We start from the raw sequence: 375000 nt of genomic DNA on the forward strand, positions 1-375000 counted from the left end.
TTATGCTTCTTAACAGTAGCATGTTCACTTGAAACCTTGGCTTTAGATGTTTCTTCCTTGGATGTACTGCTAGAGTTGTCTTTTGATTTGCCTTTAGACGCGCTATCGTCTTTTTTTGAAGAAGCACCTTCATTTTGCGATGGAATAGTCAGATTGTTACCTACCTCTTGCGTTCCCGGAGAGGCTGGCGCCGACTCGATGTTTCCTTCCCGGCATCCACAGTCTGGCATAAACATATAGGGCGTTGTATATCCCTCTAATGGATACATAGGTGCATTTCCATGTGCGAACGGATGATATGGATGATTCGCGGCGTGTTGAGCCATTGGTTGGCTAAAGTCGGACACGTATCCACTTGCAGGCATACTATATTGTGGTCCTCCCCATGCGTTGCCCCACTGGCTACCCTGGACTGCACTCTCTGGTTGCTGCTGCGGACCCCCTTGGTGGATAAATGGAGGATAGACAGGATAGGATGTATTTTCAGACGCTTCATGACTCGGATAATATCCAGGGGTGCAGCAGCAATCTGAATAGGCAGGATAAGGTGTGGGATGAGCATGTATGGGTGCTGCTGTCTGCACAGGTCCCCAGCACCATGGATGCTCACAGTCATGATGATAGCCCTGATCTGCAACTACAGTAGGAGAGGCATGTTCTGCAAAGGAAGTATTTACAGGAGCATTCCCCCAATTCTGAGGAGACCCAATCCCCGGATACAACGAGTTCGGCATTGCATTTATTGGCGGGCTGTAATCAAATGTCGGTTGCTGTAATGGCCATGAGGAATTTTCCATCGGCTTCGAGCTTGTGCAGCCACAAAACTTTTCAGTTACAGGTTGCTTTTCGATATTAATTGGAAGCTGCGGTTTAGGTGCAATCGGTTGAGTGACTATAGGTTGGGTGACTATAGGTTGCATTTGTTGAGGTGGGGCAGGTTGAGTAATTATGGGCTGCAATTGAGGTGGAGCAGGATTTACAGGCGCCATATTGACAGGTGCCATGTTCACGGGTGCCATATTGACGGGCGCCATAGGAGCTTCAGGCAGTTTTAATTCAGGAAGCTTAGGAGGATTCACTGTTTCTTTCGGCTGTGTCATTTCTTCTTTAGGGCTAGGCATATTCTCCGGTTTAGGCTGTGTTAATTCCGCCTTGGGCTGGGTAAGTTCTTCCTTGGTCGGGGATTCGGTTTTAGGCTGTGTCATCTCTTCTTTCACTGCGGTATTTTTTTTATTCATAGAAAGATCAGATGCGTTTTCTTTGTAGTGTGGAATATTAACTGTTTCTCCAACCAGAAGTGCGTTCGGGTTTTTAAGTTGGGAATTGGCATCAATAATTATCTTAAGCGGTACATTCCACGCCTTGGACAACTTCCATAACGTATCACCTTGCTTAACCTTGTGTTGATAGACCGTTGACGGCTGTGTTTCCATCGTAACAGGATCTGTCGGAATTTTGATTTTCTCACCGATGCTCAACTGATTAGGGTCTGCCAATTGGGGATTGGCGGCAATAACTTTCTCTAGTGTCACATTATACTTCTGTGCCAGTAAGTATAGAGTGTCACCTTTTTTGACGATGTGTATTTTCACAGGTCACAAACCTCCTAGACTTTCGTTCGGGCGGGATAAACGCCCGGCTTCTGTTATTACATCCTATGCACCTCCCGGGCGAATGACCCCCTACAAACAAAAAAATCCTCTCAACCGAATACTCTTACAAGCATTCAGTCAAAAGGATCTCGATTATTTTAGTCCTGCCACACTTTATAGCCATCCTGATCCACAATCTTCCGGAACTCAGCCAGAAGCTCCAAAGTCACTGGACCAGCAACACCGGAGCCAATCGTACGACCATCTACTTCATAAGCTGCAATCACTTCTGCCGCAGTTCCCGTAAAAAACACCTCGTCCGCGACATATACATCATGCAATGTAAAAGGTTGCTCCTTAAGCGAATATCCAAGCTTAGCACACAAATCGATGATAGCATTACGAGTAATCCCCTCAAGCGCTCCCAAATAACAAGGCGGTGTGTACAACACTCCATTTTTGACAATGAAAATGTTGTCAGCAGAACCTTCCGTCACATATCCTTGGGAATTGAGCATAATAGCCTCACCTACACCAGCATAGTTAGACTGGATCTTCACCAGGATATTGTTGAGGTAGTTCAATGATTTAATCTTTGGATTCAAAGCATCCGGGATGTTGCGACGCTGAGAGACAGAGATTGTCTTCAGGCCTGTCAAATAAGCTTCTTCCGGGTAAATGGCGAGCTGCTCGACGATAATGATGACACTCGCTTTTGCACAACGAAGGGGATCCAAACCTAGATTTCCAGCACCACGGGATACAACCAATCGAATATATCCATTACGCATTTCGTTAAGGCGAATCGTTTCAGCCATGGCTTCCAACATTTCATCAGGAGACAACGGAATGTTCAACTGAATAGATTTCGCAGAATCATACAGACGCTCTAAATGCTCCTTACATTTAAAAATATTTCCGTTATAAATACGAATACCCTCAAATATACCGTCTCCGTACAAGAAACCATGGTCATATACGGAAACCTTTGCGTTCTCCTTAGTTACATGCTGCCCATCCAGATAGATCCATTGTTCTGCCATTACAACCACACCTCCGATTAATGTTCCTTCAAAATAGGTTCGATCGCTGCTTCAACATACTTGTAGCTTGGATAAGAGCCAAGAATGCGTACATGGCACCCCAAAGCCTCGATCTCTGCAAAGGCTGCCGGAAGCAAAACGGAATGCAGAGATTCCAGAACTTCAATGTAAAAATAATAATTCCCCAATTGCTTTTTGGTCGGACGCGATTCAATACGAGACAGGTTTAACCTGCGCCATGCAAATGCAGATAAAACCTGATGCAGCGCTCCCGGGAAATCCTGTGGCGGCGTGACCAAAATACTGGTTCGCTGGCCTTCTGGCGTACGCGGGAACCTTACAGGTTCATGTCCAATCAAGACAAAGCGGGTAAAATTGTTATCGTGATCCGTCACCTTGCTGGCCAAAATGTCCAATCCGTGTTTGGCAGCCGCAAGCTTGGTTCCGAGAGCGGTCCAACCTTTACCTGGGTTATGTTTAACAATTTCGACGGCTTCGGCCGTACTTCCTGCACTCTCCAGCTCAGCTTGAGGAGCGAAAGCTTGTATGAATTCTTTACATTGGGGAAGCGCTACAGGATGGGACATAATTTTGACCACTTTGCTCAAATCCAGCTCGTCCTGATCCCCAAGAAATTCACTACGATGTCCAATAAGATTTTGAATCGAAGGATATACCCATTCCGCCTGCATTGGAATGTCTACCTCATGTACAAGCCAGTCCATATGCAAACTCACAGAGCCGTCAATCGTATTTTCAATAGGAATTACACTATAGTCTGCCTGTCCCTTGTCTATTGCCTGAAATACGTCTGCTATATGTTTGTAAAATAGAAGTTCACAGGGTGTATCTCCTAACAAATATTTAATCGCTTCATGAGAAACAGTCCCCTCAGGAAGAAGTGCAATTCGTTTCATATCGTAAGTTCCCCTTTAATCATATCCATAAAAGGGTGTGTATTCCCTTCTGTATATACTTTAACCCCTTCAACCTCTGGGCGCAATTTCAAAACAGACGCAGTGATCCCTTCTTTGTTCATTGTCTCCGTTAAATACAGTTCAAGCTCCGCTTTGCGATTTTCCCGTTGATCCATCAATGCCAGCAACGTCGGTCCAGCACCACTAAGGGCCACACCCAATGCACCATAATGGTGCGCATCCTGTAGGATCTCTGTCATACCCGGCACTAGTGCCGCGCGGTAAGGCTGATGAAGCTGATCCCGCATCGCTTCGGCGATTAGATCTGTTCGGCCCGATGCCAATGCCGCTACCAGCATTGAAGCATGACTTATATTATATACAGCATCCTTCAAGGATACGTGGGTAGGCAGGACCTCTCTGGCCTTCGACGTAGACAGTTGAAAATCTGGAATAACTACCATTACCTCTAGATTAGCATCCGGTTCAATCCGTAAGTGCTTGGCATGCTCGCCATCCCACATAGCAGTAATAATACCACCAAACAGAGAGGCTCCGACATTGTCCGGATGCTTTTCGATAGCGCTTGCCATGTCAAATAGCTTGGAATCCGACAGAGGCGAGCCAATCAGCGTATTAGCAGCCACCAGGGCACCTACAATGGCGGAAGCACTGCTGCCCAAACCACGGGTAAGCGGAATATCCGAGTACATCGAAATTTCCAGCTCAGGAACAGATACACCTGCTTCACGAAAAACCATTTGTGCTACCTTGTAAATCAAATTGGTTTTATCTTGGGGAACGCCATTCATTTGATCTCCGTACAGATGGAAAGCTGTCTGCTCGGCCTCTTTTAATTCAATCCATGCGTATAGAGACAACGCCATGCCCAATGTATCAAAGCCAGGTCCTAGGTTAGCCGTACTCGCAGGCACGCGCACTCTTGCTGTTTTCAAAACGGTCATACAAATGATTCCTCCTGCTTTTATTGACTATCCCTCTACCCGATATACACTCTTGATGCGGCGAATCACGTCCAAAGTTTCAAAATGCTCTAAAACCTTTTTCATACTTGCTTTGCTAGCTAAATGAGTCACGATAATAATTTCAGCATCGGGATTAGTCTCATTCGGTTGCTGCACGACAGATGCCAAACTGACATTGAATTCAGCAAATACCTGCGTAATCTGTGCCAATACCCCCGCTTTATCATCCACGTGCAAAAGCACGAAATTTTTGAAATACACGTCTTCGTCATTGCTAATTTTTTTAGGATTGTAGGGTACGATTGCTTTAAGCCCATTTACGCCGAGTTTGAGGTTTTTCACTACAGCTACCAGGTCAGCCACAACTGATGTAGCTGTTGGCATTTCACCTGCACCTGCACCATAAAACATGGTTTCACCCACCGCTTCACCATGTACATAAACTGCGTTGAACACCCCGTTCACCGAAGCTAATGGATGCTGCTTGCGCACCATAGTTGGCTGAACATTAATCGTAAATTCATCACCTTGACGCTCTGCAATGCCAAGTAATTTCATTTCATATCCTAATCTTTTAGCAAAAGCAATATCTTCACTGGTTACCTTGGAAATGCCGCTCACGCTTACATCCTTGAGCTCTACATTGGAACGGAAACCAAGGGTCCCAAGTATCGCCATCTTTCGGGCCGCATCCAATCCTTCGACATCTGAGGTCGGATCAGATTCTGCGTATCCAAGCTCTTGGGCTTCCTTAAGAACCTCCTCATACGAGGCTCCTTCCTGGCTCATTTTAGTTAAAATATAGTTTGTTGTCCCGTTCACAATCCCCATAATGCGGGTAATACGGTCAGAGGAGAAACCTTCGATGAGCGTACGAATGATCGGTATACCGCCCGCTACGCTAGCCTCATAAAAAATATCACATTGTTTTTCCTGTGCCTTTGCCAATACTTCAGAACCGTGCAATGCCATTAAGTCCTTGTTGGCCGTTACAATGTGCTTGCCCCTCTCTAGCGCTTCGAGAATGTACTCCTTCGTCTGATCAATCCCACCCATGACTTCGATAATCACATCAATTTCAGGATCTCGAATGACTTCCCACGGGTCCTCCGTAAGCTTGGCGGTGTCCACTTCAATGGCACGATACTTTTCTATGTTTTTTACAGCTATTTTTTCAATGACGATCGGTGAACCGACTTGTCTGCTCAAGTCTTCCTGATTACCCTCAACGATTCGAACGACTCCCGTACCTACAGTCCCCAAGCCTAACAATCCTACTTTGACCGGTTTCATCCATTCCCCTCCTGCAACTTTTATCTAACGAACTGTATCGCTCAGCCTTGCCCAATCAGGCGGACCCGCTTGACTCCAGAAATGCTCTCCAAGCCCTCCAGCAGAACACCCAATTCATCACTAAGCCTGGACATTTCTACTGAGATGACTACGTTGGCTCTGCCTTGCAGTGGAATACTTTGCTGGATCGTCAGCACATTACCTCCGTAATCTGCCACTCTGCCGAGCACCCTGGACAGCATGCCGGATTGATGTTCTAGATCAATAGAGATATTGACAATTCGCTCGCGCTCCAACTGGTTAACCAAATGTATGCCATCTTTATATTTATAAAAGGCGCTTCGGCTTAGCCCAACTTGCTCCACGGCATCATGCACGGTTTTAACATCTCCCGAAGCCAGCAGCAGTTTTACCTGTATGGTCTTAACAATAGCTTCAGGCAAAATATCTTCCCGTACCAAGTAATAGCGCTCTTTCAAGAACGTCCTCTCCTCAAAGACTTATGTTTTTGTATAGAGGACATTATATCGAAACTCTTGAAAATCGGCAAGCTAACAATACAAAAAAACGGCTACTGCCTTCTATAGAATTCCCTATAGTGCAGTAACCGTTCAGGTTTTAAAGCCTTATTTCATTTTTAGTAGTAGCTGCTACCTTCTACAAATTCGAACTCGAAATCAGCAATGCGTACAGATGTACCATCTGTGGCACCACGCTTACGTAGCTCAGCATCCACACCCATATGACGCAACGTTCTTGCTAATTTTAAGATGGCATCATGAGAATTCATCTGCATGCGCTTCATCATGCGCTCAATTTTGGGGCTGTGCACTACGAATGTGTCGTTTTCACGTACAATCGTAAAGCCCTCGTCTTCGGCCGTATCCAACTTAAATACCTTACGTTCATTGACTTCTGCTACTTCCTCAACAACCGGCTCGTCCGGTATTTGATCCAACAGATCAGCAGCCCGATAGAGCAGTTCTTTTACCCCCTGACGTGTCAAAGAGGAAATAGGCATGATTTCAAGGTCAGGACGTATCGCAGCAATCTGCTCTTTGAAGTGAGCAAGATTTTCTTCAGCTTCCGGCATATCCATTTTATTGGCCGCCACAATTTGTGGACGCTCAGCCAGAGCTGCATTATATTGCTTTAATTCGTCGTTTATTTTGGTCCAGTCTTCAAACGGGTCACGTCCTTCAGAGCCCGCCATATCCACAACATGGATAATGATTCGCGTCCGCTCAATATGCCGCAGGAATTCATGACCCAGTCCAGTGCCTTCATGAGCTCCTTCGATCAAACCAGGCAAATCGGCCATCACAAAGTTCCGCTGATCCCCCACATCTACGACGCCCAGATTTGGGGTAATCGTTGTGAAGTGGTATGCGCCAATTTTAGGTTTTGCGGAAGATACAACTGACAACAAGGTAGACTTTCCTACACTAGGAAATCCGACCAAGCCTACGTCAGCCATCACTTTTAACTCAAGTGTAATATAACGTTCTTGCCCCTCCGCACCGTTTTCAGCCAATTCAGGCGCTGGATTGCTCGGTGTAGCAAAACGAATATTACCGCGTCCTCCGCGTCCTCCTTTAGCTACAACGACCTGTTGGCCATGACGTGTCATATCTGCCAATACTTCACCAGTGTCATCATCCATGATAACTGTTCCCGGTGGTATACGGACGATCATGTGCTCTGCGTTGGCTCCGTGTTGGCTTTTGTTGCGACCTTTTACTCCACGCTGGGCTTTAAAATGCCGTTGGTATCGAAAATCCATCAAGGTGCGCAAACCCTCATCTACACGGAAAATCACATCTCCACCGTTCCCTCCGTCACCACCAGCTGGGCCACCATTAGGAACATATTTCTCACGGCGAAACGCAATTAATCCGTCTCCACCGTCACCGCCTTTAACAAAAATCTTCGCTTTATCTACAAACATGGTTACACCTTCCTTATGTCTGGCACTGCATTCGAATTTGAAGCATATCTCCTGTAGGGAGCTTCTCTGTTCGAAGGCGTTCACTTCCGAGTACGGATCTGACCTGCTTTAGTATATTTAAATCGGCAGGTATGTCACTTCCTTCAAAGCGGACGATAACATCATTCTGATCCATACCGAAATAAAGTGTCAATCTGCGCACTTCTCCCCAGGACGACCGGCCCCCGCCATATTGATACGCACGCACCGTTTGTATGACGGCCGAGGCAAGCGACTCGCCGTCTTCGGGAGACATGACAGCGTCTAACTTTAACTCTTCCTCAACCTTTACCGACAATTGTAAATTTCCGGCGTTCACGCGAAAAGACTGCAAATAAAACACCAGCGAGGGAATACCCAGCTTAGATATTTTACTGTCTTCCGACACCCGCCCTTTTATTGTTTCCACATAAGCAGCTGATTTATCATGCTTATTCATACGAATATAGCCATAAAGCACCTGTAAATCATTCATCCAGTCATGCCGATGATGGTTAAGCGTCGCTATCGCTGTACGCTCAAAAGAACGCAAAGCAGCTTTCCGCTCAAGTTCAACCTGTCTATGGGTATACCACATACCAAAACAAGCAGCAGCTACAGCCCACACAGCTAGTATGATAATCGTTAATGCTTTGGGATAGAGCAGTGAAAAAACCAAAGGAATCAGAATGGAACCCAACGCCAGATAAGGCGCTCTTATCCGCTGGAACATGGCTTCTCTCCGTTCTGCGATAATTAAATGGACTAGTCAACAACCTTAATCCAGTATAGCACAGACTAACTTTCCAGTTCATTACCATCATGCAAAAAAGCCTCCGACAAAAGTGCCGGAGGCTTTTCAGCGTGTCTAAGCCGCTATTAAGCTTCTACAGTAGCTGCTACTGGAGCAACGTCGATCGGGTAGATGCTCACCTTTTTGCGATCACGGCCCCAACGTTCGAACTTCACAACGCCGTCCACTTTCGCGAACAGAGTGTCGTCCTTACCGATGCCCACGTTCGTGCCCGGGTGAATTTTCGTTCCGCGTTGACGAACCAAGATGCTACCGCCGGTAACTGCTTGACCGTCAGCACGTTTCACTCCAAGACGTTTCGATCTGCTGTCACGTCCGTTTTTTGTGGAACCTACACCTTTTTTCGATGCGAATAACTGAAGATCCAATGTCAATTTCAACATGATGTCTACCTCCTTCTTTGTTTATTTTCTATTTGAATATACTTACCGTATGATTCAGCAATGCTTGTCAGCATAATCACCATGGATTCCAACAACAGTTGAACCTGTGCGTTCGCATCATGATAACTTTCAGGAGATAGATACGCGCTTAAAAAGCCGTTTTCCATTTCCGTTTCCATTTCAACGTCCGTAAGAGCTACAATCGAATTGACAGTTCCTACGGTTACCGCCGAAACACCAGCACATACGATATCTTCGCCAGATTTAGCAAAATTCGCATGGCCTTTAACAGAAAACCCCTGTATGCTTCCATCCTCCAGTCGTATAATACGCACGATAATCAATTATCGCACCCTCTTACGCTTGGATTTTTTCAATCGTCACTTTCGTGTACGGTTGACGATGACCTTGCTTCACATGGTAGTTCTTTTTAGGTTTGTATTTGTATACGATGACCTTTTGACCTTGACCATGCTTCTCAACTTTAGCCGTTACAGAAGCTCCAGAAAGAAGCGGTGTACCTGCTGTCAAGCCATTGTCGCCGGACACTGCCAGAACACGATCGAACGTTACAGTTTCACCATCATTAGCTTCCAACTTCTCGATGAACAATACGTCGCCCTCTTGAACTTTGTATTGCTTACCACCTGTTTCGATAATTGCGTACATTTGCTTGCACCTCCTTATGTCTCAGACTCGCCTAATAGCAGGTGGCAGTTTCTTTAAGATACTGCACTTCAGTACCTGATTGGAGCGGTTACAGCATGTGCAGCCAATCTTACGCATCACACATACTAAATGATTGTAGCACAAGCTTCGTACACATTCAACCTTTAGTTTTGAAAAAAATTTGATTACGCACGTTCTATACGAGAGTCTTTTCTTCACGCACTTTTTTGCGGGTCATTTCCAGTAAACCTAACCGCGTCCAACCGACAACATAGGATTTAGTCCGGTCCTTTTTTAATCTTGCCTCCAGCACAGAGGATACTTCCCTACGATTCTCCTCTTGTTCCATATCAATAAAATCAATGATGATAATACCACCAATATCACGGACACGTACCAGGCGGGCAATTTCTTCTGCTGCTTCAATGTTAGTCTGGGTCACCGTCTCTTCCAGATTACTGCCGCCCGTAAACTTCCCAGTATTCACATCAACGACGGTCAATGCCTCCGTATGATCAATGACAATGTATCCGCCACCCTGAAGCCATACCTTTCGCGCAAAATCGCGTTCCAGCTGCTCATGAATGCCATAAGCTTTGAAAATAGTTTCTTCTGCACTGCGAAATATACTTACATGAGCTTTCGCAGAACCGATCTGTTGCAGCATTATTTCTGCATCCTTTGCTTGCTCCTCACTGTCAATGACCAGTTCATCCTGCTCAGGTGTAAACACATCGCGAATTAAACGCTGAACGATACTCAGATCCCGGTGCAATTCACACGGTGCAGAGTGTTCGCCCGCTTTACGCTGAATAGCCTCCCATTGCTTACGTAGTTGATTCAGATCATTTTCAATCGCCTCTATACTCATTTCCTCTGAAACAGTACGAATGATGACCCCTTCCTCACCCGTGCGCAGTTGCTCTCCCATTGCTTTCAAACGGGCACGTTCTCCCTCACGCTCAATCTTCTTGGATACGGCCACATAATCAGCACGGGGCATGTAAACAATCCAGCGGCCGGGAAGTGAAAAATGAGTGGTCACCCTGGCTCCTTTGCTACCAACTGCCTCTTTTAATACCTGTACTACGATTTCCTGCCCCACCTTTAACAGTTCAGAAATGGACGGCTTTACCTCTGGCTGCTTGTCCAAATGGGCATGAAGTACGTCATCCACATACAAAAAGGCATTCTTGCGCTGTCCAATGTCAACAAAGGCGGCTTGCATTCCCGGTAGCACATTGACCACCCTAGCTTTGAAAAAAGAACCGAGAATTCCCCGTTTTCGCGGTAGTTCAGCCGCATATTCAACCAACCGTCCCTCTTCCAACAGTGCCATTTGGGTCATCTGCTGTTGGCATTGTACAATCATTTGCTTCATGGTTTTTCAACCTCTCTGAATACAGCCTCTTCCTCAATTCATAAAACATTATTTGGGCTTGGATTCTCCACCATTTGGCGGGCGTGCCGCAAAATAAGAGCGTATAAGTCGTTGCTCCGGCAATACAGCTACAATCCGTCCTTGTTCATTCATAACGTAAACCATATGATATCGATCTCTTCTGAAAAGACGCAAAACAGGCTCCAAATGTTTCACTGGCAGGGATACAATAGGTAAAGCAATGCTTCCTTTAGCCGCTTCGCGGTAAAAAAGCTCGTCCCTCCCCAGCAAAAAACGTATAAAACGGTAAGGGATATTCCGATAATCCACAATATTAGAATAAAGCAAAAAAATCCCTACCGCCAGCAGATTTAAATGTAAAGGCTCATCTTGCCTTAATAACGGCGAAATACCATACAGGCAAAACAGCAGACTGGTTACGATACTGGCTCTAAAAGTCCATACTAATGTGCGATGATAAGAAAAGAATAAGCTAATCAGTGACTGTAATATTTTCCCACCATCGAGCGGTAAAATGGGCAACAAATTAAACAATGCAATAACAGCATTTCCCTGAATTATATAATTTACATAATCATGCTCCAACCCACTCACATGCCTAAGCCACAAAAGAATGATGATCATGATTCCGTTTTGCAGGGGGCCCGCTAGAGCAATGACAATTTCCTTCCACGCATTGAGCTTCCCTTGATCCTCAATGACAGCTACTCCTCCAAAGGGTAACATCTGTATGGAAAGCAACCGCGCCCCCAACAACGAAGCAGCTGTCGCATGACCTAGTTCATGTATAAACACCAGTGTAAACAAGGTCATGATCTCGATAAAATGTCCAGTTAATACAGAGGTCAGCATAACTAGTACAAACAGTGGATGCAGTGATAGGGTCACCCCTCGGACATTAATCAAGGGCTACCACTTCCGACGGGTCAATGTATTGATCCCCTCTTTGAATTGCCAAAAATAAAGTTGCCACCTCACTACCGCCGTGATTTGCTGGCAATACACCGATCTCTTCACCCTCCTGAACCCAATCGTTCACTTTTAAGGTAGAGCGTGAAAGCCTTCCGTAAGTTGCTGTGATGCCCCCAGTGTGACGAACTGTAACCGAAATCCCACTTTTGGGATGGTTTAATACGTCTAATACACGTCCTGCATCTATACTTTTAACAGCGATTGCCCCGTTATCGGTAACATTCGGCGTAATTTCTACTCCTTTAAGGCTCAGTACAAACGGCTGTGTTATATTGCCTTCAATCGGTGGAGAGCCCTTTCGACTAGCGTCTACCTGGTTCGTTTCATGCTCCTCGCCAAAAATCGGTAAAAAGGAAGGAGCTCCGTCAAAATAAGTTTTATACCATTGTCCGGCGGCTACAAAATCCATGTCCTTATTCAAGGCATCCGCGACAAACATTCTCAAATTTACTGCATAGGGAATATCCCAGCGAAATAAGCCCCATACCACTCCAAATAACACTGTTGCTATGACAGTTCTGCGCCAAAAGGAACTCCAAAAAGACGGACCACGATTTGCCCCAAAAGATTGCTGCCAACGTTGTCGATCATTTTTCCACTCGGTTTCTGGGTCTCTGGGCGAGTTGGCACTGACTACAGGCATCGATTTCATTTCTCTGTACCCGTACCTGTTCTGATCTATGCCTGAGGAATACGCCTCCGCTTTGTTTCCCTCGATTAGCTGCTGTATACGTTCTTTTCTGCGCTGCTTGATTCCGGAATTTTTGTCCATCTTATTCAGCCCCCTCAGCGAGGTAAGTTTATTACATCTTATGAGGACGGGCTTCAACTTATGTTGTCCGGGTGGGAATTACATACCCTAAAAAATCAAAAAAACCGGCGCTAGCGCACCGGATATGTTTTGTATTTATAACATTTATGTAATGACCTAAATTTACGAACCATTATCATAGAAATTAAAAAAGCAAACCAAAAACACTTAAATAAGTTGCCACTTATTTAAGTGTCGAGTATTACAATGAACGCTACTGTAACACTTACCTTAGAAATCTTCCTGATTTCCTTATCCACCCATACCAAAAAATTTCTTAAAGCGTGTCATCACGCTCTTCTTCTGGTCCAGCTGCATAAGAGGCACAGTATCGCCCAAGATTCGTCTCGCAATGTTCCGATAGGCAATCGCTGCCTGTGCATCCGGATTCATAACAGTAGGCTCTCCTGTATTAGCTGCTTTAATTACCATTTCATCATCCGGTACAATCCCAATAAGGTCTATGCTAAGCACTTGTAGAATCCCATCAATATCTAACATATCTCCGGATTTAACCATACTATTGCGAATGCGGTTAACCACTAATTTAGGTGATATCACATGTGAACTTTCCAGTAAACCAATGACCCGATCTGCATCGCGTACAGCAGCATTTTCTGGAGTAGTTACAACAATGGCCTGATCCGCACCAGCAATGGCATTTTTAAAGCCTTGCTCAATACCCGCAGGGCAGTCGATCAATATATATTCAAAATCCTTCTTAAGCTCTAAAATAATATCCTTGACCTGCTCCGGCGTAACAGCACTCTTGTCCTTGGTTTGAGCAGCTGGCAGCATATACAACTCCTCAAAACGCTTGTCCTTAACCAGTGCCTGATTCAGACGGCAACGACCTTCCGCTACATCAACAAGGTCATAAATAATCCGGTTTTCCAGACCCATCACAACGTCTAGATTACGCAAACCGATATCCGTATCCACCAAACACACCTTTTTGCCGAGCAGTGCAAGCGCTGTTCCTATATTGGCTGACGTCGTCGTTTTGCCGACGCCGCCTTTTCCTGAAGTGACGACGATAGCCTCTCCCATGTGCTACACCCCTTTGAACACGTTAAAATCGCGGCCCAGACGCACAATATTGCTCATTTTATCTATTTGCATAGCGCCATCCTTGAGATACGCAAATTCCATGCCGGATTCACGCGTCTCCCATTCATCTGGTGGACGGCTGATCATTTCGGAAATTCGCAGCTGTGTTGGTGCAAAATAGGAGGCCGCGATAATCGCTTCACTATTTCCCTCCATCCCTGCATGCGCCATGCCCCGCAGAGCGCCAAGGACATAAATATCACCAGTACAAGTTATAATTCCACCCGGGTTAACATCTCCCAAAAAGAGTAAGTTTCCATCGTGATGAAGCACTTGTCCTGAGCGGATAATCCCTGTCACCGTGTGAATGGGGGGCTTGCCCTGCACTACCGCAGGCAATCCGGGTGATTCTACAGACCTGATGAGCAGATTACCCTTCCGCTTTAAAATCTCCAGAATACTTTCCTTCTGCTCCTCCGTTACTTCCCGACTTCCCAGCTTAATATCCACATGAATGATCGGGCCTGTTAAAATATTTTGATGACTGTGCTCCAGCTTAAAACGCAGCTCACCCAGCAAATCCTCAAATTCGCATTGATCGTCCAGCAGGAATACCAGGCCATCTTTGATGCCTTTAATCGTGACATGATTCGATTTCACCGCCATTAGCCTGTCCCTCCTATCTCAATCATTTCGTCCCCGGGACGTCAAATCCCTGCTAACCCGGACAAAATGTGTGTAAAAAGACCTAGACAGTCTCTTCCTTTTTCACACGGGTACCCAAACGCTGTAATTGCTTGCGAACAGGGACATAAATGATGAGGGCGAACAGAAAATGGATAAATAAATCAGGAATCATATACTGAGCAAGTGCCCAATTGAAAGTCTGATGATTCAGCTGGAACAGCTGATCAATGGCAAAGAGCATAGAATCCAGCAAGAAACTACCAATTAACACGGCCGCCATCATAATGGGCATTGGTGCACGTCTAGCTGTAAACACAAGCCCTAATAAGTATGCAGACAACCCCATTGCAAAAGAATAAGGGCCAATGATAAACCCGTAGTACACTACGTCATGAATAAGTCCAAAAACAATACCTAGCACCAACGCTGTATGACGGCTGTAATACACAGATACAAACAAAATTACGACATACACAAAATTTGGGACCATTCTTGAATGCCAACTATCCGGGAGAAGCCACGGAAGAATCGTTCCTTCAGCTATAAACAAGACAAACAGCAGCAGTATCAAAACCTGACCGCGCATCTTCATTATTCCGGTACCTCAGGAGTGTAGAGGACGAGCAGTTCTTTCCAATCCACAAAGCTGGCTGCCGGTTTAATAATCGCTGTCCGTGTTTTGCCGAACTCTCCAACCTGAATTTTCTCCACCGTTCCAATCATTAGGTTTTTGCGGAACTTCCCGCCTGCACCAGACGTAATAATCTGATCACCCTTTGCGATTGGATCTTTTTCTTCAATGCGAGTCATTTGAAATCTGTTCGTACCCGGATCATAGCTTTCAATCATACCAAACGATTGATTTTCCTTACCCAAGACTGTCGCTGCAATAGCATAAGAATTCGGATTTTTAGGGTCCAATGTAGTCAACAGCGTAACGGTAGACGTAAAATTCCCCGTGCGGCTAATGACTCCAACAAATCCTGCAAGTGAACTGACTTCCTGACCAACCTTGGCTCCATCCTTCTCACCAATATCAATCACGAGCGTTTTGGAATCATTGCTAACACTGTTCACTTGAGCAACACGATAATCATAATTATTTTTCGCCTTTTGCGTTTGGGTGAACTTCAGTTCATTCTGCAATCTGGCATTTGTCTCAACATAATTATGAGTCTGAATCTGGTCACGAGTCAGCTTAGCCACGGCTATTTTTAACCGCTCATTTTCTTCGTAAATACTACGCATATTGCCAATATCTTCAAAGAAGCCCGCTATTGCTGAAGCGGGCCTGTAAAAGATACCTTGCACAAAGCCAATTGAATCTCTGGCGAACTTCTCGGGCCAGGTTAAGGAACTTCTCTGTCCAAGTGTAATCCCCATAAGGGCAATAAACAGAACGATTCCGATCAATAGAACAAATAGTCTTTTATTGCCAAACAGCTTAAACAGTTCCTACACCCCCGATTCAACGTTTGGAACGGACGGCAGAACTGCTGCGCGATTTGAACAAATGGATATTTTCCAGTGCTCTACCCGTACCGATTGCCACACAATCCAGAGGATTTTCCGCTACGATCACCGGCATTCCGGTCTCACCTGCCAACAGCTTATCCAGGTTGCGCAGTAGTGCTCCACCACCAGTCAGTACAATTCCTCTATCCATGATGTCCGCCGCCAGCTCGGGAGGGCATTTTTCCAATGTTACTTTGACTGCGTCCACGATCGCATTCACGGTGTCTGACAATGCTTCGCTAATTTCATCGGAGGTAATCGTAATTGTCTTCGGCAAGCCTGTAACCAGATCGCGTCCGCGGATTTCCGATGTTTCCACTTGCTCTAATGGCATTGCTGAACCAACTTCCATTTTCAACTGCTCAGAAGTCCGTTCACCAATCATCAGATTGTATTGACGTTTCACGTATTGAATAATAGACTCGTCCATTTCATCGCCAGCCACTCGTACAGAACGACTTGTTACGATCCCTCCCAAGGAAATGACCGCAACTTCGGTTGTACCTCCACCGATATCGACAACCATACTGCCCGTAGGCTCCCATACCGGCAGATCAGCGCCAATTGCCGCTGCAAACGGCTCTTCAATCGTGTACGCCTCTCTTGCGCCTGCTTGCTTGGTCGCATCTTCAACAGCACGCTGTTCCACTGCAGTAATACCCGAAGGCACGCAAACCATCACGTTCGGATGGCGCGGAAACAATGAACGTTGTGCTTGCGCCTGACGGATGAAATATTTAATCATCGTTGCAGTCGTATCAAAATCGGCAATGACTCCATCCTTCATTGGACGAATTGCACGGATATTTCCCGGTGTGCGACCGATCATTTTTTTCGCAGATTCCCCAACAGCCTCAATGGTTTTTGTATCTGTACGCAATGCGACTACAGATGGTTCACGAACCACGATTCCCTTACCTCTTACGTATACAAGCGTGTTTGCCGTCCCCAAGTCAATTCCCAAATCTTTTGTAAAGCCACCCAGCATGATGTTAATCTCCTTTTCTCTTCCCTGAAATCTGTTATCCCTGTATAAACGGTTTATTCAGGCCGGTTTATCCGGTCGTGTTTAAATGTTTGATTTAAATATTATATTATATCAGACCTTGTTCCTTCAAACTTACAAAGGTCCCGTCCCCGATCACAATATGATCAAGCACGTCGATACCCACGATGTTGCCCGCTTCCATCAAGCGGCGGGTCAACTGGATATCTTCCGGGCTTGGCTTCGGATCACCGCTCGGATGGTTATGAGCGCAAATAATCGAAGCACTGCTGCACTTGATTGCAGCCCGGAATACTTCACGAGGATGCACGATGGCGGAATTCAGGCTGCCCATAGATAGCGTTTCCTGAGCAATGACATGGTTTTTGGTATTTAGAAACAGGCAAACAAAATGCTCTTTCTGCAAATAACGAAGCTGCTCGAACAGCAGATCTGCCACATCCCGCGGGCAACTAATCACCGGGGTCTCCAAGTGGCGTGACAATGCCAATCGACGCCCGAGTTCGATACCCGCTTTTAGCTGTATCGCTTTAGCATTTCCAATACCCTTAATCTGGGTCAACTCGCTCAGACTCATATCCACCAGTTGACGCAGATTCCCTGCCTGCTGCAAAATACGCTGCGCTAAATGCACAGATGATTCTCTTTGTGTTCCTGTACGCAGTAGTATTGCTAGCAACTCCGCGTTGCTCAAGGCATCCGCCCCATATGTCATCATGCGCTCTCTTGGTCGTTCTTCATGGGGGAGGTCGCGAAGCATCAGTATTGGCGACTCCAGCATATGTTTATCCCCTTTTATGGACGCAGCACATTTACTCCAAAATCGGACAGCATGTCCGACAGCAAAGAAAGCGGCAATCCTACGACGTTAAAATAACAACCCTGAATAGATTCCACCAACGTAGCACCCATGCCTTGAATGCCATACGATCCTGCTTTGTCAGACGGTTCACCAGTATTTACGTATGCCACAATTTGTTCTTGGCTCAAAGGCTTCATTGTGACATCCGTTTGGCGATGTCTAACAAGCATCTTGCCGGTTCCGGTATGTATGCAGGCTACCCCAGTGTACACACGGTGTGTTCTTCCCTGCAATGCAGTCAACATGCGAACTGCGTCCGCATGGTCGGCAGGCTTGCCCAATACCGAATCCTCCAGCACGACAATCGTATCACTGCCAATCACCAATCCAGCTTCCTGGGACTGCGCGGCAGTGCGCACGACCGCTTCGGCTTTGCGGGCCGCAAGGGTCTCCACGATTTGCTGAGGCGTCCAGCTCTCAGGCGTGCTTTCATCCGCATGACTCGGCACCACCTCAAAGGGGAGTCTCAAATATGCGAGTAATTCCTTCCTTCTTGGTGAAGTCGATGCCAGAATAATGCGGGGCGTAATTTTCCCGTCCATAAGGGAAGCTCCTTTTCATCAGTTAGAGCCTGCGGTACAGCCAGAATGCGGCGATGATGCCGATCAGACTAAGCAGGCTCAATTCAAAATTTATCGTTATGTTGTAGCTGATAATATCCAGATCCGCTCTCGGCGACCAGGATATCGTGGTGGGGTGGGTCAGAAAGGAAAGGACTTTGACCGATTGAAGGGCCTTAGCAATCCAGGCACCCAAAAGCCAACCGAGCAACAAAAACAGTATAAGCATTCCTACATTTTTTTTCATCCTGATCTTCCCTCGCCATTTTTTGACACCTTCATTATTATACGGTGATTTGTACTGCAATACAAACAGAAATCCGGCATGGGGAACTATTTCCAGTTCCTTGCCGGAAAGTATGGTTAGTCTACTGTTTTATGAATTGAATAAATTCCTTCTCACGCAAAACATATTCCATCATGGAGGACTGAATCTCCCAAATGTGTTCCTTGGCTGTATTCTTGTTATATTCTCCAAGTGCAGAGACTGCGCTGTTCATCGCCTTTTCAAGCGAGGTTGCAGTGGCAGCCGCTTCCTTCGGAAGACCAGTGGGAAGTGCAGCGATATTTTGTGTCCACTGCTGATGCAGGTCGTTCAGCTCGCTCATGTCGGAGGCTGGCACCGTATTTGAGCCTTCTTCTCTGAGCAAAGTTGAGGAAAGTCCGCTCAGCTTCCCCACTAATGAGTTGCTTAACTGAAAAAAGGTAGTCAGTTTATCACCATTACCTCCGTAAGCCGCTTTTTCGAATCCGGGTAATTCGAGCTCGCGGACATACAATTCCACTCCTTGTGTCTTCAATTGATTACTGAGCAACTTGGCTTGCTCCCTATCCGACGATATTCCTGCATATACCCGGTTTTGATCCTCGCTATCCCCTCCTGCTGCAATGCCTGCCTTCAACAGTTCTTCCTTTGCCTGTAAAGCCCGCTCTGGAGTGCTGAAAACCCCATATTGCAGCAAATAATAGGTTTGTGGAGGCACTTGAGTCGCTACGACGGCGACAGGAGCAGCATTCTCTTTTGCATACGTGTTATCGACATCAACGGATTCTTTAAAAACAGGTACAGCTTCATCAGCAGAAGGATCAGATCCCGGGATCATACCGCCTCCGTTAAACAGTAATAACAAAATATATCCGAACATGCCTCCAGTCACCAACGCGCTAGCTACAGAACCGATTAATCTCCATCTGGAAGGGTGAGGTGGACGCTTTCTATACTCTTGACCGGAATAATAGGTTTCCCCAACCTCAACATCGTCCTCTTCCGGACTTTCCGGTAGAATGTCCGCATCTGACCAGGAAGCTGCCGAACGACCAAAAGGGTCGTCCCATCCCTCTTGTACCCTCAATGTTGGAGTAAAGCGCCGAGTTGCAGTGCGTTTGTTCGTCTCCACAGGCTTACCAAGCTCTGAATGTTGTGTAGTTCGAGTATGTTTCTCCATACTGCTAGTCCGTTCCATCCCTTTATGCTGGTTATCCGTTTGATAAAGCTCATCATCGTGATATAACTCCGTATCTCTGATCGGGTCACGCTGTCCGTTCGTAAATGACTCATTTTGGTTCGGAAGCACCTGTAGCTTATCCTCCCGGCTTGTTTCCGGCAACTGTTGATCGAACCGGAATGTCATCTTGGCCTTGTTCATGGATGCACTCCCTCCTTGTCCCATACTTCCTCATAGTCTGTTGTATGAGTCAAGCTGAGATAATATGCCTCAGCTTTACAAAAAAAGGGTATCCCGAAACACCTTCGTGTTCGGAATACCCTTCAAAGCTATAATACATTGGCGTAACAGCCCATGTTCATACGTATTACACTTGTTGCCCGCGAAGATGGCGTGCTAACGCGTCGCCAGCTTTCCAGATATCTCCTGCTCCCATTGTCAGCACAAGATCGCCTGGTTGTAACCGATCTTTCAGCTCTTCGATCACAGCTTCTTTGGTTGGTAAATAGATTGCATTCGCATTGCTGTTTTGGACGATTAAATCCACCAGTTTGGAAGAATGCACACCTTCAATCTGTTTTTCTCCCGCTGGTGAATAAATATCGGTAATGATCACTTCACCAGCCTCGCTAAACGCACGGCTGAACGCATCCAGCAGGAAAAAGGTACGACTGTAGCGTTGTGGCTGGAACACGGCAATAATACGCTTGCCAGTTGCTCTCGCTGCACTGATCGTAGCCTCAATCTCTGTTGGGTGATGCGCATAATCATCAATAATCAAAATGTCATTGCCTTCACCTAGCACTTGAAAACGACGTTTCGCTCCATGAAATTCCACAATAGTTGCAGCAATTTGATCAAATGGAATCCCTGCTTCCAGACATGAAATCACGGTAGCCATCGCATTATACATGTTATGTTTACCAGGTACAGACAATTCAATCGTTCCGAGTGCTGTTCCCTTACGGCTCATCGTAAAGCTTAATCGGCGGTCACCCAGTTGGATATCTGTCGCCATGTAATCCGCTTCATGCTCTACCCCATAAGTAATGACCCGAGTTTGGAGCTGAGGCAGCATCTCTCGGATGTTCTGATCATCTGCGCATACAATAGCTGCTCCATCCGGCCGAATTTGGCTCAAGAATTGCACGTAAGCACTTTTTAGGCGATTGAAGTCCCCATCGTAATTTTCCAAATGATCTGCTTCAATATTGGTTACGATCCCCTGCCAAGGATGATATTGTAGGAAAGAACCATCGCTTTCATCCGCCTCGGCAACGACAAACTCGCTTTTCCCCGCTTTGGCGTTCGTCCCCAAATTCGTGATTTCGCCGCCGATAATATACGTTGGGTCAACGTTACATCTCTCCATAACCAGAGCGATCATAGAAGAGGTTGTCGTTTTCCCGTGCGCACCCGCAACCGCTATACCCTTACGTTCGTTAAGCAAGCGAGCCAGCATCTGCGAACGGTGCAGTGTTGGAATATTCAATTCTTCTGCTGCCACCCGCTCTACATTGTCACGTGACAATGCTGTTGAATAGACGACGATATCTGCGCCCGCAATATGTTCAGGCGTGTGTCCAATATATATTTTTGCGCCTTTTGCCGCCAGTTTTTCTGTCAGCTCCTGTGATGCCACATCTGAGCCAGTCACGGTATATCCCATCTCCAGCATGACCCGAGCAATCGCGCTCATCCCGTAGCCGCCGATACCGATAAAATGAACATGTTCCGAAGTAATCAACAAATTTCACCAACCTTTTTCCGAATCGGTTTGATACATAAGGGTAGCCCGTACATCCGCAATAAGATACAGCGTGCCGGAAACCACCCCCAGATCTTCCGCTTCCGTATGTGACTGAAGCAGGTTTAAAGCCTTTTTCCAGTCACCTTCTACAATAATTTTTAAATCCGTTTTGGCATAAGACGGCCGCAGCTTCTCCACGAGATGAGCCAAATCAGCGGCATTCATTTTGCGGCGAAAATCGGGCTCGGTCAGGATAAGCGTATCCACTAGTGGCAGTATATGCTGCAAGTATGCCTCATGATGCTTGTTTGATAGCATCCCCATCATTAAAACCAATTTTTTGTACGAATACACTTGTGGGAGACTCTTGGCCAGCGTTTGCGCCCCTTCTGGATTATGAGCCCCATCAAGGACAATTCTCGGCGAGGTACTGACTTGTTCGAGGCGCCCTGCCCAGGCAGCTTGCCTAAATCCCTCCAGCAGATCCTCATCATCCAACACAAAAGCCATATACTGACGTAGGACTTCAAGTGCCATCAGAGCTCCTGCCGCATTAGAACATTGATGCTCACCTAACAACGTGATGTCGATTTCCATATGTCGGAAGGGTCCGGCGAATGAAAAGGTCTGACCTGTTTCATTCCCGTTTAACCGTTCATACGTAAATTGTTCTCCTGCCAGGTACAAGGTAGCTCCTTGCTTGGCCGCCGTTTCACGTATGACCTGAATAGCCTCGGGCTGGGAAACACAACTGACGACAGGTACACCCGGCTTGATGATCCCAGCCTTTTCTCTTGCAATCTGTTCCAGTGTATCTCCCAAAATGTCCGTATGGTCATAGCCGACATTCGTAATGACCGAAACGATAGGACTCACGATATTAGTTACATCCATCCTTCCCCCGAGGCCTGTCTCCCATACCACAACATCTGGAAAAGCTACCGTAGCATAGTACAAAATAGCCAACGCTGTGGACACCTCAAACATCGTAGGTGATCCCAACTCACTATCTGCGATTTCTTTCACCAACGGATACAAACGATTGGCCAGTGAAACCAGCGTTTCATCTGGAATATCGGTCCCGTTGAATTGAAAACGGTTCGTAAATCGGGTGATGTACGGAGAAGTAAAGGTCCCAACATCGTATCCACATTTCAGAAGCACAGAGGTTAGAAAGGCACAAGTCGAGCCCTTACCGTTGGTTCCTGCAATATGAATAAATTTCAGATGTCGTTGCGGATCACCCAGCCTACTCATCAGCTGTTCGATTCGTTCCAATCCGGGTCTAATGCCAAACGGAATCAACCCATTAATCCATTCCACTGCTTCATCATAACTTTGTAAAGGGGCTATGTCGCCGCCCCTGATCGTATCTGACATCCTCTTCACCTTCAGGTCATTTTATTGTGAGTGAAATTATCCCTTGAGTTCTTCAATACGTGCGATAACTTTAGCGCGCTTATCTGAGTAATCGGCTTGCTTGGCCTTCTCTTCCTCGATGACTTTGGCTGGTGCCTTCGCCACAAAGCCTTGGTTGGAGAGTTTTTTCTCCACGCGCTCCACTTCACTGTTCAAATGCTGAAGTTCTTTTTCAAGTCTGCTAATTTCCTGGGTAATATCTAGCAGTCCGGCTAACGGCAGGTATAGCTCTGCGCCGCTAACAATAGATGTCATGGCTTTATCTGGAGCGGTGAACTCTAAGCCTGCGTCGAATTCAGACGTGTTACAGAATCGACGTACATACTCCCCATTGCGGTTAATGATATCAAGAACGGCTTGATCGCCGGGTTTTATGAGCAATTCAATTTTTTTACTCATCGGCACGTTGACTTCAGCGCGGATATTGCGCACAGCGCGAATCACGTCGATCAGCAAATTCATTTCAGCGACCGCGTCCTTATCCTCGAAAGCAGGATCGTAAGCAGGCCAAGCGGCCAGTGTGATCGTTTCTCCCTCATGCGGAAGGTGCTGCCATATTTCCTCGGAGATAAACGGCATGAACGGATGAATCATGCGCAGTGTCCGATCCAAAACGTATGCAAGTACCGATTGTGTTTTCTTTTTCGCCTCTGCATTATCGCCATATAGGGAAAGCTTCGCAAACTCAATGTACCAGTCGCACAAATCATCCCAAATAAAGTTATACAGAAGGCGGCCTGTCTCGCCAAATTCATAAGCATCTATTAGACGCGTGATGTCGCGTGAAGTTTCGTTTAGACGGTGCAGAATCCAACGGTCAACGGTGCTCAAGTCACCAGCAATGTCTATATCTGCCGCAGTGACGCCTTCCAGATTCATCAGCGCAAAGCGTGATGCATTCCAGATTTTATTGGCAAAGTTACGCGCCTGCTCCACACGTTCCCAGCGGAAACGAAGATCTTGTCCAGGTGTGCTGCTGGTGGAGATCATATAACGCATTGCATCGGTACCATATTGGTCGATCACGTCGAGCGGATCAACACCATTGCCCAGGGATTTGGACATTTTTCTTCCGTCCGCGTCACGAACCAAACCGTGCATAAGTACATCCTTGAACGGAATCTCTTCCGTGAACTCCAGCGCGGTAAAGATCATACGCGATACCCAGAAATAAATAATGTCATAGCCTGTCACCAGAACATTCGTCGGATAATAGCGTTTGAGATCCTCTGTCTGCTCAGGCCAACCTAGGGTCGAAAACGGCCACAAAGCAGAGCTGAACCAAGTATCGAGTACATCCTCATCCTGTTTGAGCTTTCTACCGGCATATTCAGGCAAAGTGGTAGGGTCCTCCGCCGATACAATAACTTCTCCGGTCTCCTCATCATACCAAGCCGGAATACGGTGTCCCCACCATAATTGACGGGAAATACACCAATCTCGCACATTTTCAATCCAATGCAGATAAGTACGCTCAAAGCGATCCGGTACAAAGTTTACACCGTTGCCAGCCTTCTGTGCTTCAATCGCCTTAGCTGCCAGAGGCTTCATTTCCACGAACCATTGCGTCGACAGATAAGGTTCTACAACTACGCCAGAACGCTCACTATGACCTACTTGGTGTACATGCTCTTCAATACGAATCAGTACACCCTGCTCTTTCAAATCAGCGACGATTTGCTTACGGCAATCGCTGCGATCCAGTCCCTGATATTTGCCTGCTTCAGCATTCATCGTTCCCGTCTCGTCCATCACCGTAATTTGAGGCAACTGGTGACGTTGACCCATTTCAAAGTCATTCGGATCGTGAGCCGGTGTGATTTTAACCGCGCCGCTACCGAAATCTTTATCTACATAGTCATCCGCAATGACCGGAATTTCACGCCCGATGATTGGAAGCACAAGCGTTTTGCCGATCATTTGCTTATAGCGTTCATCTTCTGGATGTACAGCTACAGCCGTATCGCCCAGCATCGTTTCAGGGCGTGTAGTGGCTACAGTAATAAATCCGCTACCGTCTTTCAGAGGGTATTGCAGGTGATACAGATTTCCGTTCACCTCTTTGTATTCCACCTCAATATCCGACAATGCGGTACGTGCAGCGGGGTCCCAGTTAATGATGCGTTTACCGCGATAAATCAGACCCTTTTTGTACAGTTTAACGAATACTTCGCGTACCGCTTTGGACAGTCCCTCATCCAATGTAAAACGTTCACGAGAATAATCGAGAGAAAAACCCATTTTCTCCCATTGATTGTGGATGTTGTCCAAATAAAGATCTTTCCACTCCCACACTTTCTCCAAAAACTTCTCACGGCCCAAATCATAGCGAGTCAAACCTTCTTCACGTAGCTTCTGCTCTACTTTTGTTTGAGTAGCAATACCTGCATGGTCTGCCCCTGGCAGCCACAAGGCATCATAACCCTGCATCCGCTTGGCGCGGATAATAATATCCTGCAAAGTAAAGTCAAGAGCATGTCCAATATGCAACATACCCGTAACATTCGGTGGTGGAATAACGATAGTAAAAGGCTCTGCCTCTGGATGTTGCCCGGCGCGGAAATAGCCCTTCTCCATCCACGTTTTGTACCATTTTTGTTCTGCTGATTTGGGATCGTACGTTGTTGGCATTTCCAAGGTTGTCTTGTTGTCTTGTTCTGACATATCAGGATACCTCCATGATTTTCAATTGGCAAATAAAAAAAGCCCTTCATCCTCAAAGGACGAAAGGCTGTTCTCTCGCGGTACCACCTTTGTTTCACCCCTAGTGTATGTATCCACTGATCCATTACACATGGTGTGACACTTTATGCAGATAACGGTTGCGGACCGGCCTTATTCTACCGTGAACCTCTTACCTTCCGAAGGAATGAAATGAGGAACCGTTCAAACAGGCGACTCCCGGGTGACTTCGGCCAGTAGCTTCCTGCGGAACCTCACAGCGCTGCAATTCCACTCTCTGAAGGGCTTGCTGCCTACTCTTCCCGATCTCAGTCTTTCAATAACTATACCACATCATACATTTCCCATTGACTATAGTCAACACCCATTTCTCATTGACGATAGTCAGCACTTCGTCGCATGTTTCAGCAACCGAATCAAGGGATGTACAATACCTGCCCTTCTTCTACATGATGCTCTGCCAATCTATTATACAATTGAAGCTCCCGTGTGCTGAGCTGATAACGGTCTGCTATCGTTTCCAGTGTATCCTCGCGCTGTACAATGCATAACCGCACCTTGCGGAAAGGCGTTTCATCCTGTGTATGGAAAAAAAGATTTTTCCACTTGGCATCCTCACGCTCTTCCTCGGCTTTCTGATCCTGACCTTGCGGTTCATGTTCCAGCTGCTGCTGGTGTTCGGCTTCCTTCACCGAACGGCTGGATTGAAGCAATGATGAGTAGACAACCTGGTCCGGCTCGTCTGCTCCTTCATTCTTTTTACTGTTAAGCGCCACGCGCATCTCTGGCTTTTCCTCAGTAAAGGTATCCTGAACTTCATGGTTTACCTGTTCCGACGCTTCAGGCCTGAAGTCAAAGTCATTCCCCTGACTTGCTTCCAACTGCGGCTCCAAATAAATCTCTGACTCTGTGGCAGAATGGGGCTCCGACAGCAAAGGGTCGTATGCTACATTAGGAGATGCAGAGGATACTTTGGGCTCGTTCCCTTCCGTCCCTGCTTCCTCTTGCTGAAATGCCCACACTTCCGACGCCTCCTGCTCATGCTTAACTTCAGAAGAGCTGTCTTCAACTACTTTTCCCGTCCACGGCTCATAATATCGGTTCGGATCTACTATCGGATCATAAGCTTGATGCTCCAATGATGGCTTCTGTTCCCCTTGATCCTCTGACGACTGTTCCCAGTAAGCTGACTCTTGTTGTGCTGGTACTTTGTATGAAGTTTCCGGGTCTGAAATGTTGTTGTATACCGAGTCTTGGGTAGAATAAGCCTCTTCGTGACGATGCTCTCCAGCGCCGTAAAGAGATGGAGCCGGATGTTCAGGTGCATGCACCACAGTAAATTCCTCATCCAGCCAAACCGCCGTCTCCTCTGCATGCGAGCTTTCCACCCCATGCAAAGAAAGCACCCCTGTAATGTTTAGACTACGTAAAGAGAGCAGGTCCACATCAAAATTTTCAATCTCCACGGAGATATCTTCCAATCTTCCTACCCGGTTAAGCGGAATGGTAATTTCCACAGGGATCAAATGATGAAGCTCGCTCGTGATCTGTTCAGGTGTGCGGTACACGCCCTCCAGCAGCAAATGCCCTCGCAAAGCGGCATGGTCGCCGTGGGTTACAACCTGAATGCGTGGCAGAAGCTCAATTTCCTCCAACTCGGCAATCCCGGCAGCTTCCTCCGTCAAATGAATGCGTTCATAGATATCAAAACGCAAGCCTTGCGGCTGATCATTCTGTTGTTTATTCAAGGATGGCATCCTCCTTTGGGCAGCCTCCGCACATCCTCTGACTCGTGTCAGGCGCACGGAAACTCCATATTGCAAACCGTTTCTAGGTTCAAGTATATGCGCCAAAATAGAAGGCATGCCATCTTTTATAGTTGTTTGTGCAGCTTTTGAAAATCATCCGGCCAAGCATCCTCGACGATAATCGTTTCGCCGCTCAGCGGATGACAGAAGGTGAGCCGCTCTCCGTGAAGGGCCTGTCTGCCAAAATCAGCAGCACGACCGCCGTATAATACGTCCCCAAGTAAAGGATAGCCAGCATGACTAAGATGTACGCGTATCTGGTGCGTCCGACCTGTCTCCAGCGTCAGATACACGAGACTGACCGCAGCCGAACCACTCCCCCATACTTCGCCAACTTCCACATGGGTAACCGCCTTCTGTCCAGTTGGGGATACACGGCGGCGCTGTTTATGATGCCTATCCTTGCCAATCGGCCAATCCAACGTCCGCAGCGATGGAGGTACTTTCCCTCGTACCAAAGCTACATAACGACGACCGATGTCCTTAGCTCGCATTTGTTCGTCCAGCTTGAGCAACGCAAATTCATTTTTGGCATATAGCACCGGGCCTGTCGTGTCCACATCCAGACGATGTACATGCCGTACTGCTGTATGAATGTCGTTGATTTCATAATAGGATGCGACAGCATGATCCAATGTTAGCGGACCATCCTTTACACCACCGTCTGGATGGACCGCCATCCCCGCTGGTTTGTGTACAACCAAGCAAAAATCATCCTCGTATAGTATCTTCAAATCATACCAACGTGGGATGACGTCGAGGTCCACTACAGGAAAAAGGGCCAGCCGCAGCCGGTCCCCTGTAAGTTCAATCCCTTTTTCATGCCGTAGCCTGCGCCACAGCTTGTCCGGTAATCCCAGACGATTCAACAACCAGCGATCCACAGCTTCAGCGCGATTTTCATCAGTTGCAATTTCTGGCCCTGGTGTGACTTCCAGCCACGGTCCTCTTCTTTTCCAGCTGCCTTTCCAACTCATAGACGTTTGAGCGCGCGATAGTTCGCTTCAATGGTCGCATCAATATCCTCAACTGTATGCACACCTGATACGAACATGCCCTCAAATTGAGATGGAGCTACACTAACGCCCTCATTGACCATTTCAGTAAAGTAACGACGGAAGTGGTCCTGATTACTCGTTTTAGCAGTGTCAAAATTGACAACCTTCTCGTCTGTGAAGAACGGACACACCATAGAACCGACACGGTTAATCGTGACAGGAATCCCCAGCTCTCGCGCGTTACGTTCGAATCCGGCTTGAAGCCGTGCTGCCCGCTCTTCCAGACGATCATATACTTCCGGTGTCAGCAATTTTAGCGTCGAATAACCTGCTGCCATAGCCAGCGGATTTCCGCTCAGCGTACCCGCTTGATAGATCGGGCCAGATGGTGCAATTTGCTCTAGAATGTCGCGACGGCCGCCATATGCACCTACAGGTAGGCCACCACCAATCACTTTGCCCAGACACGTAAGATCCGGCGTCACACCAAAGCGCCCTTGAGCAGAATGAAGTCCTACCCGGAATCCAGTCATCACTTCATCAAAAATCAGCAGACTTCCGTACTGTCGGGTTACCTCACGCAAACCTTCCAAAAATCCAGGCTGTGGCGGTACAACACCCATATTGCCGGCTACTGGCTCGACAATAATCGCAGCAATCTCTTCGCCAAATTTCTCAAAAGCCAGCTTCACCGACGCCAAATCATTATAAGGGACAGTGATTGTATGTGTGGCCACGACTTCAGGTACACCCGGACTATCAGGTAGACCTAGGGTCGCAACACCAGAGCCCGCTTTAATCAGCAAGCTGTCTGCATGACCGTGATAAGAACCTTCAAATTTAAGGATTTTACTGCGTTTCGTAAATCCACGCGCGAGTCGGATCGCACTCATTGTTGCCTCGGTTCCCGAGTTGACCATTCGAACAATGTCCATAGAAGGAACACGCTCACATACGAGCTTGGCCATTTCCGTTTCCGCAAGCGTTGGGGCTCCGAAGCTGGTTCCTTTTACAACAGCAGCCTGTAAGGCTTTAACCACTTCAGGGTGCGCATGACCCATAATAAGCGGTCCCCACGAACATACATAGTCTATATAGGATTGACCGTCGATATCATATACACGTGATCCTTCCCCACGATCAATATATACCGGTGTTATACCCACGGATTTAAAAGCTCGAACCGGACTGTTTACGCCACCCGGAATATATTGTTTTGCCTCATCAAAGGCTGCTTTGGAACGCGTATCCTTGCGTACCGTTCGTTGTTCGTCGATCATTCTAATCACTCCTGTCTTCTGAAAAATACACTTATTGCTTCAACCATCTTGCCGCATCCTTGGCAGAATAGGTAATAATCATATCTGCACCGGCACGCTTCATGCTTGTCAGAATCTCCAGCACCATCGCTTTTTCATCAATCCAGCCTTGGAGGGCTGCCGCTTTGACCATTGCATATTCACCACTGACATTGTAAGCCACCATAGGCAAATCAAATTGGTCCTTAATGGTGCGCATTACATCCAGATAAGAAAGAGAAGGCTTCACCATCAGCATGTCTGCACCCTCCATCACGTCAGACTCCGCTTCCCGCAACGCCTCACGTGCATTGGCAGGGTCCATCTGATAGGATTTGCGGTCACCAAACTGCGGCGCAGAATCAGCAGCTTCACGGAAAGGACCATAAAAAGCAGACGCATATTTGACGGAATACGACATAATCGGAATATGTGAAAAACCTTCCAGATCGAGTCCCTGCCGAATCGCCTGTACAAAACCGTCCATCATATTAGAAGGAGCGATAATATCTGCACCGGCTCTGGCCTGAGAAACGGCTGTGCGTACCAGCACCTCCAGAGATTCATCATTCAATACTTCACCGCACACTTCACCATCATGCTCATGCATGTGTACCATACCGCAGTGTCCATGGTCCGTAAACTCACACAAACAAGTGTCTGCCACGACCAGCAGTTCGGGATAACGCGATTTGATCAAACGAGTAGCTTCCTGAACAATACCGTTGTCCACAAAAGCTGAAGTCCCTACACTGTCTTTGGTTTCTGGTATGCCAAACAGGAGCACAGCAGGAATGCCAAGCTCACTAATTTCTTTCAGTTCTTCCTCCAGCCGATCCAGAGAAAAACGGTATACACCTGGCATGGAGCTAATCTCCTGTTTCACTCCAGTACCAAATGTTACGTAGATCGGTTGGATGAAATCAGACGGATTCAAAACCGTTTCACGCACCATGCTGCGGATGGCAGCTGACTGACGCAAACGACGATGTCTGGTAAAAGGGACACTCATAATTACAAACCTCCATTTTTTTATACATTCATTTGTAAAAATTAAAATTTATAATGTCATAACCGTACTTGATTGTTTCCAGTCACATAGCGATTGAATTAGACTTTCAATGGTCGCCTTCTCTGACATCAAACTGACAGTCAATCCGGCTTGGGTTGCTGTCTCACCAGTCAAGGGGCCGATCACAGCGATCGTAACTCCCTCCAGCAGCGATACTGGATCACTGATCCCCATTTGTCTGAGGGCTTCCAAGAAAAAGGTTACGGTTGAGGAACTGGTAAACGTAATCGCGTGAATGGCACGCTCCTCCAGCAGCTTGAGAAGTTCATCATCCTGTGTGTTGGCAGCCAATACCGTTTGATACAAATCAGCCTCGGTCACATGAAGTCCCATCTCCCTCAGCTGATCCGGCAACCAGGAGCGAGCGAGATCACCTCTTGGCAGAAATACGCTTTGTCCTGCCTGCAAATCCTGTTCAAACGCCTCAAGCAATCCCTCTGCCTGAAAAGGTCCTTCGATCTGTTCTGCTACAATTCCGTGTTTTCGAAGTGCGACTGCTGTAGCTGGTCCGACTGCGGCAATACGAGCTTTGTATAGCGCACGTACATCCTTGCCCTGTTCCTTTAAATGAGTGAAAAAGTATTCCACTCCGTTAACGCTGGTAAAAAACACCCAGTCATATTCAGGAAGTCGCGCAAACGCCTCTTTGATTTTCTGTTTTGCCTGCTCGTCCGAAGGGACGACGGTCTGGATAACTGGGAACTCATAAGGTTCGCCGCCAAGCTCCTCAATCCGGTGAACCAGACTGCTGGCCTGCGCGCGTGCGCGAGTAACCAAAATTCGCTTCCCAAACAAAGGCATATCCTCTGCCCATTTTAACTGTTCACGCTGATTGACCACTTCTCCGACAACGATGACGGCGGGCGGTTGAAAATTCGCTGCCTTCACCTTGGCTTCAATATCCGCCAGCGTACCCACTAGCGTATCTTGCTCGGCGCGGGTCCCCCAACGGATCAAAGCAACTGGAGTATCGGACGGCTTACCATGCTTTATCAGCTGATCACTGATATAGCCGATCTTCGCTACACCCATCATAAAGATCAGTGTACCCGTTGCGTTCGTTACTTTATCCCAATGAATACTTTTATCTAGTTTATCAGGACTTTCATGACCTGTAATGATAGACAGCGACGAGGCCATCTCCCGATGCGTAACAGGAATGCCTGCATAGGCAGGCACGCTGATGGCTGATGTGATGCCAGGTATGATTTCATAGGAAATACCGTGTTTACGTAGTAGCCCGGCTTCCTCGCCGACTCGCCCAAAAATAGTGGGGTCTCCCCCTTTGAGCCGGACGACTGTCTTTCCTTCCAAGGCTAAATCCACCAGCAGCTGATTAATTTCCTCTTGCTTCATGGTGTGACGATCTGGCAGTTTGCCGACATATATTTTTTGGGCCCCTGGCTTCATCAGCCCCAAGAGGCGAGGGCTTGCCAGTCTGTCATACACAATGACATCGCCCAGTTGAATGCACTCCCAACCCTTGACCGTAATTAATCTTGCATCTCCGGGTCCTGCACCTACTAAATATACCTTTCCCACCATTCCATTATCCCCTCACCTGCGCCAGAATCTGTTCCGCTCCTTTGGCTATCAAACTGGCCGCCACCGCTTCTCCCAGCTTCTGCGGATCATTTCCCTGGAGCGTTTCCTTCAAAATAACCTCGCCATCTGGCGAACCTACCATCCCTGTGAGGCTGATTTCTTGACCAGCCCAAACCGCATGAGCTCCGATTGGCACTTGGCATCCCCCATTTAACACACCCAGAAAGGTTCGCTCAGCCGCAACCGTAGCCGAGGTATCCTGGTGGTTGTAGAGTTTCAACAACGCCAATAGCTCTTCATCGCTCGCACGGCATTCAATACCGAGCGCTCCCTGTCCTACTGCCGGTAAGCATGCCTCCTCTGGTATATAGGACGTAATGCGGTCTTTCCAGCCCATCCGGTGCAAACCAGCTGCTGCCAAAATGATGGCGTCAAAACCTTCCGTCTCCAGCTTTTTCAGACGGGAATCAATATTGCCACGTACTGGCTCTAATTGTAGATCAGGTCGCATGAACTTGATTTGACTGGCTCTGCGCAAGCTGCTTGTGCCTACCTTCGCTCCTGGAGGCAAATCCTCCAGACTCTTGGCGCCCAATGTGATCAGGCAATCGCGTGGGTCCTCACGGCGCGGCACAGCGCCATTGACAAGACCTTCTGGCAATTCGGACGGCATATCCTTCATACTATGTACTGCCATATCAATCTCACCAGCCAGCATGGCCTGTTCAATCTCTTTGACAAAAAGTCCTTTGCCACCCACTTTGGACAAGGTTACATCTAATATTCGATCACCCTTGGTCAGGATTTTCTTCACGACAAATTGTAAATCCAATCCATGCTCCGCGCACAGTGCATTCAAATCCTCAATGACATGCCCGGTCTGAGTTAACGCCAGAGCGCTCTGTCTGCTGCCTACCACAATTGTTCGCATGTTATTCCTCCTGATTTTGCGCAATCCATAGATCTATTTCTTTTTCGGTCCAAGCCATAAATTCATGACGTCGTATCTGTTCCAAAATTCCGCTACTCGCCAAGCGTCTTAATAGTTTGGTCCTTTGTTGTGGGGAACTTATCTTGCGTTTGATGACCTGTCGCATATCGTGCATGAAATCCAGATAAGGCTCGTATTCGCTACCGAACAACGTATCCAGGGCTGATGTAATATCAGCGGTCACAGCGGGGCCTGCCCCTTCGGTGGAAATACTAATCGTCAGTCTCCCTCGTCGGATGATGCCCGGCGTTATAAAATCTCCCTCTTCCGAGCGATCCGCCACATTTACCAGTATACCCCTTTGTCTGGCCTCATGCGCAACCTTATTATTCACTTCTCTCTGGTTCGTAGCGGCATATACAAGAAAGGCTCCCTGGAGGTCACCCTCGCGATATACGCGATTTACCCAGTGGAGCTGCTTGTGATCGGCCAGGATCTGCAAATCCGGCGTTATATTCGGGCTAATGACGGTAATGGATGCCCCACTTTCCATCAACCCCTTAACCTTTCGTTCCGCAATCCTGCCGCCGCCTACAACACAACAGAGCTTATTGTTACAATCCAACGAAATCGGGACAAAATGCTGCAAATGGCTTTTCACTCCCCCGTCCACTGATGAAATACAGACCAGGAATTCAGCAAGAAATTAAGAATGAGTAGCGTGTAGCCAACCAAAGACCACTTTGCCATGACCAGGCCAGAACGCTGGTTCAATCTTTTGCTCACTAAAAATACAACATACACGCATAAGGCAATCGCTGTCATCAGCACTTTGGTATCTAGCAAAAGACGCCAGCGTTCCTCGGCAATAATAGAAATAACAGCAACAACAATAGAAACTCCCAGCAAAGGAGTACCAATTAAAAGCGCCATATGTGTATACCGATCCATCATTTCCAGACTCGGCAGGCGCTTGATCGTGTCATTCCATTTCTTGACTTTCAATTTACGATGCAAAAACAGATACAACCCCGAAAATACAGCCGCTACCGTCATCGCGACAAAGCCAAGATTAGCCAGCGCAATATGAATCAGAAGCAGCCCATGTACGGTATGCCAATTTCCAAGCGGGTTGTCGATCGGCTCCATCCAAATATTGTTGAGCACAAGAACAGCAAAACTAATGATATTAAGCAGCAACACCGCAAATTCCGATCGCTGATAACGTGACAGAATCAAAGAAATCAGTACCAGGATAAATGAGAACAGAAACAGAAAGTCGTAGGTCACAAAAATAGGAAGATGCCCTTCATTCCAGGTTCGCATTCCCATAAAAACAAGCTGGAGCATTACAACGACAATAAGAAGCCCTGTACCTGTCCGTTTAGCATTCGCATTGCGACGAATTCCATCCGAAAATACAAACAGAAGGCTCAGGGCAAAAACATAAATCATTGAATCATATATAAGCATGCCTGAGGCCACGTCTGTTCACCCACCTTTACAGGCTGGCCGGCGCAAACGACGCTGGCAAAGCCTGAGCCTGACCGGTTTTTCCATGAACACCAGCCTCCGGTTTTATTAACGCAGATGCATCGCTTTTATCTACTTTCTGAGCGGCGTCCTCCAAACGATCCTCCAGAGCAAAAATGTGGCTAAACATGTCTAGCGCCTCATTTCCCTGCTTTTGGACAGCCAGTTCCTTAACCCGATTGATCGGATCATGCATCATCTGATTCAGCATACTCTTCGTCAAACGGCTTATCACTTTACGCTGCCGTTCATCCAGCTCGGGAAGCTTGTTATACAAGCTTTCCAGCGTATCCTGATGTATAGACTCCGATTTTTCCTGTAATGCACGAATCACCGGACGCACTCCCATCGTTTTCAACCATTGATAAAACTCGCTAAGCTCATCTTCAATCATATGCTCGATTTTTGCAGCTTCAGTACGACGCATTTCCAGATTGCTCTCCACGATCCCTTCCAGATCATCAATGTCATATAGGAAAACATTCTGCAATTCGCCAATAGCTGGGTCCAAATCGCGTGGAACCGCGATATCAATCATAAACAAAGGACGAGACTGACGACGTTTCATACTGGCTTCGACACGATTGCGATCTAGAATATATCCCTGAGCACCAGTCGAGCTAATCACAATATCCACATCCGCCAACCGTTTCATACCTTCCTCCATCGTAACTGGCGTTCCGTTAAACTTGGAGGCCAGATCCTCGGCGCGGGACAAAGTTCGATTTGCTACAATAACCTCGGCAGCTCCGCCGCTGTACAAATGCTTAACGGTAAGCTCGCTCATTTTACCGGCACCGAGAATCAGTACCTTTTTATCCGTAAACATCCCGAAAATCCGTTTGCCCAGCTCAACGGCTGCATAGCTAACAGATACGGCGCTTTCTCCAATAGACGTCTCCGAATGGGCACGCTTGCCCAATGTGACGGCCTGCTTAAACAACATATTAAACCACGTTGCTGTAATTTTTTGAGATTGAGCCTGAAGAAAAGCATTCTTTACCTGTCCCAAAATTTGTGTTTCTCCGATGACCATAGAATCCAGACCACAAGTCACACGGAACAAATGCCGAATTGCCTGCTCGTCCTCATATATATATAAATGTTGTGTAAACTGATCACGAGGAATACCAAACCATTGTTCCATAAAACTGCGTATAAAATAACCGCACATGTGAAGGCGGTCAACCACAACATATATTTCAGTCCGATTGCAGGTTGCGACAACTACGCCCTCCAACACACTTTTGGTAAGTTTGAGTTGTTCCAGCGCTTTTGGCAAATCCTGTTCTGCAAATGTAAACCGCTCTCTGACTTCCACAGGCGCCGTACGATAATTCAACCCAACAACGACGATGTGCATTGTAAAATTCACCTGCCTAAACTGTAATAAGAATACTCACTGTTATCATAAACTATGTTAATTATATCACAGAAGTCCGAATCTCCTTCGGCTGTTTTATGAATTGTTTATGAAAATTGGATGGCTTTCATAAACATCCAGCACGTTCTGTATATTTAGTTTAGTGTAAACCACTTTTAAAACAAATAACCATGGAAATGTTCCATGGTTATGATATAGGACGCACACGGCTCCATAAAGGAGATTTACACCAACTCAGCCAGCTTGCACTCCGGGGATTCCACCTGAAGTTCTCCCAAGCCGCGAATCAGCTTCTTCGCATATGTTTTTTTCGGTTTTAGAACGGATACCAGGTAATCAATAGCTAACTGCGGATCAACAGTCTCACCGCAAGTATAACAATCAATAGCGGCAAACCCTCTCTCAGGATACGTATGAATAGAGAGATGACTTTCCGACAACAGTACAAGCACGGTAGCTCCCTGTGGTTCGAATTGCTTGGATTGAACGGACATCACCGTTGCTCCGCAAGCTTCAGCAGCTTCAACTAATTGAGCCTCCAGAAACTGCGCATCATTCAGTAATTCAAACTCAACACCCCAAGTATCTACGGCAACGTGTCTTCCGAAAGTTGAGTATTCCAATTCCATCTTTCGGTTCCCCCTTCCTAGGAATAAAATGTTCGAAAAAAAAATTTCATCCGCTAGGACCTACGTCATTCACTTCCCGAGGGATAACCTCTCGCAACATTCAATGTCCTGAGTGAATCCTGGTTCCTATATTCATTTTCAACGAGATTAAAAATAACATCTATGTGCAGCAAATGCAATCATTTTTTTGGAATAAAAAAGCCCCTTTCGGTAAAGAAAGGGACTACACTGTATAACAATTCATTCCATATATTCAGCCTCTTAAGCTTCCAGGGCAAATAATTTGGAGCAACTCATCCGAAGCTTGTGGTCAATCTGTTCCAGCTCAGAGAAAGTACGCGCCAGATTCCGCTCATCAAGTAACGAATTAATGAGATTGTATGCATCTGCTATTTCCTTTTCGACGTTCTGATGTTGAAAAAGCTGTTGCAGCTCTTGCACTGTATTTCTATATTCAAACACCAGCCTGGAGCCTTCTGCATTCTTTTCCATAATTCTGCGAACCGCACCTTCATTATAAAAATACACCATAGTGAATCCTTGATACATGCGGTAAACAATACCTTCACCCTTAAAACGAACAAATAGTTGGCGTATAAACAGGGTTAGCTGTGGATGAACTAAGCGGCAAGTTAATTCACAGACAAACGCTCCCTCTTTGGCTTCAAAAAATAAATGAACTTCCTCACCTGCAATATGCTCCAGAACGATTTCCTGTCTTCCGTTATCCAGAACTTTAATGCGGTAATGCACCTGAGGATCATTCACTGCCTGTAAAAATTCGTCCATTTGGGTTTCTGACAAGGTCAAAGTGGTTTTTACATACTCTGTGGCTAACCGCTGTGCCATACCAATCTCCTCAATTCTTTCCTCAAACCTGTAGTGTAAGCTTTATGCTTTATTATACATCAGACCCGCAGCGCTTTCTTGCGCATCAAATCATAAATATCCGGCATTCATCGGAAATAAACGGAAAATAACGGAGTCGCAGCTGCATTATCCACCATATGCTCACTTTTATGCTTAAATCCCACGATTTCCTTTGTTTATTATATATTATTCCTACCCATTTAATAAGTTTAATGTTTTTAATCCAACATCACGAAAAAAAGGCGTCCTTCAGGACGCCCCTAACCTTACAATTCCGTCTGCTCTTCGTCGTCATTCTCGATATAGCTGGAGATGACCGACCACAGCTCTTCCTTGCCCATGCCTTCTTCGGATGAAAAGGGGATAAACAAACCCCCGGGAAGTATTCCGAGTTCCTGCTTGATTACCTTATAGTGCTTTTCTCGCCGTGTTTTAGGGATTTTATCTGCTTTTGTGCCTACAACACAGACCGGAAGCCCATTATGACGCAACCAGTCGTACATCATGATATCATCCTTGGACGGTGGGTGGCGCAAATCTACCATTTGAAGCACCAGTTTAAGCGGCTCACGTTCCAGCAAATAAGACTCAATCATCTGCCCCCAAGCCTTGCGAGACGTTTTGGATACCTTAGCATAACCGTAACCGGGAAAATCCACAAAATAGAGCTCATCATTGATCCGGTAATAATTGAGTTGCTGGGTTTTACCTGGCGTAGAACTGGTACGCGCCAAATTTTTACGGTTAATCATCCGATTAATCAGTGATGATTTTCCAACATTGGAGCGCCCCGCCAGAGCAATCTCTGGCAAAGCGTCCACAGGAAACTGATCCGGGCCAACCGCACTGATTATAAATTCTGCTTTTGTTACTTTCATTGTGTCTTTAATTCCTCTCTAATGTACCCTTGCCTGCTCAACCAAAGCATGCTTTAACACCTGATCCATATGGGCAACGGGGACAAATTCAACATCCTGCCGGATACTGTCGGGAATATCCTTCAAATCCCGTTCATTATCTTTGGGAAGCAGAATTTTTTTGTAGCCTGCCCGATGGGCAGCCAGCGACTTTTCTTTCAAACCGCCAATCGGCAATACGCGACCGCGCAAGGTAATTTCGCCCGTCATCGCTACATCCTTGGATACATGACGGTTGGTTAAAGCGGAAATTAATGCGGTAGCAATCGTAATTCCGGCAGATGGGCCATCCTTTGGTATCGCTCCCTCAGGAATATGAATGTGGATATCATTTTTCTCATAGAAGTCCAGTTCAATGCCCAGATCGACTGCCTTGGAACGAGTGTAGCTGAATGCCGCCTGCGCGGATTCTTTCATAACGTCTCCCAGTTTACCCGTAAGAATCAGTTTCCCGCTACCAGGCACGACCGTCACTTCAATCATCAGTGTTTCACCACCGACCTCGGTCCATGCCAAGCCTGTAACCGTACCGATCTGATCCTCCAGTTCTGCTACACCGTAACGGAATTTGGCGATACCCAAATAATCTTTCAAATTATCCGGTGTGATTTGAATCGGTCCTTCACCACCGGAAACAACTGACTTCGCTGCCTTGCGACACAGAGAAGCCATTTGCTGTTCAAGATTCCGCACACCGGATTCACGGGTATATTCGCGAATGACACGCAGCAGCGTATCCTCCCCAATAACCAATTGTTCCTCTCCCAAGCCATGCTCTCTCTTCTGCTTAGGCAATAGATATCGATTGGCGATTTCCAGCTTCTCCAGTTCGGTGTAGCCGGGAATATAGAGCGTCTCCATACGATCCATCAGCGGACGTGGGATATTATGTGCAGCATTGGCTGTCGTAACAAACATCACGTTGGACAGATCAAACGGCAACTCAACAAAATGGTCACTGAACGTGTTGTTTTGCTCAGGATCAAGCACTTCGAGCAACGCCGCCGATGGATCGCCTCGGAAATCGGAGGCCATTTTATCAATCTCATCCAGCAAAAAGACTGGATTAGATGTTCCTGCGGTCTTCATTCCCTGAATAATCCGCCCCGGCATCGCGCCAACATAGGTCCGGCGGTGACCACGGATTTCTGCTTCATCGCGCACACCACCGAGAGAGATGCGGACAAATTCCCGGCCCATGGATTTGGCAATCGAGCGAGCCAGTGAGGTCTTGCCGACCCCTGGCGGACCTACGAGACACAGAATGGGTCCCTTAATGGTCTTCACCAGTTTGCGCACGGCCAAATACTCCAACACCCGCTCCTTGGGCTTATCCAGCCCATAGTGGTCGTTATCGAGTATTTCTTCTGCTTTGACGATATCAAGATCATCATCGGTGAACTTGTTCCACGGCAAGCTTAACAGCCAATCGACGTAATTGCGGATGACACCACCCTCGGCAGAGCTTGCTGGCATTTTTTCCAGACGGTCAATTTCCTTTTCGACCTTCTCTTTCACCGGAACAGGCAACTCTCGTTCACTTAGCTGGTTGCGTAGTTCTTCAACTTCTCCTGCGCGACCTTCCTTCTCACCAAGTTCCTTCTGAATCGCCTTCATTTGTTCACGCAGATAATACTCCTTCTGCGTCTTTTCCATCTGCTTTTTCACACGCTGGTTGATTTTACGTTCCAGTTCCAGCACTTCACGTTCATTGTTCAAAATATCTAGGAGCTTCTCCAGACGCTGAGTTACGTCGATCGTCTCCAATATATCCTGCTTTTCCTTAATTTTGAGCGTCAAATGGCTTGTGATTACATCAGCCAGTCGCCCTGGCTCCTCAATATCAGATACCGCAGCGAGAGTCTCCGGTGTTACCTTTTTGGACAAATTGATATAATGCTCGAACTGAGTTAATACAGTGCGCATAAGCGCATCCGTTTCAGGCTGTACGTTTTCTGCCTCGTGCAGTTCCTTCGCCATTACCTCATAATATTCTTCATTGTCCGTATATTGAATAATCTCAGCGCGTTCCAGCCCTTCCACCAATACTCGAATGGTTCCGTTGGGAAGCTTGAGCATTTGGCGTACTTTGGCTACCGTGCCGACTCGAAAAATATCCTCTTGTGTGGGTTCTTCAATATTAACTTCTGATTGAGAACACAGGAGAATCAAATTGTCTTCAACCATCGCTTTTTCCAAAGCCTTGACCGATTTTTCCCGGCCCACATCGAGATGCAGAACCATGCTCGGGTAAACCAGAAGTCCTCTTAAAGGCAGCAAAGGAAAACGACGACCTTTTGTCTTGGTGGGTCCCATCGCTTTCGCACCTCCAGTGATTCTCAGGTTCCGGATTTTACAATCCTCACGTTGCTATCTTTCATATTTTATCAAATGTTTTATAAAAAAACCAATGAAAGACTAGTTCATTAGCAAGATCCCGTATCTGAAATCGTCCCATTATGTGTTCCATCTGCCTGTAACAAGGAAGATTGAGATGGGCGAAAAGTCTCAATTGGCGCATGTACAGGCGCATCCGTGGTCATCTCTTCTCCAAACACATGACGGAACACTTCGGTAACCGACTGTACAGGGATGACTTTTAGTCCCTCAATGCTGTCAAATAGAGCTTGCCAGTTATCCTGCGGAATGATCACTTTTTTGGCACCAGCCTGAAAAGCAGCTTCGACCTTGGCTAATACGCCGCCAATCGGCTTGACTCGACCATGGATGCTAATCTCGCCAGTCATGGCAATTTCATGATCCACCGGAATTCCCCGCATCGCGGAGGCAATAGCTGTTGCCATCGCAATCCCTGCCGACGGACCATCTACTGGCGTCCCCCCGGGAAAATTGATATGCAGATCGTAATTGGACGGAGACAAACCGAGCGTACGCAAAACAGTCAGAACATTTTCCACAGAGCCTTTAGCCATGCTCTTACGACGCAGTGTACGAGAGTTACCTCCGATCTCTTCTTCATCCACAACACCCGTAATATTATAACTTCCCTTTCCTTCAGGAACCGGAACCGCAGTAACCTCAATTTCCAGCAGCATGCCCATGTTCGGACCGTATACAGCTAATCCGTTAACGAATCCGATTTGCGGCAAGCCCGGTATTTTTCGATCAGGACGAGGTTGAATTTGGCTGCTACCCGCTACCCATTCTACATCCGAAGCATCGAGTCGTTCCCTTTTCTCGGTAAGCGCCAAACCAGCAGCAAGCTGGATCATATTGACTGCCTCCCGGCCGTTGGTCGCATAACGCTGTACAACCTCAACTGCCTCTGGACAAGGACCAAAGCCCAACTTGTGTACAGCATCTTCAGCAATACGAGCAATCTCCTGAGGTTGCAGGGCACGGAAATAAATTTCCATACACCGGGATCGAATAGCAGGTGGCAGCTCATGCGGCGAACGTGTCGTCGCACCTACCAAACGGAAATCCGCAGGCAAACCATTTTGGAAAATATCGTGAATGTAAGCAGGCGTATGCGAGTCTTCTGAATTGTAATATGCACTTTCCAAAAATACCTTCCGATCCTCCAGCACTTTCAACAGCTTATTCATCTGCGTTGGATGCAGCTCGCCAATCTCATCAATGAACAGCATCCCTCCATGAGCCTTCGTTACAGCTCCGGGTTTAGGTTGAGGGATACCCGCTACACCCATCGCTCCTGCCCCTTGATAGATTGGATCATGTACTGAACCAATTAACGGGTCCGCAATACCACGTTCGTCAAAACGGGCCGTTGTGGCATCAATCTCCGTGAATTTAGCATCCCCCTTGAACGGGGAGGACTGATTCTTCTTAGCCTCTTCCAGTACCACACGTGCTGCAGCCGTTTTCCCTACACCAGGAGGGCCATAAATAATGACATGCTGCGGATTTGCACTGCATAACGCCGCTTTGAGCGCTCGCAGACCGTCCTTCTGACCGACGATATCCTGTAACGTGGCAGGTCGCGTGCGTTCAGCCAGCGGCTTAGTAAGTGAAATAGAGCGCAATTTGCGCAACTTATCCAATTCCTTCCTAGATTCCCGATCCACCGCACTACGGTTCGTTTTCTGGCTCCGCAGAAGATTCCAGAAATACAGACCAATGACAATCCCGAAAAACATTTGCACCAATAACAATATCATAGTCAAGTCCATCGTATTTCCTCCGTTTCTCATCTCAGCAATTTGAAAATGCTGTTCTATGAAAGACAGTATTTCCTTTTCCACGAGAGCTAAACGGCTGTCTTTCAAAAGATCAGAGAGAAATACAAAAACGCCGCGAAAAACAGTTCTGTAGCAGAGCTGCTCTCCACGGCGCTTATACAATGACCATAGTTTATGATTATACCTGTTTTAAAATAACCGCTTTTGCCTACACCTTCTCGGCAGTGTGACGCTCTTCACGTCCCGGTATTTTACCTGTTTCCTCATAAGCCTTGACGATGATATCAATTTCTTTTTTCAATTCGTCAACCATTTCAGCCTCAGGGACTTTGCGAATCATCTTTCCATAACGGAACAATAGACCTTCTCCACGTGCTCCGGCAATTCCGATATCAGCTTCCTTCGCTTCACCCGGACCGTTAACTGCACACCCCAGTACGGATACTTTAATCGGCACCTTGAGTTTTGCAATGTAATCCTCTACTTCGTTCGCAATAGAGAACAGATCAATATCCAGACGCCCGCAAGTCGGACAAGAAATCAATGTAGCTGCATTCGTGATCAACCCAAACGTTTTGAGCAACTCCCGTGCTACCTTCACTTCTTCGACTGGATCGGCACTTAGCGAGATACGCATGGTGGATCCGATACCAGCTGCCAACAGTGCTCCCATACCCGCTGCGCTTTTAACCGTTCCAGTAAAGAGTGTACCGGCTTCGGTGATGCCCAAATGGAGGGGATACTTAATAATTTCAGCTGCCTTCGTGTAAGCCGCAATCGCCATTGGAACGTCAGAAGCCTTCAGTGATACGATAATATCATGGAAATCAAGCTCTTCGAGTATCCCGATATGGTACAGTGCACTTTCTACCATCGCTTCTGGCGTCGGGTAGCCATACTTATCCAGTAAATGCTGTTCCAATGATCCGGCGTTCACACCAATCCGAATCGGAATCCCTTTTTCTTTACACGCCTTAACGACTGCTTCCACTTTTTCACGTCGTCCAATGTTCCCTGGGTTAATACGAACCTTGTCAATCCCATTTTCAATCGCCAGTAGAGCCAGCTTGTGATTAAAGTGAATATCTGCAACCAGCGGAATATGAATCCGCTTCTTAATTTCCTTAATAGCTGCGGCAGCTTCCTCATTGTTGACGGTAACCCGCACTATCTGACATCCGGCTTCTTCCAAGCGTAGAATCTCAGCTACTGTAGCTTCCACATCTGCCGTTTTGGTTGTACACATGCTTTGGATGATGACTTCATTGCTGCCGCCAATCGTCAGATTCCCGACTTTAACGGGACGTGTGTCTTGTCTTAAGAACATGTACTTTTCTCTCCCATTAACGCCAAACCTCCACCCCATAAAACCTCATACGGGTTTAGTGAAGTGGAGATCGGGCTTCTCATATTGTAGAGATCGCGAAGTATCAATCCTTAGGCGCTCTCTTCTTGTTTTTTATCCTTATCTGTACCACCGAGTTCCGGTGCGATTTTGTCTTTTACTACCTGCTCGTTGATGACGCAAGTCGTCACATCATCACGGGAAGGAACTTCGTACATAACGTCGAGCATAATACCTTCGATGATTGCACGAAGGCCACGGGCACCCGTGTTACGCTTGATCGCCTCACGAGCAATGGCTTCCAGAGCATCTTGCTTAAACTCCAGCTGCACATTGTCCAGTTCCAGCATCTTCTGATATTGCTTGGTCAAGGCATTTTTTGGTTCAGACAAAATACGAACCAATGTCTTCTCATCAAGCGGCTCCAGCGTAGAAATAACTGGCAAACGTCCTACGAATTCCGGAATCAGACCGAATTTCAGCAGATCCTCTGGCAATACCATGGAGGTATATTCGCCTGGTTTTAGATCTTTTTGTTCACTAGTCGCGTTAAAGCCGATGACCTTCTTACCGATACGACGTTTGATCATTTGCTCCAGACCATCAAAGGCACCACCGCAAATGAACAGGATATTCGTGGTATCAATTTGAATGAATTCTTGATGTGGATGCTTGCGACCACCTTGCGGAGGTACAGAAGCAACTGTGCCTTCCAAAATTTTAAGCAACGCTTGCTGTACACCTTCACCCGATACGTCACGCGTAATGGACGGGTTTTCGGATTTGCGGGCTACTTTATCAATTTCGTCAATGTAGATAATGCCGCGCTCGGCTTTTTCTACATCATAATCGGCAGCTTGAATCAGTTTCAGCAAAATGTTTTCAACGTCTTCACCCACATAACCCGCTTCCGTAAGGGAAGTGGCATCTGCGATAGCAAATGGGACGTTCAAAATTTTAGCCATGGTTTGCGCAAGTAACGTTTTACCCGAACCTGTAGGTCCAAGCATCAGAATGTTACTTTTTTGCAATTCCACATCATCAATTTTGTTTTGTGTATTAATACGTTTGTAGTGATTATATACCGCAACAGACAAAGATTTTTTCGCTTGATCCTGACCAATAACATATTGGTCCAGAATTTCACGGATTTGCATTGGTTTTGGAATGTCTTTCAGATCTACTTCTTCTTCATGACCCAATTCTTCCTCCACAATTTCCGTGCACAACTCGATGCATTCGTCACATATATATACGCCCGGTCCGGCAACAAGCTTGCGAACCTGATCCTGAGATTTACCGCAGAAAGAACATTTTAATTGTCCTTTTTCATCATTAAATTTAAACATAGAGCCACCCCTTTACAGATTAATCGGTTTAGACAGCACCTGGTCAATGATACCGTATGCTTTCGCCTCTTCCGCTTCCATGAAGAAATCCCGGTCAGTATCACGTTCGATTTTTTCGAGGGGCTGACCTGTACGCTCCACATAGATTTGATTCAGCTTGGCACGTGTTTTGATAATCCAGTCCGCATGAATCAGCATGTCGGAGGCTTGCCCCTGAATGCCGCCGAGCGGCTGGTGAATCATAACTTCACTATTGGTAAGTGCATATCTCTTGCCTGGTGCACCGGCTGTGAGCAATAAAGAGCCCATACTAGCAGCCATACCTACACAAATCGTCGATACATCCGGCTTAATGAATTGCATTGTATCATATATACCCATGCCTGCAGTAACAGAACCGCCTGGCGAGTTAATGTACAAATTAATGTCCTTCTCCGGGTCTTCCGCAGAAAGGAACAATAGCTGTGCAATGACGAGATTGGCGACATCGTCATCAATCGGGCCACTTAGGAAAATGATGCGATCCTTAAGCAACCGCGAGTAAATATCGTAAGATCGTTCTCCTCGATTCGTTTGTTCCACAACCATAGGGACGAGACTCATCACGACCAACCTCTTTTCTTTATTAAAATGAACACCTGTATTCATCCGCTTCCTTAAGTCCCATTAAAACGGAAGCGGCAATCATGAAACGTGAACACCTTACAAAATATTTTAACATGTTCAGAGTCTCGTGTCATATTTGCCTGTGCTCATATATAAAATGCAGGCTATTTACAGACGTCCTGCCGAGACCTTCTCATATTTAACCATGTTTCGTATGTATGTGCAAATGTACGGTAGTGACTTATGTAAAACAGAAAACACCATTCACAGCGCTTTCCATAAACGACTAAAATTTGGATTATCTAAGGTAAAAATAAGGCACGTAACTTTCACTACGTGCCTTATCCTTATCTAATTACTACGTTGCAGCCTGTTACAGCATACACCGTATATTTTATCGTTTAAATTACTCAGCAGCTGCAGCTGGCGCTTCAACTTCTTTGCTGTTTTCAACCAGCAAAGCGATTGTTTTGCGCAGTGAGATCTCTTCTTTCAAGTTAGCGAACGAGCCGTTACTTTCCAGAATGCTGCGGATCTCTTCTACAGAACGTTTGTAAGCATCCGCCATGTTTTGCAGCTCTTCATTAATTTCCGCTTCGGAAACTTCGATGTTTTCTGCTTTAGCCACTTGCTCCAGCACGAGGTTGTTGCGTACGCGCTTCTCAGCATCAGCTTTCATTTGCTCTTCCAGGTCTTCTTTGCTTTGACCGGAGAAGCCGAGGAACATTTCAAGATTCATGCCTTGGCTGCGCAGACGGTTGTCGAAATCGCGAACCATGTTTTGCACTTCACTCTTAACCATTGCCTCAGGAATGTCGATTGTTGCATTTTCAGCAACTTTCTCCACTACAGCGCCCTCACGAGCTGCTTTAGCTTCGTTTTCTTTGCGTTCCAGCAATTGCTTTTTCAAGTCTTCCTTGAATTCAGCAAGTGTGTCAAATTCACTTACATCTTTAGCAAATTCATCGTCCAATTCAGGAAGAACTTTGCGTTTCAGTTCATGAACTTTCACTTTAAATACAGCTTGTTTACCAGCGAGGTCAGCAGAATGGTAGTTCTCAGGGAACGTTACTTCAACGTCCTTGGAATCACCAGTGTGCAAACCAATCACTTGATCTTCAAAGCCAGGGATGAAGGTATTGGAACCCAGTTCCAGAGAATACTTCTCAGCTTGTCCACCTTCGAACTGTACACCGTCTACGGAACCGTCGAAGTCAATGATAGCTGTATCGCCGGATTGAGCAGCATCTTCATCAACGACAACCAATTCAGCATGACGTTGTTGCAGGCGCTCCAGCTCTTGAGCCAGTTCTTCGTCGCTTACTTCGATTTTGCTTACAGGCACTTCTACGCCTTTGTAATCGCCCAAAGTTACTTCAGGTTTAACAGTAACTTTTGCTTTGAATTTGAAAGTTTCGCCTTTAGCAAATTGATCAATTTCAACATCTGGGCTATCTACTGGGAAGATGTCTGTTTGCTCTACAGCTTGGCTGTATGCTTCTGGCAACAGGAAGTCAATTGCATCCTGGTACAGACTTTCAATGCCATAACGTTTTTCAAAGATAGGACGTGGCACTTTACCTTTACGGAATCCTGGTACGCTTACTTGTTTAACCACTTTATTAAAAGCTTTGTCGAGTGCAGCGGCTACACGATCCGCGTCTACCTCAACTTCAAGAACCCCAAGGTTCTTCTCTATTTTCTCCCAAGTTGCTTTCATTTTATGCTTTCCCCTCCAACAAAATCTTCACTTAGTTTTCATTACAATCAACGCACACAAAATAACCACTATAGTATATCTAACATTACTGTCTTTTTCAAGAGCAGCCCTTGAATGCTTTAACAGGTAAACGTTTCCGGTCATTAAGGAGTGTTCATTCCCGCCGCTACGAATAATCGCATCGACCGATATGCTTGCTCAAAACGGAAGCGCAGTGCATCTGTAATGCCATATATAGCGCGGGTTTCTTCTTCATTATTGTTCCCGTTCAAACTTTCCGAAACGGTCTGATGGAGTGCTGCTGCCCAAATATCCGGCATTCCGTCCTCTTCTACCAACATTGATCTATAATCTTTCGTACCGTACACGGCCATCACAAACTGTGACCACAGCTCCTGTGCAAAATAGAATAGTGTGGGCTCATGCACTTCAGTCTGGTCAGCTACCCGTTCCAAAATACGCATAATCGCCTCTGGAAACTCATCAGGCTGTAACGGAACCGTTTCAATATCGATTTCTGTCTTTTCATCCCCTCGTCTGATTTCTATCGTCCCTTCCATTCCGCGGCGTCTCAATGTCTGTAGAACACGGAATTGGAGAAGAGGATGGATTTCCCGTTCAGTAATCCAGCGAAGCAAAGCATCGTCGATCTCCGGCAGTTCCAAGTAGGATAACTGTTCCAAAGCTAGAATCGTCTGTTCGGATAACGGTTGATCCATAGCCATCTGCAAAAGCTTGTTACCGTAGCCTGCATCCTGTTCCTGCTTAAAACGTGCATGACGGCGAGCCAACTCAACTTCACTGACTTCGTCTTCTTCCACATTGTCCGTTACCGCTCCGCTGTCAGCATACTGTGGAAATGCAGCTTCCAACCATTGTGATAGAGCGTTCCATTCATCGTATTGTTTCTGCTCCTGTCCCTGACACTGCATCAAAAAGCGCAGCATCGCCATCGCCTCTCCGTAACGTTCGTTTTCAAGCATCACCGTAAGTTGAATTTGATAGTAGTCCAGTGTCTTCGGAAACAATACGATATTATTTTCTTTTGTCGTCACCTTGGAGTCCTTTATTTTCAAGGCACCCCCTCTCCTCCGCAAGCTAAAGTATTTGTAGATTATATGAGAAACAGCAGCCGAAGTTCAACCACTCGTCTTCAACATATTCACCTGTATTCTAACATACCCTTTTATAAGGCAAAAAAAACGATGTGTAGTCTGAATTTATGTGGTGTAGAGCCCAAATAAACGATAAACGCAAAATAAGACTTGAATCTTTTTCATCCATATGATATATTAATATTCGCTTGAATTTTATGTCCCAGTAGCTCAGCTGGATAGAGCAACGGCCTTCTAAGCCGTCGGTCGGGGGTTCGAATCCCTCCTGGGACGTATAGCCGAAGCTTCCTATTTAGGAAGCTTTTTTTATTTTCCAGCGAATTAGGACCCACCGTGAACGTTGGAGCCAGCATCGTATTACAACCTATTTTAATGTAGAAAAGGCTGTTTCCGTAGCGCTGTTCGAGCGCTTGTCTGGGACAGCCTTTTAATCGAGGATATACCCATTACACCGCATGACTGCGTGGAGTAGTAAGGAGTTTAATCAAATGAAATTAATATCTTGGAATGTAAATGGCTTAAGAGCCTGTGTAACCAAAGGTTTCTATACTTATCTAAAAGAAACGAATGCCGATATTTTTTGCGTACAGGAAACGAAGCTTCAAGAAGGACAAATCCTCATGGAGAACATGGAGGAATACATGCAATACTGGAATTATGCTGAGAAAAAAGGGTATTCTGGCACAGCTATTTTCACCAAAATCAAGCCGCTCTCTGTGCATTATGGACTCGAAGAAAATGAAGAACCGGAGGGTCGAACCCTTACGCTGGAATTTGAAAAATTTTATCTTGTCAATGTGTACACACCGAATACCAAACGGGATTTATCCCGATTGCCATACAGGCTCGAATGGGAAGACCGTTTTCGCAACTATCTGCAACAACTAGACACTCTGAAGCCTGTCATCATTTGCGGAGACTTGAACGTGGCTCATCAGGAGATCGATCTCAAAAATGCCAAAGCCAACTACGGAAATGCTGGCTTCACGCCCGAGGAACGAGACCGCATGTCACAGCTGCTCAACGCTGGATTTATAGACACCTTCAGATATTTTTATCCTGATCGAACGGATGTTTATTCCTGGTGGTCCTATATGCCAAAGGTGAGAGAACGGAATATCGGCTGGCGGATTGATTACTTCCTCGTCTCGGAGCGGCTTCGTCCACTATTAATAGATGCGAGTATTGATTGCCATATTACAGGCAGTGACCACTGTCCTGTTATATTAGATTTGCAAGATATTTCCGCGTAATTCCGCACTAATACAAGAAATTAGGGTCTTAAAAAGCCGTCATGCTCTATTTTGCAGCATGACGGCTTAAATGAATTAAAGCGATCTCTCCAGATGCACCTCGATACGAGAAACCAGCCGGTCTCTCACATCCTGAGCCTCTTTTGGGTCTAAAACAGCCTGGTTTATTGTCTTCTGTTCATCATTGCTGTAATGCAGTATATACTGTTTCACTATGCAGTCCGGCGCATAAGTATCCATACGACTTGTATTATAATACGTCACTTGGCAGCTTCCGAGAAAGCAGAAGGATAACTCACCTGTAGCTGTGAACAGCCAGCCTGGCAACTTGGGCTCCAGCTTCAGGGTAAGCCCCCTAGAATCACAGCCAAATGGCTGCCCGCCTGTCATCATCCATAGCCACATATGAATAAATTCTGCTGTAGATCCACTCAGCCTCGCAATATATCCCGTTCCATGCAAACTTGCATCAGGATTAGCACTGCTAGCAATAAAGGAACTGTTTTCCAGCGTACTTCTTCCATAGATCGTAGCATCCATAAAAGGGGGTAGCGCTTTTTGGATGTCGGCAAAAAATTCAGTGTATAGACCCACCTTTAAACACTCAAGTAAATATTTATATTCCATATGCATAAATATCGATTCATTTTCCAGCCACCCTGGCGTGAAAGCTCTGGAACGGCCCAGTTCAAACGGCTGCCCCGCCAGACTCTCATTCACCTTATACATACCCAGCTTTTTGTCGTAAAGCTCGCTCTGTCTGATAAGTCGATACAGCTTCCTCCCATTTACAATGTCGCCAGTTACTTTCATAGCCCGGGTTGGTCCTTCCAGGAAGAACGGTATATCCTTGCGTTTAAAGGAATGTATATTTACAAACACCCCCCCGTTCTCATCCTGCTGTACCTCGAATTCTTTGGCTTCATAATAAAAGAAGGTTGGGTATATCCCCTTTCCTATACGCAGAGCCTTATCCATCCCCTCTTGAATCTTACGTTCAGCCCGCTGCAAAAACTCCAGTACATCAGCAAACGACAATGCTGCTTCGGTCCCTTCAAATCCAAAACGAACCGTTTCGCGATATGCTTCTCTAGCATCCGAAATCCGTGACCAGAAGCCATGATCGGCACTACCATTCCCAGGCTCCGCATCATTAAAATCGTGGTAGTACTCTTCAACTGCGAGCCCTAATTCTTGGATCAACCTGGCTACCTCTAGCGGTAGCCTCAGCACAAAGTCTGCCGAAAGCTTCATCTGTGCATGTATTAAAAATCTTACGAGTCGCTGTAACTCGCATAGCTCACTAAAGCCCGAAGCAAACAGCCCCGGAAGTCCGTTCATGGAATCATTCCATCCTGGTTTCCCCGCCTCCATCTCAATTCCCAAGCCTTCTGGGTCTAATGTAGACAGCTTGATGGCAGCCAAGGATAGCAGCTTCTCGTATAAATTGGACTTGTAAATCTCTCCGTTGCCTCGTCCGGTTCGAACCCAGTGAACATCCCGAGTCCGCATGTGAAGTTGAGCTTTCTTCTCCTTGCTTTCTACAACCGCTCCGTACTGACGAATACGTCCGTCCTTCATCTGCACGTATTTGTTTCGGCGCGGCTGTACCCATGCGGGACTGTCGTAATACATGTACTCCCTGGTCGAGAGCAGGAGTTCTTCTTGTTTGTCTGGAAAGATACTTAAATAGCTTTCGATTAGATCCATATTATAAGTCCAATGGTCGATCCAGAAGCCTTCACCAAAATCAGCCTCATAGCATTGTTCGGAATGCTTGAGGGCTTCGGTCACAAATGTCTCTACCGTTTGCTTTAGTCCAATATTGTCATGAATGATGTGCTGAATCAGCTCGCCCGGGGTAAATGATGATTGAAAAAAAGTACACAAAGACGAATGGGCCGCCACTTCCACCTGTTCCAGCAACGGTTCGAGCTCTCGTATTTGAAAGCTACACCCTTTTACAACAAGCGGATTATAGCCATCCGGCTGAATCAGGCTCATAAACAAACGAATATTAAAATCTCCGACGTCCGGGTTAAACCACACATCATTTCTCCGATTCTGGTTCGCATCGCGGAAATTACCATTTCCTTGAGAATAATACCCCGCCTGAAGCTTGAAAAAATTATAGTCTCGTTCCAGATCCCCATGCTTGCGCGAAAATACATGATACACAAAGGGTTGCTCCGTGCCGTTGTCCAGCAATAATGGATAACCACCACGTAACAGATTATCCAGATAGCTCTGACGACAGTATTCGTCAAACAACGGAATGGATGTCTGCGTGGCCATTCCATCTGTCAACTCTTCAACTAACGTTCTAGCTTCCTTCGCCTTTTGATCGATATAAGACATCGTTGCAATTTCTGTAATCCGTTTATTGATCAATTGAATATCATTCACATGCCCGATGACCGAACAGTGATTTACAGCTGCACCTGCCGCCAATCGTGCCGCATAACCGCTAAACCCACAAGGCACTTTATTCGTCGTCACTGGCTGCTGTGATATCAGGTCTTCGACACGTGTATGGATAAAGCAGTCAGGGAAGGTCAGGGAAGTATTTTCACCAAATATAATGGACGGATCGACAATGGGACGTACTAGTCTGGCCTTGCCATCCTGCTCCACAAAGCTATACATAAAATGTCCCGCCTCAATCTGATGGACCTCACTTGTATCCGCTGTACTTCCACGTACCTTATAGTAAGGTATGCTGTTATTGAGGTTATACACATCCATCCAGCTTTGCAGTGTATATCCAAGCTCCTTGTAAGCCGTATTGTCAATACCGAAGGGCAGCACAGCCGGCATGCCGTCCAGCACCTCCAGCTCAAGTTCTTGATCGGAATGATTGACAATCTCAACCTTGCGCACCAAAGCAGCGTAGCTTTCATGAGGAAGCGTAAAATATTGCACACGCACCTCCAGCCCTATATCTGGATGAGAGCTATTAATTTCCAGCATATGGCGGGATATTAACATTTTTTGTTGCTCATGCTCTAAAGGACGCACAGCCGAAAACGGCTCCATATAGCTCCACTCATCCTGCCTTTTTACCTTTAAAAAGGTACGGAAGCCATGGATCGGTACGAGGCTATAGCTGCGGTTAGCCGGAAAAAATTCCATAATCGCTCCATTTTTATCCTCCACACCAAAGCTCGCAATTCCTTGTCCACGATTAACATAATACGCCCACAGGGGAATCCCCTGAACACCAGCAATGCCGGGCAAGAAACTGGAAAAGGGCTTGGCATGCGCAAAATTTTCAATCACAAAACGTCCTTGATTGTCAAAATAATACGGCTGCATCGTATCCCCCTTTTCTATTTAAAACCCGTTCTTTGCCATCATTTGCTTGAACCATAGCGCACTTTGTTTGGGAGTCCGTTCCTGCGTCTCGTAATTGATATGCACAATACCAAAACGCTTGCTGTAGCCCCAGGCCCATTCAAAGTTATCAAGGAAAGACCAGACAAAATACCCCTTGAGCTGGCCTCCCTCTCTAATGAAGCGATGACAGGCCTTTAAATGTTCTTCAATATAGCGCTGACGCCCGGTATCCTCAATCTGTCCATTTACCAGTTCATCCCTCATCGCTGCTCCATTTTCCGTAATCAGAATGGGCAAGCCCTTGCTAAAATCCTTCTCAATCCGCGTCAGCAGCTTATAAAAGGATTCAGGATGAATCTCCCATCCCATGTCCGTTACTGGCTCCTCCATGTGAACCTGCTCTACTTGCAGCAACGAAGCGTCGTTCGTTGATCGAATGATGCTGCGGGAATAATAGTTAATGCCCAAAAAATCCCCTGGTTGCTGAATCAGCTCCATATCACCAGGCTGTACAAAATCCAATCCATTCAGATACGTTCCGTACCATTCCACCATATCTTCAGGATACTTTCCGTTAAACAATGGCTCCGCAAACCAACGATTAATAAAGCCATCTCTTCTGATGGCAGCAGCCACGTCCTCGGGTCGCTCGGAAGCCGCATCCACATGTTCCATGTTCAACGTAATGCCAATCTTACCCGTTAACCCTTTCTCCTTGTGCAAATTGCTGGCAATCCCATGACACATCAGAATATGATGGGCGGCAGTAAAGGCTTCCCTCCAGTTCTCATGGCCAGGGGCATGCTCTCCTGTACCATAGCCCAAAATAGAGGCGCAATAAGGCTCATTGATCGTATTCCACCAGTTTATCCGCTCGCCGAATCGATCCATGATTACAGAGGCATACGTTTTAAAATGTTGGATAGTCTCTCGCTGTGTCCATCCACCCTCGTCCTCAATCCACTGCGGTAGATCCCAATGATACAGCGTCAGCATCGGGATCAGTCCAGCCAACTCAATCTCATCCAGCAGATGCTCGTAGAAGAGCAACCCCTCTTCGTTAATAATGCCAGGCGCGGGCATAATACGTGGCCAAGCTACAGAAAAACGATAATGTAAAAAACCAAGCTGTTTCATTAATTGCACGTCTTCTTTAAAGTGGTGAAAATGATCACATGCTACATCTCCACAGTCCCCTCCGATTACCTTCCCGGGGATTTGACAAAAAGTATCCCAAATGGAGGGCGTTCTGCCGCCCTCATCTGTACCCCCTTCAATTTGATAAGAAGAGGTTGAAGTTCCCCACATAAACGTGGCAGGAAATATAAAGGTATTCTCGCTCATACTCGGTACCGTCCTTTCAGGAATCAAGACTTCACAGCTCCAGCCATTGCACCGCCGACAATAAAGCGCTGGAGGAAAATATACAAAATAACCAGCGGTAGTGTAACAATCAAGATACCGCAAGCAAGCAGCGGCCAGTTGTTCATGTATTGTCCATAGAAAGAGAACAGTCCCTTGGTCACTGGCTGATAGGCGGGATCAGACAAATAAATGGTAGGACCTATAATGTCGTTCCATGCACCAATGGCTGTCAAAATGATGCCTGTCGCCAACACGGGCTTCATCAGTGGTACAAGAATCGTGAACAAATAACGTGAATAACCGCATCCGTCCATTGCAGCCGCTTCATCCAGCTCTCGGGAGACAGACTTGATATACCCCACAAACATCAGGAAAGCGATGCCGGTACCTGTCGTTTTCAGCAAAATAAAACCAAGCTGTGTATTGTACAGTCCCAGACTATTAATAAGGGCAAATTGCGGAATTAGCGGATTGGGGAGATACATGGAAATCAGGAAAAACACATAAAAGAAGGTACTGAACTTAACATATCCCCGTGCTAGCGGAAAGGCGGCAAACACGGATATAATCAGGGTTAATAACGTAGAAACTCCTGTATACAAAATACTGTTCCACATATATTGAGAGAAATTCCCTTTATCCCAAGCATCCATGAAATTCTCCAAACGCAAACCCTTGGCTAACGCTACAGGATCCATCAAATACTCGCTTTGCGTCTTCATCGATACATTAAAAAGGTAGAAAAGCGGGAGTACATATAACGAAAGCATGAGCAGTACGATGGTGTAGCTCACTATTTTGGTTCCTTTGCTACTGCTCATTACATTTCCACCTCTCTTCTGCGCAAGTAATAAAGTGCAATCATCGATACCGTAAACACGAATACAAACTGGATCATCGCAACTGCGGAAGCAAGACCATAATCTGATGTCCCGGAGCCAAAGGCTGTGGCATATACATCAAATGCAAGTGTCGTCGTGTTGAATTTACCCCCTGTCAGCACATAAATAATGTCAAAGGTTTGCAAGGCGCCGATAATGGACAGCAGCATATTGACGGTAAAGGACGGTGCAATCATTGGAAAGGTAATATTTTTGAACGCTTTCCATCCAGAAGCGCCGTCCATATATCCCGCTTCATATAAGTCACTAGGAATGGATTGGAGTCCAGCTAAGAAAATAGTCATCGAGTAACCCATGTACATCCAAATTTGCACAAAAATGACCAATTCAAATGCAATATCATAATCCCCAAAGAAGTTGGAGCTGGTTCCAAAAAAGTTCAGCAATGCTTGCGCAGGACCGCCAAGCGGATTGGCAAGCAGCTGCCAGATCAGACCGGATACCGTTACCCCGAGCACAACGGGCAGAAAAAATACAGAGCGATATAACACATCACCTTTGAGCTTTTTATTAATAAGGATAGCCATGAATAGCCCAACTGCGTTTTGGATCACAACCACCGCTACGGCAAAATATAAGGAACGGCCAATGGAAGCAATACGATCTCCAGAATCGGAGGAGGTAAAAAAGGTCGTGTAATTCTCAAATCCGATAAAATTCCACGTCTGTCCCGGAACCCCGGTAGCATCTGTAAAGGAAAAAAGCACGGTTACCATAGAGGGTCCAAAACCAAGAAGCAAATAGAGCAGCACCGGAATACTCAGCAGAAGATAGGGCATTATCCGGGCTGCACCCTTTCCAAAGGGATACATGGGTCTCACACCTTTTCACATTATTATGGGAGCTTTGCAGTTACCATTGTGTTCATGTAAAATCTATGGATTATTTAGGAGCTGCCGCATCCCAGTCTGCTTGAGATTTCTGCGCAAGCTCCAAAGGCGTTTTTAACGGACCGGCAGGCGCCAAAAATTCCGCATGTACACTGGCTTCCTTAATGTACTGTCCAACATTCTTACGATTGATAAACAGCTGATCCCAAGAGAGCTTGAAGTTTTCCAGTGAAGGCTGGATTTCATTAACGAAATCGCTGCTTATCTTCACATCAGACTGTGTTGGCAAAAATCCAGCAGCATTCACAAAATCCGTGTAGTTCTGTTTCTCAGAGAGCATTTCAAGCCATTTGATCGCATACTCCTTGTTTGGTGACTTTTCTAGTACCATCCAGGTCATATCATACTTGCCTGCCAGGTTTTTATTTTTGGCGGGGTCGTTACTGCCCGGAATCGGGAAATAACCAAATTTCAGCTCTGGATTGGCTGTCTGAATCGTAGTTGCATCCCACGTACCATCCGCAATCATCGCTACACGCCCTGAAGCAAATAAGCTTGGCAAGGTGCCATAGTCAATTCCCATAAATCCACCAATGGCATTGTTCATCAAAATTTGTGATTTTTCCAGCACCTCAAGCTGGACAGGGTCAGTCAGTTTTGTTTTACCTGTCCACAACCCTTTGATGTATTCCAACTGATCATCATGGATAGAGGCCTGAAGCCCTTGGACAGCAAGGTTGATAGGCCATACATCTTTACCGCCGAAACCAATCGGTTCTACACCGTTATCCTTGAGCACCTTCATAACATTCACCAGTTCGTCCCATGTCGTGGGCACAGCAAGATTATATTTTTCAAAAATCTCTTTGTTGTAAAACAGACCTGTCAGTGCTACCTTCCCCATGTTTACACCGTATACCTTGTCGTTATAGGTCATGGCATTTTTGACATCTGTAGGATTATAGTTTTTGATAAAAGCTTGATCTGACAGATCTGCAATGAGTCCTCCCTCGATCCACTGCTTCCACATCGGATCAGCAGCTCCCTTAGACCATTCCTGCGGTGCGCCTACGAAGCTGAATTTCAGAGGAATAATATCTGCATCACCGGTTGAACCCGCATTCATACGCGTTTGCATCAGTTGATCATAAGTGGAATCAGCAGGAACCGTCGTATACTCCACCTGAACATCAGGATACTTCTCTTCAAACTTTTTATTAAATTCCTTAATATAGTTATTAATATTCTCCTGCTGCCAATGAATAATTTTTAACGTGACCTTTTTATTCCCGTTCTGCCCAGCTTCGTTACCTTTACCGCAAGCGGCTAATACCACGATTAAAGCGGTTACAACAAGTAAAGAAAAACACTTTTTCAGCATTACAAAATTCCCCCTGTAATCTTAGAATAAATGCACTCACTCTTACGAAAGCGGTTTAGTTAATTACAGCTACTATTATGTATCGAATAGCCTGTATTTGTAAATAGCAATTTGTAAATTATCAAAAAATCATTAACTATCGTTAAATCGAACTTCATTATCCATAATATATTAGGATTTATCCTATAATAGCACGGTTGACTCTCTTCTATGAGGTAGCATAGAATACGAGTAATCATTAATTTTAGAATGCAAGGTCAAATGAACTAAATCAGTTTAGTTGCGGAGGATTCCATGAATATAAAAACAATAGCTAGCATGGCAGGCGTTTCAGTAGCAACGGTTTCGAAGATCATAAACAATTACACAGATATCAGTGAGGAAACCCGGCAGCGAGTACTCAAAATTATGGAGGAAACAGGCTATAGACCTTCCTCCTCGGCTAAAACGCTTGCTACCAAAAAATCTAATCTGGTAGGCGTTATATTCGCTGGCAAGCTGAATGTCGATTTTAGTCATCCTTTTTTTGTAGACATCATTAATGTTTTCAAAAAGCAGATTGGCTTGCTCGGTTACGACCTGCTGTTTTTTTCAAATGAGAAATTTCTGGATAATGGAGAGGACTATTTGGCTCGCTCAAAATATTTCTCAGTGGACGGGTGCATTATTATTGCCGGAGACGAAGTGGAGAAGAGTGTTTTTGATCTCGATGCCAGCCCTATCCCCTGCATCGGTGTTGATATCGAATTAACCGGAGCCAGTTCCTGCTACATCATGTCCGACAATCAGAAGATTTCAATGAAAGTTGTTGAGCACTTTTACATGAATGGATACCGCGAAATGGGTTTTATAGGCATAGAACGCCCCTCCTTGGTTATTAAAGAGAGAGAAGAAGCTTTTATCTCATCACTAAAGCGGTTTAGCCTTGATGTCAGACCGGAATGGATCGTGTATGGCAAGGACTATGCAGCAGAGGATGGATACCAGATCGCAAAGGCGTGGATAGAGCAAGAAAATTTACCAAGAGCTATTTTTGCGGCTACCGACCTGCTTGCCTTTGGTGCCATTCGTGCTTTCAAGGAGAGCGGCTTGAGGGTACCCGAGGATATTGCCGTAGTAGGATGTGATGATATTGAAGCCTGTCGTTATACCGATCCTCCACTGACGACTGTAAAACAAGACAAGCAAAAAATAGGTCGTCTGGCCGCTATGGTGCTGTTTGACCTGATGAATAAACAAATGGATACGAAATGTATTAAAGTGGAGCCCGAACTCGTCATTCGCACCTCCTGCGGAGCCCGGCAACATTGGAACCCTACAAGGGTTGAGGGATAGCACATACCTAAAAAAGGTGACTCCTGTCGAATACAGAAGTCACCTTTTTGCAGTTATATAACAAGAGCCCTTTCGTTTAAGCCATTATTTGTAGGCCATCGTCGCATTCACGGCCTTTTTCCAGCCTTCATACAGGCTGTCACGTGTTGCTTCATCCATCGTAGGGGTAAAAGAAGTTTCCACTCTCACTCGCTTACGAAGTTCATCTGTACTCTTCCAGTATCCTATCGCCAACCCTGCCAGACACGCGGCACCCAGCGCCGTTGTCTCATGGATAACTGGCCGTTCCACCGTCGCATCCAGAATATCGCTCTGGAATTGCATCAGGAAATTGTTCAACACGGCTCCTCCATCCACTCGCAACATCTTCACCGTAATTCCTGAATCAATCTCCATGGCTGTAAGCACATCCTTGGTCTGATAAGCGAGGGACTCCAAGGTGGCACGGATAAAATGCTCCTTCGTGGTCCCACGTGTCAGACCAAACATCGCTCCACGCACCTCGCTATCCCAGTAGGGGCTGCCCAGCCCGACAAAAGCGGGTACAAGATATACTCCTTCTGTGGAGGAAACACGGGCCGCATAAGGCTCACTGTCCTTTGCTTCACGGAACATGCGCAGCCCATCTCGCAGCCACTGGATCGCAGAGCCCGCAACAAACACACTCCCTTCAAGTGCGTATTGCACTTCGCCTTCCTCCAGCCCCCAAGCGATGGTCGTGATCAGACCGTGCTTGGATTCAACCGGCTGATCTCCCGTATTCATCAACATGAAGCAACCTGTACCGTAAGTGTTTTTGATCATTCCTTTTTCGTAACAAGCCTGACCGAACAAGGCTGCCTGCTGGTCACCCGCTGCACCGGCGATCGGTACATTCTGACCAAAAAAATGATAATCCACGGTGTGCGCATATACCTCGGAAGAAGGCCTTACCTCAGGCAACATGATTTTCGGAACTCCCAGAATATCCAGTAGCTCTTCATCCCACTTTAGCTCATAAATATTGTACATCAGCGTTCTGGCCGCATTGGAGTAGTCTGTTACATGGGCCTTTCCGCCGGATAGTTTCCAGATTAGCCACGAGTCAATCGTACCAAATAATAAGTCACCTCGTTCCGCTCTTTCCCGCGCTCCTTCTACATGGTCCAGTATCCACTTTACTTTAGTGCCTGAAAAATACGGATCGATTAATAGCCCTGTTTTGCTGTGAAACAACTCCTCATGCCCTTGCCGCTTCAGTTCTTCGCAAATATCCGAGGTTTGGCGTGATTGCCATACGAGTACGTTATACACGGGTAATCCGGTATTTTTGTCCCACACGGCCACCGATTCTCGCTGATTGGTAATGCCGATGGCAGCAATTTGTTTTGCTTTTACACCGGATTCGGAAAGACAGGAGGCAATAACGCCCAGAATAGAACTCCAGATTTCATTCGCATTCTGCTCTACCCAGCCGGGGTGAGGAAAATATTGCGGAAATTCCCGCTGGGCCGAGTACACCACATCTCCTTCGCTATTGAACAAAATCGCTCTTGAACTTGTCGTTCCCTGGTCTAGTGACAAAATATATTTTCCCATGTTCATCTCTCCCTGTGTAAATCCATCGTTTTTACGCTGTAAGCTTGTGATCCATTTTATGATTTTTATAAATACGACTAATACGGAAGGTAATCAAGAGTACAACCACGATAACCCCTAATAAAATCCAGAACGCCGGAGTCATACTCCCCTTAAAAACGGCCTGATAAAACGGCCCTGCGAAAGATCCCCCCAATAGCGGTCCTACAATGGGCACCCATGCATATTTCCAGTTGGATGCTCCCTTACCGGGTATCGGTAGTAAATAATGCATCAGACGCGGCCCAAAATCCCTCGCTGGATTGATGGCATAGCCCGTTGTGCCTCCAAGGGATAAACCGATACTGACAACCAAAAAACCAACAATTAGCGGTTTAAGGCCGTCTGTAAACGAATTGGCACCAAACGACAGTAAAGCAAGAACAAAGATAAAAGTACCTATCATTTCACTAAGCACGTTACCAAACGGATGATCAATAGCTGGTCCTGTCGCAAATACACTGAGTTTGGCTGCTGTGTCCTCCGTCTCTTTCCAGTGGGGCCAATAATGCAAAATGACGATCACTGCACCCGCCATGGCTCCAAGAACCTGAGCCACAATATAACCGGGAACATCCTGCCATGGAAAACTACCCTGAAATGCCAACGCGAGTGTAACTGCGGGATTCAAATGCGCTCCGCTGATTTGGCCCACCGCATACACCCCAATAGCTACCGCGAGCCCCCACCCCAATCCGACCACAATCCAGCCGGAAGCGTGGGCAAAAGACTTTTTCAGGGACACCCCTGCGCACACTCCGCCACCTAGGGCAATAAGAATCATTGTCCCTATGAATTCGGCTGCGTATGGCGACATACAACCAACCTCCTCAATAGATCATCCGATTTTGATCGTTTTCATCGCGCAAAAAAAAGAAAAGCCATCACAAACCAACCCTGTGCTGTAACATGGGATGTCTGCGTGGCTCTCTTGTCTCCGTCACGATTATTAACTTAAATTTGATATTATATAAGCATGTAAGCGATGTCAACTGCGGATTTACGTCTTCTGATATCCTAAAATAATCGTTGACCATGTTAGATTGCCCGATTTATGATGTAAAAAAATGGCTGAATGTAAGGATTTCAGGATGAATACGACACTCCCAAACTTGATGATGAAGGGAAGAATGTTATGCTGAAATTTCTGCAAAAAATCGGCAAGTCATTAATGCTTCCAGTAGCTACATTACCCGCCGCAGGGATTTTGCAAGGGCTGGCTCTCATTAATTATGAAACGGATATTCCGCTTGGCCCTGGAGTTGGTGGATTTCTGAATCATTATGTCACTCCTTTTCTGAATGAAGGGGCGAGTGCTATCTTTGGCAATCTGGCGCTCATTTTCTCCATCGGTGTTGCTATTGGTCTGGCAGGCGACGCGGTAGCCGCACTTTCGGCAGTCATTGCCTATTTGGTGCTGACCCGTATTTTGGCGGCCGTACCGGGTATATTTGCGTATATTCCAGACGACGTCAAGCTGGACATGGGCGTATTGGGCGGTATTTTTATCGGCGGATGGTCTGCTTATCTGTTCAAAAAATATCATAATATTCAACTTCCAGATTGGCTCGGCTTTTTTTCGGGCAAACGTTTTGTCCCCATGATTACAGCCTTCACGACCATGATTTTAGCCATTCTGCTCGGCATGATCTGGAGTCCGATACAAGATGGCATTGCAGCCTTCGGCAACTGGATTGTTGGCTTTGGTGGAATCGGGTCAATGGTGTTCATGATTGCCAATCGACTGCTGATCCCGCTCGGTCTGCATCATGTGCTGAACTCGATCGCATGGTTTCAAATTGGGGACTATACCAACGCTGCAGGTGAAGTTGTTCATGGTGACCTGACACGTTTTTTCGCAGGCGATACATCGGCGGGTATGTTCATGTCCGGCTTCTTCCCCATTATGATGTTCGCTCTGCCAGCGGCGGCTCTCGCATTCATCCATACGGCCAAGTCGGAAAAACGTAAAGCTGTCGCTTCCATCTTTATCGGCTCTGCACTAGCGTCGTTCCTCACCGGAATTACTGAGCCCCTCGAATTTTCTTTTATGTTCATTGCACCTCTGCTTTACGGCATTCATGCTCTGCTAACAGGTCTGAGTGGCCTAGTCGTATACCTACTGGATGTCAAACTCGGCTTTTCCTTTTCGGCAGGACTCATTGACTATCTGGTCAATATGAAGCTCTCCACTCATCCATTGCGAATGATCCCGATCGGGTTTGTCTTCGCCTTCATTTATTATTTTCTGTTCCGCTTCATCATCCTCAAATTCAACCTAAAGACTCCCGGGCGCGAAGACGATGTAGATGACACCCTTCTATTTGAGGCTAACAAATCCATACCCGTTGGAAAAACAAGCGCCTCATCCGGCACCCAGTCCAGTCAGGCAGGCCAGGTCCTAACCTATCTCGGCGGTTCAGACAATATCCAAAGCATTGATGCCTGCATCACGCGGTTGCGTCTTGTCGTCAAGGACGACAAAGCGGTTAACGATCAAGCTCTTAAGCAGCTCGGAGCGTCAGGAATTATCAGGCTTGGGAACGGTACCCTACAGGTTATTTTCGGTACTCGATCTGAAGCTCTGAAAGATGAGATACAACGATTGATGTCATGAAGCTAATCCCCTGCCTTAAGCACGTGCGATCTTCCTATAACAGACGCACGTGCTTTTTTTATGGATAAACGTTTCAAATTTTTTGTTTTTGGTTAAGGCAATGCACATAAATGGGTAACAGCTTCATATGATGGAGCTAAACCATTTACAACTTGTTCAGCAGGCAGATTATTCAGACAGCAAGGAGGGAAATGATGTGAAGACAGTACAATGGCAATGGCTGGTATTATGTCTTGCTTTTCTCACTATGATTAGTGGTTGTAGTGGGTCCCTATCCTCTAAAGGTCAATCATCTGAAGCTAATTTGTCAAACAGCAAAAAGATAACGCTTACATTGTGGTACTGGAACCGTTCTATTGACGATGAATTGCTCGTCCAAGCCGAAAAACAGTTTCCCAACATTGAATTAAAAACTCAAAAAATAGGCGGTGACTTTAAAGCCAAGCTGAAGACAACGCTCGCAGCTCGTTCCGGTGAACCGGACATCGTAGCTCTGAACGACTGGATGGTGGAGCTATTCCCGAGTGCGGATCGTTTTTATGATCTAAAGGAACTCGGAGCAGACCGACTGAAGGATCAATATTTGGAATGGAAATGGAATCAGGGCATCACTCCTGATGGTAAAATGATTGCATTTCCCATGGATACTGGGCCTACCGCCCTCTTCTATCGAAGCGACCTGTTTGAACAGGCAGGCTTGCCTAGTGATCCTGAGCAGGTCAGTGCCTCGATCCGCACATGGGATGATTATATGGCAGCCGGAGAACAACTTCGGCAGAAATTCGGAAGCCATTCATTTTTGGCCGATAATATTGTAAACGTTTACAATCAGGTGCTCGCTCAACATACGAACCTGTACTTCAAGCCGGACGGAAGTTATATCGGCAATCAATCTCCTGACATCCGCCTGGGCTGGAAAACCGCTGTGGATTTCCACAGGAAGCATCTACTCGCCAATGCAGATGGCTGGACTCCTGAATGGAATGCTTCGGTCAATAACGGCAAAATCGCCTCGTTCGTAGGGGCAATCTGGATGAAGCAAGTTCTCACAGAAGCCGCACCGGATACAGCGGGCAAATGGAGAGTCGCCCGGGCTCCTGGAGGAGACGGCAATCTGGGAGGGTCTTTCATCTCTATCCTCAAATCCAGCCAACACCCCAAAGAAGCCTTTGAAGTTCTGACCTGGCTGCAAAACCCGGAACACCAACTGGAAGCCTACCATAAAATCGGCCTGTTCCCATCCACTCCCGGCGTCTATGACGATCCAGTCATGGAGACACCCGAGCCTTTCTTTGGTGGTCAGGCCACTGGCCTCATTTTTGCTGCCTCCGCACGTCATGTGAAAAATAGCTATTTCGGCGAGCGCTATCCTGTCATCCACGGCATTGTGACCCGTCGTCTTGCCAATGTGGCCAAACAAAATGCCGATCCCGACTCATTATGGACGGAAACAATGCAACGAATTGAACGGGAATTACAGCGGTAAAAATACAATTCAAAAAAGGCGTGTGGACAATATGCTGAGAGAAATCTGGAAGCACCGGGCCGTTTATGCTGCGATCTCGCCATTTTATTTGCTGTTTGGCATCTTTGGCTTGTTTCCGATTGGCTTTTCATTGTACCTGGCGTTTCACAAATGGGACGGGATCGGAGACATGAACTACAACGGCTGGGGCAACTTTCGTTACCTTGTGACAGACAACGAATTTTGGCAGGCTGTAGGTAATACGTTTGTGATCTGGGTGTACGCCACGATTCCAATGCTATTTCTAGCACTCATTGTTGCCTTTCTGCTTTATGCCCCTTTCGTGAAAATGCGCACCTTATGGCGAGTTGGATTCTTCCTGCCCAATGTGACATCTATTGTTGCTGTTGCCATCATCTTTGGCGCCTTATTTGCCAACAATTTTGGATTTCTCAACTACCTTTTGCAGCTCTTGGGGCTACCTATGATCCAATGGCTGAATGTGCCATGGGGTATCCAAATCGCCATTTCTTCCATGGTCGTCTGGAGATGGATGGGTTACAACGCCATTATCTATCTGGCTGGGCTCCAGAGTATCCCACATGTGCTGTATGAGGCCGCCAAAATAGACGGGGCAACCGGAGCGCAAGCTTTTTTCCGCATCACCATTCCGATGCTGCGCCCAGTCATTCTGTTTACAGTCATTACGTCCACCATCGGTGGCATGCAGCTGTTCACCGAGCCACAGGTCCTGGTCGGTAATGACGGCGGTGCCGGGGCAAGTGGCATGACCATCGTTTTATACCTGTACCGCGAGTCGTTCATTAACAACTATTTTGGATATGGCGCTGCTGTCGGATGGGGCATGTTTCTCATCATTGCTCTATTCTCCATCATCAATTGGAAACTCGTTCAAGGTAAAAAATAACGATGGAAGGAGCTTTACCACATGATACAGACACGTGCAAAATCCATTGTTTTATATGCCGGGCTGTTGGTAGGTATCATCCTGTCGATGTTTCCATTTTACTGGCTAATCGTCATGGCAACCCGTACAACCTCAGACATCTATCGTTTTCCGCCACAATTGTGGTTCGGCAGCCACTTCCTGGATAACATCATGAGAGTATTGCAGCAGATTGATTTTGCCGGCGCCTTTTTGAATACCCTTTTTGTAGCCAGTTCTGTTACCCTATTGGTGCTGTTTTTTGATTCACTGGCCGGTTTTGCATTCGCAAAGTTTGATTTTCCGGGCAAAAAGGTGCTATTCGTCATTCTGCTAGCTACAATGATGGTCCCTTCACAACTTTCGCTCGTCCCCTCCTTTGTCATGATGGCTTCCTTTGGATGGGTAGGTACGTTCAAAGCGCTCATCATCCCGGGCATGGTAAATGCCTTCGGGATTTTCTGGATTCGTCAGTATGCAGAAGAGTCTATTCCCAAGGAGCTCCTGGATGCGGGGCGTATGGACGGGTGCAGCTTTTTTCGACTGTACTGGAATGTAGCACTGCCGATTTTACGCCCTGCGTTCGCTTTTCTCGGCGCATTTACCTTTATAGGAGCTTGGAATGATTACTTATGGCCATTAATCGTTTTAACGGATGAGCGCAAATTCACCCTCCAGATTGCATTGTCGCAGTTGAACGGGATTTACAATACGGATTATGCGATGGTCATTGCTGGCACCCTGCTGGCTGTACTTCCTCTTATTATTTTGTTTCTTTTCATCAGCCGCCAATTTATTTCCGATCTTGCCGCTGGAGCGATCAAAGATTAGCCTTCACTTGATTCCCCTTTTACTTGCTCTAAAGCGTCATCGAAACTGGACTTAAGCTCTGGAGAGGAATTGCACAACTATGAGCTCCGTGCGATTTTATTAATTGGAACGATTGCTCTAAACGGAACACAAAATAGGCTACTTCCGAGGCTGAGTTTACACACGATTGAACATGTACTGTCTACCTGTTATCCATATTTCCTTGTAAATTAGCCTCCATAGTTATCTAACGATTAATAAAAATCGCTTTCACTCATTTAACAGAGTAGAAGCGATTTTTCAAAAATTATATAAGCGTTTCTCTAATAGGTCAACTTAAAGCCATATCATAGTTTGCACTACTATTCATTTGCCTATCAGAGCGACATTTACATGCGCAATTCGAGCCATGTCCGAAGTCATGAAGTATATTATTAGCACCGGAAGAACAAATACAAGATAAAGGAACAATTCCAAGGGTATTTGCCATTAAAGGCTTCCTTCCAAATGGATTTACAATTCTCAATTTATAATCCTCCTTCGACTCGTTTTGATTATAGATTGGAATTACACCAATGTAATATGGTTTAATTCCTCTAATAAATGTGGTTTGTGTTCCAAGATAGTATGATAGCTTATCAATGCATGTTCCAGCATATCTAAAGAACGCCTACAAGCTATTCTCTTTTTTTCGATATTAAACTTATCACTATCGTAACATTCGACGTAACAAACCGAACAAAGGCGTATAGCCCAACATTTGGAACACTGGGACAAACTCTCCTTACCATAGTCGTCTATATAACGATCGATTAATACAGATTCGTCTATACCACTATAAACGTTTCCAACTGAAGGGGATTTTCCAATGCGCTCGCATAAATGAAAGTCTCCATTTACCGTTACATAAATTCTTCTTGAGGCAGGTGAACAGCAGCCGTTTAAGCAATAGTCCGGGTAAGGAGTTTCAGTTAAAATCCTATCATGTATTATTGAGAATTGTTTGTGTAAAAAATCGATTGTAAAGGGAGTATTTTTTGATATAGAAGTATTATTTAACATTAGATCAATTGTCCAGTTCCCTACAGGGTTATCATAACAATGCATAGAGCTTTTTTCAGTAATCGTTTTTTCTATGTCAGACGAGTGTCTCACATAAGAAATATTTTTAGTAATATCCTTAGGTACCCACGAAAGAGAATTGAAGAAATTTTGAATTTTTTTCATAACTACATCATTAGCTGGTCTAGGTGTTACCATGCTTAGCGATATAAGAGAATTACTCTTTTCTCCATAAGCATTAATTAGATGTTTAAGACCATTAATTGCCTTGTCATACGTGCCCCCACCATTTTTAAATACCCTCCTACAATCATGTATTTCCTTTGGACCGTCAATACTACAAACTACTCCAAAGTTAGGAACTGTAGATAGATATTCTGCGATTTCAGCAGTCATTAAGGTTAAGTTTGTTGTCATTGAAAATGTTAAATCTTTATCAGCACCATTTTTTAAAGTATAGTCTACACAATGCTTTAATAATTTAAATTCTATTAATGGCTCCCCGCCATAAAAAGTTACCGCCACTTTTTTACCTGAGTTTTTCAGAGTATAATCGATTGCTAACTCTGCTACTTGCCAGGACATGTGCCTGCGTCCAAATTCCCTGAAGTCTATGTTCCCTGAATGATATATACAATAGTGGCATGCCATATTACATTGTTCGGTCAACTCCAGAGTAACCTGTTCTAGATGACTTCTTGCATTTTCTAAAACCTCATCTTTTGATAGTGCAAAGGATAAAAGAGGAGGTGCTTGGAATAAATGCTGTTCCTGCGCAACATGTATTAAGTCAATTAGAATAGTCAATGTATCATCATTAACTTTGGTAGGTTTTATTACCTCTTCGATATCTCCGTACACTTGTAAGTTATTTAGAAATACATACTCTATTTCAGTGCATTCCATAACTTTGCCTGTGCCCACATCATACAAATAGGATTTATTCTTTGTCTGAAACAACTTAAACAATCGTGAGTAATTCCCATACTGTTTTTTGATGTTTCTAAAGAACTCCATAACTGTGGAATCCAATATCATCACGTTCCTCTTGGGTTTCAATATTCAAAATATGGTCACATGCTGCTAATAGTCTCTGGTCATGTGATACTACAATTGTTATCCTTCTTGACTTTTGCTTGGTCAATATTTCTATAAGTCCACTTACACTCTTTGAATCTAAGGCTGATGTGGGCTCATCAAGAATCGTTAAGAAAGAATCTTTACTTAATGCACGAATCAAAGCTAATTTTTGCTTTTCACCACCAGAAAAGTTGCTTCCATTTTCGTTTATTAGTATATTTTCAAGGTTAGCTTTTGTTATTATCTCTTCAAGCCCAAAAGCTGTTATAAGCTCATCTTGATTACTGGCAATCTCTTTTGAAAAAGTAATTCCAAATTTCAAATATTCCTTTATTGGTAGATTTAAAAACTCCGGATTCTGTTCTACATAAGAAATTCTATAACGTCTCATATCAAGCATATCTATATCTTTGATGGAGCAATTATTAAAAGCTATTTCTCCTGTGTAAAGATCACTATAAAGACCTATCAGAGTATTAAGTAATGTTGTTTTGCCTGAACCATTGTGACCACAAATCCCGTAAATTCCCCCCTTAAAAAAATCATAAGAAAAGTCTCTAAATACGCTTTCCTCGGAATATTTAACACCTAATTGTTTAATACTTATTTTCTCTAAATCTTCAAGTGTTGTACTACCATAAATATCATTTTCAGAGTTCATAACGTCATTTAACCGTTCTATCGATACTTTCGTCTCTTGGTATGAACTTGCTAAGCTTAATAAATATGAAGTTGACGAGATGATCATTGAAAGGTACGTGTTAATTATGGTGAACTGCCCTATACTCATTTGGCCAATTACAACTTTATGACCTCCAATTCCGATTACAAATATATAGCAGATGATCAATATAAATTGATTTAGATTGGAGAAAATATAATTAGTTTTTACTTGTGAAGTCGCAACTCTAAATAATGAATTAAATGCTTTATTTAGCCGCTCATTCATTTCATTAAAGAGTACATTCTTCTTTATAAAAACCAATTTGTTAATTTGTTCGACTTTTTTAGAGTAGTATTCATTTGCTTCTTTTTTGTATTTCAGATTTGCTTTATACAATTTTTTTCTAAAAACCACATATGTAAATATATAAAAAGGAATAAGCGAGAAAATTATAACGCATAGTAGTACATCAGCTTTTAAAACAATAATACCACTGATAATTATTGTGATTACTTGCAATACTAAGTTGGAAATATTATTTGAAAAAAAGTCAACTACTGTGGATGAATCATTATTAATTTGGTCAACTAAGTATGCATTATCCTTATCTTTGAAGACCGACAGTTTAGTTTTGAATATCTTTTGATAGATATCATTGCAGATTTCGTATAATAATAAATTATTCAATTTCGTAGAGAAAAGGGCAGTTAAATATTGTATGAGAATGTTTACTATATTTATAATCCCCAGTAACAGTACAAAATATAAAATGATACTTATATTACTTTTTGATACTAAATAATCAATATATATGCCTGTGATGTAAGGAACAATAATTCCTATAATCCACAATACTGAAGTAACAACAATGTAAAAAAATACATACTTGCGCGTTTTTGAAAGGTATTTTTTCAAGTATTCTAGGACTATCATATTCATCACCTATGTTTCATATTAGGTAAATCTTAGCGAGATGCTAAAAACAGCATCTCGCTAAGTAATGTTACTTCTCTTAAGCTACATCTTGTAGGAACAAGAAAGAGTGCAGCCACTTGAACCGTGGAAAGGACAATGTGCACTTACTTGTACAGCACTTTTTACCAATACGTCCATAGTTTTTCCCTCCTTAAAATTTAATTTATATAAATAACATACAGTTTAAAAACTATATGCTACTTATCACTTTTGAGCTGCAATAGAAAATGCACTGTTTTCAAGCGTGATATTTATCTTTGCTTTACCTGCACCATTTATATAGTTATATGTTAAGTTTGGTCTAAACAATGGCCATCCCGCAGGAACACTTAATGCACTTGCAGTCGTCTTAACTGTAACTGTGTAATCCGAAGCTCCTTTACTAAAAGTTAAGGAACCTGAACCTTTTGTATTGTCATAACTAATGGCTTTTGAGTATCCTACAGGCACCCGAACTGACATTGAGGAACCATCTACACCTGTGATATCAAGATTAGTATTTAGCTCTGGAAGTGAAACTCCAGACTTTGTACTTTCTACCGTTATTTTTTCATAACTTTTATCAGGAATTAAAATATTAACTCTGTCGGAAATGCCGTTAGCTGAGCCTTTCCCCTTTACTGTGATGTAAATTGTAGATCCACTTAATGTAGAAGTGACAGTATACAAGGATTTGTTATACTCATAACTAAAATCACTTGCTGAAGTTTTTGTAACGGTGACATTACAATTTATAGCCGTTAGATTGATATTCTTAACATCATTTGAAGCTGCATTACTTGAAGCACCTAATGGCATCCCCATAAGTAAGAAACCACATAAAACAATACACATTTTTTTTAGCATTAACATGATTCAGAAACCTCCTTCTTATTTCCCGTTAATTGTCCAGCCAGTAATACTTTCGTGCACTCGGTAATATACTCCTGCAAATTATAACGATATTGCTCACATATGTTAAAGTCTGCCATTCTATTATGAGGACATCCTCCTAAACACACAGGTAAGTACTTACAGTCTGAACATTTTTCATCTTCAGTAGGATCATATAATAAATAACAACCAAGAAGCTCAGTATTCCATTTCACTGATGTATCTTCATTTATATTTCCAACACACTGCTCAATAATTCCAATATCGCTCCAACATTTATATAAATGACCAAGAGGATCAATAACGAAACTATTATATTTGTCCGCAGAACAATAATTACCTTTAGGTGCAGGATAAATATAACTAATTGGGATATCATTTTCCGACATAAATTTTAAATTAAATTTTGAATACATCTCGTCTGTCAAGCACTTAGTTCCCTCATACTTTCCATTCGTCGGCGTAACTAATCCTAGATAAGGTATTACATTTTCCAATAAAGAATTTTCCTTTAAGAATCCTACGATTTCATGTAAATTCAACCAGTTGTCTTGGTCAGTATTTATTCTCATAAATATCTTAATCATCCCTTTAATTTGCTTGAGGTTATTCATTATGACATCAAATGTCCCTCTTCCACTTACTAAAGGGCGTCTAAGATCATGTACTTCTTTAGGACCGTCAACAGTGACTTGAATATCATTTACTCCACATGATATTAACGTTTGAACTTTTTCTTTATTTAAAAGATAGCCGTTTGTAATGACACTGGCCGTATATTGTATATTGTTTTCTTTACATATTTCCAAAAAATCTTCCGATATCCTAACTATCTGCTTCATTGCAATCAAGGGTTCACCGCCATACCATGTAACATTAAGAGTGTCAAGTTTACTAGCATTTGTTTTAACAAAATTGACTATACTTTGAGCTGTTTCTTGACTCATAGTTTTGTTATGATATTGGTCTTTCTCAAAACAGTATACACATCTAAAATTGCAGGCCATTGTAGGGGCAATTGTTAGCATTAAATTAGAAGATTCAAACCGATTTTTTAAGAGGTTTACCTTTACATATGCTTTTTCATTCATATTATCTTCTACGATATAGCCACATTCGATAAGATTTTTAAGATAAGTATCATTATTTATTGCCAATCCATTGTTTGTAAGTTCACAAAACTGTTTATAGTACTCCGGTTCAAGAACTGCCAATGCACCTGTTCGAGAATTATAAAGTACCGTTTTATCGGTATTTTCAATAATGTCATTAAAAATAAAGTTATATTGCGAAGCTTTCATTTTAGCCCTCCTTAGAATGGATGCGGTCCCTATGTAATTATGAATCGATTAACTAGTGACAAAATTCACATAAGTTTTAAAAATAAAATGTACGCTCATTCTGAGTTGTAATTGCATTCTCGCAGTGCACACTAGCCACCAAGAATAGATGTCCATCATCCGAAACCGGACTGAATTTAAAAGCCATCCTACACCTTCATAGTTTATTCATATACTTTATTCTCTCTGGACAATATCTATACTAGATAGCTTTTTCTTCTCGGCTTTTAATGTAGCATAAGGCAAAAAGAAAAAATAAGCTTGTATCCTGAAATGCAAAAAAGTCCATCTCAACAACCAAATATGTCAGCTTCATGTGAGATTAATATTTTTGTTACCTATATTTCTTTAATGGCAAAGTACGTTACTTGTTAATTCTTTGTTTATATGTCCAAAGAAAGTAAAGGATTAGACTGCTTGAGACAGCAACAAAGATTAAAAGTACTAGGAGCGTGCAACTGCTTGTTCCTGCCGTTATCGTGACGCGAACTGAACCAGTAGAGCCTTAACTGAATACTTTTATAAAGGCTGAAAATAAGGTTTCTAAGCAATAAAGAAGAACGTATCCATTCCCTCGCCTGGGCTACGTCCTCTCCACAGTATAAGTATGCATTTGAACTTTTACTAACAAAAATTCCATAACCTGATGGTAATTTTTTTCATATGTAAAACATCACTTCGAATAGACTTTTTTTACAATATACTGGATTTATATAACATATTTGAGGTGGTCTATTTGTTTCAAGTTGCTGTTTGTGACGATGATCCCGCAATGCATAAAATTTTACAACACTTTTTCATGTGTATGTCAGTAAGTGAATCCTTAGATTTTAATCTACAATTCTTTTTATCTGGGGAAGATCTAATCAAATCTTACAGTTCACAAGAGCGATACCCCTTTCATATTATCTTGTTAGATATTGAAATGAGGGAATTATCGGGAATTGAAACTGCAAAACTTATTCGCCTTTTTCCTGACCGAGAAGTTCAAATCATATTTCTAACTAACTATCCAGAATACATGCTAGAAAGTTTTGAAGTACAAGCATTTCAATATTTACTTAAACCCCTTACTTATAAACTCTTTGTAGAAAAAATAAATAAACTATGTCATTATATGCGTTCTTCAGTATCCCACTTTCTGTCTGTGAAAAATAAAACTGAGCATCTTGTATTGAGACACTCTGAGATCATAGTCATCTCAAAAGGTGAAAACAATTACATCCATAATGAACTTTGTATTGCAACGGATTCACACAACTATTTTATTTCCGGAACGTTGAAAGCGGTTTATGAACAATTAAAATATCCGTTTGTGTTTATACATAGGTCAATAATTGTGAATTTAGTTCATATACGTAAGTTTTCAGCTACTTCTGTTATTATGTCAAACGAACAAGAATTCCCTGTAGGTCGTTCTCACGCTAAATCACTTCGTGAGGCGTATGCTCGTTTTATAATTTCTCGTTTTCAGGAAGGGTGAGTTTTTTGAATCATTGCGTTTACATTAATGTCACCTCGTTTTCTAATTACTCTTTATTTTTATTTAGCACAACAAAGCAAAGTCATTTTTCCAATCCAATAGTTAACCTTTTTTTACTTTTCGCCTCTTTACACTTCATACTTATTACAGTACTAGTAGTTCATTATTTTAAAAAAGGAAGGAAATACAAGATAGGGATTGTGTATTATTTTGTAATATTAATAGGAACATCGTTTAACTTGCTCATACATTACGGTTTATTTTCTTTTATGAAACATAATTTATTCTTTATAATGTCAATCATCAGTATTCTTGGAATGAACGTGATTATTGTCTTTCTAACGGACAAGTTGATAGAAAAGTCAAACCTCTCATGCTTTTTTCAAAAGCAAATGCTGATGCAAGAAAAACGTTATAAAGAAACAACTCGATCTCTTAGTGATATCAAACGAAGTATTCATGATTTCAAAAAACAGTTAATTTTTGTCCGTGCTTGTTTACAAGAACAGAGGACGGAAGAGGGTGTTAATCACATCAACCAAACTCTAAAAAATATAGACTCACCAAAACTTCATATAACAACAGGACATCTCGTTATTGATGCTTTAGTAAATCATACTTTCAGCATCGCTAATAAAAGTGGGATAGCTTTCTTCCATCAAATCCATATTAACCCGGCAAATATTAGTATTGGAAGTCATGATCTATGTATTGTCTTAGGTAATGTTTTCGATAATGCTATTGAAGCTGTAATGCAGCTTCCTAGAAAGAAAGAGCATTCAATTCATTTGGAAATTTTCACCGATAATATTGCCCTATGGATTTATGTTCGCAATTCAAAAAGTAATTATCTCAATACAGCATTCTCAACCAAAACATACAATCCCCCTTTAAAAAAACATGGGTATGGATTACTTAACATCCAGCAAGTGATAAAGAAATATGGTGGTTATTTAAATACAACTATTACGGATTCGCATTTTCAAATTACGATTATGCTCCCATGTAATAACTCTTAGGTTTGTAAACGTTATGGATTAAGAGATATTCAGAATAAATAAAATGTCGGTAATCACCAGTCTTATAACCTAAAAAAAGGAGTACCCTCAAGCCTGTGATGGCTGAGGATACTCCCTTTTAGTATTTATGAATTTACCGTTTGTCCCTTTTCTTCTACTTGGATAGCCGCCCCTACATTGGCACCAGCAAGAATACCCTTGTTCTTATTAGGATACAAAGAATTCATATAAGTCCGGGTTTCTGCAACAACAATTCCCGACAAGCCGAGCAGTGCAATCAGGTTCGGAAAAGCCATCATGGCGTTAAAAATATCTGCCAGCAGCCAAATCGCATCCAGTTTAATGAACGCGCCCCCGCCAACCAGTACAATGAACAAATAACGATAAGGCTTGATCCACTTAACCCCAAGCAAGTATTCAACACAGCGTTCCCCGTAATAGTTCCAGCCGAGCATGGTGGTGAATGCGAACATAATCAGAATGATGGTGAGCAGCTCTGCTCCCAGCGGAAATGCACTGGAAAATGCTTGCTGAGTCATCAAGCCTGCATCGGTAGGCCCGCTCCACACCCCGCTAACCAGTAACGTCAACCCGGTCATCACACAAATAACCATCGTATCAATAAACACACCCGTCATGGAAATCAGCCCTTGTTCCGCAGGCCATTTGGTTTTGGCAGCTGCGGCTGCAATCGGTGCGCTCCCCAATCCAGCTTCGTTGGCAAAAATACCTCTGGCTACCCCACTGCGCATGGCCAGCATAATCGTAGCTCCTGCAAATCCGCCGGTTGCCGATGTAGTTGAAAATGCCGAATGAAGCACAAGCGCAATTGCGGCAGGAAGTTGGTCAGCAAATCGAATCAGTACAATGATACAAATTAATACATACAGGCCTGTTTTAAAAGGAACGACCTTCGTCGATACCTTGGCAATGCTTTTGAGTCCACCAATGGTCACAAGACCTGTAAGGACAGCAATTGTCAGCGCCGTTACAATCTGCGGAACGCCAAAGCTGTTTTCAGTCGAAGATACAATCGCCTTGACCTGAGGGAATGTTCCAATTCCGAACAACGCTACCAGCATCCCTGAAAAAGCAAACAGCATCGCCAACGGTTTAAAACGGCGTCCCAGGCCTTTTTCAATATAATACATCGGGCCGCCGGAAAATTGTCCATTCCGATCCTTCACCCGGTATTTTACCGCAAGTACACCTTCCGCATATTTCGTCGCCATCCCAAAGAAGGCTGCAACGACCATCCAGAACAAGGCACCCGGCCCGCCCAGCTTAATGGCTGTCGCTACACCGACAATACTTCCTGTACCGACGGTAGCCGCCAATGCCGTACTCAAAGCCGCAAAACTACTTACATCCCCGCTACCTTCATTCGGGGCCTTACCGATGAGCTTGATCGCCAGGGGCAGGCGGAATACCTGCAACATTTTTAGACGTATGGTCAGCCATAACCCCGTTCCCATAACAAGGATGATGAGAGGCGCCCCCCATATCCAACTGCTAATCGTTTCTAACACATGTACCAAATTCATTTCAACCCGCTCCTCCAGCATAGTAGAAAACAAAAAAGAGTCAAATCTGTTGATTCGACTCCTGGAGAGGTTAAAGGCACGAAAAAATACAACCATCTTGTGCAGGATTTCATCTCTAAAAGCTTATAAAAAGCCTAGGGCTATCCCTGTCACAGGTTATTCGCGTCTCTGTCCTTTTGCCTGAGAGTTTAAGCAGATGTGATCTGCGGTGCACCTTCGGCGCCCAATTAAGGGTCTCTCCAGAGTTCTGTCCGTTTACGGTCCCTGCTCGTTGCTGTAAATCAGCCTAAGCACCTGAGAGTTTTGCCCCTTCGGTTGGAACTTTCATTCCATCTCCCGCAAACATCAACCAGACATATGAAATTTTTATTCATTATACAGAAAAATTTCAGCTTATTACAAGTGAAAAATTTGTGAAGCCCTCTGAAAGAATCAATAGAGTGTCTATACAAAAAGCGGGTACAGCAGATTGCATCCTGAGGATTTTCTCTGCTGTACCCGCCAAAACGATATGGAATTATAATTCTTCACCGTTGGTTGCTATCACATTTTTATACCAGTTAAATGAGTCCTTTTTGGAGCGTTGAAGCGTTCCGTTACCGTCATCATCCAGATCAACGTAAATAAATCCGTAGCGCTTGGACATTTCGGACGTAGACATGCTCACAAGGTCGATAGGTCCCCAGCTGGTGTAACCAATCAGATCAACACCGTCAGCAATCGCTTCCTTCATTTGGGCAATATGCTGACGCAAGTAATCAATGCGATACGTGTCATGCACAGAGCCGTCTTCTTCTACCTTATCATACGCACCCAGGCCATTTTCCACGATGAACAGTGGCTTTTGATAGCGATCATAAAACGTATTCAGTGTAACACGCAGGCCGATCGGATCGATCTGCCATCCCCAGTCGGAAGACTGCAGATACGGATTTTTCACACCGCCTATCAGGTTCCCTGCTGCCTTTTCGCCTTCTGGCCCTACCGATACGGTCAAGGTCATATAGTAACTAAATGAGATAAAATCGACCGTGTTATTTTTCAAAATTTCGGCATCGCCGGATTCTGTCTGGATCACAATATTATTTTCTTCAAAATAGCGGTTCATATAGTTGGGATATTCCCCACGAGCATGCACATCCGTAAAGAACAGGTTCATTTGATTTTCATGCTGTGCTTTCAGAATATCTTCTGGGTTACACGTATGTGGGTAGCTTTCAATGCGGGCCAGCATACAGCCGATCTGAGCGCCCGGAATGATCTCATGTCCCCGTTTGGTCGCCAATGCACTTGCTACAAATTGATGGTGCAATGCTTGATATATCGCTTGTTGCTTGTTTTCTACACGGTCAATAACCACACCGCCGCCTGTAAACGGGCTCATAGTCATGACATTAATTTCGTTAAAGGTCAGCCAGTATTTTACTTTATCCTTATAGCGTGTAAATACCGTTTCGGCATATTTTACGTAATGATCCACGACTTCGCGTCCCAACCAGCCATTATATTTCTGTGTCAAACCTAGCGGTGTTTCATAATGCGACAATGTTACCAAAGGCTCAATACCATACTTGCGCAGCTCATCGAATACATTGTCGTAGAATTGCAATCCTGCTTCATTCGGCTCGGCATCATATCCATTCGGGAAAATCCGCGACCAGTGGATGGACATCCGGAATACTTTAAAGCCCATTTCTGCAAACAAGGCAATATCTTCTTTGTAGTGGTGGTAAAAGTCCACACCTTCACGCTTTGGAAAACGGGCGTTTACCTTCCCTGCCAAGATGTCCTCCAGTCGTTCGGACGAAATTTCTATAGCATGATCGTTCTTACGTTCTGATTTAGGTACATAGGCTATCATGTCTGCGCTGGATAGACCTTTTCCATCTACGTCAAAAGCACCTTCCAATTGGTTGGCTGCAGTTGCCCCGCCCCAGAGGAAGTTTTTCGGGAATCCTTTTAGCGTCTTCGTCATGGTATGAAAACCTCTTTCCTTAATTTAATGTTTTCACTTTAGTCAGTAACCCGTCAGGTGCTGCAATGCGAATCCATAACTAACGGTAACCGTTCTCCTTTGAAATGCATCGACAGATGCTTTAAAATAGACGTAATGCCCTCATAAAGCATCCTAATTGTTGTAACGCGTTTCATGTCAAGTATTTTTTTCTCAGGTGAGGAGAAGCATCATGTCGAATCTTGATCAAATTGCAAAACTGGCGGGCTTTTCCAAAGCTACGGTATCCAGAGTGTTAAATCAGTCCCCCCATGTAAGTCACGAAACCAGAGCTAAAATTTTAAAAATCATGCAGGAATTAGATTATGTTCCTAATCGGAATGCGATCTCTCTATCCAAGGGTCAGACGCTTCAGATTGGTATCATCACTTCAACTATCAATGAAATTGTGCTGGCATTTCTGGACAGCTTTGTGGAAATCGCAGGCCAATATGAATTCCAAACCATTATTTATACTTCGGGAGAAGACAAAAAGAAAGAGCTTCAAGCTTTCGAGGATTTAAAAAGAAAAAGAGTCGATGCGCTGGTCATCATTTCCTGCGTGAATGACACTGATTTTTTGAGTACCTATTGCAAATATGGACCGATCGTGGCATGGCAACGAATGGAGCATACCGATATTCGCTCCGTCGCTATGGATCAATATGAAGGATACATGTTAGCATTAAAACATTTGATACAAAAAGGCTATACACGTATAGCCAATGCTTTTGGTCGTCCAAGCAGCATCAATACTCACAGCAGACAACGAGCCTATGAGCAGATCATGAGTGAACACAATCTGCCGGTGCTGCCACACTGGAACTATTCTTCTATTTATAACATTCGTGATGGCGAACAGGTCGTGCGCAATTTGTTACAGCATCGGGAGGGATTTCCAGAGGCTATCTTGTGTGCTAACGATTATGTAGCAGTGGGCATTCTCTGCGAAGCGCGCAGACAATTGCTGAGGGTACCGGAAGATCTGGCGATTGTTGGGTTTGATAACACGGAGCTGGCGCACACCATGGGGATTACAACGGTTCAAAATCCCATTATGGCTCAGGCACAAAATGCTTTTTTCATGCTTTCCCCTCAGCTGATTGGACGCCAAATGGAGCTTCATTCGCTAGAATACAGTCTCATTGAGCGTACGACTACTTAAGGGCACAATTGACTTGCAAATTAGGCAAATGGGCCTTGATATGAAATATTTTTTGTCGAAAGAGAATAAAATATGTTGAAATCGCTTTTTTTTGTGCTACAATAGCACTATATCGAAGGATTGTGACCGGTGATGCGGGCAATGCCTGAGTTCAATTGAGTGCTATTGCTAACAATAGTGTTGAATTGTGCTTGGGCATTTTTTATTGGTAAAGGATGGGAGGGGGAACTTCAATGATTATTGAGAAGGTGCTCAATAACAACGTCCTGTTGACTAAAAACGATAAAGGCAAAGAGGTCATCGTCATGGGAAGAGGTATTTCCTTCAAAAAGGTGGCTGGCGACCAAGTCGATGATCATAAAATAGATAAGATTTTCATGTTAAATGAAAACGAGTTCACGGCCAGACTAACTGAGCTGCTAAACGATATTCCTGTGTCTCATCTGGAGGTCGTGAATGAAATCGTGACCCATGCAGCCGAAGTGCTGGATACGGAGTTAAGTGATAACATTTATTTAACATTGACCGACCATATTCATTTTGCCATACAGCGGGAAGAAAAAGGATTGGCACTCAAAAACGCGATGCTGTATGAAATTAAACGCTTTTACAAAAAAGAATTTGCAGTTGGGCTGGATGCTCTACAAAAAATTGAAGATACGCTCGGTGTAAAATTGGGCGAAGACGAAGCGGGATTTATTGCACTGCATATGGTGAATGCACGGATTGATGGTAACGAGATGAAGGCTACACTGAAAATGACCGAGATTGTCCAACACATATTGAATATTATTACGTATCATTACGGGATTGTGCTGGATGAGTCTTCTTTTAGCTATTCGAGATTTTTGACCCATTTGCAATATTTTGCAATGCGAGTGATTCGCAAAGAGGTTATTCACAGTGGTGAAGAATTTTTGTACAACCAGGTAAAGCAAACATATACCGAGGCTTTTGCTTGTGCCCAAAAAATTAATGAGTATCTGGAAAAAACATATGATCAATATTTAAGCAAAGATGAGTATGTATATCTAACGATTCACATTCATCGGGTAACTGAGCGTAATAACATATCAGGCTAAAAACTTTATATCCTCATCGTTCATGGATTGTGACTGGTAAGGCAGGCAAAACCTAAACTGATGGTGAAATCGACGTTCCTTATAGGAGGAGTGCGCAGTTTTCACCACGAGTTTAGGTTTTTCTTGTTTACAAGTTTAAAAAGATGCACGCCGGCGCATCTCAGCAACAAATGTAAACGGTAAATCCTATCAGTAGCAAGAATAACACTTAAGGAGTTCTGAACATGAGTGATAAAGAGCTATCCAAAAAAATAGTGACTCTCGTTGGCGGCGAAGAGAATGTCAATTCGGTATTCCATTGCGCTACACGCTTGAGATTTAAATTAAATGATCGCACAAAAGCAGACAAAGCTGCACTGGAAGCAACACCTGGTGTCATTACAGTGGTGGAAAGCAGTGGCCAGTTCCAAGTGGTCATTGGTAACAATGTAGGTCAGGTCTTTGAGCATATGATGGCAGAAACAAATCTGCAGGATGCAGATAATCCAAATGCGAAAAAAGAAGAATCTTCCGAAAAAACGAATTTTCTTGGCAAAGCGGTCGATATCATTTCCAGCATTTTCTCACCTCTCTTGGGTGCTCTTGCCGGAGCTGGTTTGCTCAAAGGGATTATGGCCTTAATTGCGTCGCTCCATTGGATTGATACTGCAAGCGGTACGTATCTCATTCTGAACGCCGCTTCGGACAGCGTGTTTTATTTCTTGCCTATATTCCTAGCTATTACATCGTCCCGTAAATTTAAGACGAATGCTTTTGTATCGGTCGCAGTTGCTGGAGCCCTCGTCTACCCGGATGTTATTGCAGCGGTGGACCATCCGGCAAAACTGGCTTTTCTCGGGATTCCAATCATTCTGATTAAATATAGTTCTAGCGTAATCCCAATTATTCTCGCGGTATGGGTACAGTCCTATGTGGAACGTTGGTTTAATTCCTTTGTTCATCAATCGGTTAAAAACATTATCGTCCCTATGCTATCACTGCTAGTTGTTGTTCCGTTGACGTTTTTGGCCTTTGGTCCAGTCGGTAACCTGATCAGCCAAGGCTTGGCGAACGGTTTTACATGGGTGTACAATTTAAGCCCATTGATTGCCGGAGCTGTTGCTGGGGCATTCTGGCAAGTATTTGTTATTTTCGGCGTACACTGGGGCTTCGTTCCTATTATGCTGTCCAATATTCAAACATTGGGTTATGACACGATGCTTCCAATGCTTACAGCAGCCGTACTTTCTCAAGCGGGTGCAACACTGGGGGTATTCCTGAAATCACGAAATACTCAAATGAAAGCTTTGGCTGGTTCTTCTACACTGGCAGCTGTATTCGGGATTACTGAACCTACAATTTATGGTGTAACTTTGAAATTGAAAAAGCCTTTCATCTATGCTTGTATTTCTGGTGGTATTGGGGGCGCGATTATCGCTTCCGGCGGAGCAACTGCAAAATCCTTCTCCCTGCCTAGTTTACTGGCGTTGCCAACTTATTTTGGAGCTGGGTTCTTGTGGGTTGTTATCGGCTTACTCGTTGCCTTTGTACTTGCAGTTGTATTGGTTATGATTTTGGGCTTTGATGATCCAAAAGAAGAAGCTGCAAAAACAGAAACAGCATCCGTAAAAAAAGAAGTAGCGATCGAAAAGGAAATCCTCGTAAGTCCGCTGCAAGGTAAAGTGCTGCCATTGGAACAATCTTCTGATGTTGCTTTTGCTTCAGGCGCTATGGGGAAAGGAATCTTGATCGATCCTACAGAGGGTGTGCTGACTTCTCCGGTTAACGGAACGATTACGACAGTATTCCCGACCGGACATGCCATCGGTATTACTTCCAATGACGGAGCAGAAATTTTGATTCACGTTGGTGTTAATACAGTGAAGCTGAAAGGACAATTCTTTGACAAACGCGTCAAAGAGGGTGATGTGGTGAAGCAAGGACAGTTGTTGCTTGAATTTGATATCGAACAAATTAAAGCGGCAGGCTATACAACGACTACGCCGATCATCGTAACCAATTCCGCTCAATATCTGGATGTACTGAACACCATGGAAACGGAAGTGAAGCGTGAGGATTACTTGTTGACCGTTGTAGTCTAACGTTTAACTTTCAGACTAAAAGAAGCTTTCCTAATGGAAAGCTTCTTTTTTATACATCATGAGACAAGTGTTACAGCGAAAAATGGAAATATCATATATTGTAAGTTTGAGATTGTAAAAAAAGGAGGATTTCTGTGAAAAAAGGATATATCGCCGGGTTAAGTGTCATTGTGTTGCTTATCATTGGTATCGCTATTTCAGCTGTAGTTAAATTTCAAGACCTGGAGCAGGTAGTTCAGCAGAAAGATAAAGAGATCCAAGCGAGCAAAAGCAATTACCCCGAAATATATGACCACTTGAATGCGGTTACAATGGATGGTTTTAAACAATTGATTCAGCAGGATCAAAGTGTATTTGTCTATGTTGGCAGACCCAGTTGTGGCGACTGCAATCGGTTTGAGCCTAACTTTAACAAGATGATTGAACAGTATAATCTGGGCTCCAAAATTACTTTTTTAAACGTTCACAAAATTCATAAGGACAAATCCCAATGGAATAAGTTCAAAGCAGATTACAACGTAAAATACACCCCCACGATTGCAGAATTCAGGAACGGCAAGCTGGTGGATAAAATAGAATGGACGCCAAAAAGAGATCTCAGTACAGATGCCGTAAAAGAATGGCTAACCTCCAAAAAACTCATTTTATAAGCCTCTTTTTTATCCATTTCATTGAGAATAATAGAGTTGTTCATGCAAAAAAGGTATTCAAGCGAACAACGCATGAATACCTTTTATTAAGAATGTCCAAATCATCAAGCTGATTAAAAATAGTTCCTAGCGCACTTCACTCGCTTCGGAAAGCCTTGTTTACACCCATCCGTTCCTATATTGCAGGCGATTATACAGTACGAGCATCAATCGAATCGGGAAATTCATATCGAATAATATCCGTTTCGGATACGATATGTCCGATTTGTGACTCAATGAATTCCAAATCTCCCTCTACTGCACCTATAAAATGCTTGGTACCAGGTTCTACAACGATGACCATACCAGGGCTGACTGTCTGTGTCATCCCATTGATACAGACACTTCCGGTTCCTGAAACAATGGTCCAAACCTCTTTTCGGAACTGATGCTCATGATAGCTGATAAATCTCCCGTTCGAAATGACAACACGTTTGGTGACCGTTTGTAACCCGCTTGCCGCTTGTTGATGGGACAAGACCGTTTGCTTTCCCCAGAATCGCTCCTCAAAACGCGGTCCAATTTCAATTTCTGCCACCATATCCTTAATTCCTGTTGATGATTGTCGATCCGTAACCAGCACACCATCCGGCCCAGCAACAACAATAATGTTTGGGACATTCCAGATGCTAACCGGAATTTCCAGTTCATTGATGATATGCGAGTCATGTGATGCTTCCGAAATATATCCGGGACCGCTTAGCTTTGAACTTACTTCCCGCACCAACGAATCCCACGTTCCCAAGTCCCTCCACTCTCCATGATATGGGAGCACGGAGAGCTTACGAGTGTGCTCCACTACCGCAATATCAAAGCTGGTTTTAGGCAAGTCTGCGTAATTTGTCGAAAGTGTTTTATAATCGGCTGGTAAACTCATTTGCGCCAGCACATCCAATAAAAAGCCGAGTCTAAAAGCAAACACTCCGCAGTTCCATAAGGCTCCTTCACGGATCAAGGCTTCAGATCGAATCAGATCGGGCTTTTCTACAAATGAACTCACCCTATAATATTCCTGGTCAAGTAAAGGAGCTGAAGGCACAATATATCCATATTTATCTGAGGGCTCCGTTGGGACAGCCCCCATCAATGCGATATGGCTTCCTGATTGCTCTAATATGGAAGGAAGCCTGCGCAGATGCTCGAAAAATTCATCCCCCGCATAGCCATCCACCGGCATGACCCCCACGATCTCGTCACGTGATGCACCTGCAATGTCATGCAAGTAAGCGGTAGCCAAGGAAATGGCCGGGAAGGTATCCCGCTGAGTCGGCTCCTCAATCACTACAGCGTCTCCACCAATTTGTCCCTGAATCAGTTCGACCTGAGTTCCACTCGTAGAAAAATAGGCTTGATCTGCCAAATTCGCCTCATCCAACTGCCTCCATATCCGTTGCAGCATGCTTTCCGGCCGCTCGTCATGACGTAGGATGGAAAGAAACTGCTTCGGACGGTTCACATTGGATAAGGGCCATAGACGTTTACCCGAGCCTCCGGATAATAAAATCATTCGCAAAGATGCAACCTTCTTCCTCTAAATTCATATTTTCTTACATTATTGGACTGTTTGCTTTTCGTGCTTTTGCCGAATACATAAGTATGTATCATCGTAGAACATACATAGTTATGCCATGTTAATGGTATCTTTGTCCGTACAGGAGATGTCAGTCATGCCTATAAAAATACTCATCCTTGAAGATCAAAAAAGTTTGGCTGATATGATTGCTCTTCATCTTCAGGAGGAAGGCTATCATACCGAACTAATCTATGATTGTAAACTCGCAATTCCTACATTAATGCACTTTAAGCCGGACATTATTGTGACCGCTCTAATGTTTTCCGGTAAAGTCGAATCTGAGCTAATCAGTCACATCCGTCAATTTACCACGGTTCCTATGCTCGTCATCTCTAATAACACCCTGCTGAATATAAGAATAAAGGCTCTGGATGACGGAGCAGATGACTTTTTATGCAAACCTTTCAGTCTGAGGGAGCTAAATGCCCGCATCAAAGCCTTGCTGCGCCGCAGTGGTAGCAACATGCTCACTGAATCACGAACGATAACCCAAAAGCTTAAAAAGGTAAGAGTTTGGGTGAATGATTACCGTCATAGCCTGTTGGTCGATGACCAGGAAATCGAAGTTACTCACATCGAATTTTCTATTATAAAAGAGATGTCCAGCAATCCAGGGAAAGTCTTTACCCGTAGCGAGCTGATGGATCGGGTCAAAGGCGGAGATGGTGCTTATCTGGACCGTACCATCGACGTACATATCTCCAGCCTCCGCAAAAAAATTGAGCGTGATCCTAAAAACCCTCAGCATATCCGTACCGTTTGGGGCAGAGGCTATAAATACGAGATGTAGTCGTAATAGCGGCTGCCTGTTTCCCTCTGGGCAGCTTTCTTTTTATGGAAGCTGCCGTTTTGTCCATCGCCGATATGGAAGAAAACAAGCTGCTCCGCCCAGGATACCTATGACAAACAATACCCAGCCAAAACGGTAGGCTGAAGCCAGAATAACGACAACCTTACCGTTTCCGCTGCCATTCGTTATGAATCCGGTAGTTACTCCATTCACAGATAGACGCGCTCGCTGATTTTCGTTACCCAGCCTGAACTCCCATAGTGGATTGGGTGATTCCGTCTCCCGGATCAGCACCTGCTGATGCATTGGATTATATAGCGTAAAACTACGTTCCATGGAATTTTCACGAGTAGCCTGAATGCTTTCCGCAGCGTGTGGTGCTATAAAAAAGGTATCCATATCCGTTCCCTCAAACAGCGTAAATTGATCCACTGTAATCATCGCTTGATAAGGGATGATGGAATATTGCTTCATTTGAAATAAGCCCGTCTGCTTCTTGTGCGCATGCGCTAAAATCTGAAACTGCATCATGGTGGTTCCTGCCGGAGCCTTTACAATCTGGTCATAATGATTCCATTGCTCCTTATCTCTCTCCTCCACCTCATCAATATAGGAGGTTTGAAGAACCTGGGACGCTTTATTTAAGAAAATGACCTTCATGTGCCGACTTCCAATTTGTTCTGACCGTGCATCCAACTGCACGGCATACTCTTGCAGCGGTTCCGCCTTCATTTTTTTGGACGCATAAATATTCCAATCACAGGAATAGCTAGGTGCGTAACGGATGGACAGTTCTGTGTCCTTGATGGATAGATCCGTCTGGCCAGGTCGAATATCTGCTACACAACCAACATCCGTGCTCAATGATTCCTTCGTGTCCTGCCCAGGCATCACGATCACTTCCTGCCCGCCCATTCGATGAATATCTGCAAAATGGCTCAATGACGGCACCTGACTGTCCAGTACAAGGGTTAAGCGATATTTTCCCTTGGTTAAGAACAGATTTTTAAATTCGACTCGGCCATAGTCGTTCAGCAGACCGGGAATTTGTATGCTTTTCTTGGCAAAGCTATCTTGGTTGGGCACCGTTTCAATAACCTGCTTTTCGGATAAAGAGGTAGCGGGTAATCGCTTATAAGAGTCCTCCGTACGAAGCGTTCTGGTCAGCACCTCTCCAGTCTCTTCATTCTTCCATTTCATGGTTAACGATCCTTCATATCCGGCAGGTAAATTAGCCAAAATAGCTGTGGCATAGGTTCCCGTTTTGGCGACTTCCACTTCTCTGCTTAACGTCCCTTTTTGGTAACTGATTCCCCGACCCATACTAAGTCTAGGTAAAGCACGTTCCGTCTGCACATTCCCTTGAGCATTAAAATCGTTCTCTGCCTCCAAGGTGAAAAAGAGCTTGCCCCGCTTCAATGCCTGCTCCACCGGAAAAGATAATCGATCCAGTTGATCCACAGGAACAATCGCAAATTGATTGACCGCATTAAAGCCTTGCAGGTTATTAACCGTGATTGGGTTATCTCCCTTTGGAAAAACATGTTCTCCCAAATCAACCCATTGAAATTGGTTTAATCCCTCATCACGGGTCTTGATGTTAGCCACTCCATCGGGCAGTGTGACTTGTATTTTCCCGCCTGCCTTATTCATGAACACTCTTGCATATACATGCGAGGTTTGAGGCTGGTCCATCTTTTTATGCATCGTAAACGTGTTGGGCTTGCTGTATTTCCCCAAATCACGCAGCTGAATATCGTGAATCCACCAGTAATTTTTTTGCTGCGGACGCTGGAGGGTTAACAAATCCATTCGCATCCAATAGCTGCCAGGCGGCGAGACGTATTCCCCGTAAAATTTTACACTGTCAAAATTATATCCCTCTGAAGGCGCCACAACATAGCTAACCCCCAGCTCACGCATTTGCTTATCATAAAACCTCATTTTTACATGCATTTTGTTCGTCCCACGACCAGAAACGGTGATGTGGAACTGATATGGGTTATTTTCCTTGGCCTCTAGCAATCCCGATCTAGCAACCTGCCATATATTACTCGGATCTCCCTTCATAATCTCACCATGCAGAGTCGGCACGTCGTTCGATTCCTCTCGGGGGTTAGCCTGCACACTGAACAACTGTGGATTATCAGGCTTGAAAAAGGTTTCCGTTCTCAGCATAGAGTCAAAATCAAGCACCGTTTTGCCTTCAATACTGCTCATCTGATAGGGTGCCACATCCAGCTTCTTACTGGCGAAGGTGACCGCAATCCCTGCATCCATCTCCATATCAAACGGGAAGTTCCGTATATTTTGGGAGGATAAATACCACAACCAATCGTTGGTTGATGCAAAAGTTTTGGACCATTTTAAAAATGCATTACCATCCTCAATGGCATCAAAAGGCCGCAAGTAATCCTCTGCCGGGAGCTGGGACAACAGCAAGTCATCAAAGGAGGCTGCCTCCACATAATCCCTCTTGTTGACCGTCTGAATGGTGTTTAACTCAGGCTTCAACGCGCTGAACAGCACGCCAAAACGGCTGAAATCAAAACCAGGCAGATGACTGTAACTCTCCAGTCGGCTAAATCCGTAAGGTGTCACAATTTTACTTGCAAGAATATTCATATAGGGCGGTGTCTGATCAAGATTGAATATGGAAAATAAATCGTTCTTATACGTACGTTTCAACCCGATCTGACCTTCCAGCTGAGACAGGTGGAAATCCTGCCGTTTCTCCTGTCCCTCATATTCGTCATGGTAAACCAACTGGTTGACCCCAAAAGTAGAGAACAACCAGCCTAATCGCGAGCTTAATCCGTTGTCCATAACATACTGCAGAAAATTCATATAGTATGTGATACCGGGATCATTGCCTTCATGATGAAAGATCGTATTTTTAGGAGAAGAGTATACTTGAAAATCCCCGGTTGCCTTCTCGGTGGCCGTCTTGCCTTTATTCCATTTGGGCGTCGCTACTCCGTTATAGCTTTGAATCATATTATCAGCAATCGGAAAATACAGTGCCTTGCTGTCAAAACGATCTGGGTCAGTCAGCTTTTCAGCCATTTGACTATAAGCCTTCGGCACTTGTACCGGCTTGTAGTACCCCTCAATGAACTGGGTACGCAAGGGAGCAAAATATACGCCCAGACACAAAACGACGATAACAACCGCCAGCTTTTTATACACACGCTGTAGCGGCGATGATCCAAACCATTCCATACATTGAATTATGCCAAAGGTCAGTAACACTCCGAAATTAAGGGAAAGCAGTCCAATAAATTTGTTAGGATCACGGAAAACCGAACCAATCACAGGGGTTTTCGTAACCAAAATAACAAACCACTTGGCAATGGACGGAAATGTCGTTCCAGTCGCTGCAACCATAAATAACAGCGTAAGGAGCGAGAAGATCAGAATGATCGGATTTTTATGTGAACGTGTCACCATCGCGTATCCGATCAATAGCAATAAGAATCCCCCACCTACATAAAACATGGCAGGCAGTGAGGAAAAGGAAAACATTGGCCACCAATAGCTCAGTAAATAACCCACATTATATAAACTGCTATTACGGCTGAACAGAGACAACGTATCCACGACGTTGATATTATGCTGAGACGCTTGAGCGTCCATCAACATGCTACCTACATACAGGGACAACCAGTAAAAACTAAGCAGTCCGAAAAACACACCAAAAATCATGCCTTTACGCAAAAAATTACTGTATAAGGGCTGTAAATAGGCGCGCCCGGCTTTACGATGAGTCCAGGTCAGTTTGAGCAGGAGCAACATGGTGAACAATCCCAAATAAATCATCCCGAAGAAAAAATAATGAATGGCCGCAGCACTAACAGTGAATACTGCAGCCAGCAGGAACAGGTCAATCCAGTTCCGCTGATACAACTTATGGGGATGATAGTTTTTAATTTGTTGAATTTGAAACTTGGGGTCCACCGCACTGAAAAAGAATCGCAGCATTAACGGAAACAAACTATACCCACAGAGCAAATAAATATGCTGGATGCGAAAAATAACCCACGGATTCAGTGCGTAAAACAACGAACCAACCATGATGGCAAAAATACGGGTTTTCGTAAAACTTGGTGAATAATACACGCTGACCAGTCGCTTGGCAAAGGCATACATCGAAAATGCCGAGACAAATAACAAACCTGTGATAAACGACTTGAGCAAGACCGGGCCGCTTTCGTCAAATAATAGTGAAAGTCCATAGAAGGGCAAGATGTACAGGATACGTGGAGCATTGAACAAGGTCGAGGTAGACCATCGTTCGTTCCATACCCCGGTTATTTCCTCCAGATACCGATGAGAGGTGGCTCCAAAGGCAATGTCACTGAATACGATTTGTCCTAATCCATAGATGGGGGCAAGATATGCGACAATCGCAGCCAGCATCAATAGGATTGCCGCCATATCGTAGCGGTAGCGAAATATCCACTTTTTCATACTTGTCCCCCTCTCTTGAACCTCTTGTATCTGTTGGTTATCTTGGGCCTATCTATCTTCTCAAATGAACGATGGCCTGCAATCCCTGATCGGTGTTACGCAGCTTTAAGCGACCACCTATAGTCTTCAGATATGCATCCATGTGATACAGGCTGAACGTATGCTCCTGTGCGTTTTGGGAATAGTCCGGCTGGAAATAGCTCCAACGCATCTTGTCATCAATCCCGCCGCCTGTGTCTTCAATGATAATCATAATTTCAGCTTCTTCCAGCCGTGAGCTAACCTTAAGCATATGAGATTGCCGCTTGGACCGCAGACCCGTTCGGCTCCGTTCCTGATCCTCCAGCTGCTCTCCATCTTGGTTCATGGCCTGCACTGCATTTTCCAGCAGCCCCTGTATCGTTTTGTACAGCATGGGTGCTTGTGCTGCAATGGATGGAACTGGCTCTTGCCGCAAGATCACTTGAATGTGCTTCATATTCAGCGAACGGTTCGCCCATTTCAGCGATTCGGACAATACCTCATTCATATCGGTGAAGCTAATTCCGCTATTATCATGCATTTTCTCTTCCAGCTCATCACGCAAACTACGGACGCCTGTCAGTAATTCTCCTAGTGAGGATTCCTGTCTGAGACGACCCTGAATGAAATTTTCATTCAGCTCGCGGAAATACTCCAGTTCCTCATGAGATGCTCCTTTTCCCTGACTGGAAGACACTTCAAAGCGGTTGGCTAGATCTTGATAAAATCCCAACAGCTTTAAATCATCGCCGCCTGTGAGACGGCTAGTCTGTTCTTGTAGCTCTTGCAGCTGTTGCTCAATCGTCTGCATTAACGGCAAATAATACGTGTCCTGCTGCTGTCGCATATCTTCATCCCGCCGCTGGTCACGCACTTGATTGTTCACGATGGCATCTTTCACAATCCGTTTGCGGAACTGGATGAGCATGGCCCACAAAATAATGAGTATTAGAGCCATCCCCATCCACAACTGTTTGCGAAAGGAGCTAATTCGCTGGGGGGTGTCCTGACTGATATCCTTAACCGATATGTAAAGGGCCTCTTCCCCAATGCGGCTGAATCCTATTCCGTATTTCTCTCCACGATCTTCAACGATACCCGTATTGCCCTCCAGCAGCCTACGGGTTACACTCGTGATGTCCGTCCGGTTGATATCCGAAGTACTTCGGGAAGCTACGATCTTGAATTGACCGTTATAAAATAAAGTCTCATGCTGATTCACCGGCTTACTTTTAACAATTCCACTAAGCATTTCAGCGTCAACTGTACGCACCATAAAACCGCCCGTCTGTACCCCTTGAATCCTGCACGCTATGTACTGGGCAGGCTGATGATCCTCAGTCACAAAAGAGCTGACCGCACAACCATTTTGCAGCCATTTAATCTGCTGGACCGCATTCCTCATCTCACGATTGTCACGTCCGACCATCACATGATACTGTTCATCCAGCACATAAAAAGACCCGCTCTCACGCTTAAACCCCTCAGCATATTGACGTGTTCCCTGATTCAGCATCTCTCTGCCCAGACTGGACGACAGCTCTTTTAGCTCATCTTGCCATGCGGCATAATGCTCCGTTATGCTGCCAGACAGTTCCTGTACCTCATTCTGGAGCTGCTCGTTCTGAATTTCCGCCAAGTGACCGCTGAATTGCCGCATGACGAACCATTGTAGCACAGCGGCCAAGAACAGTGTCACACACAAAACCATCAGGTACAGGATCAGCTTTTGCCAACTTGGTTTCAACAAAGCCCATTGCTTCATGACCTGGCCCCTCCATTTTGTTCAAGACGGCTCAAAATCGCTTGCATCAGGCATTCCAGCTCGTAGCTGACCAGCGGTAGCCGTGCGCACAGCAACCGGGGAGTGCGGCGCTGGAGTGCGGCAAACCTCGCAGCGGTTTCCGTTGCCCCGTCTGTCAGCAGGATCAACTCGCATGTTTTGGCTATATATAGACGATCCAAATCTTCCTCGCTGTATGCTCGCAGATCAACAACGTAAATATCATGACGATCGTCCATATGCTGAAGTGCACTGGAGACGGCCAGAGTCACCCCTGTATGTCGCGCAGCATGATACTGGTGAAGAAGACGCATTCCTTTTTCCCAGAGCGCGTGTTCAACCGAATCAAATCGTTCACAAAAAAGACGCAACGCCCGTTCTGTACTGACATCTTTTAAAAATGCCAAAACGCTGATATTATACATGTAGTTCCTCATTTCTTACTTCCTGATTGGAGTTGCGCAGTTCTTATGACACCCCAAAACATTCTATTTGTTGACGACAGTCCTATGGTGCTGTCCCTGCTTGAACGGACATTGATGCAAGAAACATTCACCTTACATACCGCTCACACGCCTAAAGAAGCTCTGCAAGTGCTGGAAAAGTACCCGATTGATGTTGTCGTCTCCGATCTGCTTATGCCTGGTTTGGACGGAATTACGTTCCTTCGTATGATTAAGAAAGATTATCCACATATCGTACGCATCATTTTGTCTGGTCACCTGCATACGCAGTCCATTTTATCGGCCATTAATCAAGTCGGCGTGTTCCGTTTTTTGACGAAACCGCTGGAGCTGGATGATGATACGCTTAAAAAGATACTGTATGAGGCGCTTGATCAGGCTAGGCTCAATCGAAACAGCCTGTATGCAGACCAGAACGTCGCATCTGACCTATCGGAATTTATAAACAGCATTTTGAATGCTCCGTACCGACCGTATGTACTGCTGAATGATCAAGATATCGTAACCGCCGTACACATTGCACTTGCTGAGCTGTATCCTGTCGGCTGCTCACTGCGTCATCCTGCTGGCGAAGGTATTCAGTTAACTCCGCATTCATTATATATACCGTATGAGGAGCCAGAATCTTCCGATCCCGACCTGTACTCGCTGGATACGCTGACCCTCGGTCATTCATCGTTACGCCTTATCCGCCTTAGCGAGATCGCCTGAGTGACGGGTGCCGCCCTTTAACACGGCGGCTACCCCAATCACAGTCAGGCAGGTGTACATCCACAACATCCCCCCCGTTAGCAGCGGATGGCGGATGTAGTTTTTCACATTCCCCCATGTATACAACACCGGACGGAAGAAGTACCAACGTTCCAGTGCCTTTCGCAATCCGCCCTCCTCAGATGACATCGTACGATCCATCACCGAGAAGTAGTAGGCTTTTTTACGTAATACATCCTGCAAATATACCTGTTTTTCATCATGATATACCCGTGTAAAAACCGCCCGGCGAATGACTCCGCCAGACTCTATATAGCGTAAGGTTGGCTGTATTTCTTCAAAAGCAATTTGCTCCGCATTAAATCCGCCTGTCGATTCGTAAGCGCTCATTCGCCAGAAGCGTGCAGCTTCAATGGAGCGTTTTCCCAAGGTCTCTCCTGCGTTGTTAATTACATTCCGCTCGAAAACCTTTACTTTGGAGAAAAAATTATTTGCTTCCGAATATGCCTCCTCTGGAATAACCAAGGCGCCAATATCTTGATGATCGTCAAAAAAGTCGATGCTTTGCTGAATTAGATGTTCGGCTAAAATCATATCGGAATCCAATACAAATATGTATTCGGCACCCAAGCGCTTCGCTTCCTCAACCGCTTTGACTCTAGCAACTCCCCGCTCTCCATGAGGAAGCTCCAATACGGTAACGGGTACTGAGCTCCCTGCGGACAGCATACGAATCGTCTCAACCGTCCGATCACTGGAGCCATCATCGGCAATTACAATATGCAGATCCCTGTAATTTTGCCCCATACAGCTTCGCAAACAAGGCTCTATTGTACGTTCATTGTTGTACGTGGAGAAGAGAATGACCACTTTGTCCACTCTGTTCCGCCTCCTCTGTCCAATTCTCCATCAACTGCTCAAATGCGGCAGCTGTATGATCAAAATGAAATCTTAGCGCATATTGGTACGCTCGCTCACGGATGGCCATGTAATCTTCGCCACCCTCTGCCGCTCTTTCCATTTGTTCAGACAATCCTCGAATATCGCCGTGAAAGCATAAATATCCGCTTTTTCCGAAATCCGTCGCATCCACCAGACCGGGAGAATTGCTCACAATGCTGGGAGTTCCAACCGCAGCCGCTTCGGTAATCGTCAATCCCCAGCCTTCACGCAGGGAAGGGAATACGAGCGCATGGGCACGGCTCATCAGCTCCAGCTTATACTCTGCTGAAACAAATCCATAAAAGGTAATATCGGCTTGTGATTGTCCCTGTTCATCCGGTTCTCCGTATGTCAATCCATACCGTTCTATAATCGGCAATAATTGTTCTGTCACATAGGTTTTATCGGTTTTTCCGGCAATCCATAACATAGCCTGGGGGAACTTTTCCTTGAGCCGCCCAAAGGCTTCAACGACCAGATCAATGCCCTTATATTTAACAAAGCGTCCGGCATACATGAAGGTTGGGTTAGACTCCTTTGTCAAAAATTGTTCACGCGGCCAATGATCAAACTCAATTCCTTCCGGTAAAAGATGAACGCGATCTGGATGAAAGCCCAGCTTAAGCAGATCATACCGGGTAGACGGGGATACGGTGAGCGTCCGATCCTTCCGTGCCAGCTTAAGCATGAGGGGCTCCATATGAAATCCAATCATATTTAGCGGGAACCTGGCATTTTCATACCATATTTCCCTTGTTAGCTGATGTATGAAAAAAATTCGCTTGGATGCCTCCACCCAAAATCGGGTAAAGAACTGATGCGTATTCGCTTGATTAATTACATAGTCAATCTGCTGCCGATGACGACGGTAATAGCGCATCGCATAATAAATAACACTGTATATGTTTCCTTTTCGAATATACGTAACACCGTCAATGACTTCATGCTCAGGCATCCCCTCAAATTGAGGTGAGAAATGAATGAACTGAAACCGACCTTGCTGTGAGCGTTTCAGCATTTCATGGGTGAAAATTTCTGCTCCCCCGCTTTTCGGAGAACGAATGTCACGCCAGGAAAGCAATAGAACTACGGTTTTATCGTCCTGCTCTAGTATGGTATTCATGGGGTGATTCCTCCCCTTATCTTTATTTTGAACAAATACATATAGGCATCTATCACAAAGTAGAGAGACATAGCTCCGTACACAATGAACTCTGACAACAAAAAATCGATCGGGTCTGTGTGAGCCATATGAAAGGCTACTAATAAAGCTGCGGCTCCCGCCATCAGACTGAACATAAAGGTGCGTCTGCCCACTAATACGTGCACATGCACAAAAAATAGCACGATGGAAAAAAGCCAATACACCCAGCCTCCCCATGGAATATAGGCCTCAGCCGCCTGGTAAGAGGCTCCAAATAATATGGGAATAGAGGGTGGGAATATATAAGTTGTGCCCACATATACACACAGCGCGGCTACAGCCATTAATCCAGCATAGATTACAATTAACTTGCCCAAAGCCTGGCGGTCATGCCCCTGCGCACCGATCTTTGGAATAAAGGCAGCAATCAAGCTGTACGAAACGTAATAGACCAACTGGCTGTACTTCAGCGCAATGGCATAGCTGCTGGCCTGCTCAGGAAAGTAATGCTGTACATACAACATGTCGATGGATATACAAAACAGAATGAATAAATTCGTCATAAGGCTATCGGTGAAATCCTGACCTAGTGACTTCCATAACCCAGCAGGGATATGTTCTCCTCTATATGTCAATAGGGACAAGCCTCGGGCCGAAACGATCCAGCCGTGAAGCAACGACAGCAGCATTCCCCCACAGCTCGCTAATAGTAAGGCTTCCAACCTTAACCCCAGGGCAGCCAGGACAAAAAACAGGCATAGCTTCCCTAATACCTCAATGTAATAGTTCACATTGAGCGCCAGCATGCGTTCCCTCCCCTGTAAATCTCCACGGCACGAACTTACCAGAATATGCAATCCGATCAAGGCATACAGCATGAACAGCGGGCCGGACTCAACGCCCAATAGCGAACCCAGCAACGGATGAAAGGAAAGTAAAATGATCATGGCAAGCAAAGTTAGCACTAGAGGTGCTTTTAGTAATAGAGAACCGAGCGGTAAGCTGCGTAGCGCAAGCTTCTGGTCAGCCTTGGATACCAGCTTGGCGGTTAACAGCTGGATGGATAAGCCCAATACGGACAACAGTGCAAAGAGGGCCAACAGCGCGTTCGCCTGACCATAGGCTTGTCCGGTAAGATACCAGCTCGCTGCAATGTGGAAGAAAAAATTGAATCCGTTAAGCAGCACATTAAAGAGGGGGAACATCAACGAACGCAATCGGTTGTTCACGTGGTTATCTCACCCGCCGATCCAGTCGCCAAATCTCAATGATAGAGCGCAAAAAGCGAATGGAATCCTTCCAGACATGAATGTGCGAGCCATCTCGGTCAATACATTTGACGGGTAGTTGCAGCACACGGAGCTGAAGTCGCTTGGCAATGAACATCATCTCCAGATCCAGCGCTAGTCCGAGTTGTTCCTTCAAATGTGGAAACATCCGCTTCACGGCAACCGAGCTCATCACTTTAAGACCCGTCTGGGAATCTACTACACCGGTTGGTAAAAAGGGGCGAGAGACGACCCGTTTGCCAAAGCTGACGATAGATCGCAATAAAGAACGATTCTCGGCGGTCATATCTTTGGTTCCAATCACAACATCATAGTAGCCCTGTTGAACAACATTGATCATTCTGGCAATATCCTCAATAAAAAAGGAATCGTCCGCGTCCACAAATACGTAGTAATCCGCACCGATGGTCCGCATTCCTTCCAGATACGTCCCTGCCTTGCGCGTATTGCGTCCCAATTCCCTTGTTTGAAGCAGTGGACTCAAGTTCTGGTTAATCCGGTTTACGGACAAGTCCGTTGCTGCCTCCAGCGCTTTAATCAAGGCATTCGTGCCATCGTGGCTACCATCATCAATGAGATAAATCGAACCCTCTATAATATGGCTGCGGATAAAGGCTTGCAGTCGCTCAGCAAAGGTTTTGACATGAACAAAACGTTTCTCTTCGTTATACACAGACAAGATGAATGCAACATGTTGGCTTTTAGTCGAATACTCGGGATAGAGCAAGCTTTGTATTTCAGAAAGTATTTCTTCGGTATCATTGGCTTGCCAAAATAGCAGACGCAATCGGCCTACTCCGATAATTTGCACCATATGCTGATCACTGAACGGAAAGGTTACATCCGTCACCAATAGCAATGGCATTTGTGGAAACTGGCTACGGATCTGATTAGCTTTCCGCACGGCTTGCCCCGGCTCCCTATAATCTATCAGGCAGCAACTTGCACCCTCGTAGACTGAAGCTTCCTCCGTGTCCTCGCACTGTATATATTGGTAAAAACAAATCACATTGGGATAATCAATAGCCCTGTTGTTATCGCTAAAAATGGCTATAGGTCCCTGCACACAAACCTCTCCTTTTCCTCCGAATAGTTCTATTTTGTTGAAAAAGAATTAAAAATGTTTGCTTAGTAAGATTAAATTAATGTCCAAATACTTCATATTTTCTTAACAAAACAGCTCACATCCCTTGATATATAAGCATTCAAGAGAAGAAAAACTATTTTTCATATTTGATAAAAACAGAGCATTTAGACCTGATTCATCAGGACTACTACTATACGAATTACAAGGTGAATCCGAAAACAAAATTGGTTCTATGGGATTAATAAAAAGATACACATATGGTCATTTTGTCATAGATTGATAGACGAATAAAACCAATTCGTACGTCCATACTATGGACAACATGTCATTTTTCATCATGAATAATTATTAAAATATAGGGAAAGAAGGTATTTTTATGGAAGCATTTCATGTCAATCGTGATGGGTCATTATCTACTCCCTTACGAGGAAAGGACGTGCTAGCAAACCCTCTTTTGAACAAAGGGGTGGCATTTACAGAAGAAGAACGCAAAGAACTGGGCTTGGAAGGAATTCTTCCTCCCACTGTCCTTTCATTGGAAAAACAGAGCGTTCGGGCATATCAGCAATTCCTGGCACAACCCACCATGCTGCGTAAAAATGCTTCACTTAACGACCTTCATAACCGGAATGTCGTGCTTTACTATCGGCTGCTAACCGACCATTTGAGTGAAATGCTGCCCGTAGTCTACACACCGACTGTAGGAACCGCCATTCAAGAATACAGCCATGAGTACAACCGTCCCGGGGGCGTATATTTATCGATAGATCATCCGAACGGTATCGGACAGGCGTTCTATAATTCCGGCTTGCGTAGTGAGGATGTTGACCTGATCGTGGTCACGGATTCAGAAAGTATTTTGGGAATTGGTGACTGGGGGGTCGGGGGAATTAACATTGCTATTGGCAAACTTGCTGTATATACAGCTGCGGCAGGTATTCATCCCGGGCGGGTGCTGCCCATTGTACTGGATGTGGGCACGAATAATGAAAAGCTGCTGAATGATCCGCTATACATCGGAAACCGTCATAAACGAGTTCGCGGAGAAGCCTATCATCAATTTATTGATACCTTTATCAGCAAAACGTTAACACAATTCCCGAAAGCGCTTTTGCATTGGGAGGATGTGGGCAGCGTGAACGCACGCCACATTATAGGGAAATACGGTCAAAACATTCTCACCTTCAATGATGACATCCAGGGCACAGGAGCAGTCACATTAGCTGCGATTGTTTCGGCGGTAGGTGTCACCAAAATTCCGCTACGTGAACAAAAAATACTTGTCTTTGGTCCAGGGGCAGCAGGAATCGGTAACGCCGACCAAATACGGAGCGCTATGATCGAGGACGGGCTTCCTGCAGAAGATTCTTTCAGGTCGTTTTGGGCCTTTGATTATCGCGGGCTATTAACGGACGATATGGAAGATGTACTCGATTATCAGAAACCATATGTGCGTAAAAAGGAAGAAATCAGCTCATGGGCCCGATCGGAAGACGGCAAAATACCGTTGCTGGAGGTCATCCGTCAGGTAAAACCTACAATCTTAATTGGGACTTCCGGTGTAGCGGGTGCCTTTTCTGAAGAGATTATCAAGGAAATGGCAAAGCATGTGGAACGCCCGATCATTATGCCCATGTCCAATCCTACCAATCTGGCTGAAGCGGTACCCGAGGATTTGATACGATGGACTGATGGCAAAGCATTGATTGCTACGGGAAGTCCCTTTGAGCCCGTCACCTATAACGGTACGAAATTTGAAATTGGTCAGGCGAACAATGCCTTTGTTTTCCCGGGACTGGGTCTAGGCGCAATTGTGGTCAAGGCCAAACGAATCACTCCTTCCATGTTTACCGCAGCAGCTGATGCCGTTGCCAACGCCGTAGATTCGAATGAACTTGGCGGCGCACTGCTGCCCCATATTCGAAAATTACGTGATGTTTCGTTTGCGGTTGCGGTTGCGGTAGCAAAGGCCGCAATTCAGGATCAGGTAGCTCAGGCACACCTTCCAAATATTGAGCAAGCCATTCGGGATGCAATGTGGAAACCGGAATATGTGAGGGTCAAAGCCGTGGAAAGTGTAATCCAACACCCTCACTAATCCTTCACTAGGCATAAGCAGTTTGACATAACATAGGAACGAATGTACAGTATTAGTCAAAAGAATAGGAAAGTCCACTAGGGGAGCCATTATGGCTGAGACAAGAATGAATCTTGGACCCTTTGAACCTGATCTAGTTCGTACTAGCGTAGGAAAGTGGAGCCTTCTATATAGGGTTTCAGGCGTTTTTGCGCATTGAACCTATGTTGAAGCCGCTCCAGTTTTCGGGGCGGCTTTTTGGCATTGTTCCGAGAATTGTATCTTACGGGACTTCTTATTCTCCATTTTTGTTGGAGGTGGGGAAATGAGTTTTTCGCAAGAGCTCCGTCAGCAGGCGGATGGCATTTTTCAAGCCATTTATGAGCATCCCTTTGTGAGAGGTATTGCTGAAGGAAATTTAACAAGGGAACAGCTGATTCACTATGTAAAACAAGACTTTGAATATTTGAACGCCTACATGCGGATTTACGGCATCGCAATCTCCAAAAGCACGAGCCGGGAGGATATGGCTGTATTTAACGAACAGATCTCTTTTATTCTCAACAGCGAGGTTCATCCGCATCAAAATTTTTGTGCTATCGCAGGTGTCACCTATGAAGAGATGCAGGGATATCCACTCGCTCCGTCCGCTCATCATTATATCCGCCATATGCTGACCGTCGCACATGAGGGTAGTCTTGGGGAAATCATGGCCGTGCTGCTACCATGTCCATGGACATATCTTGAAATTGGACGCAGGCTAATGGATGAGGTAAGACCAGACGAGTCTCATCCGTTCTATGAGTGGATTTGCTTCTATGGCAACCAAATTGAAGATGTAACCTTCAAATATCGAGAGCGTGTGGATGCTTGGGCGAAAGTCGCCACGGCTGCCGAGCGAGAGCGGATGATTGAGCATTTTATGCTAAGCTGCCAGCTGGAATATATGTTCTGGGATATGGCTTATAAGCAGGAACAATGGCCCGTCCAGATGCGCGCTACGGTCTAGGAATAATCAGTATAGATGAGAGAGGATAAACATGATGAATATATGGGAACAAAGTTATTCGACGCTCCTGACAAAGGTACAAAACAGCAACCCCCTCGTTCATAATATAACCAATGTGGTGGTCACCAACTTTACAGCCAACGGCCTATATGCACTAGGGGCTTCCCCGGTGATGGCTTATGCACCCGAGGAAGTAGCAGATATGGCCAAAATAGCGGGCGCCGTCGTGTTAAATATCGGTACGCTAAACCGTGAGCTGGTGGATGCCATGATCCTTGCTGGACAATCGGCGAATGCTCACGGTGTTCCAGTTCTGTTAGATCCGGTCGGTGCAGGAGCGACTAGCTTTAGAACCGAGTCAGCACTACGAATTCTAAACGAGGTTAACATCTCACTAGTACGAGGCAATGCAGCCGAAGTCGCTCATCTGATCGGAGAAGCCCGAGAAATTAAAGGGGTAGATGCAGGCGACAGTGCTGACAGCAGTAATGTCGATCTGGCAGTTCGGGCTGCGCAAACGCTCCATACCATGGTTGTCATCACTGGAAAAGAGGACGTCATCACCGATGGGGTTGAAGTACGATTGATTAGTGGCGGAGACGCGCTGCTTACGAAGGTAACCGGAACAGGCTGCCTGCTGACCTCTGTGTTGGGTGCGTTTGCAGCAGTTGAACCCAACCTGCTGCTCGCAGGCACAGCAGGTTTGGCATTTTACGGTGCAGCAGCTTCTCGAGCCGCAGCGCATACCGCAAAGCTGGGGCCGGGCAGCTTCCAGATTGCCTTTCTCGACGAGCTTGCCAAACTACATACTGGTTCGCTAGAGGGGCATGTCACGATCCGTGAAGCTGGAACAACTACAACAGGTGGTGCGCGATGAGAGACGTGCATGTACCGAGAGCGCTGACGATTGCCGGTTCAGACAGTGGCGGCGGGGCTGGAATTCAAGCCGATCTCAAAACCTTTCAGGAGCTTGGCGTATACGGTATGTCAGCTATTACGGCCATAACGGTACAAAATACTTTGGGAGTTCACGGTGTATATCCGCTGCCACAGGAAGCAACAGCGCAACAGATCGAAGCTGTAGGATCAGATCTTGGAGTCGACGCCCTAAAGACTGGCATGCTATTTGATGCAGGCATCATCCGCCTGGTAGCCGAGCAGATCCGAAAGTTCGGCTGGGAAAAGGTTGTCGTCGATCCTGTAATGATTGCCAAAGGGGGCGCAAAGCTGCTGCAACCAGAAGCGGTGCAGGCATTGAACGACGACCTGCTCCCCTTGGCCCTGGTCGTCACACCAAATATCCCGGAAGCGGAGGCCTTAACCGGGATAAGCATTCGTACGATGGAAGGGCGCCGTGAAGCTGCGAGACATATTAGCAGCCGGGGTCCCAAATTCGTTGTGATCAAGGGCGGCCACGATGAGGAGAGCGAAAACAGCGGTCAGGTCATTGACCTGCTCTTTGACGGAACAGCCTTCACAGAGCTGGGCGGCAAGCGGGTGCGAACTGTCCACACACACGGAACAGGATGTACGTTCTCAGCAGCGATTACCGCTGAATTAGGGAAAGGCGTGTCTGTACCGGAAGCTATTTTGAATGGAAGAGCCTTCATTCAGGCGGCGATTGAAGATACGTTGTATCTGGGCCAGGGACACGGTCCAACCAATCATTGGGCCTACCGCCGTCGTCAGGAGATACTCCAATGAGCGGTCGAATATTACCTGAGATCATGCGCCGGCATTTACAGATGTATCTGGTTGTTGGAAGCGTGAACTGCCTTGCGGAACCAAGTCGGGTCGTGCAGGAGGCTCTTGCTGGCGGCACAACCATGATCCAGTTCCGGGAAAAGGGCCGTAGCGCGTTAACAGGGGTTCCTATGTTTGAACTTGCGCGTCAGCTACAAGATCTGTGCCACCACGCTGGTATCCCCTTTATCGTCAATGACGATGTGGAGCTGGCCCTTGAGCTCAACGCCGACGGTGTTCACATCGGTCAGGACGATGAATCGGCTGATTCTGTGCGTACGCGGATCGGAAACCGAATCCTTGGCGTCTCCGCCCATACGATTGAGGAAGCTCGTCGAGCCATTCTGCAAGGTGCGGACTACCTCGGCGTCGGCCCCATCTATCCCACCATCTCAAAGGATGATGCTCATGCGGTGCAGGGTCCAGCCATTTTGCATGAGATGCGCAAAGCGGGAATTGATCTGCCCATCGTCGGGATCGGTGGCATTACGATAGACCGTGTGGAGGAAGTGGTAGGTGCGGGTGCCGATGGTGTAGCGGTGATTTCGGCTGTGACGCAGGCAAAACAGATTCGAGCTGCTGCAGAGGAACTAAAGAAAAAGGTAGTGCTAAGCATCAAACATCCGGGGATGTCCCAAAAGCTATAAAATGCTATGTCCCTTCCTTCACCCCATTATGTCACTTTTATTGTTTACGCAAGAGCCTCATTTCCACTAATAAAGTAGAAATGAGGCTCTGTGTTGTCATAAAATTAATCTTTTACAGCTTGAATTCTTGTGTTCTTTTTCTCAGCAATAAGTAATCCTAGCAAAATGTACCCCCTGTACAATATCCCCATGAACAGAACAATACCAACGATTGAAACAAGAATAAGTAGAATATTCGCTACAAATAAAATAATCGCCATAGTCAAAAATATCCCCCCCAAAAGATACTGATTTTTAAGCTTCCTATCCCCAGTACACTTGAGCTTGTAGAATACCTGATTAACTATAAATATATGTCAATCGTCTTTTCTAATATTCGTATAGCATTCGAAAGCAATTAAAAAACGAAACTTAATTATATTGATTTTTGGTTCCCCATTCACATAACCCTTCCAAAACAGGCAATAGTGTTTCCGCTTTTTCTGTAAGACTGTACTCAACTTTAGGTGGAACTTGGGGGTACTCTTTCCGATTCACCAGACCATCCGCTTCCAATTCTTTTAGCTGTGAACTCAATGTTTTATAAGTAATAGCTCCGATTTGTCTTTTCAGATCATTAAAGCGAACCACTTGGTTTTCGGCCAGAAGGTAAATAATAACCATTTTCCATTTACCACCAATAACTGACACTGTATAACCAAAAGGTGTATCTTGAATGTTTTTAACTTTACCTTTAAATTCAGCCATACTCATATTCACACTATCCTTTCGGGTAGTACCTATCAAATTAGTGCGTACTACGTTTTTATTTGCGTTCAGTTTATACTAACCGTAATTTGAAGTAAAGGAGAGAAAATATGACTAAAACAATACGCCTGTTAATGCCGCAGTGGCAAGGAGGAAACAATCCTAACTACTCTTTTGGCGCCGAACTGCTGGCCTGGCTAGCCCCAGACAATGCTCAACCCCTTATTCAAGTTCCAGTTCAAGCTTATGATGGAACTCCACTTGTCAACGAGAACGGTATGTATGGGAGAAAACAGCTACTTGAACAATTAGAGGCTGCTCAACATATCATTGATGCTCATAAGCCAGATCGCATAGTAATGTTTGGTGGTGACTGCTTAGTCGAGCAAGCCCCATTTGCCTATTTAAACGAACGATACGGCGGAGAATTAGGATTAATTTGGATTGATGCTCACAGTGATTTAGTTAGATATGTAGGCTATGATAACGGACATACATTACCGCTTGGGAACCTTTTGGGAGAAGGAGATGAGGAGTTCGCAAAACATGTGAAAATTCCTCTTAAACCTGAAAATGTCTTTATCGCTGGATTAGCAGCTCCTACAGAAGAAGAAACAAAAGCATTTTCAGAGACATTTCAAAGGTTAGGTGTTACCACTACAGAAACAGATACTGAAGTAATTCAAAGATTAGGGATTCGAACTGCTGGGACCCAAGAGTTAACGAGCAGTACCGCATCTATAAAAGAATGGATTAAAGAAAGCGGCATCAAGCACCTGGCGATTCACCTTGATTTAGATGTACTTGATCCAAAAGCATTTCGTTCTTTATTATTCGCCAACCCTGAAGCTCCCTATAATCTTTCTCCTGCGGGAACAATGCAAATACCTCAACTACTTCATCTGATTAAAGAACTATCTGAAGAAACTGATGTAGTTGGGTTAGGTATAACCGAGCATATGCCGTGGGATTCCATTAACTTAAAGAATCTGCTGGGAGAAATACCTATTTTGAATCGTTAATTCTACTTACAACTGTGCATGTATCTTGACGTTAATTTTCGTAATGGAATTATGATGGCCGTTTGAATTAAAGTATTGTGCAAAAAAGGACTCCTCGGGAATTTATACTGTTATGGAGTCCTTTTTTATTTTTTACTTTTTATTTTCATTTATTAATTTTAGTACTGGATTAAGGAACTCTTCAAAAAAGAAGTCGCCTCCCTCACCCGGAGTTAGTGCTTTATTATGATCAAAAGATTCGAAATCTTCTGGTACCGAAATATGATAGAGCGTGCCATTTTCCATTAATTCTCCTAAATCCTTATAAGCATTTGTTGGACGTGCAAAGCAGAGAACCCTAGAATTCTCAAGTATATATAAGTGAGTATCAGTTAACCTATATGCATAAAATATCACCTCAATTATGTGACTTGAATAGCTCAGCACCGGATAAAAGGGAATACTCAGGAGATCAAGTGGTCGCTCGCTCTACTAACTTGAATTCCAAGGGATGTAATTCTTCATGAAGCCCCTCTAGGGCATTTCGAATCATAATGAATGCATTTTCCGCTTGCTTGTCAATCGGGTAATGAATGGTGGTTAAATCAAGCAAATGCGAAATTTCGGTGTTATCAAAGCCCACCACTGCAACATTACTCGGGACCGAAACACCGAGCCTACGTGCTTCGGTCAACAGCCCTGCAGCCAAATAATCGGTAGAACAAGCGAAGGCATCCGGCTTGTTGGATTGTTCGCCCCACCAGTGAGCAATTTGTTCACCCGCTTCTACTGAATTTAAGCCATAAAAATGCGAGAAAGCATCAGCGTTCAAATCATGTTTTTTGCAAAAATCATGATAAGCCCGTATGCGCTCCTTCGTATTCAATCCCCTCATATTTCCATATACATTCACAATGCTGCGATAGCCTCTGGCATACAGATGCTCCAGCGCAAGCATGTACCCCTGATACTGGTCCATAAATACAGACGGGATTGCCTCAATGTTTACACGCTGCCATGTCACAATTGGACCATATTTGGTGTAGTGCTCAATCACACTCCACTCATTGACGCGAATCATACAGACCAAGGCGTCCAGTTGCTTTCTCCGCAACATTTCCAGTGCTTCAAGCTCCCGCTCCTTCTCTCCATTCGTAATAAATAGTGCCATATTAAAACCATGCTCCTGGGCATAGGTTGTAAATCCACGCACAAATGAACCCAATGAATCATTAAAAGAAATTGAAATAATTCCTATGAGCTTGGTCATGCCCTTTTTTAATGAAACCGCATTCAAATTAGGTACATAATCCAGTCGGTCTATGACCTCCTGTACACGCTGCCTTGTCGGTTCACTTACGTACGGATGGTTATTAATGACACGAGACACCGTTGCCGAGGATACACCCGCCAGCTTTGCAATTTCATGAATATTTGCCACATTTCTCACCTCGTTCTTTCTATTTTAGCATGTTCGTGTTTAGCATGTTTCGTGGCCCCGCCCTATAATTGTCACCTTCCCCAAATAAGTTTTCTAAAAGCGCTTGACCTGTAATGCATTACAGGGATTACAGTGAATTTGAGCTTAAGAAAGCGGTTTTAAAAAACATACTCAGGAGGCACTAACCATGAAAAAAGGCATAAAGATCGCAACTATTGGCGGAGGCTCCAGCTATACACCAGAATTAGTAGAAGGTTTTATCAAACGTTATGCAGAGCTTCCCATCCGGGAATTATGGCTGGTAGATATTGAAGCAGGACGCGAGAAACTGGAGATCGTAGGGGCCATGGCCCAACGGATGGTAAAAGCCGCCGGCATTGATTGTGAAGTACATTTGACACTGGATCGTCGGGAAGCCTTGAAGGATGCCGATTTTGTAACGACCCAGTTTCGGGTAGGCTTATTGGAAGCTCGGATTAAAGATGAAAGTATTCCGTTAAAACACGGTATGATCGGTCAGGAAACCAATGGGGCTGGTGGGATGTTCAAAGCTTTTCGTACCATACCCGTTATCCTCAGTATCGTAGAAGATATGAAAGAACTGTGTCCGAATGCATGGTTGATTAACTTCACCAACCCTGCGGGCATGGTCACCGAAGCAGTGCTTCGTTATGGTCAGTGGGATAAAGTCATCGGATTATGTAATGTTCCAATCGGCGCGATCAAGAGTGCATCGGCTGTGCTGGACAAACCGGAAGAAGAGCTGTTCTTTAAATTTGCAGGAATTAACCACCTTCATTGGCACAAAGTTTATGATAAAACTGGAGAAGAATTAACAGAACAAGTTATCGAAGGACTGTATGCTCCTGGCGCAAAACCGGAGAAGGTCGTTGAAAATATTAAGAACATGCGCTTCCTGTATGATCAGGTTCGTCAATTGAAAATGCTACCTTGTCCTTACCATCGGTATTACTATATGACCGATAACATGCTCAAGGAAGAATTAGAGGAGGCCAAAAACGAAGGAACTCGGGGCCAAGTCGTCAAACGTCTGGAAGAAAGTCTGTTTGAATTGTACAAAGATCCGAATCTGGATTACAAACCAGAGGAATTATCCAAACGCGGCGGTGCGCATTACAGCGATGCTGCCTGTGAAATCATCAACTCTATTTATAACAACAAAGGCACATTGATGGTAGTTAGTACGCGTAACAACGGTGCGATTGATGATGTCCCTTATGATAGCGCCATCGAAGTAACTAGTGTCATTCGTGCGCATGGTGCGGAGCCTGTCAACTTTGGCAAATTCCCTCCAGCACAACGGGGACTGCTGCAAGTCATGAAGGCGATGGAAGAGCTGACCATTGAAGCGGCGGTCACTGGTGACTATGCGACAGCACTGCAAGCCTTCACCTTGAATCCGCTCGTTCCAAGCGGCGATATCGCCCAAACTGTGCTGGATGAATTGCTGGAAGCACACAAAGAGCATCTGCCGCAATTTTTTGCTCATAAAGAGAAGGCGACAGTATAAAGCCAGAATCAATGATACTGCCGGAACACAAAAAAACTTCCTAATATTGAATTAGGAAGTTTTTGCTATACGTCCCAGGAGGGATTCGAACCCCCGACCGACGGCTTAGAAGGCCGTTGCTCTATCCAGCTGAGCTACTGGGACAAAATGATAATCCATAAAACCTTATGTATTCAGTGCATTAATGATTATATCACATTTTGGGCAACTGTCAAAAGCATTTTTTCATTATACAGGAAAGCAGGCTGCAAAAGGAATCATTTGGACGCTAACGGGGTATTATGTACAAAGAACGATGCCAAAAAGGAGGGGTTAATCCGTGAGAGGCCTTTTGTCTTCACTTTGTTATTTTAGCATTTTTTTCGCACCTTTTCTGGTGCCGGTCATTGTGTGGATTGCAGTCCGGGACGAATATGTTCAGGGACACGCGAAAAAAGCCATTTTATCGCACATTTTCCCCATTATTGCGGCGATTCCGCTAGTTTATTTTATTATCACTGCCAATCATGCAGGCTCGGTTATCGGGTTTGTAATGCTATTCGTAGTGGTCTATCTCGGCGTTTTTGTCTATAACATCTACAAAGGGATCATGACGCTGCGTGAAGCGGCCTAATTCAAAAGAAGCCTCTCGCATTCGCAATTTTGACGAATACAGAGGCTTCTTCAGGGTCATTTATAAATGAGCGTTTCTCAGTTTATGACTGTTTATTTATTACCGAAGCGTCTAGGACTTCTTCGCACCTCATGTCTTACATTTTTCTCCATCACTTCTTCCGCGAACTCATTGTTATGAATATAACTGCTGCCTTTGTTTTTCTTATACTTCGCTTTGCCGTCTATGATTTCCCCCTCCTTTCACGCTGATCTGGCGATGGCGCCGGTGTCCAAATTAACAAAAGCCGAGGTAGTGCACACCATATCCTCATGCCCCGAACTCCTTGGCAAACTCTGTACTAAGCTGCCCATAGGAGAGCAACTCCCTTTTGAACTTTTCCCGTTCCTCACCAGCGGTAATGTGCGTAGAGTCCGTAAAAGCCTTGTCGGTCACTTCTTCAAATGCCGAATGCAGATTATTGTCATACCAATCCAGCTCCAGATCGGCATCATTGCGGATGATCCGTACCATGTCATAATCAGGCTGACCATCCTTCTGATTCGTAGCTGTGATATAAACCAGCAGCTCCGGGTCATCTGCGGCACCGGGACGCACTTCTACCTCAGCACAGCGCACTCCGTCAAGTTCAGTGAAGCGGCGTATTTTGGCATCCTTGATGTAGTACATTGTCTCCCTCCTTCCTCACGTGTAGGCGGGTTGCCCCATCTGTAGTTTTCGGAACGGACAGACATTTTATGCTTCATTTCGGCATATATACTGATGAACTGGGGATTTAGTTTTTGATTCATTCCAACACTGGATGAACACGACAAAGAGAGGATGAATAGACATGTGCGGAATTACAGGTTTCATACAGTGGAACGGAGATTTAATGCATCAATCTGAGCTGCTGCTGAATATGACGCAAACGCTCTCCGATCGCGGACCGGATGCTGCGGGTACCTGGATATCCAATCCGTGTGCCTTCGGACACCGAAGACTAAGCGTAATGGACCCGGAAAACGGCGCTCAGCCCATGATCCGGCAGCTTGAGGATATCACTTATACGATTGTATATAACGGGGAAATATATAACGCGCCTGAGCTGAAAAAAGAGTTGCAACAACGTGGGCATTTTTTCCGTACACAATGCGACACAGAGGTACTGCTCGAATCCTATATCGAATGGGGCCCGGATTGTGTAGATCGGTTGAACGGCATTTTTGCGTTTGCGGTCTGGGATAGTGAGCGGGAGCAGGTATTTCTGGCACGAGATCGACTGGGAGTGAAGCCGCTATTTTATAGCCAAACTGGAGATGTATTTGTATTTGGCTCCGAACCCAAAGCCCTACTCCAGCATCCAGCGGTAGAGGCAGCAGTAGACGCCGAGGGATTGGCAGAAATTTTTATCATTGGGCCTGCACGCACCCCCGGACACGGCGTCTATTCGTCGATGAAGGAGCTCCGTCCCGGGCATACCCTCACCTACAGCCGCGACGGCGTACGCATTCAAGCCTATTGGAAACTGGAAAGCATTGCGCATGAGGATAACACCGAAGAAACGGCACTCAAGGTACGAGAACTGTTGATGGATACCGTTGAACGGCAGCTTATCTCGGATGTACCGGTATGTACCTTATTGTCTGGCGGGCTGGATTCAAGTGCTCTGTCCGCATTAGCAGTTGATTATTACAAACGTACCGGGCAGGGACAAGTTCATACGTATTCGGTCGATTATGTGGACAACGACAAGCATTTTAAAGCCCATGCGTTCCAGCCCGGAGCCGATGCTCCCTGGATACAGCGGATGGTCGATGAATTAGGGACAAATCATCACTGGATTGAATTCGATACACCAGAAGTTGTAGCCGCTCTGAACAACTCCACGCTAACGCGGGATTTACCCGGCATGGCGGACGTGGACTCGTCACTGTATCTCTTTTGCCGGGAGATTAAAAAGGGCGCTACTGTTGCCATTTCTGGTGAAGCAGCGGATGAAGTGTTTGGCGGATATCCGTGGTTCCATCGGGAGGATATGCTGAACTCAGGCACATTCCCGTGGGCGGTTGCTCCCGATATGAGAGCGAGTCTGCTATCCCCCGAAGTGCGGGACTGGATCAAGCCGCTGGAGTATTTGAACGACCGTTACTCAGAAGCAGTCGGAGAAGTACCAAAGCTACCGGGGGAAACAGGAAAAGCTGCGCAAATGCGCGTCATGTCCTATTTGAACATCACCCGCTTTATGCCTACCCTGCTGGATCGCAAAGATCGAATGAGTATGGGGGTCGGACTCGAAGTACGGGTGCCGTATTGCGATCACCGGTTGGTGCAATATGTATGGAACATTCCGTGGAGCATTAAGATGACAGGCGGACGTGAAAAAGGTATTTTGCGCAAGGCGCTGGAGGGCGTATTGCCGGATGATGTGCTATATCGCAAAAAAAGCCCGTATCCCAAAACGCATAATCCCTCCTATCTTGCCGCTGTGAAAAAGCAGGCGCTGCAACTGCTGGATGATTCCTCTTCCCCACTGCTCAAGCTGATCGATACGAAAAAGATACGGGATATTGCCAGCTCACCGGAGGCATCCTCCAATCTGCCTTGGTTTGGCCAGCTAATGTCGGGTCCTCAGTTGTTTGCTTACTTGACGCAAGTGGATAACTGGCTGCGCACTTACAAGGTGGCTATTCGATAAAATGTGCTAACTGCTTAAGCCGTAAATTACGAGGTGGTAACCGCCTGTTTTTCTCGATGCATGCTATACGTGGAACAGAAAGTACCAAAAAGGCTATCCGCGCCTATGACTGACGGATAGCCTTTTTTTCGTATATGACAGGTATATATTCAACCTGCTGCCAAACTATGCCTGTGGATTTCCCAGCTTTGTTGCCAAATTACGCAGGGCTATGCCTCGGTGACTGATAGCCTGCTTTTGTTCCAACGTCAGCTCCGCCATTGTCTTTTCAAACTCTGGCAAATAGAACAGCGGATCATACCCAAACCCACCGCTGCCCGCGGTTTCAGTCGTAATCCAGCCTTCCACGGAGCCCGTCGATTCCAACGTCTCCCCAGTCTGTGGATTATACAGAATCAAGGTACAGACGAATTGAGCCGGGCTTAGCAAAGGCTGTCCGGTATCATCACCAAGCTGCTTTGATTCCAGAACATCAAGCAGCTTGATATTGTTTTCGTGATCGCTGGCGCCTTCTCCCGCATAACGGGCCGAATATACGCCTGGCGCACCGTCCAGCAAATCCACGCACAGGCCGGAATCATCGGCCAGCACAGGCAATCCGAGCACATCTCCCACCGCTTTGGCTTTTTTTAGCGCATTTTCGGCAAAAGTTGTGCCATCCTCAACGACATCAGGAATGTCTGGATAATCGTACATACTTCTGACTTCCTTGCCAAACGGCGCAAAAGCATGTGCAAATTCCCGCACTTTCCCTTTATTCTTCGTAGCGACAATGACAACCGGACCATCCAGTCGCATTAGGCCCCAGCTCCTGTACGTCCAGCACCGATCTTATCGGCAATCGGTCCGAGTACTTCTTTTTGGCGCTCGATCATTTGCAAAATCCCTTGTTCACCCAAGCTAAGCAGCTGATCCAATTCATGACGGTCAAATGGGCTTTCTTCCCCCGTACCTTGCAGCTCGACGTATTTTCCACTGCCAGTCATGACGAGATTCATGTCCACCTTGGCCTTGGAATCCTCTTCATAATTCAGATCCAGCAGCGCCTTGTCACCAACAACCCCTACGCTGACGGAAGCCAGAAAATCCGTAATAGGGAAAACAGGCAACTTGTGCTGGATGGCAATTTTATTTACTGCAATCGCCAACGCTACGAAAGAACCGGTAATGGAGGTTGTACGCGTCCCGCCATCCGCCTGAATGACGTCACAGTCCAACGTAATCGTCCGTTCACCAAGCGCCTGCAAATTGACAACCGAACGCAACGCTCTTCCGATCAGACGCTGAATTTCCATAGTACGGCCTGTCAGCTTGCCGCGCGCCGCTTCACGCTGATTGCGGCTATGTGTCGCCCGCGGAAGCATAGAATATTCGGCGGTCACCCAGCCTTTTCCTTGGCCCTTCATAAAGGGAGGAACGCGCTCTTCCACTGTAGCCGTACAGATGACTTTCGTCTCGCCAACCTCTATAAAAACAGAGCCCTCCGCGTATTTATTTACTCCTGCTGTCAATTTCATCGGGCGCAGCTCATCACCGTTTCGTCCGTTAGATCTACTCATGCTTTTTCCTCCTACGTCGTATGCAACCTGTTCTTATATGTTTATTTTACCAAAGTGTGCAGGCAAAAGCACCCCAATGACGATTCCCTGTCCTTAAAGAGGAATTTCGTTAATGTGCTGCGGCTTGGCTACAGGCTCTCCATAATTTTGATTATTTTGTCCAATCACGCTTTTCTCACCATTCAGTTCAATGCGAATCTTCGTTTTGACCGCATCATCCGAATTGTCCGCTGCTGTCAGTACGACCGATTCCAAAAATTCAGCAGGTACGGCCTCCCCTTTGGCAAACATATCATCCGAGAGTGATACCGTAATGACGTTATCTTTGGAGCGTTCTACCGATTTCAGCGCCGTCTCCCCTGTCATCACTTCCTGCAATCCATCCTTGGTCTGTGGACCTTGAATTAATTGATGTAGAGCGGACTGGACACGATCTTTTTCCGGACTGACCAGTCGTGTTACAGGTACATAATATTGTACTCCAGCAGGCGAAGATGAAGAGAAATATACGGTGACTGGACTGGAATCCAGAGGGGTCACACCATGACCGACCTCCAAATTAATCCCTACTGCGCGCGTGAGCGGATGGTCCAGTGGTGTGCCGCCAACAGGCATTTCGTTCAGCTTTTTACCATCCACCCAAATCTGCACGCTTTTAATATCGGGACGGTCGGTCAAGGTCCAAGTCAAGCTTTCCATTAATTTGCGTTCTTCCTGTGGCTTATAGTTGGCGAAAGATTTGTTAAATTCGACAACAGCCAGCTTGTTATCCTTGTCCACTGTCACACTTTTCACTTCTGTACCCTGAGGCAGTACACCTTTAAATCCTTCTGGTAATAAGCCGGCATAAGGCCCGCCCTCAACCAGTGTTTCCAGCGCCGACTTGGCATCTGCCTGTACATCGCCTGAAGCAATCGGTAAAGATACAGGGGCCAGCAAGCCGTTATGATCTTGCAAAAAAACAGCCCTCAACTGCCCGGTAGTGGCAGGTGCTTTTCCGGTTACAGCCTTAATCATGGACTGCTCTGTCGTGGACGGCGGAGGGTCAATGGACGCGGCTTCGTTGCCGAAAAGGCTGCATCCGGACAACAACAGGGGCAGGGATAGCAGCCCGGCTACAGAGGTCATACGCCATGGGTGTTTTATGTTCATAAATGAAGTTCCTCCCTAACAATTTTGTACAGATTGTACTAATATGTATACGAGCCCCGCGTAAAAAATAACTACTTTTTTAGCAGACTGGACACACTGGTCATAATTGCAGTAGAAAATTAGGATCTACACGAGGAGGGTAACTTCAACTTTATGGACAAGAAAAAAGTACCTTACAGCCTGAATAGTAAAAAGGTAGCCGATGCCACCCGTGAGTGGCTGCACAAGCGTGGTGTAAGTATGACTGAAATCGCAGAACTGGTTATGCTTCTACAGAAAAAATATTACCCGAACCTAACGATGGAAGAATGTATGGACAATGTGGACAAGGTGTTAATGAAGCGCGAGGTTCAAAATGCCGTGCTTACGGGCATCCAGCTAGATATTCTCGCGGAACAGGGGGCTCTTCTTCCCCCATTGCAGGATATGATTGAGAATGATGAGGGATTATACGGAGTGGATGAAATTCTAGCCTTTTCCATCGTCAATGTGTACGGCAGTATTGGATTTACCAATTACGGTTATGTCGATAAGCTCAAACCGGGTGTGCTGGAACGCCTGAACGATAAAAGCCTTGGGCCGATTCATACGTTTCTGGACGACATTGTGGGTGCGATTGCAGCCTCGGCCAGCAGTCGTATCGCCCATCGCAAGCAGGCAGAGCGCGAGCAGGAGCTTGGAGAAGAAAGCGCACCGAATACAACACGGTAACAATGACATGCCAGTTGCAAACAATGCGTTGGATTACAATAGATATATACAGGGTAAGAGGAGAACTAGACATGGCAGACGTAATTGCAGGATATACATTCCGTACGATGCAGGCTGATGATTACGATCAGGCCATTGAGCTGTGGAATGGCTTAGACGGATTGGGATTAAGTGAGGCCGATTCACCGGAGCGGATTGCACGATTTTTGCAGCAGAATGAAGGACTTAGCTTTGTCTGTGAGTACGCTGGAAACATCATAGGCACGATTTTAGCAGGCCATGATAGTCGCAGAGGGTTTCTGTATCATCTGGGTGTAGCCACAGAACATCGTGGTCATGGGATTGCGCCCAGACTGGTGGATAAAGCGTTATCTGCTTTGCTTAAAGAAGGTATTGATAAATGCCATCTGTTTGTGATGGAGCATAACATAGGAGGTCAACGCTTCTGGTCAGCTAACGGCTGGGAGAAGCGAGATGGGATTTTATTATATTCGCGAGATCTGGGATAGCATCTGAACGCTTGATCTATGTAAATTAGGAACGCCGGGGCTGCTGATTCTATTGAATTAGAAGCAATCAGACCCGGCATATAAGAAATCTCAGCTTATTGAGCGGTAATCCTGATTAAAGTATAGGCTATCTTGATTCTTAAATTGCAATCAATTTTGAGGTCGTAGTGTACGTTCCACAATGTTAAGTGTGGATTGACGAGAGAAAAATCGGGATACTTGGGCTACCCAATAGTTTTGTCGACCCGATATCATATGACTGCGCCCTTTTTCAAATGCTCTCAAGGCATTATTGACGACAGTCTGGGGTGTTTCTCTGGAACCTACAGAGGCTTCACTGGAGCCTACCACATCAAAAAATGAGGTTTCGGTTGCACCTGGACAGAGGGCGAGCACTTTGAGTCCCCGTTTTCGATTTTCGGCCCACAGCGCCTCGCTAAACGAAAGTACGAATGCTTTGGTTGCTCCATATACGGCCATATAGGGATCAGGCTGAAATGCAGCGGTGGATGAAACATTGATGAGTCCCCCATCCCGGTTACGCAACAAATCAGGCATAAATGCATGTGTGATATCGACTAAAGCAGCCACATTGAGCATCACTTCCTCATGCTGTCTTTCTCCTGAAACCTGCTCAAAGTACCCGTAGGTGGCAAAACCGGCGTTGTTAATCAGAAGATCTACCTTGAGTTGTTGATTTTGAACCTTCTGATGCAATGTTTGGGGAGCTCCCGATGAGGATAGATCGAGCGCAATCACCGTAGCTTTTACGTTATATTTAGCGGAGAGTTCTTTCGCCAGTGCTTTTAGCTTTTTTTCATTGCGCGCTACCAAAATGAGATTACATTGCTTAGCCGCGAGCGAATAGGCAAATGCCTCACCAATCCCGGATGAAGCCCCTGTGATGAGTGCTGTTTTGTTTGCATACCTAAACATGATGATGACCTCCATAGTATCGTCGTTTTATTTAAGAAACACTGTTACCACTACTCTATAATGAACTGAAGCCATCACGATGACGACCTCAGTACACTTCATATTTACGCTGGAGATGAAGAGGGTTTACATACATCGAGCGTATTCTTCAGTGTAAATGCATACACCTCTTGGGCCATGTCCACAGTCAAAAAATGACCTGCAAATTGTAGATGTATCACCCCGTGTAAAGCTGACCACAGCATTCGGACAACCAGCAGTGGGTCCTGTTCTTTCAGTGCTCCCTGCTCCATAGCATGTATGACGGTTTGTAAGATTCGCGATAATGCCGTTGTGGTACCCTCCAAGCTCTGTTCATCCGGCTTAAAATCAGATAATGCCCCGCCAAACATCATTTTGTAATAGGCTGAATGAAGCCGCGCAAATTTCCAATATGCCCAGCATAAAGCTTCCAGATCAGCGAGTACGTTTTTCGTAACAGGTACTTGTTCAAAGGTTTCAGCCAATAGCAGGCATCCATCCAGATACATTTCATTGGCAAGACCGTCCTTACTGCCAAAAATACTGTAAATGATCTTGGTGGAACAGCTTAATTTCTGTGCAACTCGCCGTACAGTCACTGCCTCAGGCCCTTCTTCTGCAAGAAGGATGCATGCCGCATCAATCACATTTTTACGGAGCAATTGTTGTTGCTGTAGCTTCACCTCAGAATAGGTTTTATAAGGTTGCGATGACTCAGACATCGTTCAATGCACTTCCTTTGCTCATCTCGGAAACACTGTTTCCTTCGTGAACCATAGTATTCCATTCCTAAATGTTTGTCAAATAAAAAAGAGCACAACATAAGTAGATACACTTACTGCGCTCAGGTTTGGATGTTAAAAATGAAGCTATGTTTTGCGTTCCACGATCAATAGGCAATGCCCACCCTTGTGCGGATAAAATCGCAATTTGTCCATTGACGATAGGTAAAATCAGCTGTATCCGCAGTGGAAATTTGTGAGCCGTCTTCGGGCAGAAAATCTTTTTCCACGCGATATACACCTGTACGTCCGCCATCTGGCAAATAGGTTGGACATACGACTGTCCAATCTAGTGCCGATTCACGCAGCAATTCGTACACTCGCCGATGCTCCTCGGCCGCGCGGGTGCTGCGTCGCCGGGTATCGGAGGACTCGTACCGATACAGGCTCGGTTCGGTCCGGCTTTGCAAAATCCCTGCCGTTCCTACTGTTATGAGCCGGTGAATGGACTGCTCCTGCATCAGCCGGATCAGCAGACCTGCACTAACGGATAAGGTGGTGGTTCCATCTGTATTCAGCGCACTGATCACAACTGTTGGCCCGCCTTTCAGCGCTTGTGCTACGTCCTCCGCGTTGGTGGCATTACCTTGTACAATTTGCAGCTGTGTCCCGTATTGGGATGCGAAATTCTCCAACTTGTCCGGTGAACGAACTAGGACGGTTACGGTATGACCATCCGCTAACGCATATTCTAATATAAAACGGCCCACACGTCCGGTAGCTCCCAGCAGCACCAAATTCATAAAACCCTCTTCCCCGGCATGCATGCCGTTCATGTTGTTCTGTCATGTTGCATTGTCATATCACTGTACTCGCTCGTTAACTCCACGCCATTATTGATAGCAAAGAGGATAAAAGCGAGTGATAGGACTCTCCTCACTCATAGAGGCTCGTTCACGGCGCACCAGCTCCACCAGGTGGGCCAGCGTCTCAGACATGGCAAACCTTAGCTGGTGAATCCCCAGCTTGTCGCCAAACACGGCAATGCACAGCTCATAAGCTGTGCTGCCTTCCGGTTGGACGAGCTGCAAGAATTTGTCCAGCCGTTCTTCATGATGCGCCAGCAATGCTTGCGTCCGTTCGCGAAAATATCCAAACGGATTGCGATGCCCAGGATATGCCCATGCCACCTCTAGCTCACCTAGGCACTGCAAGCCATCTATATAAGACTTCAGCGGCTGGGCGTCACTGCCCGGCAGCAGGCTGATATTAGGGGAAATCTGCGGCAACACTGCGTCACCGCACAGAATAACTTCGCTATTCGGCTCATATAAGGACACATGTCCAGGCGCATGCCCTCCAGTCTCTACGGGCATCCAGCTGCGTCCGTCTAATTCCAGACGAGCGTCTATTCCGGTAGGAATGAAGGTAATCTCAGGCTGCGGATTCACTTGCAAATAAGCCTGCCGCATATGTAATTCCAAGGCTGATACCTGTTCCAAAGGAAAGCCATGCTGGACAAAAAAGCTGGGCAGCCTTTTCTCCATAGCGGTCGTCGATTCTGGAGCGTCCCACATCATCCTCGCTTCCTGATGGCTGCGAGCTGACATATGTACGCGAGCCTGACCTTGCTGCTGCATCCACCCCGCCAGTCCATAATGATCGGGGTGATGATGAGTCACCACAATGTCTGAAATATCCTCAAAGGACATTCCCAGCTGTTGGAACACATATTCCCATTCCGCCTCTGTATCCAGATTGCGCGGACCTGGGTCTACAATTGTAAAACCGTGCTGTCCCTTGAGCACATAGCTATTCACCCAGCGCAGCGGAAAGGACATGGATATTTTGACCTGAAAGCCTCCATCTATTCGCTCACACGGCGTAAGCTCTGGCAATTTCATGGCTTCCCCTCCGGCCTTCTGTTTCAAGCCCGCACACCGACAAAAATCATTCGGGGCGAAGCATCTTCTATATATTGATCTTCATCATAACTTCCGTGCACCTGCTCTACGGATAGCCCGGCTTGTTCTAGCAATCCACGGAACTTTTCATACGGATATAGCTTTACTCGCTCATAGTACACACGCGCAGGTTGTGCGTCAGCACGAGTGGCATCCAGTTCAGAGGCTGCTTCTGTGGTCGTCACAGATGCGGCTGACCGGATGGCAATTTGCTTTTTCACAAATCCATCTTCAATGACCCGATGCTCCTCAATCCAATTTCCCTCATCCTCCCGGGACGAATGCGGTACCAAATGTGCAGCTACGTAGGAAGGGTTCAAATAATCTATAATAAAACGACCTCCCGGTTTCAACAGCCGATAAATTTCCTTTAATACCTTAAGCTGCTCCTCATCCTTCTCAAAATAACCAAAGGAGGTAAACAAATTGACCACCGCATCAAAGCTTTCATCCAGCGGCACCGCTCTCATATCCCCTTGATGCCAGCTTACCCGCCCTTCGGAATCCGCCGCATGCGCCTCTCTCAGCAATACATTGGACAGGTCCACACCCGTCACCTTATACCCTGCATCGGCGAGCGCAAGCGAATGACGTCCCATCCCGCAGCATAAATCCAATACGCTGGAACCTTGCGGTAATTTGAGCCAGGAGATCATTTTTTGCACTTCCTGATAGGCTCCCTGAAAGTCGCGATGCTTGTATACCAATAAATAATCTTCCCCAAAGCTTTGCTCGTACCATTCTGCCATATCGTTTCTCCTCCATGAACTCATTTCGCTCTATTACATACTATATTAGCTTTTTCAAACTGGAAACTCAAAAACATTACGAATAAGCATTTTGCAAAAGCACCAAGCTTCCTGACATGAGAGCATGTTACAATAACCGTATTTGAGCTTAAATAATCATAGGAACTTCATACCCACTTCATGTGATTTATCCCATTTTATCATTAAAATGAATCATGGGAATGCCTTTACAGAGGTTTCATGCAGGAAAGGAGCGGCAAAGTATGATTCAAATTGGACTGACGGGTTGGGGCGATCACGATGACTTGTACCCAACGGGCACTAAAGCTAACCAAAAACTAAGTGTCTATGGAAGCCATTTTCCCGTAGTAGAGATGGATAGTTCTTTTTATGCGGTACAGCCTACGGATCGTATGGCACGCTGGGCGACGGAAACTCCAGACTCCTTTTCATTTCTCGTCAAGGCCTATCAAGGCATGACTGGACATACTCGCGGCAAACAGCCTTACTTCAAAACCATTGATGCGATGTATGAAGCGTTGCATGCATCCATACTGCCTCTTCGCGAAGCGGGCAAGCTCAAAGCTGTGCTGTTTCAGTACCCACCCTGGTTCGACTGTACACGTGAGAATGTCGCCATATTGCGAGACACGAAAAATAGGATGGGAGAGGTCCCATCCGTACTTGAATTCAGACATCAAAGCTGGTTCACACCAGAATTTCGGAAGCAAACGCTGGCATTTATGCGTGAAGAAGGCTGGATACATAGCGTATGCGACGAGCCGCAGGCAGGCCCCGGGTCAGTTCCCATTGTACCGCTGGCTACAGACAGCAACCTGACCATCGTACGTCTCCACGGACGGAACATATCAGGCTGGAATCAAAGCTCGGCACCTAATTGGCGGGAGGTTCGTTATCTGTATCGGTACAATGAACAAGAATTGACCGAATGGAAAGACAGATTGCTGGAACTGGAGCAGCAAAGCCGTGAGGTATGCGTTATATTCAACAACAACTCAGGTGGAGACGCCGCTGCCAATGCCAAGCAACTCATGACCATGCTGGGCATGGAGCCTAGACCTTTTCCACCTCGCAAGCCACCTGAAGCGGATCAAGGACCGGAACAGCTTGAGCTATTTTGACGGCCGGGCTGTGGGTGAAAGTTTGGGCATAGCCTCTCTGAGCTTGCGTTCGTTATCCAGCAAATGCGGGTCATCTGGCAAATAACGTAAAGCGACTTGGTTGTGCTCATATGAAGCTTCCAGCTTACCTACATGGGCGTAGCAATGACTGAGTCGTACATGAGGTAACCAAGAGTAGCATGGCAGTGGGACAGGTCTCATACCAGGAAGGTGATGCTGTTGCTCCAATGCTCTTTCATACCAGTATGCGGCAGTACTCCATTCATTTCTTGTGAAAAACCAGTCCCCGATCATGCAGCACAGGTCTGCTTGCGGTACCCCGTATCGAAAAGAGCGTAACAGACGATCCAGCTGTTGCTGTGGCTTCCCGAGATGGAGATAGCATTCAGCCGCTCGCGCACAAGCAGTAATGCGATCCTCCTGGTAGCCGCTCGGCTCCTCCAGCAGATGGTCGAAGCCCTCTGCGGCCTCGGCATATTCCTTACGGTCAAAGCATTCATTGGCGTGAAAATACAGCAGACGCCCTTCCAGCTTGCCGCTTTCGCTGATCCACCGGGCGAGAATACGCTGGTTACGGAGCGTATGGTCTTGCATTCGGCGATGTGTCACTGCCACATCCGCATGCACGATTTGCCCCTGAGGTATCACCAGATCCTCATGCAGACGCCCTTCCCAGCGGTATTGTCGCTCCCGCTTCACAAGGCGAATACGGCGTGAGCTGAACAACGGTTCACCCCGCTCACCCTCTGCCAAGTGAAGTGGCATCACCACCGCGTCGATATTTTCGGACAAACGCTGTTTTAAGGAACGAAGACGTTCACGATCGGGTTCCAGCAGCACATCATCCGCATCCAGCCACATGATATAGGAACACGTAGCCTTGTCAAACGATTCATTACGAGCGGCGGCAAAATCGTCCTTCCATTCAAACGTATATATCCGATCCGTATAGCGGGCTGCTATCGTCTTCGTCTCATCCGTTGATCCTGTGTCCACAATGATGATTTCATTCATCAGGTCTGCGACCGAATCCAGACACCGGGACAGTGTTAACGCCTCATTTTTTACGATCATGCACAAGCTGAGGGTCATTGGATGCTCAGTCATCACTTCACGTCATCCCCTTTACCGTTGGCTGACTCTTCCGTTGTTTTTCCGGTAGACTTGCCATCAGTATATGCACCTCTCCTCTCAGCCTGCGTCTTGTCTATCTGTTCGACATGCGTAACCCTTTCCAACGGCAAAAGTTGTTCCTCCATATGCCGGATTCGCTGTACCGCCTTGTCGAGTGCAGCCTTTCGCTGATTCATTTTGCGAACATGCTGCTGCTCTACCCGTTGAAACTGCTCCTCATCCATTTTCACCCACTCATTCAGTTGCTCTGCCCCTGGCTTGGCCTCACGCAGCTCTTTCGGCTTCTTGCGACCTGCAAAGCACAAATATTTATGATGCACCTCCAGCGTTTGTTCTATAAAGTAAGGGTACAGCACACGGGAGAGACTTCCGGCATAGTAAGTCCGTTTGTGATCGTGAAACGGATGATATCCATAAGGTACAGACAGGACGAGCATCCCCTTTTTATTCAACAAGCGGTAAGCATGGGACAGCAGAGTGTCGGGATGCGCAAAATGTTCCAGAATCTCTCCTAAAATAATAGTGTCAAATCCGCCGGGAGGACGTTCAAATTGTGAAATGTCCTTTAACTGAAAGTGGACTCGTCCCCTGACGGGTGCAGATTCCTGTCGAAGCTCTTTTTTTGCATACGAAATGCTGCCCTCTTCCAAATCAATGGCCGTTACCTCAAAGCCTTCCCGCGCGAGCAAAATGGACGTGATGCCCTGACTGCACCCGACATCCAGCACGGTACGACCCTGTACATGGCGGCAAATCCAGTGAATTCGATTGCGAGTGGCTTCATGAGATTCCTCCGAATTGATCTGCCCGTAATAACGTTCGTTTACCTGATCACGGTTAGCCAACAGCGGCGCCCCCTCCGTCACCAGGTTGCCCCAAGATCACGACATGTCCACCTGTGCAGTGTGCAGTCGCATTACGTGTGTCGAAGACCAGCGGAGCATGGTCAACCAACTGTTGATAGTTCACCACAGAATGGTCTGTCGTGATGACTACGATATCTGCACTTTCCCACAGCTGGGCATTTGCCGTCCGCGATGGGATTTCTTCACCGTTCAGCTTAAAACTCGATACATACGGGTCGGTGAAGCTAACCGAAGCGCCCATTTTAGTTAGATGCTCGAACAAGACAAGCGCCGGGGATTCGCGAACATCATCAATGTCCTTTTTGTAGGCCACACCTGCCAGAATAATATTGGCCTTGTTTATGGCTTTCCCTTCCTGAGCGAGCATGGATTCGATTCGCTCCGCGATATACAGCGGCATACGCCGATTCATGCGGTCTGCCAGATCTACGAATTCCAGCGGAAAACCATGCTGTTCCGATTTCCACGACAAATATAGCGGATCAACCGGGATACAGTGTCCCCCAATGCCTGGTCCTGGATAGAAAGGCATGTAGCCGAATGGCTTGGTTGCCGCTGCATCCAATACCTCCCATATATTGATGCCAATTTTCTCACACGCCGCTGTCAGCTCATTGACCATTCCAATGTTGACACTGCGGAACGTATTCTCAAACAGCTTGGCGGCTTCAGCTACGGTTGTCGAGCTAACCGGAACAATCTGATCCAAAAAAGACCCGTAAAAACCTGCTCCTGCTGCCAGACAATCCGGTGTGCAACCGCCGATCACCTTAGGAGTGTTGCGAATGTTAAAATGGACGCTGCCCGGATCGACACGTTCCGGTGAAAAGCACACATAAAAATCCTGACCCACTGTCCATCCCCTGCGCTGCTCTATCACTGGCCGAATCAGTTCTTCGGTCGTTCCCGGATAGGTGGTACTTTCCAGAATCAACAGCGTTTGTCTACGCAAATGAGGTATGGCCTGATCAATGGCTGTCTCAATATAGGACGTATCTGGTTGATGTCCGTCCGTTAGCGGCGTAGGCACACAAATCACGACGATATCCGCATGCTCCAGCACCTTGATATCCGTAACTGGATGCAATTGCTGCCCGATCAGACCTTTCAATGCATCATCGCCAATGTCTATGATGTACGACTTTCCTTGAAGTAGCTTGGCTACTTTGACGGGATCGGAATCCACGCCATATACATCATAACCGGCCTTTGCCATTTCCACTGCCATGGGCAGCCCTACATAACCGAGGCCGATCACTGCCACCTTTACAGTTCCTTTTGTGATTCTTTCCATAAGCTGCAAAATACCCACCTCTTTCATCGTTACTCCATACCTTGCAGTAACTCAGCAATTCCAGCGCGATCCATTAACTCATCGTCCGAGCGATATTGTTCGAAGTTCACCCGCTCCAATCCACCATATTGACTCAACAAACGCTTGTCTGCTTGCTGGGGAAGAATAACAAAATAACGATCATCATAGCGATACGTGTGCGGCACCTCATAGGGCGAAATCAGCACCTCATGTAGCTTTTCCCCACCACGTATACCAATTTCCTTCACTTTTAACTTAGGCTGTCCCGCCTGTTCCTTCATCACTTCTGCCAAATCCGCAATATTGCAACCCTTCATTTTCATGACTAGCGTCTCTCCACCAATCGCCGTTACAGAAGCCTTTAGCAGCAAGCCAATCGCCTCTCCGAGCGTGAGGAAGAAACGTGTCATATCTGGGCTCGTCAGCGTTAAATTCTGTCCTTCCGCGATCTGGCGTTTGAACAGAGGCACGACACTTCCACTCGTTCCGAGCACGTTGCCGCCGCGAATACACACAAAGCGAGTACGCTCACTTAAGGCGTTGGCGCGGATCATCAATCTTTCGCCAATCGCCTTCGTCATGCCATATACATTCACCGGGTCTACCGCCTTGTCTGTTGAGACATCAATGACCTTGGCGACTCCCTGCTCTATGCTGGCCCGAATCACATTTTCCGTACCATGTACGTTCGTCTTGAAAGCCTCTTCCGGCTGTTTCTCACACACAGGGACATGTTTTAGTGCTGCCAAATGGAACACATAATCTACCCCGCGACAAGCCTCCCGTAATGCCTGAAGGTCCCGAATATCTCCAATCATGAAATTTAGCCGGGGATCAGACTGAAATTGCCGCTGCATGGCAATCTGTGCAAATTCACCGCGTGAGAAAATACGAATTTCTGTCGGCTCCTCCTTCAGCAATTCAGCCGTCAGGCGTTGCCCCCAAGATCCCGTTCCTCCGGTCACCAGCAGTTTTTTTCCTTTGAACAATATAATCTCCTCCTGACCGTTACGAATTGGCAATGTCTGTGCCCAAAAATTCAGCCAGCACCGCGTTCATTTCATTTTCTGAAAGTCGATCCTTCGCCGGTACCTTTTTCACCGAAGTATTGGCGGCATGAATGACATTCACATAGTTGCGAAGCGGGATCACCTCATGCGGCAGCTCCGTTACATATCCGTGCGTACCCTTCCCAGGAATAATGACACGGTAACCATTCAGAAATTCCTCTACTTGATAGCGGAACACATAAAAGGAAGGCGAGTGGTGAAACACAGGTGCCATCTGCCCCTCAACCGCATCCCACAAGTAACCCATTTGATTTACCAGCGCAACCGTATCCGGTTGAAACTTGTAATCATGTAATTGCTGTACAAAGGATTGGTGGTACAAATCATCGGAATCAATTCTAGCAATGAGCAGTTCGTCCGCGCCTTCGATATATGCATGGATACGACGCTTACTTTCAATGCTCGTACCAAAACGAATGTGCTCAGGAATGGGCTCACGTTGGGCCAGTTCCTCTTCCACAATGTCGCTGCATCCACCCGCCAGCTTGACGACAGATAAAAAATCGGCATTCGTCTGATTGAGCAGACTACGCAGCGTAAAGGTTCTGAATATATCCAATCGCTCGCTGATCCACTCACGTGTCAGGCGGTTGGGATTCATCCCATAGTTATTAAAATTAATTTCAATCACAATCTTGCGCTTCATTGATCTTCCTCCCTTTCATCCGTCTTCTCTCAAGTTATGAAGACGCTCCTGAAACGGCACGTACAGATGCAACAACTCTCGCAAAAATAGGTAGAATCGAAAAAGAATAGCCGTTCATACAAAAACCTTTTAACTTTCGACATATGATAGAATACGAAGTTTTTTGCTCTATTTGAAAAGTTGAACAAGCAGGACTGACAGGGAGGAAACAGGATATGACGGATCCAAAGTATCTGGAGATTGACGAGGTATTGAAACGTTTGAAGCTGGCACTCGATCAGCACCATCCCTTCTCACTCATACGTATTGGAGATGGCGAAAATTTGGTATTAGCTCAAGACACCGTCTGGCCGATGGAAAAGGTGTTACAGGAACGCTGGGCGGTCAAAGCCAATCTCGGCCAAAAGGGACTATTTCTGCCCAATACGGAACTACGAGACGCAGTGGCAGAGGCAGTGAACAAAGCCAGCGTCGCAGGCATTTTGCCATATGATGACGAGTCTATTAAGGCACCATCCTATATGAAGCGGGAGCTGACCGATCAGGTCTTTGCTCACTATGCTCTTTCCCCTGCGCTGACTTGCCATGCCTGCCTGAATCGATATTTGGCAGAGACACCCGCATTCTGGAACTTGCTGAAAAATCGACGCATTCTGCTGGTCACCCGGACAGCTGCTGAAGTAAAGCCTGTTCTTGAAGCCGAGCCATATGGGCTGCATATCGCGCACACGCTCGCATTCCATCAATATGAACAGATGCCAGAAACACTCGAATGGATCGCAACCCACAAAGATGACTTTGATATTGCGCTATTCTCTTGTGGTGTCAATGCAGTGGTGTTGGCGCAAAAAACAGCAGAATTAACTGGCAAAGTAGGTATAGACTTCGGCAAAGCGGTTAACATTGTCATGTTCGGCAAAGCGAATTAAAGAATAAAGGTAATAGTCTGAAAAGAATCAACTTCGTTATTGGGGCTCCGTATATCAAAAAAAGCATCAGCAAAATGAAACCTGCTGGTGCTTTTTGCTATCCATTGCTGTTCTAAACTTACTTAAAAATAGATTTGAGATTACCTGTCACTTCTTTTACAATATTACAGAAACTAGCATTCATTCGAGATTATGAGGAGGATGTTGAATATGTCGCATAACAAGAGATTGAAGACATTTCCACTTGCAAAAGCAAAGCATGTAAAGGTTCATGGCCGAACTACGCCAACACTTACACCTCTTACTCTATTTTGGACAGGCAGCGGCATTGAATTAAATATGAAAGGCTCAGAGCTATGGATTGAAATAGAAGCCGATTATCAGGTGTATGAGCCCTGGATCAGTATTGTCATCAATGGTGTCCCGATGAGTCGTCTGATGGTGACCGCTGGTCGGCATTGGATCTGTCTTTTGAGAGGATTGAACTCTGACACGGTCAAAAATGTCCGTCTCGTCAAGGATGCCCAGCCTATGAGCTCGGACCCGCGCTGCTTGTTGCAAATTCATGCCCTAAAGGTTGACGGAGAATTGCTGCCGGTCCCTGATAAGCCCCTCAAAGTAGAGTTTGTCGGGGACAGCATTACTTCGGGAGAAGGAACGATTGGAGCGAAGGAGGAGACCGACTGGGTTCCTATGCTGTTCACGGCCCTACGCAATTATACAGCCATAACAGCCGAGGCACTGAATGCGGATTACCGAGTATTCTCACAAAGCGGATGGGGTGTGCTAACAAGCTGGGATAACAATCCACATGGGAACATACCGGCATATTATGAGCAAATATGCGGTGTGCTCATCGGAGAGAGAAATGAAGCATTAGGAGCATTTGCCGATCATGATTTTACCTCTTGGCAACCGGACGTGGTCGTAGTGAACTTAGGGACTAATGACGGTGGAGCCTTTTATTCTCCAGCATGGACAGACCCAATAAGTGGGAAAGTGTATAAGCAACGTTTGAATGAGGATGGCACATTTAATGAAGAAGACGTACAAGCTTTTGAAAACGCTACCGAACGCTTTCTTGTCAAGCTTCGGAATTGCAATCCTACTGCCCATATTGTATGGGCCTATGGGATGCTTGGTACTCCGATGATGTCAGCGATCTATCGGGCGGTCGATGCGTACAAGAAAAAAACGAGGGATCGCAGTGTGTCCGTATTCCAACTGCCCAACACGACAGAAGAAACGATAGGATCTCGCAGCCATCCCGGACTCCTCGCCCATACCAAAGCGGCAGACGAGTTGACTCAGTATTTGCAAGAAATTTTAAAGAATTAGCAGCCCGTAAAAGCAAATCAACTCTGTTGTACACACCATGAAGTAATCACAACAACCATATCATTTATGTTCTCGGTGTTGTAAGGAGTACAGACAGCCACAAGCCTGCGGCAAATGTCTACCCCAGGCTGTGGCTGCTAGGCTTAAAGCGCAGCTGCCTAATCATAGGAAAACCATGAACAGGCAGCGAGCTCTGAACCGGAGAATACTTGTCTGATATATTTTACAAAAACGGAGTTGAAGCGATACCCGTGAATACTTCCGGACCATTGCGGACAGTAGTCGAAACACCGGAAATATAAGAAGAATATACCGTTTGTATGGCCCAGGGAGCGGACAAATCCTGTGCATTAAAAGCTTGCGTTTCATTAGCTCCATTCACGCCCAATACCCCCTCAGCGCGGTAGACTACCTCGTTCGGATCATAGTTAGCTCCACGTACAATCTCAACCGCATACGTATCACCAAACTCACCGATCAGACCAATCGAACCACTAAAAGTCACAATCGGACTCGGCACAAGATAAGTTCGCAGCGTAATCATACCGAATCGCTCTGGTACAGGCCCCAATTGAATATCGGGGCCCTCACCTGTTTTTGATGAATTGGTGGAGCTTCTCATATCCAGAAAAAAACCCATACCTTATCCCTCCAAATTGCAAGATACTCCATGCTATGCAAGCAATTCTTTGACGTATTGGACAAATTAGCAATAAATCTATCAATTCAGCTCCAAAAAACCGATAGTAAATACATATGGTATAAGCTTTTGAAATGAATATATAGTTAGAAAGCAGGGGTTAGATGAAACAACTGAAACGACTGAAAACATTAACACTACGCAAGAAATTGACAGCAGCTTTCCTGCTGGTCATGCTTGTTCCTAGTATTATTGTGGGCTCTTTCTCATATCAGGCAGCGTATAACCAGACAGATCGCCAATTACTGGACAGTGCAACATCTAGCGTGACTGCAGCTGATCGCGCAGTTACTCAAACGATTCAAGCCAAACTAGCTGATCTTGAATATTACTCCACAACGTTGACGGCTAGTGATAACAGCGCTGAAGCAGATGATGCCATTCTAAAAAGATTACAAGTGTATTTGAAAATGCATGCGGAAGTTGTTGATATGTTTGTAGGAACTCCCGAAGGTAAACTTATTATTGGCAAAGCCGTAGGCTCCACAAACGATCCTCGGGAACGTCCGTGGTATAAGCAGGCCATGGAGAAACCCGGTCAAACCGTAATCAGCCCTGTCGGGCTCAATACGGCCAAGGTCCCCGTTGTGTATATTTCACGTACACTTCCCGACAACAGCGGTGTTCTCGGTCTTTCTCTGAATTTGAATAATTTAAAAGAAATCACAAAGCTAAGAATCGGACAAAATGGCTATATTGTGATATTTGATAGTACCAAACGCATCGTTACCCACCCGACAGCAGTCAGCGGGAGTACCGAAATGGGAGAAAAAACGCCTGAATTGTTTACCTCCAAGGTGGGTAGCTTCGATTTCAATGCCGCTGGTGTAGCTAAACATCTGATTTTCAAAACCAATGAGCTGACAGGCTGGAAAATTGCCGGAACGATGGACAAATCAGAAACCCGTGCCTCCGCCCAACCTATTCTTCTCACGACAATCGTAGTGTTGGTCATTGCAGCCATCATCATTGGTGTGCTCGCAATGTGGCTGATCAACAGTATCCTTAAACCCATCCATAGATTGCGTAATTCTATGGATGCTATCAGCCAAGGTAATCTATCGATTAATGTGGCTACGAACAGCACAGATGAAATTGGCGAGTTATCAAGATATTTCCAACAAATGGTGGATAACCTGCGTAACATGATTAGAGAAATTCAAGCAATGACAGGTAATTTGTCAGCATCCTCGCAAGAACTTGCCGCAGGTGCAGAACAAACGACCCGTGCCATCGAGCATGTGACCATAGCCATTCAAGATGTCGCTGCCGGCAGCGAACGTCAGGTGGACAGTGCTAAAGATAATCAGAAACGAGTTAGCGGCATGTCTGCTGACATTACAGCTATGACCGACACCATGGCAGAAATGACCACTTATTCCGCACAAGCTATTCAGGCGTCGGATGCAGGCAGTGAGCATATCGGCAATAGTGTCATCTCCATCGATGGAATTCGCACTACCGTGGAAGAGCTCGATACGATTGTCAGCGCTTTGAGTGACCGTTCCGGACGAATCGGGACGATTGTCACCGTCATTACGGAAATTGCTAGCCAGACGAATCTGCTTGCACTGAACGCTTCTATTGAAGCAGCACGAGCTGGGGAGCATGGCAAAGGTTTTGCTGTCGTAGCAACAGAGGTCCGCAAGCTGGCTGAAAACTCAGCTTATTCCGCACAGCAAATTCGTGAACAGATTCAAGGGATACAGAGCGGTGTATCTGAAGCCCTGGTCGCTATGGAATCTGCCAAGGAACGCGTAACGGAAGGCATCAATTCCATTGATCTATCCGGTCGCTCCTTCTCACGCATCCGTAGAGCAGTAGCCAAATCAGCGAAGCAACTCGATAACGTAGCCGCTTCTACCGCGGGAGTAGCCAATGGAACGAATGAAGTCGTTAGCAGCATGGAGGAAATTACACGTATTGCTGAAGAAGCAGCATCTCATACAGAGACCGTGTCCGCAGCCGCAGAGGAACAGCTCGCCTCCATGGAAGAGATCGGTTCGTCTGCCGCAGATTTGACCCGTCTGGCAGAGCAGCTTCAAGATTTACTGACACAATTCCAATTGGATGAAACAAAATAACCATTCCTACCGATAAATACAGAGAAAGCGAATTATCAAAATGAAGGAGGATGGAACATGGATATCGCAGCATTATCCACAGGTATGAGTCAGGCCAGCTTGGCTCAAGCCGTAAGTGTGAAGGTATTGGGTATGGCTAAGGATCAGGCCAGTGAACAAGGACAGGCTTTGGTACAGATGATGGAAAAAAGCGTACAACCGCATCTTGGGGGTCATCTGGACATCCGAGCATAAGTACATCCTATTCATGATGAAAGGCGATTCTACTCAGGTCTGTACAGACCCGGGCAGAATCGTTTTTTTTTCTCCCTATTTTTCGTTCAGCATAAAACGTAGTAAACTAGACATATCGTCCACAACCTCGGTTCGGAGGATAGCGCAATATAAACACGATTTACATTTAAAAGGAGGATACATAGTTTATGAGTTATACTGAATATTTTGAAAAAGCCAGAGAACAACAACTGGGCGAACTACAGGAATGGCTGTCCATTCCGAGTATCTCCGCATTATCGGAGCACAAAAAAGACATTAATCAAGCAGCCGAATGGCTGGCGGCCAAACTGACTGCTGCAGGCTTGGAAAACGTTGAAATTATTCCAACCAAAGGCCATCCGTTAGTGTACGCAGACCATTTGCATGCACCTGGCAAACCAACCATCCTTGTGTATGGACACTATGATGTGCAACCTGTGGACCCGCTTCACCTGTGGGAAACGCCACCGTTTGAGCCATCCATTCGCGATGGAAAATTGTATGCGCGCGGAGCGACAGACGATAAGGGGCAAGTTTTCTTGCACATTAAGGCGGTTGAGGCCATTTTGAAGCAGGAAGGCAAATTGCCGCTGAACATCAAGTTTTGCATTGAAGGCGAGGAAGAAGTGTCCAGTCCGAACCTGCTTGAGTTTTTGCACACTGGCGCTGAACGCCTAGCAGCTGATGCTGTACTGGTGTCTGACACCTCTCTGATCGAAAAAGGGAAGCCTGCGATTTGCACAGGTTTGCGCGGACTGTGCTCACTGGAAGTCGCCATTCACACGGCGAACACGGATCTTCATTCCGGCTCCTTCGGTGGCGGCGTGCCGAATGCCCTGCATGCTCTGGTGTCCCTGTTGGCAACCCTGCATGATGACAAAGGCCGCGTTAGCGTCGAAGGATTTTACAACGATGTTGCTCCATTATCGGCAGAGATGAGAGAAGAATTTGCGAAGCAAGGCTTCAATGAGAGCAAGCTGCAAGAAGATCTTGCACTTGATTCGCTCTATGGCGAAGAAGGGTTTAGCTTCGTCGAACGTGTTGGGGCTCGTCCTACACTGGAACTGAATGGCGTATATGGCGGCTTCCAGGGTGAAGGTACGAAAACGGTCATTCCGAAGGAAGCTCACGCTAAAATCACATGCCGCTTGGTAGCTAATCAGAATCCGCAAGATATTCTGGACAAAATCGAGCGCCATTTACGCGCACACGTTCAAGCAGGAGCTACCCTGGATATTCAACAAGGTGAAAAAGCAAACGCCTTTAACATCGACCCGTCACATGCGTTTTTACAAGCAGCAGCGGATGCCTTTGAGAAAGTATACGGTGTACGTGCCCTATTTACCAAGGATGGAGGCTCCATTCCGATCGTGGAAACCTTCTCCCGTGTGCTGAGTGCTCCAGTTGTATTGATGGGCTTCGGCTTGCCAGATGAAAACCTGCATGCACCAAACGAGCATTTTAATTTGGAGAATTTCGACAAGGGTCTGCTGACGATTGTGGAGTTTTTGAAATCTGTGTAAGCATATGACAACTTCTAATGGCTAAGTTACAATAGAGAGGGCGAGAGCCCTTTCTATTTTTTTAGAGGAGCGCTGCACAATATGATTATTCAGTTCATTCGTTTACGGTAATGTGAGGTACAGTTCATGAAAACTCAATCATTTTTTCGAAAAATGGGTTGGGTTTATTTGGCTGTGCCTTTTTTCATTCACCCAATACGAATGAACGAGGTGCTTTTCTATGTCCAAATGGAATAAACACGAGATGAAGGCTAGCCTGATCAGGAAGCATCAACATCTTTTTAGTTGTCCTGTATGTTCTCAACCCATGCGTATGGTGGAAGGTAAAAGCCTCCTATGTATGAATCAGCATTGCTATGATCTTTCAAAACACGGGTATTTACATTTATCCGCCCGATCCCATAAAACCAAATATGATAAACAGCTATTTAACTCCAGAAGAATGATGTGCAATAGCGGATTTTTTGATCCTTTAAATGAAGCCATAAGCTGCACGATGATGAAGTTTATGAAACCCCTGTACGATCAAAAATCACATCTGTACTTGCTGGATGCAGGTTGCGGGGAAGGTTCCCCTTCGAGCCACATTCAGGATAAGCTTACCTGGAAGGGAATCACCGAGCTTACAAGCGTAGGTATGGACCTGTCTAAAGAAGGTATTGTGGCCGCAGCCAAAGCATATCCTCATGCCCTCTGGTGTGTTGCCGATTTGGCTCATTGCCCATTTGCAAATCAACAATTTGACGGTATACTCAATATTTTATCCCCTTCCAATTATGCTGAATTTAAAAGGATTCTTTCGGAGGATGGCTGCATTCTAAAGGTCATTCCCGAACCATATTATCTTCAGGAATTGAGATGCTTGTATGAACAGAAAAAGCCAACTTATTCAAATGACAATATATTAAGCCGGTTTAAAGATAGCTTTAATCTTCTATCCGCCGAACGAGTAACCTATCGCTTTATGCTAAATGCCGACCTTGTGGAGCCTTTGCTCCATATGACTCCCTTATCGTGGGGAGCTACGGAAGCAGACTGGCAGCGAATGCAGGAAATAGATTTACCGTATGTCACCGTAGATTTACTCATCTTATGCGGTAAAAAATAACATACCAAAAAGCATTCACAGCATGTGATTACGCATGCTTCGTGAATGCTTTTTTTTCGTTAATGCCGTCGCTTAAGGAAAACGAGTGTAGCGCAACAGGTGAACCAGCCGATTTAGTCGTTCTATCTCCCGATCCAGCTCATGCAGTGGCTGCCCCGCCAAAGCAGCGTTCGCTCTCCGATCACGTAGCGGATTTATTTTCCGGCCAATGAGTTTCAGCACGGTGGCCTTCCCCATGTTATTCACCACCACATATTGCGTTAGCGGATCAAGCTCAATCCACAATACATGGTGCTGTTGAAAAAACAACAGTAATTGCTTTTTTAACTCATCCAGCTCATAAGGCTCACCTGCAATTTGCGGCTGATGATGAAAGGCAACATAGCCCATCACACGCAGGTCACTTATGATTTGTTCCAAATGAAGCGTTTCGTTTATGTACACATTGTTCGTGCTGATGCGGTTTCTTGCACCATTCGTACGATTTTCCCGGATGACGTTCACCACCTGACTATCGTTTATTTTAAGGTTTATCTTTCCCCTTTTTCACTGTAGCGCAATCGGTTTTAAAAAATCAGAACGTATACAAACCTTATGAACAAAAAAACAACCGGCTTATACGCCAGTTGTTTCCCGTTCCACAAAATACTTATTGGTCATATAATGAGCCTTGCCTCTAGAAGTATCAACCATTCCCTTTTTGTTGTCGAGAAAAACAATCTCCCGGCATTTGGTGCAGTACCACTTGGTCCGCTTGAAGGGGGATTCTGTTACATACGATGTACCACATTTGCAATCTACTTTAATTAAGGTTTCTGTTGATTTGTAAGCTTGAGACAGCTCTCTTAAGCCAGTATCCGGCTGTTGAATCGGGATAATGACCTCCTGATAGCTTGAATACTGATTGTGCACTTTAAAGTCAGCCACCAGTTCCGCATGCAGTCCAAAGTACTCTTTGCCAATCTCGGTTACAAATTTCTTGCCGATTCTGTAACACTCAAGCCATTCCTGTATCTGTTGATTAGACAAAGGCACCGTGCCCTTGATACCACTATTTAATGTGTAAGTCATGATGTATAAAGTATCATCTTGTCTATGTCCGTACATGAGAAGCCTCCTTATAATACACTTGATAATGTACTACAAAGCGTACAAAACATCAATTTTATTATTTGGCAAAAGATATAGTAGCATTTCCAAGTATGGATTTAATATATGGTGAAAAGCATATAAAGACGCGTGCGAGTCTGTTAGAAAAGCAACTGACAATCTGTCAGTTGCTTTGTCTTTCTACATAGTATTTGTTGGTCATGTACCAGGCCTTGCCTGTATTCGTATCCACCATGCCCTTTTTACGATCCAGGAACACAATATTGTTGCATTCCTTGCATGACCACTTGGTTCTCTTATGAGGTGATTCTTCTATGTAGGAAGCACCACATTTACATTCTACCTGAATTAATGTTTTATACTGACTATACGCTTCTACCAGTGGGTCCAGATCTACAGCTTTACGTTCCATTACAGGCTGTATCATGGATATGTGTTCTCTCTGCTCCGAGTATTCATTATGTACCTTGAAATCTGCTACCAACTCAGGGTTTAAACCAAAATATTGTTTGCCCACAACTGTTACAAATTTGCTGCCGATTCGATATGCTTTAATCCATTCCTGCACCTGTTTACTGGATAGGTCGACTGTTCCCTTTATACCGCTGTTCAGCGTGTAAGTCATTGAGTGTTGGTTGGGTGTCATATGTCTTATCGTTCACCTCCGATCAAGAATATACCACAGGTAGTCCTAAGCAAAAACCCGATTCAACTTCCATCCTGTCGTCATGCTAATTTGTATTTCATTCTTAGACTATCACCAGATGCATTTCTATCTAAATACAACTTTGTGGTACAGCTTCCACCTCAATTATTCATATAACTTATTGGAAAACGCATGGTATTTTCTTCCTTATCTATATAGTACACCACTTATACACAAATTCCCACATATTTCAGCGGTTTAATCGTTTTTTTCGTCATATCCTCAGCATGATCAAAACAAAAGCCTTCCCGACCACCCTTCATTGTTGAAGGATCATCGAGAAGACTTTGTACCCCGCAAGGAACGAGAGGTCAGATTTTTAATTCGCCAAGCCTGATTAATTCTACGACCGCCTGTGAACGACCTTTTACGTTCAGTTTCTGCATTACGTTGGAAATATGGTTACGCACCGTCTTCTCACTAATAAATAGTTGTCCGGCGATGTCACGCGTTGTTTTGTCCTGCACGAGCAGTTCAAATACTTCACGTTCACGGTGAGTTAACAAAAACTTGTTTTTCTGGTCGTTACCCTTCGTCAATTTCACCCCTCCTTGCTCGGGTTTTGTGTGGTGTAACAAGGTTAAGGGATACAGTCAACACATTTTATGTCATGTGCTCAGGTATGGTTCAATGTGCGGATAAAAATGGGCATAGGCACCTTACTTGTAGCTTTAATGACGAGTTGAACTTTGTGTCTAAAATATGTATTGACAGGCATATAGGCCAGCCTTATGATAAGAAAAAATGCGACTGATAATCATTATCAAAAATGATAATTCGTTATAGAGATCGCGCTACAGACTATGGTTCAGGGCCAGTTTGGCCAGAAAGGGTGTTCATTGATTATGAAACTACGTTATGCCGTACCGGCCGGAGTGCTGGTCTCTTCTATTCTGTTTGCAGGTTGCGGACAAGCCGGAACTGCGGATCAGCAGCCTGCTGCAACATCCAAAGATACAGGAGCAACAACACAGACCACGACTCCTGCGGCGACTGCTCCCAATTTTGATCAAGCGGTTGCGGCTTACCGTACCTATGCAACCGAGCAATGTGATACGTTTGTGAAAAAGACAGAAGAATTCACGAACGCAGTCAAAGCTGGCGAGCTGGATAAAGCCAAGGCTTTGTATGCTCCAGCACGTATGTACTATGAACGGATTGAACCGATTGCGGAAGCACTAGGCGATCTGGACCCGAATATTGACGCTCGTGACGGTGACGTGGATGCAGCAGATTGGCGCGGATTTCACCGTATTGAGAAAACATTATGGGAAGAAAACACCACCAAAGGACTGGACGAGTTTTCCGACCGCCTGCTGAGTGATGCCAAGCTGCTGCGTGCCAAAGTAGAAACAGTTAACATTGATGCCAGCTTGATGGTAACAGGTGCAGTCGAGTTGCTGAATGAAGTATCTACCTCGAAGGTAACAGGTGAAGAAGAGCGTTATTCTCACACAGACTTGTACGACTTTGCGGCCAATGTAGAAGGTGCTCAAAAGATTTATGACATTTTGAAAACAGATCTGAACCAAAAAGACGCGGCGTTGGAAAAACAAATTGGTGAGCGCTTTACAGCCTTACAGCAGGAGCTGGCTCCTTTCAAAGACGGCGAAGGCTATGTATCGTATACCAAACTGAAACCGGAAGAAATTAAAAAGCTAAGCCAGAACCTTGATGCTTTGGCAGAACCGTTGTCCCAAATGGGGAAATTGTTAGGAGTGTAATGATATGAAAGGCTTTAAGCGGCAAAAAGGACAAGAAAAGTCGCAGTATGCGGAATCCCGTAATGAACAGTCTGATCTGACAGAAAAGGATGCTCAGCCTGCGGATGATGAGCGATCAGGAAAAGGTAAATCCGTATCACGCCGTGATCTATTGAAGCTGGCCGGGGTAGGTGGATTAGGTCTGCTGCTTGGCGGCGGTGGCGTGGGCGCTGTGCTGTCAGCCAGTCAACGCCTCGAAAGCATGATGACGGAGGCAGATACCAAAGATGTAGTTCCTTTTTACGGCAAACATCAGGCGGGGATTGTAACTCCGGCACAAGATTTTATCTGTTTCGCCGCTTTCGATCTAACAACCCCCGACAAGGAACAGGTGCGGAATCTCTTCAAGGCCTGGACGGAAGCAAGTGCTACAATGACTTCTGGTGTGCTGCTTGGCACCGATAATGAAAATATCAACCTCCCTCCTTCCGATACGGGCGAGGCAGCGGGATTATCTCCGTCCCGGACGACGATCACTTTTGGGGTGGGCCCCTCCTTTTTTGATGGACGGTATGGCCTGGCAGGGCTCAAGCCTGCCGGGTTCCGTGAGTTGCCTCGTTTTCAGGGAGACGCCCTGGATGAGCAATGGTGCGGCGGTGATATCGGAGTGCAGGTATGTGCCAATGACTTGCAGGTAGCTTTCCATGCCCTGCGTAATTTGGCGCGTATCGCCAGAGGAACGGCGGTACTCCGTTGGACGCAGGAAGGTTTCCAGCGGACGGCACAAGCTGATCCTGCGGGCAGCACACCGCGCAATTTGCTCGGCTTCAAAGATGGCACGGGAAACCCGGACACGTCCAAGGCAGACGAGATGAATCGGCTGGTGTGGACACAGACCAATGACGGACCAGCATGGATGGGCGACGGCAGCTATATGGCTGTACGCCGTATTCGTATGCGAGTAGAGGTGTGGGATCGTTCAACATTAGGTGACCAGGAGGATACCTTTGGACGCCATCGCAGCAGCGGTGCCCCACTGGGCAAAAGCAAAGAGTTTGACAAGCTGGATCTGGCGGCTACAAGCCCTGAAGGCAAGCCGCTTACGCCCCCTACCTCTCATGTGGCATTGGCTCATGGGAACGGGAGCATTAATATTTTGCGGAGATCTTATTCCTATTCAAGCGGATTAGACAAACAAACAGGACAGCTCGATGCCGGACTGCTGTTCATCAGCTACCAGCGTGATCTGTTCAAGCAGTTCGTTCACATTCAGGAGAAGCTTGCACGCAATGACAAGCTGAACGAATACATTGTACACAAAGGCAGCGCGGTGTTCGCCTGCTTCCCAGGTGTGTCGCAAGGCGGCTACATCGGGGATACGTTATTTTAGCAGCAGGCAAGGAAGGGGATTTATATGAATCGGCGCAATAAAAGCTTGGGGTGGGTGTTTGTGCTGGTGGCGGCTCTGCTGCTGACAGTAACTCCCTTCATATCCGGCTATGGGTCGGCCGTTTTCGCACAATCAAATGCTAAAGCTGTCTCTAATGATCAGCTGATGCCTGTGGTCGGCGGAGCACTGGTGGAGGCGGGACAAGACCAATGGACAGAAGCGTCCAAGGACCTAAAGGAATTCCGTGGTTTATGGGAAGCTGTCAAAGCAAATGACGGGGATTCAGCCCATATCGCGGCCGTAGATCAAGCTCTGACCGATGCAGAAGAGGCGCTTGCCCATGGCGGCGGGGATTCAGCGAAAGCTGCGTTATCCGTGCTGGCACGCTCGGTCAATGAGTTTGTGACTGCTGCCGAAGGAGATCAACCGGCCCCCGCCGGAGCTAAAGCAGCGGAAAAACTGCTTCCTATGGCGAAGGGCAGTCTGGCTGCCATGCAAAAAGGCGATTGGGCTGCTGCGCGGGTGGATTACGACCGAATCGTTAAAGCCTGGTATCAGGTGGAGACCCCGATTCGTCTGGACCATTTTTCGGTATACAGTTCGCTTGAAACAAAAATCAGCCTCATTCGCATCTCTATGCAAGCAGAGCCCATACGTCAAGCACAGGCTCTCAAGGAAATGCAGGAGTTAACGACGCTGCTGTCTGATTATAGTCAGGGCAAACTTGTGAACACAGATCAAGGGGCAGATGCAGGCAATGCCGCTGCCGGAGCAGCGAATGGTTCAACAGCTTCCCTCGGCGATGCAGTCACCCTGCTCGAATCCGCACGCCAAGATGTTGTAGCTAATCAGCCAGAGCAGGCCGCAGACAAGGTAGGTCAGTTTATCGCTATATGGCCTTCTGTCGAAGGACATGTACAAATTTCCGATCCGACGTCTTACACTGCGATTGAAAATCAAATGACCGAGACTTCTGGATATCTTCTGTCTTCCCCACCGAATACGGATAAAGCCTTGCAGACTCTTGATCAGATGCTGGACAGGCTCCGTCCGTTGACCGAGGAACGTTCTTATACTGCATGGGACGCCGCACTGATTTTGCTGCGCGAGGGTCTGGAGGCCATTCTCGTGCTCGCAGCTCTGCTCGCGTATGTCAAGAAAAGCGGCGAAGCCGTGGCTGGACGATGGATATGGGCAGGAGCTGGTACAGGACTGGTGCTAAGCGGAATACTGGCGGTGCTGTTCACCTCGCTGGTGGCAGCTGCTGCATCGGGCAGCATGCGTGAGCTGTTGGAAGGTGTCACCGGGCTGGTGGCGGTTGTGCTGATGCTAACTGTCGGTAACTGGCTGCATAGCAAATCCAATGCTGCTGCGTGGAACCGATTTGTGGAAAACAGCGTGGGCAATGCGCTGGCACGGGGCAGCCTATGGTCGCTCTTTGCGGTTTCTGCGCTCGCGATTCTACGTGAAGGGGCCGAGACAGCTATTTTTTATATCGGTATGGCTCCGGCCATTGAAACCTCGCAATTGCTGATCGGTATTGGCTCGGCAACGGTTATACTGGTCATCCTTGCTTTTGCGATCATCAAGTTCAGTGTAAGGTTGCCAATTCGCGCCTTTTTCCTGACTGCCACTATACTGATCTACTATCTCGTATTCCGATTTCTGGGCGAAAGTATTCATTCCCTTCAGGTGGCAGGCAAGCTGCCGGGACACACTGCGTCCTCGCTTCCTTCTATTAGCTGGTTGGGAATGTATCCAACTTGGGAAACATTTGTCCCACAAGCCCTTGTGCTGATCTTTATGGTATGGCAGCTTGTCCGTCAGGAAATACGCAGCTCCCAATCACGTTAAGTCAATACTACAATGCTGAAAATGTAAAAAACGCCAAATCACAGGTCCGATGGATATCGGCTCCTATGACTTTGGCGTTTTTACATACTTACATCACATCCTCAGGCAACGCAATCATACGCTGATGGTGCAGCAGGTCCGTGCGATCACCGTGTTCACGAATGACATGCACTTCCCCGCGATAATCGAGCAGTTCCGCTGGAGTAGCATGTCCCAAAAAATATAATGGGCTGTAGCTTAATCCATAGGCTCCTGCGTTCGGAAAAGCAATATAATCGCCTTCGCGAATCGGGGGCAGCTCCGCTTTTTTCACAATACAATCCTCGGGTGTACAAAGCGGACCGACAATGCTTACCGTCTCCAGCGCCGTGGAAACCTCTTCTCCCACTTGTCTGCGCATAATTCGCACCGGGTAATTGTCCCTTAAGCGGCGTCCCCGAAAGGTAGCTGAGACGTAGTGATTCATGCCGCCATCAGCCACGACAAACTTCTCTCCCTTGGATTCCTTGGTATACAACGCCCGGCAGACATACATGCCTGATTGAGCGACCAAATACCTGCCGCTTTCAATGATCAGCCTAACCCCGGGCATACTGGATCGAGTCTGTTCCGCGAGTGCATTGAGTCCGTCAATGACGTGATCCATATCGAGCGGCTGTTCATGAGCAAAATAAGGTACACCAAACCCACCACCCAAATTGACCGTATGCATCGCCACACCATACTGAGCCTGCACCCGTTCTGCCAACTGCAAGGTATTCGCAAATGAAGCTAAAATCTGATCCGCTTTCAGCATTTGCGTACCTGTATACACTTGAATGCCTTGAAAATATACGTGCGGGCAATCTTCCAGCACCTTAAAAAAGTGATCCAGCTGCCCTTCATCGACTCCAAAAGGGCGCGGAACACCGCCCATTTTAATCGTTGCTCCCGACAGGTCATTATCGGGATTGATTCGAACCGCAGCTCTGACAAACACGCCTGTTTGGGCAGCAATGTCCTCCAGTAGACGTAGCTCTCTCACCGATTCAACATGGATGCAGCCGATCCCACAGGCTATCGCCTCGCGCAGCTCGGCTACCGTTTTCCCCGGCCCAGCGTACAGCACATCCTCCGCAGCATACCCGGCCTCCATGGCGACGAACATTTCTCCAGCCGAGGCAATCTCCACACCGCAACCTAACGAGCGCAGCAACCCAGCCAAGGCTACGTTACCATTAGCCTTGAGCGCGTAATGTACACGCACGGCCGGATGTAACCGAGCCAGCAACGAGCTGACGTGAGCATGCAGCGCGTCCCCATCATAATAATAAAAGGGTGTCGGATGCTCGCCGAATCGCTCCAGTAAGACTTGATCCTTTTGATCCATCTGCCGAATCCCTCCTTTCTTTGCTTGGATACTCTGTATTTGGTATTACTCGAATTTCACCGATTGAAAACCACAATCATACTCATATGGCATAGATCGTCTCGCCTGAGCGTGCTGCTTGATGAATAGCTGCCAGCAGTCTGACGCGTTCAGCAGCCTCATGAAATGGAATGGGCTCCGTTTCACCCCGGATGATGCTGCAGAAGGCATCCAACTGATTGACATAATAGTTCATGGGCTCAAAAACCGTTTTGCTATGCGAGGATGTCTGTGATAACAAGGACTGTGCTGCCGTATCTGTTATATTCACCGCGATAACCTTCTTTATTTCCGTCATGAGTGTCATTTTATAAAAGCCTAAATTCGCCCGAAAGCAATCCTTTAAGGTGACTACTGCCGAATCAAAGGTCAGTACATGAGCACAGCGATAAGGTCGCTCAAATGAGAAGAGGGCAGATGCCTCTAGTCCGCTTGGGTAACGGGCTTGTGCACGAAATGTCCAGTCACAGCCATGAGGGCCATCGAAATCCGATTGACTGTGGAATTCCGCCTGCTCCAATCCAACGGTGGCCTGAAGCAATTGGAGCCAGTACACACCCAGATCCCAAAAGCAGCCCCCGCCTTGCTCCGGTCGGGATCGGTAATTGTCCGCATGACCTTCTTTTGCCGGAATACACAGACTCGTCTCTATGGAGCATAAGCGACCATAACGACCCGATTCTACAATTCTGCGCAGCTCACGCTGCCAGGGATGATGCTGCACCATGACTCCCTCCAGCAGATAAGCGTTGCTCTGGTCGACGATAGCTGCCAAGGGAGCCAGATCAGCCGTCTGCAGGCATAACGGTTTTTCCACCAGCACGTGCTTATGAGCTTGTAAGGCTCTGCCAATCCACTCAGCATGTAAATCGTTGCTGAGCGCAATATATACAGCGTCGATGTCCGGGTCTTTTAACATATCCTCAGCATGACCATAAACGACATTGACTCCATAACGCTCTGCCATTTCTTCCGCCTTGGCAACCGTACGGTTCGCAAGCGCGGTCACGCGTGCTCCTGCAACATGTCGGATCGGTTCCAGCAACGCACGAGGGGCAATGGCAGAACAGCCAATGATCCCAAAGCGAATATCTGGCATCGCAGGTTCTTGCGCAGCCGCGGCCGCGTTCATGATCCCTGCTCCATTCCTGATGGCACTTGAATGCTCTTCACATAGGACTCTATATAACGCGGCGTCCGACTGCGCAGCTCTACGATCCTCCGATGCATTTCCTCCAGAATCTGAGCACTAGCGCCATAGGTTCCAATCCACGTCTCGTAGCGCATGCCTAACCCCAGACGTTCCCATAGATCCGCATTATGCTTCTCATGCACACCAAACGGCTCCAGCATAATCAACGGAGTAGCTGTAGCGAACGAATCGGTCAGGCTGCCGCCACCGGGCTTGCTGACAATGGCCTGGGCATGACATGCTCGGTCCAGCATGCAATGGTAATCCGGTCCAACCTGATACACCGTTTCCTCACCCATTTTCACCTCTCCGAAAGGTGGAAATGTATGCTCCCCGGCTTCATTTCGTTGCCATGTTCTCCATTGCGGGTCCATCCGAAAATAGCGTATACTGTCCCGCTGTTCATCTGGCTGATCCTGATCATACAGCAGCAGATCCAGTTCCCAGCCCGCTTCTTCCAACCGTCCAACCTTCTCACGGTAGGTGCCCATCCCCCAACCGCCGCCATGTACGAATAAGCGGGATTGCCGTGCTTCAAAAGGGATATGCTCCACTGCCGGGATGTCAATATAGTGGCTGACTCTATTTTTATCGTTTTCAAACAGGGTCGTTTCTCCACAGCCATCAGCAAAATGCGGATGATGCTTGGCTAGATTTTTCCAAGAAGGAGAAGGTGTCGAATCCATATACACGATGTCCACATACACCGACTCCGGCTCTCTGCGCTTGCGATATTCCTCCAGTACATACATCCAATGACCGGATAAGCATATAAAATACCGCCGATCCTCTTCTATCCATTGGTTCAGCAGTACTTCCATCGCTGCGGGGTCCAGTGAATGACGCATATCCTGCGGAACCTTTTGCGACATTAAGGCCACTGCAAAATTGTCATGGTAAGCTTTCCGACTTTTGTCGACCTTGAGACGGGCCAATTCTGGCAGTACATTTTCAAATACATGGATCGCCGTATCCATGCCCAGCCTGCGAAGACCTGCTTGCAGCAGCAAGCCAGGGGTATAAAAGCCCAATCCGAAACCGGAACACAAAATCGTTACCTTCATAAGCTTCTCCGTACTCTTACGCATGCTTATACGCCTCCCGTTTAATTCAGCACTGTAAAATGTCGCTCTGCCAAAAAACGCTCCAGCTTGGTAGTCAATCGCATTTTTTCCTCATCGCTCGCAGCAACCAGTTCCAAATAAAGCCGGCCTTTGCCTCGTGCCCGTTCATTTCCGTCAGCTTCTTGTTTACCATTCAAATCAGGCTGACTCATGCCGTTCCCTTCTGGTCCGCCATCGCTGGCTCCAATCCCACTTACGCGAACCTGCTTGGCAGATGATCTGCCTCCGCGCCCGGTTGTGTTTCTGCTTGGCGTGGTTGTATGACCCGCAGTCTTGTTCTTACCGTCTCGTCCACCTGTGTTTACATATAACGTATTGGCTCCCAGAGGCATGACACCTTCCTCACGCTCACCTGTGAATAGCAATCCCTCGCCTTTCAGCCCTTCCAGCAGTTCTTCATAGGATAGACTCCCATCATGGGACAGCGAATAATTCGTCAACGTGCCATGCATATTTTTCCCGGCCAGATAGGTATCGAGCTGATGCTTGATCAAACTCATCGACTTTCTGGCATTAATTTCGATAATGGGCTCCAGCTTCCCGCCGCGAAGTGTCATGGAGTCAATACAAACATCGCCATAATATCCATCCCGATACAATTGCTGCCCCACGTCCTGCATCAAGCTAAAATAGCCGTCGCGCTCCAGGCGCTCCATAAAAGCCCTGTCCGGCGATAGGGATTCTCGATAGGCGAATTGAGTATTAGCCAGCCATTGCACAGATATAATGTCTACACGTCCATCATCGCTAATCGTGAATTGGCATGAAAAATCCTGCTCTTTCTCCAGGAAAGGCTCCAGCAGGAACAGCACCCGTTTGCCTTTGCGCTCCTGTCCACGTAAATATGCTACGACCCGGTCCAGCATTTGTGTCGAGGTAATGTGTAGATTGCCTTTGCCCGATACGCCAAAATCATCCTTGATTAAAAAGCTTCCATCCCGCAGCAGTTTACGTCCTGCTTCAGCGACATCCGCAAACGAAGTCACAATATGGCCTGGATTGCGCAGACCTAGATTGCGTTTTAGCTCAGAGGAATAGGTTTTGGCATTTACCTTGCGAATCGTTTCCAGCGGTGGCTGATGCAATGTAATTCCCCAAGCACGGGCGGCTTCCTCCACATGTGGCAACCCCGCAAACGGGCTAAGCACACAGCCTTCCAGTTGAGGAAAACCTTCATCGGCATCCGTCTTGCGACTGCTCAGCAGCTCAAAAACGGATGCGGCCGACACATTGCCCGCCTGTTCCATTCCGTCAGTCAAATCCCGTTCATTTACAGCCGGATGAAAGCCTAGCTGCGCGATATACTGACGATGCACAGGCGAAATGGCATAACGTGTCAACAAGGCGTCTCCCGGCTGGCAAAAGCTAAATAGCAATTCATCCATAGCCGCTACAATGGCCGAAGAAGACCGGTCAGGCAGGGCGGGCAGGGAAGCTAGCTCGGTATCTCGCCAGTAAGCCTCCGCTTCGAACGTGCCCATATATAAATGACGCTGGTTCGGTATCGCATTCATATGATTCGCTTCCTTTCCTGCTTCATTATGAACCTACTACACGGTAGCCCTACTGGCTCGCGCTCGTATAATCACGTAGAGCAAACTGCCATATCAAGCGGATAATCGCCAGCAGCCAGAGAGGTGCGAGAAATGCCCATAGCATCAAACCGGGTTCCATTTTGCCGAGAATGAACATGGGCGGAAAATTACAGATGACAAACACCGGAAGCACAAACAAGCCAATACGCTGAATCAGGTTACTGTATACGGCCATCGGCACGTAGTTTGTCTCGAAAATGCTGTTGGACAGCTCTGTAACCCCATTCGTGCGGATAATCCAGAAGGCCAGCAATTGGGGCAGCAAAAACACGGAGTATGCCGTAAGCACTCCGCATCCGAGCAGCACAGCGAATCCTCCCACGGTTTCCACATCAAATGGCAACCCCAGATGATACCAGCCAATGCCTGTCATGATTCCACCGCCCACGACATTCGGCACAGTATAGCCCAGTTCAAATTGACGCAGTGTCACCATAAATTGCAGCGATACTGGTTTGGTCATGAGCACGTCCAGTGAGCCAGTCCGAATTTTGTCAGGCAGGCTTGTAAAATTACTGTAAAATAATCCACTATAAAATCCGCTCATCATCGTAAACACGCCGATATATAAGAGCATGGCATCGGGAGACCAGCCGTTAATGTCCGTCCCAGCGCGATATGGAAGCGATGCGTATAGCAGCTTGATAAATAAATAAGCGGTTTCAACCAGGCATGCACTTATAAAATTAGTGCGGTATTCCATTTGCGACATGACAGAAAACTGGACAAATTTCCAGTACAGTCTGAGGTAACGTCCAACGTTTCGAAAAACATTTTTCATGTTAACCTCCCACCGAGACAAAGCGTTTGACTCCGGCTTGCCACACCCAGCGCGATACGGCCGCCAGCACTGCAATCCAGATCCATTGCACGCCAATGCCTTCAGCGGCTTCCAGCACAGTCAGCTTGCCCGTCAACGCATTCACCGGAAAAAATACGGTATAGCTGAACGGCAGCAGACTGAACAAGCGGGCCAACGCATCTCCAAAAATCGTCAGCGGAAACACAGTACCGCTAGCTACATAAATGACAAGCGACACCGTATAAAAAAGTCCCGCCGATTCTGTCATCCAAAAAGCTATGCCACTCAGCGCATAATAGACCACAAAATTAAGCACAAGTGCTCCCGGCAACGCCAATATGTAAAGCAGGATGTACGATAGCTCGAAGCTAATTTGTCCTTCCAGGCTAAGGCATAACAGCAAAATAGCAGCCGCCAGCAGCACAACTGCGGACTGAATGACTTTACCTCCAATAAACCGGCAAAAACGGTAGGCAAAATAATGTACAGGCTGTACCATGAATTTTGCCAGTCCACCTTCCTTGATATCTGTAGCAATTTCGTATTCAAAGCCTGTAGCAATCAGTTTTCCAGTTACTCCCGCCATAACCACATACACCAGCATTTCCGGCAGAGAATAGTCCACCACTCTTGCTTGTCCCGATGAACCGAATACCGCAAGCCAGAGAAAAATTTGTGTCATGATCGGTAGCATAAATCCCGCCATTTGTAGCCAATAATTGGCTCGATACTCCATTTCGTTTTGCATACCAAGCTGGAGCACCTTCACATATTTGTTATTTCGCATCGGCCAGCCTGCCCCCATCATACAAATTGGCTATCCCCTCTTCCAGCGGGACGTCCTCAATCGTAAAATCAACGACAGGCAGTGCATCCAAAATCTTTTTGGACCAAGTCAACGTATCTTCTGCGTCCAGCTCAAATACCGCCTCCAGCTCCGAGTTGGAGCGAAGCTTGCCGAGCCCCGCCAACGTCAGGTTGGATACAGGAGTCTCCAGTCGAACCTTGAGCAGTTTACGAGCACCCATGACCTCATTCACCTTGTGCAAGTCTCCGTCATACACCAATCTGCCCCCACTGATAATGATGGACCTAGTGCATAAATCCTCAATGTCCTTCATGTAGTGGCTTGTCAGCAAAATGGTCGTCCGGTGTGTACGATTATAAGCTTTGAAAAACTCCCGAATCCGCCGCTGAGAAACAAGGTCCAATCCGATGGTCGGCTCATCCAGTAAAATGACTCGTGGGCGATGCAGCAGCGCGGCGATTAGTTCCATTTTCATACGCTCGCCGAGCGATAGTCGCCGAACCTGCACATGAAGCTGCTCCTCCACCCCAAGCAGAGTGACCAACTCATCCAGCGCTTCTTTATAACGGTTATCATCGATTTCGTAGATAAGCTTGTTCAGCTCGAACGACTCGCTCGCAGGCAAATCCCACCAGAGCTGGTTTTTCTGTCCCATTACGATGGAAAACTGACGTTTAAACTCCTTTTGGCGCTTCCACGGGGTAAAGCCGAGTACCGATGCCTCCCCGTCCGTGGGATGGAGAATGCCAGACAGCATTTTGAGCGTCGTTGTTTTGCCCGCCCCGTTTGGGCCAAGAAAACCGACAATCTCACCTTCCTCAATGCTAAAGCTAACATCCTGTACAGCCTTCTTCGTCAGTTGTTCACGCTTAAACAAATTTTGTAGCGATTTGCGCACGCCCGGCTCCTTTTTATAGTACGTAAACGTTTTCGACAATTGGTTTAATGTAATGGACGGCAATGAATTCCCCTCCTCTTTCCTCTGTGCGTGATACCTGGATGAACATGCCTGATATAGCCGATATTTTGACTACTCGGCTGCTTGCTCTGCTAACATCATCAGTTCCTCCAGCATATGACGCTGTCTTTCAATTAAATGCAGAGCCCGCTCTATAATCTCAGGCATCCGATGCTTGCGCAATTGAAGTCCTGTTTTGTAAATATGCAGATTAAGCTTGTGCCAATCCGCGTACAACGCCTGTGCCAATTCAATGACATGCTGGGTTTGCGGCCCAAGCGTATCTTGATGCAGCCGGCAATAATCAGCTGTATAATCTGTCAAATGAAGAGCGCTGCCCAATCGCAGATTGTAATAGATTTCATGACAGTACGTCCGAAACTCCTGATCCTCCATGTCTTCTAACAGATGGAAGTCATCGACAAATGCCCGGTAACCTGCATCTCCCCGCTTGACCAGTTGGTCTGTTGCAACTTTCTCACCCGTCACATACTGACGAATATGGTAAGCACACGCAGCATGCAGCTCCCTTGGCGAAAGCGGGACAGGCTGCTCCACTAGCCATGCATACTCAATAATGCCCTGCATGAGGTCGTCGAGCCGGGCTGAGCCCACATAAGTCATCGCATGTCCCGAGGAATCGAGCAGGAAGCTATCATTCACATGTGCCGTCCGTTCTTGCAAGTCCAATCCGCACAACTCAATCACATGGCCCCTTGGGTAATTTTTCACATATACGTCGTGATAGGTTAAAGCGGTGCTGGACGTATGCAGCATCGTACCATAGCCGGATGTGAGCACCTGCAACAGGTCGGTTTCATTGCTGACTCCTTCGATCCACGGTTCTACCCGAATAACCGGTCCGCCACTGGCGGCCATTTCTTGAAGCTGCTCCGGATATTTCTCCGGTCCGAAGCGCTTCAAATCTCCACCATACTCTGCGCACATACTCCCACACAGCATGAACAGCTCAGCTTCCGCCATGTTCACCCCATACCTTCGCAATGAAGTACGCAGGGAAGAATATACACAATGTTTCCCTGGGAGAGCGTTTGCGATTTCTTCTGCACTATGGTCAACTATGGAATCATGATGAGTCCCCATATCGGATTGCGGCCTAGGTCTTGTCTGTTCAGCGCCCTTATGCATATTTGCCCAGCAGACGCTCAATGCCTTGCAATGTAGACAGATGCTCCAGCACCAAATCGTCGTCCTCCATCGTAATATCAAGCTCATTTTCTAATTCAACAATTAATTCAACAGCAGATAAGGAATTCAGCCCCAAGGTTCGCAGGTCCTGATCCGGAGTCAACTGTTCCAGCTCGCCGGGAGCCAGCTTCAAAACCTTTTCCAGTAAAGGTACTACATGGTATACGTCTGTTTTCATTCTCGATTCCCTCCTAATTTATGAGCATCCTAATCCAGCAATGATACCTTCCAATTTGTGCGCATAAGCATCAGCTTCCTGCCAACTGTCTGCCAAAATAAGTGTGAAAATCCGGTTCACATAGCCCCGCTTCACAGGAATACCAGACAAAGTGCCCGCCGTATAAACAAACACCCCTTCAGGTCGCTCGGGTGTATATAGCAGGCCTTCCTCCGCCAGCAACCCGCACAAACGGCTGTAGGTGAGAGGTGTAGTGGTCACGTTGCGATAATAACGGGACAAGGTCTTATGCTGTTCTCCCAAGACAGAGGACAGGAACGAGATGTAAGTAGACAGGGTAAATCTGCCGTTAATCTCGATCACTGGAACCAGCAAACCATCTTCGTCAACAAAACCGTCAATGGAGGCCATTCCCGTATACCCGATGGAATAGAGATACGTTCCCAACTGATAGGCGCATCGTCTCACTTCTTCCTCCAGCGTTTCGCCAATATCAGCGGGAACCTGGGACCCGATATAGACTGTGCCGTCTACATTTTGCCTTTTTAGTGAAAACATCGTCACCCCACCGCCCTCGTCAATGCAGAGCTGGTAGTTCAGATCCATTTGCTTATTGTGCCAGCGCTCCACCAGCCAGCCGCCAGAAGACGATGACGAGCCGCCGAAGCGTCTCATCACACTCAGCAGTGTATCCAGCTTGGACAGCTCGTCCAGCATATACATGCCTTGTCCCGAGGCACCGTGCGGCTGCTTAATAATCAGCTTCACGGGCTCGTCCGATAAGCCAGCCAATCTCTCACATTCTCTGCGAATTGCCGCTTCATCTGCACACACAGCGCCTTCACTGACAGCAAAACCAAGCTTTTGTGCGGTCAGACGGCTAAATATTTTATCATTCACCTGGGCGCACACCGCAGATGGAGCGCCAATCAGCTCCAGCCCGCAACGCTCCGCAATCGCTTCCTCCTGCGGTGTGACCGCATAGGGTACGAGCCATGCTTTGGTACCACCGCTGCTATGGCCTGCATCCGCAACCGCGCGTAATCGTGCCAAAAGCGCGTCATCCGCCAGTACCAGCTCTGAAATCGGCGTTAGCGGATCAGAGGGCTCTGGTACCTCAATACGCGGCAGGCTGAAGCCTAACCGCTGAAGCATGTCCAGAAATGCCTCATCCGGCTGTTCACGGAGTACAATGACATCCTGACTTCGGCATAGCAGGAGATTCATTTCCTCCATCCGGTTTACAACCTGCTGTTCATCCCGGTCTACCATGCCCCCCTTCCGGGGGGATGGATGCCACACTTGCTCTGCGCCGATATTAAACAGCCAAATCAGGACCCCATGATCCCGTTCATGAGCAAGTGCTTCCACAAGGTTAATCGTTTTAGTCGTCACGTCTTGTCATCATCCCTCTCTCTTCCATCTAGTAGCAAATAATATCCATAGGAGATCCATAGGAAACTAAATGTATTTCAGAGAGCCTGCCCCGTGCAGATACAGTACACTGCATTTGGAGCACACCGGCGTCAATCCTTCATGGTTAATCTTTTGACGGGTTTTTTCATACGCATCCGAATTCCATATTTCCTTCAGACTGTGCTCACGCAAACTTCCAATTGTGAACTCACTGAAAAATTTGCAAGGCATAACCTTTCCGTCTGGTAAAATATCTGTTCTGGAGGTGAGCGCCAAGCAATGATTGGAACAACGGCTGACCATTTCCTCGCCATGTATAAATTTATCAATTTCCTCATAATCCAAGCCGGGCTGATAGCGCACGCGAATGTTCCATACCCGCTCATTGATCCGCTGTAATTCCTGCATCAGAGGGTCAATGTTAGCCGGGTTGATTTTATATTTGAAAGCATGCCAGCTACTAATATTTTTTTCTTCAAGTTGTCGGAGCCAGGAGAAATTACGTGTAAAATATTCATCCATTTTAAAGGAGGTTTCTTTGGAAATGTACCAGGGGAACGTCAGCAGCACCAGATCCAGCCTCTTGTCCTCCAACATTTGCAGAAATTCGTACATCCGTCCGATCATGTTATCGTTAATGACCGCATGGACAGTTACCCGTCCCTTGTACAATCCCTGATCGCGAAGTTCAATCAGCTTATCCATCTGCCGCATTGTTTTTTGAAAGGTGCCTTTACCGCGTATTAAATCGTGTTCTCTTTCAAAACCTTCAATCGCTATTAACAATTCCAGATTTTCAGACAAGTCCAAAATCCGGTCCAAATATTTATCAATGAGTAGTCCATTTGTACAAAAGGTCATTTCACGCCGATCTTCCGCCAGCACGTCCAAAATTTCATCAAAGCGCCGGTGAAACATCGGTTCACCACCCCACATGTACAGTCGGGACTTAACCTCCTTCGTTTCGCTCAAAATCTGCCGGAGCATGTCCGGGGCAAGATCCATATTCTGTTCTTCTTTATCCATTTGGTGATGATAGCCTTCCTCGTTCCATTCAAAGCAGTGCGTGCATCTTAAGTTGCAACGGTTGGTCAGCTTAATACCGATCGTCTGGGGCATGTCCGTTTTGAAAGCAGGGTCCTGTGTTGCGTTACGATAAGACACGGAAGCGTTTTTCAGGTTACGCTTGATGAGCTTGAAAGCCTTCTCATCAATCAGCACATTGCTTTTGGGCTGCATGCTAACACCTCGTTTAATGGATTTTCAGGCAAAGTCTACCCTACGTTCAGACTGTCTCCATACCTTCCGGGTGCGGCACTTGCTCCGCATCGCTCATTTCTTGAATGTAACTGCAAAACGCATCTACTGAACGGAGATGTTCCAACTCAAAGGAATCAAAATCAATCTCCACATCAAATGCATCCTCCACTTGCAGCATGAAATGAACCAATTGCAACGAATCTAGTCCTGCATCATGAATAATGTCCGAATGTCCATCCAGCTTAGCGACCAATTCAGGATCTTCCTTGACCGCGCTGATCATTTCAATCACTTGGCTTTGCATAGCAAACTCCTCCTTGTGAATGAGATACTACTCTTCCGTCCAACGATGCCGTCTAAAAAGCTCCTAGAAAATTTCCTTGCTTGGAACTATATTCAATTATACTCCTCCATTGAAGAGACAAGTCAATAGGTTGTTTTGTAAGTAAAAGTCGCAAGATGTAAATTAATGTATGATTACTTCTACAAATTTTTCTGCATTCATTATTCATTTTATAGAAGCTACACTTGAAAGCGATCAGCCTCTCTCCTCTTGTATGAAGAGCGTAATTATTTTACAATATACACGAAAATATTTTTCTTTATTTCATAAAATTAAACGATACTTTTTTTCATAAAAGCATTATATAGCTAAAGGAGCACAGCCCATGTCCCCCATTCTTCATACATTATCCCATCGACTGGATCAGTTGCCCCTACAAGAGCGTAAGCTGGCGGAATCTATCCTGCAAGCCCCGGAGAATGTGCTGCACCTGGGTATTCGGGAACTGTCAGAGCGTTGTGGTGTGAGTGCCGCAACCGTTACACGGTTTTGTAAATCACTCCATTTTAAAGGGTATCCCGATTTCAAAATGAAGCTGGCCGCTGAGTTGTCCCATTCGAACCTTACAGGTGAAGAATCCTATCAGGACATTGTGGCTGGAAATTCACTTTCCCGCATCGTGCAAGCTATTCAGGCAAACCATACGGCCTCCATCGCGGACACGACCCGGCTGCTGGATTTCGACAAGCTGGAGCAGGCCATTGCATGGCTGTCAGCCACAAGCCGTATTGATCTCTATGGGATGGCGACATCCTCGATTGTGGCTCAGGATTTTTACCAGAAGCTGATCCGTATTGGCAAGAATAGCACTGCCTTCGCGGATTTTCACATGCAGATCACCTCTGCCTCCTCGCTCGGAGCGGAGGATGTGGCCTTTGCCGTCTCTTATTCAGGAGAAACCCAGGAGACGATTGCGGCTCTCCGCTGTGCAAAGGAACAAGGTGCCAAAACATTATCCCTGACCTCCTTCGGAAACAATACGCTGGCAAGCCTTGCGGATATTGCGCTATTTTCCTCTTCGTTGGAGGAAGGAATGCGACGTGGAGACATGGCCTCCCGCATCGCCCAGCTTCATATTATAGATATCCTGTTTACAGGTATGGTGAGCGCTAATTTTGACAAATATATTCCGAGATTGGAAGGTTCATATCAACAAGTGAGTAAGCTCAAAAAACAACCAGGGGGTCACTAAAGATGAACATTCGCATTTTGAACAGCCGTGAAGACCTGAACGCTACTGCTGCCACTGTGATCGCCAGCTTGCTGCTGTCCAAACCACAAGCTATGCTGGGCTTGGCCACCGGTAGTACGCCGATAGGCATTTACCGACATCTTGCAGATATGTACCGCAAGGGACAGGTGAGCTTTGCACACGCCTATTCCGTCAATCTTGATGAATACGTTGGCCTTGCCCCAGAACATCCGCAGAGCTATCGCAGCTTTATGAATGAGCACTTGTTTCAGCATATCGACATTCCCATATCTCATACACGCGTCCCTAACGGGGATGCACTAGATCTCACAGCAGAATGTGCAGCACACGAGCAGGCCATTTTGGATCATGGACCTGTGGATCTCCAATTGCTTGGCATTGGTCATAACGGTCATATCGGCTTTAACGAACCCGGTCACAGCTTGACCGGAGCCACACATGTTGTAGATTTGAAAGAAAGAACGCGCTCAGCGAACGCCCGATTTTTTGGTGATATAGATGCAGTCCCCAGACAAGCAGTGACGATGGGAGTTGGCACCATTCTGAAGGCGAAGCAAATTATGCTGGTGGCCTTTGGTGCAGAGAAGGCCGACATTATAAGGCAGGCTTTAACTGGCCCCGTCACAACGGAGTGTCCGGCTTCCCTGCTGCAATGTCACCCCGATGTCCTTATTTTATTGGATCAGGAAGCAGGAGGATGGTTCAAATGAAGTCAGATGAAATAAACGGTAACATACCGCAGCTATTGTATGGTCAAGTCGTCGTTGGGAATGACATCATCGACAACGGAGTTGTCATCATTGAGGGGCAATCCATTGTATACGTTGGATCAGAGGAGGATTTACCCGTGGATTGGACCTCAGTGGTCTTGGGCAATTCAGAAGAAGGTGCCACACAAGCGGCGAATATTGTTCGTCTGGAAGGGGGTTACCTGCTACCAGGCTTTATCGATATTCATGTTCACGGCGGCAACGGTGAGGACTTTATGGACTCAGATTCGAGGGTGCTGGATGTCATCACCTCCTTTCACAGTTCACAAGGAACGACGGCTATGCTGGCTACCACGATGACCGCGCCCAAGGAACGAATTGATCAGGTATTAAGAGAAGTTCACACATACATGGCACTTCCCATGCCCCATGCTCAGTTGGAGGGGGTGCATCTGGAAGGACCGTTCATTAGTCCGAACTGGGCTGGAGCACAAAACCCGGAACATATCGTGCCTCCGAACCTGGCTTGGGTGGCAGAATGGGAGCAGTGCTATCCGGGCCTTGTTCGCCAGGTCACACTTGCGCCTGAACGAAAAGGCGCCCTTGAGCTCATCACATGGCTGCGTAGCCACGGCATCACCGCGGCGCTCGGTCATACGAATGCTACGTATGAGGAGATTGAACAGGCAGCATCGGCGGGCCTGAACCATGCAGTCCACACCTTTAATGCCATGACTCCGCTGCATCACCGCAAGCCGGGAGCTGCGGGAGCTGTACTCGCTGATCCGCACGTTGAAGCAGAGATCATCGCAGATGGCATTCATGTGCATCCTGCCGCCATTTCCCTGCTTGCCAAATTAAAGCAGGACCATAATCTCATCCTCATCACCGATGCCATGTCTGCTACTGGACTGGAAGACGGTCATTATACACTCGGCGATTTGCCAGTGATTGTACAGGACGGTGTCGCACGATTGGAGGATGGCGTCACTTTGGCAGGAAGCACCCTAACGATGATTGAGGGCTTCCGCTATCTCGTTCAACATGTAGGCTTGAGTATTCCCGAGGCATCACAAATGGCCAGCCTGAATCCAGCTCGATCCCTGAACATAGCTGATCGGACAGGTTCACTTGAAGCAGGTAAACAAGCAGACGTCTTGTTGCTGGATGCTGACTTAAATCTGCAAGGGATATGGATTAAAGGAGTCCGCAAATCGTTATAGTTATATAATCCCCGCAAAAGAAAGAGCTATTCCATCAGCATAATTGCCGAGATGGGATAGCTCTTCTTTGGATATTCATAATTAAGGGTTTGAATTAGCGATGATTCATTGGTGCGGGCGTATTATTTTGTGGACGTGTTGGTGTATTTTGCATTGGACGGTTTGTATCTGCCGCCGAAGTCGGGAATACACGTTCAATCACATCCACCATTTCATTGCTCAAGCCTCTGATCGGATGACCATTTTGTACACTGCGTGTAAAGTCAGAGGTTTGTTTAACAAAGTCCGGGTTAGCCGATACATGCACCTGTTCAATGGAAGGAGCAAATTGCTTAATCTTGTTAGCAATACGACTCTTGACTGCATCACTTGGTTCATATGCAGTTCTTGCTCCCTCGATGGTGTTGTTGCCGTTATCTGTGCGATTGTTGTTGTTCGTCAAGCCACGCAACATACCATACGAGCCTGTACCCATTGTTCCGTACAAACCGTCGTCACGACGTGCAGGTGTTCCAATCCCGGTAACTCCATTATCTGTCATTCCAGGCGTTGTAGTACCTGTAGTACGGTTCCCTCTAGTGCCATTCACGCCATTCACACTCGGTACATTTCCGTTACCCCCAATACTATTAGCACTTGGAGTACCGTCAATGCTTGGAGCATTGACACCCGTTCCGTTGGCTTGGTCTTTCAAGGAAACGGCTACATAGGCATGTCGTTCACCGACCAGCACTGTCGCAGACTTTACATCCGGCATCTCGGATATACGTTTGGACAAATTGCGATCGACTTGCAGATTACGGATTGGGTGTCCGGTTCTGTTGCCATTTTCATTCAGTGACATTCCGTCCATACCATTGGATTTTACCCCATAACGATTTACACCGTCCATACGGTTTACACCGTCTAAACCATAACGATTCACACCATCCATATTAGGCGTGCTTTGCGCATTATAGCGGGTAGCGTTCGTACGGACGTTATGATTTGCAGTCCCACATCCTGTCAAAGTAGCCATGCTGGCAAGTAAAGCAGCAGAAATCGTCAAACTGATGACCTTCTTAGTTCCTGGCATGAACTCATCCTCCATACATATAAAATGTGTGACGAGATTAGCATGCGCCATCAATCTTAGGGATATCCTGACTAAAAAATGACTAAAAAAATAAAATTTTAATGTAAATATGAAATACAATTGATGATTTACCACAAGATGGCATGTATAATAAGTTTGAAATACTTAATTTTACAAAAAGGAGGATTTACAGTTTGAAGAAGCTCACCGTTTTGATGCTCATTTTTTTGTTATCCGTCACTCTTATCCCCGCCGGTGCTTTTGCAGGCTCCACCACACCTGAAGCACCGAAAGCTCCCGCCGGAAGCTGGACAGAAGGCTCAGCACCTAATCGCGTTGATCCTGCCAAGCCTGCATTATTGTTTGTACATGGTTTGAACAGTAGCGCCGAAGTGTGGACCAAGAATAATAACGATATGCTTCAGAAAGCCCGTGACGCTGGATACCAGACGGCCAGCATTAATCTGTACGATGCGAATGGCACATCCCAGGATATGTGGGACAATGGCAAGCTTCTAGCCGACAAAATCAAAGTCATTAGTAATCATTTTGGAAAAAAACTCATCATCATCGCCCACAGCAAAGGTGGAGTGGATACTCAAACCGCTCTCGTGTATAACGGAGCAGCTCCTTATGTACAACGTGTCATCACCCTCAGCAGTCCCCATCATGGCTCACAACTTGCAGATCTCGCCTACAGCAGCTGGGCCGGATGGCTGGCAGATATCGTCGGCTCACAAAATCCCGGCACCTCTACTTTACAAACATCTTATATGAAGTATTTCCGAACTAAAACCGATGCACTCAGCAACGCGACGACAATTCCGTTCTTCACGTTTGCTGGTGATAACTGGTCTGGTGGCACTGCTTCCTACATACTGGGTGGACTTTATCTCTCATCCTTCGGCAAAAATGATGGAGTGGTCACAGTCGACAATGCTAAACTTCCCGGCGGACGTGTAGTTAAAGTCGGTTCCTGGGATCATGCCAAGGTTCGTACCGGTTCTTACGTCTTCTCCCTGATCCTACCTTACCTCCAAGCGAACACTCCAGCATTGAATCAGGAAACTGAGGCATTTTCAGCAGCATCTTCCCTGACCGCTTCTGCTGTACAATCCACCTATAACGAGATCGATAATTCATATTTTATTCGAGGCGGCGATTATAATGGAAAAGCCTCCGAAACCCTTACGGTTGAAAATGGTGTCCAATCCATTGATCTGGACTGGATCAGTGATAAACGTGTAAGTCAGCTTGAGCTGACCAAACCTGACGGTACTAGCGAATTGCTTCATGTGAAAGCAGGTCGTGATGAAGAAATCTTTGCTGGTGCCTGGCATCATAGTGCAGTAGTTACCAATCCCCAACCAGGCATCTATAAGTTGAACGCCGTTATTCCTGATCATGGTGCGTATCTTCTGATTGCACGTTATCATGCCGCTCAGATACCTGAGCTCAAATACAATCTAAATGCAGTGGGTCCAAGGCTAAACCTGAAATCCCAGGATTCTCCGGCCAGCGTTACACAAGTCACTTACCAAGTTCAATACTATGGTGATCCGCAACAAGGAATCACTACAGCGTCCAAAGGCCTGACGTTGCAGCAAAAAACTGTTAACCCTACTGGGCAAATTGAGCTTTCTAAAGCGGACAAGCCGGGCATCTATTCCGTAACGTATGAAATTAACGGTACCACAGCAGCAGGATATCCTTACCGCCGCACAGCAGTTCAATCCATCTATATTGATGCTGACGGTAACAAGTATGTTGACTAAATAAAACTACAATTTAATAAGCCTGCAAACACCTATTATAGTATGGGCGTTCGCAGGCTTATTTATCATTCCAAACATCTTTAATAGAGATAATACGATGTAATCTATGCATTGTGTTCTGTTCAATCCGTTGTCTGATTCTTCAGTTTATTCAGCCAATAGTAGCGATGTAGCTCCATAATAAAATGAAAAAGAACAAATGCAAGCATGGAATAAACACACATCAATACTGTAGCAACGAATTGTTGTGTAGCAAAACCAAGGGAAAGATTGGCTATCAAATAACCAGCCCCGGTAAATGTGGTCATTGTTACTACAGCTTCTCGCTTGTGTTTTTTCTTCACTTTTGGTTCTTTCTTATAAGTTGAAGGATCTTTGAATTTCGTCAGATGATATTTTATATAGCAGTATAAAGCGATTCCATAAGCGGCAAAAGAACTTATAAAATACCATGGGGTATCCAGACCCAACATACCATAAGCAAACTTTTGTGTCATGATCATGAAGCCAATAGAGCATACCAAACCAAATACACCACGGAATAAAACATAATTTAATTGCAATTTGCTTGGCATGATGACCAGTACAAGAGCCCAAATATTAATCACAACAATCGGTGGCATCAGCACATAAACATAGACTGCAATGTAGGGGTTTCCCATTAAGGGAATAGTTAAAAACAGATCTAACAGCAATAAAACAAGAATGATAACATTGGAACGAATACGGTTAACTGGATACAACTTCATATTTTTTTCAAATAAAGCCCTGCTATCACTCATAAACATATAAGCCCTCCGTCACATAAGTTAAACCTACCGATAAGGATAGACAAGACTATATCCAATGTCCACTTTTCTAGATCTCTGTCTTCAGCTCTTGCCGCAATTCTTCAATAAAATCAACCATGATACTTTGAACAGCATCTTCACGGGACATACGTATATACCGACTCGTCCTCTGAATGTCTTCCTCGAACAAATAAAGTATCCTGCTCATGGCCTCCTGATCCCCACGTTGTGCTAATTTGAGCCATTGGACGAACTCAGCATCCGAAATAACTCTTTGAGCATTTTCTTTTTCCATTTATTCACCGCCTGTTGGGATAGCTTTAACTCTTTTGCAATCTGTGCTTCGGTTTTATCTAGTATGTAAAGGTCAAAGATGATCATTTTTCCGATCTCAGAAGATAGAGAGTTGATAAGCTGTAGTGTGTACATATTAGAGTTTACAGATTCTGCAAAAGATGGGGCGCTGACAGTTTCGTTCTTTTCCATTACAAATTCATGATTGGTTTGTACCCGAGCACGATACTGGATTCTCCAAGCAATGCGGTACAACTTCTTACGGTATTGTTCGACCAATGTTAGCTGAGATTTCTCCAATATAAATCACCCTTTCTCTTTGGATTTGACTTTTTCTAAATCCTCATATTATAGGGTAATTTGCAATCCTGTTTTACAACCAAAACAGAACATTTGTTCTTATTTATTATACTATTTTTACAATCAGTTGTATATGGTTCTTTTAATTTACCTTCCTTTATATATGGCTAAAAAGGAGGGAAATACATTGCAGATGGATGATGCTCTTTCTCTGGTTACCAACGTAGGCTTTCCGGCTGGGCTTTGTTTTATTTTATTGCGGCACATCCTGCACACGATGGAAGAAAAGTTGGATAAGCTGGATCTCTCACTTCATGAGCTGATTCAGGTCATCCAAGATTTAAATGTCAATAACAGCCCTTCTTCCAAAAGCAGCAAGCCTGATGAATAACGCACACAAAAAAGCTCCACGCGGCGATTATTCGCCGTTGGAGCCTCTTTGTTCAGCTATTATAAATGTAATGATTATTGGCTAGCCTTAGCCTGGTCATGACCATTCTGTTCAGCATGGTTCACGTCAGATGCTGACAGGCCATAAGCCCAGTTGCTTTGTGGCGGTACAACCCACACGGTATCCGGATCATCGTTAAGTGTCCAGCCCTGATAAACCAGCTGGGAATCCTCCTTTCCCAACGATATGCTCAGCGTAAAGCGGTGAACAGGCTTGTTCAGCTCGGAGGCTTTGCGCAAAGCCTGATTGCTGGCCAGGTTTTTGATTTGCTGTGAGAGGGAAGTCGCCGTGTCACCCGCTACCGACTTTCCGTTTAGCGTCCAAGATGCGGAAGCACTATCTCCAGTTCCACTGTTACCGGAGGATCGGAGCATCCATGAGGCATTCTGGCCTTCCCACTCTATCCCGCTCAGCTTGGTATCATCCCAATCAAACGGCGTTGTGTCTGTAAAATCATCAACATCCAGCAGCAAACCCGAAAGTGTATCTATAGGTACGGAAGCTATCTCTTTTTGGTCTGATAGTACATAAACAGCGTCTCCGGAAGGCAGCGTATCACCGAAGGCAAAGGTGCGAACGTCACCATTCTTGGTCTTAATCTCAACCTGGTCATGGGTAGCGCTGATTCCATATTTGGCTACGTCTTTGGGAGATGATTCCACGACATCACCCAACTTTACATTTTGAATCGCGGCTAGCCAATTGTCTAATGTATATTGATTTAACGGGTAAGATCGCGGCTTACTCATGCTCCATTTGCCATCATGTTGATCAAGTTCCACCGACTTGCCGTCCTTTCCAGTGATCGCAAAAGACGTAATATCTCCTTGCGTAAGCTGAACGAGCTGGCGAGCGGCCGGAGCTTGTTCACGAAAGAAGTTTTGGCTCTTGGCATAGATTATACCCGCTCCCAATACGACTAACAGCAGCACTGTGGGTATCCATTTTCTCATGCACTTCTTCGCCTCCACCATAATAAGATTCCGACAACCGCAAACAGCAGCGGCAATCCGACGACAGATATGGCTAATACCGTTTTCGCTTGTGCAGCAGTCAAATAAGCTACCTTAAAATCCTGCTCCTGACGAGGACGAATAGTGAGCCCATCAGAGTGCTCCTGCACATAATTAAGACTATTCAGCACAAAGTCTCGATTCCCTCCTGTGCTAATCTCCGTGTCGCTTAGGAGGGCTGACGTTCCGAGAATAACCGCTTTGGGCTTGCCGTCTTTTCCTTCTACCGCGTAACCGAGATCAAGCGGCCCCTGTGGGTCCTTGTTATCCTTCTGCGTTTCGTTGTTCAGCAGTCCCTGAATATTCGTTTCACCATAGCTAGCTGCAGAAGATTTTAGCAATAGCGTCGTCTTCCAATCCTTCTGTTCTCCTGCCTGCAAAGCAATAGATAGTGAAAGAACAGGATACAGATTAGAGGCCGCCAATTTATCGGTGATCGCATGACTGCCAAAGGTGGGAACCGTCCACAGAGGACCAAGCGTATTCGTCTGTTCCTGATCCACCACGATAGCATGAGTATCTTTCACACCATAATCAGCCGCTAATGCGTCAAGGTTTTTCCAGCTAGACCCCATGTTCGGGTGAAATCCTAACGCCATAAAAAGCTTTCCACCGTCATTCAGATACGTACGAATACTCTTCAGTTCCGTCACGCTAATATCCCGTTCGGGTCCGACAATAGCCAATACAGACGCATCTTTGGGCACACTACCCGCTTGATTGAGCTGAACTTCCTCTGCTTTCACATTATCTTGCGCCAGCGAGCTGCTTAATTCGGTCATTTGGGACAAAGGAATTTCCTCATGCCCTGTCAGAAAAACCACTTTCCCTTGGCGGGTAGACGATAATGCCAGCAGTCCACTAGTCAGCTTTTCTTCCCCGGTAAATTGGTATGCTCCTTCACTACTCCCCTGAGCCTGTGTAAATAGGCTTCCAATATCTATAACCCGCTTCTTCTCTCCCTGCACCAACACGATGGATGCTGCAGTAATCCCATATTGCTTGGCCAGTATCGGTTCCTGATTCAAATCATATTGCTCGACCTTAAGCTTGTTGTTACGCTTGGCATACTCATTCAGCATATCCGTAACATCCCGGTTCAGCTTCTGATTCTGCGAAGTGGAGACAGTAAAGGCAATCAATCGTACGTTTTCCTTCACACCCTGAATGGTCGTTAACGTCTGATCAGACAGCGTATACTGCTTGCCTGCCGTCAGATCCAGTTGAAAGCCTCCCAGCGAACGTAGAAATAACGTCAATAAAATAAAAATACCTACAGCAGCAATCGATAGTACCATACTATTGGTATGACCCAGCCATTTTTTCATATTCATTACCTCCACCGTTTCCGTTCAACCACTTGGATACTAAATAGCAAAAAGAGCGCCGCCACCGTCACGTAGTACATCACATCGGCTCCATTCAGCAATCCTTTGGTGAAACTGTCAAACCGTGCGGTTAGTGAAAAAGGTTCCAGCCACTGCTGCAGCGCCGCAGATGCGCCCGTTTGTCCACCAAACGAATCCAGCATCCAGAACACGAGCAAGAGAATAAAACTGACGACCGCGGACATCATCTGATGCTGTGAAAGCGTCGATGCGAATAAGCCGATCGCCATCATGGCTGCGCCAAGCATAAACAGGCCGATCACGGATGTAAATACGAGTGTCCAATCCAGCGACCCATAAAAGGACATCACGACCGGATACGCCAGACTGCACAGCACCAGTATGAGCAACATGCCTAGTGATGCCAAAAATTTACCTATCATGATTTCCGTTACACTCACAGGTGAGGTAAGCAGGAGCTCATCTGTACCTTGCCTGAATTCCTCTGCAACCAGCCGCATCGTGAGTAGGGGGACAACAAACACCAGCATGGACAATGTGTCACCGAGTACCAGCCGATAGTCCAAAATACTAGGCTGATACATCACAAAGTTCGTGTAAAATAGTAACCCCGTCAGCAACATGTACACCGCAAGCGCAAAATACGTCGTTGGAGTCCATAGATAGGCTTGCAGCTCCTTTTGACAGACTGCGAACAAACGCCTCATGACTGTTTACCTCCTGTATCCTTGTCTTCATCGACCTTGTTATCGCTGGCCAAGGCTTCTCCATAATCCACCGTGTTGACCGTTGCTTCATTCTTAGAGGTATGTAGAACATGAACCGCTGGATCGTCGCCTCCACCTTCTTCCGTCTCGCGGGTCGTTAATTGCTGGAAGATGTTTTCCAAGCTTAGGTTTTCTTTTTTCATTTCCAAAATCGGAAGCTTCGCATCCGACAGCACAAAAAACAGTTCTTCGCGAAAATCCTCATCAGAAGCTCCTGTAAGCAACAAACCAGTCAAATCCTGCTCTGTGACAGCCAGCTTCGTATTCGCTGAAGGCAGAGTAGGCGCCAAAGATTCAACTTGTACTTTTCCCCAAGCTCGTAGGACATCCATTACCTGCTCACGCTTGCCTTTGACCTCCACCTTCACCTTGAATCCGTCTTCCATCGAACCGCCGAGCGCGTCAGGACGCCCGTCCATGACCAGTTTGCCTTCGTGGATGATCAGAACCCGATTGCACAAAGCATCCACCTCAGGCAAAATATGCGTGCTGAGCAATACCGTATGATTTTCACCAATCTCCTGAATGAGCTGACGAATCTCCAAAATCTGATTGGGGTCCAAACCCGAGGTCGGTTCATCCAGCACCAGTAAATCCGGGTTATGAATAATCGCACCTGCCAGTCCCAAGCGCTGTTTATACCCTTTGGACAAGCTGCGGACCAATTGTTTTTCACGTCCATTCAGTCCCAGTCGGGAAATCATCTCCGAAATACGCAGCTTCTGCTCTCGCGCAGGCACGTCCCGAATACTAGCTACAAACTTTAGGTAGGATCTTACAGACATATCCCCATACAAAGGAGGCGTTTCCGGCAGATAACCGATTTTCGAACGAGCCTGTCTGCCTTTATCCTGAATCGGGATACCGTCGATCGTAATTACTCCCTCGTTTGGCTGAAGATACCCTGTAATCATACGCATTGTCGTCGTTTTACCCGCACCATTTGGCCCCAGGAAACCAACAATTTCACCGCGCTGCATTTCAAAATCCAATTTATGTACGCCCCGGTTGCCCTCATACCACTTGCTCACCTGTTGTACTTTGAGCACATGTTTCACCCTTTCATTGTTCGTGATCTTCCCTATGCTGCTCTCCCACCTAAAATGTTGCATGAGTAGCGGAGCGGTCTCCTCGAACTTCATGCTACACTTTTAAATTCTAATGATAATCCCCCACATATAGCTTCAGCTTAACGTCACTTAAATAGAAGCTTAAAATAATGTGTCTAAAATGTGAACATGGAAATACACACCTGCCCTCGTCAACTTGTACGGTTCGCCACGGCGTGGATTCGCATCTACTATCATTACAACGTGTGAAGGGAGTGTATAAAAAGCGATGACCGTATTATTTACCAATCTTGTTAATAACGGCGACTTCGAGACCGGATCTACCCTTTTTTGGAACGCCGCAAATGTAACCGTCACTAACTTATCCGTAAAAAAGACAAACTTTTATAGTGCGATCCTAGCAGGAGGCGCGGTAGATGCATCTCTTTCCCAGGTCGTTTTTGCCACACCAGGCGAAAGTTATACGTTGAGCCTGTCAGCTGCAAAAATAGGAAACTTGATTAATCCTCAAATCAACATTTTTCTGTACTACTATGACGCAACCTTTAGTTTCCTCGGTACTGGGCTAACTACCTATCTGAGCGCAGGCACATTACCTGATGCTGTTAATGGGACATGGCAAACCCTGTATGAAGTAACAGCTCCTGTTCCAGCTAACGCAGCCTTTGCCTTTTTGGTTATTAGCAAAAATGCCTTAGCTAACACCGCTAATGTAGCCATTGATTCCGTTGCCCTTGTTAAAGCAAGTGCAACTGGAGCTGTGGGACCAACCGGACCTGCGGGGCCAACTGGTGCTACAGGCGCTAGCGGCGATGCAGGTGCTACGGGGCCTGCGGGCGCTACCGGACCTACAGGTGCCACAGGCGACGTTGGCGCTACGGGGCCTGCCGGACCTACGGGTGCCACGGGCGACATTGGCGCTACGGGGCCTGCCGGACCTACGGGTGCCACAGGCGACACAGGCGCTACGGGACCTACTGGACCTACGGGTGCCACAGGCGACGTTGGCGCTACCGGACCTGCCGGACCTACGGGTGCCACGGGCGACATTGGCGCTACGGGGCCTGCCGGACCTACGGGTGCCACGGGCGACATTGGCGCTACCGGACCTGCTGGACCTACGGGTGCCACAGGCGACGTTGGCGCTACGGGGCCTGCTGGACCTACAGGTGCTACGGGCGACGTTGGCGCTACCGGACCTGCCGGACCTATCGGACCTATCGGGCCTATTGGCGACACGGGACCGATTGGACCAACTGGACCGACCGGGCCATTTGGTCTTGGCTTTACCGGTCCAATTGGACCGACTGGACCTACAGGACCTATCGGGCCTACGGGGCCAACTGGTCCTACTGGACCCACTGGGCCGACCGGACTCTAATCTTCTATTATTACCACATCATGGACTTAAACGACGTATCATATCCTACCGCCAAAGCCTCTTAGCAAGTTATGGCTTTGCCATCCTTGCCCTGCCGCAATTGCGGCAGGGCTTCTATAATCAGGTCTCTTTTAATTCCAATTTTAGGTTTGACCTGAATCCTTAAATGGTTCCCAAAGGAGTGATACTCAATTGATCAGTATCAGCCTGTGCATGATCGTCAAAAATGACCAACATACCATCGGCCCTTGCCTTGAATCGGTCCATCATATTGTAGATGAAATCAACATCGTGGACACAGGTTCACAGGATCGGACCATTGACATATGTCGCAGCTTTACAGATCGGATTTTTCCGTTTGAATGGGTAGATCATTTTGCCCTTGCACGTAACTATTCATTTGAGCAAGCTACGCAGGAGTACATTCTCTGGCTGGATGCCGATGACATTTTGAAGGAGCAGGATGCTATCAAGCTGCTTGAGCTAAAGCATACTCTTGATTCCTCAGCTATATCAACCGTGGATGCAGTGTCCATGAAGTATCATTATGCCTTCGATGATCATGGCAATGTCACCCTGCATTTTCGTCGGAATCGCTTGGTCAGACGGTCGGCCGGGTTCCGTTGGCATGGAGCCGTGCATGAGTATCTCGCCGTAGACGGAAATATTCTACATGCGGATATTGCCATAACTCACACCAGAACACATACCCATACCCCGGGCCGAAATCTGCGAATTTATGAGAAGCAGCTCGCCCAAGGCCATGACTTCTCTCCCCGCGACCGCTACTATTACGCTAACGAGCTTAGAGACAATGGAAAATATGAGCAGGCCGTGCAGGCTTACCGAGACTTTCTAAACACCGAACAAGGCTGGGTAGAGGACGCAATTAGTGCATGTGGCAAAATGGCTGACTGTCTGCAACAACTCGGCAAGCTGGAGGAAAGTATTACCGCGGCTCTCCGTAGCCTGACCTTCGATACGCCTAGAGCGGAGCTTTGTTGTCGGATGGGTCATTATTTTTTGCATAAAAATGAGATTCCCAAAGCCGTTTACTGGTACGACATGGCTACCACTCTGAATCCTCCTAACACGCTGGGCCCGGTACAAGACGCATACCAAACATGGTTTCCTCATATCCAGCTGTGCATTTGCCATTTTCGGCTAAAAGACTATACACGTGCGAACTGGCACAATGAGCAAGCAGCCACGTACGTTCCCAATGACCCGCATGTCCAGCATAATCGACAATATTTCAGCTCAATCCTGAACCCTTCCCAATAGAGATGCCTCCCATAGCCAGCCATCATTCTTTAAGTCAATCAAAGGAGGAGCAAACCAATGCAACCACAGAAACGGTACAAGATAGCGGTCTATGCCATCAGCAAAAATGAAGCCCGATTCGCCAAGCGCTGGATGAACTCCATGCGGGAAGCTGATGTTGTCATTGTAGCCGACACCGGTTCTACAGACGACACCGTTGCTCTACTGCGCGAGGCGGGTGCAGAGGTACATCCTATTCAGGTAGTCCCTTGGCGTTTTGACAAGGCTCGCAATGAGTCCCTGCGGCTGGTCCCTGATGATGTAGATATTTGTGTCTGTACAGATCTGGATGAAGTCTGGGAGGAGGGATGGCGGTCGCGCCTGGAAAGCAACTGGAAGGATGGAACGACTCGAATGCTGTATGCCTTTACACATGGACAGCCTGGAAGGGATACCGCTCATACATGGTTCTGGAAAGAAAAAATACACACTCGTCATGGCTACCACTGGGTACGCCCGGTTCATGAAGTGCTTGAATATATCGGGGAAGGCGAAGAACACAGCATCCGATCGGGCCAGCTCCGCTTGTATCATGATCCCGATCCGCACAAGTCACGCAGTCAATACCTTCCACTGCTAGAGCAGTCTGTACGTGAATTTCCCGAGGATGATCGCAATATGCATTACTTGGGGCGAGAATATATGTATCATGCCCGTTGGGACGAATGCATCACTACGCTGCAACAACATCTTGCCATGCCACAGGCGCGCTGGACCGATGAACGCAGCGCTTCGATGCGTTTTATCGCTAGAGCGTATAAGGCAACTGAACAATGGCATGAGGCTGCACGTTGGTTATACCGTGCTATTGCGGAAGCGCCCTATTTACGTGAACCTTACACGGAAATGGCTCAGCTTGCCTATCATACACGGAACTGGCCCGCCGTCTATCATATGGTCGAAGAAGCGCTGCGCATTTCGACACGACCAGATACGTATATGCAAGAGGATTTTTGCTGGGATGCTACTTTGTATGATCTTGGAGCCCTCGCTTGCTATGAGTTGGGCCTAATACACAAAGCCTGTGAATTTGCGAAAGAAGCAACAGAACGCTCTCCGGAAGATTCTCGCCTTCGCCATAATTATGCGCTAATTCAATCCAGGCTTCCATAGAAACCCACACCCCGTCCTGTAGGTTGAATAACTTGGTATAAGAACTTGTGGTTGGCAAAGGAGGTTATTGAGATCAAAGTTCTATTTACTTTTTATATACCCAGCGGTGGCGTGGAAACCTTGAACCGCCAACGCTGTAAAGCGCTCATTCAGGACGGGATTGAATGTCATCTTCTCTATTATCAGCAGGGTACAGGGATGCAAAACCTGCAAGGCGATATTCCGGTGTTCATGACTTCCTCTGAAGAAGAAATTCGAAAACTGGTGGAGACTCATCGCTACGATGCAATTATCGTCTCTTCGGACTATCCTATGCTCCCTAGACTGCGAATGTTGGGCTATCAAGGGATATTAATCTATGAATCACAAGGCTTTGGCACTCACGAAGAAGCTGCTTGGGTTGTTGCAGATGCATCTCCGTATCTTCAAAATTATGCTGACGCGGTGCTCCTCCCCGATACAACTCACCTCGTGCAGCTATTTTCCAGCATGTGTCCATGGCTTGATCGTTATGTATTCCCAAACGTATTGGATACTAGCGTATTTAATTATGTACCTAACACTCCCCCGGTTAATCCGGTCATTGCATGGGTTGGGCGGCTTGAGCCCAATAAGAATTGGCGGCATTTTATAGACATATCTTACTGGATGCTACAAAATCGTGCCGATCTTCGGATTTGGATGTTCTATGATGACACCTTGTCGCAGACGGAGGATAAAATACAATTCGAGAACATGCTTGCTCAGCTTGGCATGTCCACGATCATTGAGCGTTTTAAAAGCGTGCCTCATGCGAAAATGCCTTTGTATTATTCCATGATTGGCGACTCGGGTGGGTATCTGCTCTCGACTTCACTGGTGGAGGGATTCGGTTACGCGGTAGCTGAGGCCATGGCCTGTCGTTGCCCGGTCTTAAGCTCTGATTCAGACGGAGTACGAGCATTCATTGACCATAACGAAACCGGCAAGTTTTATCAGCAGGGAGACATTTTACAGGCGGTACTGCAAGGACTAGACCTTATGAACAACGTCCCTCATCGCGAATCTATCCGCCAGAAGGGGCGTACACGGATCGTTAACCTGTTGGCGCCAGATAAATATGTGCGCTCCTTCCGGCAGATGATGAGCTCGTTGGGTGTACGGTAACCTGCTATTGTAGTACATGCCGCAAAAGTCTGTTTCATGATCCAAAAAAGCTGACGACAACCCTATTTTTACACACGGGCCATCGTCAGCTTGATGCGTTTGCTGTGCATTACTGAATATTAGGGAACTATCTGATCTTCAATAAGCGTTCTCCTGTATGAATATCCTTCGAGTTTTCAGCTAAGATATCTGTGTACACCGCAGTATTGGTTACTATAACAGAGGTGGTGAGATCATATCCTTCATCCACTATAGCTTTTGGATCAAATTCAACCAGCTTGTCCCCTTTTTGAATCGTATCTCCTTCAGACACAAAAGAAGTGAAATGTTTTCCTTTCAAGCTGACCGTATTAATTCCAATGTGAATGAGCAGTTCAACTCCATCCTCAGAGATCAGTCCAATCGCATGTTTTGTTTTGAAAACGGTAACAACAGTTCCGTTAAACGGTGCGTAAGCTACCCCTTCTTGGGGGATAATGGCGGCTCCCTGACCCATCGCACCACTGGAGAAAGCCTCATCTTTCACTGCGGTCAAACGAATCAATTCACCGTTTAAAGGACTAAATACCGTTTTTTCTTCCGCTTTGTTTTCAACTACAACCTTAATTTCAGGCGCGGGTTTCGCATTCTTATAGCCGAAAAGATAGGTCAGAATAAATCCGACTACAAAAGAGACAACCAAAGATATAATAAAGCCAATGAAGCCTGCATCTATCCCCTTTGGATTAATGAATAAAGGGATACCAAAAATCCCGCCTGAGGCAAATCCATATGCTGTTGAGCCGAGTAAGCCCGCTGCAGCTCCTCCTACACCCCCAGCGATCGAGGCTAAAATAAACGGTTTTTTGGTGGGTAGCGTAACCCCGTAAATAGCTGGTTCAGTAACCCCCATCAAGCCCGCGATGGTAGCAGAAGTGGCAATGGGTTTTAATTTAGGATCGCGTGATTTCAAAGCAATGGCAAAAGCCGCACCTGTTTGCGCAAACGTAGTACAGAACAGCATACCATTAATCGGATCAAACCCGTTCGTAACTACATTATTCAAGAGAATTGGAATGAATGCCCAATGCAAGCCGAAGATAATAATGCCCTGCCAGAATCCTGCCAGAACGAGACCAGCTATAGCCGGACTTAACTGGTAAATCCACATGGAGCCTTTGGCTAATCCATCGCTGATTATAGTTGCTATCGGCCCGACAACCAGAAAAACAATCGGTGATATAATGACCAAGGTCAGAAAAGGCACAATGAACATTTTAATGGAAGCAGGTGCATACTTACTAATAAATTTTTCAACCTTAGCTGCCAAGAACGCCCCAATAATGATAGGTATAACAGAAGAAGTATAATTAATCAGAACGACAGGTATGGTCAAAAAGGACAGCGCCGTTTTATCCGTAAAAGCCGAAGTAATGGTCGGATACACCAAGGCGGCCCCCAAAACAGCAGACAGATACGGGTTTCCTCCGAATTTTTTACCTGCCGAAAACCCTAGAATAACTGGAAAGAAATAAAACATAGCGTCTGCTGTTGCATATAAAATTTTGTATGTGCCCATCTGATCAGTCATCCAGCCCAGAGATGTGCATAAGGCCAGCAGTCCTTTTAGAATCCCCACAGCAGCGAGCACACCCACAACGGGCATGAACACGCCTGAGATCACATCGACAAATCGGCTGAACAGGCTCGCTTTTTCATTCTTTTGATCGTCTTCAACTGTCTGGTCTCCGTGCTTTACTCCCATCGTATCCAAAAGAGCCTCGTATACTTTGGGAACCTCATTCCCGATGACCACCTGGAATTGGCCGCCACTTTCCACGACGGTAATGACACCGTCAATCTGTTTAATTTTTTCTTTATCTGGCAATTGGTTATCCTTCAATTTGAATCTCAAACGAGTAACACAGTGAATGACACTGTTCACATTTTCGTTTCCCCCCACCGATCTAAGCACTTCTCTAGCTGTCTTTTGGTAATCCATCATGATCACTCCTGGATGCGTTTTCTATTTCTCCACTCCACCTGTTAGCTTACTCCTGTTCTTCTCTGGTTTTATTTCGTTCCGATGATCACAACATCGCTTTCAAAACCATGCATATCAATGACGGATTGATCAGCCTGGACATCCACCTCCGTTTGGGCAAATCGTCTCTCCGCTAAATCAATGGTTGTAAACTTGTAGTCCTGCACGTTGATATTTAGCCGCACCTTCGTGTTAACCGGGATATACAAGACGAGGGTATTCTCGTTCCCCGCAGCTCTGATCTCCTCTGTCTTGTTTAAAACAATATCCAACGGCTTTATGCCAATCAGGTTGTACATTTCAAACAAATATTTAATAAAGGAATAATCCCATGCGCCCTCAAAACGCAGTGCCGTTCTCCAATCATAGGGACTATCAAAGCCCTCTCCTTCGACAATACCGAACTTCTTGCCTTTTCTATGCCAACTCCAAATGCCATGCGCTCCATAGGTAATCCCCGCTCCCCCGCCTGCCAGAAGACTGTGCCATGCTGCTTTTCTGGCATCTAGTGCAGTGTATCTTCCATACACATTGCGGCTGTAACTGATCTGTTCATAGCAAGGTTCTCCATTGATGACGGGACGTATCTCCGGCTTGTGATAAAAATGCTGGGCAATCTCATGGGCGACATGCTGAAACTCCGAATTATGTCCTGATTGATACATATAAAATCCAAGACCCTTGTGTTGCTCAAAAGCTTCAGGAATTTCCCTCAATCTCCCTTGGATATGCAGCGTAGTCAAGCTTGCCGGGCTTAATTGTTGTACCGTTTCCAGCGCCTTCAAATAGTACGCATTAGCACGTTCTGTAGGAAAATCAGTGTCCCCGCTGATCAAATAAACAGGCTCAAATCGGGAATAGCGGTTTACAACATAAGTTACATAGCTTTCAACGCAATCCAGCGGCATTTTATTGCCCTTCTGGAACATTTCAGCCCATGTATCCGGTACATAGTTACACCACAACAGAACCAGTGCTGGAATAAAGCCGCGCTCGACAGCCATCTGGATCATGACTTCCGCCCGCTCAAAATAAGCTTCGTTTAAGGTATGGTAGTCAAAATCTCCATTTTCCAGTAATGCAAACGGCTGTAGATTCAGGTCTGATTCGCTGGCATCCCATTGTCGGAGCATATTGATCTGTAAAACGTTGAAACCCTGCATTTTTCGATAGTCCAGGTAATCGCTCCACTCTTCAATAGTGGCGTTGGTAAATACGCTCCAGACGGTATCTGCCAAGTAAAAGAAAGGCTTGCCCTTTTTCACAAAACTTCTTTGATTTTCAGCCATGCTTAAGCTCAAACAAATCACCCTTTCACTCATAAACAAAACTAAACTAATGTATAATTTTATACGATATTGAATAAAATAAACTAAATAAAGCGTTCACAATTGAATGTTAACACTATGTATCCAAAAAGGTCAACTCATTTTATCTGTTGTTTGTTTAGTTTAATTTATAAACTAAACTTTATTATATAATCATGATATAATTTATATAGTTTAGTCCAATGGGAGGTTCCACGTTGAAAATAGATGATATTGCGAAGCTTGCCGGTGTTTCAAAATCAGCCGTCTCTTTAGCATTTAATAACAAACCCGGTGTTAGCGAAGAAACCAAAGAACATATATTAAGAATTGCCCACGAGCATGGATATAGACCACGTACCATGAAGTCAAATAAGGAATTTACGAAGAATCACCATGTCATTCGTTTTGTTGCATGCAAAAATACAGGCATCGTGACCGAGCAATATGAATCACTTCCATTTTTCAATGAATTGATCCATCATATTACCCATCAGGTGAGAGAACATGGTAATACTTTGATTTTCTCGTCATTTGATAGCCATAGCCTTGAAGAAGAATTGTCTGCTCTGGAGAAGGACCAGCCTTCTTCAGGTATACTTCTGCTGGGCACCAATTTAACATCCGAGACTATTCACTCCTTACAATCCATTCATTCCAATATCGTTATTTTGGATACCTGCTTTGAACACGTTGATGCCAGTTTTGTATCGATTAATAACTATCTTGGGGGGTACCAGGCAGGCCAATATTTAATCCAGTCCGGACACAGAAATATAGGATACGTACAATCCAGTACCAGAATTCTTAACTTTACAAAACGAAAAGAGGGGTTCATGGCTGCTTTAGAGGAGCACAATCTTGCCATAGGTCATGGGCTTACATTTGATATGCACCCGATGCTTGTCATGTCACAGGACGCATTTAAAACAGCTATTCATAAACTGAATGAGCTGCCTTCGGCCCTATTTTGTGAGAATGATTATATGGCGATCAGTGCTATTAAAACGTTTCAGGAAATGAACATTCGAGTGCCTGAACAAATTTCCGTCATGGGGTTTGATAATATTCATGAAGCTAAGGTCATTAGCCCGGAACTCACAACCATTCATGTGAAAAAGGATATTTTGGCCCGAACGGCTGTAAACTTGCTGATGGAAAGGCTTAATCACAATCAGGAGCACCATACTCAGGTTCTTGTGAATACAGAGGTTATTGAAAGAAGGTCTTGTATAGACGCAGAATTATAATCAAGTGAATAGAAAAAGGCCGCCATATAGGCGGCCTTTCAGCTTTTATACTTCTGAATTGTGATTTTATAGTGAATGAATCTAAGCGTCTTGTTTTTTGCTCAATATAAACGAAAAAGATGCAACAACAAGTGCTATGAATACGACTAACCCACTAATCCAGCCCAAATTCTGTATGGATGTATACTCAATTATGACTCCCCCTAATCCTGCACCTAAGGTCATACCGATATTCATTAGCGCAGTATTGAAGCTTAGAACCATTTCTGAAGATTGTGGCTTTAAAGAAATTAAGTAATATTGATTTGCAGGAGTTGTTGTCCAAGCAGCCATCCCCCACAACATAATCGTCAGAAGAACACCGATCGTAGAAGTTGCTGTTACTGTTAATACGAATAAAGCCGCTGCGTGAACTATTAAACTAATGGAAATCGTCCGGACAGGTCCCCACTTATCCACTGCATATCCGCCTATACGTGACCCTATGAAAGCAAACACTCCTAGTACTAAAAGAGCTGTACTAATCTCATTTATAGAAAAGTCTGCTATGGTGCTTAAAAGCGGAGCAATATAGGCAAAGACCATGGTGTATCCAAGATACCGGTTCATTCCCCTGTAATTTTGGAATAAACCGATTGAGTAGTGCCAGAATGATCAGAGCAATGACAGCAATAATAATATAGATATAACGCCAATCTATATGTGCAGCAATTAAAGTTCCAAGGGGAACTCCCAGCACTAAAGATATTGTAAATCCTGTAATGACTGTTGCGATGGCGCTACCACGTTTTTCAGGTTCAGCCAGTTGAGCAGCGTAATGGGTTGCAACCACAAAATACAGTCCACCACTCATAGCCTGTACAATACGGGAAAGCATGAGCAGCGTAAAATTAATGCTAAAGAAAGCAATGACCGTCCCTAAAATAAAGAAAAGCATGGAATACAATAACACTCTTTTCCTTTCAAGCTTTGCAGTTAGCATGACCAGCACAAGTGCACCAAAAGCATACGATAAGGCATATATGGTAACTAATTGTCCAGCCAATGAAATAGATACATCCAAATCATGAGAGCTTCAATTTCCCGTCATTCGTTAAAGTCTTCCTCTGTCAAATCCAGGTTTACACTCGCAGCGGTTCGGCTACCGTCGGCCGCAGCAAAAATCAACTGAGAAGGCATGAAGTATGAAGAATCCCCCGCAGCATATACACCAGGAATGGAGGTTCTCCCCGCTCCATCCGTTTGGATCCCGCCCGACTCTGTCCTTTCACAGCCCAAACGTTCTCCAAACGGTGCACTTTGCACAAATTGGGGGGTCACAAAGCCGCCGGCCCTTGGGACTTGAGTACCGTCCGTAAAGGACACATACTCCAGCTGTCCATGGTGACCGATGAACGCTGCAACAGGCTGCTCCATTACCGCGACTCCTTTAGATTGAAGTCGTTCTTTTTGCTCGTCCGACAAGAATGCCTGACCGTTCGTGCAGACAAGCAAATCCTTACTCCAGTTCAGGAGCAGTTTGGCTGTGTGATATATAGCTGGCGACTCAGAGACGAGGACAAGCGGTTGATCCCGTAGCTCCCAGCCATCGCAATAAGGGCAATTAAACAAACTTCTTCCGTAGAACGTGTAAAAACCTTCGATCTCAGGGAATATCTCCTTTACACCCATCGCCAGTATCAATTTTCGCGCTTGAACACGAAGGCCTGAAGAATCAAATACCTCGAATCCGGATTCATTTTTCGTAACTGAAATAACCTCGGTTTGCAGATGATGCACAGATGGATACCGCAGTACTTCCTCATAAGCTACGCGGCGGAACTCGGCCGGCGTTACGCCATCTCTCGTAATGAAACCGTGCGACGCATGCGTAACCGCATTTCTGGGCCGGTTATTATCGATCAAAGCCACACTTCTTCTTGCCCTGCCCAGTACAAGGGCTGCATTCAATCCAGCAGGTCCTCCCCCAATAATAGCGCAATCGTACAGCATAACATCCAGCTCCTTTTACAAAGATATTAAAGACTCTTTATATCTATAATTAAAACAAAAAAAAACACTTCACATAACTGGCGATCACCTTCTCTCTATTTATAGCCGCTCCCCTTTATACTTGCGCTTGCTTTTGGGCTAAATCGACCAATTTCGTATTTTTAAGATGGCCCTCCATTTTTTCCTCCGCTTCCCTCATTACAGCTTGAATCAGACATTCTGATCCATGGACAAAATCACATTCAAACAAAGAATTCGTCCCTTCAATCGCATGGATAATATCCAAAAAGGTAATATCGTCTTTATTGCGGGATAAGCGATAGCCCCCATTGGCTCCAGAGACCGATTCGATCATCCCCGCCTTCACAAGCCTCGTCAAAATTTTTGAAAGATACGTGGGTGAGACATTTTGGGATTCGGCCAATTGCTGGACACCTACGGGCTTCACCGACGAATCCTCAACGAGCATGAGCATGGTGTGCAGTGCATAATTGGTTGCTTTGGTAAATTTCATAACTACACCTCATTCACAGACTTATTGTATCTATAATATCTCTGAATCTGCAGGAATGTCAAGATTATAGGTTAAGTACAGAAAATCGAAGGGAAAAATTGCATTTTGCCTTCACCTCAATAACATCCAACCTTATAACAGAATGTTTGACTTGGGCTGGCCTACTAGAGCGGGCGAAAGTATCACTCGCTCCTTCATGTTTTCCAATTGTTATGTAATTTTTTTCAATAAACAAGAAACAAATTCACGATTTCCACGTCTATGTATATAGATTTAATTTTAGGAAAACCTTGGATCAAGTCCTGAAGCCCAATATTTTTTTTACAAAGGAGCAATTAAAATGAAAAATCCAAGACTAAAATACGCTACTGCTTTCCTGTCTAGTATAGTGCTTGTGGGAAGTGTAAGTGGCTTTTCTATTGCCAATGCTAATAGCACTTTACGCCCTAATACGCATGTTCAAAGTTCAGTTAATACTATAAATCCATCTGTTTACCAGTCTGTAACCAAATTTAAAAAGAGCGAGACCCCAAATCAGGTGATTTGGAAGGAGAAAAACGTTTCGTTAGTGGCCAAAAAAATGGAGCTAGAAAATGCACCAAGCTCTGAGAAGAGTGTTATTACATCTATAACGATCAAAACAGGAGAACAGAATTACACCATTAAAACAGATGGATATAATGATAAACTGCGTAATATATCGAGCGCAGTATTATCTCCTTCTAATACATGGTTGGCTATCCAGGCACGGCGCAGTGCAGGAGATACGTTATTACTGATCAATCTTAAAACCGGAAAATCTACCATTGTAAATGATCTTTTAAAAGCTAAAGGCAAAAAAAATGTAGAATCCATTGCTGCTTATAACTGGTCACCTAAAGAAGATCAAATTGCCTTTTCGTACGGTGATACATCAAGGAGCTCCATAGCCATTTATAACACCAAGAAGGATGCCTTTATATATCTTCCTAGGGAAACGGATTACATTAGCACAAGTCTGATTTTATGGCATAAAAATGGAAAAAGTTTAGACTATATAAGTGAGTATCCATCTGACCAAAAGAAGTTGTACAGATACTCAATGGACAGCAAAAAGGTGAAACCTGTTAAAAAAATTAGCCAGAACGAATTTCAAAAATGGTTCAAACTTGATAAATACAGTACAAATTAATACCAAATAGGGCGGAGTAAATCCCGCCCTTTGAATTTTTTGTTCTAGTTTATTGTGATTTTGCCGGAACTTCCGTTTTGCTCAAGCACTTGAATTAGTGCTCTTTGGTCACTGTTAGAAAGTCGGATGCAACCGTATGTTGGACGCAGAGGATACCAAGTCAGAGATGTGCTTGTAGCAGGGTCTCCGCCATGAATCATAATTTCGTCGCGGCCATTATTTGTAGCAGTCAGGAAGTTCCCACTTACTGCTTGATTCAGCCACACACGCTTATAAGGACCATAAGAATAGTCAGAGTCACCTTTCGCATAAACAATTGTTTTCGCAACCCCCGTAGGAATGTCTGCATATTTAAGTCTCCAGTTCGTATGGTCGTTACCATTCTTCGGATCATTTGATCCACGGCCTAAAGCTTCTACAGGTCCAAACACCAAACTACCACTATCGTTATAAACTTTCAGTGTTCCTTTGTAATCTCGATTAGATGGAAAATTAGCAATAATGTGATAACCCATTGTTAAACGCCTCCATTTAGTTTAGTTGAGAGTAGATTTGATAGAGTCGCTAACATCTAAATGGCTCCACATTCTTTAATGTTAGTCTTCAATTCCCTCTCACTTATGTAGGTGATTTAAGGCTGCGAATTACAACCAAATCGTGGCGTCACCAGAAGCAGCTTATCGTCAAGGGCTCTTTATTTTTTGTATGATGAGCTCTGGATCGAAATATTGAAAAATTGCGTTCATAGCCTCTACGTTGGATTTGTTTGAGCAAGCTCTACTAATTTCATAAACTCATCATCTCATCTATTTTTCGTTCCTCGAAATTGCCAACAAGCGAACGACTGAATAATGCGCTAATGTAGAGATACCCCCGCAGAGGATCGCTATGGGAAATCTATAGAATGAAAAGGAGAAACATATCATGGCTAAACACACAATACAAATTCCACCGAATTTCATGATGGGGGCAGCGGCTTCCGCCTGGCAGACAGAGGGCTGGAGCGGTAAACAGGAAGGTCAGGACTCGTATCTGGACGTATGGTACAAAAATGACCGCTATGTCTGGCACAATGGATATGGACCCGCGGGTGCAACCGATTTTTATAATCGTTATACCGAGGATATTGCGCTGATGAAGCAGATTGGACTGACTCATTATCGCACCTCTATTAATTGGGCCCGCTTCTTAACGGATTATGAGCATGTGGTGGTGGATGAAACCTATGCGGATTATATGGGCAAAGTCATTGACGAATTAATTGCAAGCGGAGTCGAGCCGATGATTTGTCTGGAACACTATGAATTACCTGCTTATTTGCTCGACAAATATGAGGGCTGGTCTTCCAAGCATGTGGTAGAGTTGTTTGTGAAATATGCAGAAAAGGTGTTCGAACGGTACGGGGATCGGGTCAAGCACTGGTTTACGTTTAATGAGCCCATTGTTGTACAGACTCGCGTCTATCTGGATGCCCTTCGCTATCCCTATGAACAAAACACACGGAAGTGGATGCAATGGAACTACAACAAAACGCTGGCTACCGCAAAGTGCGTACAGCTTTTCAAAGCCAAAAATTATAGTCAGAACGGGGCTAAAATAGGTGCTATTTTGAATCCCGAAGTGACTTATGCCCGATCCAGCGCCCCTCATGACCAGTACGCAGCACATGTGTATGATTTATTTTACAATCGGATATTTCTGGACCCGCTTATAAAAGGCGAATACCCGCAAGAATTGTTCGAGCTCATGAGCAAGCATGATATTGCATTTGAGGCTACAACGGAAGAGCTGGCCTTGATTAAAGAAAATACCGTGGACTACGTTGGGATCAATCTCTATTATCCCCACCGGGTCAAAGCGCAGAGTAAAGCGTGGAACGAAAACAATCCTTTTCACCCCTCTTACTACTATGAGCATTTCGATCTTCCGGGTAAAAGAATGAACAAGTCACGGGGCTGGGAAATTTATCCGAAGATCATTTACGATATGGGCATACGTATCAAGAACGAATATAACAATATCGAGTGGTTTGTCGCGGAAAATGGCATGGGCATTGAGAATGAAGCTGCTTTCAAAAATGAGGAACACATCATTCAGGACGACTATCGGATTGACTTTATAACTGAGCATTTATACTACACGTTACAAGCTGTAGACGCAGGCTCCAACTGTACAGGTTATATGCTGTGGGCCTTCACAGACAACGTTTCTCCTATGAATGCTTTTAAAAATCGTTATGGACTGGTGGAAATTAATCTGGAAAATGATCGAAGTCGGCATTTGAAGAAATCTGGCTACTGGTATCAATCTATTATCAAGGAGCGCTCATTTGTTGCTGATCTGGATGAAGAGTATAAGTAGTTAAATGGACAAGCTGGCTGGCGAAAACATATAAATTCGTCCAAACCAAAAAGAGGCTGAGAGGTTTTCTCAGTCTCTTGGTTGATTCGCGCGCTCGTTAGCCCTATACGCCTTCTTTGCCTGTGCCCATACTGCTCACGTACGTTTCCTTTAGACCGGCAGAGATACCGTATAGCGGTTCCCAACGAAGCCAATGTCTGGCGACTGCGTTACTCAGACAGCTGTGGTGAATATCTCCCGCCCGCGCCGGTGAATACACAGGGCGCACAGACGAACCGTGCAGCTTTAGTAAATCATAGGCCAGCCGATTGATGGACGTCGTTCGCCCCGTGCTTACATGCACCGTGCGTTGGTCCGCTGCATGCATAGCCGCCATATTGGCTCGAACTATATCCTTGACGTACACAAAGTCACGGGTTTGCGTTCCGTCGCCGTGAATGAGCAAGGGGCTTCCTTTTTTCAGCCGCTCTATAAAAATAGCGACGACACCGCCCTCTCCCTTCGCTGCCTGACCGGGACCATACACATTTCCGTAACGCAAAATCGTGTAGTTCAAACCGTACAACCGATAAAAAAGCCGAATATACGATTCTGCGGTCAGCTTGGACAGTCCGTAGCCTGAAATAGGCTCCACGGGATCGTCTTCCTGAATACATTGCTTTTGCAGCTCTCCATATACGCCGGATGTGGAGGCAAATATGATTTTCGACACACCCGCATCACGACAGGCCTGCAACAAATGAATCGTCCCCAGCACATTCACATCCGCATCCTCATCGGGGTGATGGATGGATTGCTGCACATCAGCCTGTGCAGCCAAGTGAAACACAATATCCGGGCTTTCCCGAATCAGCAGCGTCCTGGCTTCAGGGCTGCGAATATCTGCAATATGCATGACCGCGCGCGGGTCTACATTTGCAGCATTCCCGGTCGTCAGATTATCCAGCACAAGCACTCTGACGCCCGAGTCAGCAAGCGCACGTACCAGCTGGGAACCAATAAATCCGGCTCCTCCGGTGACCAAAGCCTTCACTAGCGCACCCTCCTTTTAAACCGAAGCATCTATCTTCCCTTCGCATCATGTTATGCGATGCTCTACAGCTTGGCGCAGGCGCAAGCACAGGTGGAAGACAATCTATACGTGTTCCTATAGTCTCCGCACCTCAGACATGAAGTCTGACGTTGTCCAGCATATAACGCCACATTTCATCCTGACCGTTCCATATATCCTCTGGTGGCAGCGCTACTGAAACCAATCGTTCCAGTCCCCAATTCAGCTCCGTCACACCTTCAGTCCCTGTATAATCCACGTATAACAAGCGAAAATCATGGGTAATTCTCTGTGACAACACATCATGCAGTTCTACCGCCTGCTCCCGGCTGCCACCGACACGAACCAGCAGCAGACGGGAAGCCAATGCGAATTTCTCCAGTAAACGTGCGATGCGGCGATCAAGTGTCGTTTTGAATGTAGGATAAGACGCCAGCTGCTCTGATGTATTCTGGCTAACCGGAAAATGGTGTGCTGCTGTAACCTCATAGGACGCATCCTCAACCAGGAAGTTATGACCTCCGTAATCATGCCCTGTGACACGCAGGCTTTCAACATCCATAAAACGGGCAAATCGCTCATTCAGTAAACGACTGATCTGTGACAAATTGCCAGAAATCATCCAATCCAGCGGACCTGCATACGGACGCAGTCCGTTTTTATCCAGCTGAATCGAAGGTAAGCAATGCCCTCCCAGGCTAAACACTGCGTCATATTCCCCTTGCAACCGTTCAAGCACGACGACCTCCCCTTTTCGACAAGGACATTCCCTCAAAAAGGGTGCGCCAGTGTGGATCACTCTTGTAATTCCATACATCGGCAAAAGGCATTTCCACTGCGCATACATGAGGAAGTTGCCAATCCACCTCCGTCAACTCCGTTACACCGGAACAATTCACCACTAACAACCGAAATTCATTCGCTACGATCCCCGACAAGATCCGCTCCAGTTCCTCTACTTCTTCATAGGTGCCCAGCATACGGACGAACAAGTTGCGCTTGGCCATCTGTGTTTTTGCAAAAAAACGTTCGATACGACGGTCTATCTTTTCCCTGAACTCGGGATAGGTCACCAGATCTGCGGACGTGTTGCGTTCCTGCGGAAAATCGTGTACCGAGATCACATTATAAGCAATATCTCTGACCATATAATTCAGTTGGCTCGTACCAACGACACTTAAATTAGGCAAATCCATAAAACCTGCAAACCGATTCTCAAGCAAGCGGTTCACATCAGAGAGCGTGTCAGACATCATCCAGTCCAGCACCCCGGCAAACGGCCGCAAACGGTTCTTTTCCAATTGAATGGCAGGTGTACAGTTTTGCCCTAGACTGAAGACCGCGTCATATTCCCCTGCCAGCTGTGCGAGTCTCATAGCCGTGCCTCCTTTGTTAAAGCGACCCTTCCCCCCGATCTACTCTTTGCTTTTTCTGTAGTCGAAAAGGGGCTTCAGGCCGCAGATTGTTCCACTCTACATTACATGCACAGCATGGCAAAAAGGGTTGGACACTGGCGCGCTTTTTGTCAAAGAGGCGTACAACTATCCAGTCCACTCGCGGTTATTTTTCATATCATATAAGGCTGGTAACCTAACGGAATTCAAGGAGGCATCATGATATGTCTGTGTTTCTTTTAACTGTCGATCATCATCTCGCTCACCACAGCGCCCATATACAAAGCTGCCATGTAACCTTTTTCAATCGTGAAAAGAGATCCGTTGATGTGCTGTTGGAAATGGGGAATGACAGTGGTGTTTTTAGGCGGCAACTTCTTCGACTGGGCCCTTCTCCCGAAGCTGGCTCTGTACTGGAAATCAAAGATATGGAGGCAGCCCAAAATCCATTTTATCTGCGGGTGGTCACGAATATTTACAATCCCGAAACGCTGTTTATCCTGGCGGAATTTGTGGAGAACGGGAACGTAGTCGCTAAGCGGACAGCCAGTCATTTTACCGTGACACCTTAATGAACAGGCAGAGGAGGAAAATTGTATGTTGTTGAAATATACAGTTCAAAACAAAGCTGAAGCAGGCACATATGCACTGCCTTTTCAGGTTACCGAACAGGAGATCGTGCTCTCTACATTGATCATTCCTGCAGGTGAAGCTGAGGGCCACATTCTCATCGAAGTCTCTTTGGCATGGGAGAATCCGCTGCTCAACTGGGATATTGGGGAGCTGGATATTCGATTGCGCCGCAACGATGAGCAGGGACCCGTGCTGGATTGGCTGCAGGACTCCTGTTATCAGGAGGGATTTGCCGAGTTAAGCTATGAGGAAACAGCACAACAGGCAGAGACTCATGTATACTGCTTGACTGTACAATCAGCTGACCACCGTGCTGTTGTTACGGGACCACTTATGATGCGAGGCTCGGTTTATGTAGACCAAATGGATGACAACCCGGATGAACAATGAGCTGAAATAAACTAAAGGCAGGTGGGAATGTAAGCCCGACCTGCCTTTTTATATGGTCTGTATGCTCATGGCGCAGATTGTTTCAGCCGTTCCAAAATGTCAGCATCCGGCAGCTTATAATCCTCTGGCAGCGAGGTGTTAATTCGGTTCCAGATTGCATAATCGACCATCTGATCTGGATGTGACTGCTGGATTTCAAAAATACGGTTGTACAAGTCTCCAACGATAGGAAAAGTCATGCTCTCCCTCCTAACTATCGAATCAACGCACTTGATTAAGCGCTTGCCCATAAATATTGACGAGCCGTTCAATCATAACATCCAGCGACCAGTGCGCGGTTCCCCATGCCTTGGCACGATTCCCCATAGCTATCCGTACTTCATCCTGAGCGAGTAAATGCTGCAAATGAGCTGCAAGTGCCTCCACATCGCCAACCGGGGAAACCAGTCCAGTGTGTTCATGCTTCACCATTTCCGGCAGTCCACCCGCATCCGATACCACTGCCGGAAGCCCCATAATCTGTGCCTCCATGACCGAAAACGGCTGATTATCCTGTATGCTCGGATGTACAAAAAGGTCCGCCAGTTGTAAAAGGGCAGGTACATCTTCACGATGTCCGAGAAATACCACGTCTTCTTCCAGCCCCAGCTCCTTCGCCTGTGCCTGAAGCTCTTCCCTCTTATCTCCCTCCCCAACAATCCAGCAAACCCAATCCGTACGGCTTGCTTTCAATAGGCCAAGAGCGCTCATTAAATAATGTAGCCCTTTGATATAGACCAGCCGAGAAGGACAAATGATAACTTTTTTCCCCTCAGGTCGTGTCATGTCTGTTCCCCTGGCATGGACTTCCCAGAAGTGTTCGGTGTCTAAGCCATATTGGAAAGTGGCAATCTGCTGCTCAGGCACTTCGAACTCACGCACAAGCGTCTGCTTCATCCATTCTGTAGACGTAATCGTAATATCAGCGGAAATAGCGCCATAATGCTCCAGCGCCCAATAATATTTCCACATCAGCGTCTCGCGGTAACCCTCTTCATGATCCCGCTCCAAAGCCATCATGACTTCACGAGCCAGCGAGCCATGAATATTTGCTACCAACGCACTGTCTTTGCGTTTGACCCGACTTAGAGCACGAGTGGCTATGACATCTTGCGTATGAATCACATCATACTGCTCAACCCCGAAATAGGCTGCCGCCAGTTCCATACAGTATCGATCCTTTTCCACCGTCTGCACCCATGAATCCAAATGTAATACAGGGGCAGCCGATTCATTCAGCTTCGTATGCAGCAAGGGCAGCAATTGATCCTTCAGCAACTCCTTATCTTCATAGACAATATGGTATTTAGGGGTATCCGGTCCGTTCCCCATCAAGTCTACCGTGTGACCCAGTAGCTCAAGTCTTCGTTTAATTTGCAGCATAAAGGGCCACACACCACCCAAATGAGGAATCGGCCAGTACGTAGCCAACAAAATTTTCAAAACAGCCCCACCTCCTCTGTCTCGTACGTTAAGCTACATTCCGTTGCTTCCGTAAATTTGCTGGAAACCCGATAATGCGTCTGTCCAGACCGCAAAAAAACCGTTATTCGGCACGATCGTTACATCAATAAAATTGCCGATCGTGACCACTGGAACAGGACTAATCCCGTTAGGATTAAAGGAACTGTCTGTTATTCTGAGGTTCGTAAATGTATTCCCTCCGTCCGATGATTCTGCAACAAATACATCTAATAAAGAGGCTGTGATTTGATTGGTGTAGTACACAATCTTAATCACACCGGTCACGGGCGAAACATCAATGGCCGGGAAAAAATGCTGTGCTCCTGCACTGGCTCCTGTCACCGATTGCGGCGCAGTCCAGCTTAATCCACCATCCACGGACCGGGCAAGCAGCACATCCGCATACCCTGCCCGATTATCCTGCCAAACCGCATAAAGCGTCCCCTGATTCGGGCTGGTGGAACGATCTATGGCAATGTTGGCCGTCGGCAATACATTAAAGCCAAAACCGACCACAGGCAGCGGACTTGGAACTGGGACGACAGAGGACACTGGCAGCGAGGAACTGAACGAAGTCCCCCCATTGAAGGACACAATGACCTGATATTGGTTAACCGGATTCGTCACAATGTACCCGACATAAATCACCCCTGTAATGCTCACGGTGATTTCTCCGCGCGTGATCTGATTGGAACCAGGAGTGAGCACCACAGGTGTATTCCATGTGATTCCACCATCCTGCGAGCGTTGAAAAAACATGACTGAGTCGCCGAAAAAGTCGGGGTTATACTGATGCGTACAACATAAATAGATGTTACCGGTATAGGAGCTGACCTGTGAAGTATCGAATTTCACGCTGACTTCCACATTATTGACAAACGTCCCATACCCTCGTTGGGCAATCACGGGTGGATCAAATGTATTGCCATTGTCTCTGGACACATAGGTAGCGATGGTACCGCTCAAGCCGTCTGCGGTAAATACGTGACAAGCTATGACGAACAAATTGGGAAAACCGTAGCTGACGCTATGGGATTCCGCCCCTACATAGCCGGCTGGCAGCGGTAGAATTTGCTGTGTGAAGGAGGCACCACCGTTATCTGAACGGTATACTGCTGTCAACGGCGGTCCGGTCGTAAAATCAATGGCAGCAGCCACTATGGTACCGTCGAGCAGATTGAAAGCCACACTCGGCTCCTGTGCCAGCCTTCCGTTAGGTGTAAGCTGTACGTTCGGCATCAGGCTTCACCTCCCGGTACGCCCGCAAAAATCGTTAAACTGCCTGTGCGCGTATCCGTCCAGACGGATATATAGCTGTTCGGTGGTACAATGGCGATATCAATGTAGTCGCCGATCAGTTCTGATTCGCCCCCACCTACATTCGGGTTAAAGGAAGTCGTTGTGAGACGACTGTTCGTAAAGGTATTGCCCCCATCCGATGATTGAGCGGCGAACACATCCAGATTAAAGCCGTCCAGGCGATTCGTATAGTAGACAACAACGACCAGCCCCGTCTTGGGCGACACTGCAATCGCAGGGAAGAAATTTTGAGAACCCGGCGGGCTGTCCGTCACAATGACCGGAGCGCTCCAGGTACCGCCAAAATCGCTGGATTTGGACAACAAAACATTACTGTAGCCCTGACCAAAATCTTGCCACACGGCATATAGCGTATTTGTTGTAGAAGGTACCCCCGAGCAGTCTGCTGCCAAGCAGGGAGAATTCAATACACGAAAATCATATCCAGGAACGGGCAACGGACTAGGTACCAGCGTTATGTTGGACACAAGAATATCCCCGCTAAAAGTGGCCCCTCCATCAAAAGACCGCCGGATAAAGAAAGCCGGGGTTTGCGGCCCCGTACGAATCCAGCTGACATATACACTGCCATATTTGTCGACCGCGGGCTCGGGTCGCTCCGTGGAGGACTGGATATTGGAAAGCAACAACGGTCGATCCCAGGTCAATCCTCCATCCGTAGAACGCTGGTAGAAGGCCGCAGACCGAGCATTAAACTCTACGTTGTATTGGCGGTTATACGTAACGTAGACATGCCCTAGATACGGACTTGCCCCTGCGTTATCTGTCGTAATATTGGTCCAGTCATTATTAATGTAATCTCCATAGCCTGGGTTAATGACCACGGGAGAGCCAAAAGTGGCTCCATCATCCGTAGAACGATAGATCACGACAGCCCCGTTCTCATTTCCCGGAAACACGTGTGCGGATACGATAAAAATATTGGGGAACAGATAGGCCACCATTCCTGCCTCTGCTCCTGTATATCCTGGTGGAAGTGGCAGTAAAGTATCGGTCCAGTTCGCCCCGGCATCCAGTGAGCGATACAGCCCAATTAAAGGGGGCCCGCTGCTAAAGTCAACAGCTACAGCCACAACAATATTCGGATTCAGTAAATTAACAGCAACACTAGGTTCAAATTTGGGCAGGCCGCTGGGTGTCACTTGAAAATTCAAAGGCATCGCGAGCATTCCCTTCATTATATATAGATATGCCTGAAGTGTTTCTATCAAAATGTACTTTTTTCGGTGTAGCCTACAGACAACCATACAAGCTTTCCTCTCCATAGATTCATAGTATAGAAGCATCCCTATTGAGGGATTCCATCATACTGTTTTGAGAGGATGATTCTATTGGCTTTTACAACTGGATATATGACCAACACAAGGGATTTCGGTACTGCCTGCTCCAATGTTGTTGTAAATTTGGTCAATGAGGACACAGTGAACGCGGCAACCGTGACCATCCAAATTTTTTTCTCACTCGTACCGGATACCAAGACACCACTGTACGTGACATCGGTTAATTTGCCTGCAAACTCGATTGCGCGTCGTACTTTCTTTATACAAGGGGTTCTTGCCTATGAGGTACAATACAACGTAGTCTCCGTCGCACCAGCCAATGTTGTGCTTTCCAACTTTGGATTGGATCAGTTTGGTAATGTTGTACAGGAGCATCGTGTCCTTCAATCTGAGTTGACCACGATCCCAGCTTTGTCTCCTGTTAGCTAAAAGCACCACCCTGCTCCAGTGTCTGATGCAATCTGTGGGTATAATACACGTAATTCCATTCCGGCGGTACGGACTGAACCCCTCGGCCGCTGCCAATGGTCGAATGGTCATCTGTATAGTAGGAAAAGGCATGTGTATCCTGCAAAGGTCGCAGCAAATCCGTAAGATACAACAAATCCGTCACAGCAATATAAGGTTTGATACCGAAGCATACAACAAAGCGAGTTGTCGTTTCACCAATCGCCTGAACCAATGCTTCCTTGACGGAATAATGCGGTCTCGGCGTTACGATTAGCCGAGGGTCAAGCATCATCGTCAGAAAGGAAGCAGCGCTCTGTTCCGGCGTAAGATCAAGCAACCGCACCACGCAATTACTGTAATGCTGCTCCAGCAGATTATCGAGCAACGGCTCAGCTTGAGCCATATCCGTAATAGGCATTAAAATGGTCATTTCAAGTGGGACTCCCCGGCGGGCCCGAGCCTCATACTTGGCAATTTGAAATGCGTGCCGCCAGCGTCGATGTTCTTTTTGGCTGCGCAAGCTGGCCGATACACTAAAAGCAGAATCCACCCGATAATCCATCAGGATCTCCGGAATGAATTTCATGCTGCATGTCTCGGTCAGCCGCAGCCAGTAATCATAATCCTCTACAGGTTGCAGCCGATAGCCGTCGATCAGACGAGCATATTGGCTTTTGTACATAAATGACACCCCGACAATGCTGGCGTTCAACAATTCATGATGTGGCTGACTTTGGTAGCGAATTAATGCTTGTTGATGCTGCTCGTCATACAACGAATTACCCGCAGCGTCAATCTGACGGAAGGTGGAGAACACAAGTCCGAGCGAATCGGGTCCCTGCTCTAGCTCGCACCGCAATCGTTCGATAAAGGATGAATGATACACATTGTCACTGGATACCCAGGTCACATACTTGATCGCTGGATCTTTAAACAACTCATCGAATCCCCGGTTAAGGGCATGGGATACTCCTTGGTTCTGAGGGAGTGTAACCAACTGAACACGCGGGTCTCCCATTGCTGCGTGAAGCGCCGGCTCTATCATTTCCGGCGCCCCGTCAATCACAATGATGAAGCGAAATGCCCTGTAACTCTGGGCTAGTACGGATGAGATCGCAGCTTGCAGATAACCAATATCCTGTTTGTACAGCGGCATAACAATCCCCGTATCTACCATATCAATCCCCCCTGACAAACTTTCGCTTCATGAGGATAAACCGCCCAACATCTGACTGAAGCGATCTCGATAACGTGCTTGGGTGATGTTGTACTCCTGTTCCACAGCAGGCCAATATTTTTTGGTTCCCATTTCATCATGCCAGCGGTAGTTAACCAAGGACTCGTTCAGAAAAGGAAATGGATATCCTGCCAGCATTACTCGGTACCACATATCCAGATCATGGGTGTACGGCAGCAGTTCATCGAACAAACCGATATGTGCAAACAGCTCCTTTTTGAACATCACCGTACATCCATTGACCGGATTCCCCTGCTGGAAAAAACGGTAAAACTCCGTCAGGGACGGAAATACAGCAGCTGCTTGATAGGCTGTGACTTGGCTGTGTTGATTGATGAAATTGAAATTAGTATGAGAGATGTATGCACTCTGTTCGATCATAAAAGAAACCTGGTTATTAATTTTGTCCCTATGGTAGGTATCGTCGGAGCTGAGCCACGCAATATATTCACCGCTGGCATGCCGGATACCATGATTCAAAGCGCTGGCTGTTCCACCGTTAGACTTGCCCAAATAATGTATATAGGGAAGATAGGGCTGAAGCATATTAACATGTGTGGTGGACCCGTCATCGACGACAATAATCTCAAGCGGCCCATAGGTTTGCTCCAAAGCGCTTTGTAAAGCCTGATCCACATATGCACAGTTATAAAAGGGAATGACGATCGTTACTTTTGGTCTCATATCGTTCCTTCCTTTCCAGCTCGGCGGTATTGAATCATATCCTCCAGCGATTGCCCCAGCTGTATGGTCGGCTTCCAGCCCATCTCCTCCAGCTCCTGCGCCCGATATGCCTCCGTTGCCGCTGGCTCGGCTATATCTCCCCATTGTATGGGAATAGATATTTTCGCCAGCGCAACCATACGTTCCACGATATCTCCCAGTTCCACAATGCGGCCTGTGCAGACCGAGTAAATTCGGCCTGGCACTCCCTTTTCCAATAGCACGCCATAGGCGCGAACTGCATCACGAACGTCGAGAAAATCACGCTGCGCATGTCGGGAAGACACGCGAAACGGAGCTGCCTCCGTTACGAATTGCTCTTTCATGCGTTCTGTCCGAACGATATACCCCGCGAGTAATGCACAAAAGCCGGTGGATGGACCCGGGCCAATCAGGTTGCAAGGCTCTGCCAACATGACAGATTGCTCGAACAGCGCGCCCCACGAGAGCGCGACTGCCTCTTGAATGCTTTTGCTAAGGCTGTATGGATGCGTTGGATGGTATGGTGCCTGTAAAGCCGTCTTTAGCCGAGAACCCGCAACAACAATTCTGGCTTGGGGGAAAGGTCGCAGTACATCGAGCAGATACAGGGTGGACAGTACATTGGATTCCATATATAGCAATGGACTCTGCCAAGATTCAGGTACGGAATTTTTGCCACCCAGGTGAAGCACATAATCCGGAGCAATGTGTCGAATCACTTCGCCCAGACGTTTCTTGTCGAGCAAGTCGCACACATAAGGTGTAATACAGCCACGTGTGCCCGCTTCCAGGCTGAAATCCCCATCATTTTCAGTCTGTGAGGTCAATTTTGTAGCAGAAGCGGCAGTGCGAGTCAGCGCTGCCACCTCCCAGCCAAGTTTTGCAAAATAGCGGCAGGCATGCATCCCGGTATAGCCCGCCGCTCCGGTAATGGCTATGACTGGCCGACGTTGTTCCGCTGTGCTTCTGTCCATTCCAGCAGCTCCTTCAGCATGATGCTGTAGTGAGGAACATCGTAGAGCAGATCGGCCCGGGTAGAACGAAGCGTCCGGTCCTGCACCGGCTCATCCTTCGGCACGATCCGAATATCCTCTCTCTTCCAGATATCTTTGAACAGAAGCAGCAAATCATGCTTGCTGATCGGTTCAGGGTGAACCAGATGAATGAGTCCGTCCAACGGCTCATTCATCAACACTTGTATCGCTTTTGCTAATTCCAGCGTTGTGACTCCGTTCCAAAAGACCCGGCGGTATCCGTCAACGTCTCCGCTCTGTTGCAAGAACCAGTGCAGCAAGCCAATCCCGCCTGACCGAATCTCCGGTCCGATAATAGAGGTACGGATGGTCAGATGCCGTGGTGCCTTTACTTCTCCGAGTATTTTCGTCAAAGCATAGGCACTTGTCCCATCAGGTTGATCTGTCTCCTCATATAGGCCAGGAACCCGCTTTCCTTCGAATACGCAATCCGTGCTGATATGAATCAATCGGGCACCGATACTGTCCGCCGTCTGCCGGAGAAGATGCGGCAGCAATCCATTGATTTGGTATGCCGCAATCTGATCTTTCCCGGCATACTGATTGAGTACGCCAACCGCGTTAATAATTACGTCTGGCTGTACACTCCGTACCAGCTGCTCCACCATAAAGCTGTCCTTTACATCCAGCAGGAGACCGCCCTTATTTGCGGAATCACGGGTGGTATAGAACACGTTATACCCGCTCTGGTTTTGAAAATACTTAACCAGAACATGGCCTGCCATGCCGTTCCCGCCCAAAATAAGCAGCTTCATTTGATGAACCCCCCGCTTTGGAGAATGCTTCGAATCTCCTCTTTTGACATCAAATTGAATTCCGAACTAAAGCTGCTGAACGATACCGGAGGGCACTGATTATAACGGTCCTTTAATTGAGGAATATTCAGTGTCGGGAGAATGACCAAATATTGCTCGTCATATACTACCGTTGTCAGGCTTTCAAAGTCGCTCATCAAAATCTCGTGTATTTTCTCACCGGGACGGACGCCCTTTTCTATGATTTCTACATTTTCCACGCCTGAATCCTCAATGAGCACCTCAGCCAAATCCACAATACGGCAGGTTGGCATGGTCATGATAAAAATTTCGCCGCCCACGCTTTCTACGGAAGCTTTGAACAGTAGACTGATGGCATCACGCAAGGTCAGGAAGAAGCGGGTCATGTTCATATCTGTGATGAAAACCTTGCCCTTTTGGCGAATCTGGCTTTGGAACAAATGCACCACGCTTCCGTTTGTACCCAAAACATTACCGCCGCGTACCGTCACAAAACGTGTATCACTATTCAGCAAATTGGCGTAAACAATCAGTTTTTCTCCAATCGCCTTCGTCATACCATAAAAATTGGAAGGGTTGGCCGCCTTGTCAGTCGATATATATATGACCTTCTTTACCTGATTGGCGACAGCGGCCTCGATTACATTTTGGGTGCCTACGACATTCGTTTTGAGCGCCTCATAGGGCTGATCCTCACAGACAGGTACGTGCTTGAGAGCCGCCAAGTGGAATACATAGTCTACTCCTTGGCAAGCGGTAGTCAGCGCATCCTTATCCCGAATATCCCCAATACAGAAGCTGAGTCGTTCATCCTCAAACTGCCTGTTCATTGCAACCTGACTCGATTCTCCGCGTGAAAAGATAATGACTTCTTTGGGGTTACGCGGCAATAACTGGGCAACCAGCTCATGCCCCCAGGAGCCGGTACCGCCGGTAACCAAGATACGTTTGTTTTCAAACATGCCGTTTCCCTCCAAGCAGAAATTTTACTACCTTATCCGACACATCTTCCGCCAGATAGCCTGCGGGACATTGCCACTTATGAGCTATCCCGGTCATTAAGGCTACCGCATTTGCTATAACCTCGCCATCAAGACCGGACACGATATTGCTGCCGCAATCTACCGTTTCCGGCCTTTCGGTCGTGCGACGCATCGTGACCGTCGGCACCCCCATGACACAGCATTCTTCCTGTACGGTACCGCTGTCCGTCAAAGCGCAGCGGGCATGTCGCTCCAGCAGAACGAAGTCAAAAAAACCGAACGGCTCGTGGAATTCTACCAGCGGATCAAGCTGGATCGGCGGGTGGCTTGCGATCCGGGCGGCCGTGCGGGGATGAATACTGCAAATGACACGCTGCCCGAACTGCCGGGCTACTCGGTTAAGACCATCCAAAATAGCCAGCAAATGCGGCGGATGGTCGACATTTTCAGCTCTGTGGGCAGTGACCAGGAAATATTCTCCGGGCGACAGTCCTAACTTTTTCAGAATTTCGCTGCCGGATACCTCTTTCTCATAGTGTTGCATTACTTCATAGATCGGATTTCCAGTCAGTATAATTCGTTGGCTTGGAAAGCCTTCGCGTAGTAGATGCTGCTTGCTTTGCTCTGTATAAGGCATATTAATGGTAGAAATCGCATCAATGACGCGCCGATTCTTCTCCTCTGGCACATCCAGATCATAGCAGCGGTTCCCTGCCTCCATATGCACAACGGGGTAACCCATACGTTCCGCAAGCAGGGCACATAAGGCGCTGTTCGTATCACCTAGCAAAAGTACATGATCCGGGCGTTCCTTGTTTAAAATGTCCTCCATCTGCGAGTACATGGCAGACAGTTGTTTGCCCAGCGTTCCCGCTTTCTCCTGAAGCACATAATCCGGGGCGCGCAAACCCAGCTCGCGGAAGAATTGTCCGCTCAGGCTTTCCGTATAATTTTGGCCCGTATGCACAAGCACATGTTCATCTGCATAATGGTCCAGCTTCGGAATAATCAGGCTGAGCCGTATAATCTCCGGTCTTGTGCCGAGCACGGTCAATATTTTCATGGTTTTGGAACCCACCTTTGCTGTCGTTGTTTCATAGAACTGTGGAGTTCAATGAATAATAGCCATCCAGCAGACTGGCTGTGCTCCGGCTTAACGTTCATCTCAACGGTCCGGTGTATATTCACCCGGACCGTTGTTTGGAATGCTGTCTGGCCTTGAGTATGACTCGCTTCTGCTTGTGCGCTTTGGATCGCCGTGACAGAAGTTTGAGTTTCCGCTTGAGCTTCTGTTTGGACTTGGATCTTCGATATAACGGGGACCCGTGAATTTTCTTGAGACGGCTTCTGCCAGCGCTTCTCTTGTACCTTCGATTCCGCAGTCTGGTATGCTTGCGTCCCTTTGGCCATCTTGCCCGAATACTACGCTTGCGGCGAGGCAACTCAGATGGTGCCTCAGGCAAAGGGGGAGCTGGTTGTGGCAAGCCCTGAATAGCTGCATATTCAATTGGCGGCAGGCCCAGCACCGGCAGTTGATTAACCACCGATTCGGGAAATTCTCGAACAGTGTGGGCATAAGCCTCAGGTATAGCAGTGACCTGACGCAGTCCTTCGCTTTCCCTCGTCCATACCGGTCCACCCGGCTGCTGAATCAATGGGAACCAATGCGGATGATGACATACCCATTGACTGACCATGACGTGCAGACTGCTTCGGTAGGAATCGGGTCCGTACACACGCGTAGCCGCACTGTTGTTACGCACACCAATTCGTTCCATTTCCTCGGGATGATCGAGCAGGTAGCCTACTTTTTGCGCCAGGATGTCGCTGTTTCCCGGCTCTACCAAAAAATCTGTATTTCCAGTCGCCTCCATCAATTCCACAAGCCCGCCCTGAGCAAAGGCTACTACAGGCTTGCCGTAAACCAGACCCTCCAGGGCCGTCATACCAAAGCCTTCCTCCACCATGCTAGGGATCACAACAATATCCATTGCGCTATAGGCTGTGGAGACGGACTCCTCAAATGAACTGAACTGGAAGCGGCGGCTATAACGGGACTGGCGAATCAAAGAGACACATTTTACGTAATACTCGGAGTCCACTGAGCTGCCGATGATCCAGAAACGACACTGCGAATTGGTTTCACACAGCTTTAGAGCCATTTGGACAAAAGGCAACAGCCCTTTGGCTTCGTAGATAAAAGATGAAATATAACCAATGCAGATATGAAAATCCCGCAGTCCCAGTTTTTCACGTTTCCTCTTCCGTTCCAGCACATGCTCTTTGGGAGACGGCATTTCCATATCCCGACATGGAGACAACACCGTATGCTGACGTGTCAATCCCCCGCCATACAAAGGACGCATAACCGCTTGCGAAATGCCGATGACCCATTGGCTATAGCGCTCAATAATGGAGACAGAAACTGGCGTATGCGCATTTTGATTAATGACCTCTGTTATTTTCCAGATCACCGGAATATTAAGCTCTTGGGCAGCCATAGCTGGCATGACGTTCACACAGGTATTGACCAGCACCACATCAGGCCGAGCTTGCCCAAGCATCTGGAGCAACGGCGCGTACGCCACATGATTTCGCAAATTCTCCGCATCCTGCGCCAATCCCTCGTACGGGGTATACATGCCATGCAGCATGAATAGATTCTGAATCTGGACAGTGATCCCACGCTTGCGGGCCATTGAGGTTAGCCGCCCTTCACCAGGCGTTACCAGAATGCAATCGAAATACGTACGAACGTCTAGGCAAAATTGCAGCAGCAGCTTTTCCGCCCCTGTAATACTGCGAACGTTGCTGACATGGCTGAATAGCATCATTTTCGGCTTGATCGGAGTTCACCTCCTTTAAAAATAACAACCATCGGACGTGTGTGAATGGCCTTATGGGAATATGACCGATAGCAGTTGGTCAATCCGGTGACCATACGTGTGCTCCCGCAGGGTTCGTTCCAGCGCACGCAGAGCAATCTCACGGCGCTCCTTTTCATGCGTTAAATAAAACTCAACCTTCTCCAGCAGTTCCTGCTGAGAACTGTAAGTTTCAATCTCTTCGCCTGGCTTGTAAAAACGAGCCAGATCGTCTCTTGTATCCGTCAGTTGCAACGTGCCACTGGCGGAAATTTCAAACGTGCGAGGATTTGGCGAAACCCCCGGAATTTTCAGTGAGTTGTTGTTCACTGAATCATCCTGGTGGGAACGATGAAGATTAATTACGATTTTGCTGCCGTTATACGTATCATTTGTCTCAGCCGGAGACATCCAGCGTCCCAGCTCAATTTTGTCACCATACGACTGATAATCCGGGAGACGATCCCACCAGATTCCGTTGATTTTAATGTTACGAGCCATGAGCTGCGGCATAATCGGATTGAAAAAATAGATGCGATTCCAGTAGGCTGAACCTGTAAATCCAATCTCACGCCGGACTGAAGCAGGCGAGCTGAGTGGGAAATAGTGAGTCAAAAATGCTCCAAAGGGCAAATAGTGCACAGACGTGCAACCCAACTGACGATACAGTTCTATACAGTTCATTTCTAAGGTGAACACATAATCATAATTCGTCACAATTTTGGTCGTCGTATCGGTGTAATAGGGATCGTCCGTCAGCCAGATGGCAGTGGGAATGCCCAACTGGCGTACTGCAGCCACCTGTTCTAACGGTAGATCCATCCCATCCAGTGCCAGCATCAGATTCGGACGAAGCTGAGCGGCAATATCTCCTACCGGCTGGCGCGGGTCTGTTACGGTAACCTGAGCCGTCATGCTCTGCAACGTGGTAATGACCGCCTCATCCAGCGGAGAATACGGAAGGCCTTTGCCCGAGACGACATACAGTACATGGATCTGTCGAGAAGGGAACGTTGCTTTGGTTCGCGACACAATCGCGTTAGCACGTCCGCGCAGGTATCCCTCGTCGTATCCGTCATGGATTCCCGCAGCTCTCCCCTTCTCCCAGGAGGCCGCCGCCGTCTGGTGAACAGCTGGGTCATACGGTCCTGTCGTAGATATCGTCATCACTTTCACTCCTCACTGTTTATGGTGTTTACTTTAGGCCATCGCCTTGTCCAGCAATTCTTCCATACGATTCGAGTACCTATGCTTTTGCATGGTTGTGTGCAGTGCGCGCCAGGCTATGCGTTCGCGTTCCCAGTCATGCTTGAGATAGTAGTCCAGCTTCACTTTCAATTCCTCTGCTCCCGAGAAGGTCTCAATGTCATAGCCTGGTTGGTAATAACGGCTCAGATCCTTCCGCACATCCGTCATTTGAAGCGTTCCGCAAGCAGAAATTTCGTATGTCCGAGGATTGATGGACTCCGCTGACAACTGGTGTGTATTCCGATTATCCAGTCCGGGGTCTGTCGGGCGGTGCATATTGATAACAATTTTGGAGCCGTTATAGTATTGAGCGGTCTCTTCCGGTTCCATAAAACCCGGACGGATAAAGCGTTCCAGCACATCCCGCCGGGTTAGCCGATCCCAGTGCCCACCTACGATCAGCACTCTTTTATCCGCCAAGAAGGGAGCAAGGTAGTCAAACAGCTTCACACGGTTCCAGAAGGCATTCCCAATGAAGCAAATATCATGCTGATGCTCACGCTCTACCCGACGTGGATAAAAGATACGGGCTGACACAGCAAGCGGCATATAGTGAACCCTCGTTACTCCTTGATCCCGATAAAACGGCAGACAAGAAATTTCATGCGTAAAAACGACATCGTAGGATTGGCAGATCAACGCCGTATCCTCCGTAAAGTAGGGATCATCTACAAACCATATGGCCGTCCGAATGCCCATGGCTCGTATTTGTTGTACCTGTTCCAGATGATCCGCTGGAAAAACATGCAGCCCGTTCATGACCAATAAGAGGTCTGGACGGTGAGCCTCAGCGTCAGCCAGCATCGTGGCAGGAGTACCGATGGCGCACGAGCTGCATATTTGGCTCAATGCTTCTTGCACACCTGTGTCTATAGCTGCGAAACCTTGCGGAATATACAACACTTTCAACTGGCGAACAGCAGGTTGTATTGCCACGACCTGTGACAGAGCAGCCGTGCAACCGCCCATTCTGCGCCCTTCCCGATAGCCGCATCGGTGTGCTTCGCGTTCATTTCCGCTTCGTTGATCATTCACATCCTTCACCCTGTCCTGTTGTAGGATAAACTTCTGTCACTCCTAAACTATATGCACAGGGGTCAAACGCATCATGGACGACTGCCACTGCCCGGACAAAATTGGCGTTTGCCCGTCCAACTACCGAAACGCAAATAACCCCGAAGCTGCTAGGCTTCGGGGGGTTAACCGTAATAGATGATTTTCATAGTTTACTGTGCCTTGTAAGCGACCTGGTGGCCATCTTCATAACCTTTGGCAAAGCCTGAATTGAAACCCTCATTGTAAGCAGCATCATATCCCTGCTGGAATGCCTGCGGGTCATGCTCCAATACAACAGGAACGGGCTGTGGGTTCTCCGCAGAAGGAGCTGCGGCTGGATTAGCTTGAGGTTTTTTCCGCCGCCGCAGAAGAGAACGTCTTCTACGTACTGAATGAAGCCCCCTTTTACGGCGTCTAAGAGCAAGCAGACGTCTTCTTCTCCGTTTTAACCTGCGAATGCTAGAACGCCGGGCATCTTTACGTCTTTTGCGCGCTTTGTCTCGAGTAGTGCGTTCCCACCTTGTACTCATTTTCATTCCTCCTTTGCTTTCTCGTCTGGGTTTCATTTTTTTGAACAGGCACATGGAGCCACGGCTTCGTCGGTTTCCCATATACCTGTCTTCTTAAAGGAATACCTGCCAACATTTTCGTGATTTCTCCCTGATAGTTGCTGAGTATACGAATGGTCTCTTCCAGACGGGGAGCCGACATATCCGCATGGGGCGTCAAGTCCGCAAGACTGGTCAGCATCCGGGCAACGGCGTGCTGGCTGGCAGCAATAGACTCCATCATATCCAGCTTAATCTCACGTTCACGCCTCATGCTCATTAGTTCATATCCCCCGAGCCCATGCCTCCCATCATCCCTTCCATTCCGCCACCCTGCTGCTCATCCTGGTCCAGCAATGCTTTGAGATTGCTACATAGTCCAGTCTGAAGCCGGGTTAATCCCTCCAGCATTTCCACCATCTGCTCGTGAATTTCCAAAGGCCGCCCCAGCTGCTCTTCATCGGTGTCAAATGCGTGAGGCGCCAGATGGTTCAGCGTCCAATTACGCATTTTTTCTGCTTCGACCGCCTTGGCCTCCAGGATCATAGACACATTCCGCTGCATCTTGGAGGCTGCGTCCAACATGTGAATCATTGCTTTTTCCCTACTCATGTGTTCACTCCCTACCCTCGATTGTTACACTACTCCTCTTCCGAGTATGCCGTCTCCTTCACGACACGAACGAGCATTTCAGCCATTGCTTCCTGAAGGTCGGCAATACCGTTCAAATAGGCAACAATGCTTTTGTTTACTTGTCCCGAGCTATCAATAATGCCCGGAATTCCATCAAAACGCGGCTCCTCATCCGGCAGTTCATGTATGATCTGTGCCATGCGCACGACCACCTGCCGTTCCGCATCCAACAGCCTAGACATCTGCTGCTGCGAGTGCGAAATATGGATCAGCAAATCATCTAACTCGTTATGCATAAGCCCCTCCTTTATGTGTTCCGCCGTGCGGAACGCACGAAATACCTACGGGCTTTCCGCTACTACAGCGTATGCCGCAGCGAGTAGTCGGTTCCGCCTAAAAAAGCCTATTCGATCATCATAAATGCCCTTGCAACACTGGTGGAGCAATAATAGGCTGCTTCTCCGGCAATGCCGACAATTCTTCGGAGGACAAAAACTGAATTGGATAGTCCTCAGCCCGCCAGCTCATAACAGCGTAGAGGGTAAGGAACGGTCTTTTCCAGCCGTTGCCGATTTGGTACAGTTGCCCACCTTCAGCATACAGTAACTCAATCCACCGTTTGCGTTGAGCCGGGATATGAAGTGTGGGCAACATGGACATGTTCCCCAGCTCAGGAGCCGCCAGCACGGGCAAGGGTTCCTCAGGCGCCACAGCTACAGGGGGGGCGTCAGCGCTGCCGGAGACTGTCGCCTCCGGCTCACCTACCAAGGGAAGCGCCAACAAATCAAGCTGAGACACTCTAACTAGACGCACATGTTTATCTCCCGCATCACTGGCTCCATGCAGCCGCCGTCTACTTCCCGGCTCTATCCGAAATACTGCACCGGACGGTCCCTGAACAAGCGCTCCGACGGGATAAAAACTTGCTGCTGATAAGTGGGCTTCCTTACTTGATAATCCTTGGCCGTGCGGCTCTGCTGTTCCAAATTCCGGGTCGTGGAACAGCTTATCCGCGTCCCCCCACTTTTGGACAAAAAAGGATCGGTTCCGGCTCCTTTCCTCCGTTGAACCGATGCTTTCGGCCGTTTGAGGAAAACCATAAACCGTATCCCGATCACTTTCTGCAAAATGGATAAACGCATCTCCGGCAATTGCCATACGTATCCCCAACAAGCGTACACGCAGCAGCCAATCTGCATGGGCTTCCTCAATACTGTGGCATCCTTCGTCCCAATATCCCGTCTTTACCAAAGTGTCTCTGCGCAGTAGTAGACAAAATGCGGCCAGGCTTTCAGTCTCACGCCATGCATCCGGGTTGGGAATATTATGGGCCGTGGCAAATGGACGTACTTCATTTTCATTCATATCAGGAACCTCAATCTGCTGTTCTCCGAATGGACCATTCGTTACAGGGCCGACAACTCCCATACGCGAATCGCTGTATAAACAGCCCATCAACCGGTCCAGCCAGCCAGGAGTCACCATCGAGTTTGGGTCCAGTACAACAATAGTTGTACCTTTGGCCATCATCAGTCCCTGATTCAGACTGCCGATCATCTGAACATCCTTTGTTAGCAGCGCATAGCGTACAGCGATGCTTTTACGGAGCAAATAGGTAGGTGTCCCGTCCGTCGAGCCGCAGTCCACTACAATAATTTCGTGAGGATGGCTCGTATTCTCCTCAATATGATGAATGCAAGCACGGAGCTGTTGAAGCTGATTGCAGGACACAATGATAATACTTACGCCTTCAAAAATCTTGCCGAACGAAGCCTGCCCCAACTTCCTGCCTTGCTCCTGGCCCCTGTTATATCCTGACCAATAGCCCTTCTTTCCGAGCCGTTTGCTATGTTTCCTTTGCGTACTCAGGCGTTTCATGCCGTTCACTCCTCCGGGTGGCATTATGCCTATACTATATGCCTGGCCCGGCTGGATGGTGTTTCATTGAAATCAAGGTAGAAGTCCCTTCATTTTCACTCCAGCTTCCTGAAGGGAATCGAAGGTTCCTGCGTCGCTCCAGTAGCGCCGTAAAATATCATATTCCAGCTTGCCTTCAGCAGCATAACAGTTATTAACATCGGTGATCTCAAGCTCACCACGTGCTGAAGGCGTTATTTCCCGGATCTTATCGAATACGGCAGTATCGTACATATAGATACCCGTAACGCAATATTTGGACTGGGGATGCTGCGGCTTCTCTTCAATCCGCGTAATGCTCTCCGGGCGCTCGGGATCAAACACGGGTACCCCGTAACGACGGGCATCTGCCACCTTTTTCAGCAAGACTCTGGCACTCCCCGGTGGCTGTTGTTTGAAGCGTTCGATGACAGGTCCCAAGTCTTCCTTGAACAAATTATCACCTAATAAAACAGTGAACTTCTCCTCTGACTGCATGTAGCTTCTTGCCAAATCGAGTGCTTCCGCAATGCCGCCCGCTTTTTCTTGAATCCGGTATGTCAATTGGACACCATAATTACTGCCGCTGCCTAAAAAATCAGTGTACAGTCCGGCCGATTGTTTACCAATAATAATGAGCATATCGGTAATCCCCGCTTGTCGCAGCCTTTCAATACCATATACGATCATCGGATACTTGCCGACCGGAAGCAGATGCTTGTTGAGTAATGTAGTCAACGGATGAAGGCGCGACCCGGTTCCTCCTGCGAGAATAACCCCTTTCATATCTTCCTTCCTCCTTCGACAGCATGTTCAGTGCATGGGATTCCCGTTTCGATAAACACTCTGGGATCTACGCTCCATTTTTCTATAAATAATCGATAATTCCGCTCGATCAGCTCTTTGAGCCAGGAAGATTCCGAGCGCGAAAAGCTCGCATTTCCCTGGTGATAGACAAAACAGTCATTGCACATTAGCAGCTTGTAGCCATGCACGCGTGCACGCAGACAATAGTCGTCATCCTCATAATGTCCGGGGCTGAACCGTTCATCCAGCAATCCGATCCGTTCCATCAGCTCACGCCGGAATAACAGGCAAAACCCGACCAACCGCTTGACCTCTTGCCATCTGGAGGGATTACTTGCATTATTCTGCTCCGCATACCTCAGACAGCTGGCCATATCTCCTTCTATTCCGTGAATCTGCTGAATACCGCTGACGTAATTCGTCACCGGTCCCACCAATCCCACTGTGCTTTCACTATGCAAAGCAGCCAACATATTCGATAGCCATCCCCGTGTAACCGTCACATCATTGTTTAAAATGACGAATTGGTCACCCGAAGCCAGACGAATTCCTCTGTTACAAGCTGCCGGAAAGCCCCTGTTTTCAGGAAGACGTATGCTAATTAGCCGCTCAGATGCGCAAAAATCATCCGTCCCGTCATTCGAAGCGTTGTCCACAACAATAATTTCATACGGTGCATCTATGGTATGTGTTCGAATCGCCTCGATACACGGCTTTAATAAATGCAGGCCATTATAAGTCGGAATAATGATGCTCGTCAGACTCATCGTGCATTCCTCCCTTTGGCAACGTCTACCCGTGTTGGAACAGGCCCTAACGGAGAATACCCGGCTACCTGAAACACGGCCGTCAGCGCCTCTGCATGATCGCCGATGATTAATTGCTCCATAGCGTTCCCTTTCCCGACATTGAAGGTCCGCTTGCGGTTTGTTTTAATCACATCGACAGCATGTACGGCTGCCACGATCATGCCATGCAGAATCGCCATCGCATGGGCCTTCGGCGGTACCGCAAGCACGGCTGGCCCAAGTTGATCCAGCACACGCCGAGATAATGCATGCGGTACAGCGGTCAATGAGCTTGCTCCAAGATCCGACCTGCGCAGTACGCGGTTCAGAAACCCTTTGCACCGTGTTACGCTGTCCTGCTGGGTATAAGGCGGCAAATGTCTGCCCAGATCATTAAGCGCCACATCCGTTCCCTGATCCACCGCTTGAAGAAAAGGCAGCAAATCAGACGCTGGGATCGGCAAATCTCCGTCCACGAACAGCACAATATCAGCCTGCGTCAGACGTGCGCCTACCGCACGGCCAACATCATGCCCCAGACGACCCGGTACGTCGACGAGAGTCGCGCCAGGATGACGTTTGGCTACGGCGGAGCGCGTACCATCCGTACAGCCGTTTAATACGACCACGATATCCGCAAGCGGAAGTTTTTCCAGCTCACCCAGTACCCGGTCAATCGTAGTCTCCTCATTACAGACGCTGACCACGGCTGCTGCGGTCCCCTGCAATACAATATCACTGGAGGCTTCACGTTCCTCAGTCAGATGGACTTCGGGCATTTCTTTTGCCCGAGGTGAGAGTTTTCTCACCCTGCGGCTATGCATCGAAGCCGTCGTTTCTCGTTTTCGCTGTATACGTCTTAGCCCCCAGCCCGGGTCTTCACGCTTTCTTCTGCGATATACTCTAGTCACGTTTTCACCTCGTCTCTGATCCGTTTGCGCTCCAAATCTGTATATCCCGCACGTGCTCCCAGACGTGATGTAAGCCAGGCAATAGCATCCAGGTGATCCTGGACAATTACATCTGCCAGCGGGTCCTTGCCGTTCTGTTTTTTACGTGTTGCGTTCATTTTACCGACAGCTATTCCATGTACAGTCACCACTCGCAACCCGGAGACGATGGACATCACTTGAAATAGCGGAGGTTTCTCCAAGGACTTTAGACCTATTTCCTTTAAAGCCTTTTGACTTATGGCGTGTGGAATACCAGTCATAGAGGCTCCCCCTAAATCAGCACGATTCGACAAGATATTCAATACATGCTTTGCCTCAACTACAGGATGTATGGGCGTGCGATTCACAGGTCCATGGTAATCATTCAGCACCACATCCGCTCCTGCACTTACGGCCTGTATAAATGGCCGAAGTCTGACGCAGGGAATGACGATATCACCATCCAGAAAAAGCAGGATCTGTCCGGATGCCGCTTCCGCTCCAATACGACGCCCAACATCATGTCCGAGCGGTTCCGGGAAGGAAAGTACACGAGCCCCCGCCGCCGCAGCCACCTTCGCCGTTCTATCGTGTGATCCGTTCTCAACGACGATAACCTCTGTATGTGGATGGACATGGCGCGCTTCGCGAATCACAGCTCCGATTGTTCTTTGCTCATTCATGGCCGGAATAATGACAGATACGATAATCTTTCCCGCTGATGATGGTTCAGATGGCCGCGCTTCGCCGATTTGTGCCCCTCTCTCCGTTTCGAGTACATCGCTCTTGTCAGAGACTATCGGCTTCTTATCCATGTTCGGCATTCGGTACGGCAGCCACATCTTAGAATGATAATAAGCCCTAGAATGCCGCCTCCGATTAATCTTGAATCCAGCTCTTCCACGCTTTTTCATGCTCCCGTCTCACCTCCCTTGCTGCTGTATAGATGAACAGCATGATTAGGACAGTTCAACATAACCTATGCGGTCCAAAAGCCGTGTGTAACGGCAAGCGTGGAGTCTTTTCGACACAGCAATTTTCGACTTTATTTTACAAAACTTATTATTCCTATTAAATAAATGAGTTTTTAGGGTCTAAAGAATCATTTTGGATAAATTTGTTACATAGATCTTCTCGTCCGTCATTCTCTGTGCTAATATCAGAGCCAGATGATGGGAGTTCGAAAAATCAACTTTTGTTTTTTTTGCATAAGGCAACTTTTTTCCATTATCCGCTTTTATTCCACTATCTTTTTATACGACAGGAAGGGAGGAGTTTGTTACCTTTTTAGGCTACTTGCTTCAAATGCAGTACCCTCTTTTCACGCACGCTTCATGAAAAACACTTCGGTATTTCTCTTCATGTTCCATTCTTCTATTCCAGACGACAACACGACCTACATAAATGGCGTAATGCCTTATTCAAAGCAGGATAATTCGTCCTGACATTAATCGAGGAGAGTGAATTTTTATGAAAAAAGTATGGTTTTCGCTTCTTGGAGGAGCTATGTTATTAGGGTCTGTGGCGTCTGGTGCATCTGCGGAGAGTTCCGTTTCGGGACCAGCACAGCTTACACCGACCTTCCACGCCGAGCAATGGAAAGCTCCTTCCTCGGTATCAGGGGACGACATTGTATGGAGCTATTTGAATCGACAAAAGAAATCGTTACTGGGTGTGGATAGCTCCAGTGTACGTGAACAATTCCGAATCGTTGATCGCACAAGCGACAAGTCCGGTGTGAGCCATTATCGACTGAAGCAGTATGTAAACGGGATTCCCGTATATGGAGCTGAGCAAACTATTCATGTGGGCAAATCTGGTGAAGTCACCTCTTACTTAGGAGCGGTGATTAATGAGGATCAGCAGGAAGAAGCTACGCAAGGTACAACTCCAAAAATCAGCGCTTCTGAAGCGGTTTACACCGCATATAAAGAAGCAGCTGCACGGATTGAAGCCCTCCCTACCTCCGACGATACTATTTCTAAAGACGCTGAGGAGCCAAGCAGTGTAAGTAAAGATACTTACGCCGAAGCAGCTAACAACGACAAAACGCTTTCTGTTGATAAGGACGAGCTGAGTCTTGATAAGGCATCTGTCCTGAAAGATAGCAAAATTGAAGCAGTGGAGGCCGAAAAAAGTTCCATTGCCAAAATCGCTAATCTACAGCCTGAAGTAGATCCTAAAGCAGAACTCTACTACTACCCTAAAGGGGATGACCTGCTGCTAGTTTATGTGACAGAAGTTAATGTTTTAGAACCTGCCCCACTGCGTACCCGCTACATTATTGATGCCAATGACGGCAGCATCGTATTCCAGTATGACATCATTAATGAAGCGACAGGCACAGGTAAAGGTGTGCTTGGTGATTCCAAATCGTTCACTACTACCGCTTCCGGCAGTAGCTACCAGTTAAAAGATACCACACGCGGTAACGGTATCGTGACTTACACGGCCTCCAACCGCCAAAGCATCCCAGGCACCCTTTTGACAGATGCTGATAATGTATGGAATGATCCAGCCGGTGTGGATGCCCATGCGTATGCTGCCAAAACCTATGATTACTATAAATCCAAATTTGGACGCAACAGCATTGACGGACGTGGTCTGCAACTCCGTTCGACAGTCCATTACGGCAGCCGTTACAACAACGCTTTCTGGAACGGCTCCCAAATGACTTATGGAGATGGAGACGGTAGCACATTTATCGCCTTCAGCGGGGACCCCGATGTAGTAGGGCATGAACTTACACATGGTGTCACAGAGTATACTTCGAATTTGGAATATTACGGAGAGTCCGGCGCATTGAATGAGGCTTTCTCGGACGTTATCGGTAATGACATTCAACGCAAAAACTGGCTTGTAGGCGATGATATTTATACGCCAAACATTGCGGGCGATGCCCTTCGCTCAATGTCCAATCCTACTCTGTACGATCAACCAGATCACTATTCTAACCTGTATAAAGGCAGCTCCGATAACGGCGGCGTTCATACAAACAGCGGTATTATCAATAAAGCCTACTACTTGTTGGCACAAGGCGGTACTTTCCATGGCGTTACTGTAAATGGAATTGGCCGCGATGCTGCGGTGCAAATTTATTATAGTGCCTTTACGAACTACCTGACTTCTTCTTCCGACTTCTCCAACGCACGTGCTGCTGTGATCCAAGCCGCAAAAGATCTGTACGGGGCGAACTCAGCAGAAGCAACTGCAGCTGCTAAGTCTTTTGACGCTGTAGGCGTAAACTAAATCATATACACGATCCTCCTCATTTTCTCGTCCATAGACCTTTGCCATTGTGCAACTGTCACTTGGCTCTGCCCATACCATGGACGAAAAATAGGGGTGCAGTGTACAAGTCTGCACCCCTTCCCCCCTTATTTATGGCGCCCCCTCAAAGGGGCGTCCTTTTCTCTTATAAAAGTAATCCTGTATCTCTTGCTTTTTGCACAGCTTCTTCTCGATTGTTGACTCCCAGCTTGTCATAGAGAGTGGAGGCGTAATTTCTTACTGTCCCGTTGGATAGGTAAAGTTTCTCAGAAATTGTTTTATAACGGTTTCCTTGAGATAAAAGATTCAAAACCTCTAGTTCACGTTTCGTTAAGCCATACTCTTCTCCATCTGACCTCGGTCCGACTGACTCTTCTTCATCATTTCCGTCCCACATTCTATGGAACAAATCTTGGTTAATTACCGTGCCTCCCCGATAGACGAGGCGAATCGTTTCAGCCAGTTCACGCGATTCTATGGATTTCAGCAAATAGCCGTCAGCGCCGCTTCGCATGATTTCCTTCGCCCTCTCTGTATCCTGAAACGTTGACAGGATGAGGACGCGAATGTCAGGCCATGTCTCCTTGATTATTTGGGTTGCACGAATCCCATCCTGATTGGGCATCTCCAAATCCATTAATATTAAATCCGGATTCAGGCTTCTGCACAATTCCACAGCCTGTTCCCCATCTTCGGCCACCCCCACCACCTCTAGGTCCTCCTGTCCGTCCAAGATGGTATGGAGACTGTCTCGGATAAACGAATGATCATCGACGATACACAAGCGGATTCGTTCATCGGACAATTGTACCAGTCTGGGTAACACGCATGAAATGAACGTCCCTTCGCCTTTTTCGGAGTATACAGTGACTCTTCCTTGTAACTGTGTCGCACGTTCTTTCATTGCAGTTAATCCGAAGCCATCCTTCCACTCCTCCACTCCGCCGCCATTATCCTGCACATCCAATCTCGTCTGTTGCGGTTCAAAATGCAGTGACACAATGATTTCAGTGGATTGTCCATGGCGCACGGCATTAGTCAGCGATTCCTGCAAGCTCCGATAGAACGTCATTTTCGCTTGTTTGGAGACTATGTACTCTTCCCCTATTATTCGAGTGCGTACATTTACTTGTGCATGTTTCTGGAACTCCTCTGCTAATTGTTGCAAAGTAACAGTCAAGGGAAGTGATTCTTGTGGTGAATCTATTTGATGCAAATAGGCTCTCACTTCCTCCATACTGTTACGGGCCAATTGCAATAATGAGTCGATTTTTTGCTCTCCATCTTTTGTCGCTAATTCCGTACGCAATATTTCTAACCCCATAATGATCGAGGTATAGGAATGCCCCATCGTATCATGCAAATCTTTGGAAAGTCTATCGCGCTCCTCCAACAAAGTAATCTGCTCAATCTGAGATAGGTACTGTTCCAGCACAAGCTTCTGATTGCGAATAACTTCATTTTGGCGGTAATTAGAAACTAGTAAGTGAAAGGAAAATCCCATCGCAAAAGCCAGACCGATTTGTGGGATAATCGCCCATAGATCTGTTCCTGGGGAAAACATTGCAATGAGCAACGGAAACAAAACAACTGTGATAGAACCCGACCAACGGAATGATTTATGAGCACTATTTGCCGCGATCATGAAAGTTGGCATTAAAAATGCAAGATACGCCCCCGGAAATAATAAGGTTAAGTAGAAGCACACTCCGCCAAACAAAACCATCTCAGTAAGCAGATAGTAGCGATAACTGAACATTAAACAAATCCAAGGTACTGAAAATGAGACAACTTCCCAAAGAATGATGATCCAAAGGGGCACAGTTAAATGGTCTTGGTGTTGGATCGTAGTTATCATCAATGAGAACCAGATGACAAAACGTATACAAAGCAATAACCAGTCATACCAGAGCCATTGTTTCCAAGCTGTAAACAAATTATCACTCCTTAATAGCTTTGAACATAGAGCGCGTGTACATTCCAACGATTTGAACTAGGCTCTTTCCAATGCGGGTATTGATCCAGACGAGAATACACCCAGCGATCATGACACTTATAGCCTTTTCCCATGAATCTACAGCGAATCCCAATAAGTATAGCTCAAGATGTTGAAAAAGTATCGGTGTAACGATAAATACGAGTGGAGCTATGTACAATATAACGGCACATATGAGGCTAATCACCCCAATAAAAAATTTCTGCATAAGCCAAAAAACGGCCCTCCAATTGCTACTACTAAGAATTGCTTCTCTCGCTTTCATCCATTTATCCCTTCCACTGTTTGTCCTTGTCAGGATTGGCTCTATTGATATGTCCGTATAAACCTTCGTCTGAATGCGTTCATATTGGACAAACGTGTGAGTTGTTCGCAACACACGCGCCAACAAGGGAATACCCACGAAGATAACCGTCATCGCTAACGCAAATGTAATGCTGACCAAATAGAAGCAAAAATAAAACAGTCCAGATCCGAAGGTAAACAACAAAAAGTAGAAATCTTGCAACCTTTTTCGAGCTGATTCTTTCGTCATTTGATTCTCTCCTACTCTTTCTTTTCTTTGCTAGTACGTTATGAATCGCCCTTCGAATCTAACTTATTATCTGTCACATACAGTAGTGTCAAAGTGTCATGATTTGTAGGTCATGACTATAAAACAAGCCGTACTACGCTCTATTTTTGATGTCATGCATTAGAAGACGAAAGATCACTAGCTACTATGACTTGCCGCTTGCTACACTCGGTTCATACACGGGTGAGTCGACAACTCGGTGTGCTGACAAGAACATTGCAATAAAAAAGGAGAGTTCGAAAATGAAAAAAGCAATAAATAAAGCAAGCCTTGCACTGCTACTCATTTCTACCAGCATGATCTCTGCTTGTTCCCAACAATCATTAGAAGTTGGAGAATTAAAACCATCGACATCTACGGCCAATATTCAAATGACGAAAGCTCCCAATAATGCAAAAGAAGTAGAATCTTTTGCTGATCCGTTATTCGCGAAAAAAATGAAGAAGTACAATGTGAACGGTTCAAGTTTTGTCGTCGTCCATGATGGAAAAGTCGTCGTCAATAAAGGGTACGGTTATGCAGATAAAGAGAAGAAGATTCCAGTCAATAAGGACACGGTCTTCCAAATCGCTTCAGTCTCGAAAACTTTTACCGCCTTGGCCGTGATGCAACAAGTCGATAAAGGAAAGCTTAAACTAGATCAAGATGTACAACGGTATCTCGGTGGATTGAAAATACCCAATAAAACAGGAAAAGCCCTCAACTTGTTTGATATGTTGACCTATACCAGCGGCGTAGATTATCCCGATATCACCACGATAACCGGACCCGAATACGTTAATCGAAATATATCTATGAAGGCGTTTATTCCTAAACATATGCCGACAGTGGTACGATCGCCCGGTGAAGCTTATACGTATGACAACTTCTCATTTTTACTCGCAGGATATGCAGTAGAGAATGTTACGGGCATACCTTTCTCACGATATATGGAAAAGAATATTTTTAAACCCTTAGGCATGAAGTCTACCAGTGTGCGCTTTACGCCTGACCTTCTCAAGAGAATGGCTACACATTACAGTCCCACTGGTGATCCTCATCCAACATATGGGCACGCTCCAACTGATGGACCACAAGGAAGCATTTTGTCTACTGGAGAAGACATGTCAAAGTACATGATTATGCAGCTACAGAATGGAAAGTTTGGAGGTAAACAAATCGTAAGTAAAAAAAGCATAGATATGATGCATGCCTACCAAGTTTTCGCAGATAAGACGATTCCTATTGCGACAGTTGGATTTGAGACATATTTCAACGACTTTGCCAACGGTCAACATGTAGTTTTAAAAGGCGGAAACATGCCGGGACATTCTTCATTGATGGTTTTGGTGCCTGAACAAAAAACCGCATTTTTCATGTCCTACAATAATGATTCCATGATGAGTCTAGATGTGTACGATGCGTTCATGGATCATTACTTCCCTCGAACTATCACTGTGAAGAAACCAACGTACCACCAGTTAGAGGAAAAAGAAGCGCAAAAATACGTCGGTATGTATCAAAATACACGTGTATTCGCGATTCGTACTCACTTTTCCTATGAGAATGGGGCGTTGGTCATGGAAGATGAAACTGCGGGAAAGCAAGTACTCAAAATGATTCACCCATTGTTGTTTGAAGATGCAGAAGGAAACAAGCTCGCTTTCCAGAAAAACAAAGCTGGAGAAATCGCGTATTTTTATTACACCAGTCCTAAAGGTCTAGGCGTTGTAGCTCAATCTCAGAAAATCAATCTCAAACCGCCTTTTGCAGATGTCCCGCAAAAGAGTAACTATAGAAGCCATATAGACAATCTTCATGCTTTAAACATCATGAATGCTAAAACATGTAATCTATTTAACCCGAAGGGCACGATGACACAAGGGGAATTTGCTGACGCCTTGTTGCTCGCACATGGAGGTTATATTTTCCCAGACGAAATCGAAAAAATCAAGAAGCAACTCAAAGTAGGCATACCAAAATATGATCGCGCAACTCCGATTACCAGACAAGTCGCAGCAACCATGATTCAAAACTTGAAGCAGATTCAACCTGACCAAGCCACTCAGGTGAAATTGCTCGACGCTGCAGATGCCTGGGCGGTCCAGTCCATTCAAGCCCTTGCCTCACAGGGAATCGTAGATCCGGATACCATCATCAATACTGATGGCTCCTTTACCTTCCGTCCAAAGAATTTATTGCTGCGTCAAGAAGCGAGCGCCTTGCTTGATTTGGCTTTTGGCTATCATGCTCTGCCTATTAAACAGAAGTAAAAAATGCCTTCACCAATTATCTGACGTCCCTTCTAACTTCTCCACGCGTTGCCGCCTCCACCCTTATGTATAAGGCGTCCCATTATGGGACGCCTTTTTTCATTATGAAGTTGATTTGCAACTTACATTCTGGCCTTTTACTAGTGTCCCATTGCAATCCAATGAACCCATCCCTCACATGTCGAACCCGATTGTCTGCGTTCCACTGTAAGCACTGCCGAATACCTCTGTCGCTGGATAACAGATACGGTTATTCCTGGTAAGCTCGCATTGGCGGTGATTGCATATTGCGTATCTATAAAAGGCTTCTCAAACACAACGTTCACTTTGCTTGTAACTTCTTGTGCAGGAAGATAAAAAGAAGTGCTACCAAATTGAGGTGAAGTCACTTCACTGTCAGTAGTCCCGTCATCGGTCACTGAGCCATCATGAATGGCATTCCGACCTAATTCTTTTTCAGTCTGAGAAGCTAGATGGTTTTCTTGCTCTAGCAAGCGCATTCGCTGCTTTGGACGCTGTCTCCCTTCCGCAATGTGAATACTGGTTATGGAACAATCCAATAACGAATCTTGCTCGGTCTGACCTTCCGTCTTCATAGATGCCATGTCGTGTTCCGTTCCGCATTCGGTATCTGAGTCAGGCACAGACAACAGCAGCACAGATGCTCGATTCATCTGCATCGCTTCCTCTAGCGTTTTGGGAAGCTTATGCTTTTTCCATGCCGCTTCCTCTACAGCTTGAAGCGAGGTATTCTTCTCTACGGGGACAGGTATACTTGCCGTTCCACGCTGAGTGGGTCTGTGACTGCCAGCGCCAGCAGGCGAAACCGTTTTCTCCTTGTTTACACGGGGAGAGGGGACAGTATTGGAATGGTTACGCCGTGCTATTTTTTTATCCTTAGGGCTATGGTTCGTGCGATGGTTCATGATGACCGCTCCTTTGACACAGGAGTGAAACAGCGGTCGCTCCGCTGCATTCACCCAGGTGGGAATCATGGCCTAATGCCTATGCGATAGCCTATGCACGTAACCACGACCACGTCACTCAATTGCACAGTCTGTTACAATTTGAGCCCAGCGTTCTGCAGAGTGCTGCCATAAAAATTGGCTCCGCACCTCACCCAGCCCGGCTTCTCCCATCCGTTGCCGTAAGTCAGGCTGCTGGAGCAACCTGATGATGGCGTCGGCCATTTCCTGCTCGCCGTGTGACGGATAAACCAACCAGCCTGTCTTGCCGTGTTGTATAACCTCCGGAATACCACCGATTCGTGAGGCTACCACAGGCACGCCTGCCGCCATGGCTTCCAGATTGACCAGCCCGAAGGCTTCAGCTTCTACTGAAGGAACAACCGCCACATCGGCTAACTGATATAACGAGGCCAATGCCGGATGCGGCACATAACCCAGGAAGTGCACATGCCTCGCCAACCTTAGTTTACGTATCTGCCGATGCAATGCTGCGGTGTATGGCGTGAGGCGGTCGTGACCGTAATAGGCACTCCCTGCTATAAGCAGCAGCACGTCCGGACAGGTATGGACGATACGCCGCAAGGCCTTTAGCAACCGATGAACTCCCTTCCCCGGCACCAGTCTGCCTGCATATAACACGATTCGGCGGCCTGACCAGCCGAAGTCTTCCAATCGAGCCGACCTGATCGCTTCTGCTGCAGGAGTCCACCGTGGCAGGAAATCGCCAGGATGAATACCCAGCTTGTTGATGACGATGCGCTCTCTGACCGCATCGGGACTGTCAGAAGCCACAACAGCCCCTAAATACGCACTGTTCACAATAATACGATCCAGCGGCAACAGCAGCCTACCCATGTCCTTCCGTTTGAGGTGAGGCTCCCGGATGAACGTGGTGGAATGCAAAGTCAGCACAATTTTGCTATCGGGCAAAGCCTCGCGAATAGCATAAGCAACTGCGGGGCGGTTGTGTACATCTATAACCGCAGGTAACCATCTTTTCAAATCAGCGATTACCTCGGGTATATAACCCGCTCCCCGCGTATAGCGCATACAAGGAATTCCGTCAACATCGCCGTGATCCGGTGTTTCTGCCCCTCTTATGCCATAGATCTGTGCCTGAAGCTTATGGCTAGCCAGTGGTACCATACGAGCAATTACCCTCTCCACTGAACTGCTGCGGGACGAAGGTATAACAAAAGAGCCCGGTGTAATGACTGCTACCTTCAGCCTCTGCATCACCTCACCTACTTTCCTTACCTTATTCCTTCACCCTTCAACACTCATCTTGTATCATATCGTCTCTTGCTCTGAAAGGTGCTTGGCTTATGACTTTGGGCATATCGCAAGGCTAGCGTCCATGCCTGGCCGATCTTTAATTCATATGATGGACTAGAATCACAATATGGTCAGTTGGATTGACGATAAGGAGGGCGGACATACTCATGTTGCATGTCGGAGTCATGCTCAACCCGGCAACTTACCGGGGCATTCCCGTCATGAGGACGCGATATGAATCTATCGCCAATTACGAGGAGGCCGGGTTAAGCTACGAGCTAATCCCCTGCTTTCTTCGTCTGGAAGATATTCATATATCGACCGGAACATGCCGGGCTTTTGTTAAAAACGGCAACGAGTATCGGCAGATGACTCTTCCGTTGCCGCCAGTCATCCACAATCGCACTCTCTATCGGCAAAATGAAAATGCCCGCGATATCAACAGGCTGGTACACAAGGGATTCTATATTTTTAATGAACAAAACCGTTTCGGCAAAGACCATATACATGCAATTCTACAGGAAGACCCTCTGCTACATTCCCACCTGCCCAAAACATTGCAAGGCGATCCTTCTTCCATCCGCACCTTGATGGAGCAAACCGGGGATGTTGTAATTAAACCCAGTAGCGGCAGCGTGGGTAGAGGAATTATGCGGCTGAGGCATTCCAGCGGAAGCTGGACATTGCAATGTGCTCATCCAACGATATCTGGGCGTTGGTCCACACTACGGTTGAATGTCGGAGAACTCCCTTTATTTCTGCATAAGCGACTGATGCGTGTGCCTCACATCATTCAGGAAACCATTCCGCTTGCTTTATGCGACAATCGTCCATTTGATATCCGTGTGACGGTTCAGCGCGGATATGGCGGAATATGGGGCGTGACAGGCATGTTTGCCAAAATTGCTCCATCCCACACTTTCGTCTCGAATGTAGCCCAGGGCGGCACGGCCCGTTCCCTACCAGAGGTGTTATCACGAACAGAGACGGTGCAGACCTCAAACATAGCCCGGCTGATGAATGAGCTAGAGAGACTCTCATTGCAAATCGTCCACCGATTGGCACAACACCTACCCCGTCTCGCTGATGTCGGACTGGATCTGGGAATTACCCATGAAGGCAAGATTATTTTTATCGAATGCAACGGTCGTGATCAGCGCTATGGCTTTAGCCAGGCAGGCATGAGTAATGTCTGGAAAGAAACATACGCTCAGCCGATGGCTTACGCTCGTTGGCTTCTCGAACGAATGTCTTCGTCAGGCACCGAACGTTCACCAGGCCGTCCCCTGTATTGATTTACGTCACATTCTGTGTCAATATAGTTCAGAGCGGCCGGACAGGTTCCGGCCAAGACGGCTCGGAAATGAACAAGGGGGATCTGTAATGGCAAAACAGTGGCTGCGGCTTATGACGGAGCTATCATCGCGCAAGTGGGTGTGCCGGATTGTGGGCTCCTTCGCGCAAAGCGGTGCAAGCCGACTTTTTATCCCCACCTTTATACGTACGTACCAGATCCAGACGCATGAGGCGGAACAGGATTGGAAAGAATACCGCTCCCTGAACGCCTATTTTACACGCAAATTAAAAGCGGGCATGCGCCCGATTGATACGAACGCCGAGGTGATGACCAGTCCGGTGGATGCACGGATTACTTTTACCGGCCCAATTACGTCTGGCACTCTTTTGAATGTCAAGGGGCAAGACTATACGCTGGAAGAGCTTCTTAACCGCTCTCCACGTCTTGAGAAGTACACACACGGCTATGCTTTTGTGCTCTATCTCAGCCCGACGGATTATCATCGTATTCATGCACCGGTATCCGGTACACTGGTAGAAAAGGAGCATCTGCGCGGCAAAGTATACCCAGTGAATGACTTCGGCTTGCAGCATATGAGAGGAGTTCTTAGCCGCAATGAGCGACAGATTACGTACATGGCCCACGAATATGGTGAGGTGGCGGTCGTCAAGGTTGGCGCAATGAATGTGAGCAGCATCAAATATACCGATGAACAAGCGACTTCCTGGACAAAAGGTGACGATCTCGCCTATTTCGAATTTGGCTCAACCGTCGTTTTGCTGACTGAAAACGGCACATTTGAGCCAGACCCCGCATTGAAGCTGGGGGACGTGGTGAAAATGGGACAACGTCTTGGTAGCTTTCGACACGATCCTAAAGCATAAATAAAGGATTGTAACAAAAAAATAGCTGCACATTTGAGCATGGGGATCGAATGATTCAAATGGCTCATACGAAAAAGGACCCAGCGTAACTGCTTCGGTCCTTTTTGATTTATCCTTTATATTCGTCATGCGTTAATAGCCTATCGAATCTCAGACGGACTTTTTCCTGTATACTGCTTGAATTGGCGGCTAAAGAAAAAGATGTCGCGGTACCCCAAAGCCTCCGCCACCTCAGTTACATTCATTCCGGCATGTAGCAACAGATGCTGCGCGCGCTCAATCCGCATGCTGATTATATGGGATTGCACGGAAACACCTAGCAGCTCCTTGAATTTTATCGAAAAATAACGCGGTGACAGCCCTGCACGTGCTGCCAAATCCTCGACTCGATGAGGAAGTCCCGGATGCTGGCGCACGTAGTTGGCCGTTTCTCGAATGACCTCGGTGAGCTGGTTACTGGCCTGTTGCTCCTGCGGTTCCTTCCGATCTGCACGCAGCAGATGAATCATCAGTTGCTTCAGGATCAGCCGGCCCTCCTCATCAGCCCCATAGGCACGCTCCAGACGCAGACGGACATATCTGGCAAGCATATGCTCCACCTCGAACGTTTCTTCCAGCATGCGGTAGCTGGCTGGAATTTGCTTGGGTTGTTCGGTGAGATCAAAATGAATATAAGTAAGTATGAGCGGCTTTTGCGGATTATGTGTGGCACGGGTATCGTCTCCCGGCTTGAACAAAAAACAACTGCCCTTGCTCACCGGATAGGCTTCCCCATTTAATACAACCGTTCCTTCTCCACTCCATACATAAAATAAATCATAGTTTGGCATCGGCTTCTCGCGTACCTGCCATTTCCAGCCCGGCTCGCACACAATTTTGGCAAAGGCCGGCAGCAGGATAAACGATGACGCAGATGTATCCAGCAAAATCTGTACCTCCTTTGGTTCATCTCTGGTTGTCCTGTTATCCCGTTATTTTATAATATAAGCGCAGCGCCACGATTAAGCAAAAAATACGCTCTTATGGCCCCTAATGCTTGTGCGTGACGCTTACCGTGTGTAATGCTATAATATGTAATCAAAATGACTTGGAAGGATGAAACGGGAATGAATCCACTGGCAGCGCAGTTAAATCAAAACATTCAGACAGGCAACGAGCATGTATATCAAATGCTTTCTCTTTTAGGTAAAGAGATTTATTTTCCAAAAGAAGGGATTTTGAGTCAATCCGCCGAGGCAGGGAAACTTGCCAAAAAGTATAATGCTACGATCGGGATTGCTACTGAAGGCAATGGTCCTATGCATTTGGAGGTTATTCAGGAGAAGCTGTCCGCTTACAGTCCCAAGGATTTGTATCCTTACGCTCCCCCTGCGGGCAAGCCTGAACTTCGTAGCGTATGGCGTGACAAAATGCTGAAAGAAAATCCTTCGCTGGCTGGAAAAGGCTACGGCCTTCCTGTAGTTACCAACGCGCTGACCCACGGTTTGAGCATCGTTGCCGACCTGTTTACGGATGAAGGAGATGCTGTCATTTATCCAGATAAAAACTGGGAGAACTATGAACTGACTTTCGGTATTCGCCGTCATGGACGTTTGGTGAATTTCCCGTTGTTCACAGAGGATCACCGTTTTAATAGTGAGGGACTACGCGAGGCGCTACTGGCGCAGAAAGAATACGGCAAAGCGATCGTTGTACTGAACTTCCCGAACAACCCGACAGGCTATACACCGGGCCTTGAAGAAGGTAAAGCAATTGTCGCTGCCATTCAGGAAGCGGCGGAAGCAGGCATCAATGTCGTAGTTGTGACAGATGACGCTTATTTTGGCCTGTTCTTCGAGGACTCTCTGCATGAATCACTATTCGGTCAGCTAGCCGGGCTTCATCCGAGAATTTTACCAGTCAAAATTGACGGAGCTACCAAAGAAGAATTCGTTTGGGGCTTCCGTGTCGGATTTATTACCTTTGCTTCGGAGCATCAGGATGTACTGAGCGCACTGGAACAAAAAACACTAGGGATTATCCGGGCAACGATTTCGAGCGGTCCTCACCCATCTCAAACCTTCGTACTGGATGCTCTCAAATCACCAGAATTTGAACAACAGAAGAATGAAAAGTTCCAAATTATGAAGGGGCGGGCTAATAAAGTCAAAGCGTTGCTCGATAGCGGAAAATACGGGGATGTATGGAGCTACTATCCTTTCAATTCAGGCTATTTTATGTGTCTCAAGCTGAACGGCTTGTCTGCTGAACGACTGCGCACACATTTGCTGGAACAATATGGGGTAGGCACGATTGCACTGGGTGAATACGATCTTCGTATCGCATTCTCATGTATCGAAGAGGAGTATCTGGAAGACCTATATGACATTGTGTATCGTGGTGCACAAGATTTGTTGAACGCCTAATCTGTCTGTATCAGGTTAGAATATATAGTATAACTAGCGGTATGCCAGATATTAGGGCATACCGCTTTTTGGGTCGGCTGACTATTGTCCATCATACGTCCGCACAATTATCCTTCCGCAGCGAGCAGAGGTTCCTGTGCCAGTGGCAGCAGGATGACGACCTCCGTTCCCACTCCGGGCTCACTTTCATAGCGTATACTCCCGTTCATGGCTTCAATAATTCGAAAGGAAACGACCGTTCCCAGTCCTGTTCCTACCTCTTTGGTTGAAAAAAACAAAGTACCCACTCGTTCGAGATGCTCCTGGCTCATGCCTTTTCCAGTATCCCTGATACTCAGACATGCCTGCTCTTCCTGTATCGCCAGCTTTATGTATACCCTGCCTCCATCTTCCGCAGCTTCAATCGCATTTTTCGTCACATGTATTAACGCCTGTAGCAGCTGGTTACGATCTGTATGTACATAAATTTCATTCCTTAGCTCTGTATACAGCCTTACGCCTTGCTTGGTCGCCATTGGTTTCAGAAGCAAAACGATCTGTTGAACCATGCCAGACAGATCCATCCGTTCTGTGTTCCCAATCTGCGGTCTGGATAAATTCAGATAATCGCTAATAATTCTTTCAGCCCGATCCACCTCTGCCAGTGCCAAAGCAACATATCTGCGATTTTTCCCTTCTAATCCTGACTGAACCATTTGCAGGAACCCTTTTACGACGGTTAAAGGATTCCGTACTTCATGAGCCATCGAGGCTGCCAGTTCACCCAACGTATTCAGACGCTCGGCATATTTAATTTTTCTTCTCATTTCTTCCCGCTCCAAACTAAATTCCATCCAGAAAGAAGAGGCTCCAATACTTAGGAATTGAATCACACCGAACCAGAGTATTGAGCGAATCAGCTCAATCTCATCCTCATCCAGTCTGCCATTGATCCAAGAATGTATTAAAAGAAAAATCAGCATAACTCCAGTGATCCATATACTCATTACCATATTCATGCCCACTCGAAGCAACATGCTTTTGAGCTGCATAAATTTTTTTCTTACCAAGAGAGGTCCCAAATAACACAACATCATGCTCGGAAGCCCCACCACCATAGACTCGGGGCCTACATACATACGAGCCATTACCATTAGCGTCACATTCATTAGACCTGCCTTGGGACCAAAATATAAAACAGAGAGAATCAAAGGAACATACCGAAGATCCCAATATAATCCGTACCAAATGTACGAAAACATAAGGCAAAGCACCGAAGAAACACCCAGCACCCCTCCCATAAGCAGCGGGGTATGCTTCCTATGCCGATGATCCAACAAAGCGCTATATACGAGTAACGGTACAAACACAAGAAATATGTTCACGAGCAGCTTATCTACCAGCATCTCGTCTTTCCCACTTTCCAAGTGATAATGATTACATACTTCTTCTATTCTCGATAATACGTACCTTTTCCTCTCTCATCTCCTGCATCTGATGAAAAATATAGGGCGATTCGGCAACACACCAGAACATTGGCCCACGCAATCCGGAAACCCACTTCATAAGATACGATGTATCCTTTATCACAATGACCGAGAGGAGAATGAGCATGGGAGCAGAAGAAACAAGAGGCGGTTACGGTGGTTACGGCGCATTCACAAGCACAGGAACAATTTTGGTACTGTTCATTTTGTTAGTTATCATCAGCAAAACGATCTTCGTTTAAGCAGACCGATATCTGCACCCACGACTACCATAAGCAGTCAATGTACAAAAAAGGCTAATTCGCAGGCAGCTCAGCTTTTGCTGCTTGCGAATTAGCCTTTACTTTATTGACACAGATATGGATTACACTTCTTCCTCATCCTGTCCGTCCAAACGCCATTTTTTGGCTTGAGTACCACGGAGCAGGAACACAACAAGGACTCCCCCAACCAACGTGAGCAATGTAGACAGTAAGTCCTGCGTTCCTTTTGCCAGAAAAGGAAGCCACAGCACCACCGCAGCCGGCAACGTCAACCGAACAACAAAGTCAAGAAAAGACGCACGGCGACTATGCGCAGGAATCGGATATAACTGAAGCCACAACGAATCCCTGTGATACTGTCTCAAAGAAGTAATCTGAACACCTATGAGGAATATAAAAAATAAATATACGGCAATACCAATCCAGCTAGCATGGGTGATATATATAATTAACAGACCCAGAATACCTAACCGAATGACAATGCCTGCTGGTTCTGTACGCAAGAACGTCTTAAACAGCAGGTAACGATACGCTCCCTTTCTGTTCCAAGGTATGTTGCCACCCAGCCAGGACAGCCAGCGGCGCGGCGTCACTCTCTGTGTAAGGGCAGGCACATCGACAAACCAGCCCAACGTACGCATCACGCGGGCAGCCTGCATAGCCTCTGTGCGGATCAGTTTTTCCCAAGCCACTAGCAGTTTGACCGGCAAACGCAGAACAAGCACGTACACCACGCCAACCAATACGATAAACGGCAAGCTGTGTAGCGGGGGCTGCCATAGCCATGCGGCTACCATCAGCACAGCCAGCACCCACCGCAGTAGACGATAGCCTATGCTCCCGCCAACCGATACCATGCGAAGCTCCTGCCAGCCGCCGTAGCTAAATAGCACCTTCAGTAGCACGAACAGCAGCAGAGTCAGTAGCAGCGGCTTAGGTGCAGCATCACTGCGGATATACAACGGCCACAAAATCATGGACAGCAGCAGCAGACCGAATATTTTGTACACCACACCTCGAATCCGGCTGGCCTTAAAATATTGTGGCATCGCGTACTCCTGGGGACGAAGGAAGACTATATCTGCCGCATTCAAATACGTTCGAAAGCTCGCATGCGCAATTGGAATAGCTACAATAAGCATGATCCAGCGGATGGGCAAATCCGGCGGAATATGCATGAGTAGCGACGTGTACCATGCGGCAAAGGCAATCAGCGCAAAGCCGAAGACCACTGCAAGGCCGCTCTGAATGACATAGCCCAGATAAGGCAGCACCTGTCCCCAGAACGCTAGACGTCTTTCTTTATGCAAACGTTGCAAATCCATGCTCATTCCCTGCCCTGTACCAGCTCATAAAATGCATCTTCCAGCGGCATGCCCGGCTTACCCGCCTGTGCTGTCACTTCATCCAGCGTACCCTGAGCAATGATGGCACCCTGATGAAGCACAATGAAACGATCGCAATAATTTTCAATCGTGGACAAAATATGAGAACTGAGCAAAATAGACGAGCCCGAACGTTTCATCTCCAACATAAAGTCAAGCAGAGAACGAATGCCGAGCGGGTCCAAACCCAAAAAAGGCTCATCTATGACATACAACGGCGGCCCCGCTAAAAATGCGCACATAATCATCACTTTTTGGCGCATCCCTTTGGAGAGATGCATCGACATACTTCCGCTTTTATCCCGCATACGGAACAAATCCAGCATTTGATCACTGCGCGTGCGGAAATCTGCTTCGCTGACTCCGTACGCTCTAGCCGTGAACTCCATATGCTCCATCACTGTCATTTCAGGATACAGCTCTGGAGCTTCAGGTACAAAAGCAATAGCTCCCTGATATACCTCGGGATTCTCATCCTGCTTATGCCCCTGTACGCGAATCTCTCCGGCCTGCGGTGTCATCAGACCCAAAATATGCTTCATGGTCGTACTTTTCCCGGCCCCGTTCAAACCGATCAGTCCCACCATTTCACCCGGCTTCACATCGAGCGAAATCTGATGCAGCACCGGGCGTTTGGCGCTGTATCCACCAGTCAGTCCGTTAATTTGCAACACAGGCTGTTGTTCCATGGCTCCCCCTCTTCTCCCTTACTCGTTCGGTTTTGATCCTTTTTCCTTCAGCCATCTTGGCGCACCCTTGTTTTTACGATCACGCTCGCGCTGTGCCTTTCCTGCTTTGGATAAGGCTGCTCCTTTGCTCTTGCCTGGAGCTGAACCGTTCACGGAATTCCTGCCTGGACGTCCTGCTTCAGTCCGAACAGGTGTCTTGCGGTTTTCCGTCACTGTTCCATTGGAAATAGATCTAGTTTCAGATGGCCTTACAGGGGCACGCTTGGCATCCGCCGGGCGCGGCACCACAACTCGACCTCCGTACAACGCACGCTCTGCAATATCGATTCCTAGTTCACGAGAAAACTTACGCATGATGAACGTTTCGCGGTCGGTCACAACCGACACTACTAATCCTTTGCGTCCCATACGTCCTGTCCGCCCTGCGCGGTGAACATAAGCTTGACTATCCGTAGCCGGGTCAAAATGAATGACCATTTCAAGACCCTCAATATCCAGACCACGGGCCGCTACATCGGAAGCGACCAGCACTTTGAGCTTGTCCTCGCGGAATCGAGCCAACACATTGCTGCGCGTGACTTTATCTGCATCTCCATACAAGGATGCCGTAGTTAGACCCATATGCTTGAGCTTGGCTTCAATTTCCCCAATAGCATTGGTTGTATTCACGAACACCAGCGCTTTTCTCGGATTAAAATGCCGTACCAGACGGCGCAGCATATCCACCTTATCCCGTTCTTCGGATACAAAGTAGTAATGTTCCAGTCCACTGGCCGTCTTCTGGTCAGGATCAATCCCGATTTCTACGTAATCAGGCATCTCCCGTTGTGCCAGCGACTGAATTTCATTATTCAGCGTTGCGGACAGGAATACCAATTGACGGTCACGTTGGGCAGAGCCCAGTATATTGGTCACATCGCCTGCTCCGCCGAGCTGGAACATCTGATCCACCTCATCGATGACAATAGTTGTAATATTGTGCATCTTCAGCTTTTTCGAAGCGATGAGTTCCCGTACACGGCCTGGTGTGCCTACCACAAGCTGTGGGTGATCCTTTAGCTTTTCGATTTGGCGCTTGATGGCTGCCCCACCAATCAGACCCAGTACACGGATTCCACGATGCTCTCCGTAGCGCTGACCCTCACGTACAATTTGCATGGCCAATTCCTGGCTTGGAGCCAGTATCAGCTTTTGCGTAGCCTTTTTCTGTGGGTCAATCGCTTGTAGCAGCGGTAGCAAATAAGCCAGTGTTTTGCCTGTGCCGGTTTGCGAGCGTGCTAATACATGCTGTCCCTTCATTATTTCCGGTATAGCCTCTGCCTGAACTGGCGAAGGCTGTGTAATTTCATGCTCGGTCAGTTTGTCCAGCAGATCTTGTTCAACGCCGAGCGCTTCAAAATTCAATGTCATGAAAAGGTCCAACCCCTATACGTAAATTCGTTACTCTCCATTATATGCGAAAATAGCCTTGTTACCAAATCACAAAAATAAAAGATGTCCCTCACCACACCTAATGGCTACGGGACATCTATTATTTCTTATTGATCACACCATGCCCCAGCCTGTCGATCAGTCTGGGAGCTAGTTGATACAGCTTGAGAAAAGGAGATACCCACTGTGGCAGATTAACCTCCTCCTTACCAAGCTCCATCGCCCTTACGATATGCTGTGCCACCTTATCAGGTTTTAGCATAAACCAGCCAACATTCCGCACATAACCCCCGGAGGGATCTGCCAGCTCAAAAAACGGTGTATCAATCGGCCCGGGGTTAATCGTCGTTACGGTCACTCCACTTCCGCGCAGTTCTTGCCGGAGCGCATTACTGAAACCGAGCAACGCATGCTTCGTGGCCGTATAAGAAGCCGATTTGGCTGTCCCGATTTTCCCGGCCATCGATGCTACATTAACAATCTGCCCACAGTTCCGCTCTGTCATTTGTGGCAGAAATGCCTTGATGCAGCGAACAACCCCCATATAGTTCACGTCCATCATTTGTTCGAACTCTGTCAGGTCGGTCTCATTAAAATACTCAAACTTACCGTACCCCGCATTGTTGAGCAATATATCAACCCGTCCGTATTCTTCCAATACTCGTGCAGCCACAGCCTCTACCTGCTCCTGGCAAGTTACGTCCAGTGGGATCAGCTCGTGCCTGCCGCTGATTCCCGCAGATACTTGCTTCAGTCGTTCCTGCGAGCGCGCTGTTAAAATAGGAATCGCGCCCTTTGCGCTCAACAACTGAGCGCAAAGGGCGCCAATCCCACTGGATGCACCTGTAATCACAATTACCTTATCCTGCAATGTACTCATGGACATCCCTCCACATTAAAGAAACTTACTCCTTTAATATTAAGAGATCATCACCTGAATATCCAGCTCACCGATTCCTTCTACCGAAAGCGGAATACAAAGGGCACGCTGAGGCACAAAAGTGGTCAAGTTTTCTGATTTCATGACCTGCGGAGGGGTGATATCCACGACAATTCCTTGACTGGACAAAATTGTACTGGCATTGCCACTAATCATATTGCCCAATTCCGAAATTGCGCTTTTTCCCATCTCATCAATTTCAGTCAACACAAATCCGCCCATCATCGCCGATACCATACGTAGCGCCACCTCTTCATTCAGGCCGAACACAATATTTCCGCTAAGCTGTCCAGTCATCCCGATCATAATCCAGATATGGTCGTCCACCAGCTCGACATTTTTCACACCGAGATTTCCGGGTAAAGGAGATACTTGGATCAATTGTTCAATGACCCGTCTCGCCGACTCCAAAAAAGGATTTATCACTTCTGCCTTCACGATCATTGCGCCCCTTTACGATGGGCTTTTAGACACACAACAAAAGTCCCATTTTAATTTGAGTTTTTTATTCAAATAATGCTGTATAACGACTCAACCTGCAATAAAATGCTCTCTCTATCACTTATCGACAGCAGTCCGGCAATTTTTTATAGCTAAAGCACAAAAAATGTGAATAATGTCCTATATCTTAACTCCATGCCGAATTTAGACAGGTTAATTTTAAAGTATATCAGGACTTTAGTCTTTATTTCCCAATATACCACACTTTACGGTGTACTGCTTCGATTCATTGCCCTTCCTGCTCGAATAACCTATAATCTAATGAAATAAAGCATAACGATGGTTTTACATATAAACAAGTAGATTGGCTAAACTCAGTCTATACAGCTGCGACAAGCTAAAGAAAAGAGAGGAGGAACTTCATGAACATCAGTCAACTTGAAACGCTTATCATGATTTCCAAAACGATGAGCTTCCGTAAAGCCGGAGAACTTCTCAATTTGACGCAGCCGGCAGTGTCCGCCCAAATCAAAAGTCTGGAGGATGAGTTCAAAACCATTCTGATTGACCGCAACCAGCCCGTCACCCTGACCGACCGGGGAGTTGTTTTTTTGGAACACGCCGAGCGCATATTAGAGGTAGTTGAGGAATTAAGACAGAGATTGTACGACTTAAACGAAACACCGCAGGGTCACATTGCACTGGGTACCACAACATCCATCGCCATTCAAATTTTACCGCGTGTGCTCTCCTACTTTCAGGATCAGTTCCCTCTCATCAAAACCTCCATTCAATCGATGGCTTCCTCGATGATCTATCAGCAGGTGGAGAACGGACTTATTGATGTTGGTATCGGTTATCTGATCGAACGTAATCCCAATTTAAGCACTTCAGTTCTGTACTATGATTCCTTTGAACTTGTCGTGTCTCCTACTCATCCGCTGGCCTCGCAACCACATGCTACCATTGAAGCCCTTCGGGAAATTCCGCTCATTCTGCTCTCTCCCGATACGGTAGGACGGAAATTCGTGGACGATGTTTTTAAAAAGCACCAAATCGTTCCCCATGTTGTGATCGAGTTGTCCAGCAGTGAGGAAGTCAAACGGATGGTTGAAATCAATCTCGGGGCTGCCATCATTTCCAGATTGTCAGTCACTTCTGAACTGCGTACAGGCACATTAAAAATGATCCATATTCCCGAGCTGGAAGTTAGTCATCCGGTAGGGGTGATTTATAAATCTGGCCGCTATCTAAACTCAGCAATGCAGCAATTTTTAAGCGATCTGAAGGGGATGCCGGAGACGAATTTCACCAGTTCTGAATAACGTAATTCGCTATGAACAACATACACAATATAAACCTTGGTTACGAAAGGAAGACAGTCCATGAAATTTGATCTGCACACCCATCATTTCCGCTGCGGTCATGCAGACGGCAACATCCGGGATTACATCGAAGCAGGTATTCAATCAGGCTTACAAGCTATTGGTATTTCCGACCATTCCCCCTTCCTATGTAGCGAAAAGGATCAGGCTTTTCCTAAAATTTATATGGCCAAGTCAGAGCTTGCTGAATATGTAAAAGAGGTGCAGGAGCTTAAGAAGGAATATGAGGGCCGTATTGACGTGCTTCTTGGATTGGAAACGGATTATTTCCCTGATTTTGCTGAATTGTATCGTTCTACTTTGGCTCCTTATCCGTTTGATTACCTTATCGGGTCGATTCACAATGTTGAAGGGGACAGCATTTTTAACCGCAACCGTTGGAAAAAACTAAGTGACGCTCGTAAAGTCGAGGTCAAACAAGCCTACTATGCGCTCATTCAGCAATCTGCGCGAAGCGGCATGTTTCAGATTTTAGGTCATATTGACGCCATGAAGGGGAATTTCCCTGCCTTTTCAGACATTCCTGCCGATGAAGCCATTGACGAAACCTTGCAAGTGATTGCAGCATCCAATGTGGCGATTGAAATTAACACTTCAGGTAAAACCAAGCTGAGTGGCGGATGGTACCCGTCTGCTTCTATTTTAGAAAGAGCGCACCATTTTGGTGTGGAGGTTACTTTTGGTTCGGATGCCCATAAGCCTTCGCGGGTAGGCGACGATTGGGAAGACGTAAAAGCGATGCTGAAGGATATCGGCTTCCGGGAATGGGTTTATTTTAAAGAAAAACGTAAAATCCCTGTGGCGCTTTAAAAGGCATGAAAGGTGGGATCGCTGATGCAATGGGATGCTTAGGTATTTCTTTATAGAGTAATAATCCCATTGCAAAGGCGAACACTACGCTTCTCCAGATTCAAATCCTCGCTCTGCTACCAATCGCCTTAAAGCGTACAGCTCCATTATTTTCAATAAACAACATCTTGTGTGAGGAGAATTACATATGCAATTGGAAGATCCTATGGACAAGCTCAAAAAGCTAAAGCATGACATCACGCGCTTTATGCTCATCTATAAGTTTGCGCTCGACGAAATGGAAACCAAGATTGAAATATTAAAACAGGAATTTCAAGCGTTGCACGATTACAGCCCTATTGAGCATACCAAATCACGCCTTAAATCTCCTGAGAGCATCATGAACAAAATGCTTCGTAAAAATAGCGAGTTATCGCTGGATGCTATCAAAGATTCTATCAAGGATATCGCGGGCTTGCGTATTACTTGCTCTTTTATTACTGACATTTATGATGTCAGTAACATGCTTCAGAGACAGAGTGACCTCAAGGTGCTGGAAATCAAGGATTACATCAAGAATCCCAAGCCGAACGGTTATCAAAGCCTGCATTTGCTGATTCAAGTTCCTGTATTCATGTCGGACTGTGAGGAACTAGTCTGCGTAGAGGTGCAGATTCGAACCATTGCGATGGATTTTTGGGCAAGCCTGGAGCATAAAATATTTTATAAATACAACCAGTCTGTTCCCGAGAGTCTGACACGTGAATTAAAGAACGCAGCGGATTCCGCTAATGCGCTGGATCTGCAAATGGAACGTCTGCATCGTGAAATCAAGGAGATTAAAGATGCCAGAGGTGAAGAAGACTCTATGGAAGAGCTTCGAAAGATTATGATTAATAATCAGCAGATTACGGTGCCAGCCAATTTTTTGAAGCTTCTAGGGGAATAATCTGAATCAACTAATAGCGTGATTATTCAAAAATTGAAGAATAGAATCATTGATTAAGATAGGCTGCTCTCTAAGCATATGCGGTCGATGACTACAACCCAGAGCAACTTGATAACGTGAATCTTGGACGCATGAGCATAATTCCTGAAGCTGCTCTTCTGTGGCAAAGCCGTCATGTTCACCGGCGATAAATAATGCAGGGCACGTAATGCGGCTTAACTCATTACGTGTCAATTGCGGATATTGGCGCCAATCCTGAGCGCTCTGACGCATAAATTCCTGCCAATTACCTTGATGTGCTTCCTCATGGCGTTCCATCATTTGATGGATCATTTCATAGCGTTCGTTCTTAATGAGCCACTCCGGCTCAAACTCATCTGCCCCCTCAGGACATGCGACTCCACTACACCCAATGGTGGTAACGGTTGCGAACATTTGAGGGTGCTTCACCGCACAGTATAAAGCCACATTGCCTCCGCAGCTGTACCCAATAAGATGAGCTTTAGAAATATGTAACGCCTGCATAAAATCAAGCACATCTTCTGCGAGTTGAGGGGTACTCCATTCCAGGCTATCACATTTCGTTCTGCCATGTCCCCTATGGTCTGGAAAATAACATGTATACTTTTGCTGAAAATCAAGTAATTGAGATGAAAAAGCCAGGATTCCCCTTGAATAATGACTGTGCAAAAATATGACGGGGTCTCCTACACCCATTTTTTCGTAATACATTTCTAAATCCCGAGTTTTTACGTATGGCATGTGATCCTCCCTTTTTTATTGCGTCCTGTATCTTTTACATTCCTTAGTCCGTCTATCTTAATATAAATGAAAACCATTCCATGAGGAGTGATGTAAGTATGAAAAAGGTACTTGTTTTGGGAGGAACGCGCTTTTTCGGCAAGAGACTGGTGGAACGTCTGCTGGACAGTTCCGAGAACTCCATTACTATTCTCACGCGGGGCCACACAAACGATTCGTTTGGTGACCGCGTTCAACGGATCTGTGCAGACCGTACGGACCCGCAAGCGCTCGCAGAGGCGGTAGGTGAGCAAGTGTGGGACGTTGTTTATGATAATATTTGCTATTCCCCAGATGAAGCCAGCGAAGCCTGTCGTATTTTTGATGCTAAAGCCAAAAGGTATATTATGACCTCAAGCCTATCTGTCTATGATCCAAGCCCGGAAGCGGTGACAGAGAATATCTTCGATCCTCAGGCTTATCCAGTTCGCCAGGGCGGAAAGGACGATTTTACATATCAAGAGGCTAAACGGCAGGCTGAAGCAGTTTTTACGCAGCAAGCTACGTTCCCTGTAGTGGCTGTTCGTTTTCCGATTGTATTGGGAACAGATGATTATACGAAAAGACTTCATTTTCATATTGAACATGTTCGTGCAGGCCAAGAAATTGGAGTACCTAATCCCGCAGCCCATATCTCATTTATTCGTTCCGATGAAGCTGCAGATTTTCTGCTTTGGCTTGGGTCTGCTCATTTAACAGGCCCTGTAAATGCTTGTTCCGACGGTACAGTAAGGATTGGAGATATCATTTCCATTATCGAGCAGGTCACGGGAAAACAGGCTGTGATCCAAGAAAAAACAGCAGACGAGCATATGTCTCCATTCGGTATTACACAGTCGTGGTACATGGATACATCCAATGCCCAGTCAGAGGGATACTCATTCCTCTCCCTAAAAGAATGGTTACCAGAGCTGGTAATCAGCCTGAACCGTACCTATGAATCATAAAAAAAGAGGACCCGAAGCTTCGGGTCCCAGCAATATATATGATTCAAAGGGGGTCATGTCTATGTTATACCCAGTCTATATTAAAGTAGTTTTGCAGTTATATTTCATTTTTGTAACAAAATGAAATATAGACAGGATCTGCCCAATCCATATTATCCCGAGTTAAAGAACCAAAAAAAGAGGACCCGAATGATCGGGTCCCAGCAACATATATTATTCAAAAGGGGGTCATGTCTGTATTGTACCCGTCCTGTGTTAGAGTTGCTTTGCAGTTATATTTCATCTTTGTAACAAAATATTCCAATGTCATTTCTAGGCATAATCCCCTTGGGTCATTGAAAATACCAATACACTCGGCACCTCTCCTGAGGGATCATAGGCACCAATGGTGCGCAGCAGACGCATCTTATTTTTCATAAGCACACGCATAGAAGCCTGGTTATTCTCTTGGCAACGGCTTTCGATCCGCTGGAGCTTCAAAGATTCGAAACCAAATTTCAGCATTTCTCCCACAACTTCTGTAGCCAGTCCCTGTCCCCAAAAAGGCCGATCCAGAATATAGCCCAGTTGTGCCTCGCCCCTTCTTTCATTCCATTGCTGAAAAGAAACGATACCGAGCAACGGTGAGGAGGATCGTTCGTTGAATTCATCATGCAGATTGCTTTCTCCTGTATTTTTCCGATGCCATTCCACTGCGAAATGCAGGGAATCCAGGGAGTCAGCAGATATTTTAATTTGCGCAACCAGACGCCTCATTCTTGCATAGACTGGCTTGCGAATTCGATTCACATATTGGATTACCAATGGATCGGATAAGATCCGCTCCAGCGCAGGATAATCCTCCGCTCTGAGCTGGCGCAATCGGACTCGGCGAGTGTAAAGCTCCGGCAATCCGAGACGAAGCATTTCTCTGGTCAGCACAATGTTCCCTCCTGCGGATGGATTCTGCTTTTAGCCATGCATATTTCTATACTTAATCCAGGTCCTGAATTCCCCGGTAAATTCCGGTACGCAGCTCTCGAATATAATATGCCAAAGAAGGCACATCTGCCTCCTCTGCTTGTTTTACTGCCAATTCTATATCATAGGGTACACGTACAAACTGAATGGAAAAAGGCGTGCACTGCTCCTCTCCCCATTGCCCCTCTAAAATGCAGTAGGAAGCCTGGGTGATATCCAACGGATTCCCGACACTCCCAACGTTAAAAAGTGTTTTTCCCTGAAAATGCTGGATAAAAGCATTATGCACATCACCATATCCCACGACCTCTGGAGCAAAAGGTACTTTTCCACTTTCCTCTGCTAGTGGATCAAACATGGCAAGCCTTTTGGCCGGCTCATCCCATGGCTGCACACGGTGATACACGCTTTGCGGCGAGGCATGCACCAAGCGGATACGGCGTCCGCTCATTCTGAAATCATAATGAAACGGTAACTGTGCCAAATACTGTACTCGCTCTGCACCCAAACGTTCGGCTTGCCAGCTAAAATTGAGATCATCCGTTATGCTAACCAACTCATCCCAATTGCCTCGAACGACGACTTCACAATGTTGGCGGATAGCATCCAGCACCTCGCACGGGCTAGGCCCTTTGCCGATCAGATCCCCCAAACAAAACACACGGCTAATGCCTCGGGAAGCAATATCCTCCAGCACCGCCTCACAAGCAGGCCAATTGCCATGAATATCTGAAATGACAGCAACACGATCCATCTGAATCTCACTCCTTTGTCCCGAAACGACTACATCTCTACACTACATTCAAGCCAACATTATGTAGTTCCAACATATATGATGAAGATGAAAAAAAGATCATGGCCTATTGGCCAGATTTTAACGTAATGACACTAAGCTCCGGTCTGCACAGCACCCGTATCGGCAAATGTGTCATACCAATGCCGCGGCTGACATACAGTGGCATTCTATCCGTTCCCACATGAAACAATCCCTGAATGTACTTGCGTCCACCTGGGGGCGGCATCGGTGCTCCAATGACCGGCAAACGTACCTGTCCCCCATGTGTATGTCCTGACAATTGAAGATCAAAGGACATTTGTGCCGCCACATCTGCATAGTCCGGCTCATGCATCAGCAGCAGCTTGCACATCTCATCAGGCAGTCCGTGGATAGCACGCTGCGGATTGGGCTTGCCCATGATGTTATCCTCTAAACCGACAATGGCCACACGTTGTCCCGCGCGCTCTATAACCGCATGCTCGTTTCTCAGCAGCGTAAACCCGGTTTTGGGATATAGCTCCTGAACGCCGGCTGGCAAGCCTCTATAATCATGATTGCCCAGAATAGCAAACTTACCAAGGGTAGCGTGCATGGAATCCATAACTGGAACAGCAGCCTTCATAGATACGGAATAATCATCTACAATATCTCCTGTAAAACAGAGCAAATCCGGCTCCAGACCTGCTATTCGGTCCGCAAGCTCGCTCAGATCCTGCTCATCCATGTGAAACCCCAAGTGCACATCGCTGAAATGCACCACCTTAATTCCGTCAAATGCAGACGGAAGACGAGGGAGAGACAAGTTGAAGCGTGTAATCTCCAAATGATTAGGCTCCCATAAGGAGGCATATCCTCCAGCCAATAGTGCAGTTCCTGCTGTGGCTAAAGCCGCCTTTTTCAAAAAACGGCGGCGGGAAGGATTGGCAGGCTCATTTGATAAGGAACGCCGCGAAGAACCGGGAGGGATAGCGGCCTCCTGATGTGGGCCATCCTGACTCTCGCGGCGGATTTGCGGCGTCTTTTCCATATGCGTTCCCCCTTGTGATCTATTCCTCTATCTCATTTTCTCAGAATCCCCTACTGTCCAGAAGCTTTAGCGATGAGTGGACAACCACTGCTCTGCATAGTTAACCAAATCCCGTTGCCTTGCGAAAAAACATGAAGCCTCTCCAATGTTCACCCGCGTAAAGGATGTGGGACATTCCCGCTCAAAATCAAGTCCCAGCTGCTCAAAATCATCCGAGGTAATATTATAATCCTGAAAAGACACCCACGCTTTGGTCCCATCCACCATCATAGGGGCTTGATGCGTGACAACTTCACGTCCATTATAGGCTGTTCGATATTCTGCCAAATGTAAGGAGGTGTTGCTGTCATGTCCGCAGCCCAGCAACAGTACATAGGCATCTGCCTCATACAGCTTTGCCAAGGGCGAATGCTCACCCAGCCCAAAATCAAGCTCATGCGCTTCCAGCAAGCCTAAAGCAGCAGGTCCACGCCCCGCCAGAGAAACGTGCGGATGCCCGCTGCGCACTGTTCCCGGCAGGCCACGGAACGTTTCTACGATGACGCCCATCCCTCCAGTCAGCGTCCAGGCCGGATCATAAGCGGGCATTTCCTCGCGGACCAGTTCCCACCACGACTCATCCAAAGGCGGGTTCATCCAGGTGGACGGATCTGTCAAGTCATGTGACTGTGTTGGCATCACCAGCGTTCCTTCCCGGCCAATCGCTTTGGTTAATGCGGCAAGAATGGTGGAGGCCCCGCCTGGAACAAAGCGTCCAAAGCTGCGCATCGACGAGTGAACAAGCAGTGTCATGCCGCTCCGAACTCCCAGCTCCCTTAATCCTTTCATTACATCCGACCGCGTGACAGGTCGATTCGTTATCGGTTGCACAGTCACCTGTCCAGCCTCCTTTTCTTCAAAACGATACACAATACTCTAATTATACCATAAGTGCTGTCCCTCGCTCCTTCCTCCATGTTACCCTCCATCATTCCTGAGCGCAAAAAAACAGGCTTTCTCCGGTTTGGGAAGAAGCCTGTTTGAGTACAACCTATGGGCTGGCTCTGCTACACAGTCAGCCAGCGCTTGAACATATGCTTGGTCGTTTGCTTGTTCATTTCGGCAATGGAAGTTGTCAATGGAATGCCTTTCGGGCAAGAGCGTACGCAGTTTTGCGAATTACCACAGCCCTCCAGCCCGTCGTCCGTCATCAATGCATCCAGGCGCTCCTCCTGATTCATTTCCCCTGTCGGATGGCTATTAAACAGGCGAACCTGAGATATCGCCGCAGGTCCGATGAACGTCGTCTTCTCATTGACGTTCGGGCATGCTTCCAGACAGACACCACAGGTCATGCACTTGGACAGCTCATACGCCCACTGACGCTTTTTCTCTGCCATTCTAGGACCCGGCCCCAGATCGTAGGTACCGTCAATCGGAATCCACGCTTTGACCTTCTTGAGCGCGTTAAACATCCGGCTGCGGTCAATGACCAAATCCCGTACTACCGGGAATGTGCTCATCGGCGCAATCGTAATCGGCTGCTCCAGCTTATCGACAAGCGCCGCACACGCCTGACGCGGTTTGCCGTTAATCACCATGGAGCAAGCTCCACATACTTCCTCCAGGCAGTTCGACTCCCAGCACACCGGAGCCGTCTCTTTACCTTGGCTGTCTACCGGGTTACGCTGAATTTCCATCAGCGCGCTGATCACGTTCATTCCCGGTCTGTAGGCCAGTTCGAATTCTTCCGTATAAGAACTAGCGTTAGGCTCATCCTGACGAGTAACCACAAACTTCACTGTTTTATTCGACTTCACTGCTTGCTCCGACATCTAAATACACTCCCTTCTGTTATTTGCTCTTGGAATAATCTCGAACACGCGGCTTGATCAGTGAAACGTCGACCTCTTCATACGAAATTTGTGGTCCTTCCGGTGTCCAATCTGCAATCGTTGTTTTCAGATAATCTTCATCATTGCGGTCCGGGAAGTCCGGCTTGTAATGGGCCCCGCGACTTTCGTTGCGCAGCAGCGCCCCTTTGGTCATCGCTTCGGCCAGCTCCATCATGTTCCACAACTGCCGTGTAAACGCAGCACCCGCATTATTCCAGCGCGAAGCGTCATTAATGTTAATGTTCGAGTAACGCTCCTTCAGCTCCTTGATCTTGTCAATCGTAGCTTCCAGCTTGTCATTATAACGAACCACGGTCATATTGTTCGTCATCCACTCACCCAGCTCTTTATGAAGAACATAGGCATTTTCTTTTCCGTCCATATGCAGAATACGCTCGTACTTCTCAGTCTGCTGATGGACTGCCGCATCAAATATCGAAGAAGCTACATCCTGGGCAGACTTTTTCAAGCCCTTGATATATTCCACAGCCTTTGGTCCAGCCACCATTCCACCATAAATGGCCGACAGCAACGAGTTTGCACCCAAGCGGTTCGCTCCGTGATACTGGAATTCACATTCACCAGCTGCGAACAGACCCGGTATATTTGTCATCTGATTATAATCGACCCACATGCCGCCCATTGAATAATGAACAGCCGGGAATATTTTCATTGGGATTTTACGCGGATCGTCGCCGACGAATTTTTCATAAATTTCAATAATGCCGCCCAGCTTTACATCCAGCTCTTTTGGGTCCTTGTGGGACAAATCCAGATAGACCATGTTCTCGCCATTAATACCCAGTCCATCATCAACACATACGCTGAATATTTCACGTGTCGCAATGTCGCGAGGGACCAGATTTCCATAAGCCGGATACTTTTCTTCAAGGAAATACCATGGCTTCCCGTCTTTATACGTCCAAATGCGACCGCCTTCCCCCCGTGCCGACTCGGACATGAGACGCAGCTTGTCGTCACCGGGTATAGCCGTTGGATGAATCTGTATAAACTCACCGTTCGCATAGCGAACGCCTTGCTGATACACTGCACCGGCAGCTGTACCAGTATTAATAACGGAATTTGTGGTTTTGCCGAAAATAATTCCGGGACCACCGGATGCCAAAATAACGGCGTCCGCTGCAAAAGTCTTCACTTCCATCGTACGCAAATCTTGCCCGCAAATCCCTCGGCAGATGCCTTCATCATCCAGTACAGCCTGTAAAAACTCCCAGTTCTCGTACTTGGTCACCAAACCAGCAGATTCCCAGCGCCGTACCTGCTCATCGAGAGCATACAGGAGCTGCTGTCCTGTCGTCGCGCCAGCGAAGGCTGTCCGATGATGCTGGGTACCGCCAAAGCGGCGGAAATCTAGCAGTCCTTCTGGTGTCCGATTGAACATAACACCCATGCGGTCCATGAGATGGATAATTCCCGGAGCCGCTTCGCACATCGCTTTTACCGGCGGCTGGTTTGCCAGAAAGTCACCGCCATAGACTGAATCATCAAAGTGAATCCAGGGTGAGTCTCCCTCACCTTTGGTATTTACCGCACCGTTAATGCCGCCCTGCGCACAAACGGAGTGGGATCTTTTGACCGGAACCAAAGAAAATAGATGAACGTGGACTCCCGCTTCTGCCGCCTTGATCGTAGCCATTAGACCTGCCAGACCGCCGCCCACGACAATAATGTTGGATGCTGCCATTTCTGCTCACTCCTTCTTTTCAGGATTTGTACTAAATCCCCTTTTACAAATCAGAATAGAATCTCAACACGATGTATAATTAAAATAACTCGTTTACAGTAGCTGTTTAAAAGCGCTGCATTGCACCAAGGCTGTTGCCGTTTCCTGGAATTCCGCGCTGCGAAATGCAAGCAGGGAAGCAACGAAGCCGATAGACACCACCACGAACAGGGTCATACAGATATAGGAAGATACTTTTTGGGCACGTGGTCCCACGGTAATCCCCCAACTGACCATAAATGCCCACAGTCCATTAGCAAAGTGAAATGATGCCGAAACGACACTGATTAAATACAAAATAAAATAGACCGGGTTCGTCACTATACCATGCATTACGCCGCCTAGCTCCTCATGAGTTACATTACCCAGGGCCACCTGAAAGCGTGTGTCGTATACGTGCCAGATAATAAATACAAACGTAATGACGCCGGAAATACGCTGGAACAAAAAGCGCCAGTTACGCGAATAGCCAAACCTTTTGACATTCGGGTCAGCCTGATAAGCGATATACAAGCCATAGATTCCGTGGAACAGTAATGGCAAGTAGATGAATAACGTTTCTAACACAATAACCAGCGGCAAACCATTCAGGAAGGCCACGCTGCGATTAAAACCTTCCTTGCCGCCCTCCACCGCTGTGAAGTTCGTCACCAAATGCTCAACAAAAAATAGAGCCAATGGAATGACGCCAAGAAGCGAATGCAGCTTTCTGGAATAAAATCCTCTCATCTAGGTCATGCTCCCTTCTCCCAATAATAGCGTTTTCAATAGTAATATAACATATAAAATGACAGTTCCCGACAGGGAATGTTCAACAAGGTGTCCCTTATAAGGAAAAACAAAAGTGTGAACATCTTGTGTCGCTTTCATGTTACTCCTTTTCGGCTTATAATGGAATTGCAATATACGTATTAATTATTATGTCTTTTTTGCATATAGAGAGGAAGTGGAAGATTTGTTTGAGGATTTGAACGCTTTTGCCGTCATTGTCGAGCAGTCCAGCCTGAATAAAGCCTCCAAACTGCTGAATTTGTCCCAACCCGCCCTGTCTCGCAAAATTGCCAAGCTGGAGGAAGAGCTGGGTGTCCATCTCTTTGATCGTCGGGGCAAACGGCTCGAAATTACATCGACTGGCCGATTTGTATATACTTTCGCGCTGGAGCAACGGCAACGACAGCTTCGCTTCTTACAAAAGCTGTCCCAGCACAAAAATGAAGCCCAGAGCATGCTTACTCTGGGCGCCAGTCTCACGACACTCCAAACGACGCTGCCTACCCTCGTCGAAGCTTTCATGAGCAAGCATCCTCAGACTGAGCTAAAGCTGCTCACCGGCAAGACGCATGAAATCGTTGCCTTTGTACGCGACAAAAAAGCAGACGCCGGCGTTGTCGGGTCTGCCATTCATGAAGCTGGACTGCGTTGCATTCCGTTATTTGACGATCATTTGGAGCTAGTCGTCCCCATCGGACATGAATTAACTGTCAAGACAGGAACGGCTTCAATGAAGGACTTGCAAGGATTGCCGATGATTATTTTCTCCAAAGGAACCTGGTACCGCAGTCTGACGGATGACTTGTTCCAGCGTAGTGGCATTATGCCGGATATCCGCATGGAAATCGACTCCTTCGAGGCGATTGTACGCCTGCTTCCCACCTGCAAGGCATCCGCTTTGCTGCCCAAATCCTATTTGCGCAGCGAACTGCTGCGAGATAATGGACTTACTGCATTGTACTTGCCTGATTTGAAGGAGACACGCCGAACGACCTCCCTCATCTACTCAGAAACGGCCGATCTCGGCCCAACAGCACGACGCTGGATTAGCGAGACACGCGCATCGTTTGCAGGCTACCGTATGGTATAGAGGATTTAACCCTCTTCATTGACATTAACGACTTCATCCTCAAAGCGGCCGATATTGTCATTGGAGCCGATAATGACCATAATATCGTCTGCTTTCAGCCGATCCATAGCTGTCGGTGCGATCAAGATACCATTCGCCGTATGAAGCGCCACGATGCTGCAACCAAAGCGGGTGCGCGCATTTAATTCTGCCAACGTTTTGCCATTCAGACATGCAGGCACATTAAGTTCTACAATGCTGTATTCCTTGGACAGCTCCAAATAATCGAGCAGATTAGGCGTGACCAGCTGATGCGCTACTCGAATACCCATATCCCGTTCCGGATAAATGACTCGGTCCACCCCAAGCTTCTCTAACGCACGCCCATGCAGCACAGATATGGCTTTGGCTACGACTTTTCTCACACCCAGCTCCTTCAGCAAAATGGCGGTCAGGATGCTTACCTGAATATCATCACCAATCGCAACAATGCCGCAATCGAAATTACGTATGCCGAGTGACCGCAACGCATCCTCATCTGTAGCGTCCGCCACGACAGTATGTGTCAGAATCTCACTCATACTGTCCACAACATCCTCATTCCGATCAATGCCCAGCACCTCGCACCCCATATCCACCAATTGCAAAGCCAGGCTTGAGCCAAACCGTCCCAAGCCAATGACTACAAACTGCTGCGTTTTCATATCTACTCGAAAACTCCCTTACCCTATAATTATTTTACCTTCTGGATGACGATACAATTCCTTACCCTTTTTCGGTCCCAGTGCATAAGCTAGCGTGAGTGGACCCAGCCTGCCTGCAAACATCGTCAGAGTAATCACCAGCTTGCCTACAACTGTCAAATCAGGTGTAAGCCCCATGGACAGTCCTACCGTACCAAAGGCAGACACCGTCTCGAACAAGATCATCAGGAAATGATGATCTTCGGTTGCGGACAGAATCATCGTTACCCCAATCACGAACAGCAACCCCAGCAAGGTAATAGTCAAAGCCTTATAAATGCGTGCCTGCGCAAGTCGGTACCGGAACAGCACAATGTCTTCCCGTCCCCGCAGCATCGAAAACACCGCTCCAATGAGCAGAGCAAATGTAGTGGTCTTAATCCCGCCTCCAGTGGAGCCAGGCGAAGCCCCAATAAACATGAGTATGATGATAAAAAACTGCGTAGCCTGCCGCAAGCCTGCAATGTCCAGCGTGTTGGCACCTGCGGTGCGAGGGGTAACGGACTGGAATAAAGAACCCAGCAGTTTACCACCCCAATCAAGCGAGCCAAGCGTCTTCGGATTCGTAAACTCAAATACAAAAATGACAAGCGTCCCGACGACAATCAGAGCAGCTGTCATGCTGAGTACCACCTTGGTATGCAAGGACAGTCTCTTACGCTTGCGATAATCTGCCAGGTCAGACATCACTACAAAACCAATACCACCCGAAATAATGAGAAACATGGCTGTAAAATTAACAATCGGATCATATACATAACCTGTCAGGCTGCGAAATTCACCGAACAAATCAAAACCAGCGTTATTAAACATGGAAATGGCATGCCAGATTCCAAAATAAATCGCCCTGCCTACAGGCATATCAAATGACCAGCGAATCGAAAAAATAGCTGCACATACGCCCTCAATCATCAGCGAGTACCATAGCACCTTGCGGATCAATCCGACAATTCCTTCGACAGAGGTCTGATTCATCGCTTCTTGCAAAATAAGGCGCTCCCGCAAGGAAATCCGACGCTTGAACACCAGCGCGATCAAGGTAGCCATAGTCATAAAGCCAAGTCCGCCAATCTGAATCAGCGCAACGATGACAATTTGACCAAAGGTTGTAAAAAAGAGCCCTGTATCCTTAACGACAAGCCCAGTTACACAGGTCGCGGAAGCGGCAGTAAACAAAGCGTCTATAAACGCAAGTGGTTTTCCTGTTGTATTAGAAATGGGCAGCATTAACAATAAACTACCTATTAGAATGATAATGGCAAAGCCTGCAACGAATATTTGCGGTGGAGAAAGCCGAAGCCAGCTTGCATTGGGATTCATTTATTCATCACTTCTCCTCCTTGGTGAACTATGAGCATGGAGATCGCTCAGCTCATAAAATCACCAATTCTTTTCAGTTTCTTTTATAAATCAGAAAAGTATCCGCAAAGCGGGATACTTTTGCCTTTCAATACTCACTACACTTTATACGTAACTACCTCATGGAACGTTTGATGACTTTAAGGCGGGCAGCAGCGAAGCGGTCCATTTGAATCTGGAGAAGCGATAGCGCTCGCCTTTGACTCTGAATTTTACCCTTATCAAGGTCTAGAAAATCAAAAAAAATTCAGTGGCAACAGCGATTGGAAGATCAAATGGAACGCGCAGCGTCCTTAACTCAGCAAACTTTTATTCACACTTATACACACAAAAAAAGACACCGGAAAACCGAGTGCCTGACTTGGTTCCTGCCCACAGCCTACGAGGTTAGCTGACGGATTCGGGCAGCACAGTATGCCCTATTTACACTTCCGATCCATCAGGATCGGCTGTAAAATTCACCCCAGTAACATGGTTCCCCCGTTTTCTCACAGAAATTCGGCTTAAATGTATGTCATTACCCATATATTTCATAGGCATTGCCTCAAGATTATAATCCTTCTCTATCCAGATCACAAAACCGATTTCGCCGAAAAAACGTGAAATTGGCTTTAATTTGCGATTGGACATCGCTTAATCACAGCTTATCTAATTTTATTAAAACTTTAAAGTGCTTTCACTCTGTTTTCATGAATATCGCTGGTCTGTTGGCGGGAACCTGTGCAGTATGATATCTTTAATGGATGTTCTTATTTACAGATTAAGGAGGAAACTCATGAATCCTATCGGGAAACCGGTCGTGCTCACGGCCAACTTCAAAAAATTAGGCTTGCTGGGCGGGGTTGGCCTGATTTGCTTTTTTATCTTTCAATTGCTTATTCCCTCGCTTAGCAATCCAAGTCCGGAATCATTGATGAATGCAAAGGTCATCAGCAAACAAGAAGCGATCGTACACGCCTTGGACTTTGCCCGTTCCGAGCTGGGCTATACGGAATCACAGCCAGAGAAGCCTGTCGTGACCTATCAGGCTGAAACAGATTTGTACGGTTATTTATCCAGAGAAAAACTGCTTCAAGCGTACGATCGTACATGGAAAAAAAATTATCCTTATGAAACCTTTCGGGTTGATTTGCCTGATTCCTCAGCGAAGGGCAAGCTGCAAATTCATGTGGATTTATCCACTGGGAAGGTCGTTAGCTTTAAACGGATCACCTCCAGCACCAATTACACACAGGCTGATGTTTCTACAGATGAACAAGCACGAAGCAAGCTTGTACGTATAGCTGAGGGCGACATGACGCTTGAAGCCAAGGAACAGGCTGCAGCAAAATGGATCAAACGCTTTGGCTTTAAGCCATCGGAATTGAAGCTTGCGACCACTGAGGGGGAAGGTGGATTAAAATATACCGTGGACGAAAAGAAAATCGGCGCCTCGGTACTTACGCTGGCTTTTACCTTTGAAGATGGGGATGTTCGCTCGTTTACCCAAAGCTTTGCTGCCCCTTCATCCTATACCGACTATGTTAAAAATCAAACATACTGGGCGAATTGGATGACTTATGCGGGTTATGCCCTATTTAGCTTTGTCCTGGGCGTACTTGCCATTGTGTATGCGTCACTCACCCGACGACATACTTCATTTGTACGCGGTATTGTTCTGTCCATTGTTTATTTTATTGCTAGTATAGCTGGGACCATGAACATGCTGCCTTTATTACAAGCTGAAGCAGGCAGTAAGGGCATGCTTATATTTCTTATGGTATTCCAGGTCGGTGTTACCTTCTTCATGGCTGTAGCCCTCTACTTCTCCTTGGTTGGTGGTGACGGGCTTATGCGTCAGGTTGGACTAAATGCATGGCCACGGGCCAAAGAGCCGGGCTACGGGCTGTATGTGCTTCGCAGTATGTATGTCGGTTACTTGTGGGCCTTCATTTTACTCGGCGTACAATCCATTTTGTTCTTTGTATTGGAGCGTACATTTAATACATTCTCCACTACAGACGCCACGCAATCCCCTTACAATATGGCTTATCCATGGCTACTACCGATTATGGCCTGGATGGCAGGTATTGGAGAAGAGACTGTTTACCGTCTATTTGGTATTCCGATGGTAAAAAAAATAGTCAAAAATACGTTTGTTGCTTGTCTGATTACTACGCTTATTTGGGCACTGGGACATACGCTTTATCCAATCTATCCAGTGATTTCAAGACCTATTGAGCTGACTTTTCTTGGTTTGCTGTTTAGCTTCGTGTTCCTGCGTTACGGCTTTATCGCTGCCATGTTCAGCCACGTTATTTTTGACAGCATATTAATGGGGCTTAGTGTGATCAGTTTGGGAGACACCGTGAATGTGAGCGCAGGTCTATTCTGGATCTTACTTCCGGCTATTGTAGGCTACATCATTTACTGGTTTAGTCCTAAAAAACCTAATCGAATCATGTTTGAACCCGTGAAAAAAGAGGAGCCGTATTCTACGACTCCTCCTCCCGAAGGGCAGCTATAATCTGACGAGCAAGTTTATCCCCAATAGAGAGAGGCCGGAAGTCTTCGACGCTGGCCTCTCTTATTTTTTTGAGCGATCCAAAATGCTTAAGCAGCAACTTACGCCGTTTCTCGCCGATGCCTGGAATGGAGTCCAACTGGGAAGTTACCATAGATTTGCCGCGCTGCTCGCGGTGGAACGTAATGGCAAAACGGTGAACCTCATCCTGAATCCGTTGCAGCAGATAAAATTCCTCGCTATTGCGCGCAAGCATCACGGCCTCAAATGTTTCTCCCATCAGTAATTGGGAAGTTCTGTGTTTGGCATCTTTCACCAAACCACACACAGGAATAAACAAGCCCAACTCATTTTCCAATACATCGGTTGCCGCTTTAATTTGTCCACGCCCGCCATCGACAATGATCAAATCGGGACGCTCTAGATTTTCCTTCAGTACACGTTCATATCGGCGCCGAATAACCTCACGCATCGTTTCATAATCATCTGGTCCCTGCACAGAACGGATCTTGTATTTTCGATACTCTTTCTTGGCAGGCTTACCGTCAATAAAGACGATCATGGCCGACACTGGATCGGAACCCTGAATGTTGGAATTATCGAACGCCTCTACCCGATGCAGACTATCCAGCCCAATGGCACGTCCCAGATTGCTTGCAGCTTTGGAGGTCCGTTCCTCATCCCGCTCGATCAGTTTAAACTTCTCATCCAAAGCAACACGTGCATTTTCCGTCGCCATCCCCGTCATTTGCTTTTTCAGCCCACGCTGCGGCACAAGTACCTTTACATCCAGCCATTCAGCCAGAGCGAGAGCTGCCGCCGTTGGGTCCTCTAATCCACCGGATAGTTGAGTTTCTGTTTCTGTTTCTGTTTCGGGTTCTTTTTCCCCGGCTGCTTGGTCACCAACTGGGTCTTGAATCGTTCCTTCTGCATATAACGCTCGTGCTTCGGCTACCCGCAGTGAGTCAACAGAACGGTCCAACTCCGTTTGTGCTGCTCCCTCATCTGTAATGCTGGCAGTCTCAGCTGTGATCGCACTGTAAAGTTCAGTTTCTGCTGCAATCGGTTGATCGACATCAGCCGATTTTGCCTTTATCAGCTTAGGAGAATCCGGTAATAATATTTCCTGCGGTACTGCCGGGTTGTCACTGTAATATTGCGTCACATAGGACATAAAATCACTGTAAGCTTCACCGTAGAAAGGAAAAGTCGACATATGGCGCTCGATCATTTTACCCTTGCGGACATATAAAATCTGTACACACATCCAGCCCTTATCTACCGAAAAGCCGAATACATCTCGGTCCTTCGCATCAGATGTGGTGATTTTCTGCTTTTCCATCATCGCGTCGATGCTTATAATCTGATCGCGCAGCTCCTTGGCACGCTCAAAGTACAATTCCTCTGCGGCCTCCTGCATTTTACGCTGGAGATCCTTTTTAATTTCCTCATGTCCCCCGCTCAAAAAGGAACCGATCTCCTGACTGATCTGATCATATGTTTCCTTCTCGACCTCTTTTACACAAGGTCCCAAGCATTGATGCATGTGATAATACAGACACACTTCTTTTGGCATCACACCGCACTTGCGTAACGGATACATACGATCCAGCAGCTTTTTCGTCTGATGTGCCGCGTAGGAATTGGGGTACGGTCCAAAATATTTCGCTTTATCTTTCAGAACGCGACGGGTTACCTCCAGCTTGGGGTGTGCCTCGTTCGTAATTTTCAAGTACGGAAAGGTTTTATCATCCTTCAACAGCACGTTATAACGTGGTTGGTGCTTTTTAATAAGGTTGCACTCCAGAATGAGCGCCTCCATATTGCTGCCTGTAACGATATATTCAAAATCACGAATATCAGCAACCAGTCGCTGCGTCTTGCCGTTATGGCTACCTGTAAAATAGGAACGGACCCGGTTTTTCAACACTTTGGCCTTGCCGACATAAATGATGGTGCCTTCGCTGTTCTTCATCAGGTAACAGCCTGATGCATCCGGCAGCAATGCTAATTTGTGCCGTATGTTCTCCAGCGCCTTCTCCTGGTTCTGCAAGTCCTCCGCATAGGATTTCATTCGCCCGGTTCCTCCTTCCATTCTTAATGACTGCTCAACTTATACTTATATTATATAGGAATAATGCACAAAAACGCCCCCGGTATATATAACCGGAGGCATTGAGTGTTCATGGCGCTCCACCAAGCCCCCGCAGGAGCATGGGTCACATTCCATGATTATTGGTGTTTAGTAAGCATGCTTTTCAATGCTTCTTTGGAGTTCAAACCTACCACTTTATCAACAGGCTGTCCGTCTTTGAAGACGATTAGGGTAGGAATACTCATCACGCCGAAACGAGAAGCAGACTCTGGATTTTCATCCACGTTCACCTTCGCGATTTTGACACTATCGCCAACTTCTGTAGACAGATCCTCCAGAATTGGAGCGATCATTTTGCAAGGACCGCACCATGGCGCCCAAAAATCAACCAAAACGGTTCCTGTGCCTTCGACTTCTGCGTTGAAGGATTGATCGGACACGTTAACAATTGCCATTGTATGTTCCTCCTTTATAGAAAAGTCAAGATTATTATAACCTGTAATGTCTGTTTCGACACCTTTTAATTATATCACAATAGTCTTTTAATTGTAAGATATCAAAAGAGCAGACGAATGAACGCTTACCCTCGCTGATTTTTCCCCTTGACGGTAATGACATCCACAAAAGGACGAATCCGGTCCATCAAGCGTTGTCCCTTGTACATTTCCTCTCCGTCTTTGCTTGTAAAGCTAAGATGCTTCTCTAGCCCTTGCAGTGAGTAATTAGAAGTATAAAAGGTCGGTTTACGGTTCATTCGGTAATTCAAAATGGAGCCCATTACATGATCCCGTACCCATGGACTCAAATTTTCAGCACCAATATCGTCAAATACGAGCAGATCACAATTTTTAAGCATTTCGGTCGTTTCCTTAAGCTTCTGTCCATCCTGAATCATGGACTTTAAGTCCTCCACAAAATCAGGCATGTACACAATCACACCGTTGAAACCCGACAGAGCCAACTCGTGCAACAGATAGCCCATCAAAAAGGTTTTCCCCGTACCAAACGTACCTTCCAGATAGAGCCCTTTTTTTAATAAACCCTGACTTTTGGTTTCTTCAATATAGCGGAATACCTGATTGACTGCGGGCACGCGTTGCAAATCCTTACGTGCAATCTCAACAGCATTATATCCTTCCAACAACGCGCGCTCATCCACATAAAAGCTTTTAATTCGCTGACGCACTCGTTGTTCATGCTGGGAGGCAACTAGCTTGGCGCACGGGGTCCGAATGTCCACCATTTCCGCTGTTCCATTGGGATACTCCACGCCCAGCTTGCAAAAGTGACCCTGGAAATCGTTAGGACACTGTTCCAGTCCCGGACAGTTGTCGCAATTTCGGCGATCCCGGGTATACTGAAAGAGCATACTCATATTAAGTCGCAATTGCGTTTCGTCTACATCAGGATGTGCAGCACAAAATTCCTTCACCAGCGGATCATTTAGAACCTGATCGGCTACGCTGCGAGTACGTTGGCGAAACGAAGGGTTCTGCATCTGCTGAAGCAAATCACCGAGTGATTCCAAGAATGCTCCTCCTTTCTAAAATGTGCAGAGTTATGGAGGGCGATTGACGCTTCGCTGCCGACCGCCATAAAGTCGACACATTATTGAATTGGCTTCCATTACACCTTTTTCTGTTTACCGGATTGCAGTCGTTCGGCCAGGCGAAGCAGTTCATCCAATTCCTCCTCGGATACGGATTCCTCGGAAGGCTGATCTTGTACGATCGGAATAGACGGCTTGGCAGGCCCATTGTTTTTGGCATACGTGCGGGATCTGCCCCCGGAGGAAGAAGCAGTAGACTGTTTTCCTTTTACCTTGGCTTGATCCCTTATATATTGAACGGCTTTTTCGTAAGTGTTTACCTGCTTTAGCAGCATGTTGGAGGCAACGGCCTCGACAAAGTTGCGGTTAATCCGCTGATCGCTCCCCGATACGAGCAGTGACATTAAATAATGGATCAGCACATTGATGACTTCACCAGGCAACTTATAGCTGATATCAATCTTCTCGAATATATCCAGCAGGTTACCAGGAACCGTGCCGGGGAAAAAGGTTTGCAGCAAACGACGATAAGGCTCGTTGCGCAGCATCATATTATATTGGTGAATGTCACACTTGGCTGTGAATTGTGGGGGAACCTCTACATAAAATTCCATTTCCACAGCCTGCTCTGCAGGCGGCTCTTCAGGTGTGGAAGTTTCCCTCTGGCGCAAGGCAACCACCTTGGCAGCCTGCACCTGCTGTTCCTCCTGACGCTTCCGTTCCTGCCTGGAGTGTTGGCTAGCCCGAAGCTGAAGCTCGTCGAGCAATAAATCGCCTGCTTCGGTAAAAATGCCGTCCTCATCCAGCAAGCGACTGATATCCTGTACAGAGAGATCAAATTTACGGACCACGTAATTGACCATACCCAGTTGCTCGTGTTCAAATCGAAGACGCTCCACGTGCTTGCGATTGGCGGATTCACGCGGAAAACGAAGAATAATATCTGCATAGTTCAATGCTTCCTCCGATTCGGACGCTAATGCTCCAGTCTGGCGGCTCGTGGATACTTCGGACAGCGCTTGTTCCAACTCATAATCTATAACATGGGTGTTCAGCTCAAACAGCTCATAAAACGGAACCGATATATTCTCTTTATTATGGGAAGATTGCGACCATTCGCTAGATTCCCTGCTCCACAACGATTCTCTCAGAGAAAGCACTGCAAACTTACCGATTTTGTCTCTCAACAAAAGGGTAAGGTGCTGCGTTCTGAAAAATTCAGCAGGTGCGAGCGGTGGTTGCATCTCATATTCATACATATAATCGTCCGTTTCGGGCGCATACAACCTGGACGTCTGCAACAGACCGACAGCCTCCAGCTTGGAGGTCTGTTCAATCAAATACTTGCGTCCCTTCTCACTTGGCTCCAGTCCCAGTGTCAGAAAAAGTCGACGTTGCTGTTCCAACGGCGAATAACCAATCTGTCCGACTGGCACATGCTGGAACAACAGTCGATATAGACTGACCGCAAATGCGCCTACCATCGGCTGATAGACACTTCCCAGCATCAATTCATCCAGTGCGCTCAAGCCAAATTCCCGATAAACGCAGTAGCGGTGGTTCTCAGTATAGTGCAGCAGGTTTTTCATCCGCATTCCGACATTCTTCCTTTCCTGACATAACGTTCTCCAAGATGTTTTTCTATTCTATCATACTTGCCCTCGGGTGGGACCAACAAAATAAGGGCAATTGTCCTCCTTTTTGGCAGCCGTATTCGTCCGAGTTCTTCTTTTTTCGAGAATACTAACTATTTTATGACTTTTGTGACCTGCATCATGGAAAAATAATATTCTTCACACTTCTTTCATTGGTGAAAAGCTCCAAATTGAGCTACAATATAATGGTTAAACATCACGTATTGGATACAGGAACGATATACGGAAGTACACATATTTCGGCTAAGCCGATTACATTTACAGATCGTAAAGGAGTGTAGATCGTGAATCAACATCAACCTCAACAAACCCCAGCAACACCCAACGAAGTAACCTCCACACTGGAAGGCTGGTACGCGCTTCACGATTTCCGGTCCATCAACTGGACGGCATGGAAAACTGCAGACGATGAAGAGCGCGCGGGAGCACTGGACGAGCTTCAAGAGTTTATGAAGGAATGGAGCGTTACCGAGGAAGCAGGTCTGGGCAGCTCAGCTGTCTATACTGTAGTCGGACAAAAGGCTGATTTTGTTATGCTGCACCTGCGTGAAACGCTGGAAGACCTCAATAAATTGGAAAATGAATTTAACAAAACAACCTTCGCCAAATATACGACCAAAACGTATTCTTATGTAAGTGTGGTGGAACTGAGTAATTATTTGAGCAAGGAAGAAGATCCAATGCAAAATCCACAAATTGTCGCGCGCCTGAAGCCTGTATTAAACAAGGCACGTTATATTTGTTTCTATCCAATGAACAAGAAACGTGATCTGGATGACAACTGGTACATGCTTTCGATGGACGAGCGTCGCACCTTGATGCGCAGCCACGGTTTAATTGGACGCAGCTATGCTGGCAAAGTAAAGCAAATCATTTCAGGCTCCATCGGCTTCGACGATTGGGAGTGGGGCGTGACCCTGTTCTCCGACGACGCACTTCAATTCAAGAAGCTAATTTACGAAATGCGTTTTGATGAAGTGAGTGCCCGATACGGTGAATTCGGTTCCTTCTATGTCGGCAGCGTTTTGAATGAAGAAACATTTGAAGACATGCTCAAGCTGTAAGACGCAGACATCAACTCTTTACTGAAAAAAACCGAGGATTTCGTGAACTCCCACTTTCGGGACGACGGAATCCTTTTTTTATAAGATCTAAAACTATAATAGAAGAGAAAAGGCCCCCGCACGGGCGCCTGATACAATGTATTTTTTTTATGATTGCCCAGGTAATAAACCAAGGAATAATAGCTCAGATTATTGCATCACCGGCTCCACCACTACGGATGTATTCTCACTTTTCGCCAGCTTTCTTTTCTCCAGAGCAATCAAAATAAAGATAATAAGCAGCAAACCACTTAGTAAGACCAAAAAGCCTCCCAACTCGGGAATAAAATATTTTAAGCTCCCACCTTTGAAGCCCATACCTCTCAAAAACTTGAAATGCCAGGTCAATGGGAGAATGTTACTTACATATTGCAGCGATGGAGGCAGCATAGCCACGGGCAATTGAGCACCGCTCAGTAAAAACGAAGGCAGTATAATTAGCATGAGGCGTGAGGAAGCTTTTCCAGGATTCGCGGCATTCCACCCTAAAACCATCGCAAACAAACTCAACGTAATCGTGTATAGGAAAAATGGAATACTGAGCTGCCATACATTCGCTTCAAAGCGTAATCCCCCAATTTGCTTAAGTAAACCAATGGACAGGTAAAAGGACACACATCCTACTAACGCATACGGTAACACCCTAAGAATCAAGCTATACGAATGCTGAAGCTCCTCTTTTAATCTTCCTTGCTCCCGCAATCGCGGGACGATTGTCAGTACAGTAGCACCGATCAATGAAATCATGACCGTATTAATGAATCCCATAACCGAGGTCATCAAAGTAGCATTGGTAGGATTATATAACAGGCGCTGCTGAAGCAGCATATTAGAAGTAAGCCCTGTAACCTGGCTGTCACTCATTCCCATGCCCTTTAATCCACCACCAGCCAGCATCGCATTTTCCGTCGCCATAATCTCTGTGACTGCCGAGCGTAGATTTCCAGTAGCCTGACCTACCGTATTATCCACATAAAAACCGATGTTGCTCTGAACTCCTTTGATCCTATTTTCCTCCAACCCAGCTGGGAGGTAAATCACAGCAAAAAACTTTTCATTATATAAGAGTAAATTCGGATCGGCTTCATTCTCTTGCACATGGCGTACATCAATATACTGCGATGCATCTAATTTATTAATAAGCTGTCGGCTATAACTGCTATGATCTAAATCGACTACAGCTATAGAGGCATCGTTAAGCTGATTATTTTTAAAAACAAATCCAAAGGCTAGAGCTACTACGATAGGAACGAGCAGCATAACAAAAACCATCTTACCGCTGATCAACAGCTTCCATTCTTCTATAAACGCCTTCATTTCGTCACAACCTCTACCGTCATTCCAGGTAATAATTCAGATGTGCGCTGAACATCCACCCGTACTTGGAAGGAGCTTATATCCGACAGACCTTTGTCCCGACTCATTCTCATGTTGGTATACTGAGGAGCAGAAGTGATGTACCTCACCTTGCCTTGGACATCTTTATTTAAAGCTACAACGTGCGAAGTCACATTTCCCCCAGCTTTAAACTGTGACATGGAATCCTCACCCACATAAATATCGTAGTATAGCTGACTGGTTTCGATAACGGCGCCCGTTGCCCCCGTAGAAACGATCTCTCCCATTTTAGGTACAATACGCGACACCTTACCATCTGTGGATGCCTTCAGCACCATACGTCCCCGCTGTAATTCCAAAGTTTTGAGTTGAACACTTAATGCCTGCTTTTGTTGAGCCAGAAGATCCACATTGTATTCGCTATTCTTAACATCTTTTCGTGTTTGCGAGGTTTGAGTCAAGGCTTCCTTGGCTTTTTCTGTTTTGATACGAGCCTGCTGGCGTTCCTCAGCCGTTGCGCCAGCCTCCATTTTATCCAAAGCGGTTTGCTGCTGAGCGATCCCATTTCTAGCAATGTCCGATTGTTTGCTAGCCGCTGTAATCTGGTTATTAGAAATTTCAACCTGATCCTTAGCTGTATCCAACAAGATTTGGGCATTATCCAGTTGGTTTTTGGCGTTATCCAGTTCTGCTTTGGTTCCAGCTCCGGCATCATATAACGCTTTGATACGCTTGTAATTCACATTAGCCAAGTCCAGAGCCTGTTGTCTGGATGATACTGTTTTTTGCGCGATTTCTGCATTCCTTTTGGCTGTCTCTACTCCTGTCAGAGCTGCGTCCAACGATTGCTGTGCTGCTTCAATAGCCAGCTTTTGTCTTAGAATATCCTCCGCACGTGTTCCTTGATTTAATAAGGACTCTCCTGCTTGCGCGGCTTGAATGTCCAATTGTCCCTGTTTTTCTGAAGTTGAAATTTTCTCCGACTGATTTTGCAGCCCGTCTTTAGCCTGTTTTATTTTCACATCAACCTGTGCGATATCCGTTTTTAATTTCTCGATTTGCAAATCAAGGTCTACAGGATCAAGAGTCATGATTACATCCCCTTTTTTCACCTGTTGTTCTTCCTTCACCTCAATCGTGTTTACTCTTCCCCCTACACCCTGAAAAGCAACATTCACGGTATCTGCCGTAAGCAGTGTGTTTTTTTGTTGGGCTGCCATACTCACAGCATCCTTGCCGCTCATTGCCATCAGCGTACCTCCAGTACCTAATGCGACAACAAGTAGCACGTACACAATGATCTTTTTATTCATTGCAACAAACTCTCCTTCATGATGATTTAACCAATGGTAGTTAAAAAATAATAGACAAAAAACAAATAAGGAACCTGATAATACGACGTCTAACTATTTAAGCCGGGAAATTTGATCATTCCCGTTTTATCCGTTCAAGTCCTGAGGAAAGCTTATTTAATAACGTAGCAAATAGAACATGATCTTCCTTTGTAAATTCATTCATTAAATCCGAAAAAAGCTGGATGAACATCGGAATTTTTTCCGTCATTAACTGTTTTCCTTCGTCAGTCAAGGAGATCGCGGTCATACGTCGATCCGTCAGCGTACTTCTGCGGATGATGCCGTCCCGTTCCAGCTTATCAATTACGCTGGTTACTGTTGAACGAGTAACCCCTGAATATTCAGCCAGCTCTGATGGAGTCAATGCACGTTCATGTAAAAACAATGGCACTAAAATTTTCAGGTTGCCTACAGATAACCCATATTCCGAGAGTCTGGAAGACACTCCATTGTACACTTCATGTGCTGCCTGCACGAAAAGTACGAACGTATTCAACGATTGGGAGTCCACATTTGGAAACTTTTCAGTCAATAAATTTATTCTCTTGGGATCGGCATTGATTTTAAAATCAGAATTCAACGTGAAGCTCCCCCTCTATAATTAGTAACCATACTATACGTCGTCGAATAGTTATGAGTCAATACCTTTTTTTCGTTCACCTAAATAAAAAAGGTCTCCAAGCTCCATTCAAGGAGTCATGGAAACCTTCTGACGTTAGAAAAACCGCCCTTTTTTCAGTACTAGTGGAATGCCGCCAATGATGAACAGATAGCGTAGATCCACAATTTTTTTCAACTGTGCAGCCACCCAGCCTTTGATTTTTCGTTTACCTACTACGGCGACAGCTTCGCCTTTTCCAAGGGATGCAACCGTACCCTTGTTGGAGAATACGAACTTGTGAAGCTCCTTTTTGCGGAGCGTAGCGGCCAGATTCTTGGCACAAAGTACTCCTTGCTGCATTGCAATTTGGGCAGTCGGTGGATAAGGGCGGCCTTCCGGATTAAACATCAGGGAACTGTCCCCGATAATGAAAATATCATCATGACCCGGTGCACGCAGAAAATCGTCGATTTTCACCCTTCCGCGCATCACTTCGAATCCGGCTTTCTCGATCAATCCGTTTCCACGGATTCCACCTGTCCAGACGACCGTGCAGGCTTCAATTTTCTCACCCTCACCGACAATTACACCATCCTGCTGGCATTCCTTAATCGGGACTCCAATACGGAAGTTAACCCCTTTACGCTTGAGGACATCCATCGCGTACTCCACCAGCTCAGGATCAAACCCTGGTAATGCTGTAGGAGCTGCCTCGACGTTAATGATTTGAATTCGGTTAAAATCGATGTCGTAAGCTTTAGCCAGCTGTGGCAGACGATCTGCCAACTCCGCTACAAACTCAATGCCACTAAAACCAGCGCCCCCTACGACGAAATTTAGGCGACCTGGCTTACCGTCATTTTTATACAGGGCCAGCTGGTATTCAATATGCTCTCGAATCAGGCGCACAGAGTTAATACTGCGAATCGTCAGTGCGAATTGATCCATCCCTGGAATTCCGAATGTTTCCGGCTCGCCACCTAATCCGATGACCAAATAATCGTAGGATAGCGAGCCATCCTCCAGCACGACTTTTTTCTCATTTGGTATGATTTCCTTCACTGTTCCTTTGACTAAATCCACCTTGAACTCATCGATTAGCTGCGCAATCGGAATCCTCGAATGCTCAATCGTATCCGTGCCTGCCGCAGGCATGTGAAGATGTGTCGTAATATAGTGGTAATCATGACGGTTGATTAGCGTGACAGTTGCCTCATTGTGCTTGAGCTCCTTTTGCAATTGCTGAGCCGTCAATATACCGCCATATCCGGCGCCCACAATGACAATTTTGGGAATACTGCTCATGCTTCTACCCCTTCCGATATACATAATCATTCAATATTCACAGCTTTTCTCTTAACACGGTTAACTTATACTCACCGGAAAGTCTTCATCAAATATTAATCGCTTTAACTTTGCAAGAAGAACCCAGCAGTTTATAATGATAAGCAGTGAATCATACGTTCGGCGGCTATCTGAACCTCTATGCGGCTGATTCAATATCTACAATTCATACTATCCCTTTCGGAGGTGTTTTTAGAGTGACAGCTCAATCCACAGGTGCGGAGATCCGCGATCTGATCATAATTGGAGGCGGTCCAGCCGGTATTTTCGCCGCTTTTTACGGAGGAATGCGTCAGGCATCCGTCACCTTAATTGAAAGTATGCCCCAACTGGGCGGCCAGCTTGCAGCCCTTTATCCTGAAAAATATATTTATGACGTTGCTGGCTTTCCTAAAGTGACTGCACAGGAACTGGTCAACAATTTGGTTCAACAAATGAACCATTTTAATCCAGAGGTGCAGCTAGAAGAGAAAGTCGTATCGTTAGAGAAGAAAGAAGAACGCCACTTCATCGTCAAAACAGACAAAGGTGGCGAGTATCATGGTAAAGCGGTTATTATTACCGCTGGCGTGGGTGCTTTCGAGCCGCGCAGACTGGAGCTTCCAGGTGCCGATCGTTTTGAAAAAACGAACCTGCATTACTTTGTCAGCGACCTGAGCAAATTTGCAGGTCGTAAGGTGCTAATCAGTGGCGGCGGTGACTCTGCTGTAGACTGGGCCCTTATGCTGGAACCGATTGCAGAACAGGTTACATTGATTCACCGCCGTGACAAATTCCGCGCGCATGAACACAGTGTCGAGAACCTCCTCGCTTCCAAAGTAAACGTGATTACACCAACGGAAATTGCAGAATTGCATGGGGAAGATACGATTACAAAGGTCACTCTTGCTCATGTAAAAACCAAAGAAACTCAGGAAATCGAAGTGGACGATGTCATCGTTAACTTTGGATTTGTATCCACACTTGGTCCAATTGCTGAATGGGGAATTGAAATCGAAAGTAACTCCATCGTGGTCGATTCTCGTCAGGAGACGAATATTCCTGGCATTTTCGCTGCAGGAGACATCACTACCTATCCAGGCAAGCTCAAGCTGATCGCGGTTGGTTTTGGTGAAGCTCCTACAGCAGTCAACAACGCCAAGGTCTATGTAGATCCAGACGCCAAGTTATCTCCCGGACACAGCAGTAACATGAAATTGTAGTTAATTTAGACTATGACAAAAAAGGGTATTTTACTCCAGATTTGAACCTTTGGAGTGAAATACCCTTTTTCACGGTGTGCCTATTCGTTGCAGTGATTGTCCGTAAAGTCATCCGAACCCTGAATGACTTTACAGTCGCAGTACGAGAGCTTGTCCGGTCTAATGAAGGACTACGGCTGTATTCATCTCTAGATTTCTTTTGTGAATTTCAGCCAGCAACAGTGCAATGAAGTCACATTCAAGTTTAAGCTCGATTGCCATCTGATAGGAATCCAAAAGCATTTCATCCGTCAGCATAGCCATCCTCGACACAACCTTTCCTTTTATTTCAAAATCTATTCTATCAAAATACCAAAAACGGAACAAGCGTTCTATTATCCACAGTCAATTGTGGAAATCCTGTGTATAAATTGTTGGTAAGTGTCGTTAACCCTTATATGTGACAGGGGATAATGTGGACAATATTTATACACAGAATTTTGGCGATTAAACGCAAAAAATTTTTTTTTTATGTTTATACAAATATATTATATTTAGCATCTTGTTAATAGATTATAATGGAAACTTTTTGAAGAAAACCTGAAGTTATTGAGGTCTTGTGTTTACCTCTAAAATCCATACCCGTCCATTCCAATCAAGCCCGTAATCAAATCCCAGTTGTCCGATCCCGGGAAATCTTCTTTCAAGTATAGGAATACAGTGCTGTGTAAGTTCAACGATCTCCCGCCGCTTTCGTCTAGCTAGCCGTCGCGGATATATCATTCGAAGTGCCTCTGTTCCCTTCAGCAAAGTTCCTCCTTTGCACAGATTCGTTATGACCAGTCCGGGACGAGCATGACGCGCCACCACTGCACGAAACTCCCATTTTTCCCCTTCCTTTACGACTTTGACTCGATAGTCAACAGGTCTACCTTGGATACTTGCTAGTTGAATACCTTGCTGAATGAGATACGGACGTTGGATTCGGAGCTTACTGATTCCGGCCACAAGCGCTCTAAAATGGCTGAACCGATATGTTTGTTCCATACGCGTACAGGTGTAGCCGTTCCCCTCCTTTGCCACGCGCATGACTCCGACACCTCCGCCTCCTCTTACGGGTTTTATAAATACAAAAGCATGCCGCCGTAGCATTATGCGCAATTGTTCTTCACTATATAGACAGGTTTCCGGTATATAAACGGCGGTATGTGGATGATGGAGGAGCGCCTTCGTCTTTAGCCATTTGCTTGCAAGTTGTCTCATCTAATTCTCTCCTTTCGCCGTCAGCTATACTTATACATACTCAATAGAGGTGTGCTATTCTTGGGTGATTGTCAGGATCATGTGTCTATTTCGACAAGATCATGACGAACGGTAGCATGCACCGGACAACACTGGTACAATGACAATAATCTGAATACCATTTAGAACGGAGCAGTTGAATTTGCTGCAAATTGTTTCTTTCAACAAGGAGGTCAACTCATGAATAGCAAAATTGGCATCATGGACATTGGCTCAAACTCCATACGTCTCGTGATCTATGAAATGACAGAGACAGGTGCTTATCGAATTGTGCAGGAATGCAAAGAAGCTGCCCGACTGAGCGAAAAGGTTGGGGCCAACGGCCGTATGGAACGAGAAGCAATCCGCAGCATCGCTCCATTGCTACGCCAATTTATGGAAGTTTGCCGTATGCACGGGGTTGTTCGTATGCGTGCAGCAGCAACAGCGGCCATCCGCAATGCGGCCAATTCGGACGAAATTGTTCAATGGATTGCGGAAGAGACAAATTTAACATTGGAAATCCTGAGCGGGGAGCAAGAGGGCTATGCCGGTTTTCTAGGCGTAGTGAATACAATGCATGTGAGTGACGGCATTATTATTGACATCGGGGGCGGCAGTACCGAAATTACGCTGTTCCGGGATCGAACACGGCTGCATACAGTTTCATTTCCCTTTGGCGCAGTCAATATGAATTGGCGCTTTGGACGTGAGGTCAAGAATGGCGAATGGTCTCCTGGACAGATTGAAGAAATGGAGAGCTTTGTCCGTTCTTCACTGCAAAACCATGATTGGATCTTCTCCAATCCGGGTCTGCCGTTTATCGGGCTGGGTGGAACCCTCCGTACTTTGGCTAAAATCAATCAGAAACGGCAGGATTACTCGCTTCCTGTGACACACCATTACGAAATGACAATAGAAGATGTCGATTATTTTTATAGCAGTCTGCCTCATCTCCCCTATGAAAAACGCAAAAAAACAGCCGGCCTGTCCAAAGACAGAGCCGACATTATCGTACCGGGTCTCATTATATTGAAAACGATCTTTGAAGCTGCTCAAGGCTCCGCGTATTTGGTCAGTGGAGCGGGTCTGCGAGACGGCCTGTTTCATGAGCTAGTCAACGCTGAACAGCCTGTGGTGGCTAATCCGCTCATCGCGTCCATTCGCAATATCTTGTCGTTTGCTGTCCCGGTTAGCGAAGCGCATGTCAAGCGGGTTAACGAGTACGCCGTCCGGCTCTATGACACTTTAGCTGAAGGACCCTCAATCGCTATGGACAAACGCTTGTTACTGACCGCAGCAACTCTTTACAAAACAGGCGCAGCCTTGAATTACTATCACTTCCGCCAGCATTCCGTGTTCTGGATCTTGCACGCAGGCATTGGCGGCTTATCTCACCGGGAAACAGTGCTAGCCGCGCTGATCGCTGATTACCACCCCAAAAACCGGACCCCCCGCTTGCTGCGCACACATGCAGATATTTTGGAGCCTTCCGACGAAGAACGTGTACACCGGCTCGGCTCGCTGCTCCAGCTAGCAATCGGTATGGATCGTAGCGAATCCGGCATCATCTCCGGCATCCATCCCACGACAGGAGACGATGCGCTGCATATTCGCCTGGAAAGCAAGAGTGAACCGATTCTGGAGCAACGGGAGCTGGTGGCTGTCGCAAAAGATTTTCAAAAGGCCTGGAATCTTACGTTGTCGTGGTCCATTCTTCCTTCTTCCAGTTTTTAACCTTCATTGCTTCGAATTGGCTCCTGATGGGAGCCTCTTCGTTGTTTCTGGCTACAAATTGATAGCTGCCATTCGGCAGAAGCTGGCGTGCCTTTACATTATCCTTCAAGGATAAACGTAAAATATCCACTAGCATTTCTTTGATTCGGTCGTCATAAATTGGGCACATCAACTCAATCCGGCGAGTCAGATTGCGAGTCATCCAATCCGCGCTGGACAAGAATAGCTCCGAATGACCTGCATTTTCAAAGTAAAACAGTCTGGAATGCTCTAGGAAACGGTCGACAATACTGATAACCCGAATGTTCTCGCTAAAGCCCTCCACTCCAGGGCGTAAACAGCAGACCCCTCGAATGATTAAATCAATCTTCACACCTGCTTGAGAAGCCGCATATAGTTCATCAATCATTTCCTGATTGGATAAAGAATTAATTTTAGCAATAATACGGGCTGGCTTGCCTGCAAGTGCTTGCTCCGCTTCCCTGCGGATCAGGTCGAACAGCTTATTTTTCATTCCCGTCGGAGCTACGGTGAAAGCTTGCGGGGTCTTGAGCGCCGAGAAGCCCGTGATTTCATTAAACAGCTCAGAGGCATCCTCACCCAGCACCGGATCCGCTGTGAATAACCCGATATCCGTATATACACGTGCCGTGCTTTCATTATAGTTGCCAGTTCCTACATGCACGTATCGTTTGAGCACATTACGTTCATGACGTACTATTAGAATAATTTTGGCGTGTGTTTTCAAGCCGACCAACCCGTATACTACATGACAGCCAGCTTTTTCAAGCGTACGCGCCCAAGCAATATTACGTTCTTCGTCAAAACGCGCCTTCAGTTCGACCACTACGGTCACCTGCTTGCCCGATTCGGCTGCACGTGCCAGAGCCGGAATGAGCTTCGATTCTCCATTGACACGGTACAGGGTCATCTTAATGGCCATTACATCCGGGTCCTCTGATGCCTCAATGATAAAATCAGTTACCGCATCGAACGATTCATACGGATGGTACACGAGCACGTCCCGTTTGCGAAGTACGTTAAAGATATCCTCTTGCGGAGGCAGTTCTTCCGGATACAATGGTTTGATTGCCGGAAATTTCAGATGCGAATACCCCTCCAAATGATCGGCAAAAGACGACAAAAACGTCAGATCTAACGGCCCGTCGATCTCAAATACATGATCGAACAGCTTGAATTCGCGTTGAAGTTCCATCAGGGCAAAGGGATTAATCCCTTTTTCCACTTCCAGTCTGACCGGTGCTCCCCGCCGTCTTCGACGCAGTTCTTTTTCAATCTCTTCGAGCAAATCTTCGATCTCTTCTTCATTAATGGACAAATCAGAGTTACGCGTAACCCGAAAGGCATGAACCGCCTCGGGGATATATCCAGAAAACAACGTTTGTATATGATGCTTAATCAGTTCCTCAATTAAAATAAATGATTTCTTCTTGCTATTGGAACGTAACGGCACCGAAACGACACGCGGAATATTGGAAGGCACCTGCACAATGGCAAAAAGCGGCTTATCCTCCTCCGTATCTCCTGGACGTTTCAAGACAACTGCCAAATATACGTATTTATTATGAACCAGTGGAAAAGGACGGCTTTGATCGACCGCCATCGGTGTAAGCACCGGAAATATAATTTCATGAAAATATGCATCCAGCGACTTGCGCTGTGTCGTATTTAAGTCATTATATTCAAGCAGCAAAAGACCTTTTTTCGTCAATAGGCGAGAAATATCACGATAGGTCCGGTATTGCTCGGATACCATCGAGACGGTACGCTTGATCAGGCGCTTGTACAAACCGGAGGGGGTATATCCCGTAAAATCCTTTTGCATAAAACCAGCCTTGATCTTCTCGCGTGTCTCTGCAACACGAACAGCCATAAACTCATCCAAATTGCTGGACACAATTGCTAAGAATTTGGCTCTTTCCAGCAGCGGTGTATCTGCATCCTGAGCCTCCTGAAGCACACGACGATTAAATTCAATCCAGCTTAAATCTCGGTTAAAGTAACGTTCTGACCCGGCTTTATCCTTCTTCTGACTCTCTATCAACATATGGCCTCCATCAATTTCATGCAGTATAGTTACCCTTTATTGTACTATTAGATGAAACGCACTAGCATCACAGAAGTGTAAACGCAATGTAAAATGTGTGTAAACACACAATGGATGTTGAAAAGGTCAAACGGATGCTTTACAAAAATAGCATTAAGCGGTACAGTGTTTACGTCTGTTTCATAGAGTAGAATGACGAACCGTACCTTTTTCAGTTGATTAAGTTCATTATGATGTGTAATAACCACTTAGTAGCCACGTTCAATTGCTGATTTTCAAATGGCATGATATAGGGAGGATTTACATTATGGAACCCAAGAAAACGCCACGCGTACTGCAAAAAAACATCGAATTTTTTACCGCGGCGCTGTCTCAACACCTCGTTTCGGTCTGGCAAGAAGACCCTGCGGGCGTATACTGTGAGATAGGCTGTGGTTATATCGAATTGTTCAGTAGCGAGATGATTCGGGTGCGCAATCAGGATGGGACCCCAAGCCATTATGACCGCAATATCACCATGTTTCAGCTAATCACGAAGGATCAGCCGATATAATTATTATATGCTATGTCTGCGCTGTTCTTCCAGATTAGAATGGTTATATGTTTAATCTACCAATTTTCATATCTGTTGAATCTTGCAGTTTTCTCCGAAAAAGCGCCATAGAGCGCTTTTTTTGTCGACTTTTTTTGAACATCGTTTGGAAAAGCAGTATGATAAGAAAGCATATTACCTAAATTTAAAGGGGAATCAACCGATGGAGCATACAACATCAGATGGGCGCATCCTGGTCATGACCGCGGTTGAAGGCGAACGGGAGGCTGTGCTGCGCGGCCTGAAAGGCGACACTCGCTTTGTGGTCGAGCTGGCTGGTGTAGGCGCTCCGTCCGCAGCGGCTTCAACCGCGCTGGCACTGGCCACTGGCGGCTACCGTCTGGTCATTAGCGCTGGAATTGGAGGCGGCTTCGTGGAGGTCGCTGCACTGGAGAGCGTCGTCGTTGCTGACGCGATTATTGCCGCCGACTTAGGGGCAGAGACGGTAGAGGGCTTCAGCAGCGTGGACGAGCTGGGTTTTGGCTCCAGCCGCATTGCCGTGAACGCTGCCACCGCGCAGCGATTCGTTCAGGCGTTGCGTGACGCTGGCCAGACGGCCGTCGCCGGACCGATCCTGACCGTCTCGACGGCCACCGGCACAGCGGCTACAGCGGAACGCCTAGCCAAACGCGTTCCCGGCGCTGCTGCCGAAGCGATGGAGGGTTACGGAGTAGCCGTGGCGGCCAACAGGTTCGAGCTGCCGATGATGGAGATTCGCACGATTTCCAATGCTGTTGGTCCACGTGACCGTGCATCCTGGCGAATCAAAGAGGCTTTGCAAGCGCTGGAAGCCGCATTTTCTACATTAACGGAGGTTATATAGATGCAAATTGCTTTTTCACCTTGTCCTAACGACACTTTTGTCTTCCATGCCTTGGCGCATGGATTGATTCCGGGCGCACCCGCGCTGGACATTACATTCGCCGATATCGACATCACCAACAATCTGGCGATCACACCAGACGGACTTGATATCATGAAAATTTCGTACGCTGCACTTCCTTGGGTGCTGGATGAATACGCCCTGCTGCCTTGTGGTGGTGCACTGGGCCGGGGCTGTGGACCGCTCGTGCTGACTAAGGAAGGTTCCACCGTCGAAGGTCCGGAAGCCCTATCCGGCAAGCGTGTAGCTGTTCCAAGTGAACGTTCCACCGCTTATCTGCTGTTCCGTCTATGGGCGGCCAAGCATGTGCCTGGAGGTGTCGGCGAGATCGTCGTGATGCCGTTCGACCAAATTATGCCTGCTGTCCGTGACGGAGAGATAGATGCAGGATTGGTGATTCATGAAGCACGCTTCACATATCCGTCCTATGGACTTAGCAAGCAAGTTGACTTAGGGAACTGGTGGGAAGAAGATACAGGGCTGCCGATCCCGCTCGGAGCTATTATTGCCCGTCGTACGCTGGATCTGGATGCGATCACCAACTGGATACGTGCCTCTGTCGAATATGCCTGGAAACATCCCGAAGCTTCGCGTGAATATGTATTGTCTCATGCGCAAGAGCTATCACCCGATGTCGCCCAATCGCATATCGACCTGTACGTGAACGATTTTACCGCCAATTTGGGCGACAGCGGTTATGCCGCCATTGAAGCCTTACTCGGTCGCGCTGCGCAGGAAGGGCTGGTGCCTCCGTTTGATTTAGCCAAACTGCGCCTTACGTCCACAACAACACGTTAAAAGGTGCAGACATGCCATGCATGTTATCTCCTAAATAGAGCAGCTTAAGCATATAAAACCTCCCGAACGAGCACATTGCCTAGCCATGCGCCCCATTCGGGAGGTTTTATGATTTCATATTGCAAATTCTCATTGGGTCTCGCTTATTCTAGCTCTGTTCTTGCTCCACGACCTCGGTCTTAAACACGTTATCCAGTTTGGTACCCAATCGTTTGACCAGCGGCACCTTGATATCCCGACTCAGCTCTTTGAAAAAAGCGTCCATGTCACAATTAATCTTATCCAGCACGACCTTCACGGTGCCCTCTTCCAAAATCTGCTCATTCAGATCCTCAGGTACCGTAACCGAGATATCATACTTCTTGCATAACGTTTTAATGTAGCGGCTAAAGATTTCGATAAGCTCCTCATTGTTGAACTTCTCAACTGCAACTTGCCCTTTGTTCGTAAATTTCAAATTCACTCTCACGTTAGCATTTCCCCTTTTCCTTTTGACCATTTATTTTGGATAAACGTTGAACCATTCAGAGGCTCTTCAAAGAAAGGGCCTTACCGGTCGTTTTAGACTCTTGTCCTTTGATATACTAAGTATAACACATTAAGTCCGTTTTCATTTCCCAACTTGTCGTTTTATGATAAAAAATGATACATTTTGCGCATTTTCAGCATAATTTCTTTCTTTTCATGCCAATCATTAGGAATAGTTTATACACAAATACACAAGAAAACGCCTATCTCGCAAAAGAAAGACGTCTCCGTGTAGATGCTTAAGCAGTATGCATTTATAAAGGCTTCGTACATTCCCAACCGTGTGAACGATACTCACGCACAGCATCTCGTATATCCTCAATATCATCTGTATGCAGCAAAATCGCAGGTAGAATTACCCAGTACTCATTCTCCGCTAGATCAATAAATACGTCCTCGACATCATAATATTGCATATCGCCAAATGCCGTATCCCTGATTTTCTGTCCAACCAAAGGTGTAAAAGGGGAATCAAATGTTTTCATCACCTTCGTATATTCCTTCACACCCGTTGCCGAGATTTGCTGTGAAATAATGACACTCAATGGTGTTACCTCCCTGACCTAATAATGCTCATTATAACCTTCTCTCAGACCTTCTACAAAACCATGCGCGAAAAAAATCATAAAAATCAATAGGCCAATGCCAATGGCAACGGAGCTGATGACGATAATCAGGATGCCTTGCGTGTTTCTTTGTTCCATCTTTCTAGTCAAAATTCCGAAAACAAGACCTATAAGCCCAAACAAGCCTCCAATGACAAAAAAACTAAATACGAACCCCAAACCTGAAAAAATCCAACCAAATAGAGCGAGCACCCAGCCCTGCGGCTGCGGCTCACTCTGTTTCATCTGCCAGCGTTCCCTCGCTGTAGGTGTGTACCTGTCCATATCCTAGCTCCCCCACTCAATTTGTATACTTAAGACAAAAATCTGTAAAGTCCAGCATCGGATTAACGTTAGGTTCCTCCTATTGCTGACCAGTGAGCTTAAAAGTGCCGCCTTCCCGCTTACCAAGCGGATAATTTTGAACCGTCATTTCCACCTTCGTATTCTTATCCCATACCGGAAGCTTGTCAGATGTACTGTACTCCTTCATAGCTATGTCGATGACTTCCTCTGCCTTCTTCGTCAATGCAGCAGAAGACATATTATATTTGCCATAACCTTGATAAGCACCGCCAAAACCGAGATTAGGTTGGTTGTTCACATTCAGTAGCACACCCTTCAACTTGCCATCCTCTGCCACATCAAAAGTCACTTTTTCCAATACAAAATCATCTGTAACGACAGATGTCTGCTCTAACAGATGCGTTATGGATGACAGGTTGGCTGCTAATTTAACTTTTCCAAGTAGGGCCTCTGTATCATTTTGTTGCTTGGTTAAGGCTTGTGTTGTCTGTTTTAGCGATGCATTCGCTATAGTTAAAGAATTGACCTTCGTATTCAGATTATAATTCCATACCGCCAAGGCTATACAGCCTAGTACAGCTACTCCAGAAATGACCGTTGCTATAACTGCCAGCTTACGAATAGGCTGTGGTTGTGGCTCCACAGACTGAGTATGACCGCTTAACTCTCCCATACCAAACTTCCTCTCTATTTATATAGTCATATTTTACTATTCCCCTCTCTGATATTCTAGTATATTTTTCCTAATTCTATATTTTCTAAGCATTTGTACAGGAATTCGTTTCATTAGGCTTCGAGCTTTGGTTCGCTCGCTTTCCGGGAGAAGCTGTATTTACCAAATACACACTACCTGCAATCAGCACCAACCCCACTACAAATGTCAAAGTGAGGGACTCTCTGAGCATGACCATACTAAAGAGTGTGGATAGCACCGGAATCATAAACGTATATGAGCCGACGGTTCCTGCATCCCCATTGTCGATTAGCTTAAAATAAATCATCCAGCCCATCGCAATCACGAATACTGAAATAAACAATAGAATCGCGATAAAGGAGGCTGTCCAGTGGATATCGCTCCATTTCTCGGTCGTAAACCCAATCCCGTTGAGTATGATCCCTCCCAAAATGAGTTGCATCGTCACCGCCCAAATGGAGTCCAGTTGTTTACTTTTTTTCTTCATATAAATCGTTCCGAGCGCCCAGCACAGTCCCGAGGCTAGCCCCAACACAATGCCCAGCACAGACAAATGACCTGCCATTCCGCCTGAGCTAATCACGATCACTCCGCCAAAACCGAGTACCAGTCCAATGACCTTCAGAGGAAACATACGCTCTCCCAACCACAGCCAGGAGAATAATCCCAACAAGATCGGTTGAAGGAATACCAAAGTGGAAAATAACCCAGCAGGCAAATAACGCAGTCCTACCGTCTGCAAGCCATAGTAGCCTGCAATATTAAATATAGCCAGCACAAGATATGTCCACGCATTTTGTCTAAGGCGTAAGGTTTTCCGATTACGCATAGCGAACAACAGCAGAATCACACCACCCAGCAGCGTGCGGATTCCTGAAAAAAATATCGGCGGCGTATCTGGCAAGGCCAGCTTGGTCAACGGCCAGTTGATCCCCCATACCATCACTAATATCAAGACAAGCCACAACGTAGCTTTAGGCGTTAATTTTTTCATAGATGTCTCTCTCCTTAGAATTTCATTGCGCATTGCTTACGACTAAAATCTGAACAGCCGTTTGCAAAGTTTTGCTTTACTAGCTTATACTGTGGTCACTAATAAATAAAATGAATGTTTTCAATAAGGGAGATAACTTTTCACTTATGACTATTACTCAGATTATGATCTTTGTTCGCGTAGCTGAAACACTAAACTTTACCCAAACTGCCCATGAGCTGCATATGACGCAACCTGCGGTCAGCCATGCCATCGCCAGTATCGAGAACGAGCTCGATGTCCAGCTATTGCTGCGCGATCGAAAAAAAGGCGTGCTCCTGACAGATATTGGACACAAAGTACTACTGCAATTTCGCATGATGCTGCAAAGCATGGAAAAAGTGCAGCAGCAGGTGGCCGCTGAAAAAGGCTTGGATGTGGGTACGATCACGATTGGTGCCTTTCCTTCTGCCTCGGCCTATTTTCTGCCCCCGATTATTGATCATATTCGTCAGCACTATCCGAACCTTGTTTTCGATTTACACGAAGGTTCCACGAATGAAGTCAAGGAGTGGGTACATACCAGAGAAATTGAAGCGGGAATCATTCTATTGCCAGACCCTGAGGTAGATGTAATTCCTTTATGTCAGGATGACATGGTTATTCTCCTGCCTGACGGTCACCCTTTTCAATCGCGCGACAAAATCGCCATCCGAGACTTGAATCAACAGGAGATGATCTTTTGTAAAGGTGGACACGAGGTCGCCATTATGGAAGGTTTTGAACGTGAGCAGAGTCAGTTGCAGGCACAATTCATTACTCACAATATCAGCACCCTCGTCAGCATGGTCCGACAAGGACTAGGTATGGGCATTGTCTCTTCACTCGCCTTATCCACGTTCCCCCATGATCTGACCGTCAAGGAAACCACGCCTCTGATCACGCGTCAAATCGGTATCGCTATCCCCTCTCTACACAATGCTTCACTTGCTGTACAGTTATTTGTGCGTACTGCGCAGGAGCTGTTTACTGATTTGAAGCAATAGGGCATATGTGCAGAATTATCGAATCATCGAACAAGAGGAAAAGTTGCGTAAAGCAATGTAGCTAGTGATGTGAAGATCTTGGATGAGCTTATTCATAATAAGCTTATATTCGTGAATCACTTTGGACAGGTGTTGAACAATATAGATGGGGCATTGAAGATCATTTCAGGGCATTGTAGCACGGTAAAATTAGATTAATCGCGAATCCGCCTTGGATACCAAATCTGACTAAGGCAGGTAGACAGCCTCGGCAAGAATCTTCGTGATTAAATCAAGTGACACGGCGTAAGTGAAAGAGCGCTAGCCTTTTTAGGGATAGCGCTCTTCCTTTTTACAATCTTGTTAAATCACTTCTTGGTTGTGGCATCGTACAAACGCTGTAAAACAGTAACAGCTTCGGCCCGTGTGACCTGCGTTCTTGGGTGAAGGTATCCATTGTCAGCGGTAAAGACGCCCATCTTGGTAAGGGTGTAGAATGCTTCTGCCTTTTGATCCTGGAAATCTCCATCATAGGAGTACTCTTCTCCCGTTTGGTCGATGTACAGTACCGGATAGTAGGCAGAGAAATTGTCTTTATAATTTGCCTTACGAACTTTGATATCGTTGTACTGCGCAGCTGAGGAAATGACTTCGGCAATCTCAGGATGAAGAGTCTGATTAGTATAGTCTGTTCGAACAGAAGCAATCATCATCATATCCCATCGGGTCAGCGGTTTGTCGGGCTTGACATAGAATTGATAGTTTGGATATTTGGCCCCTATACTTTCAGCAAACAGCCACACATAATCCCCGTTGAATATGGCTGCAAAATCTTTATTCGCCCAGTGCTTGCGCGCATCCACAAACTCTGAAGATTTACCAGCTGAATAATTGATTTCTGGAAAAAGTTTATGAAACATATGGACAAATTCCGCTTTTGTTATGGTTTTGTCTGGCTTGAATGTCCCATCCTTATAGCCGCTGACAACACCTTTGTCGACCATCGAACGAATGGATTCGGCAGCCCATTCATATTTTGTACCGTCCACATCAGGAAACGTATTTGCCGCCAGTACGGATTGACTAAAAAACAGAACCATCGCAACCATAGGGGTAATGAGCCATTTCTTTTTCAACATCTTTTTTCCACTTCCTTTAGGTAAATTTACGTAGAAAATAGTTCTCTAGACTCAAAGTTATATCGGTACAAAAGAGCATCGCTTAACAGGTTGTAACGGGCTTAACTATCCTCTTTAAACAACACAAAAACGACCTTCGCAACGAGTAAAATTCGTCACAAAGGCCGTAATCCGTAATCTAAACGTGTATCTTTAGGAATATTTCAGTCCACCACTCGAAAAATTAACAAGGCTCTTCGCTTGGTTTCCCTGCATCTGTAGCTGTACGGAAGCTTGAACCGCAGCCGCATGTAGCTACAGCATTCGGATTATGAATCGTGAAACCGCCGGACATACCAGACTCTTCAAAGTCGATTTCCAGACCGTCCAGATAGCGGATACTATCCTTTTCCACGACTACTTTCATATCCTGTACATTCATATATATATCCTGATCCGTTTCGTTGTCGTCAAAGCCCATGGCGTACGAAAATCCGGTACATCCACCTGGCGTAACACCCAGACGTAAAAACATATTCGGCGTTTCCTGCTGCTCCAGCATTTCTTTCAGGCGTTCAGCAGCGGAATCGGTGATGTTAATCATAGCTCCATCCTCCTCTTTTACTTCATGCTCCCTTTCAGTATACTCTCTTATTTGCAGGTGCTCAAGTCATGGAATGTCCTTCCGTTACAGGCTTAAACACCTCTTTTTCTACTCGTTTGTATTGAACACCAGTGGTGTGAGGTTTATAATAGGTGAAGAGTGTGTTAAAGAAACTGTCGGAAATTTGTCATTTCAAAGGCGAAATTATGAGACATCCATCATTGTAGCCTGGCATTGTAACATTTTTCACATATCGTATATCCGCGCTGCCGGATTTTACCGACGGAACGGGACATCCTGTGCGCATCAAGCGCTTGTGCCGCTAATTCGGCGGACAGCCTCGCACAGAGCAACTTGAAGGAGGAATAGGCATGTCCACATTAGTTACACCTTTTACAGACCGCAGAATGGCGGAAATTGTAGAAAAGGTACAAAACGGGATTCGTTTGAACCTCGAAGATGGTATATATTTGTATGAAACTGACGATATTCTCACACTGGGCCAGTTGGCTAACGAAGCTAATTTACGCAAGAATGGTAAAAAGGTTTATTTTATCGAAAACATGAGCCTGTACTTCACCAATGTATGCGAAGCGCGCTGCGCGTTCTGCAATTTCCGCAAGGATCAGGGGGAGGAAGGCTCTTATACGTTGTCTGGGCAGGAAATGATTGATTATGTAGAGCAACATATCCATCCAGGCGTAAGAGAATTCCATATCGTCGGCGGTCATAATAATCATGTGCCTTTCCAGTACTATGTAGATTCATTGAAGGCACTGAATGAAAAGTATCCCAACGTTACACTGAAAGCATACACTGCAGCGGAAATTGACTTTTTTACACGCATAAGCGGTTTGAGTGTTAAAGAAGTTCTTCAAGAGCTGCAAAAGGCAGGACTTCAATCTCTGACTGGTGGTGGCGCGGAAATCTTATCTGATGAATATCGGAAGAAGATGCGTGTTACCAAAGCCAATGTGGACCGCTATCTTGAAGTACATCGTACGGCCCACAATCTCGGTATGAAAACTCATACGACGATGCTGTACGGTTCAGTCGAAACTTATCAGGATCGTATTGAGCACATGCTGCAAATTCGTGAATTGCAGGATGAAACAAATGGATTTATGGTATTTATCCCACTGTCCATGCAGCCGAAAAGCAAAAACGCCAACATCATGCGCCGCAACTCTGCTTACGAGGATCTCAAAACCATTGCGATCAGCCGTTTGATGCTGGACAATATCGACCATGTTAAAGCTTACTTCATTAATATTGGTCCGCAATTGACGCAGGTCGCTCTTACCTTTGGCGCATCTGATGTCCATGGCACGATTGTGCGCGAGCAGATCAGCCATGCCGCAGGTGCGTTGACTCCTGCCGGATTGACCCGCAAAGAGCTAATCTGGCTGGTCAAAGGTGCTGGACGCATACCTGTAGAACGTGACACCTTCTATAACGAAATCGAAGTTTTCGAATAAGTGTAACATCGGATTCAGATTTCCCGCGTGCATTTTATCCCCATTACTCACACCAAGCAGCCTCAAGCTGCCCCGGAACACGTCGGTCTGTCTGCTAAAGGCAGGCCCCTTTCCGGGCTTTACAACAACAAAACTTGTGCTAGATCGACAAGACACCAGACCATTTGCCGGGGACACGGTAACGAAAGGACGGCGGATTTTGATGAAAAATTTCGTTATTCTAGGGGGCGGCTATGGCGGCCTTACCATTGCCAAAGAATTGCTGGATAAACACATTCCCGACGATATTCAAGTTATTTTAGTGGATCGGATGCCCTTTCAGGGGCTGAAAACAGAATACTATGCCCTTGCGGCAGGTACCGTATCTGATTTTGATTTGCGGGTACACTTTCCGGATGAACAACGTCTTATTCGCAAATACGGAGAGGTCACTTCGATGGATCTTGAGAATAAAATGGTCCATTTTCAAGACGGTGAGCCTTTGCCCTATGACCAGCTTGTCATCGCGCTAGGTTGTACTGACCGCTTTCATAATACACCGGGAGCTGAAGAATACAGCTGTACGATCCAATCCTTTAATCATACCCGCCAAACGTATCTGCGCTTGAATGAAATCAAGCCTTATGGACATGTCCATATTGTAGGTGGCGGTCTAAGTGGGGTCGAGATTGCTGCGGAGTTACGTGAAAGCCGCGCGGATTTGAATATTACGATTATGGATCGGGGCGAGCGGGTGCTATCAGCATTTCCGCAGCGTTTGTCTGCGTATGTACATGCCTGGTTCAAGGAGCATCATGTGAACGCACTAAATCATGTTGCGGTTTCCCGCATTGAGCCAGGGGCTATTTACAACCGTGACGAGCAAATTATGACCGATGCGGTTGTATGGACAGCCGGGATTCAGCCCGTTAAAATTGTGCAGGATTTAGCAGTTCCTAAAGACCCTCAGGGTCGCATCGTGCTAAATGAATATTATCAAATACCGGATCATCCTGAAGTGTACGTTGTCGGAGACTGTGCGAGCCTTCCTTACTCTCCAAGCGCTCAGGCGGCAGAGGTGCAAGGTGAGCAGATTGCCCACATTGTACGCGACCTGTGGAAAGGACAAACGCCTCACCCGCATCCTTTAAAGCTACGTGGTACATTAGGTGCACTTGGCAAGAAGGCCGGGTTTGGTTATGGCTTTATGGGCAGTACCTCTTTGCGTGGACGAGTGCCGCGTCTGCTGAAGAGCGGTGTGCTCTGGAAGTCCAAACGCCATTTTGGCTAATTGGATATGCAACAACAAAGAAGACCTGCTTTCAGAGCAGGTCTTCTTTGTTGTTGCATCTATGAATAATACATATTTCCTACAAGAGGAAGCTGGCTTGCCGATGACTTCTATTTTTAATCCAAATCCAGGTTGTCCCATGCTTCGGCTTCTTTAATTTTGTTTAGAATCACTTCGTACAGAAGCTCTGCTGAATCTGCGGATACAATTTCACCATTAACCATCGCATAAGGCTCAGCGTTACACTGACCGCAATTGCTTAGGCAGCCGTATTCAATCACATCATAATCCGGGTTCTGTTCTAGTTTGGACATAATCTCATCGGTACCAAAATGCATATTACTGGTGCAAAATTCAATAATAGGTCTTAACATTTTTTTCACCTGCTTTGGATGACGGGCATTTTAATTTGGCCCGCTTTGTAATATAATAAATAAGGTATAGGAAAGGAGTTGAATTCTAATGAGCGAAGCACAAAGCGTTCAAATGTATGATGAAGTAGCAGACGTACTGGATAAGCTCCGTCCGTTCCTGCAACGCGATGGCGGTGACGTTGAGCTGGTTGACGTTGAAGATGGTATCGTTAAGCTGAAGCTGGTAGGCGCTTGCGGCAGTTGCCCAAGTTCTACAATTACGCTGAAGGCAGGGATTGAACGCGCTCTTCTCGAAGAAGTCGAAGGCGTCCAAGAAGTGGTACAAGTATTCTAATGCTTGATGCATAATGATCAGAGAGTCTTGACTTCGGTAACGAAGCTCAAGACTCTTTTTTGTGTTACAACGTCTAAAGGATCTCTCGATCTTATATGGTTGGCCGAATGGGGTCCAACCCTCCGGACACATCCATAATATTACCCGTTATAAAATCCGAATGCTCCTCACACAAATAGGCGATCACTCGCGCAATGTCCTCTCCGCTTCCTGGACGCCCACGCGGTGTCTCTGTATCCTGCATGCCGATGACATCGGCAATCGACTTTTCCTTGTTCGCTCCTCGGATATCCCCGGGACAGATCATATTGACCGTGATGCCATGGGGAGCTTCCTCTACAGCCAGTGACTTCGTAAAAGACACCAGCCCCACCTTAGCAGCTGCGTAGACGGCGCGATGCGGCCAAGCCCTTGCTTCTCCAGCATGACCAAAGCCAAAATGAATAATACGTCCCCATTGCTGGCTACGCATGTGCGGCAATACCAAATGATCCAGCAACATGGTACCGACCAGATTCCCCTGTATCATGGCATGAATCTCAGCCACACTGTAATCCGCAAACAGACGGCGTTCCCGGATGAACGGTCCAGCATTATTCACCATAATATCGACTCCGCCCAGCCGATCCTGCACTTCACCGATCAGCCTGGTGATATCTTCCTGAACCGAGATATCTGCTTGTAAAGACAGGCAGCGTACTCCCTTAGACTCAATTACCCGCTTAAGTGCTTCGGCTTCAGCCTGGCTATGGACATAATTCAGGGCAATGTCACAACCTTCATCAGCCAGACGCAGAGCGGTCATTTTACCTAAACCTTTGGCACTACCCGTTATGAGTGCGACTTTGTCTCTCAACAGTTTTCCTCCTCTTCACAGAGAACGGTCACCCCCAAGTATAAAATATTTAAGCAATCCCTACAACTCCAACCAAAAAGAAACCCCAGTCCTCTTGTTCAAGAGAAGCTGGGGTTTACGTTCAGCGCATTCTTAGTTTCTGCTTAAAATGCAGGGATAATTGCGCCTTGATATTTGTCTTCAATGAATTTTTTAGTTTCTGGAGATTGCAAAGCTTTAAGCAGTTTTTGGATCGCTTCGGAATCTTTATTATCAGGACGTGCTACCAGCACGTTAGCATATGGTGAATCTTTGTCTTCCAGTGCCAATGCATCCTTGGTCGGATTCAGCTTGGCTTCCAAAGCGTAGTTCGTGTTGATCAACGCAATATCCACTTCAGGCAACTGACGTGGCAGCATAGCTGCTTCCAGCTCCTTGAACTTCAGGTTTTTCTTATTTTCAGTAATATCTTTTACAGTAGCTTCAATGTTGCTAGCATCTTTCAGCTTGATCAGACCTTGTTTCTCCAACAGCAGCAATGCACGACCTCCATTGGTTGCATCGTTCGGAATGGCTACTGTTGCACCATCTGGAAGTTCATCAAGCTTTTTATATTTTTGGGAGTAGATACCGAATGGCTCCAGATGAACCGCGCCAACAGAAACCAGATCCATTTTACGCTCTTTGTTCATCACATTCAGGTAAGGTACATGTTGATAAAAGTTAGCATCCAGTTGCTTGTCAAACAATTGCACGTTCGGCTGTACATAGTCGTTAAACTGAACGACTTGAAGACGAACCCCTTCTTTTTCCAACTGAGGCTTGATTGCTTCCAAAATTTCCGCATGAGGCACAGGAGAAGCTCCAACTTTCAGTTCGACTTCACGGGGTGACCCGCCTGTATTTTCGGCCGCATTGTTTGTATCCGATGTTGTGCTCTTTGTACCGCAAGCAGCCAGTACCGCAATTAATGTCAAGCTCAATACAGCCAATACCCATTTCTTCATGTTGTTACCCCTCCAATAATTTGTAATATTCAGGATCAGACGTCCTGATCAATAAGGATATCTATATGTTTTCCCTATTTTCGAGTATAATGCCGCACGAGACGGTCTCCCGCCATTTGCAGCAATTGAACCAATACGACCATCAGCACGACCGCAACGATCATTACAGCCGTTTCGTAACGATAATAGCCGTAGTTGATAGCCAGTGTACCCAGTCCACCGCCCCCGATCATCCCGGACATTGCCGTGTAGGATACGAGTGTAACGACGGTAATGGTTAATGCGGCGAGCAGGCCCGGCAGTGCCTCACGTAACAGCACACGCCGGATAATTTGTCCTGTCGAAGCCCCCATCGCTTGTGCAGCTTCAATGACACCCTTGTCCACTTCACGCAGTGACGTTTCGACAAGACGTGCGAAGAAAGGAGCAGCCCCGATAACCAATGGCGGAATGGTTCCCAGCACCCCGGTCGAGGTACCTACCAACGATCGTGTAAAAGGAATAAGTGCGACGATCAAGATGATAAATGGTACGGAACGCAAAATGTTAACGACGAAAGATAATACAACGTATATCACCTTCATCAGAGTCAACGAGGAACGGCTTGCCAGAAACAACAATATACCGAGCGGCAAACCAATAACGAGGGTGAACAATGCAGATGCCCCGAGCATCTGAAGGGTTTCCAGAGTAGAATTCCCTAGCTCTTCCCAACTCACTTGCGAAAAATCAAGTTCGCTCATTGTCCGATCACCTCCACATCGAGTCCTTGCCCTGACACTTCGCGCAGCGTATGTTCTATATCTGAATGGTTTCCTTCAAAACGAACGATCAGCTGTCCATACGGTACGTTTTTAATCGTAGAGATGGTGCCCTGTAAGATTGCAAAATCAACACCTGTACTTCGAGTCGTACGCGATAGAATTGCATCATAAGTTTTACTGCCCAAGAAGGAGATACGTACCACCTGTGCCGATTCGCCGCTACCTGCTGCTGCAATCGCTGCTTGTAATTCCTCAGGATGTTCTGCCTCCCGCTGGATAAAATCCTTAGTCACCTGATGCTGTGGCTTCAAAAACGCTTCCGCCACCGGACCTTGCTCCACGATATCGCCCTCATGAATGACGCCAACTCGATCACATATACTTTGAATGACATGCATCTCATGAGTAATCAATACGATAGTCAAATTAAAGCGCTGGTTAATATCCAACAGCAATTTCAGGATAGACCCTGTCGTCTGCGGATCAAGCGCAGACGTCGCTTCGTCACACAGCAGCACATGCGGATCACTAGCCAGTGCCCGTGCAATCCCTACCCGCTGCTTCTGTCCACCTGAGAGCTGTGACGGATATTTTCCACTGTGTTCTTTCAGACCCACCAATTCCAGCAGCTCGCGAACTTTCTTGTCTAGCTCCTGCTTTGGGGTATTTACCAGCCGCAATGGAAATGCAATGTTGTCATACACTGTCGCCGAAGACAACAAATTAAAATGTTGAAAAATCATTCCGATTTTGCGACGTTGCTTCTGTAACTGGGCTTGACTCACAGTCACAAGGTTAACCCCATCTACCCATACTTCGCCTGAAGTAGGGCGTTCCAATAAATTAATACAGCGGATCAACGTACTTTTGCCCGCCCCGGAATGACCAATCACCCCGAATATTTCTCCACGCTTTATAGAAAGGTTCAACCCGGACAACGCATTAACGCGTCGGTTACCTTTACCATAATGCTTGGTTAATTGCTTAAGCTCTATCAACGTGCTGCGACCTCCTTCACTTCTTTCTTACCCTGTTAACCAGTTGTCATCTCTCGGGATTGTATAAAATCACTATTTATTTATACAAAAAAGAGCCCCTTTCACAGAATGAAAAGGGCCCCACCTTGCGAACCTTTTCTCATCTGCCAAAATCGCTATAACTCTAGCGGTTTTGTAGGAATTAGCACCATATGTTCCCTCCCGGTGCATTACACCGGGAAAGAACGGGTTGCCGGGCTTCATCGGGCCAGTCCCTCCACCTCTCTGGATAAGAAAAATATGTTAAACTCCAGCTTTAGCTGTCCGTTAAGTTTATATAAAAAAAATAATTCAAGCATTTTTCTGAAACTAGGTTTCAGTATAGATAGTTTACATTGCTTTGTCAAAGGATATTTTCTGTCATAATTATGGGCGCACTGCCCGGTTCTCCCATTGTTTCGCAGTATAAGAAAATGCGTTTGATAGCGACTGGCATACCATTTCCAAGCCCTGCTGCAAATCTTCCAGATGGTGATCAAGGTCCTCCAGTTGGATTTTGCCATATAAAGCACGGTGACGTTGCCAGAGATCATCCTGCATTTCCGTGTTCATATAGTGTATTTCCGTATTTCGACGCTTACGCAGGCGATTGATGGCATCGTTGTATGTGTCCTTGATATCATTTAAATTATCAGTCAATACAGAATGCATTTTGAGATACTTGAGCTGTCTCAACACGGTAAAATACGAATAATGCGCCTTATACTGCCCTGTTTTTAAATCATACAAATCATTCATCCAATTACCAAGCTTATCCAAAATAGAGAATACCCGCACAAACCCATCCTTATAAAAGAAAACATACAAAGCATAATCGGATTTTTCCTCCTTGCTCATATCTTCAGCGTATCCGGCTTTCACTTTCATACGGAAAAAGGCGGCAGCATGATGGCTCTGCTCCAGTTCATCCAAAGACGACATCAGACCACGTGTTAAAATATCCGCCTTCCGAAAGTCATGGGTAGGATCACCACTGGCCTGGATTTGCCGTTCCAGCAAATGTAACATGTCTGACATGCTATTCATGGCATCCAGCAGGACGCCATGATTTTCACGTGGGGGCTCGCCCAACAGCTTGCGTATCATGCTTCACGCCTCCTTCATATCTGTAAAATCCGGCTGTTAGATGCTTGAATTGGCGTCAAGCGAAATAACTCGTCCACCGTTGATCTACAAGCTTAACTATATCCTCACGCGGTAGCACCTCATCAGGGTAGCCTGGCTTCATACGTGCATCCACTACAATCGGCAGCTTATAGTTCAGGTGATGCAAACGTACTTCGCTGTCGGCGTACATATCTGTAGCGGGGTTAAAGCGTGTGAATACCGTCCACAGGAACGAGGCTTGGGAGCGAACAACTTCTTTGGCATCGTCCACGATAAAGACAAGCGGCCACTCTTGCTCACCCGCAGCTAATCGCTCCAATACACGCGCAGCGAGTTCAGGCTCCTGCTCAAAGGACGAGCCGGATATAACGAGGCAACCTCCGCAATAGGGTTCGATTTCACGAATTCCCGGCAGATCGCCGCCTTCATAAACGCGAGGCAATTCACGCACAGGTTCGCCTACCCCCATCAGAATCGCCTTGCTGCCGTGATTCAGCTTGCGGCCCGTGTAATCGAGTGTATCGTGAGACGTATGGTTAAAAATAAACAAATCTCTGGCTGGATTAAATCGCTCCAAAATGGTTTCTAGCAACAGGTTAAAGTCGGATAAATCGATCACCCGATCCGTCAGCATCAGGAATTTGGTCAACGACAATTGACCTTGACCCAGAATGGTAAAGCCGGATACCAGCGCTTCACGGGAGTAGCTTTCACGTACGACTGCCGCTGCCAGCGCGTGTACACCTGTTTCTGCATATGCCCATAACGACTTGACGGAAGGCATCACAAGCGGATAGGCGGGCGACAACAGACGTTGCAAAAATTCGCCGAGATAGTAGTCTTCCTGCCGTGGCTTACCTACAATGGTTGCCGGATAAATGGCATCTTTGCGGTGATGCATATGTTTGACATGAAACACAGGGAAATCATGTTGTAATGAGTAATAGCCAAAATGATCGCCAAACGGCCCTTCCGGGCGACGTTCATGAGGCGGCACATAGCCGCTGATCGCAAACTCGGCTTCTGCCGGAATGCGATGGCCTCCAAGCGGGTCTTCTGTCATGGGCAGCTTGCCCCCCATAATCAGAGAAGCCAGCAACAGCTCTGGCAAGTTTTCCGGGGCAGGAGCAATGGCAGACGCAATCAGAGCAGGCGGGCCACCGATGATGATCGTCGTAGGCAACGGCTCATTACGCAGCTCTGCCTCATGATAATGGAAGCCGCCGCCTTTATGGATTTGCCAATGAATCCCTGTCGTCTGATCATCATAAATCTGGATGCGATACATCCCCAAATTATGGTCCTTGGACTGGCCTGGCTTTTCGGTATACACGAGCGGAAGCGTAATGAACGGTCCTCCATCCTCGTGCCAACTGGTTACTCTAGGCAGCGGAGCCAGCGGAGCATCCGTACGGCGAACGCCCAATACAGGAGCTTCGTTATGAGATACTGTTTTTAGTCCTACTTTTAGCATGTCCTTAATCAGGCCACGTTCATTCCACAACGCTTTGGGTGTAGGTGGAAGCAGCGTCTTGGTCGCACCTACAATTGCATCCATCAGTTGCTCTGGACGAGGGCCAAAAGCCATGTCCACACGGCGATTCGTGCCAAACAAATTACTGGCGACAGGAAACGGGGTTCCTTTGACATTGGTAAACAGCAGTGCCGGACCTTCTTCCTCAATGACTCTCCGGTGGATTTCAGCCAGCTCCAAATAAGGATCGACAGGTGCTTCTATAATTTTAAGATCATTTTCTTTTCGCAGCGCTTCAATAAATTGGCGCAAATTCTGGTAGATCAACTGGATGATTCCTCCTAAGCAAATCAAGCCCTCGAGAAACTCGTGGGCCTGGTTTGTTTCTTATGATGTTATTATACGTGTTTCAACGCCTCTTGGGCAAAATACGTTTTATAATGATCTACGAAATGCTTAGGTACGCTGTGCTTGGGTCGGAACAAGCTTGCGGTCCGGTGACAATTGCCATACACGATAGCTCAGATAAGCCAAAATGGAGAACAACGATGCAATCACCAGCATATGTCCCAGCACGATAAACATATAAATTTCAGGTCTGTTGACGTACAGCAGGATAATGCCAATCACCACTTGAAGTATGATCAATACGACCGATACGACACCTAGGGTACGAATATCCCGGTGATTCGGGTGATAACGGTACGAGTAGTGACCCACAGCCAAAATAATGACGAACAGCAGTCCGGCTGAAATCTGATGAAGCAGCAGTGGAGATATGAAGCCCCCAATATTTACAACCTTCTGGATGACCGAATGACTAAGCAACGCTCCTGAATAAACAGCAATATAGGTATAGATCGTTGATAGCCATATAAAGTTACGATAGCCCCGACTGACACGCCCAGGAATCAGACGTGGAGTGTAGCGTGAATCCGCATGCTCCTGCCAGGCTCCCAGCGTCATCATAGTCGCACTGGCAAAAGCGATAAGCGCAAAGCCAAAATGCAGTCCCATGACTGCAGCCGATTGGGAGAAGATGACAGCCAACGCCCCCATCGCACCTTGTATGATAACAAACAATAGCGTAAGCAACGAGAATAGCTGTAAATCCTTCCGATGCTTCATAAACAGCAAAAAGCCGACAAACGAGGCGATAGAAAGAATTCCGGCCATGGCACTGACGGAGCGATGAGAGAACTCAATAAGGGACGCGATGGTATGTGCCGGAACCAGCTTACCATTACAAAGCGGGAATTCTCGTCCACAGCCGAGACCCGAATCCGTTCGCGTCACGACACCTCCACCGAAGGTAGCCAAAAACATGACAATACATGTTACGAGTGCCAGCCATTTTAATATTCTGATTTTGTTATTCAATGAATTCACCCGTATCCTTCCAAATATAATATTTATTCACTTTAGATGTTGTGAAATGATCACTTATAGTAATTATAACTGATATATCGTTCCTTGACATACGAGCTTTGTTGACAAAATGTGAACGTGTCCGTAAGAAAGCCGCCTCCTTCGGAAGGAAGCGGCTTTCTGTATATCGTGATGATTAGGTTTCCCTTCGGAGCCCTCATACATACCGTTATCATTTATTTTGCCAAGTTAGCATGGACTTCTACAGCCCGGTCCAAAAACTGCTCGATTTCCTCGCGGGATTTACGCAGCCTGTTCACCAGACGTACCAGTTCTCGCCCTTCACTGTAAGCGATAAAGCTGGGAATCCCTAGAACATTTTGCTCTTGACTGACACTTTCGGCCTGCTCTACATCAATTTCAATTAATGTAAGCTTGTCTGCATATTGTTGTTCCACATCAGGCATGAACGGATCAATAAAATGACAATCTCCGCACCAGTCCGCCTTAAACACAGCTACCGTTACACCTGAAGTGGATATTGCCTTATTAAAGTCTTCATGAGAGACGATTTTTTGCATACATAATTCCTCCTTGAACTTCTTTTATGCAGGAAATCCTGTAGTTTCTATTGTAACGCCAAGTGAAGCTTTTGCACACTCCCCTATTATGCTCACATGCCGATTGGAAGCCCTCTCATTGAGGCATACTAAAGATATACTTAAGAATCCACATAAGCGACGACATTCTAACAGCATACCCAACATACTTAGTGGAATACGGGGATGCCTGCACTTGAAAGGAGGTTATTTAAACATGTCTCTCACCGAATGGCTCCATGTCGCATCTCGACAGCTTCAGGGAGGGCTCAAGCTACTCGGCTCCGTTCCGCGTTTTGCGGAGGAGGCATGGGAGGGCAAACGTGCGGCCTGGACCGAATCCCGTAAATTACGCTATCCCTTACGTGAACTGCCGTGGGATTATCATTCGGCACAAGCCGCCATGAATGAAGCTGAAGCATTAATGCTGGTGAACGGACCCGCTACGCGTCCCTCTTCTCTTAATATGCCCTTATGCGAAACAGACTGTGAGCTGCTGGAGCGGATCAAGAACGATACAGCACAGGAGAATCGCAGCAACATCACGCGCACTGCCGCTTACCTTGAATGCTATCGTGGCTACCCGGAATTACACTGGGCATTACTGGCCCATCTGGTTTCTCGTAATGGCGGCTATAATATGACTGATCTGAAAGGAGAGCTCATTGGCGACCTGTTTGGCGAACAGGAAAAGGAGTGGCTGTATCGACTACTTGAGCGCTGTAACGCCCTTATTTTTCAGGACGCTTATCCACAGTTGCAGCTTTACATGCACAGCCGTCATTTGGGACGAAGTTGCTTCCATTTGTTGCCCTATTTTCACGTTTCGCCATTCATGAAGCCCTTTTGGGAACGTTTCTGGGCTTGGCGGGATAGTTCTCTTTTGACGGTGGCGCTCATTATTAATGAACAAAACTATATTGAAGGACGTGTCGTGAAAGATCCGTATTTTCAAAAATTTGTGACACACAAGCCGGGCTTTTATTTGCATGACTGGCTTCAGCTCAATCAAGTTATATTTCCGCTTGGGCTAAACGGTGGCCTTGCCGGACTTGTCATGGAGCGTTTCGGCCATCTGGACGAGCGGATCGGCTTTGGCAAAAGTCTCTACGCTATGTTATTTGGCCATCAGCAGGTACTGGATCAGGCATCCGCATTTGCTGCCAGCGTGCCGCATACCGGTTCTCGCAGCGACTATTGGCCGGGACTGTTCACTCCGAATGAACAAAAAGCGCTGCGCTCTCCAGAAGAGAGTGCAACGCTTTTAGCACATGAATGGCTCCCGCCAAGTCAACGTCTGTACAGCCCAGAACTGAACGCCGTCTGGTCAGATACAGCCTATGATCCGATTCCCCGTTATGACTGGTTTCAGGACGGTTCTACACTTGGGCATATTAGTGAACCAAGACGGCCTCTGTTATTTGCTATGCGCCATGAGCATCGCCACGGCATACAAAAAACAGCAATGGCCCATGATGCTCATAACAGCTTTAGGTCCTTTCATTGAACAGAGGAAGGATTCTTTTAGCTTCGTTGTCCAGTGGACTCACGCTGTAGGCGCATTAACGGACGCAATACCTTCTGCAACATACGCGGATAGTTGCCCAGCTCGTCCCTGCGCAATACGCGCAATACAACCAGCAATACCAAGTAGCATACCAGTACAACTGCTCCGGCAATACAGCACGCGATCAAGAAGGCTACACGCGCAGGCATCAGGTGTACCAGCAAAATGCAGGCTTCATTTACTCCGTACCCGATAGCTCCCGAGACTACGACAGCGGTTAGGAAGCCTGCCCAGCGACGGCCCATGATTGAGAAAGTAACAATACCTTTCAGCACACGCAAATTCAGCAACGTAATGACGAGAAAACATAATCCGGTTGCGGCAATAATTCCGTAAATTCCAAGCCAACCAGCCAGCAGCCAGCTCGCTGCCAACTTCACGACGATACCAACCATCACATTGACCATTGAAATACGCGGCTTGCCCATACCGATCAATATCGAATTAGAAGTCATCATCGTAATCTGGAAGATCGTTCCGAGTGTCAAAACAGCGATAATTCCGCTGCCTCCAAGCGAGCTGAACAACAGACCATTAATAGAATATGCAGTTACACATAAAGCCAACACAATCGGCATTCCGGTCAAAATAGAGATACGCAAGGCAAGCGTCATCTGATTTTGTAAATGCTGTTCATCCTTACGGGCAAAAGCCGCCGAAATGATCGGAATGAGCGATTGACTGAGTGCAATGGCCAAAATTGGAGGAATACCTGCCACACTCTGTGCCCTAGAGCCTAGATAACCCAACTGAGTAGTCGCCTGATCCAATCCCACTTGTCCAGACAGCAGTCTAACTACAATCGACGTATCAATAAAATTAACCGCCGGAACCGTCAGAGACGACAATACGATGGGAATAGAGAGCTTAAAAATATCTTTGTAAATCCGCATCATCGGTAACGCGGAGCTTTCCTCTTGGAATTGCTCTTGACGATCTTGGCGATCCTGACGACGCAGTTTCACCGTGTAATACAACATGACCGCCAGAGCGCCGAGGCTTCCCATGACACCCCCAAAGGAGGCACCCGCCGCAACCTCACGATCTCCATAGCCAAGCTTCAAAATAATAAAGGCAAGCAGAATTGCGGTTGCTACCCGTGCGACCTGCTCCACAATTTGTGAAATACCGCCTGCGGTCATATTACCACGTCCTTGGAAGTATCCACGCATCATGGCAATAGCAGGAAACAACAACAAAGCGGGTGCCAAAGCCTGAATAGCCAAAGCAGACTGCGGAACCCCTGCTACATGCTCGGCAAAATAAGGCGCTCCAAAATACAGCAGCGCCGTAATGATAATACCCGCCACGGCCGCGAATATCAAAGCCGCACGATACACACGTCGCGCTTCCGCAGGCCGATCCAGTGCGTAGCGTTCCGAAACCATTTTACTCAGTGTGCTAGGAATACCGGCCGTAGCAACCGTGAGCAGCATCAAATAAGCGTTGTTCGCAATGGTAAACGAGGCGTTCCCCACGGAGCCGAGCAAATGCTCCAATGGAACGCGCTGTACCAGACCAAGCACTCTGGCCACCAAAGCGGCAGCGGCTAAAATAAGCGTACCTTTAAGGAATGTTTCTTTATTGGACAAAATGCGTTCCCTTCTTTCTTGCTGTTCACATGCATGCAAAAGCTCCGCGAAAAACAGTCATGGCCTGAGCCATCACCGGTGCGGAGCCGCATGTCGATTCTGTCTCTGTAAATCATAATAAACGAATCTCAGGTTAAAACACCCAAATTAAGAATACAATAATCATGGCAAGCTGCAAAATTACTTTCATCACGGTGCTAGTAAATAGGCCCAAGACGGAGCCAAAGCCCACTTTTATAGCTCGATCCAGCGGGGCTTTACCAATCAGCTCACCCAGCACAGCACCGATAAATGGTCCCAAAATCAAACCGAATGCTGGAATAACAAAGGGGCCAATAATGATTCCCACAGTACTAAGGATCGCTGACAGACGCGAGCCGCCAAATCGCTTCACTCCCCACGCATTCACAGCATAATCCGCAATAAAAAGGGCAACGACGATTAGTGTTTGTATAATCCAAAACAATGCATTGTATGGAGCAAACGAGAAAAACCAGCCGTATACAAAAAATGCAAAATAAATGGCGAGCGCCCCCGGCAATACGGGATACACCGCTCCCGCCATGCCTACAATGAACAGTACAATGACAACAATCCAACCTAAAACGTCCATGGGCCTCCTCCTTCTCGTCTATTCATCTTGCTTGTGCACCATCATTTTATTACACAAGCACATAATCTCGAATCACTTCTACAATGCCGTCCTCATTATTCGAAGCCACAACCACATTAGCGGCTTCTTTTACCGTATCCTGAGCATTCCCCATCGCTACACCCAGTCCAGCCGCTTGAATCACAGCCAGGTCATTCAAACTATCACCTACGGCAACCACCTGCTCCATGGTAATGTAGAGCAGGTCGCACACTTCAGCGATGCCACTGGCTTTGGATATACCAGCTGGATTAATTTCCAGATTCGTCATCGAAGAATTGGAAATTTCAAGTCCCCCCATATCCTGAAGCTTGAGCAAAATTTGATGGCGAATTTCGTCATTTTCCGTATTATAACCGAATTTGAGCCATTCCTGTGTGTCCAATGTGTCCGGCCAACGATCTCTGTTGTATAACTCCTCGGTTGAGTAAGCCCAGAACCAGGAGCCTGTTTCTACGGCAATCTGGTGCATCTTGCGAATAAGCTCCTTATCAAGTAAATAGCGGCGCCACAATTCGTGAGGTGATTTCCATACTTCACTGCCGTTTACAGTTACCATTGGCGTCTCTAGGCCGAGTTGCTGACCGTAAGGTAAAGCATGCATCGCTGCACGTCCAGTAGACAAGCATACATGAATCCCTTCCTGAATCGCCTTATTAATCCAATTAATCGTTTCCAAGCTTATTTCATGATTATCGTTCAGTAAAGTTCCATCCATGTCGAGCGCAAGCAGTTTGTATTTATATTGGTTTTCTCCCATGGTCTCTCTTCCTCCTGTTGTCCCTTATGTCCAACGACATTTTACCATGAAAAAGAGAAGCCCACAAAAGTATTCAAGTCCTTAATTCGCTGCCAGAGGCTTTTTGGGAATACCATCAAGCCCGTATACTTCGTCATATGCATCAAATATTTTACGCGCAACGGGTCCCGCGCTCGTCGCACCAAAGCCCCCCTCCGGGATGATCACGGCTACAGCCAGCTTCGGATTTTGACGCGGAGCAAAAGCGATAAATACCCCATTATCTTTAACCGTACGTCCCACCACCTGCTGAGAAGTCCCCGTTTTGCGGGCATAGTCATAGGGAAATCCGTTAAAGGCTTTAACATCGGTAGCCATGCCGCGAATCACAGTATTCCAGTACGTATCTGAAAAAGCGACCTCATTCAGCACCTTCGGCTTAAACTCACGTACGAGATTCCCCTGGTCATCCACAATTTTACTGACTAGATGAGGCTGCATTCGCTTGCCCTTGGTTGCCAGTACAGTCGTATACTGGGCCAGCTGCATCGCTGTATATTTCCCCTGCTGACCAAAGGATGCCTGTACCAAACGTGTCAGTGCACTTTCATGCTTACTGGTGTACTCCAGTCTGCCTGCCCACTCACCGGGCAGATCGACTTCCGTCGGTACACCCAGTCCAAATTGCTTCATATACTTGTCCCATACATCAATTCCCTGATGCATTCCTGCATTACTTCCGTATTTGGCATACAGCGGCTTGCCGATCATATCGACCATGAACGTATTTGACGAGACCTCAATCGCCCTACTAGGTGTTAGTGAACCATACACATGTCCGCCTGAATTACCGACTCGGCTGGAGCGATTTTTTCCATAGTACGCACTTCCTGTATCCTGATATGTTTGTCCAGGCGAAAACAGATTTTCCTTCAACCCGATCAGCACAGTCAGCGGCTTAATGGTTGAACCCAGCAGAACCGAGGATTCCGGGTGCGGACCCACTTTTCCACTAGGTACAGATTTAATCGTTCCGTTCCCCATTTTATGCTGAATATCGTCATACACTGAAGGCGACGCACTTCCCGTTTTCCATACATTCGAGTCATAGTCCGGCATGCTGGCCATTGCTACGATATGTCCGGTCTCTACCTCCATCGCTACAGCGAAGCCAGTAGTTGCATCCTGATGAAGTTTACCCGATACGGCATGGGTACGAAGCCAGCGGAGTTGATCCATAATCGCCTGTTCGGTTTTTTGTTGAATTTCCTTGTTGATGGTAGAGTACAGATGATGACCTTTCGCTGGAGGTGTAATGGATCTAATGCCCTCCGGCATGCTTCGAGGGTTAACCTCTACTGTTTTATAGCCATTTTTCCCTCTTAACTCGTCTTGATACTGAAGCTCCAAGCCATCATATCCGACAATTTCGCTTTCCGAATACACTTGTTCCGGTCTTAGAACCTCCGAATTGGCTTCATACAACTCTTTATATTTGGGTCGGTTCGCCCGAGCTCCTTTGAATTTGTACATATATCCAATCGTTTGCACTGCCACTCGATCCGAGTCATAATGGCGTACACTTTCTTCTATAACCTCTACACCTGGAAACTCTGTTCGATGCTCCAGAAAATAAGCGATTTCCTTCTGACTCAGGTTGGATTTGACCAAACGTGGGGTGAATCCCCTATATTGAATATAATCCGGGTCGAGTCGTTGTATAATTTCCTTTGCATCAAGTCGCTCTCCTTCGCTATGCCCCAACTCGTTTAATTTGCTAGCAAGTTTGCCAGCAAAAGCATTAAGCTCAGGGAGCAGCTTATCCGCCGGCTTGCGGTCTTTCTCCGTACGTTTGCTGTAATCCTTAGGCAAAGTCACATACAGGGATTGCATTGGAGTCGAATATGCCAGTCTAACCTTACCCGTGGAGTCATAAATCGTACCGCGACTCGGGGTTAGCGGAACATTTTTTGTATTTATGGATTGCTGCTGGCCCTTCAGCTCCTCTGATTGTATAAACTGCAATACAGCTAGTCTGGTAATGATCAGGGCAAACAGCACAAAAACACTAAAAAACAGTAGGTTGGTTCGTAAAACCGTCCGCTGTTTTCGCGTTTCTTCGTCCTCTTCACCAATTTTCTTTTTGAATGAAAATTTTTTATCCAAACTTCCTCTGTCCATATTAGCTGATCATTACTCCTTCCAACAGGTCTCATATTCCTGATCCTACCATATTTGAAACAAGAAACAAGGAAATCCAAGATGACAATTTTGTAAGAAAACGTATAAAAAAACACAAAAAAGCTTTCCTCAGCTCAATGGCTAAGGAAAGCTTACCTGAAATAATATCTGTATAAAAATGATTATGGCTGTTTGGCTGTATTAGGATCGGCTGTCGCTGCATCCTTTTTCTTTGGAACACCGTCCAAACCGTACACTTCGTCGTAAGCATCAAAGATTTTACGTGCCACAGGTCCGGCGCTCCAAGCTCCGAAGCCTCCTTCAGGAATGACAACTGCTACTGCAAGTTTAGGATTCTGACGTGGTGCAAAGGCGATAAATACCCCGTTATCTTTCAGTTCCCTGCCTACACTCTGCTGAGATGTCCCCGTTTTGCGAGCAAAGTCATACGGAAAACCTTTAAATGCGCTGACATCTGTTGCCATACCGCGTATGACTTCATTCCAGTAGGCATCCGGGAATTTCACTTCATTTAGCACCTTCGGTTTAATTGTTTGAACTACATTACCGTTGGTATCTTTAATTTGGCTGACCAAATGGGGCTCCATCCGTTTGCCCTTGGTAGCCAATACTGCTGTATATTGTGCAAGCTGAAGCGTTGTATATTTACCCTGCTGACCAAAAGAAGCATATGCCAGTTTAGATAATGAGGACTCTTTCGAATTATGAGCATACTCTCTGCGACCAGACCATTCACTTGGTAAATCCACACCTGTAGACACACCTAGCCCAAACTCCTTCATATAGCGGTCCCATACATTCACACCCTGATCTTCCTTGGCATTATTAATGTATTTGTTATACAATCTCTTACCTACCATATCGACCATAAATGCATTCGAGGAATGCCGTATGGCAGAAGCCGGGTCCAACCCGCCATACACGTGGCCAGAAGAGTTCCGTACTCGTGAAGAATTGTTACGCCCAAAATAGGCTGCTCCTGTATCCTGGTAGTAAGATGAAGTACTGAATAAACCTTCCTCCAGACCTATTAACACTGAAAGTGGTTTAATGGTGGAACCGAGCAGGACAACTGACTCTGGATGCTGGCCCGGTTGACCTGATCCAAAGGAGCGGATAGTACCATTTAAATATACATTTTGAATTTTTTTATAGTTATCATTGGATATATTTCCAGTTTGCCAATAATTTGCATCGTAATCCGGCATACTAGCCATAGCTACCACATTTCCTGTATCTACTTCCATCGCTACAGCGAAGCCTGTTTTGGCATAAGGATGAGTCTTGCCAGACACAGCGTGTGAATGGAGCCATCTCAATTGATCCGTAATGGCTTCTTCTGTTTTAACCTGAATCTCTTTATTAATCGTGGAATAAATGTTGTTCCCTTTTTGCGGAGGAGTAACAGAATCTACACCCTCCGGCATGTTTCGAGGATCAATCGGAACCGTTTTATAGCCATTTTTCCCTCGTAATTGTTCCTGATATTGATATTCCAGTCCATCAAAGCCAACAGATTCATTATCCATATAAATGAGGCCCGGATCATTTTCAGCTGACATGGATTTTTGAATATTCTTATATTTATCCAACGTTTCACGCGCACTTTTGTAGCTTTTAATATAACCGACCGCTTGAACAGCTACCGTATCAGGATCGTAATGACGTACCGTCTCTTCAACGACATCTACGCCTGGAAACTCACTCTTATGCTGCATAAAATAGGCAACTTCATCTTTATTAAGATTCGTTTTAATCAGACGCGGCGTAAAACCGCTAAATCGTTGATAGTTCCGATCCATAGCGTCCATAATTTGTTCTGCCGTCATTTGCGGCTCATCTTTATCGCCGTATTGAGCAAATCGATTCGCCAGCTTTTGTGTCATATTCTCCAGCTCAGGCAACAGCTTTTTATCAGGATTACGCTTTTCTTCCAAGCTGTCACTATAGTTTTTGGAGAGTGTGATATACAGCGATTGTACAGGTGTCGAATACGCCAGTCTGTTCTGGCCGGTTGAATCATAAATCGTTCCGCGAATCGGCGTAAGTGGTACATTTTTAGTAACATTACTGGCCTCCTGCTGCTTGAGCTGAGGTCCATCTACAAATTGAAGTATCGCCAGTCTTACAATTATGACTGTAAATATAATGAACGAGCTGAAAAAGAACAGATTAATCCGGAAGCTAAATCTTTTTCGGTCGGATGTCTCATTGTCTTTTCCTTGCTCGTTGTCCATCTTTCTCATGTGCCCTTTTCCACTCCTTCTTAAATCACTTTATCCTTGATATGTGTTTGGGCAAAACCGGGCGGGTTAAACCAGTCTCCACTTTGTGCCCAGGTCGGGTCTAGCGGTACCCACTGATGCTGTCCGCTCAAATATACCTCATTCCAGGCATGAGACCCGTATCCTCCCTGTCCGTTGTATCCAAGACCTGTTACGACCTTGACCTGTAGTCCCTGCGAACGAGCCATCATTGAGTACAGGCGGGCATAATCAATGCACACTCCTTTACGTGTATCAAACGTATCTCGGGGAGTCTGTTCATGCCAGTCACCACGTTGCTCATAGGCTTCCACCTTACTGTAATCATAGCTAATGCGGGTGCCTACCCATTCATACAACGCTCTGGCTTTTTGCTCGTCACCGCTAGCCCCTTCTGTAATCTTGGCCGCTGCCTGAACGATATCGCTTGGAATGTCTCGGTCAATTATTTCGTATTTGCGCTGCATGATACCATTCAATTCCTTGGTAACAGCTTGCGTAAATACAGGGAGCTTATCCTTAATCAGAGTCCCGGACAACGGCTCAATGACCGATTGCGCACCTTGCTTATAAATCGGCGAAGCTTGTACGTAGCTGCTAAACCCGCTGTCTGGGTACAGACTTACGCCTATGAACAGCAGGGCTATGATCATCATGGCGCGAGCTCCACCAATAAGAGTACCTATGCCGGCCCCTGCCACCCTGCTGAAAAAGCCCGATTTTTGGGGATGCTCATGGAGAGAGGAATCTGATTTGCCACCTACCATCAGCACATAAATGGCACGCAGTATAAACTGGGCGATAGCATAACTGAGCATGAACAATACGGCAAACCGCAGCAGTGGAAAACCCTCTATCCCCGCCACAAGCGTATAATAAAATTGCTCAATCCCACTTAGTTTTCGCTGTGGCAAATGCTCCATGTAAGCTGCCAGCCATTGCTGCACCTTTGGTGAAAGCCACATGGCTAACCCGAGCGAGCACAAAATACCCGCCACAGTGAGTATGCCATCCACAATGAGACTAAACAGCGCACCTACAGATCTGGAGGCTCCTCGCCTCCACCCCTGTATCAACGACAATACTACGATGGCGATCAGAAACACCGTCACGCCATTCCAATGAAGAATAGACTCCAGCCAGGATGGATTCATTGTGTTCCTCCTGTCTTTACGGCGACTGTGGCGGCTGTGCAGCAGCCAAGTCTTTCGCGCTTTCGATATATTTCTTGACTGTGTCACTCATACTCCATTCGCCCAGCGACATTCCCTGAAACCATACCTTGACCTTGTTCCCCTCAAACGGACCTTTTACTTTCAGGTTGGAACTGGTCACTGTAAATGTACCATCTCCGTTGGAGGTGTATTTGGCATTTTGCCCCTCTTTTATCATCATGTTCAAAGCCTCGCTCTGAACCTTGTTAATTGCGTCATCCTTTGCCTGAGTCACGACCTTGCCGACCTGTTCAAAGGAAATGCCACTGTAGATAAGTAAGCCTGCAATTACGACGATGACAATCAGCCATTTTATGAGAGTTCTTACAACCTTCAATATGACTAACAATAGGACAAGCCCAATTAATATATACAGCCAGTTATCCTGAACGATCTGCCAATTATGTTCCAAAAACTCTGACCAGACGTTCTTATCCATTCGCTACACTCCCGTTTCCAACTACATGATTCAAATTGCAAAATTGTCTCTGTAATTATACATGATTACGCAATGTCCTGTCAGCTTAGGTCTTATACATACCTTGTCATTCAATTCTTGTCCATACAAAGTGGTCTATGTTCGTCCATTCTGGCGTACAACTTAGGAAGGGCCATTACGAAGTAAGATGGAAGTTTACATTAAGGAAAGGGGGTCATTCACATGAAAACAGCCCTCTGGCTGTATCTCTTCTTGTTCATTGCCTTTTTTGATCTGCATGCACAATATCCTATTTTGACACCATTCGCAATCTCTCTGGGGGCAGCCCCTACCTTTATCGGTTGGATGATGGGGATTTACTCTCTAACTCACCTGCCTGGTAACTTGATGGCAGGTCCCAAAGTCGACAAACACGGCAGTCGCCGATATATTATGTTCAGCCTGACAGCTGCAGGCCTGATCCTGATCATTCAATCGTACATCCATACACCGTGGGAATTGCTTTTTCTGCGTGCGATTAGTGGTTATGTGTTGGCCTTTTTATCTCCAGCCTGTCTGGCCATGCTGGCGCAACTGTCCGATCATCCGGTTACGCAGGGCAAATATATGTCGGGACATGGTGTTGTCCATACGTTGGCCTCAGTTCTATCTCCAGCTGCAGGCGCATTTATCGTAGCCAGCTTTGGCTTTAGCGAGACATTTAGCTCCCTTGGTATCATTCTCGTAATCACGGGGCTTATGGCTTATTTCACCTTACCCAAAAAAGCACCCGCTCCACAGGCCCAATTATCTGATGGTCATACGACACCTGCTCCACAGTCAGCAGCACAGACGCGGTTACCCTTCAATTGGCGTTATCTGCTTCTACCTTTTGTTTTGGCGTGCGCACAAGGCATTTTATTTTACGAGATCCCATTACGAAATAACGGTTCTGCGTCCATGATGTCCACCGGATTGCTCTTTTCCATCATCAGTTTGGGAGCACTCTGTACGCTCAGTTTGCTTTTTCTGAACAAATATTCACCGATGGTAAGGTTAATTTGCGGCATTATTCTGATGTCTTTAAGCTTCTACGCACTCGCCACCACGCCTGAAGCGACCATAGGTATCATCCTGTTTATTTTGGGAACAGCCAAAGGCATCATTTTTCCAGCGCTGGCCTCTCTTTTCATACGAATCGGAGGGGCTCGATTGGGCAAAACCTTTGCCCTACAATCCATTGCAACGTCTATCGGCTCCTTTGCCGGGCCTGTACTGGCGGGTCAGCTTCCGGATCACATATCTCCTTTTTTTATCGCATTTCTAATTTTGATGACTGGTCTACTATTCGTTCCTGTTCAGCGATTATCTCCTACACCACCACTATCTGCCTCGGGTCCTTACCATTCCTAATTATAACTAAGGGGCCATGCTGAGATGCTACCTTTAAAGCCCAAAATACGTTCTAGAGGGCTTACGCACAGTACCTAATACCCTGCTCCTCATAGACTAATTTGACTGAACAATTCAATACAAAGGGAGGTGCAGCCCATGAGCCACTGTCATCCTGTAAGCCCTTGCCCTGTTTTTGGAACTTCAACTGGTACCATTCTTGTTCTTTATATTCTGCTCGTCATCATTCTTCGTACTTGCTGGTTCTAATGTTCTAATTAGCCCTAACATCCGGCTTTGTAACCCATGCCTGCCACTTACGGCAGGCTGTTTTGTTGTTTTTTGCATGAGAACCCCTTTTAGAGCTAAACTATACACATATTCTTTCATTTCCCGGGGAATTTCGAGCACAGGCATCAAGCAAGGGGTGAGCAAAATGGCGATAACCGTGATTGTCGAAGGAAAAAATGACCGCAGTAAACTCCGCCGATTACTCGATCCGGAGGTCAACATTTTATGCACCTTCGGCACACTAAACTCAATAAAATTAGAATCCCTCCGCCAGCGGACCAAGCATGACGAAATATTTTTATTTATGGACAACGACAGCTCAGGGAAAAAAATAAGAGGTGTGCTTGCAGACGCTTTTCCGGATGCCCTTCATATGTATACACGCAAAGGCTATGCAGGCGTAGAAGGTACTCCAGATGAATATGTAATTGCCCAGCTGGAAAAAGCAGGGCTTGAGGAATACATTGTATACCCTCCTGTTCTTTAGTCCTGCAAATAACAAAAAAGCTGTCCTCAGGTCAATTTCATGCCTGTTGGACAGCTCTATATAGTACAGCTTCTAAGATTGGTATTAGAACTTATGAACCGTATCAACGATCATCAGCAAGAAGCTGAGTGTCAAATGGTTAATGGAAAAGAAAAATACTTTTTTTGCCCACGAATCCGTTTCTTCTTCCTTAATCGTAAAGCCTTTAAAGGCATAAAACGCCCAAAGCACGGACAGTAACACGGACACGATCATAAAAATCATACCGGCATATCCATAAGCATACATAAGGATGGGTACCGGGATCAGCAGCACAATATAAGGAATCATCTGAATCTTAGTCCGATGGATGCCTTTCACGACTGGCAGCAATGGAAATCCTGCTTCGCGATATTCCTCAACTCTGCGAATGGCAAGTGCCCAGAAGTGAGGCGGTTGCCATAAGAACAGTAGTGCGAATAAGAGCCAAGCACCCATGTCAATACGGCCCGATGCGGCCACATAACCAATTACCGGAGGCATAGCTCCAGAAATACCGCCAATGGATGTACTCCATGTAGATGAACGTTTCAACCAGAGTGTGTAGATGCCAACGTAGACAAACATACCCAATATGCCCAGTAGTCCTGCCTTCACACCAGAGAAGAAGAATAAAACAGCCAATCCGACAATACCCAAAATAATAGCGTATGACAACACCGTTGTAGGGGTCAGACGTCCTGTTGGCAGTGAGCGATTACGTGTGCGCTCCATCTTCAAATCCAACTCACGGTCAAAGTAGTTGTTAAAGACACAAGAAGACGCCATAACCAGCATTGTACCTAAGAGTGTAAGAATTAACTTTATATAGTCAACGTCCCATTGCGATGCCAACCAAAAACCACCGAAGGCTGCAACCAGATTAGTACGAAGGATGCCTGGCTTGGTAACTGTAATAAAATCTTTCCAAGTGCCCGCCTTGCCGGGTGGTTTAGATTTTACAGAATAGGTAGCCGCATCCGAAGAAGTCTTATAACTAATATTATCCATTGTGAGTAACTCCCCCTTAGAGATGTATGAATTCGGGAGTAAGTTGAACTCCGATATAAATTTTATCATATACCTACCCCAAAAAGTTTGACAGAAAACGCACAAAACGTTCACAATTCAGATGGCAAATCACCCCTGCTGATCGTTTACAGTAAATTTGGGTAGTAATAAGTACAGGAAACAATACAAAAGGAGCGACAGATATGGATACAGCCACACACTTTGTCATGGGAGTCGGGTTGGCCGGGCTGGCCTATACTGATCCTGTCGTCGCCGGAGATCCCAAACTAGCAGCGGTCATACTGCTCGCTACAGTCGTAGGGTCACAAGCTCCGGACTTTGACACCTTGCTTCGGTTGAAAAATAATGCAGCGTATATTCGCAATCACCGTGGACTGTCGCATTCTATCCCCTTCTGGTTGATATGGATCTTGTCCATAACGGGACTGATTTGCCTGATCTTCAGGGAGGTGCCCCCAGGTCACGTAGCATTATGGGTAACGATTGCCGTCTGCCTGCATGTATTCACAGATTTATTCAATACGTACGGAACCCAGGCATTTCGGCCGTTTACGAATAAGTGGATATCTTGGAATATCATCCATATTTTTGATCCCTTTATTTTCGGCACCCATGTTGCTGCGATCATGCTGTGGATCACCGGATTGGTTCCGCCCGCCCCCTTATTTATTACGCTGTACGTCATTATTGGCCTGTATTACATTTGGCGAACCTGGAGTCATTTTATTACCAGAAAAGCGGTACGTGATATGGACAACAAACGTCAGGAAGGCGACACCTATTATATCATTCCCACGGTATCATGGAACCGGTGGCATGTGGTAAAAGCTCATCAGAATGGAAGCTATGACATTGGCGGATTAAATGGCAAGCATTTATTTTGGACGAAACACGCAACTCCATCCACACATCCAGCCGTAGAGGCCTCCAAATCCTATCGCGATGTGCAAGCATTTCGCTATTTTTCCTCCTTTGCCGTTGCCGAGGTGGAAGAACTGGAGTGGGGCTATATTGTGCGATGGGGAGACGTCAGGTATCGACACCGGAGGCAATATCCATTTGTGGCGGTGGTCGCGATGGATAAGCAATTCGGACTGATCAACAGTTATATTGGATGGCTCAGTGACGAAAAGATGCAAAAACGTCTTTCCTTGCATACGAATTAAAATATTTCCAAGCTAACAATAGGCCGAGTGTATTACAGACAGCAAGTCTCCCTTAAACGGGGGCTTGCTGTTTTTTTGACTATTCCCGTAAAAAAAGCATTTCATGAAAGCGCCCTCTTGACGAAGCAGACTAACGTGATTCACAATGGTCATAAACATGCGCAAAAAAATCCGGAGCATGTTTGCTCCGGATTTTCTTCATCACAGCTGCTCATAATACAGCTTCCAAGATGGGAGTGTTTATGTGTATTACTGCAAGCGGCTGCTGCCCGACAAGGATTGTTCTGCTTGTTGGACCAGCTTTTTCGTGATGTATCCCCCAAGAGAACCTGTTTCGCGGGAAACGACATTACCGAAGTAACCGTCCTGAGGGATGGTGATGCCAAGTTCTTGAGCTGCCTCATATTTTAATTGTTGTAAAGCGGCGTTGGCCTGCGGTACTTGCAGGTTGTTTGAACGACGTCTGCTCATATTTGAATCTCCTTTCAGTTCTTTGTGAGTGAGGTTCATTGCAAGCTTGCAAGATTATTATGGCTCACTTACATCTACTTATTCCTGAAATTCAACATTCGAAGGCTGGAGGTTTTTACCATGAGCAAAGGTCTATCCCTATGGTTCGCCGTTTCATCCATTGTTCTGCTGACAGCAGCCGCTATATCCATCAGCTATTCTGCATGGCTTGCTATATTACTGGGACTTTTATCTGTCGGTAATATCGGCTGGGGCTTCGTAATCAAGGCCCGACAACGCCGTTCTTAAGTTAATTTGTAGAAGACCCCATCTGTCTGTCTTCAATTGACTCTAGCGTAGACGTGGCAAAAAGCCCATGCGCTCTTTGACCGCAGACAGCGTGACTTCAGCAGCTTCTTGAGCACGCTCTGCGGATTGGGCCAAAATATGCCCAATTTCACCGGATTCCCGGATATCGCGATAGCGCTGCTGAATCGGTTCAAGCATAGCTACAACCGTCTCTGCCAGTTCTTTTTTAAATGTCCCATACATTTGGCCTTCATAGCGATCCTGCACTTCTTGGAGCGACAAACCGGAACATTGGCTGTAAATGCCCATCAGATTACTAATTTCCGGTTTATTGGCTGGATCATATCTAACCTCACTGCCCGAATCGGTAGTAGCGCGGCTGATTTTTTTGCGTATGACTTTTGGATCGTCCAGCAGTGCAATAAAACTACCTGCATTCGGATTACTCTTACTCATTTTCTTGGATGCATCATCCAGGGACATAATTCTCGCCCCTACTTCAGGGATATACGGCTCCGGAACAGTAAAATAATCTCCATAACGGTGATTAAAGCGGCCCGCTAAATCACGTGTCAGCTCCAGATGCTGTTTTTGGTCGTCGCCTACTGGGACAAGGTCCGCATTGTAGAGCAAAATGTCAGCTGCCATCAATGACGGATATACGAACAGCCCTGCTCCTACGGAATCCTTGCCGGCGGCTTTGTCCTTAAACTGAGTCATACGCTCCAGCTCGCCCATATTCGTCAGTGTTGTCATCAACCATCCCAGCTCAGCGTGCTGAGGAACATGGGATTGCAAAAAGACATTGGATTTCTCTGGGTTAATACCCGCTGCGATAAATAATGCCGCTACCGCCTCCGACTGCTCACGTAATTGAGCTGGTTCCTGCGGTACAGTAATCGCATGAAGGTCTACGACCATAAAGTAACATTGATGATCCTCTTGCAATTTGACAAAGTTTTTCATTGCGCCGATGTAATTACCCAAAGTAAGTTGTCCACTAGGCTGAATACCTGAAAGTACGGTTTTCATATTCTTCCTCCTCCGATTATTTCAATATTTTAGAACGCAAAAAGGCCCCGCATCCTCAAGGGACGCGAGACCGTGGTACCACCCTTATTCATTGCTGTCAGCCTATGAGTTGTCGGAGCTATCCTCCGTGGCCGCTGCAATCTTGAAGCTCCGTTAACGAGGAGCAATCGGCCGTCATACTGAGGAAAGTAAAATCCTGTTCTGTGCGGCACTCCAAGGTCCATTCAGCAGTGCAGGCTCGCCGATTCTCATCCACCACCGGCTTTCTGAAGAGCTTATGCAAAAGCTTACTTGTCCTCATCATCGTGTTATCCATGTCATTTCTTTCTAAGCTACATTAATGATAATTCCGCTTACTGTTATTGTCAAATGACGATTGTGCCATATGACCAAAAATCTGTTATCATAATGACACGAAGCTTCAACCGATTATAGTGGACAAAGGAGCATGAATATGAAACAAGTGACCAAAGAACACTGGAACGGTTACGACACGTATGTTTTACATAGTGGTGAATTGGAAGTTACAATGATCCCTCGTCTGGGGAATAATATTATCTCCGTGCGTGATCTGAAGCTGAACCGGGATATCGTACGTCGACCTGGCGAGGAAGAATTGGCATTTTATTTACAAAAGCCATATCATTTTGGCTTACCTATTTTGATTCCTCCTGGCCGAATTCGCAAAGGACAATTTGAGTTTGACGGCGTCCCATATGAGTTTGACCGTAATACAGCCAACGACAATCATATACACGGTCTGCACCGTAATCAATCCTGGCGTTGCAGCGATATTGAAGAGGATGAAGAAGGTTGCAGCGTAACAACCGAGTTTCTGACAGAAAGTGATCCGCACTGGATGGAACAATACCCCATTCCTTTGCGGCTGGAAATGACATATCGTTTGCAGGGAACTGTATTAAGCCAAACGCTGCGCGTCACTAATCTAGGTGAAAAAACAGCCCCATTCGGCTTGGGATACCACACTTGGTTTATGGTGGATGGAGAACCTCAGCGCTGGCGCCTGAAGCTGCCGGTGAATGGAGTATATGAACAGGATGCTGAGCAGCTGCCTACAGGTGTCATTACTTCTTTAGATCATTTGGAACAGCTCTCCTCAGGTTTATCTTTGAAAGGAACAAATTTGGATACTGTGCTGCGAGCAGCGGAAGGCCCTGCTGAAGCTGTTTTGACTCGTGATGATGGCTATCAAATCCGCTACACCGCAGATGAGCAATACTTTAAGTATTGGGTACTATATACCAAAGGGGAATGCGATCAGTATCTTTGCATTGAGCCTTATACCTGGCTATCTGATGCTCCCAATTTTCCTGACCCAGTCGGAGATGGTGGGCTGATTCGTCTGGAGCCTCAACAATCCATCGACCTCAAAACTCAGATTCATATCATATATCCTTAATTTCCCTATAGTCGCTTTTCTTCCTTCGGCGCATATTTTCATAACTCTGTCGCATACTAACCTCATCACAGCCGAAGGAGGTGACTACACATGTATGAAGCCAATCAAGGCAGAGGACGTCGTAGCAATACTCTGGTCGTTCCTCAAGCCAACAACGCATTGCAACAATTGAAATATGAAGCTGCGCAAGAACTGGGCATCACCATTCCGGCAGACGGTTACTATGGTGATATGCCGTCCCGTGAAGCTGGGTCTCTGGGAGGCTATATCACTAAACGCTTAGTACAGCTGGCCGAACAGCAATTATCAGGTCGTTCAGGTCAATAAGCGTCATTATTCCACATGAGCATTCCGTTATCGTAATTTACCAAAATGCGTTATAACGGGTATATAACAAAGGCGGTCTTCCTTCGGAAGGCCGCTTTTCTTTGCTCTTTTTAATGTCGATAGTTATTCAGATTTAGCCACGCGATATGTAGGCTTGTTATAGCGGATCATGAGATTCGCCATGTTGTAGTTAGACTCTAATGTTGCATCTACCAAGATTGTTCCTTGTCTGATGGCAAAATCGAAAGCAATCTCACCATGAGTCCAGCTACGCTTGTGATTTAGCGTTTCCAGGGCCATACGCCGAAAATGGTCCCGATGCTCTACAGATAAGCCTGGTTCTACTGCTGCAAATGTGCCACCTTTGCCTGCAATTGGATTATGCCGAATCCCAAATTTACCAACCACATTGTTCCGTATTTGTACAAATACGATACCTGACGATAAACCCGCCAATTCATTATCCAATTCTTTAAAAACAATATCCATCTGCCTCGCCAACGACAATTGACCTACTTCATCCATCAAAAACCCTCCTATATACCTTATATGAAAATATTTAATAGGTCTTACGGCTCAATTATATGCGAAGGTTTTTAAGCTTACAATCAAATTCAACATAATTGGGTATTTATAACTATTTTCTAAGTATATCCATCATTTTAAATTTCGCTAACAGGTAGCATCAATTGCACTTCGACATTTTGCGACTTTATTCATCATCCTCTGCAAAAATTACAAAAAAGGCCCCCCTTACGGGAGACCTTCTAAAATGTAACTCGGTTATTTTGTCATTTGCAAAAATTGCTCAATATCCTGAACAGTAACTTGTGCCGCGTTACGCCAGAAGTCAGCCTGTGTTAAATCGGTCCCCAAGTGCTTGGAGGCCAGTTCTTCTACTGTCATGCGACCTGTATCACGCAGCAAAGCATCATATTGGTCGGCAAAGCCATCCGGATTTTCCTTCGCAAAAGCGTAAATCCCTGCACTGAACATATACCCGAAAGTGTATGGGAAGTTGTAGAAAGGAGTTTCCGTAATATAGAAGTGCAGCTTGGAAGCCCAAAAATGAGGATGAGCCTCATCCAGAACCCCACAAAACGCTTCACGCTGCGCTTCTTCCATCAACTCGCTTAATTGCTGTGCTCCTAGAACACCTTTTTTCCGTAGCTCGTAAAAACGGGTTTCAAACAGGAAACGGGCATGAATGTTCATAAAGAAGGCTACACCACGCTGAATTTTATCCTCCAGCAAAGCTACCTTCTCCTGACCCTCAGCAGCTTCCAGCAGAGCATCTGATACAATCAGTTCTGCCAGCGTCGATGCTGTCTCAGCCACGTTCATAGCATAATTTTGATTCAATGGATGCAATTCATTCATCACATGTTGATGATAACCGTGTCCTAGCTCATGGGCCAGTGTCGAAACGTTGGATGGTGATCCGGCATAGGTCATAAAAATACGGGTTTCTTTGCTTAGACGCAGAGATGTACAAAACCCGCCCGGACGCTTGCCTGGACGATCCTCTGCTTCGATCCAGCTTTTCTCAAAAGCCATCTGGGCAAAGTCAGCCATTCTCGAACTAAATTTACCAAATTGCTCAACAATCGTTGCGGCTGCATCGTCGTAAGGGATTTTAGTGGTCGATGTTCCCAGCGGAGCTTCAATGTCATGCCAGGACAGTTTTTCTAAGCCTAGCAGCTTGGCTTTCCGCTCCAGGTACTTGACTACAATAGGCTTTGTTTCATTAATCACCTGCCACATCGTATCCAACGTTTGGGCTGACATACGACTGATTTCCAGCGGTTCCTTGAGCACGTCTGTCCAGCCCCGGTTTTCATATAGCTTGAGGCGGAAGCCTGCCAGATGATTCAGCGTATCGGCACAATAGTCCTCTACCTGAGTCCATGCCTCTTCCCAACGTGCAAATACGTCTTTACGTACGCCGCGATCTGCTTCATCCAACTTATTCGCTGCCTGACCTACAGACAGGTGTACAATTTCACCATTTTCAGGCACCGGGATCGTCATATTTTTGACAATGGTATCATAAAAGTCACCCCAGCCATGGTAACCATCCACTGCCAAATCCAATGCAAGACTCTCCAGCTCAGGAGCCATTTTTTCGCGCGCTTCGTTCCGGTATTCAGTTAGGACAAAGGAAATCGGCTTGATCGCTTCGCGCTCCATCCACTTCTGCCAAATGTCTTCACTGGTTTGTGCCAGCAAGTTCTGGAAAGCGACTAAGGCACTTTTTCCTTGGGCATACAACGAATTGACACGCGCCCCCAGTTGAACAGCCAGCTTGTCATGCTGATTTTGAGCAGTTAAACAAGATACAAAAGAACCTGCCTGCGATGCTCCATTAAACAGCTCCTGTATGCTATTCAGAACACTATCCAGACGCTCGGTATCCAACACCGTTTGTGGCACTTTGGCTACTTTAAGCTGGGATTGCAGCTGTTGGACCTTGCTCTCCAGTTCTTCCAAAAATGCATGAAATGAGGCAGAGGAAGAGCCTCCGCTAAAAATAGATTCCAGATCCCATGTTTGCTTTAACGGTGTTTTCATAATAGTTCCACCTTTCTTTTTTGGCGAATTCATGTGGTTTCATATACAATAAAGCTACATCGTGATGGTACAATCACTACAATTAGGAGGAAAACAGGATGAGACCCTTACAAATTTCGCCGGAAACGGCTGTGAAATTATCCGAAAAACTCGGCATTCCGCTGGAACACCTTATGCATACACCCCAGCACATTTTGATGCAAAAGCTGGCCGAACTAGCTAAAGAAGAAGCCGCTGGCTCGAACGGCGGAGAATCGGACAAATCATGATTCCTTTTGATAAAACCTGGCCTTATGACATTGTCATGGGAGATGTTTATGTACAGTCTTGTCCGTTTTGCAACCATGATAACGTCTTGCTGCCCCTGAAGCCCAAAGAGCTTAAGCTCATTCATGAAGGCATGAAAAAGCTGCTTGTGTTTCCATGCTGCCATAACAAGGTTACTTTGGTGGATTGTGACGACGATTATTTGCTGTCAGATACCACGTTGCGCCATCATTAATTCATGAGGCAGTTGCAAGATAACTCGTTTTACAAACAAGGTGTGAACCATGAGCCTAAATTGGTCATAGTGCACACCTTTATTTCTTCAAGAGGAGCTTGCGTTCTGCATTTCCTCAGGTAGCTGGAAGTTTTTTGCCAGCATTTGTTCACGCAGGACAGACCACTGTTCACGAGAAGCTCTAATCATCGCTGCATCCATAATTTTCTTATCATTAATGACACGCGAAAACCAGCGCACTGCTTCGTTAAAGTTCCCCGTACGTCGATGCAGTTCACCAATCAGATAAAGCAGTTTGGCATTATTCGCACCAACGCCCTCCAGCTCATAGACTCGAACATAGGAATCCAAACTAAATTTGAGAAAGCGAAGCTCCTGCTCCTCATTCCCCTGGTATCTGTACATCCATGCAATATGCTGCAATAGACTGGCTACTACGCGTTCCTTTTCTCCGATGACCTGTGCACAGAGTAAACCCAACTTGTACGTTTCTAACGCCTCTTCCCAGCTACGATGCCCGCCATATTCGCGAGGCTGCCAGCGATTACCGATTTTATCCTTAAATAGCTTGGTTTGCTGATCGCTTAACTGAACGGTAGAGTGCTCTGTCGAAGTAAATCCACAATGAGGACAGACCCGTACGACATAAAAATCGGGATTTTCGTTCTTATAATAAGCGCAAAAATCTGAATCGGTACGAATAGCCTTCTTTAGGCTTGGTCTGACACGGGATGTCTGAAATTCTTGTTCGCATTGCGGACAGACGATTTTGATCTGATATAACGGTTCAAGTTCCAATGTTTTTACAACCCTCTCCAAAATTCGGCAATCCCCGAAAGCTTACGGGGTATTTACAAAATGATGCGCAGGACCGGACAAACGACTAAGTATGATGGAACGAAGCGGCTCCTCAATTCCCGTATCCGTTAACGCATCTGCCATACAAGACAACCATGCCTCTGCTCGCTCCTCCGTCACGGGGAACTTCATATGTCTGGCACGTAACATCGGATGACCATATGCATCAGAAAAGAGGGACGGCCCTCCAAAAAACTGGCTCAGGAACATAAACTGCTTTTCCTTTACCGGCTCCATGTCTTTAGGAAACAGGGGACTTAACAACGGATCTTTATAAACTCTCGGGTAGAAGGCCTCAATAATAGCACGAATACCTTCCGCACCCCCAAGGTTGTCATAAATGCTCAGGCTAGGATTCACTTTTCCTCCAACTTTCTGTGCTATGGTAATAAATATACACTCGTATTATAACAAAAAACAAAAAATGACGCTAAAAATAAGCGTCATTTTATCAATTTAACATATGAAGAGGTTTGCTTCACTGCACATCGCTTCGTCATTCCATGAATACCACTAATAACTCCGCCAATCCTCTTCACCGGGATGGACGAGAGAGGCACGAATGACATACACAAAAGCACATACAAACAGACCGGCAACGATACTCATCCTGATCACTCCATCCTTAAGGTTATGGAATCGTTGTTTTCTTATTTTAACATACTCTTTACAAAAAAACAGCATTCCATGTAATCGTTTTCTTTACTTTTTTGTACTCTTTGTCCATCCTCGACATAGGTATAATAGTACAACTCCAAAGGAGGGGCCTCTATGTCGCTGTACCGCCGTTTCTCGCTTCCTTTGCTCATCCTTATGCTGTTATTCCTATTCATACTGATGGCCGCGTATCCGCAATCTTCTTTGAATGCCGGGCTTCGCGGTCTTGCCATCTGGTGGGATGTGCTGTTCCCGTCCCTATTCCCATTTTTCGTTATTTCCGAGCTTCTTCTCGGCTTTGGAATTGTCCATTTCATAGGTGCGCTACTGGACCCACTGATGCAGCCTCTATTCCGTGTACCTGGGTGCGGGGGGTTTGTCGCGGCGGTCAGTTGTGCATCCGGCTACCCTATAGGGGCCAAATTAACCGCTAAGTTGTGGGAACAAAAATGGATCACTCGCATTGAAGGTGAACGTTTGGTCGCGTTTACGACTTCCTCTGATCCGATATTTCTGATTGGTGCAGTTTCTGTTGGCTTCTTCCATCAACCCGAAATTGCACTCGTCCTGGGAGCGGCTCATTACGGTGGCGTTCTCATCATCGGACTACTCATGCGCTTCCATGGTTCCCGTTCAGAAAAAAACGATATTCGCAGCGAACGCTCTCAACCTCCTCAAAAAGCCTGGTCGAAGTCTGCTAACACATTAACAACAGGTCGCAATAAACAGCCTGGACCACTGCGCCAAGCATTATATGCCATGCATACAGCACGTTTGGAAGATGGCCGTCCATTGGGTGAGTTGCTTCGTCAGGCGATTGCTTCCTCCCTACGCCTTATTATTGTCGTAGGAGGGCTGGTTGTATTCTTCTGCGTCATTTTAGAAGCTTTGACGAACTCCGGCTTAATGAGCGGGCTTCATCTGCTTACGGCTAGCCTATTGTCTGCCTGTGGTCTTCCTCCTACATTAACAGAGTCCATCGTAGGTGGTATTTTTGAAGTCACTTTAGGTGCGCAAGCTGCAGGTGAAGCTGCAACAGCGGCATTACCGTTCAAGGTAGCCGCAGCAGCTTTTGTTCTCTCCTGGGGCGGGCTATCCGTCCATGCACAGGTTGCAAGTATTTTAAATATGACGAATCTCCGCTATATGCCATTTTTGCTGGCCCGGGCTGCGCACGGGATCATCTCTGCATTGCTAGCTCTCGTATTATGGCGCCCGTTAATGGGGCAGGGAAGCTCTCCAGTCTTTTCTCCGGTACACGATATCGCATGGTCCCCTGGCTTCTCGTCCGCTATGCTGCTGCAAAGTCTGCTGCTGCTTGCCTGCATACTGGCCGGAATGCTTGCTCTCTCCTGGTTAAGCGTGGGTACAAGTCGCTTATTCATACGATTGAAAGGAACACACCGGCAATGAACGATTGTGTTCTTGCTCATAATTGATTATGATCGATATATACCCATGACAAAGGAGCTTTTCATCTTGAGATATTATGTTCTGGATCGCGGGGATCAGCACTCCATGGACTTGAGTCAGCAATTTCACCGTCTTGCCCAAGAAAAGAATTTCAAGCTGGATGCCGAATCGCCGGAAATCGTCGTGTCTATTGGAGGCGATGGTACGATGCTTCATGCGTTTCATACCTTCATTGACCGCATTCCGGATATTGCCTTTGTTGGTGTACATACCGGTCATCTGGGCTTTTACGCGGATTGGCGTGCGGACGAGCTGGAGGAGCTAATCCACCTGATGAGCCAAAGCGGATCTAAGGGACCGCTTAACCCGAGAATCGTTAAGTATCCACTGATTGAGTTGGAAATTCACAAGAAGTCAGGCAATGCTTCTTTTATTGCCTTAAATGAGTTTACATTAAAAGGGGTAGATGGCACGGTCGTTGCCCAAGTAGATATTAACGATATCACCTTTGAGATGTTCCGTGGTGATGGTATATGTGTTTCTACACCTTCAGGAACAACCGCCTATAATAAAGCACTTGGCGGAGCTATGGTTCACCCTACCATTGAAGCATTACAGTTGACTGAGATCGCTTCCATTAATAACCGTGTGTACCGGACATTGGGATCCCCCCTGCTACTGCCAAAACATCATCATTGTGATATTTTTTCACGGAAAGATCAGCGTCTTTTACTGACTGTAGATCACCTGAACTTTCCTGTGGATGACTTGATCTCTGTTCGATGTCAGGTTGCAAGTCAGAAGATCAGCTTCGCTCGTTACCGTCCTTTCCCATTTTGGGATCGGGTACGCAACGCTTTCCTCAATTAGAATCTGTAAAAGAGCCAAATCATGGCTCTTTTTTTAATTGATCAGGAGGAAGCATTAGCCCCATTTTAAAATTTGCAAAAAGTTGGTCATAACATTGGCAGTTGTGGAGGACTTACAAACAAAACGGCTCCTGAAAATTCAGGAACCGTTTTGTTGTGAAGATGTGAATGTTTTATTTTTTTGACGCTGGCCCTCGGGTTCACGCGAAACACGAACTTGCCGTCCCTCCCGATTTTCCTTTGGCTGGCGATCATAGCGTGGCCCACGCGATTCCTTTTTATCGAAGTTTCCTTGTGGATTGCGCTGCCTACGTGGTTCCCGGGCTTGCGGCCCTTCCCCCGAACTTCGCCCATCCTTTGCTTCACGCGGTTCCCTTGACTGGCGCGAATCACGTGCTTCACGCTGCCGATTTCCTTCACGTCCTTCTCTGGATGGGCGACTTTCGCGAGCTTCACGCGGCTGTCGTTCACGTGCTTCCTGCGCATCCTTCGGTTCCCTACGTTGCAACTCTCGTGGTTGGCGGGCTTCTGAAGGCTGTTCCACTCTCGACTCCTCTGTAGCTGCGGAATCCTGCTGTGGTTGCGGCCATTCCGTTTGTCCAGCTGAAGGTTGCGAACCTTCTTGGCGCTCTTCAGTTTCTGACATTTCCGCTTGTTCCCTTTGAGCATCTACCAACTGCTGGATGTCGGGAGGAACGAAGTCATCACTGGTACCGTTCTTATTTTCAACTTCACGGCTTTTTTGCAGCACAAAATAGGCACAGCCAAAATTGCAGTATTCATTAATATAATCGTCCAATACCACAATGGATGTATCTTTATTGGCTTTGGGGTGCCCTTCTCGATAAAACCCCTTCAGACGAAGCTGATTGTAACCCCAATCGCCAATAATATAATCATAGCGATCCAACACTTCACTATATCGATCACGAAAGGCTTCGGGATTCCACCCGTTCTTGTGATCCTGCAACACTTCATAGTTTTTACCACCGATTTGAAACAAGCTATTCTGACCGCCTTTCCCGGATCAAACCTGCGAAAGGGCGCTTTCTTCCTTATGCTGAGCGGCCGACTTCACCTGCTCATGCGCTTGGTAGGAGCTGCGGACCATCGGACCGGATTCGACGTGGCTGAATCCTCGCTGTAATCCCTCTTCCTTTAACTTCGCAAAATCTTCCGGTGGATAATATTTTTGCACATATAAATGTTTCTCGGATGGCTGCAAGTATTGACCAATTGTCATAATGTCACAATCGACTTTGCGCAGATCATCCATGGTTTGTAAGATCTCGTCCCACTCTTCTCCGACACCTAACATGATGCTTGATTTCGTTGGGATATCCGGGTTTAATTGCTTTGCACGTTGAAGCAGCTCCAGAGAGCGGTGATATTTCGCTTTAGCCCGAACCTTGTCGGACATGCGTTCCACCGTTTCAATATTATGATTCAAAATATCTGGCTTGGCATCCATGACGATTCGCAGCGACTCAATGTCGCCCATAAAGTCGGGAATCAATACTTCTACACTGCAAAAAGGTAATCGGCGGCGAATCGCACGAACCGTTTCTGCAAATATTGTAGCGCCCCCGTCTTTCAAATCATCGCGGGCCACACTGGTTACGACACAGTGTTTTAAATTCATGTTCTCAGCCGCTTCTGCGACGCGTTCAGGCTCCTGCAAGTCCAGTTCCGTAGGCATTCCCGTATTTACTGCGCAAAAACGACACGCACGCGTACAAATATCACCCAAAATCATAAATGTAGCTGTCCTGTTAGCCCAGCATTCATATATATTAGGGCATCGTGCCTCCTCACATACGGTATGTAATGTCTTGGAACGCATCATGCTCTTGATTTCCTGATAGTTATCGCCTGTCGTAAGTTTAATACGAATCCAATCGGGTTTAGCTTCCTTCACTTTTTTAGACAATGGCATAGACCTTCTTTCTGATAAGCTTAAGCTGTCATTGCCATACATTATAGCATGAAAGCCATGGAAAAACCTCCATTCATTGTTCCCTTTTTGATATGACATTGATGCCGGAAAAAGTAAACTCTTGAGATGGATAAAAGCGGCGGATATGGCTCAATCTAATCAAAAGCGCCCTATTTACGCGAATACGGGCCAGAATTTACCGGGCGGTTAAGCCCTTTTATAGGAGGTCGGTTCACGTGTCTTACCCTACGCGGGCAGTCCGCGCTGTTCGTCTGTTATCGCTGCTGTTGTGCGCTACTACACTGACAACGGCTTGTCCGCTTCCTGCTCATGCCCTTGCCGAGCACACAAAGTCCTCGTCAGCCGGAAATAACCTGACAGCAAATATGGATGCTTCACATGCTTCGTCTTCATCGTATACGTCCAGACTTGCCTTATATCACTCCATCGAAGCCCTGACAGGAGTCCCTTGGTACAGACTGGCTGCCATCGACCAGTACGAACGCACACTCACGGTGGCCCATCCCAAGGATCGCAAGCATGCGGAACGGATCATAGGTATTTTTGTGACAGGACCGGTATGGTCCGGTCTGTTGAACCCTGATGCCGAGGATCAAAATCCACGTTCCATTGAACTATTTTCCGGGCTGGGACAAGACGGCTCAGGCGATGGAATCGCTGACCGCAATAATGACAAAGATTTGCTGTTCAGCATCGCTTCTTATCTCGGAAAGTATGGAAATAACGAGGATGAATTTGGTATTGCCGTGTGGGAATATTACCATAACAGCCGCTCGGTTCAAAGAGTTCAGCAGTTTGCCAAGCTGTATCAGAGGTATGGCAAACTTGATCTGGTCAGTCAAGCTTTTCCGCTGCCTCTAGGCAGCATTTATAGCTACCGCAGCACTTGGGGAAGCCGACGCAGCTGGGGGGGCTACCGTATACACGAGGGGACTGACCTGTTTGCTGGCTACGGAGTTCCGGTTCGCAGCACCTGCTACGGTGTAGTTGAAATGAAGGGCTGGAACCCCTTCGGAGGCTGGCGAATCGGTATTCGTGATCTCAACAACCGCTATCACTACTATGCACACCTTTCCGGCTTTGATAAAACCGTTCATAACGGAGACATCGTCACGCCTGGTCAGACAGTTGGCTGGGTGGGAAGCTCGGGCTATGGAAAACCGGGTACCCAAGGCAAGTTCCCACCACATCTACACTATGGTATATACCGGGACAATGGCTGGACAGACTGGTCCTTTGACCCCTATCCGCTATTAAGACAGTGGGAGCAGAGTGAACGTAAAGCGCTCAAATCAGGAAAAACCAAAGGGACCTCCTCATAGGTCCCTTTGGTTTTTTTGAGTAACTCACACTCACCCCCTCTTGTTTATGGCGTTGGGGACTGATTGAGGGAATTGGGGTCTTCCTGTATCTCTGGAACACTTTCTATGCTGGAACTTACAGCGCCGCCACTCTCTATGGAATGGGAAGGCAGTGCCAACTGCGGAGCGGTTGCACCATTTTTACCGACTGGTTTCCCCTGATTGTCATAGTAGTACATCGGGACGTTGCCCACCACCAGCAAATAAGAAACCGGGATTTCCGTCTCCACAATCTGAGGTTGCATTTCAAACGGTATAACCACAGACACTTCCGTCGTAATTCGAATGTATACTTCCACCAAGATCATGTTTATGCCCGCATCCTGCTGACGTGTATTTAAATCCACCTTGATTGCTCCATGCGGCTCCACTTTTAGGGGAACCTTGGGTCCATAAGCTGCCAGCAGCGGACTCCCCAATGCCTGACCAATCGGAACACTTTCATCAAAATGACTCATACTGTCCATCGTTGCCTTGACTGCTTTGAGCGTGTCTGACGTAATTCTCATATGCTCCGCATAATTTAGAACAAATCCAGAGGTTCTCCCTTGCGTATCCGTTCTCCATTCGATCAAATTATCAGCAGTCTTCCCCTGCTCTACCTGCGCAGTAATTGCTGAATTAATAGCCTCTGTCGCCATTTGTTTGACCCGCACTTTAGCCAGATGCATCATGGGTGGCTTCAAATGCTGTTCCACATAGGCGGCCACCTGTACGATTCCTACCAGCAGCGCCAATGCCACAATGAGCCACATCCTGCGTCTGCCACGTCGCCTTCTGTTCGGTCTGCTGTGCCATTGCGGTTTTCTATTCATTCTGATCCCCCCGCAGCGATGAGCTTACTTTAGAAGGATATGCCGCAAATAAACGAAAAAGAAGCCGCCCGTCCGGCAGCTCCTCCTGGTGGTAAACATATATGATTTCAAATACGAATCAGTCCAACTCAACTCATTATTTGAAAATGTGGTCAATCTTCTCGATATCCGCTTGACTCAATTGGACATTCAGCGTTTTCAGATTCGCCAGAACCTGCTCCGGTCCCTTCGCGCCTGGAATGAGGGCATCAATCGAATCACGGGTCAAATACCATGCAAGCACCACATGAGCAACCTCTGCATTCAACGCATTAGCGATCTCGCGTACCTGCTCCACTTTGTCCAAATTACGAGCAAATGCCTCTCCCTGAAACAATGGATCTTTCGCTCTGATGTCCGTAAAAGTCATGTCTTTCGTATACTTACCACCTAGTAGTCCAGAAGCTAGCGGGAAATACGGCACAAACGAAATGCCATTTTCCTTAGTATAAGGCAGTAGATCCTTCTCAGCTTCCCGTTGCAACAAATTATAATGGGATTGAAGCACATCTACATAGCCGTCACTATTCGCATCCTTAAGTTGTTCAATGGTAAAGTTAGATACACCAATAGCTTTAATTTTGCCTTCGTCCTTAAGCTTCTTCAGTTCTCCGACTGCTTCTGCCTTTGGCGTAGCTTCATCTGGGAAATGGATATAGAACAGATCAATATAATCTGTTTGTAATCTTTTCAGACTGGATTCGACGGATTCACGTAAAAAAGCAGGCGAGTTGTCAAAAACAACCTCTCCGTTCACAAATTTATGCGCTCCCTTGGTCGCTATGACAGCTTCCTCACGTTTGCCGCGCTCTTTAAGTACCTCACCGATCAACCGCTCTGAGTGCTCAGGCCCATAAATAAAAGCTGTATCCAGAAAATTGATGCCGTTATCCAAAGCTGTGCGAACGACTTCTTTGCCCGTTTCATTGTTCAAACCGGAAAAAAGATTATGTCCTCCTACCTTATTCGCACCCAAACCGATTGGTTTTACATATAAATCTGTTTTGCCAATACGCACTTGCTCTGCCAATTCACGTCATCTCCTTTTCGAAAGTTACTTCCATTTTATTATTAGATTCCAAAAAAAGCAAAGTGCGTACCTGGCAGTTGTCCTCATCCCTTGATCCCCGTTAAGGCAATACCTTCCATAAAATACTTCTGCCCTATGGCGAAAAGAATGATAGCTGGCAACACGACAATTAAAGAAGCGGCCATCAGAACACCCCATTGCGCTGAATATATTCCCTGAAACTGTTGTAGCCCAATCGCCAACGTAAATTTGCTTTCATCATTAAGATAAACGAGCGGTCCCATAAAATCATTCCATGTGTTCAAAAATGTAAACAATCCGATGACCAAAATCGCTGACCGGGATAAAGGTAAAATAATACGGGTGAAAATCGTAAAATGATTGCCCCCATCCACAAATACAGCTTCATCCAGTTCTCGCGGAAGAGTCATATAAAATTGTCTGAGCAAAAAGATATTAAAAACGCCTCCACCAAAAAACGAAGGTAATACCAATGGAACATAGGAATTAACCATACCTAATGCCTGCCAACCAATAAAAGACGGAATCAGCGTGACCGCAAACGGCAGCATCATGCTGCTTAATAACACAGCAAATACCTTATCTCTTCCTTTCCATCTCATTCGCGCAAAGCTATAGGCAGAAATGGTACTCGACAGGAGTACACCCGCTAAAGTACCTGCAACGACAATAAATGTGTTCACAAAATAGCGCCCAAACGATAACTCTTCAAACGGCTGAAAAAAATTCTCAAGTACAAATGGCTCCGGAATCCATTTCGGCGGGATCAGAAAAATTTGACTTAAATCCATCATGGAGCTTCTCACCAGCCAGTAAAAAGGAAACATGCAAAAAAGTGACCCCACAATAAGCACTGTGTAGAGAAAAACTCTACTCCAACGCAAACCACGTTTTTTCATCGTCATGCCCCCCCGCCTTCGTAGTACACCCATTTGCGGGCTGTCTTAAACAGAAAGGCAGTGAATGTTAAAACTACAATAAAGAGCACCCAAGCAATCGCACAGGCATAACCCATATTCGAAAAAGTAAATGCCTCGCGGAATAAATAAAATGTATAGAACAAACTGGAGTTGTTGGGTCCACCCTGAGTCATGACGTAAGGCTGGACAAACACCTGAAATCCACCGATGAAGCCCATAATCGTATTAAAAAAAATCGTAGGCGATGTCAATGGAATTGTAATATAAACAAGCTTATGAAGAGCACTCCCGCCATCAATTTCAATGGCTTCATAATAATGCCTAGGTATATCTTGCAAGCCAGCCAGAAAAATAATCATGGTTCCCCCAACGGTCCATAAACTCATTAAAACCAGTGTAGGAACTACCGACCCTTCACTATAAATCCATTGACTTTCCGGCAAATGCAGCGCACGCAGCACCACATTCAGTAAACCAAGATCGGGATCAAACAGCCACATCCAGATCATAGACGATGCTATGAGTGGCACAATCGTAGGCAGATAAAAAACGGTTCTGAAAAAAGCTAAACCCTTTACCTTTTGATTGAGCAATATGGCCAAAAAGAAAGCCACTATAATTTGCAGGGGCACACTCAGAAACACATAATAAAACGTAACCCCAAGGGATTTATAAAAAAATTGGTCCGTACCGTCAAATAAGTGGACGTAATTATCCAGACCGATAAAATGGGCCTGTGAAGCAACCTTATAATCGGTAAGACTGAACCAGAGACTAGCGATCATCGGTCCCAGAACAAAAATGACGAAGCCGAGAATAGCAGGGGCGGCAAAAAGCCACCCCAACCCATTTTCCTTCTTACGAATAGAAGATAATGATTGCATTCTATCCCTCTCTTTCTGTCAAAACCCTCACCTTATTCTTTCGGATATGTCCCCTTAAATTCAGCGTTGGCCTTGGCGGAAACCTCCTTAAATGCTTGCTCCACCGTTTTCTTGCCCAGCCATACCTGATCCAGCGCCGGGTTAATAATCGCATTGATTTTTTCCGAATTCTTCAAATAATAGTCGTAAGAATTGACACCGTTATGCAGCGTTTGGTTCATGACTGCATCACGATATCCATCCGCATGGCCTGGCTTGACATCTGCCCATTTGCTAATCAAGTCTGGTTCGGTGTACCACTTTTTCATGACAGGCATCCACAATCCGCTGGAATGCATGTCAAGCCCGCTTTCAGCATCCAGCAAGAATTTATAAAACATCCATGCTTCTTTCGGATGTTTGGTTTTGGCAGAAATCACTTCCGGTTCGCCAAACAGGATCGTTTTGCTGCTTTTCAGTTTGGGTAACACGCCTACACCAAAATTCACCTTCGATTCTCCGAGATCCAATTGGACCCACTGCCCATCCAGATCCATCGCTACACGTTTGCTTTGCAATGCTACGGCCGGGGAAGGGATATTTTTGGACTGCGTGGGCGACGGTGCCACATGATACACGTTGATCAGATCCGCCATCTTTTGCACGGCTTCAATCACATCAGGGTTTTCAAGATTAAGCGAGTCCCCTTTGTCTGAAATGACACTTGCGTTGTTGGAAGGTACTAGCAGATGCCACATCCATGTGTCAAACCGAACTCCATACTGTTTGATGTTACTTGCATCGAAATTGGGGCTAAGCGCATTATTTCCCGCTTTATCAATGGTGAGCTTTTGCGCTGTCTCTAAGAACTGTTCCCATGTCCAAGCCTCTTCAGCTTTGATTGGCGGCAAGGCAACACCAGCCTCATCAAACAAATCCTTGTTGTAATAGAGCGCAAAGGCTTCCTCCGTCACCTTGACCCCTGCCACCTTATCCTTATCCCAATAGATGACTGAATTAGGAATGAGACTCTCCTTCGTTAGCTCCTTATCCTCCTTCAAAAATTCATTTAAATTATATAGTTTGCCTTGTTCAGCCCATTGCAGAGCCTGTGCTTTATAAATAGGAAATACATCTGGTGCCTGATTGGCGGCAAACATCGTCGTTAATTTGGTGACGTAATCCCCGGGGATGTGCATATAGTTGATTTTGATCCACGGATATTTGTCTGTGAATTTTTGGGCGATCTCCTGTTGAACCTTCTTTTCATTGGTGCTCCCCCAACTGGCATAGGTCAGTGTTACTTGCTCGTGCCCTTGTAAATCTACTGGCTTACTGCTGCTCTCATTTGAACTACAGGCTGACATCAGCCCAACGATCAAGCACATGCAGACGATCCATAACTTTCGTTTTAACATGAGTAACGCCCCCAAACCGTTTATTTTTTTATCTTTTCGTTTGTTGCTTCGTCACTAAATTTATTCTAGCAAACGCTTACATTTTTGAAAGTCGTACTCTCATTGGATTGGTGTCATTTGATTAGATATATGCGTTTCTCCGATTCGGATCAGGACAAATGCCCCTTTACCTTCTGGTGAATGGAGCGCAACCCCATATTCCATCCCATATAACAGCCGTACTCTTCTGTCTACATTTTTAATGCCCGTTGACCGGACTTCACCAGTTTGAATTCGACGTATATGATCTTCTTGAATTCCTAATCCATTATCCTCGACTTTAAAGCACACCAATTGCTTTTCGACCCAGGCTGTGATCTTAATCCGACCACCTGATTCCATTTCGGCGAAGCCGTGAATAATTGAATTCTCCACAAAAGGCTGCAAGAAGAGTTTGGGAACCTCCATCTGAAGTAAAATGGGATCAATATCATACTCCACTGTGAACTTGTTCTCAAAGCGATTTTGCATAATATAAATGTATTTTTCCAGCCAATTCAGATCGGTTTCCAGGCTCCAGGTCTCGTTTTTGTTTCGAGTCGTAATTTGCAGCATTTCCGCCAGACTAATGATCAATCGGCCCAGTTCCTGTTGTTTATGTTCTAATGCGATCCAATACATTGTCGTTAAGGTGTTATACAAAAAATGGGGATTAAGCTGTAAATTAAGTGCCATTAACTCCGATTCTTTGGCTCGCAGACGTGATTTGTAATTTTCTTCGATCAAATCTTTAATTTTCTCATTCATTTGATTAAATCGGATCACCAGATCCCCCAATTCATCATAGCCGCGTTCAGGAATTCGAATATCAAAATGTCCCTTCTCCATTACCTTCATCGCCTGTTTCATATCCGTGATGGGCTTACTGATGTATACCGACAGCAAATAAGCAAGGATGACAGCAATGAGCATCATAAAGCCTAAAAAGAACAAGGTGTAGGTACGAATCGTTGACAAATGCCCCAGTACATCTTCCATGGGAATGGCTATATATGATACCCAGCCCGTCGTCTTCATCGCTTCGTAAACCAGTAGTATACTTTGACCCTTCACGTTTACCATTTTTGTCCCTTGTTCTGAAGTAATGGCATTCTTCAGCCAATCCGCCACGGGCTCCCCCGTTTGTTGCTGTCGATCTGAGCTCATGACTATCCCGTTGTTATCGTGAATCATACCGTAGGATAGATGTGCAAATCCGCTGCGGGCTGCATAATCTTCAAAACCATCCTTTAACAAATCAGGCCGGAAATTCAATATAAGTATAGGCTTTTCCTTTCCTTCAGGAAGCGTATGGAAGGTTCCAGCATCATCTAATGCAGTCAAATGAAGCTGCTTAACCACAGCAAATAAAGAGCTAAAATCATAGGAACCTTGTTTTAAATCCTGCTGATGAAAGGTGTCGGCATACGAATAGGCAGGAATCCACCTGGTAGCCCCCTCTGCTTGTACCGCCGTTGTCGCCAAGGGAGAAGAATAGAACGGCAGAACGGGAATATACATCCGCTCTGTACTTCCGTATGCATACTTTTGCGTCATAATCTGAGAAGCGTATACTTCCTCTATATTGCCAAAGTATCTGTACAAAATTTTCGTAATGCTGCGATCAGCTCGTAAAAGCGATGAAGAATCCGTAGTATCCACGTCTGTGATAGTCTGTAAAAGATCATGATCAATTGGAATCATATCCACAGTTTTTTGAATAGCTGTCAGCTTGTTATCCAGCAGCTGGTTATTGCTACGCAATACACTTGTAACGCTATCTGTTACGTTTGCAGTAATATTCCGCGCACTGGTTTCGAAGTAGACAAAGCCCAGGATCAAAACGATGAAACCAGACAACAAAAAATAGGACAGCATCAACTTCGTACGAAAGCTACTGTCCAAAAATTTTTGATATATATATTTGACTTGGCGCATTGTATCTTCCTTTCACCTAACGATTAAATGAATTTCCTACGAAACTCCTCGGGTGTGTGCTTAACGTTTTTTTTGAACACTTTAAAGAAGTACTTGGTATCTTTATAACCAACCTGTCTACTAATTTCTGCGACCTTGGCGTCTGTATGCAGCAGTAAGTGCTGAGCCTTTTGCATTCTGAGCTTCACCATATATTCCGTGAACGAGAGCCCAAAATAGTTTTTGAACAGAATGCTAAAATAGGACGCATTATAGTGAAAGCGCCGGGCCACAATCTCCAGACTTAGGTCTTCATGTAGATGTGTATCCAGAAATTCCTTGCATTTTTTCATGATGGGTTCACCTTTGGAGCTGCCATCAAGCTCAAGAATCAGCTCTTTTAACCATCCTGCAATACGATCCTCAAGATTTTGGAGAGATGTGGCCTCTTCGACAGCTCGGTTCAACTGTTCCGAGTAACGTGAGTAGACTTCCTCACTCCACCCTATATTTAACCGTGGTAAACTAACTAGCAGAAGGTGTATTAATTTAGCTTTAAGCGCATCAGGTGGAGGATACCCTTGCGTCATTCGTCCAATGAAATGTTGCACCCGTTCCAATAGCTGATCGGGCTTCCGATTAGAGATAGCGCTTTCAATGGATTTCAGAAAGGCTATCTGTTCATGAGCGCTCATTTCCTGTATCGACTGTTCATCATCTAAAACGACAAGGTTCAAACATCTGGTGTGAGGTGTATAAAATCGCATGGAGATAAGGCGAACAGCCTTTTCGTGAGATTGGCTTATTTGCATTTCATCGAAATCAAAAGGCTGACCCCAAGCAAACCAAATGGAGATAGCTTGCTGCTGCTCCATCTTTTTCAGTCCAGCTTGAAGTGCGCTTTTGGCCTCCTTGCCTTCATCCCTTTCCCTCCAATTCACTACAACGACCATATGCTCTTTAGGGGTTTCAAGTGGGAACACGACAGCAGATGCCCACGGTCGCAATATTTCAACAACCGCGTTTCGTAGCTTAGAATCCCACGCATATATATCCTCCGGGCGGGATGCAGATGTCCCCAACGCAAGAACTTCTCCTATCCCCTGCCATCCAAAGTAACTCTTTAATAAGCTTTTCTCGTTAGGCTGTAACTTGTCTGTCACGCATCTGCTAAACAAATGCTCCACAAATGCAGGCATGCTTTGCTCGATCTGATTCAACGCTGTTCGATTTTCACCGAGTGCTCCCTGCTCCTCTACAATGATCTTCTCCATTTGTTGAATCACTTCAATAAGCTGCTGTGATTGCACCGGTTTCACCAAATAATCATTCGCTCCGTACCGTACCGCCTGCTGTGCATAGCTAAATTCCTGGTAGACTGTCACTAAAATAACTTTGGTCTCATGCTGACCCGATGTTCTCAATTGTTGTAGATATTCAATCCCATTCATAATCGGCATTTGAATATCTGTAAAAACGATCTGGATCGGCTGGGATAATGAAATGGTCAAAGCATCTTTCCCATTCTTGGCTTCCCATACCTCGTATTCTGGACGTAAATCCCGGATCATGGCAGCCAACCCACGACGCTGCCTAGTTTCATCATCTACAACAAGCACTCCCAGCGGGATCGAATTCACAGACTCCCCTCCTGTCGGTCTTATACACGTATGTTTTTTCAGTATAACACTTACAGGCGGGGACCCATCCTAATTTCTTTTTCGCTTCATACTACGAATGGTCGTTTTTGTGGCCTGATCCACCCGGTATGATTCTGTGATTTTTTGCAAAGCTTTATTGAAAGTAAAATCATCTAATGTATTATGACTTAAATACGCCGTCGTTACCTCTGGCAGCTTGATATAACAGATAGATATCGCCCATGCTACCGCCATTTGTACATAATAATCTTCCCGATGGGTCTGATCTAGCAAAGTAAGCACCCGGTTAATATACTGTTCCTCAATAAAAAAATTCAGAAGCATAACCACCCCAAACCGAATCTCATATTCTTTCTTAGAAAACAGATAGGGCTGAATAAAATCCCATACTCTTTCTTTATGTTGCTTCGTAATTTTCAATCCGGCACAGAAACTGTCACATACGGACCAATTATCAATTTTAGGAACAAACTTGGCGGTATAACTCAAGACTTCCTCAATATCTGTTTTAACAGAACCAATCACCATACCTTGCAGCATCACTTCTTCAAAGTGTTCACTTTCAGCGGTCTCCAGATAGAGACGCCAATCTCCCTTGGCAATATCTTGAGCCAGCTTACGCAGCACTGGCAGACGCACACCCAGCACATTATTAATCGTCGGAAGCAATGCAGCCGTAAATTTCTGAAAATCTGTATCCACATGTGACAATATCTGTTCTCTGATGGTCTTCTCCATATTTTCCACTCCCTGTTTGTTAACGAAATGAAATGCTCCACAAATAAATGGAGGCCACTGAACCATAAGGCGAATACACTCGGCGATACTCCTCAAATTGCTGCTTGGTCAGTGTATCTAAATGGTACAACTTCATCATTCCCCGCCGAATAGCCATATCGCCCCAACTGACGACGTCTGGACGTTCCATGCAATTAATCAGCATCATTTCAGCCGTCCAAGGGCCTATCCCTTGCAGCGAGGATAATTTCTGGATCACCTGTGTATCGGAAAACTCATACAACTCCTGTAAATCCAACAATCCCTGCTCGATCGTTTGGGCTATATTCAGAATACATGCTGCCTTTTTCATGGTGATGCCACAGTTTTGAATATCCTGAGCTGTCTGAACGGCTATATTTTGTGGAGTGATCGCTCCTAATTTTTCCTGCATCCTTGTCCATATGGTCTGAACCGCCTTGGCGGAAATAAGCTGCCCCACAATCGCATGAACAAGCGCTGCAAACAGGTCGGGAATGATTACCCGTTCTACCTTGCCCATTTGCGTTATAGCTGTACCAAGTACGGTATCTACCGTCTTCAGGTAGTTGATTTCCTTTTCACCATAGTCAAAGTTTTTGGTCATTACCGTTTCCATTGGTTCTCACGCTCCCCCTGTAAGGTGAACTCTTCATTTAATGGCATAGTTGCTTACATATCAGGGTTCGAATCCTTCTTTGCTCACATAGAGCTGTTCTTTCGGAAAAACCTGAAGAAAACGCTCATAAACCGCCTTATACGCAGCAGGGTGATACCATTCCTCCAGCCCCAATGACTCATACAGCACACCAATGTTCAAGCTACGCGTCCGCCTTCCCCCGCTGCCGTCTCCCATAAAATAATCATCTATACAGACACGGTTGACCAGAGACACGAGCTTGTTTGCAAAATGCTCACTGCTTGGCAGCATCGGAGCAATGGTAGCTTGCGTCGGTACACCTGCCTCTTTTAAAAGTTGCAGTGTTTGGAGACGAGCCTGGATGGGAGGAGCCTCCGGGGTGAAATGTTTGCGTATATCCTCGTGGTCTGTTTCTACCGTGATACTCACACGTACACGTTCCTTCAATTGGAGCAATAAATCAATATCCCGTCGTACAAGCGGACTACGCGTCTGTACAAAGAGAAAATCCGGTGGATCTTCCACCATCACTTCCAGCAGAGATCGGGTCACCTCTTGTTTGTACTCGGCCGGCTGATAAGGATCTGTGCTTGACGACATAAAAATCGTAACTTTACCTTTGGATTTGGCCCTACGAAGCTCCTTACGAAGAATATCAGCCGCCTCTTTTTTAATATCAACCCATGTTCCCCAAGCTTCCTTCCGAAACGTAGAGACTGGCAATTGGCGTACATAACAATACGAGCAACCAAAGGTACAGCCGGTATACGGGTTCAACGAGTGTGTATACCCTGACAAGAAGCCAGTCCCTTTATTCAAAAGAGTCTTGGGGGATTTGTAATACTCATTTTTCATACCTGACCTCACTACTGTATTGGTTTGTGTGTGTGATTCTTTTCAAGCTGCAAAAGCTTCACCTTCATGTCCAGCCCCCCACGATATCCGGTCAAAGCTCCATTCTTACCAATGACCCGATGACAAGGGATGGTGACCAAAATCGGATTAGCACCGATAGCGGTACCAACCGCACGAACAGAGTTCGGCTTTTGAATCGCGTTGGCAATGTCTGAATAGGATTGTGTCTCCCCATACGGAATATTACACAGCGCGTTCCACACAGCTATTTGAAATGCAGTTCCATGAAAGTCAAAAGGGAATGTAAAATGTGTACGCTCCCCTTGGAAATATTCAATCAACTCCTTGGCATAGAGCTGTAAAATGGTATCCTCTTCAACTAAAGGACTGCCGGGAAATCGACTTCCTGCCCATACAATCAATTCCTCAACAGTTTGATTAAGCGAACCAACATAACATAATCCTTCCGATGTAGCTGCAATGTATAAATTCCAATCCTCATGTGCCAATAATGACCAATAGATCGTTTTATTCATTTGATATACCATGCTGTGTATCTCCTTTTTGAGTTGCTATGGATTCGAGTTGGCGATATTGCAATGGAGTGTAGCCTATATTCTTTTTAAACAACGTAATAAAGTAAGGGGTATTGGACAGACCTACGTTCTCCCCCACTTCCGCAACAGATTGTTGTGAGCAAATAAGCAGCTTCTTCGCTTGTTCCAACCTCGTACGCTGTATATATTCCATCGGAGTTACATGCATGATTCGCTTGAAGGTACGATGTAAATGGTACGGACTTCCATGACTGATCTCTGCCAGGACGTGCAATGTTAAGTCCTTCATATAATTCGAATCTACGTATTCTGTAACTCCTGCGATCCAGTCGTGATCAGGCAATCGTTGTCCTGTTGGTTTACATCTTTTGCATGGACGAAAATGCTCAGCCAAAGCCTGCTCTGCTGATATAAATAAACGGATGTTCTCTCTTTTAGGAGGTCGGGATTTGCAGGAGGGGCGACAAAATATTTTCGTTGTCTTCACAGCATACAAAAATACCCCGTCATACGACTTGTCATTTTCTATAATAGCTCTCCACTTCTCGTCTGTTATGGATAAATCGGATGTTCTCATTTCAATCCCCCCTCTTGTGCAATGTACCCTGTCTCATATCTAAATTATAAACTAAACAGTGAACATATGTACCCCTTTTGGAATGTAAAGGCAAGATAATGAAAAAAGATGACCCACAAGGAGCCATCTTTAAATGTAGTAATCTATCTTATTTAGGCTTGAATCTTACCCGGTTCAACTGTGATCGTCAACTCATCTGAAGGAAGCTGATATTCCCGTGACCAATAATCTGCATTTGAAATTCCCGCCTGCTTCGGATCAAATACCGGGTCTAGCCCCTGCCTCCGCTGCTGCTCGTAATCCTTGAGCACGAGAAGCGCAGGCTTGGCCAGGAGAATCATAGCAATCAGATTGACCCAAAGCATAATACCGACGCCCATATCCCCTAGTGTCCATGCCAAGGCCGATTCTTTGACGACCGTTCCATAAAACGTCGAACCCAGAATTACCAACTTTAACAGGAACATAGGCCATTTGGCTTTACGGTCGGCAACCAGGTAGGCCATATTCGTTTCAGCGATGTAATAATACGCAATAATGGTGGTAAATGCGAAAAAGAACAAGGTTATGGACAAGAGACTTGAGCCAAAACCCGGGAATACCGATTCAATAGCAGCCTGTGTATATTGGGTTCCTTCTTCAACACCCGGGAGATGCTGCACAATATAACCCCCACCTGGTCCCTTCACGTTGTACATATTTGTAAACAATACCATGAAAGCCGTAGACGTACAGACTAAAAAAGTATCTACATATACGGAAAAGGCCTGAACCAGCCCCTGTTTTGCCGGATGGGACACTTCTGCTGCGGCTGCCGGATGCGCACCAGAGCCTTGTCCCGCTTCATTAGAATAAATGCCTCGTTTTACACCCCAAGCAATGGCTGTCCCTGCTATACCTCCGAACACTGAATCTACACCAAAAGCACTGCGAAAGATCAGGGCAAATACCTCGGGAAGTGCAGTAATGTTCGTCATCATAATGTAGAAAGAGACAAGGATGTAGCCCAGTGCCATAAACGGTATGACAACCTGAGCCACATTGGCAATTCTTTTGACACCACCAAAAATGATAAGCGCCAGCAACACGACCACTAATATCCCAGAAACCTTCATATCCATACCAAACGAACTATGAAAAGCTACGGCGATGGAGTTCGATTGAGTTCCTGGCATCAACAAACACATAGCGACCAACGCTACTACCGCAAAAATAACGGCAAACCATTTTAAGCCTGTTCCTTTTTCAATATAAAAAGCCGGGCCGCCTCGGTACTGACCATCACGCTTTACCTTATATACCTGAGCCAGTGTAGATTCAACAAACGCAGTAGCCGACCCGATAAAGGCCATGACCCACATCCAAAATATCGCTCCAGGCCCCCCCATACCGACTGCCAATGCAATCCCAGCAATGTTCCCCGTCCCTACACGTCCCGATAGCGCCATCGTAAAGGCTTGAAAAGAAGAAACGCCTGCCTCTGAGCTTTTTCCTTTAAAGACAAGGCGAATCATCTCTTTGAAATGCCTAATTTGTAAAAATCGAGTCATGATTGAAAATAATAGCCCCACGCCCAAACAGACATATACCACAGGATTGCTCCAAATGACACCATTTACTGCCTCTGCCCACTTCTCTAACATTCCTTGCATTTCCCCCTGATCCATCAATTCATCTAGTCTATGTTTTCAGAAAATTTGCATAATTACAAAAAATTATAGATTAGTTTTTACAACCGTACAAGCTAATTTAATTGACATATTGTCAATTACAAATAGCCTTATTCGGCATAATAGGACGACAAAAAAGCTCTGATGATCCGAGAATATGGATCATCAGAGCTTGGTCCTTATTTAAGATTTCAGGCGTTGCCTGCTTGCTCATTTGGAGCGCTAGACAGTTTCAACAACGGTGCCTGCTCCGTTACCTGCCCTTGAGGGATGGGGAGGATTTCCGTATATTCAGAAGAATTTGTGATGATAACTGGCGTAATCGTAGGATAACCCTCTGCCTTGATTTGCTCAACATCAAATTCGAGTAGCAAATCTCCTGCTTTTACTTGATCGCCTTCTTTGATATAGGAAGTAAAATGTTTACCGTCCAGCTTGACCGTATCTACCCCAACGTGGATTAGAACTTCTGCGCCATGATGTGAAACCACTGCCAGCGCATGCTTTTTCTTGAACGCTACAGTAATAGTTCCGTCGAACGGAGCTACGACTCTGCCTGTTGTCGGCTGGATGGCGATACCTTTACCCATAGCTTCCGCAGCAAATGCAGGATCGGGAACCTCCGACAGAGCGACCACCGTTCCTTCAATCGGGCTTAGCACCTCTTCGTTAGAAACGGTAACTGTAGAAGTCGATTCTTTAGCCGAGTTGTCAGTGGTTTCTTCCTCTTCAACTGGATCTTCGAAGCCTAAAATATAAGTCAAGATAGCCGAAACCAAGAATGAAACAGTAATCCCTAGAATCAATCCCGGGAAGCCTTGTCCGCCAGGACCGTAAAAGATCGGCAAGGTCAGCAATCCAGGTGCGCCGGAAGCGAATGCTTGCGTCCCTGCTTGACCGATAATGGCACCACCGACAGCACCGCCGATAACACCGGCAATAAACGGGCGCTTCAGTGGCAGCGTAACCCCATAGACCGCTGGCTCTGTGATACCGAACAACGCAGTAAGTGTAGCAGAACCTGCCAGCGTTTTCAGCTTTTTATTTTTCGTTTTCAGCATGACACCAAACGCTGCACCGGTTTGAGCAAAGATGGAAGCCGAAGCAGCAGGCTTAATACCGTCTCTGCCGTTAACAGCAATGTTATTAATAAATACAGGTACAAGACCCCAGTGAACACCGAAAATAACGAGCAACTGCCAGCAAGCACCGAGAATTGCTCCAGCCAGCAGCGGACTAAAGCTGAACGCAGCAACGAGTGCGGTGGCGATTGCATTGCCCACATACACTCCGACTGGACCAAAGACCATCAGGGTCAGAGGAAGCATAATTACAAGTAGAATCAAAGGTGTAATAAAGTTTTTGACGCTCTCATGGATCAGTCGATTGCACCATTTTTCCAGCTTACTCATGACGATAACGGCTAAAATAATCGGGATAACGGTTGATGAATAACTCATCATCACAATAGGAATACCGAAAAAGTCTGTTGCTGTACCTTCTGTTTTCAGCGTGACAATCGTCGGGTAAAGCAGCCCTCCGGCAATGGTCAAAGCAACGAAGATATTACCTCCGAATTTCCGTGCCGTTGTAACCGCTAACAAGAGCGGCAGGAAATAAAACAAGCTGTCGGCCGCAGCATACAAAATCATATAAGTAGTGTCTTTCGGAACCAACCAGCCGAGGTTGCTCGCAATCAGCAGCAGACCTTTCAAAATACCGGACCCCGCCATAACTCCAAGCAATGGTGCAAAAATGCTGGAAATTACGTCAATTACAGCGCCAAATCCTTTTTTGCCTTTAGTTGAGTTCTCTTCTTTTCCAGTTTCATTCAAAATGTTGGATACTTGGCCGATGGCATTGTATACTTCTGGTACTTTGTTGCCGACCACAACCTGGAACTGGCCACCGCTCTGCTTGACCGTAATAATTCCATCGGTTTTCTCCAGCTTTGCCTTATCTGCTTTCGCCTCATCTTTTAGCACAAAACGCAGGCGCGTGGCGCAGTGTACGAGCGATACTACATTTTTTTCCCCGCCTACCAGGTGCACAATTTCTTTAGCCAGTTTTTCATAACTCATGATGGACACCTCCATGTTCTAAGGGGCTTTTTACATATTTAGGCACACAAAAAACCTAAGCCTTGAAAAATGGTGGGCACTTGAGTCCCGCGATTTTTCATGACTTAGGTTTTGCCTGCATAACCAGTAACAATCCCAGTTAAAACTTATTAAATTCCTGTTACTCACATAATACATTTAATATACCATATTTGTCAACAAAAACATTTAAACATTTGTTTTGATTCTTTTCGAATAAAAAGTTTAGCTTATCTGTTCACTACTCGTTCAATATGCACAGTCAAATACAGCTTTTCTTCGTTCGTTAATTCATGATTGTATTCTTTTTTAACGAAAGTTCCGATTTTCTCCGTACAAGCGGCTGCATCCTTGTGCTTTTCCTTAATCAAGTCATATAAATGATCATAGTTATTTTCATAGTGATTTCCCTTAAATACGCGCTGAGCGAAAAATTTCAGATGCGTAATAAAGCGGAAATAACTTAGAGAATCCTCGTCAAAATCAACCTTAAAGTGGTATTTTGCGATATTGATAATTTGCTGGATAAACTTCGTAATGCTCATGGTCGTAATGACTTCCTCATTCATTTCAGCATTCACAATGTGAAGGGCAATATAAGCCGCTTCATCCACAGGCAGTTCAATAGCGAGCTTTTGTTTGATTTGTTCCAGCGTTCTTAGACCAATCGCGAATTCTTCCTTGTACAGCTGCTTGATTTCCCACAATAACGCGTTTTTGATTTCTAGTCCTTCCCGGTACCTTTCAATAGCGAAATTGATATGGTCGGTCAGAGAAACATAAATATTTTCGTTCAGCTTTCTGTTCAGATTATGCTTGGCGTCATTAATGACTTCCTCCACAATCACAATCAAATCCAGCGGTACCTCGCGCAGCAGCATTTTGAAGTTATCGGATGTCTGCTTGTTTTTCAGCGCAAATACCTTCTGAATTCTGGTTTCATCTACTGTGTCTCCAGGCTTTTTCTTAAAAGCAATCCCCCGACCCATGACTACGAGTTCAGTACCGTCTGTCTGGTAAACACTAATTACATTGTTGTTGATGACCTTTGCTATATTCATCTCGATCCCCCGTTCCATATGCCAGCAAGAGCCACTCATGCTCCATCCACTTTATTGCAAACAAAAAAAACCGAAGCACGCCAAATAAACAAGACTGTAAAATCCGCTTATTCGTGGCTTAGGTTTTGCCTGCTCTGCAGTAACAATCCTAAAAATGATGGAATTGCGTCAAGTATAGCCCGAAAAGGAACGATTGTCAACGCTTTCAATTGAGAAACGAGGATCGGAAATTCCCGTTGATTCAGGACGTCCGATCCTATTTTCTTGTCGTACGACTATTCGCCGAGATTTTCACCATCGGAATGAATTACGTTTTTATACCAGTCAAAGCTTTTCTTTTTAATACGTTTCAACGTACCGTTGCCTTCATTGTCACGGTCTACATAAATGTAACCATAGCGTTTTTTCATTTCTCCAGAGGATGCGCTGACAATATCAATAGGTCCCCAGCTGGTGTAACCGATAATTTCGACGCCGTCTTGAAGAGCCTCGCCCATTTCAGCAATATGTCGCTTGAGATAGTCGATTCGGTAATCGTCATTCACTTCTCCTTCAGGTGAAACCACGTCATTGGCACCAAAGCCATTTTCCACTACGAAAAGAGGCTTTTGGTAGCGGTCATGCAATTGGTTGGCTGTAATGCGGAATCCTTTTGGATCGATCGTCCAGCCCCATTCGGATTTGTCCAAATATGGATTAGCCACGGAACCGAATACATTACCACTGGTCATATTTTTGACAACTTCCGGGTCTGTGCTGGTTGTCCGGCTCGAATAATAGCTAAATCCGATGTAGTCGACGGTATGGTCTTTCAAAATGGCTGCGTCGCCGGATTCCATCTCGATGTTTAGTCCATGATCCTTGAAGAAGCGTTTGGCATAACCAGGATATTCGCCGCGTGACTGTACATCAATGAAGAAGTAGGACTCGCGGTCTTTTTCCATCCCCTGATACACATCTTCGGGATTACATGTATACGGATAGAAGCTTCCAGCAGCAAGCATACAGCCAATTTTCGCATCTGGAATGATCTCGTGACATGCTTTTACAGCCAGCGCGCTTGCAACAAGCTGATGATGCGCAGCCTGGTACTGAATTTGTTTAACGTTTTCGCCTTCTTGGAATACAAGCCCGGCACCGAGAAACGGCAAGTGGAGCAGCATGTTGATTTCATTAAACGTCATCCAGTATTTCACTTTATCCTTGTAACGAGTGAATACGGTTTTGGCATAGGTTTCGAACAAACCTACCAATTTACGGCTGCGCCAGCTTCCGTATTTCTCGATCAGAGCTACTGGCACGTCAAAATGAGCGAGGGTTACAACCGGCTGAATGCCGTGTTTATGCAACTCGTCGAACAAATCATCGTAAAATTGCAGCCCCGCTTCATTGGGAGTAGCGTCTTCTCCAGTTGGAAAAATACGAGCCCAGGCAATGGAAACACGCAGTGCTTTGAAACCCATTTCCGCAAATAGTGCAATATCCTCGCGATATTGGTGATAGAAGTCAATGGCTTCATGGGAAGGATAGAATTCGCTTTCAAGTGGGGTTAGCGAAGGAACATTCCCTTTCATTATGCTTCTTCTCTTCTCTCCGGTAGGCAGCAGATCCACCAGGCTCAATCCTTTACCGTCTTCCAAATAAGCCCCCTCGGCCTGGTTGGCTGCAAGAGCACCGCCCCATAAAAAGTCTTTAGGAAAAATATAACTGGACATAAACGTTCTCCTTCCAAATGTGTGATAAAAGGGTGTACAGAAAGGGAGATGAATAATAAAAAAACCCAAACCAGCCTGGTTACACTTGCGGTGTAAACAAGCCGATTCAGGTTATGCCCTAACGGTAACATCCCATGAAAAGGTTATTCATATTTGATTGAAACTCTAACAAAGATTTAGGAGCCTGTCAAATTTAATAGATATGATACATACGTTATTCACTCTAAACAAAATACGAATTTTTAGTTTATTTTCGCAAAATAACTAAACTAAACAACTAATTTTTTATAAACAAGCTAATTGACAGCGGTTTACAGAGGTGATACGATGACTTTGAAAATAAAAATTTATATAATTTATCCACTACAATTTAGTTTTGTTTAGTGAAATTTTAATTTGTTTACTTCTAGTACAAGGAGAGTTATTCATGAAAAAGCTGAAACTGGGTTATGCGCCTACTCGACGATTCACCTTCAGTGCTGAAGATGCATTCCGCTACAAAGTTGCCATTCGCCAACAAATCGAGAGCTTCGGAATGAACATTGATATCGTGGATTTGGAAGGGCTTAATGAGGAAGGTTTGCTGTATGACGACCATATTAATGCGGACTTGATTATCAAACGTTTCAAGGAAGAGGAAGTGGACGCCGTTTTCTTCCCCCACTGTAATTTTGGTACCGAGGATACGGTTGCCCGTGTGGGCAAGGCACTTGGCAAGCCGGTTCTATTGTGGGGTCCACGTGATGAGGCTCCGTTGGCCGACGGCATGAGATTACGGGACACCCAGTGTGGATTGTTCGCTAGCGGAAAGGTGCTTCGCCGCTTTAATGTCCCTTTTACCTATATCACAAACAGTCGTGTAGCCGATCCGGTATTTGAACGAGGCTTTAACAATTTTATCTCGGCTGCCAATGTAGTACGACAGTTCAAAAGTTTACGAATTCTCCAGATAGGTCCTCGTCCTGCTTCCTTTTGGACTATGATCTGCAATGAAGGGGAGCTGTTGGAGCGATTCGGTATTGAGATTCATCCAATTACGCTAGTAGATATTCAGCTCCGTTCAAAGAAAATTGCAGCCGGGAGCAGTGCTGAACTTTCAGAAGCGATTGATTATATCAAAGAGAAGCTGGACTACAGTGAAGTCACCGAAGAAGATATCAGACGCATCGCTGCACTTAAAGTAGCCATGAAATCCTATGCTATCGAAACCGGAAGTACAGCCATCGCCATCCAATGCTGGTCCTCCCTCCAGGAAGCCATGGGGATTATGCCTTGTTTGGCCAATGCCATTTTGACAGATGAACAAATTCCGGTCACCTGCGAAACCGATATTCACGGAGCAATTACATCAGTTATGGTGCAAGCGGCTGCGATGAACGAACTTCCTACTTTTTTTGCTGATATTACGGTACGTCACCCCGAGAACGAAAATGGAGAGCTTCTTTTCCACTGCGGGAACTTTCCAGTATCCATGTCTATTGAGAACAAGCCCAAACTACGCAAGCACTTCCTATTCGATGATCACGCACCAGGCACACATGAAGGACAAATCAAAGGCGGCGGCATGACCATCGCCCGTTTTGATGGTGATCATGGAGATTATTCCATTTTCCTCGGCAAAGCTAAAGGAATTGAGGGACCTTATACCCGCGGCTCGTATGTCTGGGTAGAGGTCAACGACTGGCCGTTATGGGAAGAAAAGCTCGTCAAAGGTCCTTACGTCCATCACTCTGTTGGCATTCATGCTAATGTCATCCCGGCTCTGTACGAGGCCTGCAATTACCTTCCAGGTGTCACGACAGATCCGGTAGATCCTACCGAACAGGAAATTCAACGCTGGTTGCGTGGTTCCGATCTCGCTGTCACCAAGTCGGGTATTCTGGTTTAACTATATTATTTCAGGAGGGCACTATGGAAATCCTAGACTTGAAAATCAAAGCCGCACAAATCCGTAAGGACCTGCTCACCATTATTCATCGTGCCAAAACAGGGCATACAGGAGGCTCGCTGAGCAATACGGATATACTCACCGCCCTATACTACGAAATCATGAATATTGATATCACTAATCCTAAATGGGAGGAACGTGACCGCTTTATTGCCAGCAAGGGACATTCCGTCGAGTCTTTATGGTGTATTCTGGCAGACCTTGGTTTCTTCCCTAAAGAAGAACTGGAAACCTATAGCCAGTTCGGAACCCGTCTGATTGGGCATCCGAACAATAAAGTTCCCGGTATTGAAATGAATACAGGCGCATTGGGCCATGGCCTCCCCATCTCAGTCGGTATAGCACTGGCTGCCAAGCGTGACGGGCGATCCTACCGTGTATTCTGTCTCATGGGTGACGGGGAGCAAGCGGAAGGCTCCAATTGGGAAGCTGCTATGGCAGGTGCCCATTACAAACTGGATAATCTTGTCGGTATCATTGACCGCAACGGCCTGCAAATTAGCGGTACAACCGAGGAGGTTATGGGACTTGAACCGCTGGAGGAAAAGTGGGCCGCTTTCGGCTGGAACGTGATCTCCATTGACGGCAACAGCATGGAGGAACTGATCCATACATTCCGCAATGTCCCTGAAATTGAAGGCAAACCAACGTTGGTGCTGGCAAACACGATCAAGGGAAAAGGTGTATCCTTTACCGAGGGTGTTCCAGGCTGGCATCACCGTATTCCAAGTGATGATGAACTTGAACGCGCACTGGCGGAACTGACACAAGAAATAGACGAATTATCCGGGGAAGGACAGGTGAGATAAACAATGAACAAAATCCCAAATCGTCAGGTCATCTGTGAAACGCTGCTTAGCCTTGCCAAAGAGGATCGGGATATTATGGTGTTGGCTAGTGATTCTCGCGGCTCTGCTGCTATGGCTCCCTTTGCCGATGCCTATCCGGAACAATTTGTGGAGGTAGGCATCGCCGAGCAAAATATCGTCGGTATGTCTGCTGGACTCGCACACAGCGGTAAAAAGCCGTTCGTCACCTCTCCTGCCTGCTTCCTGAGCATGCGTAGTATTGAGCAGATCAAGGTAGATGTAGCCTATTCCGGAACCAATGTAAAGCTGATTGGGATAAGCGGTGGTGTTAGCTACGGTGCACTAGGAATGTCCCACCACTCTGTCCAAGATATTGCTGTCGCCAGAGCGATTCCTGGTTTGATGGTTTTACTCCCCGCCGATCGTCATGAAACCAAGAAAATGACCGAAGCGCTGGTTCAGCATGAAGGAGGCGCATATGTAAGGATCGGACGTAATGCTGTTGAGGATGTCTATCCGTCCGATGATTATCCGTTTGAGATTGGGAAAGCTGTTACCCTACAAGAAGGATCAGACATTACCCTAATTGGCGCTGGTGAGACCGTCCGTATCATTCTGGATGCGGCTGAGTTGCTAGGGCAGATGGGTATTAAAGCTCGTGTTCTCAATATGCACACCATCAAGCCACTTGATGAGGAAGCGATCATCGCCGCAGCCCGGGAAACGGGAGGTATTGTCACCGTAGAGGAGCATAGTGTATTCGGAGGCTTGGGTGCCGCTGTAGCAGAAGTGGTTGTTCAACATCAACCGCTTCCTATGAAAATGCTGGGCATACCGGATGAGCCGGCGATTGCTGGCAAAACAGCTGAAGTCTTTGAACATTATGGACTTACCTCTGAGAATATCAGCAAGATTGTGCTCGAATTGATGAACAAGTAAGGAGCTGTAGCTGTAATGAATATCGAGACCTATATTCTGGCGATCGATCAAAGCACTTCCGGAACCAAAACACTGCTGGTTAATCAGCAAGGCGAAGTGATTACCCGTTATTCTTTGGAGCACAAACAATATTACCCACAGCCGGGCTGGGTTGAACACGACCCGCTTGAGATATATCATAATGTACTTATTGCTGCGAAAGGCGTACTGGAGAAAGCAGGGCTTTCTCCTTCCTCGCTGGCCGCAGTAACCATTACGAATCAGCGAGAAACGGCTCTGATCTGGGACCGTTCTACTGGCTTGCCTATCTATAATGCCATTGTATGGCAATGCCAGCGAACGGCAGAGGTCTGCACACGGTTGAAGAATACTGGCTATGAAGATATTATACGCTCCAAGACAGGTCTAATGCTCGATCCTTATTTCTCTGCCGTCAAGTTCAATTGGATTTTGGAACATGTACCTCATGCCCCCCAATTGCTTGCTGAAGGTAAACTACTTGCAGGGACTATTGACAGCTGGCTGCTATGGAAGCTTACGGGCGGTCAAATACATGCAACCGATTACAGTAACGCCAGCCGGACTTCCCTTTTTAACATTCATACTCTGGCTTGGGATATGGAGTTGTGCAGTATATTCGGTGTTCCTTCCTCCCTGCTCCCTGAGGTAAAAGCATCCGATGCCTTGTATGGCTATACACAGGAAGTGGAATTATGGGACGAACAAGTAGCGATATCAGGGATAATCGGAGATTCACAGGGTGCACTGTACGGGCATCGTTGCTTCGATACTGGCGATGCCAAAGCGACATATGGGACTGGAACATCTGTACTTATGAATATTGGTTCGCAACCCGTACAGGGCGGTGAAGGCTTGGTTACAACGATTGCCTGGGGGGCTTCAGGAAAGGTATCTTATGCATTGGAAGCTGTTATACGTACGACCGGAGACAGTATAAAATGGACACGGGATAATTTAGGATTATTCTCTTCATTTGAGGAAATGCAATCCATGATCACCGAATTGCAGGACAATGAGGGCGTATATCTGGTCCCTGCTTTTGTCGGTTTAGGTGCTCCCTACTGGAATCCCTCTGCACGTGCTGCAATTGTAGGTATGACCCGTGGAAACGGCAAAGCACATATTGTACGCGCAGCGCTAGAGAGTATCGGGTATCAAGTGAGAGATGCGGTTCAATTTATACGTGAACAATCCGGTGTCCCCCTTACTAGTTTACGTACGGATGGCGGGGGCTCATCTAACAGCTGGCTCATGCAGTTTCAGGCAGATATTCTGGGTACCCATGTTACCCGCTCTACCTGTGCTGAGCTGTCTGCAATGGGTTCTGTGTATCTGGGCGGTCTCGGTGTCGGATACTGGTCAGATCCTAAAGGCATCATCACGGGAAATACCTCTGATCAGAATCTGTATGAGCACTACACCCCTAGTATGGATGAAGTCAGCCGCCAGCGGCTTTATGCAGGTTGGCAGAATGCAGTGCAAATGGTAATACGTTCAGAACAACCGCTTACACCATCTTCTTCCGCTAATTGTTGATGAATCTTCCTCATTTACTTTTGAGCTTACTACAAGCTTCCGATTATTTTACAGGTGTTACACTTGGATAATCGGAGGTTTTTTATGTACACTGCATGTATTCCGCTTTACAGAAAGGGGGAAACCTTGAATGAATGCACGCATGGTTTCAATTCTTCAGTACTTGCTGGCTGCCGATGCTCCCGTCAAAAGTGATTATCTCGCCAAATTGATTCAAGTTACTTCACGTACCATTCGCAGCGATATCCGGGAACTAGATGAATTTCTATCCAAGCACGGGGCAGCAATTGAACCTGTTCGTTCAAGGGGATATGAAATAAAAATTACGGATCATCGTAGCTTTCGTGCGCTGCTGCAGCAGCTGTTCCTGTCCGGCGAGCCCGATGATCCAGGTTCTCCCGGCTATCGGCAATTGTATTTAATCAAGCGTCTCCTGCTCGCTGATCATTATGTGAAGCTGGAAGACCTCGCAGATGAGCTATATATAAGCAAGTCTACGGTGCAGAATGATTTCAAAGAGGTTAAACAAACCCTACAAAGCTACGGAATCACCATTGATAAACGGCCAAATTACGGAATCAAACTGAAAGGTGATGAAGTCCAGCTTCGGTTTTGCTTGTCCGAGTTTATTGTGAGCCGTTCCGAAGAACAAGGCGGAACACTTCATGCAGCGCTACGCATCGTCACCCCGCGCGAAATGACGCTGATTTGTGGAATCGTTCTGGAACAGACTCAGAAATATGAAGTAACACTCTCCGATATCGCCTTCAGCAATTTGTCCATTCACATTGCGATCGCCTGCAAGCGCATCCGTGACGGAAACCAGGTAGCTATGCTCTCGGCGGAAATAGGAGATCTACGGGGCACCGATGAATTTCGGGCTGCCGAGCATATTGTCGAGCTGATCGAAAAGGAATTGCAGTTGTCTTTTCCCGAAGATGAAATCGCCTACATTGCCATGCATCTTGCCGGAAACAAGTGGTTTGTCGGAATTGAAGGACACCAAATAGAGGACATGGGACCCGAGAAGCTGCTGGACTGGAACCTCTTTGAACTGGGCAAGGAAATGCTCGCCGAGATCGACAGGGATTTGAATCTGAACATCAGCTGTGATACAGAACTGCTCATAGGCATCTACCTTCATCTGAAGCCAGCGCTGAACCGGGTAAAGTATGGAATGAACATCCGAAACCCCATGCTGGATCATGTCAAGAGCAACTACCCTCTGGCTTTTCAAGCGGGAGTTATTGGTGCCAAGCTGATCGAGAGCAAGCTGAATATTGCCATCCCGGAAGCAGAGATGGGCTATCTCGCCATTCATATCGGGGCAGCCATCGAACGACAGCGTATGAACACCCGGCCAAAACGCTGTCTGGTCGTCTGCACTTCAGGAGCCGGAAGCGCCCGGCTGCTCAAGTACAAACTGCAAAGCACTTTTGGTAGCTCGCTTGAAGTGGCGGGTACAACGGAATATTACAAGCTTCAGCAGTTTCCCCTCCATGACATTGATTTCGTGGTGAGCACCATTCCCATTCAGCTGCCATTATCGGTTCCAGTCGTGGTCGTGCATACTCTTCTTGGCGGCAGCGATATGGATAAAATTGAAAGTTTGCTGGCTGGTGAAGCCGAGTTTGATTTTCACTACATCCGGAAGGAACTCGTATTTCTGAGACAAAATTTTACCACCAAGGAAGAGGTCATCTCATTTCTGGGCCAAAAAATATATGCTGAAGGGCTGATCCGCTCTGCCGAAGGTTTTATTGGACTCGTTCTGGAACGAGAACAGGCCGCACCCACGGCTTACGGAAATTTGGTAGCCATTCCTCACCCTATCATTCCGCAAAGCAATCAAACCGTATGGGCGGTCTGCACCCTTCAACAACCTATCGAGTGGGGCGACAAACCGGTGCAGTTCATCTGTCTTCTCAGCATTGAAAGAAACGGTAAAGAGCCACCCGCTAAAATGTATAACCATCTCATGGAACTGGTCGACAATTCGGATATCGTCCAGCAGATGTTAAATTGCGAAACGTACGAGGAATTCTCCAGGATTATCGTTAAGTATAAGCTGTATTGAATCAAGCTCCGCAGTGCATCCGGCTGATATCACAGAACAGGTGCTGCTTCGGAGCTTTTTAAATTGGAAGAGTAGCAGCAATGAATGAATTTCCGCTACTGGCGGAAAAGACTTGGGTTTAGATCTTGGCAGTAAACCTATACACTGAAACTGTAAGTTAAAGAGAAAAAAGCATGAGGTGAACGAGATGGAGGAGTATCAAGAAATCATTATGGGAATTATCACCAACTCAGGTGTTGCCAAGAGTAAAGCGATGGAAGCAATCGCTCTTGCTCAAAAGGGTAACAGCCAGTTGGCGGCAGAGCGGCTTGAAGAAAGCAAAGCCGAATTGGTTAAAGCTCATAAATCACAAACGAGACTGATTCAACAAGAAGCTGGCGGAACCGCCCACGAAGTCACACTGCTTATGGTACATGCTCAAGATCACCTTATGTCAGCCATCACAACTAAAGATCTGGCGGGACATATGATTGAGCTTTACAACAGATTGAATCGTTATGAAGAAATCACAAACCACACTTCTATTGGAGGGAACAACGGATGAAACAAATTACACTCGTATGTGCTGCAGGAATGTCTACAAGTATGTTGGTACAGAAAATGCAAAAGGCCGCACAAGCGCAAAATCTTGAGGTTGAAATTAGGGCGACTTCCGAAAGTTCGTTTAAAGAATATGCTGACAAGACAGATGTACTGCTAATTGGACCACAGGTCGGCTACCTGCAGGATGATTTCAAGGCAAAATATGAACCTAAAGGCATTAAGGTAAGTGTTATCAATATAGTAGACTATGGAATGATGAACGGCGAAAAAGTGCTAGGAGACGCGCTTAAGCTGTAAAGCTCAGAGTCAGATGCTCATCACCAGACCGAACAAGAAGGTTGGTCAAATCGGGCAACGATATATGATATTCTGCATGGTGTTTCGCCAAATGAAAGCGTTCTCTAAGTTATTATGTAGGCGGATGAAAGCCTATCGTAGGAGTTGAATAAATATGGCTAGCCAACAAAAATTCTCTTATAAGCTTCAAAAAGTGGCGGGTACAATTCAGCAAAACCGTTACATGAGCGCAATTTCCAACGGGCTGATGTCCACCCTTCCTTTTCTGATTATCGGAGCATTTGCAACCCTCTTCTCTGCACTTGCTTGGGAGCCTTACCAGAATCTTATTGCACCCGTAAAGGCTATAATCGGGTTGGCATCGACAATGACCACTGGCATCATTGCACTGTATGCGGTATTTTTTATCGCCTACAGACTGGCGCAAGCTTTTGACAAGGACCCCCTTGTGCCAGCGGCAACCGCTCTTCTCTCTTTTCTTATCGTTACACCGATCCAAACCTTTGATAAAGTTCGTGCCTTGCCACTTCAATGGCTCGGCGCGCAGGGATTGTTCGTTGCCATGCTCGTCGGTTTGATTGCTGCAAGGTTGTATATTTGGATTGTTGACCGCAATTGGACGATTAAAATGCCTGACGGGGTCCCGCCTACCGTTGTCAAAACCTTCTCAGGCTTGATCCCAGCTGTCTTAGTAGCCCTTGTGTTTGTTATCGTTGCTGGTTTGTTCATGCAGACCCCATTTGGTACAGTTCACGATTTTATCTACACTTATCTCCAAATACCACTGGAAGGGTTGGGCGGATCACTCGGCGCTTTAATTATCGCGCTAATCATTATGCAGGCTTTGTGGATGTTCGGAATTCACGGTGCAATTGTTATACTCGCTATCGTTAAGCCCATCTGGATGAGTCTGGATCTAGCCAACCTTGACGCTTTCCAGGCAGGCGCTCCACTTCCGAACACTATCGGTCTGGCCTTCTGGTCCATCTACTGCAACTATGCACCGATGCTTGGATTTGCTCTGCTACTGGTCTTCCTGGCCAAGAGCAAACAGCTTCGCACGATCGGCAAGCTCGGTCTTCCGGGTACCTTTTTCTCCATTCACGAGCCGCTGATCTTCGGAATTCCAATGGTATTGAACCCGTTGCTAGCCATTCCGTTTATCGTTGCTCCCATCATTTGTGCGGTACTCGGCTATATTGCCACCAACATCGGCTTGTTGCCTGCACCCATCGGAATTTACCCGCCTTTCGGCACCCCTATCTTTGCTCTGGGCTTCATTGAGGGCAGTTGGAAACTAGCCGCCGCACAATTGGTACTCATTCCGATCAGTATGCTGATCTACTACCCGTTCTTTAGAGCGCTGGACAAGCAGGCTCTGAAAAAGGAACTCGAAGCGCAAGAGCAATTGGACAAGCAAGCAAGTGAAGCTACAGCAAGTCCTGTTATTCTATAATAGAAAAAAAGCAGAAGCGGCGGACGGATACATGGTCGCTGTTTCTGCCATTACAATCGTTAGGAGAGGAAGCTTTTGATTCAACTGAGTATCGCTGAGAACAAACGATATTTCATGAATGAGGGGAACCCCTTTTTTTATTTGGCGGATACGGTTTGGAGCGCATTTACCAACATTACGCTGGAGGAATGGGCCTATTATCTGGATTACCGGAAAAGTCAGGGCTTTAATGTCCTGCAAATCAATTTGCTGCGCCAATGGGATGCAAGTGACAGCGATTTGAAATATGAGCCTTTCGCATATGCCGAGGATGGCAGCTACAATTTCTATATGCCGAACGAAGAATACTTTACCAGAGCCGAGACGATGATCGAAATGGCTGTGAACAGAGGCTTTGTTCCTGCACTGGTTCTACTATGGTGTAATTATATCCCGGATACCTGGGCTGCCAAGCTTCGTGAGGAGAAAAAAATGCCACTTGAGGCAGTGGAACCTTATGTACGTTACATTGCCGATCGGTTCTCCAAATTCTACCCTATTTATATTATAAGTGGTGACACTGATTTCCCTTCCGAGCGTGCCAACCAATATTACCGACTTGCTCTCCATACCATAAAACAGCACAGCCCGCAGTGTCTGACTACCCTGCATATTCAAGGAAGATTAGCGGCACTGCCAGAGGAATTTATTGATGATCCCCATTTAGATTTTTACATGTACCAGTCAGGACATAATTCACAATTTCAACCAACGGCGTATACACTCGCACTGGATTTCTGCAATAAGCCTGTCACCCGACCAGTGCTCAACTCGGAGCCCTGTTATGAACAAATGGGCTACAGTCGAAAAGTCTATGGCCGCTTCAGCCGCGCCGATGTTCGTAAGGCAGCCTGGCAAAGTCTTCTATCCGGGGCGTCTGCGGGCATAACCTATGGAGCCCACGGTATTTGGAGCTGGCATCGAAAAGGCAAAAGCTTTGGTGTAACTGGGGAGGGATTCGACAGTCCATATGATTGGCAGTCTGCACTTAAGTTTGAAGGGGCATGGGATTACGGATTGGCCAAATGGCTCTTCGGGATATATGAAATTACAGATATGCAGCCTTGGAACATAGTGCTTAAAAATACGGAAGAAATTCGTGCGGCTGTAAGCGCCGATTACATCAAGGTCGCCATCTACGTTCCAATCAACACGGTGCTGAAGCTAAACGTGGATTTGAGTGAATACGACTTCACGGTCATTGACCTGGAGAATCGTCGTTTTGGCACAGCTTCAATCTCTGTGCAAGAGCAAATCACGATCATTGGGATGCATGATTTTGAAACTGATGTCTTGCTGATTGGCATAAGAAAATAACCGTGATTACTTATCGCCTTTTTCATCATTTCAACTACTATGTACAACGTACAAACAGCCCCGCAATCGAGATTTCTCATCGGGACTGTTTGTCTTACTTCTTGTTATAAAAAGCAAGCACTCCATTGTGGTCAGGAAATATATCTCAATTTAATACGTTTGGAAGCTCTGTGAAGCGAAGATTTCACTGAATTTTCACTCTTATTTAAAATTCTAGCCGTTTCTTTTATGGAGTATCCTTGGACTACACGCAATTTAAGTACCGTCCTTTGCTCGGTATTACTTGCCATCAAAAGAATTCGATCGACCTCATCCTGAATTTCAAAATCGAGGGTATCCCAGTGATAGTAGACGTGCTCCTTACGCAAGAAATATTCCTCCATCTTTTTTCGCTTTCTTATTATATCTATGGCTAAATTTTTAGCAATTCTCAAAAGATAAAATCGAATACGATCTTCGGGCAAATCAGGGGAAGCTCTTATAAACCGAATAAAGCATTCATGCAACAAATCTTCGGCATCCTGTTTGTTATGCACTATTCTCAAAAGATAGCCAAGGAGTTCTGATTTATGAGATAAATATAGATCTTCTAGATCTTTAATGTCCATATTATTGCTTATCCTTTCTGTTTCGATGGGTTACGGTGTTCCCCTTGACTTAAAATACACTGGCTACTTTATAGTCTTAAATTCATATCCCTGCTTTTTTAAATATGTTATGATTTCAGGCAAGGCTTTAGCTGTTTCTTCCTTCCCGTAAGTGTCATGCATGAGTACCACTGCTTTTTCTCTAGTCCCAATGCTCTTCATAAATTCGTGTATTAATTCCTCGGCATTCTTAGATGTACCTTCCGCATCTTTAGGCAACACATTCCAGTCAATCTGATGATAATCCTTATCATGTAAAAATTTATCTAACGCTTCCATGCCTTTGGGATCCTTTCTCTGCCACGTCACATGGCCACCTGGAAATCGAATCACTCTTGTGGAAAAATCCTGTCCCAAAATTCGCTTTAAAATTTGATTTGTTTTTTCAATATCGCTCATAAAAATGCTCGAATTCACAGTCTGATTAGGATATAAATAACCATAATCATGTGAGTAGGTATGATTTCCGATAGCATGCCCTTCTTTAACTATTCTTTTGGTTAAATGTTTAGTACCTTCATTTTCTTCGACTGCTTTTCCGACCACAAAAAACGTCGCTTTTACATTTTGTTCTTTAAGAACATCTAAAATCTTAGGCGTCACGGTTACTGATGGCCCATCATCAAAAGATAAATAGACAACCTTTTTACCGTCTATCCCATCGGGCTTTTGACCTTGGATTTGCTGATTTAAGTACTTTTCAACAAATGCAGCATCCTCAACACCCGAAACATTTTTTACAGGGAATTCGCTCCCTTTGGATTCGTTATTTAATTTGTCGGTTGATACGGATTCTATTTTTTCTGCAAATTCAATCGTTTTGACTGGTTGTGGTTTACTACTGAAAATGTCAAAGAGTTTTAAAATAATTAGAACAATACAAATGATAATAATAAACAGTAGTCTTCTTCTCTTCCTCTTCATCCGATGAGCTCTGGTTCTATTTTGCACATAGCTTTTTTCCATAGTATATGTTCCTCCAAAATCTAGAAGCAGTTCACGTTTTATGTTGCGACCATGTGCCAATTCAATTATTCGTATCTCAATGCATCTATTGGCCTCAAACTTGCTGCTTTATAAGCCGGATATACTCCGAATAGGATGCCTGTGCCCGCAGAGCTAAGAAACGAATATATGATAGGCGAGATTGTAAATTCAATGGTCATATGCGCAGCCGCCTCAAGTATTTTGGAAGCTCCTATACCTGTAACAACTCCGATTGTGCCTCCTAACAGACCAAAAATGATCGCTTCAGACAGGAATTGAATCATAATATCTCTCGGCTTGGCACCAATGGCTTTCCGAATGCCGATTTCTTTTGTACGCTCTATAACTGAGACCATCATAATATTCATAATTCCGATTCCCCCTACCACGAGGGATATCGCGGCTACCCCACCCAATAGGCTGGTCATAATACTATCTACACCAGAAGCTGCACCTGCTGCCTCTGACAGACTCATAATTTGAAATTGATCTGGTTCCGAAGGTTTTAGCTGGTGTGTCACACGCAAGCTTTCCAAGATGTCTAAGCGAGCCTGATCCATCAAGGCTGGTGACTTGGCAGACACGTCCAATCCGGTAATATTCTTCTCACCCAGACGGTTCATCATGGTTGTAGCAGGGATGTAAATTTGTTCATTACTACTGTAGCTTAAGTTCGTAACTGGCTGAGTATCCAATACTCCGACTACCTTGAAAGGGATCTGCTTAATTTGAAACGTCCGTCCCAATACATTTTGGCTATCTCCACCAAAAAGACGTTGAACCGCTTGGCTTTCAAGTATGGCGACATTCATGCGTTTGTCCATCTCATCGTTGGTAAATGTTCTACCCTCGGCAAAGGAAAACTTTTTGACCTTATAGAATGAAGCGGAAGTTCCTACAATAGTGGCGTTATAGTTATATCGCCCCCACGTAGCTTTTGAATTGCTCGTTATATTCGGCATTAATGCATCTATAGACTTCTTTTGTTCCAACGCCTCGACATCAGCCCAAGTAAATGATGGTGTGTGGTCATAATCTATTTCACCATCGACCATTGTCATAGCCGGCGCAACCATCAATACGTTATTTCCTAATTTATTAATTTCCGCCTTTATGCGGGCTGTAGATCCGTTTCCGATCGCCATAATGGCAATAACTGCTGCCACCCCGATAATAATACCGAGTATCGTTAAAATTGAGCGTAGCTTGTTAGTGATTAAGCTATTCATGGATACACGGATGGTTTCCATTACATTCATAGGCTTACCTTCCTTGATGAAATTCGTCTATTTGCAATAGGCTCATCTCGTTCAATATTACCATCCCGAAAGCTGATCAACCGTTTGGCATATTCAGCAATCTCCAACTCATGCGTGACCAAGACGATGGTTTTTCCCAGCTCATTCAAGCCTTGAAATAATTCCATAATTTCGATACTCGTCTTCGTATCCAGTGCTCCCGTAGGCTCATCCGCCAGCAGAATAACCGGATTATTCACCAATGCCCGGGCAATGGAGACACGTTGCTGCTGACCACCAGAAAGCTCGTTAGGCTTGTTGTACATCCGTTCTGCAAGGCCAACGCTGCGTAGTGCCTCTACGGCTCTTTCCCGACGCTCCTTGGCAGGTACACCTGCATACATCATAGGCAGCTCTACATTGGCTAATGCTGTAGTTCGGGGAAGTAGATAGAATTTCTGAAATACAAAACCCAGCTTCTGGTTTCTAATCTCCGAAAGCTCGTTCTCTCTAGCATCCAATATGGAGTACTCATCCAGGTAGTACTCTCCGGTATCGGGATGATCCAGGCAGCCAATGACATTCATCATGGTAGACTTGCCCGAACCAGAGGGCCCCATGATAGCAACAAACTCCCCTTCGCTAATAGATAAATTAACACTGCGCAGAGCCTGAATCTTCTGACCGCCTACCTCATACATTTTTTTCAGTTCTTTAATTTCGATTACAGCTTTATGGGATTGAGTTTCACTCATTGTACCTGCCCCCCATCAGGGTCTTGACCCTCTGGACTGCCATTCGAACCAGCACTACCACCCTGAGGTGGGATCACAATGGTCTCACCGTCCTTGACTCCAGACTTGATTTCCGCCTGATCTGCTGTATAGACACCCAGCTTCACTGGTCTAAACTCATAATCCGCCGGATTCGCCGCGTTCTTCGCCACATATACTCCATCCACACCGCCTTCAGATCTCAGTGCAAACAGCGGCACAGATAACGCATTTTTGTGTTCGGCTAACTGAAGGGATACATCCATATTCATCCCAGGTTGCAGCCTTATCTTCTGGCTATCCAAAGACAATTCGATTTTGTATGTAGTCACATTGGATTCGGTAACCGGCTCTGGAGAAACAAAGAGGACTTCGCCTTTAAATTGTTTGTCCGGAAATGAATTCGAGTGCATTGTCGCCTGAAGTCCAGTCTTCAATTTAGCAATATCACTTTCGTTAACCTTGGCAAGAACCTTCATAGCCCCTGTGTTTGAATTATTCATGACAATAAAAGGTGCAGTAGGACTGGTACCCACATCACCGTTGACCTTCAAAATGATCCCGTCCCATGGCGCCGTAACCTGTAATTTACTCAGGACACTTTTCTTCTGCTCTAATGCTGTTTCAGCCTGCAATAAAGAAGCCTGTGCGGATTGGATGTTGGAAGCTTCGGGCGGGGACTGTGCAGACTTTAATTGTATTAAAGCTGTTTTATAGCCCATTTCCGCCTCTTCGATCGCCTCAGTTTGCTTGGTCTGTGCCTTCTTGTACTGCAGCTCCACATTGCTCATATCCAATTTTGCCTTATCCAGATTTTGCTTGGCTGTTGCCAGGTCACTTTCTGCTGCCGCATCATTCTGAACCAGATAAGCCTGGTCATCATAATCCTTCTGAGCCTTATCCAAAGTCACCTTGGCCGACTCCTTTTGAGCAGCGGCTTCCTCTAATTCCATCGTGTTCTTGGCTGTTTTAATCGCCATCTGTGCCTTTAAGACATTAGCTTTCTGCAACTCTATATCATTCGTTTTGGGTCCGCGCTTGGCTTCCTCCAGTTTGGCTCTTGCAATCGCCACATTCGATTCGGCATCCTTAATTTGCAGCCTGGCATCCGAATCATCTAATCGTGCTAGAATCTGACCTGCTTTGACGCTATCTCCTGCTTTGACATTGACAGCGACGAGCTTGGCACCCTCGACATTTGTAAAATTAATGTTTACTTCCTTGGAAGCCTGAACGGTTCCAGTGACTTTAAGCGACTCGGTCATGTTTGTTTTCTGTACCTGTACGATCTGGTTTGCAGGACCCTCCACAGGCTTTTCCTTACTCCTGTTCATATAAACAGTACCGCCAATCCCCGCTATAATGATCAGGACAAAAATGCCTATAATTCTTTTCAGCCTTCTTTTCTTTCTTACTACCTGCAATGCATCTTTCTTTTCTATTTCTGACAATGTTATATCCCCTTCAAAAGTATTTTTTCTAAATCCTATACGCTCCACGGCTTGTTCAAAGCATGTTGCAGCAACGTCATTTGAACAATCAGTTCATCCATATTCCGTTCGATTTGCTTCACTTTTAATTGATTCGTGGCGACTTCCGTACCTGTAGCAAAACCACGTTCCTTTTTTTTACGAGAAATGTCCAACACTTTATTGACGTTCTGTAGATTACTTTGCATTTGCTCGTATTGTTCAACATTTTGCTGTAAGTTAAAGTACATGCTCTTCAAGGTTTCTGCCAGTTGATCCTTGGTATTTTCCAGTCCGCCTTCTGCTGAATCTACATCAATCTGCTTAATTTCATAATCATCAGTTCCTGAGTTCCATGTGTAATATTTAACTTCCATCTTGGCCAGCTTGACAGCTTCCTCCTGTCTCCACACCGAAGGACTCGCCGAGATTGCACGCGTCACCAACGTATCCAAATTCGTGTTGTCTATTTTGGGGTAAACAGGGCGATCAACCAGTTCATATACCGTACCTTGAGGTTGACCCATTTGCGTATTTAATGAATCCATCGCTTTTCGCAATGCAGTCTTTGCAATGTCTACATTCTTTTGAGCCTCTATACGAGTCTGAATAATCGTGCTCTGGTCACCTGGTGAAATTTTTCCACGGTTGGCCTTCGCTTCAGCAGCCTTTTCCTCTAATAACGCGAGCGAAAGTGCATCCTCACTACTCTTCACTTTGTTATCAGCCAAAAGTACATCGTAATAGTTTTTCATTGCAGCGTAGTCTGTCTGATCTTGGGCAAGTTCAATTTGCTTCTTGGATTCCAGATAAGAAACCGTCGATGAAGCATATCCCTTCCAGGCTGAACTACTAGCCGCATCCTCTTCACCGTTGCCTGTACCTGCCGGAATAAAATCCAGATTCTTACCAGCATTTTTTAGGTTAATCCGGTTACGATCTATCGCTTGCTGGGCCTCCTTCAAGCTAAAGCTATTAGACCGCGCCCATTGCTGGGCTTGGTTCAGTGTTAGTTTCACGCTCGATTTGGTAACCTGCTGCTGCGCCTCCTCTGCTTGAACAAAGGACTCTGATAAAGAACTGGCCGACAAGGCGAGCAGCAATAAAATGAACAAACTTTTTTTCATGATATCCCCACTTTTAAAATATGGTATCGACTTGAATAGAATTCACTAATGTGTTGTTATATGAATTAATTATCTTCTGATGAACAAATTTGCCCTGCTCCTACTCGTCAAGGCTCTCGGCCCATTGAGACCTTATTTTGTATTCGATGAAAAATTCCAGAAAGGAGGAGTCCAATCCTACCCTTCTGCAACTTTTTCTACACGACCTACCGTTTCTTACAGTATCTTTAGATCCAATTGACGAAGATACAGGAAACGTACAATAAGAAAGGAAAAGAATTGAATTACCCAAAAGCAAATCATAATTTGAATAAGCGTAAGATGAAAGGGTACTACAGATGGTTCTGACATAACTAAACAAAGCACTATTCCTATGGATGAAACAACTAATGGCAGAAGAAATAGGAATGCAATTTGTCTGGATGCAGCTCGTCTCATTTCCCTTGAGCTTAGTCCAATTTTGGATAAAGCCCGGTATATTTCCTCATCCCGTTTAAGATCTACATACAATCTGAAATAAAGCAGGCTTACTGTGCTTGCCAACATAATGATGGCGATAAATCCGCCAATAAATTTACTAATATTCAGATCCATCTCCGATGTCAAATAATCCACTGCTCTAGAGTTAAGCGATCCTTTATTCACCTTGTTGGCCAGCAGGGAATACAACCACACCTCTTCTTGGGTCTCAGAAGTTTCCAATGATACTTGACCACTCTTCCATTTAGGCACAAAATAATAAACAGATTTGTATGCCAATGGAACATTGAAATACTGTTGTTTAATTAAATGTTCGTAAGTTTGATCTGAGACAACAAGCAACCTTCCTAGTTCAGAAATGATGTTTCCATCAAACTTTATGCTATGGTCTATCTTCTGAGTATCCACAATCTGGATACCCGTAATTCGGGATTTCCCTTGATTGTAAGTTAGCCTTTTTTCAAAAAAGGTTTTCTGTTCTTCTAAAGACATCCCGTTTGAATCAAAAATGAAAAAGCTTTGATCATCTCGAAGCGTAGGTACCTGTATTTGTTTCTTTAATTTAGAAGCAAGAGGCTCATAGTTGGATTGTTTCATCACAGGTGCCAACTGTTCACGAAAGGGAAAGATCAGTACTTCACTTTTCGAATAATCCACCCCGGCCTTATAAAGATTTTGATCAATCTCATCTTCAAGATCTATGGAACTTACAACATCAGAAAAAAATGCAAATGAATAAGACTGCTCCCTAAGAAATCTATTTTGCTGCTGCATGGAGTCAAAAGTTGAAGCTGCTCCTAGAAAGGAAACGATAGAAATTAGGGTAACCAATGTAAACAGCCCGGCATTATTCCTCATTTTGTATGTGATTTCAGAAAGCCATAACAAACGAGTTCCACTCCAACACCATTTCCTGTTGGCTCTAAACAATTGAACGAATAATACACATGATTGGGCATATAGTAAGTAAATTCCAATAAACCCCATTACAATCGTATATTTAAATGTGTCTCCAACTGAATAGTGCAACATATAAAAGGATAGAGTCCCCAAACGATACGGTGCCAGATAAATATATGGTGGAAAATCCAGCTTCATTAAATATACAGCCGCTCCTATTAGCGCTATTGCAAGAAAGGACAGGCTCCATGAAGCTTTAGGCTCTTTTTTGAGCTGAGGAACCTTGCTAAAAAGCTGCTGTAATTTAGATTGGCGTATGAAGAAAACAGATACAAGTGAGATCAAGGTAAACAAAAACATAAAGCCAACTACAGTGAAAGCCAGTGCTTTCCAAGGAAAATAAAATGTTAAATACAGCCCTGTGGCACTGGAGCCCAAAAGTAGAAAGAACTTTGCGGAAACAAATCCTCCCGTAATCCCGGTAATCAAGGATAAAAAGCCTATAATCAGATTCTCATAAGCAACCAAAAAATAAATTTGTCTGCGATGTGTCCCCAAAATGGTCAGTATACCGAATTCTTTTTTACGTGCAGCAATAAAAATATTGTTTGTGTATAATACGAAGAAAAAGGAAAATACAAAAATCAATAGATCAGCAACTTGTAATCCCTTTTTTACATTAAAGGCCATGATTGCATTGGAGACATCCGGGTGAAAAATAAACATCGCATATACGAAAAAAATTGTAATCATCAAGGAGCTACTTAAATAATAAGGTACATAAGCACGCGCATTATGCTTGAGATTATTCCATGCTAACAGACGAAAGCTCATGTGCATGTCTACTTCCCCCCAGAAAGGAGAGCATATCTATGATTTCCTGAAAAAATAATTGCTGACTGTGACTACGGTGGATTTCATTAAATAACTCGCCATCTTTAATAAAAATTACCCGATCACAATAGCTGGCTTCCAAGGCACCGTGTGTTACCAGCACGATTGTGGAATTGTCTACGCGATGGATGAGTTCTAACATTTCCATCACAACTCGTGAAGATTTGGAATCGAGATTTCCAGTTGGTTCATCTGCCAACAGGAGTGAAGGAGAATGAATAATAGCTCTGGCTATAGCTGCTCTTTGCTTTTGCCCCCCTGACACCTCAAGAGGCCGTTTGTCTAAAATATCTGCAATATCCAGTTTCTTCGCTACCTCTTCCAGTTTGTGTCCCATTTCCTTTAATCCTTTTTTATTCAGCATCAGAGGAAATAGTATGTTCTCTCCCAGACTTAGAGTTTCCAGCAAATTATAGTCTTGAAATACAAGCCCCAATTCTTTGCGACGAAATAAAGCGAGCTTATCCTTCTTGAGCAGATGTGGATTTTCCCCATTAATGCTAACCTCGCCAGAAGTCGGCATATCAATGGAGGAAATCATATTTAGTAATGTTGTCTTCCCACTACCAGACGGACCCATAATGCCTACAAACTCACCTTGTTGAATCGTTAAATGGATATTGTTGAGAGCTCGGTAGGGAACCTTACCATAGTATATTTTGGTGACTTGATCCATTCGTACAATCTCCATCGTTCATTCCTTTCTTTTTCCTATGTCATGATCATAATTCATCCAGAGGGATGAAGCGATCGATTAACATTACAGAAACCTTAAATGTGTTGTAAGGTTCTTATTTGTGAATTGAAAACAAGATCTCAACCGTCGTTCCTTCACCAACCGTCGATTTCAGTTGAATGTCATGACTCAGCCTTTTGCAGATTTCTGACACCATGTACAGGCCCATTCCGGTAGATTCACTATACTTCCGTCCGTTTTCACCTGTGTAATAAGCCTCAAATACCCGTTCAATATCTTTTTTAGGGATACCGATTCCTTCATCCTGTACTTTCAGCACAAACACTTTATCTCTTATCTCAGATATCAACTTCAGACTGTGGGCATGACCTGAAGAGTATTTCACCGCATTGGTCACCAATTGATTAATTATAAATCTTAGCCATTTGGCATCGGTAATCACACTCAACTGCTCGTCCACTTCATTGGAAGGATAAATTTCGTTACGAATCAATAATCTTTTGTTATCATAAATCACTTCACTAACCAGCTTTCGTAATACAACAGGCTCCACATGAAAGTCAGGTTCAAAGGCCTCCAATCGTGACATATATAAGATCATTTCCAGTCCTTTTCCCATTCGATCAATCTCATCATGAATCTGATCCGACTCGGGATCTATTTTTCCTTTGAGAATTAAATGAATAACAGAGAGGGGAGTTTTCATCTGGTGAACCCACTGGTTAATAAAAGTAATGTGATCACGCTGTTGATGCTCTAACTGATGAATTCGAGACTGATACAATCGGTAAAATTGTAAAAGCAAATTCTGTAAAGAAGAGGCAAGAGGATTAAGTACCTTCATCTGAATGAGTTCATCTAGATCTCTAATATTTGCAGTGGAAAGTAATCGATATAAACTAGAATACATGACGTACCGGAACAGTAAATAGATCAGCAATATGGAGGTCCCAAAAAAGACGGAATAAAGAGCAGTAGACAAGTTATGATAACCATCCATCCAATAAATGCTTAACACAAGAAAAAGTTGGACGATATTGAATATGATCATTGAGAAATGATCACGCCAAAAAAGCTTCACTGTTCTTCCTCCTCAGTCAAGTGCAGCCGATATCCAGCTCCTCTAACCGTCTCTATGATATCCTCCAACCCCAACTCAGCCAGCTTTTTACGGACACGAGTAACATAAACATTCAGTGTATTTTCCCCGACATATTGGTAATCATCCCATAAAGCTTCTAAGAGATGAACTCTCCCTACAACCTGCTTAGGATATGTCATCAGTAGCTCCAGTAGCGCAGCTTCTTTATGGCTCATTTCTACCTGCTTGTCATGAAACACAAGCTCCATAATGTCAGGATATAGAGTCAAGCCTGACACTGCTATGGAGCGTGATTTTTGGGCAACTGCATATAAACCATAGGCACGTCGCAGATTACTTTCTATTTTGGCTAACAGTACTTCGGGATGAAACGGTTTAGTAATGTAATCATCCGCCCCGTTCTGCAAAGCAATGACCTGATCCATCTTATCATCCCGCGCGGACACAAAAAGGATAGGACAAGTAGATTGGGTGCGAATTTGTCTACACCAATAAAATCCATCAAAACGAGGTAAATTCACATCAAGTATGACCAAATCAGGCTTTACTTCCTGAAAAGTACTCATTACCTGATCAAAATTTGAAACGACAACTCCTTGATAACCATACTTTTTAAGATAGGACTGGAGTAAAGAGCTAATTTGAGGGTCATCCTCTACGATTAATATTTTATGCATTGTGTTTTCTACCTTCTTAGTGCTTGAATTTTTAATAACATGATTTTCTCTATATAATGCCTTGATTTAATCGTCCAAGCAATAACAACAATCCATTTTCTTTAATTGTAATTAGGAAGATTCAATTGTGATATAGATTGAGTCTCGAATAATATGCATTGTGCCAAGCACCAGAGCAGTTAACGTTATAATCATCATAACGATAACCGTTACTGTAATAATGATCCCTTTATATTTTTTTATCGTCTCATCGAAGTCTTTTTTTGATTTGATTACCTTTTTTATTTTGTTCTTTGAATACTTCATATGCTCACATCTTTCCTTGCCTAGCTATTAAACATACTAACTAGCCTATACATCACAAACAACAGTCAAAGCTTACAAAAACCTTACTTTGTTGTAAGGTATATAGAAAACAGCTCAACAGTAATATATGTATTATGTCCAAATGAAGACCTACCCTTAAAAGGGATCAAGATCATGACAGATATAACATTCTCTAAAAAAATGAGTCGGGCTCTATGACCCGACTCATTTTAGTAATCATTGATGCTATAGCCCACAAAATCCGTGTTCATTCTCTTAGCTTCGCTGTCTCATCGCCTCGAATAATAACACCGTAGAGGCCATGGCTGCATTCAGTGACTCTGCTTGTCCCTGCATTGGAATGAATACTGATTCATCCACCATACTAGCGGTAGCAGCAGAAATACCTTGGCCCTCGTTGCCAATCACGAGCCAGGTGGATACACGCAAATCCACGGCATAGCATGACAAGCTTGCATCCAGCGAGGTGCTGAGCAAGCGGGCCCCTTTGCTTTTGGCCTGCGGCAAAAGCTCCTCCAGACTGCCTTCGATGACCGGCAGATGAAATAACGACCCCATCGTGGAACGGATCGTTTTGGGGTTGTACAGGTCGGCGCAGCCATGACCCAATATAACGCCTGCGGCTCCAGCAGCGTCCGCGCTGCGGATAATGGTGCCTACATTGCCGGGGTCCTGTACCCCGTCCAGCACCATCACCAGCGCATCTGGCTGCTCCAGTAATACTGCGAATACGCTCTGCTCCTGCTTACGCACGATAGCAAAGACAGACTGCGGCGTCTTGGTATCGGTGCATTTGGCAATGACCGCCGCCGACACGGGAATCCATTCCACCGGCTGGTCGGCTGAATCCAGACCATTCAGCTCGGCAGGAATCCCCTTGTCCAAATCATAGGCGACGCTTTCTACTGCCGCGTTCGAACGCAACGCTTCCTGCACTAGATGAATACCCTCAACAATATATTTATGCTGCCGTGTACGATGCTTTTTCTCCAGCAATTGCGACCATTCTTTTACACGCGCATTATTCGGTGAAATGATTTCCATTCGTTTAACCTTCCGTTCTATGGTCCGTTTCTTTAAAAATAAATGATGCATCACTTGTACTTGAACATCAAACCTCTCTAAGCTGCAAAAGCCAGCTCCAGCTTGGTTAGATCGTCCTTGTGACCCACAATGACCAGCACATCACCCGCTTCAAGACGATCCTCAGCATAAGGTGAAATGTTCATCTCCTGGTTTCTGCGAATCGCCATTACATTGCAGCCGAAGCGTGCACGTATGTCTAGCTCCTTCAGATTTTTGCCAATCATGGAATCAGCGGCTCGCATCTCCAAAATACTGTAGTCCTTGGACAGCTCGATATAATCCAGAATATTGGGGGATGTTAGATGATGGGCTACCCGCAGTCCCATATCCCGTTCAGGATAAACCACTTTATCCGCACCTATTTTTTGCAGCACTTTCCCGTGTAGTTCATTTTGTGCTTTGACCACAAGAGCGGGCACACCCATGTCCTTGAGAATCAATGTTGTTAGAATGCTGGCTTGTATATCTTCACCAATTGCGACTACAATTACGTCAAAATTGCGGATACCCAGTGCTCGCAGTGCTTCCTCATCCGTCGAATCGGCAGACACCGCATGCGTCACAATATTCGACATTTCCTGTGTACGCTGCTCGTCCGAGTCGATAGCCAACACATCAAAACCCATCTCACTCAGCGCGCTGGCAACACTGGACCCAAAGCGCCCCATGCCAATGACCGCATACTGTTTTTTCGCCATTCCTTCTTTACCTCCCGCTCACCATACTGTCCGTCATAGTATAGCATATCATGCTACAAACATAAATTTTGGCATCCTTATTCCAAATGCTTCTCCATGTATACTGGACCACAGCCCAAGCCATAATACATTCGATCACTATTACAACATACGGGAGGTACACATGCCCATTACAATGGATTTACGACAAGCGATTGTTCACAAAGTTCACGGCAAATCAGAGGCTGATCTTACGGATATGATTATTGGGTCAGTGGATGGACCGGAAGCCGCTTTGCCTGGATTGGGTGTCATTCTTGAAATCGCATGGAAGCATATGAGTCCAAACCAGCAACATGACTTCGTCCATTTGGCACATGAACAAATCGATAAAATCAAACCCGTGCCCTTAACCTAGCTCTAGCTATTCAACTTCTTGTTATGCTTTAATTGTGCTCATTATTTTTACCCGTATTCGAAAATGAGAATAGTCCACTCGCATTCATGTCGAGTGGACTATTCGTGGTATATATCAAATGACTGAGATCAGACTGCTCTGCATATAAAATTTTATGGAGCCATTTCCAAAAACTTAGCAGTCGGATTTTTTTCTATAGCCGTACGCATGGCATACTCATTTTCGAACAAGGCGACATAATTGCCTTTCTTATCTTTCACCAGCGTAGAGTTGATACGGAACTTGCTCGGATCAATCTGCTCATCCACAATCCAGCGAGCAAATTGGAACGGCATACGCTGAAGCTGTACATCTACCCCATATTCACCCTTCATGCGGTATTCAAATACTTCAAATTGCAGTTGGCCGACTACGCCTAGAAGCGTATCATCGAAGCTTACCGTACGGAACACCTGAATCATACCTTCTTCAGTCAACTGGTCGATACCTTTCAGATACTGCTTGTGCTTTAAAGCATTCTTTACAGTAACCTTGGCAAAAATCTCAGGTGAAAAGGTTGGCAGTTCATCAAATACAACCTCGCCACCTTGACTCAGTGAATCGCCAATGCGGAAAATACCTGGGTCAAACAAGCCTATAATATCCCCAGGGAATGCTTCTTCGACAATATCACGGTCCTGTGCCAAGAACTGCTGTGGTTGGGACAGCTTAATCTCCTTACCCATTCGAACATGTTTAACACTCATCCCGCGTTGGAACTTACCAGACACAATACGCAAAAATGCAATACGGTCACGGTGAGCCGGGTTCATATTGGCCTGAATTTTAAATACATAGCCAGTAAACTTCTCGTTCGTTGGCTGAATTTCCCCAACTGTACTGCGGCGCGGTTCTGGCTTAGGCGCAAGCTGGAGGAAGTTTTCCAAAAATGTTTGCACGCCAAAATTGTTAATCGCACTGCCAAAGAATATAGGCGTCAATTCTCCACGCTGTACTTTTTCCATATCAAAAGGGTCACCTGCGACATCAAGCAACTCTAAATCCTGGCATAATTGGTCGTGCAAATATTCGCCCGCCATCTCGCGAATAATCGGATCATTGTAACCTTCCACTTTTTGTACTTTGATCGTGGAATGGTCATCTCCCTGAAACAACTCAACCTGATTTTTGACACGATCATAAACACCGCACAGATCACGCCCAGTACCAATCGGCCAGTTCATCGGCACCGAACGGATACCAAGAACCTGTTCCAGTTCCTCCATCAGATCAAAGGGACTGCGTCCCTCACGGTCCAGCTTATTAATGAAGGTGAATATCGGTATTCCGCGCTTCGCACAAACCTGGAACAGCTTGATCGTTTGCGCTTCCACACCTTTTGCTACGTCAATCAGCATGACCGCACTATCTGCAGCTGTCAGTGTGCGGTACGTATCTTCACTGAAATCCTGGTGACCCGGGGTATCCAGAATATTAACGCGATGCCCATTATAATCAAATTGCATTACTGAGGATGTTACCGAAATCCCCCGCTGTTTTTCAATCTCCATCCAGTCACTCGTCGCATGCTTGCTAGCTTTACGAGCTTTGACTGTACCTGCAAGACGAATAGCGCCCCCGAACAGCAGCAACTTTTCCGTCAGTGTCGTTTTACCCGCATCCGGGTGAGAAATAATCGCAAACGTACGCCGTTTGTCGACTTCCTGTTGAAGTATATCTGTTGTTTTACTCATTTCACATATCCCTTCATGATCAAATCCATTGCATTTCTGCTCAAGCTATTATAAAAAGGCCATGTTGCACGCCTATTTTCATAAGTTCATCGGCTCATTGCCGTTAGCTCCAGTATTCGGCATACTCCGTCACCATATTCATGATAAATACGATCTATTTACATGTTTTAGCCTGCCTTTAACGTATAATCAGTTGCAAACTGAAAACCTGAGACTAAGCTATTATAGCATACTCCGAACGCAAAGCATCCCCTTACATCCTGAACAGGACATAGGGGGATGCTGGACAAATCGGGATTACTGAGTGCCGCCTACTCGCCAGATGACATTATCTTCATCCTGACCGCTAACCGGCCACCACTTGTAGCCATCCTGCTCCAACAGCTTGTGAGCACCATCAGGTCCCCATGAGCCTGCAGCATAGGTTTCCAGTGTATCCGGGGTTTGCTGCCATGCTTTGGCGATTCGATCAACGAATCCCCACGCTGTAGCCACCTCATCCCAGCGCGTGAAGTACGTCGAATCACCCTCGATCGCATCCATCAGCAACCGTTCATAAGCTTCCGGTGAGTTGATCCCCACCATACAGCTTTGGCAAAAATCCATCGCCAGCGGCTCAATATCTGACTCCGAACCAGGCTTCTTGGCATTGATTTTAATGTAAATGCCCTCCATTGGATTAACCCGAATGACGAGCAAGTTGGGTTCGAGCTTATGCTTTTGACCGAGATATACATTGGTCGGCATACTCTTAAATTCCACAACGATCTCCGTAGTTTTTACAGGGAGGCGTTTGCCCGTACGAATGTAGAACGGTACGCCAGCCCAACGGAAGTTATCAACAAACACGCGTGAAGCAAAATAAGTCTCTGTATTCGATTGTGGATCAACCTTGTCTTCTTGACGATACCCTGGCAACTGCTGACCGCGATAACTGCCCTCAGTATATTGACCACGTACCACGTTGGTCTTCACATCCTCAGATGATCCAAAAGGTCGTAGTGAACGCAGCACTTTTACCTTTTCATCGCGGATATCCTCTGGCAACAAACGACTAGGTGGCTCCATCGCGATCATCGTAAGCATTTGCAGCATATGGTTCTGTCCCATATCACGCAAGGCACCGGAATGATCATAATAACCTCCGCGTTCCTCTACCCCTACCGTTTCACTCAGCGTAATTTGCACATTGGCAATATGCTTGTTATTCCATAGTGGTTCAAAAAAGGCGTTAGCGAAGCGGATCACCTCGATATTTTGTACCATTTCCTTACCAAGATAGTGATCAATCCGATAAATTTCTTCTTCGGCAAATACTTCACGAATTTCAATGTTCAGTTCTTGTGCAGATTCGAGGTTGTAGCCGAAAGGCTTCTCTATAACCAGACGATTCCAGCCCTTGCCTTCCAACATGCCGCCCTCTTTCAAGCTCTTCGACACACTTCCGAATAATTCAGGAGCCAAGGCCAAATAAAACAACCGATTTCCCGGTATGTTAAACTTACCTTCTATAGCCTCCGTCTGCTGTCTCAGCTCATGAAACCCATCGACATTGTTGATATCCAGCGATTTATATTCAAAATGCTCGGCAAATGCCTGCCATTCTTGATCATTTTCTGCTTTATAGCGACTAAACTCCTGTATGGAAGCGTACAGGTCATTACGGAATTCTGCTTCTGTGCGAGGACGTCTTGCTACACCAATAACAGCAAAATCTTCAGCAAGCTTGCCTTCGCGGTACAAGCTGTAGATAGCAGGAAATAACTTGCGGCGAGCCAAATCGCCCGTAGCACCAAAAATAAACAGAACTGCACCTTGTGTCACAAGAGATTCTTTAACAGGTATGTCAGCCATGAAGTACCTCATTCTTCCCATGTCAAGATTCCGCAATCCACAATCCTCGAAATCCGCATGTAGTATTGTGTATATTTATACAAGATCATACTTGATTTTCGAAAAACATGGAACTAAAGATTTGATGACATTTTAACATATTCTACATGGATAAGCTATCCGATGAATCATAAATTTACCTTATAAGTCAGTATTCAATCGTGATAAGCGGAAAACCGAGTGTTATACGTTTATCCTGCTGCTCCTTATTTTCATGTACAGCCATCTGCATCTGGACTTGATGCTCACCGCTTTGAACCATTAATGGCAGGTCTGGAGCTTCATAAGATACGGCTACTGTGTTTACATCTGTGTATCTTTCTTTAGCCTGCATAGAGATGGTCCCTGCTAAGCTCGCTTCTGTCCGTTTCATCAGTTGATCCACGCTTTCCTTTGCTTGCAGCGAACGCTGAACGGAGGTGTTCCACTGCGCTTGCACCCCTATAGAATTTAATTGCTCAGCACAAAGCTTATGAAGCTGAATCAATTGCTCACGTCCTGTATCACTGCTTTCCAGCTGAACGACTACATACCATTGTCCAGTTTGACGTTCCATCACATTTAAACGAATTTTCAAATCCTCACGATCACGAACAGAACGATAAAGTGTATGTCCATTTTCCACGAGTTTACTTGCTGTGGGTATATTCAGTTGATCAGCTATCTGTGCCGCTATATCTGCCGGATCTTCATGATTAGGAATCCAATCGCCTTGCCATTTTACAACTAGCTTATCCAGTGTACCCGGGGTTTGATCCGATAGGAATAACAACGAGCGTAAAGCCGTTTCTGCCTCGCGGGAATCAGTTCCGTTGGTCTGAAGAGTTCCGTAACGCCAGCCAGCCAGTACCAACACCGTTCCTAATACCAAAATCGCAATAACTCCCTTTTTAATCATCTCTACTTTTAACATGGACGTTCCTTCCCCTCCATAACCATACGTTCTCCGCATATCCACGATAGAATGCTTCTTTTTTCGGCTCGATTGAAATCTACGAATCTATCAATAGCATGCCCGTTGCCAGAGGTTTTATACGCAGAGGAAGTCAGCACAACCCTTCAGAAATATTCATTCGCCTACTGGGTGTTCGACCATACACCGTAGGCACTATAGGAATAGACTATAATCACAACGCATCTTACACCAAAAGAGGTGAAATCATGTTTCCCATTTATCCAGTAAATGAAGCCAGTGTGGCACCTCATGGCGGACGGATGGTCTGTGCCGTCATGCGTGATGGTACACGACACATCGGCATCTTAAGCGGGTGTAGCAAAGGCAAGCTGATGTTGAACGGATATCCATCCTCCTTTCCTGGTAGTCTCTATGCCGGAAGCTACAGTAACAAAGGAAAACAAAAAGCTAAAAAAATCTCCTCTAAAAAGAAAAAAAGGAATTCCAAAAACAAAGCTCGCCCTTCTGCCAAGCTAAATGCCTTTAATAGACCGCCCGACGAACTTCTAAATCCATACTTTCCTTATAACGTAGGCGAATTTGGCTCAAACGGAAATGGAAATTATGCAAATGGCAGAGCAGGCTATCGCGGCAGATATGGATACGGGGGAGGGCTTGCACTAGATCTGGCCTTAATCGCCTTTCTATTCCTCCTTATCTAAACGCCGTATTTCAGAACACAAAAAAACCGGAGGACCATTCATCGCCTCCGGTTCTTTGTATTTGTCGTTTTATAATCTACTCTGCTAAGCCGTTCTTATAGGCATAGATTGCCGCCTGTGTGCGGTCCTCTACTCCTAATTTGGCGAGAAGGTTCGTGACATGGAATTTTACCGTCTTAATCCCGATAATCAGTTCATCTGCGATATCCTGGTTAGACTTCCCTTGTGCCAACAAGCGAAGAACCTCCATCTCACGATCTGTTAGCTCTGTATGTGCGGGCGCTTCAGCCTGTGGCTGGCGGAATCGATTCATCATCTTAGAGGCCACCTGTGACTCGAGTACGGACTGTCCGCGTGCAGCTGCACGGATCGCATCCGCAATCTCGGAAGCACGAGACGTTTTGAGCAAATAACTGAATGCACCTGCCTCAATGACCGGGTACATTTTCTCATCATCCAAATAACTCGTCAGTACAATCACCTTTGTCTCTGGAAGCAGGCGTGTCACTTGGCGTGTCGTTTCAATACCATCCATGCCATCCATGACCAAATCCATTAAAATCACATTTGGCTTGTATTCTGATGCTAACCGTATGCCTTCTTCTCCGCTTCCAGCCTCGCCGACCACTTCAATCCCTTCTTCTGTCCCCAGCACTGCCGCAAGCCCGATCCGCACCATTTCATGGTCGTCTACCAGCAGTACGCTAATCGGTAATTCCGTTTCCATGATCATCGTTCCTTCCGCTTTCATCATAAATAACTGGCACAGACACCTCGATCCGTGTCCCTTTTCCCGGAGCCGTTATATACTGAATAGCTCCCCCAATTTCACTGACCCGCTCCTGCATGGTGGATAATCCATATGATGTCTGCTTTTTCTCATCCATTTCAAAACCAATACCATTATCCCGAATCGTCAGCCTAATGGAATCCGGGCGCTGCACGATACGAATTTCCATACGAGTTGCTTTGGCATGGCGCAATGTATTAGACATCGCTTCCTGAACAATGCGAAATAAGTGATTCTCAATGCCTTTAACCAACTGTACTCCGCTTTCCATCTCAAAATCAATCTCCATTGGTACTTTTGCCTGTAATTCCTGTACCAAATCACGCAAACCCTGCTCAAGCCGTTTTCCTTCCAGATAGACAGGCCGTAAATGAAGGAGTAACGCCCGCATTTCGGATTGTGCCACGGAAGACATTTCTTCAATTAATGCAACCTGACGCTGCGCTTTATCAAAATCCTTGTCCAGTGTCCTGCCCACAGCCGTCGCTGTCATTGAAATAGCAAATAATTGCTGCGATACTGCGTCATGCAACTCTCTGGCCAGTCGCTGCCGTTCCTCCACGATCGCAGTCATCCGTGCCTGTTCTGCCAGCTGAGCATTATCTGTAGATAAGCGTTGTAAAGACGTAACTTGTTCCTGCCATTTACGTCCGATTCGTTCCAACTGCTCTCCCAGCCTGCCAAGCTCATCATGCCCTAGGGGTGGCAACTCACGTGCAGGGGTGCCCTTTTCCCACATTAGCAATGTCTCTCTTAACATTTCCAGTCTGCTTTTAAAGCGATAACTTTCATAAAATCCGTACATTGCGCCTGTACCAATCAACACCAGTATAACGGCTCCTGCTACTTTCAGTATCATTCCCCAGGTTGGGAACGACTTCACATATCCATATGTATACAGCATATAAAAGACAACTACGCCCACAACAACACACAGGAGGATACCTTCACCCATACTGCGGGTTACCATGTTGGACGTTTTTTTATGATTCATCCCGGTTCCTCCTGATTCAATAAAATCGAATGCGGACATCGCCCGCCAGGTACGAAACGACAAACTTCACTTTATATTCACTCTGCTCAAAATGAGGAGACTTCCACACCAGTCGGTTGAGCATCCCCGCCTCATGGTCCCGGTCGAACTGAATCTGCCCGAACAATACGAACATCTCCACCTCTACACCGTAATTATCCGGCAGCGTGATGTCAATGTCACCGAAGATCCCCTGTAAAAATATGACGGGCTCACGTTCCTCTGGAAGAGCCAGCGTCAGGTCAGCATCCACATCCCCAACCACATGCCATATACTTGTGCTACGCAAGCTCCACGGCACTTCATCCCATTTGTGATTGGATATGAAATTGTGTTTGAATATGGAGCTTTGACCTTTATGCAGCTTCCTGGAACGTGAATAGAACACAGCCAGCGAAGCCAATGTGATCACCACAAACAAGAACAAATGATCCAGCACCAGCAGACCAGCACCGATGGCAAGCATCGTATAGCCCTTTTTGATTTTAGAATTGCGAATCTTATATATTCCCGCCAACATTAGGATCAGTGCAAACACGGAGAGGAACCCAATCCACTGACCGAATAAAATAATAATCCCGATGCCAATCCCTGCCAGTGCCAAGGCTGATTTTCTTCTCTCCATGCTGCACCCCCTTTTTTGCTTATACAGGAAGGAAAAGCCATAGTGGCGCAATTTATGGCCATATGGCTTCCCGAACCATACAGATTGAGCACTGTTATTGGTCAGTGTCCATCTATACAGCATATCATAATGTTTGGGTTCCGAGTAGTTAGTCCTTCTTCATATCTACAGGTTTAGCACCTGTCTGAATTTTGGACTTCAATTGTTGAAGCTGCTCATCCACTTTAAATTGTTTTTCAGCTTCTGCGGGATTAACATATGCCTCTCCCGGTGCTTGACGATAAGGGGCACGCAGTACGTCAGCTTCCGCCTCCATTTGCATGATTTTTTCCTCCATGCGGTGGAAGCCCAGCGAAGCAGACCCGCTTTCAATCGTGTGCAAGCTATTGATTTGCGACATTTGCTTTTTGGCTTTTGCCATTTGAGCACGGGATACCAGTTCATTACGCTTATTGCGCATTTTGTAGAATTCATCCTTCATTCCATGAAGCTGCTGTACCAGTTCTTTCGCTTGAAGCTCGGCTTGAGTGTGCAAGTCACGGTATTCATCCTGCTTTTGCACAAAATAAATCTTCTCGCCCAGCAGCTTGCGGGCTACTTCTTCCTGACCATTTCGCAATGCAGATTCGGCCTGCTTTTCGCGCTCATTGGATACACGTACAGCCTCCTCCAAGCGCTGTTTCATACGACGCTCATTTGCCATTTGCTTGGCGACTGTTACCTCAGCCTCGTGAATTTCTGCCTCCATATCACGCAAGTACTGATTTAACATGATAATCGGATCTTCAACTTTATCCAACATTTCATTCACCGATGCTCTTGTCATATCCTTCATTCTTTTAAAGATTCCCATTATTTACGTTCTCCCTTCTCGAATTGCTCCACTTTTTTACGTAACTCTTCCAGTTCCTTTTTCATTGCTTTTTTCTCGATATCTTCCATCATGGAATCCAGATCACTGTTGTGTCCTGCATTAAATTTGGATGAATAGCGGGCATCCTGACCAAACGGGTTCGAGTTGCCGTATGCTCCACCTTGATTGTAACCAGTTCCTTGTCCGTACTGTGTTCTAGTATTACTACCGCCATAATAGCGCGGATCTTGCTGGGTATAGGGACCGCTATCTGGACCGAATCCTCCATCGTAAGGAGATCTTGGTTCCTTGGAAATAACCAACGCTGCAATCACATAAATCATAAATGTGGTGCCTGCTGTAATAAAGAAACTGATCACAACCAGAATACGTATCCAAGTTGAGTCCATTCCTGTTGCGTCAGAAAGACCGCCACATACTCCAGTTAATACTCTATCCCGGCTTGATCGGTAAATTCGGGTCATAATTTACTTACTCCTTCCCGCTGTTGTTCAGCTTGCTTTTCAATCTCGCCCACTCTTGTTCGAGCAGCGATCCACCGCTGTGAGCATCCCTTGTATACTCCTCACCCCGACGCAATTCACGCAGACTCATCGTTTCTGCTTCCATATCGGCTACCCGGTCTTCCAAGCGGTTGAACATTCGGGGAACATTTCGTCCACCGTATGTACCTGCCCGTTCGTTCATTTGCTGCTGGAGTCTCAACGTTTGTACACGTGCAGCGTAATACTGACGCTTACTGTGTACCGTTTGGTATTCTGTCTTTAATGTATCCAGCTGTTGCTCCAATTCACGTAATGATTCACGGCTCTGCTCCCACAGTTCTCTATACTGCTCTTCTTTTTCTGCATACAGCATTTTTTCCTGAAGGGCTAGCTTTGCGACGTGTTCCTCATCTGCTTTCAAAGCCAGAAGCGCTTGTTCCTCCCGTTTGGCCTGCATGGACAATGCATGATCCAACTGCTGCTTCATTTGTCTTGTATGCACTGCATACTGCTGATGAAGCTTTTCCGCTTCGGCGATTTCCTGACGGGTATTATATAGAAACTGGTCAATGAGTTGTACCGGATCTTGACTTTGTTCCAAATGCTCATTGAAGGTTGCTACCGTAATATCACGCATTCTTCGAAAAACACTCATTGGCGTCTACTCCTTTCACAAGTTCGTATTTTCATCATTTCTTGCTCTTTGCTTTCGTACATTTTTCTTCATCCTCAAACTGTCACATTCAGTAGCGTCTTCTACGGTCACTCAGCATGGATACACCAAATATGATTAATCCGATTGCTAACAGTGGTCCAATAAGCCAGGACAGCTTGCCCAGTAAAATCAGTACCCCGAGCACAAGCACGATCCAACCGAAGAGCGCATTTCCTCTTTTCACACCGTAGTACCCCAGCATAATCATCGCTATCGGAATTAAGTAACCAATCAGATGTCCTACAAAGTGACCGAAAAACGGAGTAAACTTACCGAGCAGCATAATCGAACCCAACACGATCAGTACAATGGCTAACCCATTCCCTTTGTTAACTCTCATCATCTCTCACCGCCTTTCACTGTTTCTTGCTTATGTCCTTATTGTACGCTGACCTAACGTTTGACAAAACGGACCCCAGACGGTTTTTGAACCTAGACCTAAGTCGGGGGTGAATATAGACCTGCGGCTAACCACTTCTACGCTGCTCTGCTGCAAGGGTTGTTGAGTGTCGCTTTCCTGCATGCTTAGAGCGTAGTGAAAGAACGAGGCAAGCAAATAAGGCTACCGCTGCCACCATATAAGGCAAATTAATATGAACATCAAACAGCAGTCCTGCAACTAACGGTCCAATTACATTCCCCAAGCTGGTATAGGATGAGTTCATACCCGCTACAAACCCTTGCTCATCCCCAGCCTGCCGCGATAGAGAAGTGCTTACTGCTGGGCGAAGGATATCCATAGCCAGAAAAATGATAAAAGTCGTCAGCATAATCATCACGTACTGCTCGGCAAATAAAGTTAGGAAAATAAACAGTCCTCCAATAGCCAAGCAAAGGTGAATTACTTTTTTCTCACCAAAACGGTTAATGATCCAACCAAATATAGTTGCTTGAACAACTGCCCCCAAAATAGACCCTGTCGTTATAATGATGGCAATATCCATCGGTGTAAAACCATATTTATGGTCAACAAACAGTCCAAATACCGTTTCAAAATTCGCCAATCCAAAAGCAACGACAAATACAATGAGCAAGCCCATGAAATACGGAGATTGATAGGACTTGGCAAATTGCTGTAAAAGGTTTTCTTTTTCACGCGGAAGCTCTCTATTGTACTGTTGTTTTTCCTTGCTCAAAGACTCAGGCAGCACGAACAGAGACAAAATAGCCGCTATTGCTGCTGCTCCTGCCGCTGCAAAGAAAGGAATACGTATTCCATAGGCGGCTAGCAAACCACCAATTCCTGGCCCGATGATGAAGCCCGTGTTAATTGCTGCATTGATCATCCCCATCCCCTTGCCTCTTTCCTCAAATGAGGTCACATCAGCGACGTAGGCCATTATAGAAGGAGTGAGCAACGCTGCACCTACCCCGCCCAGGATTCTCGCAACAAATAACGTAGGAACAGAACTCGCTAGTCCAAAAACAAGCTCTGATAGCATGAAAATGATCATTCCAGAAACAATCAACTTTTTACGTCCATAACGGTCAGACAATTTTCCAGATAAGGGTGATAATAAAAGCTGCGTCAGCGCAAAAGCTGCAACCATCAGTCCCATGGAAGAACCGTTCATCCCTAGCTCGCTTATAAATTTCGGTAACACGGGAACAACTAATCCAATCCCCATAAATGCTAAAAAAATGTTAAGCATCAATAACAGCATTGCTCCCCGATTTCTTGTCAGAATAGACATATTTCCACCCTTCCTTTTCAAGAACATTTTATTTATCCTTAGTAAATTTTCAGTATTTCAACTTCAAAAACAAAAAAACTTTAATTGTTTTTTTAGTTTTCTTATAAAAAAAGCCCTCCTTTTATAGGCATATATTATTAGACTATTTTTGCTTCTCGACTAACCCAAATAACAATATATCTACAATGGAATAAGTAGCTTCCTCTACCGTCACACTGTTATCCAGAAAGAAACGCTGATCAAGCGTCAGGTTCACTGAATCAATAATAAGCTTCATGATCAAAGCTTCATTTTTGTTCACAATAATTCCTTCTCGGATACCCTCCTGAATTAATGTTCTAATTGGAGACCAATCGTTTAAATCTGCATGTACCTTTTTCCATTGCTCAGGATAATACTTTTTCATCTGATCCAATATTCTCAAATCATAAAATTTATAGTACAACGGCATCACTCTAATCGATTGTTTTATCTTTTCTAACAAAGATAATTCACTGTTTTGGATAATTTGCTCCGTTTTTCGAATCATATCATCATTGGTACGCTCAATAAGCGTCTCTAAAATAAGCGTCTTAGACGAAAAATTTTCATACAACGTACGCTTACTGATAGCAAGTCTTTTCGCAAGATCATCCATCGTGAATTTCAAGCCATTTTCATGAACTTCCTCTACAAAAGCTTCCAAAATTCTTTCTTGCATATGCGTTCCTCATTTCTTTTACACTTAATAAACTATAAATGTTTTTTCAGTACCACTATCCTACTACAACCTCAAAGTCCCAGTCAAATATACTATTTAGAAAAGAAACTATGTGAAGTTCTTATCTTCATTCATCTGACACCCGATTAATTATGTAGCCGAAATTGAGAATGCAATTAATAAAAAGGGTGATAAAATGCCTTTAAGCATTTTATCACCCTTTTGTGTATACCGGCGAGAGGACTGAACCTCCACGGTTTCCCACTCGATACCGAATTAAATCTTGATAATACCTTGTTTGACGAAGGTAAAAAAGCGCTGTTCGTCGATTTCTACCCGCAAGGTAATCTGTCGATGTACTTTGGTATTGAGCAGCGGGATCAACTTCCGTAGCTATGGTCTGCGACAGGACTAACTCAGTTGCTCAGTATCGAGGAATTTTAGAATACTTGTACAACTTCTTTAATATCATCAATTTCCTCAAGAATTGCGCGCTCAATAGCAACCTTTAACGTAATCGTAGCACTTGGGCAACCATTGCATGCTCCCAAAAATCTTAATTTTGCTATACCGTTCTCAACTTCGACCAGTTCAGCATCTCCACCGTCACGCAGTAAGAAAGGACGTAGTTTGAGAAGAACTTCCGATACTTCATCGAATAAAACTCCATTTTCATCCATTATGTCAACTCCTCCCATTGTTTTACCAACCGTCATTCAGACCTTTTTTCATCCTAGATCGTCTGAGTGATCCTTTGCTTTTTGCCTAAGAGTAACCTCTTGATCCGAAAGTTCCCTTATAAGCGTATGAATAGAGTCTAAAGGTATCATCACACCACAACTTGCGCTCAATCCTGACAGCATATGGAGGCAGAATTGAAGTTTTCGTATCTCTCGGGTAATTTGAGCTAGTTCTGAATCGTCCGATTTATTTTTCTTCATTACTAGCACCTCTTTAAAGAATGATAAAGGTTTGATCTATTAAATTAATGAATCAACCGATGCTACCTTCCATCTCAAATTGAATCAACCGATTCATTTCAACGGCATATTCCATTGGCAATTCTTTGGTAAACGGTTCAATAAAGCCCATTACAATCATTTGTGTAGCATCTTGTTCTGTAAGCCCGCGGCTCATTAAGTAAAACAATTGTTCCTCAGACACTTTGGATACTGTTGCCTCGTGCTCCAAAGTAATCTGATCGTTTTTAATTTCATTGTATGGAATCGTATCTGATGTTGACATGTTATCCAATATCAACGTATCGCACTTAATATTGGACTTAGACCCTGCGGAATCGCGGCTGAAGCTGGACAACCCTCGGTAGTTTACTTTTCCGCCCTGCTTGCTGATGGATTTGGATATAATCGTAGATGTTGTCTCGGGAGCAAGGTGTATTACCTTCGCGCCAGCATCTTGATGCTGATCTTTACCGGCTACGGCAATAGACAGGATGGACCCCTTGGCTCCCCGTCCTTTCAATAATACTGCCGGATACTTCATTGTTACCTTGGAGCCGATGTTGCCGTCCACCCATTCCATTGTGGCATTTTCTTCTACCACAGCCCTTTGGGTTACCAAGTTGTAGATATTAGGAGCCCAATTCTGAATGGTCGTGTAACGGACACGGGAATCTTTCCGGCAAATAATTTCAATAACTCCACTATGCAAAGAACTGGTACTATAAATAGGTGCTGTACATCCTTCAACATAATGGACAAAGCTGCCCTCTTCGGCAATAATTAATGTCCGCTCGAATTGACCCATATTTTCAGAATTAATACGGAAATAACCTTGTATAGGAACCTCGCAATGAACACCCTTCGGAATGTATACAAAGCTACCGCCTGACCAAACCGCACTATTAAGCGCCGCAAATTTATTGTCTGCGGGAGGGATGATCGTCCCAAAATATTGCTTAAACACTTCGGGGTATTGCTTTAATGCAGTATCCGTATCAAGGAAAATAACGCCCTGATCCTCCAGTTCTTTCCGCATGCTGTGATAAACTACTTCCGACTCATATTGAGCGGATACGCCCGCCAGGAACTTTTGCTCCGCTTCAGGGATTCCCAGCTTGTCAAAGGTTGCTTTGATCTCGGAAGGAACCTCCTCCCAGGTCTTTCCCTGTTTTTCAGAAGGGCGAACGTAATACTGGATGTCATCAAGATTTAGCCCGGTCAAATCCGCTCCCCATTCAGGCATCGGCATTTTGTAGAATTGATTCAAAGCTTTCAACCGAAAATTGAGCATCCACTCCGGCTCTTCCTTGATCCGGGAAATTTCCCGGACAATCTCTTCCGTCAGACCTTTTCCAGATTGAAAAATAGACTGGTGCTTGTCGCGAAACCCATATTTATATTCGCCCATATCTGGTGCTTTTTTAGCCATTAGTATCACTCCTTTTTAACCTTTCAAGAATCATTTTGATTTGCTATGATCTGCCGAGCTTGCTTTCCACTAAATCTTTTAGGCGACTACGAACACCTTCCAGCGGGATCTCCGAAATGACAGGAGCGAGAAATCCGAAAATAACAAGATGTTCGGCTTCACTCCTTGATATCCCGCGCGACATCAGATAATAGATTTGCTCTGCATTTACTTGCCCCACGGATGCAGCATGACCCGCGGTTACATCATCCTCATCTATCAGCAGGATCGGATTGGCATCGCCGCGAGCTTTAGGACTTAGCATAAGCACGCGTTCTGTTTGCTGACCATCACAATGGGTTGCACCTTTTTCAATCTTTGTAATGCCGTTGATAATGGCCGTAGCTTCTTCAAGCATGACTGCACGCGTAATCATCTGGCTTACCGAGCTTCTGCCAAAATGCTGAGCTTGAGTTGTATAGCTCGATTTTTGATTACCCGTGCCAATAGCAATTACCTTATTGTCGGAGACCACCCCGTTGCCTTGTAGCAAAGTCTTGGTATCGCTGGCGGTATAACCATTGTTCATCTCACCGATAATCCATTCCACACCCCCATCAGCAAGAACGACCGCCCGTCGCTGGGTGAAATCTGTTGTAGTTGCAGCAAGCTGATGAACCGAAGCTACTTGCACCTTTGAGCCCGCCCCCGCGAAGACCTCCGTCACACCGTTATGCAATACCTTGACATCATCACCACTCGATACACAATTATCCACATAAGTGATCTTGCTGTTGCTCCCTGCCACAATTAAGACGTGAGGAGCAAAACACACACCGCTTGTATCGTTAAGAAAGATCGCTTGAATAGGTGCTTCAACCTCTACACCGTCTGGGACATATAGAAAAACGCCACCACTCCATAAGGCACTGTGTGCAGCAGATAAACGATGTTCTTCTGGCTTTACTGCCTGAAAGAGATAACGTTGAACCAGCTCCTCATGCTCTTTTGCCGCAGTATGCAGATCCGTTAAAATGACTCCCTGGGCGGCTAAGCTCTCGGACAATTTCGTATACACTACATCCGAGTTGAACTGAACGATTAGTCCGCCTTTCACCGGAGAAGTAACCAAACCTCGAACAACCTCCGGCGCTTCCTCCAAACTAGACCACGCATTCTCAGCTTTGTAATCTCCACTTTCGTAGATATCCCATTTTTCAAGATTGATTTTCTCCACTTTAGGCAACTCCAGCGTCCCTGCCAGTTCGAGTGCATGAACGCGGCGTTCAATCAGCCAACGAGGTTCATCCTTAGCACTTGACCATGCGCGTAAATCGTCCACATTCATTGAAACTCTAGCTTGTATATCCACGTGCTGTTCCTCCTCTCCGGCTTTTAAGCTTCCCTTACCGTCTCATCCGTAATCCCAAGTTCCTCCTTCACCCAATCGTACCCTTCAGCCTCCAAACGGTGGGCAAGCTCCGGACCGCCAGATTTAACTATCTGGCCTTGCATCATGACATGCACAAAATCCGGGGTAATATAATTCAACAGTCGTTGATAATGGGTGATGATTAAAAAGCCTCTATCCGGGCTGCGCATCTCATTTACGCCATTGGCCACAATACGCAGTGCATCAATATCAAGCCCTGAGTCCACTTCATCCAGGATCACAAACTTGGGTTCAAGTAGCATCATTTGCAAAATCTCATTCCGCTTTTTTTCACCGCCAGAGAATCCCTCATTCAAATAACGATGCACAAATTCCGGGTTCATCTCCAGCCCCTTCATTTTGCTCTCCATTTCACGGATAAAACGGATTAAGGATATCTCATCGCCTTCTTCACGCCGTGCATTGATGGCACTTCTGAGAAAATCCGAGTTGGTCACGCCAGCAATTTCACTTGGGTATTGCATAGCGAGGAACAAGCCTGCCTGGGCACGCTCATCCACCTCCATCTCCAGAAGGTCTTCATTGTCCAATGTCACCTTACCGCCAGTAACCTCATATTTGGGATGGCCCATTAAAGCTGAAGCCAATGTACTTTTCCCCGTCCCATTAGGCCCCATAATCGCATGTATCTCTCCGCCATGAATCTCCAGTGTGAGCCCTTTTAAAATTTCTTTCCCTTCAATCTTGGATCTTAATTCCTCAATCTTTAATGTCGTCATTTATCATAAACTTCCCCTCGGAGTATTCTTCGGCACGCGCCACCAAATCACTCATAAATTTCCCAATAGTCTGCAGCTCAACCTCTGAATAGGATTCAATGAATTGGTAAAACCTTTCTTCTTTTTCTTTGTGCAGTTCTTTATGCAAATGATAAACGTGTCTTCCCTTATCCGTTAAACTAAAGTAAATCTCCTTACGATTGCTGTTCAGTTGACTTTTCATAATGAAGCCCATTTCCAGCAGCTTTGCACTAATTTTAGTAATACTAGCTTTGGACAACCCCATCTTCTCCACAATCCCGGTATGATTTATCGGTTCATAATCACCAATGCAATCAATAACGTGTACACTAGTAATATTGTTGGAGAGCATGTCAATCTGGTACTTTCTGGCCTGTTGCCGAAACGAGTTAATTTCTTGTTCAGTATACAGCTCATTCAGATGTAGCATTTTAATATATTGCTCGTAAAGATGACCTTTAAAATGATTTTGAAACTCCAATTTCCCAATCTCCCCTCTTTTGTAGTAGTTGCAGACCAAGTTTAGTGTCACCATTAGATTATTTTTGTTCACTAGTAAACAAAGTTATATTAACACAATTGATATTGATTATCAATATCAATTGTGTTAAATGTGATACAATTTTGGAGGCACTTTTCATCATGGGTTTGTTGTCATTGTCATCGGCCTCAGGCTGTGTTTTGACTAGAGCACGTTCTGGAAATGGTTTTGAATACCTCTGATCAATCCTGCTTTGCGGGGGTTGAACAATGGAACCAATTCGGCAGCACCCGGATGGATCTGGTAACCGAAGCCAAGTCCAATACCGTTGCCTATGAACGTCATGGTACACCTGCCAAAGACCGGGGTCGCTATCGTAAAAAGGACAAAGGTGGTGCTTGGCCGAGCTGTTTTAAAGCCGTATCGCCGCGTTTGAGTACGCTATCGTGAGCATGTATAGCAATGAATAATCAGTCAGTTACCTGTGTCTGGATATGTTATGAGGCCAAAGAGTATACCAAAAACTGTGGTTTTTGCTGGTGAATCCGAACAGGCGATGCTCCATTCTAGCCAGCACCGATCTGACACTGGAGATGACCTAGATCATCGAACTTTATCCGCCCAGTTCAAAATCAAATGCACCTTCTGGGCGCTAAAGCAATCCATCGGCGGATTAGCTACCACTTTTGTAGCAAATCCATTCCGAAGCTCAACTGGTATTTGAAAAAGGATCGGGTTCACCCTCTGGAGTTGTTGGAAGAGGAGAAAGCGCAACGGGACATCCGCCTAACTGTAAAGATGAGAATGGTAAACGATAACCAAAATGGATCCCTACGGGGCTTAAGATAAAAGGAACCAAGAAAAGAGCCGAAATCTTGCTTCAGGAAGCCAGGAAGAATTATCATATGGAAGGACAAGCACTCGCGGTTGAAAACGAAGATATGCTGCAAGAGTAAAAGCGACTACTCCATCCGGTAATAGCTAAAGGCTGTTAGCGGACTTTTTGCTTCAATGGCAAGAGATGATGAAAAGGACCCAACAAGAATAAAGTCAGTCGCCATATACTGCCATTGGTGAGACACGTTCTATGAGCTTCTGATTCGTATGAAGGAATAACAGGAATCCTATCGCTTATCTTCTGACAATTCTTATTGTCTTGAATACCTGGAGTATATTTATGTAGATGTATTAGGAGTAAGCATGAAAGAAGTTCAGGAATGGTTCCGCAGCGATTATGCAACAACGGCAAATATTTATTCGCATTTGGAATACAACTCAAAGGTGTCTTCAGCTCAAGCAATGAGTGGGGTACTAAAGCTCAAATAAAAAAAGTTCATTAGAGAATGTCTCTAATGAACTTTTTTAGTTAATACCGGCGAGAGGACTCGAACCTCCACGGTTTCCCACTCGATTTTGAGTCGAGCGCGTCTGCCATTCCGCCACGCCGGCATATTTAATTATGGAGGCGCCACCCAGATTTGAACTGGGGAATAAAGCTTTTGCAGAGCTTTGCCTTACCACTTGGCTATGGCGCCAGAATATAACTAAGCGGACGACGGGAATCGAACCCGCGACCCTCGCCTTGGCAAGGCGATGCTCTACCGCTGAGCCACGTCCGCATAAGATGGCTGGGGATATAGGATTTGAACCTATGCATGACGGAGTCAAAGTCCGTTGCCTTACCGCTTGGCTAATCCCCAATAAGAAAGGGCGGCCGATGGGGCTTGAACCCACGAATGCCGGAGTCACAGTCCGGTGCGTTAACCACTTCGCCACGACCGCCACAGGAAAAGAAGTAATTGGCAGGGGCAGCAGGAATTGAACCCACACCAACGGTTTTGGAGACCGTTGTTCTACCTTTAAACTATGCCCCTATAAAACTGGTGGAGGATGATGGATTCGAACCACCGAACCCGTAAGGGAGCAGATTTACAGTCTGATGCGTTTGGCCACTTCGCTAATCCTCCAAAATGGTGCCGGCGAGAGGACTTGAACCCCCAACCTACTGATTACAAGTCAGTTGCTCTACCAATTGAGCTACACCGGCACAAAAACTATTCAATTAAAAGTGGCTCGGGACGGAATCGAACCGCCGACACGAGGATTTTCAGTCCTCTGCTCTACCGACTGAGCTACCGAGCCTCACAATAAGACTCTTTACCAAGCAATGTATTACTAATGGCGGAACTGACGGGATTCGAACCCGCGATCTCCTGCGTGACAGGCAGGCATGTTAGGCCTCTACACCACAGTTCCATAATAGATTTAAATTGGTTGCGGGGGCAGGATTTGAACCTGCGACCTTCGGGTTATGAGCCCGACGAGCTACCGAACTGCTCCACCCCGCGACAGTAATAAGTATTTACTTTTTAAATGGTGGAGGCTGAGGGGATCGAACCCCCGACCCTCTGCTTGTAAGGCAGATGCTCTCCCAGCTGAGCTAAGCCTCCTCAACGGAACACTTCTCATATTATACCACAACAAACTTTTTATTGCAACTTTTTGTGATTATTTTTTTTATGACCCGTAGGGGATTCGAACCCCTGTTACCTCCGTGAAAGGGAGGTGTCTTAACCCCTTGACCAACGGGCCATACTATAAAATAATTCTGGCGGAGAGAGAGGGATTCGAACCCTCGAGACGCTTTTGGCGCCTACACGATTTCCAATCGTGCTCCTTCGGCCAACTCGGACACCTCTCCATATGGCTCCCCGAACAGGACTCGAACCTGTGACAACTCGATTAACAGTCGAGTGCTCTACCAACTGAGCTATCAGGGAATATTAATATTTGTTTCAAGGTTACACCCTGAAAACTGGATCCGAAACTTCATTGCGTCTTATCTTAGGATAAGCCCTCGACCGATTAGTATTGGTCAGCTCCATGCATTACTGCACTTCCACCCCCAACCTATCTACCTCGTCGTCTTCAAGGGGTCTTACTAATTGGGAAATCTCATCTTGAGGGGGGCTTCACGCTTAGATGCTTTCAGCGCTTATCCCTTCCGTACATAGCTACCCAGCGGTGCTCCTGGCGGAACAACTGGTACACCAGCGGTACGTCCATCCCGGTCCTCTCGTACTAAGGACAGCTCCTCTCAAATTTCCTACGCCCACGACAGATAGGGACCGAACTGTCTCACGACGTTCTGAACCCAGCTCGCGTACCGCTTTAATGGGCGAACAGCCCAACCCTTGGGACCTACTTCAGCCCCAGGATGCGATGAGCCGACATCGAGGTGCCAAACCTCCCCGTCGATGTGGACTCTTGGGGGAGATAAGCCTGTTATCCCCAGGGTAGCTTTTATCCGTTGAGCGATGGCCCTTCCATGCGGTACCACCGGATCACTAAGCCCGACTTTCGTCCCTGCTCGACTTGTAGGTCTCGCAGTCAAGCTCCCTTCTGCCTTTGCACTCTTCGAATGATTTCCAACCATTCTGAGGGAACCTTGGGGCGCCTCCGTTACTCTTTAGGAGGCGACCGCCCCAGTCAAACTGCCCACCTGACACTGTCCTCGCACCGGATCACGGTACCAAGTTAGAACCTAGATACGATCAGGGTGGTATCCCAAGGATGCCTCCCCTCAAGCTGGCGCTCAAGGTTCAACGGCTCCCACCTATCCTGTACAGATCGTACCCAAATTCAATATCAAGCTGCAGTAAAGCTCCATGGGGTCTTTCCGTCTTGTCGCGGGTAACCTGCATCTTCACAGGTATTAAAATTTCACCGGATCTCTCGTTGAGACAGCGCCCAAGTCGTTACGCCATTCGTGCGGGTCAGAATTTACCTGACAAGGAATTTCGCTACCTTAGGACCGTTATAGTTACGGCCGCCGTTTACTGGGGCTTCGGTTCATAGCTTCGCCCGAAGGCTTACCACTCCCCTTAACCTTCCAGCACCGGGCAGGCGTCAGCCCGTATACTTCGCCTTGCGGCTTCGCACAGACCTGTGTTTTTGCTAAACAGTCGCTTGGGCCTTTTCACTGCGGCCCCCTCGGGCTATTCACCCTACCGAGGCACCCCTTCTCCCGAAGTTACGGGGTCATTTTGCCGAGTTCCTTAACGAGAGTTCTTCCGCGCGCCTTAGAATTCTCTTCTCGCCTACCTGTGTCGGTTTGCGGTACGGGCACCTTCTCCTGGCTAGAGGCTTTTCTTGGCAGTCTGAGATCATGACCTTCGCTACTATAATTTTCGCTCCCCATCACAGCCCAGCCTTACGATGTGCGGATTTGCCTACACATCAGCCTCACTGCTTAGACGGACATCCATCAGTCCGCGTCACTACCCTACTGCGTCACCCCATCGCTCATAGCGGATTACGGTGGTACAGGAATTTCGACCTGTTGTCCTTCGACTACGCCTATCGGCCTCGCCTTAGGTCCCGACTTACCCTGAGCGGACGAACCTTCCTCAGGAACCCTTAGGCTTTCGGCGGATCTGATTCTCACAGATCTTTTCGTTACTCATACCGGCATTCTCACTTGAATGCAGTCCAGCGCTCCTTCCGGTACACCTTCAACCCGCATTCAACGCTCCCCTACCCCTGATGCAAGCATCAAGCCATAGCTTCGGTGGTGTGTTTAGCCCCGTTACATTTTCGGCGCAGAGTCACTCGACCAGTGAGCTATTACGCACTCTTTCAATGGTGGCTGCTTCTAAGCCAACATCCTGGTTGTCTGTGCAACTCCACATCCTTTCCCACTTAACACACACTTGGGGACCTTAGCTGATGGTCTGGGCTGTTTCCCTTTCGACAATGGATCTTAGCACTCACTGTCTGACTCCCGGAACTAAATCTATGGCATTCGGAGTTTGACTGAGCTTGGTAACCCTTGCGGGCCCCGCACCCAATCAGTGCTCTACCTCCACGATTCTTCTTTCCGAGGCTAGCCCTAAAGCTATTTCGGGGAGAACCAGCTATCTCCGGGTTCGATTGGAATTTCTCCGCTACCCCCACCTCATCCCCGCATTTTTCAACATGCGTGGGTTCGGGCCTCCAGTGCGTGTTACCGCACCTTCACCCTGGACAGGGGTAGATCACCCGGTTTCGGGTCTACGTCCACGTACTCATTCGCCCTATTCAGACTCGCTTTCGCTGCGGCTTCAGCTCTTCACCTTAACCTTGCACGGGAACGTAACTCGCCGGTTCATTCTACAAAAGGCACGCCATCACCCATAGATCGGGCTCTGACTTCTTGTAAGCACAC

The 375000-nt window shown here is 46.1% G+C and carries 343 protein-coding genes, 17 tRNA genes, 1 rRNA gene, 4 pseudogenes, 5 riboswitches and 2 other annotated features (2 of these 372 running past the window's edge); of the genes and pseudogenes, 100 read left to right on the forward strand and 265 right to left on the reverse strand.

Going from position 1 to position 375000, the window contains the following annotated elements:
• From MKX36_RS18795 to MKX36_RS19015, 45 genes are all read right to left on the reverse strand, one after another.
• On the reverse strand, nucleotides 1-1592 hold the 5' portion of the coding sequence (locus MKX36_RS18795) for a LysM peptidoglycan-binding domain-containing protein (RefSeq protein ID WP_340865304.1). 82 nt of this gene lie to the left of the window's left edge; 1592 of the gene's 1674 nt are visible here — the first part of the coding sequence; the start codon lies at nucleotides 1590-1592; its stop codon lies beyond the left edge, outside the window.
• Nucleotides 1593-1750: 158 nt separating this feature from the next.
• The gene (gene ilvE / locus MKX36_RS18800; protein WP_013372655.1) at nucleotides 1751-2635 is read right to left on the reverse strand and encodes a branched-chain-amino-acid transaminase; all 885 of its coding nucleotides are present in this window, start codon (nucleotides 2633-2635) and stop codon (nucleotides 1751-1753) included.
• Nucleotides 2636-2652: 17 nt separating this feature from the next.
• Entirely contained in the window at nucleotides 2653-3552 is a 900-nt protein-coding gene (gene pheA / locus MKX36_RS18805) for a prephenate dehydratase (RefSeq protein WP_016818437.1), read from the reverse strand.
• Nucleotides 3549-4517, reverse strand: a complete 969-nt coding sequence (gene thrB / locus MKX36_RS18810; RefSeq protein WP_031462082.1) for a homoserine kinase — start codon at nucleotides 4515-4517, stop codon at nucleotides 3549-3551. The genes pheA and thrB overlap by 4 nt, the downstream gene beginning before the upstream one ends.
• Nucleotides 4518-4544: 27 nt before the next feature.
• Nucleotides 4545-5831 carry a homoserine dehydrogenase gene (locus MKX36_RS18815; RefSeq protein ID WP_031462083.1) on the reverse strand — a complete coding sequence of 429 codons (1287 nt, stop codon included), beginning with the start codon at nucleotides 5829-5831 and terminating at the stop codon, nucleotides 4545-4547.
• A 41-nt stretch (nucleotides 5832-5872) separates the two neighbouring features.
• Nucleotides 5873-6310, reverse strand: coding sequence for an ACT domain-containing protein (locus MKX36_RS18820; RefSeq protein ID WP_013372659.1), 438 nt, complete (start codon nucleotides 6308-6310; stop codon nucleotides 5873-5875).
• A 158-nt stretch (nucleotides 6311-6468) separates the two neighbouring features.
• Nucleotides 6469-7779 carry a GTPase ObgE gene (gene obgE, locus MKX36_RS18825; protein ID WP_019688406.1) on the reverse strand — a complete coding sequence of 437 codons (1311 nt, stop codon included), beginning with the start codon at nucleotides 7777-7779 and terminating at the stop codon, nucleotides 6469-6471.
• Nucleotides 7780-7792: 13 nt separating this feature from the next.
• Entirely contained in the window at nucleotides 7793-8530 is a 738-nt protein-coding gene (locus MKX36_RS18830) for a Spo0B domain-containing protein (RefSeq protein ID WP_025365643.1), read from the reverse strand.
• Between the two features lie 146 nt (nucleotides 8531-8676).
• Entirely contained in the window at nucleotides 8677-8994 is a 318-nt protein-coding gene (rpmA, locus tag MKX36_RS18835) for a 50S ribosomal protein L27 (RefSeq protein ID WP_013311590.1), read from the reverse strand.
• 5 nt (nucleotides 8995-8999) lie between these two features.
• Nucleotides 9000-9338, reverse strand: a complete 339-nt coding sequence (locus tag MKX36_RS18840) for a ribosomal-processing cysteine protease Prp (protein ID WP_016818432.1) — start codon at nucleotides 9336-9338, stop codon at nucleotides 9000-9002.
• A gap of 13 nt (nucleotides 9339-9351) precedes the next feature.
• Nucleotides 9352-9663, reverse strand: coding sequence for a 50S ribosomal protein L21 (gene rplU / locus MKX36_RS18845; protein ID WP_013311592.1), 312 nt, complete (start codon nucleotides 9661-9663; stop codon nucleotides 9352-9354).
• 13 nt (nucleotides 9664-9676) lie between these two features.
• Nucleotides 9677-9763 (reverse strand) — a sequence feature (ribosomal protein L21 leader region).
• A 96-nt stretch (nucleotides 9764-9859) separates the two neighbouring features.
• On the reverse strand, nucleotides 9860-11044 hold the full coding sequence (locus tag MKX36_RS18850) for an Rne/Rng family ribonuclease (RefSeq protein WP_016818431.1): 1185 nt from the start codon (nucleotides 11042-11044) through the stop codon (nucleotides 9860-9862).
• A 48-nt stretch (nucleotides 11045-11092) separates the two neighbouring features.
• The gene (locus tag MKX36_RS18855) at nucleotides 11093-11971 is read right to left on the reverse strand and encodes a M50 family metallopeptidase (RefSeq protein ID WP_016818430.1); all 879 of its coding nucleotides are present in this window, start codon (nucleotides 11969-11971) and stop codon (nucleotides 11093-11095) included.
• Complete coding sequence (locus tag MKX36_RS18860) at nucleotides 11964-12809, reverse strand: peptidoglycan DD-metalloendopeptidase family protein (protein WP_044788182.1); 846 nt, start codon at nucleotides 12807-12809, stop codon at nucleotides 11964-11966. The genes MKX36_RS18855 and MKX36_RS18860 overlap by 8 nt, the downstream gene beginning before the upstream one ends.
• Nucleotides 12810-13100: 291 nt before the next feature.
• Nucleotides 13101-13898 carry a septum site-determining protein MinD gene (minD, locus tag MKX36_RS18865; protein ID WP_013372668.1) on the reverse strand — a complete coding sequence of 266 codons (798 nt, stop codon included), beginning with the start codon at nucleotides 13896-13898 and terminating at the stop codon, nucleotides 13101-13103.
• Between the two features lie 3 nt (nucleotides 13899-13901).
• Nucleotides 13902-14564, reverse strand: coding sequence for a septum site-determining protein MinC (gene minC / locus MKX36_RS18870; RefSeq protein WP_019688409.1), 663 nt, complete (start codon nucleotides 14562-14564; stop codon nucleotides 13902-13904).
• An 82-nt stretch (nucleotides 14565-14646) separates the two neighbouring features.
• Nucleotides 14647-15177: a rod shape-determining protein MreD gene (gene mreD / locus MKX36_RS18875; protein ID WP_013372670.1), complete on the reverse strand. Its 531-nt coding sequence runs from the start codon at nucleotides 15175-15177 to the stop codon at nucleotides 14647-14649.
• Nucleotides 15177-15998: a rod shape-determining protein MreC gene (gene mreC / locus MKX36_RS18880; RefSeq protein ID WP_340865306.1), complete on the reverse strand. Its 822-nt coding sequence runs from the start codon at nucleotides 15996-15998 to the stop codon at nucleotides 15177-15179. The genes mreD and mreC overlap by 1 nt, the downstream gene beginning before the upstream one ends.
• Nucleotides 15999-16053: 55 nt before the next feature.
• Entirely contained in the window at nucleotides 16054-17088 is a 1035-nt protein-coding gene (locus MKX36_RS18885; protein WP_013311600.1) for a rod shape-determining protein, read from the reverse strand.
• A gap of 106 nt (nucleotides 17089-17194) precedes the next feature.
• Nucleotides 17195-17887, reverse strand: a complete 693-nt coding sequence (radC, locus tag MKX36_RS18890) for a RadC family protein (RefSeq protein ID WP_017427420.1) — start codon at nucleotides 17885-17887, stop codon at nucleotides 17195-17197.
• A 14-nt stretch (nucleotides 17888-17901) separates the two neighbouring features.
• Nucleotides 17902-18510 carry a Maf family protein gene (locus MKX36_RS18895; protein ID WP_102998278.1) on the reverse strand — a complete coding sequence of 203 codons (609 nt, stop codon included), beginning with the start codon at nucleotides 18508-18510 and terminating at the stop codon, nucleotides 17902-17904.
• 22 nt (nucleotides 18511-18532) lie between these two features.
• Nucleotides 18533-18775 carry a DUF4321 domain-containing protein gene (locus MKX36_RS18900; RefSeq protein ID WP_013372674.1) on the reverse strand — a complete coding sequence of 81 codons (243 nt, stop codon included), beginning with the start codon at nucleotides 18773-18775 and terminating at the stop codon, nucleotides 18533-18535.
• Nucleotides 18776-18896: 121 nt separating this feature from the next.
• Nucleotides 18897-20174 (reverse strand): SPOR domain-containing protein, encoded by a 1278-nt coding sequence (locus tag MKX36_RS18905; RefSeq protein ID WP_340865307.1) that lies wholly within the window; start codon nucleotides 20172-20174, stop codon nucleotides 18897-18899.
• Between the two features lie 166 nt (nucleotides 20175-20340).
• A complete protein-coding gene (gene murC / locus MKX36_RS18910; protein WP_038978209.1) occupies nucleotides 20341-21720 on the reverse strand; it encodes a UDP-N-acetylmuramate--L-alanine ligase in 1380 nt (459 codons plus the stop codon).
• A 6-nt stretch (nucleotides 21721-21726) separates the two neighbouring features.
• On the reverse strand, nucleotides 21727-23103 hold the full coding sequence (locus tag MKX36_RS18915; protein ID WP_016818421.1) for a bifunctional folylpolyglutamate synthase/dihydrofolate synthase: 1377 nt from the start codon (nucleotides 23101-23103) through the stop codon (nucleotides 21727-21729).
• 36 nt (nucleotides 23104-23139) lie between these two features.
• Nucleotides 23140-25806 (reverse strand): valine--tRNA ligase, encoded by a 2667-nt coding sequence (locus tag MKX36_RS18920; protein ID WP_330720858.1) that lies wholly within the window; start codon nucleotides 25804-25806, stop codon nucleotides 23140-23142.
• A gap of 434 nt (nucleotides 25807-26240) precedes the next feature.
• Nucleotides 26241-27572, reverse strand: a complete 1332-nt coding sequence (locus MKX36_RS18925) for a LysM peptidoglycan-binding domain-containing protein (RefSeq protein ID WP_340865308.1) — start codon at nucleotides 27570-27572, stop codon at nucleotides 26241-26243.
• 125 nt (nucleotides 27573-27697) lie between these two features.
• Complete coding sequence (locus tag MKX36_RS18930) at nucleotides 27698-28609, reverse strand: RluA family pseudouridine synthase (RefSeq protein WP_340865309.1); 912 nt, start codon at nucleotides 28607-28609, stop codon at nucleotides 27698-27700.
• Nucleotides 28606-29910 carry a glutamate-1-semialdehyde 2,1-aminomutase gene (hemL, locus tag MKX36_RS18935; RefSeq protein WP_025365649.1) on the reverse strand — a complete coding sequence of 435 codons (1305 nt, stop codon included), beginning with the start codon at nucleotides 29908-29910 and terminating at the stop codon, nucleotides 28606-28608. The genes MKX36_RS18930 and hemL overlap by 4 nt, the downstream gene beginning before the upstream one ends.
• 31 nt (nucleotides 29911-29941) lie before the next feature.
• On the reverse strand, nucleotides 29942-30940 hold the full coding sequence (gene hemB, locus MKX36_RS18940) for a porphobilinogen synthase (protein ID WP_017427414.1): 999 nt from the start codon (nucleotides 30938-30940) through the stop codon (nucleotides 29942-29944).
• A gap of 48 nt (nucleotides 30941-30988) precedes the next feature.
• A complete protein-coding gene (gene cobA, locus MKX36_RS18945; protein WP_290410040.1) occupies nucleotides 30989-32545 on the reverse strand; it encodes a uroporphyrinogen-III C-methyltransferase in 1557 nt (518 codons plus the stop codon).
• Nucleotides 32546-32549: 4 nt separating this feature from the next.
• Nucleotides 32550-33476 (reverse strand): hydroxymethylbilane synthase, encoded by a 927-nt coding sequence (hemC, locus tag MKX36_RS18950; protein WP_340865310.1) that lies wholly within the window; start codon nucleotides 33474-33476, stop codon nucleotides 32550-32552.
• Nucleotide 33477: 1 nt separating this feature from the next.
• Nucleotides 33478-34125, reverse strand: coding sequence for a precorrin-2 dehydrogenase/sirohydrochlorin ferrochelatase family protein (locus MKX36_RS18955; RefSeq protein ID WP_290410042.1), 648 nt, complete (start codon nucleotides 34123-34125; stop codon nucleotides 33478-33480).
• An 8-nt stretch (nucleotides 34126-34133) separates the two neighbouring features.
• The gene (gene ccsA, locus MKX36_RS18960) at nucleotides 34134-34961 is read right to left on the reverse strand and encodes a cytochrome c biogenesis protein CcsA (protein ID WP_340865311.1); all 828 of its coding nucleotides are present in this window, start codon (nucleotides 34959-34961) and stop codon (nucleotides 34134-34136) included.
• Between the two features lie 16 nt (nucleotides 34962-34977).
• Nucleotides 34978-36372, reverse strand: a complete 1395-nt coding sequence (gene hemA / locus MKX36_RS18965) for a glutamyl-tRNA reductase (protein WP_025365653.1) — start codon at nucleotides 36370-36372, stop codon at nucleotides 34978-34980.
• A 245-nt stretch (nucleotides 36373-36617) separates the two neighbouring features.
• Nucleotides 36618-37016, reverse strand: a complete 399-nt coding sequence (gene speD / locus MKX36_RS18970; RefSeq protein ID WP_025365654.1) for an adenosylmethionine decarboxylase — start codon at nucleotides 37014-37016, stop codon at nucleotides 36618-36620.
• A 267-nt stretch (nucleotides 37017-37283) separates the two neighbouring features.
• A complete protein-coding gene (locus MKX36_RS18975) occupies nucleotides 37284-37871 on the reverse strand; it encodes a non-ribosomal peptide synthetase module (RefSeq protein ID WP_340865312.1) in 588 nt (195 codons plus the stop codon).
• 287 nt (nucleotides 37872-38158) lie between these two features.
• The gene (yihA, locus tag MKX36_RS18980) at nucleotides 38159-38770 is read right to left on the reverse strand and encodes a ribosome biogenesis GTP-binding protein YihA/YsxC (RefSeq protein ID WP_013372691.1); all 612 of its coding nucleotides are present in this window, start codon (nucleotides 38768-38770) and stop codon (nucleotides 38159-38161) included.
• Between the two features lie 18 nt (nucleotides 38771-38788).
• Entirely contained in the window at nucleotides 38789-41125 is a 2337-nt protein-coding gene (gene lon / locus MKX36_RS18985) for an endopeptidase La (RefSeq protein WP_016818409.1), read from the reverse strand.
• A 110-nt stretch (nucleotides 41126-41235) separates the two neighbouring features.
• A complete protein-coding gene (lonB, locus tag MKX36_RS18990; RefSeq protein WP_016324658.1) occupies nucleotides 41236-42963 on the reverse strand; it encodes an ATP-dependent protease LonB in 1728 nt (575 codons plus the stop codon).
• A gap of 217 nt (nucleotides 42964-43180) precedes the next feature.
• Nucleotides 43181-44299 carry a flavodoxin-dependent (E)-4-hydroxy-3-methylbut-2-enyl-diphosphate synthase gene (gene ispG, locus MKX36_RS18995; RefSeq protein WP_017427410.1) on the reverse strand — a complete coding sequence of 373 codons (1119 nt, stop codon included), beginning with the start codon at nucleotides 44297-44299 and terminating at the stop codon, nucleotides 43181-43183.
• A gap of 110 nt (nucleotides 44300-44409) precedes the next feature.
• Nucleotides 44410-45666, reverse strand: coding sequence for an ATP-dependent protease ATP-binding subunit ClpX (gene clpX / locus MKX36_RS19000; RefSeq protein ID WP_013372695.1), 1257 nt, complete (start codon nucleotides 45664-45666; stop codon nucleotides 44410-44412).
• Between the two features lie 12 nt (nucleotides 45667-45678).
• On the reverse strand, nucleotides 45679-46269 hold the full coding sequence (gene clpP / locus MKX36_RS19005) for an ATP-dependent Clp endopeptidase proteolytic subunit ClpP (protein ID WP_016324659.1): 591 nt from the start codon (nucleotides 46267-46269) through the stop codon (nucleotides 45679-45681).
• Between the two features lie 409 nt (nucleotides 46270-46678).
• Nucleotides 46679-47992 (reverse strand): trigger factor, encoded by a 1314-nt coding sequence (tig, locus tag MKX36_RS19010; RefSeq protein WP_017427409.1) that lies wholly within the window; start codon nucleotides 47990-47992, stop codon nucleotides 46679-46681.
• Nucleotides 47993-48135: 143 nt separating this feature from the next.
• Nucleotides 48136-49068: a hypothetical protein gene (locus MKX36_RS19015; RefSeq protein WP_016818406.1), complete on the reverse strand. Its 933-nt coding sequence runs from the start codon at nucleotides 49066-49068 to the stop codon at nucleotides 48136-48138.
• A gap of 238 nt (nucleotides 49069-49306) precedes the next feature.
• On the opposite strand from MKX36_RS19015, the gene MKX36_RS19020 reads away from it, so the two are divergent.
• Together MKX36_RS19020 and MKX36_RS19025 are read left to right on the forward strand one after the other, a co-directional pair.
• Nucleotides 49307-49380, forward strand: a tRNA-Arg gene (locus tag MKX36_RS19020).
• Between the two features lie 215 nt (nucleotides 49381-49595).
• Entirely contained in the window at nucleotides 49596-50360 is a 765-nt protein-coding gene (locus tag MKX36_RS19025; protein WP_016818629.1) for an exodeoxyribonuclease III, read from the forward strand.
• A gap of 75 nt (nucleotides 50361-50435) precedes the next feature.
• Here the strand turns inward: MKX36_RS19025 and MKX36_RS19030 are convergent, their stop codons facing one another.
• The 5 genes from MKX36_RS19030 to MKX36_RS19050 all read right to left on the reverse strand — a co-directional run bounded on the left by MKX36_RS19030 (nucleotide 50436) and on the right by MKX36_RS19050 (nucleotide 58174).
• Entirely contained in the window at nucleotides 50436-53675 is a 3240-nt protein-coding gene (locus tag MKX36_RS19030) for a cellobiose phosphorylase (RefSeq protein WP_340865314.1), read from the reverse strand.
• Nucleotides 53676-53693: 18 nt separating this feature from the next.
• Complete coding sequence (locus tag MKX36_RS19035) at nucleotides 53694-55040, reverse strand: GH1 family beta-glucosidase (RefSeq protein WP_340865315.1); 1347 nt, start codon at nucleotides 55038-55040, stop codon at nucleotides 53694-53696.
• Nucleotides 55041-55063: 23 nt separating this feature from the next.
• Nucleotides 55064-55882 (reverse strand): carbohydrate ABC transporter permease, encoded by an 819-nt coding sequence (locus MKX36_RS19040; RefSeq protein WP_017427404.1) that lies wholly within the window; start codon nucleotides 55880-55882, stop codon nucleotides 55064-55066.
• Nucleotides 55882-56775, reverse strand: a complete 894-nt coding sequence (locus MKX36_RS19045; protein ID WP_016818625.1) for a carbohydrate ABC transporter permease — start codon at nucleotides 56773-56775, stop codon at nucleotides 55882-55884. The genes MKX36_RS19040 and MKX36_RS19045 overlap by 1 nt, the downstream gene beginning before the upstream one ends.
• A gap of 70 nt (nucleotides 56776-56845) precedes the next feature.
• Entirely contained in the window at nucleotides 56846-58174 is a 1329-nt protein-coding gene (locus tag MKX36_RS19050) for an ABC transporter substrate-binding protein (protein WP_107734854.1), read from the reverse strand.
• Nucleotides 58175-58468: 294 nt separating this feature from the next.
• Between MKX36_RS19050 and MKX36_RS19055 the strand changes: the two genes are divergently transcribed.
• Nucleotides 58469-59509 (forward strand): LacI family DNA-binding transcriptional regulator, encoded by a 1041-nt coding sequence (locus MKX36_RS19055; RefSeq protein WP_025365660.1) that lies wholly within the window; start codon nucleotides 58469-58471, stop codon nucleotides 59507-59509.
• An 84-nt stretch (nucleotides 59510-59593) separates the two neighbouring features.
• On the opposite strand, the gene glpK (MKX36_RS19060) is transcribed toward MKX36_RS19055, so the two are convergent.
• Nucleotides 59594-61087 carry a glycerol kinase GlpK gene (gene glpK, locus MKX36_RS19060; protein ID WP_340865317.1) on the reverse strand — a complete coding sequence of 498 codons (1494 nt, stop codon included), beginning with the start codon at nucleotides 61085-61087 and terminating at the stop codon, nucleotides 59594-59596.
• A 31-nt stretch (nucleotides 61088-61118) separates the two neighbouring features.
• Nucleotides 61119-61943: an MIP/aquaporin family protein gene (locus MKX36_RS19065; protein WP_019688424.1), complete on the reverse strand. Its 825-nt coding sequence runs from the start codon at nucleotides 61941-61943 to the stop codon at nucleotides 61119-61121.
• Between the two features lie 318 nt (nucleotides 61944-62261).
• Between MKX36_RS19065 and MKX36_RS19070 the strand changes: the two genes are divergently transcribed.
• The 4 genes from MKX36_RS19070 (at nucleotide 62262) to MKX36_RS19085 (ending at nucleotide 66985) form a co-directional block, all read left to right on the forward strand.
• On the forward strand, nucleotides 62262-63743 hold the full coding sequence (locus MKX36_RS19070) for a PTS transporter subunit EIIC (protein WP_340865318.1): 1482 nt from the start codon (nucleotides 62262-62264) through the stop codon (nucleotides 63741-63743).
• 196 nt (nucleotides 63744-63939) lie between these two features.
• On the forward strand, nucleotides 63940-65229 hold the full coding sequence (locus MKX36_RS19075) for an ABC transporter substrate-binding protein (RefSeq protein WP_340865319.1): 1290 nt from the start codon (nucleotides 63940-63942) through the stop codon (nucleotides 65227-65229).
• A 31-nt stretch (nucleotides 65230-65260) separates the two neighbouring features.
• Entirely contained in the window at nucleotides 65261-66136 is an 876-nt protein-coding gene (locus tag MKX36_RS19080) for a carbohydrate ABC transporter permease (protein ID WP_340865320.1), read from the forward strand.
• A 21-nt stretch (nucleotides 66137-66157) separates the two neighbouring features.
• Nucleotides 66158-66985, forward strand: a complete 828-nt coding sequence (locus MKX36_RS19085; protein ID WP_340865322.1) for a carbohydrate ABC transporter permease — start codon at nucleotides 66158-66160, stop codon at nucleotides 66983-66985.
• Between the two features lie 546 nt (nucleotides 66986-67531).
• Here MKX36_RS19085 and MKX36_RS19090 read toward each other — a convergent pair.
• The 4 genes from MKX36_RS19090 to MKX36_RS19105 form a co-directional block, all read right to left on the reverse strand.
• A complete protein-coding gene (locus MKX36_RS19090; RefSeq protein WP_340865323.1) occupies nucleotides 67532-69064 on the reverse strand; it encodes a radical SAM protein in 1533 nt (510 codons plus the stop codon).
• Nucleotides 69030-70703, reverse strand: coding sequence for an ATP-binding cassette domain-containing protein (locus MKX36_RS19095; RefSeq protein WP_016818615.1), 1674 nt, complete (start codon nucleotides 70701-70703; stop codon nucleotides 69030-69032). The genes MKX36_RS19090 and MKX36_RS19095 overlap by 35 nt, the downstream gene beginning before the upstream one ends.
• 246 nt (nucleotides 70704-70949) lie before the next feature.
• The gene (locus MKX36_RS19100) at nucleotides 70950-71597 is read right to left on the reverse strand and encodes a hypothetical protein (RefSeq protein WP_017427401.1); all 648 of its coding nucleotides are present in this window, start codon (nucleotides 71595-71597) and stop codon (nucleotides 70950-70952) included.
• Complete coding sequence (locus MKX36_RS19105; RefSeq protein ID WP_340865324.1) at nucleotides 71591-72919, reverse strand: radical SAM/SPASM domain-containing protein; 1329 nt, start codon at nucleotides 72917-72919, stop codon at nucleotides 71591-71593. Before MKX36_RS19105 ends, MKX36_RS19100 begins: the two co-directional genes overlap by 7 nt.
• 775 nt (nucleotides 72920-73694) lie before the next feature.
• Between MKX36_RS19105 and MKX36_RS19110 the strand changes: the two genes are divergently transcribed.
• Both MKX36_RS19110 and MKX36_RS19115 read left to right on the forward strand, forming a co-directional pair.
• Nucleotides 73695-74441 carry a LytR/AlgR family response regulator transcription factor gene (locus MKX36_RS19110; RefSeq protein WP_430695095.1) on the forward strand — a complete coding sequence of 249 codons (747 nt, stop codon included), beginning with the start codon at nucleotides 73695-73697 and terminating at the stop codon, nucleotides 74439-74441.
• Nucleotides 74442-74839: 398 nt separating this feature from the next.
• Nucleotides 74840-75460, forward strand: a complete 621-nt coding sequence (locus MKX36_RS19115) for a sensor histidine kinase (RefSeq protein ID WP_225164800.1) — start codon at nucleotides 74840-74842, stop codon at nucleotides 75458-75460.
• A gap of 125 nt (nucleotides 75461-75585) precedes the next feature.
• Here MKX36_RS19115 and MKX36_RS19120 read toward each other — a convergent pair whose 3' ends face one another.
• Together MKX36_RS19120 and MKX36_RS19125 are read right to left on the reverse strand one after the other, a co-directional pair.
• Complete coding sequence (locus MKX36_RS19120; RefSeq protein WP_340865326.1) at nucleotides 75586-77004, reverse strand: alanine/glycine:cation symporter family protein; 1419 nt, start codon at nucleotides 77002-77004, stop codon at nucleotides 75586-75588.
• Nucleotides 77005-77162: 158 nt separating this feature from the next.
• A riboswitch (glycine riboswitch) is annotated at nucleotides 77163-77257 on the reverse strand.
• An 11-nt stretch (nucleotides 77258-77268) separates the two neighbouring features.
• Nucleotides 77269-77353, reverse strand: a riboswitch (glycine riboswitch).
• Between the two features lie 168 nt (nucleotides 77354-77521).
• Complete coding sequence (locus MKX36_RS19125) at nucleotides 77522-78979, reverse strand: glycoside hydrolase family 1 protein (RefSeq protein ID WP_340865327.1); 1458 nt, start codon at nucleotides 78977-78979, stop codon at nucleotides 77522-77524.
• A gap of 211 nt (nucleotides 78980-79190) precedes the next feature.
• On the opposite strand from MKX36_RS19125, the gene MKX36_RS19130 reads away from it, so the two are divergent.
• From MKX36_RS19130 to MKX36_RS19145, 4 genes are all read left to right on the forward strand, one after another.
• Entirely contained in the window at nucleotides 79191-80162 is a 972-nt protein-coding gene (locus tag MKX36_RS19130) for a LacI family DNA-binding transcriptional regulator (protein WP_330720872.1), read from the forward strand.
• A gap of 233 nt (nucleotides 80163-80395) precedes the next feature.
• Nucleotides 80396-81244, forward strand: a complete 849-nt coding sequence (gene licT, locus MKX36_RS19135) for a BglG family transcription antiterminator LicT (RefSeq protein ID WP_340865329.1) — start codon at nucleotides 80396-80398, stop codon at nucleotides 81242-81244.
• Nucleotides 81245-81468: 224 nt separating this feature from the next.
• Entirely contained in the window at nucleotides 81469-83325 is a 1857-nt protein-coding gene (locus MKX36_RS19140) for a beta-glucoside-specific PTS transporter subunit IIABC (RefSeq protein WP_340865330.1), read from the forward strand.
• Nucleotides 83326-83459: 134 nt separating this feature from the next.
• Entirely contained in the window at nucleotides 83460-83975 is a 516-nt protein-coding gene (locus tag MKX36_RS19145) for a thioredoxin family protein (RefSeq protein ID WP_016818604.1), read from the forward strand.
• Nucleotides 83976-84165: 190 nt separating this feature from the next.
• Here MKX36_RS19145 and MKX36_RS19150 read toward each other — a convergent pair whose 3' ends face one another.
• Entirely contained in the window at nucleotides 84166-85521 is a 1356-nt protein-coding gene (locus tag MKX36_RS19150) for a sugar phosphate nucleotidyltransferase (RefSeq protein WP_090890481.1), read from the reverse strand.
• Between the two features lie 160 nt (nucleotides 85522-85681).
• On the opposite strand from MKX36_RS19150, the gene MKX36_RS19155 reads away from it, so the two are divergent.
• Nucleotides 85682-86377, forward strand: a complete 696-nt coding sequence (locus tag MKX36_RS19155; RefSeq protein WP_016818602.1) for a response regulator transcription factor — start codon at nucleotides 85682-85684, stop codon at nucleotides 86375-86377.
• Between the two features lie 42 nt (nucleotides 86378-86419).
• On the opposite strand, the gene MKX36_RS19160 is transcribed toward MKX36_RS19155, so the two are convergent.
• From MKX36_RS19160 to MKX36_RS19170, 3 genes are read right to left on the reverse strand one after another with little or no spacing between them, the layout of a single operon-like run.
• On the reverse strand, nucleotides 86420-90847 hold the full coding sequence (locus MKX36_RS19160) for a hypothetical protein (RefSeq protein WP_340865331.1): 4428 nt from the start codon (nucleotides 90845-90847) through the stop codon (nucleotides 86420-86422).
• 52 nt (nucleotides 90848-90899) lie between these two features.
• The gene (locus MKX36_RS19165; RefSeq protein WP_340865332.1) at nucleotides 90900-92633 is read right to left on the reverse strand and encodes a sensor histidine kinase; all 1734 of its coding nucleotides are present in this window, start codon (nucleotides 92631-92633) and stop codon (nucleotides 90900-90902) included.
• Complete coding sequence (locus MKX36_RS19170) at nucleotides 92630-93076, reverse strand: hypothetical protein (protein WP_016818599.1); 447 nt, start codon at nucleotides 93074-93076, stop codon at nucleotides 92630-92632. Before MKX36_RS19170 ends, MKX36_RS19165 begins: the two co-directional genes overlap by 4 nt.
• Nucleotides 93077-93121: 45 nt before the next feature.
• Between MKX36_RS19170 and MKX36_RS19175 the strand changes: the two genes are divergently transcribed.
• Entirely contained in the window at nucleotides 93122-93826 is a 705-nt protein-coding gene (locus MKX36_RS19175; protein ID WP_340865333.1) for a response regulator, read from the forward strand.
• Here the strand turns inward: MKX36_RS19175 and MKX36_RS19180 are convergent.
• The 4 genes from MKX36_RS19180 to MKX36_RS19195 are packed head-to-tail and all read right to left on the reverse strand — an operon-like array spanning nucleotide 93794 to nucleotide 98267.
• Nucleotides 93794-94705 (reverse strand): glycosyltransferase family 2 protein, encoded by a 912-nt coding sequence (locus MKX36_RS19180; RefSeq protein ID WP_044787385.1) that lies wholly within the window; start codon nucleotides 94703-94705, stop codon nucleotides 93794-93796. The genes MKX36_RS19175 and MKX36_RS19180 overlap by 33 nt on opposite strands.
• Complete coding sequence (locus MKX36_RS19185) at nucleotides 94665-95891, reverse strand: glycosyltransferase family 4 protein (RefSeq protein WP_017427387.1); 1227 nt, start codon at nucleotides 95889-95891, stop codon at nucleotides 94665-94667. The genes MKX36_RS19180 and MKX36_RS19185 overlap by 41 nt, the downstream gene beginning before the upstream one ends.
• Nucleotides 95888-97141, reverse strand: coding sequence for a transporter (locus tag MKX36_RS19190; protein ID WP_340865334.1), 1254 nt, complete (start codon nucleotides 97139-97141; stop codon nucleotides 95888-95890). The genes MKX36_RS19185 and MKX36_RS19190 overlap by 4 nt, the downstream gene beginning before the upstream one ends.
• Before the next feature lie 4 nt (nucleotides 97142-97145).
• Nucleotides 97146-98267, reverse strand: a complete 1122-nt coding sequence (locus tag MKX36_RS19195) for a glycosyltransferase (RefSeq protein ID WP_016818594.1) — start codon at nucleotides 98265-98267, stop codon at nucleotides 97146-97148.
• A gap of 397 nt (nucleotides 98268-98664) precedes the next feature.
• On the opposite strand from MKX36_RS19195, the gene MKX36_RS19200 reads away from it, so the two are divergent.
• The 5 genes from MKX36_RS19200 to thiE all read left to right on the forward strand — a co-directional run bounded on the left by MKX36_RS19200 (nucleotide 98665) and on the right by thiE (nucleotide 103764).
• Nucleotides 98665-100386, forward strand: a complete 1722-nt coding sequence (locus MKX36_RS19200) for an NAD-dependent malic enzyme (protein WP_025365673.1) — start codon at nucleotides 98665-98667, stop codon at nucleotides 100384-100386.
• 69 nt (nucleotides 100387-100455) lie between these two features.
• Nucleotides 100456-100558: riboswitch (TPP riboswitch) on the forward strand.
• Between the two features lie 132 nt (nucleotides 100559-100690).
• Complete coding sequence (tenA, locus tag MKX36_RS19205) at nucleotides 100691-101374, forward strand: thiaminase II (RefSeq protein ID WP_340865335.1); 684 nt, start codon at nucleotides 100691-100693, stop codon at nucleotides 101372-101374.
• 31 nt (nucleotides 101375-101405) lie between these two features.
• Entirely contained in the window at nucleotides 101406-102251 is an 846-nt protein-coding gene (gene thiM / locus MKX36_RS19210) for a hydroxyethylthiazole kinase (protein WP_340865336.1), read from the forward strand.
• Nucleotides 102248-103078 (forward strand): bifunctional hydroxymethylpyrimidine kinase/phosphomethylpyrimidine kinase, encoded by an 831-nt coding sequence (gene thiD, locus MKX36_RS19215; RefSeq protein ID WP_031462102.1) that lies wholly within the window; start codon nucleotides 102248-102250, stop codon nucleotides 103076-103078. Before thiM ends, thiD begins: the two co-directional genes overlap by 4 nt.
• Entirely contained in the window at nucleotides 103075-103764 is a 690-nt protein-coding gene (thiE, locus tag MKX36_RS19220; protein WP_019688442.1) for a thiamine phosphate synthase, read from the forward strand. Before thiD ends, thiE begins: the two co-directional genes overlap by 4 nt.
• A 411-nt stretch (nucleotides 103765-104175) precedes the next feature.
• On the opposite strand, the gene MKX36_RS19225 is transcribed toward thiE, so the two are convergent.
• Nucleotides 104176-104517, reverse strand: coding sequence for a winged helix-turn-helix transcriptional regulator (locus tag MKX36_RS19225; RefSeq protein WP_019688443.1), 342 nt, complete (start codon nucleotides 104515-104517; stop codon nucleotides 104176-104178).
• A 104-nt stretch (nucleotides 104518-104621) separates the two neighbouring features.
• Between MKX36_RS19225 and MKX36_RS19230 the strand changes: the two genes are divergently transcribed.
• The gene (locus MKX36_RS19230) at nucleotides 104622-105533 is read left to right on the forward strand and encodes an arginase family protein (protein ID WP_123797575.1); all 912 of its coding nucleotides are present in this window, start codon (nucleotides 104622-104624) and stop codon (nucleotides 105531-105533) included.
• A gap of 132 nt (nucleotides 105534-105665) precedes the next feature.
• On the opposite strand, the gene MKX36_RS19235 is transcribed toward MKX36_RS19230, so the two are convergent.
• Together MKX36_RS19235 and MKX36_RS19240 are read right to left on the reverse strand one after the other, a co-directional pair.
• Nucleotides 105666-105818 carry a hypothetical protein gene (locus MKX36_RS19235; RefSeq protein WP_340865338.1) on the reverse strand — a complete coding sequence of 51 codons (153 nt, stop codon included), beginning with the start codon at nucleotides 105816-105818 and terminating at the stop codon, nucleotides 105666-105668.
• A gap of 166 nt (nucleotides 105819-105984) precedes the next feature.
• Nucleotides 105985-106953, reverse strand: coding sequence for a LacI family DNA-binding transcriptional regulator (locus MKX36_RS19240; protein ID WP_044787372.1), 969 nt, complete (start codon nucleotides 106951-106953; stop codon nucleotides 105985-105987).
• A 187-nt stretch (nucleotides 106954-107140) separates the two neighbouring features.
• On the opposite strand from MKX36_RS19240, the gene MKX36_RS19245 reads away from it, so the two are divergent.
• Nucleotides 107141-108484: a 6-phospho-beta-glucosidase gene (locus MKX36_RS19245; protein WP_025365679.1), complete on the forward strand. Its 1344-nt coding sequence runs from the start codon at nucleotides 107141-107143 to the stop codon at nucleotides 108482-108484.
• Between the two features lie 70 nt (nucleotides 108485-108554).
• Here the strand turns inward: MKX36_RS19245 and MKX36_RS19250 are convergent.
• Nucleotides 108555-108628 (reverse strand) — tRNA-Arg (locus tag MKX36_RS19250).
• Nucleotides 108629-108803: 175 nt separating this feature from the next.
• Here MKX36_RS19250 and MKX36_RS19255 point away from each other — a divergent pair.
• Nucleotides 108804-109097, forward strand: a complete 294-nt coding sequence (locus MKX36_RS19255) for a DUF4870 domain-containing protein (protein WP_031462107.1) — start codon at nucleotides 108804-108806, stop codon at nucleotides 109095-109097.
• Between the two features lie 309 nt (nucleotides 109098-109406).
• On the opposite strand, the gene MKX36_RS19260 is transcribed toward MKX36_RS19255, so the two are convergent.
• Nucleotides 109407-109766: a hypothetical protein gene (locus MKX36_RS19260; protein ID WP_031462108.1), complete on the reverse strand. Its 360-nt coding sequence runs from the start codon at nucleotides 109764-109766 to the stop codon at nucleotides 109407-109409.
• Between the two features lie 163 nt (nucleotides 109767-109929).
• Between MKX36_RS19260 and asnB the strand changes: the two genes are divergently transcribed.
• Entirely contained in the window at nucleotides 109930-111774 is a 1845-nt protein-coding gene (gene asnB / locus MKX36_RS19265) for an asparagine synthase (glutamine-hydrolyzing) (RefSeq protein WP_340865340.1), read from the forward strand.
• Between the two features lie 165 nt (nucleotides 111775-111939).
• On the opposite strand, the gene MKX36_RS19270 is transcribed toward asnB, so the two are convergent.
• The 3 genes from MKX36_RS19270 to MKX36_RS19280 form a co-directional block, all read right to left on the reverse strand.
• Nucleotides 111940-112572: an XTP/dITP diphosphatase gene (locus MKX36_RS19270; protein WP_013372746.1), complete on the reverse strand. Its 633-nt coding sequence runs from the start codon at nucleotides 112570-112572 to the stop codon at nucleotides 111940-111942.
• Nucleotides 112572-113333: a ribonuclease PH gene (gene rph, locus MKX36_RS19275; protein WP_016818533.1), complete on the reverse strand. Its 762-nt coding sequence runs from the start codon at nucleotides 113331-113333 to the stop codon at nucleotides 112572-112574. The genes MKX36_RS19270 and rph overlap by 1 nt, the downstream gene beginning before the upstream one ends.
• A gap of 93 nt (nucleotides 113334-113426) precedes the next feature.
• Nucleotides 113427-114485 carry a GerMN domain-containing protein gene (locus MKX36_RS19280; protein WP_016818532.1) on the reverse strand — a complete coding sequence of 353 codons (1059 nt, stop codon included), beginning with the start codon at nucleotides 114483-114485 and terminating at the stop codon, nucleotides 113427-113429.
• A gap of 153 nt (nucleotides 114486-114638) precedes the next feature.
• On the opposite strand from MKX36_RS19280, the gene MKX36_RS19285 reads away from it, so the two are divergent.
• Both MKX36_RS19285 and MKX36_RS19290 read left to right on the forward strand, forming a co-directional pair.
• Nucleotides 114639-115196: a phosphatidylglycerophosphatase A family protein gene (locus tag MKX36_RS19285; protein ID WP_016818531.1), complete on the forward strand. Its 558-nt coding sequence runs from the start codon at nucleotides 114639-114641 to the stop codon at nucleotides 115194-115196.
• Between the two features lie 71 nt (nucleotides 115197-115267).
• The gene (locus tag MKX36_RS19290) at nucleotides 115268-115705 is read left to right on the forward strand and encodes a GNAT family N-acetyltransferase (protein WP_045244856.1); all 438 of its coding nucleotides are present in this window, start codon (nucleotides 115268-115270) and stop codon (nucleotides 115703-115705) included.
• Nucleotides 115706-115855: 150 nt separating this feature from the next.
• Here MKX36_RS19290 and MKX36_RS19295 read toward each other — a convergent pair whose 3' ends face one another.
• From MKX36_RS19295 to MKX36_RS19315, 5 genes are all read right to left on the reverse strand, one after another.
• Nucleotides 115856-116641: an SDR family NAD(P)-dependent oxidoreductase gene (locus MKX36_RS19295; protein WP_340865346.1), complete on the reverse strand. Its 786-nt coding sequence runs from the start codon at nucleotides 116639-116641 to the stop codon at nucleotides 115856-115858.
• A gap of 104 nt (nucleotides 116642-116745) precedes the next feature.
• Nucleotides 116746-117384 carry a TetR/AcrR family transcriptional regulator gene (locus MKX36_RS19300; protein ID WP_340865347.1) on the reverse strand — a complete coding sequence of 213 codons (639 nt, stop codon included), beginning with the start codon at nucleotides 117382-117384 and terminating at the stop codon, nucleotides 116746-116748.
• 167 nt (nucleotides 117385-117551) lie between these two features.
• On the reverse strand, nucleotides 117552-118187 hold the full coding sequence (locus MKX36_RS19305; RefSeq protein ID WP_340865348.1) for an NAD(P)-dependent oxidoreductase: 636 nt from the start codon (nucleotides 118185-118187) through the stop codon (nucleotides 117552-117554).
• 90 nt (nucleotides 118188-118277) lie between these two features.
• Nucleotides 118278-119288, reverse strand: coding sequence for an MBL fold metallo-hydrolase (locus tag MKX36_RS19310; RefSeq protein WP_340865349.1), 1011 nt, complete (start codon nucleotides 119286-119288; stop codon nucleotides 118278-118280).
• A gap of 23 nt (nucleotides 119289-119311) precedes the next feature.
• Nucleotides 119312-120097 (reverse strand): class I SAM-dependent methyltransferase, encoded by a 786-nt coding sequence (locus MKX36_RS19315; protein WP_019688453.1) that lies wholly within the window; start codon nucleotides 120095-120097, stop codon nucleotides 119312-119314.
• 263 nt (nucleotides 120098-120360) lie between these two features.
• Here MKX36_RS19315 and MKX36_RS19320 point away from each other — a divergent pair, with 263 nt between their 5' ends.
• Entirely contained in the window at nucleotides 120361-121239 is an 879-nt protein-coding gene (locus MKX36_RS19320; RefSeq protein ID WP_016818524.1) for a DUF72 domain-containing protein, read from the forward strand.
• Here the strand turns inward: MKX36_RS19320 and MKX36_RS19325 are convergent.
• From MKX36_RS19325 to MKX36_RS19345, 5 genes are read right to left on the reverse strand one after another with little or no spacing between them, the layout of a single operon-like run.
• Nucleotides 121231-122346, reverse strand: a complete 1116-nt coding sequence (locus MKX36_RS19325) for a tetratricopeptide repeat-containing glycosyltransferase family 2 protein (RefSeq protein ID WP_290405162.1) — start codon at nucleotides 122344-122346, stop codon at nucleotides 121231-121233. The genes MKX36_RS19320 and MKX36_RS19325 overlap by 9 nt on opposite strands.
• Complete coding sequence (locus MKX36_RS19330) at nucleotides 122346-123218, reverse strand: class I SAM-dependent methyltransferase (RefSeq protein ID WP_290405161.1); 873 nt, start codon at nucleotides 123216-123218, stop codon at nucleotides 122346-122348. The genes MKX36_RS19325 and MKX36_RS19330 overlap by 1 nt, the downstream gene beginning before the upstream one ends.
• Nucleotides 123211-124560 (reverse strand): nucleotide sugar dehydrogenase, encoded by a 1350-nt coding sequence (locus MKX36_RS19335; protein WP_016818521.1) that lies wholly within the window; start codon nucleotides 124558-124560, stop codon nucleotides 123211-123213. Before MKX36_RS19335 ends, MKX36_RS19330 begins: the two co-directional genes overlap by 8 nt.
• A gap of 2 nt (nucleotides 124561-124562) precedes the next feature.
• The gene (locus MKX36_RS19340) at nucleotides 124563-125543 is read right to left on the reverse strand and encodes a polysaccharide biosynthesis protein (protein WP_340865353.1); all 981 of its coding nucleotides are present in this window, start codon (nucleotides 125541-125543) and stop codon (nucleotides 124563-124565) included.
• A 19-nt stretch (nucleotides 125544-125562) separates the two neighbouring features.
• A complete protein-coding gene (locus tag MKX36_RS19345) occupies nucleotides 125563-126270 on the reverse strand; it encodes a glycosyltransferase (protein ID WP_340865355.1) in 708 nt (235 codons plus the stop codon).
• A gap of 215 nt (nucleotides 126271-126485) precedes the next feature.
• Here MKX36_RS19345 and MKX36_RS19350 point away from each other — a divergent pair, with 215 nt between their 5' ends.
• Both MKX36_RS19350 and MKX36_RS19355 read left to right on the forward strand, forming a co-directional pair.
• Nucleotides 126486-127199: a GT-D fold domain-containing glycosyltransferase gene (locus MKX36_RS19350; RefSeq protein ID WP_016818518.1), complete on the forward strand. Its 714-nt coding sequence runs from the start codon at nucleotides 126486-126488 to the stop codon at nucleotides 127197-127199.
• 210 nt (nucleotides 127200-127409) lie between these two features.
• Nucleotides 127410-128537 carry an SGNH/GDSL hydrolase family protein gene (locus MKX36_RS19355; protein ID WP_123797586.1) on the forward strand — a complete coding sequence of 376 codons (1128 nt, stop codon included), beginning with the start codon at nucleotides 127410-127412 and terminating at the stop codon, nucleotides 128535-128537.
• 223 nt (nucleotides 128538-128760) lie between these two features.
• Here MKX36_RS19355 and MKX36_RS19360 read toward each other — a convergent pair whose 3' ends face one another.
• Nucleotides 128761-129177: a hypothetical protein gene (locus MKX36_RS19360; RefSeq protein WP_016818516.1), complete on the reverse strand. Its 417-nt coding sequence runs from the start codon at nucleotides 129175-129177 to the stop codon at nucleotides 128761-128763.
• 164 nt (nucleotides 129178-129341) lie between these two features.
• On the opposite strand from MKX36_RS19360, the gene MKX36_RS19365 reads away from it, so the two are divergent.
• The 5 genes and pseudogenes from MKX36_RS19365 (at nucleotide 129342) to MKX36_RS19385 (ending at nucleotide 134207) form a co-directional block, all read left to right on the forward strand.
• Complete coding sequence (locus MKX36_RS19365) at nucleotides 129342-131321, forward strand: methyl-accepting chemotaxis protein (RefSeq protein WP_340865360.1); 1980 nt, start codon at nucleotides 129342-129344, stop codon at nucleotides 131319-131321.
• Between the two features lie 57 nt (nucleotides 131322-131378).
• The gene (locus MKX36_RS19370; protein ID WP_016818514.1) at nucleotides 131379-131555 is read left to right on the forward strand and encodes a YjfB family protein; all 177 of its coding nucleotides are present in this window, start codon (nucleotides 131379-131381) and stop codon (nucleotides 131553-131555) included.
• Nucleotides 131556-131743: 188 nt separating this feature from the next.
• Nucleotides 131744-133099, forward strand: a complete 1356-nt coding sequence (locus MKX36_RS19375; RefSeq protein WP_340865363.1) for a dipeptidase — start codon at nucleotides 131744-131746, stop codon at nucleotides 133097-133099.
• Nucleotides 133100-133343: 244 nt separating this feature from the next.
• Nucleotides 133344-133475, forward strand: a pseudogene (locus tag MKX36_RS19380) (putative RNA methyltransferase); the annotation flags it as partial.
• Between the two features lie 132 nt (nucleotides 133476-133607).
• Entirely contained in the window at nucleotides 133608-134207 is a 600-nt protein-coding gene (locus MKX36_RS19385) for a methyltransferase domain-containing protein (protein ID WP_225164801.1), read from the forward strand.
• 72 nt (nucleotides 134208-134279) lie between these two features.
• Here MKX36_RS19385 and MKX36_RS19390 read toward each other — a convergent pair whose 3' ends face one another.
• The 4 genes from MKX36_RS19390 to MKX36_RS19405 form a co-directional block, all read right to left on the reverse strand.
• Nucleotides 134280-134714 (reverse strand): hypothetical protein, encoded by a 435-nt coding sequence (locus MKX36_RS19390; protein ID WP_016818511.1) that lies wholly within the window; start codon nucleotides 134712-134714, stop codon nucleotides 134280-134282.
• Nucleotides 134715-134822: 108 nt separating this feature from the next.
• Entirely contained in the window at nucleotides 134823-135314 is a 492-nt protein-coding gene (locus MKX36_RS19395; protein ID WP_013372771.1) for a hypothetical protein, read from the reverse strand.
• Nucleotides 135315-135480: 166 nt separating this feature from the next.
• Nucleotides 135481-135963: a hypothetical protein gene (locus tag MKX36_RS19400; protein ID WP_016818510.1), complete on the reverse strand. Its 483-nt coding sequence runs from the start codon at nucleotides 135961-135963 to the stop codon at nucleotides 135481-135483.
• 371 nt (nucleotides 135964-136334) lie between these two features.
• The gene (locus MKX36_RS19405) at nucleotides 136335-136562 is read right to left on the reverse strand and encodes a helix-turn-helix domain-containing protein (protein ID WP_013372773.1); all 228 of its coding nucleotides are present in this window, start codon (nucleotides 136560-136562) and stop codon (nucleotides 136335-136337) included.
• 306 nt (nucleotides 136563-136868) lie between these two features.
• Between MKX36_RS19405 and efeO the strand changes: the two genes are divergently transcribed.
• The 3 genes from efeO to MKX36_RS19420 are packed head-to-tail and all read left to right on the forward strand — an operon-like array spanning nucleotide 136869 to nucleotide 140970.
• Entirely contained in the window at nucleotides 136869-137747 is an 879-nt protein-coding gene (gene efeO, locus MKX36_RS19410; RefSeq protein ID WP_016818509.1) for an iron uptake system protein EfeO, read from the forward strand.
• Nucleotides 137748-137751: 4 nt separating this feature from the next.
• Nucleotides 137752-139116, forward strand: a complete 1365-nt coding sequence (gene efeB, locus MKX36_RS19415; RefSeq protein WP_016818508.1) for an iron uptake transporter deferrochelatase/peroxidase subunit — start codon at nucleotides 137752-137754, stop codon at nucleotides 139114-139116.
• A gap of 24 nt (nucleotides 139117-139140) precedes the next feature.
• Nucleotides 139141-140970 carry an FTR1 family iron permease gene (locus MKX36_RS19420; protein ID WP_340865365.1) on the forward strand — a complete coding sequence of 610 codons (1830 nt, stop codon included), beginning with the start codon at nucleotides 139141-139143 and terminating at the stop codon, nucleotides 140968-140970.
• An 88-nt stretch (nucleotides 140971-141058) separates the two neighbouring features.
• Here the strand turns inward: MKX36_RS19420 and MKX36_RS19425 are convergent, their stop codons facing one another.
• The 12 genes from MKX36_RS19425 to MKX36_RS19480 form a co-directional block, all read right to left on the reverse strand.
• Entirely contained in the window at nucleotides 141059-142339 is a 1281-nt protein-coding gene (locus MKX36_RS19425; RefSeq protein WP_016818506.1) for a type III PLP-dependent enzyme, read from the reverse strand.
• Nucleotides 142340-142421: 82 nt separating this feature from the next.
• Nucleotides 142422-143510, reverse strand: a complete 1089-nt coding sequence (locus tag MKX36_RS19430) for a Gfo/Idh/MocA family protein (protein ID WP_340865368.1) — start codon at nucleotides 143508-143510, stop codon at nucleotides 142422-142424.
• Nucleotides 143507-144658 carry a UDP-glucuronosyltransferase gene (locus MKX36_RS19435; RefSeq protein ID WP_340865370.1) on the reverse strand — a complete coding sequence of 384 codons (1152 nt, stop codon included), beginning with the start codon at nucleotides 144656-144658 and terminating at the stop codon, nucleotides 143507-143509. Before MKX36_RS19435 ends, MKX36_RS19430 begins: the two co-directional genes overlap by 4 nt.
• A 17-nt stretch (nucleotides 144659-144675) precedes the next feature.
• Nucleotides 144676-146208, reverse strand: coding sequence for a hypothetical protein (locus MKX36_RS19440; protein ID WP_340865372.1), 1533 nt, complete (start codon nucleotides 146206-146208; stop codon nucleotides 144676-144678).
• 49 nt (nucleotides 146209-146257) lie between these two features.
• The gene (locus tag MKX36_RS19445; RefSeq protein ID WP_017427353.1) at nucleotides 146258-147070 is read right to left on the reverse strand and encodes an ABC transporter permease; all 813 of its coding nucleotides are present in this window, start codon (nucleotides 147068-147070) and stop codon (nucleotides 146258-146260) included.
• 1 nt (nucleotide 147071) lies between these two features.
• A complete protein-coding gene (locus MKX36_RS19450; RefSeq protein WP_016818501.1) occupies nucleotides 147072-147878 on the reverse strand; it encodes an ABC transporter permease in 807 nt (268 codons plus the stop codon).
• Nucleotides 147868-148860 (reverse strand): ABC transporter ATP-binding protein, encoded by a 993-nt coding sequence (locus tag MKX36_RS19455; RefSeq protein WP_016818500.1) that lies wholly within the window; start codon nucleotides 148858-148860, stop codon nucleotides 147868-147870. The genes MKX36_RS19450 and MKX36_RS19455 overlap by 11 nt, the downstream gene beginning before the upstream one ends.
• A gap of 69 nt (nucleotides 148861-148929) precedes the next feature.
• A complete protein-coding gene (locus MKX36_RS19460; RefSeq protein WP_340865373.1) occupies nucleotides 148930-150006 on the reverse strand; it encodes a hypothetical protein in 1077 nt (358 codons plus the stop codon).
• The gene (locus MKX36_RS19465; RefSeq protein ID WP_016818498.1) at nucleotides 149999-150244 is read right to left on the reverse strand and encodes an acyl carrier protein; all 246 of its coding nucleotides are present in this window, start codon (nucleotides 150242-150244) and stop codon (nucleotides 149999-150001) included. Before MKX36_RS19465 ends, MKX36_RS19460 begins: the two co-directional genes overlap by 8 nt.
• An 18-nt stretch (nucleotides 150245-150262) precedes the next feature.
• A complete protein-coding gene (locus MKX36_RS19470; RefSeq protein ID WP_016818497.1) occupies nucleotides 150263-151639 on the reverse strand; it encodes a preATP grasp domain-containing protein in 1377 nt (458 codons plus the stop codon).
• A 66-nt stretch (nucleotides 151640-151705) separates the two neighbouring features.
• Nucleotides 151706-152899 carry a radical SAM/SPASM domain-containing protein gene (locus tag MKX36_RS19475; protein ID WP_016818496.1) on the reverse strand — a complete coding sequence of 398 codons (1194 nt, stop codon included), beginning with the start codon at nucleotides 152897-152899 and terminating at the stop codon, nucleotides 151706-151708.
• A gap of 46 nt (nucleotides 152900-152945) precedes the next feature.
• Complete coding sequence (locus MKX36_RS19480) at nucleotides 152946-153224, reverse strand: acyl carrier protein (RefSeq protein ID WP_016818495.1); 279 nt, start codon at nucleotides 153222-153224, stop codon at nucleotides 152946-152948.
• Between the two features lie 364 nt (nucleotides 153225-153588).
• Between MKX36_RS19480 and MKX36_RS19485 the strand changes: the two genes are divergently transcribed.
• The 3 genes from MKX36_RS19485 to nagA are packed head-to-tail and all read left to right on the forward strand — an operon-like array spanning nucleotide 153589 to nucleotide 156409.
• On the forward strand, nucleotides 153589-154455 hold the full coding sequence (locus tag MKX36_RS19485) for a MurR/RpiR family transcriptional regulator (protein ID WP_340865376.1): 867 nt from the start codon (nucleotides 153589-153591) through the stop codon (nucleotides 154453-154455).
• Nucleotides 154456-154457: 2 nt separating this feature from the next.
• Complete coding sequence (gene nagB, locus MKX36_RS19490; RefSeq protein ID WP_016818493.1) at nucleotides 154458-155186, forward strand: glucosamine-6-phosphate deaminase; 729 nt, start codon at nucleotides 154458-154460, stop codon at nucleotides 155184-155186.
• Nucleotides 155183-156409 (forward strand): N-acetylglucosamine-6-phosphate deacetylase, encoded by a 1227-nt coding sequence (gene nagA / locus MKX36_RS19495; RefSeq protein ID WP_340865377.1) that lies wholly within the window; start codon nucleotides 155183-155185, stop codon nucleotides 156407-156409. Before nagB ends, nagA begins: the two co-directional genes overlap by 4 nt.
• Nucleotides 156410-156503: 94 nt before the next feature.
• Here the strand turns inward: nagA and MKX36_RS19500 are convergent, their stop codons facing one another.
• Entirely contained in the window at nucleotides 156504-157484 is a 981-nt protein-coding gene (locus MKX36_RS19500; protein ID WP_340865378.1) for a YhcN/YlaJ family sporulation lipoprotein, read from the reverse strand.
• Nucleotides 157485-157678: 194 nt separating this feature from the next.
• Here MKX36_RS19500 and MKX36_RS19505 point away from each other — a divergent pair, with 194 nt between their 5' ends.
• Nucleotides 157679-159259, forward strand: a complete 1581-nt coding sequence (locus MKX36_RS19505) for an esterase/lipase family protein (RefSeq protein WP_340865379.1) — start codon at nucleotides 157679-157681, stop codon at nucleotides 159257-159259.
• 122 nt (nucleotides 159260-159381) lie between these two features.
• Here the strand turns inward: MKX36_RS19505 and MKX36_RS19510 are convergent, their stop codons facing one another.
• The 3 genes from MKX36_RS19510 to MKX36_RS19520 all read right to left on the reverse strand — a co-directional run bounded on the left by MKX36_RS19510 (nucleotide 159382) and on the right by MKX36_RS19520 (nucleotide 160644).
• Nucleotides 159382-160047, reverse strand: coding sequence for a hypothetical protein (locus MKX36_RS19510; RefSeq protein ID WP_019688474.1), 666 nt, complete (start codon nucleotides 160045-160047; stop codon nucleotides 159382-159384).
• A gap of 70 nt (nucleotides 160048-160117) precedes the next feature.
• Nucleotides 160118-160258, reverse strand: coding sequence for a hypothetical protein (locus MKX36_RS19515; protein WP_016818488.1), 141 nt, complete (start codon nucleotides 160256-160258; stop codon nucleotides 160118-160120).
• A gap of 23 nt (nucleotides 160259-160281) precedes the next feature.
• The gene (locus MKX36_RS19520; RefSeq protein WP_016818487.1) at nucleotides 160282-160644 is read right to left on the reverse strand and encodes a hypothetical protein; all 363 of its coding nucleotides are present in this window, start codon (nucleotides 160642-160644) and stop codon (nucleotides 160282-160284) included.
• A gap of 187 nt (nucleotides 160645-160831) precedes the next feature.
• On the opposite strand from MKX36_RS19520, the gene MKX36_RS19525 reads away from it, so the two are divergent.
• The gene (locus tag MKX36_RS19525; protein ID WP_016818486.1) at nucleotides 160832-161035 is read left to right on the forward strand and encodes a hypothetical protein; all 204 of its coding nucleotides are present in this window, start codon (nucleotides 160832-160834) and stop codon (nucleotides 161033-161035) included.
• Nucleotides 161036-161109: 74 nt separating this feature from the next.
• Here the strand turns inward: MKX36_RS19525 and MKX36_RS19530 are convergent, their stop codons facing one another.
• The 4 genes from MKX36_RS19530 to MKX36_RS19545 are packed head-to-tail and all read right to left on the reverse strand — an operon-like array spanning nucleotide 161110 to nucleotide 165336.
• A complete protein-coding gene (locus MKX36_RS19530) occupies nucleotides 161110-162048 on the reverse strand; it encodes a DUF4340 domain-containing protein (protein ID WP_340865383.1) in 939 nt (312 codons plus the stop codon).
• The gene (locus tag MKX36_RS19535; RefSeq protein WP_340865384.1) at nucleotides 162045-163436 is read right to left on the reverse strand and encodes a GldG family protein; all 1392 of its coding nucleotides are present in this window, start codon (nucleotides 163434-163436) and stop codon (nucleotides 162045-162047) included. The genes MKX36_RS19530 and MKX36_RS19535 overlap by 4 nt, the downstream gene beginning before the upstream one ends.
• A 5-nt stretch (nucleotides 163437-163441) precedes the next feature.
• Nucleotides 163442-164164: an ABC transporter permease gene (locus tag MKX36_RS19540; protein WP_016818483.1), complete on the reverse strand. Its 723-nt coding sequence runs from the start codon at nucleotides 164162-164164 to the stop codon at nucleotides 163442-163444.
• Nucleotides 164161-165336: an ABC transporter ATP-binding protein gene (locus MKX36_RS19545; RefSeq protein ID WP_340865386.1), complete on the reverse strand. Its 1176-nt coding sequence runs from the start codon at nucleotides 165334-165336 to the stop codon at nucleotides 164161-164163. Before MKX36_RS19545 ends, MKX36_RS19540 begins: the two co-directional genes overlap by 4 nt.
• A 226-nt stretch (nucleotides 165337-165562) precedes the next feature.
• On the opposite strand from MKX36_RS19545, the gene MKX36_RS19550 reads away from it, so the two are divergent.
• From MKX36_RS19550 to MKX36_RS19565, 4 genes are all read left to right on the forward strand, one after another.
• Nucleotides 165563-166675, forward strand: coding sequence for an NTTRR-F1 domain (locus tag MKX36_RS19550; RefSeq protein WP_340865388.1), 1113 nt, complete (start codon nucleotides 165563-165565; stop codon nucleotides 166673-166675).
• A 192-nt stretch (nucleotides 166676-166867) separates the two neighbouring features.
• The gene (locus tag MKX36_RS19555; RefSeq protein WP_090890358.1) at nucleotides 166868-167959 is read left to right on the forward strand and encodes a glycosyltransferase family 2 protein; all 1092 of its coding nucleotides are present in this window, start codon (nucleotides 166868-166870) and stop codon (nucleotides 167957-167959) included.
• Between the two features lie 57 nt (nucleotides 167960-168016).
• On the forward strand, nucleotides 168017-169111 hold the full coding sequence (locus MKX36_RS19560; RefSeq protein ID WP_193190303.1) for a tetratricopeptide repeat-containing glycosyltransferase: 1095 nt from the start codon (nucleotides 168017-168019) through the stop codon (nucleotides 169109-169111).
• A gap of 51 nt (nucleotides 169112-169162) precedes the next feature.
• The gene (locus MKX36_RS19565; RefSeq protein ID WP_016820099.1) at nucleotides 169163-170257 is read left to right on the forward strand and encodes a glycosyltransferase family 4 protein; all 1095 of its coding nucleotides are present in this window, start codon (nucleotides 169163-169165) and stop codon (nucleotides 170255-170257) included.
• A gap of 127 nt (nucleotides 170258-170384) precedes the next feature.
• On the opposite strand, the gene MKX36_RS19570 is transcribed toward MKX36_RS19565, so the two are convergent.
• The gene (locus MKX36_RS19570) at nucleotides 170385-172238 is read right to left on the reverse strand and encodes a beta-glucoside-specific PTS transporter subunit IIABC (RefSeq protein ID WP_340865392.1); all 1854 of its coding nucleotides are present in this window, start codon (nucleotides 172236-172238) and stop codon (nucleotides 170385-170387) included.
• Between the two features lie 71 nt (nucleotides 172239-172309).
• Nucleotides 172310-173590, reverse strand: coding sequence for an apiosidase-like domain-containing protein (locus MKX36_RS19575; protein WP_045244869.1), 1281 nt, complete (start codon nucleotides 173588-173590; stop codon nucleotides 172310-172312).
• Nucleotides 173591-173805: 215 nt separating this feature from the next.
• Between MKX36_RS19575 and MKX36_RS19580 the strand changes: the two genes are divergently transcribed.
• The gene (locus MKX36_RS19580) at nucleotides 173806-174837 is read left to right on the forward strand and encodes a LacI family DNA-binding transcriptional regulator (protein WP_017427337.1); all 1032 of its coding nucleotides are present in this window, start codon (nucleotides 173806-173808) and stop codon (nucleotides 174835-174837) included.
• A gap of 81 nt (nucleotides 174838-174918) precedes the next feature.
• Here MKX36_RS19580 and MKX36_RS19585 read toward each other — a convergent pair.
• The 3 genes and pseudogenes from MKX36_RS19585 to MKX36_RS19595 all read right to left on the reverse strand — a co-directional run.
• Nucleotides 174919-175909, reverse strand: a pseudogene (locus MKX36_RS19585) (MFS transporter); the annotation flags it as partial.
• Between the two features lie 14 nt (nucleotides 175910-175923).
• Nucleotides 175924-176829, reverse strand: coding sequence for an NAD(P)/FAD-dependent oxidoreductase (locus MKX36_RS19590; RefSeq protein WP_019688484.1), 906 nt, complete (start codon nucleotides 176827-176829; stop codon nucleotides 175924-175926).
• 115 nt (nucleotides 176830-176944) lie between these two features.
• Nucleotides 176945-177343: an Rrf2 family transcriptional regulator gene (locus MKX36_RS19595; protein WP_016820094.1), complete on the reverse strand. Its 399-nt coding sequence runs from the start codon at nucleotides 177341-177343 to the stop codon at nucleotides 176945-176947.
• Between the two features lie 340 nt (nucleotides 177344-177683).
• Between MKX36_RS19595 and MKX36_RS19600 the strand changes: the two genes are divergently transcribed.
• Nucleotides 177684-178514, forward strand: a complete 831-nt coding sequence (locus MKX36_RS19600; RefSeq protein ID WP_090890368.1) for a hypothetical protein — start codon at nucleotides 177684-177686, stop codon at nucleotides 178512-178514.
• Between the two features lie 44 nt (nucleotides 178515-178558).
• Here MKX36_RS19600 and MKX36_RS19605 read toward each other — a convergent pair whose 3' ends face one another.
• Nucleotides 178559-179029 (reverse strand): L,D-transpeptidase, encoded by a 471-nt coding sequence (locus tag MKX36_RS19605; protein ID WP_016820092.1) that lies wholly within the window; start codon nucleotides 179027-179029, stop codon nucleotides 178559-178561.
• Between the two features lie 409 nt (nucleotides 179030-179438).
• Between MKX36_RS19605 and MKX36_RS19610 the strand changes: the two genes are divergently transcribed.
• Nucleotides 179439-180875: a glycoside hydrolase family 1 protein gene (locus MKX36_RS19610; protein ID WP_340865393.1), complete on the forward strand. Its 1437-nt coding sequence runs from the start codon at nucleotides 179439-179441 to the stop codon at nucleotides 180873-180875.
• Nucleotides 180876-180978: 103 nt separating this feature from the next.
• Here the strand turns inward: MKX36_RS19610 and MKX36_RS19615 are convergent, their stop codons facing one another.
• From MKX36_RS19615 to MKX36_RS19625, 3 genes are all read right to left on the reverse strand, one after another.
• On the reverse strand, nucleotides 180979-181908 hold the full coding sequence (locus MKX36_RS19615) for an NAD-dependent epimerase/dehydratase family protein (RefSeq protein WP_017427333.1): 930 nt from the start codon (nucleotides 181906-181908) through the stop codon (nucleotides 180979-180981).
• 130 nt (nucleotides 181909-182038) lie between these two features.
• Nucleotides 182039-182665 carry a DUF1796 family putative cysteine peptidase gene (locus tag MKX36_RS19620; RefSeq protein WP_045244873.1) on the reverse strand — a complete coding sequence of 209 codons (627 nt, stop codon included), beginning with the start codon at nucleotides 182663-182665 and terminating at the stop codon, nucleotides 182039-182041.
• Nucleotides 182658-183302, reverse strand: a complete 645-nt coding sequence (locus tag MKX36_RS19625) for a DUF1796 family putative cysteine peptidase (RefSeq protein ID WP_016820088.1) — start codon at nucleotides 183300-183302, stop codon at nucleotides 182658-182660. Before MKX36_RS19625 ends, MKX36_RS19620 begins: the two co-directional genes overlap by 8 nt.
• A gap of 242 nt (nucleotides 183303-183544) precedes the next feature.
• Here MKX36_RS19625 and MKX36_RS19630 point away from each other — a divergent pair, with 242 nt between their 5' ends.
• A complete protein-coding gene (locus MKX36_RS19630; protein WP_025365721.1) occupies nucleotides 183545-183892 on the forward strand; it encodes a hypothetical protein in 348 nt (115 codons plus the stop codon).
• 25 nt (nucleotides 183893-183917) lie between these two features.
• Nucleotides 183918-184343, forward strand: a complete 426-nt coding sequence (locus tag MKX36_RS19635) for a hypothetical protein (RefSeq protein WP_017427329.1) — start codon at nucleotides 183918-183920, stop codon at nucleotides 184341-184343.
• Nucleotides 184344-184408: 65 nt separating this feature from the next.
• Here MKX36_RS19635 and MKX36_RS19640 read toward each other — a convergent pair whose 3' ends face one another.
• From MKX36_RS19640 to MKX36_RS19655, 4 genes are read right to left on the reverse strand one after another with little or no spacing between them, the layout of a single operon-like run.
• Nucleotides 184409-184582, reverse strand: a complete 174-nt coding sequence (locus MKX36_RS19640; RefSeq protein ID WP_016820085.1) for a hypothetical protein — start codon at nucleotides 184580-184582, stop codon at nucleotides 184409-184411.
• A gap of 22 nt (nucleotides 184583-184604) precedes the next feature.
• A complete protein-coding gene (locus tag MKX36_RS19645) occupies nucleotides 184605-185825 on the reverse strand; it encodes a glycosyltransferase family 4 protein (RefSeq protein ID WP_017427328.1) in 1221 nt (406 codons plus the stop codon).
• Between the two features lie 33 nt (nucleotides 185826-185858).
• The gene (locus tag MKX36_RS19650; protein ID WP_340865399.1) at nucleotides 185859-187085 is read right to left on the reverse strand and encodes a sialidase family protein; all 1227 of its coding nucleotides are present in this window, start codon (nucleotides 187083-187085) and stop codon (nucleotides 185859-185861) included.
• Entirely contained in the window at nucleotides 187085-188413 is a 1329-nt protein-coding gene (locus MKX36_RS19655; RefSeq protein ID WP_080690749.1) for a sialidase family protein, read from the reverse strand. The genes MKX36_RS19650 and MKX36_RS19655 overlap by 1 nt, the downstream gene beginning before the upstream one ends.
• A gap of 75 nt (nucleotides 188414-188488) precedes the next feature.
• On the opposite strand from MKX36_RS19655, the gene MKX36_RS19660 reads away from it, so the two are divergent.
• Complete coding sequence (locus tag MKX36_RS19660; protein ID WP_225164804.1) at nucleotides 188489-188875, forward strand: hypothetical protein; 387 nt, start codon at nucleotides 188489-188491, stop codon at nucleotides 188873-188875.
• Here the strand turns inward: MKX36_RS19660 and MKX36_RS19665 are convergent.
• The 18 genes from MKX36_RS19665 to MKX36_RS19750 form a co-directional block, all read right to left on the reverse strand.
• Nucleotides 188868-190073, reverse strand: coding sequence for a glycosyltransferase family 2 protein (locus MKX36_RS19665; RefSeq protein WP_102998211.1), 1206 nt, complete (start codon nucleotides 190071-190073; stop codon nucleotides 188868-188870). The genes MKX36_RS19660 and MKX36_RS19665 overlap by 8 nt on opposite strands.
• Nucleotides 190074-190100: 27 nt before the next feature.
• The gene (locus MKX36_RS19670) at nucleotides 190101-190817 is read right to left on the reverse strand and encodes a glycosyltransferase (RefSeq protein WP_019688492.1); all 717 of its coding nucleotides are present in this window, start codon (nucleotides 190815-190817) and stop codon (nucleotides 190101-190103) included.
• Nucleotides 190814-191812 (reverse strand): NAD-dependent epimerase/dehydratase family protein, encoded by a 999-nt coding sequence (locus MKX36_RS19675; RefSeq protein ID WP_019688493.1) that lies wholly within the window; start codon nucleotides 191810-191812, stop codon nucleotides 190814-190816. The genes MKX36_RS19670 and MKX36_RS19675 overlap by 4 nt, the downstream gene beginning before the upstream one ends.
• Nucleotides 191773-192627, reverse strand: coding sequence for a dTDP-4-dehydrorhamnose reductase family protein (locus MKX36_RS19680; protein ID WP_016820077.1), 855 nt, complete (start codon nucleotides 192625-192627; stop codon nucleotides 191773-191775). The genes MKX36_RS19675 and MKX36_RS19680 overlap by 40 nt, the downstream gene beginning before the upstream one ends.
• Nucleotides 192624-193610: a polysaccharide biosynthesis protein gene (locus tag MKX36_RS19685; protein WP_016820076.1), complete on the reverse strand. Its 987-nt coding sequence runs from the start codon at nucleotides 193608-193610 to the stop codon at nucleotides 192624-192626. Before MKX36_RS19685 ends, MKX36_RS19680 begins: the two co-directional genes overlap by 4 nt.
• Complete coding sequence (gene wecB / locus MKX36_RS19690; RefSeq protein ID WP_016820075.1) at nucleotides 193603-194694, reverse strand: non-hydrolyzing UDP-N-acetylglucosamine 2-epimerase; 1092 nt, start codon at nucleotides 194692-194694, stop codon at nucleotides 193603-193605. Before wecB ends, MKX36_RS19685 begins: the two co-directional genes overlap by 8 nt.
• Before the next feature lie 121 nt (nucleotides 194695-194815).
• Nucleotides 194816-196465 carry a glycosyltransferase gene (locus tag MKX36_RS19695; RefSeq protein ID WP_019688494.1) on the reverse strand — a complete coding sequence of 550 codons (1650 nt, stop codon included), beginning with the start codon at nucleotides 196463-196465 and terminating at the stop codon, nucleotides 194816-194818.
• 63 nt (nucleotides 196466-196528) lie between these two features.
• Nucleotides 196529-197662, reverse strand: a complete 1134-nt coding sequence (locus MKX36_RS19700; protein WP_044787315.1) for a CgeB family protein — start codon at nucleotides 197660-197662, stop codon at nucleotides 196529-196531.
• 33 nt (nucleotides 197663-197695) lie between these two features.
• Nucleotides 197696-198787, reverse strand: a complete 1092-nt coding sequence (locus MKX36_RS19705) for a CgeB family protein (RefSeq protein WP_019688496.1) — start codon at nucleotides 198785-198787, stop codon at nucleotides 197696-197698.
• Between the two features lie 182 nt (nucleotides 198788-198969).
• Nucleotides 198970-199329, reverse strand: coding sequence for a hypothetical protein (locus MKX36_RS19710; RefSeq protein WP_031462145.1), 360 nt, complete (start codon nucleotides 199327-199329; stop codon nucleotides 198970-198972).
• On the reverse strand, nucleotides 199277-199627 hold the full coding sequence (locus MKX36_RS19715) for a hypothetical protein (RefSeq protein WP_016820070.1): 351 nt from the start codon (nucleotides 199625-199627) through the stop codon (nucleotides 199277-199279). The genes MKX36_RS19710 and MKX36_RS19715 overlap by 53 nt, the downstream gene beginning before the upstream one ends.
• Nucleotides 199627-199959 (reverse strand): hypothetical protein, encoded by a 333-nt coding sequence (locus tag MKX36_RS19720; protein WP_013372833.1) that lies wholly within the window; start codon nucleotides 199957-199959, stop codon nucleotides 199627-199629. Before MKX36_RS19720 ends, MKX36_RS19715 begins: the two co-directional genes overlap by 1 nt.
• Nucleotides 199960-199988: 29 nt before the next feature.
• Nucleotides 199989-200276, reverse strand: a complete 288-nt coding sequence (locus tag MKX36_RS19725; RefSeq protein ID WP_016820069.1) for a hypothetical protein — start codon at nucleotides 200274-200276, stop codon at nucleotides 199989-199991.
• Nucleotides 200277-200394: 118 nt separating this feature from the next.
• A complete protein-coding gene (locus MKX36_RS19730) occupies nucleotides 200395-201858 on the reverse strand; it encodes a glycosyltransferase family 2 protein (protein WP_330708063.1) in 1464 nt (487 codons plus the stop codon).
• A gap of 72 nt (nucleotides 201859-201930) precedes the next feature.
• On the reverse strand, nucleotides 201931-202662 hold the full coding sequence (locus MKX36_RS19735; RefSeq protein ID WP_016820067.1) for a sugar phosphate nucleotidyltransferase: 732 nt from the start codon (nucleotides 202660-202662) through the stop codon (nucleotides 201931-201933).
• Entirely contained in the window at nucleotides 202659-203450 is a 792-nt protein-coding gene (locus MKX36_RS19740) for a glycosyltransferase family 2 protein (RefSeq protein WP_016820066.1), read from the reverse strand. Before MKX36_RS19740 ends, MKX36_RS19735 begins: the two co-directional genes overlap by 4 nt.
• Entirely contained in the window at nucleotides 203447-204382 is a 936-nt protein-coding gene (locus MKX36_RS19745) for a glycosyltransferase family 2 protein (protein WP_016820065.1), read from the reverse strand. Before MKX36_RS19745 ends, MKX36_RS19740 begins: the two co-directional genes overlap by 4 nt.
• Nucleotides 204379-205317: a glycosyltransferase family 2 protein gene (locus MKX36_RS19750; RefSeq protein ID WP_016820064.1), complete on the reverse strand. Its 939-nt coding sequence runs from the start codon at nucleotides 205315-205317 to the stop codon at nucleotides 204379-204381. The genes MKX36_RS19745 and MKX36_RS19750 overlap by 4 nt, the downstream gene beginning before the upstream one ends.
• 556 nt (nucleotides 205318-205873) lie before the next feature.
• Here MKX36_RS19750 and MKX36_RS19755 point away from each other — a divergent pair.
• The gene (locus tag MKX36_RS19755) at nucleotides 205874-207652 is read left to right on the forward strand and encodes a M4 family metallopeptidase (protein WP_016820063.1); all 1779 of its coding nucleotides are present in this window, start codon (nucleotides 205874-205876) and stop codon (nucleotides 207650-207652) included.
• Between the two features lie 166 nt (nucleotides 207653-207818).
• On the opposite strand, the gene MKX36_RS19760 is transcribed toward MKX36_RS19755, so the two are convergent.
• Both MKX36_RS19760 and MKX36_RS19765 read right to left on the reverse strand, forming a co-directional pair.
• A complete protein-coding gene (locus MKX36_RS19760) occupies nucleotides 207819-209432 on the reverse strand; it encodes a helix-turn-helix transcriptional regulator (RefSeq protein WP_235193590.1) in 1614 nt (537 codons plus the stop codon).
• 181 nt (nucleotides 209433-209613) lie between these two features.
• Nucleotides 209614-210204: a sensor domain-containing protein gene (locus MKX36_RS19765; protein ID WP_330720913.1), complete on the reverse strand. Its 591-nt coding sequence runs from the start codon at nucleotides 210202-210204 to the stop codon at nucleotides 209614-209616.
• Between the two features lie 281 nt (nucleotides 210205-210485).
• Between MKX36_RS19765 and MKX36_RS19770 the strand changes: the two genes are divergently transcribed.
• On the forward strand, nucleotides 210486-212495 hold the full coding sequence (locus MKX36_RS19770) for a serine hydrolase (protein WP_340865414.1): 2010 nt from the start codon (nucleotides 210486-210488) through the stop codon (nucleotides 212493-212495).
• Between the two features lie 140 nt (nucleotides 212496-212635).
• On the opposite strand, the gene MKX36_RS19775 is transcribed toward MKX36_RS19770, so the two are convergent.
• Both MKX36_RS19775 and MKX36_RS19780 read right to left on the reverse strand, forming a co-directional pair.
• On the reverse strand, nucleotides 212636-213421 hold the full coding sequence (locus MKX36_RS19775) for a WIAG-tail domain (RefSeq protein ID WP_340865416.1): 786 nt from the start codon (nucleotides 213419-213421) through the stop codon (nucleotides 212636-212638).
• Between the two features lie 114 nt (nucleotides 213422-213535).
• Entirely contained in the window at nucleotides 213536-214699 is a 1164-nt protein-coding gene (locus MKX36_RS19780; RefSeq protein ID WP_340865417.1) for a glycosyltransferase family 4 protein, read from the reverse strand.
• Between the two features lie 206 nt (nucleotides 214700-214905).
• Between MKX36_RS19780 and MKX36_RS19785 the strand changes: the two genes are divergently transcribed.
• On the forward strand, nucleotides 214906-216033 hold the full coding sequence (locus MKX36_RS19785) for a YheC/YheD family endospore coat-associated protein (protein ID WP_113050781.1): 1128 nt from the start codon (nucleotides 214906-214908) through the stop codon (nucleotides 216031-216033).
• 88 nt (nucleotides 216034-216121) lie between these two features.
• Nucleotides 216122-216919 (forward strand): archaetidylserine decarboxylase, encoded by a 798-nt coding sequence (gene asd, locus MKX36_RS19790; protein WP_016820056.1) that lies wholly within the window; start codon nucleotides 216122-216124, stop codon nucleotides 216917-216919.
• Between the two features lie 140 nt (nucleotides 216920-217059).
• Here the strand turns inward: asd and MKX36_RS19795 are convergent, their stop codons facing one another.
• Complete coding sequence (locus tag MKX36_RS19795) at nucleotides 217060-217845, reverse strand: helix-turn-helix domain-containing protein (protein WP_016820055.1); 786 nt, start codon at nucleotides 217843-217845, stop codon at nucleotides 217060-217062.
• 180 nt (nucleotides 217846-218025) lie between these two features.
• On the opposite strand from MKX36_RS19795, the gene MKX36_RS19800 reads away from it, so the two are divergent.
• Nucleotides 218026-219324: an aminotransferase class I/II-fold pyridoxal phosphate-dependent enzyme gene (locus tag MKX36_RS19800; RefSeq protein WP_016820054.1), complete on the forward strand. Its 1299-nt coding sequence runs from the start codon at nucleotides 218026-218028 to the stop codon at nucleotides 219322-219324.
• 107 nt (nucleotides 219325-219431) lie between these two features.
• Here the strand turns inward: MKX36_RS19800 and MKX36_RS19805 are convergent, their stop codons facing one another.
• Nucleotides 219432-220709 (reverse strand): ATP-binding protein, encoded by a 1278-nt coding sequence (locus MKX36_RS19805; protein ID WP_340865420.1) that lies wholly within the window; start codon nucleotides 220707-220709, stop codon nucleotides 219432-219434.
• A 206-nt stretch (nucleotides 220710-220915) separates the two neighbouring features.
• Here MKX36_RS19805 and MKX36_RS19810 point away from each other — a divergent pair, with 206 nt between their 5' ends.
• The gene (locus MKX36_RS19810; protein ID WP_013372853.1) at nucleotides 220916-221032 is read left to right on the forward strand and encodes a hypothetical protein; all 117 of its coding nucleotides are present in this window, start codon (nucleotides 220916-220918) and stop codon (nucleotides 221030-221032) included.
• 122 nt (nucleotides 221033-221154) lie between these two features.
• On the opposite strand, the gene MKX36_RS19815 is transcribed toward MKX36_RS19810, so the two are convergent.
• The 5 genes from MKX36_RS19815 to MKX36_RS19835 all read right to left on the reverse strand — a co-directional run bounded on the left by MKX36_RS19815 (nucleotide 221155) and on the right by MKX36_RS19835 (nucleotide 225936).
• Nucleotides 221155-222378 carry an ABC transporter permease gene (locus MKX36_RS19815; RefSeq protein ID WP_039276203.1) on the reverse strand — a complete coding sequence of 408 codons (1224 nt, stop codon included), beginning with the start codon at nucleotides 222376-222378 and terminating at the stop codon, nucleotides 221155-221157.
• A 2-nt stretch (nucleotides 222379-222380) separates the two neighbouring features.
• The gene (locus MKX36_RS19820) at nucleotides 222381-223127 is read right to left on the reverse strand and encodes an ABC transporter ATP-binding protein (protein ID WP_016820051.1); all 747 of its coding nucleotides are present in this window, start codon (nucleotides 223125-223127) and stop codon (nucleotides 222381-222383) included.
• Nucleotides 223128-223145: 18 nt separating this feature from the next.
• Nucleotides 223146-224537: a DEAD/DEAH box helicase gene (locus MKX36_RS19825; protein WP_340865421.1), complete on the reverse strand. Its 1392-nt coding sequence runs from the start codon at nucleotides 224535-224537 to the stop codon at nucleotides 223146-223148.
• Nucleotides 224538-224658: 121 nt separating this feature from the next.
• Nucleotides 224659-225438, reverse strand: a complete 780-nt coding sequence (locus tag MKX36_RS19830; protein WP_340865422.1) for an SDR family NAD(P)-dependent oxidoreductase — start codon at nucleotides 225436-225438, stop codon at nucleotides 224659-224661.
• A 39-nt stretch (nucleotides 225439-225477) separates the two neighbouring features.
• Nucleotides 225478-225936, reverse strand: a complete 459-nt coding sequence (locus MKX36_RS19835) for a chemotaxis protein CheX (protein WP_340865423.1) — start codon at nucleotides 225934-225936, stop codon at nucleotides 225478-225480.
• Between the two features lie 425 nt (nucleotides 225937-226361).
• On the opposite strand from MKX36_RS19835, the gene MKX36_RS19840 reads away from it, so the two are divergent.
• The 3 genes from MKX36_RS19840 to MKX36_RS19850 all read left to right on the forward strand — a co-directional run bounded on the left by MKX36_RS19840 (nucleotide 226362) and on the right by MKX36_RS19850 (nucleotide 229062).
• Entirely contained in the window at nucleotides 226362-227264 is a 903-nt protein-coding gene (locus MKX36_RS19840; protein WP_016820048.1) for a LysR family transcriptional regulator, read from the forward strand.
• 60 nt (nucleotides 227265-227324) lie between these two features.
• On the forward strand, nucleotides 227325-228134 hold the full coding sequence (locus MKX36_RS19845) for a histidinol-phosphatase (protein ID WP_017427306.1): 810 nt from the start codon (nucleotides 227325-227327) through the stop codon (nucleotides 228132-228134).
• A gap of 187 nt (nucleotides 228135-228321) precedes the next feature.
• Complete coding sequence (locus MKX36_RS19850; RefSeq protein WP_340865424.1) at nucleotides 228322-229062, forward strand: GTP pyrophosphokinase; 741 nt, start codon at nucleotides 228322-228324, stop codon at nucleotides 229060-229062.
• A 6-nt stretch (nucleotides 229063-229068) separates the two neighbouring features.
• Here the strand turns inward: MKX36_RS19850 and MKX36_RS19855 are convergent, their stop codons facing one another.
• Nucleotides 229069-229824: an alpha/beta fold hydrolase gene (locus tag MKX36_RS19855; protein WP_340865425.1), complete on the reverse strand. Its 756-nt coding sequence runs from the start codon at nucleotides 229822-229824 to the stop codon at nucleotides 229069-229071.
• A gap of 98 nt (nucleotides 229825-229922) precedes the next feature.
• On the opposite strand from MKX36_RS19855, the gene MKX36_RS19860 reads away from it, so the two are divergent.
• Entirely contained in the window at nucleotides 229923-230810 is an 888-nt protein-coding gene (locus MKX36_RS19860; protein WP_174821051.1) for an NAD-dependent epimerase/dehydratase family protein, read from the forward strand.
• Between the two features lie 312 nt (nucleotides 230811-231122).
• Here MKX36_RS19860 and MKX36_RS19865 read toward each other — a convergent pair whose 3' ends face one another.
• The 7 genes from MKX36_RS19865 to MKX36_RS19895 form a co-directional block, all read right to left on the reverse strand.
• The gene (locus tag MKX36_RS19865) at nucleotides 231123-231731 is read right to left on the reverse strand and encodes a GNAT family N-acetyltransferase (RefSeq protein WP_045244884.1); all 609 of its coding nucleotides are present in this window, start codon (nucleotides 231729-231731) and stop codon (nucleotides 231123-231125) included.
• Nucleotides 231732-231783: 52 nt separating this feature from the next.
• Nucleotides 231784-232524 carry a metallophosphoesterase family protein gene (locus MKX36_RS19870; RefSeq protein ID WP_340865427.1) on the reverse strand — a complete coding sequence of 247 codons (741 nt, stop codon included), beginning with the start codon at nucleotides 232522-232524 and terminating at the stop codon, nucleotides 231784-231786.
• A gap of 106 nt (nucleotides 232525-232630) precedes the next feature.
• A complete protein-coding gene (locus MKX36_RS19875) occupies nucleotides 232631-233575 on the reverse strand; it encodes a metallophosphoesterase (RefSeq protein ID WP_340865428.1) in 945 nt (314 codons plus the stop codon).
• A 66-nt stretch (nucleotides 233576-233641) separates the two neighbouring features.
• Complete coding sequence (locus MKX36_RS19880; protein ID WP_340865429.1) at nucleotides 233642-234451, reverse strand: aminoglycoside N(3)-acetyltransferase; 810 nt, start codon at nucleotides 234449-234451, stop codon at nucleotides 233642-233644.
• Nucleotides 234452-234621: 170 nt separating this feature from the next.
• On the reverse strand, nucleotides 234622-235389 hold the full coding sequence (gene sdhB / locus MKX36_RS19885) for a succinate dehydrogenase iron-sulfur subunit (RefSeq protein WP_013372870.1): 768 nt from the start codon (nucleotides 235387-235389) through the stop codon (nucleotides 234622-234624).
• Nucleotides 235390-235408: 19 nt separating this feature from the next.
• Nucleotides 235409-237154, reverse strand: coding sequence for a succinate dehydrogenase flavoprotein subunit (sdhA, locus tag MKX36_RS19890; protein WP_340865430.1), 1746 nt, complete (start codon nucleotides 237152-237154; stop codon nucleotides 235409-235411).
• Between the two features lie 93 nt (nucleotides 237155-237247).
• Nucleotides 237248-237922, reverse strand: coding sequence for a succinate dehydrogenase cytochrome b558 subunit (locus tag MKX36_RS19895; RefSeq protein WP_016820038.1), 675 nt, complete (start codon nucleotides 237920-237922; stop codon nucleotides 237248-237250).
• Between the two features lie 226 nt (nucleotides 237923-238148).
• On the opposite strand from MKX36_RS19895, the gene MKX36_RS19900 reads away from it, so the two are divergent.
• Nucleotides 238149-239054, forward strand: a complete 906-nt coding sequence (locus MKX36_RS19900) for a LysR family transcriptional regulator (protein ID WP_016820037.1) — start codon at nucleotides 238149-238151, stop codon at nucleotides 239052-239054.
• Between the two features lie 5 nt (nucleotides 239055-239059).
• Here the strand turns inward: MKX36_RS19900 and MKX36_RS19905 are convergent, their stop codons facing one another.
• Both MKX36_RS19905 and MKX36_RS19910 read right to left on the reverse strand, forming a co-directional pair.
• On the reverse strand, nucleotides 239060-239737 hold the full coding sequence (locus MKX36_RS19905; protein ID WP_013372875.1) for a potassium channel family protein: 678 nt from the start codon (nucleotides 239735-239737) through the stop codon (nucleotides 239060-239062).
• Nucleotides 239738-239755: 18 nt separating this feature from the next.
• Nucleotides 239756-241096 carry a TrkH family potassium uptake protein gene (locus tag MKX36_RS19910; protein WP_016820036.1) on the reverse strand — a complete coding sequence of 447 codons (1341 nt, stop codon included), beginning with the start codon at nucleotides 241094-241096 and terminating at the stop codon, nucleotides 239756-239758.
• 400 nt (nucleotides 241097-241496) lie between these two features.
• A riboswitch (cyclic di-AMP (ydaO/yuaA leader) is annotated at nucleotides 241497-241649 on the reverse strand.
• Between the two features lie 261 nt (nucleotides 241650-241910).
• On the opposite strand from MKX36_RS19910, the gene MKX36_RS19915 reads away from it, so the two are divergent.
• Nucleotides 241911-243641 carry a CPBP family intramembrane glutamic endopeptidase gene (locus MKX36_RS19915; protein WP_025365751.1) on the forward strand — a complete coding sequence of 577 codons (1731 nt, stop codon included), beginning with the start codon at nucleotides 241911-241913 and terminating at the stop codon, nucleotides 243639-243641.
• Here MKX36_RS19915 and uvrC read toward each other — a convergent pair.
• The 4 genes from uvrC to MKX36_RS19935 all read right to left on the reverse strand — a co-directional run bounded on the left by uvrC (nucleotide 243610) and on the right by MKX36_RS19935 (nucleotide 248877).
• Entirely contained in the window at nucleotides 243610-245712 is a 2103-nt protein-coding gene (gene uvrC / locus MKX36_RS19920) for an excinuclease ABC subunit UvrC (RefSeq protein ID WP_340865432.1), read from the reverse strand. The two genes, MKX36_RS19915 and uvrC, sit on opposite strands and share 32 nt — an antisense overlap.
• 158 nt (nucleotides 245713-245870) lie before the next feature.
• Nucleotides 245871-246188 carry a thioredoxin gene (gene trxA, locus MKX36_RS19925; RefSeq protein WP_010347861.1) on the reverse strand — a complete coding sequence of 106 codons (318 nt, stop codon included), beginning with the start codon at nucleotides 246186-246188 and terminating at the stop codon, nucleotides 245871-245873.
• A 125-nt stretch (nucleotides 246189-246313) separates the two neighbouring features.
• Nucleotides 246314-247261 carry a primosomal protein DnaI gene (gene dnaI, locus MKX36_RS19930; protein ID WP_016820033.1) on the reverse strand — a complete coding sequence of 316 codons (948 nt, stop codon included), beginning with the start codon at nucleotides 247259-247261 and terminating at the stop codon, nucleotides 246314-246316.
• A 98-nt stretch (nucleotides 247262-247359) separates the two neighbouring features.
• Nucleotides 247360-248877, reverse strand: a complete 1518-nt coding sequence (locus tag MKX36_RS19935) for a DnaD domain protein (protein ID WP_013372881.1) — start codon at nucleotides 248875-248877, stop codon at nucleotides 247360-247362.
• 344 nt (nucleotides 248878-249221) lie between these two features.
• On the opposite strand from MKX36_RS19935, the gene hemQ reads away from it, so the two are divergent.
• On the forward strand, nucleotides 249222-250001 hold the full coding sequence (gene hemQ / locus MKX36_RS19940; RefSeq protein ID WP_025365753.1) for a hydrogen peroxide-dependent heme synthase: 780 nt from the start codon (nucleotides 249222-249224) through the stop codon (nucleotides 249999-250001).
• A gap of 189 nt (nucleotides 250002-250190) precedes the next feature.
• Here the strand turns inward: hemQ and MKX36_RS19945 are convergent, their stop codons facing one another.
• The 4 genes from MKX36_RS19945 to MKX36_RS19960 all read right to left on the reverse strand — a co-directional run bounded on the left by MKX36_RS19945 (nucleotide 250191) and on the right by MKX36_RS19960 (nucleotide 254639).
• On the reverse strand, nucleotides 250191-251357 hold the full coding sequence (locus MKX36_RS19945; protein ID WP_025365754.1) for an ABC transporter permease: 1167 nt from the start codon (nucleotides 251355-251357) through the stop codon (nucleotides 250191-250193).
• On the reverse strand, nucleotides 251354-252691 hold the full coding sequence (locus MKX36_RS19950) for an HlyD family secretion protein (RefSeq protein WP_290405105.1): 1338 nt from the start codon (nucleotides 252689-252691) through the stop codon (nucleotides 251354-251356). The genes MKX36_RS19945 and MKX36_RS19950 overlap by 4 nt, the downstream gene beginning before the upstream one ends.
• A 115-nt stretch (nucleotides 252692-252806) precedes the next feature.
• On the reverse strand, nucleotides 252807-253313 hold the full coding sequence (locus tag MKX36_RS19955) for a MarR family winged helix-turn-helix transcriptional regulator (RefSeq protein WP_031462160.1): 507 nt from the start codon (nucleotides 253311-253313) through the stop codon (nucleotides 252807-252809).
• 135 nt (nucleotides 253314-253448) lie between these two features.
• On the reverse strand, nucleotides 253449-254639 hold the full coding sequence (locus MKX36_RS19960) for an NAD(P)/FAD-dependent oxidoreductase (protein WP_025365756.1): 1191 nt from the start codon (nucleotides 254637-254639) through the stop codon (nucleotides 253449-253451).
• 236 nt (nucleotides 254640-254875) lie between these two features.
• Between MKX36_RS19960 and MKX36_RS19965 the strand changes: the two genes are divergently transcribed.
• Complete coding sequence (locus MKX36_RS19965) at nucleotides 254876-255880, forward strand: NAD(P)/FAD-dependent oxidoreductase (protein ID WP_016820026.1); 1005 nt, start codon at nucleotides 254876-254878, stop codon at nucleotides 255878-255880.
• A gap of 159 nt (nucleotides 255881-256039) precedes the next feature.
• On the opposite strand, the gene MKX36_RS19970 is transcribed toward MKX36_RS19965, so the two are convergent.
• Nucleotides 256040-256183, reverse strand: coding sequence for a sporulation histidine kinase inhibitor Sda (locus MKX36_RS19970; protein ID WP_007431918.1), 144 nt, complete (start codon nucleotides 256181-256183; stop codon nucleotides 256040-256042).
• Nucleotides 256184-256465: 282 nt separating this feature from the next.
• Complete coding sequence (locus MKX36_RS19975) at nucleotides 256466-257122, reverse strand: YheC/YheD family protein (RefSeq protein ID WP_016820025.1); 657 nt, start codon at nucleotides 257120-257122, stop codon at nucleotides 256466-256468.
• A 219-nt stretch (nucleotides 257123-257341) separates the two neighbouring features.
• Between MKX36_RS19975 and MKX36_RS19980 the strand changes: the two genes are divergently transcribed.
• On the forward strand, nucleotides 257342-258877 hold the full coding sequence (locus MKX36_RS19980; RefSeq protein WP_340865436.1) for a Ppx/GppA phosphatase family protein: 1536 nt from the start codon (nucleotides 257342-257344) through the stop codon (nucleotides 258875-258877).
• Here the strand turns inward: MKX36_RS19980 and ppk1 are convergent.
• Nucleotides 258837-260945, reverse strand: a complete 2109-nt coding sequence (gene ppk1 / locus MKX36_RS19985; protein WP_016820023.1) for a polyphosphate kinase 1 — start codon at nucleotides 260943-260945, stop codon at nucleotides 258837-258839. The two genes, MKX36_RS19980 and ppk1, sit on opposite strands and share 41 nt — an antisense overlap.
• A gap of 307 nt (nucleotides 260946-261252) precedes the next feature.
• On the opposite strand from ppk1, the gene MKX36_RS19990 reads away from it, so the two are divergent.
• From MKX36_RS19990 to MKX36_RS20000, 3 genes are all read left to right on the forward strand, one after another.
• Complete coding sequence (locus MKX36_RS19990; RefSeq protein ID WP_016820022.1) at nucleotides 261253-261498, forward strand: hypothetical protein; 246 nt, start codon at nucleotides 261253-261255, stop codon at nucleotides 261496-261498.
• Between the two features lie 202 nt (nucleotides 261499-261700).
• Complete coding sequence (locus MKX36_RS19995; protein WP_340866132.1) at nucleotides 261701-262360, forward strand: futalosine hydrolase; 660 nt, start codon at nucleotides 261701-261703, stop codon at nucleotides 262358-262360.
• On the forward strand, nucleotides 262361-263218 hold the full coding sequence (locus MKX36_RS20000; RefSeq protein WP_123797615.1) for a 1,4-dihydroxy-6-naphthoate synthase: 858 nt from the start codon (nucleotides 262361-262363) through the stop codon (nucleotides 263216-263218).
• Nucleotides 263219-263366: 148 nt separating this feature from the next.
• Here MKX36_RS20000 and MKX36_RS20005 read toward each other — a convergent pair whose 3' ends face one another.
• The 5 genes from MKX36_RS20005 to MKX36_RS20025 all read right to left on the reverse strand — a co-directional run bounded on the left by MKX36_RS20005 (nucleotide 263367) and on the right by MKX36_RS20025 (nucleotide 266345).
• Nucleotides 263367-263687 carry a hypothetical protein gene (locus MKX36_RS20005; RefSeq protein WP_013372898.1) on the reverse strand — a complete coding sequence of 107 codons (321 nt, stop codon included), beginning with the start codon at nucleotides 263685-263687 and terminating at the stop codon, nucleotides 263367-263369.
• Nucleotides 263688-264000: 313 nt separating this feature from the next.
• Nucleotides 264001-264291: a hypothetical protein gene (locus MKX36_RS20010; protein ID WP_019688524.1), complete on the reverse strand. Its 291-nt coding sequence runs from the start codon at nucleotides 264289-264291 to the stop codon at nucleotides 264001-264003.
• A gap of 18 nt (nucleotides 264292-264309) precedes the next feature.
• Complete coding sequence (locus MKX36_RS20015; RefSeq protein WP_016820018.1) at nucleotides 264310-264636, reverse strand: hypothetical protein; 327 nt, start codon at nucleotides 264634-264636, stop codon at nucleotides 264310-264312.
• A 79-nt stretch (nucleotides 264637-264715) separates the two neighbouring features.
• Nucleotides 264716-265330 carry a hypothetical protein gene (locus tag MKX36_RS20020; RefSeq protein ID WP_340865441.1) on the reverse strand — a complete coding sequence of 205 codons (615 nt, stop codon included), beginning with the start codon at nucleotides 265328-265330 and terminating at the stop codon, nucleotides 264716-264718.
• 85 nt (nucleotides 265331-265415) lie between these two features.
• On the reverse strand, nucleotides 265416-266345 hold the full coding sequence (locus MKX36_RS20025; RefSeq protein ID WP_340865442.1) for a DMT family transporter: 930 nt from the start codon (nucleotides 266343-266345) through the stop codon (nucleotides 265416-265418).
• 146 nt (nucleotides 266346-266491) lie between these two features.
• On the opposite strand from MKX36_RS20025, the gene MKX36_RS20030 reads away from it, so the two are divergent.
• The gene (locus MKX36_RS20030) at nucleotides 266492-267370 is read left to right on the forward strand and encodes a LysR family transcriptional regulator (protein ID WP_025365762.1); all 879 of its coding nucleotides are present in this window, start codon (nucleotides 266492-266494) and stop codon (nucleotides 267368-267370) included.
• 347 nt (nucleotides 267371-267717) lie between these two features.
• Here MKX36_RS20030 and MKX36_RS20035 read toward each other — a convergent pair whose 3' ends face one another.
• Nucleotides 267718-268488, reverse strand: coding sequence for an S-layer homology domain-containing protein (locus MKX36_RS20035; protein ID WP_031462164.1), 771 nt, complete (start codon nucleotides 268486-268488; stop codon nucleotides 267718-267720).
• A gap of 223 nt (nucleotides 268489-268711) precedes the next feature.
• Nucleotides 268712-269071, reverse strand: coding sequence for a HesB/IscA family protein (locus MKX36_RS20040; RefSeq protein WP_016820013.1), 360 nt, complete (start codon nucleotides 269069-269071; stop codon nucleotides 268712-268714).
• 371 nt (nucleotides 269072-269442) lie between these two features.
• Here MKX36_RS20040 and mqnE point away from each other — a divergent pair, with 371 nt between their 5' ends.
• Together mqnE and MKX36_RS20050 are read left to right on the forward strand one after the other, a co-directional pair.
• On the forward strand, nucleotides 269443-270549 hold the full coding sequence (mqnE, locus tag MKX36_RS20045) for an aminofutalosine synthase MqnE (protein WP_016820012.1): 1107 nt from the start codon (nucleotides 269443-269445) through the stop codon (nucleotides 270547-270549).
• 202 nt (nucleotides 270550-270751) lie between these two features.
• A complete protein-coding gene (locus tag MKX36_RS20050; RefSeq protein ID WP_340865443.1) occupies nucleotides 270752-271819 on the forward strand; it encodes an NAD(P)/FAD-dependent oxidoreductase in 1068 nt (355 codons plus the stop codon).
• A gap of 116 nt (nucleotides 271820-271935) precedes the next feature.
• Here MKX36_RS20050 and MKX36_RS20055 read toward each other — a convergent pair whose 3' ends face one another.
• A complete protein-coding gene (locus MKX36_RS20055) occupies nucleotides 271936-272193 on the reverse strand; it encodes a YuzB family protein (RefSeq protein ID WP_016820010.1) in 258 nt (85 codons plus the stop codon).
• Between the two features lie 88 nt (nucleotides 272194-272281).
• On the opposite strand from MKX36_RS20055, the gene MKX36_RS20060 reads away from it, so the two are divergent.
• Nucleotides 272282-272527, forward strand: coding sequence for a NifU family protein (locus MKX36_RS20060; RefSeq protein WP_013372910.1), 246 nt, complete (start codon nucleotides 272282-272284; stop codon nucleotides 272525-272527).
• 91 nt (nucleotides 272528-272618) lie between these two features.
• Here the strand turns inward: MKX36_RS20060 and MKX36_RS20065 are convergent, their stop codons facing one another.
• The 8 genes from MKX36_RS20065 to MKX36_RS20100 all read right to left on the reverse strand — a co-directional run bounded on the left by MKX36_RS20065 (nucleotide 272619) and on the right by MKX36_RS20100 (nucleotide 280700).
• Nucleotides 272619-273383, reverse strand: a complete 765-nt coding sequence (locus MKX36_RS20065) for an SDR family oxidoreductase (RefSeq protein WP_016820009.1) — start codon at nucleotides 273381-273383, stop codon at nucleotides 272619-272621.
• A gap of 143 nt (nucleotides 273384-273526) precedes the next feature.
• A complete protein-coding gene (locus MKX36_RS20070; RefSeq protein WP_016820008.1) occupies nucleotides 273527-274369 on the reverse strand; it encodes a MetQ/NlpA family ABC transporter substrate-binding protein in 843 nt (280 codons plus the stop codon).
• 74 nt (nucleotides 274370-274443) lie between these two features.
• Nucleotides 274444-275112 carry a methionine ABC transporter permease gene (locus tag MKX36_RS20075; protein WP_016820007.1) on the reverse strand — a complete coding sequence of 223 codons (669 nt, stop codon included), beginning with the start codon at nucleotides 275110-275112 and terminating at the stop codon, nucleotides 274444-274446.
• A complete protein-coding gene (locus MKX36_RS20080) occupies nucleotides 275109-276131 on the reverse strand; it encodes a methionine ABC transporter ATP-binding protein (RefSeq protein ID WP_340865447.1) in 1023 nt (340 codons plus the stop codon). Before MKX36_RS20080 ends, MKX36_RS20075 begins: the two co-directional genes overlap by 4 nt.
• Nucleotides 276132-276267: 136 nt before the next feature.
• Nucleotides 276268-276406, reverse strand: a riboswitch (SAM riboswitch).
• 130 nt (nucleotides 276407-276536) lie between these two features.
• Entirely contained in the window at nucleotides 276537-277256 is a 720-nt protein-coding gene (locus MKX36_RS20085; RefSeq protein WP_340865448.1) for a Cthe_2314 family HEPN domain-containing protein, read from the reverse strand.
• A gap of 55 nt (nucleotides 277257-277311) precedes the next feature.
• Entirely contained in the window at nucleotides 277312-279078 is a 1767-nt protein-coding gene (locus MKX36_RS20090; protein ID WP_017427280.1) for a UbiD family decarboxylase, read from the reverse strand.
• Between the two features lie 129 nt (nucleotides 279079-279207).
• Nucleotides 279208-280140: a COX15/CtaA family protein gene (locus MKX36_RS20095; RefSeq protein ID WP_013372916.1), complete on the reverse strand. Its 933-nt coding sequence runs from the start codon at nucleotides 280138-280140 to the stop codon at nucleotides 279208-279210.
• Nucleotides 280141-280355: 215 nt separating this feature from the next.
• Nucleotides 280356-280700 carry a thioredoxin family protein gene (locus tag MKX36_RS20100; protein WP_016820001.1) on the reverse strand — a complete coding sequence of 115 codons (345 nt, stop codon included), beginning with the start codon at nucleotides 280698-280700 and terminating at the stop codon, nucleotides 280356-280358.
• A gap of 235 nt (nucleotides 280701-280935) precedes the next feature.
• Between MKX36_RS20100 and MKX36_RS20105 the strand changes: the two genes are divergently transcribed.
• On the forward strand, nucleotides 280936-282225 hold the full coding sequence (locus MKX36_RS20105; protein WP_025365770.1) for a DUF2515 family protein: 1290 nt from the start codon (nucleotides 280936-280938) through the stop codon (nucleotides 282223-282225).
• Nucleotides 282226-282242: 17 nt separating this feature from the next.
• Here the strand turns inward: MKX36_RS20105 and MKX36_RS20110 are convergent, their stop codons facing one another.
• From MKX36_RS20110 to MKX36_RS20140, 7 genes are all read right to left on the reverse strand, one after another.
• Nucleotides 282243-283877, reverse strand: coding sequence for a putative polysaccharide biosynthesis protein (locus MKX36_RS20110; RefSeq protein ID WP_016819999.1), 1635 nt, complete (start codon nucleotides 283875-283877; stop codon nucleotides 282243-282245).
• A 133-nt stretch (nucleotides 283878-284010) separates the two neighbouring features.
• Nucleotides 284011-284490, reverse strand: coding sequence for a DUF456 domain-containing protein (locus tag MKX36_RS20115; RefSeq protein WP_058830393.1), 480 nt, complete (start codon nucleotides 284488-284490; stop codon nucleotides 284011-284013).
• 49 nt (nucleotides 284491-284539) lie between these two features.
• Entirely contained in the window at nucleotides 284540-285289 is a 750-nt protein-coding gene (locus MKX36_RS20120; protein ID WP_340865450.1) for a Cof-type HAD-IIB family hydrolase, read from the reverse strand.
• A gap of 81 nt (nucleotides 285290-285370) precedes the next feature.
• Nucleotides 285371-287449, reverse strand: coding sequence for a peptidoglycan D,D-transpeptidase FtsI family protein (locus MKX36_RS20125; RefSeq protein ID WP_126666231.1), 2079 nt, complete (start codon nucleotides 287447-287449; stop codon nucleotides 285371-285373).
• A 182-nt stretch (nucleotides 287450-287631) separates the two neighbouring features.
• Nucleotides 287632-289716 carry a peptidoglycan D,D-transpeptidase FtsI family protein gene (locus tag MKX36_RS20130; RefSeq protein WP_250251274.1) on the reverse strand — a complete coding sequence of 695 codons (2085 nt, stop codon included), beginning with the start codon at nucleotides 289714-289716 and terminating at the stop codon, nucleotides 287632-287634.
• 20 nt (nucleotides 289717-289736) lie between these two features.
• Nucleotides 289737-290888 (reverse strand): transglutaminase domain-containing protein, encoded by a 1152-nt coding sequence (locus MKX36_RS20135; RefSeq protein WP_016819994.1) that lies wholly within the window; start codon nucleotides 290886-290888, stop codon nucleotides 289737-289739.
• A 16-nt stretch (nucleotides 290889-290904) separates the two neighbouring features.
• Nucleotides 290905-291387, reverse strand: a complete 483-nt coding sequence (locus MKX36_RS20140; protein ID WP_340865454.1) for a hypothetical protein — start codon at nucleotides 291385-291387, stop codon at nucleotides 290905-290907.
• A 222-nt stretch (nucleotides 291388-291609) separates the two neighbouring features.
• On the opposite strand from MKX36_RS20140, the gene MKX36_RS20145 reads away from it, so the two are divergent.
• The 3 genes and pseudogenes from MKX36_RS20145 to MKX36_RS20155 all read left to right on the forward strand — a co-directional run bounded on the left by MKX36_RS20145 (nucleotide 291610) and on the right by MKX36_RS20155 (nucleotide 293536).
• Complete coding sequence (locus tag MKX36_RS20145) at nucleotides 291610-292779, forward strand: MFS transporter (protein WP_016819992.1); 1170 nt, start codon at nucleotides 291610-291612, stop codon at nucleotides 292777-292779.
• Between the two features lie 180 nt (nucleotides 292780-292959).
• A pseudogene (locus tag MKX36_RS20150) lies at nucleotides 292960-293028 on the forward strand (YjcZ family sporulation protein); the annotation flags it as partial.
• 166 nt (nucleotides 293029-293194) lie between these two features.
• Nucleotides 293195-293536 carry a toprim domain-containing protein gene (locus MKX36_RS20155; RefSeq protein WP_017427271.1) on the forward strand — a complete coding sequence of 114 codons (342 nt, stop codon included), beginning with the start codon at nucleotides 293195-293197 and terminating at the stop codon, nucleotides 293534-293536.
• A gap of 84 nt (nucleotides 293537-293620) precedes the next feature.
• Here MKX36_RS20155 and cyoE read toward each other — a convergent pair whose 3' ends face one another.
• Nucleotides 293621-294565 carry a heme o synthase gene (cyoE, locus tag MKX36_RS20160; protein WP_340865455.1) on the reverse strand — a complete coding sequence of 315 codons (945 nt, stop codon included), beginning with the start codon at nucleotides 294563-294565 and terminating at the stop codon, nucleotides 293621-293623.
• A 203-nt stretch (nucleotides 294566-294768) separates the two neighbouring features.
• On the opposite strand from cyoE, the gene MKX36_RS20165 reads away from it, so the two are divergent.
• Complete coding sequence (locus tag MKX36_RS20165) at nucleotides 294769-295752, forward strand: metal-dependent hydrolase (RefSeq protein WP_340865456.1); 984 nt, start codon at nucleotides 294769-294771, stop codon at nucleotides 295750-295752.
• A gap of 249 nt (nucleotides 295753-296001) precedes the next feature.
• Here MKX36_RS20165 and MKX36_RS20170 read toward each other — a convergent pair whose 3' ends face one another.
• Nucleotides 296002-296223: an alpha/beta-type small acid-soluble spore protein gene (locus MKX36_RS20170; protein WP_013311857.1), complete on the reverse strand. Its 222-nt coding sequence runs from the start codon at nucleotides 296221-296223 to the stop codon at nucleotides 296002-296004.
• 120 nt (nucleotides 296224-296343) lie between these two features.
• Between MKX36_RS20170 and MKX36_RS20175 the strand changes: the two genes are divergently transcribed.
• Nucleotides 296344-296511 carry a hypothetical protein gene (locus tag MKX36_RS20175; RefSeq protein ID WP_016324694.1) on the forward strand — a complete coding sequence of 56 codons (168 nt, stop codon included), beginning with the start codon at nucleotides 296344-296346 and terminating at the stop codon, nucleotides 296509-296511.
• Nucleotides 296512-296553: 42 nt separating this feature from the next.
• Here the strand turns inward: MKX36_RS20175 and trpS are convergent, their stop codons facing one another.
• Nucleotides 296554-297543 carry a tryptophan--tRNA ligase gene (gene trpS, locus MKX36_RS20180; RefSeq protein ID WP_016819987.1) on the reverse strand — a complete coding sequence of 330 codons (990 nt, stop codon included), beginning with the start codon at nucleotides 297541-297543 and terminating at the stop codon, nucleotides 296554-296556.
• Between the two features lie 55 nt (nucleotides 297544-297598).
• Nucleotides 297599-297856: a binding site (T-box leader), on the reverse strand.
• Between the two features lie 141 nt (nucleotides 297857-297997).
• Between trpS and MKX36_RS20185 the strand changes: the two genes are divergently transcribed.
• Entirely contained in the window at nucleotides 297998-298963 is a 966-nt protein-coding gene (locus tag MKX36_RS20185) for an aldose 1-epimerase (protein WP_340865460.1), read from the forward strand.
• A gap of 90 nt (nucleotides 298964-299053) precedes the next feature.
• Nucleotides 299054-299290 (forward strand): alpha/beta-type small acid-soluble spore protein, encoded by a 237-nt coding sequence (locus MKX36_RS20190; RefSeq protein ID WP_013372934.1) that lies wholly within the window; start codon nucleotides 299054-299056, stop codon nucleotides 299288-299290.
• Between the two features lie 123 nt (nucleotides 299291-299413).
• On the opposite strand, the gene MKX36_RS20195 is transcribed toward MKX36_RS20190, so the two are convergent.
• Both MKX36_RS20195 and MKX36_RS20200 read right to left on the reverse strand, forming a co-directional pair.
• Nucleotides 299414-299815, reverse strand: a complete 402-nt coding sequence (locus MKX36_RS20195; RefSeq protein ID WP_330720934.1) for an O-methyltransferase — start codon at nucleotides 299813-299815, stop codon at nucleotides 299414-299416.
• Between the two features lie 258 nt (nucleotides 299816-300073).
• Nucleotides 300074-301861 (reverse strand): M3 family oligoendopeptidase, encoded by a 1788-nt coding sequence (locus MKX36_RS20200; protein WP_340865462.1) that lies wholly within the window; start codon nucleotides 301859-301861, stop codon nucleotides 300074-300076.
• Between the two features lie 98 nt (nucleotides 301862-301959).
• On the opposite strand from MKX36_RS20200, the gene MKX36_RS20205 reads away from it, so the two are divergent.
• Nucleotides 301960-302130, forward strand: a complete 171-nt coding sequence (locus MKX36_RS20205) for a YycC family protein (RefSeq protein WP_016819983.1) — start codon at nucleotides 301960-301962, stop codon at nucleotides 302128-302130.
• A complete protein-coding gene (locus tag MKX36_RS20210; RefSeq protein ID WP_013372938.1) occupies nucleotides 302127-302363 on the forward strand; it encodes a hypothetical protein in 237 nt (78 codons plus the stop codon). The genes MKX36_RS20205 and MKX36_RS20210 overlap by 4 nt, the downstream gene beginning before the upstream one ends.
• A gap of 87 nt (nucleotides 302364-302450) precedes the next feature.
• Here MKX36_RS20210 and MKX36_RS20215 read toward each other — a convergent pair whose 3' ends face one another.
• Both MKX36_RS20215 and MKX36_RS20220 read right to left on the reverse strand, forming a co-directional pair.
• Complete coding sequence (locus MKX36_RS20215) at nucleotides 302451-303161, reverse strand: DUF2225 domain-containing protein (protein ID WP_017427265.1); 711 nt, start codon at nucleotides 303159-303161, stop codon at nucleotides 302451-302453.
• Between the two features lie 42 nt (nucleotides 303162-303203).
• Nucleotides 303204-303581 carry a globin domain-containing protein gene (locus tag MKX36_RS20220; protein ID WP_013372940.1) on the reverse strand — a complete coding sequence of 126 codons (378 nt, stop codon included), beginning with the start codon at nucleotides 303579-303581 and terminating at the stop codon, nucleotides 303204-303206.
• A gap of 411 nt (nucleotides 303582-303992) precedes the next feature.
• Between MKX36_RS20220 and ylbJ the strand changes: the two genes are divergently transcribed.
• Together ylbJ and MKX36_RS20230 are read left to right on the forward strand one after the other, a co-directional pair.
• Nucleotides 303993-305291, forward strand: a complete 1299-nt coding sequence (gene ylbJ, locus MKX36_RS20225) for a sporulation integral membrane protein YlbJ (RefSeq protein WP_340865464.1) — start codon at nucleotides 303993-303995, stop codon at nucleotides 305289-305291.
• A gap of 66 nt (nucleotides 305292-305357) precedes the next feature.
• Nucleotides 305358-306161, forward strand: coding sequence for an NAD kinase (locus MKX36_RS20230; RefSeq protein ID WP_017427262.1), 804 nt, complete (start codon nucleotides 305358-305360; stop codon nucleotides 306159-306161).
• A 138-nt stretch (nucleotides 306162-306299) separates the two neighbouring features.
• Here the strand turns inward: MKX36_RS20230 and MKX36_RS20235 are convergent, their stop codons facing one another.
• Together MKX36_RS20235 and lipA are read right to left on the reverse strand one after the other, a co-directional pair.
• Nucleotides 306300-307163 (reverse strand): YutD-like domain-containing protein, encoded by an 864-nt coding sequence (locus MKX36_RS20235; RefSeq protein WP_340865465.1) that lies wholly within the window; start codon nucleotides 307161-307163, stop codon nucleotides 306300-306302.
• A 24-nt stretch (nucleotides 307164-307187) separates the two neighbouring features.
• On the reverse strand, nucleotides 307188-308090 hold the full coding sequence (lipA, locus tag MKX36_RS20240; protein ID WP_016819978.1) for a lipoyl synthase: 903 nt from the start codon (nucleotides 308088-308090) through the stop codon (nucleotides 307188-307190).
• A gap of 242 nt (nucleotides 308091-308332) precedes the next feature.
• On the opposite strand from lipA, the gene MKX36_RS20245 reads away from it, so the two are divergent.
• Complete coding sequence (locus MKX36_RS20245; protein WP_016819977.1) at nucleotides 308333-309439, forward strand: M23 family metallopeptidase; 1107 nt, start codon at nucleotides 308333-308335, stop codon at nucleotides 309437-309439.
• A gap of 44 nt (nucleotides 309440-309483) precedes the next feature.
• Here the strand turns inward: MKX36_RS20245 and yunB are convergent, their stop codons facing one another.
• From yunB to MKX36_RS20325, 16 genes are all read right to left on the reverse strand, one after another.
• Nucleotides 309484-310233 carry a sporulation protein YunB gene (yunB, locus tag MKX36_RS20250; protein WP_340866133.1) on the reverse strand — a complete coding sequence of 250 codons (750 nt, stop codon included), beginning with the start codon at nucleotides 310231-310233 and terminating at the stop codon, nucleotides 309484-309486.
• Nucleotides 310234-310429: 196 nt separating this feature from the next.
• Nucleotides 310430-311362, reverse strand: a complete 933-nt coding sequence (locus MKX36_RS20255; RefSeq protein WP_016819975.1) for an aldo/keto reductase — start codon at nucleotides 311360-311362, stop codon at nucleotides 310430-310432.
• Nucleotides 311363-311445: 83 nt separating this feature from the next.
• Nucleotides 311446-312282, reverse strand: coding sequence for a carbohydrate ABC transporter permease (locus MKX36_RS20260; RefSeq protein ID WP_340865466.1), 837 nt, complete (start codon nucleotides 312280-312282; stop codon nucleotides 311446-311448).
• 2 nt (nucleotides 312283-312284) lie between these two features.
• A complete protein-coding gene (locus MKX36_RS20265) occupies nucleotides 312285-313187 on the reverse strand; it encodes a carbohydrate ABC transporter permease (RefSeq protein WP_123797623.1) in 903 nt (300 codons plus the stop codon).
• A gap of 32 nt (nucleotides 313188-313219) precedes the next feature.
• On the reverse strand, nucleotides 313220-314584 hold the full coding sequence (locus MKX36_RS20270) for an ABC transporter substrate-binding protein (RefSeq protein ID WP_340865468.1): 1365 nt from the start codon (nucleotides 314582-314584) through the stop codon (nucleotides 313220-313222).
• 99 nt (nucleotides 314585-314683) lie between these two features.
• On the reverse strand, nucleotides 314684-316540 hold the full coding sequence (locus MKX36_RS20275; protein ID WP_340865469.1) for a sensor histidine kinase: 1857 nt from the start codon (nucleotides 316538-316540) through the stop codon (nucleotides 314684-314686).
• A gap of 23 nt (nucleotides 316541-316563) precedes the next feature.
• Nucleotides 316564-318159, reverse strand: a complete 1596-nt coding sequence (locus MKX36_RS20280) for a response regulator transcription factor (RefSeq protein ID WP_340865470.1) — start codon at nucleotides 318157-318159, stop codon at nucleotides 316564-316566.
• Nucleotides 318160-318228: 69 nt separating this feature from the next.
• A complete protein-coding gene (locus tag MKX36_RS20285; protein WP_019688551.1) occupies nucleotides 318229-318918 on the reverse strand; it encodes a DNA alkylation repair protein in 690 nt (229 codons plus the stop codon).
• A 19-nt stretch (nucleotides 318919-318937) separates the two neighbouring features.
• Nucleotides 318938-319555 carry a DNA-3-methyladenine glycosylase family protein gene (locus tag MKX36_RS20290; RefSeq protein ID WP_044787948.1) on the reverse strand — a complete coding sequence of 206 codons (618 nt, stop codon included), beginning with the start codon at nucleotides 319553-319555 and terminating at the stop codon, nucleotides 318938-318940.
• 60 nt (nucleotides 319556-319615) lie between these two features.
• Entirely contained in the window at nucleotides 319616-320431 is an 816-nt protein-coding gene (locus tag MKX36_RS20295) for an SPL family radical SAM protein (protein ID WP_340865472.1), read from the reverse strand.
• Nucleotides 320432-320442: 11 nt separating this feature from the next.
• The gene (locus MKX36_RS20300) at nucleotides 320443-320979 is read right to left on the reverse strand and encodes a methylated-DNA--[protein]-cysteine S-methyltransferase (RefSeq protein WP_045244914.1); all 537 of its coding nucleotides are present in this window, start codon (nucleotides 320977-320979) and stop codon (nucleotides 320443-320445) included.
• Entirely contained in the window at nucleotides 320960-321565 is a 606-nt protein-coding gene (locus tag MKX36_RS20305; RefSeq protein ID WP_016819965.1) for a bifunctional transcriptional activator/DNA repair enzyme AdaA, read from the reverse strand. Before MKX36_RS20305 ends, MKX36_RS20300 begins: the two co-directional genes overlap by 20 nt.
• Nucleotides 321566-321717: 152 nt before the next feature.
• A complete protein-coding gene (locus MKX36_RS20310; RefSeq protein WP_290410130.1) occupies nucleotides 321718-323208 on the reverse strand; it encodes an alanine/glycine:cation symporter family protein in 1491 nt (496 codons plus the stop codon).
• Nucleotides 323209-323426: 218 nt separating this feature from the next.
• Nucleotides 323427-325316, reverse strand: coding sequence for a beta-glucoside-specific PTS transporter subunit IIABC (locus MKX36_RS20315; protein ID WP_340865475.1), 1890 nt, complete (start codon nucleotides 325314-325316; stop codon nucleotides 323427-323429).
• Nucleotides 325317-325564: 248 nt separating this feature from the next.
• Complete coding sequence (licT, locus tag MKX36_RS20320; protein WP_016819962.1) at nucleotides 325565-326395, reverse strand: BglG family transcription antiterminator LicT; 831 nt, start codon at nucleotides 326393-326395, stop codon at nucleotides 325565-325567.
• 275 nt (nucleotides 326396-326670) lie between these two features.
• On the reverse strand, nucleotides 326671-328110 hold the full coding sequence (locus MKX36_RS20325) for a 6-phospho-beta-glucosidase (RefSeq protein WP_290405081.1): 1440 nt from the start codon (nucleotides 328108-328110) through the stop codon (nucleotides 326671-326673).
• Nucleotides 328111-328537: 427 nt separating this feature from the next.
• Here MKX36_RS20325 and MKX36_RS20330 point away from each other — a divergent pair, with 427 nt between their 5' ends.
• From MKX36_RS20330 to MKX36_RS20370, 9 genes are all read left to right on the forward strand, one after another.
• On the forward strand, nucleotides 328538-329998 hold the full coding sequence (locus tag MKX36_RS20330; RefSeq protein WP_340865476.1) for an L-fucose/L-arabinose isomerase family protein: 1461 nt from the start codon (nucleotides 328538-328540) through the stop codon (nucleotides 329996-329998).
• Between the two features lie 23 nt (nucleotides 329999-330021).
• Nucleotides 330022-330867 carry a transketolase gene (locus MKX36_RS20335; protein ID WP_340865478.1) on the forward strand — a complete coding sequence of 282 codons (846 nt, stop codon included), beginning with the start codon at nucleotides 330022-330024 and terminating at the stop codon, nucleotides 330865-330867.
• 3 nt (nucleotides 330868-330870) lie between these two features.
• Nucleotides 330871-331806 (forward strand): transketolase family protein, encoded by a 936-nt coding sequence (locus MKX36_RS20340; protein WP_340865479.1) that lies wholly within the window; start codon nucleotides 330871-330873, stop codon nucleotides 331804-331806.
• A 15-nt stretch (nucleotides 331807-331821) separates the two neighbouring features.
• Nucleotides 331822-333363 carry a glycerol kinase GlpK gene (gene glpK / locus MKX36_RS20345; protein ID WP_025365794.1) on the forward strand — a complete coding sequence of 514 codons (1542 nt, stop codon included), beginning with the start codon at nucleotides 331822-331824 and terminating at the stop codon, nucleotides 333361-333363.
• 130 nt (nucleotides 333364-333493) lie between these two features.
• A complete protein-coding gene (locus tag MKX36_RS20350; RefSeq protein WP_340865481.1) occupies nucleotides 333494-335440 on the forward strand; it encodes a BglG family transcription antiterminator in 1947 nt (648 codons plus the stop codon).
• A gap of 187 nt (nucleotides 335441-335627) precedes the next feature.
• A complete protein-coding gene (locus MKX36_RS20355) occupies nucleotides 335628-335984 on the forward strand; it encodes a PTS lactose/cellobiose transporter subunit IIA (protein ID WP_340865482.1) in 357 nt (118 codons plus the stop codon).
• Nucleotides 335981-336280 (forward strand): PTS sugar transporter subunit IIB, encoded by a 300-nt coding sequence (locus MKX36_RS20360; protein ID WP_019688563.1) that lies wholly within the window; start codon nucleotides 335981-335983, stop codon nucleotides 336278-336280. Before MKX36_RS20355 ends, MKX36_RS20360 begins: the two co-directional genes overlap by 4 nt.
• A gap of 154 nt (nucleotides 336281-336434) precedes the next feature.
• On the forward strand, nucleotides 336435-337736 hold the full coding sequence (locus tag MKX36_RS20365; RefSeq protein ID WP_025365798.1) for a PTS sugar transporter subunit IIC: 1302 nt from the start codon (nucleotides 336435-336437) through the stop codon (nucleotides 337734-337736).
• Nucleotides 337737-337811: 75 nt separating this feature from the next.
• Nucleotides 337812-339092: an apiosidase-like domain-containing protein gene (locus MKX36_RS20370; RefSeq protein WP_340865484.1), complete on the forward strand. Its 1281-nt coding sequence runs from the start codon at nucleotides 337812-337814 to the stop codon at nucleotides 339090-339092.
• 131 nt (nucleotides 339093-339223) lie between these two features.
• Here the strand turns inward: MKX36_RS20370 and MKX36_RS20375 are convergent, their stop codons facing one another.
• The 12 genes and pseudogenes from MKX36_RS20375 to MKX36_RS20430 all read right to left on the reverse strand — a co-directional run.
• Nucleotides 339224-339700 carry an RNA polymerase sigma factor gene (locus tag MKX36_RS20375; protein WP_031462211.1) on the reverse strand — a complete coding sequence of 159 codons (477 nt, stop codon included), beginning with the start codon at nucleotides 339698-339700 and terminating at the stop codon, nucleotides 339224-339226.
• A gap of 63 nt (nucleotides 339701-339763) precedes the next feature.
• Nucleotides 339764-340705, reverse strand: a complete 942-nt coding sequence (locus MKX36_RS20380; RefSeq protein WP_340865485.1) for a polysaccharide deacetylase family protein — start codon at nucleotides 340703-340705, stop codon at nucleotides 339764-339766.
• Between the two features lie 65 nt (nucleotides 340706-340770).
• Nucleotides 340771-341985: an ABC transporter permease gene (locus MKX36_RS20385; protein ID WP_165083737.1), complete on the reverse strand. Its 1215-nt coding sequence runs from the start codon at nucleotides 341983-341985 to the stop codon at nucleotides 340771-340773.
• Entirely contained in the window at nucleotides 341982-342719 is a 738-nt protein-coding gene (locus tag MKX36_RS20390; RefSeq protein ID WP_016819949.1) for an ABC transporter ATP-binding protein, read from the reverse strand. Before MKX36_RS20390 ends, MKX36_RS20385 begins: the two co-directional genes overlap by 4 nt.
• On the reverse strand, nucleotides 342716-344188 hold the full coding sequence (locus MKX36_RS20395; protein WP_340865488.1) for an efflux RND transporter periplasmic adaptor subunit: 1473 nt from the start codon (nucleotides 344186-344188) through the stop codon (nucleotides 342716-342718). The genes MKX36_RS20390 and MKX36_RS20395 overlap by 4 nt, the downstream gene beginning before the upstream one ends.
• 35 nt (nucleotides 344189-344223) lie before the next feature.
• A complete protein-coding gene (locus MKX36_RS20400) occupies nucleotides 344224-345333 on the reverse strand; it encodes a TolC family protein (RefSeq protein WP_340865489.1) in 1110 nt (369 codons plus the stop codon).
• A gap of 216 nt (nucleotides 345334-345549) precedes the next feature.
• Complete coding sequence (locus MKX36_RS20405) at nucleotides 345550-347553, reverse strand: ABC transporter permease (RefSeq protein ID WP_340865490.1); 2004 nt, start codon at nucleotides 347551-347553, stop codon at nucleotides 345550-345552.
• Complete coding sequence (locus tag MKX36_RS20410; protein ID WP_025365805.1) at nucleotides 347519-348298, reverse strand: ABC transporter ATP-binding protein; 780 nt, start codon at nucleotides 348296-348298, stop codon at nucleotides 347519-347521. The genes MKX36_RS20405 and MKX36_RS20410 overlap by 35 nt, the downstream gene beginning before the upstream one ends.
• Before the next feature lie 100 nt (nucleotides 348299-348398).
• A complete protein-coding gene (locus MKX36_RS20415; RefSeq protein WP_016819944.1) occupies nucleotides 348399-349385 on the reverse strand; it encodes a sensor histidine kinase in 987 nt (328 codons plus the stop codon).
• Entirely contained in the window at nucleotides 349382-350083 is a 702-nt protein-coding gene (locus MKX36_RS20420) for a response regulator transcription factor (protein WP_340865493.1), read from the reverse strand. Before MKX36_RS20420 ends, MKX36_RS20415 begins: the two co-directional genes overlap by 4 nt.
• Nucleotides 350084-350665: 582 nt before the next feature.
• Nucleotides 350666-351454 (reverse strand): TrmH family RNA methyltransferase, encoded by a 789-nt coding sequence (locus MKX36_RS20425; protein WP_340865494.1) that lies wholly within the window; start codon nucleotides 351452-351454, stop codon nucleotides 350666-350668.
• Between the two features lie 77 nt (nucleotides 351455-351531).
• Nucleotides 351532-352200, reverse strand: a pseudogene (locus tag MKX36_RS20430) (potassium channel family protein); the annotation flags it as partial.
• Nucleotides 352201-352357: 157 nt separating this feature from the next.
• On the opposite strand from MKX36_RS20430, the gene MKX36_RS20435 reads away from it, so the two are divergent.
• Entirely contained in the window at nucleotides 352358-352591 is a 234-nt protein-coding gene (locus MKX36_RS20435) for a small acid-soluble spore protein SspI (RefSeq protein WP_016819939.1), read from the forward strand.
• Between the two features lie 152 nt (nucleotides 352592-352743).
• Here the strand turns inward: MKX36_RS20435 and MKX36_RS20440 are convergent, their stop codons facing one another.
• From MKX36_RS20440 to MKX36_RS20450, 3 genes are all read right to left on the reverse strand, one after another.
• Nucleotides 352744-354324, reverse strand: a complete 1581-nt coding sequence (locus MKX36_RS20440) for a peptide chain release factor 3 (protein WP_016819938.1) — start codon at nucleotides 354322-354324, stop codon at nucleotides 352744-352746.
• Between the two features lie 297 nt (nucleotides 354325-354621).
• Nucleotides 354622-356178, reverse strand: a complete 1557-nt coding sequence (gene zwf / locus MKX36_RS20445; RefSeq protein WP_016819937.1) for a glucose-6-phosphate dehydrogenase — start codon at nucleotides 356176-356178, stop codon at nucleotides 354622-354624.
• A gap of 187 nt (nucleotides 356179-356365) precedes the next feature.
• Nucleotides 356366-357130: a YwmB family TATA-box binding protein gene (locus MKX36_RS20450; RefSeq protein WP_016819936.1), complete on the reverse strand. Its 765-nt coding sequence runs from the start codon at nucleotides 357128-357130 to the stop codon at nucleotides 356366-356368.
• Nucleotides 357131-357378: 248 nt separating this feature from the next.
• Between MKX36_RS20450 and MKX36_RS20455 the strand changes: the two genes are divergently transcribed.
• Nucleotides 357379-357834, forward strand: coding sequence for a hypothetical protein (locus MKX36_RS20455; protein ID WP_016819935.1), 456 nt, complete (start codon nucleotides 357379-357381; stop codon nucleotides 357832-357834).
• Between the two features lie 76 nt (nucleotides 357835-357910).
• Here MKX36_RS20455 and MKX36_RS20460 read toward each other — a convergent pair whose 3' ends face one another.
• From MKX36_RS20460 to MKX36_RS20525, 14 genes are all read right to left on the reverse strand, one after another.
• Nucleotides 357911-358561 carry a response regulator gene (locus MKX36_RS20460; RefSeq protein WP_013372995.1) on the reverse strand — a complete coding sequence of 217 codons (651 nt, stop codon included), beginning with the start codon at nucleotides 358559-358561 and terminating at the stop codon, nucleotides 357911-357913.
• Nucleotides 358539-359618 (reverse strand): sensor histidine kinase, encoded by a 1080-nt coding sequence (locus MKX36_RS20465; protein WP_013372996.1) that lies wholly within the window; start codon nucleotides 359616-359618, stop codon nucleotides 358539-358541. The genes MKX36_RS20460 and MKX36_RS20465 overlap by 23 nt, the downstream gene beginning before the upstream one ends.
• Nucleotides 359619-359634: 16 nt before the next feature.
• Nucleotides 359635-360282: a cell wall-active antibiotics response protein LiaF gene (gene liaF / locus MKX36_RS20470; RefSeq protein ID WP_016819934.1), complete on the reverse strand. Its 648-nt coding sequence runs from the start codon at nucleotides 360280-360282 to the stop codon at nucleotides 359635-359637.
• Between the two features lie 148 nt (nucleotides 360283-360430).
• Nucleotides 360431-361135 (reverse strand): PspA/IM30 family protein, encoded by a 705-nt coding sequence (locus MKX36_RS20475; RefSeq protein ID WP_016819933.1) that lies wholly within the window; start codon nucleotides 361133-361135, stop codon nucleotides 360431-360433.
• A complete protein-coding gene (locus tag MKX36_RS20480; RefSeq protein WP_016819932.1) occupies nucleotides 361135-361620 on the reverse strand; it encodes a PspC domain-containing protein in 486 nt (161 codons plus the stop codon). The genes MKX36_RS20475 and MKX36_RS20480 overlap by 1 nt, the downstream gene beginning before the upstream one ends.
• Before the next feature lie 7 nt (nucleotides 361621-361627).
• A complete protein-coding gene (locus MKX36_RS20485) occupies nucleotides 361628-362296 on the reverse strand; it encodes a PspA/IM30 family protein (RefSeq protein ID WP_019688580.1) in 669 nt (222 codons plus the stop codon).
• 88 nt (nucleotides 362297-362384) lie between these two features.
• Nucleotides 362385-362696, reverse strand: coding sequence for a LiaF transmembrane domain-containing protein (locus MKX36_RS20490; protein ID WP_017428655.1), 312 nt, complete (start codon nucleotides 362694-362696; stop codon nucleotides 362385-362387).
• A 127-nt stretch (nucleotides 362697-362823) separates the two neighbouring features.
• Entirely contained in the window at nucleotides 362824-364050 is a 1227-nt protein-coding gene (locus tag MKX36_RS20495) for an MFS transporter (RefSeq protein ID WP_340865500.1), read from the reverse strand.
• Between the two features lie 142 nt (nucleotides 364051-364192).
• Nucleotides 364193-364750, reverse strand: coding sequence for a TetR/AcrR family transcriptional regulator (locus MKX36_RS20500; protein WP_063209679.1), 558 nt, complete (start codon nucleotides 364748-364750; stop codon nucleotides 364193-364195).
• Between the two features lie 440 nt (nucleotides 364751-365190).
• Nucleotides 365191-365430: a NifU family protein gene (locus MKX36_RS20505; RefSeq protein WP_013373004.1), complete on the reverse strand. Its 240-nt coding sequence runs from the start codon at nucleotides 365428-365430 to the stop codon at nucleotides 365191-365193.
• A 313-nt stretch (nucleotides 365431-365743) separates the two neighbouring features.
• Nucleotides 365744-367141 carry a Fe-S cluster assembly protein SufB gene (gene sufB / locus MKX36_RS20510; RefSeq protein WP_019688583.1) on the reverse strand — a complete coding sequence of 466 codons (1398 nt, stop codon included), beginning with the start codon at nucleotides 367139-367141 and terminating at the stop codon, nucleotides 365744-365746.
• A gap of 43 nt (nucleotides 367142-367184) precedes the next feature.
• Entirely contained in the window at nucleotides 367185-368492 is a 1308-nt protein-coding gene (gene sufD, locus MKX36_RS20515; protein WP_025365815.1) for a Fe-S cluster assembly protein SufD, read from the reverse strand.
• A 23-nt stretch (nucleotides 368493-368515) separates the two neighbouring features.
• Entirely contained in the window at nucleotides 368516-369292 is a 777-nt protein-coding gene (gene sufC, locus MKX36_RS20520) for a Fe-S cluster assembly ATPase SufC (RefSeq protein WP_016819924.1), read from the reverse strand.
• Nucleotides 369273-369794 carry a MarR family transcriptional regulator gene (locus MKX36_RS20525; protein WP_016819923.1) on the reverse strand — a complete coding sequence of 174 codons (522 nt, stop codon included), beginning with the start codon at nucleotides 369792-369794 and terminating at the stop codon, nucleotides 369273-369275. Before MKX36_RS20525 ends, sufC begins: the two co-directional genes overlap by 20 nt.
• Nucleotides 369795-370022: 228 nt before the next feature.
• Here MKX36_RS20525 and MKX36_RS20530 point away from each other — a divergent pair, with 228 nt between their 5' ends.
• Together MKX36_RS20530 and MKX36_RS20535 are read left to right on the forward strand one after the other, a co-directional pair.
• Nucleotides 370023-370244, forward strand: a complete 222-nt coding sequence (locus tag MKX36_RS20530) for a hypothetical protein (RefSeq protein ID WP_225164807.1) — start codon at nucleotides 370023-370025, stop codon at nucleotides 370242-370244.
• A gap of 750 nt (nucleotides 370245-370994) precedes the next feature.
• Nucleotides 370995-371120 carry a hypothetical protein gene (locus MKX36_RS20535; protein ID WP_258196287.1) on the forward strand — a complete coding sequence of 42 codons (126 nt, stop codon included), beginning with the start codon at nucleotides 370995-370997 and terminating at the stop codon, nucleotides 371118-371120.
• A gap of 44 nt (nucleotides 371121-371164) precedes the next feature.
• Here MKX36_RS20535 and MKX36_RS20540 read toward each other — a convergent pair.
• From MKX36_RS20540 to MKX36_RS20615, 16 genes are all read right to left on the reverse strand, one after another.
• Nucleotides 371165-371243 (reverse strand) — tRNA-Leu (locus MKX36_RS20540).
• Between the two features lie 11 nt (nucleotides 371244-371254).
• Nucleotides 371255-371329: transfer RNA gene (locus MKX36_RS20545), tRNA-Cys, on the reverse strand.
• Nucleotides 371330-371341: 12 nt separating this feature from the next.
• Nucleotides 371342-371413, reverse strand: a tRNA-Gly gene (locus MKX36_RS20550).
• Nucleotides 371414-371419: 6 nt separating this feature from the next.
• Nucleotides 371420-371494, reverse strand: a tRNA-Gln gene (locus MKX36_RS20555).
• Nucleotides 371495-371503: 9 nt separating this feature from the next.
• Nucleotides 371504-371576 (reverse strand) — tRNA-His (locus MKX36_RS20560).
• Nucleotides 371577-371594: 18 nt separating this feature from the next.
• A tRNA-Trp gene (locus tag MKX36_RS20565) sits at nucleotides 371595-371668 on the reverse strand.
• A gap of 7 nt (nucleotides 371669-371675) precedes the next feature.
• Nucleotides 371676-371761, reverse strand: a tRNA-Tyr gene (locus MKX36_RS20570).
• 4 nt (nucleotides 371762-371765) lie between these two features.
• Nucleotides 371766-371841, reverse strand: a tRNA-Thr gene (locus tag MKX36_RS20575).
• A 22-nt stretch (nucleotides 371842-371863) separates the two neighbouring features.
• A tRNA-Phe gene (locus MKX36_RS20580) sits at nucleotides 371864-371936 on the reverse strand.
• 37 nt (nucleotides 371937-371973) lie between these two features.
• Nucleotides 371974-372050, reverse strand: a tRNA-Asp gene (locus MKX36_RS20585).
• A 15-nt stretch (nucleotides 372051-372065) separates the two neighbouring features.
• Nucleotides 372066-372142: transfer RNA gene (locus MKX36_RS20590), tRNA-Met, on the reverse strand.
• A 26-nt stretch (nucleotides 372143-372168) separates the two neighbouring features.
• Nucleotides 372169-372244, reverse strand: a tRNA-Val gene (locus tag MKX36_RS20595).
• Between the two features lie 70 nt (nucleotides 372245-372314).
• Nucleotides 372315-372386 (reverse strand) — tRNA-Glu (locus MKX36_RS20600).
• 17 nt (nucleotides 372387-372403) lie between these two features.
• Nucleotides 372404-372495 (reverse strand) — tRNA-Ser (locus tag MKX36_RS20605).
• A 3-nt stretch (nucleotides 372496-372498) separates the two neighbouring features.
• A tRNA-Asn gene (locus tag MKX36_RS20610) sits at nucleotides 372499-372574 on the reverse strand.
• A 65-nt stretch (nucleotides 372575-372639) separates the two neighbouring features.
• Nucleotides 372640-375000: ribosomal RNA gene (locus tag MKX36_RS20615) — 23S ribosomal RNA — on the reverse strand (it continues 564 nt past the right edge of the window).

This window comes from Paenibacillus sp. FSL W8-0439 (assembly GCF_038008995.1).
GTDB lineage: Bacteria > Bacillota > Bacilli > Paenibacillales > Paenibacillaceae > Paenibacillus > Paenibacillus polymyxa.

Bases quoted from the DNA above. Each gene is read 5' to 3' on its own strand.
- MKX36_RS20020 (WP_340865441.1), bottom strand. From the start codon at position 265,330: ATGGGAGAGTTAAGCGGTCATACTCAGTCTGTGGAGCCACAACCACAG.
- MKX36_RS19305 (WP_340865348.1), bottom strand. From the start codon at position 118,187: ATGAATTTGGTGCTGCTGGGAGCTACCGGACGTGTGGGCCGTTTTATA.
- MKX36_RS20120 (WP_340865450.1), bottom strand. From the start codon at position 285,289: ATGGGAGAAAACCAATATAAATACAAACTGCTTGCGCTCGACATGGAT.
- MKX36_RS19170 (WP_016818599.1), bottom strand. From the start codon at position 93,076: ATGTATAATATCAGCGTTTTGGCATTTTTAAAAGATGTCAGTACAGAA.
- zwf (WP_016819937.1), bottom strand. From the start codon at position 356,178: ATGGCTGACATACCTGTTAAAGAATCTCTTGTGACACAAGGTGCAGTT.
- MKX36_RS18885 (WP_013311600.1), bottom strand. From the start codon at position 17,088: ATGCTGGGTGGCTTTACAAAAGATTTGGGAATTGACTTGGGGACGGCA.
- MKX36_RS19840 (WP_016820048.1), top strand. From the start codon at position 226,362: ATGAACATCAGTCAACTTGAAACGCTTATCATGATTTCCAAAACGATG.
- MKX36_RS19805 (WP_340865420.1), bottom strand. From the start codon at position 220,709: ATGCTGGTAGATAAGCTGCTCGTGAACATATTTCTTGTGTTTGTACCG.
- MKX36_RS20460 (WP_013372995.1), bottom strand. From the start codon at position 358,561: ATGGAAACGGAATTACCGATTAGCGTACTGCTGGTAGACGACCATGAA.
- MKX36_RS19025 (WP_016818629.1), top strand. From the start codon at position 49,596: ATGAAATTAATATCTTGGAATGTAAATGGCTTAAGAGCCTGTGTAACC.
- MKX36_RS19950 (WP_290405105.1), bottom strand. From the start codon at position 252,691: ATGAATAAAAAGATCATTGTGTACGTGCTACTTGTTGTCGCATTAGGT.
- MKX36_RS19420 (WP_340865365.1), top strand. From the start codon at position 139,141: ATGAATCGGCGCAATAAAAGCTTGGGGTGGGTGTTTGTGCTGGTGGCG.
- MKX36_RS20330 (WP_340865476.1), top strand. From the start codon at position 328,538: ATGAAAAAGCTGAAACTGGGTTATGCGCCTACTCGACGATTCACCTTC.
- MKX36_RS20050 (WP_340865443.1), top strand. From the start codon at position 270,752: ATGAAAAATTTCGTTATTCTAGGGGGCGGCTATGGCGGCCTTACCATT.
- MKX36_RS19295 (WP_340865346.1), bottom strand. From the start codon at position 116,641: ATGTTTAGGTATGCAAACAAAACAGCACTCATCACAGGGGCTTCATCC.
- pheA (WP_016818437.1), bottom strand. From the start codon at position 3,552: ATGAAACGAATTGCACTTCTTCCTGAGGGGACTGTTTCTCATGAAGCG.
- MKX36_RS19335 (WP_016818521.1), bottom strand. From the start codon at position 124,560: ATGAAAGAGGTGGGTATTTTGCAGCTTATGGAAAGAATCACAAAAGGA.
- MKX36_RS20055 (WP_016820010.1), bottom strand. From the start codon at position 272,193: ATGTTAAGACCTATTATTGAATTTTGCACCAGTAATATGCATTTTGGT.
- MKX36_RS19070 (WP_340865318.1), top strand. From the start codon at position 62,262: ATGCTGAAATTTCTGCAAAAAATCGGCAAGTCATTAATGCTTCCAGTA.
- MKX36_RS20495 (WP_340865500.1), bottom strand. From the start codon at position 364,050: ATGTCTATTCTGACAAGAAATCGGGGAGCAATGCTGTTATTGATGCTT.
- MKX36_RS19050 (WP_107734854.1), bottom strand. From the start codon at position 58,174: ATGCTGAAAAAGTGTTTTTCTTTACTTGTTGTAACCGCTTTAATCGTG.
- MKX36_RS19365 (WP_340865360.1), top strand. From the start codon at position 129,342: ATGAAACAACTGAAACGACTGAAAACATTAACACTACGCAAGAAATTG.
- MKX36_RS19500 (WP_340865378.1), bottom strand. From the start codon at position 157,484: ATGCCAGGAACTAAGAAGGTCATCAGTTTGACGATTTCTGCTGCTTTA.
- MKX36_RS20275 (WP_340865469.1), bottom strand. From the start codon at position 316,540: ATGCGCCAAGTCAAATATATATATCAAAAATTTTTGGACAGTAGCTTT.
- MKX36_RS20100 (WP_016820001.1), bottom strand. From the start codon at position 280,700: ATGCAAAAAATCGTCTCTCATGAAGACTTTAATAAGGCAATATCCACT.
- MKX36_RS20375 (WP_031462211.1), bottom strand. From the start codon at position 339,700: ATGGACATTAAAGATCTAGAAGATCTATATTTATCTCATAAATCAGAA.
- MKX36_RS19085 (WP_340865322.1), top strand. From the start codon at position 66,158: ATGATACAGACACGTGCAAAATCCATTGTTTTATATGCCGGGCTGTTG.
- MKX36_RS19245 (WP_025365679.1), top strand. From the start codon at position 107,141: ATGAAAAAAGGCATAAAGATCGCAACTATTGGCGGAGGCTCCAGCTAT.
- yihA (WP_013372691.1), bottom strand. From the start codon at position 38,770: ATGAAAGTAACAAAAGCAGAATTTATAATCAGTGCGGTTGGCCCGGAT.
- MKX36_RS20420 (WP_340865493.1), bottom strand. From the start codon at position 350,083: ATGCATAAAATATTAATCGTAGAGGATGACCCTCAAATTAGCTCTTTA.
- MKX36_RS19430 (WP_340865368.1), bottom strand. From the start codon at position 143,510: ATGAACGCGGCCGCGGCTGCGCAAGAACCTGCGATGCCAGATATTCGC.
- MKX36_RS19725 (WP_016820069.1), bottom strand. From the start codon at position 200,276: ATGCATAACGAGTTAGATGATTTGCTGATCCATATTTCGCACTCGCAG.
- MKX36_RS19030 (WP_340865314.1), bottom strand. From the start codon at position 53,675: ATGCAGCCGTATTATTTTGACAATCAAGGACGTTTTGTGATTGAAAAT.
- MKX36_RS19845 (WP_017427306.1), top strand. From the start codon at position 227,325: ATGAAATTTGATCTGCACACCCATCATTTCCGCTGCGGTCATGCAGAC.
- MKX36_RS19870 (WP_340865427.1), bottom strand. From the start codon at position 232,524: ATGGATCGTGTTGCTGTCATTTCAGATATTCATGGCAATTGGCCTGCT.
- MKX36_RS19375 (WP_340865363.1), top strand. From the start codon at position 131,744: ATGAGTTATACTGAATATTTTGAAAAAGCCAGAGAACAACAACTGGGC.
- MKX36_RS18920 (WP_330720858.1), bottom strand. From the start codon at position 25,806: ATGTCAGAACAAGACAACAAGACAACCTTGGAAATGCCAACAACGTAC.
- MKX36_RS19120 (WP_340865326.1), bottom strand. From the start codon at position 77,004: ATGAATTTGGTACATGTGTTAGAAACGATTAGCAGTTGGATATGGGGG.
- nagA (WP_340865377.1), top strand. From the start codon at position 155,183: ATGAAGTCAGATGAAATAAACGGTAACATACCGCAGCTATTGTATGGT.
- MKX36_RS19695 (WP_019688494.1), bottom strand. From the start codon at position 196,465: ATGATGCTATTCAGCCATGTCAGCAACGTTCGCAGTATTACAGGGGCG.
- MKX36_RS19055 (WP_025365660.1), top strand. From the start codon at position 58,469: ATGAATATAAAAACAATAGCTAGCATGGCAGGCGTTTCAGTAGCAACG.
- MKX36_RS20410 (WP_025365805.1), bottom strand. From the start codon at position 348,298: ATGGAGATTGTACGAATGGATCAAGTCACCAAAATATACTATGGTAAG.
- MKX36_RS19640 (WP_016820085.1), bottom strand. From the start codon at position 184,582: ATGACTTTTCCTATCGTTGGAGACTTGTACAACCGTATTTTTGAAATC.
- licT (WP_340865329.1), top strand. From the start codon at position 80,396: ATGATTATTGAGAAGGTGCTCAATAACAACGTCCTGTTGACTAAAAAC.
- MKX36_RS19710 (WP_031462145.1), bottom strand. From the start codon at position 199,329: ATGAGTACAAGGTGGGAACGCACTACTCGAGACAAAGCGCGCAAAAGA.
- MKX36_RS20455 (WP_016819935.1), top strand. From the start codon at position 357,379: ATGTTTCCCATTTATCCAGTAAATGAAGCCAGTGTGGCACCTCATGGC.
- MKX36_RS18815 (WP_031462083.1), bottom strand. From the start codon at position 5,831: ATGAAACCGGTCAAAGTAGGATTGTTAGGCTTGGGGACTGTAGGTACG.
- MKX36_RS19350 (WP_016818518.1), top strand. From the start codon at position 126,486: ATGACGGATCCAAAGTATCTGGAGATTGACGAGGTATTGAAACGTTTG.
- MKX36_RS20315 (WP_340865475.1), bottom strand. From the start codon at position 325,316: ATGAGTTATGAAAAACTGGCTAAAGAAATTGTGCACCTGGTAGGCGGG.
- ispG (WP_017427410.1), bottom strand. From the start codon at position 44,299: ATGTTCTTAAGACAAGACACACGTCCCGTTAAAGTCGGGAATCTGACG.
- sufC (WP_016819924.1), bottom strand. From the start codon at position 369,292: ATGACGACATTAAAGATTGAGGAATTAAGATCCAAGATTGAAGGGAAA.
- minD (WP_013372668.1), bottom strand. From the start codon at position 13,898: ATGGGAGAGGCTATCGTCGTCACTTCAGGAAAAGGCGGCGTCGGCAAA.
- MKX36_RS19990 (WP_016820022.1), top strand. From the start codon at position 261,253: ATGGAACCCAAGAAAACGCCACGCGTACTGCAAAAAAACATCGAATTT.
- MKX36_RS20015 (WP_016820018.1), bottom strand. From the start codon at position 264,636: ATGGACAGGTACACACCTACAGCGAGGGAACGCTGGCAGATGAAACAG.
- MKX36_RS19680 (WP_016820077.1), bottom strand. From the start codon at position 192,627: ATGAAGCTGCTTATTTTGGGCGGGAACGGCATGGCAGGCCATGTTCTG.
- MKX36_RS19480 (WP_016818495.1), bottom strand. From the start codon at position 153,224: ATGCAAAGCCAAGTGATTGAAATGATCAGCGCGGTCAAGGAAGATCCT.
- MKX36_RS19140 (WP_340865330.1), top strand. From the start codon at position 81,469: ATGAGTGATAAAGAGCTATCCAAAAAAATAGTGACTCTCGTTGGCGGC.
- MKX36_RS19850 (WP_340865424.1), top strand. From the start codon at position 228,322: ATGCAATTGGAAGATCCTATGGACAAGCTCAAAAAGCTAAAGCATGAC.
- MKX36_RS19450 (WP_016818501.1), bottom strand. From the start codon at position 147,878: ATGCGAAATAACAAATATGTGAAGGTGCTCCAGCTTGGTATGCAAAAC.
- MKX36_RS20405 (WP_340865490.1), bottom strand. From the start codon at position 347,553: ATGCACATGAGCTTTCGTCTGTTAGCATGGAATAATCTCAAGCATAAT.
- MKX36_RS20035 (WP_031462164.1), bottom strand. From the start codon at position 268,488: ATGTTGAAAAAGAAATGGCTCATTACCCCTATGGTTGCGATGGTTCTG.
- MKX36_RS19980 (WP_340865436.1), top strand. From the start codon at position 257,342: ATGAATAGCAAAATTGGCATCATGGACATTGGCTCAAACTCCATACGT.
- MKX36_RS19100 (WP_017427401.1), bottom strand. From the start codon at position 71,597: ATGTTAATGCTAAAAAAAATGTGTATTGTTTTATGTGGTTTCTTACTT.
- thrB (WP_031462082.1), bottom strand. From the start codon at position 4,517: ATGACCGTTTTGAAAACAGCAAGAGTGCGCGTGCCTGCGAGTACGGCT.
- MKX36_RS20285 (WP_019688551.1), bottom strand. From the start codon at position 318,918: ATGGAGAAGACCATCAGAGAACAGATATTGTCACATGTGGATACAGAT.
- MKX36_RS19200 (WP_025365673.1), top strand. From the start codon at position 98,665: ATGGAAGCATTTCATGTCAATCGTGATGGGTCATTATCTACTCCCTTA.
- MKX36_RS19315 (WP_019688453.1), bottom strand. From the start codon at position 120,097: ATGGCAGAATGGTACGAGCAAAGCTTTGGGGAAGATTATTTATTGGTA.
- MKX36_RS19175 (WP_340865333.1), top strand. From the start codon at position 93,122: ATGACACCCCAAAACATTCTATTTGTTGACGACAGTCCTATGGTGCTG.
- trpS (WP_016819987.1), bottom strand. From the start codon at position 297,543: ATGAAAACCGTACTTTCAGGTATTCAGCCTAGTGGACAACTTACTTTG.
- MKX36_RS20060 (WP_013372910.1), top strand. From the start codon at position 272,282: ATGAGCGAAGCACAAAGCGTTCAAATGTATGATGAAGTAGCAGACGTA.
- MKX36_RS20140 (WP_340865454.1), bottom strand. From the start codon at position 291,387: ATGGATAAGAACGTCTGGTCAGAGTTTTTGGAACATAATTGGCAGATC.
- MKX36_RS20350 (WP_340865481.1), top strand. From the start codon at position 333,494: ATGAATGCACGCATGGTTTCAATTCTTCAGTACTTGCTGGCTGCCGAT.
- MKX36_RS19080 (WP_340865320.1), top strand. From the start codon at position 65,261: ATGCTGAGAGAAATCTGGAAGCACCGGGCCGTTTATGCTGCGATCTCG.
- MKX36_RS20265 (WP_123797623.1), bottom strand. From the start codon at position 313,187: ATGCAATCATTATCTTCTATTCGTAAGAAGGAAAATGGGTTGGGGTGG.
- MKX36_RS18895 (WP_102998278.1), bottom strand. From the start codon at position 18,510: ATGGACGGGAAAATTACGCCCCGCATTATTCTGGCATCGACTTCACCA.
- hemL (WP_025365649.1), bottom strand. From the start codon at position 29,910: ATGATCGACGAACAACGAACGGTACGCAAGGATACGCGTTCCAAAGCA.
- MKX36_RS19915 (WP_025365751.1), top strand. From the start codon at position 241,911: ATGAATCCTATCGGGAAACCGGTCGTGCTCACGGCCAACTTCAAAAAA.
- ppk1 (WP_016820023.1), bottom strand. From the start codon at position 260,945: ATGTTGATAGAGAGTCAGAAGAAGGATAAAGCCGGGTCAGAACGTTAC.
- MKX36_RS19485 (WP_340865376.1), top strand. From the start codon at position 153,589: ATGTCCCCCATTCTTCATACATTATCCCATCGACTGGATCAGTTGCCC.
- radC (WP_017427420.1), bottom strand. From the start codon at position 17,887: ATGCTGGAGTCGCCAATACTGATGCTTCGCGACCTCCCCCATGAAGAA.
- MKX36_RS20145 (WP_016819992.1), top strand. From the start codon at position 291,610: ATGAAAACAGCCCTCTGGCTGTATCTCTTCTTGTTCATTGCCTTTTTT.
- hemA (WP_025365653.1), bottom strand. From the start codon at position 36,372: ATGCACATCGTCGTTGTTGGGTTGAATTATCGTACGGCGCCTGTGGAA.
- MKX36_RS20390 (WP_016819949.1), bottom strand. From the start codon at position 342,719: ATGAGTGAAACTCAATCCCATAAAGCTGTAATCGAAATTAAAGAACTG.
- MKX36_RS20485 (WP_019688580.1), bottom strand. From the start codon at position 362,296: ATGAGTGTTTTTCGAAGAATGCGTGATATTACGGTAGCAACCTTCAAT.
- MKX36_RS19815 (WP_039276203.1), bottom strand. From the start codon at position 222,378: ATGGATTTGCAACGTTTGCATAAAGAAAGACGTCTAGCGTTCTGGGGA.
- MKX36_RS19785 (WP_113050781.1), top strand. From the start codon at position 214,906: ATGTTGCATGTCGGAGTCATGCTCAACCCGGCAACTTACCGGGGCATT.
- MKX36_RS19735 (WP_016820067.1), bottom strand. From the start codon at position 202,662: ATGAAAGGGGTTATTCTCGCAGGAGGAACCGGGTCGCGCCTTCATCCG.
- MKX36_RS20270 (WP_340865468.1), bottom strand. From the start codon at position 314,584: ATGTTAAAACGAAAGTTATGGATCGTCTGCATGTGCTTGATCGTTGGG.
- MKX36_RS19675 (WP_019688493.1), bottom strand. From the start codon at position 191,812: ATGGACAGAAGCACAGCGGAACAACGTCGGCCAGTCATAGCCATTACC.
- MKX36_RS19300 (WP_340865347.1), bottom strand. From the start codon at position 117,384: ATGTCTGAGTCATCGCAACCTTATAAAACCTATTCTGAGGTGAAGCTA.
- MKX36_RS19935 (WP_013372881.1), bottom strand. From the start codon at position 248,877: ATGCGGATGAAAAACCTGCTGCACTATACTGAGAACCACCGCTACTGC.
- MKX36_RS18900 (WP_013372674.1), bottom strand. From the start codon at position 18,775: ATGAAAAAAAATGTAGGAATGCTTATACTGTTTTTGTTGCTCGGTTGG.
- hemB (WP_017427414.1), bottom strand. From the start codon at position 30,940: ATGAGTGTCCCTTTTACCAGACATCGTCGTTTGCGTCAGTCAGCTGCC.
- mqnE (WP_016820012.1), top strand. From the start codon at position 269,443: ATGTCCACATTAGTTACACCTTTTACAGACCGCAGAATGGCGGAAATT.
- MKX36_RS20305 (WP_016819965.1), bottom strand. From the start codon at position 321,565: ATGAGAACATCCGATTTATCCATAACAGACGAGAAGTGGAGAGCTATT.
- MKX36_RS19440 (WP_340865372.1), bottom strand. From the start codon at position 146,208: ATGAATGCGATACCGAACCAGCGTCATTTATATATGGGCACGTTCGAA.
- MKX36_RS19810 (WP_013372853.1), top strand. From the start codon at position 220,916: ATGGGAGCAGAAGAAACAAGAGGCGGTTACGGTGGTTACGGCGCATTC.
- MKX36_RS19360 (WP_016818516.1), bottom strand. From the start codon at position 129,177: ATGGGTTTTTTTCTGGATATGAGAAGCTCCACCAATTCATCAAAAACA.
- MKX36_RS19715 (WP_016820070.1), bottom strand. From the start codon at position 199,627: ATGAGCATGAGGCGTGAACGTGAGATTAAGCTGGATATGATGGAGTCT.
- lonB (WP_016324658.1), bottom strand. From the start codon at position 42,963: ATGGACTTGACTATGATATTGTTATTGGTGCAAATGTTTTTCGGGATT.
- MKX36_RS19540 (WP_016818483.1), bottom strand. From the start codon at position 164,164: ATGAGGCGTTTGTTCGCAGTCTGTCAAAAGGAGCTGCAAGCCTATCTA.
- glpK (WP_025365794.1), top strand. From the start codon at position 331,822: ATGAATATCGAGACCTATATTCTGGCGATCGATCAAAGCACTTCCGGA.
- MKX36_RS20000 (WP_123797615.1), top strand. From the start codon at position 262,361: ATGCAAATTGCTTTTTCACCTTGTCCTAACGACACTTTTGTCTTCCAT.
- cobA (WP_290410040.1), bottom strand. From the start codon at position 32,545: ATGGTGGGAAAGGTATATTTAGTAGGTGCAGGACCCGGAGATGCAAGA.
- MKX36_RS19995 (WP_340866132.1), top strand. From the start codon at position 261,701: ATGGAGCATACAACATCAGATGGGCGCATCCTGGTCATGACCGCGGTT.
- MKX36_RS19510 (WP_019688474.1), bottom strand. From the start codon at position 160,047: ATGTTTATGAGTGATAGCAGGGCTTTATTTGAAAAAAATATGAAGTTG.
- MKX36_RS19225 (WP_019688443.1), bottom strand. From the start codon at position 104,517: ATGAGTATGGCTGAATTTAAAGGTAAAGTTAAAAACATTCAAGATACA.
- MKX36_RS20490 (WP_017428655.1), bottom strand. From the start codon at position 362,696: ATGAGAGTTAACAAAGGGAATGGGTTAGCCATTGTACTGATCGTGTTG.
- MKX36_RS19530 (WP_340865383.1), bottom strand. From the start codon at position 162,048: ATGAGAAAATGGATACCCACAGTGCTGCTGTTAGTCGTATTGGGAGCG.
- MKX36_RS19855 (WP_340865425.1), bottom strand. From the start codon at position 229,824: ATGCCATACGTAAAAACTCGGGATTTAGAAATGTATTACGAAAAAATG.
- MKX36_RS19905 (WP_013372875.1), bottom strand. From the start codon at position 239,737: ATGAAAACGCAGCAGTTTGTAGTCATTGGCTTGGGACGGTTTGGCTCA.
- MKX36_RS19895 (WP_016820038.1), bottom strand. From the start codon at position 237,922: ATGAGAGGATTTTATTCCAGAAAGCTGCATTCGCTTCTTGGCGTCATT.
- MKX36_RS19320 (WP_016818524.1), top strand. From the start codon at position 120,361: ATGATTCAAATTGGACTGACGGGTTGGGGCGATCACGATGACTTGTAC.
- MKX36_RS19040 (WP_017427404.1), bottom strand. From the start codon at position 55,882: ATGAGCAGTAGCAAAGGAACCAAAATAGTGAGCTACACCATCGTACTG.
- MKX36_RS20380 (WP_340865485.1), bottom strand. From the start codon at position 340,705: ATGGAAAAAAGCTATGTGCAAAATAGAACCAGAGCTCATCGGATGAAG.
- lon (WP_016818409.1), bottom strand. From the start codon at position 41,125: ATGGGACCCACCAAGACAAAAGGTCGTCGTTTTCCTTTGCTGCCTTTA.
- MKX36_RS20195 (WP_330720934.1), bottom strand. From the start codon at position 299,815: ATGGATGAAGTAGGTCAATTGTCGTTGGCGAGGCAGATGGATATTGTT.
- ilvE (WP_013372655.1), bottom strand. From the start codon at position 2,635: ATGGCAGAACAATGGATCTATCTGGATGGGCAGCATGTAACTAAGGAG.
- MKX36_RS20440 (WP_016819938.1), bottom strand. From the start codon at position 354,324: ATGAGTAAAACAACAGATATACTTCAACAGGAAGTCGACAAACGGCGT.
- hemC (WP_340865310.1), bottom strand. From the start codon at position 33,476: ATGCGAACAATTGTGGTAGGCAGCAGACAGAGCGCTCTGGCGTTAACT.
- MKX36_RS20310 (WP_290410130.1), bottom strand. From the start codon at position 323,208: ATGTTAGAGAAGTGGGCAGAGGCAGTAAATGGTGTCATTTGGAGCAAT.
- MKX36_RS20125 (WP_126666231.1), bottom strand. From the start codon at position 287,449: ATGGACAGAGGAAGTTTGGATAAAAAATTTTCATTCAAAAAGAAAATT.
- MKX36_RS20115 (WP_058830393.1), bottom strand. From the start codon at position 284,490: ATGGACGTTTTAGGTTGGATTGTTGTCATTGTACTGTTCATTGTAGGC.
- MKX36_RS20355 (WP_340865482.1), top strand. From the start codon at position 335,628: ATGGAGGAGTATCAAGAAATCATTATGGGAATTATCACCAACTCAGGT.
- MKX36_RS20500 (WP_063209679.1), bottom strand. From the start codon at position 364,750: ATGCAAGAAAGAATTTTGGAAGCTTTTGTAGAGGAAGTTCATGAAAAT.
- MKX36_RS20205 (WP_016819983.1), top strand. From the start codon at position 301,960: ATGAGACCCTTACAAATTTCGCCGGAAACGGCTGTGAAATTATCCGAA.
- MKX36_RS19970 (WP_007431918.1), bottom strand. From the start codon at position 256,183: ATGGCTATGCTGACGGATGAAATGCTTTTGGATTCCTATCAGATGGCA.
- efeB (WP_016818508.1), top strand. From the start codon at position 137,752: ATGAAAGGCTTTAAGCGGCAAAAAGGACAAGAAAAGTCGCAGTATGCG.
- MKX36_RS19875 (WP_340865428.1), bottom strand. From the start codon at position 233,575: ATGGAAAAGACGCCGCAAATCCGCCGCGAGAGTCAGGATGGCCCACAT.
- clpP (WP_016324659.1), bottom strand. From the start codon at position 46,269: ATGAGTCTCGTCCCTATGGTTGTGGAACAAACGAATCGAGGAGAACGA.
- MKX36_RS20135 (WP_016819994.1), bottom strand. From the start codon at position 290,888: ATGAATCCATCCTGGCTGGAGTCTATTCTTCATTGGAATGGCGTGACG.
- tenA (WP_340865335.1), top strand. From the start codon at position 100,691: ATGAGTTTTTCGCAAGAGCTCCGTCAGCAGGCGGATGGCATTTTTCAA.
- MKX36_RS19750 (WP_016820064.1), bottom strand. From the start codon at position 205,317: ATGAAAAAGCGTGGAAGAGCTGGATTCAAGATTAATCGGAGGCGGCAT.
- MKX36_RS19550 (WP_340865388.1), top strand. From the start codon at position 165,563: ATGACCGTATTATTTACCAATCTTGTTAATAACGGCGACTTCGAGACC.
- MKX36_RS19130 (WP_330720872.1), top strand. From the start codon at position 79,191: ATGTCGAATCTTGATCAAATTGCAAAACTGGCGGGCTTTTCCAAAGCT.
- MKX36_RS20155 (WP_017427271.1), top strand. From the start codon at position 293,195: ATGGCGATAACCGTGATTGTCGAAGGAAAAAATGACCGCAGTAAACTC.
- MKX36_RS19700 (WP_044787315.1), bottom strand. From the start codon at position 197,662: ATGACGATATCTACGACAGGACCGTATGACCCAGCTGTTCACCAGACG.
- MKX36_RS19600 (WP_090890368.1), top strand. From the start codon at position 177,684: ATGAAAAATCCAAGACTAAAATACGCTACTGCTTTCCTGTCTAGTATA.
- MKX36_RS20130 (WP_250251274.1), bottom strand. From the start codon at position 289,716: ATGAGAAAGATGGACAACGAGCAAGGAAAAGACAATGAGACATCCGAC.
- MKX36_RS18930 (WP_340865309.1), bottom strand. From the start codon at position 28,609: ATGAGTTGGAAAGGCAGCTGGAAAAGAAGAGGACCGTGGCTGGAAGTC.
- MKX36_RS20335 (WP_340865478.1), top strand. From the start codon at position 330,022: ATGGAAATCCTAGACTTGAAAATCAAAGCCGCACAAATCCGTAAGGAC.
- clpX (WP_013372695.1), bottom strand. From the start codon at position 45,666: ATGTTTAAATTTAATGATGAAAAAGGACAATTAAAATGTTCTTTCTGC.
- uvrC (WP_340865432.1), bottom strand. From the start codon at position 245,712: ATGAAATCCTATGCGGAGGACTTGCAGAACCAGGAGAAGGCGCTGGAG.
- MKX36_RS20260 (WP_340865466.1), bottom strand. From the start codon at position 312,282: ATGAAAAAACGTGGTTTGCGTTGGAGTAGAGTTTTTCTCTACACAGTG.
- MKX36_RS19560 (WP_193190303.1), top strand. From the start codon at position 168,017: ATGCAACCACAGAAACGGTACAAGATAGCGGTCTATGCCATCAGCAAA.
- MKX36_RS19975 (WP_016820025.1), bottom strand. From the start codon at position 257,122: ATGAGACAACTTGCAAGCAAATGGCTAAAGACGAAGGCGCTCCTCCAT.
- MKX36_RS19800 (WP_016820054.1), top strand. From the start codon at position 218,026: ATGAATCCACTGGCAGCGCAGTTAAATCAAAACATTCAGACAGGCAAC.
- MKX36_RS20165 (WP_340865456.1), top strand. From the start codon at position 294,769: ATGGATACAGCCACACACTTTGTCATGGGAGTCGGGTTGGCCGGGCTG.
- minC (WP_019688409.1), bottom strand. From the start codon at position 14,564: ATGGCGGTGAAATCGAATCATGTCACGATTAAAGGCATCAAAGATGGC.
- MKX36_RS19535 (WP_340865384.1), bottom strand. From the start codon at position 163,436: ATGAAAAAATGGCTGGGTCATACCAATAGTATGGTACTATCGATTGCT.
- MKX36_RS19960 (WP_025365756.1), bottom strand. From the start codon at position 254,639: ATGAGCAGTATTCCCAAAATTGTCATTGTGGGCGCCGGATATGGCGGT.
- MKX36_RS19765 (WP_330720913.1), bottom strand. From the start codon at position 210,204: ATGACGAAAGAATCAGCTCGAAAAAGGTTGCAAGATTTCTACTTTTTG.
- MKX36_RS19290 (WP_045244856.1), top strand. From the start codon at position 115,268: ATGGCAGACGTAATTGCAGGATATACATTCCGTACGATGCAGGCTGAT.
- MKX36_RS19150 (WP_090890481.1), bottom strand. From the start codon at position 85,521: ATGATTTTATTATCCGGAGGCTCGGGTAAACGTCTATGGCCCTTATCC.
- trxA (WP_010347861.1), bottom strand. From the start codon at position 246,188: ATGGCAATTGTTAACGTGTCCGATCAATCCTTCAACGCAGAAGTCGAA.
- MKX36_RS20075 (WP_016820007.1), bottom strand. From the start codon at position 275,112: ATGAGCGAACTTGATTTTTCGCAAGTGAGTTGGGAAGAGCTAGGGAAT.
- MKX36_RS19685 (WP_016820076.1), bottom strand. From the start codon at position 193,610: ATGTTTGAAAACAAACGTATCTTGGTTACCGGCGGTACCGGCTCCTGG.
- MKX36_RS19270 (WP_013372746.1), bottom strand. From the start codon at position 112,572: ATGCGACTGGATGGTCCGGTTGTCATTGTCGCTACGAAGAATAAAGGG.
- tig (WP_017427409.1), bottom strand. From the start codon at position 47,992: ATGAAAGCAACTTGGGAGAAAATAGAGAAGAACCTTGGGGTTCTTGAA.
- MKX36_RS19165 (WP_340865332.1), bottom strand. From the start codon at position 92,633: ATGAAGCAATGGGCTTTGTTGAAACCAAGTTGGCAAAAGCTGATCCTG.
- thiD (WP_031462102.1), top strand. From the start codon at position 102,248: ATGAGAGACGTGCATGTACCGAGAGCGCTGACGATTGCCGGTTCAGAC.
- cyoE (WP_340865455.1), bottom strand. From the start codon at position 294,565: ATGGATAATATTAGTTATAAGACTTCTTCGGATGCGGCTACCTATTCT.
- MKX36_RS20210 (WP_013372938.1), top strand. From the start codon at position 302,127: ATGATTCCTTTTGATAAAACCTGGCCTTATGACATTGTCATGGGAGAT.
- MKX36_RS19635 (WP_017427329.1), top strand. From the start codon at position 183,918: ATGTTGTTGAAATATACAGTTCAAAACAAAGCTGAAGCAGGCACATAT.
- MKX36_RS19235 (WP_340865338.1), bottom strand. From the start codon at position 105,818: ATGGAAAATGGCACGCTCTATCATATTTCGGTACCAGAAGATTTCGAA.
- rplU (WP_013311592.1), bottom strand. From the start codon at position 9,663: ATGTACGCAATTATCGAAACAGGTGGTAAGCAATACAAAGTTCAAGAG.
- MKX36_RS18860 (WP_044788182.1), bottom strand. From the start codon at position 12,809: ATGGACAAAAATTCCGGAATCAAGCAGCGCAGAAAAGAACGTATACAG.
- MKX36_RS20040 (WP_016820013.1), bottom strand. From the start codon at position 269,071: ATGATTAACATCACCGATTCCGCTGCTGAACGCCTGAAAGAAATGCTG.
- MKX36_RS20475 (WP_016819933.1), bottom strand. From the start codon at position 361,135: ATGGGAATCTTTAAAAGAATGAAGGATATGACAAGAGCATCGGTGAAT.
- MKX36_RS19385 (WP_225164801.1), top strand. From the start codon at position 133,608: ATGAAACCCCTGTACGATCAAAAATCACATCTGTACTTGCTGGATGCA.
- MKX36_RS20400 (WP_340865489.1), bottom strand. From the start codon at position 345,333: ATGAAAAAAAGTTTGTTCATTTTATTGCTGCTCGCCTTGTCGGCCAGT.
- MKX36_RS20480 (WP_016819932.1), bottom strand. From the start codon at position 361,620: ATGACCCGAATTTACCGATCAAGCCGGGATAGAGTATTAACTGGAGTA.
- nagB (WP_016818493.1), top strand. From the start codon at position 154,458: ATGAACATTCGCATTTTGAACAGCCGTGAAGACCTGAACGCTACTGCT.
- MKX36_RS20505 (WP_013373004.1), bottom strand. From the start codon at position 365,430: ATGGATGAAAATGGAGTTTTATTCGATGAAGTATCGGAAGTTCTTCTC.
- glpK (WP_340865317.1), bottom strand. From the start codon at position 61,087: ATGGGAAAATATATTTTGTCACTAGACCAGGGAACGACAAGTTCAAGA.
- rpmA (WP_013311590.1), bottom strand. From the start codon at position 8,994: ATGTTGAAATTGACATTGGATCTTCAGTTATTCGCATCGAAAAAAGGT.
- thiE (WP_019688442.1), top strand. From the start codon at position 103,075: ATGAGCGGTCGAATATTACCTGAGATCATGCGCCGGCATTTACAGATG.
- MKX36_RS20105 (WP_025365770.1), top strand. From the start codon at position 280,936: ATGTCTCTCACCGAATGGCTCCATGTCGCATCTCGACAGCTTCAGGGA.
- MKX36_RS19400 (WP_016818510.1), bottom strand. From the start codon at position 135,963: ATGACACCCAACCAACACTCAATGACTTACACGCTGAACAGCGGTATA.
- sdhB (WP_013372870.1), bottom strand. From the start codon at position 235,389: ATGTCGGAGCAAGCAGTGAAGTCGAATAAAACAGTGAAGTTTGTGGTT.
- MKX36_RS19045 (WP_016818625.1), bottom strand. From the start codon at position 56,775: ATGTATCCCTTTGGAAAGGGTGCAGCCCGGATAATGCCCTATCTTCTG.
- MKX36_RS19435 (WP_340865370.1), bottom strand. From the start codon at position 144,658: ATGCGTAAGAGTACGGAGAAGCTTATGAAGGTAACGATTTTGTGTTCC.
- MKX36_RS20300 (WP_045244914.1), bottom strand. From the start codon at position 320,979: ATGGTATATCAAATGAATAAAACGATCTATTGGTCATTATTGGCACAT.
- MKX36_RS19310 (WP_340865349.1), bottom strand. From the start codon at position 119,288: ATGAAATTGCCAGAGCTTACGCCGTGTGAGCGAATAGATGGAGGCTTT.
- MKX36_RS19775 (WP_340865416.1), bottom strand. From the start codon at position 213,421: ATGAACCATCGCACGAACCATAGCCCTAAGGATAAAAAAATAGCACGG.
- MKX36_RS19655 (WP_080690749.1), bottom strand. From the start codon at position 188,413: ATGGTTGTCTGTAGGCTACACCGAAAAAAGTACATTTTGATAGAAACA.
- MKX36_RS19570 (WP_340865392.1), bottom strand. From the start codon at position 172,238: ATGGATTACCAAAAGACAGCTAGAGAAGTGCTTAGATCGGTGGGGGGA.
- MKX36_RS20025 (WP_340865442.1), bottom strand. From the start codon at position 266,345: ATGAAAAAATTAACGCCTAAAGCTACGTTGTGGCTTGTCTTGATATTA.
- MKX36_RS19345 (WP_340865355.1), bottom strand. From the start codon at position 126,270: ATGAAGCGCAAGATTGTGATTGAAATTAATTTTAATAACTATGGGATG.
- MKX36_RS19370 (WP_016818514.1), top strand. From the start codon at position 131,379: ATGGATATCGCAGCATTATCCACAGGTATGAGTCAGGCCAGCTTGGCT.
- MKX36_RS19285 (WP_016818531.1), top strand. From the start codon at position 114,639: ATGGACAAGAAAAAAGTACCTTACAGCCTGAATAGTAAAAAGGTAGCC.
- MKX36_RS20185 (WP_340865460.1), top strand. From the start codon at position 297,998: ATGAAACAAGTGACCAAAGAACACTGGAACGGTTACGACACGTATGTT.
- liaF (WP_016819934.1), bottom strand. From the start codon at position 360,282: ATGGAGAGAAGAAAATCAGCCTTGGCACTGGCAGGGATTGGCATCGGG.
- MKX36_RS18905 (WP_340865307.1), bottom strand. From the start codon at position 20,174: ATGAACAAGGCCAAGATGACATTCCGGTTCGATCAACAGTTGCCGGAA.
- MKX36_RS20030 (WP_025365762.1), top strand. From the start codon at position 266,492: ATGACTATTACTCAGATTATGATCTTTGTTCGCGTAGCTGAAACACTA.
- MKX36_RS20385 (WP_165083737.1), bottom strand. From the start codon at position 341,985: ATGAATGTAATGGAAACCATCCGTGTATCCATGAATAGCTTAATCACT.
- MKX36_RS19625 (WP_016820088.1), bottom strand. From the start codon at position 183,302: ATGAGACTCGCACAGCTGGCAGGGGAATATGACGCGGTCTTCAGTCTA.
- MKX36_RS19755 (WP_016820063.1), top strand. From the start codon at position 205,874: ATGAAAAAAGTATGGTTTTCGCTTCTTGGAGGAGCTATGTTATTAGGG.
- MKX36_RS19160 (WP_340865331.1), bottom strand. From the start codon at position 90,847: ATGAAAAAGTGGATATTTCGCTACCGCTACGATATGGCGGCAATCCTA.
- wecB (WP_016820075.1), bottom strand. From the start codon at position 194,694: ATGAAAATATTGACCGTGCTCGGCACAAGACCGGAGATTATACGGCTC.
- MKX36_RS20085 (WP_340865448.1), bottom strand. From the start codon at position 277,256: ATGATACGCAAGCTGTTGGGCGAGCCCCCACGTGAAAATCATGGCGTC.
- MKX36_RS20450 (WP_016819936.1), bottom strand. From the start codon at position 357,130: ATGTTAAAAGTAGAGATGATTAAAAAGGGAGTTATTGCGATTTTGGTA.
- rph (WP_016818533.1), bottom strand. From the start codon at position 113,333: ATGAGTAGATCTAACGGACGAAACGGTGATGAGCTGCGCCCGATGAAA.
- MKX36_RS19105 (WP_340865324.1), bottom strand. From the start codon at position 72,919: ATGAAAGCTTCGCAATATAACTTTATTTTTAATGACATTATTGAAAAT.
- MKX36_RS19095 (WP_016818615.1), bottom strand. From the start codon at position 70,703: ATGATAGTCCTAGAATACTTGAAAAAATACCTTTCAAAAACGCGCAAG.
- MKX36_RS19740 (WP_016820066.1), bottom strand. From the start codon at position 203,450: ATGAGTCTGACGAGCATCATTATTCCGACTTATAATGGCCTGCATTTA.
- sufB (WP_019688583.1), bottom strand. From the start codon at position 367,141: ATGGCTAAAAAAGCACCAGATATGGGCGAATATAAATATGGGTTTCGC.
- MKX36_RS19115 (WP_225164800.1), top strand. From the start codon at position 74,840: ATGCAAGAAAAACGTTATAAAGAAACAACTCGATCTCTTAGTGATATC.
- MKX36_RS20070 (WP_016820008.1), bottom strand. From the start codon at position 274,369: ATGAAGAAATGGGTATTGGCTGTATTGAGCTTGACATTAATTGCGGTA.
- MKX36_RS19720 (WP_013372833.1), bottom strand. From the start codon at position 199,959: ATGAGTAGGGAAAAAGCAATGATTCACATGTTGGACGCAGCCTCCAAG.
- MKX36_RS20290 (WP_044787948.1), bottom strand. From the start codon at position 319,555: ATGGAAACGGTAATGACCAAAAACTTTGACTATGGTGAAAAGGAAATC.
- MKX36_RS19860 (WP_174821051.1), top strand. From the start codon at position 229,923: ATGAAAAAGGTACTTGTTTTGGGAGGAACGCGCTTTTTCGGCAAGAGA.
- asnB (WP_340865340.1), top strand. From the start codon at position 109,930: ATGTGCGGAATTACAGGTTTCATACAGTGGAACGGAGATTTAATGCAT.
- MKX36_RS19460 (WP_340865373.1), bottom strand. From the start codon at position 150,006: ATGCATAAGGGCGCTGAACAGACAAGACCTAGGCCGCAATCCGATATG.
- MKX36_RS19610 (WP_340865393.1), top strand. From the start codon at position 179,439: ATGGCTAAACACACAATACAAATTCCACCGAATTTCATGATGGGGGCA.
- MKX36_RS20465 (WP_013372996.1), bottom strand. From the start codon at position 359,618: ATGAATCATAAAAAAACGTCCAACATGGTAACCCGCAGTATGGGTGAA.
- asd (WP_016820056.1), top strand. From the start codon at position 216,122: ATGGCAAAACAGTGGCTGCGGCTTATGACGGAGCTATCATCGCGCAAG.
- MKX36_RS19230 (WP_123797575.1), top strand. From the start codon at position 104,622: ATGACTAAAACAATACGCCTGTTAATGCCGCAGTGGCAAGGAGGAAAC.
- efeO (WP_016818509.1), top strand. From the start codon at position 136,869: ATGAAACTACGTTATGCCGTACCGGCCGGAGTGCTGGTCTCTTCTATT.
- MKX36_RS19780 (WP_340865417.1), bottom strand. From the start codon at position 214,699: ATGCAGAGGCTGAAGGTAGCAGTCATTACACCGGGCTCTTTTGTTATA.
- MKX36_RS19425 (WP_016818506.1), bottom strand. From the start codon at position 142,339: ATGGATCAAAAGGATCAAGTCTTACTGGAGCGATTCGGCGAGCATCCG.
- MKX36_RS19260 (WP_031462108.1), bottom strand. From the start codon at position 109,766: ATGTACTACATCAAGGATGCCAAAATACGCCGCTTCACTGAACTTGAC.
- MKX36_RS19515 (WP_016818488.1), bottom strand. From the start codon at position 160,258: ATGAGCAGGATACTTTATTTGTTCGAGGAAGACATTCAGAGGACGAGT.
- MKX36_RS19035 (WP_340865315.1), bottom strand. From the start codon at position 55,040: ATGAGCGAGAATACCTTTATATTTCCTGCCACGTTTATGTGGGGAACT.
- MKX36_RS19280 (WP_016818532.1), bottom strand. From the start codon at position 114,485: ATGAACATAAAACACCCATGGCGTATGACCTCTGTAGCCGGGCTGCTA.
- MKX36_RS19065 (WP_019688424.1), bottom strand. From the start codon at position 61,943: ATGTCGCCATACGCAGCCGAATTCATAGGGACAATGATTCTTATTGCC.
- MKX36_RS19325 (WP_290405162.1), bottom strand. From the start codon at position 122,346: ATGACTGAGCATCCAATGACCCTCAGCTTGTGCATGATCGTAAAAAAT.
- MKX36_RS19650 (WP_340865399.1), bottom strand. From the start codon at position 187,085: ATGCCGAACGTACAGCTTACACCTAACGGAAGGCTGGCACAGGAGCCG.
- MKX36_RS20435 (WP_016819939.1), top strand. From the start codon at position 352,358: ATGCCCATTACAATGGATTTACGACAAGCGATTGTTCACAAAGTTCAC.
- sdhA (WP_340865430.1), bottom strand. From the start codon at position 237,154: ATGGCAGCATCCAACATTATTGTCGTGGGCGGCGGTCTGGCAGGTCTA.
- MKX36_RS20425 (WP_340865494.1), bottom strand. From the start codon at position 351,454: ATGGAAATCATTTCACCGAATAATGCGCGTGTAAAAGAATGGTCGCAA.
- MKX36_RS18975 (WP_340865312.1), bottom strand. From the start codon at position 37,871: ATGGCACAGCGGTTAGCCACAGAGTATGTAAAAACCACTTTGACCTTG.
- ylbJ (WP_340865464.1), top strand. From the start codon at position 303,993: ATGTCGCTGTACCGCCGTTTCTCGCTTCCTTTGCTCATCCTTATGCTG.
- MKX36_RS19590 (WP_019688484.1), bottom strand. From the start codon at position 176,829: ATGCTGTACGATTGCGCTATTATTGGGGGAGGACCTGCTGGATTGAAT.
- MKX36_RS19660 (WP_225164804.1), top strand. From the start codon at position 188,489: ATGATTCTATTGGCTTTTACAACTGGATATATGACCAACACAAGGGAT.
- mreD (WP_013372670.1), bottom strand. From the start codon at position 15,177: ATGAAGATGCGCGGTCAGGTTTTGATACTGCTGCTGTTTGTCTTGTTT.
- MKX36_RS20325 (WP_290405081.1), bottom strand. From the start codon at position 328,110: ATGTCCAGTTATATTTTTCCTAAAGACTTTTTATGGGGCGGTGCTCTT.
- MKX36_RS19465 (WP_016818498.1), bottom strand. From the start codon at position 150,244: ATGAAAACAGACGTATACCATGTAGTACCTTTACTGGAAAAGGTTTTG.
- MKX36_RS19945 (WP_025365754.1), bottom strand. From the start codon at position 251,357: ATGAAGGCGTTTATAGAAGAATGGAAGCTGTTGATCAGCGGTAAGATG.
- MKX36_RS18830 (WP_025365643.1), bottom strand. From the start codon at position 8,530: ATGTTCCAGCGGATAAGAGCGCCTTATCTGGCGTTGGGTTCCATTCTG.
- MKX36_RS19595 (WP_016820094.1), bottom strand. From the start codon at position 177,343: ATGAAATTTACCAAAGCAACCAATTATGCACTGCACACCATGCTCATG.
- MKX36_RS19770 (WP_340865414.1), top strand. From the start codon at position 210,486: ATGAAAAAAGCAATAAATAAAGCAAGCCTTGCACTGCTACTCATTTCT.
- MKX36_RS19670 (WP_019688492.1), bottom strand. From the start codon at position 190,817: ATGAGACCAAAAGTAACGATCGTCATTCCCTTTTATAACTGTGCATAT.
- MKX36_RS20340 (WP_340865479.1), top strand. From the start codon at position 330,871: ATGAACAAAATCCCAAATCGTCAGGTCATCTGTGAAACGCTGCTTAGC.
- MKX36_RS20175 (WP_016324694.1), top strand. From the start codon at position 296,344: ATGAGCAAAGGTCTATCCCTATGGTTCGCCGTTTCATCCATTGTTCTG.
- MKX36_RS19185 (WP_017427387.1), bottom strand. From the start codon at position 95,891: ATGAATACCATACTAGAGCAGGACGATAAAACCGTAGTTCTATTGCTT.
- MKX36_RS18915 (WP_016818421.1), bottom strand. From the start codon at position 23,103: ATGTCAGATACGATCAGGGGCGGCGACATAGCCCCTTTACAAAGTTAT.
- MKX36_RS19825 (WP_340865421.1), bottom strand. From the start codon at position 224,537: ATGACATTGAATTTTGAAGCGCTCGGCGTTGAACAAGATCTGCTGGAC.
- MKX36_RS19605 (WP_016820092.1), bottom strand. From the start codon at position 179,029: ATGGGTTATCACATTATTGCTAATTTTCCATCTAATCGAGATTACAAA.
- MKX36_RS20365 (WP_025365798.1), top strand. From the start codon at position 336,435: ATGGCTAGCCAACAAAAATTCTCTTATAAGCTTCAAAAAGTGGCGGGT.
- MKX36_RS19355 (WP_123797586.1), top strand. From the start codon at position 127,410: ATGTCGCATAACAAGAGATTGAAGACATTTCCACTTGCAAAAGCAAAG.
- MKX36_RS20190 (WP_013372934.1), top strand. From the start codon at position 299,054: ATGTATGAAGCCAATCAAGGCAGAGGACGTCGTAGCAATACTCTGGTC.
- MKX36_RS19730 (WP_330708063.1), bottom strand. From the start codon at position 201,858: ATGAAACGCCTGAGTACGCAAAGGAAACATAGCAAACGGCTCGGAAAG.
- MKX36_RS19910 (WP_016820036.1), bottom strand. From the start codon at position 241,096: ATGAATCCCAATGCAAGCTGGCTTCGGCTTTCTCCACCGCAAATATTC.
- MKX36_RS19630 (WP_025365721.1), top strand. From the start codon at position 183,545: ATGTCTGTGTTTCTTTTAACTGTCGATCATCATCTCGCTCACCACAGC.
- thiM (WP_340865336.1), top strand. From the start codon at position 101,406: ATGATGAATATATGGGAACAAAGTTATTCGACGCTCCTGACAAAGGTA.
- obgE (WP_019688406.1), bottom strand. From the start codon at position 7,779: ATGTTTGTAGATAAAGCGAAGATTTTTGTTAAAGGCGGTGACGGTGGA.
- licT (WP_016819962.1), bottom strand. From the start codon at position 326,395: ATGAATATAGCAAAGGTCATCAACAACAATGTAATTAGTGTTTACCAG.
- MKX36_RS20535 (WP_258196287.1), top strand. From the start codon at position 370,995: ATGAAAGAAGTTCAGGAATGGTTCCGCAGCGATTATGCAACAACGGCA.
- MKX36_RS19125 (WP_340865327.1), bottom strand. From the start codon at position 78,979: ATGACGAAGACGCTAAAAGGATTCCCGAAAAACTTCCTCTGGGGCGGG.
- MKX36_RS20360 (WP_019688563.1), top strand. From the start codon at position 335,981: ATGAAACAAATTACACTCGTATGTGCTGCAGGAATGTCTACAAGTATG.
- MKX36_RS19760 (WP_235193590.1), bottom strand. From the start codon at position 209,432: ATGTTCAGTTATCGCTACTATCTGCTTACTGAGATGGTTTTGTTTGGC.
- MKX36_RS19395 (WP_013372771.1), bottom strand. From the start codon at position 135,314: ATGTACGGACATAGACAAGATGATACTTTATACATCATGACTTACACA.
- MKX36_RS20170 (WP_013311857.1), bottom strand. From the start codon at position 296,223: ATGAGCAGACGTCGTTCAAACAACCTGCAAGTACCGCAGGCCAACGCC.
- MKX36_RS19665 (WP_102998211.1), bottom strand. From the start codon at position 190,073: ATGGTAGATACGGGGATTGTTATGCCGCTGTACAAACAGGATATTGGT.
- MKX36_RS19475 (WP_016818496.1), bottom strand. From the start codon at position 152,899: ATGCAGCCCAAAAGCAATGTGCTGATTGATGAGAAGGCTTTCAAGCTC.
- MKX36_RS19445 (WP_017427353.1), bottom strand. From the start codon at position 147,070: ATGAAAAATGTTTTTCGAAACGTTGGACGTTACCTCAGACTGTACTGG.
- MKX36_RS20295 (WP_340865472.1), bottom strand. From the start codon at position 320,431: ATGAAAAATGAGTATTACAAATCCCCCAAGACTCTTTTGAATAAAGGG.
- MKX36_RS19155 (WP_016818602.1), top strand. From the start codon at position 85,682: ATGCCTATAAAAATACTCATCCTTGAAGATCAAAAAAGTTTGGCTGAT.
- MKX36_RS19830 (WP_340865422.1), bottom strand. From the start codon at position 225,438: ATGAGTACATTGCAGGATAAGGTAATTGTGATTACAGGTGCATCCAGT.
- MKX36_RS20200 (WP_340865462.1), bottom strand. From the start codon at position 301,861: ATGAAAACACCGTTAAAGCAAACATGGGATCTGGAATCTATTTTTAGC.
- MKX36_RS19820 (WP_016820051.1), bottom strand. From the start codon at position 223,127: ATGGAACAACAGCCTGTGTTGCAAATTAACGGACTGACTGGTGGATAC.
- MKX36_RS19090 (WP_340865323.1), bottom strand. From the start codon at position 69,064: ATGATATTGGATTCCACAGTTATGGAGTTCTTTAGAAACATCAAAAAA.
- yunB (WP_340866133.1), bottom strand. From the start codon at position 310,233: ATGTGGCTCATTGTGGCATTGGCGCTGCTGGTAGGAATCGTACAGGTG.
- MKX36_RS18850 (WP_016818431.1), bottom strand. From the start codon at position 11,044: ATGAAGCAAATGATTGTACAATGCCAACAGCAGATGACCCAAATGGCA.
- MKX36_RS19545 (WP_340865386.1), bottom strand. From the start codon at position 165,336: ATGCAACATTTTAGGTGGGAGAGCAGCATAGGGAAGATCACGAACAAT.